We start from the raw sequence: 457,657 nt of genomic DNA, 5'->3' as shown, positions 1-457,657 counted from the left end.
TCTCCCCACCAGGGCGGCTGCGAGTTCCCAGAGCACATGAGGTCTGGCCGAGTTGGTGCGGCGCCATCGGGACGGCACTGGTCCTGCTCCGGAGTGCGCCGCCTATTATCACCGATCTGGGGCCGTGGGCCGCGAGGCCCGACGCCAAGGAACTGCGCCTCGAACGCTCTGACATCGAGGCCTGCCTCAGGCGCCGGTAACCGGGGTCAGAAGGCTCGCAGCCTCTCGATGTGATGTCTCTGTTCTTTTTCGTCCTGTTCGATGTGCACACTGACAAGCACTCTTTGACCGTCCGGCTTGTAGTAGATGCGGCCAAGTCGCCCGATTCCCGCGATGCCCGTCGCCAATTCCGTCACCTCAAACCAGCCACGCATTTCCGAAAGTTCATTCCCGGCAAGGCGCCCAGAGTCGATTTCAGCAAGTGCTTTCATCGTGGACGCTGGCGAGTCGAGGTTGGCGATCACATCGACTGCATCGAGAACGAACTCGAGGCGGCTGAACGCCCGAGGCAGGAAGTCAATGGCACCCCCGCGCCGAGGCCGTTGCGCGGTCGCGGCGCGAAGTCGTTCCGTCTCCAGGCCCTCAAGTTCTGACACTCTCCCAAGGAGTGCGTCTACCTGCACTGCCAAGTTGTCAGCGCGTGCTCCGCTTTCTGCCGCTTCCGAGTCGGCCGCTCGCACACGCTCCAGCAGCAAGGAGTTCTCGGCAAGAGCGAGTTCTCGAAGTTCCTCGGCGTCAGCGAGGTTCTTCACCAGTTCCGCCGTGTCAGCCATGCCTCCCAGGCCTTGTCGAAGCACGGCGAGTTGCTCTTGCAGATCTGAATGACGGCGTTCTGCGAGGGCAACGGCTTCTCGGTATCGATGCTCGCTCGCTTCCGCGTTCGCAAGAACGTGACGGAGCTGCGCGACCTCACGCTCAGCCGCCTCGCCCTTGCATGTCGCGACGTACAGTTGGTTGAGCAGCTCCTCGATCCGAGCCTCGGCATCAGCAAGGCGAGCTGTGGTCGGATTCGTGACTGGCACCGTCGGCGCGAGAGACGACGGCGGTGCGATGACATCCCCGACGAGCGCAAGTGCTTCGGCCTGGCTGCCCTTGAACCGAAGGCGCGCGAACCAGTCGTAGAAGGTGCCGTTATCTGCTGGACGATGGCTGACGTCCCAGCGCTGGATGCTGAGACCCGCGTCCTCAAGCGCTGACACCAAGCTGCTGGCAACGTGCTCCGACGCGTTGAAGACGACGGTATGCCCGTACTGGTTGGATTCGAGGTGCCACTCGATGTCGAAACCGCTGGTCTTCTCCAGCGGTTTACCGGTAATGGGAGCGTACGGAACCTCTGCTCCGATAAACAGGAACCGATCGCAGTCCGCGAGTTCCCAGCTCGTTCCGTCCAAGTCGATGAGATCACCCTGCCGGAGTGGGTAGACGGAGCCCGCATACGCGACGCCCGCGTATCCATCGGGAGTCAGACGAATCGGACGGCGGACTCCAGACTCGACTTCCGTTCCGTGGTCAAGCACTCGCACGTGTGCCTTGGCGCTCGCCATGTCACGCCGTTCCGCATCGACACTCCGGGTGCCCCCACTGGCGCTTGCAGGCGGCACACGGCTTGTAGTAAAGGTGTTCCCGCAACTGGGCCTCTGTCGCACCGTCGCGCACGTGCCGGGTGAAGGCCCTTGCATTGTGCCGATACAGCACGTCGCCGGGAACGGTCGCCTGGTCCTTGTCCCTCGCCACATTCGCACGGACGACCAGTCCCGCCTGTGGCACGACCACGGACTCCTCAGGTGCTTTTGGGTGCGCGGCTGCACCTCCGGGCATAGCGGAAGCCGGGAGGCCAAGACCGAACTCCAGGTCGCAGTACGACGCCGTGACTCGATCGTGCTTCTGGCTTGATGACGCCTCGACCGACAACACCAAGTCGTCGTCGAGAACGACCTTCAGCTCGAGGCGCTCGTGCAGTGGCGGCGCGGTCTCGTCGACGCCGAGTGTGATCATTCCCAGCGACGTTCGCCGCTCGCTCGCCTGCGGGTGTGATGACAACGCGGTCGGAGTGGCGATCGGAAATTTCGCCTTCCCATCCGTCGGATCCGCGCAGTACAGGTGGAGGGTTTCGTGCTTGACGTCTCCACCGAGAGGCATTTCAGTGCCCGCAGCGAGGAGTGGCATCAACGACCCACGGGCGAGCTCGAGTTCGATGGGCTTCGCCAGTCGGAGCCTCTGCCTGTCATGCGCGATCCACGCAGCTCCTTGTGAGATCAACGTGGCACTGTTCGTCGGCACCTCAACTCGGTCCGGACCGAACAGCTCGTGCAGCCGGCTCCGAATCGCGGGCATGGCCGCCATGCCACCGACCACTACGACCAGCGAGACCTGCCCGGGCGCCATCGACAAGCTGCCGAGCAGCGACTCGATCTCATCAATACCTGCCGTCACGAGCGGCCGCGTGATCTCCTCCAGCTCCTGACGAGTGAGCCGGTACTGCAACGTGGCACCTGATTGGAAGTAACTTGGCCGGTAGAACGTCACGTCAACACGGTCAGCCGAGAGCTCGATCTTGTTGCGCTCCGCGTCCTGGAGGAGCCGGAGCTCGGCCTCAGGGATCGCAAGGTCGTCGTCAGTGGCACTTCCGCGAGCCCGAGCGCGCTTCACGACCTCGTCGCGAATTACCTTGTCGAACTCGTCGCCGCCGACCTGGGTCGAGCCACCGTTACGAAGTTGTCGAACCTGGTCTTCGTCGACTCGGCAGAGAGTCAGGTCCAGCGTTCCGCCGCCCCAGTCGACAACCAGGACGTTTCGTCGTGCAAGCCGCCGTGCCATCTCTTCTGGGTCGGTTGCTCCCCGGATGAACCCGTACAGGGCGGCGAGCGGCTCGTGGACGAACTGGGCTATACGCATCCCGGCCCCGGCGAACGCCTCTCGCAGCGCCGCGCGGCGGTGCCCATTCATGGTCACGGGGATCGTGACCACAGCGTTGTCGAGGCTGCCGAGCACCTTCCGCTGCGGACTGCGCAGGGACTCCGACCGGACGTGCCGCACGACGTCCGCAACGATGTCCACAGGGCTCCGGTCGACGCCTCCGACTGCGATCGCCTCCTCGCCGAGGAGGAACTTCGGCGATTTCACCGTGTTGCCGTGCACCCCAATGCCCGCGGCACCCAACGCGTCCTTGGCATCGCGGCCGACGACTACCTGCTCGCCCTCGTACCGGACGATCGAGGGATGTGGCCGGCCAGTCTCGACGTCCATCACGTCGATCACGCGGTCACCAACTACCACCGAAACGAGGCTATTGGTCGTTCCGAAGTCGAACCCGACGATCACGCGAAGCCTCCAGCCGCGTCCTTCAGCTGCTCGACCTCACGCGTGAGGGCAAGCAGAGAACGGTCGAGGAACTCCTCCGCGACGTCGGGCGCACCGTTCCGGAGTGCGTGCAGACCATCGGTAAGCAGATCGATCTCACCCCCGAGACGCCGGATGATGCGCGTTCGCAGCGTTTCGTAGTCGTCCGCCATATGGCTCTTGTCGACCACTCTGTTATCGCGCTCGGCCGCGAGCTCCTTCTGCAGTCGCACCACGTCGGCAGAGAACGCGTCGGCGCGAGCCAGCGCAGATTGCTCACGCTCCTCGACGGTCGAAAGCTCATTGCGGAGCCGAGTCTCGCGATTCCGAGCAGCGGCAGCCTCACTCTCGAGATGTGTGACCTGCCGTTCCAAGCGGGCGATCCGGGCGAGGTAGTTCGCGCCGACGATCCCGAGCACCTTGTGATCGCTGCTTGCCCCGACCTGGCTGGCGGCTCGCTCCAGCCCTGCTGCCTCCGGGGCCTCGTACCTCCAGAGGGAGTCGTACGACGCATCGATGAACTGATCCAGGGTCCACTCACGTTGGAGTGCGCGGAGGAGTCCGTAGCACGCGATCGCATGTCTGACGAGGCGCTCACTGTCTGCGGCTTTGAACTGCTTCGGGGCCGCTCCAAGTTCGTCGGCGACCCGCTGAGCCGCGGCACGCACGTGTTCGATCGAGAGCTGCGGATCCTTGCGGGGATCGACCAGCTGGCCCACCCTGCCCCCGAACACCGGGCTGTGGCCCAGTGCGACTACCGCGAGGTCAACGAGCCGGTTCAACGCCGGTGTGAGGCCACCGTCCTCGGCGCGCTTGAGCGGGACCCCTTGGCGCGCCGCGTACTGAAGCAGCTTGAACGGGGCCGACAACGTTGGGTCTGTCGGCGCGAGAGACTCGACCAGCGCACTCTGTGACGCGATGCCCTCATCGGTAATCGCCAGCTTCTTGAGGTCCTCCCTCGAGATCTCAAGCAGTCGAGCGTTCGACTCGTAGGCGAACGTCAGCAACTCCTCGATCGAGGTAATGATCGGCTTCGGTTTCGTCTTGGACTTGGCCCGCTGTGTCCCCTTCTCCGCAGCGGGTGCCGCTGACGCATTGTCAGTAGGCGCGGCCGAGCCGGTGCCATCGCCGGTAGCGGTAGCCGATGCGGGGTCGCTCGGCCCCGACTCCGCGCCGGGCTCTGGAATGGTCTCGTTGCTCAACGTCCTACCTCTTGCAATCGGGTCCGAAATCCTGCGTACCAGGCGCCGGTCTCCTTGGAGTGCCTGAGCGCCTCGCCGTGTCGTGATGCACCATCGATGTCTCCCACAGCGAGCAGCGCCTCAGCCGCGATGAGTCGGACCTTGAATTGGTCCTGGGGCCGGAGCTCGCCCAGCGAGGGCAGTAGCTGGGTGACCATGGATGACTGTGTCCCGTCCAAAGCCGTCGCACCGAGGTCCAGGAGGTCCTCGGTAACGGAGTCGCTCAAGGCCCGATCGAAGCTTCCGTGCGACCGGTCGGCCAGGCTTGTCGTGACGAATGCGCCGCCTGCGAGGAGGGATCGGAACCGCGCCGCGACATCGGAGACACGGTGGCTGTTGGTCTTGCGCACCGCAAGTTCGAACTGGTTGTAGTGCAACGCGACCAACCCGCAGATCGCCTCCGCTGCGGGGCGGTCGAAGGTCGACAGCAGAGAGACCGCACTGTTGTACCGCTGCTCGTAGATCGTCGCGCCCGACGCATCTACCCGGCCGGGGTCCTCAACCGCTTCACGCGCGAGTACGCCGTACAGGTATGCCGCCACACCTTCGCGGTAACGGCGGGCCGTCACCCCTCGGCCGGCACGCATGATGAAGGTGTCGATTGCGTTGAGACTCAACTCGCGGCTGGAGATGAGCTTCTCCAAGGCCTGGTCGACGAGGCAGAGGTCCTCTTCCTCGGCAAGGCAGAAATCGAACTCAAGCGTCCGCTCCAGCGGGCCATTGGAGACGGCCACTGTCTGGACGCCGACCTTCACCGACGCGAGGAAGCCGGCGGCTTCAGATGTGGAGGTTTCGCGGCCGTTGACGGTGATGGATTCGACATCCGATGTCACCCAATCGGCGGAGCTGCTGGAGCTCGTGACCATCAAGCGCGTGCGCCCGCACTCTCGTCCCCTGAAGAGGAGGATCGGCCGCTTGGACGCATGACCGTCGAAGCGGTGTGCTCGGCGGGCGCGCTCGGACGAGAAGACGAGTTCACACTCAGCGCAGGGAAACCGAGGGGGCTTTGGCGGGGCTGGCGGTCCGGCCGATTCGAGTCCGGTCGGCTCATGGAACTCCATGTAGCCGGTGTGCCAGAACCCCACGTACCCCCCTGTCACTTGCTGATCCGCGTCCCCTACACCTTCGGAAGGCTAGTCCGAGCGCACGAACTTTGCGAGGTCGCCGGTTGAGTGAGACCGACCTGTGATGGGCTGTCATGTCGCGATTGTGTGGGTGTAGATGCCGGTGCGAGGCCCCTGCACCGTCACAACGGCCGATGATCCGCGGGTACCTGGCCAGCCAGTCCGATGCGATGTGCTTGCTGGTGCGGTCCTGCTAGTCCGGCCGGAAGGCGTACGCGTCTGCCGGGATGTGGGCGGCTTCCATCAGCAGCAGTTTCTCGTAGGCGTACCGGCATACGACAGTGCGCGGACGGCACCCGTGTACCTTGACCAGTGCCCGGCCGGTGGGGCCCGCGAGGATGTCCCGCCCCTGAACGTACACAAGATCCTCAACGGCGAGCCCCCAGCTGACACCGAGACAGAGCAGCAGGCAGCACCTGAGGATTCGGGTCTGAGCCAGCTGACTGGCGCAATGTCCGGATTATGTACCGGCCGAGGATCTCGGCCGTCCGTTCGGGAACAGTGATCAGGCCCCGTTTCGACTCTCACGCCTCCAGCGCGGGCGCCCCGAGTTGATCGAGCATTGACTGGGCTTCGATCTGGATCGCGCTGATTTTGCGGTCCAGGTCGGTACGGAAAGCCCTAGCGTCGCGAACTGACCGGTTCACCTCGTCGATCGCGCGGAGCGCCTTGCCGAACTCGTCGTCGAGTTCAAGACGCACCTGGATAAGCGTCTTGCTCGAGATGTCATCGCACTGCGCAAGGACGCGGCCGACCAGGGCGTTCCGGCGGCGCATCTTTTCCTTTGCAGCATGCACCTCCTGACGCTCCTCTTTGACGACCGCATAGGCTTCAAGGGCAACAGGGAGTACAGCGCCGCCGATTTTGGCAACCTTCCCGATGTTGTTCGCCCAGCGCACGGCCTGGTACGGCTTGAACTTGATGTCGACGAGCTTTCCAGCCTTGTAGACGATCTTGTGCCCCGCGCTGCCTGCCGACTTCTTAATGCCGTCGCCTGCGCCCCAGACTTTCTGGAAGGCCTTCAGATGCTCGATCGACTTCGGACCCCAGGCTGGGACGCGGGGTTGCTTCCGACCTGGCTGGCGTGCCAGGCCTGGGTCTACCGGGATGTTCTGCGTCTCGATGTCCCCTTGGACATCAAGGGCGAGCAACTGGCGGGCGTACGGCGACGCCTCGATCTCCCGTACCTCGGAGGTCAAGTCGGCAAGCTGAGAGGCCAGGACGGCGCGTACCCCGTCCAGGAACCTCTGGTTCGCCGAGCTCAGCTCGTCGTTCAGAGTCACGGAGGCGGCGTCGACCCTAGACCAGTCGCGGTTCGGCGACTCCTGGATCGACTCCACCGTGTCGGCGAGGTGCTCGGCTGCCCGGATACACGCTGTGCGGAACTCGGTTGCCTGCCGTTCGAGGGCCGAGTCCAAGAGCCCGCAGCGCGTTGTGAGCGCACTGCGCTGGCGTGCGAGGACGGTCAAGACTGCTTCCTCGTCGGGGTCGTCTGTGAGCGCGGCGAGTGCCTCGCCCGCGACGAGGGCGACCCGCTGGAGCGCCACACGGAAGTTGGCCAAGTCGCCGCGGGCCCGCGCGATCCGGTTGATCGCGTCCGTGACCTTGTCCATCCGGGACGCCGCGATGCGGCGGGCGGCCCGCGACGGGTCCACCTCTAGCGCTTCCAGGTAGGTTTTGGCGTCGCACTCGACCCATGGCACCTGGTCGGCGAAGCTGCCGAGAGCTTCACGGACCTCGGCCTCCCGCACTCCTTCGGCCGCGCGAAGGCTGCGGCACTTGGTGAGCACCACAAGCAACTGCGGCGCCTTTCGCAGATCCTCGGTGACGTGCCGCAGGTGTTCGACCAAGCGATCATCGAACAAGTCAACAGTGACGGTGAACAACACAAGATCTGCGGAGCGCAGAGCCTCCTCCGCGCGTTCGTCGTGCTCCGGCCGGCCCGCCTGCACGCCCGGGGTGTCGACCAGGTCGACCATGCCGTCCCAGTTGAAGACCTCGACCCTGTCCGTCGTGATCGCCGAGCCCCTCGGAACCTGATACTTGCCATCCGTGAGTGCCTCGATCAAGGTCGACTTGCCGCTGCTGTACTGCCCGGTGAGGACCATCTGGGGACGATGGTGTTCATCCACTGCCAGCATCCGCTGGAGCCTCGACGCATCATCGGGTCGAAGGTTTCGGATCAGCTCGACGAGCCGCTCCGAGAGGTCGCGCGTCACCGCGGGGGCGGAGTGATACAGAAGGTCATTCACGTTGGCACGCTCCTCGGTGCGTTTGGTCGGACAATCTTCACCGGGGTGCCCAGGTGGTCAGACAGGGTTGCGGACCATGCCTCCAGTACCTGGTTTGGCGCTGGAGCAGTGGTGGTAACGATGGTGCCGTCGGGGCGACAGCGAATGAAGGCCGGTACCCCTTCGGTCAGGCCGAGGACGTATGACATCGCGGACGCGCCCGGCAGGTCAGGTGACGGTGTGCGCCCGAAGGCCAGGAATTCGGGCGAGGACGGCGGGAACAGCCGTGTATCTGCTAGAGCCTCATCAGGCACCTCGACCAAGATGCAGACCCCGGGAAGCCGGGTCACCTTCCCAACGGACGCAGCTAGGCGAGGCCGGCCGTCTACGCGCAGCAGGCAGCGGACTGTCTCGTGGTCAAGGGTGGAGACCGCGGAGTCAATCACCTGCTGCTGACTAGCCAGAAGGTCGGCCACGACCAACGCGGCGGCCTCGGCCTCTGTGCGTCGCACGTGGGAAGTGGTGAGTGTCTCCAGAACCCGCGCGATGGTCCCAGACACCTCGGCCAGCACCTGGGCCTCCAGCTCATTGAGGACCTTGCTGATCTCGGTCCGCAGCAGATCGCGGTTCGCCTCCAAGATTTCCGCTCTGCTCGTGAAAAGTGACTGGACCTTCTTGCGCACCGGAGTGACGAGGAACGAACCGAGGCTCATGACGACGGCGCCGACGACTGTGCCGGCTGGACCTGCCAAAGAACCCACGTACGCGCCAAGCGCCATGGAGGCGAGCGCTCCGCCTGCCCCAACCACAACCCCGGCTGCTTTCTGCTTCCACAGCCCCCTGAAGTCACGCATTCCGCTGACCTTAAGGTGCGGGCGGACAGCCGTCGTCCATTCGTGCTCGACGGCGACAGACGCTTCCTCGATCGCTCGCGCGAGGTTGCTGAGCCGTGCTTCCAGCCTCTCGTCGAGTTCGGCGACCAAAGCGGCCTGTTCCGTGTCCCATTGCTCGACGATCTGCGGGCCGAAGTCAGTGACGTTCTGGGGCCACCCCTGCCGTCGGCCGACGAGGCGAACAACGTCGTCCTCCATCCTCTGCATGCAGGCATCGACCAGGCGTACGGTCCGTCGTTCCTGGTCTTCGCGCATCCTCCGGCCGACATCGACGATCTCTCGGGTCTCCCGCTCCACAGCGGCGAGAGCTTCGCTCAACGCCTGTGCCTGCGAGCGAACCTCGTCGGCCTCGCGCAGTACCCGCCGGGCGGTGCGGCGCTTGCGGCTTTCCTGTTCCAGGACGGCGAGCAGGGCGCTAAGGCGGCTCGCTTCCCAAAGGTCGGCACCGTAGTCGCCGTCCGCCCGCGCCTGGCGGGCGGCCTCGGCATGGAGCATTACCTCGGCGACGGGGCGTACGGCGGCAGCGGATAGATGGGAACGGATCATCTTGAAGTGACCCTCGTGCTCGGCGAAGACTGAATCCGGTTCCTCCAGGAACTCCTCGTGGTCCAGATCGTCCACGAGTGGTTTGCGGCAGTTCAATGCCACAACGACAGGCTTACCGCGCGATGCCACGGCACGTAGCTCCTGTGCAGTCTCCTCCTGAAAGGAATCGTTGCTCGCAACCCACAGCACGAGGTCGGCACCGGGGACCTCAGCCATCGCTTGGGCGACGTCATCCATACTGTCCCTGGCACCCACTCCAGGGGTGTCGACGATCTCAACGTCGTGCAGGTCCACCGCCGGGGCCGCGAAGACGTCGCGCGAGTACCGCTGCCGGCCGTCCCCAATCCGCTCCACAGACCCGCCGGTGAGCGCCGCAAGGAGGGTACTCTTGCCGGCCATCGTCCGCCCCATCAGGACGATCCTCATCGGCGCGCCGACTGGCGGTGTGTCGGTGACCTCCACTGACATAAGGAAGTCGACAAACTGCCTAGTCGTCTTCTCTGCCGAGGCCCCGTCCCGAGACAGCCGGTGAACCTCTGCCAGGGTCGCTCGGCAGGCAGCGACTGCCTCCGCATGCGCGGGAGAGGGGTTATCGCAAGGCGGTTCGGGACCGCGCAACTGGTCCCGAGCGGCAGGACTCGAGCCGTGCCTGTTCTTGCTCGTCAATCGCCCCCCTTGAAGCGCACCTGTCCCCTCGAAGGGTGTCGTGCCAGCGTCATGTTAGGCCGTATGAAGTGCGGTACTTGCGGTGCCGGGCCTGCCCGGCCGGGGCGGTTCCCGGTTTCGCGGTTGGTGTCAAGGTCGGCCGCTGCGCGGTCGCTTCGCAAGCCTTAACACCGCCCGTTTGAACCGAGAGTGATCGGCCTTCTCTCCGGGCGGGCCCGGGGAGAAGGCTGCGGGACCGGGACCTTGCACGCAAGTTACTGCGGATTGCCGCCACGGAGGACCGTGAGCGGTAGTGCCGCAATCGCGGGTACTGCGGTTGGGCTGGACGTTCACGACCGATCGACCGTGGCCTGGGCCCTGGACGGCCTCATCGGCGAGGTCGTCGCCGAACACTTGGTCCCCGACACTGCGGCGGTGGTGGGCTGGCTGGAGCGGTTGCCGGGCCCGGTGGCCGTGGCCTACGAGGCCGGCTCGACAGGGTTCGGCCGGGTAGCTGGTGGAACGCTTTTGAGGATCTTCGTCTTTTCGACTTCGAAGACGGCATAAAAGGACGACCGTACTTGCCGTCGCGGTCGCGAAGCTCCCAGGTCAGGGGGTGCAGGTCGCGGGATCACCGCGACGCTCATGCATGCATGCGCATATTGCTGGGGAGTGATCTTGAGTCCGACGGGATGCTCGTGAGTATTTAGGCACGCTGTGCCTGGCCAGGGGATTTCGTGAACGACCCACCACCAGTCAAAAGACCCCAGTTCATCTGGGGTCTTTTGCGTTGCCGCGGTCCAGCAGGCGCTCCACCGCGGCGACCGTGCGGGCGGCGCCGTCCTCGGTGGCGAGTGCCGTGGCCAGGCTGCGGGCGCGGTCCGTGTGGTTCCGCTCGTGCACCGCGGCGCGGATCAGTGCCCCGAGGCGGTCGGGGGCCAGCTCGGTGATGGGCACGAAGCCGGGGCTCACGCCCAGGGAGACCAGGCGGCGTGACCAGAAGGGGGCGTCGCCGAACGTGGGGATGCCCACCGCGGGTACGCCCGCGCGCAGGCCCGCGCCCGTGGTGCCCGCGCCCATGTGGTGGACCACGGCGGCGGTGCGCGGGAACAGCCAGCTGTGCGGTACGTCCCCGATGGTCAGCACGTCGTCGCCGGTGAGGTCGAGGCCCGCGGTGCCGGACTGGATGACGGCCCGCACCTTCGCCTTGCGCAGGGCCGCCGTGATCAGCTCGCCGAGCCGCTCGCCGTCGCGCGGGTCGCCCGCGCTGCCCAGGCCGACGCGGACCGGCGCGGATCCCGCGTCGAGGAAGTCGACCAGTTCCCGCGACGGTTGCCGGCCGGGCGGCTCGTGGGGCCACCAGTAGCCGACCACCTCCACGCCGGGCCGCCAGTCCGCGGGACGCGGCACTACGGAAGGGCTGAAGCCGTAGTGGACGGGCCAGCGCTCCTCGGCGGTGCGGCGCAGGGTCTGCGCGGTGGTGAGCCGGGGCACGCCGAGCCGCGCGCAGAACTCCGGTGAACTCGACCATGGGGTGAGTCCCGTGGTGAACATGAGCTGACCGAGGCGGCGGTTGGCCCAGCGGCCCAGCGAGGCGACGCCGATGGGCGGCGGGAAGTCCCCTGTGGGGTGCAGGGGTTGCAGACCCAGGCCCATGCTGGGCAGGCCGAGGGCCTTCGCCAGGTGGTAGCCGTGGAACGTCGTGAGGCCGCTGCACACCAGGACGTCGGTGTCCTTCTCGGCCGCCGCGATCAGGCCGTCGCCGAGTTCCGCCAGGTGCTGGAGTATCCGCTTCAGCCAGCGGCCGGTGCCGAGTACTTCGCCGAGGCTCTTCTTCTTGAGGCGGCCCTGTTCATTGACGCCGAGCAGGCTCGGGTCGCCCGGCAGTAGGCGGAATTCCGCATTGCTGTCCGTGACTTGCCGCTCGAATGCTCTGTACGTCGCGATGGCGACGGAGTGTCCCGCCGCCTGGAGTCGGACGCCGAGGCCGATGAGCGGTGCTATGTCGCCGTGCGTTCCGGTGCCGATCAGGAGGACGGTCATGGCGGCATCGTACGGCCGGATCTCCTCGCTGTCGCCGTGAAAGCTCCGCGATAACGAGGCGATATGGCGGGCGACTAAATTCCCCGAAAGTTGCGTGCCCCAGCTCCCGATGTCACGAGGAACTCACGTGTCCAGCACACCCGTCGGATCAAGGCTGCCCGATGTGGAGGGCTCACCTCCCCGACCTGTTCCACGATTGAGTCCGCGTGAGAATCTGGTCGGACTCAGAGAAATACGGCGCGACCAACTCGGCTTCCTGGTGCGTTCGGTGGAGACCCACGGCGATATTTTCCGGCTGCGCCTCGGCGGACTTCCCACCGTGCTGATCAATCATCCGGACTACCTCCAGCACGTCCTGGTCGATCACCACCAGAACTACGACAAGGACAACTTCCTCTACCGCGCCACCCGCACGGTGCTGCGCGAGGGGCTCATCGCCAACAAGGGCGGCGAGTCGTGGCGGACGCACCGCAAGCTGATGCAGCCCTCGTTCCACCGCTCCAGCGTGGCCGGGTTCACCACCAACATCAGCGATCTGACCGCCGGGCTGCTGCGCGCCTGGGAGGCGCACGCCGACGCGGGTGACCCCGTCGAGGTCACCGCCGACGTCGCCGATCTGGCGCTGAAGATCGTGCTGCGCGCGCTCTTCGGGGTGGACGCCGAGGAGCGCGGGCGGCGGTTCGAGCGGGACTTCCTCGAGGTGAACGCGATCGCCGGGAACTTCTTCCGGTTCCCGTTCCCGCCGCTGTCCTGGTACTCGCCGTCCCGCAACCGGCTGCGCGCGCTCATCAAGGAGATGGACGCCTTCATCGCGCACCTCATCGCGGCGCGCATGGAACACGAGAGCGACCGGCCCGATCTGTTCACCCTGCTCCTGAACTCGCTCGACGAGGAGACCGGGACGGGGCTCACGCACGATCAGCTGACCAACGAGATCCTCGCCATGATCATCGCGGGGTACGAGACGTCCAGCAATTCCATCTCGTGGATCTTCCACCAGCTCGCCGAGCACCCCGACGTCCAGCGCCGGGTGCAGGAGGAGGTGGACGGGGTCCTCGACGGGCGGGTTCCCACCTTCGATGACCTGCCGAACCTGTCGTACACGCGGCAGGTCATCGACGAGACGCTGCGCCTGTTCACGCCCGCGTGGCAGACGATGCGGCACGCGGTCGACGAGGACGTCATCGGCGGCTACCGGATCCCGAAGGGGACCGACGTCTATCTGAATCTGTTCACGTTCCACCGGCACCCGGAATTCTGGCCGGAGCCGACCCGGTTCGATCCCGAGCGTTTCACGCCCGAGGAAATCGCCAAGCGCCCGCGCAGCGCGTACCAGCCCTTCGGCAGTGGTCCGCGTTACTGCCTCGGCAAGCAATTCGCACTCACCGAGCTGCACATCATCACCGTCATGCTCGCCCAGACCTTTCATGTCACGAGGCCGGCCGGACAACCGCCGGTGGGATTCGCTCCGCTCATCACGCTGCACCCCAAGGGCGGCATACAGCTGACACTGCACCGCCGCTGACGTCCCACCTATCGAGGTCATGAATGTCCCTGACTCCGCTCGACCGCACCGCACGCCGGCTGCGTCCCCGGAAGAATTCTCCGCTGAAAGAGATTCCGACCGTCAGGGCACGGGACGGCATCGGCGGCACGCTCGCCTTCAAGCGTGACCAACTCGCCTTTCTCGGCGGCGGTCTCGAGCGGCACGGAGACATCTTCCGTTTCCGGCTGCTCGGCCTGCCGATGGTGATGGTGAACCACCCGGACTACATCCGGCACGTGCTCGTCGACCGCGGCGAGCACTACGACAAGGACGCCGTGCTCTTCAAGGTGGTCAGGCCCGTGCTGCGCAAGGGGCTCATCGCCAACGCGGACATGGAGCTGTGGCGCAGGCAGCGGCGCATGATGGCGCCGCACTTCACGCCGCGCACGGTCGGCGCGTTCGCCAAAAACATGACCGACGAGACCGTCCGCATGCTGGAACGCTGGGAGCGCGGCGAGGGAGCCCGCGGGCCCGGGGGAACGCTCGACGTCACCGACGAGATCGGCCAGCTGGCGCTGCGCATCGTCAACAGGTCGCTGTTCAGCGCCGATGTGAGCACGTCCGCGCAGGCCTTCGAGCGGGCCTTCGGCGAGGCGAACAGTATCCTCGGCGCTTTCTTCCGCTTCCCGTTCCCGCCGCTGAGCGTCCCGACGCCGCGCAACGAGCGGCTGCGCAGGGCCATCAACGACATGGACGCGTTCGTCTCCGGGTTCATCACCCAGCGGCTGCGCGAGGACATCCCCGCGGGCGAGGAACCCGATCTGCTGACCCTGCTGCTGCACTCCGTGGACGAGGAGGACGGCAAGGGGATGGACCTGGAGCAGCTGCACCATGAGGTCCTGAACATCTGCATCGGCGCCTACGAGACGACCACCAACACCCTGTCCTGGGCCTTCTACCTGCTGGCCGGACACCCCGAGATCGAGGAGCGGCTGCACGCCGAGGTCGATCAGGTGCTCGGCGGGCGGGTGCCGGAGTTCGAGGACCTGCCGAAGCTGTCGTACGCCCGGATGGTCGCCGAGGAGACGCTGCGCATCTACTCCCCCGCCTACCAGTTCATGCGGCGGGCGCGCGAGGAGGACGAGATCGACGGGCACCGGATGCCGGCCGGTACCAACGTCCTGATCAACAGCTACTTCCTGCACCGGCACCCGGACTTCTGGGACGACCCGGAGCGCTTCGATCCCGAGCGGTTCACACCCGAGCAGGTCGCGAGGCGTCCCAAGCACGCCTACGTCCCCTTCGGCAGCGGCCACCGCATCTGCATCGGCAAGCACTTCGCCCTCGCCGAACTCACCCTGGTGCTCGCCACGGTGGCCCGCACCCACCGTCTCGTCCGGCCGGCGGGCTCGCCCGACGTGCACCCGGAGGCGCTGATCACGCTGCATCCCAAGGGCGGGGTGCACCTGCGGCCGGAGCCGCGCTCATGACGAAGCCGACGACCGCCGACAGGCCGGAGGGGCCCGTGCCGGAGATCCTCAACCCGTTCCCGTACCAGGTGAGTCCGTACGTCGAGCAGGCGCGAGCCCACCTCGGGGAGTGGACCCGGCGGATCGGTCTGGTGCGGCGCGAGGCGGCCAGGCGGCGGTTCGAGAAGGCGGATTTCGGCTGGTTCGCCGCTCTGGTGTACCCGACCGCGGACGCCGAGCGCCTTGATCTGATGGCGGACTGGTTCGCCTGGCTCTTCCTCGTCGACGACCAGTTGGACGACGGCAGCGTGGGGCGCAGCCCGGAGCAGGTGCGCGAGGTGGTGGGCGGGATGCGAGCCGTCCTGGAGAGCGCCGACCACGGGGCGGCCGCCGCGGTGGACCCCGCGCTTCCGGCGGCCGTCTCGTCCCTCGCCGACCTGTGGCTGCGCTCCTCGGAGATGACCACGGCCCACTGGCGCCGCCGGTTCGTGCGGCACTTGGACGACTGCCTGACCACGGCGGCGACCTGGGAGGCGGGGAACCGGCACGCGGGCGTCGTCCCCGACGAGGAGACGTACATCGAGAAGCGCAGGCACACCGGCGCGATCTATGTGTGCATGGACTTCATCGACATAGTCGAGCGGATCGACGTACCGGTGGCCGTCTATGAGAGCGGGGAGTTCACGGCGGCCCTCGACGCGGCGTGCGACGTCGTGTGCTGGACCAACGACGTCTACTCGCTGGAGAAGGAGCGGGCGATGGGCGAGGTCCACAACCTCGTCCACGTGGTGGAGCACCACCGGGGTCTCGACGGGGAGAAGGCGCTCGCCCACGTCGTCGGCGCGACGTCGGCACGGACCGAGGAGTTCCTGGCGCGGGAGAGCGAACTGCTGGAGGCGTACCCGGAGCACTCGTCGGTCCTCACGCCGTATCTGGCGGGGATGCGGACCTGGATGCGGGGCAATCTCGACTGGTCGCGCCGGACCAAGCGGTACCAGGCCGCAGAGGTGGCCGACGACAGCCGGCGCCCCGACGCCTATCTGGAGTCGGTCCTGACGAGGGCCGAGCATTGACGGCGCCGACGGTCACCGCAGAGGCGGGGCTGCTCCTCCAGCGGGCCAAGGAGCTCACCGAGCCCGAGCTGCGCAAGGCGGTCGACCGGCTCGCGGAGCCGGTGCGTTCGGTGGCCGCCTACCACTTCGGCTGGTGCGACGAGGCAGGGCGTCCGGTCAACGGCGACTGGGGCAAAGGGGTGCGCGGCGCCCTCGTCCTGGCCGCCGCCCAGGCGCTCGGCGCGGGGCCGGGGCAGGCGGTGGCGCAGGCGGCGGCCGTGGAGCTGGTGCACAACTTCACGGTGGTGCACGACGATCTGATGGACGGCGACAGGACCCGCAGGGGCCGCCCCGCCACCTGGGCGGTCTTCGGCAGCGCACGGGCGGTGCTCGCCGGTGACGCCCTGCTCGCCGCCGCGATCGATGTGCTCGCGCACCGCTGCCCGCAGCTCTCGCCCGCCACCGTGCGCGAGCTGTCCGCCGCCCTCCTGGAGCTGGTCGCGGGCCAGGGCGCCGATCTCGCCTTCGAGACGCGGGCGGACGTCGGCCTGGACGAGTGTCTGCGCATGGCGGGCGGCAAGACGGCGTCGCTGCTGGCCGCGGCCTGTGCGATGGGCGCGCTCGCGGCCGGTGCCGACGAGCGGAATGTGGGTCTGCTGCGGGAGTTCGGGCGCCATCTGGGGCTCGCCTTCCAGCTCGTCGACGACCTCCTGGGTATCTGGGGCGACAGCGCGACCACCGGCAAGCCCGTCGGCGCGGACATCCGGCTGCGCAAGAAGTCCCTGCCGGTGGCGGCCGCGCTGTCCGGCGGGAGCCCTGCGGGGGCCCGGCTCGCCGCGCTCTACGGCCGCGCGGAGCCGCTGGACGACGCGGCGGTCGACCGTGCCGCCGCGCTGATCGAGGAGGCGGGCGGCCGCCGCTGGGCCCAGGAAGAAGCGGACCGGCAGCGGGCGGCGGCCCTAGGCTGTCTGGCGGGCGCGGAGCTCGTTCCCGAGGGGGCGGGGGCGCTGGCCACGTTGGCGGAGCTGATCGCGCGACGGGACGTGTGACGGGACGTATGAGGGGACGTATGCGGGTCGGGTCGTAGGGATGGGAGGGCGGCGGTGGTCAGGACGTGATCGCCGCGGGGTGCTCCCCCTCCCGGTCCCGCGGGCCGGCCGGGGCGGTCCGCGGCGTGTGGGCCGTCGTCAGCCCCCGCCGGGGATGTCCTAGGCCGTGAGCGTGCTGTTCCCCGACTCCGTGAAGCCGCGGGCGAGCCGAGGCCCACGCCCGCGCCGCGCGAGGCGTCCCTGTAGCGCTCGAAGGGGCGCCGAGCCCGTTTCGACCCCGCCCTGCCCCTCGCTGCTCCCACCCCCGTCACCAAGGATGCTCCCCCCGCTGTGAGTTGCGGGGGTTCACCAGACCCCGGTGGATCAGTTCGGCGATCACCGCTTCGGAGTGCGTCTGGGCCGTCAGGGCCGTAAGGCGCTCTGCCGCCGTTTCGTCCGGGCGGCCCGGCAGGGGTCTGTCGTTCAGTTCGGCGTCCCAGAGGATGAAGTCGCGTGCGCTCTCGCGGGGCAGGTCCGACGGGGCGAACTCGCCGCCGAATCCGCTGCCGACGATCCCGGCTATCACCGCGCCGTACACCAGGTCGGCGTCGGCCTGCCGTTGCGTCCAAGGGGTGTTGGCCAGCGACGGAAGGTGCCCGTACGCGGTGATGCCGTCCGCCGACCAGCGGAGCGGAGCCTGCGCGCAGGCCACCCCCATGCGCTGGGACAGGTCGGTCAGGGCGCCGGCGCCCGGGTCCGACACGGGGCCGATCTGGATCCACAGGGCCCCGGGCCGCACGGCGGGAAGGAGGTGGTGCAGCATGACCACCTCAAGGACGTTGGGGTGGTCGAACGCGGTCAACAGGGTGTCGCACGGGGCGAGTTGGGCCGACCAGTCCGGCACCGAGTCGGCAAGCCCGGCGGCCTTGCGGGCGGAATAGCGGCCGGGCAGAGCCCAGGTGTGGGCCGTGAGGCCGACGGACGTGAGACCGTGGGCGGCGAAGTGGGCCACGGGGGCCGACCCCAGGACCGCGACTACAGGCAGTGCGGGCACAACCATCCTCTGAAGTGTGGCGAAGCGGGACTGTCGTCGGGCGAAGGACTTGTTCGCGTACCTCTCACGCTAGGTGCGGCCCCGGTCACCGGATAGCGCACCGATGCACAGTCCGTCGGCTGCGGGAGATCACGCGTGCACAGTCGGCCCCGCGTGCGTGCCAGGCACGGGGAGCGGGGGAGGGGGGGCGCTGGGGGTTCCCCGGCTAGCGCAGCCTCGGCAGTACCGGCTCGCCCGTCGTCGCGGACAGTGCCAGGACCAGAGTGTGCGCCCCCGACAGGCCCGTCGTCAGATCACGCTGGATCAACGCCTCCGCCTGCCGCAGCCGCTTGCGTACCGTCGCCGCGCCGACCCCGACCGCCTCGGCGGTGTCGTCGATGTGCAGGTTGCACCCGACCCACGCGCGCAGTGTGCCGGTCAGCTGCGGGGGCGCGCCGCGCAGGGGCTGGAGCAGGGCCCGCGCCCAGGTCAGGGCGGGCTCGCACTGAAGGATGGAGGCGAGCGACGCCTGCTCGGGCACGGTGTCATGGAGCGGGTTCCACGTCCTGGTCAGGGACAGCGCGAGGTGGACGACCGTACGTACGCGGACGTCCTTGAGGTCGAGCGGCCTGCCCTCGGCGCCCAGCACCTCGGCGACGCGCGCGGCGCGGGCGGCCACCGTGTTGCGGTGCGCCCCCAGGATCCGGGCCGTCTCCGTGTGGGGGAAGTCCAGCGCGAGGCGCATCGTGCCGATGAGCTCGTCGCGGACCGCGTACGGCATGGCGAGCAGCGGGGCCAGGACATGTTCGGCCCAGCGGTGCGCCGCCGTACCCAGCAGGGGTGCCAGGGGCGCCGAGCCGTCGAACATGCCGATCCGTTCGAGGCTGTGGTGCGCGGAGACCAGCGCGTTGCTCGCCTCGCTGTAGGCGTCCGCGACATCGGCGAGCCCGTACGGGCGGCTGCCGCCCAGGACGCAGGTCCGCCTGGTGGACACGGCGTCCGCGAGCGCGCGCCGCACGCTGTCGGTGTCGCCCGGCGGCCGGCGCAGCGGCTCCACGACGATGATGTGGTCCTCGCGGGCCGGGCAGCGCACCAGCAGGGCCGTGCCGTCGGTGGCCGGCTCCAGGGCGCGCACCATGTCCTCGCGGCCTTGGGGCGGGGTGGCGATGACATAGACGCGGACCTGCTCCGTCCGCAGCAGCCCGGGGCTGAGCCCTTCCATCGCCCGCTGGGCCAGGACGGTCTGGCCGCCCATCAGCATCTGGAACACGCTGAGTCTGACACCTCGGGCGCTGTCGTTGAGCTGGTGGACGCGCAGGACCTCGTGTGCCAGAGCGAGCAACTTGGCCGTGTGGTGTGCCAGGGCGAGCGTTTCCGCCTCGAAGGGCGTGGTGGAGACCAGGACGAGAAACGACGCGTCGGTCTCGGCCCCCACGGGCAGCTTCACCACGTGCAGGCCGTTGCGAAACCGCGGCCGGCGGGTGGTCTCCTGGCTCAGCACGGCCTCATGGGCGGTGTACCGGTGCGTGTCGGGGGCGTCGTGGGGATACTCGGCGCGGACCTCCCCGGGTGTGGGCCCCAGGAGGAGTACGTACGCGGCCAGCGACTTGGACAGGCCCGTCACCAGGTGCTCGTCGGCGTCGGGCCGGTCGAAAGCGGCCGGGAGGTGTTCGACGTATTGCGCGATGCGTCGCATGTGCTGCCTGGCCTGGCGCTGCCAGGTGCGCGAGAGATCGCGGTCGACCCGCTCCCATACCGTCGGCTCGGCCCGGGTCGCCAGCAGTGGCAGCGCAAGGCGCAGCGCCGTCTGCCGTACGACGGGGGTGACGCCGGAGCCCGGGTCATGGGGCACGCTCAGCGCGAGGCCGGCCGCTCTCCTGTCCCTGAGCGCCCGCAGCAACCGGTCGACACGGGCCGGCGCGAGCGCCCCCACGGCCGCCGCGTGGGCGACCACGAGACACCCGGCGATGTCGAGAGCGTCCTCGACGGCTAGGCAGGGGACGAATTGCGCGCCCACCACGCAACGGTCCTCGTGCGCGGCGCGGTTGGCCTCGTCCGCGAAGGCGAGCGCGAGCTCGGGCAGGCTTGTCAGATACCCCAGTGTTGACATTTCTCGTCCCCCGTCGCGGCTCGCGTGTCGGCATGCGCGACCTTGATGCGTCCCCGTGAATCACTTGGCAGCGCCAGAAGTCCCGCGTGCGGCGGCCCCATTCCTTGAGGTCGTCGACGTCGTCGGTGTCCTGACGCCCTCGTGCGCTTGGCCTCCTTGGCATCACTGGCGTCCTCGGCGTCCTCGGATTTCCCGGCGCGGCGCACCGCGTGCCGGGCCGGCGCGCAGTGCGGTCACGGCGCGCCGCCCGGTTCCGACTCCGGCGTCCGGTCGTCACCCTGCCCACGGCACAGTCAAGTTTCCAGGAAATAACCGGTCGATGGCTGGAAACCGGCACGGTCGCAAAAGGTCCCGAAGGCGGCGCCGCCGACGAGGCACGCGGGCGCGTCCGAGCCGGCTGGTCGCGCACTCAAGAACGGCTGTCCTGAATCCGTCCCTCGACCGGCCTGCGTATGACCTATGCGTGACCTACGCATGACCTATGCATGACCTACGCATGGTCCGCGAATGTCCACCGAGCAACTGGTGCGCTTGGCAGGGGAGTTGATCAACTAGCGGCCCGCGTGCGACAGCCCGTGGGGCCGCCTCGGTGAAACGTACGCTCGTCGGGGTACCCGCCGCGCATGGCGAACTTGCATCTTCCATGGCGACAGAGCGGCCGGTCACCGGAGGCCGGAGCCGGATCCGAAGCCCAGGACGGAGCCGGGACGGCCAGGGACGCCGGCCCCGGCCCCGAGGTGGAGCGGGCGGCGCCGGACGTACCGACCAAGCTCCCGAAAGGGCTGTGGCGGGCGGTGCTCAAAGGCAGCCTGCGGGAGTTCAGGGACGACGAGCTCGTCGACCGGGCCGCCGCGCTCACCTACTACGGAGTGCAGTCGCTCTTCCCCGCGCTGCTCGTGCTCGTGTCGCTCCTCGGCATCACGGGACAGTCGACCACCGACAAGCTCCTGAACAACCTTCAGGGGCTGGCGCCGGGACCCGCCAGGGACATCATCACGAGCGCGGTGAAACAGTTGCAGGGCAGCGCGGGCACGGGCTCACTGGTGGCGGTCGTCGGCCTGGTGCTCGCGGTGTGGTCCGCGTCGAGCTATGTGGCCGCGTTCATGCGGGCGGCCAACGCGGTCTACGACATGCCGGAGGGGCGCCCGGTGTGGAAGATCCTGCCCCTGCGGCTCGGTCTGACCGTGCTCCTGATGGTCCTCGCGGTCATCAGCGCGCTCATCGTGGTGTTCACCGGCAGCCTGGCCGAGCAGGCCGGAACCGTTCTCGGCGTGGGGAGCGCCGGCCTTACGGTGTGGTCGATCGCCAAGTGGCCCGTCCTGGTCCTGCTGGTCGTGATCATGATCGCGCTGCTGTACTGGGCGAGCCCGAACGCGAAGGTGAAGGGCTTCGTCTGGCTCACGCCGGGCAGCTTCGTGGCGCTGCTGATCTGGTTGCTCGCCTCGGGCGGTCTCGCCGTCTACGTCGCCAACTTCGGTTCGTACAACAAGACGTACGGCACGATGGCCGGCGTCATCGTCTTCCTGGTGTGGCTGTGGCTCACCAATCTGGCGATCCTGCTGGGGCTCGAGTTCGACGCGGAGACGGTACGCCAGCGGGCGATCGCGGGCGGCATGCCGCCGGACGAGGAACCGTACACCCAGCCGCGTGACACCGCGGCGTGGGACGAGCACGACCGGCGGCGCGTGGGAGAGATCTGAGAGCTCCGGCTCCGAATGCCCCCCGCGGTGGGCAGGGCCGGACCGGGCGTTCCCGGCCGGTCTGCCCTGAATCGTGCCATCCGGGGTACTCGGGTGGGGGCAGGCGGCCGCGGGCACCGGTACCCGCGAGCCGAGACGTTTCACGAAGACGGGAGGTGGCCCTCGTGTCGAGCACGCAGCCCCACGGGGCAGGCCCAGGACCGGGCGCCCACGCGCCGGGCAACGAGCCGGTGAGTGAACTGGTCCAGCGGGCCTCGCAGCAACTGACCGAGCTGGTGCGCGGCGAACTGTCGCTCGCGCAGGCCGAGATGAAGGAGAAGGGCAAGCGGTACGGCCGGGGCGGCGGCCTCTTCGGCGGCGCCGGACTGATCGGCTTCCTCACCCTCCAGGCCCTGGTGGCCGCCGCCATCGCGGGGCTCGCCGTGCCGCTGCCCGTGTGGGCCGCCGCGCTCATCGTGGCCGGGGTGTTGGGCGCGATCGCCGCGGTCATGGCCCTCGGCGGGAAGAAGCAGGTGGGCCGGGCGGCCCCGCCCGCGCCCGAGCAGACCATCGAGAACGTGAAGGCCGACCTGGCCACGATCAAGGGAAGTGCACACCGATGACCGACACACCCCACGGAGAGCTGGGCTCTCCCGGCCCCGAGGAACTGCGCGAGCAGGTCGAACGCACCCGCCAGGACCTGGGGCGTACGGTCGAGGCGCTGGCGGCCAAGACCGACGTCAAGGCACGCGCCCGCGACAAGGCCGCCGACGTGCGAGAACGCGCCGAGGCCAAGGCGCACGAGCTGAAGGCCAAGACCGCGGACGTCGCCCACCACGTGCAGGACACGGTGCAGGACAAGGTCGCCCACCCCGTCAAGGACAAAGCCGCCCACGCCGCCGGTGTGGCCCGGGACAAGGCGGTGCGGACCTGGCAGGACAAGACGCCCGACGCGGTCCCGGGCGCCGTCCCCGAAACGGTGTGGCACACCGCGGCGGGCACCGGGCGCGGGATCCGGGATCCGAGGGCGCTGCTCCTCGCGGCGGGCGGTGTGGCCGCCGTGGTGTGGCTGGTCTGCCGTCGGAGGAAGGGATGAGCCGGTGAAAGTGTCGAAGATCCTGTACAAGCCGGTCGGGCTCGGTCTCGGCGTCGTCAGCGGAATGCTCGCCGGGATCGTGTTCAAGCAGACGTGGAAGCGGCTCGCTCATGACGACGACGCCCCCGATGCCACCGACGAGGACCGGCGCTGGCGCGAGGTGCTGCTCGCCGCCGTGTTGCAGGGCGCGATCTACGCTGCCGTCAAGGCCACCGTCGACCGGGCCGGCGCCACCGCGACCCGGCGCCTGACCGGGACCTGGCCGGGCTGAGCGCGAGAACGCGGCCGTGCGGTGCCGCACCCGGGGTCCGGGTGCGGCACCGCACGTCGTCACAGGGGGATGGACCGGGCCGGGATCAGTAGGCCGTGGTGACCGTCACCCCGCTGAACGCGGTCTTCCCGTAGAGGCTGATGTAGCGGTAGCCCGCCGTCTTGTTGGTCACGGTGATGGTCTCGGCGTTGCCGGCCTTCGTGGAGCGCGCGGTGTAGGCCGAGTTCGTCGCCCAGGTGCTGGTGTTGTAGTAGAGGTCGGCGTTCCCGGTGCCGCCGGTCGTCGTGACCTTCAGGGTGACCTTTCCGGCGGGCAGGTACAGGAACAGGTAGTCCAGGCCGCCCTTCTGGGCCGCGAGGCCCGAGCGCGAGCAGTTCTGGCCCATGACACGGGTGTCGGGGTCGGTGCAGGCGGGCAGGGCGCCGGTGACGACGACCGGCTTGGTGGCCGTGTTGGTCAGGCCCTTGGCGTCGGTGACGGTCAGGGTGACGGTGTAGGTGCCGGGCGCCTTGTAGGTCTTGGAGGGGTTGGTGGCGGTGGAGGTGGTGCCGTCGCCGAAGTTCCAGGCGCGCTGGGTGATGGTGCTGCCGGCGTCGGTGGACTTGTCGGTCAGGCTGACGGTGAGCTGGGAGACCGTGGCGTCGAAGGCCGCGGTGGGGCCACTGGCCGTCCCGCCGCAGGCGCCGGCGGCGCAGGCGTCGAGCCAGGTGTTGAAGTCCGCGTCGTACCGCGTGCCGATGCCGGTCGCGTAGAGCGCGTACGCCCCCGCGTAGTCACCGGCGCGGAACTTGGCGAGCATGTTCTGCACGTCGGCCGGGTGCTTCTCGACCATGTACCGGGTGGCCAGGTAGCCCCACGGATAGGTGCGGGTCTGGTCGGAGTTGGCGTACGAGCTCTGCCACAGGGTGCTCAGCGCGTAGGTGTGCTGGGCGGCGTCGGCGATGGCCTCGGTGTCGGGCAGGTTGCGGTAGCTGTAGGAGACGTACTCCGCGAAGCCCTCGATCCACCAGATGTCCGGGACGTCCTGGCCGGCGTTGAAGTCACCCGCCATGTCGTAGCGGCCGTCGAGGTAGTGCGTGTACTCGTGGTTGAGGTTCCAGATGTCGCCGGGGAAACCGTCGCCCACGCTCTTCACATAGGACAGGAAACGTGCCTGGTTGGCCGGGTCGGACGGGTCGCCCTCCAGGTACTCGCCGCCGTTGTTGGTGCTGTTGCCGAAGATCCAGCCGGAGTACGTCTGGTAGTCCTTGGGGCTGGCGAACGTGACGATCTGGATATTGGTGTTGTGGTCGTTCGCCACCGGACCGCTGTCCTTGACGATGCTGTGGAAGTACGCGTCCTGGCCCTTGACGCTGGTGCAGGCCGCGGCGAGGGCGGCGTCGCTCAGGGACTGGGCGCGGAAGGTGTGGTCGGCGTCGCAGTTGTACGTGATCGGCAGCGCGGCCGCGGTGAGCTGGTTGACGAAGTCACAGGTGCCGTAGTAGGAGCACTGCGCCTTGTCGTTGGCGTCGGTCATCGCCGCCACGCCGACCCACAGGGGCGCGGTCGGGCCGGTGATGGCGGAGGACCCGAGCAGGCCCTTGGCCAGCGGCCGCACCTTCGCCTGGAGGGCGGGGGTGTCGAGGAAGCGCGCGAGTTCGGTGCCGGCGTTGGACTCCAGGTAGAACCAGGAGTCGTTGAGCTTGGCGAGGTGGCCCAGCACGAAGGAGTTCAGGGTGTCGACGATGCTCGGGTCGGCCGTCACCGCCGCGATGTAGGCGGGGTTCCAGTGGCCTCGGAACAGCGGTGTGAACACGTCGTTGACGGCGGTGTCCATGCTCCAGTAGGTGTCCCAGGAGCTGGTGTAGGAGGTGAGCACCTTCTTGTAGGTGTTCAGGTAGCGGGCCTGCTCGTTGGCGCTGTCGGTGAGGATGATGACCTCACCCATGATGTCGCCGTTGGCCGCGCTGACGTCCATGAAGTGCGGGGACGCGATGAAGGTGTCCAGGGCCGCCTCGCTGGCGCCGGCGAGCGCCGCTCCGTAGGGACCCACGTCGGAGGCGTTGTTGGACTGCACGTAGTAGCCGGCGCGCAGGAACAGCACGAGCTGCCACACGTTGGTGGAGTTGTCACCGGGGTAGGTCCGCGCCGTGTTCTGGAGCGCGCCCGCGACGGCCACCATGTTGGGCTCTTGGAAGATGTTGTGCGCGTCGGTCCCGGTCACACCGAACAGGGTGTTGACGCAGTCCGTCGTGGAAGCCTGGACGAAGCTCACGAGCGCCGCTCCGCTGCGGCTGCCGAAGTCGCCCGGCGTACAGGACGCCGCCGCGCCCTTGACGGCTCCGCTCTTCGCCTTCTGCGGCGCCGGGGAGGTCACGGGCTGCTTCGGCGGCAGGTGCGCGGCGTCCAGCGGGGTGTGCCGCGCGTCGGAACGGTCGGACACATTGGCGGTCGAACCCACCAGTGGCGGCGCGGACTTGGCGGCGGACCCGCTCGCGGCGGTGGCCTTGCCGGACGGCCCTGCGGGCTTCTGGGAGCCTGCGGCGGCGGCGCGGCTCGGCTGCGCCATCATGGCGATGCCCATGCAGAGTGCGAGGGCAAGTATCAGAAAACCGGTGAGACTTCGTCTCAGACCTTCTGTTCGGGTGTTCACGTGCCGCCTCCCAGCGGTGTGGAGCCGCGCACGAGGCGCGGCGGTGGGGGATACCGGGGGCCGGGCCCGCCCGCCGCCCCCGGGTGACGGGGCGTGACGAAGCGGACCCGGGAACCCACGGGCCGTACGGTGCAGTTGGCATGAACGCGGCTCGCTCGTGCGCGTCTGTAAAATTGCATATGTCACATGGCTTGTGAAGGGAGCGCGGGTAAACCGCAGGCAATTCCTGGGTGTCGCGGGCGGCGAGGGGCGAGGTCATGGACCCGGCGACGGGCCCGGCGGGACCGGGCGACCGGGCGCCCGGCGGGTGTGGATGTCCGGAAGTCGTGCGACAACGCCGTTATGGCGACAGGAAGTTGGGCGCTGCTACGGCGTCGGGCGCAGCACCAGGCATACGAAGCCGAAGGAGTCCCGGTAGCCGCGCAGCCACTCGGTGCGGTGGGTGGCCGCCGTCTCCAGGGCCCGCGCGCTGTCCGGGTCGTGCGGGTGGTCGAGGGCCCAGGAGGCGAGCGATCCCGTCCAGGACCATTCGTAGGCGTCGAGCTCGCCGCGCGTGCTGATGTGGGCGCCCACCGGTGTCCAGCCGTCGGCGACGACGGCGTCGAGTGTGGTCGGCAGATCGCTCAACTCGCCCAGCATGTCGACGGCTTCGGGGGAGGGGGCGCGCTCCCAGAATCCGTCGCCGACCAGCACGCGCCCGCCGGGCGCCAGCTGTGCGCGGGCCGCCGCGAGGGTGGGGAGCAGGCCCCCGTGGGCGTGCCCGGCGCCGACGTTGAGTACCAGGTCGAAGGGGTCGGCCGAGGTGAATCGGGCGGCGTCCTGCTGGTGGAGGGTCAGACGTGCGTCCACGCCCCGGCCACGGGCCTCCTCGCGGGCGCGGGCCAGGGCGGGCTCGGAGGTGTCCACGCCCACGGCCCGCAGGCGGGGGTGGGTGGCCAGCGCGCGCAGCAGCCACTCGGCGCCGCCGCAGCCGAGGTCGAGTACGCGCGCGTCCTCGCGCGGGACGGCCTGGTCGAGGAGGCGGCGGACCGCGTCGTCGTCGACGGGGGCCGCGATCGGGTGGCCGGTGTGGGCGATGCGGGAAATCTCTTCACGGTTCATCTGACCAGTGTCGCAAGGCTTCAGGAGCGGCCCTCGTGGTCCGGCGGCCGCGCCGAACGGGCCAGGCGCTCGGCGAAGTCGACGACCAGGGAACGGAGTTCGGCGGGCCGCTCGATGACGAACGGCCGGTCGAGGGACGCGAGCACGGCGGGCAGCCAGTTGAGGCGTTCGACTCTCAACTCGGCGCGCAACCAGCCCTGTTGGGCGTCCTGTTCCCCGCCCTTGGCGCTGGGGATGGGGGTGAGCGTCGCGAGGGCGGCCGGCAGACGGGGCCGGATCTGCTCGGCCGTCCCCTGGATCCGCAGGCTCACCTCGTGTGCGTACGGAGCCGTGGCGAGAGCGGTCAGGACCCGCTCGCCGGGACCGGGGCCGGGTTCGGTGGGCGGCGCGAACGATCCGGGCAGGGTGCGGGCGTCGAGGACACGGTCGAGCCGGAACATCCGGTCCTCACCGATCGCGGGGTCGGCGCCGGTGACGTACCACCTGCCGGCATGGGTGACCAGGCCGTACGGGTGCAGGGTGCGTTCGCTGTGCCGGCCGGTGGCGGAGGCGTACCGCAGGCGGACCGGCCGGTGGTGGCGTACGGCGTCGGCGAGTGGGAGCAGAACGTCGCTGCGGGGAGCGGTGGGGGGAGCGGGGGGAGGGGCCGCAGGGGTGGCGGAGAGGGGAGTGGAGAGGCCCGCGGGATCCGGGTCCTGCGCCCCAGGTCCGGTGGGCGTGCTGGGCCGCTCGGGCGTGCCGGGCGTGTCGGGCGGGGCAGCCTGGGCTGCCGGGGCGCCGGGGTCGGTGAACGCCAGCGAGTCGAGGACGGCGTCGAGTCCCCGGCCCAGCCGCTCGGGCAGCACACGCCGTACCTTCGCCGCCGCCGTCTCGCTCGCTACCCCCGTGCTCGTCATCAGCCCCGCTCGCCGCCCGGCGACCAGGCCCAGCAGGACGGCGAGCGCTTCCTCGTCGTTCAGCATGAGCGGCGGCATCCGGTATCCGGGGGCAAGGCGGTAACCGCCATAGCGGCCGCGTACCGAGATGACGGGTACGTCGAGTTCGAGCAGATGCTGGACATAGCGCCGCACCGTGCGCTCGTCGACACCGAGCTGACCGGCGAGCTCGGCCACCGTGCGGGTGCCGCCGGACTGAAGGAGTTCGAGCAGGGTGAGCACGCGGGCTGTGGGTCGGGCCATGCCGGAAAGTATGCCGCCCATACCGGGCGGGTTCTGTCCGGTATTGGTCATAACGTATGAGGTCACAGACGCGGAAACGCGCCGAAACCACCGACCCTCTCTCCCCTCGGAGCGCACCATGGACTTCGTCTCGATCCGTGTCATCACCGACGACATCGCCCGCCTCGTCGGCTTCTACGAGCGCGCGACCGGGGTGGGGGCCCGCTGGGCGACCGACGACTTCGCCGAGCTCAGGACCGCCACGGCCACCCTGGCGATCGGCAGCACCCGTACGGTCGCGATGTTCGCGCCCGGCGCGGCGCGCCCCGCCGACAACCGGAGCGTCATCCTGGAGTTCCGCGTGCGGGACGTGGACGCGGTGCACCGGAATTTGGTGGACGCGGGCTGCGCGGCGCAGTTCGTGCAGGAGCCCACCACGATGCCGTGGGGCAACCGCTCACTGCTGCTGCGCGACCCCGACGGCCACCTCGTCAACTTCTTCACCCCGGTCACGGAGGAGGCGATCGCGCGGCTCGGGGCGTGAGACGCCGTAGCCCGTCCTGCGGCTTGGCAAACGCCCTCAGGGCGCGGCCGGCTCCCAGTTCGCCACGAGGCGCCGCTGCCAGGGGGTTTCGACCGCGCGGCCGTCGTAACGTTCCCGTACGAACGTGACTGCCTCTCGGGCGGGGACGCCGTCCAGGACGGCGAGGCAGGCCAAGGCGGTGCCGGTGCGGCCCACGCCACCCCCGCAGGCCACCTCCACCCGCTCGTTCCCGGCGCGGGCCAGCAGCGTGCTCAGCGCCGAGGCGAAGCCGGCCCGGTCGGACGGCAGCCAGAAGTCGGGCCAGCGCAGCCACTGGCTGTCCCAGTCGACGGGGCCTGGGCGGCGGCCGAGGAGGTGGAGTGCGAACTCGGGCCGTGGCCCGGCGGGAAGTGGGTGGCGCAGGCCTCTGCCGCGCACCAGCCGCCCCGACGGCAACAGGAGCACGCCGGGCGCGGCCGGATCCCAGGAAACGTGCATGGCGCGAGCGTAACCGCGCGGCGGCCAGGGCTGCCATGGATGGGCTGCCATGGATGGGGTGCCATGGACGGGGTGGCCGCGCAACTTCGGCGCCGCCATGCGAGGGCGGGTGCTCGGGCCTAGCGTGGGAGGAAGTGCTGTCCCTCGGCCCGGGCCGGGCCGGTTGCCCGGCCGGGGCGCCTTCGCCAGGCAGGAGGCCTGCCCGTGAGGTATTCACAGAACCAGTGGCGCAGAACGTGTGCCGGGGTCGCCACGGCCGCTGTGCTGACCGTGCCGGTGGCGGCCACGAGCGCGTACGGGGTGACGGCCCCGCCGCCCTCACCCCGCACATCGGCCACGGCGACCGCGTCGAACTCGCCGTTCGCTTCCCCGTCCTCCTCCGGCTCGTCCCCGTCCCCTTCCGGCTCGACGTCCGCGTCGAACTCGCCGTCGGCCTCCAGCGACTCCGGCTTCGCCCAGCTGAGCCCGGCCGTGGCCGCGCGCCTGGACACCGCCGTCAAGCAGGTCATGCGGGAAGCGAACGTCCCCGGCGCGATGGTGAGCCTTTCGGCGCCCGGCAAGGGTGACTACGTCCGCGCGTTCGGCGTCGCCGACAAGGCGACCGGCGCCCCCATCAAGACCAACATGTACATGCGCATCGGGAGCGAGACCAAGACCTTCACGGTCACCGCGCTGCTGCAACTCGTCGACCAGGGCAAGGTCCACCTGGACGACCCGATCGGCAAGTACATCTCCGGCGTGCCCAACGGGGACAAAATCACGCTCCGTCAACTCGCGGAGATGCGCAGCGGGTTGTTCAACTATTCGGAGGACGAAGGCTTCGTGAAGGCGATGCTCTCCGACCCGACCAAGCCGTTCACGCCGCGACAACTGCTCGACTACTCCTTCAAGCACCCGGTGCTCTCGCAGCCGGGGAAGGTCTTCTTCTACTGCAACACCAACCTGATCCTGCTCGGCCTGGTCGTCGAGAAGCAGAGCGGCATGCCCCTGCACGACTACATCACGCAGAAGGTCCTGAAGCCGGCCGGCCTGACCCACACCAGCTTCCCGACCGACGCCGCCTTCCCCAGCCCGCACGCCCAGGGCTACACCAACCAGACCCTGAACGGAAAGGTCGCGGTGACCACCGACTGGAACCCGTCCTGGGGCTGGGCGGCCGGCGCGATGATCTCCGACCTCAACGATCTGAGGAGCTGGGCGCGCGTGCTCGCGACCGGCACCCTGCTGTCCCGGCAGACGCAGGCGCAACGCCTCAAGTCGGTCCCGACGACCATCCAGGGCGCGTCCTACGGTCTGGGCATCTTCAACGTGCAGGGCTGGATCGGCCACAACGGCTCACTGCCCGGCTACGAGTCCTTGACCATGTACCTGCCCGAGGCGAAGGCCACGCTTGTCGTGCTGATCAACACCGACATCGTGCACGACAAGCACGAGCCGACCACGCTCCTCGGCCGGGCGATCACCCAGATCGTGACACCGGGCCATGTGTACAACCTGCCGGTGACGGAGCCTCACGCCTCCACATCGCCTTCGCCCTCGTCCAAGTAGGCCCGCACGCCGGGCACAAGGGCGGCCCGCCCTTGTGCCCGGTCGGGGCCGGACCGCGCCGATGTGCCGTGGTCCCGCCGTGCCGGGTCGCCCTGCTGCGCCGTCGCGCCGCTGCGCCCAGTCGGTGCCGGATCAGTCGGTGCCGGACTCCATCGCCGCCCGGTCAAGGAGCTCGTCGTCGCCCGAGACCTCGCCACGGGAGGCGATGACCTCGGCGCCGCCCTCGGGCATGGCGCCGATGAGGCCGGTCGCCGCGGCCTGCGCGGCGCCGATCAGCTCCGGGTGGGCGGTGCCCACGATGCCCAGGCCCGCGTACTGCTCCAGGCGGGCACGCGAGTCGGCGATGTCGAGGTTGCGCATGGTGAGCTGGCCGATCCGGTCCACCGGACCGAACGCGGAGTCCTCAGTACGCTCCATCGACAGCTTGTCCGGGTGGTAACTGAAGGCGGGACCCGTGGTGTTGAGGATCGAGTAGTCCTCGCCACGCCGCAGCCGCAGGGTCACCTCGCCGGTGACGGCGGAACCGACCCAGCGTTGCAGCGACTCGCGGACCATCAGCGCCTGCGGGTCGAGCCAGCGGCCCTCGTACATGAGCCGGCCGAGCCGACGGCCCTCGTTGTAGTACTGGGCGAGGGTGTCCTCGTTGTGAATCGCGTTCACCAGGCGCTCGTACGCGGCGTGCAGCAGCGCCATGCCGGGCGCCTCGTAGATGCCGCGGCTCTTCGCCTCGATGATCCGGTTCTCGATCTGGTCCGACATGCCAAGGCCGTGGCGGCCGCCGATGGCGTTCGCCTCCATGACCAGGTCGACGGCGGAGGCGAACTCCTTGCCGTTGATCGTCACAGGGCGGCCCTGCGCGAAGCCGATGGTCACGTCCTCGGTGGGGATCTCCACCGACGGGTCCCAGAACCGTACGCCCATGATCGGATCGACCGTCTCGACACCGGTGTCCAGGTGCTCGAGGGTCTTGGCCTCGTGGGTGGCGCCCCAGATGTTGGCGTCCGTGGAGTACGCCTTCTCCGTGCTGTCGCGGTAGGGCAGGTCGTGGGCGAGCAGCCACTCCGACATTTCCTTGCGGCCGCCGAGCTCGGTCACGAAGTCCGCGTCCAGCCAGGGCTTGTAGATCCGCAGGTGCGGGTTGGCGAGCAGACCGTAACGGTAGAACCGCTCGATGTCGTTGCCCTTGAAGGTCGAGCCGTCGCCCCAGATCTGGACGTTGTCCTCCAGCATCGCCCGGACCAGGAGCGTACCGGTGACGGCGCGGCCGAGCGGCGTGGTGTTGAAGTAGGCGCGGCCGCCGGAGCGGATGTGGAACGCACCGCACGCGAGCGCGGCCAGGCCCTCCTCGACCAGCGCGGCGCGGCAGTCGACCAGGCGCGCGATCTCGGCACCGTAGGCCTGCGCACGACCGGGCACCGACGCGATGTCGGGCTCGTCGTACTGGCCGATGTCGGCGGTGTACGTGCACGGGACGGCGCCCTTGTCGCGCATCCACGCGACCGCGACGGAGGTGTCGAGGCCGCCGGAGAAAGCGATGCCGACGCGCTCGCCGGCGGGCAGGGAGGTGAGAACCTTGGACATGGGAAGAGTATTCATCATCCCGAATGTTTATGCAAGCGAGGTGGTGTGGTGTGGCGGGGGATGTGAGGTGGTGCGGCGAGGTGGTGCGAGTGACTGTGGCGCGCGGTGGGGTGTGGCGTGGCGTGGTGGGGTGGTGTGGCGTAGTGCGGTGGGCTGGCTTCTACGGTGGGGCGGCGTGTGGTGGGAGGGGCGGGCCGGGGTCGGTGGGCTGGCTTCGTGCGGTGGGGCGGCGTGCCGTGGAAGGGGCGGGCCGGGGTCGGAGGTCGGGGGCCGGCCGAGCCAGGGCGTGAGAGCGCTCTCACGGAGTGAGGGTCCGGGTCGGCCTCGGGCGGCGCGAAGCCGGGGCCGGAGCCGAGTGGCGGAGCTGACAGGTCGCCCACGGGCGAGGCGTCGGGCTGCCTATCCGTAGGCGAGCGGGTCCGCGATGACTCGGCGCACGACGCGGGCCGCCGCCCCGCGCGCCGCGTCCCCGGCGAGCGACGACGCCCGCAGGCGCCGGCTCTCGGGGAGCCAGAGGCCCGACACGGCTCGCCGGGACAGTTCCCGCTCCGCGGCCGGCCCGAGCCAGGGCGCAAGCGTGCGGTAGATGCCACCGAATACGACCGCGTCCGGGTCGAGTAGGTTGACCGCACCCGACAGGACGATGCCCAGGGTCCGGCCGGCCAGGGCGAGTGCGTCGAGAGCGCTCGCGTCGCCCGCGCGCGCCCTGCGTTCCAGTTCGACCACGCCCGGCGCACCCGCGTCCTGCGCGATCCCCGTCGACCGCAGCAGCGCGAGCTGTCCCGCGTACTGCTCAAGGCAGCCACGGGAACCGCACCGGCACTCGGGACCGTCCGGGTCCACCACGGCATGCCCGATCTCCCCGGCGAAACCGTGCGCGCCGCGCAACAGGTCGCCACCGACGACGACCGCCCCGCCCACGCCGATCTCTCCGCTCAGGTAGAGGAAGTGGTCCACACGCCCGGCCGCCTCACCGAACCACAGCTCGGCCAGTGCCGCGAGATTGGCCTCGTTGTCCGAAGTGACCGCAGGGGCAGGGGAGTTGGGGTGCAGCGTGCGCAGAGCCCGGCCGAACAAGTCCTCGGCCTCGACCTGGCGCCAGCCCAGATTGGGCGCCTGGCGTACGGCGCCCCGGGAGACGAGGCCAGGCAGCGCCAGCTCCACGCCTACCGGGCGCAGGCCCTGCTCGGCGGCCGAGTCCAGCGCGCGGACGGCGATCCCGGCCGCCCGGGCCAGTACATCGGCCGGCGCTGCGCCCCGGTTGTCCAGATGCTCGGTGAGACGTACCCGGTCGGTCCCGGCGAGGTCCACCACGCACACCGAGACATAATCGACGTTGACCTCGACTCCGGCCCCGGCCCTTCCGGTGCGCGCCGGGGTGAGCATGGTTCCCGGTCGCCCCGCCTGCCCGCTGAAGGACTTGCCCGACTCGGTCAGAAACCCGCTGCGGATCAACTGATCGGCGAGCGAAGACACAGCGGCCCTGGTGAGGCCGGTGCGAGCGGCGGCCCCGGCGCGGCTGAGAGCGCTTTCGTCGTGCACGGCCCGCAACACCAGACTGAGGTTGTGCCGACGCACGGTGTCCTTGTCCGCCTTGGGTGCCAGCGGGGCGGGGTGGCAGCGCGAAGTCGAATGCTCGTCCATATCACCCCCGAGCCTACGGCCAGGCCCGAGCGAGCGGGGCGGACGCGGGCTCCGGGGGCGGGGCGGGCGCGGAGGCGGGTGCAGGAAGCGGGTGCAGGGTGCGGGTGCGACGCGGCCCTACCCGAGAGCGCTCTCAGCCCGCTTGTTGGTCCCGTGCGGGACCGGGCCTCTTATCGACTTCGCACGGGTTACGCGTGGGCGTCGTACGCCATCGCGCCGGCCCGGCGCCGTTCCTGGGCCCGCCCCACCCCGGCCCGCCGGGTGCCGGCATATCCGGCCCGCCGGCTCACAGCTCGTACCAATCGGAACGCGAGTCGGCCACATGCACCCCAACCCGCCGGCTGCCCCATGCCGACCGGGCGACCCGCGTCGGGCGGGTCCCTGACGAAACAAGGGGCATTCCCTTGCCCGCGCATGGCCTTTTCTTGCCCTCGGCTTTCACTGCGCGCGGTTGCCCGGCGGACATTTACGAGCCCGTTCCCAAAACGTACCCGTGTCAATTCCCTTGTGTTGGCGAAAGGTTGACCCGTTCAGTGGAAAGCACGGCGTGACCTGCCAGTATGGTCGGCGGCATGCCCCCCATTCGTCCGGCGCTCCCGGTCCTTCCCTATCGCAAGCCCAAACTTGGCCGGGATTACTGGGTATTGGACGATGTGCTGCCCAACATCGACGAAATCAGGGCGCGTTGTGTGGCCAAGGACGACTGGGTCGAAGGGTATCCGTACAAGGCGGAGTCCTGGCCGGGGCTGCGCGCCATGCCCGGTCTGATGCCCGCCGAGCTGGCCCGGGTGGAGCGTCTGGTCAAGGCCAGCACGGGGGCCAAGGAGCTGTGGCAGGCGACGGCGCCCGGGGGCGCGACCCTCAACCACAACTGCGTCCAGGTCGTCGGCGCGGGCGAAAGCGAGCCCCGGCCCCACACCGACTCGCGTGCGCTGTGCCGTTACGCGGCGGTGCTCTACCTCAGCCCGCGCGCACCCAAGGACTGCGGCACCAGTTTCTACCGGCAGAGCCTGCCCGGCGGGGTGCTCGGCGGCAACATGGTCACCGCACCCCACAACAACCTCGTCGAAGCACTCGGAACGCGCTTCGTACCCCCGGATTCCTTCACCGAGGACGTGCGGGTCGCGCACCGCTACAACCGGCTGCTGCTCTACACCGCCAACACCATGCACAGCGCGACCGGCTACTGCGGCAGCACCATCGACGACAAACGGATGACCGCCGTCTTCTTCTGGATGGCCTAGGCGCCCGCCCGCCTCTGGATGGCGTACGCCCGCCGCGACTCGCCGCGGCAACAGGGCCGCCGCCACGTGGGGTTCCTGTTCTTTTGCCGTACCACTGAGTGTCACAGTGACGACATGGGGGCTTTCGCGGGCTTGGGTGTTCTTGATACACCCCTCTCGCCCCCTGTTCCCTCACGCTTGCAGAGGCCCCCACTCATGGCTGAACTCAACCGGCGCCGGTTCATGCAGCTCGCGGGCGGCACCGCCGCCTTCGCCGCGCTCTCACAGAGCATCGCGCGCGCCGCGTCCATCCCGGCCGCGGGCACCACCGGCACCATCCAGGACGTCGAGCACATCGTCGTCCTGATGCAGGAGAACCGTTCGTTCGACCACTATTTCGGTTCCCTGAACGGGGTCCGGGGCTTCGGTGACCCGCGGCCCGTCACGCTGCCCAGCGGCAAGTCCGTCTTCCACCAGGTCGGCGCCGGCAAGGAGGTGCTGCCGTTCCGGCCCAAGGCGGACAAACTCGGACTCCAGTTCATCCAGGACCTCAACCACGACTGGAACGGCAGCCACAAGGCGTTCAACGGCGGCAAGTACGACCAGTGGATCCCGGCCAAGACGTCCACGACGATGGCCTACCTCACGCGTGAGGACATCCCGTTCCACTACGCGCTCGCCGACTCGTTCACCATCTGCGACGCCTACCACTGCTCGTTCATCGGCTCGACCGACCCCAACCGCTACTACATGTGGACGGGTTACACGGGCAACGACGCGACGGGCGGCGGACCCGTGCTCGGCAACGACGAGAAGGGGTACGGCTGGACCACCTACCCCGAGCGTCTTGAGGAGGCGGGAGTCTCCTGGAAGATCTACCAGGACGTCGGCGACGGTCTGAACGCCGCCGGTGGCTGGGGCTGGATCAATGACGCCTACCGGGGCAACTACGGCGACAACTCCCTTCTCTACTTCAACAGTTACCGCGACGCGCAGCCCGGCGACCCGCTCTACGACAAGGCGCGCACCGGCACCGACGCCAAGAACGGCGATGGTTTCTTCGACGTCCTCAGGGCCGACGTCGAGGCCGGCACGCTGCCCGAGGTGTCCTGGATCGCCGCCCCCGAGGCCTTCACCGAACACCCCAACTGGCCCGCGAACTACGGGGCTTGGTACATCTCGCAGGTCCTGGACGCGCTCACCGCCAACCCGGAGGTATGGGCCAAGACCGCGCTGTTCATCACGTACGACGAGAACGACGGCTTCTTCGACCACGTGGTGCCGCCCTACGTGCCCGCCAACGCCAACCAAGGCCTCTCGACGGTCGAGACGGGGCCCGACTACTTCGCGGGCAACGCCAGTTACGCGGCCGGGCCCTACGGTCTCGGGCAGCGGGTGCCGATGCTGGTCGTCTCGCCGTGGAGCACCGGCGGCTACACCTGTTCGGAGACCCTCGACCACACGTCGATCATCCGGTTCATGGAGCGCCGCTTCGGTGTGCACGAGCCGAACATCTCGCCGTGGCGGCGGGCGATCTGCGGCGACCTGACGTCGGCGTTCGACTTCAGCCGCACCCAGTCGTCGGCGCCGACGCTGCCCTCGACGGACGCGTACGTGCCGCCGGACCACAACCGGCACCCCGACTTCGTGCCGGTGCCGCCCACCACCGGCACCCTGCCCAAGCAGGAACGAGGATCGCGCCCCACCCGGCCGCTGCGTTACGCGCCCCTGGTCGACGGGGCGGCGAACGTGAGCACCGGCAAGTTCACCCTCACCTTCGGCGGCGGCGCCTCGGCCGGCGCCCAGTTCCTTGTCACCTCGCCGAACCGTACGGACGGCCCCTGGACCTACACCACCGAGGCCGGCAAGACGGTCTCCGACACCTGGAACACGGCCTACTCCGGAGGTGTCACCAACCTCAGCGTCTACGGACCGAACGGGTTCCTGCGCACCTTCCGCAACCCCGGCAAGACCGCGGGGCCCGAGGTCACCGCCCGCCACAACGCGGGCACCGGAAACCTCGACCTGACCATGACCAACGCGGGCAAGGGCACGGTCCACCTCACGGTCGCCAACGCCGCGGCCTACGGGGGAGCGACCCAGACCTTCACCGTCGCCGCCGGCGCGACCGTCCGGTACACGGTTGCCCTGCGCGCCGGCAAGAACTGGTACGACGTGTCGGTGACGTCCGACGCGGACGCCACATTCCTGCGCCGGTTCGCCGGACACGTCGAGACCGGCGCGACCGGGGTGAGCGACCCGGGACTGCTCACCACCTGAGACCCAGCACGGCCCCGCGCGTGTGTCGCGGGGCCGTGCGGTGGTGGCACGGGCGGTGGTGTCGCGGGCGTGACCGACCTGTCGCGCCGGACGGACGGGCCCGGCCCCCGATGCTCAGCCGCCAGGACTGCCGGGACTGCCGGGACTGCCGGGACTGCCGGGACTGCCGGGACCGCCGGTCCGCCCGGCACGGCGGCCGCGCCTGGCGGTGCGAGCCAGCGCCGTCTGGTGCGCCGGACCGACCGGAACCGGCGGACCGACCGGAACCGGCGGACCGTCCGGAAGCGCCGGACCGTCCGGCACACGATCAGGCGTCGTCAGCGCCGCCGAAGCGCTCCCGGAACGTTTCCAGGTCCTCTTCCGTGATCTTCGCGAACAGCACCGGCGGGACCGTGAAAGCGCTCCCAGCGGGGACCGCGTCCAGGGCCCTGGCCTTCTCGGGCGTCACCCAGGTCGCCCGCGCGGCGGACGGCGCCACCTCCTCGAGCGCGAACGCGGAGCGCATGGCCTTGGCCGAGGCCGGGATGAACGGCTCGGACACCACCGCGTACAGGTGGATCAGGTTCATCGCGGTGCGCAGCGTCAGCGCGGCGGCCTCGGGATCGGTTTTGATTTCCAGCCAGGGAGCCTTCTCCTCCAGGTAGGAGTTGCCGGCCGACCACAGCGCCCGCAGGGACGCCGCCGCCTTGCGGAACTGGAGCGCTTCCATGTGGCCCTCGTACTCACCGAGCAGCCCGGCGATCTCCTCGCCCAGCTTCTCCTCCGGCGCCCCGGCCGCCGCGCCCGCCGGCACCTCGTCGCCGAAGCGCTTGCGGGAGAACGACAGAACGCGGTTCACGAAGTTGCCGAGCGTGTCCGCCAGGTCCTTGTTGACCGTCGCGGTGAAGTGCTCCCAGGTGAACGACGTGTCGTCGGACTCGGGCGCGTTCGCCATCATGAAGTAGCGCCAGTAGTCGGCAGGCAGGATCTCCAGGGCGTCGTGGGTGAAGACACCACGGCGCTGCGAGGTGGAGAACTTGCCGCCGTAGTAGTTGAGCCAGTTGAAGGCCTTGACGTAGTCGACCTTCTTCCACGGCTCGCGCACCCCCAGCTCGGTCGCCGGGAACATCACCGTGTGGAAGGGCACGTTGTCCTTGCCCATGAACTCGGTGTACCGCACGTCCGCCGCGCCCTCGGGCTCGTACCACCACGACCGCCAGTCACGGTTTTCCGGGTTGAGGTCCGCCCACTCCTTCGTGGCGCCGATGTACTCGATCGGCGCGTCGAACCAGACGTAGAAGACCTTGCCCTCGGCGGCCAGCTCCGGCCAGGTGTCGGCCGGAACCGGAACGCCCCACTCCAGGTCGCGGGTGATCGCGCGATCATGCAGGCCCTCGGTCAGCCACTTGCGGGCGATCGACGACGCCAGCTGGGGCCACTCACCGCCGACCCGGTCGATCCACTCCTCGACCTCGCCCTGGAGCTTGGACTGGAGCAGGAACAGGTGCCGCGTCTCGCGGACCTCCAGATCGCTGCTGCCGCTGATCGCTGAACGCGCTTCCAGCAGGTCGGTCGGGTCCAGGACGCGCGTGCAGTTCTCGCACTGGTCGCCGCGCGCCTTGTCGTACCCGCAGTGGGGACAGGTGCCGACGATGTAGCGGTCCGGCAGGAAGCGGTCGTCGGCGACCGAGAAGACCTGGCGGATCGCCCGCTCCTCGATGAAACCGTTCTCCTTCAGCTTCCGTGCGAAGTGCTGCGTGATCTCGACGTTCTGCTGCGAGGAGCTGCGGCCGAAGTAGTCGAAGGCCAGCTGGAAGCCGTCGTAGATCGCCTTCTGGGTGTCGTGGGCCTGCGCGCAGAACTCGGCGACGGACACCCCCGCCTCCTTCGCGGCCAGCTCGGCGGGCGTGCCGTGCTCGTCGGTGGCGCAGATGTACAGAACGTCGTGACCGCGCTGGCGCAGGTAGCGGGAGTACACGTCCGCCGGAAGCATCGACCCGACCATGTTGCCCAGGTGCTTGATCCCGTTGATGTACGGCAGCGCGCTGGTGATCAGGTGTCGAGACATCCTCGGATGCTCCTTATGTTCGTACGTGCGGCACCGCGGCTTGGCCGCGGCGAACCCAGGTAGGGAGGGCCCGTCCCGGGACCGGCATCGCGTGCCGCCCCCGCCCGACGGGCAGAGCCATGCTATCGAACCGCCCGCGCCCTTCTTTCCGGAGTTCGCGGGCGGGGACGGCGTCCGGCGGTGGCGCGGCGGTGCCCCGGCGCTGGCCTGGCGGGGCGCGGCGGGGCTCCGGCGGGGCGTCGCTGGGCGCCGGCCGGGGAGCGCCGGGGCCGCTCACTTCTCCGTGCGGCCCGCGAAGTACGTCGCGATCATGTCCTCGTCGCCGTGCCCGGCCGCCTGGGCGCGCGCGAAGCGCTCCGCCGAGGCCTCAGTCAAATCGAGCCGTACGCCCGCCTGTTCGGCCGCACTGAGGATCAGATGCGTGTCCTTGAGGGCGCTGGAAAGCGCGAAGCTCGGCGTCAGATCACCGGTGAGCAGTGCGGCAGACTTCGCGTGCAAGTAGGGGGTGTCCAGGGGGCCGCCTGAGAGCGCGTCCAAGAAGAGGCGTGGGTCCACCTGAAGGGCCTCGGCCAGGCTGAGGCATTCGGCGACGGCGCCGACCAGATTGATCACCCAGGTGTTGGCGACCAGCTTCAGGCGGGAGGCGCCGCCCGGGTCGTGGCTCACCCAGACGGTTCGTTGGCCGATCGCGTCCAGTACGGGCGCGAGGCTTTCCCGCGCCGTCGGCGGCCCGGAGACGAAGACCGTCAGCTTGCCCTGCTCGGCGGGATCACGGGTGCCGAGCACGGGGGAGTCGTAGTACGCGACGCCCAACTCCCCTGCCTGCGCGGCCAGTTCGAGTGTCGCGTCCGGCCCGACCGTGGAGGTCTGAAGCCACGGCTGCCCAGCGTGCACGCCCGGGGAGGCGGCCGCGAGGGTGGCGGCGACGGACGGGCCGTCGTGCAGCGAGGTGAGGACGACATCGGCGCCGCGTACGGCCTCGTCGGGGCCCGCGTGTACGGATGCCCCGTCCTTGGCCAGCGCCTCGGCCTTCTTCGGGGTCCGGTTCCAGACCCGTACGGTCAGCCCGGCCCGCAGCAGACTGCGGGCCATGCCTGCCCCCATGATGCCGGTGCCCAGAACGGCGACGACGGGCGTGTGCGTAGCTTGGCCGGCTCGGCTCACGTGGAACTCCTTGGTTGGGGTGGCGCTGGGTCACGTACCCCCGAGTCTGGTACGGCGGGGGCCGCCCCGGCGGGTACGGCACCGGGTGAATCGCGGCCGGGTGGGGTGGACGGGTGGAGGGGGGAGGGGTGGCGGCGCGGGGCGGGGCCTGAGAGCGCTCTCACACGCTGTCCCGCGCCACGGTCCGGCGCCGGCTCGGGAATGCCGAGAGCGCTCCCACGCACACGCACCCGCCACGCTCCGGCGCCGGCTCGGGAACGCCGAGAGCGCTCTCAGGCACACGCGCCTCGCCACGCTCCGACACCGGGTCGGGAACACGCCGAGAGCGCTCTCACCCACACGCGCCCCGCCACGCTCCGGCACCGGTCAAGGGTGCCGAGAGCGCTCTCAAGTGCAGGCGCACGCGCCCTCGCCCCGCTTCCTCACGCCCTCGGCGGCACCCGCGTGGGTCGGCCTCGGCCGCGGGTCAGGTTGTAGCCCGCCACGCCCGCGAGCGCGGCGAGCAGCCCGCCCGCCGCCGTCCAGAGCCAGCGGTCGGTCCACCAGCCCGACGACCAGCCGCCCTCCGGCTCGACCGCGGACTTGGCGCCGAGCGGAGTCGAGAGCTTCCCGTCCACAGCGTGGGCGCCACCGGTCTCAAGGACGGTCGGTTCGACCTCCGCCTTGAAGGGCAGGCCCCGGTCGGTGTCCGGCAGCGACACGGCCGTCAGCCGGATGTAGTAGCTGCCCGGCAGCGGATCGGTGGACCAGGTGTCGGCCCAGGCGACGGTGGGGCGCAGGGTGCAGGACAGATCGACCGTGGCCGCGTCCTGCGCGGCGGACCTGGACTGCGTTCCGTACATGCAGGGCTGGCGGCGGCGCAGCCCGTCGTACACATCGATGCGCCAGGTGGAGGCGCCGTGCCGCGAGGCAGCCTCGGGCAGCGTGACCTTTGCCGTGACGGTGGGGCGCTGTCCTGCGTCTGCCGGGAACATCCAGTACAGGTAGTCACCGCTGGACGCGGACGCGGTGGCCTTCTGGCCCTGCCGCACCGCGACGGCCGTACGGAAGGCGGTACCCGCTTCCGTGGGCGCCGCCGAGCTCTTCGACGCGGACGGGCTCGCCGAGGGCGATTCGGCGAGCGCCGGCGCGGCCGCGCCCGCGAGCAGGGCGGCGCCCGTCAGCGCGCCGGCCGTCAACATCCGTACCGTACCCATCAGTTGGCCCCCGGGGCGTGAGGTGGTGTTCGGCATCAGTTGGTCCGCCAGACCGCGATGCGCCAGCGCGAGATCCAGCCCCACACCAGCCCCGCGACGAGACCGGTCAGCGCGAGGGCGCCGAGCAGCCACCAGCCCCGGCCAAGGCCGAAGGAGGCCACGTCGGAAGCGTGCTCGGGGCCGTCCACCACGTCGATGGCGAGCTCCACGGGCAGCCCGGGATCGGTCTTGACGCCGGGTGCGGCCGAGAAGGAGTTGGACACCTGGAGGCAGACGGACTCCGGGGTCGACTTGTCGTCGGAGTCGTCCGCCGACGCCTTGGGGTAGCGAAGGCCGGTCGAGATGAGATCGGTGCGTCCGTCGCCCGCTTCCGATCCGCGTACGATCTCGCGGCCGTGCGCGGTCACCGCCCGCAGCAGGATGCCGTAGTCCGGATTGGCCGGTCGGTCCATGCCGATGCTGGCGGAGGCGCGCAGCTCCTGGCCGGGCAGCACGTTCACCTTGTACGAGCGGTGCTCGGCGAACTTCTCGCGGTCCGTGTAGAGGCCCGGCTTCAACTCGGGAGCGCTCTCACAGCTCGCCGTGCCGCTCGTCGCGACGGGCACGACCACCGGATCGGCGGCCCGGTCCACCAGCTGTTTGACCTTGCCGGAGAGCTGGTCGGTGTGCTGTACGGAGGTGTAGGTGCCGCCGGTGGCCTCGGCGATGCAGGTGAGCTGCTGGCGGGTCTTGGCGTCCGGGATCAGGCCGAGAGTGTCGATGGTCAGGTGGATGCCCTGGGCCGCGATGTCGCGGGCCACCTCGCACGGGTCCAGGGGCTGGCAGGTGTCCTCGCCGTCGGTGATCAGCACGATCCGGCGGGTGGAGTCACCGCCCTTGAGGTCGTCGGCGGCGCCTTGCAGGGCCGGCCCGATCGGCGTCCAGCCGGTGGGCGCGAGGGTGGCGACGGCGGTCTTGGCCTCGGTACGGTTCAACGGGCCGACCGGGTAGAGGGCGCGGGTGTCCTTGCAGCCCACCTTGCGGTCCTCGCCGGGATAGGTGGCGCCGAGGGTGCGTATGCCGAGCTGGACCTCCGGCGGCACCGCGTCGAGGACTTCGTTGAACGCCTGCTTGGCGGCGGCCATGCGCGTCTTGCCGTCGATGTCCGCGGTCCGCATCGAACCGGAGACGTCGAGGACCAGGTCGACCTTGGGCGCGGGCTGCGTGGCGGGCTGACCGTCGGGGCCCTGGGCGGCGAAAGCCTGGGCGGTGCCGACGGCCGGGAGGATGCCGGTGGCGAAAGTGGCGGCCAGCGCGCACACTCCGGCCGCCAGCCGTTTTCTGGTGATCATCGCCGGATCCTATGGAAGTTCGATACGCGCCCCAAATCGCGGTGTCACGCCAGCCCTTGGGCTCAGGGCCCGGCGATGTGGCGCGAGGCAGAGTCAGGGAGTCCTCTGCGGCCGCCTGGCGAGGGAGAGTTCACGCTCCGTCAGGGGCGGTGACGTGAGCTCGGGGAGTACGGGCCCGCGCAGCACCGCCAGCACGATCTCGGGCCGCACGAGCGCGGTGAGCGGCGCTGAGAGCGTGATCACGTCGAAGAACGCCTTGGTGACGAGTGGCCGTCCGGTCGCGGTGAGCAGGAGTCTGTCCACGTAGTGGCGCAGCACCTTGGCGGCGAGTCCGGGCTGCTTGCCCTTCGCCCCCGGGTAGAGGATGTCCTGTCCGGTGGCCAGTTCCCAGGCCACCGTCACCGGGCGCGCGGCCGCGCGCTGCACCCGGCGCGCGAGCCCGGGGCCGGCGATCCCGTGGGCGGCCACGTGGTCGCGCAGTGCGACGGCGCCCTGCGCGGCGACGGTGAGGCCGTGCCCGTAGACCGGGTTGTAGGTGGCGACGGCGTCGCCCAGCGCGACGAACCCCTCGGGCCAGGGCCGCACTTCCTCGAAGAAGATCCGCCGGTTGACGGTGCTGCGGGTCACGGCGACGTCGGAGAGCGCTTTCATCCCCGCGATGAGCTCGCCGACGACGGGGTGGCGCACCGAGCGGGCGAACGTCTCGAACTCCTCCGGGTCGCCGCTCGGCTCGCCGCCCCGGGTGCCTGAGAGCGTGACCAGCCAGCGTCCGCCCTCGATGGGCACGATCGTCGTGGTGCGCCCGGGCACCGGTTCCCGGGCGTCAGACTGCACATTGACCAGGGGGTAGTCATCGCTCCCCGCGGGCGCTTCGAAGAGACGGCTCGCGTACACGAGTCCGGAGTCGACCTTCTCCTCGCGGGGCGTGGGCACCCCGAGCGCCCGCAGCCACAGGGGTGCCCGCGAGCCCCGCCCCGAGGCGTCGACCACCAAGTCCGCCTCCAGGACGCGCTCTTCGCCCTTGAGGCTCCGTACGCGGACACCGGTGACGCGGGAGGAGTCCCCCTCGAGGCCGAGGAGTTCGGTGCCTTCCAGGACCGTGACGTCCGCTCTGGACGCCACCTGGTCGCGGACCACCCAGTCCAGCAGGTCACGACTACAGGCGATCATGAACTGCATCTCGGGCCAGCGGCGCAGCCAGCCCTGTGACTGCATCGACACGAGGCCCGTGGGCAACGGGATGCGCCGCGCCCCGGCCTTCAGCCAGCGGTCGATGAGGCCCGGGAGAAGGTTCTCCATCGCCCGCGCGCCGCCGGACCACACCACATGGACGTGGCGTGCCTGCGGCAGGCCTTTGCGCGGCTCGGGTCCGGTCGGCAGCACGTCGCGCTCCACGACGGTGACGAGGTCGACGTGCTCGACCAGTGCCGCGGTGGCCAGCATGCCGGCCATACCGCCGCCGATGACGACGGCTCTACGGGGGCCCGTACCCCGGCGCGCGCTTTCGGGTTCGCTCATGGAAATCGCTCTCTTACCTGGTTTCCGCGCGCTCTCGGGCGGCGGCGACGACGGGTGACTGACGCAGTACTACGGACATCCGCACCAGATCGCGCGGTCCCTCGGGCAGCGGCGAGCCGGCTGCCTCGGCGGAATTGATGACCTTTCCCAGCGGGTCGGCGGCGCGGGCCCGTACGGCGGCCGTCACCATCGCGGCGTCGGCCTCGGCGTGCGCGAGCACCGGTTCGGAGCCCGCCTCGAGAGCGCTCTCATACGCCTTCGCCCGCACCCCGGCGTCGAAGTAGGGGAAGAGCCCCAGCATGCCGTCGTGGATGTCGGACTCCCGCTGGGTCACGCGCAGTTCGGCGGACGACCACCAGGAGATACGGACCGAACGGCCCTGCGAGGGCGCCCCCGCGCGCAGTTCGCGCCAGAGAGGCCCCAGCTGGCGGTAGGTGGTCCAGGTGCTCCAGCTGTCCGCGAACCGCTGGCACACCAGCGGGAGGCAGAAACCGACGGCACTGATCTGAGCCCCCCAGGAGGCCAGCGTGGGCGCCACGTCCGAACTCAGGTAGTCCAGATCGTGGCCGCCCCACCGCGCGAACACGGCGGTGAACTTGGTGATCAGATAAGCCAAGTTGAACAGATAGCCGAGCACGATGATCAAAAGCCCAGTCCGCAGCCAGCCGTGCACCTGGAGCGCCCACCGCCAGCACATCACGTTCATCGATACGCCCGCGACGGTCAGGGCCACGAGGTAGAGCACGATCATCTCGCGGATGAAGGGCGTGTTGGCGTAGTACGTGTCCAGGTCGCGCAGCCGCTCGACGGGCGTGTCGCCGAGTAGGAACAGCGTGACGATCACGACGACCTCGACGCTGTACGCCGCGATCCACCGGCGGGAGATCCGCCGGGTCTGCTCGGCGGGCCCGCCACGCCAGTTGACGATGAGGACGAGACACGAGGCGCTGAAAGCGCTCAGAAGGGAGTAGACCAAGGGCGCGGAGAAGTTGCGGACGCCGGTGAGGCGGTTGACGTCCGCGATGGTCGACGGCGCCGCGAAGAAGAAGACGAGCCCGGCCAGGGCGAGCAGCGCGCACACCGCGCGCAGCAGCGGGTCACGCCAGGCCCGTACCAGCGAGGGAACCTTGAAGGCGAGGGCCGTCCCCATCGCTGCGGCCGGTACGTAGTAGTCCTGGCTCTGCACGCCTCAGCCCTGCGGACCGCGGTACCCGAGCGAGGCCTCGATGCGCCCTGCGAGCATGTCGCGGCGCACCGGGCCGCGCGAGCCCGTCCCGGTCAGCCAGGGCCGGCACTTGCTGCCCAGGAGCAGTCCGAAGCTCTCGGCGTCCGTCTCCTCGGACAGATGAGAGCGCGTTCTCGCGGCCACCTTGCGCACGGCGGCGCCAAGGTCGCCGTGTGTGGAGAGCAGCCGGGCCGCCACGGTGGCGCCGTCGACATGGTGGCTGCCGTGTCCGGCGTCCATGTGCCACAACTCGTGGCCCAGGATGACCAGTTGATGGTCCGGCGCGGTCCGCTCCTCCACCACCACCAGGTCGCGATCCGCCATGTCGAGCCAGAGGCCGCTCGCCGTTCCGGGTGGGAAGGCAGCCATGCGGAACTCCACGGGGCGGCCCCGGCGCCGGCTCATGCCCTCGCACAGGGCCGCGTACAGGGCGGTGGGCTCCGCCGGGGCGGGGATCGTGATGCCCGCGACCAGCTCGCCGCACAGCCGGCGCATCTCCTTGCCTATGCCCACCGTTCTCCCCGCAAGCCGTTCATCGAGCAGCGTCCGTCGAGCAACCCGTCACGGTTCAGCACTCTGCCGAGCCGTGCGCGATTGATCCAGTCAACATTGAGCCCAAGTTCGTTGAACTCGCCATCACTCCAAGGCCTGAAACCAACGGCGGTCGGCGTTCGGTCAGGCTGAAAGCGCTCTCGAGAGCGTGTTCGCCGCGTGGCCGGGCCCATCAGGTCTCCGACTGCTTCACACTCTCCAAGAGCATGTCCAGCCACTCGGTCACCTTGTCGCGGTGCTTGTCGGTGGGGAGTTGGGCGGCCCGCCAGGCGATGCCACGGACACCGTGGTCCTGCAACAGGCGCTCCAGCGCGTCACCGGCGGGCGCGCCGTCCGCCTCTTGGCGCTCACGGCCCGCGAGTCGCTGGAGCAGTTCCTGCTCGGTGCGCAGCAGGGCGCCGCCGAGCGCGTCGGTGTCGTCGGCGGTCAAGAACCCCGCGTGGACGCCGAAGAAGCGCTGGATCGCGTCGCAGTGCTCCATGGTCGGCCGCCGGTCGCCATTGATCAGCGCACCCGCCTGCTGGCGCGACATGCCCGCGCCGTCGGCGATCTCCTGCTGGGTGTGCGGGCGGCCGTTGGGCTTGCGGCGGGTGCTGCGCAGCAGACTGAACCGCTGCAAGAAGCGCGCCTGCAAGTCGGGTTCACCGGCGGGCCGGCCTTCGAGCAGCAGGCTGACCACGTCGGCCGGGACGCCCGAGGCCTCGGAGAGCCGGTGGACGTCGAACACGTCCGCGTGATTCATGCCGAGCTTTCCGGCGAGCTCGGCCACACGGGCGACGACGGCCGCGAGGGGGCCCGTGGCCGCCGGTCCCGGAACCAAGAAGCCGTCCGTCACCAGTAGTTCTCCTAGATCATGAGAGTCGGCGGACACAACAGTGGATGCTCCGGAGGCTAGCGGTTCCCGGCAACAACAACCAGAACTTGCCACAGTTGTGGCGCAATCAAAGCTTCGGGGGGCCGGAATGCCACGATGCTTGACATCATTGTGGCGGCGGTATCAGGATCGCCACGCGGTGTGAAGATCGCCCTCCGAGCCCCGGGCGGGCCCGAAGGCCGGCCGCCGCACTCGCGGGCCAGCAAGAGGAGTCGCGTACTCGATGGCGGAAGAATCGGTGGCGAAGGATTCGGTGACGAAAATTCCGGCAGCGCACGTCCCCACGGCGGAGTGCCCGTTCGCCCTGGTCCAGGAGCGTCCCGGACAGCAGACGGCAGCGAGGGAGCGCGCAGCCGAGAAGACGACAGCCGAAAGGCACGACACCTCGGAGCTTGAGGGAAACCCCGAGCTCAGGGCCTATGTCCATGACTACTTCACGATGACGGATGCCCTGCCCTTCCCGTCCGTGGTCCTCGACTCGGGCTGGGGCGTGGCCCATTCCAACGCGGCCTACGACGCCCTCTTCGGTGGCGTAGGACCGCACCCCACGGCGATGCCCGGCCACAACTTCCTGCGTTTCGTCCTGTTCCACCCGGAGGCCGCCAGCGTGCTGGCCGAGCACGAGACGGCCTGGTGCCTCCCCTTGCTGGCGCAGTTCGCCGAGGCGTTCGCCGACGATGAGAGCGCTCCCTGGCTCAGGGACATCCGTCGCGACATCGCCGACGACCCGATCATGGACGCCGCCTTCCGGCTCGGCCTTCCGCACTGGGTCAAGGCGGTCGGTGACGCCGCCGTGCACCACGACGGCGCGGTACGACAGGTGCGCCACCCGGACCCGGGGCGCGGCCGAACCAGCTGCCGCCTTGTCATCGAATCGCCGCGTACGCTGCGGGAGTTCGGGCTCCGCCGCCTGACCATGGTCCTGCGCGAGTCGGAGCCGGCCGTGGCACGGCGCGGGCGCGGACATCTCAGCGTGGTGTCCAGCCGTTAGGGCGCCCGCCGAGCCGCCGAGCGCTCGCTTGCGAACCCCGCGCGCCGAAGGGTTTCGGCCAAACGCGGGGGAACTCCGTCGCCCCGAAAGGATGTTGCTAGCGTGGCGGCGGCAAGCGGGGGTGACGGGCGAATCGGGGGCGGAACATGCTGGACCTCTCGTCGGCGGAGGCCGTGGCCGCCGTACTGGGCGCGGTCGGCGCGGGACTGGCCAACGAGGCGGGCAAGGCGGCCTGGGAGAGCGCGGGCGGTCTGGTCCGGCGCATCGTTGGCCATGAGGTCCGCGCTCCACGGGACCGCGACGAACTGACCGGCGTGGCCCAACTGGTGCACGACGCCGTACGCCAGGACCCCGGCCTCGCCAGGGCCTGGACCGCCTTCGCCCGCAGCGCCCCGCGCCCGGGCGACGCCGACCTGCGGCCCGTGCTGCGCGCCTCCACCCGGTTCTTCACCGACCGTGAGAGCGAGCGCAAGGCGCTGAGCCGGGAGGCCTCCCGCCGGCCGGACGGCCGCCCAAGGGTGGCGGTGCTGCACGGTCCGCAGGGCATCGGAACCAGCGCGCTGGCCCTGCACTGGGGCTGCGCCGAACTGCGCCGCTTCCCCGACGGACAGCTGTACGCCGACCTGCGCGGCGCGGGACCCGCGGCGGGGGTGGACCCATCGGCGGTACTTGGTTCGCTGCTCGGCCAGTTGGGCGTCCCGGCGGCCGAAGTCCCGCCCACCCGCGAGGACCGTGAGGCACTGCTGCGTGCCTGCACCACGGATCGCCGGCTACTGATCGTTCTCGACCACGCACGGTCCGCGGCGCAGATCCTTCCCGTACTCACCTCCGCGCCCGGCGTGTTTGTCATCGTGACCGCCCGCCACCCGCTGCCCGGTCTCGACGCGGTCGGGATCCCGCTGAGAGCGCTCTCGGACAAGGACGCCCGGCGGTTGCTGGCCGAGATCACCAAGGCGGGGAACGTGACCTTGGACCGGGCGACGCTGCCCGCCGTGCTGGAACGCTGCGCCGGCTCACCGTTCGCGCTGCGTGCCGCGGCGGCCCGCCTCACGGCCCGGCACTGGCAGCAGGACGGACAGCCGAGCGGTGAGCCCGCCCGCACCGCGGTCGCCGACGGGATCCGTGCCCTGCGGCCCGACGCGGCACGCGCCTTGCGACTGCTCGCCCAGCGCGATTGGCCCGCCATCGACGCCTCGCTGACCGCGGCGGTGCTCGGCATCGAGGAGACGGCCGCCGGAGGCATCCTGGACGAGCTGGCCGCCGGCCGCCTTGTGGAGAGCGCGACCAACGGCACGTACTGGATCAGACCCCTGGTGCGGGAGTACGCGGCGACGCAGGGGCTCAGCGAGGAGGGTCCCGCAGCGGTCGAGGAAGCCGTCCGCAGCGCGGTGCGGTGGTGTGTCTCCTTCGCCGAGCCGGCGAGCAAGGCGGCCCTGCGGCAAGGATGGCGGCTCGGAGAACCGCAGCAGCCGGCACCGGCCGGGGCGCGGTACAGCGATCCCGGCGAGGCGCTGACCGCTTTGCGTGACACACTCGGCACTCTCCTCCAAGCCATCGCCACGGCTGAGGAGTTGGGCGACGCGGACGCCGTCTTCCGCCTGAGCCAGGCTCTGTGGCCGCTACAGCTGAAGATGGGCTGCCACGACCAACTGCTCCCGGCCCTCGACGCGGGCGTCCGGGTCACGCGCGCTCAGGCACCCGACTCAAGGGAGGCCGCGCGCATGCAGACCCTGCTCGGCCTGAACCTCACCGAGTTGCGCCGGTGGCCCGAGGCTGAGAGCGCTTTCGCCGAGGCCACCCGCATCGAGGAGGCGGCCGGCCACACCCGGGGCCACGCCACGGCGGTCGAATCGCTGGGGCTGCTGCGGTTGCGCGAGTGGCGTTTCCGTGAGGCGTACGACTGTTTCGAGGCGGCGGACCGCATCCTGGACGGTGTCCGCCCCGACGGCGAGGGCATCCACGATCTGCCGCGTGCCCGGGCCCTTCTACGGCGCCACCGCGGCCGTGCCCTGCGCGGTCTCGGGCAGTGGGCGCCGGCGCGGGAAGAGCTGGAGAGCGCTCTCAGCTTCTTCCGGGCCACGCATGAGGCGTACAACACCGCCCGTACGCTCACCGACCTCGCGGAGACCCTGGAGGCGAGCGGCCGGCCGGCGGAGGCGTTGCCGCTGATCGAAGAGGCCACCGCGGCGCTGGCCAACGAACAGGCCCACTACCCCCTGGTCCATTTGAGAGCGCTTCGCGAGCGGTGCCGGGAGGAGGCCGGGGAGGGATCCGACCGGGGGTGAGAGCGCGTTCAGGAACGTTGGCCGGTGCGCTTCGTTTCCTTTCCATCCGGCGCGGCCCGGTGCGGCCCGGTGCTGTCCGGCCCGGTGCCGTCGGCGCTGTCCGGTGCCGTGGGTGCCGTCCGGTGTTGCTCGTCGCTTCCTGAGTCTCTTCGTCACTTCCCGGGTTTGGTCCAGGCCCGAGCCCCCCGCCGTGTGAGCGCTCTCATGTCGTGCCTCATGCCGTGCATGTCGTGACGGTTACGCGGTGCGTGGCGGTGCCCGTGCGGATGGTCAAGCCGTCGTTCATGGCCTCCCGTGCGGTCCGGCCCGACGTCAGCCAGGCGTGCAGGGCCGACGCGGCGGATGCCGGGTCCAACCCGTTCGGCTCGCAGATGAGGCGGACGTGGTGCCCGGTGCGGGTTTGTGCCGTGCACTCGTCCGGGCCCGTGATGTAGGCGGCGAGCGCACTGTGCGGGTGGCGTCGCAACACCTCGGACGTCCATTGCGCGGGTGAGCCGAAGCGAGGGTCGTCGGGCTGGCCTTCCCTCAACAGGACGTCTGCCAGGTCGAGTTGTGTGCGGTCGCGTGTGTCCTCGTGGACGGCGATGTGGACGTGGCCTTCGCCGGCGGGCTCGTACCAGGGGTCCATGTGCCGGGCCAGGTGGATCTCGTTCGGGTTCGAAGTCACGCGGGTGAGAACGCTCAACGGCACGGTGGCGGGTCGGCGTTGGTGCGGGGGAAGACGTAGCGGCTCCAACAGCGCGGGCTGCTGGGGTTCGGGGGTTTTCATGAGCCGGTAGAAGAGGCCCCGCAGCAATGCCGCGGATGCGCCGGGGGTGGAGGTGGTGAGGTCGGCCGGGCCCGGGAAGGGGTGATGTTCGGTGATCAGGGCGTCCAACTGGGCGGCCAAGGGCGCGCACGGGTCGAGACGAGGGGCCTTGCTGACGAACTCGGCCACGGGGGAGTGGGGATCGAGTCCGTCCGAAGGGGGTGCGCCGAGCAGTACTGGGGTGCCGAGGGCTGCCGCGTAGTAGCTGACCGAGCCGTGGTCCCCGAGTACCGCGTCCGCCGCGAGCAGCGCCTGGCGCCAGTCGTGCAAGGGGTCGACGAGTATGAGGCCGCCGCGCAGGGCTCGGTCCAGCCAGGCTCGGATCTGTCCGGGGCCGTGTCCGTGCCAGATGTTGGGGTGGAGCACGGCTGCGACCCGGTACTCGTCGGTGGGCAACTCCGCCGTGAGCCTGGGCAGTAGGGAGGGGAGTACGTCGTCGCCTCCGCCATCGCCGAACAAGGACTCGGGGTTCCAGGTCGAGTTGAGCACGATGAGCCGCTGGCCTTGGCGTACGCCGAGTGCTCTGCGAAAGCGCTCTCGGTACGGTCGGGCTGCCAGCATGCGGTCGAAGCAGGGGTCGCCCGCGAGGACGGCCGTAGGGGCCGCCTCGGGGCACGCGGCGCGCAGCCGGTCCAGTTGTTCCGGATGCGAGAGCACCATGGCGTCCGCGATCGGAACGCCTTCGTGCAGCAGCCACTCGGGAGAGAGGCCGAAGACGGGGGGCGCAGGGGGTGCCGTGGGTGTTGTGGAAGCGCTCTCAAGCGGCTGCCCTTCGCGCGCGACCTCTGCTGAGAACGGTGTCCCGGTGTCCCGGTGTCCCGGTGTCCCGGTGTCCCGGTGTCCCGGTGTCCCGGTGTCCCGGTGTCCCGGTGTGGCAAGTGTTTTATTGTATCCGATGCCATGTGAGAGGAGCGCCAACTTGCCTTGAAGCAGGTGGAGTTGGCCCCCCAAGCTGGCCGTGATGACCAGGTCCACCCTTGTCTCTAGCGCCTGGTCCCAGGGGAGTACCGGAATCCCCGTCTCCGCGAGCAGGGCCTCCACGCCGCCCTGGAACGCCGAGGAACCGGTGCAGGTGGCCAGGAGCTGAATGCGCAGGTCGTCGTGGAAGAGGGGGAGTATGTCGAGCAAGCGGGTCGCCGATGTCACGTTGTGCACCACCAACAGAACGCGTCGGCACCGGCCGCGGGTCGCCCAGCGGGCGGCGTCCTCACCGACCGGCACCCGTATGTGTCGGGCGTCGGCCGCCTTCACCGTGTCACCCCCCGCTTCACGTCCACGCCATCCTCTCGATGTCCCCCGGTTGTGGTGGAGCCACGATAGCCAAGGGACTCGACGAGCCGAGGAGAGTCGCCGAGGTGGGGGCCTGCCCGCCGTCCCCAGAGGCAGCCAGGTCCGGAGCTCCAGCGGAACGTGGGCCCGATTGAGAGCGCTCTCCGCCCCAGGGCGGACATACCCCGGGGGCCGTACCCCAGGGCAGCCATAGGTGTCCCCGTTCCGCAACAGGCACCCTCACCCCCCCCGGCCCTCCGACGCCCGCCCCGCCCTCGGCTGCGGACTGCTGCATCCTGCGGGCTGCTCCATCCGGATGGTTCTTCTGCTCGCCGGTGTGCGCCGTGATTTCGGGCCCGGTGGGGCGTGGCGGCCGCGCGTGGTGCCGACTGAGACCCGCGCTGAGGGAGGTTCCTGCTGTGAGGCGTGCGGGGCGCGTGGGGCGCGCGTGAAGCTTGGCTGTTGGCCCGTTTAAGAAATCCTCGATGGACTCGGAGGCCGGGGCTCGGCAGATTGGTGATCAGTCGGATCGGCCGGCCCTCGGTCTGCCCGATCTGGTTACCCAGCACGTGCGGGCCAGTACGTCCGGCCGGCCGTCACGCCGTACCCGGCCACTGTTTCCGTGGCCGGCCGCCCTCTCCGTACGCCGGGAGCCCCGCCCATGAAGGCACTTGTCAAGCAGCACGCCGAACCCGGACTGTGGCTCATGGACGTACCCGAGCCGGAGGCCGGGCCCGGCGATGTGCTGATCAAGGTTCTTCGTACCGGCATCTGCGGTACCGACCTGCATATCCGTTCCTGGGACGGGTGGGCGCAGGGCGCCGTCGAGACGCCTCTGGTCCTCGGCCACGAGTTCGTCGGCGAGGTCGCGGCTGTCGGCGCGGACGTCGCGGACATCGCCGTGGGTGATCTGGTCAGCGGCGAGGGGCACCTGGTCTGCGGAAAGTGCCGCAACTGTCTCGCCGGGCGCCGCCACCTGTGCCGCTCGACCGTCGGCCTCGGCGTGGGGCGCGATGGCGCGTTCGCGGAGTACGTCGCGCTCCCGGCTTCCAACGTGTGGGTGCACCGGACCAAGGTCGACCTCGACATCGCCGCCATCTTCGACCCGTTCGGCAACGCCGTGCACACCGCGCTCTCGTTCCCGCTGGTGGGCGAGGACGTGCTGATCACCGGCGCCGGTCCGATCGGCATCATGGCTGCCGCCGTCGCCAAGCACGCCGGTGCGCGCAACGTCGTCATCACCGACGTCAGCGAGTCCCGCCTGGACATCGCCCGCAAGGCCGGCGCCACCCTCGCGCTGAACGTCGCCGAGCACGGAATCGCCGACGCTCAGCGGCAGTTGGGCCTCAAGGAGGGCTTCGACATCGGCCTGGAAATGTCGGGCCGCGCCGAGGCCATGCGCGACATGGTCGCCAACATGACGCACGGCGGCCGCATCGCGATGCTGGGCCTGCCGGCCCAGGATTTCGCCGTGGACTGGGCGAAAATCGTCACCTCGATGATCACCATCAAGGGCATCTACGGACGCGAGATGTTCGAGACCTGGTACGCCATGACGGTGCTGCTCGAGGGCGGCCTGGACCTCAGCCCCGTGATCACCGGCAAGTACGCGTACCAGGACTTCGACGCCGCGTTCGACGAGGCCGCCACCGCTCGCAGTGGCAAGATCATCCTTGACTGGACCGCCTGACCGCCTGACCGCCTGACCGCCTGACCGCCTGACCGCCTGACCGCCTGACCGCCTGACCGCCTGACCGCCTGAGTGTCGCCGTGTCGGGGGCAGGGGGTCACGGTGTCATCGTTCGGCGGGCCTGCCGAGGGCCGGTCCTCCGGTCGGGCCCGGGCCTTCGGTCCGGCCCGGCAGCCGGGATCGGCCGGGCCCCGGCACGCCTGTCCTGGTCGGCCGGCCCGCCCCCGCGCAAGCCGGCCCCGTAACGTCCCACCAGCCGCGCCCTCCCGCAGGCTCGCCCCGCCTTCCGCCCGCCCAAGGAGTACACCCCGCATGTACGCGAACGTCCGCGACGACCTCCAGAAGACCCTCGACGAGATCAAGGCAGCCGGGCTCTTCAAGCCCGAGCGCGTGATCTCCACTCCGCAGAGTTCGTCCGTCACCGTGCCCACGGGCGACGTACTCAACTTCTGCGCCAACAACTACCTCGGCCTCGCCGACCACCCCGAGGTCGTCGCCGCCGCCAAGGACGCACTGGACCGCTGGGGTTACGGCATGGCCTCGGTCCGCTTCATCTGCGGTACTCAGGACGTGCACAAGGAGCTGGAGGGACGCCTCTCGACGTTCCTGGGCCAGGAGGACACGATCCTCTACTCCTCCTGCTTCGACGCCAATGGCGGCGTCTTCGAGACCCTGCTCGACGCCGAGGACGCGGTCATCTCCGACGCCCTCAACCACGCCTCGATCATCGACGGCATCCGGCTGTCCAAGGCGGCCCGTTTCCGCTACGCCAACCGCGACATGGCGGATCTGGAGGCCAAGCTCAAGGAGGCGTCCGGCGCCCGCAGGCGTCTGATCGTCACCGACGGCGTGTTCTCGATGGACGGCTACATCGCGCCGCTCAAGGAGATCTGCGACCTCGCCGACCGCTACGACGCCATGGTGATGGTCGACGACTCGCACGCCGTCGGCTTCACGGGCCCCGGTGGCGCCGGCACCCCGGCCCTGCACGGGGTGAGCGACCGCGTCGACATCATCACCGGCACCCTCGGCAAGGCACTCGGCGGCGCCTCGGGCGGCTATGTCGCGGCCCGCGCCGAGATCGTGGCCCTGCTGCGTCAGCGCTCGCGCCCGTACCTCTTCTCGAACTCGCTGGCCCCGGTCATCGCCGCCGCGTCCCTCAAGGTCCTCGACCTCCTGGAGTCGGCCGGCGATCTGCGCGAGAAGCTGGCCGCGAACACCAAGCTCTTCCGTACCCGGATGACCGAGGAGGGCTTCGAGATCCTGCCCGGCGAGCACCCCATCGCCCCGGTCATGATCGGCGACGCCGCCGAGGCGGGCCGCATGGCCGAGCTCCTGCTGGAGCGTGGCGTGTACGTGATCGGCTTCTCCTACCCGGTGGTCCCGATGGGCGCGGCCCGCATTCGCGTGCAGCTCTCGGCGGCGCACTCCACCGAGGACATCGAGAAGACGGTGGCCGCGTTCGTGGACGCCCGGGCGTCGATGAAGGGCTGAGGTCACGGTTTGGGGTGCGGCGCCGACTGGTGAGGCGATGGCCGCGATGGCGGCGAGTCGGGGAGTGGCGCGGAGAGCGCTCTCAGGGCGCTGTCGTGGGTCCTGGCGTCACGGCGTCAGGCCTAACGGCGTTGGGGCGTCGCGTCGTCCCCTGGAGCAGCCTCGGGGCGGCTTCGGGGCGGCTTCGGGCCAGGCACGCAGGGCAGGCTCGGGCGCGGGGGTGAGAGCGCTCTCAGGTGTTGTGCCCGGGGCCACGGCCCCGGGCTTGGCGTCGTCCCCCTGGCGCGCGGCACCGCCCCCGCGTGCGGCAGCACCCTGGCGCAGGCCGCGCGGTGCGTGGCGGTGTGAGCGCTCTCAGCGGCGGCGTCGGGCGGGAACGTCGTAGAGGGCCCGGCTCGCGCGCGACAATGGCTGAGTGATCGACCCCCGCCGGCTGCGCATCCTGCGAGCCGCGGCGGACCACCGCACGGTGACCGCCGCCGCAGCAGCGCTGTATCTGACCCCGTCCGCCGTCTCCCAGCAGCTCGCCGCCCTGGAACAGGAGACCGGGCACACCCTGCTGACCCGCAGCGGCAAGGGCGTACGGCTCACGGCTGCCGGGGAGATCCTTCTGGAGCACGCCAACGCGGTCCTGGCCCAGCTCGAACGGGCCGAGGCGGAACTGGCCGCCTACGCGGGCGGAGCAGCCGGCGAGGTCACGGTGGCCGCCTTCGCGACGGGGATCGCGGAGGTGCTTGCCCCCGCGATCGTGCGGTTGCGCGCCAGCCACCCGGCGATCCGGGTACGAGTACGCGACGCCGAGGGCGACGAGGCGCTGCCCCTGGTCCTTGACGGCGAGGCGGATTTGGCGCTGGCCGTGGAGTACCGGGGGGCGCCCCGTGAGGATGACAGCAGACTCTCGCGTGTGCCGCTGTACGCAGAACCGTTCGACGCGGTACTGAACGCCGCGCACCCTCTCGCCCAGGACTCCCACGTGCCGCTGTCGGCGCTGGCCGACGACGACTGGATCGGGCCCTACCCGGGCAACCCCTGCCACGACGTAATGCTGCTCGCATGTGAACTCGCGGGATTTCAGCCCAAGTTGGTGCACTCCTCGGACGACTTCCGGGCGGTGGTGGCGCTGGCGGGCGCGGGCGCGGGGGTGGCGCTCGTGCCCCGTTCCGCGCTGCGCGGCATGGAGCAGAAGGATACGGTCGTACGCCCTGTGGCTGGCCCGGCGGCGACCCGTAGGGTGTTCGCGGCGGTACGCAGGGGAGCGGAGAGGCATCCGCTGTTCCGGCCGGTCCTCGAGGCCCTTGCGGAGGCGGCGGAAGGCCTTCCGACCGATTGAGGCCGCCGGGTCGCCCGACCGCCCCGGCCGCCCCACTGCCGGGCGGCCCGCCTGCCCGCCCGATCGCCCAGGTCGCCCGGCCGCCGGGGTGCTGAGGCGCTGAAGCAGCCGGGACGCTGAAGCAGCCGGGACGCTGAGGCGCCGAGACACGCTGGGTGGGTGCGGTGGTGGGGTGGGGCTGTGAGAGAGCGCTCTCAGCCGGCCCCCGGCTGCGGTACGCACCACGGAGCCACCGAGAGAGAGCGCTCTCAAGCCCCACCCCGCCTGCACTCCCTCCCGCAGTCACCCTGGACGAAAGCGCTCTCAAGCCCACCCAAGCGATCAGCGGCGGCAGCCCCCGCCAGCCCCCGCCCCCCTCACGCCCAGACCGGCGCCGTGCCCGTCAGCTGGCAGACGACCAAGTACAGCGGGATGGGAGGAGTGTAGGGCGTCGGGCCCTCCGGGAAGTTGATCAGGCGCGGTCGGCCGGCGTCCGGCACCACGGCGCCCGGCGCGTAACGCACCGGGCGTGGCCAGGGCAGATCATGGTCGGAACCGGCCGGCACGATCCACCACCACCACTCGGCCGAGGCGAACACACAGCCGGACCGGGGAAGCCGGGACAGCAGCCTGAAGCCGTGCCGGGCGGGCACTCCTACCGCGTCCCGGCCCAGCGTGGCGGGCCGGACCGGCGGCAGCAGCACCCCGCCGCCGCATGGAGCGGCGGAGCCGCCGGGCCCGGGCTCACCGTGCGCACCCCCACTGCGCACGGAGCCACGGGGCCCGGCGGTTCCGGACCCATCGGGTCGCGGGCCCTGTCGCCCGGCCCGGGGTCCCCAGGGAAGCATCTCTCTCAGCACTCAAGGACCGCCTTGTTCGGCCCTTGGTGCGCGAGCTCGGCCCAGACCACGCGTCCGGGACCGTACGGGGCGTCGTGCGAGCCCCAGGCACTGCTCACCGCGTCCACGAGCAGCAGCCCGCGACCGCGTTCTTCCTCGTCGCCGGAGTGGCACAGCCGAGGACCGGCCGAACCGCAGCCCAGATCCCGGACGGCTATCAGCAACGCCCGCCGCAGATCGGTGAGTTCGCACAGTATGTGGTCCCCGGCGGTGTGCACGACGGCGTTCGTGACGAGCTCCGAGATCACCAGGGAGACCGTCTCGTGCAGCTCCTCATCGTGCCCCCAGCCGGTCAGCATGGCCCTGCTGCGACGGCGCGCCAGGGAGACCGACTCGGTACGGGCCGGCACGTCGAAGGCGTACCGTCGAACGGTGGTCCCGGAGCATGCGCCTGTCAGCTGCGGGATGAGCGCGTTACCAGGAGCCACGACCGGAATCCTCACAGTGGGGAAGCGGTGCTCCGTACGGCCTCCCCCAAGGCTGTACTCGACGACCGCGTGTGAACTGGTTCACCGACCCACCATGTACCTCCGGCGGACACTTGGCAAGGGGCACTCTGAAAAATGCAGAGTGCCGTTCTCCTATCTGCAGCGACGTGGCACACTGCTCGCAACAGTGCGTGGGGAGGTCTGAAGTGAGTGAACCCCGGTCCGCCCCGACCGTGGGCCAGGTCGTGCTGGGCAGACGCCTCCAGGACCTGCGCGAGCGGGCCGGTCTCAGGCGCGAGGAGGCGGCCAAGGTACTGCGGGTGGCCCCGGCCACCATCCGGCGCATGGAGATGGCCGAAGTCTCCCTCAAGATTCCCTACGTCGTCCTGCTGCTGAAGGCGTACGGGATCGCGGACGCGGAGACGGAAGGTTTCGTCGCCCTTGCCGAGGAGGCCAACAAGCCGGGCTGGTGGCAGCGCTTCCACGACATCCTGCCGGACTGGTTCAGCATGTACGTCAGCCTGGAGGGCGCGGCCTCGCTGATCAGGTCGTACGAGCCACACTTCGTGCCCGGACTGCTACAGACCGAGGAGTACGCCCGTGCCGTGATGCGCACCGGGGCGCTCGGCGCCACCAGCGAGGCCGACATCGACCGGCACGTGGCGCTGCGCATGGAGCGCCAGTCGCTGCTCACCCGGGACGACGCCCCCAGGCTGTGGGTCATCCTGGACGAGACCGTACTGCGCCGCCCGGTCGGGAGCCCGCAGGTCATGCGGGACCAGATCGACCGTCTCCTCGAAGCCTCGACGCTGCCCAACGTCACCGTTCAGGTGGCGGAGTTCGCCTCCGGGCACCACCCGGGGACGTACGGGCCCTTCGTCCTGTTCCGTTTCGCCGTGCCCGAACTGCCGGACATGGTCTACAGCGAGTACCTGACCGGCGCGGTCTACCTAGACGCGCGCCCCGAGGTGGCCACCCACCTGGAGGTCATGGACCGCATGGCGGCTCAGGCCGCCACTGCACAACGCACGAAGGAGATCCTCAAGGGTCTCCGCAAGGAGCTGTGAATGGATCACATATACGACGGCGGGCCAGCGACCGGGCACATCTACAACGGTATGCCCGCCGCCGAACTCGGCGCCGAGGGCTGGCACAAGCCGTGGAGCGGCGGCAACGGCGGCAACTGCTTCGAGGCCATGAAGCTGGCCGACGGCAGGGTCGCGGTCCGCCAGTCCGCCGATCCCGAAGGCCCCGCGTTGATCTACACCCCCGGCGAGATCGCGGCGTTCATCCAGGGCGCGAAGTCCGGCAAGGCCGATTTCTTGCTGACGTGACGTAGCGCGAGCGACGTGACGCAGCGCGAGTGACGCGACGCGAGTGACGCGACGCGGCTCGACCGCCGCTACGGCCGGCCGCTGCTCCGCCCGGCCGCCGCTCAGGTCGACCAGCCCGCTCCGGCCCACCTGCGTCGCCGGGCCCCCGACTCTCCCTCATCGGCCCGCCCTCCGATCCGATGCACAGCCGTCCCGACCATCAACGATCCCCGATCTACCAACTGCCGTACTCCCTCAACTGCCGTACTCCTCCCTCCTGTTCACTGACCTTCATCTCCATGGAGCGCACATGACCGGGCAAGACCGCACCGCCGTTCATATCGACACCAGCAAGCCCCATCCGGCCCGGGTGTACGACTGGTTCCTCGGCGGGAAGGACAACTATCCGGTCGACGAGGTGCTGGCCGAGCAGCTGCTCGCCCTCGACTCGCGTGGCCGGGACATCGCGCGGGTCAATCGCGCCTTCATGCACCGCGCCACACGGTGGCTCGCCGAGCAGGGCGTACGACAGTTCCTCGACATTGGCACCGGTATCCCCACGGAGCCCAACCTCCACCAGATCGCCCAGCGCACCGCGCCCGACGCCCGCATCGTGTACGCCGACAACGACCCGATCGTGCTGCGGCACGCGGAGGCGCTGTTGCGTTCCGCCCCCGAGGGGGTCACGGAGTACATCCAGGCCGACGCCCGCGAACCGGAACGCATCCTCGAACTGGCCCACGACACCCTGGACTTCGAGCGTCCGGTCGCGGTTTCGCTGATCGCTCTGACCCACTTCATCGGGGACGACGACGATGTGTACGGCATCGTCGACCGGCTCCTCGATGTCTTCGCGCCGGGCAGCTATCTGGTTCTTTCGCAGATCACCGGCGACTTCGACCCGGAGAGCGCTGCCCGCGCGATCGAGCTCTACAAGAGCGGCGGCGTCACGCTGCGCCCACGGACCAGGGCAGAGGTCGCGCGCTTCTTCGACGGCCGTGAACTGGTCTCGCCGGGCGTGGGACTCGCCGCTTCCTGGCATCCGGAGCTCGGTGAGAGCGCTCTCGACGGCGATGAGACCCTGCCCGTCTACGCGGGCGTGGCCCGCAAAGTGTGAGGCAAGGGGCGGGAGTGGCCGGCTGCCCGATCCGTCCGGGGGGCCGCGCGTACCGGTCGCCCCGGGCCTCGCCCGCCGGCCTCCCTTCGCCGGCGGTCCCGGTCCTCGGGGGTGGCCTTACGAGACGAACTCCTCGTCCCCGTAACGCACTTGCGCCGTGTCCCAGTCGACCCCGAGGGCCTGGGTGAGCTTCTTCGCCACCGGCAGGTCGGCGACCGGAGCGACGAGGATGAGCCGCCCGTCCAGGGTGACCGAGCCGCCGCCCAGCTCGTCGCGCGCCTCGGGGTCGGCGAGCAGCGCGTCGCGGAGCGCGGTCGGGGAGACACCGGACGCCTGAATCTCCACGGCGTCTGTCGCGGGCGAGATGCGTGCAAGGCAGCGGAAAGTCAGCACTGACTCCTGGTGGTAGCGCTTTCTGATGACTCCGGCGATGTGTCGCAGCCCGTCCGGGCTGACGTGGCCGACGTCGAACTCGCGCGAGCGCTCATAAGTGGTCTTCTCCAACTCCCTTGACCAGAAAAGGCCGTTGAGGAGCTTCGAGGGGCCCGGCCGCGCCCCGTTGGCGTGAATGATGCCGCGCACCTCGTGGTCGAACCGGGTCAGACGCGTCTTGAGCCTGGGGTCCGCCGGGTCGGTGATGATCGCTGTGTTGTCGGTGGCGAAGATCTGCGCGGGGGGACAGCCGCGCGTTGCCGCACCCGCGTTCGCGCTCTCCGCCCTCGTCTCTACCCCGGCCCCTGTTACGCCCAGCGTCAGGATGCTGACCGCGACCAGGACGCGCAACCTCAGTTTCATTCCTCAACTCCCTGTCCGGATGCGGGCGGGCGCTCGGTCGCCAGAGCGGTTCACTGGCCGCGCCAGACGTTGTCGAAGGCGGCGTCCTCGATGGTGCGCCGCTGTCGCTCGCCGGCGAGTTCCGTCACCGCCTCGTCAACGGCGGCCAGCACGGTCACGATCGTGTCCGAGGTCAGGCGCGCGAGCTCGTCGGCCGCCGCGTCCTGGATCCGGACGGCGGCCGCGAGGGCGGCGAGGACGGGCTCGCCCGACGCCCAGCGCTCTGCCGCACGGCGTCGGTCCGGTGAGTCGACGACCACGGTGCGGCCCGAGCTGAGCGGGTGGAAGCGGTGCCGCTGACGGATGAGGCGGCCCTCGGACTCCATGGTGGCGAGGTAGGCGGCGCGTAGGCCCCGGCCCCGGCGCCACAGCCATTCCTCGACGGTCTCGTACGGGGGCTGTCGCGTGAGCGCCGATGCCGCTTCGGCCAACTGCCGTTCGCCCAGAGCGTCCAGTGTGCCCGGCGCGTACATCGGGTCCGGCACGATGCGGTCGGCGTCGACGGTGAGCGCATGGGCGGCGGCGAGGTCGAGGAGTTCGGCTCCGGCCAGGGCGAGCGAGAGATCCCCCTGCTCGACGGGACGGTCTGCGGCGGGGACGTCCATGCTGACGATCAGCAGGTCCCGTGCTGTGGTCATGTGGCTTCCCTGTCGGAGTCGGAAGGGCGGTCGGCGCCGGAGTGTACGGCGGTACGAATCGGCACACCCCCACCATGTGGTGCGGGCACCTGAATGCCCGGCAGGACGAGCGGCGCACGGCGAGAACGAGGTTCGCGCATCGCCCTGTTGGAGCAGCGGTACGAGGGGATGGTCCTTGGCTGGGCGCCGACGGGTGCCGCGGTCGGGCTCGGCGGCAAGGCCCGGCCCGGCCCGTCCCAGCCCGCCCGGTGCCTGCCGGGGCCGCTCGGTGACGCGGTTGAGAGCGCGATCAGCGAGCGGCGGATGGCGAAGTTGCTCTTGACGCTGCCCTGGGCGCGATGGCTGGAAGCGGCAGAAACGGGGGGAGATGGCAGGGGGGCGGCAACCCTCAGGGCGACGGTGCCGGTCGCCCGGCGCACTGGGGCCGGACCTCAGTCGGCACGCCACGACCGTACGCCCAGCCGGCAGGCGTGGCGGAGCGCCGAGCGCCGAGCGCCGGGCCGATCTGGTCCAGCCCGGGACCCGGGACGGATCTGGTCCAGCGCGGGGCCACCGGGCCGGCCCCATGGCTCGGGTGCCGGGGTGCCGGGGTGCCGGGGTGCCGGGGTGCCCGGGTGCCGAGCCGTGCCCCGGCGCCTGGGCTGGCCGCGCTCCAGGCCATGGCTGGGGCGGGGCCCGAATCGTGCCCGCCACCCACTCCGGCAGAGGAGGACGGCGTAACCGTACGCCTGTGATCAGATGGACCCATGTCCCGTCGCACCAAGCGTCCCGCACGTCCCGCACGTCCGGCACGCCCCGCCGCCGAGAGCCCAGGCCCGAAGGCCTGTCCCTGCGGTCTGTCTGCCACTTACGCCGAGTGTTGCGGCCGCTACCACGCGGGTACGGCCGCCGCCCCCACCGCCGAGGCGCTGATGCGTTCGCGGTTCAGCGCGTTCGCGGTCCAGGACGGCCCGTATCTGCTGCGCACCTGGCATCCCGACACTCGGCCCGCGCGCCTCGACCTCGACCCCGGCATGCGCTGGACGCGTCTGGAAATCCTGGGCACCACCGACGGCAGCGCCTTTCACTCCACCGGCACGGTCACCTTCCGCGCGCACTACACCCACGGCGCGGAGGCGGGATCGCTGCACGAGCAGAGCCGCTTTTCGCGGGTCGAGGGCAGCTGGGTCTATCTGGACGCGGTCTTCGCCGACTGACGCGACTGACGCGACGCGACCCGGGACGCGCTCCCCGGCCGGTGTGAACGGAGTGGTCACGTGCCTCCCCGCGCCGTTCAGCGGCCGACGGCTGAACGCCGACATCCAGGCCACATCCGGCCACATCCAGGCCACCCCGGCACACCCGGCACACCCGGAACGCACGGAAAGGACGGAATGGGCGGAGACACGAGAAACGCCGGTGAGAGCGCTCTCAGGTCTCTCAGGAGGGGACGGACGCGAACGCCTTTTCGTGGATCGCCGGTAGTCCGTTCGCCAGGTCCTCGGCCATCAGGCGCTTCGCGATCACGTCGGCGGCGGCCCGCAGCTCCGCGCTGCGTGGCCGGCCTCGGTCCTTCTCCAGCTGCTCGTTCAGCCAGGCCGCCCAGGAGTCGGTGATAGTGGCGACCTCGCGTTCCCCGGCGGGGGTGTGCGAGAAGTAGCTGCCCTTGCGGCTGAGGAAGCCCTCGTCCACCATGCGCTGGAACACCGGCACCAGCACCTCCGGCGGCACCTGGCGGCGCGCGGCGATCAGGCCGAGGCTGGCGTGACCGACCATCCGCGTGTACTGCTCGACCTGCATGACCGCCCAGGCTCCCGCCACATCGAGCCGGGTGTCGGAGGCCGCCACGATGCGCCGCGCCGTGTTCATGTCCGCCCCGCGCACGATCTTTCCGACGGCGAGTTCGAGCACCTTGGCGGGGTCGCCCGTGGTCGGCTGCGCGAAGCCCTCGCCCATGTCGGTGGAGGCGGAGCGCGCGGTGTCGCGCAGCTCGACCTGCTTGAGAAAGAGCGCTACCAAGAAGCCGACGGCGGCGACGGGCACCGTCCACAAAAATACGGTGTGGAGGCTGTCGGAGTACGCCCTCACCAGGGGGGCGGCCGAAGCCGGCGGCAGTTGGTGCAGGCCCGTCGGGGACTGCGCGGCCCGGGCGAGCGCCGCCGGGTCCGTCCCGCCGGCCCGTGCCGCCGCGGCGATCCCGTCCTGGAGGTTCGTCTTCAGTGTGTTGGCGTAGATCGTGCCGAACACGGCGGTACCGAACGAGCTGCCCAGCGTGCGGAAGAAGGTGACTCCGGACGTCGCCGTGCCGAGGTCCGCGTAGTCGACCGTGTTCTGTACGGCGATGGTGAGGACCTGCATGCACAGCCCGATGCCGAGCCCGAGCACGAACATGTAGAGCGATTCCAGCCAGGCTCCCACCCCGGGCCCCATCAGGGACAGGAGATACAGACCCACCCCCATGACCAGGGCGCCGACGATGGGAAAGACGCGGTACTGGCCGGTCCTGCTCACCACGTTGCCGCTGAAGATGGACGCGATGAGCAGGCCGACGACCATGGGCAGGGTGCGTACGCCGGAGAGGGTGGCCGAGTCGCCGTCCACGTACTGCAGATAGGTGGGCAGGAAGGTCATCGCGCCCAGCATCGCGAAGCCCACGATGAAGCTGAGGACCGAGCACACCGTGAAGACGGGGTTGCGGAACAGGCGCATCGGCAGCATCGGTTCGGCGGCCCGTGTCTCCACCCAGCAGAACAATGAGAGCGCTATCACGCCGACCGCGAACAGTGCGATGATGGTCGCCGAACCCCACGCGTACTCGTTTCCGCCCCAACTCGTCGCGAGAATAAGGGCGCTGGCGCCCGCGGCGACCAGGCCGATGCTGAGGTAGTCGATGACGGGCTTGGCCGTCGAGCGGACCGAGGGGATGTTACGGGCCGCCGCGATCACCACGAGCACGGCGATGGGCACGTTCACGTAGAAGGCCCAGCGCCAGCTCAGATGGTCGGTGAAGACCCGCCGAGCAGTGGACCGATGACAGTCGACACACCGAACACGGCGCCGATCGCACCCTGGTACTTGCCGCGTTCGCGCAGGGGGATCACGTCGGCGATCAGTGCCATCGCGGTCACCATCAGGCCGCCGGCGCCGATGCCTTGCAGCGCCCGCCAGGCGATGAGCAGGGACATGTTCGTCGCGAGCCCGCACAGGAACGAGCCGGTGATGAAGATGATCGCGGAGACCTGGAAGACGACCTTGCGACCGAACAGGTCACCGAACTTGCCCACCAGGGCGGTGGCGACGGTCTCCGCCAGCAGGTAGGACGTGACCACCCAGGACATGTGGGCGGCGCCGCCGAGGTCCGAGACGATGGTGGGGAGAGCGGTTCCAACGATGGTCTGGTCGAGCGCGGCCAGCAGCATGCCGAGCATGATCGTGCCGAAGACGATGTTCCGCTGCCGGACATCGAGCACGGGTGGCGCGGACACGGGTGCTGTAGCGCTGGCAGTGGTCACCCTGGCAGCGTCACACCGCCGCAGGTGGCGCGCATGCGGTGTAGGCCGCGCGGATGAGGCGCGCCGAGCCCGCTGGCCGGGGGGCGGGGGACGTCCGGGGCGACCGGTGCCAGGGCGGCGGGGCCCCCGGGCTGCCCGGTGCCGGGAGCGAAGGGCCCGGTGCCGGGTCGGCGGACGCGCGGCTTACTCCTGCCGCGGACGAAGCGCGCGGTCGGCTGTCCGGCGCTGGGGGTGGAGGGCGTCCAGGGCGTCCGGTACCGAGGCGGAAGGCGTCCGGGGTGTCCGGCGCCGAGGCGAAGGGCGTCCGGGGGGCCGGTGCCGGGCTCAGGCCCCAGCACGGTCGCGACCCGCGCTGTCACCTGGGCTCAGGCCCCGGCCACTACGGGTCGTGACCGGTTACGTCGGCTCAGGCCCCCAGCAGGACGTCGGAACCGGTCGACGGTTCGGGCAGGGGCCGCACGTGTGGCCCGGTGCGGTGCAGCCTGGGCAATGCCGGTACGGAGGCGAGGAAGACCAGGGTCGTGAGCACGAACGGCCAAGTGAAGGCGTGCCCGCCGACCGGCGCGGAGAGCGCTCTCACGGCGGGTCCCAGCACGGTGGCCACCGCCGCGCCCACCACCGCGAAACCGAGGCTCCACCGGTCCGCGGCCAGCAGCACCCCGCACAGCGCCATCGCCACGAGTACCGCGTTGTAGCCCATGGTGCCGTCCACGATCCGGGCGGTGGGCGCCCCGAGCGCCCAGGCGGTCACCAGGCTGACAGCGCTTCCCACGCAGGCCATCGCCCCGGCCGTCCGGCTGGCCGCGAAGATGCCGACCAGGAGGATCAGGCCCACGTACCACTGAGGCATCAGGAAGATCTGAGCGATGTTGGCGAAGAAAGCGCGTCCCACGTCGTCGACGGCGAGGGCGACCGACCCCTCGGCCGCGCGACTCAGTTCGGCCGTCCCCGGGCCGTGGTGCCACACCCGCTCGAACCCGGGCGCCGCGATCGTCATCGCGCTCGCCGTCAGGCAGAACGGCAGCGTCAAGGTGGGCAGACCCCAGCCGCGCAACAGGGTGGTCGAGGCCGCGGTGATCACGGTGACGACCGCGCAGCCGCCGGCGGCCAGGACCATCGTGGAGAGGTACTGGGGCCCGAGGAACACGGCGAAGCCGACCGCGACCAGGCAGGCGTTGAACCCCTCCAGGCCGGCCGACACCCGGCTCCGGTCCACGCCGAGCAATTGCGCGGTGCCGGTACCGAGCGCGGTGCCGAGGAGACCGTAGAGGCCGTACTGCCATCCCGCGACGAAGAGCGCGACGGTGAAGATGGCCCCGGTCACGGCGCTCGGCATGAACGGCACCTGTGCCTGGCCCCGCAGCACGTGCACCGCGAACAGCCCTCGGTGTGCGGTGCGCGGCAGTCGCACGTGAGCCTCCCTTGAGAACCGTGAAAGCGGCCGGTCGTGGCCAAGCGCACTGTAAGGGGCGGCATGGGGGATCCGGCAAGGGTCATATATACGGCGAAATGCCATGAAGCAGCCAGAAGTTCGCGCGTAGGTAAAGGTCTTGTATACGACGACAGCGCGCTGAGAGCGCTTCCAGACGATGGCACGAGTGGTCCGCCCTCCCGTCCATCGACGCCCCCACCTCCACCCCCGAGCCCAGCCCACCCCCGAGCTCAGCCCGACTCGGCCCTGTTCGGCTCGACCCCACCCCGACTCGCCCCTGTTCGTCTCGGCCCCACCCCGGCCTCGGCCCAGCCCCAGCCCCAGCCCGGCCCGGCCCCGCCGCCTCGCCGGGGCGGTCCCTCACCTGACGAAACGCGCACCTGATGGCACGTCAGTTGGCCACCGGCTGCGGCAGTTCAGGGAGCTTCTTCTCGTAGAGCCACATCTGGAGCAGAGGCCGCACCTCGTCACCCGCCATCGCCTGCGCGTGAGCGATGAACGCGACGGTGTCGCCGATCCGCCCGCGTCGGGCCTCGTGCCATCCGCGCAGCACCGCGAAGAACCGGTCGTCGCCCAGCGTCAGACGCAGCGCGTGCAAGGTGCACGCCCCCCGGGTGTAGAGCCGGTCGTCGAAGATGCGGCGCGGGCCCGGCTCGGCGAGCCGCAGGTTCTGGCCGCGCCGCGCGAGACCGCACCACTCCCGGCGCGCGATCTCGTCGGCGCTGTCCTCGCCGATGTGTTCCGACCACAGCCACTCGGCATACGTCGCGAACCCCTCGTTGAGCCAGATGTGCCGCCACTCGCGGATGCCCACGCTGTTGCCGAACCACTGGTGCGCCAACTCGTGGGCCACCAGGGTCTCCCAGCCGCGCCGCCCGTCGATGTGATTGCGGCCGAACACCGAGCGGGTCTGGTTCTCGACCGGCGCGCCGAGGTCGGCGTCGACCACCACCGCGCCGTACGCCTCGAACGGGTAGGGCCCGAACAGGTGCGAGAAGTGCCGCAGCATGTCGGGCTGGCGCCCCAGATCGTGGCGGGCCGCGTCGGCGAGCCGCGACGGATAGGCGTTGTGCACCGGGATCGACCTGCCGCCCGGCAGCCCGGGCGCCAGCACGCTGTCGTGCTGGAAGCGGCCGGTGTAGAGCGCGGCCAGATAGGTGGCCATGGGCCCGGGGTGGTGATAGGTCCACACATCGGTGGCGCCCTCGCTGCGGCACTCGGTGAGCGTTCCGTTGGCGAGCGCCTGCCGGTCGCGCGGCACCGTGACCCGGAAGGTGTACGCCGCCTTGTCGTCGGGCCGGTCGTTGCAGGGGAACCAGGACGGCGCCCCGAGTGGCTGAGAGGCGACCAGGGTGCCGTCGTGGCTGTCTCCGGTACGGTCCCAGCCGATGCTTCCGAACGGCGAGCGGATCGGTCCTGGCCGCCCCCCGTACCGTACCTTCGTCGTGAACGACGCCCCGGCCGCGACCGGTTGACTGGGCGTCAGATACAGTTTGCCCTGGCGCTGCCGGACGCGGGCGGCCCTGCCGTCGATGTGCGCCGCCTGGGCGTTGAGCCGGAACAGATCGAGCTCCACCCGCTCCAAGGGCCGCAGCGCGACGGCCTGGATCAGCGCCGTACCGGCGAGGCGGCCGCTTGTGGAATCGTAGGCGATCCGCAGATCGTAGGCGAGGGTGTCGTGCCCGTAGGAGCCGTGCTGGGGGAAGTAGCGGTCCCGGTGGCCAATGGCCGACTCGTCCGCGACCGCGAGTGCGCCGAGCGTGGACAGGGCGGCGACCCGGACCAGGGACCGCCGGCTGTACCGGGTCACGCGGCGCTCCCTTCGCGGGGCGGGGTGCCCTGATGTGCCGTCAACTTATTTTCGCCTAGGGGCAGTTGGGTACGCGCGGGCGTTGATTGCTCACCCGCGATGGGGTTGCCCGCCCAGCGGGTGTCCGGCGGTACGCTCTCGCCGCGCATGACCAGTGAGGCGGCGCCGACCGAGGCCCTGGCGCCGATGTCGGTCCCGGGCAGCGCGATGCTGTGCGGGCCGAGCGACGCGCCCTCGGCGAGCCGCACCGCGTCGAGGCGCATGATCCGGTCGTGGAAGAGATGGGTCTGCAACACGCACCCCCGGTTCACGCTCGCCCCGTCCCCCAGGGTGATCAGGTCGGTCTCCGGCAGCCAGTACGTTTCCAGCCACACCCCGCGTCCGATGCGGGTCCCCAGGCTGCGCAGCCACCAGTTGAGGACCGGCGTTCCGGTGAAAGAGCTCGCCATCCATGGCACCGCCAGAGACTCGACGAAGGTGTCGTACAGCTCGTTGCGCCACACGAAGGAGGACCACAGGGGGTGCTCGCCGGCCTTGAACCGGCCGACCAGGGCCCACTTCGCGGCGGTCGCCGTCAGGCCCGCCACGGCGGCCGCACCCACAAGGAGCAGGGTCCCCGCCAGCGCGGCGAGCAGGAGCCCGCCCCGGTTGAGAGCGCTCTGCTCGCCGATGAGTACGGCTTCGGCGAGCAGCACCGAGCAGATCAGGGGCGTCACCCTGCACAGCTCGACCGAGGCGCGGGCGAGCACGATCCGGCGCGGCGGGTCGAAGGTGCGTCCGGGGTCGCCCGTGGCCGCGACTCTCGGCAGCGGAAGGGCCGGCCGCCCGAGCCAGGAACTGCCCGGCTCGCTGTGGGCCGGCGCGTCGCACAGCACGCCGATCAGGGCGCCGTCGGGCACCCCCCGGTCCGGGCCGACGATGCCGGAGTTGCCGACGAAGGCGCGCCGTCCCACACGTGCCCTGCCCAACTTCAGCCAGCCGCCACGGACTTCGAACGGCGCCATCAGGGTGTCGTCGGCGAGGAAGGCGCCGTCCTCCACCGTCAGGAGCGAGGGCAGCGGCAGCACCGTCGAGATCTCCGCGCGCCGTCCCACCCGGGCCCCGAGCAGCCGCAGCCACACCGGGGTGGCCAGGCTCGCGTACAGGGGAAAGAGGCTGCCTCGGGCGCCGCCGACCAGGCGCGTCACCAGCCAGGCGCGCCAGGCGACGCCGCCGCACACCGGGTGGAAGCCGGGCTTCAGGCCCCGCCCGAGGATCCGTACCAGGGCCGCGAGCGTCAGCATGGAGAGCAGGGTGGTGGCCACCGCGATGGGCGGCGCGGCCACCAGCAGGCGTACCGCCACGGCTGAGAGCGTGTCGCAGGAACGCACCAGGTAGTAGACGCCGACCAGCGCGGGCGCGGCGTACAGGAGCGAGACCAGCGGCAGCGCGGTCAAGGAGAGCGCGTACGCCACGGCCCAGCGGCGCGAGCGTTCCGGACGCGGCGCGGGCCAGCCGGTCCCGGCGACGCGCTCGTACGCCTCGGCCTGGCGGGCCGGTGAGCCGAGCCAGCGGCGGCCGGGCGGGACCTGGCCGTCCAGGCAGGCGCCCGGCTCGAGTTCGGCGTCCGTGCCGAGGACCGCGCCGGGCATCAGGGTGCTGCGGTGGCCGACCCGGGCGCCGTCCCCGACGCGTACCGCGCCGATGCGCAGCGTCGCCCCGTCCAGCCACCAGCCGCTGATGTCGGCCTCGGGCTCCACGCTCGCCCCCCGGCCGATCGTGGCAAGACCGGTCACCGGGGGCATGGCGTGCAGGGCGACGCCCTTGCCGACCCGGCAGCCCAGTGAACGCGCGTACAGACGGGCCCAGGGTGTCCCGAGCAGGGAGGAGACGCCGAACGCCGCCACGACGCGTTCGGCCGTCCACAGCCGCAGATGGACACGCCCGCCCCGGGGATAGGCACCCGGCTTCACTCCCCGGGTCAGCGCACGCGCGGCTGCCGCGCCGATGGCGAAGCGGGCCGGCGCGCTGAGGAGGACCACGGCGCCGATGAGTACGAACCACCAGGAGGTGTGCGGCGCCCAGGCCTGGGGCGCGAGCCAGCCCATGATGTTGTCGAGCGTGGCCAGCGCGATCAGCCCGCGCAGTCCGGCGACGCCGAACAGGCCTGCTGTCACCAGGAGTTGGACCACTCCGGCGCTGCGCGGCACCGGCTGGATCGTGCGTTTCTCGGCGGCGGGAGCGGCGAGTGATTCCAGGTGCAGGGCCATGTCCCGCAGCAGGGGCCGGCGGTAGAGGTCGGCGACGGACACGCCGGGGTAGTGCTCACGCAGCTCGGACGCCAGTCGTGCGGCGCTCAGGCTGGAGCCGCCGAGAGCGAAGAAGTCGCTGTCCGGCTCGGGGCGCACGCCCAGCATGCGCTCCCACGCCCCGGCGAGCCGCGCGGCGGTGGAGCCGTCCTGTTCGGCGGCGGTGAGGGGGCCGCGCTGCGAGGGGAGCGGCCAGGGCAGCGCGTCCCGGTCGACCTTGCCCGAGGTGCGCGTGGGAAGATCGGGCACTTCCACGAGCAGCGGCACCAGAGCGGCCGGGAGGCGTTCGGTGAGGATGCCACGTGCCTCATCGGCGCGGAATCCTTCCCGTTCGGGTACCAGGTAGCCCACCAGGATCTGTCCCCCGGCCGGGGTGCCGCGCACCGCGCAGGCGGCGGCGCGCACGCCTGGAAGCGCTCTCAACGTGGCGTCGATCTCACCGAGTTCGATGCGGCGCCCGCCGACCTTGACCTGGTCGTCGGCCCGCCCGAGGTGGACGAGACCAGCCGCTTCCGCGCGCACGAGGTCTCCGGTGCGATAGGCGCGCCGGGTGTCGAGGAGGGCGAGCGGCGTGAACCGTTCGGCGTCCTTGGCGGCGTCGAGATACCGCGCGGTGCCCGCCCCGGCGATGACCAGTTCCCCCTCGCCGCCGTAGGGGACGGGGTTTCCGGCCCGGTCGAGGACCGCCAACTCCCAGCCGGCCAGCGGCAGTCCGATGCGTACGGGCTCCCCGGGCATCATGCGGGCCGCTGTCGCCACCACCGTGGTCTCGGTGGGGCCGTAGGTGTTCCACATTTCACGGCCCTTGACCGCGAACCGGTCCGCGAGGGCGCCCGGGCAGGCCTCGCCCCCGACGATCAGAAGCCGTACGTCCTCCAGCGCCTCGTCCGGCCAGAGCGCGGCCAGGGTGGGCACCGTGGAGACCACCGTGATGCCGCGCTCCATGAGCCAGGGGCCCAGTTCATGGCCGGCCCGCACCAGCGAACGCGGCGCCGGAACCAGGCAGCCGCCGTGCCGCCAGGCCAGCCACATCTCCTCGCACGAGGCGTCGAACGCGACGGAGAGCCCGGCCAGGACCCGGTCCCCGGGCCCCAACGGCCGCTCGGCCAGGAACAGTTGTGCCTCCGCGTCCACGAACGCGGCGGCCGAACGGTGGGTGACCGCCACGCCCTTGGGCAGCCCCGTCGAACCGGAGGTGAAGATGATCCAGGCGTCGTCCTCGGGCCGCGCGGCACGCCAGCGGGCGCCGAGCGGTGCCGTGGACCCCGGCAGTATCCGCTCTCCCGCCTCGATGACGGCGCACACCCCGGCCTCGCTGAAGACCGTCGCCGCGCGCTCATCGGGGTCGTCGGCGTCGACCGGCACATACGCCGCGCCGCACAGCAGCACCGCGAGGATGGCGAGATACAGATCGCAGGTGCCGGACGGGATACGGATGCCGACCCGGTCGCCGGGGCCGATGCCGTGGCGGGTGAGCCGCACGGCGCGTTCGGTGATCCGGTCGCAGAGGTCTTGGTAGGTCAGCCGCTCGCCGCCCGCGTCGAGTGCGGGTGCGCCCGGGTGGGCGGCCGCCGTCGCGTCCAGTACGTCGAGCAGGGTGCGGGGGTGCGGGGCGGCTGCGCCGCGGAAGACGGCCGGCAGGTGCGAAGACATCGGTATGCCTCTGGCGTAGTGCGGGTGGTACGGACATCCTTCGGACATCCGCCCATCCAGACGGGCATATCGAGCGGCGGGTTCGCACCTGCCCTGGTACTTGACGATATTTATCCGTTGTTTTCGAAGTGATTCGGATGATTATGGCGCCGATCGGGGCAAGTTCACGGGCGATCCCGGTGGCAGAGGTCCCTTGCGCGTAGCACTAGTTCGGTGGCGAACCGGTGTTCGGGGTCGGCGAGCCGGTCGCCGAAGATGGACTCCAGGGTGCGCATCCGGTAGCGCACCGTCTGCGGGTGCACGGCGAGGAGTTCGCCCATGTGGGCGGCGGTGCCACGGGTCGCGAGCCAGGTCCGCAGGGTGTCGATGAGGCGGTCGCGCCGGCCGGGTGTAAGCGCTTCCAAAGGGGCGAGTTCGCGACGGGCGAGGTGTTCGAGCAGCGCCGGATCCGAGCGCAGCCAGAGCGTGACCAGGTGGTCCTCGCAGTACAGCCGGCCGGACTCGCTCTCGATGACGCCCGCCGCCGCGAGGTCGAGGACCTGGCGCGCCCAGCGAAGGGAGTCGGACGCGTCGCCGATGGGGACCTCGAGCCCCACCGCGGCCCAGGACCCGTGCAGAGCGGCGTCCAGCATCCGTCTTCGCGTCTCGTCCACCGGGCCGGGCACCAGGAGGTGGGGGCGCGGTTCGCCGGAGTCGACCAGGACATCGTTGTCCAACGCCGCGCGCGTGAGGCCGGCTCCGGAGCGGAGCGCGATCAGGGTGACCCGCTCGGGCAGTGGCCAGCGGGCGCGGTCGGCCAGTTCCGCGATGGCGGCGCGGGGCACTGGGGAGCCGGCGAGGATCAGATGCAGCAGCCGTCTGCGCAGCGCGTCGGAGCGCTCGCCGGAGAAGGACGTTACCTCCAGATACCCCTCCCGTGAGAGCGCTTCCAATTCCTCGACGTACGTGAAGAGCGCGTCCGCGAAGCTGAGCATCAGGGCGGGGGAGAGGTTGTAGCGCCGGCCGATCTTCTTGGCCCGCCGCAGCGCTACGCGGGCGCCCAGCCGGTAGGCCCCCTGGAGCGTTTCCAGGCTCCGGCCCTCGTAGGCCTCGAACCGGCCGAAGCGCCGGCACATCTCGTCGCGGAGGGCGGAGGGCGCGCTGGGGGAGGCGACCTGGTCGACGAAGACCGTGAGGTTCTGTTCCACTCCGACCCTGATGGCCTCCCCGTAGGGGCCCTCCAGTAACCGGGCGTACTCGGGGTAGGCGCGCGTGACCTCCGCGCCGATCTCCTTGAGGAGTCCCGGAAGTTCGGGGCGCATGATCGCGGCGAACTCCTGTGGGAGCGGTCCCAAGGGCTCCTGGGTGTCCGATGACTGCGCGGCTGTGGGCATCTCACTCCCCTTGCACTACGGCGCTCCGGTGGGGGGATGACCGATGGGGAAAGCGCTCCCATCGACCGGCAGGTGCGTACCTTGGCGGACTGCTGAACCTAGAACAACTGCCGTGTCAGGGACAACACTTGGGGCGCCGTCGGGCTCAGGGTGCGTCGGTTGTCGGCCGATTCCGGTGCGGCCCGGCCGGAGCTCGGCCGGGCCGCCGCGCGCGGGTGGTGGCAGACGTCACTGGGCCGCCGAATGCCAGTACTGAGAGAGGAGCTTGCCGTTGTTGGGAACGACCGTGCCGGGGGCGTGCAGTCCGGCGAGGTAGGTGGACGCGTTGTTGAGGACGAGGTTGTTGTGGCCGCCCGCCGAGGGGAGGCCCGTCTTGAGGTTCACCGCCCAGTCGAGCAGGCCCGCGAGGCCGCAACCGCTTGCCCCGGGCACCGCGAACGTGGTGTCCGTCTGGTCGGCGCCGGTGAGGCTGAGCCGGTTCATGACGCCGGCCGTGTTGGCCGTGCCGTTGCCGTCGAAACGCTGGATGCCGAGCTTGGGCACCGTGACGTTCTGGGGGCGCAGAACGATGGGGTGGGCCGCCGATCCGAGGTAGCAGGAGCCGCCGAGGAGCGGGTTTTGCAGATGGATGCGGACCGGGATCGCGAGAATCGGCTGACCGGAGGTGGCGCCGGCGGTGAGTTGGAAGTCGCTGGGCGTACCGACGGATTCCATGGTGGCGGTCACCCGGTTGAGACTGGCGTTGGTGATGCCCTGGCAGATGCCGCTGACGACGGGGATGTCGCTGGGGCACATCAGGCCGAGCAGCCCGCCGGGGATGTCGGCGGGGTCGGCGACCAGCGCGCCGCCGGCGGGAGCGACGAGTGTGGATGTCCCGCCCGAGTGCTGGATGACTCCGACCTGCAAGTCGCTTGCCCCCGTGGTGACTTCGGTGTTTCCGAGCTTGATGGAGCCGCCGGGCGAGTGGGAGGCGATGCACTGCACGATGTCGGCGCGACCGTCGGCGGCGAGCATGGCCGGGTCGTCCACGGGACACCGGGTGAACGGGGCCCAGTCACCCGCCAGTTGGCTCGCCGAAGCGGTGTCGGCGGAGGCGGGTCCCACCGCTCCCAGCAGGGTCAGGGCGGTGCCGGTGGCGAGCAGTGCGGCGCTCAGGCGGTTGGATACGGGTCTCATGGAGTCGTCCCCTCTGGACGTCCCGACACGCGACGTCCTGTACGGATATGGGCGGCTGCGCCAACAACTGGATACCGAACCGGAGTTGGCCGGAAGTCAGCGCAGGGGCGGCGGGATGGTCGTGGGCTGCTTGTCCGGGGTGCACAGCTTGGCCGGGTCGTCCGGGATGCCGGACGCGCACGGCGCTCCCTGGTTCTGCTTCACGGTGTTGGCGGGCCCGGACACCGATGCGGTGAACAGCGGGCTGAGGTCTTCGCCCACGCCGCAACCGGTGAACGGCGGAATGGTCACCTCGCCGTCCAGGGGACCGCCCCGGGAGAGCGAGTAGCCGCGCCAGACGGTGTCCTTGCCCTTCTTGAGCTGCCCCAGCAGAACCATGTGGTCCTTGGTGTTGTTCGACGGGTCAGGATCCTGCGAGTAAATGGGCCCGGTGGTACGGCAGTTGGTGCCGACGTCCATCGGTGTGCCGTTGACCTTGACGTCGCTCAGGCGCAGCGTCAACGGAACCCTGATGTAGGTCTCGCCGTGCCCGGCGGTGTTGTTGAGATCGGAGTCGATGGACATGGGACCGGTCTGTTCCAGCGTCATCGTCGCGGTGGTCGGCATGAACCCGAAGGTCAAGAACGTGGCCGGGGCCGGTGGCGTCTGGGCGCGGCCCTGGTAGTCGAGCCGGCCCTGCGACTTCTGGAGCAGATGGAGTTCGAAGACGCCGGGTCTCACCTCGATCCGCTTCAGCTGGTTGGGGCCCTGGACGATCTGGGCGCAGTACACGGGGATCAGGGAGGCGCCGTTCAGCTTGGTGACATTGGAGTACCCGGTGACGTACGCCGCGAGGGCGAGGGGCTGGGCGGTGTCGCCGTGGCACGGGGGCACGGCGGCGGGGGGAGCGCTTCCCGCCGTGGGGGCGGCGACCTTCGGGGCGGCGAGGGAGGGGCGCGGCGGGGTGGCGGCGGCCGTGGGGCTCGGCATCGAGGCGCCGGGCGCCGACGACGGTGTGGAGCCCGAAGTGCCGTTGGACACCGGCACTTTGGCCAGCTGGTCCGATCCACCCGGGGTTCTCGTGCACGACACCGACAGGGTCGCCGGCTGCGTGGCGCGGCCCTCGACGGTGACCGGTTGGAAGTCGAGCGTGAGAGCCGTGGCCGTCACCATGAGGTCGCCGGGGTCGTTGGCGGTGATGGTGGGGACCTCGCCGGTGGCCGTGAGGACCGCGTCGCCCGCGGGCGGGAGGGGGACCGAGGGCGCGCTCAGCTGCCACAGGGCGGTGGCGTCGGCGCCGTTCTGCGCCACCCGCGTCGTCAGCCGGATGCTCGCTCCCGTCGTGGCCGCGTGCAGTGCGGTGAGTTCGGCGACGGCGGACGCGGGTAGCGTCACCCGTGTGGCTACGTCGGCCGGCCGGATCGCCACACCCGGCGCGGCCCGCTCGGGGAACTTGGCAGCGACGCGCACCGACACCGGCCGCGCGCCGCCCGGGAACGCGCAGGTGTAGGCGAGATCGGTGCTGACCTGCTGATCCCCGAGCGCCGCGGTCGCGCCCGGCACGATGGTGGCCAGCACGACGGTCGCCGCCGCGACCGCGCCCCGGCCGCGTACGGTCTGCCAACGGCCGCCGGGGCCCCGGGTCCTCGTCACGTCGCGATCAGCTCCACTCACTCAGCTCCCTTTCCTGGAGTCCACGCGGAGCCACCGTCCGGCTTCGGCGGATGGGGGGGCGCCCGCGCCGCGTCTGGGGGCCCGCCCGACAGGCCGTGGGCCGGCCGGCCGGGCGGGCCCGGGGCGAACGCGCTGCGCCATGCGGTACTACGAGCCGACGATGGTCGGGTGCGTGCGGGTGCCGCTGACCACCGCGTAGTAGTCGCCGTTGAACGACGGGTGGTCACCCGCGGAGACGACACCCGCACAGCCGGCCGTCGGCGCCGACACCGTCAGTTCGGTGGGGTTGGCCGCCACCGCCAGATCGCCGGTGGAGTTGGTGTACGTGCCGTGCGCCGTACCGGTCACGGTGAACGCGCAAGTCGCCACCGATACACGGGCGTTGACGCCGGATATGTATCCCTGCGAGACACCGGTGCCCGCGTTGTAGTCGGTCACGTTCAGCGTCCAGGGTGTGTTGGCCACGGTGTCCACCGTGCCGAGGAAGCTGGTGCACGGCTCACTCGAACTGCCGAAGTGCGCGGGGTTGATGCTGCCCACCGCGGCCGGGTTGCCGGTCGCGCTCCGCAGGCTGCCACCCGCGTCCGCGTAAGTGCAGGTCATGTCGATGCCGTTGATGGAGAGCACGACATCGCTCGAAGTGGCGGTGAAACTCTCCGGCGAGTTGGGGCCGATGACCCAGTGAGTGGGCGACGCGGCCAGGGCGGGCGCGGTCGCCAGGGCGAACGCGGCACTCGCGGCGCCACATACCAGCGCGATCTTACCTAGGGTGCTTCGCACAGCGATATCCTCCGATTTCACCTGCTACGGATACGGATTCAGCCACGTACGATCCGTGACGACGCGGACGTTACTTGCGGGAAACATGGGCGCACAATCCTGCCGTTCAAGATTGTGCCGAGCAAGGCCCTGCGTTGTGCCGCAGGTGAGTAACCGGCCGTTCTTTCTTGTCGGTTGGTGCGCAATGGAGAGACGCGGGACGGGCGTCGCGTGCCGAACTTCCCAGCTCGCTCCCCATGAGAGAAGGCCGCACGCGGGGTTACAGGTGAAATCATCACGGAGTGACAACTTACCCAGGGTAAATGCGCGAGAAATGACAAGTTGCCGATGGCCGGGTGAGGGCTCGCGGAAACTTCTGGAACTGGTATTGCAGAGCGAGGTTACCCAGCCGTAGCGTCCGGTGTGCGGCCGGTCCGGACAGCTCACCCGGGCCCCGCCCGCTCGGCGCCCCTGCTCTCCCGGCCACACCCCCGAAGGCCGGGACCGGCCGGGGCAAACCACCCTGGCCCGCATCGCTTTGCAATCCAGGCCGGCTCGTCGGGGCGGGGGCGGCGCCCCTCAGCTCTCCTTGGACGCGCCACCCCGTCCTGCCTGCGTCCTGACCGCTCAATTGCTGCGCAGTCAGGGATCAGGAGGACGCCGGAACTTGTCAACGAGTGACAAAGGAAAGAGGAATTGACGAATGCGGCCCTCCGGGATCTTGTTTCGGCGGCGCCGCGCACCTTACCGTGCGCCCCTTGGTGATCTCGCGTCGCTCTACGCACGTCGCGCATGCCTGCTGGAGGTGGGATGGGAATTGAAGTCGTGGTCGAGGATCTGACCAAGTCCTTCGGCAAGCAGAACATCTGGCAGGACGTCTCACTCACCCTCCCCGCAGGAGAAGTCAGCGTCATGCTGGGCCCCTCCGGCACGGGAAAGACGGTCTTCCTCAAATCGCTCATCGGTCTCCTCAAACCGGAACGCGGCCGGGTTCTCATCAACGGCGTCGACATGGTGAACAGCCCCGAGCGGGAGATCTATGAGACGCGGAAACTCTTCGGGTTGATGTTCCAGGACGGCGCGCTGTTCGGATCCATGTCGCTCTTCGACAACATCGCCTTCCCGCTGCGTGAGCACACCCGCAAGAAGGAATCCGAGATCCGTCGCATCGTCATGGAGCGGGTCGACATGGTCGGACTGCTCGGCGCCGAGGAGAAGCTTCCCGGGGAGATCTCCGGCGGCATGCGCAAACGCGCCGGCCTCGCCCGCGCCCTGGTACTCGACCCCCAGATCATCCTGTGCGACGAGCCGGACTCGGGGCTCGACCCGGTGCGCACCGCGTTCATCTCGCAGCTCCTGATCGACCTGAACGCGCAGATCGACGCGACGATGCTGATCGTCACCCACAATCTCGACATCGCGGCGACCGTCCCCGACAACATGGGCATGCTCTTCCGTCGCAACCTCGTCACCTTCGGCCCGCGTGAGGTGCTGCTGACGAGCGAGGAACCCGTCGTCGCGCAGTTCCTGAGCGGACGCCGCGAGGGCCCCATCGGAATGTCCGAGGAGAAGGACGCGGCGACCCTCGCCCAGGAACAGCTCAACTCGCCTTCCCGAACCGGGCTTTCACCCCGCCCGCTGGTCCCGCAGCTTGAGCCCTCGCCGGGGCTGCCCGCACGCCAGGCGGTGCTGCGCCGCAAACTGCGCGTCATGGCGATGCTCGACCAGCTGCCGCCCGCGGCCCGTCGCGCCATCGAGAACGGCCCGGCGCCGGTGCGGGAGGCCACCCCATGACGATGGAGGCCGAAAGGACGCCGCCCCCACCCACGCCCCCGCCGGCCCGGCCACCACGCGGGCCGCTTCCCGGACTCGGCGCGTTCCGCCAGACCGGACGGCTCTTCGCCCTCGCCGCCGCCGTCATCCGGGCGGTCTTTCGCCGGCCCTTCCAACTACGCGAATTCATCGAGCAGTTCTGGTTCATCGCCAGCGTCACCATCCTGCCCGCGGCCCTCGTCTCCATCCCGTTCGGCGCCGTCATAGCGCTCCAGGTGGGCTCCCTCACCCAGCAGCTTGGCGCCCAGTCGTTCACCGGCGGCGCCTCCGTCCTCGCCGTCATCCAGCAGGCGAGCCCCCTGATCGTGGCCCTGCTCATCGCGGGCGCCGGCGGCTCCGCGATCTGCGCCGACCTGGGCTCGCGCACCATCCGCGAAGAGCTCGACGCGATGGAGGTCATGGGCGTCTCTCCCGTGCAACGCCTGGTCGTGCCACGGGTGTTGGCGACCATGTTCGTCGCCGTGCTGCTCAACGGAATGGTCTCCGTCGTCGGCACGCTCGGCGGCTACTTCTTCAACGTCATCCTCCAGGGCGGCACCCCCGGCGCCTACCTCTCCAGCTTCTCCGCCCTGGCCCAGCTCCCCGACCTGTACGTCAGCGAGATCAAGGCGCTGATCTTCGGATTCATCGCCGGCATCGTCGCCGCCTACCGGGGGCTCAACCCGCGCGGCGGCCCCAAGGGCGTCGGCGACGCCGTCAACCAGTCCGTGGTCATCACCTTCCTGCTGCTCTTCTTCGTGAACATGGTCCTTACCGGGATCTATCTCCAGATCGTTCCCCCGAAGGGCGGCTGACCGATGACCCCATTCAGCCTCCTCGACCGCTCCGGCGATCAACTCGCTTTCTACGTACGGGCGTTGCTGTGGATCCCGCGCACCCTGCGGCGCTACCTCAGGGAGGTCCAACGGCTGCTTGCCGAGGTCGCCTTCGGCAGCGGCGGCCTCGGAGTCATCGGCGGGACCATCGGCGTCATGATCGCCATGACCCTGTTCACCGGCACGGTGGTCGGCCTCCAGGGGTACGCCGCGCTCAACCAGATCGGCACCGCCGCCTTCACCGGCTTCGTCTCCGCCTACTTCAACACCCGCGAGATCGCCCCGCTGGTCGCGGGACTCGCGCTCTCCGCCACCGTGGGCGCGGGCTTCACCGCCCAGCTCGGCGCGATGCGCATCAACGAGGAGATCGACGCCCTGGAGGGCATGGGCATCCGCAGCCTCCCCTACCTCGTCACCACCAGGATCATCGCCGGGGTCGTCGCGATCATTCCGCTGTACGCGATCGGGCTGCTCAGCTCCTACTTCGCGTCCCGGATGACCACGGTCTTCTTCAAAGGCCAGTCACGCGGAACCTTCGACCACTACTTCAACCTGTTCCTCTCCCCGACCGACGTCCTGCTCTCCGTGCTCAAAGTGCTCATCTTCAGCGTGATGGTGATCCTGGCCCACTGCTACTACGGCTTCCGCGCCACCGGAGGGCCGGCAGGAGTCGGCGTGGCGGTGGGCCGCTCGGTGCGCAACGCGATCGTGCTGATCGCGGTCACCGACTTCTTCCTCTCCCTCGCCCTGTGGGGCGCCACCACCACCGTGAAGGTGGCCGGATGAACGCGCGTACCGTACGCCGCCGCCTCGCCGGGGTCGTCTTCCTGCTCGTGCCGGCGCTGCTCATCTGGCTCTCGATAGCCGTCTACAACAAGGACTTCACCCGCTCGGACACGGTGACCGTGCTGACGAGCAGCGTGGGCAACGAGATGCACCGGGGCGCCGAGGTCAAGCTGCGCGGCGTCGTCGTCGGCGAGGTCCGCGCCATCAGCGCCGACGGTGACGGGGCAAGACTGACCCTCGCTCTGCGGCCCGGGGGACTCAGTCACATCCCTGCCGACGTGCGGGCGCAGATGCTGCCGACCACCCTGTTCGGCGAACGGTTCGTGGCGCTCGTACCCCCGCCGAACCCGTCCACGAGAGCGCTCTCAGCCGATGCGACCATCCCCCAGGACCGGTCCCGCGACGCCATCGAACTGGAGCAGGTCCTCGACCACGTCCTGCCGATGCTCACCGCCGTCAAGCCGGACAGACTCTCCTCCACGCTCTCCGCTGTCGCCCAGGCGCTGCGCGGACGCGGCACCGAGCTCGGCGACACCTTCGCCACCCTGGACGCGCACCTGAGGAAGTTCAACCCCGAGCTGCCCACGCTCAACGCCGACCTGGTGCAACTCGTCAAGGTCACCCAGACCTACAGCGACGCCGCCCCCGACATCCTGAGAGCGCTTACCGACGCCACGACCACCACGGGCACCCTGGTGGATGAGCGCTCCCAACTCCTGGGTGTCTACGGGCAGACGACCACAACCGCCCAGGACCTCACGGCCTTCCTCCAGCAGAACAAGGACAACATCATCCGGCTGAGCGCCGTGAGCCGACCGACCCTGGAACTCCTCGCCAAGTACGCGCCGTCCTTCCCGTGCACCCTGCGGACGCTGGCCGGCTTCGTGCCCGCCATGGACAAGGCGCTCGGCAAGGGCACCGGCCAACCCGGGCTCCACGTCAGCGTCAAAACGGTGCCCTCGCTCGGCACGTACGTGCCCGGACGCGACACCCCCGCGTACACCGCCGGTGGCGGCCCGCAGTGCTATCCGGTGCCCTACCTCGGCGCCCCGCTCCCCGCTGAGAGCGCTCTCACGCATACGGACACGAACCCGGCCGGGACCTCGAACACCGGTCTCGGCCTGCCGAACTCGCCGCAGGAGAACCAGCTGGTGAACGAGCTGCTCGCGCCCGGCCTCAAGGAGTCCGCCACGTCCCTGCCGGACTGGAGCAGTCTGCTCGTCGGGCCGGCTCTGCGCGGAGCGGAGGTGAGCATCGGGTGAACCGTCGCAGCATCGCGGGGCCCCTGGTCAAGTCCCTGGTCTTCGTCCTCGTGACCGCGCTCGCCACCACTGTGCTCGCGCTGTCCATCGCCAACACCGGTGTGGGGGACACCGTCTCCTACCGGGCGCGCTTCACCGACACGACCGGCCTGATCGAGGGCGACAGCGTCCGTATCGCCGGCGTGAAGGTCGGCCAGGTCGACCAGGTTCGGGTCGTGGACCACCGGCTCGCCCAGGTCACGTTCTCCGTGCGGCGCGGCCAGACCCTGCCCGGCACGACCACCGCCGCCATCAAATACCTCAACATGGTGGGGCAGCGGTATGTCGAGCTGGGCCGGGGCACGGGCCAGGTCGGGGCGACGCTGGCACCCGGCGCGACGATCCCCCTGGAACGCACCACGCCCGCCCTGGACCTCACCCAGCTCTTCAACGGCTTCCAGCCGCTGTTCGAAGGGCTCTCGCCCAAGGACGTCAACCAGCTGGCCGGCTCCATCGTGCAGGTCCTCCAGGGCGAGGGCACCACCGTGGACAGCCTCCTGCGGCACATCGGCTCACTGACCACCACCGTCGCCGCCAAGGACAAGGTGATCGGTGAGGTCATCACCAACCTCAGCACCGTCCTGAGCACCGTCAACGACCGTGAGGCGGGCTTCAACGACCTGGTGGTCACCCTCCAGAAGCTGGTCTCCGGATTCGCCGGGGACCGCAAACCCCTCGGCGAGGCCATCGCCGCCATGGGTGACCTCACCACGGTGACCGCCGGCCTGTTCCAGGACGGCAGGGCCCCGCTCAAGGAGGACATCAAACAACTGGGCCGGCTGTCCTCGAACCTCGTTGAGAGCGCTCCCACCATCGAGAACTTCCTGACCAGGACCCCGGACAAGATGCGGGCCGTCACCCGGATCGCGTCATACGGATCCTGGCTCAACCTCTACCTCTGCGAGGCCAAGGTGTCCGGCGTGAAGACCGAGGACGGCAGCGCGCCGCCCACCGGAATCCCGGTCAGCGAATCGAGGTGCCAGGGATGAGATCCCCCCTGCCGCGCCGGCGACGGCCCGGACGGCGGCCGCGCCCCGCCGTGCGGCGCTTTCGCCTCAAGCCCATGAAGGAACGCGACCCCGTCGCGGTCAGCCTCGTGGGGCTGCTGGTCCTGGCGCTCATCGGCCTGGCCGCCTACAACGCCGACTCGCTGCCGTTCATCGGCGGCGGCACGACCTACAGCGCCGATTTCTCCGAGTCCGCCGGGCTGCGCGACGGCGACGAAGTGCGGATCGCCGGGGTCAAGGTCGGCGAGGTCAAGGCGGTCACCCTGGACGGCGCCAAAGTGAAGGTCGCCTTCAAAGTGCGGGACGCCTGGATCGGCGACGCGTCGACCGCGGCCATCGCCATCAAGACACTGCTCGGCGAGAAGTACCTGGCCATCGACCCGCTCGGCAGCGCACGGCAGAACCCGGGCAGCCGCATCCCGCTGTCCCGCACGACCTCTCCGTACGACGTCACCCAGGCCTTCGAAGGGCTCAGCAACACGATCGGCGACATCGACACCGCTCAGCTCGCCAAGAGCTTCGAGACGATCTCGGACACCTTCAAGGACTCGCCGCCCGAGGTGCGCACGGCGGTGTCCGGTCTGTCGGCGCTCTCCAAAACCGTCTCGCAGCGCGACAGTCAGCTCGCCCAACTCCTCAAGGGCAGCGAACAGTTGACGAAGACGCTGGCCGAGAAGAAGAGCAGTTTCGAAACTCTCATCGACGACGGCGGTCTCCTCCTGGGTGAACTCAAGCAACGCCGCGACGCCATCCAGGCACTCCTCACCGGAACCCGGGGACTCGGCACCCAGCTCACCGGCCTGGTCAAGGACAACAATGCCCAACTCGAGCCGACACTGGCGGCGTTGGGGCGCGTCACGGACGTCCTGATCAAGAACCAGGCGGGTCTCGACCGCACCCTGGCGCTGGCCGGCCCCTACTACCGGCTCGTCGGCAACACCGTCGGTAACGGCCGCTGGTTCGACACCTACATCTGCGGCCTCGTCCCCAGGAACTACCTCCCGGCGAAGTCGCTCCCGGGCACCGGCTGCATGCCGCCGAAGAACGGAGGCTACGCATGAGCCGGCGACGCGCTCTCTCCATCGTGCTGGCCCTCGCGGCCGTCGCCGTCACCGTGGTCGGCGGCCTGCGGGTGTTCGCCGGCTCCGGCGGCAAGCACATCACCGCCTACTTCGACCAGGCGGTCGGCATCTACCCGGGCTCCGACCTGCGGGTTCTCGGAGTCAAGGTCGGTGAGGTCGACTCCGTGACCCCGCAGGGCCGGCAGGTCAAGGTCGTGGTCACCCTCGACCCGGGCGTGAAGGTGCCCAAGGGCGCGCGGGCCGCCGTCGTCTCGCCCAGCGTCGTCGCCGACCGTTACGTCCAGCTCACCCCCGCGTACACCGGCGGACCCGAGATCGCCGACCGGGCGCAACTGCCCGCCTCCCGCAACGCCACCCCCGTCGAGGTCGACCAGCTGTACGCCTCGTTGACCGAGCTCAGCAAAACGCTCGGCCCCACCGGGGCGAACTCGACGGGAGCGCTCTCAGGGCTTCTCGACACCGGCGCCCGCAACCTCAACGGCAACGGCGCCGCGATCGGCGACTCCGTCGAGCAGTTCGGCAAGGCCGCCAAGACGCTCGACGGCAGCAGCGACCACCTCTTCAGCACGCTGTCCTATCTCCAGACGTTCACCACGATGCTGAAGAACAAGGACGGCGCGGTGCGCGACGCGCAGAACCAACTCGCCGACGTCACCGCGTTCTTCGCCGACAACAAGAACAACCTCGCGGGCGCGCTCAAGGAACTCGGCACCGCGCTCGGCGACGTCAAGACCTTCATCCAGGACAACCGCGCCGGTCTCAAGGCCGAGGTCGACAAGCTCACCCCGCTCACGCAGATCCTGGTCGATCAGCGCGCCTCGCTCGCGGAAGCCCTCGACACCGCGCCGCTGGCCGCTGGGAACGCTCTCAACGCCTACGACCCGGTGCACCGCACGCTCGACGGGCGCGGCGACATCAACGAGATCAGCATGGGGGGCGACCTCGTCCGTGCCCCGAACCCGGCGGTGGCCGGCGACGCGCCGCTCGTGCCGGTGCCGCAGGCGAGTCTGAGAGCGCTCCCAGCGCTGCCGCTTCCCCCCGTGGGCACGGTGTACGGGACGTCCGCCGACACCGCGAAGAGCTCCGCCACCCCGGGCCCCTTGGGTGGCCCAGCCCCCTCAGGCCGCCCGGGCGAGCCGTCGGGCAGCTCTCCAGCCGGCTCGTCCCCGGGCTCAGGGGCCAGGAGCGGGGGCCAGGGATGAAGCGGCGTATTGGCCGGCGCGGGGGCGCGGCGCTGGGGGCAGGCGTCGCGGTCGTCGTCGCCCTGGCCCTCACCCTCGGCAGCTGCTCGCTCCCGTCGTTCTCCGGCCTCGACCAGCTGCCGCTGCCCGGAGGCGCCGACCTGGGGGGCCACCCGTACGACATCACCGCCGACTTTGCCGATGTGCTGAGCCTGGTCCCGCAGGCCGCGGTGAAGGTCAACGACGTCGCCGTCGGCCGCGTCACCAGAGTGTCCCTCGCCCCCGACGGGTGGTCGGCCAAGGTCACCATGCGGATCCGGGGTGATGTGGCGCTGCCCGCCAACGCGTACGCCCAGCTGGAACAGTCCAGCCTCCTGGGGGAGAAGTTCATCCAGCTCTCCGCGCCGGCGCAGGGGACCAAGGAGGCACCCCAGGGACGCCTCGGTCCTGGCGCCGCCATCCCGATCGCGCGGACCAACCGCAACCCGGAGGTCGAGGAGGTGCTGGGAGCGCTCTCCATGCTGCTCAACGGAGGCGGTGTCAATCAGCTCAAGACCATCACGACCGAGCTCAACAAGGCCATCGCGGGCCGCGAGCCGCAGGTCCGCTCCATGCTCCAGCGCGTCAACACCCTCGTCACCGACCTCGACGGCCACCGCGGTGACATCACCGACGCCCTCGACGGCGTCAACCGCCTCTCCGCGACCCTGGCCACCCGCAAGCAACAGGTCGGCACGGTGCTCACCGGACTCTCCCCGGGGCTCAAAGTCCTTGAGGATCAACGGGGTTCACTTCTGACGATGCTGAAGTCGCTGGACTCCCTTTCCACGGTCGCCGTCGCGACGGTCAACAAGAGCAAGGACGACATGGTGGCCGACCTGAAGGCGATCGCACCGACCCTCAAGTCGCTGGCGGACTCAGGCAAGGACCTGCCGGACTCGCTCCAGGTGCTGCTCACCTATCCGTTCACCGACGAGGTGCTGCGGGGCGTCAAGGGCGACTACCTCAACGTCTACCTCGATGTGACGGCCGCGCCCGGCACGCAGATCATTCCACCGCTCACGACGGGGTCCTCCACTCCGACGGCGTCACCGACGTCACCGTCGTCGACTGCGCCGAAAGCGGCGGCCAAGGCGCCGGACACGCCGAGCGGTCAAGGTGGTCAGGCCGGTCAGGGCGGTGGGGGAGGCCAAAGCGGCCAAAGTGGGCAGAGCGGCCAGGGTGATCCCGGTAAGGGCGGCGGGCGAGGCACGGAAAGTCCGCCACTCGGGCTGCCGCCCCTCGGGGGCCAGGGAGGTACGCGCTGATGCTGACCCTGGCGACCAGACTCAAGAACGTCGCGTTCCTCGTCATCGGTGTCCTGGTGCTCGGCTACACCGGATTCCGGTATGCCGACGTCGGCCACTACATCGGCATCCGCGACTACTACACGGTGAAGGTCCATCTCGCCGAGACGGGCGGGCTGTTCACCCACTCCAACGTCACCTACCGGGGCGTCTCGGTCGGACGGGTGGGGCCGATCGGGCTCACCGACAACGGCGTCGTCGCCGAGCTGCGCATCGACAACTCGGCGCCGCCCATCCCGAGCGCGTTGCAGGCGGTGGTGGCCAACCTGTCGGCCGTCGGAGAGGAGTACATCGACCTGCGGCCCACTTCCGCCGGCGCGCCCTACCTGGGAGACGGCGCGGTGATCGCACAGTCCGACACGCGCACCCCGGCGCCCGTCACCACCGTACTGACCAGTGTGAACGATCTCGCCGCCTCCGTGCCGCTGGAGTCGCTGCGCACGGTCGTCGACGAGTTCGGCAAGGCTTTCGAAGGGCGCGGAGACGACCTCCAGGCGCTGCTCGACAACGGCAGCGACTTCGTGCGGGCCGCGGACAGGGCGTTGCCGAGTACGAAGACGCTGCTCGCCGACGGTGAAAGCGTTCTCAGCACCCAGGCCGACGAGGCGGAGGCCATCAAGACCTTCGCGTCCGGAGCGCGGAGCCTGGCGGCCACGCTGAAGGATTCGGACACCGATCTGCGCCGTCTGATCGCCGCCGCGCCTGATGCCGCCGGGCAGGTCAGCGGGCTGCTCAGGGATCTCGACCCGCAGCTCAGTGTGGTGCTCGCCAACCTCCTCACCACGGCGGACGTGGCCGTGACCCGGCAGCGTGGAATTGAGGAACTACTCGTGAAAGTACCTCCGTTGGCCGCCGCCGGCGCCACCGCCATCGACGCGAAGGGCGCCCACCTCGGCATGGCGACCACCTTCTTCGCGCCGCTTCCCTGCACCGACGGGTACGGCGGTACCACCTACCGCAACGGCCTCGAAACCCTCGACACCCCCCAGCTCAACACCAAGGCCCGATGTGCCGCGCCGGCGAGCAGCGGCATCGACGTACGGGGCTCGGCGCATGCCCCGAGCGGAGGGCCGGTTCCGGACCCGGCCCGACCGGGGTCCTTGCCTGCCGGGTCGTACCAGGCGGCCGACCGGTCTTCCGCGCCGGGAGAGTCACCCGAGGCCGTACAGGAGCGGCTTCCCGGCGCACTCGGACTGCCGGCCCTGCCCGGCGGCGGCCCATCGGACCTGGCCGGACTACTCGGTCTGAGGCGTGATGCGGCAGGAAACGCTCCCGGACAGGACGGGCGGCCGTGATGCGGTTTCCGAGTGGGGTCCGGCTCCGTCGCGTCCTCGTGGTGGCCGTGATCGCGCTCTCAGCGGCCTTCACGGTGTTCGGGGGATGGGCCTACATCGAGGCGCGCGGCGACTCGTCCCTGGCGTACGCCGCCTCACGCGACGCCGCGCTGAAGGCGGGCCGTACGCAGATCGCAGCGCTCTCGACACTGGACGCCGCCCACCCCGACGCGGCGTTGCGCACCTGGCTCGACGCCTCCACGGGGCCCCTCCACGACGAGCTCCGTCGGGCGGGCATCGTAAAGCCGTCCACCTCGGCACGCGGCGATGTCACCGACGCCGCGCTCACCGCGCTCGACGACCGGGCGGGCAGCGCGAAGCTGATCGCGACCGTGCAGGTCCGGCTCACTCCGAAGAGCGGCGCCGCCACCACCGACCGCAAGCGCTTCGAAGCGGCGCTCGAACGCACCGACTCCGGCTGGAAGTTGAAGGCACTCAACGCGGTCCCGGTCGCCGCCCCCTGACCCCGCAGCGATAGGGAGAAGACAGCGTGAGCACAGCAGAGGTGGAGGCCACCCCGGGCCCGGACGGAGACCGGGCAGCCGACGAGGACCAGGGCGCCGGACGAGCGAGTGGACCCGAACATCCGGGCCCGGGCTCGCAGGATCCGGCCCCGGCCCCGGCCCAGGCCTCGCACGCCGACCCGACGAACCGCGACGGCGCCCACCCCGCCGGCCCGACGGATTCCGACGGTGCCCGCCCCGCCGGCCCGACGGATTCCGAAGGTGCCCGCCCCGCCGGCCCGACGGATTCCGAAGGCGCCCAATCCGCTGACCCGACGGATTCCGACGGCGACCGCCCCGCCGACCCGATGGAACCCGACGGCGTCCGCCCCGCCGACGACGTGCCGTCCGGACGTCCACGTCGGGTGCTCGTCCTCGCCTGCGTCCTGATTCTTCTCCTGGGCGGTGGCGGACTGCTCTTCGCGGCAAGGCAGTTGACCGAGGCGCCGGCCGCGAACAACCGGGCACTCACCGACGCCGGGGCGACCACGCAAGTCATCGGGGACGTCAGCGACACGCTCGGCAAGGTGTTCTCCTATGTGCCCCAGGACACCGGCGTCACCGAGGACGCGGCGCGGGACCTGCTCGGCGGGCGCGCCGCACGTCAATACGCCGCGCTCTTCGGCGAGTTGAGGCAGCGCGTGGCGGAGCAGAAGCTCAGCCTGACCACTCATGTGGTGCGGGCCGCAGTGGTGCGGCTGACTCGCGACCAGGCGGAGCTGCTGGTCTTCCTCGACCAGCGGGCGCAACGAGACGGAAAGCCGGCGACGGCTGCCGCCGCCCAACTGCACATCACCGCCCAACACATCGACGGGCACTGGCAGATCACCGACATGCAGGCACGTTAGACGGCGCCGCCCGGCGCCCCTCGTCCCCAAGCCCACCACCCACCGAGACCTCGCAGCCGCCACACAGAGGGAGCCCCAAGAACATGGCACGCATGACGATCCAGCCCTTGCTCGTCGCCGCTCTGGCGCTCACGTTGCTCGCGGGCGGGTTCGCGATGTGGGCGGGCTGGTCCTGGTACGGCGCCGCGCACGACGACTCCGCCGCCTACGCCCGCTCCCGGGACAGGGTTCTCGCGGCGGGCGAGCAGGCCGTGCAGAACCTCTCCACCCTCGACCACAAGGACCTCGCCCACGGTCTCGACATGTGGCAGGACTCCACCACCGGCGACCTGCACCGGCAACTGGCAGCAGGGCGCGGCGAGTTCGAGAAGCAGGTGCGGCAGGCGCAGACCGTGACCACCGCCAAGGTGCTCGACGGCGCGGTCACCGAGCTCGACGACCGGGCCGGCCGGGCCCGGGTCATGGTGGCGCTGCGCATCATGGTGCAGGCGCCCAAACAGCAGCCCGCAGCCAAGGACAGCCGGATGCTCGGCGAGCTCACCCGCACGCCGGGCGGCTGGAAACTCAGCGCACTCGGCCAGGCCCCGGTCGGCAACAGCGCGGCCAACTGATCCCTCTCTCGTACTCCGGACAGGAGCCGCACATGTCGACCACCCGCCACCTGGTCAACCGCCAACGCCGCCTGGCTCACGCCGACGCCGCCCGAGCCGCAGTCGAGTCGCCGCCCGAGGCGGGGCGGGGCGCTGGGAAATCTCCTACATCCCCTATATCCCCAGCATCTCTCGTGAAGTCTGGTAAGTCCCCTGCGCGCAAGGGGAATTCGCGTGGCAAAGTCCCAGGGGCAGGGGCAGGGGCAGGGGCAGGGGCAGGGGCAGGGGCAGGGGCAGGGGCAGAGCCCTCGGCATCCTCGGCGTCGCCGATGTCTTCGACTGCCCCGGGCTCTCAGGCACGCGGCCGCTTCGCCGCCCTGCGACGCCGGCCCGGTAGGGGAGTCGGCGAAGAAGCGGGCGCGGCGACCGGTGCCGGAGGTGGCGACCACGGTGAGGCCGCCAGGAAGGTTGGCGCAGAGGCCGGCGACGGGGCAGGCGGCGGACGTGTCGTCTCGATTCTGCGCCGGGTCGCTCGCGTCCCCCTACCCGTCGTTCTGTGCGTACTCGTCGTCCTGTTCGGCGCGTTCGGCGGGCTCGCCGTCACCCGGGCCGAGGCGCTGCGTTCCGACCCGGCAGCCCGGAACGCCGCCCTGACCGATCCCGCCCGTACCAGTGAGGTCAAGGGCCAGACCGCCAAAGCCGTCGCCGCGTTGTTCTCGTACACCTACGCGGACACCGCCCCCACCGACAAAGCGGCCTCAACTCTGCTGACTGGCAAGGCGGTTCAGCAATACCACGACATGCTGGCCGCCGTCCGGTCCCAGGGCAAGGACCAGAAACTGGTGCTGACGACCACCGTGACCGAGACCGGAGTGGAGATGATCGACGGCTCCCGCGCCCGGGTTCTCGTCTACGCCGACCAGAGCAGCACGCGGACGGCGGGCAAGAAGCCCGAAACGTCCTACGCCGCCGCGATGTTCGCCGTCGACGTGGTGCGCGGAAGCGGTTCCAGTGGTTCCAGCGGTTCCACCTGGAAGATCTCCGGCATCGACACCTTCGGGCAGGGATCATGAAGGCCCCGCGACGGCGCGTCGGTGTCTGGCCCACCGCGCTCCGGCTGCCCGGAGGAAAGCGCTTTCAGCGGGGCCTCACCGGTACAGCGGTGGCGGCCGTCACGATGGCCGCGCTCACTGCCTCGCAGGCCCCCGGCCTGCTGGGTACCGTGCCCCAGCGGCAGGAGGCAGCGGCTGCCGGATCCGGGGTCACGCCGAGCGAGCAACCGCCGTCCGACGGCTCCTACCACACGGAACTCCCGCCACTCATCTCGCCGCAGGACTCGCAGAGCGCGCAGTCCCCCCCACCCCCGCAGGACTCTCCCGGGGCGGCGGTGTCCGATCCGGTGTGGGACCAGGAGGGCATTCCGGCCACCGTGCTCGCCGCCTACCAGCAGGCGCAGAGAGCGCTCTCACGCACGATGCCGGGCTGTCATCTTCCCTGGCAACTGCTCGCGGCCCTGGGCAAGGTCGAGTCGGGGCACGCGGGCGGGGGGCGAGTCGACGCGCACGGCACCACCCTCACGCCGATCCTCGGTCCGGTGCTGAACGGCGCGGGCTTCGCGCACATCGCCGACACCGATCACGGGACGCTGGACGGAGACGACCACTACGACCGTGCCGTGGGGCCGATGCAGTTCATCCCGTCCACTTGGGCCACCTGGGCTCAGGACGGCAATGGCGACGGAAGGAAGGACCCCAACAACGTCTTCGACGCGGCGCTCGCAGCCGGCGTGTATCTGTGCGCGGACGCCCGGAACCTAGCCGTCCCGGCCGACCTGGAGCGCGCGGTCCTGAGCTACAACCACTCCGCCGACTATCTGCGGACGGTCCTGTCGTGGCTGGACTTCTACCGCCGGGGCACCCATACCGTGCCGGACGGGAAGGGAGCGCTTCCCAGCACGCCGGGGGCCGGCAGCGCCGGGCAGATGGACGCCGACCACGGCCGTAAGCAGGGTGGCGGGATCGTGATCGGACCCCAGCCGGGAGGTGTGCGGCCCTCGGCCTCGGTGCCGACGCCGCCCGTGGGCAGCCCCACCTCCTCGCTGCCGCCGCATCCGCCCTCCGCGTCCCCCTCCGGCTCCGGTTCACCGTCGCCCTCGGCTTCGCCTTCGTCGTCCGAGGGCCCCGGTCGGTCTCCGTCGCCGGCGCCCTCTGAGAGCGCGACCAAGGGCCCCTCGCTGTCGGGGAGCCCCGGCGGGCCGGCCTGCTCCAGCGGGCCGCCCTCGGCCTCCGCGACGCCGGACCCGAGCGTTCCACCATCCGGCCCGGGCTGCCCGTCGCCTACTCCCTGACGTTCTCCTTGACGTACTCCCTGACGCCGATCGGAGCCTTCCGGAGCCCCGGGAAGGCTCCGGTCGGCCCCCGAGGCTCACTCGCCGTCTGCCGTCTCCTCCGGCGAAAGGGCCCCCGGCGAACCGGTCCCCGGCGTCAGGACTTCCGGCGACAGGACCTCCGCGAGGTCGTAACCGACCGGCTCCTCCAGCTGGGCGTAGGTGCAGCTGCTGGGAGCGCGATCAGGACGCCAGCGCCGGAACTGCGCGGTGTGGCGGAACCGGTCTCCCTCCATGTGGTCGTACGCCACCTCCACCACCAGCTCGGGCCGCACCGCCACCCACGACAGGTCCTTCTTGCCGGTCCAGCGGCTGGTGGCACCCGGCAGACGTGCGCCCTCGTGTGCGGCCTCCTCGGCCCAGGCGGCCCACGGGTGGCCCTCGGCCACGGGATCGGTCATGAGCAGCGGGGCGAGTTCTTCGATCAGTTCCGCTCGGCGCTTCATCGGGAACGCGGCGCACACGCCGACGTGCTGCAGAGCGCCCTCGGCGTCGTGCAGGCCGAGCAGGAGCGAGCCGACGATCGGACCGCTCTTGTGATGGCGGTAACCGGCCACCACGACATCCGCCGTGCGCTCGTGTTTGATCTTGTACATGAGGCGGGCGTCGGGCCGGTAGGGCAGATCGAGCGGCTTGGCGACGACGCCGTCGAGTCCCGCGCCCTCGTACTGGTCGAACCAGCGGCGCGCCACGTCGATGTCGGTCGTGGCCGGGGCCAGGTAGACCGGCGCTGAAACCGCTCTCAACGCCTCGGTCAGCAGGGCCCGGCGCTCGGTCAGAGGTGTGTCGAGCAGCGCCGTGTCCCCGAGCGCCAGCAGGTCGAAGGCGACGAAACTGGCCGGGGTCTGCTCGGCGAGCAGTCTCACGCGGGACGCGGCGGGGTGGATGCGCTCGGTGAGCCGGTCGAAGTCCAGGCGCCCCTCGTACGCGATGACGATCTCACCGTCCACCACGCAGCGCTCGGGCAACCGCTGCGCCAGGGCGGCCGCCAGTTCGGGAAAGTAGCGGGTCAGGGGCTTGCCGTTGCGACTGCCGATGACGACGTCGGCGCCGTCCCGGTGCACGATCGCCCGGAACCCGTCCCACTTCGCCTCGTACTGCATCCCGGGCGGAATCTTCGCCACGGACTTGGCGAGCATCGGCTTGACGGGCGGCATGACCGGGAGATCCATGAGACTTCACCTTTATCTATTACTGTCCGTGATCAGAATCTCTCCCGCTACACCCATTACACCCGTTGCTCCCCGCTGCTTCCCGCCGGGTTCCGGTGGATTCTGCTGGGTTTGTGCCCTTGAATGCTCCCTGTCTTTGCTGCCCATGGTCTACTCAGCCCCCTTGCTCAACGGCTAACCAGGGCGTGCTGGCTGAGCCAGATCAGAGGTGGCCGTTTGCGTCGGTCAATATTTTCCGCCGGGTGCGCGCCCAGGGCGACCGCAGGCGGGCTCACTGAGGCCATGGCGCAAATGGCATCGTCACGCGTGACACGCACGAAAGGACATTCAGCTGCATGGGTGGTTGATCAGAGCTGCCAGCGCTGTAGTGATACGGTCACGCGCCGCTGCCCCGTAAACGGCGGACCGGGCCAGTACAGCGAATGCCCTCAGATAGGTATGGATTTCGCCAGGCGCGGTGATGTTCACCTCTGCCGTCAAGGTTTCTACAGCCACCTGGGCGTCATCGAACGCGTAGAACGCTTCCAGCGGCCAGACCGCACGTCGAGCCCCGAAGGGGATAATCCCCAGGGACATGTTCGGCTGAGACATGACCTCTTGCAGGTACCGAAGCTGTGCGGCCAGTTCGGGGCCATCGCACACCCGGTAGTACAGAACGGCCTCTTCGAGCAGCAACCCGAACCGGTGGTTGCCCTCATGGACGACGCGGGATCGGTTGAGGCGGGCCTGTACGGCGTCGGCCACGTCGTCGGGAGTGCCCTGGAACGCTGTGATGGACTGCATGACCCCTGTGGCGTAGTCGGCGGTCTGGAGCATCCCCGGGACCAGGTTGGAGGCGTACACGCGGAAGTGGGCTGTCCGCTCGTACAGGGGAACGGTCCTCTCGTGGACCCGCCGCATCCCGTCCCGGTGGAGCTGCCGCCAGTGGACGTACATGGACTCGGCGGTTCGGGACGCGGCGATCAGATCGGCCGCCCGGTTCTTCACTCCGCAGGCTTGGCACCAGGCCTGGATGTCGGCATCGGAGGGGGCTGTCTTGGCCCGTGCGATGCGGGAGGCTTTCGACTTGTGCCAGCCGCACCGCACGGCCAGTTCATGCCCGGTGAGCCCGGCATCTCGCCGTATGCCGTCCAGTTGGGCAGCGATGGCCGCGCGGGCAGCCTGGGCGGTGGACAGCGACGACGTGGGCATGAACTGGTCTTCTCAGACGGTGTACTTGTCGTGCGGCGTGGCCAGCTCCCAGACGGCTTCGAAGGCGTCGGTGCAGAGGCCGGCTGTTGTCCGGTCGTCGGTCTGGTCGGTGTGGACCCAATGTCCATCGCCATCGAACACGTTGAACTGGACGAGCTTGCCGTCGAACAGCCAGAAGTCGTTTCCGGGAAGAGCGAGCCCAGACGCCAACCGGCGCGGGAGCCAGCGGACTTCCTCGCCCGCTGCGATGTTGGTGAAGGTGAATGAGTGCTCGTAGCGGATGTACTCGCTGGGCGGTTCGCTCACGATCCGGGCCCGACGCAGCCGCACCCCTTTGTCGGTGATCTCCTGCACCACGTCGAGCCAGGGACGCCACCATGATTCGCGGTCGTCCGGGTCGATCCGGTGGCCCTGTCGCCACGCCGCGAAGCGCTCGTCCTCGTTCGGGATGGCGTACACGTCACGCATCTCCAGATGAACGGCGGACCTCTCTGCCGACTGGATCAAGTCGGTGAAGTTACTCAGACTCTGCGCCATCAAGTGCCTCCCTCAGCAGTGGAAACATGCGCTGCGGCAGCCGTACCACGCTCTCGTGGGCGGGGAGCGGACTGTCCTTGACGGTCCGGGCGATCGTGTCGGCATCCGCCGTCGCGCCTTGAACGACGAGATCATGCGTTTCCTCATCCACCCAGACCGCCGGGCAGCCGTGATCTCCGGACTCCGGGTCCTTTCCTGCGAACCGTAGACGCATGGCCCCTCCTCAAGTCGAGCCGGGTTGCAGTCGGCCGCAGCAGCCTCACGGCGTCCAGTCTGGGCGTCAAGGCTGTCCACGCGTGCGTGCGACCGTGTGCAACTTCGTGGGCGCTGCCGTTCCCCTTTCGCTACCGTCGGGCTCCCGTTGCTGAGAACGCCCGGGGAGACGCGAAGCGCCACAAGACCACCCAAGAGCCACCGGCATCGCTGCCGGTGGCTTCAGCGCATGGTTGCTGGACTGTGCCCCAGCCCCCGGCTGCGGGACGTGTCAGACCGAGTGGCGGAGCACCAAGGCCGCCGAGGGCGCCGGAGACATCGACCAGGCCGCCAAGCAGGCCGCGAGGGTCCGCGAGCACGCTGCCGGGGACCCCATCGACCATGGGCATGCAGACGTACCGGGACGGCCGTGAGGCAGCTGCGAACGCGACGAAGGCCATCCTGGCCGCCCTGGTCGAGGTGGACCTGCCCGAAGTTCTGGGGTCGTGTGCCCTGCAAGTGCCCTGGAGGTCGGGCGGTTGCGCTGTCGTACCAGCTCACTCAGCACGTCCGGTCACTTCGCCTCGTACTGCATCCCGGGCGGAATCTTCGCCACGGACTTGGCGAGCATCGGCTTGACGGGCGGCATGACCGGGAGATCCATGCAGTCGATTCTTACCGATATGCGGCATTGTCGCCCTCCGCCTACCGTGGCCTGCATGGGTAAGGGTGAGGCGATCGAGCTGGAGGTCGGCGGGCGGACCGTGCGGCTCTCGAATCCGGACAAGGTGTACTTTCCCGAGCCCGGCTACACCAAGCTGGACGTGGCGCGGTACTACGTGGCCGTCGCCGACGGCATCACCCGTGCTGTGCGCGACCGGCCCACCACGTTGGAGCGCTATCCCGACGGGGTCGACGGCGAGTCGTTCTTTCAGAAGCGGGCCCCCAAGAACCTCCCCGAATGGATTCCCACCGCCAGGATCGAGTTCCCGAGCGGACGGCACGCGGACGAGATCTGCCCCACCGAACCGGCCGCCGTTGTGTGGGCCGCGCAGCTCGGGTGCCTGACGTTTCACCCGTGGCCGGTACGGCGCGAAGCCACCGACCACCCCGACGAACTCCGTATCGACCTGGACCCCCAGCCCGGGACCGACTTCGACGACGCCGTCCCCGTTGCTCATGAACTGCGGGCGTTTCTAGGTGAGTTGGGCATCACTGGCTGGCCGAAGACGTCCGGCGGGCGGGGCATCCATGTCTTCGTGCCCATCGAGCCGCGCTGGACGTTCACCGAGGTGCGCCGCTGCGCCATCGCCATCGGGCGTGAGCTGGAGCGCCGCATGGCGGGCCGGGTCACCACGGCCTGGTGGAAGGAGGAACGCGGCGAGCGGATTTTCGTGGACTACAACCAGACCGCGCGCGACCGCACCATCGCCTCCGCCTACTCGGTGCGCCCCAAGCCGCACGCCCCGGTCTCGGCGCCGCTGCGCTGGGACGAACTCGACGACGTGCACCCCACGGACTTCGACCTGCGGTCCATGCCCGCGCGCTACGCCGAACTCGGCGATCTGCACGCGGACATGGACGACCACGCCTTCGGACTCGAGCCGCTGCTGGAACTCGCGGAGCGGGACGAGCGCGATCACCGGCTCGGCGACATGCCGTACCCGCCGGACTATCCCAAGATGCCGGGGGAGCCCAAACGGGTGCAGCCGAGCCGCGCGGCCAAGGACACCGCCAAGAGCCCGGCCAAGGACACCTGAGCACGGCAGCTCGCCGACACGGACACGGCGGCACCCCGGCACGACAGTCGGGCAGCACGTCACTCGGGCAGCACGTCAGCGCGGCCGTGCGGACCGGAGGCGAGTCGGGCGGCCGGGACTGGCGAGGCGGGCGCGAAGGCCGCCGAGCCCATCCCGCGTTCCTTGGTGTCGGCGTCGGTGAACACGGAGGAGCCGATGGGCACCTTGCGTTCGTCGCTGAGCGCGGCCACCAAGTCCTGTGCCACTACCGTCTCCAGGACGGCCCGGGCGCTGGGAGCGCTCTCAGGCAGGCGTGCGATGCCCAGGCTGCGGGCAGAGGCGACGTTACGGGTGGTGATTAGGCGGCGGGCGGTACCGCTGGGTCGGTCGGTCGGCGCACTGCGGGTGAGGCCGTGGTGGGAGCGCTCTCAGGGCTGCGCCAGGCCGGGGAGAGTTCGGGCCGGCGGTCCCGTTGGGAGCGCTCTCAACGGTTGGGCCAGCCCGCCGACCCTCGGCCCGGGGGCACCGTGGGAGCACTCTCAGCCCCCTCAGCTCCCAGCCCCCACCCGCCCCCACCCCCGACCCATCCGTACCGAATTGTCAGTCCCCGGTACAAGACTCAAGATGGCAGGACAACGGGATCCCCGACGGAGCTCACGATTCACGAAGGAGCTCATCATGCTCACCACCCGTTATGTCACGGGCTCTCCCAGCTGGTTCGATCTCGGCACACCGGACATGGACGCAGCGGCGGCCTTCTACGCGGGCGTGTTCGGCTGGACTTTTCAGCCTGGCGGGCCTGAGGTCGGCGGGTACGGCACGTTCCAGGCCGGGGGCAAGACCGTCGCGGGCGGCATGGCGGCCGCCCCCGGGCAGGGCGAGCCCGCCTGGAAGGTGTACTTCCAGACCTCGGACATCGAAGCCACGGCCCGATCCGTCGAGCAGGCCGGGGGCAGCGTCACCGCGCCCCCCATCGACGTCATGGAGCTCGGCCGCAGTGCTTTCTTCCGGGACCCGGCGGGCGTCGGCTTCGCGGCCTGGCAGCCGCAGCGGATGAACGGCATGGAGGCGGCCGGCGACCCCGGCACTCTGGGCTGGGTCGAGCTGTATACCCCGGACGTCACGGCGGCCACCGGGTTCTACCACGCGGTGTTCGGCTGGGAGACCTCCGAGGTGCCCTTCCCCGGCGGCACCTATACGACCGTCAACCCCGCCACCGCGGGGCCGGATTCCATGTTCGGCGGCATGGTTCCGTTGGACAACGACGCGGTGGAGGCCGAGGCGGGCGCCTACTGGATGCCGTACATCGAGGTGGACGACGCCGACGCGACGGCTGCCAGGGCGCGGGAACTCGGCGGCACCGTCCGTATGGCGCCCATGGACGTGGCGGGGGTGGGGCGGCTGGGCAGGATCGCCGATCCGTTCGGTGCGCGCATCGCCTTTGTCACGAGTTCGGCGGCGTCCTAACCGCGGGTCGGGCGCGGGCCGGGCGGACGTTCCCGCGGAGGCCTCAGTGGTGCCGGGTCCCCAGCGGCGCCGGGTCGGGCGCGGCGGGGTCGATACGGCCCGCGACGCCGACCGCGCCCCCGGGGTGATCGACGTCGGCGTTCACCGTTCGTTGACCGGACGTTGATCGGCGCCCGGGAGCGTGGCGGACATGCTGAACAAGACCATCGACACCGGCACGGAACTCGCCTGGCAGGAGAACGCGTTGTGCGCGCAGGCCGGGCCCGAGTTCTTCTTCCCGGCGCCGGGCAGTTCGACGCGCGAGGCCAAACAGCTCTGCGGCGCCTGCGAGCAGCGCACAGCCTGCCTCGAGTACGCCCTGGCCAACGACGAACGGTTCGGAGTGTGGGGGGGCCTCTCCGAGCGGGAACGGCTCGACCTGCAACGCGCCCGGCAGCGCTGAGAGCGCTCTCGGGGATGCGTCGGCGCCCACCCCGGCGCCCGCCCGCGCACCTGCCCTGGCCCTTGGCCCTTCCCGGCGTCCGCCCGCCCGAACGCCTGCCCCAGCGCTTGCCCAGGCCTCCGCCCGGCGCACCCGGACGTACGCCCGGACGCATGTCCCGACGCACCCCAGGGCGCCGCCGTGTACCCGGCAGCGCCCTCGGAAGATCAGCGACGAGCCGCCATCCGCGCCTTGCGTGCGGCCAGCTTCTCGTCGAACTTGGCCGCCTCGGAGTCCAGCCCACCCATGTACATGCCGAGCTCTTCCTGGGCCTTCAGGCCCTCGGGGCCGAGCCCGTCGATCTCCAGGACCCTGAGGTAGCGCAGCACCGGCTGAAGGACGTCGTCGTGGTGGATGCGCATGTTGTAGATCTCGCCGATCGCCATCTGCGCCGCCGCCCGCTCGAAGCCGGGCATGCCGTGACCGGGCATCCGGAAGTTCACGACGACGTCCCGCACCGACTGCATCGTCAGATCCGGGGCGATCTCGAAGGCCGCTCCGAGCAGGTTGCGGTAGAAGACCATGTGCAGGTTCTCGTCGGTCGCGATGCGCGCCAGCATCCGGTCGCAGACCGGGTCGCCCGACTGATGGCCGGTGTTGCGGTGCGAGACGCGCGTCGCGAGCTCCTGGAAGGCGACGTAGGCGACCGAGTGCAGCATCGAGTGCCGGTTGTCGGACTCGAAGCCCTCGCTCATGTGCGCCATCCGGAACTGCTCCAGCTTGTCCGGATCCACCGCTCGCGAGGCGAGCAGGTAGTCGCGCATCACGATGCCGTGCCGGCCCTCCTCGGCGGTCCAGCGGTGCACCCACGTGCCCCACGCGCCGTCGCGGCCGAACAGCGAGGCGATCTCGTGGTGGTAGCTCGGCAGATTGTCCTCGGTGAGCAGGTTGACCACCAGGGCGATCTTTCCTATGTCGGTGACCTTGGACTGCTGCGGGTCCCAGGCCTCGCCGTCCTCGAAGAGGCCGGGGAAGTTTCGGGCGTCGGACCAGGGCACGTAGTCGTGCGGCATCCAGTCCTTGGCGACCTTGAGGTGCCGGTTGAGCTCCTTTTCGACTACCTCTTCCAGCGCGAACAGCAGTCGGGCGTCAGTCCACGCGTCCGAACTGCCGAGGTGGGGAGAAGTGATCGTCACGAGGGTGCTCCAGGGGGACGGAAAAGGGGGACGGCAGGCGTACCTACGCATACGTAGGTTACGAGACCGTAGGTTAAGGCGGCCGTAAGCCCCAGCCAAGTCCGTCCTTCCCTTCGTCCGGTTACGTTCTGTTGTAGGCGCAGGCAGGCGGGGCCGGAGGAGAGGCAAGTCACCTTCTCGAACGAGGGCTCCTGTGAAGCGAAACACGCGCTGGGCCCATGCGGAAACAAGACGCGCGCGGGGCCCGGCCGGATCGTGTGCGACCCAACCGGGCCCCGCCCCCGCCCCGTGACAGCCGCCGGGCGGCGGCGGACCCGGCGCGCCCCCAGGTGGCGGCCGACTCGGCGCACTGCCCGGCGGCCGCCAGCTCAGCGCACGCCCCGACAGCGGCCTGCTCCACGCACCGGCCGACAGCGGCCGACTCAGCGCACCGCACGCACCCCCCCCGGGCCGCGCCCGGCTCAGCGCACCCCCCCGGGCGCCGCCCGGCTCGACGCACCCCCCCCGGGCCCCGCCCGGCTCAGCGCACCGCCAGGCCGTCCCTGACCGCTTCCGCCGTCGTGTCGGTGAGCTTCCCGTCGAGCAGCAGCCAGCGGGTCACGCCGATCGACTCCAGGAACGGCACGTCGTGGCTCGCCACGACGAGCGCGCCCTCATAGGCTTCGAGCGCGGCCTTGAGAGCGCTCACACTGGCCATGTCCAGGTTGTTGGTCGGCTCGTCCAGCATCAGCAGCCGCGGCGCGGGCTCCGCCAGGAGCAGCGCGGCGAGCGCGGCCCGGAAGCGCTCTCCGCCCGAGAGGGTCCCCGCCGGCCGTTCCGCCCGCGCCCCCTTGAACAAGAACCGGGCCAGCCGCGCCCGGATCGCGTTGTCGGTGGCTCCGGGGGCATGGCGGGCCACGTTCTCCACCACGCTCGCGGCGTCGTCGAGTACGTCCAGACGCTGGGGCAGGAAGCGCAGCGGCACATGGACCTCCGCCTCGCCCGCCACCGGCTCCAGCTGCCCGGCGAGCGTTCTGAGCAAGGTGGTCTTGCCCGCTCCGTTCCGCCCGACCAGCGCGATCCGCTCGGGGCCGCGCACATCGAGTTCGCCCTCCACCCGCGCCCCGTAGGGAAGGCGAAGGTCCCTCAGGGTCAGGACCCGGCGGCCCGGGTGGACCGTGGTGAGCGGCAGCTCGATCCGGATCTCCTCGTCGTCACGTACGGCCTCCGCCGCATGGTCGAGGCGTTCGCGCGCCTGGTCGAGGCGTTCGGTCTGGATGGCGCGGTGTTTGCCCGCCGACACCTGCGCCTCGCGCCGGCGGTTGTTGGCGACGATCCGCGGCACCACCTTGTTGTCGTAGCTCTTCTGCCCATAGCGCTGACGCCGCGCCAGTTTTACCTGAGCCTCGGTCAGTTCACGCCTTTGGCGCTGCACATCGGCCTCGGCCACGCGCACCATCCGTTCGGCCGCCTCCTGTTCGGCCCGCAGCGCCTCCTCGTACGCCGTGAAGTTGCCGCCGTACCAGGCGAGTTGACCATCGCGCAGGTCGGCGACGCGGTCCACCCGGTCCAGGAGCTCCCGGTCGTGGCTGACCACGACGAGTACCCCGTTCCAGGAGTCGACGGCGTCGTACAGGCGTCGCCGGGCGGGCAGGTCCAGATTGTTCGTCGGCTCGTCGAGCAGCAGGACATCGGGGCGCTTCAGCAGCAGTGCGGCCAGGCGCAGCAGCACCGACTCGCCGCCCGAGAGCTCACCGATCGTGCGGTCCAGGCCGATGGCGCCGAGACCGAGCTGGGTGAGTGCGGCCCGGGCGCGCTCCTCGACGTCCCAGTCGTCGCCCACCGTCTCGAAGTGCCGCTCGTCCGCGTCGCCGCCCTCGATGGCGTGCAGCGCGGCGCGCACCGCGTCGATGCCCAGGGCCTCGTCCACCCGTGAGGTGGTGTCCAGGACCAGGTTCTGCGGCAGGTATCCGACCTCGCCCGCCGTCCTGATCGACCCCGAGCTCGGGGTCAGGGTGCCCGCGACGAGCTTCAACAGGGTTGACTTACCTGACCCGTTGAGGCCGACGAGGCCGGTGCGGCCGGGACCGACGGCGAGCTGAAGGTCCTCGAAGACGGGCGTGCCGTCTGGCCACGCGAAGGACAGCGCGGGGGAGCTGATCTGGAGGGGGGAAGATGACATGCGGGTCTCCCGGTTGCGGGGAAGAGGAATGCGGGCAACGGGGGTTCTGAGACACCGCTCAGGGCACGAAGAAGGCCCTGGTCGTGTGAGGGACATGGCTCGGAGGCAGAGGTCACACCGGACGCGCCGCACGGAAGGGAGTGCGCGTGGCGGTGTCTCAGGGCCTCAGACGAGCAACGTCCTGCTCCATTCGACGACAACAGGGCCAGTCACGAACGTACGCCGCCCCCCGGAGTCCGGGCAAACCATTTAACGGCCGACGTCGGCGGGCCGGGCGCCAGGCGGGGAGGAGCCGGGAAAGCCGGGAGATCGAGGATATCCGGGGAGCCGTGGCACCGCCCGGCCGGGCAGGATCGGAGACGGTGCGGGAGAGGAGCGCCGGCCCCGGCGGATCCGTTCAGCAGGCGTCGCGCAGCAGTACGGCCAGGTCCTTGTCCAGATCGAGGTACTGGTGCTCGCGGCCGGCCGGCACCAGGAGTTGGGCGCGCTGGAGGAAGCGGCGGACCTCGGAGGTGCGGATGTGCACCATGGCGACGCCCTCACGGGCGTGGAACTCCAGGACGGTGCGGTCATAACCGTAGGGGCGCACCCGTACGTCGCCGACCCCCGAGGGGGCGTCGACGCCCGCTTCGAGCAGTTCGCGGGCGAATTCCCAGGAGACGTCGGTGCCTTCCAGAGTGGCGGGAGCAGGGAAGGCCATCCGCACGGCGAAGGGGTCGTCCGGGTCGTAGCGCAGTGTCGCGGGCACGGTCTCCATGCGGGGCGCGGACGCGATCAGGCGTACCTGGACGGGCTGCTCGATGACGGTGGACAAAGCCCTGCTCCCTCAGCCTCGGGGGTTCTCTCCTGCCGCCCGGAGAGACGTCGAAACGCAGCGTTGCGTGCACCGGAGGTTCACGTGACCTGCGTCACTGCCGACCGTCAACGCGCGGCGCGCGAAGCACATTGGTCGTCATGGCGCTGGTTCCCCCTATCACTCCAGCCACACTGGATCACTCGCGTCTCGTATGGCTCAACGGCTGGCCCCTCATTGCCCCTCGTCGCTCCTCTTTGCCCCTCGTTCCCCGGTGGGCTTCAGTGAGCGGTGCGCGATTGCCTTACGCCCCGCCGCTCGGTCGCCGGGGACCCGTGGCGTACGCACTCTGGACGGGCGAGTGGGGCTGGGCTAGCTTCCGACGCCATGAGGTCCATGGGGAAGACGCGACGCATGCTGTCGGTGGGGGCGGGCGCGCTGGCGCTCGCGGCCGCGCTGGCGGTGCCGGCCCAGGCACACGAACACCGCACGCCGGGCTGGCAGATGAAGGACACCGCGAGTGACGCCCGCTTCCGGGGGCTCGCCGCCGTCAGCCGGTCCACCGCCTGGGTGGCCGGGACCAAGGGCACGGTCCTGCGGACCCTGGACGGCGGCCGCACCTGGAAGAACGTCTCCCCGCCCGGCGCGGCCGGTCTCGAATTCCGCGACGTCGAGGCGTTCGACGCCCGGCGCGCCGTGGTGCTGGCCATCGGCGAGGGCGAGGCGTCCCGGGTCTATCGCACCGAGGACGGCGGAGACACCTGGAGCGAATCGTTTCGCAACACCGACCCGAAGGCGTTCTACGACTGTCTGACGTTCTTCGACCCCCGGCACGGCCTGGCGATGAGCGACCCCGTCGACGGCAAGTACCGCATCCTGTCCACCGCGGACGGCGGCCGATCCTGGAAGGTCCTGCCCAGCCAAGGGATGCCGGCCGCCGAGCCAGGCGAGGCGGGCTTCGCCGCGAGCGGCCAGTGTTTGGTCGCCTCCGGGCCGAAGGACGTGTGGCTGGCCACGGGAGGCGGCGCCACCGGACGCGTGCTGCACTCCGGCGACCGGGGCCTGACCTGGACCGCCGCGGAGGCGGGCATCGACGCGGGAGACCCGGCCCGTGGCGTGTTCGGGCTCGCTTTCCGCGACCGTACGCACGGTATCGCGGTCGGTGGCGACTACCGGGCGGGACAGCCCTCACCGAGGGCAGCGGCGGTCACCGGGGACGGCGGCCGGCACTGGGACCCGGCGGCAACGCCCGTGGCCGGCTACCGCTCGGGCGTCGCCTGGCTCCCGCACACCCGGGCGTCCGCGCTCGCCGTCGGACCGACCGGCACCGACGTGACCCGCGACGGCGGCCGCACCTGGACCACGGTGGACACCGGTTCGTACGACACGGTCGACTGCGCCCACGACGGCGGCTGCTGGGCCGCCGGCGAGCAGGGCCGGGTGGCGCGGCTCACGGACTAGAGAAGCGCTCACGCGGCGGGCGGCCGCTTACGCACTGGACGAGCGCTCGCGGACTGGCCCGGTGCGTACCGGCCACATGCGGGCGTATGCGGACTAGACGGGCAACGTCTGCTGGTACGAGGCGAGTTCGGGGGCGACCTTGGTCGCGATGAACTCGGTGATCGTGTAAGCGCACACGCCGTTGACGAGGAAGGGGTCGTCGGCGACGAGCCGTTCCATGGCGGCGCGGTCGTCGCCCACAGCCAGGATGATCCCGCCGTCGCGCGGCTCCTTTCGGCCCGACGCGATGAAGACGCCGGCCTCGTAATGACGGTTGAGCCAGGTGACATGGGCGTCGAGCAGCGCGTCGACGCGGTCCAGCGGGGCGGTGTAGCTCAGCTCGAGTATGAACATGATCGCCAGATTACGCGCAGCCCGTGGGACGGCTCGGGGGCGGTCCGGAGCAAAGTCCGGGCCGTGGGCCCGCGTCCGTCGCCGGGCGCTCCGTTGGCCGCACCTGCGCGGCGCCCGGGTTCGTCCTCCTCCGCCTCCGCGTCAGCCGCATCTGCGCGCCCGGGTTCGCCTGCTTCCGCGCCTGCGTCAGCCGCACCTGCGCGCCCGTGTCCGTCATACCTGCGCGTCCGCGTCCGTCACGCGCCCTTCGCTCGCCGCCCACGGCGTGCGAATGGGCGGACGGCCGAAAAAGGGCGTCCCGGCGCAGCGCCTATGGTGGGCGCCATGGAGATCATCACGGGGATTCCGCAGGGCTGGCCGGGCGATGAGGCGGCCGCGCTCGCCGTGCAGGACGAGTTGCGCGGCCGCGTCGTACGGGACGAGCCGGGGCCTCCGCCGGGCAGCGGGCTCGTCACCGGCGTCGACGTGGCCTACGACGACGAGCGCGACCTGGTCGTCGCGGCCGCCGTGGTGCTGGACGCCGTGACCCACGAGGTCGTCGAGGAGGCGACCGCGGTGGGCCGCGTGGCCTTCCCCTACGTTCCCGGCCTGCTCGCCTTCCGGGAGATCCCCACCGTGCTCGCCGCGCTCGATCGGCTCCGCTCGGGCCCGGGGACGGTCGTGTGCGACGGGTACGGGCTCGCACATCCGCGCCGCTTCGGCCTCGCGAGCCACCTGGGCGTCCTCACCGGGCTGCCCGTCATCGGGGTGGCCAAGAACCCGTTCACGTTCACCTACGAGCCACCGGGGCCGCGCCGCGGCGAGAGCTCACCGCTGCTGGCCGACGACGGCGCCGAGGTAGGCCGCGCCCTGCGTACCCAGGACGCCACCAAACCCGTCTTCGTGTCGGTCGGTCACCGGATCAGCCTGGACGGCGCGTGCGCCCACACCCTCGAACTGGCCCGCCGCTACCGCCTCCCCGAGTCCACCCGGCGCGCCGACTCGCTGTGCCGCCGGGCTCTCAAGGAAGCTCAACAGGCGCTGGCGCAGCAGTAGTTGGGTGGCTCGTGACCGGCGGGTGCGGCGCGTGTTGCGGGGCTTTGCCGGGCTCCGACCGTACGAGGCCTCCGACCGCACGCGGTCTTCCGGCCGCCTCAGCGTGTGTGCGCGACCCGGAAGCGCATCCCGGCGGCCCGCAGGCGCTCGATGAGGGCGGTCCCCATCGCGGTCGCGGGCGTCAACTGGCCCGCCCGCTCTGGCAGTTCGTCGAACGCGAGGCAGAGCGCCGCCTCGGCGAGGATCTTCGCGGTCTCGTCATAGCCCGGGTCGCCGCCGCAGACCTCCGTGAAGACACGGCGGCCGCCGCCCTCGCCGACGAAGCGGACCGTGAACCAGCTGCGCGCCCGGCGCGCCTCGTCCGGCCCCTGCCCCCCTTCGTAACGGTTCATCAACCAGTCCCGGACGGGCGGGAGTTGGCTGGCGGCGGCGACGGCGCCCACCGCCGCCACCCCGCCGATGGCGAACGGCAGGTGCTTGACGGCGGCGAAGTGCCGGTAGCGGAAGTCGGGCCCGTACCGCTCATCGGCCGCCGCCGAACGGGCGATGATCTGCGGGTCGATGGTGGGCATCGGCAACGCCCAGGCGCCGGCCTCCTTGCTGAAGTGCGGCGCGCCGAGCTGGGCGCGCGCCTGCCGCCCCACCAGACGCGGCTCGTGCAGGCGGCGCTCCCGCGCGGCCCGCGCGGTCTGCGTGCCACGGCTCAGCGCGGTCAGCGTGGAGGCGAACGTGCCTCCGGAGAACATCGCGTTGGTCCGCACGAAACCGTCCACCCGCAGCGGTACGCCGGTCGGGAGTTGGCGCACCGTGAACAGGGCGCCGAGGTCGTGCGGCACCGAGTCGAAGCCGCACGCGTGCACCAGACGGGCGCCCCGCTCACGGGCCAGCGCGTCGTGACGGACGTACATCGTGTCGACGAACTCCGGCTCCCCGGTCAGGTCGAGATAGTCGGTACCGGCCTCGGCGCACGCCTCCACCAGGCCCTCGCCGTACCAGACGTAGGGGCCGACGGTGGTGGCGACGACCCGGCTGGACTCGGCGAGCGAGCGCAGTGAGGCGGGGTCGGTGGAGTCGGCGGTGATCAGGGGCAGCGTGGCGCAGGCCGGGTTGAGTTCCGTCAGGCGCTCGCGCAGCCGCTCCAACTTGGTGCGGTTGCGGCCGGCGACGGCCCACCGGCAGTCGTCGGGCGCGTGCAGGGCGAGGTACTGGGCGGTCAGCGCCCCGACGAAACCCGTCGCGCCGAACAACACGATGTCGTAATTCCGCTTCGAGGGTTCCACCTGTGCCTCCGCACTTCTGCTGCTGGGTGACGCCGTCGGCCGATGCCGGGTTGTGAGGCTAGCGTGCGGCGACCGGTCGCGGCATCCGGGCCCGGGCGGAGCCGGCCGACGGGCGACGGGGGGTGGAGCACGCGGTGCGCCGGGCGTGCGCCGGGGTGGGCCAGTCGTCAAGCCGGGCGTACCGGGGCAACCCCCGCCCCTGCGGTGTCGCGGCGCGCTGAGTGGTTGCTCATGAACGGCTTGTGCGCGTTGCTCATGAGGGCTTGTGCACAGTGGAACGTGTTCTTAGCATCATTGATGTTACATCAGTTGTGTCACAGTGCTGGGGGCTTGATGGCAGCGACAGGAACCGGCCCGCTCGCCGGGGTGCGCGTGGTCGAACTGGCGGGCATCGGGCCCGGCCCGTTCGCCGCCATGCTCCTCGCCGACCTCGGCGCCGACGTGGTGCGGGTGGACCGCCCAGGGGGTCCTGGCCTCGGCGTCGACCCGGCCCATGACCTCACCAACCGCAACAAACGCTCCGTGCTCATCGACCTCAAGGTGCCCGAGGGCCCCGGCCTCGTACTCGACCTGGTCGAGCGCGCCGACATCCTCATCGAGGGCTACCGGCCCGGCGTCGCCGAACGCCTGGGGGTCGGCCCCGAGGTGTGCCTGGGCCGCAATCGCGCCCTCGTCTACGGACGGATGACCGGCTGGGGCCAGGACGGGCCGCTCGCCGCCCGGGCCGGACACGACATCGCGTACATCGCCGTCACCGGCACCCTCGGCATGATCGGCGACGCGACGGGCGGCCCGGTCGTCCCGGCCAACCTCGTCGGTGACTACGCCGGCGGCTCGCTCTACCTGGTCATCGGCGTCCTGGCGGCCCTCCAGCACGCCCGGGCGCAAGGAGCGGGCCAGGTCGTGGACGCGGCGATCGTCGACGGCAGCGCCCACCTCGCCACGATGATCCACGCCATGGTCGCGGCCGGCGGCTGGCAGGACCGGCGCGGCGTCAACCTCCTGGACGGCGGCTGCCCCTTCTACGGCACCTACGAGACCTCGGACGGCCAGTACATGGCGGTCGGCGCCCTTGAGCAGCGGTTCTACGACGAATTCGTCCGCCTCCTCGCCATCCAGGACGTGGCCTCCGCCCGCAACGACCCGGCCGCGTGGCCCCAGCTGCGTACCGCCGTCGCCGACCGGTTCCGTACCCGCACCCGCGAGGAGTGGACGGCCCTCTTCGAGGGGTCGGACGCCTGTGTGGCGCCCGTGCTCTCCCTCACCGAGGCCCCGCGCCACCCGCATCTGGCCGCCCGCGCCACCTTCACCGCGTACGACGGCGTCACCCAGCCCGCGCCCGCGCCCCGCTTCTCCGCCACCCCCGCATCCATCCGGCGGCCCCCCGCCCTGCCGGGCGCCCACACCACCGACGTCGCCCGCGACTGGGACGTGCCCTCGCTCACGGCGGATCCGGCGACACCAACTCCCGTACAGGAGGCTTGAGTTGAAACGGCAGATCTTCAGTGCCGAGCACGAGGCGTTCCGCGAGACCGTCCGCACCTTCCTCGCCAAGGAGGTCCTGCCGTACTACGAACAGTGGGAGAAGGACGGCATCGTCTCGCGCCAGGCGTGGCTCGCCGCCGGCAAGCAGGGGCTGCTCGGCCTCGCGGTGCCCGAGGAGTACGGGGGCGGCGGGCAGAGCGACTTCCGCTACAGCGCCGTTCTCGCCGAGGAGTTCACGCGCGCCGGGGCGGCCGGGCTCGCGCTCGGCCTGCACAACGACATCGTCGGCCCGTATCTGACCGGGCTCGCCACCGAGGAGCAGAAACGGCGCTGGCTCCCCGGGTTCTGCGACGGCTCGCTCATCACCGCCATCGCCATGACCGAGCCCGGCGCCGGCTCCGACCTCCAGGGCATCCGCACCACCGCCGAGGACAAGGGCGACCACTGGCTGCTGAATGGCTCCAAGACGTTCATCTCCAACGGCATCCTCGCCGACGTCGTGATCGTGGTCGCGAAAACCACCCCGGAGGGCGGCGCCAAGGGCCTGTCCCTCCTGGTCGTGGAGCGCGGCGCCGAGGGTTTCGAACGCGGCCGCAACCTCGACAAGATCGGCCAGAAGTCGCAGGACACCGCCGAGTTGTTCTTCCACGACGTACGCGTACCGAAGGACAATCTCCTCGGCGAACTGGACGGCGCCTTCATCCACCTGATGACCAACCTGGCCCAGGAGCGGATGGGCATCGCGGTCGCCGGCATCGCCGCCGCCGAACACCTCCTGGAGATCACCACGAGTTACGTCAAGGAACGCGAAGCCTTCGGCCGGCCGCTCGCCAAACTCCAGCACATCCGGTTCGAGATCGCCGAGATGGCCACCGAGTGCGCCGTCACCCGCACCTTCCTGGACCGGTGCATCGTGGACCATTCCAACGGCGAACTCGACGCCGTCCACGCCTCCATGGCCAAGTGGTGGGCCACCGAACTGCAAAAGCGCGTCGCCGACCGCTGTCTCCAACTGCACGGCGGCTACGGCTACATGACCGAGTACCGGGTCGCCAAGGCGTTCACCGACGGCCGCATCCAGACGATCTACGGCGGCACGACCGAGATCATGAAGGAAATCATCGGCCGCTCCCTGCTCGGCTGACCGCGCATCCCGAACCACCCTCATCCGAAAGGCCCGACGTTGAGCACCGAAGCGTACGTATACGACGCGATCCGCACCCCGCGCGGACGCGGCAAGGCGACCGGCGCCCTGCACGGCACCAAGCCGATCGACCTCGTGGTGGGTCTGATCCACGAGATCCAGCACCGTTTCCCCGGCCTCGACCCGGCGGCCATCGACGACATCGTGCTCGGCGTCGTAGGCCCGGTCGGCGACCAGGGGTCCGACATCGCCCGCATCGCCGCGATCGCCGCCGGACTGCCCGACACGGTGGCCGGTGTCCAGGAGAACCGCTTCTGTGCCTCGGGCCTGGAAGCCGTCAACCTGGCGGCCATGAAGGTCCGTTCGGGCTGGGAGGACCTGGTGCTGGCGGGCGGCGTCGAATCCATGTCGCGCGTCCCGATGGCGTCCGACGGTGGCGCGTGGTTCGCGGACCCGATGACCAACTACGCCACCAACTTCGTGCCCCAGGGCATCGGCGCCGACCTCATCGCCACCATCGAGGGCTTCACGCGCCGCGACGTCGACGAGTACGCCGCCCTGTCGCAGGAACGGGCCGCCGAGGCGTGGAAGGAGGGCCGCTTCGCCCGCTCCGTCGTGCCGGTCAAGGACCGCAACGGCCTCGTCGTCCTCGACCGCGACGAACACACCCGCCCCGGCACCACGGCGGACTCGCTCGCCGCACTCAAACCCTCCTTCGCCGGCATCGGCGACATGGGCGGCTTCGACGCCGTGGCCCTTCAGAAGTACCACTGGGTCGAGGAGATCAACCACGTCCACCACGCGGGCAACTCCTCGGGAATCGTGGATGGTTCGGCCCTCGTCGCCGTCGGCTCCCGCGAGGTCGGAGAGCGGTACGGAATGACGCCGCGCGCCCGCGTCGTCGCCGCCGCCGTCTCCGGCTCCGAGCCCACGATCATGCTGACAGGGCCGGCGCCCGCGACCCGCAAGGCGCTCGCCAAGGCGGGCCTGAGCATCGACGATATCGACCTCGTGGAGATCAACGAGGCCTTCGCGGCGGTCGTGCTGCGCTTCGTCAAGGAGATGGGCCTCAGCCTCGACAAGGTCAACGTCAACGGCGGCGCCATCGCGATGGGCCACCCGCTCGGCGCGACCGGCGCCATGATCCTGGGCACCCTCGTGGACGAGCTGGAGCGGCGCGATCTGCGCTACGGCCTCGCCACCCTGTGCGTGGGGGGCGGCATGGGCGTCGCCACCATCGTCGAGCGGGTCTGACCGCCCCCTCCCGGCGCCGCCTCATACGGCTCACCAGGCCCATATGGCTCACCTGGCCCATATGGCTCGCCCGGCCCATCCGGCTCACCCGGCTCATACGGAGATCGCAGCAATGACCAAGAGCACGACCATCCGCTGGGAACAGGACGAGAGTGGCATCGTCACCCTCGTCCTGGACGACCCCAACCAGTCCGCCAACACGATGAACCAGGCCTTCAAGGACTCCATCGCGGCCGTCGCCGAGCGCGCGGAAGCCGAGAAGGACTCCATCCGGGGCATCATCTACACCTCCGCGAAGAAGACCTTCTTCGCGGGCGGCGACCTCAAGGACATGATCCAGGTCGGCCCCGAACTCGCCCAGCAGGCCTTCGACACCGGCACCGCCATCAAGAACTCGCTGCGCCGCATCGAAACCCTCGGCAAGCCGGTCGTCGCCGCCATCAACGGCGCGGCCCTGGGCGGCGGTTACGAGATCGCTCTCGCCTGCCACCACCGCATCGCGCTGGATGCGCCCGGCTCCAAGATCGGCCTGCCGGAGGTCACCCTCGGGCTGCTGCCGGCGGGCGGCGGCGTGACCCGCACCGTACGCCTGATGGGCATCGCGGACGCGCTCCTGAAGGTGCTGCTCCAGGGCACGCAGTACTCCCCGCGACGCGCCCTTGAGAACGCTCTCGTGCATGAGATCGCCGCCACGCCCGACGAGATGATGGCCAAGGCACGCGCGTTCATCGACGCCCACCCGGAATCCCACCAGCCGTGGGACGTCAAGGGGTATAAGATCCCGGGCGGCACGCCGTCCAACCCGCGCTTCGCCGCCAACCTCCCCGCGTTCCCGGCCAACTTGAAGAAGCAGCTCCAGGGGGCGCCCTACCCGGCGCCGCGCAACATCCTCGCGGCCGCCGTCGAGGGCTCGCAGGTCGACTTCGAGAGCGCTCTCACCATCGAGGCGCGGTACTTCACCGAGCTGGTGACGGGGCAGACCTCGAAGAACATGATCCAGGCCTTCTTCTTCGACCTCCAGGCCGTCAACTCCGGGGTCAGCCGTCCCCAGGGCATCGAACCGCGCCCCGTGCGCAGGGTCGCGGTCCTCGGCGCCGGGATGATGGGCGCGGGCATCGCGTACGCGTGTGCCCGGGCCGGCATCGAGGTCGTCCTCAAGGACGTGTCGCTCGAAGCGGCCGAGAAGGGCAAGGCGTACTCCGAGAAGCTGTTGGTGAAAGCGCTCTCACGGGGGCGTACGACCGAGGCCCAGCGGGACGCGCTGCTCGCCCTGATCACGCCGACCGCCGACCCGCGGGCGCTCGCGGGCTGCGACGCGGTCATCGAGGCCGTCTTCGAGGACACCGCTCTCAAGCACAAGGTGTTCCAGGAGATCCAGGACATCGTCGAGCCTGACGCGCTGCTCTGCTCCAACACCTCGACGCTGCCGATCACCGGGCTCGCCGAGGGCGTCACGCGGCAGAGCGACTTCATCGGCCTGCACTTCTTCTCGCCCGTCGACAAGATGCCGCTCGTGGAGATCATCAAGGGCGAGCGCACGGGCGAGGAGGCGCTGGCCCGCGCCTTCGACCTCGTACGTCAGATCAAGAAGACCCCGATCGTCGTGAACGATTCGCGCGGCTTCTTCACCTCGCGGGTGATCGGCCAGTTCATCAACGAGGGCGTCGCCATGGTCGGGGAGGGCGTCGAGCCCGCCTCCATCGAGCAGGCCGCGGGCCAGGCCGGCTATCCGGCCAAGGTGCTCTCCTTGATGGACGAGCTGACCCTGACCCTGCCGCGCAAGATCCGCAACGAGACCAAGCGGGCGGTCGAGGAGGCCGGCGGGGTCTGGCCCGGTCATCCCTCGGACGCGGTCATCGACCGCATGGTCGACGAGTTCGGCCGCACCGGTCGCAGCGGCGGGGCGGGGTTCTACGAGTACGGCGAGGACGGCAAGCGGGGCAGGCTCTGGCCCGGCCTGCGCGAGCACTTCACCAAGGCGGGGCACGCGATCCCGTTCGAGGACATGAAGGAGCGGATGCTGTTCTCGGAGTCCCTGGACACGGTCCGCCTCTTCGAGGAGGGCGTTCTGACCTCCGTCGCCGACGCCAACATCGGCTCGATCATGGGCATCGGCTTCCCCGCCTGGACCGGCGGCGTCCTCCAGTACATCAACGGGTACGAGGGCGGACTGCCCGGCTTCGTGGCCCGCGCCCGTGAACTCGCCGAGCGCTACGGAGAGCGCTTCCAGCCGCCTGCGCTGCTGGTGCGGAAGGCGGAGCAGGGGGAGACGTTCCGGGACGCGTAGCGCTGCGCGGGGTGGGGGTGTGGGCGCGGGGGCGTGGACACGTGGGCGTGGGCGCGGGGGGCTCGGTGGTGCGGGGCTTGCGGTTTCGGGTCCGGGGCTGGAGTCAGGCCGGCGGGCGCGGGGGCTGGTGGTGCGGCTCCCCGCGCGGGGCCTGATGGTGCGGCTCCCCGCGCCCGTGCGGCTTCCCGCGTGCCCGTTTTTCTGGCGGCTCGTCAGGACTCTCGCGGACGCCTCAGGTCTCGCGGGCAGCCTCTGCCGAACCGAAGGCCGCCCTCAGCTCTTCCTTCAGGGAGCGCTGGAAGGCGGTGACCAGAGCCTGCAACACCATGGGCTGCATGTGCGCCGAGAGCGATTTCATCGCCTCGACGTGATCGGGGTCGGACTCCCGCTCCCGGTAGGGGTTCCACACCTCGTCACGGAAGAGCCGGGTCAGCTCGTGCGCGGCCGAGCGGGTGTGCTCCATCAGGACCGTACGGGCCGCCAGGATCGTCTCGTGCGCGATGGGAACGTGCAGGAGCTGGACGCCGAGCGCGAGCAGACCCGGATCGACGCGGAAGGTGTCGGCGGAGTCCGCGATGGGTTCAAGGACGTTCATCGCGGCGAGCCGGTCGAGGTCGGTGGAGGACAGTGGCCGCCCGGCCCGGCGTTCGAGCTCGGCTCGGCTCACGTCGTCCGCCGAGTCGGGTGCCCAGGAGGCGACCACGGCCCGGTGGATGGCCAGGTCGTGCGCGCTCAGGTCGGCCGGCAGCTGCTGGAGGTAGCGTTCGATCGCGGCCAGCGTCATCCCGTGGTGCTGCAACTCCTCGATCAGCGCGAGCCGGGACAGGTGCGCGGGGCCGTAGTGCCCCACCCGGCGCGGTCCGATCACGGGCGGCGGGAGCAGGCCCCGGGTGCCGTAGAACCGGATGGTGCGGACGGTGACACCGGCGCGCGCGGCCAACTCGTCAACCGTGAGTGTCGGCTCCTCGGTCTCCGTCGCCATGGCAGTGCCTCCCCGGTGTTTCCGGCCGCCGGTGTGCGTGGCCGATCCGGTGCAACAGTATTGCTGTCTCACCAGCACTGCTCAATATGGTCGGGGGTCGGGGGTCGGGGGTCGGGGGTCGGGAGCCGGGGCCCAGGGGCTCCGGGGTCTTGGGTCCTGGGCCCCGAGGGTCCTGGGGCCCCGAGGTCCGGCCGGGTGGGGCCGGGTGGGGCCGGCCCGCGCGGCGAAGTGGGCGCCGGCCGGCTTGCCGTGGACCTCACCAGGGTCTGATCACGCTCTGCTTGAACGCGCTCTCCCGGTGCGTTCTGATCCGGCCGTCAGCCGTCAGCCGTCAGCCGTCAGCCGTCAGCCGTCAGGCGTCAGCTGTCAGCCGTCAGCTGTCAGCCGTCAGCCGGGGGGCTGCGGCGTTATGCGGTCCGGCCGGCCTGGAGGGGGTAGTGGTCGCTGAGGTTGGTGTACGTGTAGTCGGTGCCCCAACTGCTCACCTTCCAAGGCGCCGTGGTCTCCTGCACCACGTTGTTGTTCCAGTTGGAGGGGCGGGCGTGGCCCGCGACGTGCAGGACGTAGTCCAGGTCCTCACTCGGGTCCGTCGGGTAGCGGAAGCGCGCTATGGAGTTCTCGGTGGTGTCGAAGGAGTACGCGTGTCCGGTGCGCGAGTCGGCGCCGACCAGGCCGCCGTTCGCGAGCATCGAGGCGTACTCGGACCCGTGCGAGTCCACGTTGAAGTCGCCCGCGACCATGACCTCCTCGCTTGCCGGAATGTTCTTCGCGTCGAGGAAGGACTTGATCGCCTTGAACTGGAGGGCGCGGTCCTTGACCGCCTCGCCCGCGCCGCACCCGGAGTCCGTCGACTGGGTGTGGGTGGCCACCATGTGCACCTTGGTGCCGTTCACGTCCAACACCACATAAGTGAAACCCTTGTTGGACCACCAGTCCGAGCCGCAGGCGTCCTTGTGGATGAACTGCTCCTTGCGCACGATGGGCCACTTGCTGAGGAGGGTGACACCTCCGTCCTCGGGGCTGGTGGCGGAGTAGGAGCCACCGGTCGCGTCCCACCCGTCCTTGCTCCGCCCCACCACCGGTGTCTGGTACGGGTACTGGGCCGAGGCGTTCCGCTTCAACGCGTCCGAGGCGGTGTTGTCGAACGCCTCCTGAAGCACCACGACGTCGTTGCCCTGGAAGAAGGGGGCCGCGGGAATGGCCTGAGCCCGGTGGTCCTGGCCCCAGTTGGGGTACAGGCTCTGGCTCATCAGGAACGTGTTGTACGTCAGCACCTTCAAGTGGGGCGGTTCGGCCGCGGCGGCCGTCGCGGGGGTGGCGGCCGCGAACGTGGCGGCGCTGAGCGCGACGGCGAAGGCGGCCCCGGAGGCCCGGCGGAACGAAGAAGGCGACACACGAACTCCTCAATGGACAACGGATGTTGAACGGCGTGCCTCATCAAATCAGCTCCGGTTACCTAGAGGTAACCTCCCTGCGTCCGCACACTTGTCTCTGTCATACGATCAGGGGTGCGACAGCCCGGGCGACACCGCGCCGGGGCGCGTGAGATAGGGGTGTCAGTAGTGAATCTCATCCCGATAAACGTGGGTCCCCTCAACCCCACGGTGCAGGACCTCGCGATCGGCCTGGTGTCGTTCGTGTTCTGCTTCTGGGTGCTGGCGGGTGTGCTGCTTCCGCGCATCAGGCGGACGTTGGAGGAGCGGGAAGCGCTGACCTCGGGCCGTACACAGGAGGCGGAGGCTACCCTCGCGGAGGCGGCTGAGGTGCGCGCCCGGTACGAGGCCGAACTCGCGGGGGCGCGACACGAGGCCGCGCGCATCAGGCAGCAGGCCAAGGAGGAGGGCACCGCGGCGATCGCCGCCGCCCGTGCCGAGGGCGCGCGAGAGCGCGATCACATCCTGGCGTCCGGCGCCGCGGACATCGCCGCCGCCCGCGCGTCCGCCGAGGCCGAGCTTCGTCCGTACGTCCATGTCCTCGCCGCCGAGCTGGCCGGCCGCATCCTCGGCGAACCACTCCCGGCCCCGGCAGACCGCTGACCCGAGTCGTGCTCGACCGCCCCACTCGCCCTGATCGCGCCCGCACCCCGAGACCGCGCCCGCACGCTCTGACCGCGCCGCCCGGCAGCCTCCATGCTCGGCGAATGCGTCGCGTGACTTGAATGTGCCTCACGGTGACCGCCTTGAGCGCCGACACGTTGGTTCGTGGTCGCTGGAGAGCGGGGCTGCGGAGCCCGCCCCTTGCGCGGCCGGCTCCGCCGCCCCCTGGGTGCCGTCGTGATCGGGGCGCTTGCATACTGGAATCCCTACAAACACGGCAGTGCACCACAGTCCGGTCAGTCCCAGGGAGCCCAGTCATGAGCCGCCGCGAGTGCGCGCCCGCGCCCCCGTCGCCCGGAGGCGTCCTCTGGAGCCTTGCCGGGGACGTGAGGATGCTGCTCACCCTGCCCGCCGCGCTTACCATGCAGGTCGCGCACCCCGCCGTCGGAGCGGGTGTGGACGAGCACTCGGTGTTCCGCACCGATCCCTGGGGTCGCGGAGAGCGCTCTCTGCGTTCGCTCCAACTCTGGGTATACGGAGGCGACCAGGCCGCGCGGGAGGGACGCCGGCTGCGGGAACTGCACAAGAAGATCCAGGGCACGGATGCCACCGGGCGGCGCTACCACGCGCTGACCCCGGCCTACTACGCCTGGGTGCACGCCACCGGTTACCCCGTGTACGCGCACGCCCAGCAGTACATCGGCCGGCCCTTCACCGAGGCCCAGCATCGCAAGCTGTACGCGGAGTGGCTGCAAGTAGGCCGGATCCTCGGGATCCGCGACCGGGACATGCCGCAGAGCATCGAGGAGTTCTGGCCCTACTACCGCAAGGTCCTCGCGGACGAGATCCGGTCCAACGTCGTGGTCGAGGACCTTGTCGCCACCGACCGCCCCGTACCGGCTCCCGACCGTGGTCCGCTGCCTCTGCGGTTTCTGCTGAGAGCGCTCTGGCCGGTACTCCTGCCCCCGCTGGCGCGCTTCCGGCGGTTCGTGACCATCGGGTTCATGCCGCCGGACGCACGCGAGGCGATCGGGCTCGACTGGACGGACGAGCAGGAACTCGCGCTGCGCCGCCTGGGCCGGGTGGTCCGCGTGGTTGTACCCCTGCTGCCCGAGCGGCTGCGCTACTTGCCGCTCGCGCGCCGGGCACGCGCCGACTTCCGGCGTTCGGCGGCTCGCGGGAAGCGCTCTCAATGACCCGAGGGCCCCGGTCCGCCGAGGGGTCGGCTCCGGGGGGCGACCTCGGGCTGACCCAGGCCGCCGGCAGCTGACCTCAGGCCGAGGCCCGGCGGACCAGGGCGGTCGGGGTGATCACGGAGGCGGGTGGGGCTACGACGGCGCCGCCCTGATCGAGTCCCCGCAGCAGCAGCCGGGCCATCAGGCGGCCCATTTCCTCGATCTCCTGGCGCACGGTCGTCAGAGGCGGGTCGGTGGCCTCCGCGACCGAGGCCATGTCGTCGAAGCCGACCAGGGCGACATCCTCCGGTACGCGCCGGCCACTGTCCCGCAATACTCGCAGCGCGCCCGAGGCCATCAGGTCGTTGCCCGCGAAGACGGCGTCCAAGTCCGGTCGCCGGGCCAGGAGTTGGCTCATCGCCTCGGCCCCGCTCTCGGAGGTGAACGCGCCCTCGGCGACCAGTGCCGGATCCGCCTCAGGGAGTACATCACGGTATCCGGCGAGACGGTCCGTCGAAGCGGTCTGGTCCAATGGGCCAGCGATGTGTGCGATGCGTTTGCGCCCGATCGCGAGCAGGTGGCGTACGGCCTCGCGTGCGCCACCCCGGTTGTCGGCGTCGACGTAGGGGACGGAGGTCGGGAAGCCGGGTCGGCCGCCGAAGACCGTCAGCACACCTGCTCCCCGGGTGATGGCCGGGAGCGGGTCTTCCTCGTGCAGCGAGAAGGCGAGCGCTCCGTCGACGTGACCGCCTGCCAGGTACCGGGACACCCGCCCGTAATCGTCGGCGTCCTCCACGAGAAGCAGCACCAACTGCGTGTCATGGGCGGAGAGTTCCTTGCCGATGCCGCGAATCTGCTGGGAGAAGAAGGGGTCGGAGAAGAACCTGGTTTCCGGTTCGGCGACGATCACGGCGACCGCGCCGGTGCGGCGGGTCACGAGTGAACGGGCCGCCGGATTGGGGATGTAGCGCAACTCCTCCACGGCCTGGCGCACTTTCTCCACCAGATGGGGGCGCACCCCTGTACCGCCGTTGACCACCCGGGAGGCGGTGGCCCGGGACACGCCGGCGTGTGCCGCGACGGCGTCGAGGGTGGGACGGATCCCGAAGTACCACTCGGTCAAGGCGAGTTCTCCTCATCGGCAGGTGGAGAGCGGACGCGGGTCGGCGGCCCCCGGGTGAGCGAGCAGGCGCACAACTGCCCTGTCGCGCACGGTAGTAGCCCGGCGGCCAGAACCGTGTTGCCCGGCAGGGTATCGGGTGCCCGCTGTCCGCGAGAGCGCTCTCGCCTCCGCGCGCTGGCGGCCCTTATGTCCGGCCACACCTGGTGAGAGCGCTCTCATCTCCACGCGCGCCCGGCGAGCCTTGTGTCCGGTCGCGCCCCGTGAGAGCGCTCTCACCTCCACGCGTGCCCGGCGGCCTTGCGTCCGGCCGTACCTTGTGAGAGCGCTTTCCTCCGCCCCTCGCACCGCTTCTCACGCTCCGGGCCCCACCCCTTTCTCGTGTCCAGTCATCGGCCTTTTCCTATGTCCATTCATCGGTCTGGGTGATGGCCGCGCGGTTGGTCGTTCGGCCGCCGGGCCCCTCGGCCGTCCGCCGGGCCCGGCGGGGAGACTCCGCCGAGCCCGTCGGCCGGGCGCCGAACGGCACAATCGTGGCCGTTCGGCGCCCGACCGGCCCCGCGGCCTGGTAAGGCCTCAGTGCTGAGCGGGTACCGTGTGCGACTCGACGATCTTCTTCCAGGACTTCGGTTCGACGGGCGCACCCTGCTCGGCGGGCTGCGCCGACCTGGCGGAAGGCGACTTGGCGAGTCCTGCCGCAGTCCCCAACTTGGCCTTGGACGCAGCCGAGTTGGAGGGCTTGGCGGGCTGGAAGAGCCAGGTGTCGAAGAGCTCGGCGAGCGGCTTGCCCGAGATCTTCTCGGCGTACTTGACGAAGTCACCGACCGCCGCGTTGCCGTAGGCGTGCTCGGTCGGCCAGCCCTTGAGGATCTTGAAGAACGACGCGTCGCCCACCGTGTTGCGCAGGGCCTGGATGGCGAGGGCGCCCCGGTCGTAGACGGCGCCGTCGAACTGGTTGTCCGGGCCCGGGTCGCCCGGCTTCACCTTCCAGAACGGGTCGTCGGCGGGGTGCTGGGAGTACACCCAGTTCGCCAGTTCCTGGGCGGTGCCGTCACCCTCCTTCTCCGACCAGAGCCACTGGGCGTAGGAGGCGAAGCCCTCGTTGTCCCAGATGTCCTTCCAGCCCTTGACGGAGACGCTGTCGCCGTACCACTGGTGCGCCAACTCGTGCACGATCACCGACACGTTGGCACCGTTGGCGAACTGCGCCGGGCTGTAGAACGGGCGGGTCTGGGTCTCCAGGGCGAAGTGGCTCGGCACGTTGGGGGCGTAGCCGCCGACGGCGTTGAACGGGTACGTGCCGAAAACGCTCTCAAGCCACTCCGTGACGTCCTTGGTGCGCTCGATGCTGGCGCGAACGGCGCCGTCGTTGTCGCCCAGGTCCTTGCTATAGGCATTGAGGATGGGCAGCCCGCTCGCGGTCTTGTCGGTGGTGATGTCGAACTTGCCCACTGCCAGCGTGGTCAAGTAGGACGCCTGCGGCTTGTTGGAACGCCAGTTGTACGTCGTCCAGCCGAGCTTCGAACTCTGGCTCTGGAGAACGCCGTTGCTGATCGCCTGCGTACCGTTGGGCACCTTCACCGACACGTCGTACGTGGCCTTGTCCAGCGGGTGGTCGTTGGAGGGGAACCACCACACGGCCGAGTCCGGTTCCTGGGCGGCCACGCCGCCGTCCGGGGTGCGCTGCCAGGCGGTCCAGCCGTCGACCTTCAACTCCGAAGGCTTGCCCGCGTACTTGACCACGACAGTGATCGACTTGCCCTTGGCGAGCGGCGTGGCCGGGGTGATCTCCAGTTCGTGACTGCCGGAGGTGGCGAACGTGGCTTTGACGCCGTTCACCCGCACTTCGCTGACGGCGAGCCCGAAGTCCAGATTGAAGCGGGAGAGGTCCTGCTGGGTGGTGGCCAGCAGCGTGGCCGTACCCTCCAACAGGTCGGTGGCGGGCTGGTACTTGAGCTTCAGGTCGTAGTGCGAGACGTCGTAGCCGCCGTTGCCGCTGGCCGGGTAGTAGGGGTCGCCGATGCCCGGGGCGCCCGGAGTGAAGTCCGCGGCCGATGCCGGGATCACCAGCAGCAGGGAGGCGGCGAGCACGCTCGGGGCGAGAATTCTGCGGTACACAAAAGCTCCAAGTCGTCAGTGTCGTCGTGGGGTGAACGATGGTGAACGATCTCTTCGGACCTTATTCAGCCCCGCCGCCCCGGTCATGTCCATGGCCCCTCTTGTCACACGATCGCCATTCGGCCGACATGGTGCGTGCGCACTCGCGCGGCGTGCCCGCTCCCGTTCGTCCGCCTTTCTTCCCCGACCGCCCCCTGTCGCAGGGCAGTTGACCGGGGGTACCTTCCGCCCATGCCGATACGCGCGCGGGGCGCCCGCCACAGAACAGGACTCCTGAGGTCTCCCGGATTCCTCAGATCATTCGTCTTCGCGGCCGTGGCCGCTCTGGCGGCGGTGCTGCCGGCGCCGGTGGGCGCCCAGGCGGCGGCCCGTCCCACGGAGAGCCGGCCCATCTACTCGTATGAGAGCGCTATCCGCGAGGCGGTCTGGGTGGACACCGGGCTCGACGCCGACGGGGACGGCAGGGGCGACCGCGTCGCGGTCGACATCGTCCGCCCGCGCGAACCGGCACAGCAGGGCCGGAAGGTACCGGTCATCATGGATGCCAGCCCGTACTACTCCTGCTGCGGACGCGGCAATGAGAGCCAGCTCAAGACGTACGACGCCAAGGGTGACGTCGTGCAGATGCCGCTGTTCTACGACAACTACTTCGTGCCGCGCGGCTACGCGTTCGTGGGCGTGGACCTGGCCGGAACCAATCGCTCGGACGGCTGCGTCGACGTGGGCGGCCGCTCCGACATCCTGTCGGCGAAGGCGGTCATCGACTGGCTGAACGGCCGCGCGCGGGCCTACACATCGCGTACGGGCACGGAACGCGTCACCGCAGGGTGGACCAACGGCCGCACCGGCATGATCGGCAAGAGCTGGGACGGCACCATCGCCAACGGCGTGGCCGCCACCGGCGTCGAGGGCCTGAAGACGATCGTGCCGATCAGCTCGATCTCGTCCTGGTACGACTACTACTTCGCCAAGGGTGCCCCGTTGTACGACGGCGGTCCCGCCGAACTCGCCGACGCCGTCGAAAGCCCGGACGCGCGGGCACACTGCGCCGCGGCGCGGCAGAAGCTGGTGGACGGCTCGCCACGCAGCGGTGACTGGACGCAACTGTGGAACGACCGGGACTACGTGCTGCGCGCTGATCACGTCAAGGCCAGCGTGTTCGTGGTGCACGGCATGCAGGACCTCAACGTCCGCACCAAGAACTTCGGCCAGTGGTTGGAGGCGCTCGCCGCGAACGGGGTCGAGCGGAAGATCTGGCTGTCGCAGACCGGGCACGTGGACCCGTTCGACTACCGGCGCGACGCCTGGGTCCCCGTCCTCCACCAGTGGTTCGACCACTATCTCCTCGGCTACGACAACGGCATCGAGCGCCGGCCGATGGCGGACATCGAGCGCCACCCCGACCAGTGGTCCACCGACCGGGTGTGGCCCCCGTCCGGCACCTCGGCCGCCACCGTGCACCCGGTGAACGGTCCCGTGCCGGGTGTGGGAGCGCTTACAGCAAGCCCCGCTCCTGCCGGGACGGCCGCCACCTTCACCGACAACCCCGCTCTCGACGAGAACAGTTGGGCCGCGAACATCGACAAAGCGACGCCGGACAAGGCCGGGTTCGCCACCGCCCCGCTGACCAAGGATCTGAGAGTGTCCGGCTCGTCCAGGGTGAGCGTCACGGTGACGCCCACCACCAGCAGCGCCCACCTCTCGGCGGTCCTCGTCGACGTCGGGCCGGACACCATCCGCAACTACGCGGGCGAAGGCGAAGGCATCCTCACTGGCACCGACCGCACCTGCTGGGGTGCGAGCACGGCCGGTGACAGTTCGTGCTACCTGACGACGTCGGCGGACAAGGCGGACGTCGGCTTCACCGTCTTCAGCCGTGGCTGGGCCGACCTCGGCAATTACGCCTCCGACCGCAAGGGTGTGCCGCTGACCCCGGGCAAGGCGTACACCATCACGCTCGATCTCGCGGCCACGGACCATGTCGTACCGGCCGGGCATCGCCTCGCGCTGATCGTGGCCGGCACCGACAACGGCCTCATCGACCCGCCCCCGAGCAGGCCGACCCTCACGCTCGACCTGGCGCGCTCGGGTGCCAGGGTGCCGTTCGTCGGAGGGGCCGGCGCGTTCACGCGGGCCACGTCCGGCGCGCGCCCGAACGTCGCGGCCGGCGTCCCGGACGGTACGCCGTCCTCGCCAGGGGTCCCGGTTCCCCGGATGGCGGCGCAGCGCCTGCCGGGCGGTGCCGGTCGTTGACGACGGTGAGGCGGAGAGCGCGCTGCGACCTCCGCCAAGGTCGGGAGCGCTCTCGGTCGCGCTGAGGTCGGGAGCGCTCTCAAGGGTCTCCGTCCCTGAGAGCGCTCCCGGGCCGGCCGCCAGCGGAGAGCGCTCCCAGCCAGTCGGCAGGCCGGGAGCGCTACCAAGCAACCGGCGCGCCGAAAGCGCTCCCAGGCGGCCGACCGGCCGGGAGTGCTCCCAGGGAGTCACCCGCCGAGAGCGCTCCCGCCCGCCGCAACGTTCGGGAGCGCTCCCGGATCTGGTGCCGCCCGGCTCCGTACGCGTCTCAGGCGGTAGCCGGCGCCGCTCAGGCCGGAACCGGTGTCACCCCCCTCAGGCTGTAGCCGGCGCCTGTACTGTCCTGACGGCCTCGGCCAGGGCGCGTAGGACGGGGTCGGGGTCGGTGCGCAAGTAGAAGTGGCCGCCCGGGAATTGACGTACCGTCAGGGGCGCGCTGGTGTGGCTCTGCCAGCCGTTCAGCTGTTCAGGTGTGTGGTCGGCGCTGCCGCCCAGGATCGTGAGGGGGACGGGGAGGGGTTCCGCCTCTTGCCAGGTGTAGGTCTCCAGGACGCGGTAGTCGGCCCGCAGCGCGCCGACGATCAGTTCGCGCAGCTCCTGGCTGTCCAGGACCTCCTGCGGTATGCCGCCGTGCATCGAGGCGACGCGCTCGATGAGGGCGTCGTCGGACAGCTGGTGTACCGGGCCCGAGACGCGCGCCCTTGGCAGGTGCGGCGCGGGGCAGCCCGAAAGGATCAGCCGCGCGGGCAGCGGCCGGCCCGCGTCGCGCAGGGCGCGCGTGATCTCGTAGGCGACGAGGGAGCCCAGGCTGTGGCCGAAGAAGGCGTACGGCTGGGGGCTCAACGGCACCTCTTCGAGGAACGCCGCCACCAGGGCCTGCATCGTGGGGAACATCGGCTCTCGAAAGCGCGACCCTCGGCCCGGCAGCTGTACGGCGTGGAGCTCGGTGTCCGTCACGCTCCGGCCCCAGCGGATGTACTCCGTGGCCGAACCGCCGGCGTGCGCGAAACAGTAGAGCTTGGGGGCGCCGGGGCGCGACTGTCCTGCGATGAGCCAGCTGGGCGACGCGGGGGAGTGCATGGTGCGGGAACCTCCGGGTGAGCGGGCGGGCGAAGCGGCGGGCGGGGAGCCGGCCACGCGCCGGGGCGCCTCCCCGTCGGCCCCATGCCGATGAGTCTCCCATTCATCCGGCGCGTACCTGGCTGGTTCTGGCCATGTGCGCGCGCCGGGACGGCGGGGCCGGAGGCGGCCGGCCCCAGGCCGGGTGGGTGGAGGGGCCGGGGACGGGGTCCGGCCCGGTTCGGTGACCGCTTAGGATCGGTCATCTCATGACTGCCACTCTCGTCGCCAAGGACCTCGCCGCCGGCCACGGCGACCGCACCCTCTTCGCCGGGCTCGACCTGGTGGTCGCCCCCGGCGACGTCATCGGCCTCGTCGGACCCAACGGGGCGGGCAAGTCCTCCCTGCTGCGCCTGCTCGCCGGGCTCGACACCCCCGAGGAGGGCGAGCTGCGGCTCTCCCCGCCCGGCGCGAGCGTCGGACACCTGCCGCAGGAGCCCGACCGGCGCCCCGGCGAGACGATCCGCGCCTTCCTCGCGCGGCGCACCGGTGTCGCCGCCGCCCAGGAGACGATGGACGCCGCCACGCAGGCCCTGGTCGACGGGGCGCCCGGCGCCGACGACGCCTACGCTGACAGCCTGGAGCGCTGGCTCGCGCTCGGCGGCGCTGACCTGGACGAGCGGGCCGAGGAGGTCGCCGCGTCGCTCGGTCTGACCACCGGCCTCGATCAGCCGATGACCGCGCTCTCCGGCGGCCAGGCCGCCCGCGCCGGGCTCGCCTCGCTGCTCCTGTCCCGCTACGACGTCTTCCTGCTCGACGAGCCGACCAACGACCTCGACCTGGACGGCCTTGAGCGCCTTGAGACCTTCGTCAAGGGGCTGCGGGCCGGCACGGTCGTCGTCAGCCACGACCGCGAGTTCTTGGCCCGTACCGTCACCAAGGTCCTCGAACTCGACCTCGCGCAGCAGCAGATCAACCTGTACGGCGGCGGCTACGAGGCGTACCTCGAAGAGCGCGCCACCGCGCGACGCCACGCGCGCGACGACTACGAGGAGTACGCCGACAAGCGTTCCGCCCTCGAAGGCCGCGCCCAGATGCAGCGTTCGTGGATGGACAAGGGCGTCAAGAACGCCCGTCGCAAGGCCACCGACAGCGACAAGCTCGGGAGGAAGTTCCGCAGCGAGTCCAGCGAGAAGCAGGCGGCCAAGGCGCGACAGACCCAGCGCATGATCGAGCGCCTTGACGTGGTGGACGAGCCGCGCAAGGAGTGGGAGCTGCGGATGGAGATCGCTTCCGCGCCGCGTTCCGGCGCCGTCGTCGCCACGCTGCGCGACGCCGAGGTGCACCGGGAGGCGTTCACCTTCGGGCCGGTCTCGCTTCAGATCGACTGGGCCGACCGTGTCGCGATCACCGGGGCCAACGGGTCCGGCAAGTCGATGCTGCTCGCCGCCCTCCTGGGGCGGCTGCCGCTGGACGCCGGGCACGCCACGCTCGGCTCGGGTGTCGTCGTCGGTGAGGTCGACCAGGCGCGCGGGCTTTTCCTCGGGGACGACGCGCTGCTGGAGGCGTTCTGCGCGGCGGTACCCGAAACGGAGCCCGCCGAAGTCCGCACGCTGCTCGCGAAGTTCGGCCTCAAGGCGCACCATGTGCTGCGTCCGGCCGGGTCGCTCTCGCCGGGGGAGCGGACCCGCGCCGCGCTCGCGCTGCTCCAGGGCCGGGGGGTCAACCTCCTCGTTCTCGACGAGCCGACCAACCACCTGGACCTGCCCGCCATCGAGCAGCTGGAGTCCGCGCTCGACTCCTACACCGGCACGCTGCTTTTGGTCACCCATGACCGGCGCATGCTGGACGCCATCCACACCACGCGCCGTCTGGAGGTCGCGGACGGCAGGGTGACCGAGCGCTGAGCCCCGCGCCCGGAAGGGCTGAAGCCGTCATGTGAGTGCGGGCGTACGGCAGGTGGAGCACGCGGTTGCCGTACGCCCGCACCGGTCATCCGGCAGGTCAGCGGCCGCCGCGGCCCTTCGGGTCGATCAGGCCCGCCTTGCGCAGGGCGTCCGCCATCGCGCTGTTGGCGGGGGCCGGCGCGGCGCCTCGGCCCTGTCCGCCACCCTGCCGGTCGCCACCCTGCCGGCCGGCGCCGCGCGCCTCGCCGCCGCCGGAGCCACCCCGGCGCTGCTGCCCCTGCCCGTGGCCCTGTCCGCCGCCCTGGCGCTGGCGCGGGGGCCGGCCGCCCAGGTCCTGGCCGGCCTGGCCGCCCTGGCCCCGGCCGCCGCGCTCGCGCTGGGGCGCGCCGCCCGGCGCGGACGCGTCGTCGTCCAGCCGCAGCGTCAGCGAGATCCGTTTGCGCGGCACATCGACGTCGAGGACCTTGACCTTGACGATGTCGCCCGGCTTCACCACATCGCGCGGGTCCTTCACGAAGGTCTTCGACAGCGCCGAGACATGGGCGAGCCCGTCCTGGTGGACGCCGATGTCGATGAACGCGCCGAACGCCGCCACGTTGGTGACGACGCCTTCGAGGACCATCCCGGACTCCAGGTCGCCGATCTTCTCGACGCCCTCCTTGAACGTGGCCGTCTTGAACGCGGGACGCGGGTCACGGCCCGGCTTTTCCAGCTCGCGCAGGATGTCCGTCACGGTGGGAAGGCCGAACTTCTCGTCCACGTAGTCGTCGGGCCGCAGCGAGCGTAGCACCCCGGTGTTGCCGATGAGGGACGCGACCTCGCCGCCCGCCGTCTTCACCATCCGCCGCACCACCGGATACGCCTCGGGGTGCACGCTGGAGGCGTCGAGCGGGTCCTCGCCGTCGCGGATGCGCAGGAAGCCCGCGCACTGCTCGTACGCCTTGGGGCCGAGCCGTGCCACGTCCTTGAGCGCCCGGCGGGAACGGAAGGGGCCGTTGGTGTCGCGGTGCGCCACGATGTTCTCGGCCAGACCCGAGCTGATGCCGGACACCCGCGAAAGCAGCGGCGCCGAGGCGGTGTTGACGTCGACTCCCACGCCGTTCACACAGTCCTCGACCACCGCGTCCAGCGAGCGCGACAGCTTCACCTCGGACAGGTCGTGCTGGTACTGGCCGACCCCGATGGACTTGGGGTCGATCTTCACCAGCTCGGCCAGCGGGTCCTGAAGGCGCCGGGCGATGGAGACCGCGCCGCGCAGGGACACGTCCATGTCGGGGAACTCCTGCGAGGCGAAGGCGGATGCCGAGTACACCGAGGCGCCCGCCTCCGACACCATCACCTTCGCCAGGTTCAACTCCGGGTGCCCGGCGATGAGTTCCCCGGCGAGCTTGTCCGTCTCGCGGGAGGCGGTGCCGTTGCCGATGGCGATCAGCTCGACCGCGTGCTCCTGGCAGAGCGCGGCCAGCTTCTTCAGCGCCTGGTCCCACTTGTTCGCCGGGACGTGCGGGTGGATCACATCGGTGGCCACGACCTTGCCGGTCGCGTCCACGACCGCCACCTTCACGCCCGTGCGGAAGCCGGGGTCGAGACCGAGGGTGGCGCGGGTGCCGGCCGGGGCGGCGAGCAGCAGGTCGCGCAGGTTGGAGGCGAACACACGGACCGCCTCGTCCTCGGCGGCGGTACGAAGGCGCAGCCTGAGGTCGATGCCGAGGTGGACCAGGATGCGGGTGCGCCAGGCCCAGCGCACCGTCTCGCCCAGCCACTTGTCGCCGGGCCGGCCCCGGTCGGCGACGCCGAAGCGGCGCGCCACCATGTTCTCGTACGTCGAGGGGCCGGGCTCGGCCGAGGGCTCCTCGGGTTCGAGGACGAGGTCGAGGACGCCCTCCTTCTCGCCGCGCAGCATCGCCAGGACCCGGTGCGAGGGCAGCGCGGTGAACGGCTCGGTGAAGTCGAAGTAGTCGGCGAACTTGGCGCCGGCCTCCTCCTTGCCCTCCCGTACCTTCGCCGCGAGCCGTCCCTTCGTCCACATGCGTTCGCGCAGTTCGCCGATCAGGTCGGCGTCCTCGGAGAACCGCTCGGCCAGGATCGCGCGTGCGCCCTCAAGGGCGGCCGCCGGATCGGCGACGCCCTTGTCGGCGTCCACGTACGCCGCGGCCGCCACGAGCGGGTCGCTGGACGGATCGTCCAGCAGGCCGTCCGCGAGCGGTTGCAGACCGGCCTCGCGCGCGATCTGCGCCTTGGTGCGCCGCTTGGGCTTGAAGGGCAGATAGATGTCCTCGAGGCGGGCCTTGGTGTCGGCGGCCCGGATCTGCGCCTCCAGGGCGTCGGTGAGCTTGCCCTGCTCCCGTACGGACTCCAGGACCGCCGCGCGCCGGTCCTCAAGTTCCCGCAGATAGCGCAGCCGCTCCTCGAGGGTGCGCAGCTGGGCGTCGTCCAGCATCTCGGTCGCTTCCTTGCGGTAGCGAGCGATGAACGGGACGGTGGACCCGCCGTCGAGCAGTTCGACGGCGGCCTTCACCTGCCGCTCCCGTACGCCGAGTTCTTCGGCGATCCTGCCTTCGATGGACGTCGTCACGTTGCCGTACCGCCTTCTCGCTGAGCCTGAGGCGCCATTGTGGCAGGCGGCGGTGACAATCGGCGATCAGCCCTTGCCGATGAGGTCGGCCGGGAATCCCCCGGCCAGGGCGGCCGTCGTCAGGAACTTGGAGGCGAGTTCGGTGAGCCGGGCCACGCCTTGCTCGCCGAGGTGTTCGTAGGGGGCGAGGTCGAGGCGGTCGGTGCGGTCCTCGATGCCGGCGCGCAGCGCGGTTCCGGCCTCGGTCAACTCGCCCTCGGCGTCGAGCAGTCCGCGCTCGCGCAGGCGCCCGGCGGCGGCGTCCCAGTCCGATTCCTGCCAGCCACGGGTGGCGAGCACCCAGTGCGGCACCATGCCCTTGCCGGTCGCGGTGTGGCTGACCAGGGCCTCCAGCGGGTCGAGTCCGGCGTCGAGCAGGGCCGTGAGGTGGCCGTCGCCCCGGTGTTCGCGCAGCAGCGTCGCGGCGTGCCAGAAGGCGAGGTGGGGCTGGTCGGGCACGGGCAGGTCGGCGTGGGCGGCGTACAGCGGGCGGGCGTGGCGGGTGCAGCCTTCGGTGGCGCGCAGGGCGAGCTCTGCGGCTTCGGCCAGTTCCGGCGAGGCGAGCGCTTCGTCGCCGAGGAGGCGGCGCAGGGTGGCGTCGGCGGCCCGCAGGCGCGCGGCCAGGACGGTCTCGGGGGAGGCGGTGCGCCACACCATCGGCAGGTGCCGGGCGATCAGGGCGTGGTTGAAGTTGTAGAAGGAGGCCGCCACCACTCCTGGCCCGACGGCGCCCATGGCGGCGGCCCGGCCCGCGAAGTAGGCGGCGGCGCGGTCTTCGATGCCGATCGCGGCGAGTTCCCTGGTGAAGTCGGGCGAGAAATAGATCGTGGAGTGCAGGGAGTTGACGGGGCTGTGGCAGCGGCGTCCGGCGCGCGAGGGGAGAGAGCTCATGCCCCGCACGTTACCGACTGGTCGGTACGCCCGGGAAGGGGCGGGCCGGAACCCCGAAGACCCCGGGAACCCTGGGCCCATGGCAGGAAAGGTGGGATTCTTGTCATTGCGGCCACCGTCGCGGAGCCCCAAGGATGGGGAGCATGACGCAGCGCTCCGTCCTGGTCGTCCTGTTCGACGGCGTCCAGAGCCTCGATGTGACCGGCCCCGCCGAGGCGTTCACCGCGGCCGGACGCGTCCTTGGCGACCCCGCCGCCTACCGGCTGCGCTTCGCCTCGCTCGACGGGGCGCCGGTGACCGCGCACAGCGGACTGCGCCTCATGGCGGACGCCTCGCTCAAGGACGCGGGACCCAGAAAAACGGACATCCTGCTCGTCCCGGGCGGCGACGGCGCCCACCACCCCGATGCCGGGCTCCTGGACTGGCTGCGCGCGCACGGGCCAGGGGCGGACCGGCTCGTCTCCGTCTGCTCGGGCTCGCTGCTCCTGGCCGAGGCGGGACTGCTCGACGGACACCGGGCCACCACGCACTGGGCGTCCTGCGCCGACATGGCCCGGCGCTATCCGGCGGTACGCGTCGAAGCCGATCCGATCTTCGTGCGGGACGGCCGCGTGGCGACCTCGGCCGGGGTGAGCGCGGGCATCGATCTTGCGCTCGCCCTGGTGGAGGAGGACCACGGCAGGGGCGTCGCCCTCGCCGTCGCCCGCATCCTGGTGGTGTTCCTGCGCCGCCCGGGCAACCAGGCCCAGTTCAGCGCCCAGCTCGCGGCGCAGACGGCGCGGCGTGAACCCCTGCGCGAACTCCAGCAGTGGATCACCGAGCACCCCGGCGACGACCTCAGCGTGGAGGCCCTGGCCCGGCGCGCCAGACTCTCGCCGCGCCACTTCGCCCGCGCCTTCCACGCCGAGACCGGCACCACGCCGGGCCGCTACGTCGAGCGGGTCCGCCTCGAACACGCCAGGCGCCTGCTGGAGGAGACCCCGGACGGCGTGCGGGAGGTCTCCCGCGCCGCCGGATACGGCACCCCCGAGGCGATGCGGCGCGCCTTCGTCAAGACGCTCGGCACGGCTCCCGCCGAGTACCGCCGCCGCTTCCGTCCCACCCCCGCGTAGCTCGCGCGAGGACCACGCGCGCGGCGCGCACGCCCGCACCGGCCCGTTCGCGGCCTCGGGGTCCGCCGCGTGCCCGTGCCCGACCTTTTTCGATGAAGGACAGCCCATGCTGATCGCCGTCGCCCTCTACCCCGGCTTCACCGCGCTTGACGCGGTCGGCCCCTACGACACCCTCGCCCGCCTCCCCGGCGCCGAGACGGTGTTCGTCGCCGAGCAGGCGGGGCCGGTGCGCAACGACGCCGGGGGCCTGACCCTGATGGCCGAGAAGTCCTTCGAAGAGGTGCCGCGGCCCGACATCGTCGTGGTGCCCGGAGCCCCGCCCGAGGCCGTCGAGCCGTATCTGGACGGCGGACCGCTCCTTGACTGGCTGCGCGAAGCCGACATCGCCTCCACCTGGACCACGTCGGTGTGCACCGGCTCGCTGCTGCTCGGCGCGGCCGGGCTCCTCAAGGGACGCCGGGCGACCTCGCACTGGCTGGCCCTCGACCGGCTCGCGGCGTTCGGCGTGCACACGACGGGCGAGCGGGTCGTCGTCGACCGCAAGTACGTCACCGCCGCCGGCGTCTCCTCCGGCATCGACATGGGGCTCACCCTGCTCGGCGCGATCGCCGGGGACCGCTACGCCCAGGCCGTCCAGCTGCTCATCGAGTACGACCCGCAGCCGCCCTACGACGCGGGCTCACCCGACAAGGCCCCCGCCGACCTGGTGGAGCAGTTCAGGTCGAACGGATTTCCCCGGGACTGAGCGGCCAGAGGAAGCACGGGGGCCTGCGCTCGAGGAACGCGGCGATCCCCTCCTCGGTGTCGCCGCAGGCACGCTCCTGTGCGGCCCAGTACTCCTCGCGGCCCGTCCTGCCGTCCGTGAACTCCTTGGCCGCCGCCTGCGTGAGCTGGGAGCGCGCCACCAGGAGGCGGCTGAACTGCTGCACCCGCCTGCCCAGTTCGCCCTCGGGCAGCACCTCGTCCACCAGGCCGGTGCGCAGCGCCCGCCCGCTGTCGATCAACTCGCCCGAGAACAACAGGTACTTGGCGCTCGCGGGCCCCACGAGCGCGGCCAGGCGCCGGGTGGAGGAGGCCGGGTAGACGATGCCGAGCTTGGCGGGCGTGATGCCGAAGAGGGCGTCCTGGCGCGCGAACCGCAGATCGCAGGCGGCGGCCAGCTGGCTGCCGCCGCCCACGCAGTGCCCGCGCACCGCGGCGAGCGTGGGGCGGGGAAAGGCCGCGAGTGCTTCCTCGGCCCGTACCGCGAGCGCTCTCGGGTCCTCGCCCGGCTCACGCAGTGAGGAGATGTCGGCCCCCGCGCAGAAGGTGTCCCCCGCTCCGGTCAGCACCAGCACCCGTACGCCCGGATCGGCCGCCAGGGTGTCGAGCAGGGGCGGCAGCGCGCGCCACATGGCCGAGGTCATCGCGTTGCGTTTGGCGGGGTTGTCGATGACGACGGTGGCGACGCCCTCGCTGAGGCTGTGCCGTAGCTGCGGCTGCATGCGCCGGATGCTATCCGGGCACCCGCTCCTTATGATCGCAAGGGGGGTCGCACGCGGATCGATGAGGAGACGCTGATGGCCAGACCCAGGCGCGACGTCGCAACCGCAGGCACCGGACGCGAAGGCACCGGGCGCGACGGCGTACGCGAAGGCAGGAGACTGAGCCGGAGCTTCGGGCTGCTGGCCCTGCTCGGCGCGATCCTGGTCGTGGCCGGTCTGGTGGGCCTCGGCTACACCGAGTTCGCCACCCTCACCACCATGCTGCTCTTCGGCTGGCTGCTGCTGATCGGCGGCGTCGTGGGCCTGGCGCACGCGATCCAGTCGCGCGGCTCGGGCTTCTTCTGGCTCGCCGTCGTGGTCGCCGCGCTGAACCTGGCCGCCGGCGTAGTCATCATCCGCCGCCCCGAGGGCAGCGCGGAGGCGCTGACGATGTTCGCCGCCCTGCTGTTCCTGACCGGCGGGGTCTTCCGCCTGGCGGGCAGCGTGGTGGTGCGCGGGCCGCAGTTCGGCTGGACGCTGGTGCAGGGCGCCTTCGGGGTGCTCCTGGGCGTGCTGGTGCTCGCGAGCTGGCCGAGCAACAGCCGGTACGTCATCGGCTGCTTCTTCTCGCTGGCGCTGCTGTTCGACGGTCTCGGGCTGATCGCCATCGGCGTGGGCGGGCGCAGAATCGTCACTCTTGTGAGCGACGCGGTGGCCTCGCCGAACGTTGCCAAGGACACGCCCCCGATGTCTCCGACACCCCCGCAAGCCGTGGCAAAACCGTCAGACGGCGAACAGTACCCGCCGCCGAGGTGACATCTTCTTCCTCAGGCGGTCAAAAAGCGGCGATAGATGGGGACTTCTGGTCAGTCGGGCGGTCCGGACCAGCGCACTTTGGACACTCGTCAGGAGTGGGGGTCCCCCGTCGAGCCGTAAGGGTGGGTGCCAGAACATGGAGATCCGCGGGAGCCTCCCGCCCGAAACCGCCGCTGTTGGCGGCGCGCGGTCCTACGAAGGCGTGTGGCGGTTCACCGCTCCCGCCGTCGACGTCTCGGTCCCAGGGGTCCGGCACGCGGTGCGCGACCTGCTGCGCCGCCAGGACGTGCCGGCCCACGACGACCTCGTACAGGGCCTGCTGCTCATCGTCTCGGAGCTGGTCACCAACGCGGTCAGACACGCGGCGCTGCTCTCGCCGCAGGTCGCCGTCGAGGTGGCGATCGGGGCCGAGTGGATCCGGGTGTCCGTCGAGGACGAGCACCCCTACCGGCCCAAGGCCCTGGAGGCCGACTGCGCGCGGACCGGGGGGCGCGGACTGCTCCTGGTCCGTGAGATCACCGAGGAGGCCGGCGGGGTGTGCGACGTCGAGCAGACCGCGAGCGGCGGAAAGATCGTGTGGGCCGCACTCCCGCTGGCCCCTCTGCCGGGGATCACCAGCCCGCGTCGGGCCCCGTGAGCTCCTTGATCGCGGGCCGCGCGGCGTCGAGGACCGTCATGAACCACGCCGAGAACGGCGCACTCGCGTGCCGCTCGGCGAGTTCGTCGGCGCTCACGAACGCCGTCTCGCCGATCTCCTCGGGATCGGGCCGCAGCGCGGACTGGGCAAGGCCCACGAAGAGGTGGTTGTACTCCTGCTCCACCAGACCCGACTCCGGGTCGGGGTGGTTGTAGCGCACCGTGCCCGCCTCGGCGAGCAGTGTGGGGGAGATGCCCAGCTCCTCATGGGTGCGCCGGGCGGCCGCCGCGAACGGGGACTCGCCGGGGTAGGGGTGGCCGCAGCAGGTGTTGGACCAGACACCGGGGGAGTGGTACTTGCCGAGCGCGCGCCGCTGCAACAGCAGCCGGCCCTTCTGGTCGAAGAGGAAGACGGAGAACGCCCGGTGCAGCTGACCGGGCGCCTGGTGCGCGGCCAGCTTCTCCGCGGTCCCGATGGTGTTGCCGCTCTCGTCGACGAGTTCGAGCATGATCTCCGGTGCGGCGCCCATGGTCCCGTTCGACGAGTTGTTCGCCGTGGTGGCTGGTGTGCTCGGCATAACCATCCTTCGCTTCGGTCCTCGGCTGCCCAGTCTGCCGTACAACGGCGGCGTCTTCGCCATTGAGCGGCACCCGCATGTCCTGCCCCACGGGTCGCCCCGGGAACCCGCCGCGGGTCAGTGGCAGAGCCGCGCCTCGTGCTCGGCGTGCCCGCCGGGCTCCAGCTGGAAGGTGCAGTGCTCCACGTCGAAGTGGTCGCCCAGGCAGCCCTGCAATTCGTGCAGCAGTTTCTCGTGTCCCACCGAGTCGAGCACGTCCTGGCTGACCACCACGTGGGCGGAGAGCACCGGCATGCCCGAGGTGATCGTCCAGGCGTGCAGATCGTGGACGTCCTCGACGCCCTCCAGCGCCACGATGTGCGAGCGGACCTCCGCCATGTCCACCCCCTTGGGGGCCGACTCGAGCAGCACGTTCAAGGTCTCGCGCAGCAGCTTGACGGTCCTCGGCACGATCATCAGGCCGATCACCAGGGAGGCGATCGGGTCGGCCGCCTGCCAGCCGGTGGTGATGATGACGAGGCCTGCCACCACCACCGCCCCCGAGCCGAGCGCGTCGGAGAGCACTTCGAGGAAGGCGCCGCGCACGTTCAGGCTCTCCTGCTGCCCCTTCATCAGCAGGCACAGGGAGACCGAGTTCGCGGCCAGGCCCACGAGGCCGAAGACCACGGCCGTGCCGCCCGAGGTGCCGGCCGGCTCCACGAACCGCGAGACGGCCTCGAACAGGATGTAGCCGCCCACGCCGAGCAGCAGCAGGCAGTTGGCGAGCGCCGCCAGGATCTCGGCCCTGGCGTAGCCATAGGTGCGGTTGGCGCCGGCCGGGCGGTTGGCGAAGTGGATGGCCAGCAGCGCCATCGCGAGCCCGAGGCCGTCCGTCGCCATGTGCGCGGCGTCCGCGACCAGCGCCAGGGAGTCCGCGAGCAGGCCGCCGACGACCTCCACGACCATCACCGTCAGTGTGATGGCGAGCGCGATGCGCAGCCGTCCCCGGTAGGCGGCCGCCGCGGTGCCCGTCGGCGGTGGTGCGCCGTGTGTGTGTCCGTGGTCGTGCCCAGCCCCCATGAAAGGCCCTCCCGGATCCGTTCCCGATCAATCCTGGCGTCTCGTACGAGGGGCAAGTGAACTACGGGTAGGGGGTATCCGCAACACGGCACTGAACACCGTTGTCATAGTCTCTGACCTGCGCAAATGCCCGCAGGTCAGCGCGTTGCGGCGATCTTTTGGCGGCCTTGGGGGGCGACGGCGGCGCGCGGGCGGGGAGGCCGCCATGGGCAGGCGGTTTGTGAGCGGCGCCCCCGATCGACGATGATGATCGCTGCCGTGCGGCAGCGGGAGCCGGTGGGCCTCAGCGGGCGTGAACGGCCAGTGAATTCCCGCTTCCGCGCATCCGATAGCCTCTGCCGACGTGCCGCCCGCCTCCCGTTCGGGCCGGGCCGTTGGACTACCGCCATGTCAGTCGCAAGGAGTGAGTTCGTCTGTCGACCGCCATCGTTACCGGTCCGCCGGTGCCCGGATCGCAGCTCGGACCCGACCTGCGCGCGCTGGGTTTCGACGTACAGAACGCCTTCCTCCCCGACGACCTGCCCGGTCTGCTCGAGCGCGTGCCCGCGGGTGAGCGCGTCGCCCTGGTCGATCCGCGCTTCCTCGGCCACGTCCACGCGCTGCGCCTGGCGCTGACCGACCCCCGCTTCTCGGCCGCCGCCGTCCCCGGCGCCCTGACGGTCCAGGCCGAGGCCCGCCCGGCGCTGGTGCGCGCCCTGGCCGGGGCCGCCCCCGCGCCCGTGGCCCAGGTGCCCGTCGCCGCCGTGCTCACCGACGACGTCGTCCGCGCCCTGGAAGCCGACGGCGTGGCCGTGCACCACCCCGAGCTGGGCTCGCTCGTCGCGACCGTCCCCGCCGACGCGGTGGCCGCGGCCGAGGCGGCCCGCGCCGTCGCCGCCGTCGACGACGAGGCCGTACGCCTGCGCAACGCCGTCAAGTCCCGCGACGGCTTCTTCACCACCCACTTCATCAGCCCCTACTCCCGCTACCTCGCCCGCTGGTGCGCCCGCAGGGGACTGACCCCCAACCAGGTCACCACCGCCTCGCTGATCACCGCCCTGATCGCGGCGGGCTGCGCGGCGACCGGCAGCCGTGGCGGGTACGTCGCGGCCGGCGTGCTGCTTCTCCTGTCCTTCGTCCTGGACTGCACCGACGGGCAGCTCGCCCGCTACTCGTTGCAGTACTCCACGATGGGCGCCTGGCTCGACGCCACGTTCGACCGCGCCAAGGAGTACGCCTACTACGCGGGCCTCGCCCTCGGAGCCGCCCGGGGCGGCGACGACGTATGGGCGCTCGCGCTGGGGGCGATGGTGCTCCAGACCTGCCGCCATGTCGTGGACTTCTCCTACAACGAGGCACACGTCGTAGGCACCGACGCCACCGCCAACACCAGCCCCACCGCCGCCCTGTCCGACCGGCTCGACTCGGTCGGCTGGACGGTGTGGGTACGCCGCATGATCGTGCTGCCCATCGGTGAGCGCTGGGCGATGATCGCGGTGCTCACAGCCCTCACCACCCCCCGCGTCGTCTTCTACGCGCTGCTCATCGGCTGCGCCTTCGCCGCCTGCTACACCACCGCGGGGCGCGTCCTGCGCTCCGTGACCCGCCGGGCCACCCGCACCGACCGCGCCGCCCGGGCGCTGGCCGACCTCGCCGACAGCGGCCCGCTCGCCCAGCTGATCGCGGCCAGGGCCCCCCGGATCCCGGGCGCCCCCGTTCTCGCCGGTATCGGCGCGGCCGTGCTGATCGCCGCCGCCCTCACGGTGCCGCCCGGCGGCGGCCTGGTGATCGGCGCCGCCGCGCTGTACGCGCTCTTGTCCGGCCTCGCCGTCGCCGCCCCCCTCAAGGGCGCCCTGGACTGGCTCGTTCCGCCACTCTTCCGGGTGGCGGAGTACTGCGTGATCCTCATCCTCGCGGCCCGCTCGGACGTCCCCGGGGCCCTTCCCGCGGCCTTCGGGCTCGTCAGCGCGGTCGCCTACCATCACTACGACACGGTCTACCGCATCAAGGGCGGATCCGGCGCGCCGCCGGCCTGGCTGGTCCGGGCGGTCGGCGGGCACGAGGGCCGGGCGCTCGTGGTGACGGTGCTCGCCGCCGTCCTGGCCGCACGCGAGACAGACTTCACCCTGGCGCTCACCGCCCTGGCGGCGGCCGTCGCGCTCGTGGTGCTCGTGGAGTCCATCCGTTTCTGGGTCTCCTCCGGAGCACCTGCCGTACATGACGAAGGAGAGACAGCATGATTGGCCTTGTTCTGGCAGCCGGTGCCGGACGGCGTCTGCGCCCCTACACCGACACGCTCCCGAAGGCTCTCGTGCCGGTCGACGGTGACACCACCGTCCTGGACATCGCGCTGAAGAACTTCGCCGAGGTCGGCCTCACCGAAGTCGCCGTCGTCGTCGGCTACCGCAAGGAAGCCGTGTACGCGCGCAAGGAGGCCCTTGAGGCCCGGTACGGCGTCACGATCACGCTGATCGACAACGACAAGGCCGAGGAGTGGAACAACGCCTACTCCCTGTGGTGTGCGCGTGAGGTCCTCAAGCGCGGAGTGATCCTCGCCAACGGCGACACCGTCCACCCCGTCTCCGTCGAGAAGACGCTGCTCGGCGCGCGCGGCGAGGGCCGGAAGATCATCCTCGCCCTCGACACGGTCAAGAGCCTGGCCGACGAGGAGATGAAGGTGATCACCGCCGAGGGCAAGGGCGTCCAGCGCATCACCAAGCTGATGGACCCCGCCGAGGCCACGGGTGAGTACATCGGCGTCACGCTCATCGAGGCCGAGGCCGCCGAGGAGCTGGCCGACGCCCTGAAGGCCACCTTCGAGCGCGACCCCGACCTCTACTACGAGGACGGCTACCAGGAGCTCGTGGGCCGCGGCTTCACCGTCGACGTGGCGCCCATCGGCGAGGTGTCGTGGGTCGAGATCGACAACCACGACGACCTGGCGAAGGGCCGTGAGATCGCGTGCCAGTACTGACGCGGCTCATCCCGTCACCCGTCGTCGTCGACATCCGGCGCGGCGCCCTGGACGATCTCGCGGTCGTCCTGGCCGACCAGCGGATCTCCGCCAACGGCAACCTCGCCATCGCGGTCAGCGGCGGCTCGGGGCAGAAGCTGCGCGAGCGGTTCGCCCCAGTCCTTCCCGGCGCCGAGTGGTACGCGGTGGACGGCGGCACCATCGACGCGGCCGTCACCCTGGCCGACCAGATGCGCGGCAAGCGCTACGACGCGGTCGTGGCGCTGGGCGGCGGCAAGATCATCGACGTGACCAAGTACGCGGCGGCCCGCGTCGGTCTGCCGATGGTCGCGGTCGCCACGAACCTCTCCCACGACGGCATCTGCTCGCCCGTCTCCACCCTCGACAACGACAACGGCCGCGGCTCCTACGGGGTGCCCACCCCGCTGGCGATCCTCATCGACCTGGACGTCATCCGCGACGCCCCGGCGCGCTATGTGCGCTCCGGCATCGGTGACGCGATCTCCAACCTGTCGGCCATCGCGGACTGGGAGCTCTCCCACCGCGAGACCGGCGAGCCCGTCGACGGCCTGGCCGCCGCCATGGCGCGCAGCGCCGGCGAGGCGGTCCTGCGCCACCCCGGCACGGTCGGCGACGACGACTTCCTGATCACGCTCTCCGAGGGCCTGGTCATGTCCGGCATCGCCATGTCGATCAGTGGCGACACCCGGCCCTCGTCGGGCGCCTGCCACGAGATCAGCCACGCCTTCGACCTGCTCTTCCCCCGGCGCGCCGCGAGCCACGGCGAGCAGTGCGGTCTGGGCGCCGCGTTCGCGATGCACCTGCGGGGCGCGACCGAGCAGTCCGCGCTGATGGCCGAGGTGCTGCGCCGGCACGCCCTGCCGGTGACGACGGAGGAAATCGGCTTCAGCGCCGAGGAGTTCGTCCGGGCCGTCGAGTTCGCGCCGGCGACCCGCCCCGGCCGCTACACCATCCTCGAACATCTCGACCTGTCCACCGACCAGATCAGGGACGCGTACGCCGACTATGCCAAGACCATCCGTAGCTGAACTCCGCCCGGTCGTGCACCCGGCGGGTGTCAAGGACCGGGTCAGCGGAGAACACTGGGGCGGCCGCCTGTACATGCGCGAGATCTCGCTGCGCGTCACCCGCCTCCTGGTCACCACCAAGGTCACGCCCAACCAGCTGACCTACGTGATGACGCTCAGCGGTGTCCTCGCCGCGCCCGCCCTGCTCGTGCCGGGCGTCTGGGGCGCCGTCCTCGGCGTCGTGGCCGTCCAGGGCTATCTGCTGCTCGACTGCGTCGACGGCGAAGTGGCCCGCTGGAAGAAGCAGTTCTCGCTCTCCGGGGTCTACCTGGACCGCGTCGGCGCCTATCTGTGCGACGCGGCGGTCCTGGTCGGTTTCGGCCTGCGCGCCGCCGACCTGTGGGGCCCCGGCCGCATCGACTGGCTGTGGGCCTTCCTCGGTACGCTCGCGGCGCTCGGCGCCATCCTGATCAAGGCCGAGACCGACCTCGTCGGCGTCGCCCGCCACCAGGCGGGCCTGCCGCAGGTCAAGGACGCGGCCGCGACCCCGCGCTCCTCCGGCATGGCGCTGGCCCGCAGGGCCGCCGCCGCGCTGAAGTTCCACCGTCTCGTCCTCGGCATCGAGGCGTCCCTGCTCATCCTGGTCCTCGCGGTCGTGGACCAGGTCCGCGGCGACCTGTACTTCTCGCGCCTGGGCGTCGCGGTGCTCGCCGGCATCGCGCTCCTTCAGACGCTGCTGCACCTCGTGTCCGTCCTGGCTTCGAGCAGGCTCAAGTGAGCGCCCCGGCGCAGGGCGCCCCCCTGAAGGTCGGCGCGGTCGTCATCACCATGGGCAACCGCCCCGCCGAGCTGCGCGCCCTGCTCGACTCGGTGGCCGGGCAGGACGGCGACGCGGTCCAGGTCGTGGTGGTCGGCAACGGCGCCCCGGTCCCGGACGTCCCCGAGGGCGTACGCACCGTGGAGCTGCCGGAGAACCTGGGCATCCCGGGCGGGCGCAACGTCGGCATCGAGGCGTTCGGCCCCTCGGGCTCCGAGGTCGACGTGCTGCTCTTCCTCGACGACGACGGCTCGCTGGCGAACACCGACACCGCCGAGCTGTGCCGCCAGGCCTTCGCGGCCGACCCCGAGCTCGGCATCATCAGCTTCCGCATCGCCGACCCGGACACCGGCGTCACCCAGCGCCGTCACGTCCCGAGGCTGCGCGCATCCGACCCGATGCGCTCCTCGCGCGTGACCACCTTCCTCGGCGGCGCCAACGCCGTGCGCACCCGGGTGTTCGCCGAGGTCGGAGCGCTGCCGGAGGAGTTCTTCTACGCCCACGAGGAGACCGACCTCGCCTGGCGCGCGCTCGACGGCGGCTGGATGATCGACTACCGCGCGGACATGGTCCTGCACCACCCGACGACCGCCCCGTCCCGGCACGCGGTCTACCACCGGATGGTGGCCCGCAACCGCGTCTGGCTGGCCCGGCGCAATCTGCCGGCGCTCCTGGTCCCCGTCTACCTCGGGGTCTGGCTGCTCCTGACGCTGGCCCGCAAGCCCTCGGGCCCGGCCCTCAGAGCCTGGTTCGGCGGCTTCAAGGAGGGCTGGACCACGCCCTGCGGGCCGCGCCGCCCCATGAAGTGGCGTACGGTCTTCAAGCTCACCCGCCTTGGCCGTCCCCCCGTGATCTGAGAGTTTCGGCTCCACGACCATCGGGCGTACTTCTTGAACACGAAAGTTTCCACTTGTGAGTGACACAACCCTGTCCCCGGCGGATCTCGCCGCCAAGCACGGGCTGTCGGTGAGCGGTGCCCGTCCCGGGCTCACCGCTTACATCAAGCAGCTGTGGGGTCGGCGCCACTTCATCCTGTCGTTCTCATCGGCCAAGCTCACCGCCCAGTACAGCGAGGCGAAGCTCGGCCAGATCTGGCAGGTGGCGACGCCCCTGCTGAACGCGCTGGTCTACTACTTCATCTTCGGCGTGCTCATGGGAACGAGGAAGGGCATCCCCAACGATGTCTTCATCCCGTTCCTGGTGACCGGCGTGTTCCTGTTCACCTTCACCCAGAACTCGCTGATGGCCGGCGTACGGGCCATCTCGGGCAACCTGGGCCTGGTGCGCGCGCTGCACTTCCCGCGCGCGTCCCTGCCCATCTCCTTCGCGCTCCAGCAGCTCCAGCAGCTGCTCTTCTCGATGATCGTCCTGATGATCGTGGTGGTCGCCTCCGGCTTCGCGCCGGGCATGACCTGGCCCCTGATCATTCCGGTGCTCGCGCTTCAGTTCGTCTTCAACACCGGCCTGGCGCTGATCTTCGCCCGGCTCGGCGCCAAGACACCCGACCTCGCGCAGCTGATGCCGTTCATCATGCGTACGTGGATGTATTCCTCCGGCGTGATGTTCAGCATCACCGCGGTGCTCCACGACAAGCCGAGCTGGCTCAAGCACGTCCTTCAGGTCAACCCCGCCGCGATCTACATGGATCTGGCGCGCTACGCCCTGCTGGACGGTTACGGCAGGGGGTCCCTGCCCCCGCACGTCTGGGCCCTGGCGGTCGGCTGGGCCGTCGTCGTGGGCGCCCTGGGATTCGTGTACTTCTGGAAGGCGGAGGAGCGGTATGGCCGTGGCTGAGGACATCAAGGACCGCGTGGCGGTCGAAGACGCGCGCATTCCCACCGTGATCTGCGACGACGTGCACATCGTGTACACCGTCAACGGTGGCGGCGGCGGGCGGGGCAGTGCGACGGCCGCCCTGAGCCGCATGGTCAAGAAGGACAAGACCGGCGGCGCCAGCCGGGGCATGCGGCGGGTGCACGCCGTCAAGGGCGTGTCGTTCACCGCCTACCGCGGCGAGGCGATCGGGCTCATCGGCTCCAACGGCTCGGGCAAGTCGACGCTGCTGCGGGCCATCGCCGGCCTGCTGCCGCCCGAGAGCGGGCGCGTGTACACCGACGGGCAGCCCTCGCTGCTCGGTGTCAACGCGGCGCTGATGAACGACCTCACCGGCGAGCGCAACGTCATCCTGGGCGGCCTGGCCATGGGCATGTCGCGCGAGGAGGTCAAGGAGCGCTACGAGGAGATCGTGGAGTTCTCCGGGATCAACGACAAGGGCGACTTCATCTCGCTGCCGATGCGGACGTACTCCTCGGGCATGGCGGCCCGGCTGCGGTTCTCCATCGCGGCGGCCAAGGACCACGACGTCCTCATGATCGACGAGGCGCTTGCCACCGGCGACCGCCAGTTCCAGATCCGCTCCGAGGAGCGCATCCGGGAGCTGCGCAAGCACGCGGGCACCGTCTTCCTGGTGAGCCACAGCATCGGCTCCATCCGGGACACCTGCGACCGGGTGCTCTGGCTCGAGCGCGGCGAGCTGCTGATGGACGGGCCGACCGACGAGGTCGTCAAGGCCTACCAGAGGGAATCCGGCCGCTGACGCGCCGTCACCTCAAGAACTCCGCAGTCGTGGCCCCCGCCGATCAACCCCGGCGGGGGCCGTTGCGTCCTAGGGTGTGTTCGGACCGTCAAGATCCCGTCAAGTTGCCAGTACGGGGGGAAGGTTGGACCGGATCGCCGTGTTCTTGTAATGCTCGCAACACCCCGGCGCGGTGGCGGTCGTTGTACAACGTAAGCTGTACCGGTGCTGATTCGCGGCAAGTGGGGCAATACGCTCCCGGCTCCGCGCGTGACGGGCCCTCCCGTCCGGGGAGGTCAGGCGGCGTGTCCGAAATAGGATGTTTTAGGTCGGCGGTGTAGAACGGGAGATGTGACGGCCATGGCTACGGAAGATCTCCAGCTCCAAGGGACGGCCGCCGTTCCCGCCCCGGGCGGTACCCGGTGACCCCAGTCCCGGACGTGCGCACCGGATCCGCGTCGCGCGCCACCCTCGACAAGGCCGCGGACGAGAACTTCCCCGTCGCCCCCTTCTTCCTGCCGCGCGCCTGGCGCGAGGACCTGATGGCCGTCTACGGCTTCGCCCGCCTCGTCGACGACATCGGCGACGGCGACCTCACCCCCGGCGGCGCCGACGCCCGCCACCTCGGCGTCCGTCCCGGCGACCCCCGCGCCCCCGGCGACCCCGACGGCCGGCTCGCCCTGCTCGACGCCTTCGAGAGGGATCTGCGCCGGGTCTTCGACGGAAGCCCGCGCCACCCCCTCCTCAAGGCGCTCCAGCCCACCGTGCGGCGCTGCGCGCTCACCCCGGAACCCTTCCTCGGCCTGATCGCCGCCAACCGCCAGGACCAGCGGGTGCGGCGCTATGAGACGTATGAGGAACTGCTCGCCTACTGTGAACTTTCGGCCAACCCTGTAGGGCGCCTCGTCCTCGCCATCACCGGCACCACGAGCCCGGAGCGTATCCGCCGCTCCGACGCGATCTGCACGGCGCTTCAGATCGTCGAACACCTCCAGGACGTCAAGGAGGACCTCGGCCGTGACCGGATCTATCTGCCGGCCGAGGACATGTCACGTTTCCATGTCACGCCGGCCGATCTGGCCGCGCCGCGAGGGAGCGCTTCGGTGCGTGCCCTGGTCGCGTTCGAAGCGGAACGCGCCGGGTCGTTGCTGAATGAAGGCACCCCCCTGGTGGGTAGCGTCCACGGCAGACTCAAGCTGTTGCTGGCCGGATTCGTGGCCGGGGGACGCGCCGCGCTCGACGCGGTCGCCGCCGCCGGCCACGACGTACTCCCGGGGCCGCCCAAGCCCACCAAGGCAAGGCTGATGCGCGAGGTGGGAGCCGTCTTGCGAAGAGCGCGTAGAGAGGGGTGAGCCGGACAGTGGAGGCACAGGCACCCGTGTCCGCACCGGTACAGGCCGCATACAGCTACTGCGAGGCCGTGACCGGGCAGCAGGCGCGCAATTTCGCGTACGGCATCCGGCTGCTGCCGGCCGACAAGCGGCAGGCGATGTCGGCGCTGTACGCGTTCTCACGCCGGGTCGACGACATCGGTGACGGCACGCTGGCCAAGGACGCCAAGGAGACCCGTCTGGAGGAGACCCGGGCGCTGCTCGCGCGGATCCGCGACGGCGCCGTCCCCGAGGACGACACCGACCCGGTCGCGGTGGCGCTGGCGGACGCGGCGCGCCGTTTCCCGATCCCGCTCGGCGGCCTCGACGAGCTAATCGACGGCGTCCTGATGGACGTCCACGGCGAGAGCTATGAGACGTGGGAGGACCTGAAGGGCTACTGCCGGTGTGTCGCGGGCGCCATCGGCCGGCTCTCGCTCGGCGTGTTCGGCACCCAGCCCGGCGCGCCGGGCACCGAACGCGCCGCGGAGTACGCCGACACGCTGGGGCTCGCACTCCAACTCACCAACATCCTCAGGGACGTTCGCGAGGACGCCGGCACCGGGCGGACCTATCTGCCCTCCGACGACCTCGCCAAGTTCGGCTGCTCCCTGGGCTTCGACGGCCCCCTGCCGCCTCCCGGTTCCGACTTCGCCGGCCTCGTCCACTTCGAAGTGCGGCGCGCCCGGGCCCTGTTCGCCGAGGGCTACCGGCTGCTGCCCATGCTGGACCGGCGCAGCGGCGCCTGCGTGGCCGCCATGGCCGGCATCTACCGGCGCCTGCTCGACCGCATCGAGCGCGACCCCGAGGCGGTGCTGCGCGGCCGGGTCTCGCTGCCCGGCCGCGAGAAGGCGTACGTCGCGGTGCGCGGCCTGTCCGGACTCGACACCCGGTATGTCTCGCGGGGCACCGCCAGGAGGCGCGCCTGATGCACCACCCGCACCTCGACGAAGGACCGGGCACCACGCCGGTACCCCGGCGCGCCCCGCACGGCCCCTTCGCCGCGGCCGGGGCCGCGCAGCGTGCCACCGGCCCGGCGCGCCCCGGCGGGCCGCCCCACGCGTCCCCACGGGAGACGGCATGAACGACGCGCGCCCCACCCGCGCGGTGGTGGTCGGCGGCGGCCTCGCCGGCACCACCGCCGCCCTCCAACTGGCCGACGCGGGCGTGGAAGTGACCCTCGTCGAGGGCCGCCCAAGGCTCGGCGGACTCGCCTTCTCCTTCCGCAGGGGCGACCTCACCGTCGACAACGGCCAGCACGTCTACCTGCGCTGCTGCACCGCCTACCGGTGGTTCCTCGACCGCGTCGACGGCGCGGACCTCGCCCCGGTCCAAGAGCGCATGGACGTGCCCGTCCTGGACGTGGGCCACCCCAGGGGCCCCCGGCTCGGCCGGCTGCGCCGCGACCCGCTGCCCGTACCGCTGCACCTGGCGCGCGGCCTCGCGGCCTACCCCCACCTCTCGCTCGCCGAACGCGCCGGTGTGGGGCGCGCCGCACTGGCGCTCGGGCGCCTCGACCCGGACGATCCGGCCCTGGACGACGAGGACTTCGCCGGCTGGCTCACCCGGCACGGCCAGTCCGCGCGGACCATCGAGGCCCTGTGGGACCTGGTGGGCGTGGCGACCCTGAACGCCACCGCGCCGCACGCCTCGCTCGGGCTCGCCGCGAAGGTCTTCAAGACCGGGCTGCTCTCCGCGCCGGGCGCCGGCGACATCGGCTGGGCCCGCGTCCCGCTCGGCCATCTGCACGACACGCTGGCCCGCAAGGCCCTGGACGCGGCGGGCGTACGCACCCTGACGCGCGCCAAGGCCGAGGCCATCTCCCGTACGGAGAGCGGCGGTTGGCGCGTCGAGCTGACCGGCGAGACGCTCGAGGCGGAGGCCGTGGTGCTGGCCGTGCCGCAGAAGGAGGCCCACGGCCTGCTGCCCGAGGGCGCGCTCGAAGACCCGGGCAAGCTGCTCGCCATCGGCACCGCGCCGATCCTCAACGTCCACGTCGTCTACGACCGCAAGGTCCTCAGACAGCCCTTCTTCGCCGCGCTCGGCAGCCCCGTGCAGTTCGTCTTCGACCGGACGGATTCCTCGGGGCTGATCGGCGGCGGCCAGTACCTGGCCGTCTCCCAGTCGGACGCCGGGGACGAGATCGAACTGCCGGTGGCCGAATTGCGCGCCCGCTACCTGCCGGAACTGGAAAAGCTGTTGCCCGCGGCGCGCGGCGCGAAGATCCTCGACTTCTTCGTCACCCGGGAGCGGACAGCGACGTTCGCCCCCACCCCCGGCGTCGGACGGCTGCGGCCGCCGGCACGGACCCGCGCGGACGGTCTGTACCTGGCCGGCGCGTGGACCGCGACCGGCTGGCCCGCGACCATGGAGGGCGCCGTGCGCAGCGGGTTCAGCGCCGCGGGCGCGGCGCTCGCCGCGCTGGGCCGCCCACCTGTTCATCCGCTTCAGGAGGCGGCATGACTGTTAGCAGTACTGGAACAAGAGGAGAGACTGTGCCGACTGTGCCTTCGGCTTCGGCGAATCCGGCTGTGGACACCGTGGACGTCAACGCCCTGCTGGAGCGGGGGCGCGAGTTGTCCACGCCGGAGCTTCGCGCGGCCGTCGACCGGCTCGCGGCTCCCATGGACACCGTCGCCGCCTACCACTTCGGGTGGATCGACGCCGAGGGGCGCCCCTCGGCCGGTGACGGCGGCAAGGCGGTGCGGCCCGCGCTCGCCCTGCTCTCCGCGGAGGCGGCGGGGGCCGCGGCCGAGGTCGGCGTGCCCGGCGCGGTCGCCGTGGAGCTCGTGCACAACTTCTCGCTCCTGCACGACGACCTCATGGACGGCGACGAGCAGCGCCGCCACCGCGACACGGTGTGGAAGGTGCACGGCCCGGCGCAGGCGATTCTCGTGGGTGACGCCCTGTTCGCGCTCGCCAACGAGGTCCTGCTCGAGCTGGGCACGGTCGAGGCGGGCCGCGCCACGCGTCGGCTTACCACCGCCACCCGCAAGCTGATCGACGGTCAGGCCCAGGACATCTCCTACGAGCACCGCGAGCGGGTCACCGTCGAGGAATGCCTGGAGATGGAGGGCAACAAGACGGGCGCGCTGCTCGCCTGCGCCGTCTCCATCGGCGCGGTCCTCGGCGGCGCGGACGAGGCGATGGCCGACACCCTGGAGGCGTACGGCTACCACCTCGGCCTCGCCTTCCAGGCCGTCGACGACCTGCTCGGCATCTGGGGCGACCCGGACGCCACGGGCAAGCAGACCTGGAGCGACCTGCGCCAGCGCAAGAAGTCCCTGCCCGTCGTCGCCGCGCTCGCCGCGGGCGGCGCCGCCTCCACCCGGCTCGGCGAGCTCCTGGCCGCCGACGCCAAGAGCAATGACTTCGACAGCTTCTCCGAGGCGGAGTTCGCCACCCGGGCGGCCCTGATCGAGGAGGCCGGCGGCCGCGAGTGGACTTCCCAGGAGGCCCGCAGGCAGCACGCCATCGCCATCGACGCGCTCGGCGCCGTCGACATGCCGCACACCGTCCGCGCCCAGCTCACCGCGCTGGCGGACTTCGTCGTCGTACGAAAGAGATGATCACGATTCCCATATGACGCGCAGTCGCCGGCAGGGTCCGGGCAACCGGGCTCGCGCCGACGTCACACCCCAGCACAGCAGAAGTAGCCACTGCACGAAGGGGAAGCCATGACAGCGACGACCGACGGAAGCACCGGGGCCCCGACGCCCCGGGCCGCCGCGGCCAGGACGACCGCCGGGACGGCACCCGGCGCGGACCAGGTGCTCGACGCCGCGAAGCTGGCCGCACAGCGCGGGGTGGAGCACCTGCTGGCGAGACAGGACGCCCAGGGCTGGTGGAAGGGCGACCTGGAGACCAACGTCACCATGGACGCCGAGGACCTGCTGCTGCGGCAGTTCCTCGGAATCCAGGACGACAAGGTGCTGGCCGCGGCCGCCCTGTTCATCCGGGGCCAGCAGCGCGACGACGGGACCTGGGCCACCTTCTACGGCGGGCCCGGTGAACTGTCCGCCACCATCGAGGCGTACGTCGCCCTCAGGCTCGCCGGCGACCTGCCCGAGGCACCGCACATGGCCCGCGCCTCGGCCTGGATCAGGGCGAAGGGCGGGATCGCCTCGGCCCGGGTCTTCACCCGCATCTGGCTGGCCCTGTTCGGCTGGTGGAAGTGGGACGACCTGCCCGAGCTGCCGCCCGAGCTGATCTTCCTGCCGCCGTGGGTCCCCCTCAACATTTACGACTTCGGCTGCTGGGCGCGGCAGACCATCGTGCCGCTCACTGTGGTCTCGGCCAAGCGCCCGGTGCGGCCCGCGCCCTTCGCGCTGGATGAGCTGCACACCGACGCGCGGCGGCCCAATCCGCCCAAACCCCTTGCCCCGCTCGCCAGTTGGAGCGGCACCTTCCAGCGGCTCGACAAGGTGCTGCACGCCTATCGCAAGGTGGCGCCCCGCAAGCTGCGCCGGGCGGCGATGCGCGGCGCCGCCCGCTGGATCGTCGAACGCCAGGAGAACGACGGCTGCTGGGGCGGTATCCAGCCACCCGCGGTGTACTCCGTCATCGCCCTGCATCTGCTTGGCTACGACCTCCAGCATCCCGTGATGCGGGCCGGCCTGGAGTCGCTGGACCGGTTCGCGGTGTGGCGCGAGGACGGTTCCCGGATGATCGAGGCCTGCCAGTCCCCGGTGTGGGACACCTGCCTCGCCGTCATCGCGCTGGCCGACGCGGGCGTGCCGCCCGACCACCCCGCCCTCGTCAAGGCGGCCGACTGGATGCTCGCCGAGGAGATCACCCGGCCCGGCGACTGGGCGGTGCGCCGGCCCCAACTCGAGCCGGGGGGCTGGGCGTTCGAATTCCACAACGACAACTACCCCGACATCGACGACACCGCCGAGGTGATCCTGGCGCTGCGCCGCGTCAAGCATCCCCGTCAGAACGAGGTCGAGGCGGCCATCGCGCGCGGGGTGCGCTGGAGCGCGGGCATGCAGTCCAAGAACGGCGCGTGGGCCGCGTTCGACGCGGACAACACCAGCGCCTTCCCCAACCGGCTGCCGTTCTGCGACTTCGGCGAGGTCATCGACCCGCCGTCGGCCGATGTCACCGCCCACGTCGTGGAGATGCTGGCCTACGAGGGCAAGGCGCACGATCCGCGCACCCGGCGCGGCGTGGAGTGGCTGCTGGCCGAACAGGAGGCCAACGGCGCCTGGTTCGGGCGCTGGGGCGTCAACTACGTCTACGGCACCGGCTCGGTGGTGCCCGCCCTGACCGCCGCGGGCATCCCTGCCTCGCACCCGGCGATCCGCCGGGCGGTCGGCTGGCTGGAATCCGTGCAGAACGACGACGGCGGCTGGGGCGAGGACCTGCGCTCGTACGGCGAGACGGAATGGATGGGCCGCGGGCCCTCGACGGCCTCGCAGACCGCCTGGGCGCTGCTCGCGCTCCTCGCGGCGGGGGAGCGGGAGGGCAGGGCCGCCGAACGCGGCATCGCCTGGCTCGCCGAGAACCAGCGCGAGGACGGGTCCTGGGACGAGCCGTACTTCACCGGCACCGGATTCCCCTGGGACTTCTCGATCAACTACCACCTCTACCGGCAGGTCTTCCCGCTGACCGCGCTCGGGCGTTACGTCCATGGAGAACCGTTCTCCCCCAACGCCGCCAAGGGGAGTTGATGGACACACCCCAGCCGCCGCACGTGCCGCTGGTGATCGCGTGTGCGCTCACCATCGAGCGCCTGGCGCTGCGCGGCGCCCACGGCGGCGCGGCGGCGCCGGTCACCGTGGTGCGCAGCGGGATGGGCCCGAAAGCCGCCGAACGCGCTCTCCACGAGGCGCTGGGCGCGCCCGCGACCCGTGAGGCGGCGGTCATCGCCTCAGGCTTCTGCGCCGGTCTCGTCCCCGGGATGCACCCCGGGGATCTGGTCGTCGCCGAGGAAACCCGCGACCCCCGGGGTGCCACCGTGTGCGCCGGGGTCGACGTGCTCGCCAAGGCGCTCGCCGAGGCGCTGCCGGGCCGCACGGTCCACACCGGCCCGCTCGCCGGGTCCGACCATGTCGTACGGGGGCCCGAGCGGGCCGCTCTGCGGGCGACCGGAGCGATCGCGGTGGACATGGAGTCCGCCGCCACGCTCTGGACCGCCCAGCGGCGCGGACCGCGTCCGGTTGCGGCCGTCCGGGTGGTCGTGGACGCTCCAGAACATGAACTCGTCCGGATCGGCACGGTGCGCGGTGGAATATCAGCCTTCCGCGTTCTTCGTGCCGTTCTTCCCGCTTTCTTTGAATGGCACCGTTCTTTGCCGCTCCCCAGGAGGTGAGCCAGATGGCCATGCCGCTTCGCCAGTCCATCAGGGTCGGGACCTATCTTTTTGAACAGAAGTTGCGCAAGCGTGAGAAGTTTCCGCTGATCGTCGAGCTGGAACCGCTTTTCGCCTGCAATCTGAAATGCGAGGGCTGTGGAAAGATCCAGCACCCGGCCGGGATCCTGAAGCAGCGGATGCCGGTGGCCCAGGCCGTCGGGGCGGTCCTGGAATCCGGTGCGCCGATGGTGTCCATCGCGGGCGGCGAGCCGCTGATGCACCCCCAGATCGACGAGATCGTGCGTCAGCTGGTGGCCAAGAAGAAGTACGTCTTCCTGTGCACCAACGCGCTGCTCGTGCGCAAGAAACTGGAGAAGTTCACCCCGTCGCCGTACTTCGCTTTCGCCGTGCACATCGACGGTCTGCGCGAACGGCACGACGAGTCCGTGGCGAAGGAGGGTGTGTTCGACGAGGCCGTGGAGGCCATCAAGGAAGCCAAGCGGCAGGGTTTCCGGGTCACCACCAATTCCACGTTCTTCAACACCGACACCCCGCAGACCATCATCGAGGTGCTGAACTTCCTCAATGACGATCTCAAGGTCGACGAGATGATGATCTCGCCCGCCTACGCCTATGAGAAGGCGCCCGACCAGGAACACTTCCTCGGCGTCGAGCAGACGAGGGAACTCTTCAAGAAAGCGTTCTCCGGCGGCAACCGCGGCCGCTGGCGCCTCAACCACTCGCCGCTCTTCCTCGACTTCCTCGAGGGCAAGGCCGACTTCCCGTGCACGGCGTGGGCGATCCCCAACTACTCCCTCTTCGGCTGGCAGCGCCCCTGCTATCTGATGAGCGACGGGTATGTGCCCACCTACCGCGAACTGGTCGAGGACACCGACTGGGACAAGTACGGCCGCGGCAAGGACGACCGGTGCGCCAACTGCATGGCGCACTGCGGCTACGAGCCGACCGCGGTGCTCGCCACCATGGGGTCCCTGAAGGAGTCGATCAGGGCGGTCCGCGAGACGATCCAGGGCAACCGGGGCTGACGTCACGAGCCCCGGGGAGCGGGCCTCCCCGGGGCGGCCGGGACCGCGATGACGCGGCCCCGGGGTGACCGTGAACCGACAGGATCGGGAGGAGGGGGCCCGGACGTGACGATCCTCGACGGCGCGTCGGCACGTCGGCACGTCGGCACGTCGGCACGTCGGCACGTCGGCACGTCGGCACGTCGGCACGTCGGCACGTCGGCACGTCGGCACGACGGCGCGACGGCACGGCCTGCGGTGCGCGGTCGGCGGCTCCCGCTGGGCCGAGCCCGTCGAGGAAGCGCCCGCCCCGCCGACCACGGCGCGCCGCCTGGGCGCCGTCGTGGAGGACAACGACCGTACCGGAGGCGCCGGTTGGGCCGCCGGCAGGCCCTGCGGAACGCCGGCCTGGACGCGCCGCCGCGCGGTCTCGGCATCCCCGAGGCGGTTTCCGCTCCACGCCTGGCGCGGCGAGGTGCCGGCCGACACCGGGCTCACCCCCGTGGGGATCGCGGGATCGATCGGCGCCGCGCTCGCGGCCATGGAGGATGCCGCCACCGCGGCCCGGAAGGAGAACGACGCATGACCGACGGCGAGCCGAAGGCCTTCGAGGCCCCTGGGCCCCCGGCCCCTGCGAGCAAGGGGTTCGACCTGACGCGACTCCTCGCCGAACGCGGGGCCGAACGCTACGACCTGCACACCCGCTACCTCAACCACCAGCTGCCGCGCATGCTGCACACCATCGGCTTCGACAAGGTGTACGAGCGCGCGGAGGGCGCCTATTTCTGGGACGCCGAGGGCCATGACTACCTCGACATGCTCGCCGGGTTCGGCGTCATGGGTCTTGGACGCCACCACCCCGTCGTGCGCAAGGCGCTGCACGACGTCCTGGACGCCTCGCTCGCGGACCTGACCCGCTTCGACTGCCAGCCGCTGCCCGGTCTGCTCGCCGAGCGGCTGCTCGCGCACAGCCCGCACCTGGACCGGGTCTTCTTCGGCAACAGCGGCACCGAAGCCGTGGAGACCGCTCTCAAATTCGCCCGCTACGCCACCGGCAAACCCCGGATCCTGTACTGCTCGCACGCCTTCCACGGCCTGACGACCGGCTCGCTCTCGGTCAACGGCGAGTCGGGTTTTCGTGACGGCTTCGCGCCGCTGCTGCCCGACACGGCGGTGCCGCTCGGTGATCTGGCCGCCCTGGAACGGGAGTTGAAGCGCGGCGACGTGGCCGCGCTCATCGTCGAGCCGATCCAGGGCAAGGGCGTCCACGAGGCGCCCCCCGGCTATCTGCTCGCCGCGCAGGAGCTGCTGCGCCGCCACAAGGCGCTGCTCATCGCCGACGAGGTGCAGACCGGTCTCGGGCGCACCGGTGACTTCTACGCCTACCAGCACGACGCGGGGGTCGAGCCCGACCTGGTGTGCGTGGCGAAAGCGCTCTCAGGCGGTTATGTGCCGGTCGGCGCGACCCTCGGCAAGGAGTGGATCTTCAAGAAGGTCTACTCGTCCATGGACCGCGTCCTGGTCCACTCGGCCAGCTTCGGCTCCAATGCCCAGGCCATGGCGGCCGGGCTCGCCGTCCTCTCGGTCATGGAGGAGGAGGGAATCGTCGAGAACGCGCGCACCACCGGCGATCTGCTGCGCACCCGGCTCGCGGACCTGATCGGCCGCTACGAACTCCTTGCGGACGTACGCGGACGCGGTCTCATGATCGGCATCGAGTTCGGCCGGCCGTCCTCGCTCAAGCTGCGCGGACGCTGGACCATGCTCCAGGCCGCGCGCAAGGGCCTGTTCGCGCAGATGGTGGTGGTGCCGCTGCTCCAGAAGCACCGCATCCTCACCCAGGTGTCCGGCGACCACCTGGAGGTGATCAAGCTGATTCCGCCGCTGACCATCACCGAGCGCGAGGTGGACCGGTTCGTGGCGGCCTTCATCGCCGTCATGGACGACGCGCACGGTGGCGGCGGCCTGATGTGGGACTTCGGGCGGACCCTGGTGAAGCAGGCGGTCGCCAACCGCTGACCGCTCGGCGGGGCCCCGGCACATCCCTCCCAGCCGGTTTTGCCTCAGAGGCAAAAAGTTTGCCTCTGAGGCAACCGCCTGTCTGAATGAGTGCATGAGCACTCCTGGCGACGAAGTCGTCACGCCGCTTCCGGGCGTCGCGCCCCGGCTGCGCGAACTGCGCCGCCGCCGCGGTCTCACCCTGGAGGCCGCCGCCCAGCGGGCCGGCCTGTCACCCGCGCATCTGTCCCGCCTGGAGACGGGCGCGCGCCAGCCCTCCCTGCCGATGCTGCTCGCGCTTGCCCGCATCTACGGTACGACGGTTTCGGAACTGCTCGGGGAGATGCCGCCGGAGCGCGAGCCCGTCATCCGGGCCGGCCGCGCCGCACCTAGCGAGGCCGACGGCTGGACGTACCACCAGACCGGGGGACCGGGCCGCGCCATGCAGGCGCTGCGCGTCGAGGTCCCCTACGGCACCCAGCGCGAGCTGGTCCGGGTCCACCCCGGCGAGGAATGGCTCTACGTCCTGACCGGACGGCTCCGGCTGAGCCTGGGCGAGGCCACCCATGAACTCGACCCGGGCGACAGCGCGCACTTCGACTCACTCACCCCGCACCGGATCTCCGCCGCCTCACACGGCGGAGCCGCGTTCCTTTTCGTGCACACCCTGCTCCAGAGCCCCGACCCGCATCCGTACCACCCGCACAGCTGAGAGGACGCCACCGCCATGTCCGAGCACGAGACCGCTCCCCTTTCGGCGACACCCCGCAAGAACATCGAGGAGACGGCGGAGACCAAGTTCCCCAGGGGCCTGGTGGTCAGGCTCTTCGCCTACCTCGTCGCGGGGCACGTCTTCGCCGGTTTCCTCTATCTGCTCTTCGCGGTGGGCGGCAAGTAGCGCCCGCCGCGCGGGAGCGCAGGCTCACACGGAGCTCTCCAGGAGCCGTTCACGCAACCGCTCGCGGGTCTCGGGAGTCAGCCCGAGGCCCTGGCTGAAGTAGCGCTCCGAGGTGCCCCAGGTCTCCTCGATGGTCTCGAACGCGGCCCGCAGATAGCTGGCGCGGGCATCGAAGAGGGGGCTGAGGAGTTCCATCACCTCGGCGGACATCGCGTCGGCGGACGTGGCGGCGCGGCGTACCGGGTAGCGACGGTGCGGGGCGTTGGACTTGAGGTAGTCCGCCTCGATGGCGTCCCGCTCCACGCCGACCGCGAGCAGGGCCAGGGCTATGGACACGCCCGCCCGGTCCTTTCCGGCCGCGCAGTGCATCAGGGCGGGCACGCTGTCCGTGGCCAGCGCGTGCAGCACCCGGCCGTGTTCGGCGGTGCGTCGAAGGACGAGCTCGCGGTACGACGCGATCATCCGGTCCGCGCCCCTGCTGCCCGACAAGGCGGCCCGCAACTCCGCGAGTTCGCCCTCGCGGACCATCTTCCAGAACTCCGCGCCGTCGGCCGGATCGGTCAGCGGAATGTTGATGTTGCGAACGCCCGGCAGCTCGATGTCGGGCCCCTCCAGTTTCTGGTCGCCCGCGTTGCGGAAGTCGAAGACGGTGTGCAGTCCGAGCGTGGCGAGGAAGGCGGCGTCGGCCGCGGTGGCGTGGGCGAGATGACCGCTGCGAAACAGCCGCCCACGGCGCACCCGCAGTCCGTCCACGGTCGGCAGCCCGCCCACATCACGGAAGTTGCGCACGCCCGTCAGCTCGGACGGGGTCGAGGGGGCCTGCGGAATCTGCTGGGTCACGGGGACTCCTGACGTCGATCCTGGCGGCGCGGCCTGCGCGTCGTTCGACGATACGACAAGCGTTCCTGGGGCAACCATCTCCTCGGACACCGCACAGACGTGCCCCGGCGGCCGGGCGCCCCGGTCGGGGAACAAGACGCCCCACCGAACGATTTCGGCCTTCTACGCCCGAACTCACCGCCGTGACAAGGGGCTTGCGCGTTCCGGTGTGATCTCTTCACCGCGCCGCCATCAACGGCGCGAGCGGACACAGAGTCGAGAGAAAGCCTTTGCTCTGAGGCTCCTGTCAACCAGTGGTGCGCGTCGGTACGTTCAGGACTGCCCCCACTCGCCGTGGTGGCGATCCCCGAACGTCAATTTGTCATGCACTCGACGTTTCTTCGCGTCCGCTCCGCCCCAGGAGCGGACGACCCTCCATGGAGGAAGAACGTGCACCACATACGAACCTCCCGGCCCAACCGGCGCTCCGCCGGTACGGCCCCCGCGCTGCTGTCCCTGCTCGCCCTCGTCACGGGTGGACTGCTCGCGGCGGCGCCCTCGGCCTCGGCCCAGCAGGCCGGTGATCCCGCTTCCAACGTCAAGCAGCTGTGCGCGACCCAGGCGCAGCCCGGCATGATGCACTGCCTCGCCCTGGAGCGTACGGACGTCAAGCAGCACAGAGGCATCACCGCCGACGCCGCCCCCTCGGGTCTTGGCCCCGCCGATCTCCAGAAGGCCTACAACCTCCCGGCGGGCGGCGGTTCCGGCGCGACCGTGGCGATCGTGGACGCGCAGGACGACCCGAGCGCGGAGTCCGACCTGGCGACCTACCGCTCCCAGTACGGTCTGCCCGCCTGCACCACCGCCAACGGCTGCTTCCAGAAGACCGACCAGAACGGCGGCACCAACTACCCCAAGGCGGACGCGGGTTGGGCCGGTGAGATCTCCCTCGACGTCGACATGGTCAGCGCCGCCTGCCCGCAGTGCCACATCCTGCTCGTCGAGGCAAACTCCGCCAACATGGACGACCTGGGCGCCGCGGTGAACCGCGCGGTGGCCATGGGCGCCAAGTACGTATCCAACAGCTACGGCGGCGGCGAGGACACCGGCGACACCGCGGCCGACACCCAGTACTTCAACCACCCGGGCGTCGCCATCACCGTCTCCTCCGGCGACAACGGCTACGGCGTCGAGTACCCGGCCTCCTCCCCGTATGTCACGGCGGTGGGCGGCACCTCGCTGAAGCAGGACGGCAGCACGCGCGGCTGGTCGGAGTCGGTGTGGGGGTCGAGCGGCGGCGGTGAAGGCGCGGGCTCGGGCTGCTCCGCGTACGAGACCAAGCCGTCCTGGCAGAAGGACACCGGCTGCGCCAAGCGGGCCGTCGCCGACGTGGCGGCCGTCGCCGACCCCGCCACGGGCGTCGCGGTGTACGACAGCTACCAGGCCAGCGGCTGGAACGTGTACGGCGGCACCAGCGCCTCCTCGCCCATCATCGCCGGCGTGTACGCGCTGGCCGGCGCCCCCGGCGCGAACTCCACCCCTTCTTCCTTCCCCTACGCCCACACCTCCGCCCTCAACGACGTGACCTCCGGCGCCAACGGCAGTTGCAGCCCGGCCTACCTGTGCACGGCGGGCTCCGGCTATGACGGCCCGACCGGGCTCGGCACCCCGAACGGCACCGCGGCCTTCACCGGCTGACCCGGACCACCGACATCGGGTGGGGCCGTCGCGTTCGCGGCGGCCCCCTCGGCCGTGCCGGCCCTCCGCCCGCTCCCCGTACCGCTGTTGTGATCGCCACCGGCACTATTCCCGGTCCCGGGAAACTGACCAGGTGGTCTATATCACCCCTCGTCAACCCCTCCCTACGGTGGCGTAGGTCACTCGCGTTGGAGGAGTATGAGCCCTCGTGGCAGACGATTCGAGATCATTCAGCAACGGCACGTTCGGGTCGTACACGGCGATCGGTGACAGCTTCACGGAAGGCGTCGGCGACCCCGGCCCGGACGGGACGTTCGTCGGCTGGGCGGACCGGTTCGCCGTCCTCCTCGCCGACCAGCGGCCGGAGGGGTCCTTCCGCTATGCCAATCTCGCGGTGCGCGGCAAGCTCCTCGACCAGATCGTCGAGGACCAGGTGCCCCGGGCCAAGGAGCTCGCTCCGGACCTGGTGAGCTTCTGCGCCGGCGGCAACGACATCATCCGCCCCGGCACCGACCCCGACGAGGTGGCCGAACGCTTCGAGCGGGCTCTGGCGGACCTGAAGCCTGCGGTCGGCACGGTCATGGTGACCACGGGCTTCGACACCCGGGGCGTCACGCTCCTGCGCCATCTGCGGGGCAAGATCGCGACGTACAACGGGCATGTGCGGGCCATCGCCGACCGCTACGACTGCCCGGTGCTGGACCTGTGGTCGCTCAAGTCCGTCCAGGACCGGCGGGCCTGGGACGGCGACCGGCTGCACCTGTCCGCCGAGGGGCACACCCGGGTCGCGCTGCGCGCGGCCCAGGTGCTCGGGTTCGATGTGCCGGCCGACCCCGACCAGCCGTGGCCCCCGCTGCCGCCGCGCGGCACCCTGGAGGTGCGGCGCGACGACATCCACTGGGCGCGCGAGTATCTGGTGCCGTGGATCGGGCGGCGGCTGCGCGGTGAGTCGTCGGGCGACGCCGTGTCCGCCAAGCGCCCCGATCTGCTTCCGCTCTGAGGTCGTGTCAGATCTGATGGTCCGTCACCAGGGCGTGGGGCAGAGGGAGTCGTCGCGCCGTCATCCGGCCAGCACCTTGGCCTCCGTCTCCGGGTCTAGGCCGACCCGGGGGCGGTCCGGGCGCTGAGGCGCGGTCCCACCGATCGAGCGCAGCCAGGCCCAGGTGTCGGCGACCGTCTCCTCCACGGGCCGACAGCGCAGTCCGGCCGCGAGCGCCTTGGCGACAGCCGTCCCGTGGACCGTGTCGTGCTGCTCGCCCGGTGGAACCCACACCGGAAGCTGAAGCCACGGCTCGATCCCGGCCGCGAGGATGGCCTCCGGGGCCGTCCAGCGCGGCGCGGCCCGCCCGCCGGTGACCCGTACGCACGCATCGAGCAGGGAGCCCATCGTGGCGTGGCCCGGCGGGCTGACGAGGTTGTACGCGCCGTGGAGCCCGCCCTGCGCCGCGTCCAGGATCCACTCCGCGAGATCACGGCAGTCGATGTACTGGATGCCCAGATCGCGCGGGCCCGGCGCGAGCATGGCGCCGCCGCGCGCGGCCCGGCCCAGCCACCACGGCAGCCGGCCGATGTTCTCCCAGGGGCCCAGGATCAAGCCCGCCCGCGCCAACACGGTCCGCTCGGCGCCGAACTCCGCGACGGCGGCCAGCTCGCCACCGCGCTTGGCCTGCGGATAGGGCACCACGCCCGCCTCGTCGGGTGAGCCCTCCACCAGCGGTGCCCGCTCGTCCGCCGTGCGGGGAGTGGGGTGTCGGTACACCGACAGGCTCGACACATAGACGTACCGTTTCGCGCGCCCCGCGAGCAGCCGGGCCGTGTCGCGCACCGAGGCCGGGGCGCTTGACCAGGTGTCGACGACCACGTCCCACGTGCCGTCCGCGAGCGCGGCGAGTCCGCCGGGCTCGGTGCGGTCGCCGCGCAGCGACACCGCCGGCGCGGGCGGCTCGTGGTGTCCCCGGTGGAAGACCGTCACCTCGTGTCCGCGTGCCAGCGCCGCCACGGTCACGGCCCGGCCGACGAATTGCGTTCCGCCCAGCATCAGCACTCTCATGGCCGCCACTGTGCCCGCGGGGTGGCCCGTGGGGGACGTGTCTTGCTCTGGGCGTAATCGAAAGGGGTGCCCGGCACACCGGCGAGCACCGAGGGACGCCGGGGCCACCGGAGCGATCATCCCCGCGCCGTGGCAGGGCGTCCGGCCGTCCGTCCGGGCGTCGCCGGGGTATCCGGACGTCGCCGGGGAATCCGGACGCCCCGTGTCGGCGTTCCTCAGCCATGACGGCATTCGAGGCACCTCAAGAAGCGCTGCTCGACCTCCTTGCGGAGGCCAAGGGCGGCGTACTGGTCACCCTGAAGCGGGACGGGCGGCCCCAGCTCTCCAACGTCACCCACGTCTACTCGCCGGGGGACGGCGTCATCAAGGTCTCGGTCACCGACGACCGGGCCAAGACCAGGAACCTGCGCCGGGACCCACGGGCCAGCTACCACGTGACCAGCGAGGACCGCTGGGCGTGGACGGTCGCGGAGGGAACGGCCGACCTCACACCGGTCGCCCACGACCCCCACGACGAGACGGTCGAAGAACTGATCTCCCTCTACCGGGCCGTCCAGGGCGAGCATCCCGACTGGGACGAGTACCGCGCCGCCATGGTCCGCGACCGGCGGCTCGTGGTGCGGCTGCGCGTGGAGCGGGCGTACGGCCAGCCACGCCGGGACGGAGCCTGACCCGCCGCCCACCGGCGGCTCGCGGGGGCGGTCGCGTGGGGGCGGACACGGGGGGCGCACATAATGGAATTCAACCCGAACCCCCAGGAGGTGCCGTGACCGGCGCTGGTTCTCTGCTTCCGCTCCGCTCCAGACTCCGCGAGCTGCGGCCCGACGCGTTCGGCGCCGACTCGAAGGGGGAGCGGTGGGCCCGGATCCTCGGTTCGCCGAACTTCGCGGACGGGGTGTTCCAGAACCCGGAGGGCGCGCGCGTGCGTCCCTCGGGGTCGACCATGGAGTTCGCGAAACAGTTCTTCGCCAAGGAGCAGCGCCTGCGCCGCGCCCCGGTGGGCACCATCCCGGTCCACCCCACCACGCTCGCGGACATCGCCGAGCCGGCGGCCGGCGGACTGCGCCTCACCTGGATGGGTCATTCGAGCGTGCTGGCCGAAATCGACGGGCGCCGGGTGCTCTTCGACCCGGTGTGGGGCGAGCGCTGCTCCCCGTTCGCCTTCGCCGGGCCCAAGCGGCTGCACCCCGTCCCACTGCCGCTCGCCGCCCTGGGGCCGGTCGACGTCGTCGTCATCTCCCACGACCACTACGACCACCTCGACCTGCCGACCATCCGCGCGCTTGCCAGGACCAGCACGGTGTTCGCGGTGCCGCTCGGGGTCGGCGCGCACCTGGAGCACTGGGGGGTGCGCCCCGACCGGATCCACGAACTGGACTGGAACGAGGCCGTGGAGGTCGAGGGCATCACCCTCACCGCGACCCCCGCCCGCCACTTCTGCGGCCGGGGCCTGCGCAACCAGCAGCACACCCTGTGGGCGTCCTGGGTGGTGGCCGGGCCCGACCACCGGATCTACCACAGCGGCGACACGGGGTACTTCAGCGGCTTCAAGGACATCGGCGCGGCGCACGGCCCGTTCGACGCGACCATGATCCAGATCGGTGCCTACAGCGAATTCTGGCCCGACATCCACATGACACCGGCCGAGGGCATGCGAGCCCACCTCGACCTCCAGGGCGGCGCGCCGCACGGGGTGCTGCTTCCGATCCACTGGGCCACGTTCAACCTCGCCCCCCACGCGTGGGCCGAGCCCGGAGAGTGGACGCGGGACGCCGCCCAGGAAGCGGAGCAGGCGGCGGCCTTCCCCCGCCCGGGCGAGCCGTTCGAGCCGGGGGGTGAGCTGCCCACGGCGCCCTGGTGGCAGCCGCTGTCCGCGCCGCTCGACCACCCCTGGCGCGCGTCCGCCGCCCCGGAGCTGACGCCGGAGCCGCTGGGTGAGCTCGACCTCGCGGGTGAGCGGTGACGCGCGGCTGATCCGGCGGCGCCGCGCCGGGGGCGGGGGCCCGGATCTACGCCGCGCCCAGGGCCCTGGCGCGCGGGTGCAGGGCGGCGTACTCCAGGGGGGCCGAGGGGTCGATGGACACGTCCAGCGGGACCGGGCGCGCGCCCGCGCGTACCAGGAGGTCGCCCACGGCGGCGATCATCGCCCCGTTGTCGGTGCACAGCTTCAGGGGTGGCACACGCAGGGTGATCCCGGCCGCCGCGCAGCGCTGTTCGGCCAGCGCGCGCACCCGCGAGTTCGCGGCAACCCCGCCCACCACGACCAGCGTGCCGACCCCGTGCGCGTGACAGGCGGCCACCGCCTTGCGGGTCAGGACGTCGGCGATCGCCTCCTGGAGGGCCGCCGAGCCGTCGGCGACGGGCAGTTGGCGGCCCGCGTGCCCCTCGGCCCAGCGGGCGGCCGCCGTCTTCAGCCCCGAGAAGGAGAACGCGTACGGGTCGTCACGCGGCCCGGTCAGCGGCCTCGGGAAGGTCACGGCGCCCGGGTCGCCGCCCCTGGCCGCACGGTCGATGGCGGGGCCGCCTGGGTAGGGCAGCCCGAAGACGCGGGCCACCTTGTCGAAGCATTCGCCCGCCGCGTCGTCCAGCGTGTCGCCGAGGTGCGTGATCGGGTCGCGCGCCAGGTCCCGTACGAGCAGCAGCGAGGTGTGGCCGCCCGACACGATCAGCACCACGCACGGGTCGGGCAGCGGGCCGTGCTCCAGGGTGTCGGCCGCGACGTGTCCCGCCAGGTGGTGGACCCCGTACAGCGGTACGTCCAGGGCGTACGCGAGGCCCTTCGCGCCCGCGAGACCCACCTGGAGCGCCCCGGACAGGCCGGGCCCGGTGGTCACGGCGACCGCGTCGATGTCGGACATCGTGAGCCCCGCCTCGTCGAGTGCCCGCCGGACGACCGGGGTGAGGGAGTGGACGTGGGCCCGTGCGGCGATCTCGGGGACGACCCCGCCGTAACGGGCGTGCTCGTCCATGCTCGACGCCACCGCGTGACCCAGCAGCCGCCCCGCGCGCACGAGACCGGCGCCGGTCTCGTCGCACGACGACTCGATCCCGAGCACCACTGGATTGCCCACCCGCACACCTCTTCTTCTGCCTGTTGTTTGTTGTTGCGAACGATGTGCAACAACAGGACCTAAGGATAGGGGCGGAGTGGGGGTGCGCGATGATGGGGGCATGCGTACCAGGCCCCTGCTCGTCTATGACGGAGACTGCGCTTTTTGCAGCAGCTGTGTGAGCTTCGCCGAGCGGCGCATCGGGCCCCGCTGCGAGAGCGTCCCGTGGCAGTTCGCCGATCTGGACGCGCTCGGCGTCACCCAGCGGCGCGCGCAGTACGAGGTGTTGTGGGTCACCCCGGTCGGGACGGTGTACGGCGGGGCGCGGGCCGTCGCCAAGCTGCTGCTGAGCTCGGGCGGCGGATGGAGCGTGCTCGGGGCGCTGCTCGCCCTGCCGCCCGCGCGCTGGATCGCCCACGGCGTCTACCGCCTCGTCGCCGATCACCGCGACCGGATGCCGGGCGGCACCCCGGCCTGCGCTCTGCCCGGGGGCCGGCCCCCGGGGCCCGCCGCCGCGCCCGCGCCGACCGGGTGCTGAAGCCCGGCAGGGCCCCGGCGGCCGGCGCGGTAGGCGGGGCCGTCAGTCGGCGGACTGGGTGGGGAGCGCGGCGGGCTCGGTGGGCGTCGCGGGCTCGTCGGGGCCCGGCCGTGGCGCCGATCCGCTGTCCGAGGCGACCACGAGCGAGCGGCCCCGGCGCGGCCGCAGACTCAGATGGCGCTGCATGTGCTGCTCCTCGCGCAGATCGACCCGGCGGGCGTGCAGGAGCTGACGCAAACTCACCAGCCCTTCCAGGCGCGGCAGTTGGTCACGGCTGACGATGAGGATCCGGGGGATGTCGCGCCACGAGCGAACAGGCTTCGCGTGTGGGCTCCGCCCTCATCGCCAATCACTCCTGGCTGACCGTTCCCGTCGCGCCCGCGTAGGTCCGGCCGATCCGAACACAGGCTAACATTGCAGACTGCAATGATTACGGCGGCCGCCCCTCCGTCTTGAGGCAGCCTTGACACAGCGGGGTGTACTGATGTCCAAGACGCACGGCCAAGCGGCGCCGCAGCAGCCGCGGAGACCTTCCAGCAGCGCCGCGGGGCCCGAACGGCAGGCACTCGACCAGGAGGCCGAGGAGGTCGCCGTGGCCGTCATGGCGGCCTCGCGTCTCCTGGTCGCGATCTCCGCCCGCGCTCTCGCGTCGATCGACGACACGATGACGCTGCCGCAGCTGCGCGCCCTGGTGGTCCTGGAGAGCTGCGAACCGCTCAAGCTGGCCGCCATGGCGACGACGCTCGGCGTGAACCCCTCCACCGCCATGCGCATGGTCGACCGCCTGGAGGCCGCCGGTCTCGTGGACCGCAGGACCAACCCCGCGAGCCGGCGTGAGGTCGTCCTGAACCTGACCGACGCGGGCCGTTCCCTGGTGAGCCGGGTGATGGCGCACCGTCGGGCCGAAGTCGGCGCGCTGGTCGCCCGCGTGCCGGCCGAGGAGCGGGCCGGGCTCGTGCCCGCCCTGCGCGCCCTGACCCGGGCCGCGGGCGAGCCGGCCGTCGACCCGTTCGACCAGGTGCGGCGCATCGGCGGGCTCGTCGAGGACCCCCTCGCGCCAGGACGCTGACGCCGGCCCGGGACGGTCAGCGCGGTGCGGGCCGCTCGTGCCCCGGGGTGACCCCGGCGGCGGGGTGGCGATACGGCGTGGAGCGGGCCCGCGAGCGGTAGACGACGTAGGGCCGCACCAGATAGCCGAGCGGCGCGGTGAAGGCGTGGACGAGCCGGCTGAAGGGCCAGGCCGCGAACAGTGTCATGGCGAGCAGCGCGTGCAGCCGGTACACCAGCGGGGCGTGCGCCATCGCGTCCACGTCCGGGTCGAGCGCGAACAGACTGCGAAACCACACCGAGACGCCGAGGCGGTAGTCGTAGGGGCTGGTGGCGCTGGTCGCCGTCGCCGTCAGACCCGCGAGGAGCACCAGCGCCAGCAGGGGGTGGACGAACCGGTCGCTGCGGCTGGTCGCGCGGCGCACGCCCGGGGTGCGCAGACGCCGTACGAGCAGAATGCCGAGGCCGGCGGCGGCCGCGAGGCCCGCGACGCCGCCCATGGCGAGCGCCGAGGCGTGGTACATCTCCTCGCTGACCCGCAGGCGCTGGGTCACCGCCTCCGGCACCAGCAGGCCCATGATGTGCCCGCCGATGACGAGCAGCAGCGCGTAGTGGAACATCGGGCCGCCCACCCGCAGCAGCCGCGACTCGTGCAGCTGGCTGGAGCGGGTGGTGAACCCGAAGCGGTCGTAGCGGTAGCGCCAGGCGGTGCCGGCCACGAGGACGGTGAGGGCCAGGTAGGGCAGGACGCCCCACAGGGCGATGTGCAGATGCGTCACCTGCGGGCTCCTTCGGTGGGCCGCGAACCGTGGGGCGGGAAGGGGGCGAGACCGACGCTCTCGGTGGGCGGCCCGGTGCGCGCAAGGCGCAGCGCCTCGGCGTGGTCGGCGGGCGCGGGCCCCGGCAGGGTGCGGCACACGGCCCGCACCGCGTCGGCGTAGGGGCTGCGGAACTTCTCCAGTGCGTGTCCGAGCAGTTCCAGGGCGGCCCGGTGCTCGACCAGCACGGCGAGCCCCGGCTCGGGGCAGCGGGCGGCGAACTCCAGGACGGCGGGCAGGAAATCGGGCAGCTCCCCATCGCCCTGCTCCCAGCCGTGCGCGCGGAAGAGGGCTTTGAGGCGGGCCAGTGACGCGCCGCGCCGGCGGGTGTCGCCGTCGGTGTAGTACGTCAGGTGCAGGGCGCGGCGCCTGCTGCGGTCGAAGGTGGCGACATAGCGGGCACCGAGTTCCAACGGAGGAACCTCGGCGACGCCGTCGCAGAACCGCAGCAGCAACTCGGTGTCCTTGTGCGGCAGTTGGGCCAGGGCCGCGCGGACGACGCCCAGCCGCCGCGGCCAGTCGGTGTCCGGGTAGGTGAGCAGCAGCGAGGCCGCCTGGTGCAGGGCGGGCCGGATCATTTGCCCTCCTCGTCGCGGCGGCGCGGGAAGAGGCCGCGCGGGGTGCTCGCGCCGTCCCAGTCGAGGAGGTTGACCCGGCCGCGCAGCGCGGTGTCCGAGGATCCGCCTGCCCCGGCCGACGCGGTGGCGGGCGGCGCGTGGAAGGCATCCATGCCCGGCAGCCCCGCCTCGTACATGCCGGGGCCGCCCTCCCCGTCCAGACTGCACCCGTCCCCGGGATCGCTCGGGACGGAACCGGTGTAGCTGGTGGGGATCACATAGCGGTCCTCGTACTTCGCCACGGCGAGCAGCCGGTACATCTCCTCGATGCGCCGCTCGTCGAGGCCCACGCCCCGCGCGATCGCCGGGTCGCGCTCCTCGCCGAGGTTGACGCGGCGCATATGGGCGCGCATCGCGGCCAGGCGGCACAGGGCCGCCTCCACCGGCCCGGTGTCGCCGGCGGTGAAGAGGCCGGCGAGGTATTCCAGCGGGATGCGCAACGAGTCGATGGCGCCGAAGAGCTGAGCCGGGTCCTCGCCGTCGTGACCGCTGCGGGTCAGCGAGTCCACCACGGGCGACAGCGGCGGCACGTACCAGACCATGGGCATGGTGCGGTACTCCGGGTGCAGCGGCAGCGCCACCCGGTAGTCGGTGATCAGCGCGCGGACCGGCGAGCGGCGCGCGGCGGTGATCCAGTCGTGCGGGATGCCCGACCTCTCGGCGGCGCGCGCGACTTCGGGGTCGTGCGGATCGAGGAAACAGCCGAGCTGCGCCTCGTACAGGTCCTTCTCGTCGGCGACGGCGGCCGCCTCGCCGACCTTGTCGGCGTCGTACAGCATCACGCCGAGATAGCGCAGCCGGCCCACACACGTCTCCGAGCAGACGGTGGGCTCACCCGCCTCGACGCGCGGATAGCAGAAGGTGCACTTCTCGGCCTTGCCGCTCTGGTGGTTGAAGTAGATCTTCTTGTACGGGCAGCCCGACACGCACATCCGCCAGCCCCGGCACCGGTCCTGGTCGACCAGGACGATGCCGTCCTCGATGCGCTTGTACAGGGCGCCCGAGGGGCAGACCGCGACGCACGACGGGTTCAGGCAGTGCTCGCAGATCCGCGGCAGATAGAACATGAACGCCTGCTCGTACTCCAGGCGCACCGATTCGTTCATCTGCCGCAGGACGGGGTCGCCGGCCAGCTGGTCGGGGCCGCCGCCCAGGTCGTCGTCCCAGTTCGGGCCCCAGGTCACCTCGGTGGGCCGGCCGTCGATCAGGGAGCGGGGCCGGGCGGTGGGTACGTCGTCGCCGAGCGGGGCGCTGATCAGGGTCTCGTAGTCGTACGTCCAGGGCTCGTAGTAGTCGGCGAGCGAGGGGAGTTCGGGATTGGCGAACAAGGTGGCGAGGCGGCGGGCCCGGCCGCCGGAGCGCGGCACGAGACGGCCGTTCTTGAGCCGCCAGCCGCCCTTCCACTTCTCCTGGTCCTCGTGGCCGCGCGGATAGCCCTGGCCGGGCCGGGTCTCGACGTTGTTGAACCAGGCGTACTCGGTGCCACTGCGGTTGGTCCACGTCTGCTTGCACGTGACCGAACAGGTCTGACAGCCAATGCACTTGTCGAGGTTCATCACCATGGCGACCTGCGCCATGACGCGTCCCCTGCGTGCTTCACGACGGGGCATGGTCTCAGTACTCCACGTTCTGCGAGCGGCGGCGGATCACGGTGACGGCGTCGCGCTGGTTGCCGGTGGGCCCGTAGTAGTTGGGCGCGAACGACAACTGGCCGTATCCGCCGATCAGATGGGTCGGTTTGATGAGGACCTTGGTGAGCGCGTTGTGGACACCGCCGCGCTTTCCGGTGGTCTCGGACCTGGGTACGTTCACCAAGCGCTCCTGCACGTGGTACATGAACACGGTGCCGGGCGGCATGCGGTGCGAGACGACGGCGCGGGCCACGACGACGCCATTGGCGTTGACCGCCTCGATCCAGTCGTTGTCCGCCACCTCGATGGCCTCGGCGTCCTGGACGCTCATCCAGATCACGGGTCCGCCGCGCGCCAGGGTCTGCATCAGCAGGTTCTCCTGGTACTCGGAGTGGATCGACCACTTCGAGTGCGGTGTCACATAGCGCACCGCGACCGAGCGGGCGCCCTCCTCCTGTGCCTGGGCGTGCTCGCCGAGCGCCGCCAGGTCCAATGGGGGCCGGTACAGCGGGAGTTGTTCGCCGAGCTCGGCCATCCAGTCGTGGTCGAGGTAGAAGTGCTGGCGGCCGGTCAGGGTGTGCCAGGGCTTGCGGTGCTCGGTGTTGATGGTGAAGGGGGAGTAGCGGCGGTCGGGTGCCTCCTTGCCCGACCACTCGAAGCTGGCCCCGACCTGGACCGGCCCGCGCTGGGTGTCGGAGAAGACCACGCGCCGCTCGGAGACCGTCTCGGACAGCGTGGTGAGAGCGCTCTCAGGGCCGCAGCGCAGGGCGAGCTGGTCGAACCCCTCCGCCGCGAGACGCCCGTTGGTGGTGCCCGAGAGCGCGAGGATCGCCTCGCACAGTTTCACATCGGTGTCCAGGAGCGGCCGGCCGCTCGCGGGTCCGGAGGCCGCCGTCCCGCAGCGGCTGGCCAGCCAGCGCAGCTCGGGGCCTGGATGGACGGTGACCCCCTTCACCGTCATGCCGTGCTGCTCGGCCAGCGGCCCCAGCGTCGCGAGCCGGTCGGCGACGGTGGTGTAGTCGCGCTCCACCACCGTGACGTCGGGCATGTTGAACCCGGGGACGGGAGCGGGGCCGCCCTGCCACTCGGGGGTCACGCCGCCGGGCTGGGCGACCTCGCCCGGGGTGTCGTGGTGCAGGGCGGTCGCCACCAGGTCGTAGGCGGTGTCCAGGTGTCCCGCGGACAGCTCACTGAGCTTGGCCGCGAGCCCGTGGAAGATCTCGAAGTCCGTGCGGGCCTGCCACGGCGGGTCGATCGCGGGTGAGAACGCGTGCACATAGGGGTGCATGTCCGTGCTGGACAGGTCGTGTTTCTCGTACCAGGTGGCGGCGGGCAGGACCAGGTCCGCCATGAGCGTGGTGGAGGTCATGCGGAAGTCGAGGGCGAGCAGCAGATCGAGCTTGCCGCGCGGTGCCTGATCGTGCCAGACCACCTCGCGGGGCCGCTCGTCGGGCGCCGCCTCATCGGCGCGGGCGTTGTCGCCGGTGCCGAGCAGATGGCGCAGGAAGAACTCGTTGCCCTTGGCGGACGAGCCGATGAGGTTGGCCCGCCACACCGTCAGGACCCGGGGCCAGTTGGCCGGGTCGTCGGGGTCGGCGCCCGCGAACTGGAGTCGGCCTGCGGCGAGTTCGGTCGCCGTCCACTCCCCGGGTTCGTGGCCGCCGGCGTGCACGCGCGCGCCGAGGTCGAGCGGGTTGGCGTTGAACGTGGGGTAGGAGGGCATCCAGCCCAGGCGCGCCGACTGCGCGACCAGGTCGGCGGTGTGCCGTCCGGCGAAAAGGCCCTGGCCGGCCGGCGAGGAGAGCGCGTCCGCGCCGTACCTCTCGTAGCGCCACTGGTCGGTGTGGAGGTACCAGAACGGCGTGCCGGCCATCTGGCGCGAGGGCCGCACCCAGTCCGCCGCGGACTGCGTCTGCTGCCAGCCCGCGTAGGGGCGGACCTTCTCCTGTCCCACGTAGTGCGCCCAGCCGCCACCGTTCACGCCCTGGCAGCCCGTCAGGAGCAGCAGGGACAGGAACGAGCGGTAGATCGTGTCGGAGTGGAACCAGTGGTTGGTGCCCGCCCCCATCACGATCATGCAGCGCCCCCGGGTCTTCTCCGCGGTGTGCGCGAACTCCCGTGCCGCGCGCACCACCGCCCCCGCCGGGACGGAGGTGATGGTCTCCTGCCAGGCGGGCGTGCAGGGCTGCGAGGTGTCCTGGTAGTCGACGGGCCACTGCCCGGTCAGGCCCTCGCGCCACACGCCGTACTGGGCGAGCAGCAGGTCGAAGACCGTGGTCACCTGGCGCCCGCCGATCTCCCGCACCGGCACCGCGCGCCGCACCGTGCCCGCCTGGTCGAAGCGCGGCAGCAGGATCTCGGTGCTCGGGGCGCCCGTGGCCCGGTGGAAGGTCAGCTCGGGCACGATGTCACCCAGCTCCAGGTTCCACCGCCCCTCGCCCTCCTTGGACCAGCGGTCGCCCAGGGTGCCGCCCGGCACGACCGGCCGCCCCGACACCTCGTCGACCAGGACCGGCCGGAACCGGTCCGCCGCCGCGCCGGGCTCGTCCCCGAGCCCGAGGTCGGCCGCGGTCACGAACTTGCCCGCGACGCGGCTGCCGTCCTCGCGGGCCGTCACCTCCACCAGGAAGGGCAGATCGGTGAACTTGCGTACGTAGTCCGTGAAGTACGGCACCTGGCGCTTGACGAAGAACTCGCTCAGGACGACATGTCCCATGGCCATGGCCAGCGCCCCGTCGGTGCCGGGATGCGGATGCAGCCACTCGTCCGCGAACTTCGTCGCGTCCGCGTAGTCGGGGGAGACCACCACCACCTTCTGCCCCCGGTAGCGTGCCTCGGCCATCCAGTGCGCGTCCGGGGTGCGCGTCACCGGCACGTTGGAGCCCCACAGCATCAGATACGCCGCGTCCCACCAGTCACCCGACTCCGGCACGTCCGTCTGGTCGCCGAAGACCTGCGGGGAGGCGATCGGCAGGTCCGCGTACCAGTCGTAGAACGACAGCATGGGCGCGCCGATGAGGGAGTGGTAGCGGGCGCCGACCGCGTGCGAGGCCATGGACATGGCGGGGATGGGGGAGAACCCGGCGACGCGGTCGGGGCCGTAGGTCTTGATGGTGTGCACCTGGGCGGCGGCCGCCATCTCCAAAGCCTCCTCCCACCCGACGCGCACCAGGCCGCCCTTGCCCCGCGCCGTCTGGTAGCGCCGGCGCCGCTCGGGGTCCCCGGTGACCTCCGCCCACGCGGCCACCGGATCCTTCAGGCGCGCCTTGGCCTCCCGGTACATCTCCACGAGGACGCCGCGCGCCAGGGGGTGACGCACACGGGTGGGGGAGTAGGTGTACCAGGAGAAGGAGGCGCCCCGGGGGCAGCCGCGCGGCTCGTACTCCGGCCGGTCGGGGCCCACCGAGGGATAGTCCGTCTCCTGGGTCTCCCAGGTGATGAGCCCGTCCTTGACGTACACCTTCCACGAGCACGACCCCGTGCAGTTCACGCCGTGCGTGGAACGCACCACCTTGTCGTGGGCCCAACGCTCGCGGTACGGCTCGTCGTTGACCTTCTGGTCCGCGCGGTACACCGCCCGCAGGTCCGGCGTCGTCGTGGTCCGCCGCAGTATCCGCCCGGCCCGCAGAAGCTGTTCCGTGGCGTAGCCCGCCATCTTCTCCGCTTCCACCCGAGCACCACGCCGTACCGCCACCGTCGCTCCTTCCAGGGCTGCCCGGAACACGCCGGTCCCCCGTTCTGGCTTACGGTGGCCGGTGTTCCGCTTCGCCTCAGACTGCATTCCGGGCGCGGTGGGCAAGGGTGCGACTCCGGATAGTTGATGCGAGCTATACGCTTTTTGTCTTGCTCTTTGCAATACTTGCAATAGGCATGTGTGTGCGGACGTCGGGGCGGCCCACGGAAGAACCGTGCGGTCATTGGGAGGGTGAGGGACAGATGGAGCAGGGGACCGCGCGGGTGGTGGCCGACCTCGGCCGGGAGCTCGCGGCGGCGGCGCCGGACACGAGTGGCGCGCTGTGGCGGCTGAGCGAGAGCGGGCGGGGGCTCGACGCGAACCTGCTGCGCCTGCCGCCGGGCCGGACCATCGAGGAGCACACCGATCTCCGGCTCGACGTCCTCCTGGTCGTCCTCGAAGGCGGCGGCCGGCTCCGCACCGGCGCGGGCACCCAGGAGCTGCGCCCCGTCACCGCGCTCTGGCTGCCCAGGGGTTCGCGGCGAGCCCTGATCGCCGGGGACGAGGGCATGGGCTACCTCTCCGTGCACCAGCGCAGGCCCGGGCTCACCATCGGCGGGCCGCCGAGCGAGGAGGGCGGAGAGGCGGCGTGCTTCCTCACCCGGGTGTGCCCCGAGTGCGGGCGGGTCTCCGGTGAGCGCGGGGCGCGCTTCTGCTGGAGCTGCGGGACGGCGCTCGACGGGTGACGGCGGGCGGCGACCGCGCCGGGCGGGGCGGGCCCTCGAATTCGGCGACGGGCGGGGCCTGCGCCCACCTCGGCGGAGCCTCGGTTCCGGCGGCGGGCGGGCGCGTGCCGGGTGGAGTCTCGGTTTCGGCGGCGGCCGGTCGCGCCATGCCACAGCCGGGCCCGGCCGCGCGGGGGACTTGGGCGTCTGTTCACGCCAACGGGTGAATCGGTGCATGGGCGTCCGGGACCGCTCCCCGGCGTGGGCTGTGCTGGTGCACGACATCCCGTCACGGGACTTTGGGGGAGCGCATGGGCGTGTTCGTGCTGGGTGCGTGGCTGCTCACCGCCGCGCTCGGCGGCTATCTGGCCGTCGTGTGGATCCGCCACGGCGGGCTGCGCCAGCGGGCCCCCGGTGTGACGCGCCTGCCGCTGTGGCTGGTCGGGGGTCATGTGGCGGTCGCGGTGGCGGGACTCGCGGCCTGGAGCGGCTACCTCCTGGGCGACCTGGCGAGCCTGGCCTGGGCGGCGTGCGCGGGTGTCCTGGTGGTGGCCGCGTTCGGCTTCACGATGCTGCTGCGGTGGCTGCCCAGTTCCGGACGGCACTCCACGGGCGGCGCCACGGCGGAGCGCCACTTCCCCTTCACCGCCGTCGTCGCCCACGGGGTGAGCGCGGGCGCCACCGTGCTGTTGGTGCTGTTCGTGGTCGCGCGGCAGGTGTGAGGCACGCTGGACCCCGCGATGTGACGTGCCGTCAACTCCGCGTCGTACAGGTGGGGTTCGGTCAAGTGTCGCGCTGTTCGTTTGCGCCGGACGGCGCGAGGGTGCGCCGCAGCCAGCGGACGCGGGTCTCCTGGGCGTCGAGGCTGAGCGCCGCCGTCGGGGCGAAGCTGTCGAAGCCGTGGAAGGCGCCCGGCCACACGTGCAGTTCGGCCCGGCCGCCGGCCCGCCAGATCGCGTTCGCGTAGGCCACGCCCTCGTCCCTGAAGGTCTCGGCGGACCCGACCTCGATGTACGCCGGAGGCAGCCGCGTCAGGTCGGTGGCCCGGGCGGGCGCGGCATAGGGCGGCACGTCCGGCGTTCCGTACAGGTCGCCCAGCAGGGCCTGCCAGGCGGTGGCGTTGGAGGTACGGTCCCAGAGGTCGGCGCCGGCCATCTGACGCGTGGAGAAGGTGGTGGCGCGGTCGTCGAGCATCGGGCACAGGAGCATTTGCCCGGTCGGCTCCGGGCCGCCCCGGTCGCGCGCCATCAGGGCCAGCGCCGCGGCGAGCCCGCCACCCGCGCTCCGGCCGCCGATGACGAAACGGTCCGGGTCGATCCCCAGGTCCGGGGCGTGTGCGACCGTCCACAGGAGCCCGGCGTAACAGTCCTCCACCGGTACCGGATACCGCGCTCGCGGTGCCAGCGGATACTCGACGGAGAGGACGGCGAGGCCCAGCGGGAGCGCCCACTGGCGCAGCACCTTCGGCAGGACGGACCATGCGTTGCCCATGATCATCCCGCCGCCGTGCAGGTAGTACAGCAGCGGAAGCGGACCGGTCAGGCCCGCGGGACGCGCACTCACCAGGGTGACCTCCCGCCCGCCGCGGGCCCCCGGCACCCGCAGCTCGGCCACCTCGAAGCGGCCGTCGGCGCACAGGTCCCGCACGGTCGGCCGCGGCCGCGCCGCCGCGTCCTGCTCCTGCCGGGCCGCGAGGTTCGCCGGGGTTAACGGCTCCCTGGCCGCGTCCCCCAAACCCCGCAGCACGACGAGGAGTTCGGGGTCCACCGGCACGGGGATCGCCGGGTCGATCGGATCCGGGTCGGGCGGTGGTGGGAGAGCCATGCGGGGTAGTCAACCATCCGGCGGGGCGGGCGACGGAGGGGGTGGGCGGCCTCGGGGCGAGGCGGGCGCCGGGGAGACTCCGGTGGATGTCCGGGGCCCGGTCCGGCAAGGGGAGCCCGGGCCGGCCAGGGGGCCCGGGTCGGCCAGGGGGTCCGTACCGGGGCTAGGGGAACCCGGGGCGGGGCCGGGGGCCGGGGCCGTACCGCGGCCAGGGGAACCCGCGCCGGGGCCGGGGCCGGAGGCCGGGTCCGGAGGCCGGGCCGGAGGCCGGGCCGGGGGAGCCCGGCCCCTGGAATGGGGAACGGGCGGCATTCCGGCGACCGCATCCGGGAAGGCGGTTCGTGTTGGTCGCGGGCGCTGCCGCCGCCGTCGGCCATCCTGCGGACGACCACCGAGTGGGAGGACATCATGCGGATCGCCGTCACCACCCCGACCGGCAACGTCGGCCGGCACGTCGTCACCGCCCTGATCCGTGCCGGCGTCCGGCCGCGCGTCCTCGCGCGCGACCCAGGACGGCTCGCCCCGGACGTGCGGGGCGAGGTCGATGCCGTGCGGGTCGACCAGTACGACGCCGATGCCGTGGCCGCCGCCACCCGTGACGTGGACGCGCTGTTCTGGGTGGACCCGACCACCGGCGGCCAGGACCCGCTCGCCGACTACGCGCGGGCCACCGCGAGCGTGGTCCGCGCCGTCACCGAGAACCGGATCGGCCGCGTCGTCTTCCAGAGCAGCGTCGGCGCCGAGAAGCGGCACGGCGCCGGCGAGATCGACGGTCTCGCCCATACGGAGAGCGCTCTCGACGGCCTCGGTGTCGACGTGACCCACCTGCGCTGCGGCTACTTCTTCACCAACCTCGACCTCCAGATCGACGCCCTGCGGGCCGGCAAGCTCCAGGTGATCCTGCCGCTCGACCAGCCCATGGCCTGGGTCGCGCCCCGCGACATCGCCGAGGTGGCCGTCGGGCGGCTGCTCTCGCCGGCCTGGTCGGGCCGGTGCGTACAGGCGGTGCACGGCCCCGCCGACCTCACCTGGCACCAGGTCGCCGGCATCCTGACGGCGGCCACCGGGCGGCGGATCGGCGTCGAGCGCGTCACGGACGACGCGATGCGCGCCCAGCTCCGGCGGGCCGGGATGACCGAAGGCCTGGTCGTGGCCGTCATCGGCATGTCGACCGGCCTGCGCGAGGACTTCGTACCCGAACAGCCGCGCACCGTGGGGACCACCACCCCGACCACGCTCGCCGCGTGGGCCCATGACCATCTGAGGCCCCTGCTCGGCGAGGGTGGTCCCGCGTGAGGCGGTCCCAGGTGGGGCGGCCCTAGGTGGAGGCCGGGAGCGCGGTCACGTCAGTGTCACTTGAGCGTACGCCAGCGCGTAACTGCCTTATGCAAGCCGCCAGTTGACGTACCCAAGCGGACCAACTCGACGTCGTCGGACTCACGCACGCCGCCGTCGAGATCCGGTGCTATGTTCCCCCGGTGATGGATGTCGCGGCGGCTCAAGCGGTTCTTGACAGCAGCCCCTTCGGGCCCTGGTGGGGGTTCCGGGTCGAAGCTCTCAAAGAGGGGTGGGCCAAGGTGGCGCTGCCGCAGCGCCCCGAGCTCTTCCGGCCGGGCGGCGTCCTCCAGGGCGGGTGCGCCATGACGCTGGCCGACGTGACCTGCTGGATCGCCATCATGTCGCTGTCCGGCGCGGACGACCCCAGCGTCACGCAGCAGATGACCACGAGCTTCCTCGGTCCCGCACGCACCGATCTGATGTGCGAGGCGACCATCGTCCGCGCCGGCCGCCTGATCGTCTACGGCACCGCCGAGACGACCGACACCGAGGGGAGGCTGGTCTCCCACCACACCCTCACCTATATCCGGCCACCCGCCCCGGCAGCCGGATCGACTCCTCGTACATAATTCTTTGATGTGATTCATAGGTGTACTGCGTATGTTTCGCCGTATGCCCTTCACGCGTTCCCGTCCGGATGGATCCGGATCCGCCCTCAGTCGTACGTTTCGGTTCCTCGGAGTGAGTGTCCTGGCGGGCGCGATGGCCGCCGGCATCGCGCTGCCGGTGGCGGGTGCGCTGGGGGTGGGCGCCAAATCCGCCGCGGAGAGCTTCAACAGTCTGCCCGACGAGTTCAAGACGCCCCCGCTGTCGCAGGCGTCGCAGATCTACGACGCCGACGGGGGGCTCATCGCCACCGTCTACGACCGTGACCGCACCGTCATACCCGGTGACCAGATCGCGCCGGTCATGCGCCAGGCACTGGTCGACATCGAGGACAACCGCTTCTACCAGCACGGAGCCGTCGACCTCCAGGGCGTACTGCGCGCGCTGAACAAGAACGCGGCCAGCGGAAGCGTCGCCCAGGGCGCCTCCACCCTCACCCAGCAGTACGTGAAGAACGTCTTCGTCGAGCAGGCGGGCAGCGACCAGAAGGCGGTGCTCGAAGCCCAGCGCCAGACCCTCGGCCGCAAGATCCAGGAGCTGCGCTACGCGATCGAGCTGGAGCAGACGCTGCCCAAGGACCAGATTCTCACCAACTACCTCAACATCACCTTCTTCGGTGAGCAGGCGTACGGCATCGAGGCGGCCTCCGAGCGGTACTTCAGCGTGCACGCCAAGGACCTGAGCCTTCCGCAGGCGGCCCTGCTGGCCGGGCTCGTCCAGTCGCCTTCCATGTACGACCCGGTCAGCAACGCGGCCCTGGCCAAGCAGCGCCGTGACACCGTGCTGAGCAAGATGGCCGAATACGGCTCGATCACCTCCGCCCAGGCCCAGGAGGCGATCGCCACTCCGATCCAGCTCAAGATCAGTGCGCCGCGCCAGGGCTGCATCACCGCTCACCACGGCGAGGGCTTCTTCTGCGACTACGTGCACCGGACCGTCCTGAGCGATCCGGCCTTCGGCAAGACGGCCGCCGAGCGGCGCGCGCTGTGGAGCAGGGGCGGTCTGAAGATCCACACGACGCTGTCGCCCAAGGCGCAGAAGTCGCTCCAGGACTCGGTCACCTCGCACGCGTACACCACGGACGACGCCGCCGCCGTGATGAGCCTCGTCCAGCCGGGCACCGGCAAGATCGTCGCGATGGGCCAGAGCCGCGACTACGGCCTGGGCGCGCACCAGACGGAGATCAACCTCAACGTCGGGACGAAGATGGGCGGCGGCCTCGGCTTCCCGACCGGCTCCACGTTCAAGCCGATCGTGGCGGCCGCCGCGCTGGAGAAGGGCACGAGCCCGTCGCAGAAGTACCCGGCGCCGTACTCCATGCCCTGGCCCGCGATGTCCGACTGCGCGGGCAACACCTATCCGGAGAACGGCGAGGTCCACAACGACAGCCACTCCCTGGTCGGGCCGTTCGCCATGCCGGACGCCATGGCGCAGTCCGTCAACACCTACTTCGCGGAGCTGGAGGCGGACACGGGGCTGTGCGAGGTGGCGAAGATGGCCAACTCGCTCGGCATCAAGGCCCAGGCCGGCGGCACCAAATTGCAGGTCGTCCCCTCGCTCACACTGGGCAGCAACGACCTGACGCCGCTGGAGATGGCCAACGTCTACGCGACCTTCGCCAACCACGGCACCTACTGCACCCCTGTCGCCATGACCTCGGTGACCAAGCCCGACGGCGCCAGCATCCCGGTGCCGGGCGCCGACTGCCACCAGGTGATGTCGCCGGAGACCGCCGACACCGTCACGACCATGCTCCTGGGCGTCGTCCAGGACGGCACCGGCAAGCCCGCCGGGCTCACCGACCGTGACAGCGCGGGCAAGACCGGCACCACCGACGACAGCAAGCAGGTGTGGTTCGCCGGCTACACACCCGAGCTGTCCGGCGCGGCCGTGGTCAGCGACACCAAGAGCCCGCACGACCTCGACGGCCAGAGCATCGGCGGCACGGTCGTCGGCCAGGCATTCGGCGGCACCCTCGCGGGTCCCGTCTGGCGCGACTCGATCGAGGGCGCGCTCGCCGGGGTCCCCGCCGGCACGCTGACCACGACGACGCTGCCCGGTTCGGACGGCTGAGAAGGTACCCCGCGGCTGAGAAGGCACCCCGCGACCGGTCGGGCAGGGGCAACGACGGCGTGCGCCCCTGCCCGATATCGGTCGGCCGTACGAGGCGTCATACCAGAGTGGGACGCCGTCCGGGGAAGTTTGCCAACTGCGCACCGAGGGTGATGGATTGGCTACTACGGTGAGGCGCCGACGAGCAACGTGGGCCTTGCGGCAGCCGTGTCGGGCCTGCCGAAGTGATCCATGGCACCCCACGCACCGAGGACGCCGATGTCACATCTCCGCGCATCCGCAGCGCGGCCGGACCGCCGCGAGGGCGGGCGGCACGGCCGTAACGCCACCCGGCCGCACGCCCCCGCCGACGCCGGCCGCAAAGACCCGGCGGGCCGGGCCCCGGCGCCCCAACGGCCCCGCCCGCCGCACGAGTCCCGCATACGACCCCAACTGCTGCGCGCCGCCGTGCTGCCCGCCACCGTCGCGGTCCTATGCGGCGCGGCCGCGGTCGCCTTCACCCTGCACTCCACGGGCAAGCACCCCTCCCTCGGGCTCTGGGCGCTGCTCGCGGGGCTCGCCGTGCTGGCGATCGCCGCGCTGGTCGCGGCGGGCATCGGCGCCGACCGGGTGGCCAAGTCCGTCCTCGGCCGCGCCAACGGACTGCGCCGCGGCAGCGCGCGGTCGGCCGCCGACCTGCGTACGGTCGTGGAGGCGCTGCGCCGCGGCGAAGGGCCGCCCGCGCGCCGCGCACCGGCCCAACTGCCGCCGGGCGCGGACGCGTTCGAACTGCTCGCGCACGAGCTGACCCGCTCCCACGACGCGGCCGTGGCCGCCGTGGTGCAGGCGTCCCAGCTCTCCAGCAGCGTCGGCAACGAACAGAAGGTCGAGGTCTTCGTCAACCTCGCCCGCAGGCTGCAATCCCTCGTCCACCGCGAGATCCAGCTCCTGGACGAGTTGGAGAACCAGGTGGAGGACCCCGAACTGCTCAAGGGCCTCTTCCACGTCGACCATCTGGCCACCCGCATCCGCCGGCACGCCGAGAACCTGGCCGTGCTCGGCGGCGCCATCTCCCGGCGCCAGTGGTCGCATCCGGTCACCATGACGGAGGTCCTGCGCTCCTCGATCGCCGAGGTCGAGCAGTACCCCCGGGTCAAGCTCGTCCCGCCGATCGACGGGACGCTGCGCGGCCACGCCGTGGCCGACGTGATCCACCTGCTCGCCGAACTCGTCGAGAACGCCACGGTGTTCTCGGCCCCGCACACCCAGGTCCTGCTGCGGGCCCAGTTCGTGACGGCGGGCCTCGCCGTGGAGGTCGAGGACCGGGGCCTGGGGATGCCCGTCACCGAGCAGAACAAGATGAACGCCCTGCTGTGCGACCCCGACCAGGTCAACGTCGCCCACCTCCTACAGGACGGCCGCATCGGACTGTTCGTGGTCTCCGCGCTCGCCCGCAGGCACGGCATCGCGGTCCGCCTGGGGACCAACATCTACGGGGGAGTACAGGCCGTACTGGTGCTGCCGCAGGACCTGTTGGGCGCCGAGTCCGGCGAGGGCGACCAGCACCATCGCTCCGACGCGCAGGCGGGCCGGAGCGAGGCGCGGGAGGGCGCGGGCCAGGTCTCCGGGGCGAAGGCGTCCGGCGGGCCGGCGGGCGCCGCCGAGGCGAGCCCCGCGCTCCCGGCTCCCGCGCCGGCCCCCGCCCCGCTCCCCGCCCACGCCGAACCGGCCCACCTGGAACCGGCCCACCGCGAACCGGCCCACCTGGAGCCCACGCACCGCGAACCGGCCCACCGGGAGCCGGCCCACTTGGAGCCGGCCCACCGCGAACCGGCCCACTCGGAACCGGCCTTCGACCCGGCGCAGGCAGAGCGCGCGAGGCCGCTGTCCGCATCCGTACCGCCGGATCCCGCCCCAGCCCCCGCCCCCGCGACGCGGCTCCCCAAGGATCCGGTGCCGTCGCCCCGGCAGCACCGCGCGGAGCCGACCACGGCGGGGCACGGCAACGGACCGCTCCCCGTGCGCGGGGCGGACCCGCAGCGGCCCAACCCCGCCGCCGCGCCCCCCGGCATCCACCACGGCGCGACCGGCATGACGGGCATGACCGGCGAGAGCGCCGAACCGCGTGTCTCCAGCGCGCCGAGAAACCAGAGCGCCGCCGTGCGCGGCACCATGGGCCGCCCCGATCTGCCCCGGCGCCGCAGCCAGGAACACCTGGTGCCCCAGTTGCGCGACGCCCCCGCGCCCCGCAGGAACGACGAACACACCCTGCACGACCCGGGGTTGATGGCCGCGTTCCAGCGCGGCATCGGGCTCGCGGAGGCACAGCAGCACCACTTCGCAGAGCCGACCCACCAGTCCCCCCAGGCGCTCCAGTCGGAAACTGACGCCGAACACTCCAAGGAGTAGATGCACCATGGCGAGCGATGCGCCGACCGGACACGTCTCGGACCTCGACTGGCTCCTGAGCGGTCTTGTCCAGCGGGTGCCCTACACCCACAACGCGGTTCTGCTCTCCTGTGACGGACTGGTCAAATCCGTGCACGGTCTGGACACCGACAGCGCCGACCACATGGCGGCCCTCGCCTCGGGCCTGTACTCCCTGGGCCGCAGCGCCGGGGCGCGCTTCGGCGACGGGGGCGAGGTGCGCCAGGTGGTGGTGGAGCTGGACTCCACCCTGCTGTTCGTGTCCACGGCCGGCTCCGGCACCTGTCTCGCCGTACTCGCCGGCCGGGAGGCGGACGCCGCCGTGCTCGGCTACGAGATGGCCATGCTCGTCAAGAGCGTACGTCCCTACCTGGTGACGCCCGCGAGGCAGAGCGCCGGAACACCGAGCGGTCTGAGGAGTTGACGGTGGCGGCCCCTCAGGACGGGCCGTGGCTCGACGACGCGGCCGGGCGGCTGATCCGCCCCTACACGGTGAGCAACGGCCGCACCAGGCCGACCGCCACGCTCGATCTGCTCTCCCAGGTCATGGCGACCGGCACTCCTCCCCTGATGCACCTGGGCCCCGAGCACTCACAGGCCCTCGGCCTGTGCAAGGGACCCACATCGGTGGCGGAGATCTCGGCCCACCTGCGGCTGCCGGCCGTCGTCACCAAAGTGCTCCTGTCCGATCTGGTGGACTGCGGGGCGGTGACCGCACGGGCCCCCCGCTTCACTCACACGCCCACCGACCGATCTCTGCTGGAGGCAGTGCTCGATGGCCTACGACGACGGCTGTGACACCCGCCCCGACCGGGACGCCGTGGACCTGTTCCCGACCGCGCTGAAGATCCTCGTCGCGGGCGGGTTCGGGGTCGGCAAGACCACCTTTGTCGGAGCGGTCAGCGAGATCGAACCGCTCTCCACCGAAGAGCTGCTGACCACGGTCAGCGTGGCGCACGACAGCCTCGAAGGGGTCGAGTCCAAGACCACCACCACGGTCGCCATGGACTTCGGCCGCATCACCCTGGACGACCGCCATGTGCTCTATCTGTTCGGCACGCCCGGCCAGGAGCGGTTCTGGTTCATGTGGGACGAGCTGTCCGAAGGGGCGCTCGGCGCGGTGATCCTCGCCGACACCCGCAGACTCGACGCGTGCTTCGCCGCCGTCGACTTCTTCGAACGGCGGGGCATGCAATTCCTGGTCGCCGTCAACGAGTTCGACGGTTCGTACCGCTACGACCCGGAGGAGGTGCGGGCCGCCATAGACCTCAAACCCGAGGTCCCCGTCGTGCTGTGCGACGCCCGCATCGGCAGCTCCGGCATCCGGACGCTGGTCACCCTGGTCCAGCATCTGCTCGCCACCGTCCCGGCAGCCACCAGCCATGGAGCCTGACTATGACGTACGACCCGACCGGACATCTGCTGCTCACCCCCGTCGACCGGGAGGCGCCGGCCCGCGTGCAGCGGCTGCGCCAGCTCGGCATGGGGCGACTGCCCGATCCCGCCTTCGACGAGTTCGCCCACAAGCTCGCCGAGGTGACCGGCGCCCCCTTCTCGATGGTCAACTTCATCGATGAGAACCAGCAGTTCTTCGCCGGCCTGCACACCCCCCAGGGCGCCCACACCGGCTCGGACCTGGGCGCGGCGGCCGTCGGCGCCGGGGGAGTGAGCCGGATCATGGCCCGCGACCACGGGTACTGCCCGCACGTCGTGGTCCGACGCAAGGCGCTCGTCCTGGAGGACGTGTGCGACTACCCGCGGTTCGCGGGCAACCCGGTCGTCGACGAGATCGGCATCCGGTCCTATCTCGGGGCGCCGCTGATCGACCGCACGGGCATCGCGCTGGGCACGATCTGCGTGGTGGACACCGAACCCCGGCCCTGGGGCAGGGCCGGGCTCGAAACGATCAAGTCCATGGCGGCGGAGCTGATCGAGCAGATCCACCGGCGCGAGGACGGCGGTTTCTGACGTCCTCGCGCGCGGTGACAATCAGCGCAGGGGTGCGGGCTCTTCGAGGCGCACCCGGTCGGACAGCCGCTGCGACCACTGCCCCTTCGCCATGCCGAGCGCCACCTCGGCCAGCCGCAGCAGCTGGACGTCCGAGGTGCCGGCCGGCGCGAAGATGTGGTGGGCGTCGCGCAGATACCTCTCGATGGGACGGTCGGTGAACAGGCCCGCCGCCGCGTGGATCTCCATGGCGTTGCGCGCCGAGTCCAGAGCCGACTCGACGTTGACCACCTTGGCGTTCATGAGTTCGGCATCGCAGGGCAGCCCCTGGTCGAGCATCTGGACCGCGTGGTAGGCCACAAGCCGCGCCGTCATCACCCGGGACTGCAATTGTCCCAACTTGATTTTGATGTTGGGCAGTTCGTACAACGGCTTGCCGTAACGAATGCGTTCCCGGCAGAACTTGGTGGTCTCCTCCAGGATCGCCTGGTGAATGCCCAGTGACACGGCGGTGAGATTGGCCCGCCCGTACAGCACGCTCGAGGAGTACGCCACGGCGAGGCCTTCGCCCTCCTGGCCGAGCCGATTGGCCACCGGAATACGGCAGTTGTCAAAACGGACCTCGCCGAAACTGAAGCCGTGCAGCCCCATCGCCGGCCGGTGCTCGCCCAGGGAGAAGCCGGGCCGGTCGGACTCGACAAGGAAGGCCGAGAGCCCGTGGGAGCCCGGCCCGGTGCGCAGGATCACTCCGTGAAGATCGCCGACATGGCTATTGCCCACAAAGACTTTGCGGCCCTGAAGAATGTAGTCGTCGCCATCGCGGACCGCGCTCGCGGCCATCCCCAGGACATGGCCGCCCGACTCGGGCTCGGTGACGGCGATCGTCGGAAGGCAGTCGCCCGCGCAGACCGCCGGAAGCCAGTTCTTCTTCTGTTCCTCGTCACCGAAGTGCACGATCTTGGCGACGCCGAGCTGCGAGGCCTGCACCATGGCGCCCATCGCGCCGCTGACCCGCGACAGCTCCTCGATGATGATGGTCTTGCCGAGGTGGCCGACGCCCATGCCCCCGTACGCGGGGCTCACGGTGGCGCCGATCCAGCCCTGGCGGGCGATGAGCCGCGACAGCTCGTGCTGGACGGTGCGGGCCGTCTCCATCTCGGCTATCCGGGGCCTCACCTCGCTCTCCGCGAAGTGCCTGACGTCTTCCCTGAGTTGTTGGTACGGCCGGCTGTTGACGTATCCGTGCATCCGCGAGCCTCCTCCGCGAAACGCCTGCCGTGGGTGGCCCCGGCAGGTGGTGCATCGGCAGTGGTCCCGTCCTGAAGGGGCCGGCCTCTCCAGTTGTGGCTCCCCAGCTCCTGGTGTGGTTCGCCATCGGTTCCTGTGCCATTTCTTGCCAACGTTGGCCAGAAGCAGCCGAGTTGACGTTGGATGGCGATGTGTTGTGTGCGACCCGGCCCCGTCCGGTCCCAGTCGATTGCATCCCCTTCACACACGTTTCTGCCACATGCCCACGGCAAAAGTTTCGTGGCCACGTGGCACTGAGGGACAGCAAGCGGAATCGGATGAGCATGGACGTGACATCTGAGAACAAGTGCAGAACCGATTCAGCTTCGAATCTGACGCAAACGGACTCTTTTTCACGCGTGTGGGTGAATGAACGGGGCCCACGCCACCGCCCCCACCAGCACCCTTGCGCTCCCGGGGTGGCGGGGGGTGGCGGGCCGAGCGCACCCGTCGGCGTGCCGCGCCGGGCGTATGTGTCCTGTGCGCCGGGTCGTGAGGGGGCTGCGGCCGCCTGTCTGCCCATCTGACCTGGTGTTTTGTCGGTGGGCCCGCTGGCGGTGGAGGGGTGTGGGGACGGCGGAGGTCGATTGCGCGGGGGCGGGTCAGGGGTGGCGCGGCGCGTCCGCGCGTCGGCACGGGCCCTCCGGCCCGGGCGGGCCGTCCGCCCATGATCGAGGGCGTACTTGGTCCTGAAGGGGAAGGGGACGGTTCGGGTCCAGCTGTGGGACCCTGGCGGTGTCTTTTCGGTTGCCCCAGGGGGAGGCGCGTTGGGGCACGGACCGGCGTGAAGGGGGCGCGAAGGTTGTGCGGGGCGCGCGGGGGAGTGTGCGATGTGGAACCGGACGCCTCCCTGACCGTGCTCGTCGCGCGCCGTCGGGCTCCGGCCGCCGACCGGTCACATCCGGACACTCGCTCTCCTCACGCGCTCCGGAGGCACGGGGTGGTCGCCGCGCTCGCGTGGGCGGGCCGCCCCCGAGGTGTGGGGAAATGGTGAGGAATCCGGCCATCGCGCGGGGCGGAGCGGGGTGCTGGACGGTGCTTCTGGGGCCCGGGGTTCGCGTGCGGAGGGATGGCCGGCGCCGACGCGGACAGCGCGTGGGGTACGCGCCCGGGTGGCAGCCGCGAGGTGCGCGTTCCGGCGCGGACGCCGCGCGGCACCGAGGGGCGAACCCGGGCCGACCACCTCGCCCTGGCACCCGCCACCTCGTACCTCGCGCCTCGTACTTCGGGCCCCGTACCTCACACCCCGTACCTCGCGCCTCGCGCCCGGTCGGTGCGGGGGCCCCGTACCTCACACCCCGCACCCCGCACCCCGCACCCCGCACCCCGCACCCCGCACCTCGCGCCCGGTCGGTGCGGGCACTTGCCCCAACTCCCCTGGACCACAAGGAAGGTGACATGACCGACCTCCGTATCGGCGCCATTGGATACGGCCTGCGCGGCAGCATCGCCCGTATCGCGCACCGGCCGGGACGCGGCGCGGTCGTCGCCGCCGTCGCCGACCCCGACCCCCGGGCCCGGGAGGCGGCCGCCGCCGCGTTCCCCGGCGCGCGCGTCGGCGCCGACCACCGTGAGGTGACCGGGGCCGCGGACTTGGACGCCGTGCTCGTCCTCACCCCCGACCACACCCACGCGGACCTCGCCCGCGCCGCCCTGCGCGCCGGAAAGCCGGTGTTCGTGGAGAAGCCCCTGGACATCACCGTGGAGCGCTGCGACGAGATCCTGCGCACGGCCCACGAGACCGGCACCCGCCTCTACGTGGGCCACAACATGCGGCACATGCCCGTGGTGCGGATGATGCGCGACCTGATCGGCCGGGGTGTCATCGGCGCCGTCAAAACGGTCTGGGTGCGTCACTTCGTGGGGTACGGCGGCGACTGGTACTTCAAGGACTGGCACGCCGAGCGCCGCTACACCACCGGCCTGCTGTTGCAGAAGGCGGCGCACGACATCGACGTGGTGCACTGGCTTTCCGGCGGCTACACGCGTGACGTGCAGGCGATGGGCGACCTCATGGTCTACGGCGACAGCCCGCACCGCAGGGCCCCGGGCGAGCCGAAGACCGATGACTGGTACACCAAGGACGGCCACTGGCCCCCGGCCACCCAGCGCGCGCTGAACCCGGTGATCGACATCGAGGACGTGTCGCTGCTCAACATGCGCCTGGACAACGGCGTCCTCGCCTCGTACCAGCAGTGTCATTTCACCCCGGACTACTGGCGCAACTACACGGTCATCGGCGACGCGGGCCGCCTGGAGAACTTCGGCGACGGTCCCGGCAGCCTGGTGAAGGTCTGGAACTCGCGCCGCTCCGCCTACCGGGCCGAGCCCGACGAGACGTACGAGATCAAGGACGGGGACGAGCGGGGGCACGGTGGGGCCGATCCGCTGATCGTGGACGAGTTCCTGCGCTTCGTGCGGGAGGGCGGCGCCACCGACACCTCGCCGGTGGCCGCGCGGATGGCGGTCGCCGCCGGTTACGAGGCCACGGCCTCCCTGCGGGCGGGCGGCGTCCCGCGCCAGGTGCCGCGCCTGGATCCGGACCTCGTGGCGTACTTCGAGCGGGGGCAGCGGTAGGGGCGAGGCCGGGGCCCGCGCGCGCCGGGCCGGCCGCGCGGTCGCCGGGGTGTCGGGGGGCGTCGGGGGCGTTCGGCAAAGGGGTTCGTGACCACCCGGGGAAGTGCGGTATTGTTCTCATGCACGAACGGCCGGGGGAAACCCCAGGTCAGACGGGCATCGGGACGTGGCGCAGCTTGGTAGCGCACTTGACTGGGGGTCAAGGGGTCGCAGGTTCAAATCCTGTCGTCCCGACCATGCTTTGAGCAGGTCGGAGGCCATTCTCTCGCTGGAGAGGATGGCCTTTCGCATGCCCGGACCCTGGTCATCACCGCGTACACCCGTGTCCGGACCTCGGACCTAGGGCCTAGGACCTAGGGGGTGTCTGGTGGACCGTGGCCGGGGGGCGCGGCGTCTGGCACGGCACCTCGCGGCGTTGCCGAATCGCCCCGATAGCTCCGCTATCGAGACGCTCCGGCGCCTTGCGATGCACCGCACCAGACGCCGCGCCCTGACCGACCCTGATCCACCAGACACCCCCTAGCCTCGGACCCAGGACCAAAAACCTCGGTCCCCAGCGCCCAGCCGGGTGTTTCCGCACTCTCTCAGCTGCTGTGGGCGCACGTCATTCTGTCTCCGGCGTTTTCTGCGCCGGGCGGACCGGATGCCCGGGGCGCCGCGGCGTGGGGGGCTCGCCCCAGGGGGTCTCCAGAGCCGCGCGCAACGCGTCGACCGTGTCCCGGCCGATGCGTTCGGCGAGGTCTTCCTCGAGGCGGTCGAGGACGGCCGTGGCCCGGCGGTGTGCGTGTTCGCCCTCCGGGGTGCGGCGGATGAGCCGGCGCCGGGCCGAGTCCGGGTCGGGGGACTGGACGAGCAGCCCGGCGCCGACCAGACCGTGCACCGCCTGATGGGCGGTCTGCCGCGTGACTCCCATGCGTCGCGCCAGCTCCGAGACGGTCGTGCCGTCCTCGTCGAGGACGGCGAAGAGCTGGGCCTGGGTCGGCGACACCGGGGTGGCCCCCGTCGCCTCCATCGCCGTGAGCAGGCCCTCCTCGAACCAGCGCCGGGCTTCGGTGAGCAGCTGGGGGAGGCTGCGGTGGGTGGAGTGCATCTGATCCTCACGAGGGTGGCTGACGGCCGGGCGTCACTTGCCCGCGCACCCAGTTTAGTGTCAGGCTGCCTGACATTGGACTCGCCGACCTCACCTTGGAGACGCCATGACCATCGAGTACGCCACCCGGTACCGGGCCGCCTCGCGCATACCCGCTGACCCGGGCAAGCCGTACTTCATCGAGAAGGGCGAGGGGGACCGGGCCCATCTCTTCGGCGACCTGATCACCATCTACGCCGGCGGCGAGCAGACCGGCAACGCCTTCAATTTCTTCACGGTCGAAGGCCCGAAGGGCGACCTCATCCCCGCCCATCTGCACCCCGATACGCACGAGGTCTTCTACGTCACCCAGGGCGCGGTGCGGCTGTTCGTGGAGGACACCGAGGGCGTTCAGCAGGAGAAACTGCTCACGCCGGGCGACTTCGGCTTCGTGCCAAAGAACTGTCCGCACGCCTACCGCATGGAGCGCCACCACAGTCAGGTCGTCGGCGTCGCGGCCGGACCGGGCGGCACCTTCGAGCGGTTCTTCGAAACCCTCGGCGCCCCGACCACGGGGCACGGGCTGCCGGCCGAGCCCCTTGTGCCGGAACCAGAGAAGTTCGCGACCGTGCCCGGACGTTACGACGTGCGGTTCCTGCCCGACCAGCGGTGGCGGACGAGTTGACGGCCGGTTGACGCCCGCCCGTGGGGGCACTCGACGTGCACACGGGGCCGGTCGTCCGCGCGTCGCGCGGGGTGTGCCCCCGCCCCGTGACCGCCGTACCGGCTGACCGTTTCGTCTCAACGCGCCGTCCCGCACGGCGCGTTGGGCCTGAAGGAGGGCATCGTGAGCTCGTCACCCGCACGTCACTCAGGAGCAGGGAGCCGCGCGCTGGCCTCGGTCAACCGGAGGTTCACCCGGCGCTCCGCGCAGCGCGAGACGCTGAGCGCCGCCGGGCGGGCGGGATTCATCGCCCGGGGTGTCGTCTATGTCCTCATCGGTGTGCTGGCCATCCGAATAGCCCTGGGCAGCGGGGGTCAGGCGGACCGGCAGGGCGCCCTCAACCAGGTCGCGGCGCAGCCCTTCGGCAAGGTGATGCTGTGGCTGCTGGTGGTCGGCTTCGGATGCATGGCGCTGTGGCGGGGGGCTCGCGCCGTGATCACCAGAGGGCCCGGCCGCAAGGCCGGCGCACGGGTCCTGGACGCCGGCCGGGCCGTCTTCTACGCCTCCGTCTGCTGGGCCACCGCCACCTTCGCCACCGGCGACAGCGGGGGCTCGGACGGCAACGCCAAGTCGCGTGACTGGACGGCCACTGCCCTGGGGCTCTCCTTCGGCCGGTTCCTGGTGGGCGCGGCCGGATGCGTCCTGATCGGCGTCGGCCTCACGCTCGCCGTGCGGGCCGCCATGCGGCGCTTTCTGCGCCAGCTGAACACCGCCACGATGGACTCCCGTACGAAGATGGCCGTCACCGCGCTCGGCGTGGGCGGCGGCGCGGCGCGCGGCATCGTGTTCGCCGCCGCCGGGGTCTTCGTCCTGGTGGCAGCCGTCCGCTTCGACCCCAACCAGGCCAAGGGCATGGACGCGACCCTGCGCAGCCTCGCGGACACCCCCATGGGTCCCTGGCTGCTGCTCGCCGTGGCCCTCGGCCTGATTCTCTTCGGCGTCTTCTCCTTCGCCTCCGCGCGCTGGCGGCGCCTGTAGCGCGGCGTTCGCGCCCGGCTCCCCGGAATCAGAGCAGGCCGTGCAGGCGCAGGTCCTCCACGCACTTGGCGATGAACTCGGGCGACAGAGAGGGCACCGCCCCCTGGTTGACGCCGAGCGCGCCGACCGCCTCGGTGAAGCGCGCCGCCGGAGCGTCGGTGCCAGACTTGGGCTCGCCGGGCCGGGCGTAGGCGTCCATCAACGGCAGCAGGGACAGGGCGCGTTGACGCTCGGGCAGGCCGCGCATCGCCGCCAGGGCGCGCATGTGCCACTGCGCGTGATCCTCGAAGCGGGCGATCGGGTGCCCCGCCTCGGTCAGCCAGTCCACGAACGCGTCGAGCGAGATGCCGTCGTCGTGCGGGTTGACCGTGTTGTAGGTGACGTACCCCCGTGGCGCGCCCAGGGTCAGAGCGGTGATCGCGGCGGCGGTGAAGTCGACGGGCAGGCCGCTGTAGTGGGCCCGCGCGCGGGCGCCGTCGGGGCCGAGCCGGTAGAACGAACGCGGCGCCATGCCCGTGGCGAGGACGCTCAGGAGCAGGCGGGTGAAGCGGTCGGTGAGGTTCAGGCGGCCGGGCAGGCGGCTGTGGGCCAGGATCATGTCCGGCCGGAACACGGTGACCGGCAGGCCCGTACGCTCGTGTGCCTCGCGCAGCAGTACCTCCCCGGCCCACTTGCTGGTGGCGTAGCCGTTGGCGTCGGACTCGTCCAACTGCCGTACGGGCGAGGCCGTTCGGATGTCGGCCCGCTCGTCGAGGACGGGCCCGCCGGGCAGCATCGCGGCGGCCACCGTCGAGATCTGCGCGAAGCGCTTCACCTTGCGGGTGAGGGCCAGCTCGATGAGCGTGGCCGTCGCGGCGACGTTCGGCACGAACAGGCGGTGGTAGGGAAGGACGTGGTTGACCAGCGCCGCGGCGTGCACGATCTGGTCGGTCTCCTCGGCCAGTGCCTCCCAGTCGGCCACGCCCAGGCCCAGCCTCGGCGCCGACACGTCCGAGGCGAGGACCCGCAGGTGCCGCGCGGCGGCGGCCTCGAACCACGCGCTGTCCTCGCCCGCCGCCGCGCGCAGGGTCTCAAGCACGCGCGCCCGTGCGCCGGTGTCGTCGGCGGCCCGTGCGAGGCAGGTCAGCTCCCCGCCGCTCTCGGCCAGGCGCCGCAGCCATTCCACGGCGAGGAACTGTCCGAGATAGCCGGTCGCCCCGGTCATCAGGACACGGCGGACGCGGGCCGAGGCATCCGGCGCCGTCCGCTCGGCCGTGAGCACGTGGTCCCCGAGGAACCGGTCGAGCGTCAGATCGGCGGCCCGCACCTCGCGCGCGCCATGGCCGTGGACGGAGGCGAACGTGGGGCCCGAGGCGCCGGGATCCCCGGCGGCGCCGAGCCCCTGGGCGATGCGGGCCAGCGTCGAGGACGGCGCGAGGACGGCCTGGATGGGCACCTCCTGGCCGACGATCTGTTCGAGAACCGTGGCGAAGGTGTGCGCCGACAGGGAGTCGCCCCCCAGCTCCGCGAACGCGGCGTCCGCCCGGACCAGCGACAAGGGGCAGCCGAGGGTGATCTGCGCGGCGGCCAGGACCGCTTCGAGCGTGGTGACGTCATGGCCCCGGGCCCGCAGCTGGGCGAGCCGGCCCGCGCGCCCCGCCGCGAGGTCGGCGTACATCCGCTCAAGACGCGGCCCGTAGTGCTCCTTGAGGGCGGGCCGCAGCACTTTGCCGACGCCCGACAGCAGCCCGTTCGCGATGCTGAAGGGCCGGCGCTCGACGAGGACGTCGTGGGGGATCTCGTACGCGTGCAGGCCCGCGCCGTGCGCCAGTTCCCGTATCGAGTCGAGCACCCTCGCCCGTACGGTCTCGTCGTCCACGTGCCCCAGGCGCCCCGCGTCGGGGACCACCACGGCCAGCAAAAACGCCTGCTCGCTGCTTCCGTACACATAGATCTGCGCGATGTCCGCGCTGGTGGAGTACAGCGCCTCGAGTCCCGAGACGGCCACGAACTCGCCCTGGGAGAGCTTCAGGACGTTGTTGATGCGGTCGACGTAGACCAGGCGGCCCGGGGCCGTCTCGGCGAACACGTCGCCCGTGCGGTAGTAGCCGTCCTCGTCGAAGGCGCGGGCGGTGACCTCCGGCTGGCGGTAGTAGCCGGGGAAGAGACCGACCGACTTCACCCTCAACTCCCCGCGCGGGTAGGGCTTGTCGGTGGTGAAGTAGCCGAGTTCGGGCACGTCGACGAGGCGGTGGTCGGTCACCGGCGGGTTGCGCAGCACCTGGTCGACCACGATGGCCCGGGTCGTCTCGGTGGACCCGTAGCAGTCGATGACCGGGGTGCCGAGGAGCGAGGCGGTGAAGGAGCGCATGCCGTCGGACAGCGGTGCGCTGCCGCACAGGGCGGAGACGATCCGGCCGCCGAGCATCCCGTCGCGCACCAGCGTGGCCGCGGCCGCCTCCGCCTCCGGGCGGGGGGTGCCCGCGCGGCCGAGCCGGTCCGCCTCCAGCAGGAACCGCTGGTGCACCATGTCGCAGATCCTGGGCACCAGACTCAGCACCGTGGGACGGGCGAGACGGATGTCCTCGAACAGCGTCGACATGTCGCTGCGGGCCGTGTAGTAGCCGGTGCCGCCGGAGGCGAGCCCGTTGATCAGCCAGGAGCGTCCGTTGACGTGGCTCATGGGCATGTAGTGCAGCACGATCACCGGATTGCCGCTGCCGCCGGGGGTGTTGAGGCCGCCGCGCGCGTTGTGCCACATCCTGGTGATCATGGAGGAGGTGTACATGGCGCCCTTGGGGGTGCCCGTGCTGCCGGAGGTGTAGATGAGCCCGACCAGGCGGTCGGGATCGTCGTTCTCGTACGGCTCGGTTTCCGGCAGCAGGGCCCCGCGCGCCAGGTCCTCGTGCAGCGGCGCCACCTCGGCGCGCCCGGCCAGCTTCTCCGCGGCCGCCTCGAACGCCTCGCGTTCCTCGTCCACCAGCGGGTCGTAGTCGAAGACGACCAGTCGCTCGATGGAGTCCGACGCGAGGACCACGCCGACCGCGGCGTCCAGCGAGCCGATGTCGGTGGCGAGCAGCCGGGGCGACGTCTCGGCGACGACCGGCGCGAGACGCGCGGCGGGCGCTCCCGTGGCCAGCGGCACCGACACGGTCCCCAGATACATGCAGGCCAGATCAATGACGGCGTAGTCCACGCCGGTGAAGCCGAGGGTCGCGACGAAGTCGTGGGCCCGCAGTCCCCTCGCGCCCTCGCGCCAGGCGGCCGCGATCCGGCCCACCCGCTGCCACAGCTCGGTGTACGTCAACGCCTCGTAGGCGGGCAGGAGTTCGCGGACGGCGCGCCCGGTGGCTCGGTCGCGCACGACGTGGTGGGCGCGGCGGGCGAGGGCCGGCCGGTCTCCGTATCCGGCCATGGCCGCGGCGATGGCGCCGGTCAGCGTGGTGCGTCCCGCGATGGCCCCGGCGACCTCGGGGGAGGGCGCGGCCCGAACGAACTCGCCGTCATTCAAGCGCAGTTGGGCGATTCTGGACGCGACGTCATGGCCTGCCTTGTGCTCTGACATGAGTGCTCCGGTGGTGGAAACGTGCGGTGGGAGGTGTCCGGGCGGCCGGCGCGGCTACGGCGGTTCGGGCGGCCGGCGCGGCCAGGGGGTGTCCGGTGGATCAGGGCCGGTCAGGGTGCCGTGCCGGACGCCGCGCCCCCGGCCATGGTCCACCAGGCACCCCCTACGCCTCGGCGGGCAGCTTCCGGGCGCCGAGCGCGGCCGCGAGGCCCATCAGGGCGTAGACGGCGACGAGCGCGAGGGCGGGGCCGGTGATGCCCGCGCCCGACTGGAGGCCGGCCAGCAGCGAGATCCCGACCAGCGATCCGGTCGAGCGGCCCGCCGACAGCAGCCCGGACGCGATGGCCGAGCGGTGCCCGGGCGCCGCCGCCATGGTCAGCGTGATCTGAGGCACCGTCACCAGGCCGAAGCCGAGGCCGATGAAGACCAGACCCAGACAGGTGCCGAGCGGGGCGTGGCCGCCGACGAGCACGAGCGCCACCCCGCCGAGCAGCGAGAACGCCACCCCGGCGCCCAGCACCGGGCGGGCCCCGTACTTGGTGGCGAAGCGGCCCGCGAGCAGGGGCATGAAAGTGATCGGCACGGCGGACGACAGCAGGCAGAGCCCGACGGTGACCGGATCGTAGCCCCGCACCTGCTGGAGGAAGACGCTCAGGGTGAAGATCAGGCCGTTGTAGCCGACGAAGAGCAGCAGGCCGACCGTGACATAGCTGCGAAACCCCGGGGCGCGGAAGAGATCCGCCGGGATCATGGGATGCGCGTACCGGCGCTGGCGGACGACGAACGCGGCCAGCGCGGCCAGCGCCGTCACCGAGGCCACCACCGGCAGGGGGCGGCTCCACCCCAGGTCCTGGCCCTCGGCGAGGGCCAGCGCGAGGCCGCCGAGGAAGACGATGGACAGCAACTGGCCGGGGACGTCCTGCGGTTGGCGGGCGGCGGCCGGCCGCTCGCCCCGCGGCATGTGCCGCCTGGAGAGCCACAGCACGAGCAGGACGAAGGGCACATTGATCCAGAAGATGCTCCGCCAGCCCACCGTCTCCACCAGCGCGCCACCGAGCGTGGGCCCGAAGGCGACCGGGCTGCCGGCCACCATCGACCAGATGGATATGGCCTTGGCGCGCTGCCCGGTGTCCCGGTAGGTCTCGGTCAGCATCACCAGGGCGGCGGGCATGACCAGGACCGCGCCCACTCCTTGCGCCGCCCGCAGGGCCACGAGCACGGCGCTGTTGGGAGCCAGCGCGCACAGCAGGGACGCGACCCCGAACAGCGCGACCCCCAGGCGCAGCATCCGCACCGCGCCGTGGCGCCCCACGGCCGCCGCGCCCGCGAGCATCAGACCGGCGATGACCACCACGTACGAGGTGACGACGAACTGCATCGCCGGCAGGCTCGCGTGGAGGTGGTCGCGGATGGTGGGGATCGCGACGTGGACGATGCTGGTGTCGACGACGATCATCCCGTGTGCCAGGCAGGCCACGGCCAGGACCCGGCCGGGGCGCACAGGGGCACCCACGGTGTCCGGGGCGCGTTTGTCGAAGCTGGTCGATTCGGCCATGGCCTGCCATTTCGCATGAGGCGGTGAATAGATGCCGGGCAATACTGCGAAATCCTAGTGGTCAAACCGGAGGCGTCAACCGTGGAACCGGCCGGTCCGGTCCCAGTGTCCGAATAGCCCGATTCCAGGGTCAGGTATAGAGGACGGTCTACTTCCCCGCCGGGTCCTGCGCTCCCTAGTCTCGAAGCGCTGAGAACGCGAAAGGTGCAGCACGGAAGTGCGAGGGGGATCACCATTGTCCTTTCATCGAGATTCTTGGACAGCCGCACAACATCCGTCATCCATGCCGTTCCACCGGTATGCGCGGGACTCCGTTTCCCCGACTGTCGGCTGGTCGCGGCGGTGGCCCGACAAGGCGCTCGACCGGGCCCCGCTGTGGGCTTCGGTGGACCTGCGGGACGGGAATCAGGCTCTTGCCGATCCCATGGACACCCACCGCAAACGGCGGATGTTCGATCTGCTCACCGCGACGGGATTCAAAGACATAGAAATTGGATATCCTGCGGCGAGCGCGCACGATTTTGATTTCGTACGGGAGCTGATCGTCAAGGACGCAATTCCGGACGATGTGACGGTCGCGGTATTCACGCCGGCTCGCGCGGAACTGATCGAGCGGACCTTCGAGGCGATTCGGGGGGCGGACCGCGCGGTGGTGCATTTGTGCCATGCGACGGCCTGTCTGTGGCGCGAGGTCGTGTTCGGCCTGACGGCCGACGAGGTCGTGCGGATGGCCGTGGACGGCGCGGAGCACATGGTGCGGCTCGCGGAACGGGAGCCCGGCACCGACATCCGGTTCGAGTACTCGCCCGAGACCTTCAACCTGACCGAGCCGGAGCTCGCCCTGGAGATCGCGGGCCGCGTCGCCGAGGTGGTCGACGCCACGACGGAGCGCCCGCTCATCCTCAACCTGCCGACCACCGTGGAGACCCACGGCCCCCAGGTCTTCGCCGACCAGGTGGAGTGGATGCACCGCAACCTCGACCGGCGCGAGGCGATCATCCTGTCGGTGCATCCGCACAACGACCGGGGCACCGCGGTCGCGTCGGCCGAACTGGCGCTGCTCGCCGGCGCGGACCGGGTAGAGGGCACGCTGTTCGGCAACGGCGAACGCACCGGGAACGTCGACCTGGTGACGCTCGCGCTCAACCTGTTCAGCAGCGGCGTCGACCCCGAGCTCGAACTCGGCGACATCGACGCGGTCCGCGCGGTCGTCGAGGAGTGCAACCGGCTGCCCGTCCACCCGCGCCACCCCTACGCCGGCGACCTCGTGTACACCGCGTTCTCCGGCACCCACCAGGACGCCATCGCCAAGGGCCTGGCCGCGCTGGACGCGCGGGCCGCCCAGGAGGGCAGGGCCGTCGAGGAGATGCCCTGGCAGGTCCCCTATCTGCCCATCGACCCCAAGGACGTCGGGCGCGACTACGAGGCGATCATCCGCGTCAACGGCCAGTCGGGCAAGGGCGGTATCGCCTATGTGCTCAAGGCGGGCTGGGGCGTGGACCTCCCCGTCGAACTGCGCCGGGACTTCGCGGCCGTGGTCCAGGCCACCACCGACGCCCTGGGCCGTGAGCTCGAAGGCGCCGAGATCTGGCGGCTGCTCCTGGAGACGTACGGCCTCGACGACGCGCCCGCGCTGCCCGGCGGCGCCGACGCCGATGAGGTCCTGGCCCAGCTCGCCGCGCGGCACGGCGTCGCTTTCACCCCGCCGCGCCCCACCGGCGACGCCGCACGGGCCGGCGCGCGAGCGACCTGCTTCATCGCCCTGGACTTCGAGGGGCGCACCGTCTGGGGACTCGGCCAGGCAGCCACCGCCGCGGACGCGGCCCACAGATCGGCCCGTTCCGCGCTGCGCCGCGCGGGCCTGCACGAAGGAGAGCGGTGAAGAACAACTCGTTTCTCGCGGTCGGTCCCGGCATCTACCGCGAAGACAGCGGAATGCTCTACGAGGACTACGTCCCCGGCGAGATCGTCGAACACCGTCCCGGCCGGACGATCACCATGACCGACAACGTGTGGAGCTCGCTGCTCTGCCTCAACCAGCACCCGCTGCACATTGACGCGGTCTGGGCCGAGCAGACGGGCTTCGGCAAGATCGTCGTCTCCAGCCTGGTCACCTTCGGCATCGTCAACGGCCTGACCGTGTCGACCATCAGCTCCAAGTGCGTGGCCAACCTCGGCTGGGACAGCGTGCGCCTGACCGCTCCGGTCTTCGTGGGCGACACGCTCTACGCGTCGACCCGCATCGTCTCCTGCCGGAAGTCCGCCACCCGCCCCGACCAGGGCATCGTGACCGTCCACACCACGGGCCGCAACCAGGACGACGTGACGGTGATCGAATTCGACCGGACGATTCTCGTCCCCACCAAGGAAGCAGCCGCATGATTCCGGTGATCGACCTGGCCCCCGCCCACCGCGACGAGCGCAGGACCGCCGAGGAGATCTCCCAGGCGTGCCGGCAGACCGGGTTCTTCGTCGTACGCGGACACGGCATCGCCCGCGAGGTCTTCGACGACGCCTACATCGCCTCGCTGCGCTTCTTCCAGCTCCCGCTCGAAGCCAAGCGCGAACTGCCGATGCGCACCTCGACCGCGCGCGGCGACAACGACTACAGCCCCTACGGCTACAGCGCCCTGCTGTCGGAGAACGCCTACGCCTACACCGGCAGGCCCGGCATGCCGTCGGACTACGTGGAGAAGTTCAGCGTCGGACGGCTGATCCTCGACGACGACGAAGAACTCCCCTTCCCCGAGGACGAGTCGGGACAGCGGCTGCGCGCCAGTCTGAAGGCGTACTTCGCGGCCTGCGAGAGCGTGGCGGGCCACATCGCCGAACTGCTCGCCCTCGCCCTGGATCTGCCCCGCACCTTCTTCGCCACCCGGACCAACACCTCCAACGACTCGCTGCGCTCCCATCTCTACCCGGGAGTCGCCCCGGAGTTCCTGAACGACCAGGGCATGGGGCAGCACACCGACGGCACCCTGATCACCCTGCTCACCCAGGACGGCCCCGGGCTCCAGCTCCAGGACCGCGCGGGACGCTGGCTGGACATCGACGTCCAGGAACGGGACAGCTTCATCGTCAACATCGGTGATCTGATGGCCCGTTGGTCCAACGACGAATACGTCTCGACGCCCCACCGGGTGCGCCTGGCGGACCGGCAGCGCCAGTCCATCGTGTTCTTCAAGCTGGCCAACGACGACACCGTCATCGAGTGCTTCCCCAAGTTCGCCGCGGACCGCGCCCCCAAGTACGAGCCGATCCGCTACGAGGATTTCTCACTTCAGAAGATGAATCTGCTGTTCGGGAGGGAAGGCGCGCGATGAAGTCCTACGCAAGCTTGCTGTACACCCCGGCGCTGCTGCTCGCGTCGGTCGCCCGGCCCGGCAAGGTCCGCGCCGACATGCTGGTCCTGGACCTCGAGGACTCCATCCATCCGGGCAGGAAGGCCGAGGCACGCGCGCTGCTGGCGAGCACGGACCTCACCGGCTCCGGCATTCCCGCGCTCGGCCTGCGGGTGAACACCCTGGCGACGCCCGACGGCCTGGAGGACCTGCGGGCAGTGATCGCGATGGACGCCCGCATCGGCGGCATCCCCCTCGACGTGGTCTTCATCCCGAAGATCTCCGGTCCGGGCGACGTGATGATCTACCGCTCGCTGCTGTCCCACACCTCCAACCCGCCCGAGATATGCAGCTTCATCGAGAGCGTCGACTCCGTCGAGAACGCCCTGGAGATCGCCTCGGTGAGCGACGGCCTGTGCTTCGGGCAGGCGGACCTGACCGCGGACCTGTACGCCGAGAACGCCTTCTACCTCGATCACGCCCGGGCCCGGCTGTGCGCCGCCGCGGCCAGGCACCAGGTGCCCGCCATCGACACCAACTCCTTCGAGCTCCACGACCTCGACGTCGTGGCCGCGCAGTGCCGGGCGGCCCGCGACGCCGGTTTCACCGGCAAGGCGGCCATCCATCCCCGGCAGGTCGACGTCATCGCCGAGACGTTCACCGTCGGCCCGGACGCCCTCGCCGCATTCCGCAGCGTGGTCGAGGACTACGACTCCACACCGTACGGCTTCGCGGTCGACAAGGACCGTGTGCTGGCCCCGCCCTTCGTGCTGAGGGCCCAGCGCATGCTCCAGCTCCACGCACCCGAAGCCCAGTCGAACACCCGCACCAAGTAACGGGGGGATCCCATGAAGAAGCTTCCGCAGCACGTGATCATCGACGTCTCCGCCCACGAGACGCGGCTGGCCGACGGCCGGCTCCAGGCCGTCGGGGACGAGATCGTCTCCACGTTGGTGCGCCTGGTCGCCGAGGGCGACGGCGTCGCCGTCTGCCACGGCCTGGCCAAGACGCTGGCGCGCCACGGCCTCGACATCCGCGACCAGGACCACGCGGGTCTCGCCCGCGACTACCTGGAGTCCCTGTTCCGCGCCTTCGGCGAGCGCGTGGACGTCGCCCGCTTCAGCCCGGTGGAGATGGACTACGACCGGATCGCCGGCATGGACGTCGACGGCTACAACAAGAACACCCACTTCACGCCCAACGGCGACCACACCACCGAGCGCGAGTTCCTGACCACCAAGTGCGTGCACTTCGACGCCGGCACGCCCTTCATCGGGAACATCTACGGCCCCAACACCAACATCGTCGGCGGCATCCCGCTGGTCTGCGACACCCGCGCCTACTGCCGCGAGCGGGGCGTGGACCCCGCGGACCTGCTGGAGCTGATGCCGCACAGCTTCAACGTCGCCGTCCGCGAGGAGCACGCAGGACCCGTCCTCGACGGCTACGCCGCCGCCGTGGACGTGGACCTCTCGGCCGACCTGGTCATGGTGGTGCTCCTGAACGAGGTGGACGGCGGCCTCGCGCACGCCGGCTCCGAGCCCCGCCCCGCCGACGCGAAGCTGCCGGCGCGCCGCCCCATCCGGCACCTGGAGTACCAGTTCGCCGAGGGCGTGGAACTGGACAAGTGGTACCGGCACTACCGCCTGGAGATCCCCCAGCCGAGCCTCCAGGTCCCCGACGAGGCGGCGCGCGAGCGCTACCACCGCGGCGTGGACCCCGTAGGGACGGGCCGATGAGCACCTCCGTGCACTTCACGGTGCCGGCCATGTCCGACCACGACCACCAGGAGCTCGACGCGCTGCTCGCGGCGCTCGCCGCGGACGAGTGGCCGATGGACATCGGCAGGGCCCGGCTGTTCTACGACGCGTGGGGCATGCCGATCGCCGACGACATCGTGGTCCAACAGCGCGACGGCGGCCACCTGTTGACCCCGCCGAACGCCGAAGGGCGCCTGACCGTGCTCTACCTGCACGGCGGCGGCTATGTGTACGGATCGCTGCGCAGCCACGGCCTCATGGTCGCCGAGATCGCGAGGGCGGCCCGCTGCCGCACGTTCTTCGTGGACTACCGGCGGGCCCCCGAACACCCCTATCCGGCGGCGCTCGACGACGCCGTGGCCGCCTACCGGAGCCTGCTGGACGACGGGCTCACGGCCGGCGAGATCGTCCTGGCGGGCGACTCGGCGGGCGGTGGCCTGGTGCTCGCGACGCTCCTGAGGCTGCGCGACGCGGGGATCGCGCTGCCGGCCGCCGCGGCCTGCGTCTCCCCGTGGACCGACCTCACCGGCAGCGGCGAGAGCTACCGCACCCTGGAACATGAGGACCCCATGCTGGACAAGCCGGTCGTGGACCTGGTGACCTCCTCCTACCTGGGGGACACCGACCGGACCGACCCGTATGTGTCCCCGCTGTTCGGGGACCTCGCCGGGCTCCCCCCGGTGCTGCTCCAGGTGGGCAGCCGCGAGATCCTGCTCAGCGACGCGGAGCGCTTCGCCGCCGGCCTGCGCCGCGCGGGCGGCACCGGCGTCCTGGAGGTGTGGCCCGGCATGGTGCACGTGTGGCACCTGCACCACGCCCGCCTGGGCAAGGCACGCGAAGCGGTGAACCGGCTCGGCGGCTGGCTCCGCGCCCAGGCGGTGGGCGCCTGATGAGCGAAGAGATCACGGACGTCGCGGACATCACAGGACCCCACCGCTACCGCAACAACCGCAAGATGGTGCCGGCCGGCGAGGAGGCCTGGGGCCTGTCGCGCGAGCACGGCATGCTCGGCCTCGTCGTCGAGGCCGTCGAGGGCCAGAACCGGCTGCGCGACCTGCGCACCGGGCACGAGTTCGCCAACCTCTCGTCCTGCTCCTACCTCGGTTTCAACAGCCACCCCACGGTGGTCGAGGCCGGGCGCGCCGCGCTGGAACAGGAGCAGATCACCGGCCTTTCCATGGGGGAGTTCCGGATCCGGCTCGGCATCATGGAACGCCTGGAGGAGGAGCTGAGCGCGCACTTCGGCGCCCAGGTGCTGCCGTCGGTGTCCTGCGGTGTGCTCAGCGCGGCGATCCTGCCGCTGCTCGCCTCCGGACACCTCACCGACGGGGAACCGCTCGTCGTGGTCTTCGACCGGTTCGCGCACTTCTCCATGAACTTCCTCAAGCCGGTCATCGCCGACGAGACGCTGGTGATGACCTGCCCGCACAACGACACGCAGTTCCTCGAAGACGTCTGCAAGCGCTACCCGAGGGTGGCCTACGTCGCCGAGGGCGTCTACTCCACCGGCGGCCAGGCCGACCTGTCCGGCATCAAGGACCTCCAGGACCGGTACGGCATGTTCGTCTACCTCGACGACTCGCACGCCCTGTCCGCCATGGGCGAGCGCGGATTGGGCTACGCCCGCACCGTGTTCGACACCCTCGGCCCCCGTACGATCGTCGTCGCCTCCATCGCCAAGGCCTTCGGCGCCACCGGCGGCATCGCGATGGTCGGCGACCGCGACCTCTTCGACTTCCTGTACCGGAGCGGGCCACTGGCCTGGTCGCAGGGGCTGCGGACGGCCGCGATCGGCACGGCCCTCGGCGCGCTCGAAGTCCACCGGAGCCCCCTGCTCGGTGAGCGCCAGCGCCAACTCGCCCACAACATCGCCCTGTTCGACAAGCGGCTCGCCGGCCACGGCCTGCGCGGCGAAGGGTCGCACATCAAGTTCGTGACGGTCGGCGACAACGACCGGGCGGTACGCCTCTCCACCGAGCTCTACCGGCGCGGCTACTACTGCTCCGCGATGTTCTTCCCCATCGTGGCCCGTGGCCAGGCCGGCGTGCGGATGATGCTGCGCGGCGACATGCCCACCGAGCTGACCGAGCGCTTCGCCACGGACCTCCTCGAGGTGCTGGCGGACGTCGGATGACCCCGCACGGCAAGATGACCGGGCACGGCGGCACGGGAGACCGCACCGACGTGCTGGCCGTCGCCGCGCTGATGCGGCGGAGCCTGCGCGGCGGCGCGGTGCGGCGGATGGCCGTGCCGCTGCGCGAGGTCGTCGAGGACGGCCACGGCACCCGGTTCCTCTCCATGCCGGCCGTCAGCGCCGACCTCGGCCTGTGCGTCAACAAGACCGCCACCATCACCGACGGCCCGGGCCCCACCGTGACCTCGGTGGTTCCGGTGTTCTCCACCGCTACCGGGGACCTGCTGGACGTACTGGACGGCGCACTCGTCACCGACCTGAAGTGCGCGGCCGTGACGGCGCTGGTCACCGACTGCTGCGCCGCTCCTGACGCCACGAGCCTCGCGATCATCGGATCGGGCGTCCAGGCCTGGCAGCAGTACCTCGGGGTCTCGGCGGTCCGCCCGATCACCGACGTACGCATCCACTCGCGCACCGCCGCCCACGCCGACGTGCTGTGCGCACGCGTGCGGCGCGCGGACCCCTCGGCGCGCGTGCGGGTCTGCGCTTCGGCGCGGGAGGCCACCGAAGGCGCGGACGTCATCTCCACGGCGACCACATCCGTGCGGCCGCTGCCGATCGCGGCGCGGCTCGCGCCCCATGTGCACATCAACTGCATGGGCGCCCACACCACCGACTCGCGTGAGGTGTCCCGCACGCTCATGGAACGTGCCGCGCTCGTCGTCGAGGACATCGAGATCGCGGTCGCCGAAGCCGGCGAGATCCACCGCGGGGCCATCGACCTGGAATCCCTGGTGAGCGGCGACCACACCGGTCTGCCCGGGCGCACCACCGTCTTCAGCTCCACCGGGCACGCCTCGCTCGACCTCATCACCTGCGCCCACCTGGTGACGCGGCAGGCATCCACCACACCGAAGGGACGACCGTACGTGGCACAGCCCGGCACACAGGAGAGCGCCGGACCCCCTGACGCCCAGGAAGCCCAACTGGCGTCCGCCGACCGGGAGTTCACCGATGCCCTGGCGCGCCGCGACATCGTGATGCCGCCCGATCTGGCCCCCGGCGTCCTGGCCGGCGCGCGCTCCCTGCGGGCGATGAGCGAGCTGCTGCGCGCAGTGGAGGTCTCCGATGTCTGAGACCGTCACCGCGGACCCCGGCGCCCTCACCGAACTGTCCGTCGTGGAGGCCGGCGCGCTGCTGCGGGCCGGACGCCTCACCTCGGTGGAGCTGGTGGAGCACGCGCTGAGCCTGATCGACGCGCACGACGGCGACCTGCACGCCTTCGTCCTGGTCACCCGCGACCTCGCGCTGCGCCGCGCCGCCCGGGCCGACCGCGAACTGCGGGCCGGCACCGACCGGGGCCCGCTGCACGGCATCCCCTACGCCCTGAAGGACATCCTCGACGTCCAGGGCCTGCCCACCACCAACCACTCCCACCTCACCCTCCACGGCGCCGCCACCGAGGACAGCGCCATGGAGGCCCGCCTGCGGGCCGGCGGCGGCGTGCTCCTGGGCAAACTGGCCACCTACGAGTTCGCCTTCGGCGGCCCCAGCCACGACCTGCCCTTCCCGCCGGCCCGCAACCCGTGGAACAGCGACCACATCACCAGCGGCTCCTCGTCGGGAGCGGGCGCGGCGGTGGCCGCCGGGTTCCTGCGCGTCACCTTCGGCTCCGACACGGCGGGCTCGCTGCGCGGCCCCGCCTTCCACTGCGGAGCGGTCGGCCTGAAACCCACGTACGGCAGTGTCTCCGGCCACGGGGCGACCCCGTTGGCACCCACCATGGACCACTTCGGGCCGCTGGCCTGGACGGTGGCCGACGCCGCCGTCGCGCTCCAGGTCGTCTCGGGCCCCGACCCCCGCGACGCCCGCACCCGCGACACCCCCGCGCCCGACTTCCTCGGCGCCCTCGACGGCGACGTCAAGGGACTGCGCGTGGCGTACGCCAAGGACTGGTACGCGGCCGACCCCGGGACCCTCGGCGAGATCACCGAGAGCATCGACCGGGCCCTCGACCACCTCGACAAGCTCGGCGCGATCGTCGAGGAGTGCCATCTGCCGCCGTACGAGATCTTCGACGCCTGCGGCCGCGTCATCCTCATGGCCGAGGGCTTCGCGGTGCACGAGGAGAACCTGCGCCGCTCGCCCCGCTCGTTCGGCCGCTACACCTACCAGAAGCTGATGCCCGGCGCGGGCGTCGGGCCGGCCGAACTGCGCAGGGCCCACGAGGTGCGCGGGCAGCTCACCGCCGCGCTCGACCGGCGGATCTTCGCCGGGTACGACGTGCTGGTCACCGCCTGCGGACAGACCACTGCGGCCCGGGTCGACGCGTTCGGCACCGACTGGCCCCCGCCGAAGCTCGCCAACGACATGCAGACCATCCCGTTCGCCGTCACCGGACACCCCGCCCTGTCCGTGCCCCTGGGGTTCGCCGGCAACGGCCTGCCCATCGGGGTGCAGCTGGTGGGGCGCGCTTTCGGCGAGGCGAACCTGCTGCGGGCCGGTCTCGCGCTGGAGGCCGAGTTCGGCCGGCGCGAGACCCGGCCCGTCCTGACATGAGAAGACAAGCCGGACCCGGCAGACCCGTCCGGACCCAACAGACCGGACAGAGCGGAAGAAATCATGGAACACACCTCGGCGGCGCTGCGGGTGGGTGCGGCGCGAGGGCCGCACGTACCGGATCCCCGCACCCTGATCAACGCGTTCGACCACCAGTTGCGGGGCTTCAGGACGTTCTGGTTCGACCGGATCGCCCCGGCGGGACCCGTCGTCAGGCCTGCCGCCCAAGGAGCCGAACTGGAGGGCGCGGTCGTCTACTTGGCCGACCTGCTGCGCCGCGCGGTGTGGCACCTGGGCGAGGACTGCCGCGCCCGGCACCGCGCACTGGGCCTGGACGAACGCCTGACGGCGTTCTACGGCGACGAGGAGTTCGAGAACGCCTACGCCACGGTGATGGGCCGCCCGGACGTCATCCTCACCGACGCGGGCTGGAAGTTCATCGAGTTCAACTTCTGCTCCTCCACCGGTGGGCAGGTCTACCTCCACCTGCTCAACGACCTGTGGCGGCAGCTGCTGCCCGACGCGGTCCTCGGCACGCTCACCCTCGCCGACCCCCTCAAGGCACGCGCGGACGTCGTGCGGAGCGTGCTCGCCGAACTCGGGCTCGACCCGCGGGTGGCGGTCGTCGGCCATCTGCCGGACGTCTTCGTCGGCGGGTACACGGGCAGCCGCAGGTACTACGACATCGAGGTCGAGTCGCTGCGGAAGTCCGGCATCGCCGCCGATTACTTCGACACCGACGAGTTCATCGAAGCCCTCGACGCAGGCCGGGTGCCCCACCCACTGGTCCTGGAGCGCACGGTGCCGCAGGAGTGGCTGGACGCGGGCCGCGACATCCGGCCGCTGCTGAGGATCAGGAAGTGCGGCTCGGCCGTGCTCACCCCGCAGAGCTCCTACCAGGCGGCGAACAAGCAGCTGTTCGCGCTGCTGTCCAAGGGCCAGGACTGGATGAGCGACGAGGACCGCGCTTTCACCCGGCGCTATCTGCCGTGGTCGCGCGGCATACGGGAGGAGAAGGTGGAATTCCAGGGCGAGAGCCGGCAGTTGGAGGAGCTGCTGCGCCGGCGCCGGGAGGACTTCGTCATCAAACGCTCCGACGGCGACCAGAACTTCGACGTGCACATCGGCTCGAGGACCGAACCAGCCGCCTGGGAGCACGTGATCACCAGGGCGAAGGCGGCCGGCACCTGGATAGCGCAGGAGGCCGTCCACAGCACCAGGATCCGCGCGGACGTCCTGGACCGCGACCGGGACAGTTACCTCGGCATCAGCACGGGCGCGGTGTTCGGACCGCTGTTCATGGGCGGCCGCATGACGGGATGCGGGGTGCGCTACGACGTCCCCGCCCCGGGCGGGGCCGGACCGGGGGCGGCGGCGTCGAGCATCCTGGGATCGGTCGGCTGGTACGAGGACTGAGCGCCCCGGCACACGGCGGTCCGGACGGCCCGGGTCAGCGGGCCGCCCGGTGGTCGTCCTTGCGTACCAGCGCCATCAGTTGGACGCGCGAGCGCACCTGTAGTTTGCGGTAGATCCGGGTGAGGACCGCCTCCACGGTCTTGACGCTGATGTACAGGGCGGCCGCGATGTCACGGTTGGCGAGCCCTTCGACGACGAGCTCGGTGATGCGCCGCTCGGCGTCGGTGAGCCCGGCCTGCCAGGCCTGCGCCCGGGCGGCCTCGGACCGCGGCGGCCCCCACAGCGGCGCGCCCGCCCCGCGGAACACCGCCTCGGCCGCGGCCTGGAGCTCCCTGGCGCGGGCGGGGCGTCTGCGGCGCTGCTCGACCGAGGCGTGGGCGAGCAGCACCCGCCCGCGCTGCAACGGATGACCCAGCGCCTCGAAGGCGCGCCGGGCCTCGTCAAGCAGTTCCTCGGCCCGGTCGAAGTCGCCCGCCGCCGTGTGGCACAGGGCCTCCGCGCGGGCGAGCGAGGCAAGGACGCCACGGCGTCGCAGGTCCTCGGCCCTGCGCCGGGCCGATGCGACCGTCCGCAGCGCGGCCGGGAGGTCGCCGGCGGCGAGCAGCGCCTCGGCGAGGTCGGCGTCATAGCGGATCTCCGCCGGATCGCGCATGCCCAACTCCCGTGCCAGGTCACGGACGCCGAGCAGATCGGCCAGCGCTCCGCCGGTGTCGCGCAGCAGCAGCCGGGTCGCACCGGACAGATGCAGACAGTGCGCGGCAAGGACCGTGTCGGCTTCCTCGCGCGAGGCCGTGAGGCCGAGATCGGCGCAGGCCAGTGCCTCTTCCAGGCTGCCGCCTGCGAGTTCGGCGAGCGCGGCCGCATGCCAGGCGGGCCCGGGGGAGGCCCCGAGATCGCGGGTCAGGGCGAGCAGGTGGCCCGCCTCCTCGCGGGCGGCGGCGCCCTCACCGCGCAGGGCGTGGACGCGGACGGAGCCGGCCAGCAGCCGCAGCCGGTCGGCGCGACAGGTGGCCGGAGCCTCGTCGAGGAGCCGGGCGGCCTCGTCGACCCGGTCGTCGAGGAGGGCGAAGGCGACAGCGGTACGGCGTGGTGTCCCCGGGGCAGGGCCCGCGCCGTGGCCGTGACCTGCCGCCAACGCCCGCCCGAGCAGCGCGCCGTGGCCGGCCGACCCCGAGCCCTGCTCGATCAGCGCCGTCAGGGCCAGGGCGGCGGCACGGGTCGCGGCGTCACCGGCGCGTCCCGCCCACTCCTCGGCGGACCAGGCGTGGCCAAGGGCCTCGGGGTGGCAGCCCCGGCTCAGCCGCAGGCCACGGGCCAGCCGCAGATGAGCCGCCGCGATCAGACCCGGATCGTCGGCGGCCGTGGCCTCGGCCAGGGCCTGCGCCGCCAGGTGTTCGACCAGCGCGGCGCCCCGTCCGGCGGCGTCCACCACGGCGAGCCGGGCCCGGGCGCGGGCCTCGGGCGCGGCCCGGCCGCGCTCCAGCTGGTCGAGCGCCGCGCGGGCCAGGTCGAAGCGGCCCGCCGCCTCGGCGTCGTGGGCGGCGGTGACCAGCAGGCGGTGCTGGTCGCCGCCGGGCCGCGCGCCCGCGAGGAGGCTGAACTCAGCGGCCCTGGCGTGGTCGGCGCCGGCCCGCGCCTCGGCGGCGGCGCCGAGCAGCGCCGGGACCAGATACGCGGGCAGCCCGGCCGGGGCCAGCGCCGAGGCCTGGTGCCAGACCCGGTCGTCATCGGCGGAGGATGCGGTGGCCAGGGCGAGATGGGCCTGGCTCACCGCCTCGCCGCTGGCCTCGGCGATGATGCCCTCACGGACGACCGGGGCGGGAAAGCGCACGGTGGCGCCCACTTGGATCAGGCCCGCGGCTTCGGCGTCCGCCAGGGCCGTGTCGGCGCACGGGCCGCCCGCGCGCCGGACGGTGTCGAGCGAGGGGTCGGCGGCCAGCGCGGCGAGCAGCAGCACCCAGTGCACCGGCGCCGCGAGCCCGGAGAGCCAGGCGCGCAGTGCCTTGCGGGCGTAGGGGGCGAGCGGCTGGACGTCGAGCACCGCCGGCGTCCCGGCGCGGGCGAGCCCGGCGGCGATCTCCGAGACGAGCCGGGGGTTGCCGCCCGTCGCCGTGTGGATGCGTGCGGCGGTGCGCAGCGGGATCCCGAAGGACCGTACGACGGCCGCCGACTCCTGCGGCCTGAGCGTGGGCACCGTTATCTCCACGGCGTCGCCGCCCAGGACGTCGTGCGCGGGCGGGCCGCCGGGCCGCAGGGCGGCGAGCAACGACACGCTGCCCCGGCTGCGGCGCGCCGCGTAACCGAAGACGCCCAGGCTGTCCCGCCCCCACCAGTGCACGTCGTCGACGGTGAGCAGCAGCCGGGCCCTGCGCCCCCAGGCCCGCAGGCACGACAGGACCGTGACGCGCAGGACCGCGGGATCGGGCTCGGGTCCTGTGACCCGCCGCAGGACCCAGTCGATCGTCGACCGCTGCACGTCGGAGAGTTCACCGCTGACGTCGTCCGGGCAGACGGTGAACAGATCCATGAAGGGCACATACGGCAGGTGGGCGTCGCCGGGCGCCGAACTGAGCCTGACCACCGGGTCCCCCGAGGTCTCCCACACGGTGCACACCGCGTCGAGGACCGCGGACTTGCCGAACCCGGTGGGTCCGACCACCGCCACCGCACCGGCCTGCCGCAGCTGTCCGCAGACCTGGTCGACCAGGGGGCGGGGGGCTCTCACCGCGACGCGCCCATCCACGCCTCGACGTCGTCGGCGGCGCGTGGCAGGCCCGACGACAGACACTCGGCGCCGTCGGCCGTGATGAGGAAGTCGTCCTCGATGCGCACGCCGATGCCCCGCAGTTCCTGAGGGACCGTCAAGTCGTCGGGCTGGAAGTACAGTCCGGGCTCGACGGTGAGCACATGGCCCTCGCGGAGCACGCCCTGGGCGTAGTTCTCGCTGCGGGCCGAGGCGCAGTCGTGGCAGTCGAGACCGAGCATGTGACCGGTGCCGCAGACGGTGTACCTGCGGTACAGGGCGGACTCGTGCGCGACCACGTCGCCGCCGGGCCGCAGGCCCCAGGCGTCAAGGCCCTCGGCGATGACCCGCGTCGCGGCGTCGTGGAACGCGCCGTAGGGCGCGCCGGGCCGCAGAGCGGCGATGCCCGCGCACTGCGCGGCGAACACCAGGTCGTACACGCGGCGTTGAGCGTCGGTGAAGCGCCCGCCGACCGGCAGCGTCCGGGTCACGTCCCCGGTGTAGAACGTGTCGGCCTCGGCGCCCGCGTCGAGGAGCAGCAGATCGCCCTCGCGCACCGGACCGTCGTTGTGCATCCAGTGCAGGACGCACGCGTGGTTCCCGGCCGCCGCGATCGTCTCGAATCCCAGGCCGTAACCCTCAAGCCGGGCCCGCCGGTTGAAGGTGCCCTCGATCCAGCGCTCGCCCCGTTCCAGGCGGGTGGCGTACGGAAGCTCGGCGGCGACGTCGTGGAAGCCGGCCAGCGTGTTCCCCACCGCCGTGCGCAGCTGCTCGATCTCCCACTCGTCCTTGACCAGGCGCGACTCGGCCAGGAAGGCGAGCAGTTCGGCGTCGCCTGGCGCGGACGGCGTCACCAAAGCGTCGACGACCGCGTCCTCACCGCGCACGGCCCGGGTCGGCACGCCGCCGGCGAGTGCCCGCTCCAAGTCGTCGCGGGAGCGCGTCTCTATGCCGAGGTCACCGGCGGTCTCGGTGAGCGTCCGGCGCCTGCCGACCCAGAACTCGCCGTGCCGGCGGTCGCTGTAGAACTCCGCGCCGCGCGGCCCGGCGTCACGGGGCGAGCGCGGCCGGGTGAACAGCGTGACCTCGTGCCCCTGCCCGGTCGGCTCGAAGACCAGCACGCTGTCCGGCACCGCTCGCGTGCCCAGCTCGGCGGTGAGATGGATGTACGCGGAGTGCGGCCGGAAAGCGTAGTCGAAGTCGTTGCTGCGGGTCTTGAGGCCACCGGACGGAACGACGATCCGCTCGCCGGGGAACCGCTCGGACACCGCGGCCCGCCGCTTGGCCGCCCACGCGGCTCCCGATCCGGGCCTCGCGGGCCGGCTCGTGTCGGCCCAGCCGTGCCGGAAGACCTCCGCCACCGCGTCCGGTACTTGATGATCGTGGCTGCGCAACCCGCGCGAACCGTCCTGCTGTTCCATCACTCGCGTCCCCTCGTGTGGTGGTCCGTTCCCGCCGAAGAACCCCGTGGGTCCTGGCCGTGGCCGGCCGCACGCCGTTGTGCGGCCGGTCACGGCGCTCGCCGTCAGCCCCGCAGCCGGGCCATCCAGGCCTCCACCTCGTCGGCGGCCCGGGGGAGGTCGGCGGACAGGTTCTCGTTGCCGTCCTCGGTGACCAGGATGTCGTCCTCGATCCGGATGCCGATGCCCCGGAACTCCTCGGGGACGGTCAGGTCGTCCGACTGGAAGTACAGCCCGGGCTCGACGGTCAGCACCATGCCCGCGGCGAGGGTGCCCTCGACATACAGCTCGGTGCGGGCCTTGGCGCAGTCGTGGACGTCGAGGCCGATCATGTGCCCGGTGCCGGCGAGGGTCCAGCGCCGGAAGAGCCCGAGCTCGTACGCCTCGTCCACCGAACGGCTGCCGAACAGGCCCCAGGAGGCGAGGTGTTCGGTCAGCACCCGCTGGGCGGCGTGGTGGAAGTCCCGGTACTTGGCGCCCGGCTTGACGGCCGCGATGCCGGCCGACTGCGCCGCGTACACCGCGTCGTACACCGTGCGCTGCGCGGGGGTGAAGCGGCCGTCCACGGGCAGGGTGCGGGTGACGTCGGCGGTGTAGAGATTGCGGCTCTCCACGCCGGCGTCAAGCAGCAGCAGGTCGCCGGGGCGGGCCTCGCCGTCGTTGCGCACCCAGTGCAGGGTCGTGGCGTGCGGGCCGGCGGCGCAGACCGAGGCGTACCCCACGTCGTTGCCCTCGATCCGCGCGCGCATCCAGAACGTGCCCTCGATGGCCCGCTCCAGGGTCGGCCGGTCCGTGCCGAGGATGCCCACGACGTCCTCGAAGCCGCGCGCGGTGGCCTGGACGGCGTGGCGCAGGTCGGCGATCTCGAACTCGTCCTTGATCAGGCGCATTTCGGAGAGCGCGATCCGGAACTCGATGTCCCGCTCGGCGGTGACCTTGTCGCTCAGCGTGGCGTCGACGGCTGCGTCGTATCCGCGCAGCAGCCGGATCGGTCCACGCGCCTCGGCCAGCCGGCCGGTCAGGGTGCGAACATCACGGCAGGGCAGGCCGAGCAGGCGCTCGTTCTCGCTGAGGCTGTTGCGCCGGCCGTCCCAGAGCTCGCCGTGGTAGTCGAGCCAGAACTCGCCGGACTCGCGGTCGGAGCGGGGCAGCACGTAGGCGATGGCCTGGTGCCCGCCGCTCTCGCCCGGCTCGAGAACCAGGACGGCGTCCTGCGACTGATCACCCGTCAGGTACACGTAGTCCGACGACGGCCGGAAAGGGTAGTCCGTGTCGTTGGAGCGCACCTTCGGGTTGCCGGCGGGGATCACCAGGAGCTCGCCGGGGAACTGGGCGGACAGCGCCGCCCGGCGGCGCGCGGTGTGCGGCGCCTGTGCGATGGGCTGGAGGTCGCGGCGCTCGGTGTCCGCCCAGCCCTGCCTCATGTTCTCGGTGAGCTCGGTGCTCACGCCCCCGTACAGGCCGTTCTTGCGCGTCTTGTTCTCATCTGTCTCATCCGTCACAACAGCCTCCTGAGGCGAATGCGTCACTCAAGTCCTCCTCGACCGCCGACAGTCGGCGTCCCGAGGGGGACTCGACGGCCGGAGAAATCTCTGGGCGTGGTCATCGGCAAAAAACTCTGGGCCTGGTCATCGGCGCAGGTGAGCACAGCTCATCACGGACCGCGTGGTGCCGCCGGAACCCCCAACTCCGCGACCGGACCGGCTCCTTGTCGCGAACCGCACTCTCGCAGAACCGCCCCGCCCCCCACTTCGTACAGATGTATGAAAGGTTGGTGGCGCTTTTTCGTCATCTGTCGATGGGCGGAACGCCTACAGCGCCACCGGGATGTGCCTCCGTCACGTTCGGATCATGCTCGCGGGAGGGCCGGCGCGGGTGGACACGGGCGCGCTTGGCGCAGTCGCGAAGGGCGCTGCCCGAGGGGGATGGGGGTGGGGAGCCGTCAGAGGCCACGGGCGCGCGCGTGCGGTCGGCGCGTGCGACCGCGCGCCCGGCCTGGGCGCCCCGCCGAAGGCCACACGACAAAGGCAGACCACATGACAAAGGCAGGGAGACACTTCTCCCCGCCTGTCTCAAGGTATAGCGCACCGGGGGGCTTGCCACAAGGCCCAGGGGGGAGCGCAGAATCGGCGCCCGACACCAGCCGAAAGGGCCGGGCGGCCAGGACGCGACCGTCCGCCGCACATCGACAGAGCACCACGCCTCGGAGGCAACGCAGTGACTGAGCAGAACGTGCTGGATCTTCAGGAGGCCGGCGGGACGCCGCTCGCGCTCGTCGGCGGCAAGGCCGGACACCTGGGCGCCCTCACGCGGATCGAGGGGGTGGAGGTGCCGGACGGCTTCTGCGTGACGACCGAGGCCTTCGCCAGGGTCGTGACCCGACAGCCACCGGTCGGCCAACTCCTTCAGCGGCTGGCCGGCGTGGAACCGGAGGACCGGGACGCCGTCCGTACGCTCAGCGCACAGCTGCGCCGGACCATCGAGGAGATCCCCCTTCCAGGCGACCTCGCCGCCGAGATCACCGACGCGCTCACCCGGCACGGCGAGCGGGACGCGTACGCCGTGCGGTCCAGCGCGACGGCCGAGGACCTGCCGACCGCCTCCTTCGCCGGCCAGCAGGACACGTACCTCAACATCGTGGGGCCGGCGGAGATCCTTCGGCACATCAGCCGGTGCTGGGCCTCGCTGTTCACCGAGCGGGCCGTGACCTACCGGGGGCGCAACGGCATCGACCACCGCGCGGTGCGCATGGCCGTGGTCGTGCAGCGGATGGTCGAGCCACGGGCTTCGGGCGTGCTGTTCACGGCGGATCCCGTCACGGGCAACCGCGCGATCGCCACCGTGGACGCCGGGTTCGGCCTTGGCGAGGCCCTGGTCTCCGGCCTGGTGAACCCGGACGTCTTCAAGGTGCGCGACGGCCAGGTCCTCACCAGGACGATCGCCGCGAAGGCGCGGGCCGTCGACGCCGTGCCCGGCGGCGGTACGCGTGAGGTGGCCATCGACGCGGGGCGTCAGGAGGAGCCGGCCCTGACGGACGCGCAGGCCGTACGGCTGGTGGAGCTCGGCCGGCGCATCGAGACGCACTTCGGCCGCCCGCAGGACATCGAATGGTGCCTGGCCGGCGACACCTTCCACATCGTGCAGAGCCGCCCGATCACGACGCTGTTCCCGGTCCCGGACAGCGGGGACGAGGAGAACCACGTCTATCTCTCCGTCGGCCACCAGCAGATGATGACCGACGCCATGAGGCCGCTGGGGCTCTCGGTGTGGCAGCTGACGGCGATGGCGCCGATGCCCGAGGCCGGCGGGAGGCTGTTCGTCGACGCCACCCGGCGGCTTGCCTCGCCCACGAGCCGCGCGGGCCTGCTCGACCTCATCGGGCGCGGCGATCCGCTGACCAGGGACGCGCTGGAAACCGTCCTCGCCCGCGACGGGTTCCTTCCGTCGCTTCCCGACGCGCAGCCCGCGGGGCCTGCGCCCGGCGGCGCGCCCGCCGCCCCGATCGAGACCGACCCGGCCATTGTCACCGGACTGATCGCACGCAACCGTGCCGCCGTCGCCGCCCTCAAGCGCGAGATCGAGACGAAGAGCGGACCGGCGCTCTTCGACTTCCTGCTCGACGCGTTCGCCACGCACAAGCGCGAGCTCGGTGACCCGCTGAGCATGCGGGCGATCATGGCCGGCATGGAGGCCACCTGGTGGCTCAACGACAAGCTCCTTGAGTGGCTGGGCGAGAAGAACGCGGCGGACACGCTCACCCTGTCCGCCCCCGACAACGTCACATCGGAGATGGGCCTGGCGCTGCTCGACGTCGCGGACGCCATCCGCCCGTACCCGGAGGTGGTCGCATACCTGGGGGGCGTCGGGGATGTCGCGGGCGACGGCTTCCTGGAGGAGCTGGGAAAGCTCACGGGCGGGGCCGAGGCGCGTGCCGCCATCGAGTCCTATCTGGACCGGTACGGCATGCGCTGCGTCGGCGAGATCGACATCACCCGGCCACGCTGGAGCGAGCGCCCCTCGGCCCTCGTGCCGGTCATCCTCGACAACGTCAGGAACTTCCAACCCGGCGCGGCGCGGCGGCGGTTCGAGCAGGGGCGGCAGAAGGCGCTGGCCAAGGAACAGGACGTGCTGACCCGGTTGCGGGCCCTGCCGGACGGGGAGCACAAGGCCGACGAGACCGAGCGCGTGATCAGGCGCGTCAGGACCTTCGTCGGATACCGCGAGTATCCCAAGTACGGCATCATCAGCCGGTACTTCGTCTACAAGCAGGCCCTCCTGAGGGAGGCCGGGCGGCTGGTGCGGGCCGGGGTGCTCGACGAGGAGGAGGACATCTTCTACCTCCGGTTCGAGGAACTGCGCGACGTGGCACGCTCGGGCCGGGTGGACGGCCGTCTCCTTGAGGAGCGCAGGGAAGCGTTCCGCGCCTACCAGGCGCTCACGCCGCCCCGGGTGCTCACCTCGGAGGGCGAGGCCCTGAACGGGGCCTACCGGCGCGACGACGTACCGCCCGGCGCGCTGAGCGGCATCCCGGTGTCGGCCGGGACCGTCGAGGGGCGTGCCCGCGTCATCCTGGACATGGCGCACGCCGACCTCGAAGCGGGCGACATCCTGGTCACCACCTTCACCGACCCCAGCTGGTCGCCGCTGTTCGTCGCGATCGCGGGCCTGGTCACGGAGGTGGGCGGCGTGATGACCCACGGCGCGGTGATCGCGCGGGAGTACGGCCTGCCCGCCGTCGTGGGCGTGGAGGGCGCCACCCGCCGGATCCGGGACGGGCAGCGGATCCGGGTGCACGGGACGGACGGGTACGTGGAGATCCTGGCGTGACGGGTTGACGGGTTGACGGGCGAGGGGCTGACGGCCTGCCCGTTGGCCCGGCTTGGGGGCGGCCTGACGCGGCGGCTCGGAGGGGACTTGGAGCGGGCGCGTCGGCGGTCGGGTGATACCGGTTTTGCCGGGCCCGGGCGCCGGGGACGGATCACCCTGTTCCTCATCCAACCGCTCGAACAGGAGCAATCATGCGCATGCGTACCACCCTCACCGCCGGCGTCCTCGCCGTCGCCGCGATCCTCGGCAGCACCGGCACCGCGCTCGCCCACGACCGGGACGACCACTACTCCAGCGGCAGGAAGGGCAGCTGCGCCACGTTCGCCGCGGCGAACGGCGGAAACGCGTCGTTCGGCAGCGCCTGTAAGCACTCCGAGTGGATGGGCCAGATGGGCGGCTGGATGGGTCACCACTCCCACTGAGACCCCCTCGTTCCGGCGCTTCGCGGGCCGGTGCGAGCACCCCAGGGCGCGTACCGCCGCGACGCGGCTGCGCGCCCTGTCGTGTGCGCGCGGCGGGCTCGGCGCGGGCGTGACGCGGCTCACTCGAAAAGGGTGACACGACGGTGTCGCGGACGGCTGCGACCGTGCCGCACATGATGATCAAAGACGAGGACTGCCTGACCGAGACCCTGGCGTTCAACGAGCGGTTCGCGGCCGACGCGGGCAGCCCGGTACGCCGGGGAGCGCCCGACGCCACCATGCTGGCCGCCCTTCGCCGCAACCGCCTGGGCGGCGACACACCTCCCGTACGACTGCCCCACGGGCACGACCGCGTCCTCGCGGGCGGGGTGCGGATCCGGACCTTCGTACCCCCGCGCGTCGACGGCGTGTACCTGCACATCCACGGGGGCGGCTGGGCGTTCGGCTCCGCCGACGGGCAGGACGACCGCCTGTGGCGCCTGGCGCGAGACGCCCGGCTCGCCGTGGTGAGCGTGGAGTACCGCCTCGCGCCCGAACACCCCTTCCCCGCCGGGCCCGACGACTGCGAGACCGCCGCCCGCTGGCTGGTGGAGAACGCCGAAGCCGAATTCGGCACCCGCCGGCTCCTGATCGGCGGCGAGTCGGCCGGCTCGCCGGGCGACCGCGGTGTCCGCAGCGCGGTGGAGAGCGCTCTCAGCGCCAACACGGCCCTGCGGCTGTCCTACCTCGACGCGGGCGGCCGCGCGAGCGTCCGCGTGGTGGAACCGGCGGGGCTGCTCACCGCCGAGGGGCGCTGGTACCTCATCGCCTGGTGCCGTACGCGCCGGGCGGGCCGGGGCTTCCGCCTCGACCGGATCGCGACGGCGCAACCCCTCGCCGAGCAGGCCGAACCCCGTGACTTGGCGGCCCTGTTGCGCGGCTCCGCGGCCACCTCGGCGGGGCGGCCCGCCACCTTGGACGCCCTCGCGCCCGCGCCGTGAGGGCAACGCGCCCGTACGGCCATGGTGACGGGACGTCAGCTGTTGTGGCGGCGGTTTGGGAGAAGGCATGGCCGGGGTGGGACACGGTAACGGGCAACGATTACGATCCGGCTCATGAGCACCTCGGATCAGGACCAAGCGGTGGACGCGACCCCGGAAGCCCCCGGAACGGCCGGAGCGAAGCCATCGCCTGCGGCGAAGCCGCGTTCGGAGCGGACCCGGGGTGGGGCCGAGGCAGCCGGCGACGGGAACGCTTCCGAGGGCACCCGGGCCGAATCCGCGAGCGCCGGGCGGGCCTCGGAGGCGGGGGAGCGGCAGGGCGGGGCGGCGTCCCCTCGCGCCGCCCAACACCCGCGTGCCGAAGGGGACTTGATCGCCACCCAGGCCCCGGAAGGCGCGCCGGCGGCTGATCCGGGCACCACCGCCCACCCCAAGGCCGCGTCCGGCGGGCGCGCGGAGGGTGGTTCGGGCTCCGGTTCGGTCGAGGCGGCCATGGGCGCGACTGGTGTGGCCACCCCGGGCGAGCCCGTCACGGGTGTGGCGGCCCACCCTGGTGAGATATCCCCGAGCGCCCCGGCAGTGGGTGGCCCGGAGATCCGCGGAGCGGTCACCCCGGACGCCCAACGCGGGGGCGGGGAGACTGAAGGCGCCCCGGACGCCCGGGCCGGCGTCTCCGTCAACGCCCGTGACGGGGCGGCCGCGAACCCCCGCGCCGATGATCCCCGGATCGACGAAGGCACCCCGGACGCTCTCAACGACCAGGCCCAGGCCGACGCCACCCCGCACGCTTCCGCCCGCGCCGACGCAACCCCGCACGCTTCCGCCGAGGGCGCCCCACAGCCGGACGCACGTGCACGGGGCGGACTTGCCCCGTGGCAGGCGCGCCGCATCCGCATGGTCGCCGCCGGTGTGCTCATGGTGGCGATCGGCGTGATCCTCGTCGTACGGCTGGCGACCCGTTCCTCGGTGCTGGTCGTCGGCGTTTATGGAATCGCTCTCATCCTGTGCGGCGTGGTCATCGAGCTGAGCCGCAACGGGCGGACCCGGCTTGCCTCCTGGCTCCTCGTGGTGGGCCTCGCCGCGGCGTTCGGCATGGACTGGTTCGTCCTGCCCTGACGGGCCGCCTTCGGCTGCTTCCCTCCCCGCTCCCCGGCCCCACGCCACGCGGGCCGGCGGGCACCCGGAGCCTCGCAGGGCCGACGCGTGCCCCGTCTGAGAGCGCTCTCAGTCCGGTCAAATTCGAAAGCCAACCCACGCTTCAGGCAACCCCGCCTCGGACCCACCCGCACGGCAGCCGGCCCGGCCCGGCGCCGCGTGCCCTGCCTGCCCACGCGCCCGGGGGGCTCCCCGCGCCCCACCCACCCGCACTTACCCACCCCCCACCCGTTGACATGTACCCGCCTCGCGGTGAATCTTGATGCTCGAAACTCCACTGTTCCAAGCATGAACGCGCACACCGACGCGTACACCGCCACCGGCTGTCGGCGTAAACGCGCACACCGCGCCCGGCTGTTGCTCGGTACGAACGGAGAACGACTCTTGCGGACCCTCTGGTATCGCTTTCACCCGCCCCGGCGGCCCGCCGTCGCCGCCCTCTCGGCGCTCGTGCTCGCCCTCACCGCCCTGAGCGTCCCGGCCGCCGCGCGGGCCGAGGCCGCGGCGCCGCCCGGTGGCGTCCTGGACAGCGGGACGAAGTCATTGACCTGGCAGAGCCCGGTCTACGAGAAGGGCACTGTCGACGCACCCGACAAGTGCCCGCCCCCCGCGCAGGACCCGGCCGGCGCCGTCTGCGCCCGCTTCGACCTGACGGTGCGTCCGCCGGCCCACCAGTGGGACGACAACCCGGAGGGCGGCGTGCCCGTCTCCGTCCAATGGGCCACGCCCACCGACGACTTCGACCTCTACGTCTACGACGACGCGGGCAAGCAGGTCGCCTCCAGCGCCGGTACCGCCGACCCCGAGGCGACCGTCATCCCGAAGGCGTCGGGGACCTACCACGTGGTCGTCGTCCCCTACGACGTACACCACGACTCCTTCACGGGTACGGCGTACCTGCCCGAGCCCACGGACGCGGGGAACCTCACCGCCTTCGCCGGCAAGGACGGTACGTACGACATCGCCGCCGGCGCGCTGAAGGCCCGCGTGGACTTTCTCGCCGACGACACCCTGCGGCTGCGCGCCGCGCCGGACGGCACCTTCACCGACCCGCCCGGCAGCCACATGATCCAGACGCAGCCGAAACCGCAGAAGGACACCAAGTCCTTTGACGCGGGCGGCTATTACGGCATCCGGAGCAAGGACACCGTCCTGCGCGTCTACAAGAAGCCGCTGCGCTTCGCCCTCTACAAGGGGGACAACAAAACCGTCATCTGGTCCGAGGCCGACCCCCTGCGCTGGACCTCCGGCGGGATGCGTCAGAGCCTGTCCCGGGGCGCCGACGAGCAGTTCTTCGGCGGCGGTGAGCAGAACGGCAGCTTCTCGCACCGCGACCAGGTCATGAACGTGGGCAACAACACCAACTGGAACGAGGGTGGCTGGAACAACTCCCAGCCCTTCTACATCTCCTCGGCCGGATACGGCGTGTTCCGCGACACCTTCACGCCGGGCGTCTACGACTTCGGGCCTCACGTGCGCACCGGACAGCAGGAACGGCGCCTGGACGCCTACTACTTCACCGGGGACGTGAAGTCGGTCATCGGCAAGTACACCTCGCTGGTGGGCAAGCCGTTCATGCCGCCCGTGTACGGCCTCGAACCGGGCGACTCGGACTGCTACTTGCACAACGCCAACCGGGGCGAGCGCCACACGCTGGACGCGCTCAAGGTCGCCGACGGCTACACCCAGAACCAGCTGCCGCTCGGCTGGATGCTCGTCAACGACGGCTATGGCTGCGGCTATGAGAACCTGGCCGAGACCGGCAAGGGCCTGCGGGCCCACAACGCCCAGCTCGGCCTGTGGACCCAGGACGGCCTCGACAAGCTCGCCGATCAGGTCAAGGCGGGCCAGCGCGTGGCCAAGCTGGACGTCGCGTGGGTCGGCAACGGATATGGCTTCGCCCTGAACGCCTGCGACCAGGCGAAGGCCGGCATCGAGGACAACAGCGACGCGCGCGGCTTCGTATGGCTGCCCGTCTCCTGGGCCGGCGCCCAGCGCTGCGGCGTCCTGTGGAGCGGTGACCAGAAGCTCAGCTGGGACTATCTGCGCTGGCAGATCCCCACGTACGCGGGCGCCACGCTGTCGGGCATCGCGTACAACACGGGTGACGTCGGCAGCATCTTCGGCCACGACCCCAAGATGTACACGCGTGACCTCCAGTGGAAGGCGTTCCTGCCGGCCATCATGACGATGGACGGCTGGGCCAAGGACCTCACCACCGGCAAGGCCGCCGACCAGCAGCCCTGGCTGGACGGCGAGCCCTACGCCTCCATCAACCGCAAGTACCTCCAGCTCAAGGAACGTCTCATCCCGTACATGTACGGGCTCTCCAAGGACGCCACGAAGACCGGTGTCGGCGCGGTCCGCCCGCTCTCCCTGGAGTACCCGGACGACCCCAACACCCTGGGCGCCGACGCCAAGTACGAGTTCCTGGCAGGCCCCGACTTCCTCGTCGCGCCCGTCTACAGCGACACCAGCGTCCGGGACGGCATCTACCTGCCCAAGGGCACCTGGACCGACTACTGGACGGGCAAGACCTACCAGGGCCCCACGACCATCGACCATTACGCCGCGCCCCTGGACACGTTGCCGCTGTTCGTGAAGGGCGGCTCGATCGTGCCGATGTGGCCCCAGGGCACGACATCCTGGGAGACCCGGAACAAGGGCGAGCTGGACTACGACATCTATCCGCGCCTCGGCACGTCCTCCTACACGCTGTACGAGGACGACGGTGTCACGCGGCAGTTCGCCCAGGGCGCTTCGGCCACGCAGCGGGTCCAGGTGACCTCGGCCGGACGGGCCTCGGTCGTCAACGTCGGTGCCAGCGTGGGCAGTTACCAGGGCAAGCCGGCCAGCCGCGCCTACCGTCTCACCGTGCACGGCGGGACCGCGCCCACCATCGTCGCGCTCGGCGGGCAGCGGCTGCGCCGGTACGGTTCGGCGGCCGAGCTCGGCGCGGCGGGCACGGGCTGGTTCTTCGATCCCGCGACCGGAGTGACGCAGATCAGGACGCCGTCGCAGTCCACCGGGCGTGGCTTCTCCGTAGAGATCGCGTGAGGGTGGCCTGACGCCCGCCGCCGGGGCGGGGGCCGTACCGTGAGCCGTCCGGTACGGCCCCTTCGCACGTGCGTGAGGCGGGTTGGGGCAGGATCGGCGTACGGCTGAACAGGCACTCCACCGTCAGGAGATCGATCCGATGTCATTCCGCGCCATCCGTGTCACCAAGGACGACGAGCGGGGCCACCACGTCGAGACCGTCACGCTGGAGGAGGACGAACTCCACGACGGCGATGTGACGGTCGCCGTGGACTACTCCACCGTCAACTACAAGGACGGCCTCGCGCTCGCCCACGGCAAGGGCATCGTGCGGACGTATCCGCTGGTGCCCGGCATCGACTTCGCGGGCACCGTCGAATCGTCCACGCACCCCTCGTTCGCGCCCGGAGACCAGGTGGTGCTCAACGGCTACGGCGTGGGGGAGGGGCACGACGGCGGCTTCGCGCAGAAGGCCCGGGTCGACGGCGACTGGCTGGTCCCGCTGCCCGCCGGGCTCACCACCCGGCAGGCGGCCGCGATCGGCACCGCCGGATACACGGCCATGCTCAGCGTGCTCGCCCTTGAGGACGCGGGCCTCACCCCCGACAGCGGTGACGTGCTGGTGACGGGCGCGGCGGGAGGCGTCGGCTCGGTCGCCGTGTCGCTCCTGGCGGGGCTCGGGTACCGGGTGCTCGCCTCCACCGGCAGGCCCGCCGAGGCCGACTACCTGTGCGGCCTCGGCGCCGCCGAGATCATCGACCGCGCCGAACTCTCCGAGCCCGGCCGCCCGCTCGGCAAGGAGCGCTGGGCCGGCGCGGTCGACTCGGTCGGCAGCCACACCCTGGTCAACGTCCTCGCGGGCACCCGCTACGGCGGCACCGTCACCAGCTGCGGCCTGGCCCAGGGCATCGATCTGCCGGGCACGGTGGTGCCGTTCATCCTGCGCGGGGTGACCCTGACCGGTATCGACTCCGTGCAGGCGCCGATGGAGCGCCGGATCAGGGCGTACGAGCGGCTGGTACGGGATCTCGATCTCGCCCGCCTCGAAACGATGACCACCCTCGTCACCCTCGACGAGGTCCCCGCGGTCGCCGAACGCATCCTGAAGGGCCAGGTGCGCGGCCGCACGGTGGTGGACGTCAACGCCTGACCGACGGCGCGGGGGCGGCCGGTCCGGGACCGCCGCCCTCGATGATCCCCGCGAACCCGTCGAGCAGCGGACCGAGGCCGAACTCGAAGAGCTCGTCGAAGCGCAGCTCGTAGCCGTCATCGAGGGCCGAGGCGACCCGGCTGAACACCGGATACCTGCCGGACCTCACGAGCGCGGCGAGGGTTGTGGCCTGCTGTTCCATCCAGCCGTCCTCGCTCACGCCGGTCGTGGCCGCGGCCTGGCTCTCCTGCTCCAGGCCGGCCGCGAGCCCCTGCGCATAGCCGTACAGGAGCACATGAAGGTCCATCATGGTGGCCGGCGCGAGGTCATGCCCGTCGAGCGCGGCAAGCGCCCACTCGGCGTGAACCATCAGGTTGGGCAGGAGCAACGGGCGCGTGAGCGGGGCGAGTTGGGCCAGCCAGGGGTGTCTGCGAAACAGTGACCACAGGGTCCGACCGCCCAGTTCGAGCCGGGCGCGCCAGCCGTCCGGGGGCACGGCCGGATAGCTTGCCTCGCCGAACGCGGCGTCCGCCATCAGGAGCACCAGGTCGTCCTTGCCGCCGACATGCCGGTACGGCGACATCGCGGCGACGCCGAGCCGGGCGGCGACCGCGCGCATGGACAGCGCGCCCAGCCCTTCACTGTCGGCGATCTCCATGGCGGTCGCCACGATCCGTTCGGGCGTCAGCTCCCGTTCCCGGGGGTGCTCCTCATCGCGCCGGACGCGCGTCCGTGCCGGGGACGCGGCCGTGCGGTCGCTCACCACGGTGCCGACCCGGGGAAGGGTCTCCACGACGCCTTCCAGGCGCAGGGTGGTGAGCGCTTTGGTGGCGGTCGCCAGCGCGACACCCCACTCCTTGACGATCCCCCGCGTCGAGGGCACCCGGTCGCCCGGCGCCAGCTCCCCGCTCGTGACACGCCGCCGGATCTCCCCGGCGATACGCAGATAGGGCGGCTGCTCACCTTCCCCTGCCATGCCCGGTCCCCCTTTCCGTGGAGAGCGCGATTTTTCCGCGCGGCCACCCCGCTGTACTAGGGCAGAGGCTAGCAGGCACAAGCGGCCTGAACTGCCCTTGTGTGCTAGGACAGTGGGCAGTGAGGGGTGGTTGGGCCGGGTGTGAGTACGCCGTACATTCAGTCGCGTACAGGGTGTTCCCGCCGCTCGACGAAGGAGTTTTGCCATGAAGACCGTCCTCGTTTCCGGTGCGGGGGTCGCGGGGTGCGCCCTCGCGTACTGGTTGGGTCGGTGCGGCTTCGTTCCGACGGTCGTCGAGCGTGCTCCTGGGGTGCGGCCCGGTGGGCAGGCGGTCGATGTCAGGGGAGTGGCGCTCGGCGTCGTGGAGCGGATGGGGCTGCTCGGCCGGGTGAGGGAGGTAGCCACTCGTATGCGGGGCATGTCCGTGATCGACGCGAACGGCGAGGAGCTGCACCGTTCCACGGAGGCGACGTTCAGCGGCGGCAGACTCGACAGCGGGGATGTCGAGCTGCTGCGCGAGGATCTGGTGGGCGTCCTGGAGCAACTGGGCGCGGGTCGGGCCGAGTTCGTCTACGGGGACCGGATCGTCGCACTCGACGAGGGCGAGCACGGGGTCCACGTCGCCTTCGAGTACGGCCCCGCACGGACCTTCGACCTCGTGGTCGGCGCCGACGGGCTGCACTCGACGGTGCGTACGCTCGCGTTCGGTCCCGAAGGAACGTCCCCGCACCACCTCGGCACGCACCTGGCGATCTTCAGCGCCGAGAACTTTCTCGGCCTGGACAACTGGCAGCTGTGGCACCGCGACGGGGACGCCGGATACGGGATATATCCCGTGCGCGACAACAGCGAGCTGCGGATCACCTTCGGCTTCGCTTCCGGTGCGCTCGACCCCGCCACGCGCGACCCGCAGGTGCTGAGGCAGGAGGTCGCGGACAGGATGGGCGCGCTGCGCTGGGAGACTCCCCGGCTGCTCAACGCGCTGTGGACCGCGCCCGACTTCTACGCCGACGCGATGGCGCAGGTCAGGCTGGACCGCTGGTCGCGCGGCCGGGCGGTGCTGGTCGGGGACGCCGGATACTGCGCATCGCCGCTCTCGGGCCAGGGCACCAGCCTCGCGCTCGTGGGCGCGTACATCCTCGCGGACGCGCTTCGGCGCACCGGCGGCGACCACCGCGCCGCCTTCGCGCGGTACGAGGCGCGGATGCGGCCCTTCGTCGCGCTCAACCAGGCGTTGGCGACGGAGAATCCGGGCGGTGCGGCCGGCGAGGAGTCCCTGGAGCGCGCCAAGAACGCCCTCACACTCGACGCCTGACCCGCGCCACCCGCCCGGGACGCCCTCAGGCGGGGATGTGTACCGCCGGTTCGGTGGAGTGCACGTCGCCGGCCAGCGGCGGCAGGGGCAGCGGTGGCAGGGAAAGGGTGGGCGGGAGGTCCGCCGGGGGTGTCGGCGCGTGGTTTGGGTGGGGCGGCGTGGCTGCGAGTGCCGGGGCCGGGGGTGTGGCGCCGGTCAGCATGAGGACGCCTCGGGCCGCCACGCACGCGGACGCCGCGGCGGTCAGCCAGCCGAGCGGGCCGCCGTGGAAGCTCTCACCGAGCAGCGCGACCCCGATCACCGCGGCCGCGGCAGGGTTGGCGAGGTTGACCACGGCCAGGGGCGCGGCGAGGCCGTCCCGGTAGGCGGCCTGCGAGAGCAGCAGCCCGCCGACCGCGAACGCCGCCACCAGCACGGCGACCAGCGTGGTCCCCCACCAGGCCGGCGGTCCCGAGGGCAGTTCCCTGGCGAGGGAGGCGGTGACCGTCTGGGTCAGGGCGGACGCCACGCCGGACGCGACACCGGACGCCGTGGCGAGGCCGAGGCCGCCGCCGTGCGCGGAGTGCGCGCCGGCCCGTACCAGGAAGGCGAGCAGCAGCGCGGTGCCCGTCGCGATGGCAAGGGCCTCGTTCACGCTGAGCGCGTCACCGGGGCTCGCGGGTCCGGTGACCGCGATCAGACCGGTGAGCCCGGCCAGCGTCCAGGCCGCCCCGCGCCACTCGCGCCGGCCGACCCTGCGGCGCTCGTAGTACGCCGACAGCGGCAGCGCGGCGACCAGGGTGAGCGCGCCGAGCGGCTGGACCAGAGTGAGCGGGCCGTAGTGGAGCGCGGCCACGTGCATGAGGGCGCCGGCGGCGTTCAGGCCCACCGCCCACCACCACAGCGGCCGGGTGAGCAACTGGCCGACGCCCTTGCCGCCCTGGGCGGCGAGGCGGGACTGCGCGACGGCGGCCAGCGCGTAACCGGCGGCCGACGCGAGCGAGAGCAGGATCGCGAGCAACGCGGATTCGTTCATCGCACGGCCTCGGAGAGCTGGGGCGCGGGAGCGCGCGGGGGAGTGAGTGTCTGCCGGGACGCGGGCGTGGTGGCCTCGGCGCCGGGCAGGGGGGCCGGCGCGTACCCGGGCCTGGACCGGCGCTCGACACCGGCCGCCGCCCGAGGCCCGCGTGCCCATTCGGCCGACTTGGATGCCGCAGGCAACCGTGCGGGCCGAAGGGGCGCGGGCACGAAGCAGAGCACCGCTCCCAGCAGCGCGGTGGCCACGATCGCGTCGAGCCAGTAGTGGTTGGCGGTACCGACCACCACAAGGAGGGTGAGTAGCGGGTGCAGCAGCCACAACCAGCGCCAGCGGCTCCGGGTCGCCATGATCAGCCCGATGGCCACCATCAGCGCCCAGCCGAAGTGCAGTGAGGGCATCGCCGCGAACTGGTTCGCCATGGTGTCGGTGTCCGGGGTCGCGGCGTACACGGAGGGCCCGTAGACCTGCGCGGTGTCGACCAGTCCCGCCGTGGTCAGCATGCGTGGCGGGGCGAGCGGAACCGTGATGTGCAGCACGAGGGCGGCGGCGGTGAGTCCCGCGAGCACCCGGCGCGACCAGAGGTAGTGGCCGGGGCGGCGCAGGTACAGATAGACCAGGAAGGCCACCGTGGCGGGGAAGTGCACCGTCGCGTAGAAGGTGTTGGCGGCCTTCACCAGGGTGTCGCCGTGCAGCAGCAGATGCTGCACCGAGCCCTCGCCGGGCAGACGCAGCGCGCGCTCCCAGCTCCACACGCGGTCGGCGTTGTCGAAGGCGCTCGCCTCGTGCCCGTTCGCGAGCCGGCGGCCGAACTTGTAGACGAGGAAGAGCGCGGTCACGAGCAGCAGCTCGCGCACCAGGGGCGGCCGGGAAGCGGTCGTCTCCGGTTCTGCGGGACGGGTCTGGCGACGCGCCCCCGTGGTTATACCGGCAAACATGCTCCGGCCCCTTTGAACCTGGATCGATACGTGGAAAAAGCACAAGCGAACACAGGAAGGCTAGATCGAAACTCATCGAGACGCAAACGTCTCGATACGTTTGCGTCTCGATTGAGCGGAGCCTACTCTCGTACGTGCAGAAGCACCCCGTGTTCTTCCCTCGGAGGCGACGATGTCGACGCAGGCCGCCACGGCCGCTGCCCGCCGCAGCAAGATCAGCCCCGAGCGCGAGCTCGAGCTGTACGAGGCGGTGCTCGACCTGCTCAGAGAGGGCGGCTACGACTCCGTGACCATGGAGGGCGTCGCCGCGCGCACCCGGTGCGGCAAGGCGACCCTGTACCGGCAGTGGAAGAACAAGCCGCTCCTGGTGACGGCGGCGCTCGGCGCGAAGCGCTGCTCGTTCTTCACCGGCATCGACACCGGGACCCTGGCCGGGGATCTGCGGGAGGCGGCCCGTGCGGTCGGCCGGCGCGAGGGCCCCGACACCGAGCTGATGGAAGCGGTCGGTCAGGCCTACATCAAACATCCCGACCTGCGCGAAGCTCTGCGCGAGACCGTCCTGAACCCCGAGATCGCCGCGCTCGACGCGATGCTCGCACGGGGCGTCGAGCGCGGAGAGGTGGCGGCGGACCATCCCGCGCTCGGCTATGTCGCCCCCATGATCATGGGCATGTTGCGCATCGAGCGGTTGTTCGAGGACCGCTTCCGCGGCGAGGACACCCTGCTCGGTCTCCTGGAGGCCGTGATCTTCCCGGCGCTGCGGATCGGCTGAGGCGCGGGGTCAACCCGACGTATTCGTAGGCCAGTTGACGCTCCCTCAGACGGCGATGACCGCCACCCCGGCCTCGGTGAAGCGAGCGACCGTCTCCTCGGTCACGGCGGTGTCCGTCACCAGCGTGCCCACCTGGGACGTCGCGCAGATCCTGGCGAACGAGCGCTTGCCCAGCTTCGTCGAGTCCGCGGCCACCACGACCCGCTCGGCGCGCTCGCACAGCAGCCGGTTGATGCCTGCCTCGTCCTCGTCGTGCGCCGAGGCCCCGTGGGTCACGTCGAAGGCGCCGACGCCGAGCACCGCCACGTCCATCGTGATCTGGTTCAGGACGCCGCCCGCGAGCGGCCCCGTGAGCTCGTAGGTCTGGGGGCGGGCCACCCCGCCCGTCACCACGATCTTGAACTGCGGCCGCACCGCGAGCTCGTTGGCGATGTTGAGCGCATTCGTCACGATCGTCAACGCCGGTGCGCCATGGGCCAGTTCGGGCCGCACCGCGAGCGCGCGGGCGACTTCTGTGGTCGTGGTGCCGCCGGTCAGGCCCACCGCCTCGCCCGGCGCCACCAGATCCGCCACGGCCCTGGCGATCCGCTGCTTCTCCGACGCCTGGCGCGCCGACTTGTAACGCAGCGGCAGCTCGTAGGAGACGCCGTGCACCAGCGCTCCGCCCCGGGTGCGCACCAGCATCTGCTGCTCGGCGAGCTGGTCGAAGTCGCGGCGGATCGTGGCGGCCGACACCCCAAGGGCGCTCGCCGCCTCGTCGACGTCGAGGCGGCCCTGATCCACAAGCAGCTCAAGGAGCGTCTGCCAGCGGGCGTCGCGCGACATCCGCATCCCCGTTCTTCGTACCGGTAACCGTCCGTAATGACCTTAGCGCACGTCCATATGCTTGATCGTGCTCGAAATCTCGCTATATTTTGCAGAAACAAGCACGTGGACGCGTAGGTGATCAGTGTCCAGTGACCTCAAGGTCCAGTGACCTCAAGGGTGGGAGTGCCCGGATGAGCCATGTCGAGAACGAACTGAGCAGCCAGCCCGAGTGCTGGACGCGGGCCGCCGAGGTGGCCGTCCAGCACAAGGAGGCCCTGCCGGCCCCCGGCGAGCGCGTCGCGGTCGTCGGCTGCGGCACCTCCTTCTTCATGGCGCAGGCCGTCGCCGCCCTGCGCGAGAGCGCGGGCCTCGGCGAGACCGACGCGTTCGCCGCCTCGGAGTTCCCCGAGGACCGCTCCTACGACCGGGTCGTCGCGCTGACCCGCTCCGGGACCACCACCGAAGTGCTCGACCTGCTGGCGCGGGTGCGCGGCCGGGCCCGTACCACCGCCATCACGGCCGACCCCGCGACGCCGGTCATGCGGGCCGCCGACGACATCGTGGTGCTCGACTTCGCGGACGAGGAGTCGGTCGTCCAGACCCGCTTCGCCACCACCGCCCTCACCCTGCTCCGCGCCCACCTCGGGCTGCACACCGAGCAGGTCGTCGCCGACGCCCGTACCGCGCTGGCCGATCCGCTGCCCCAAGGCCTGGTGGAATCGGCCCAGTTCACCTTCATCGGCCGGGGCTGGACCAACGGCCTCGCCCAGGAGGCCGCCCTCAAGATGCGTGAGGCGTCCCTGTCCTGGACCGAGGCCTACCCGGCGATGGAGTACCGCCACGGCCCCATTGCCATCTCCACCGCCACGACCGCCACCTGGATGTTCGGCGAGGCACCCGAAGGCCTCGCCGCTCAGGTGGCCGCCACCGGCGCGCTGTGGATCGAGGGGCGCCTGGACCCGCTGGCCGAACTCGTCCGCGCCCAGCGTCTGGCCGTCGCCGTCGCGGCCGCCCGGGGTCTCGACCCGGACCGCCCGCGCCACCTCACCCGCTCGGTCATCCTCGACGGCGCCTGAGCCGCGGACGACACCGCACGACACGACCGCACAACGCGGCACAGGTGGTGACACCGCACAACGCGGCACAGGCGGAGACGCCGCACCACGCTCCACAGGTGAGACACCGCACAACGCGCCACAGGTGAAGGGGAAGCACAGATGCCACTCGCACGGACCGGCACACTTGTCGCCGAGGCCGCCGTCAAGCGCCGCGCCGTCGCGGCCTTCAACATCATCACGCTGGAGCACGCCGAGGCGGTCATCGCGGGCGCCGAGGCCGCCAAGTCCCCGGTGGTCCTGCAAATCAGCGAGAACGCGGTCAAGTTCCGCTACGGCCGGGTCCTGCCGCTGGCCCGCGCCGCCGTCGCGGCCGCCGAGGCCGCCGCCGTACCGGTCGCGCTCCACCTCGACCACGTCACCCGGGACGAACTCCTGCGCCAAGCCGCCGACGCGGGATTCAGCTCCGCCATGTACGACGCCGCCCATCTGCCCTACGAGGAGAACCTGGCGGCGACCCGCGCGGCCGCCGACTGGGCCCACACCCAAGGCCTGTGGATCGAGGCCGAGTTGGGCGAGGTCGGCGGCAAGAACGGCAAGGCGCCGCTCGACGCCCACGCGCCCGGCGCGCGCACCGACCCCGAGCAGGCGCGGCAGTTCGTCGCCGACTGCGGCGTCGACGCGCTCGCCGTCGCCATCGGCAGCACCCACGCCATGACCTCCCGCACCGCCGAACTCGACCACGCCCTGCTGGCCAGACTCGACGACGCGCTGAAGGTGCCGCTGGTCCTGCACGGCTCGTCCGGGGTGCCCGACGACGCCCTCGCGGCCGCCGTCGCGGGCGGCATCGCCAAGGTCAACATCGGCACCGCCCTGAACCTGGCGATGACCGACGCCATCCGCGCCTACCTCGCGGCCCACCCCGAGGCGGTCGACGCCCGCACCTATCTGACGGTCGGCCGGCAGGCGATGGCGGCCACCGTCACCCGCCTGATCGGGGTACTCGACCGCGACGCCTGAGACGCGCGCGCCCGCCGCCGGTCCCCGCGCGGGCCCCGGCGGCCAGGGCGCCACGTTCCGCCAGTGCGGCACTCTTCCGATGTGGCCGGGCGTCATAGACGATGGGCCCTGTGGACAGGCATGAGCACGCTCGGCTCGACGCGCTTCAGCGCGACCCGTATCCGCTCTACGCGCGGGCCCGGCACGCCGAGGGCCTGACCTTCGTACCGGAGCTGGACGCGTGGCTGGTGGCCCGCGACGCGGACGTGCGCGAGGTGCTGCGCCGCCCCGAGGCGTTCTCCTCCGCCAACGCGCTGCGCCCCGACGTCCTGCCGGGTCCCACGGTGCTCGCCGAAATGGGCCGGGGCTTCGGCGGCCGCCCCGTCGTGGTCAGCTCCGACGGCGCGCTGCACCAGCGGCTGCGCGCCCCGGTCGTGCACGGCCTCTCGCCCTCCCGCGTCGCCGCCGTCGTGCCGTACGCGGCGGAGCGGGCCGGCGCGCTCATCGACAGCTTCGCCGAGCGGGGCTTCGCCGACCTCATGGCCGAGTTCGCCCTCGTACTCCCCGGCCAGGTGATCGGGCACCTGATCGGCCTCGCACCGGCGGACGTCCCGCTCGCCGTGCACGGCGGCTACCGCGCCGAGCAGCTGCTCTTCCGGCCGATGGCCGAGGCGGACCAGCTCGCGGCCGCCCGCGACGTCGTGGAGATGCAGCACCTCCTGGACACCTATGTGCGCGAGCGGCACGCCCGCCCCGAGGACGACCTGTGCAGCTCGCTGATCACGGCGCTTGTGCCCCCCGGCGAGCCGGGCGGTGGCGAGCTCACTCTCGACGAGCGCCACGAGATGGTCGCCCACCTACAGAACTTCCTGCTGGCCGGGCACCTCACCACGAGCGCCCTGATCGGCTCCACGCTGCTCCACCTGATGCACCACCGGGCCCAGTGGGACCTGCTGTGCCAAAAGCCCGAGCTGATTCCGGCCGCCGTCGAGGAAGCCGCCCGCTACGACAGCCCGATCCAGGGCTTTCGCCGCATCACGACCCGGCCGGTCGTACTGTCCGGCACCGAACTGCCCACCGGCGCCGTGGTGTTCGTCGCCTTCGGCTCCGCCAACCGCGACCCGAGCCGCCACGAACGCCCCGACGTCTTCGACATCACGCGCCCACCGGCGCGCCACCTCGCCTTCGGCTACGGAGTGCACGGCTGCCCGGGCTCCCAGCTGGCCCGCGAACAGCTGCGGGTCACCCTGGAACTGCTCACGGCGCGGCTGCCGGGACTGCGCCTGGCCGAGGAGAGACCCGTGGTCATGCGCCCCACCATGATCCACCGCTCGCCCGAAGAGCTCCCGCTGATCTGGTGAGTGGGCGGCATATCCTCCGACCATGCGCGTCGCACTCTTCGTCACCTGCGTCAACGACGCGGTGTATCCCGCCACCGGCATCGCGACGGTGAAACTGCTCGAACGGCTCGGGGTCGAAGTCCACTTCCCGCCCGGCCAGACCTGCTGCGGACAGCCCATGTTCAACACCGGCTACCGGCACGAGACCGAGCCCCTGGTGCGCCGCATGGCCCGGGTCTTCGCGGGCTACGACCACATCGTCACCCCCTCCGGCTCCTGCGCGGCCATGATCCGCGACAACTACCCCCGCATCGCCCGCAAGGCCGCCGCCGAAGGAGGGGACCCGGAACTGACCGAGGCCGCCGAGGCGCTGGCGCCGCGCACCTACGAGCTGACCGAGTTCCTGGTGGACGTGCTCGGCGTGATCGACGTCGGCGCCTTCTTCCCGCACACCGTCACCTACCATCCCTCCTGCCACGGAGCGCGCCTGCTGGGCCTCGGCGACCGCCCGCACCGCCTGCTGGCCGCCGTCAAGGGCCTTGAGCTGCGCGAACTGCCCGGCGCCGAGGAGTGCTGCGGCTTCGGCGGCACCTTCGCGCTGAAGAACCCCGACGTCTCCGCCGCGATGGGCACCGACAAGGTGCGCAACGCCCTTGCCACCGGGGCCGAGGTGCTGTGCGGCGCCGACAACTCCTGCCTGATGCACATCGTCGGCATCCTGCACCGCCAGGACGCCCCGACGCGGGCCCTCCACATCGCCGAGATCCTTCTCCGTACGGAAGCGGAGCCCCACGTATGAGCGGCACCTTCATCGGCATGCCTGTGTTTCCCCCGCCCGACCACCCTGTGTTTCCCCCGCCCGACCACCCTGCGTTCCCCCCGCCCGACCACCCTGTGTTTCCCCCGCCCGACCACCCTGCGTTCCCCGAGGCCGCTCGCGACGCCGTACGCGACAACACCCTGCGCGCCAATCTGCGCCACGCCACCCACACCATCCGCGACAAACGGGCCAAGGCCGTCGCCGAACTCGAGGACTGGCAGTGGCTGCGCGAGGCCGGCAAGCGGATCAAGGACCACACGCTGCGCCATCTCGACCGGTACCTGGAGCAGTTGGAGGCGGAGGTCACCGCCGCCGGTGCGACCGTGCACTGGGCGGCCGACTCGGACGAGGCCAACCGGATCGTGACCGGCCTGGTCAAGGCCACGGGGGAGCGCGAGGTGGTCAAGGTCAAGTCGATGGCCACCCAGGAGATCGGTCTCAACGAGGCACTGGCCGCCGAGGGCATCCACGCCTACGAGACCGACCTGGCCGAACTCATCGTCCAGCTCGCCGACGACCGGCCCTCGCACATCCTGGTCCCGGCGATCCATCGCAACCGCGCCGAGATCCGCGCCATCTTCCGCGAGCGGATGGGCAGTTGGGGCAGGCCCGCGCCCGACGACCTCACCGACGAGCCCGCCGACCTCGCGGAGGCGGCCCGGCTGCACCTGCGGGAGAAGTTCCTGCGGGCGAAGGTCGCCATCTCGGGCGCCAACTTCATGGTCGCCGAGACCGGCACCCTGGTCGTCCTGGAGTCCGAGGGCAACGGCCGCATGTGCCTGACCCTGCCCGAGACCCTGATCTCGGTCGTCGGCATCGAGAAGACCGTCCCCACCTGGCGTGATCTGGAGGTCTTCCTGCAAACCCTGCCGCGCTCGTCGACGGCCGAGCGGATGAATCCGTACACCAGCATGTGGACCGGCACGTCCGACGACGACGGCCCCCGCACCTTCCACCTCGTGCTGCTCGACAACGGCCGCACCGACGCCCTCGCGGACGACATCGGCCGCCAGGCGCTGCGCTGCATCCGCTGCTCGGCCTGTCTCAACGTGTGCCCGGTGTACGAACGGGCCGGCGGCCACGCCTACGGCTCGGTCTATCCGGGCCCCATCGGCGCCATCCTCACGCCTCAACTCCGGGGCACCGCGAGCGAGATCGACGCCTCGCTCCCGTACGCCTCCTCCCTGTGCGGCGCCTGCTACGACGTCTGCCCCGTCGCCATCGACATCCCCGAGGTCCTGGTCCACCTCCGTGAGCGGGTCGCGGACCGAGGCGGGCGCGGACACCGCGTGGAGAAGGCCGTGATGCGGGCGGCCAGTTGGGTCATGGACCACCCCGCGGCTCTGGCGGCGGGGGAGCGGGCGGCGGCCAGGACCCGCGCGCTGCATCCCGGGCGGCCTCCGGGCGCGGGAGCCTGGACCGAGAGCCGCGACCTGCCGCCGCTGCCCGCACGACCCTTCCGTGACTGGTGGAAGAAGAACCGCACATGAGCTCACGCGACCGCGTCCTCGCCCGGGTCCGGGCCGCCGTGGCCGGCGCGCCCGAGGCACCCGCCGTGCTCCGCGACTACCTCACAAGCCACACCCGCGACGACCCGGCGGCCCTGCTCGACCTGCTGCACGACAACCTCGCCGACTACCGCGCCCTCGTGCACCGCGCGGACCCGGCGGAAGTGGCGCCGCTCGTCGCGCGGCTGCTGGCGGCGCGCGGGGCGAACAGCGTCCTGGTTCCTGCGGGGCTTCCCGACGCGTGGCTCGCGGACACCGACTGCGTACGCGTGGCGGACCGCGCGGAGGCGACGGCGGCCGAACTCGACGCCGTGGACAGCGTCATCACCGGCTGCGCCCTGGCCGTCGCGGAGACCGGCACTCTCGTCCTGGACGCGGGAGCGGCCCAGGGGCGCCGGCGCATCACCCTCGTACCCGACCACCACATCTGCGTCGTACGGGCCCCCGAGCAGATCGTGGCCTCCGTCCCGCGCGCCATGTCACGCCTCGACCCGCGCCGCCCGCTGACCTGGATCTCGGGCCCCTCCGCCACCAGCGACATCGAGCTCGACCGGGTGGAGGGCGTGCACGGACCCCGCACCCTCGAAGTGATCCTGCTCAGCGGGTGAGCCGGGGCGCGTCGGCTACGGCGTCGACCGGCCCCGGCAGCCGGCCCGCGAGCTCGCGCGCCCACGCGGCAAGCCCCTCCAGATCCAGCCCATGGTCCCGGGCGCCCGGACACGCCCCGTACCGGGCGAGCGAGCCCGTACCCCGTTCAAGGAGCGAGCGGGCTCCCTTGGCGTTGCCGCGCGCGGCATGCGTGAGCCCCACGGCGAGCTGCGCCAATCCCCGCCACAGCGGCTCCTCCTGGGCGGGGCCCGACTTCCACGCGTCCTCGAACACCTCGTGCGCGTGGAAGGGCATCCCCGCCGCCAGCAGCCGCTGCGCCTCGCGCACCGTCTCCTCGGGGGAGCGCGTCACGCCCTCTGGCTGCCGCGCCACGCCTTCGGCGCCGTACGGCAACGGCCGCCCGAGCCCGTCCCGGGGCCGGGCATTGCGCGCCCGCCCCTCGGCGTCACGATCCCGGGCCGCAGAACTGTCCATACGGCGATTGTGCCCCGTTCCTGGTCCGCCCTCGGAGTGCGGTATGGTTCTCATGCACGAACGGCCGGGGGAAACCCCAGGTCAGACGGGCATCGGGACGTGGCGCAGCTTGGTAGCGCACTTGACTGGGGGTCAAGGGGTCGCAGGTTCAAATCCTGTCGTCCCGACGTGAGTCGGAAAGGCCGTTGGCCGGGAGAAATCCCAGGTCAGCGGCCTTTTTGCGTGGTCGTGCGGCAGCTGTTCCGCTGCCGAAGGCCACGTCATCGGGCGGCGGGCCGCACCCCGAGGCCGCGCGCCCGCTCGTGGTCCGGCTCCGGCGGTGTACGGGCCCGGCCGGCGGCCCGGGCTCGGGTCGTGCGGTGCAGGATCGCCCGGTCGGCGTCCTCGGAAGGGTCGAGACGGGACAGCGTCGCGTGCCACACCGCCAGCTCGCGCAGGACGCGGCCCGGTCCTTGGCGGCACGGGGCGTAACCGTCCTGTGGATGGACGGCGCCCTCCCAGAGTGGGCGACCGGTTCCGTCGACGACCACGCCCTGCCCGTCCTGGCCCTCCACTTCGCGCCAGCCGAAGTCGAGGCCGGCCTGCTCGGCGGCCCGTAGCGCCAACTCCTCCTACGCGCCCCACTGTTCGAGCAGCGCCCAGCGTCCACGTCGTACCGACCGCCGTACTTGGCGTCCGCCGACAGCTGGCGGTCGAGGGATTTGAGGACGACGGTCAACGTGGTTCCAGCGGTAGGGGGTTGTCGATCCTAGGCGCCGCTGTGGAGTTATGAGGTCACGCGGGGCCCAGCCGTCGCGCAGCCCGCGCCCGCGCCCGCGCCCGCGCCCGCGCCCCCGCTGCCACGGCCGGGGCGGTGCCGCTCACGACATATGCCGGTGAATGACATATGGTGGTGTCGTGACTGACCGGGCCATGCAGGAACCTACCTTGCTTCTTCTCACCGCGCTCGCCGACGAGCCACGCCATGGCTACGCCATCGCGCGCGAGGTGGAGGTGATCTCGGGCGGGCGGGTGAAGATGCGGACCGGCACGCTGTACGGGGCGCTGGAACGCCTCTTGCAACAGGGGCTGATCGAGGTGCACAGCGAAGAGGTGGTCGACAGCCGGCTGCGGCGCACCTACACACTGACCTCGCCCGGCCGCACCGCCCTTGCCGCCGAGGCCAAGCGGATAGCCGCCACCGCGCGCGAAGCCACCAGGCGCCTCGGCGTGACCGGTGAGGCCGCCACCTCGTGAACCCCGTACTGCTGCGCCTGTACCCGGCCGGCTTCCGCCGTGCTTTCGGCGACGAGATAGCCGAGTCCTACCGCGAAGCGACGGCGGGCGCCGGCCCACGCGACCGGCTCCGTGAAGCTGCGGACGTCGTGGCGCACGCCCTGCGGCTGCGCCTCGGGATCGGCTCCGCCCACGCGGGGGGAGGTCTCATGGCGGCCGCCGCGCCCTTCGCTCTGGCCGCGACGGCCGCGTACGCCGCCTTCAACCTCAACGGAAGCGCGGGAGACTGGTATGTCATGCGCGGCGTGGGGGCCGTGGCCGACGCCGTGACGCTCATGAACGCCGGCTATCTGCTGACCCTGCTCGGCGCGGTGGTGGCGCTGGCCGGACGCTACGTCCCCGGCGTGCTGGCGGCGACCGCCGGGGCCGTGGTCGGTTCGGTGAGCTTCCTCCACCCCGTCTGGCCCTCCCCGGACGAGGTGAGCGGGCAGTTCGTGGGCTTCCTTCTCGCGCCGGTCGTGGTCGCCGCGCTGCCGCTGGCCTGTCCGCCGGATCTGCGCCCGGCCCGGCGTGCGCGGGGAGCGGCGGGGGTGGTCGCGCTCGCGGTGTGGGCCGTTCTCCTGGTGGCGGCCCTCGTGGTCAGCGACCCGCTCGGTATCGGCTTGCGCGTTCCGTGGCGCTTCGGCGTCCCCATCGTCGCGGCCCTGGTGCTCGCGGGCCGCCCCGCCTTCGCCGCGATCCGCACCACCGGCCAACTCGCCGCCGCCGCAACGCCGTTCATCGCCATCCTGTACTTCTCCGGATGGGTGCGCACCGACGAACTCCTCACCCTCATCGGCGCCCTCGCGGTCACCGCCGTGGTCCTGAGGCTGCGGCGCCGTACCGGCGACGTCGACCGGATCAACACCGCCTGAGGGAGCGCGCGTTGCGGTGCCCGGCGCGCGCCTTGCTCACCTTCTCCCGCCTTCTCGCCTGCCAGCGGCCCGCTCCCGTCCGGCCGCCCCACCTCTGGAGCCCCGATGCCCGCGTCTGCGCCCGCGCCCGATTCCCCGCACGGCGGCGTGCGGGGCAGCATGAGCCGTCTTCCCCGGGCCGCCTGGCGACGCCTGTCCGGCGCGTCGCCGGGCGGGGCGGGGCGGCTGGCCGCCGTCGACGGGCTGCGGCTGCTCGCCGCGGCGGGCGTGGCCGCCTACCACTACCTGGGCACCCCCACCCCTCGTTTCTGGGGCGAGAATTACGACCTGCCCCGGGCGGCGCCGCTGCTGCACGCGGCCGGTGGCTACGGCTGGCTCGGTGTCGAGGCGTTCTTCCTGATCAGCGGGTTCGTCATCTGCATGAGCTGCTGGGACCGCACCCCGGCGGGGTTCGCCGTCTCCCGCATCGCCCGGCTCTTCCCGCTGTACTGGGCCGTCGTCCTGATCATCGTCGTGACGGGCACCGCCACCGTACTCATCGGCCAGCGGTCGGGCGCGCCCACGGATCTGCGCACCACGCTCGGCAACCTCACCATGATTCCGCGACCACTGGGTGTGGACTTCACCGCGGGCGTCGCCTGGACGCTGTGGGTGGAGGCCCGCTTCTACCTCCTGATGGGCGCCCTGCTGCTGATCGGTCTGACCTACCGGCGCGTCGTGGCCTTCGGTTTCCTCTGGCTCGTACTGGCCTCCACCGGCCGTGAACTGCGCTCCAGCGCCGTGGACGAGTTCCTGCTGAGCCAGTACGCGGGCCTCTTCGTGACCGGGATCGCGCTCTACCTCATGCACCGCTTCGGATGCGACCTGCTGCTGTGGCTGCTGGCCGGCTTCGCCTGGTGCTACACCCTGACCGTCCTGGAGGACCGCGTCGCCGCACACCCCACCTCCACCTGGGGGCCGAGCGCGGCCGTCCTCACCGGTTTCCTGGCGCTGCTCGTCCTGGCCTGCGGCCCGCTGCGCCACGTCCAAGGGCGCCTCCTCGTGTACGCGGGCGCCCTGACCTACCCCTTCTACCTCGTGCACCAGAGCTTGGGCATACCCGTCACCCGGGGCGTTCTGCGATGCGTACCGGCCCTTGGTCTGCTCCCCTCGATCGCCGTCGGCCTCTCCTTCTCCCTCCTGCTGGCCGCCGTGCTGAACAGCCAGGTGGACCGGCGATTCGGCCCGGTCGTCCGCCGCCACCTCACCACCGCGATCCGGACACCGCCGAGGATCGAGTGCCGGTCAGGTGGTGAGGGCGTGCCCGGTCGTTGAGTCGACATGCTGAGGGATCTCGTCGTGGCGGTCGCCCACGGTCGGTGTCCCGGCGGGCTCGAACATGAGGATCGCGGCGCCGGACGGGGCGAACGGCTTGTGCTCCGTGCCTCTGGGCACGGTGAAAACGGCCCCCTGCGGGAGCAGTACCGTGCGCTCCCCGTCGGGCTCACGCAGGGAGATGCGCAGCTCGCCTTCGAGCACCAGGAAGAACTCGTCGGTGTCGTCGTGGGCGTGCCAGATGTGTTCGCCCTCCACCTTGGCGACGCGCACGTCGTAGTTGTTGACGCGCATGACGATACGAGGGCTCCAGAGGGCGTCGAAGGAGGCCAGCGCCTTGCTGAGGGGAATGGGTTCGCTACTCATGGGCTCATCCTGAGCTGTTCCGTACAGCCGCCGTGAGTGCTAGGAATCGCACATGGCGAAAGAATCCTCGCATACGGCTGACACGGCGGGCGTACACCGGATCGTCGTGATCGTGGACGAGAACTCCAACCCCTTCGAGCTCGGCTGTGTGACCGAGGTCTTCGGTCTGCGCAGGCCGGAGATCGGGCGTGAGCTGTACGACTTCGCGCTCTGTTCCCCCGAGCCCCGCACTCTGATGCGAGACGGATTCTTCACCCTCACGGGAGTCGCCGGCCTGGAAGCGGCCGACGCGGCGGACACCCTGATCGTCCCCAACCGTCCGGACATCGAGGTCCCCCGCCGCCCAGCGGTACTCGACGCCATCCGCCGGGCACACTCCCGTGGCGCACGCCTGGTCGGCCTGTGCAGCGGCGCCTTCACACTGGCCGAGGCCGGAGTCCTCGACGGGCGCCGGGCCACCGCCCACTGGCAATGGGCGGATTCCTTCCGGGCCCGCTTCCCCTCCGTCCTGCTCGAAACGGACGTCCTGTTCGTCGATGACGGAGACATCCTCACCGCGGCAGGGAGCGCGGCCGCGCTCGATCTCGGGCTGCACATGGTCCGCCGCGACCACGGCGCGGAGGTCGCCAACTCCGTGAGCCGGCGGCTGGTCTTCGCGGCGCACCGGGACGGCGGGCAGCGGCAGTTCGTGGAGCGTCCCATGCCGGACCTGCCGGACGAGTCCTTGGCGCCCGTCCTGGCCTGGGCCCAGGAACGGTTGGACTCACCCCTCACCGTGTCCGGCCTCGCGGCGCGTGCGGCCGTCAGCCCGGCGACTCTGCATCGACGCTTCCAGGCGCAGCTGGGCACGACGCCGCTGGCGTGGCTGACGGGGGAACGGTTCGCTCTGGCGTGCCGGCTGATCGAGCGAGGTGAGTCCCGGTTCGAGGTGGTCGCGCGACGCAGCGGGCTCGGCACCGCTGCCAATCTGCGCGCGCTGATGCGCCGCGAGACCGGCATCACGCCCTCGGCGTACAGGCGCAGGTTCGGGTCGGCTGCGATCTGACGATGGGTGTCTTCCGGTGACGCTGCACGTGCGTCTCATCGTGTGTTGTCGCCGGGCGCGGGCCGGTTGGCCGGCTCCGGAGGTGGCCTCGTGGGAGAACGCCATCAGTATCGGGCCACCCCTGCGCGCGGCGGGTTCGGCTCCGTCGATGTTGCCCCCGCACAGGGCCGAACGTGAGGTCCGATTGGCGCCAGCTCTCGGCGGCGGCCGACGCGATGCTCTTACTCATGAACCGACTTGAAGAACATGTGGTGTTGGTGACGGGCGGCAGCAGGGGCATCGGCGCTGCCGTGGCGTTGCGACTGGCCGAAGAGGGCGCCGATGTGGCGCTGACGTACGAGAGCAACGCGGAGCGCGCCGCCGAAGTGGTGGAGCGGGTCAAGGCCGTGGGCCGCCGGGCGCTGGCCATCCAGGCCGACTGCGCGGTGCCCGAGCGGCTGACCGCGGCGGTGGAGGAGACCGTCCAGACGTTCGGCCGGCTGGATGTGCTGGTCAACAACGCCGCCGCGTTCCTCGTGGGCCCCCTCGAGGACATGGGGGCCCAGGAGATCGACCGCACTCTGGCGGTGAACATCCGGGCGCCGTTCCTGGCGTCCCAGGCAGCGGCCCGGCACATGGGCCAGGGCGGCCGCATCATCAGTATCGGCAGCAACATGGCCGAGCGCGCCGTCTTCCCGGGTCTTGCCCTCTACTCGATGAGCAAGACGGCGCTCGTCGGGATGACCAAGGGCCTGGCCAGGGAGCTCGGTCCGCGTGGCATCACCGTCAACGTGGTGCACCCCGGCCCCACCGACACGGACGCCAACCCCGCCGACGGGCCCAACGCGGCGGCGATCGCCGGATTCACCGCGCTGGGGCGTTATGCGGGCGCGGCGGAGATAGCCGCCACCGTGGCCCATCTGGCGAGCCCGGACGGGGCGTACATCACCGGAGCGGCGATCAACGTCGACGGGGGGTTCACCGCCTGACGGACGAACGCGGCGGCGATGCGCGCGTCCGTCATCCGTCGGATGCGCGCGTCTTCGCGCCGGTGGCCCCGAGGCCGTGACGCGGTGACGGTCGTCGAAGGCGCCGGGGGAGCGGGATGCCCTGGCCGCCGTATGGGAGTCCATGATCAGGGCGGGTCTCCGTGCCGCCGCAGAGCGGCCCGGAGGCCCGCCCTTCGTGCGCGCGGGACGTCATGGAGTGTGGCTCCATGGGTAGGGAGAGCCTGTTCACGCGCTGTGGGTGAGGGCTGAGTGGGAAGGGGCACGGGATGGTGCTTGCGGTCGGTGCGGTGGAGCCGTCCGGGCAGGGCTGGCTCCAGGTCGGTGAATTCGGCCTGGCGTTCTTGCTGTCGGCGGCCATCGGTCTCGAACGCGAGATCCGTCAGAAGGCGGCGGGGCTGCGGACGTACACGACGGTCGGCGTCGGATCGGCCCTGTTCACGCTCGTCAGCAAGTACGGGTTCGGAGACGTCCTGCACTCCGGGACCATCGAGCTGGACCCGTCACGCGTGACCGCGCAGATCGTGTCCGGGGTCGGCTTCATCGGGGCCGGCGTCATCTTCGTGCACCGGGGATCGGTGCAGGGCCTCACCACGGCGGCGACGATCTGGCTGACGGCCGCCGTCGGCGCCGCAGCGGCAGCCGGTCTGCCGCTGCTCGCGATCCTGGCGACGGCCGCGTACTTCGTCGCCGCCTATGTGGTGCGTCCCGTCGTTCACCGGCTGCCCGCGATGCGGTCGGTGGCGCCGAGCTTCCGGATCGCGTACGAACAGCGGCCCGGGCTGCTGCGAGAACTCATGGAGCAGTGCGAGCGCGCCGGGTTCGCCGTGGCGGGGCTCCAGATCCTCAGGCCGGGCGGCACCGGGGAGATGGGCGAGGTCCTGATCTCGGCGGTCGGCCGGGGCGATCCGGGCGCGCTGACGGCCCGGTTCGCCGATGTCGCCGGTGTGGTGGCGTGCAGCCGAGGGGGCAACGAGGACGAGTGAGCGCGCCACGGCCGGTGCGTCGGGCCCCGCCGTTCTCAGGTCGCGAGCCTCGGAGCGAGCCACGCGGGCCATCGCGGGGGGCGGGCGGCCAGGAGGCCGAGTAGCACCGCGAACGTGATCGCGACGATGTGCTCGCGGCCCGCCAGATTCGGCTTCTCGAACGACCGCAGCACCGTCGGGCCCACGGCGCACAGAAACAGGACGGGCGCCCGCTTCAGGACGGCTATGTGGGCGAAGAGGCCGACCACGGCGGCGGAGGACCCGGTGTCGATCACATGGGCCGCCTCCGGTGGCAGGCCCCACCACCGGGGCCCAACAGCGATCATGACCCGGGCGCTGAACGTGCCCGCGAGCGAGACGGCGTACGCCACCACCAGGGTCCGGGTGCGGCCCAGTACCAGCTGAGCCAGCGCGAATCCGAGGAACAGCACGGGGATGCCCGGCAGCGCGGGCAGGTCGCGCGCCGGGACGAACAGCGAGAGCGGCGTACGCAGCAGCACGAGCGGGATCGGGATGTCGCCCCGGACGTGCGAGATCAGCCGCACCAGCGTGGCCCCGGTGCGGGACTGGTCCACCGCGTGCAGCACCAGGACCGCCACGGAGGCGAACACCGCCACCGGGACACCGAAGAGACCGTGCCGCACGAGGGCGCGGACCGGCTCCACGACGACGGCGTGGAACTCGCGGCGCAGGTTCCGCCGGAGGAAACGTACGCAACGCGTGAGGCCGTGTTCGGTCGTGCGCGGCGGTTCGGCGGCCGGGGCCGCGAGGGGGCGCGCGCCGACCGCGCGCTCCGACGCCGGCTCCGCCGGCCTTGACCGGACTTCCGTCTCCCCGCGCACCATGAACCCCCACAACCGCCCTGGCCAGGGACTTCCCGCCGGCCTTCGGACGATCCTGTCACGGGGCGCGCGCGGAACCCGGGGCGCCCCCCGGCCTCTTCGGCCGCGCGCGCGAGGCCCCGGCTGGCACCGCACATGCGTACATAACGACATAGGGCTTACGTATCTGGCACTTACTGACGCAATCGAAAATCAGGCCACTCGATGGGGTGAAAGACGTACTGGGCATAACCCATCTGGCCCTGCCCACGTTGATGGCGGTGCGGGCGTGTGGTCCGCGACCGACTCCGGAAGGCAGGAAACCAATGAGACGGGTCGCCATGAAGGGCCTGGTCACGGCGGTGGCCACAGGCGGAGTGCTGGCAGCGACCGGCTACGCCTACGCGGACTCGAGCGCCGACGGGAGCGCCGCTTCCTCCCCAGGGTTGCTTGCGGGCAACGCGGTGCGGCTTCCGGTGAACGTGCCGGTCAACGTGTGCGGGAACACCGTCGATGTGCTCGGGCTGCTCAACCCCGCCGCGGGCAACACCTGCGCCAACGCCTCGGGCGCCCACCGGGGCGCCCGCTCGGGTCCGGGGCACGCGGGAACCTCCGGGAGCGGCAACGCGGGGGGTGCCTCCGCGTCCGGGGTCGAAAAGGGCTCGCCCGGGCTGCTCTCCGGCAATGGCCTGGAGCTGCCGGTGGACCTGCCGGTGAACATCGCGGGCAACTCCGTCAGTCTGGTGGGCGTGGGCAGTCCGGCCCTCGGCAACAGCGCGTCGAACCACTCGACGCCGCCGGTCCGGCACCGCCCCACACCGCCGCCGTCGGCCCCCGCGCCCAAGCCCGCCCCGCCCGCGCCCGCGGCTCCCGCCCTCCCGGCGCCGCCGCCGCAGACGCAGGGGGCCGCCCTCGCGCACACCGGCGCCGACGGGCTCGGCTTCGCGCTTCCCGCCTCGGCCGCGCTGATCCTGAGCGGCGGGGTCCTCTACCGGAGGTTCCGCCGGGCCGCGCGCTGACCACGAGGTGCCGCGCTGATCACGAGGTGGCCGCGCGGTACGCGCACTGGCTGTGGCCCCGGTGGTGACGCCGGGGCCACAGCCACGCGTCTGCCGGGTCAGGGGTGCGCGGCCGGGCACTCCACGCGGACGACCGGACTCCAGTACGTGTCGCTCGTGGAGAACAGGCCGGCGCCGTACTCGTAGTAGAGGTAGGAGGAGAAGCCCAGGTCCCGCCCGCACGCGGAGTCCGGGGCGACGAGGTAGGTCAGCGTGACCGTGCGGCTCTCGCCGGGGGCGAGCGGCGGCGCGTAGCTGAGGGCCAGATTGCCGGTGCCGGGGTCCGCGCAGGGGCCGTCCTGGGTCCGGCAGGACGCAAGCGAGTACTTCAGACCGCTCTGGTGGCTGGTCTCCCAGGTCGGCTGGATGGATTGGTAGACGAATTTGACGTCGGTCGACTGGGTGTTGGTGAGCGTCATCGTCAGGTCCACGGTGGAGCCGGGTGTGACCGAGGCCGTGTCCGTGCTGAACGTCAGATCCGCCGTGTCGGCGTTCGCGGGTGTGCCGACGCCGAACAGCAGGGCGCCGGCGCATGAAAGGACCGCGGCGAGGCCAAGACCCGCGATGCGTGTCGTCTTCATGGCCCCGCAGAGTAGAAGCCGACCGGGCCCGCCGTCCTCCCCCCTCGCGCCCAACGGCTCGAAACCGTCGTTACCGGGCCGATGCCCCGGGCGGGTGACTCCTGAGCGTTCCGGCAGCCCGGCGCGGTGCGGCTCCGTGCAGGTCGCGGCAACCCGGCCCGGCCCGGCGCGGTCGGCCCGGTGCGGTGTGAGAACCCGGCATCCGCCCGCAGGACGCGCGCCGCCCCCGAAACGGCCGGCCCGGCACGGGTGGTCCGCCGCCGCGGCGGCCGGTGGAAGCGGGCGGCCGCGAGGTCGCGCCGGGAACTGGCTTGATGCCCCCGGGCGTTGGGCAGGCAAGCGGGGGACCGGCTCGTGCCCGGGCCGGTGAACCGACCGCATTGGGGGCGGATGACGTCATGGAGCAGAGGGCCTGGCGATTCTCGGACGACCGTGGACAGGTGGCGGCGGCGGCGGCGGCCCCGCCCATCCGGGTGCTGGCCTACATCCAGGCCGGCGCCACGCTGGAGGATCTGGGCATCCGCCCCGTGGCGGTGTTCGGCTCCTTCCACGACGGGCCGCTGCCGGACCCGGCCAAGAGCGGCGCGCTGCCGCTCGACGACGTCGGCTATCTGGGCGCGGGAGGCGATCTCACCGCGGAAGCACTGCTCGCGGTCGCCCCGGACCTCGTCGTCGCCGTCAGCTATGGCGGCGGACAGGTGTACGGGCTGGATGCGGAGGTCGCCAAGCAGCTGGAGGAGCGGGTCCCGGTGGTCGTTCTCGACGTGGGCCAGGCGCGCACGGCGGCCCGAATAAGGGCCCGGTTCAGCGACCTCGCACGGTCGTTGGGCGCGCCCGCCGAGGACGTCACCGCGCTGAACACCGCCGAGAGCCGGCTGCGGGCGGCCGCCGGGAGGGCACCCGCGCCGCGCGTCCTCGCACTCTCCCCGGCAGGCCCGGACGAGGTCCATCTGGCCCGCCCGGGAGCCTGGCCCGATCTGCGCGACCTCGTTCGGCACGGGGTGGCACTGATCGAGCCGGAGGAGGGTCCTGGCACCAACTGGCTGACCGCGTCCTGGCGCGCCGCCGCCGCGCTGCGCCCCGGCCTGGTCCTCATGGACATCAGGTCGAACGCGGCCCCGCTGGAGGTGGTGCGCGCCGACGCGTCCTGGCGCGCCCTGGAGGCCGGCGCCCGCATCGTCGCCTGGAACCCCGAGCCGCCGGGCAGCGCCGCCGCCCACGCCGCGTTCTTCGAGCGGGTCGCGGGCGCGCTGGAGGAGCCCCGGGGCACGGCTTGACGACGACAGGCCCGCTCGCCCGGCGCCGCCCGTCGCGATCCGCCGTCCGTCGAGATCCGCCGCCCGTCGCGAACCGTCGCCCGGCGAAAGCGCGGCCCGGCGGGAACCCGGCGCCGACGGGGAGGGCGGCGGGCTCCCCGCGACACCCCTTGAGATTGCCTCTCGCTCCCCTGTGACACACGCAACGCGAGTATCTAGATTGGCCGTTGACGTAGCGACGTATCCCAGGAGACACACCCGTGACCGAGAACCCCGAGCCCTCCTCGACGCCCGACCATGTGCGTAACCGCATCAACACCGCACAGCCGCACACCGCCCGGATCTGGAACTACTGGCTCGGGGGCAAGGACAACTACCCTGTCGACCGCGCGGCCGGCGACCAGATCCGCGCGCTGCACCCGGGCATCGGCGACTACGCGCAGGCCGACCGGCTCTTCCTCGGCCGGGCCGTACGCCATCTGGTGGGGGAGCGGGGTGTGCGCCAGTTCCTCGATGTCGGTACGGGGCTCCCCACCGCCGACAACACCCACGAGGTCGCCCAGGCACTCGCGCCCGAGGCCCGGATCGTCTACGTGGACAACGACCCGCTGGTCCTCGCGCACGCCCGTGCCCTGCTGACCAGCACCCCCGAGGGACGCACGGACTATCTCGACGCCGACCTGCGCGACACCGCCACCATCCTGGAGCACGCGGGCAAGACCCTCGACCTGAGCCGGCCGGTCGCCCTGATGCTGCTCGGCGTCGTCATCTTCATCGAGGACGAGGCCGAGGCGCGTGGGCTCGTACGCGACCTGATGAAGGAACTCGCCCCGGGCAGCTACCTCGTGCTGTCCCACACCATCACCAGCCCGGCGATGCCCGACGTCGACGACGCCGTGGCGTTCTGGAACGAGCACGGCACGCCGAAGCTGACACAGCGCACCCCGGAGCAGGTGGCCCGGTTCTTCGAAGGGCTCGACCTGCTCGAACCGGGCGTGGTGTCGTGCTCGCGCTGGCGCCCGGAGCAGGCGGGCGAGCTGCCCGACGAGGTCGCGATGTTCGGTGGCGTCGGCCTCAAGCGCTGAGCCAGGAACGGGAGTTGAGGGCGGCGCAGGATCCCGCCCGGAGCCCGGCGCCAGGCGCGGGGTGGTCATGGCCGGGGCTGTCCTGGCGCGGCCGCCCCGCCCGTGTGCAGGCTGCCGACGAGCGTGAACAGCGCGGTCTCATTGCCCGCGAGCCCCGCCCGCGCGAGCGCGTCGTCCGCCTCGGCGATGACTCCCTCCAGCGCGAGCGGGGCCTGCGGGCGGTCCACGGGCGCGTCGAGGGCGGCGCGCACCGTGCTCAGCAGGCGCAGATACGCCTGGGCGGCGGAGCGTTCATGGGACGTCATCACAGCGGTGGCGGTCATCGGCAGCCTTCCCTCAGCAGTTCGGACTCGGATCGGACCCGGATCGGACCCGGATCGGAACCGGCTCAGACCCAGTTGGGCCCTCACCCTTCACGATGCCGTACGCCACTGACAATCGTCCGTCACGGCCCGCTGACGCGCGGTCGTCCGGGTCCCGTGGCGCCCGGACGGCGACGCGGAATCTCGGCACCGGGCCCGGTGGCGCCCCCAGGGCCGTCGCTCGCAGCCCTCACGCCACCAGCCGCAACGCCGTCCGCGCCACGCCGAGGCTCACCGTCTGACCCCACGTCAGGTTCAGGGCGTCGGCTTCCATTCCGTCTCCGAAGGCAACCAGGTGGTCCGACTCGACGGTGACGCGCAACCGTTCGGACCCGTGGAGCTCTCCGCCGATGAACGACGTGCCGGTCACCGGCGAGGGCCACGCCTCGCGCACGAACCACGCCAGGCGGGGGTCGGAGCGGCCCGGCAGCTCTGGGGCCCCGGCCCGTTGGCGCCACAGCGAGCGCAGCCAGCCGGTGGACCCGGTGCCCGAGCCCACCAGGACGCCCGACGACGCCTGCGCCTCACAGGCCGCGGCCGGGTCGTCGGGTCCGATGCGGTATCGCGCCGTTTGGTGGCCCGGAGCGCCGAGGTAGATCTCGTTGAGCGCGAGCAGGCGCTGACGGTCGTCGGTCAGCGCCTCCACCATCGTCAGCTCCTCGACCGGGCAGCGCTCCGAGACCGCCGAGGTCAAGAGCGCCCCGGCCGACGCGGGCCGGTGGCGTACCAGAACGCCGGGGTTGCGACCCGGTTCGGGGTCGATGCCGATCACCGGCTGCTCCGACAGGTACTTGGCGGCGTTGGCGACCAGACCGTCCTGGCCGACCACCACGACCACGTCACGCGCCGCGAACAGGAAGCGGTCGAGGTCCCCGCGTTCGGTCCTGGCCTGGCGCCAGGTCGCCGGGATCGCCGCCGCCACGTCGGCCAGCGCCCGCGCGGTCCGGTGATGGCGCTCGGCCACCTCCTTGATGTCGCGGCCCCGCGAGGAGAGGAAGAAGGCGGCCTGGCCGTGCGTGCCGTGCCGGGCCAGCAGTTCCTCGTACTCCGAGACGCGGTGGACGAGCACCGCGCGGGGCGCCAGGCTCATGCCGGCCCACCCCGGCCGAGCCGGGCCAGCACGTCGGTGAGCAGGTCGGGGGAGAGGGTGAGGCTGTCGATCCGGGGCAGATTCTCGGCGAGCCGCGTCATGGCGAGCGCGTGCAGCGTGGCGGTGTCCGTCCCACCGTGCACGCGCAGCCAGGCCTCCTGCGCCCAGGCCCGCGCCTCGCCCGTCGCGCGCGCCGCCTCCGCCTCCGCCCGCGCGAGCCGCACCGTGCGGGCGGCCTCGGCCTCGGTGCGCACCGCGTCGGCGGCCGCCGCCTCCTCCGCCTCCCGACGGGTGTTGGTGCCGCGCTGCTCGACCAACTGCTCCTCGCGGCGGGCCAGTTCGATCCGGCTGGCGAGTTCGTTCTCGGCGATGGTCTGTTCGCGCTCTACGGCCACCGCGCGCCGCTCGTACGTCGCCCGGTCCGCCTCCTGTTGGATCCGCTCCCGTGCGGGAGTGCGCAGGGCTCGCTCCACCTCGGGTTCGGGCCGGATCGCGACGACCCGGGCCGCCACGACCTCGATACCGGTGGCGGGCAGCCGGGGCTCCGCCGCGAGCCCGGCCGTGATCCGCTCCCGTACCGCCGTGACGCCGTCGGCGAGGGCGGCCGAGAGCGTGGTGCGCGCCAGTACGTCGAGAGCGTGCTGCTGGGCGGTCTCCGTCAGCAGCGTCGACAACTGCTCCAGGGGGTCGCCGCGCCAGGCCCCCGTGTCGGGGTCGATCGAGAAGTCGAGCCGGTCGGCTGCGGTGTCCGGCTCGCTGATCCGGTACGTCACGGTCGCCTGCACGGTGACGTCCTGGAAGTCGGCGGTACGGGCATGGAAGGCCATGGCCAGCTCCCGGTCGTTGACCGGCACTTCGGACAGGGCGGCGCTCAGCGGCCTGAACCAGAAGCTCAGGCCGGCGCCGTCGTGGGCCGGCCTCCCGTTCCGGTGGTGGCGGATGTGCGAGGTGGGCGCGGAGCGCAGGTGGCGCCAGCCGAAGCGCCGGGAGATGTCGGCCATGGGGGATGCCCCTCTCTTTTCGTCAGTTCGACGATAGGGGACCTTCTTGTTGTCGTCAACATGACGCTAACGAGGGGAAGGCGGGTGCGGTCGGTGCGAGTTGGGGCGCGCGCGGAGGGTCGCCGTGCTGGATGGGGAGCTCTTTAGTCGCGCTTTGCCTCCCCTGGGGGCGAGGGGGGCGGTCTCGTTACGCGCGCTGGGCCGGGGGGCTCGTACGGCGAGGCGGGAGGCTCAAATTAGGTGGAAATCGGGTTATTTCACCCCTCACTGGTCTACACATCTGAGGTCCGTGGGATCTGTGACGGGAGCGGGAATGCCAGACATCACTCGAAGGGGATTGCTGGGCGCGGGACTTGGGGCGGTCGCGGTGGCGGGGCTCGCCGGGTGCGGTTTCGCAGGCGAAGGCTCCGGGGAGGCGGGCCGGCCCGGGCAGGGGCAGGGGCCGGGGAAGCCGGCGAAAGCGCACGCCAAGCTGATCGGTGACGGCTCGACCGCGGACACGGGCAAGCAGCCCAACCAGCCCGACCCACCCGTTCCGCTCGAACCGGGCGAGACCCCACCGCAGTTCGTGATCTTCTCCTGGGACGGCGCGGGCGAGGTGGGCAACGGGCTCTTCCCGCGCTTCCTCGACGTGGCGCGGGACCACGGCGCGGGCATGACGTTCTTCCTCTCCGGCCTGTATCTGCTCCCCGAATCGAAGCGGAGCCTCTACCGCCCGCCGAACAACCCCGTCGGCGCTTCCGACATCGGCTACCTCAGCGACGCACACCTCAAGGAGACGCTGAAGTACACCCGGCAGGCCTGGCTGGACGGGCACGAGATCGGCACGCACTTCAACGGCCACTTCTGCGGCGGCTCGGGATCGGTCGCGGGCTGGACGCCCGCGCAGTGGCACAGCGAGATCGACCAGGCGGTCTCCTTCGTCACCGAATGGCGCACCAACACGGGCTGGCACGACGAGGACCCGCTGCCGTTCGACTACCACAAAGAGCTCGTCGGCGGCCGTACGCCCTGTCTGCTGGGCCAGGACAACCTGCTGACCGCGGCGAAGGAGCGGGGATGGCGCTACGACGCCTCGTCGCCCGGCGGACGCCAGAAGTGGCCGGACAAGCGCCATGGCGTATGGGATCTTCCGTTGCAGGGCATCCCGTTTCCCGGGCACTCCTTCGAGGTCCTGTCCATGGACTACAACATCCTCGCCAACCAGTCGAAGAACAGCACCAAGGGCATGACCTCGCGCTACGCCGGCTGGCGCTCCCAGGCCACCTCCTCCTACCTGGCGGGCTTCAAGCGCGCGTACGAGACGAACCGCGCGCCGTTCTACATCGGCAACCACTTCGAGGAGTGGAACGGCGGCATCTACATGGACGCCGTCGAGGAGGCCCTGAAGGGCATGGCCGGCAAGCGGGACGTACGTCTCGTCTCGTTCCGGCAGTTCGTGGACTGGCTCGACGTGCAGGACCCGAGGGTCCTCGACCGGCTGCGCTCACTGGAAGTGGGGCAGGCGCCGCCCGGCGGCTGGAACGCCTTCTTCAAGGCGACCTGAACACGGCCGGCCGAGTCGGTCGGGGCCGGGGTGCGCGAAGGCGGCATGCGGGGTGCGCAGTTGGTGTCCCCTCGTCTCCGCGCTTCACCCGTTCGGGCGCGCTCCCGCATATTTTGCCCGGGCCGACTCCGACCGGCGTACCCGCGACGACCTGCGCCGTCGCGGGCGCCGCGGGGGATTTCGCCGGACGTGCCGCACGGCGCCGGGAGGCGGGCGCGCGGCGCGCGGGGTCTGCTCGAAGAAGGCAAGCGCGACCCCGGCCGGACCGGCCGGCGGCCCCGCGCCCACCGGCAGTCCCGGCCCCTGGAGCACGAAGCGGCTCCGGCTCGGCCCGGGGCGGAGGGAGCACGCCATGCACGAAATGCGAGCGGAATCGGTTCTCGACGGGCCGGGCGCGGAACGCGGTGACACCCTCCTGTGGCACGTCATGAGCGACCGGGATCCCACCACCCTGTGCGGCCGCAGCCTGGAGCGGCACGAGGCGGCCAAGCCGGTCCCGCCGGAGCTGACCGACGCCGACCGCTACTGCGGAATATGCATGGCCGCGTGCTGAGGGCCGGTCGGCCGGCGCCACTCGCCGGCCTTGCGCGGAGACCGGCGGGGAGCACTGGCGTGGAACCGGAGCGGAGACCGGCGGGGAGACCTCGACCGCGTCGGCCGCCTTGTTGCGCCGCTGTTGAGCCGCCTCAACCCGCTTGTGCGTCGCGGGAGTTGCCCCCAGGGGGCGCGGTCACGTCCGGGTCGGTCCCGGCGGCGCGCGCGGACGGTGCGGCCCCGCGCCGGCGCGCGATCAGCACGCCGGGCGTCGTGGCGAGCGCGGCGAGGCAGAGCCACACTGAGGCGAACAGCCAGCCGCCCAGCACGTCGCTCGCCCAGTGCACCCCGAGGTAGACCCGGGAGAGCCCGACGGCCACCGCCCACAAGGACAGCACCGCGATCGTGGGGCGGGCGGCCGAGCGGCCGGAGCGGGCCACCACCGCCCAGGCGAGCAGCCCGGCGGTGAGGGCGCTCGTGGCGGTGTGTCCCGAGGGGAAGGAGTGACCCGACGCCGTGGTCGCCCAGTCCACGGCGGCGGGGCGCGGCCGGGCCACCGCCGCCATCAGGCCGTACCGCACCACCTGGCCGAGCGCGAGCACCGTGAGCACGCCGGCCACCGCGTACCGGCGCCCCTTGCGGCCACGGCCCGCGATCAGGCCCGCGACCACGGCCAGGACGTAGGGCACGACGCCGGTCCCGGTCGCCGTGATGGCGCGCGCGGTGGCCACGGCGACCGGCGGCCGGTGGGCGAGGGGCCAGTGGTGCAGGGCGCGGTCGCCGGGCAGCGGCGCCCCGTGGCGTACGGCGACGGTCACCGTGAGCAGGACGAGAAGCGCGAGCAGGAGGCCGGCCGCCGCGCCCGTGCGCCGGACCCTCGTCATCGCGCGGTCACGCCCCACGCGCCACGAGCCCGGGCGCCCATCAGCGGACGTCCTCGGTGCCCGAACGAGCGCGCCGGGCGCGCAGTACTTCCAGCGCGACAGGGGTGAGCGACACGGCGACGACCACCGCGACCAGCGGCAGCAGATAGCGGTCGATGTTCGGCACGGACGAGCCGAGCGCGTAACCGCCGAGCACCAGCGCGCAGGTCCACACCAGGCCGCCCGCGATCTGCCAGAGGGCGAACACGCGGGCCGGTACGTCCAGGGCGCCCGCGAGGGGGTTGAGCACCGTACGGACGATCGGCACGAAGCGCGCGAGCACGATCGCCTTCGCGTGGCCGTAGGTGGCGAGCAGTTCCTCGGCGCGGGCCGCGCCCTCATGCAGTTTGCGCGACTTGCTGCGGGCCAGCAGGGCGCGGCCGCCGCGCCGGCCGATCCAGTACCCCGCCTGGGCGCCGGCCAGGGCGCCTGCCACCGAGCAGAGCAGGACCTGGGGCAGTGAGAGCGAAACGGGGCCGTTGCCGCCCGGCACGCAGAGCAGGCCCGCGGTGAACAGCAGGGAGTCTCCCGGCAGGAGGAAACCCACGAGCAGACCGGTCTCGGCGAAGAGCACCACGGCGATGCCGATGGCCCCGAACGTGGACAGCAGTGAGCCCGCGTCGAGGACGTTCACGGCCGCTGGGGCCGAGGCTGCGAACAGGGGTGCGACAGCCATGTCAGTGGGCCCTCCCATAATGGTGGTCGGGCCGCTCGTCCCGGAGACGTGCGCGGCCCGGCTGACTACAGTGAAGTAGGCGGTCTACAGCACTGTAGACGAATGAGGCGGGAGGAGTGCCCCATGACTGTCAGGGGAGAGGTCGGGCACGGGGAGCCGAGACGCCCTTCGGGGGAGCTGGAGGCCGGGGTTCTCGCCGCGCTCTGGGCCGCAGGAGCGCCGCTCACACCCGCCGAGGTCCAGGCCGGACTCGGGGGTGATCTGGCCCGCACCACGGTGACGACGATCCTGACCCGTCTGTACGACAAGGGCGCGGTCACCCGCCGGCGCGCCGGGCGCGGTTACGCGTATTCGCCCACCGAGGACGCGCCGGGCCTGACCGCCCGCCGCATGCACACCGAGCTGGCGAAGGAGGGCGACCGCTCCACCGTCCTCGCCCGCTTCGTCTCCCAGCTCAGCGACGAGGACGAGCGGCTGCTGCGCGCGCTCCTGGAGGAGTCCGGGGGTGACGGCCAATGATCTTCTGGGTGTGGATCCCGCTCCTCGTGCCCTTCCTCGCGGCGCCCGCGGCCCGCCGGCTCGCCGACGCGCTGCCGCCACGGCCGGCCGGCTGGCTGCTCGCGGCCACGGCCACCGGTCTCGCCGCCTGCTCGACCGCCGCCCTCGGTCTGATCGCGCTGGCCGGAGCGCTCCGGCTGCCGTTCTTCGCCTCGCTCGGAAAGCTGACGGCGCCGCTCGACGCGCTTCCCGCCTGGCTCGCCTTCCCCGCCGCTGTCACCGCCGCCGGACTCGTCGCCCTCACGGCCGCGTCCCTGGTGCGCGCCGCCCGGCGTCACCTCGCCGAACTGGGCGCCGCCCGCGCCCAGTTGGGCCCGGCCACCGGCGAGCTCGCGGTGCTGCGGGACCGGAATCCGGACGCGTACGCGCTGCCGGGGCGCCCGGGACGGATCGTCGTCACCACCGGCATGCTGGGCGCCCTCGGTCCCGCCGAGCGCGAAGCCCTCTTCGCCCACGAGCGGGCCCACCTCCTGGGCCGGCACCACCTGTTCCTCGCCGCCGCCGAGCTCGCCGGGCACTGCCACCCCGCGCTGCGTTCGCTGCGCGCCCCCCTCGCCTTCGCCCTGGAGCGGTCCGCCGACGAGTACGCCGCATCGGCCGTGGGCGACCGCCGCCTCGCCGCACGCGCGATCGGCCGCGCCGCCCTCGCCTCCCGCGTCCCCGCGCCCCGGCCCCGCGCGGTGCTCGCCGCGGCGGCGGGACCGGTGCCGCGCCGGGTGGCCGCCCTGCTCGACCGGCGCCCCGTGGCCGGCAAGGCCCGCGCGCGCGGTGCCCGGCTGATAGGCACCGTCCTGCTGGGCTGTCTGTGCGTCTCGGCCGCGTCGGCGATCGAGGCGGCGGCGGATCTGCACGGCGGGATCGAGACGGCCCAGGGCGAGACGGGCCGCTGACCACGGCCGGAACGGGCCGGGCGGGTGCCCCCGAGCCACCCCCGCACGTCCGGCGCCGACGCATGCCGGGGCGCGCTCGGACGGCCCCGGACCCCGTCGCGTGCCGAGGCGCGCTCGGCCGGCCCCGGGCGCCGACGCATATCGGGGCGCGCTCGGCCGACCCCGGGCACCAACGCATGCCGGGGCGCGCTTGGTCGACCCAGGGCCCCGCGCGTCCCTTGCACCAGGTCGCGCCCCGACCCCCACACGTGCCCCACTCGGTCGCGCCCCGACCCCCACACGTGCCCCACTCGGTCGCGCCCGACCCCCGCACGGGCCCCCACCCGGTCGCGCCGGTCGCGCCCCGGACCGCCGTACGCCGTGCCGCGCGCCCGCCCCAGACACCCACCCCCGCGTGCCCCCACCCCCGCACGCCGCTACCCCTGCATGCCCCCGCCCCTGTACGTGCCCGTCCCGCACGTGCCCGCCCCACACGTGCCCGTCCCCGCACGCCTCCGCCCCGTACGGCCCAGCATCGCTGAGGGTCGCCCGCGTACGCGCCTGAGACTGGTCCCGAGCCCATCGGCCCCACGCTCCGGGAGAACCCATGACCTGCCTCAACCGACGTGACCTCGGACTGCTCGTGCTGCGGACCGGCACCGGCGCGGTCCTGATGGCGCACGGCGCCCAGAAGCTCTTCGGTTGCTTCGGCGGCGGCGGACTCGAGGGCACGGCGCTCGCCATGGAACACATGGGCTTCCGCCCGGGCAAGCAGAGCGCCGTCGCCGCCGGTCTCGGGGAGATGGGCGGCGGCGCACTGCTGGCCCTGGGCCTCGCCACCCCGGCGGCGGGAGCCGCCGCGGCCGGCGCCATGGCGGGGGCGGTCTCCGTCCACGCCCCGGCCGGCTTCTTCGCCCAGGGCGGCGGGTTCGAGTACCCGGCGTTCCTCGGCTTCACCGCCGCGGCAATCGGCCTGGCGGGGGCCGGACGCTACTCCTTGGACCACGCCACGGACCACGTGATCGACCAGCCCTGGACGGTCGCCCTCGCCTTCCTCGGCAGCGCGGTGGCGGCCGCAGCGGTGGTCGGCCGCCGCGCGAGGGACCGCACCGAGCCCGAAGAGGAGCCGGCCGGCTGATACGGACCGAGACAGGCTGAGGCGCCCCTGGCAGGCGTCACCCCTGGGGTCGGCGGACTGCGAGTGCGCCAGGCCCACCCGGTGCCCGCATCTGTACATGATCTGGTTCCGCTGCCCGGTCGGGATCTGCACGGAGAAGAAGCGAACGGACCCATCCGTGGCCGAGGCACGCCGCGAGTTGAAGTCCAACCACCGTCATAGGCAACTCTGGCTGGAACGGGATCACGGCCATCAGCTGATCCTGGCCAACGGGGCACCATGGGCACGGGTCGGAAACCTCAAAGCGGGTTTGCGGCCCGTGCCCACGCCCGGCAGTCCCCGGCCCCGAGGAGCGACGTGGCTGATCAGCTGACTTCGTACGTAACCCTCGTGATGCCCGACTACGGGGGATTCGACCTCTACGATCCGGATTTTGACGTCCGTGACAGCCGCCTGATTCCTCTCGCCATCAAAAACTTTGCGGCAGGCAACGGATACGAAATCACCGTGGACACAGCTCAGTCACAGTTCAAAGTGAAGCTTGCAATCGACACTTGGACGGGAGCGCCACCACTGCCCGATGGATGGGCAGGCCACCGCGACCTCCGTTTGGAGTTGCCGACCGGGCTACTCGTCATCTCGGAGCGTACGAGAGGGGCATGGGATGTCACCGTCCCGAAAGGAAGCCATCAGGCCCGCCTGTCTTTCCGCGGTCGCGAGGAGGCCCGGCAGCTCGCTCAGTCGTCCGCGCCGCAGGACGCCTTGACTCGATACGACGGCACTGAGCAATACCTGCTGCAACTATGGCCCGAGACGCGATCGCACCGTCCGGTCTGACCGCACCGAAAGGCTTTCTGTCTACGCAGAACTCCTTCGCGTGTGCATCCGGGCGTCTGTGTCGAACAGGGACGACTCATACCGGTGGCTGAGACGCCGGACCGGAAGGCTGGACTTCGTCGGGCTGCTCGGGGTCGACGGCGGCGATCATGGCGATGCGGCGTTGGCCCAGGAAGAGCTGGTGGTCCATGGCTTGGCGGCCGGCGGTCTCGTCGTCGATGGAGACGTTCGGGTAGGGGGCGTGCTGACCGCCCGCGGCGATGATCGTGACGCCCGTGAGTACCAGGCGCCGCTGTTCCTCCTCGCCGACCGGGAAGGCGAGGACGACGACGGCGTCGATGCCACCGCCTTCCTCGCTGGCATGTCCCTGGAGGAAGGTGTCCACGGTCCAGACCTTACGGACCCGTCTATCACTGCGCTGGGGTGTCCTCGAGCGGCCTGCTGTACAGCGCCGTGCCCATCGAAGAGCTTTCGCCGGTGACGTAGGCGCGGATCGAGGCAATGTAGTCGTCGCGGTTGATGCGTCCGTCGCCATCGGTGTCCAGGGCCTCGAACGCTGCTTCGGCGTTGGTGGCCGGGTTGTTCAGTGCTGTGCGCAGAGCTGTGAACTCGGACGCGTCGAGGGAGCCGTCCTGATCGGTGTCCGCGAGGTCGAAGAGGGCGCCGAGGACGGGCGCGCAGACGGTGTCGAACGCCTCGGCGCCCGCCCAGGCCGCGTATTCGTCGAAGGTCATCCCCCCGTCGCCATCGGCGTCCATCGATGCCCACGCCCGCTCGCCGAGTGTGCGTGCGGTGACGACGAGCGGATCGTCCTCCTTGCGCCCCGTCGCCAGCGCCACGTTCCTGGTGCGTGCCATGTATTCGTCGCTGGAGACGACTCCGTCTCCGTCCGCGTCCAGCATGGCGAAGAGGAGTCTCTGCGCGGCTGCCTGGTCCATCGGGATCCCTTCCTGACGGGGACGTTCTGTGTGAGTGCTGTGTTCCGGTTCGGCTTACCCCTCGGCCTCGGGCTCAAGACACCCATTGGGTGTGCGCGGGGCGCGTCCCGCGCACAGTGCCGGTCGTACGCGGGTGATGTGCGCCAACGCGCCTGGGTGGCAGGAGTGGCCCGGGGTAGTCACAACCTGTTGGCAGAGCCGATTCGCTGGAGGGTGGATGTTCGGTAGAGGTGGCGCGGCAGTGGCGCTGAGCTCCTTGGCCCGGGTGGGCTCGTCGGTGGTGTGGGCCCCGGCGAGCCAGGCCCATGTGCCCGAGCAGAGAGAAAGTGTCCTGTGCATGGGTTCCAGCACCAGCATGTACGACCCGTCATTGACTCTGTTGCCCCGCCCGACCCGCGTTCGCACGCGCGCCAGTTACGGATGCGCGGTCGCTCCCGGCCGGACGGTGTCGGCCACCGGCTACCTGGAAGGAGAGTCACCCTCAGCGTCCTGCATCGCGGTAGACAGCCCCCGTCTCAGGGAAGTCGTCCGCTATGCCGACGGCAAACGGTCGTTGATCTCCTACGACAGCGGCACCAGCATCCGCGTCGCCGGCGTCCTCGTGGTCAGGCTGTCGGGCCGGGTCGTCGAGGGCCGCGGCGAAGGGCTGGCGGCGCATCGGACCGTGCCCGCGCTCCCCGGCCAACTGCCCACGCAGTGCCTCTTGTCCGGGTTGTCGGGAAGCGCCGGTGAGGCGCTGTTGGAGATCGGAGCGTGACCCCGGCCGTGCTAGGTATTCCCACCGAACCCATCGGCAGCATTCCCCGGCCCGCCGAGCTCCTCGCAGCCATGGCAGACCATGCCGCGGGCAGGACCAGCAACGAGGAACTGGCAGCTGCCCAGGACCGCGCGGTCGCTGACACCATTCGCTGCCTGGAGGACATCGGCTCCCCGGTCGTCACCGACGGCGAACAGGCCAAACCCAGCTTCGCCACCTATCCCCTGTCCGGCCTGGACCGGCTGTCACCCGACGGCGTCGTCATTCCCTTCGCCGATGGACACCAGCGACAGCTGCCCCGCCTGACGGCCGGGCCGCTGCGCTACGGCATCCACGCCGACCGCTATCTCCGCACGGCCCTGCGGTACGCGACCGTACCGGTGAAACAGGCCGTCATCGCGCCCTCGGCTCTCAGCCTGCTCTACCCGCCCGACGGCATTGACGGATATCCCCGCGACGCCTTCCTCGATGACCTCACCAGTGAGGCCGAGACCGACATCCGACGGTGCCTGGATTCCGGCGCGCACTGCGTCCAGCTGGACTTCACCGAGGCCCGTCTGGCACTGAAGCTCGACCCGGGCGGCGGACTGCTGGAGCAGTTCATCACGCTCAACAACCGGGTCCTGGAACGCTTCTCCGCCGCCGAGCAGGCCAGGATCGGCGTACACACCTGCCCCGGCGGTGATCAGGACTCCACGCACAGTCTTGACGTGGACTACACGGCCCTGCTGCCTGTCTTGCTCCGGCTCAAAGCCGGTGCCTTCTACGTGCAGCTCGCCAGCGAGCCCGAACCGGACAAGGTCCTCGCCGTCCTCGCCGATCACCTTCCCGACCAGGCCCGCGCCTTCATCGGCGTCACCGACCCGATCGATCCCCGCATCGAGCCCCCCGAACTGGTCCGCGACCGCGTCCTGGCCGCTGCCCGTCACGTGCCCGTCGACCGCCTGGGCACCTGCGACGACTGCGGCTTCTCCCCCTTCGCCGACGACACCTCCACCTCCCGGGACACCGCCTTCGCCAAGATCCGCGCCCGCATCGAAGGCACCGCCCTGGCAGCCCACGAACTGGGCGGCTGAATCTCAAGCGGAGGATGTAACAACACCGCACGGGTGAACGGCCGTGCCTGCCCACTCCGCAGGCGAATACTGCAACTCTCGAATACCGACACTTCACCAGTGCTCGTTCGAGAGTGCCGAAGGCATCGTTGCTGGGGTGACTGGTCCTCTCACCTCGCCGGGCACGTTGCTGCTCGGCCGCTACGACGCGGACGGACGCCTGCGGCTCATCGCCCGAACGACGCCGCTGGCGCGAGCTGCCGCCCGGCAGCTCGCTGCGGTCCTGAGCCCGGCCCAGAGCGGACACCCCTGGGAGAACGCCCGGTTCTCCGCCGGCTGGGGTTCCAACGAGGCATTGGTCTTCCGGCCGGTTGAGCCGGAGGTGGTAGTGGAGTTCCGCGCGGACACCGCATTCGATGCGGTCCGGCACCGTCACCCCGTGCGGTACCAGCTATCCGAAACGACCTCACTCCGCAGAGTGTTGGGCCGCTGCTCGGCCGCCGCAACGCGGGGGAGGCCAGGCGGGCGGTCACCGCGAGCGATCTGGCGAAGCAGGACATGGCAGGTGTTGTCGAGCCAGGCCGGGCTTGCTTTGCGCAGAGCGGTCATCACAAGGTTTCTTTCAGCGGGCCGGGCACCAGGGCGTCAGCGAGGTGCCTCGGTGGAGTCGGGAAAGAGAGCGAGGACGAAATCGACGAACGCGCAGTGCGCCTGCGCCCAGCGCAGCGTGAACTCCAATTCGTCGAGATCGTTGCTGATGTCGGAGGGGCCGACCACGACGATGCCGTGAGCGAATCCCCCGGCGACGTGACTGCACATCTTCTGCCAGCCGGTGCGCAGAGTGGGGTCCTCCTCACCGTGCGGATCACTGAAACGTTGCCCGTACGGTGAAACCCTCGCCCTCGGCGTAGACCTGGGCGCGCAGGAGGGAATTGACCGGTTCGACGCCGAGGGCGTACAGGTCCGTCGTGATGGACAGGCCCTTACGGCGCGCGATGGCTTCGGCCTTGATCTCCCGTCGGAGCGCCGATAGCTGCCCGAGCCGGGAAGGTCGGTACCCGCGCTCTCTGGCGGACGGGCGGCGCACCAGGGTGCTCGAGCCGACGGCCCAGTCCTCGTCGTCGAAGATGGTGTCGTACATCGTGGTCGTGATCCTCAGCTGTTCGGAGGGACAGCAGCCGGCGGAGTGTCCGGCCGCTCACAAGCTTCATGTGAGGTGCGCTCTGTGAGGGGAGAGCGGCGGGTGCATCAGGAGGGTTTGGGCCGGCCGCCGCTCCTCCTGCAAGAGGGCGGCCGGGGCCAGTCGCGCACCTGGTCGGGGGTGAGTCCCAGCTGCGCGACGCGCCGGCCCCTTCGCCGTTCGATCCCCCGGCAGCCACGGCGGCTGGAATGGAGTAGCCGTGCGGCTGCGGAGATCGAAGGGGCCCCGTCTGAACGGTCACCTCCCCGCCCCGCCCGCCGGGCAGCGCAGGAGAGATGACCAGCACTAGGGAGCCGGCGGGTCGTGCCCCGTCGCTCGATGACGCAGGGCATACGCCGCGATGGCGGCCTCGCTGTAGCCGTAGAAGCGGCCGACCACCGCGTCGTCCTCCCACCACGGTGGAGCCGGATAGCCCCATGCAACGGTGTGGCAGGCGTCGCGGTAGGGCGACCAGCACACGCGGACGTCAGGGAAGCCATGGCGGTCCGCCAGGAGAGAGCCGGCCTCGACCGCCCGCGACAACTCGGCGACCGACAGATAGCCGCCGAGGCGGACACCGCCCACGGGCACTGCCAGCAAGGGAGCGCGGAAGACACACACCGCGACGGCGCCGGCGAGCAGCGCAGGATCGGCGAGGCGTTGAGCGGCGTAGTCATAGTCGTAGTCGTACGCCTCCGAGGCCGGACGGAGGGACACCGTGAGGCGGCCAACCGTGTCACTCGTCAGCATCGTCCAGCCCCCTCACTGTGCCGGTCTCCTCCAGGCGCTCGACGAGATCCATGGTGACCGCCGCAAGCTTCCGCACGAGCCCAAGCACCTGATCCGGACCGTCGGCCCTTCCTGAGCGCGCAGGGCACGAGCCAGGTTGACCAGGTGCGCGATAGCCGGGTGTTTCTCCTCGGCCCGGTCATTCTGGGCTCGGGCGGTGAGGAGCTTGAGAGCCATACACAGACGCTCGATTACCTTTTCGGCATCGGCGCATCGCCGTAACGGTCCCGGGTCAGACAAACCTGCGGCATAGTGACTCATTTCCTGCTCACCGTGCAGGACGGTGTCGAGGTCTTCGTACACCTGGTCCCAGTCCACGCTCGCCCACTCATGCAAAGAGTGCACGAAACGCCGTACCGTCTCATCGTCATGTGCGGACGTTGATGGACGTGTAGGGACGGACGTGTCCTTGCGGCGTACCGGGAGCGGCGGCTCGTGCTGAGTGGTCGGCGGAGTCGTGCGTGCTGTCAGCATCCGTCCACCTCAGCTCGCACCACGTAGTTGCGCCGTTGTCGCTGACGCCCCAGTCGTGCGCCAGTGCGTTGACGAGGAACAGTCCGCGCCCGGACTCAGCGTCGGGGGCCGCGACGCGCAGCGTGGCCGGTGCCGGATTACTGTCTCTCACCTCGACCCGCACGCCGCGTCCGTGGCACCGCACCCGCAACCCCAGTTCGCCACGGCTGTGTTCCACGCCGTTGGAGACCAGCTCGGAAACGACCAGCACCGCGTCCTCCGCGACGGTTTCATCAATGTGCTGGTGGCGCAGGAAGGCCCGGGTGATCCGACGCGCCTCCTGCACCCTTGGGGCTTCCTTTAAGGAGGTGCGGAAGGCTTGGTCCGGCCGACCGGTGCGCAGCCCGGAGCCCTGGTCGCTGCCCTCGCTCCTGAACCTGCCCGGACCGCCAGAGTGACGGTGATCACGGACACTGTTCGGGGGCTGCTGCGTAGGCTTGTGCGGTCGTCGCGGTGAGGTCCAGGAGGGCTGGCGAAGCTCTCCGGCAATGCCTGACGGACAGTGCGGCGGGGAGTCGGCAATTGGTCAGCGTCAGTCCTCACAATCCTGGTGAACTGACCGGACACGCGACTCGTTGTAAGGTAGGAAAACCGCACTTGACCTGCGAAAACGCGGGCAGGGAGCCTATGTCCAGGAGTCCTCGATGATACGTACGATGTTCAAGTCCAAGATCCACCGAGCCACCGTGACCCAGGCGGACCTGCATTACGTGGGCTCCGTCACCGTGGACGCCGATCTGATGGATGCCGCCGACCTGCTCCCCGGTGAGCTGGTGCACATCGTCGACATCGACAACGGCAACCGCCTGGAGACGTACGTCATCGAGGGGGAGCGCGGTTCCGGTGTCATCGGCATCAATGGCGCGGCGGCCCACCTCGTGCACCCGGGGGACCTGGTGATCCTCATCAGTTACGCCCAGGTCGACGACATCGAGGCCCGCGCGTTCAAGCCCAGCGTGGTGCATGTCGACGGGGCCAACCGGATCGTCGAGCTCGGCACCGACGCGTCCGCGCCCGTGCCCGGCAGCGACCAGCAGCGCAGCCCGCACGCGCGGATCCCCAGCCCGCAGAGCTGATCCGGCCGCGCCCCGGCCGGCGTGGCAGGGCCGCCCAGTGTTGGCACGAGGAGGAGAGGACCCCGTACCCGTGGCACAGATCCGTGACGACCGCCCCCGAGGCATCCTGGAGGCGTTCGAGGACGGGCGCGTCGTCGGACGCATCGTTTACCTTGCCCTCGACGCGCCAAAGCCCGCGCTGGTGGCGGTGCACACCGTGGTCGAGCCCGCGCACGAGGGCAAGGGGATCGCGGGCGCGCTGGTGCGGGAGCTCTACGCCATGGCCGGGCGCGAGGGCGTCTTCGTCGTGCCGCTCTGCCCGTACGCCGCCGCCTGGGCCGGGCGCCACCCGGGCGAGGCGCCCGTCGCCCCGGCGGAACTGGTGGAGGCGGCCCGGGCCGCGGTCGCCGCGCACCCGGAGCTCGCATGACCACGCTCGCCCTGCTGCACACCTCGCCCGTCCATGTCCCCGTCTTCGACGCCCTGCGCGACGAGGATGCCCCCGGCCTCGAACTGCGCCATCTCGTGGACGAGCAACTGCTCAACCGCGCGCGGGAGTTGGGGCCGGACGCGGTGGCCGAGGCCGTGCGGGCCGTCCTGACCGACGCGGTGGCCCAGGGCGCGGACGCGGTCCTGTGCGCCTGCTCCACCATCGGGGCCGTCGCCGAGGCGGCCGCCGCCTCGCTCGGGGTGCCCGTGCTCCGGGTGGACCGGCCGATGGCCTCGGCCGCCGTCGCGCTCGGCCACCGCATCGCCGTGGTGGCCGCCCTCGCCTCCACTCTGGAGCCGACGGCCGCGCTGATCCGCGAGGAGTCCGACGCCCGGACGCCGGCGACGGCCCCGGAGCACGGAGACCAGCCGCCGGCCCTGGCCACGGGGCCGGGAGCCCAGCGGCGGGCCCGGGGCGCGGACGCCGACATTCCGGCCCCACCCGGCCACGCCGACATTCCGGCCCCACCCGGCCACGTCGGCCCGGCCCACCCCCCGAGCTCCGAACACGCCCCGGCCCCGGCGCACGCCCCGGCCCCGGCGCACGCCCCCGCCGCCGTACGCGCCACCGCGTCGTCGCCCGTCCTGCGGCTGGTCCTGGCCGACCGCGCCTGGCAGCACTTCGAGGCCGGTGACCCGCGGGCGTACCACGACGAGATCGCCAGGACCGTGGACGCGCTGTGCGACGTCGATGTCGTCGTGCTGGCGCAGGCCTCGATGGCTCCCGCCGCCGCGCTCACCACGCTCGGCGTCCCCGTCCTGGCCAGCCCCCGGCTCGGCCTGCGCGCGGCGGCGGACTTGGCGCGCTCGTACGGGGCTCATCGGACCGGCCCGCGACAGGCGCAGGTCCCCAAGGCCTGACCCGGACGGGTTGAACCGGCGGGCGCCGGGCACGCGCGCAGGTGAAGCTGGACTCGAACGAGGAGGCCGACCATGACCGTGCCGCACCCGGAACCCTCTCCGCCGTGGCCCACGCCGCTGCCCGACCCCCAACCGGGCCCGCTGCCAGGCCCCGGCCCCGACCCCGTGCCGCCGACGCCCGGTCCCGGTCCCGGTCCGGGCCCGGTGCCGCCGAGCCCGGGACCCGATCCGCAACCGCCGAGGCCGGACCCGGACCCGGATCTGCCCGACCCGGTACCGCAGCCCCCGGGCCCCGACCCCGTACCGGGCCCGCCCCAGCCCGAGCCCGCCGGCTGAGGATCCGGGAAGCCGCCCGGGGCAGGCGCCGGTCAGCCGGTGCCGGCCCCGGCCCCCCGGCCCCGGCCCCCCGGCCCCGGCCCCCCGGCCCCGGCCCCCCGGCCCGCCGCCCCTCAGCCCGCGCTCTGCTCCGACCGGTCCCCGCCCCACAGCGTGTGGAACGAGCCCTCCCGGTCCGTGCGCCGGTAGGTGTGCGCGCCGAAGAAGTCGCGCTGGCCCTGCGTGAGCGCCGCCGGAAGCCGCTCGGCGCGCAGCGCGTCGTAGTAGGCGAGCGCCGCAGAGAAGCCGGGCACCGGAACGCCCTGGCGGGCCGCCGCCACGATCACCGCGCGCCAGTCGTCCTGCGCCGCGCCGATCTCGTCGCGGAACCCCTTGTCCGAGAGCAGGCTCGGCAGGTCGGGCTGGGCGTCGTAGGCGGCCCGGATGCGGTCGAGGAACGCGGCCCTGATGATGCAGCCCGCGCGCCAGATCGCCGCCACCGCGCCGGGGTCGACGTCCCAGTCGTAGTTCTGGCTGCCGGCCTGGACCTGGTGGAAGCCCTGCGTGTACGAGACGATCTTGGACGCGTACAACGCCTGCTCGACCTGGTCGGCGAAGGCCGCGGCCTCCTTCTCGTCCAGCGGGGCGACCGTGGGGCCGCTCAACGCGCCGGCGGCTTCCCGCAGTTCGGCGTGGCCCGAGAGCGAGCGGGCGAACACGGCCTCGGCGATGCCCGACACCGGGACACCGAGGTCGAGCGCGATCTGCACGGTCCAGCGGCCGGTGCCCTTCTGCTCCGCCTGGTCCTGGACCACATCGACGAACGGCTTCCCGGTCGCCGCGTCGACATGGGCCAGCACCTCGGCCGTGATCTCGATCAGATACGAGTCGAGGCGGCCGGTGTTCCAGCCGCGGAACGTCTCGGCGATCTTCTCGGGGGAGTAGCCCGCGACCGTACGCAGCAGGTGGTACGCCTCCGCGATGAGCTGCATGTCGGCGTACTCGATGCCGTTGTGCACCATCTTCACGAAGTGGCCCGCGCCGTCCGGTCCCACGTGGGTGACGCACGGGGCGCCGTCCGGGGCCTTCGCCGCGATCCGCTCCAAAAGCGGGCCGAGGGAGTCATAGGATTTTGCGGAGCCGCCGGGCATGATGCTCGGCCCGTTCAGGGCGCCCTCCTCGCCGCCCGAGATGCCGACGCCCACGAAGTGGATGCCGCGCTCGCGCAGTTCGCGCTCGCGCCTGCGGGTGTCCTCGAAGTGCGCGTTGCCGCCGTCGATGATGACGTCGCCCTCTTCGAGGAGCGGCGCGAACTCCTGGATCACCGCGTCCGTCGGCTCGCCCGCCTTGACCATGATGACGAGCCGGCGCGGCCGCTCCAGGGCGGCCACGAAGTCCTGCGGTGTCTCGGCCGCGACGAAAGTGCCCTCGGAGCCGAACTCATCGACCAGCGCACGGGTCTTGGCGGCCGTCCGGTTGTGCACGGCGACCGTGAGACCGTTGCGCGCGAAGTTACGGGCGAGGTTGCGTCCCATGACCGCGAGTCCGGTGACGCCGATCTGGGCTGTTCCACTCATGCGTGTGCTCCTGGATCCTCGGGGTTCGCGGCGCCACGAGCAACCGTCACGACGCGCGGTTGTCCTCCACCCTACGGAACGCACCACGTCAGACGGCACGGACTCGATTCCCGACACGGGCGCCGTAAGTCCCGCCCGGACCAGGGTGTGGCCTCCGTTTGTCCGACCCCTTGTCATGGCCGGTTGGCAGCCCCTATTTTGGCGGCTCTTGATGCCTTCGAGGGGGACTCATGGCCTTACGCGGCCGGCACCGCCGGTATCAGCCGAGCCGGATCAACCAGGCTTCCTTGACGGTGACGGCCGGCGGGGTGGGCATCGCCCTTCCACTGATCGCCGCGGGCACCGCCGACGCCGCGTCCGTCGATGTGTGGAACAAGGTCGCCGCCTGCGAGTCCACCGGCAACTGGCACGTCAACACGGGCAACGGCTTCTACGGCGGGCTCCAGTTCACCCAGTCCACCTGGGCGGCGTACGGCGGCCACCGGTACGCGCCGCGCGCGGATCTGGCCACCCGCGACCAGCAGATCGCCGTCGCCGAGCAGGTGCTCAAGGGGCAGGGGCCCGGCGCCTGGCCGGTCTGCTCGGGCGAGGCGGGTCTGTCCCGGGGCGTCTCGGCCCCCCAGCTGACCACGACGACGCAACGCCGCACCGAGATCAAGCCGGCCGCCGCCCACACCGCGACCAAGCCGCCCGCCGCCAAGCCGGCCGCCCCGAAGAAGGCCGAGCAGGCGAGTCCGACCAAGGTGCCGGGCCCACGGGAGTCGTACACCGTGCTGCACGGCGACTCGCTGTCGCGGATCGCCGAGCGCGAGCGCGTCCAGGGCGGCTGGCCGCACCTGTACGCCGAAAACCGTACGGTCATCGGCGCCGACCCCGACCTCATCCGTCCCGGTCAGCACCTCACGCTGCCCGGCGCCGCCCCCGCGAAGCCGACGGCTCCGCCCAGGAGCGCGCCGAAACCGGCGGCCAGGCCGCCCGCCGCCAAGCCGGTGGCGAAGGCGCCCGCCACGTCGGCCGCGTTCACCGCGCCGGTCGACGCGCACCCCAGCACCCCCTACCACCGGGCCGGTTCGTCCTGGGCCAGCGGCTATCACACCGGCGTCGACTTCCCCGTCTCCACCGGCACATCGGTCAAGGCGGTCACCTCGGGCACGGTCGTGGAGGCCGGCTGGGGCGGCGCGTACGGATACCAGGTGGTGATCCACCATCCCGACGGCCGCTACAGCCAGTACGCGCATCTGTCCGCGCTCACGGTGAAGGCGGGCCAGAAGGTCAACACCGGCCAGCGGATCGGCCGTTCGGGCGCGACGGGCAATGTGACCGGGCCCCATCTGCACTTCGAGGTACGGACCGGACCCGCCTACGGCTCGGACGTGGACCCCCTGGCCTATCTGAGGGCGGGCGGCGTCGCGGTCTGATCCGGGTGGTCGCCCTGGCGTTCACGGGCCGGGGCGCCGGGCGCGCCCGAGGTCATGACCGGCTTGTCCGGCCGGGCGGCGCCGGGCCGCCGCGTGGTGAGCAGGACAAGGCCGCCCGCCGCCACCACGCCGAAGCCAAGGGCGAGCGCGGTGCCCGCCGTCCCGTACCGGAAGGACTCGCCGAACAGGCAGAGACCGATGGCGGCGGCGACCACCGGGTTGACGACGGTGACCGTCGCGAGCGGCGCCGCGAGGCCCGCGCCTCGGTAGGAGGCCTGGGAGAGCAGCAGCCCCGTGGCCGCGAACCCGGCCACGACGAACAGCAGGGGCACCTCGCCGAGGGGGAGCCCCGACTGCCAGTCCTCGGCGACGGACTTGGTGAACACCGAGGCGAGGCCGAAGGCGGTGCCCGCCGAGGCGGCGAGCAGGACGCTGCGGGTGGCGGCCCGGCGCGGCGCCCTGGACGCCACGACCAGCGCCGCCACCGCACCGAACCCGGCGGCGGCCAGCACCAGCCGCGACCCCGTGGCCAGCGCGTCGGCGTCCGCCCCCTTGGTCAGCGCCAGCAGACCCGCCAGACCCGCCGTGGCCAGGACGGCCCCACGCCACGCGGCACCCCCGGCCCTTCGGTGCGCGAAGACCGCCGCCATCGGCAGCGCGAAGACGATGGTCAGCGCGCCCATCGGCTGCACCAGCGTCAGCGGCCCGAACGCCAGGGCCGCCACGTGCAGCGTCGCGCCGAGCCCATTGAGCCCGACCGATCCCCACCAGGCCGGCCGGCGGACGGGAGCGTACGCACGGCCCGGGCCGGCCGCGGCGACGCGCTCCTGAATGATCGCCGCCGCCGCGTACGCGACGGCGGAGACCAGGGACAGCAGCACGGCCAGTACTAGGGCGCTCATGGCTCCCACGATGTCTCGTTGTCGACCCCGTGTCGTCGTCCCTGAGCACCGAATGCGCCGTACTCCAGGAGGAGTAGGGGCGTACGACCAAAGTCGTCCCAGATATCGGACTTTCAGTAAAACCGCAGCTCAAAAGGGGCGTCAAGGGAGGGGGTGCGCGCCTTGCGCGCGGGTGGGCGCGTGAGTGGGCGCCCGGCCGGAACGTCCCTGCCCACGGGCCTGGATCCGGCCATGGCATGTTCGTGTCGCCATGGCACGGTATGCCGTGAGCCGGCCGGGTCCCGGCCCCGAAGGCGGGCGGTTTGGTGCGGGGGCCGCTCGCTCCGTACCATGGCGCTTTTGGGATCGTGGTATTCACGGCGGATCCAGACGGATCCACGACTGATCCCATGACTGATCCCACGACTGATCGAGGACGCGGCGGCCATGACGGTGACAGAGGACTTCCAGGACCAGGGGCACGGTCTTGGTGTCGACGAGCGGCCCGCCCAGGGCGTTGACCAGGACTTCGGCCCCGGCATCGACCCCGAGCGGCTCGCGCTCTGCCTGAGTGTGCTCGCCGAGCTCGACACCATCGACGTCGACCACCCCGACGCGATCGCCGTGCGCCGCGCCACCGCCGGCATCTACCGCACGGTGAAGCAGCGCCGCCGCCAGGAGCGCCGGGCCGCCAAGACCGCCCACGACCGGGCCGTCACCGAGGCGACCGCGACCGGCTCCGCCGAGCGCATCGACGACGAGACCGAGGGCCTGCTGCCCAGCTCGTCCGTCACCGGCGAGATCGCGGGCATACTCCAGCGCCCGCGCTCCTGCTACATCTGCAAGGGCCGGTACGTCGAGGTCGACGCGTTCTACCACCAGCTGTGCCAGAAGTGCGCCGCCGAGAACCGGGCCCGGCGCGACGCCCGTACCGACCTCACCGGCAAGCGCGCCCTGCTCACCGGCGGCCGCGCTAAGATCGGCATGTACATCGCGCTGCGGCTGCTGCGCGACGGCGCGCACACCATCATCACCACGCGCTTTCCCAAGGACGCCATCCGCCGCTTCAAGGCGATGGAGGACTCCGCGCAGTGGATGCACCGCCTCGAAGTCGTCGGCATCGACCTGCGCGACCCGGCTCAGGCGGTCGCCCTCGCCGAGCAGACCGCCGAGGCGGGCCCGCTCGACATCCTGATCAACAACGCCACCCAGACGGTGCGCCGGCTGCCCTCCGCCTACGCCGCCCTGGTCGACGGCGAGAGCGCCCCGCTGCCCGCCGGTGAGCTCCCCGCCCACCACGTCATCGGAGCGTTCAACTCCGGCGCGGTCGACGGCCTGACCGCCCTCCCCGTCGGCACGTCGAGCCTGGATGCCCAGCGGGTCGCCGACCTCGCCCTGGTCGCGGGCAACGCCAGCATCGCCAAGTACCAGGACGGCACCGCCCTGGACGCGGGCGGTCTGCTGCCGGACGTCGTCGACACCAACACCTGGGTGCAGTCCATCGAGCAGATCTCCCCGGTCGAGCTCCTGGAAACCCAGCTGTGCAACTACACGGCGCCGTTCATCCTGATCAGCATGTTGCGCCCGGCGATGGCCGACGCCGCCCGCAAGGCTCCGAACGGCCGCGCCTACGTGGTGAACGTGTCCGCGATGGAGGGCGTGTTCAGCCGTGGCTACAAGGGCGCGGGACACCCCAACACCAACGCCGCCAAGGCCGCCATGAACATGGTCACGCGCACCAGCGGCCAGGAGATGTTCGAGACCGACAAGATCCTCATGACGTCGGTCGACACCGGCTGGATCACCGACGAACGCCCGCACCACGACAAGCTGCGCCTCGCCGAGGAAGGCTTCCACGCCCCGCTCGACCTGGTCGACGGCGCGGCCCGCGTCTACGACCCGATCGTGCGCGGCGAGCTGGGCGAGGACCTGCACAGCGTCTTCCTCAAGGACTACGCGCCTGCCAACTGGTAGCAGGGACTACGCGCCCGCCAACTGGTAGGCCGGGTGCCGGTCCGCCGGGAAGAGCCCGCGCCCAAGGGGCGTCGCGTGTCCGCGCGGCGCCCCTTCGGCGTCAGCGGGGGCCGTGCGCGGACCGGCCGGCCCGCCGGGCGAGGATGTCCAGGATCTCGCGCCAGTCGTCCATGACCCCCGCGTCCAGCCCGACGACCTTGCCCGCGTCGTCCGCCTGCCGCAGGGTCACCGCGTCCTCGGCCAGCGGATCGCGCGCGAAGGCCGCCGCCTCCTTCGGCCCCATCACCCCGCCCTGCGCGCGCAGCGTCAACGCGCTCCGCGACGAGAGCGTACGGTCCGGCTCGACCGAGGCCAGATAGCGCTTGGCGGCCACGTGCAACCGCACAAGCCCTGCCACCCGCGCGCCCAGGAGCGGTCGCACCGCCCGCGCCGCGGTGTCGGCGTGCCCGGCGTCATCACCCGGACGGAGCAGATGACCGAGATCGTGCACGAGGCCCGCGACCTGGAGCTCCTTGTCGGCCGGGTGCGAGCGGCGCAGCAGGTGGGCGGTCTGGAGCGCGTGGTCGTGGAGATCGACCGGATCACCGCTGCGATCGGGGGTGTCCCAGGCGCCGCGGCAGGCGCGCAGCAGCTCCATCAGCTCTTCGACCGAGCGGACCGAGCCGGCCGGCCGACCGGCCACGGGCCCCACCCGCACCTCGGACCCCTGGGCACCGGGTCCGCTGGACAGCTCCATCTGTGCTCCTCCCCGCGCGCGGCGGCCGACCGGGTCAGCAGATCATGGCGGGATGAACACCGGGCTGAACGCCCGGAGAAGGAAAGTTGACGCAAAGGAAGCGGCGCTATCGAGCGCTACCGCGCTCATTTGGTTACTCTGGTGCGAACGGTAGCCACAGCGGGTCCACCAACCTTCGAGGCCCGTTCCGGATCCGTCCCGCAACCTGTGGCCGTGATGCGGACAGAGTGCCGGCGCCACCGCGTCAGAACTGCCCAAGACCCTGCCCAAGGGCGGATGGACACCGGGTCGCGGCGCGACGCGACCGGGACGCCCAGGGTTACGCGACACAGAGGAGTGCGCGGTGACACCAGAGACAACAGAGCGCGAACGCCGGACGCCCGAACGCGGCGGCGAGCGGCCCGGACGACCCGAGAAGCTTCGCAACATCGAGGTCTGGGCCCGCTCGGCCCCGATCCGTCTCGCCGGTTACGAGGACGACCTGGCCGAGCCGCACATCCTGCCCGGCATCGACTGACCCGCGCGGGCCGTCGGCCCGTGTTCCCCCGAGGGGGGCACGGGCCGACGGCGTACCCACCGCGCATTCTGCGGGATGCGCGCCACCGAGGCGCCGCCATCTCAACGCCCCTCCCGGGCACAGCAGCTGACGCAGCATCAGACTGTCGAAGCTCGCGGGACTGTCGGTGATGTCGGGACTGTCCCAGGTCTTCCCCGTTCCTTGTGGGCGGGGAGCGCGGCGGGGCACGATGGCCGCCATGCCCGAGACATCAGGTGAACCCACCGCCTTCCACGACCTGTCCGCCTTCCTCGCGACGCCACGCGTCAGCCGGCTCGCGCTCTCGCCCGACGGACAGCGGCTGGTCGCCGCCGTGCAGAGCCTCAACGCCGAGGGCAACGGATATGTGCCGGGCCTTTGGGACATCGACCCCTCGGCGCGCCGCGAGCCCCGCCGGCTGACCCGCTCCCGCGCCGGCGAGTACGCGCCCGCCTTCCACGCCGACGGAACCCTCTTCTTCCTCTCCGGGCGCGCGGACAACGACCCCGGGACGACGTTGGACGAGGCGGAGGGCCCCGCCGTGTGGGCGCTGCCCGAGCACGGTGAGGCGGCGCTCGTGGCCCGCCACCCCGGAGGCATCGCCGGGTTCACGCTCGCCGGCAACGCCGCCGTCCTCGCCTACACCGCCGGCCTGCTGCCCGGCGCCGCCGACGCCGAGGCGCACGGCAAGCTGCGCGCGGACCGTGCCGACGCCAAGGTCACCGCGATCCTCTACGAGACCGGGACGACCCGGTTCTGGGACAGCGACCTCGGCCCGGACGAGCCGCACACCTTCGTCCGCACCACCGCGGGGGACGGCGTCGCGGTCGACGCGGGCGGCCAGGGCGCACCGAGCGAGGCGGAGACGGCGCTGTCGCCCGACGGCACCCGGGTCGCCCACACCCGTTACGCGCCCGGGCGCCTGCCGGCCGACCACCACGCGGTCGTCGTGGTGGCCGACGCCGCCACCGGCGAACAGCTGCTCGTCGTCGACCGGGACGGCTACCAGTACGGCGCCCCGCTGTTCACCGCCGACGGAGCCGCGCTCCTGTGCGTGCGCCAGCGGATCGCGACCTACGAGACGCCGTTCTCCTACACCCTGGTCCGCGTCGATCTCGCGAGCGGCGCGGAGAGCGAGCTCCTGGCCGGCTTCGCGCACTGGCCCATGGGGGTCGTCGTCTCGCCCCTTGCCGATGACGCGACGCTCTGGTTCACCGCCGACGAACGCGGCCACGCCCCGGTGTTCCGGCGCGACCCGGACGGCACGGTCACCCGGCTCACCGCCTCGGGCGCGTACACCTCGCTGTGCGTGGCACCCGACGGCCGGACGCTGTACGCCCTGCGCGCCGCCGTCGACGCGCCGCCCACCCCGGTCCGCCTCGACGCGGCCGCGCCCGATCAGGAGCCCGTGGTGCTCAAGGCGCCCGGTGGCGTGGGCCGGCTGCCGGGCACGCTGACCGAGGTGCACACGGTGGCCGACGACGAGTTCCCGTTGCGGTCCTGGCTCGTGCTGCCCGAAGGCGCCTGCGCCGAGCGGCCCGCGCCCCTGATCGTCTTCCCGCACGGCGGGCCCGAGGTCTCCTGGAACTCCTGGACCTGGCGCTGGAACCCGTGGCCCTTCGCGGCGCGCGGCTACGCGGTCCTGCTGCCCGACCTCGCGCTCTCGGCGGGCTACGGCCCCCGGATGCACGAACGCGGCTGGGGCCAGTGGGGCGGGCGGCCCTACCACGACCTGATGGCCCTGACCGACGCCGCCGAGACCCGCCCCGACATCGACGGGACCCGCACCGGGCTCGCGGGCGCCTCGTACGGCGCCTACCTGGCCGCCCGCGTCGCCACCCGCACCGACCGCTTCAAGGCGATCGTCTCGCAGGCCACGATCTGGGACATGCGCTCCTTGCAGGCCGAGTCGGACGCCTCGCCGTACTTCCGCGAGATCTTCGGGGACCCGCTGACCCGGCCCGAGCGCTACGAGGAGAACTGCCCCTCCCTCGCGGCCGACCGCATCCGCACGCCCATGCTGGTGGTGCACGGCGCCAGGGACTACCGGGTGCCCGTCGGCCAGGGCATGGCCCTCTTCCAAGAGCTCCAGCGCCGCGAGGTACCGGTGAAGTTCCTGTACTTCCCCGACGAGGGCCACTGGATACTGCGGCCCACCCACGCCCGGCTGTGGTACTCGACGCTGCTCAACTTCTTCGACCACCACGTGCTCGGGGCGCCCTGGCAGCGGCCCGAACTGCTGTGACTCGCCCGTTCTGCCCCGTCCGTTTGCGCGGGGCAGGAGGCTCCCGCACACAATGAGGGGCCAACTCGGGGCGTACAGGTGGGAGATCCACGTGCCCTCGACCCTGCGCACCATCGCCGCTGCCGCCGCCGTGCTGTCCTTCGGCGCCTTCGCCGCCGGATGCGGTGGCGGCGCGAGCGGCGCCGACAGCCGCCAGGACCTCGACCTCCAGCCGATCGCGGCCCCGGGCCCCGACCCGTTCACGCGGTCCACCGCCGAATCGGCGGCGACCCCCGCCCCGGCCACGCCCTCCGCGCCGGGCGGCACCGCGCAGCCGTCCGCGGTCCCGGCGGCGCGCCCGGTCTCGGGCTCCACTCCCGGCCTGTACGGCGGCACGCAGTCGGTGGCCAGCTGCGACGTGGAGAAGCAGATCCGCTTCCTCAGCGGCGACCGGGCCAAGAACCGGGCCTTCGCCGGCGCGGCGGGCGTCGATCCCGGCTCGGTCCCGTCCTTCCTGCGCGGCCTCACCCCGGTCGTGCTGCGCGTGGACACCCGGGTCACCAACCACGGTTTCCGCGCCGGCGCGGCCACCGGCTTCCAGTCGGTGCTCCAGGCGGGCACCGCCGTCCTGGTGGACGACCACGGCGCGCCACGGGTGCGGTGCGCCTGCGGGAACCCGCTGAAGCCGCCCGGCGCCCACCAGGGCGGCTGGAACGCCAAGGGCAAGCCCTGGCCGGGCTACCGCGCCGACCGGGTGGTCGTCGTGCGGCCCACCACGGTGGTCATCGACAACCTGATCATCGTCAACGTCGTCAACAACACCTGGATCGAGCGGCCCACCGGCGACGACGGCCGGCACGACCGGCGGCGCCCCGACATCCACATCGACCCCGAGCCGCCCGTGCCCGCGCCCGTGTCCCCGCCGGCGAGTCCCAGCACCTCGCCGCCCGCGACCAGCCCGGCGCCGAGCCCCGACTGCCCGAGCCCGGCGCCCACCGTGACCGTCACCCCATCGGCCCCGTCCGCGCCATCCACGCCGTCCGCGCCGGCCAGCGAGCCCGCGCCGTCCCCCAGCGGCTGCCCGAGGGCCACCGTGACCGCGCCGCCGCTCTCACCGCCCCCCTCGTCGCCGTCGTCGCCGCCCGTGCCCGAACCGAGTTCGTCCGGCGACATGCCCGCGCCGCCCACCGATGTCCCGAGCGGCGTCCCGAGCAGCCCCGACTACGACATCTACGGACCGTCGCCGGAGACCGAGAACGTCTGAGACCCCCGGCGCCCGGCCCGGCTCGGGGAGTCACGGAAAGGCGGACCAAGGGGCGCATATAGGCTGCACCCCTTGTCCGACTCGTTCGTCGCCCTTTTGAGCAGCCAGGAGCGTTTCTCCGTGACCGTCGCGATCGACCTGCCCGAACCGTCCGCGCCGCCCGTCTGCGAGGTGTCCGAGAGCGTGGCCCGCGACGCCCGGGAGTTCGGCGCCTACGCCCGCACCGGCGGCTGGGCGTTCGCCCTGAAGGTGGCCCGCAGCGTGCGCCCCGGCGGGCAGGCGGCCGGCGAGACGCCCAAGGTGTCCGCCAAGGAGTTCAGCGCGCTGGCCGGCTGCTCCGCCGAGCGCGTCATGCGCTACTACAAGGCGTGGGACAAGGCATCCGACGACGGTCTCGTCCCGCTCTTCGAGGCGCTGGTGCCGGGCGAGGACATCGAGCTGCCCGACGCGGACGTGTGGCTGACGTACTACGTGTCGCGCTCCAGCGCCACCTCCGAGCGGGGCAGCGCCATCACGGCCGCCGCCGAGGCCGAGGGCATCCGCCCCACCAAGGCCCTGGAGGTGGCCGAGAACCCCACCGCGCTGCGCGCCGCGATCCTCGCCGACCCCGGCACGGCCCAGGCCGCCCGCACGGCGCTCCTCGACCGCGTCCGCGAGGACCCGGCGCTCCAGACCGAACTCGCCCGCGACATCGCGCGTACCGACGTCCTGAAGAAGGCGGTCGCCACCGAGGCACGGGCCGCCGACCGCATCGGCTACGTCCGCCAGATCGTCGAGAACGGCCAGATCCGCACACCGGCCGGTCAGACCGTCCAGGCCCCCGCCGAGCTGCGCGCGGAGGCCGAGCGCCACCTCTCGCTGCTCGACGAGCTCGACGACGCCGACGAGTCCTGCGAGTGGGCCACCGAGGCGTACGACACCGTCAAGGGCCTGGTCGCCGACGCCGTGGAGGCCGACCCGGAGCTGCGCGTCCAGGAACGCCGCACGAAGTTCTACAGCAGCCTGCACAAGGCGACCAAGGTGTTCGAGGAGCTGACACTCGACGACGCGGGCGACTTCTACGAGGACGACATGGTCCAGCGCCTCGAAGCCCTCCAGTCGGCCATCGGCAGCTGCATCACCGCCCTGCGCCAGGCGTCCCCGGCGCGCTGACCGTTCAGGGCCCCCGCGGCACGCGGGCGGGGGCCCGCGCTCTGCGCGTGCGCACGGTCCTGGCTGCGCCTAGCGTGGCCCCATGGACGTGGCTGAAGGGGACGCCGGCGCGGCCGAACTGTGCCACTGCGGCGGTCCGGCCGACGGCGAGGAGTGCCGCTTCCTGCACTCCTACGGCCCCGACCTGCGGATGGGCAGTTTCGACTGGGACCTGACCACCGGTCTGCTGCACATGGACGAGCCCGCGCTCGGCGTCTTCGACCTGCGCGCCGAGGAATACGACGACCGGCCCGACACGCTGGCCGCCCGGGTGCCGCCCGCCGAGGCCCTGCGGCTGGACGCGCTCGTCTCGCAGGCGCTGAAGAACGGCAGCGTCAACTACGGCGTGTACTTCCGCATCCGCCGCCGTGACGGCAGCCTGCGCTGGACGCACACCCAGGGCTTCGTGCGCCGCGACGAAAGCGGCCGCCCCCTGCGCATCATCGGCATCGTCCGCGACGCCACCGAGGAACTGACCGAGACCACGGCCCGGGTCGGCCTCGACGACGAGCGGCGCCGCACCACCAGCGTCGTGGAGGCCACCACCGCCGCCCTCGCGCACGCCCGGACGGTCAAGGACGTCATCGACGTCATGAGGGACTCCCGGGGCCCCGAATACCTCGGCGCCACCAGTCTGGTGATGGGCCTGCTCGAAGCGGGCCGCATCCATCTGATCGCCGAGGGCCCCGAGGGCAGCTTCGTGCCGGGCACCCGCTGGACGCGGGTGGACGAGCAGTACCCGATGAGCGAAGTGGTCCGCACCCTCGCCCCCCGGTTCATCGAATCGCCCGAGGACTTCGCCGAGTCCTATCCGGTCCTGTGGCCGAACATCAGCGGACTCGGCATCACCTCCGCCGCCTACCTCCCGCTCATCGCCCAGGCCCGCCCCATCGGCGCCATCGGACTGCTCTACAGCGGCAAACTCGGATTCAGCAGCGACGAGCGCAACCTCCTGGTGGCGCTGGGCAGTTCGATCGCCCAGTCCCTGCAACGGGCCATGCTGTACGAGCAGGAGCACGACCTGGCCGAGGGGCTTCAGCAGGCCATGCTGCCGCGCCGCATCCCCGACGTGCCCGGCGCCCAGCTGGCCGTGCGCTACCGCTCGGCACGGTTCGGCCGCGACATCGGCGGCGACTGGTACGACGTGGTGCCGCTGCCGGGCGGCCGGGTCGGCGTGGCCATCGGCGACGTCCAGGGACATGACACGCACGCGGCCGCCGTGATGGGCCAGCTGCGCATCGTGCTGCGCGCGTACGCCGCCGAGGGACACGCGCCGGCCACCGTCATCGCGCGCGCCTCGGTCTTCCTGCACGAGCTGGACACCGACCGCTTCGCGACCTGTACGTACGCCGAGGCCGATCTGAGCACCGGGGTGCTCCAGATCGTGCGCGCCGGGCACGTCGACCCGCTGGTCCGCCTCCCGGACGGAAGCTGCCGCAGAATGCCGGTGGAGGGCGGCCTTCCACTGGGACTCTCGGCGGAGTTCGGACGGCTGGAGTATCCGGTCTCGACCGTCGAACTCGACCCCGGCCAGACCCTGCTGCTCTACACCGACGGTCTGGTGGAGCAGCCCGGCGCCGACCTGGACGACGGCATGCGGCTCCTGGCGTCGCTTGTCAGATCGGGACCCGAGGAGCTGGAGGCGCTGGCGGACCGGCTGTGCGACGAGGTCGACGAGCGGGGCGGCGACGACGACGTGGCCCTGCTGCTCCTGCGCCGCGACGTCACGGAAGTGCCGAGGGGCGGCGGCCGGCTGCGCCAGCACGTGGCGCAGAACGACCCCGAGGCGCTGAGCTCGTCGCGGCACATGATCCGCGCGGCGGTCCGCGCCTGGGGCGCGCGCGAGCGCTCCGACGAGATCGAGCTGGCCGCCGACGAGCTCATCACCAACGCCCTGATGCACACCGACGGAGGGGCGATCGTCACCATCCGGGTGCTTTCGGGCCCCGAACGCCGTCTGCGGGTCGAGGTGGAGGACCGTTCCAGCGCGCTGCCACGCCGTCGGGAGGCCGGCGCGTCCGGGGTGTCCGGGCGCGGCCTGATGCTGGTGGACCGGATCGCGGACGTGTGGGGCGTGGAGTCGCGCGGCGGCGGCAAGTGCGTGTGGTGCGAGTTCGTCGTCCCCGAGCGCGGCGCCGAGCGGTGACCGCGGCCCCGGCGGGGCCTTCGCGGCCTCCCATGGCTCGCTGAGCGGGCCCGGCCGGGGCACCCTGGTACGTATGCCCGAATTGCCCGAAGTCGAGGCCCTGCGGGACTTCCTCTCCGACCACCTGGTCGGGCAGGAGATCGCCGGCGCCCAGCCGGTCGCGATCAGCGCCCTGAAGACGTACGACCCGCCGTACACGGCGCTGGCCGGGCGGAGCGTCACCGGTGTCGCCCGGCACGGCAAGTTCCTCGACATCGACGCCGAGGGGCTGCACCTGTGCGTCCACCTCGCCCGGGCGGGCTGGCTGCGCTGGCACGACACCCTGCCCGCCGCCCCGCCCAAGCCCGGCAAGGGCCCCCTCGCCCTGCGGGTCACCCTCACCGGCGGCGCCGGCTTCGACCTCACCGAGGCGGGCAGCCGCAAGAGCCTCGCCGTATACCTCGTGCGCGACCCGGCCGAGGTCCCCGGCATCGCCCGGCTCGGCCCCGATCCCCTGGCCCCCGGCTTCGGCCGCGACGAGCTCGCCGCGCTCCTGGCGGGCGAGCGCCGCCGGCTCAAGGGCGCACTGCGCGACCAGTCCCTCATCGCCGGCATCGGGAACGCCTACAGCGACGAAATCCTCCACGTGGCGCGGATGTCCCCGTTCAAGCCCGTCGCCCACATGACCGACGAGGAGATCACCGCCCTGTACGAGGCGATGCGCACCACCCTCACCGAGGCGGTCGAACGCTCGCGCGGTCTGGCGGCCGGGCGCCTGAAGGCGGAGAAGAAGAGCGGGCTTCGCGTCCACGGCAGGACCGGCGAGCCGTGCCCGGTCTGCGGGGACACCGTGCGTGAGGTGTCGTTCGCCGATTCCTCCCTCCAGTACTGCGCCACCTGTCAGACCGACGGCAAGATCCTCGCGGACCGCCGCACGTCGAAGTTCCTCAAGTAGCCCCGCCGGGTGCGGAGCTCGTCCTCAGCCCGGCGTGAGCGTCGCCAGCCGCGTCCCGCTCGCGCCGCCCCGTACCTCGAACCGCGCGATCGTGTCCTGCGCCAGGGCCGCCGAGCCCAGCATCCGCACCGGCGCGCCGCCCCGTTCGGCCCAGGTCGCCACCGTCTGCTGCGTGCCGTCCCGTCCCACCGCGACCAGCGTGCACGTCCCCGGCGCCGCGCCCGCCAGCGCGAGCTCCACATCCGTGCCCCAGCCCCGCGCCCGCGTCGCCAGGGACGCCGTCACACCCGGCGCGTGCGCGGCCACCTGCCACTGAGGAGGCGTCGGATCGAGGGCGACGCCGAGCCCGCCCGCCACCAGCACCCCCGCGGCGGCCGCCAGCCCCATCCGCGCCACGCGCCCGCGCCGGCGCCGCCCGGCCACCGCCCCCAGCATCCGGTGAAGGACCTCGGGCGACACCGGCCCGGCCGGCGCAGGCCCGTTCGCCGAGTACGCCGCGAGCAGCGCCGCGACCCCGCCGAACCCGGCGAGCGCCGCCCGGCACGGGGCGCAGCCGTCGAGGTGGTCCTCGAAGCGGAAGGCGTCGGCGGCGCCCAGCACGCCCAGGGCGTAGGCCCCGGCGTCCCGGTGGATCTGCGGCGAACTCATGCCCACAGATACGGCGCGACCGTGCCGAACGCTCAGACACCGCGCCGCCCGGGCCCTTACACTCCGGCCCCATGCTGCGCGTACTGGCGGTCGACGACGAGGCCCCCGCCCTGGAAGAACTCCTCTATCTGCTGCGCTCCGACCCCCGTATCCACTCGGCCGAGGGCGCGACCTGCGCCACCGAGGCCCTGCGGCTCATCGGCGCGGCCCTTGAGGGGTGCCAGGAGGGCGAGCGCGGACTCGACGTGGTCTTCCTCGACATCCACATGGCCGGCCTCAGCGGTCTCGACATCGCGCGCCTGCTCGCCGGGTTCGCCCGGCCCCCGCTCATCGTCTTCGTCACGGCCCACGAGGGCTTCGCCGTACGGGCCTTCGACCTCAAGGCCGTCGACTACGTGCTCAAACCGGTGCGCGGTGAGCGCCTGGCCGAAGCGGTGCGCCGGGTCGCCGAGCTCGTCGGCGACCGCGCCACCACGGTCCAGGAGCCCGATCAGATCGCCGTCGAACTCGGCGGCGTCACCCGCTTTTTGGCCATCGCCGACATCATCTACGCCGAGGCCCAGGGCGACTACGCGCGGCTGCACACCGTGCGCGGCAGTCACCTCGTACGGATCGCGCTGTCCACCCTTGAGGAACGCTGGCGCAGCCGGGGCTTCGTCCGGATCCACCGCAGCCACCTCGTCGCACTCGACCGGATCGACGAACTCCGCCTGGAAGGTGGCAGCATGAGCGTGCGCGTCGGAGAGGCCGAACTCCCCGTCAGCCGACGCCACGCCCGCACGGTGCGCGACCGGCTGCTGCGGCGCGCCCCGCACTGAACCGGCCCTTTCGCCAGGCCCCGGGCGCTGCGTACACTCCGCGCCATGGCGGCAGAGCAGGCGGCGCGCCGCGAGAGGGTCACGGGGGAGCCGAGAGGGGTCCGCCCGCTGCCGCGCCACCGCGCCCAGTCCGAGATAGACGAGCAGACCGCGCTCGGCGGCGCCTATGTGCGATCCCTGATGCGCAGTCAACTGCGCGCCGCACTCACCGGGTTCGCCGTTCTCGCGCTCACGGTCGCCACGCTGCCGCTGGCCCTGCGCGCCCTGGACGACCCCACGGTCACCTGGTACGTGCTCGGCTTCGCCCTGTATCCGCCGCTCGGCCTCATCGCCTGGTGGTACGTGCGGACCGCCGAGCGCAACGAACGCGACTTCGCCCGCCTGGTCGCCGACCGCCCGGTCGAGGGCCGTGCGTCGGAGAGCCACCCGACGCGGGAGCACCCGACGCCGAACCACCCGACGCCGAACCACCCGCCCCAGGGCCGCCCGACGGAAGGCCGCGTCACTCCGTGAGCCAGACGTACGCCGTGGTGGCCGTGGCCACCGTCGTGCTCGCCACCGTCCTCGTCGGCGGGTTCGGGCTGCGCCTGTCGCGCACCACATCCGACTTCTACGTCGCCTCGCGCACGGTGGGCCCCGGCCTCAACGCGGCCGCCATCAGCGGCGAATACCTCTCCGCCGCCTCCTTCCTCGGCATCGCGGGACTCGTCCTCGTCCAGGGCCCCGACATGCTCTGGTACCCGGTCGGCTACACCGCCGGCTATCTGGTGCTGCTCCTCTTCGTCGCGGCCCCCCTGCGCCGCTCGGGCGCTTACACCCTGCCCGACTTCGCCGAGGGGCGGCTCGAATCGCAGGCCGTGCGCCGCCTGGTGAGCGTGTTCGTGGTGGGCGCGGGATGGCTGTATCTCGTACCCCAACTCCAGGGAGCCGGGCTGACGTTGAAGATCCTGACCGGCGCGCCCAGCTGGCTCGGGCCGGTGCTCGTCGCCGCTGTCGTGGTCCTGGCGGTCGCCGCCGGAGGCATGCGTTCCATCACCTTCGTCCAGGCCTTCCAGTACTGGCTCAAGCTGACCGCGCTGCTCGTCCCGGTGTTCTTCCTGGTCATCGCCTGGCGTGGCGACGGCGCGCCGCGCCCCGTCTACGGCGAACCGGCCGCGCTGCGCCAGCAGCAGACCGTGCGCGTCGGCGATCCGCTCGCACTGCGCCTGACCGAACCGCTGCGCGTCCACGTCAACGGCGTGGTGGACGGCCGCCGTCACGACGGCGATCCGCTCACGCTCGGCGCGGGCGAGCACCGTGTGGAGGCCGGCACCCGGCTCGGCCTCGACGCCAAGGCGCGCGTCCCCGGCAGCGCCGCCCGCGCCGGCCACCCGCTGTACGCGACGTACGGGCTCATCGTGGCGACGTTCCTCGGCACCATGGGCCTGCCCCATGTCGTCGTCCGCTTCTACACCAGCCCCCAGGGCCGCGAGGCCCGGCGGGCCACCGTCGTGGTGCTCGCCCTGATCGGCGCGTTCTATCTGCTGCCCCCCGTCTACGGCGCGCTCGGCCGGCTCTACACCCCCGAACTCGCGCTCACCGGTGACGCCGACGCGGCGGTGCTCCTGCTGCCGGGGCGTCTTGTCGGGGGCCCGGGCGGCGATCTGCTGGGCGCCCTGGTCGCGGGCGGCGCCTTCGCCGCGTTCCTGTCCACCGCTTCCGGCCTGACCATGGCGGTCGCCGGCGTCCTGACCCAGGACGTGCTGCCCGCCCGGGGCGTGCGCCACTTCCGCCTCGCGACCCCGCTCGCCATCCTGGTGCCGCTGCTCGGGGCGCTCCTGGTGAGCGGGCTGCCGGTCGCCGACGCCGTCGGCATGGCGTTCGCGGTGTCGGCCTCCTCCTTCTGCCCCCTGCTCGTGCTCGGCATCTGGTGGCGGGGGCTGACCCCGCCGGGCGCGGCCGCCGGGCTGCTCCTGGGCGGCGGCTCCGCGCTGCTGGCCGTGGCCGCCACCGTTCTAGGAGCGGTACCGCCAGGACCCGCGCGCACCCTGCTCGCCTGGCCCGCGGTGTGGTCGGTGCCGGTCGGCTTCCTCACCATGGCCGGGGTGTCGCTCGCGACGCCGGGCCGGATCCCGGCGGGCACCAACGCCGCCATGGCCCGCCTCCACCTGCCCGAGGCGCTGGTCCGCCGGGGGGTGAGCCGGTGACCCTGGCCGCCCTGCTCTTCCTCGGCCCCCTCCTGGCCGCCGCCGGATTCCTGCTCGGCCGCCGCAGCGCGCGCCGCGCCCGCACCAGCGACGTCGGCACCCCCGTCGAGCACGCCACCTTCGAAACGCTGCACACCGCCTCGCTCGCCGCGCCACCGCTGCGTGCCGGGCTGAGCGCGGAGGCCGCCCGCAAGTCGGCCCGGGGCCTGCGCTCGCTGCTCGGCACCGACGCGCTCTGTCTCACCGACCGCGACACCATCCTCACCTGGGACGGCGCGGGGGAGCAGCACCACAGCGCCCAAGTGATGGACCAGGTACGGGCGTTGCTCGACACCGGACGCGACAAGGCGTTCGCGCTGTCCTGCGCGGACGCCGGGCCCGACTGCCCGCTGCGCTGGGCCGTGGCCGTCCCGCTGAGGGTGGACGACCGGGTGCTCGGCGCGCTCGTCGCCTACGCGCCCCGCGAGTCGGCGGTCCTGGCGCGGGCGGCGGGCGAGGTCGGCCGCTGGGTCTCGGTCCAGCTGGAACTGGCCGAACTCGACCGTTCCCGTACCCGTCTGATCGAGGCCGAGATCAAGGCGCTGCGGGCCCAGATCTCCCCGCACTTCATCTTCAACTCCCTCGCCGCGATCGCCTCGTTCGTACGCACCGACCCCGAACGGGCCCGCGAACTCCTCCTGGAATTCGCCGACTTCACCCGCTACTCCTTTCGCAGGCACGGCGACTTCACCACGCTCGCCGAAGAGCTGCACTGCGTCGACCAGTACCTCGCGCTGGTCAGGGCCCGCTTCGGCGACCGCCTTTCGGTCACCCTCCAGGTGGCGCCCGAGGTCCTGCCGGTCGCCCTGCCCTTCCTGTGTCTGCAACCCCTGGTGGAGAACGCCGTCAAGCACGGCGTCGAGGGCGCGTCCGCGGACCCCCGGGGCCCCCGGCCCGCGCGGGAGCGGGAGGCGCCTCTGCACATCACCATCAGCGCCCTGGACGCGGGCAACGAGGCCGAGGTCGTCATCGAGGACGACGGCGCCGGCATGGACCCCGAGCACCTGCGCCGCGTCCTGCGCGGCGATGGCGGGCCCTCGGGCGGCATCGGCCTGCTCAACGTCGACGAACGCCTGCGCCAGGTGTACGGGGACACCTACGGTCTCGTCATCGAGACCGGCGTCGGCGCGGGCATGAAGGTCACCGCCCGCCTCCCCAAATACCGCGCCGGAGTGCACAGCTGACGCCAGTGCCCAGTTGACGCCAGTGCTCAGCTGACGTACGCGTATAGCTGACGTACCGTCAGAACAGATGGATGGCCAAGTGCCCGAGCGGCAGGCCAAGTTCCCAGGCGGGCGTCCACACCCGGGGCTCGTCCTCCTCGCGCTCGCGGGGGTCGACGCCGCCGGGCACCACCGCGTCCAGGTCCGTCGCGAGGAGTTCGGTCTCCTCCAGCCAGCGCCAGGCGGCCCGCGCCAGCGCCAGATCGGGCCCCGTCTCCTGATCCCGGGCGCGCAGCCGCCCGCGCACCCAGCGCCGCCACGGGCCCCCGGCCGCGGTGAGTGAGCTCCACTCCTCCAGACGGGCCACCACCCGCGCCCCGCCGACCGCCCCGTCGGACAGGAAGATCGTCAGGGCGAGCGCATGGCGCCCGGCCCGGAACTCCAGTGTCGTCGGCGGCATCAAGTCGCCGGTACGCAGCAATTCATCGGCGATGTACTCCGCGTACATCCACGCCATCGGCACCACCAGTTCGTCACCACTGGTCCCGCTACTTCCCTCCGGACGCATCCTGTCTCGCCTCTTTCATCGACCGTCCCGGCGCTCCCGGGGAGCTCCAGGGAGCATTGAACCGGGGGCGCGTGCCCGCCGTGGCCAGAAGGGCAGGATCCGTCACACGACCCGAGGTGCTCATGCATGTGCGGCAGCTGCTCGGCGCCTATGTCCTCGGCGCGCTCGCGCCCGGCGACGACCGCGCCGTCGCCGCGCATCTGCGCCGCTGCGCGCCGTGCCGGGGCGCCTACGCGGAGGTCGCCGAGGCGTCCTCGCTGCTCGCCCTGCTCACCGAGGCGGACCTGGAATGCGACGGGGAGAGCCCTTCGGGGCCCGACGCACAATAGCCGGGCAGCATCCGGGCCAGCGCGCGCAGGGCGTAGTACGAACGGGACTTGACGGTCCCGGGCGCCACACCGAGCACGTCGGCCGCCTCGTTCACACTCAGGCCGCGGAAATACAACTGCACCAGGACCGCCCGGTGTTGAGGTGTGAGCGACCTCACGGCCATCCGGACGTCGAGGACCGCCGCGCACCGCTCGGCGGGATCGTCGCCCGGGGCGGGCCGCGACAGCAGCACCTCGTCGCCGACCTCGGCGGGCCGCGCGAGGCGGCTGCGCCGGGCGTCGATGGCCAGGCGCCGCGCCACCGTGAACAGCCAGGGCCGCATCGAGCCGTACGGCGCGTCGAACGCCTCCGGGTGCTGCCAGGCCCGCAGCAGGGTCTCCTGGACCAGGTCCTCGGCCCGCTGGCGGTCCCCGTAGGTGAGCCCCAGCAGGAACCGCAGCAGCGCGGGACCGTGTGCGCGCTGGAGTTCGGCCAGATCCCGCTCGCGGGTGTGGCGCCGTATCTCCGTGACCACCGTCGCCACCGCGCACGCCCTTTCCCCGAATCCGTGGACCGCTCCGTATCCGAGCGCGTCCGGACGAAGCGGGACAAGGGCGCCGCCGCACGCTGCGACGAGCGGTCGAACCGAGCGGCGAGTGGTGCGCCGAACGGCGCACGGCACACGGACGGGCGACACACTCGTGCGTCCGTTCCAGCGATCTTCAGTCGTATCACCGGCTTTTCGGCTTGACCGGCCGGTTCTCGCGGGGGTGAATTTCGGACACATGTCCCCACGCGTCCGTCGGCCGCGCCCACGACCGGCCCCGACCGCGCTCCGCCCCGCTCGTGCCCGCCCCTCGCCCGATGGAGCCCCGCCGATGCACCAGCCGACCCGGCGCACCCGACGAAGCGCGGCGGCCGTCGCGGTCCTCCTGCTCGCGGTTACGACAGGGTGCGGCGGCGGACCGAAGGCCCCGCCCCGCCAGGACGCCCGGCGCTCCCCGGCCTCGGGCGCCGCGAGCGCCCTACGCCCCTTCACCCTGGTCGCCACCGGCGACGTACTGCCCCACGACTCGACCATCGAGCGGGCCAAGTCCGACGCGGCGAACGGGAGTTACGACTTCCGACCGATGCTCGCCGGGGTCAAGCCGGTCATCTCCCGCGCGGACCTGGCGATCTGCCACATGGAGACGGTGTACGGCCCGGACGAGGGCCCCTTCACTGGCTACCCCGCCTTCACCTCGCCGCCGCAGGTGGCCGCAGCGCTCAAGGACACCGGGTACGACTCCTGCTCGACGGCCTCCAACCACAGCCTGGACGACGGCGCCGCCGGTGTGGCCCGCACGCTGAAGGCGTTCGACAAGGCGGGCCTCTCGCACACGGGCTCCGGCCGCACCGCGCGGGAGTCGGCGCGGCCCGCGCTGCTGCGGGCGGGCGGCGCACGGATCGCCCAGCTCGCCTACACCTACGACACCAACGGCTACCCCATGCCCCCCGGCCAGCCGTGGGCGGTCCACCTCATCGACCAGAAGAAGATCATCGCGGACGCCCGGGCGGCCCGCGCGGCGGGCGCCGACGTCGTGGTGGTCAGCATCCACTGGGGCACCGAATGGCAGACCGAACCGGACGAGCGACAGCTCACCCTCGGCAGGGCGCTCACCGCGTCGAGGTCCGGCGGCCGCCCCGACATCGACCTGATCCTCGGCACCCACGCGCACATCCCGCAGGCGTACGAGAAGGTCAACGGGGTCTGGATCGTGTACGGGGAGGGCGACCAGATCGCGGGGGAGATGTTCAACGAGACCGGGGAGCGCGACGAGCGGGGCAACATGAGCTCGATCGCCCGCTTCACCTTCGCCCCGCCGCGCAAGCCCGGGGCGCGCTGGGAGGTCAGCAAAGCCGAGTTCATCCCCCAGTGGATCGACGTCGACCGGGGCCGCGTCCTGAACCTGCCCGAGGCGCTGGCCGCGTCACCCGGTCGTGAGGACTACGCCGAGACCGAGGACGAGATCCGCACCGCGGTCCTGAGCCGGGGCGCGGCGAAGGACGGCCTGACGATGTCCCACTGACCGGGCCCGGCCGGACCGGCACCGCGGCTACGGCACCACGGTGACCGGCCAGCGGCCCGCCTTCACCAGGCGCACCGCCACCGACCCGATGATGCGGTGCCCCGCCGACTCCGACGCGCCGACCACCACCGCGTCCGCCGTGAGCTCGTCGGCCGCGGTCACCAGGCCGGAGTAGGGATCGCCGCGGAAGGTGTGGAACTCCCAGCGCACGTCCCAGATGCCCCGCACCCGCTCCGCCGTCTGCCTGATCTCGGCGGCCAGGCCCTCGGCGATCTCGCCGGTCGTGTCGGCGACCGGCGCGCCGAGCGCCGCGCCCGCCGGCAGCACGGGCTGGACGTAGACGAGGGCGAGCAGGGCGTTCTGGCGCCGGGCCAGACCACTGGCGTACGCCGCGGCTCTGAGGGAGGAGTCCGAGCCGTCGACGCCTGCGACGATCACCTTGGGACCGTCGGTGCCGCGTTCGAAGCGCTGGGACTCGGGGTGGGGCTGGGGCCGCTGCTCTGTCACGCCCCGAGGCTAACGGGCCGGGCGGCGCTTCCGACAGGCGGCCCGGCCCCGGCCTCCCTAGAGTGCTGAGCATGACTGTCAGCGAGACGGCGCCGATGCCGTCCCGGACCGGCTTTCGGGGGCGCGTACCGGAAGCGTTCGCGATGTTCTTCGGGGCGCTCGGCCTGTTCTGCGCCGTCATCGCCCTGATCCCCGCGCTGCGCAGGCTGCTCCACCCCGTCTCCTGGTTCCTGGACCGGGTCACGGTGCCGGTCAGCGCCAACCTCGCGTACGCCGTCTTCCTGCTGCTGCTCGCCGCCGCGATCGGCGCCCGCAAGAAGGTCGCCTGGTGGCTGGTCGTCGTCTATCTGGGGCTGCTGTTCCTCCTCGACGTGCTCCTGATCTCCGTCACCGAATGGGCGTGGATCCCCAACGGTGTCTTCTGCGCCTTCGTCCTCGCCGTCCTGATCCTGGCCCGCAAGCAGTTCTACGCGCAGACCCGCAAGGGCGCCTTCCGCCGGGCGGTGGGGGTGCTGTGCCTCGGGCTCGCGGTGGGCGTCCTGGTGGGCTGGGGCCTGGTGGAGCTGTTCCCCGACACCCTGCCGCGCGGCCAGCGGCTGCTGTGGGCCACCAACCGCGTCTTCGGCGGCCTCGCGTCCAGCGGCCAGTTCGACGGGAGCCCGCCCCGGCCCCTGTACTTCCTCCTCGGCCTGTTCGGCGCCATCGCCCTGCTCACCGCCGCCTCCACGCTCTTCAGGTCCCAGCGGATGGAGGCCGCCCTCCACGGCGACGAGGAGCCCCGCATCCGGGCGCTGCTCGGCGCGTACGGCCGCCAGGACTCGCTCGGCTACTTCGCCACCCGCCGCGACAAGGCCGTGGTCTTCTCGCCCAACGGCAAGGCCGCCGTGACCTACCGGGTCGAGGCGGGCGTGGCCCTCGCCAGCGGCGACCCCGTCGGCGACACCGGCGCCTGGGGGCCGGCCATCGACGCCTGGCTCGACATCGCCCGCAAGTACGCCTGGGCGCCCGCCGTGATGGGCGCCTCCGTGGACGGCGCGACCGCCTACGCCCGGCACGGGCTCGGAGCCATCCAGCTCGGCGACGAGGCGATCTTGAACGTCGCCAAGTTCGACCTCGACGGTCGCGACATGCGCGTCACCCGTCAGGCCGTGCGCCGGGTCGCGCGCAGTGGCGCCACCACGCGCGTGAGGCGCCACTCGGCGCTCACCGACGAGGAGATGCAGCAGATCATCGACCGCGCCGACGCCTGGCGCGACACCGAGACCGAGCGCGGCTTCTCCATGGCGCTGGACCGGCTCGGCGATCCCGCCGACGGCGACTGCCTGCTCGTCGAGGCCTTCGACGCCGACGGCCGTCTGATCGCGCTGCTGTCCTTCGTGCCCTGGGGCAACGACGGCATCTCGCTCGACCTGATGCGGCGCGACCGCAGCGCGCCCAACGGCGTCATGGAGTTCATGGTGGCCGAACTGTGCGCCACCGTCGGCAAGTTGGGCGTGCGCCGGATCTCGCTCAACTTCGCGGTGTTCCGCTCGGCCTTCGAGGAGGGCGCCCGCATCGGCGCGGGCCCCGTACTGCGGCTGTGGCGCCGGCTGCTGCTCTTCTTCTCCAAATGGTGGCAGCTCGAAGCCCTCTACCGCTCCAATGTGAAGTACCACCCGCAGTGGTTCCCGCGCTTCTTGTGCTACGGCGACGCGGGCTCGCTCGCCCGCGTCGGCCTCGCCTCCGGCATCGCCGAGGGCTTCGTCTCCGTACCGAGCCTGCGCAAGCTCTGGGGCAAGGGCCACCACCGGGGCGTCACCACGCCGGTCACCACGGCGGGCCTGCCCTCCATCGAAGCGCTCGGCCTGGCCGGACCCGGCACGCGACAGGTGACGGAGCGTCAACTTCCCGACCAGGTAAGGGTGCGCCACCGCAAGCTGGAGCGGCTGCGGTCGGAGGGGAGCGACCCCTACCCCGTCGTCATCACGGCCCGCACGCACACCCTGGCCGGCCTCAGGGCCGAGGGCGAGGGCGCGGCCGCCACCGTGGCCGGGCGCGTCATGGCCGTACGCGACTTCGGCGGCGTCGTCTTCGCCGTCCTGCGCGACTGGTCCGGCGACCTCCAAATGGTCCTCACCCGCGAAGGCGCCGGCGCACCCGTCCTGGACCGGTTCACCCACGACGTCGACCTCGGCGACCACATCAGCGCGAGCGGCACCACCGCCCGTACGGACAAGGGCGAGTTCTCCCTCTTCGCCACCGGCTGGCAGATGACCGCCAAATGCCTGCGCCCCCTGCCCGACAAGCGGCGCGGCCTTGCCGACCCCGAGGCCCGGGTGCGCCGGCGCTACCTCGACCTGGTGACCGCCCCCGAGGCCCGCGAGGTCGTCAGGGCCCGCTCCACCGCCGTCCAGGCCCTGCGCCAGGGCCTGCTGGAGCGCGGCTATCTGGAGGTCGAGACGCCGATGCTCCAGCAGATCCACGGCGGCGCCAACGCCCGCCCCTTCACCACCCACATCAACGCCTACGACCTCGACCTGTACTTGCGCATCGCGCCCGAGCTGTACCTCAAACGGCTCTGCGTCGGCGGCGTCGAGAAGGTCTTCGAGATGGGCCGCACCTTCCGCAACGAAGGCGTCTCCTACAAGCACAACCCCGAGTTCACGATGCTGGAGGCCTACCAGGCGTACGCCGACTACGACGTGATGCTCGACCTCACCCGCGAGCTGATCCAGGGCGCCGCCACCGCCGCCTTCGGCTCCCCGATCGCCCGCAAGCAGGGCCCCGACGGCAAGGTCGTCGAGTACGACATCTCCGGGCCCTGGCCCGTCAAGACGCTGTACGGGGCCGTGTCGGAGGCCCTGGGCGAGGAGATCGACGCCGACACCGGTGAGGGGAAGCTGCGCCGGCTCTGCGACCGGGCCGGAGTGCCGCACACCCCGGACGCCACACGCGGCGACGTCGTCCTCGAAATGTATGAGCGGCTGGTCGAGGAGAGGACCCAGCTGCCCACCTTCTACAAGGACTTCCCCACCGAGGTCTCCCCGCTGACCCGCCAGCACCGCACCGACCCCAGGCTCGCCGAACGCTGGGACCTCGTCGCCTTCGGCACCGAACTGGGCACCGCCTACTCGGAGTTGACCGACCCGGTCGAGCAGCGCCGCAGACTGACCGCGCAGTCGCTGCTCGCGGCGGGCGGCGACCCGGAGGCGATGGAGATCGACGAGGACTTCCTGGACGCGCTCGAATACGCGATGCCGCCCACCGGTGGCCTCGGCATCGGCGTGGACCGGCTCGTCATGTTCCTCACCGGCCTCACCATCCGCGAGACCCTGCCCTTCCCGCTGGTGCGCCGCACCTGAGCGTGCCCGGGCGGCGCCGTACACGAGGGGCCGCACGAGCAGTACCGCCGGATGACTCCATTCGTGCCGGTGTGGCGGGAGTGCTGACGTTTCGCGGGCCCCGCCACGGCCGGAGCGGCCTAATGTGCCGCCATGACGAACAAAAGACGTATGTCATGAAAAAGGATCAGATGGTCCCCAGTCGGCGGACACTGCTCCGCATCACCGCCTGTCTCGGCGCCGCCGCGGCGGTACGCCTGCTCACGCCCGAGGACGCACCGGCCCCGGCCCCCGCGCCCCGGGCCGCCCCCGCAGGCGGCCCCCCGGCCGCCGCCGCGGCCCGTCCACGCGCCAGCGCGTACCGCCTGGAGCCCATGACGGCCTACACGCCGCCGCGCTACCACACCGCGCTGCCGCCGGTGCGCACCAGACCGTTTCTGAGCATGCCCCAGCTGGGGGAGCGCTCGATGGTGCTCACGTTCGACGACGGGCCCGACCCGCGCTACACCCCCGGCATCCTCAAGACCCTGCGCGAGCACGACGTGCGCGCGGTGTTCTTCCTGTGCGGCGAGATGGCGACCGACAACCGGGACCTGCTGCGCGAGATGCGGGACGACGGGCACGTCATCGGCAACCACACCTGGACCCACCCCCAGCTCAACCTGACGGCCCCCGCCGCGATCCGCTCCGAGATCGGCCGCACCAGCGAGGTCATCGAGCAGGCCACCGGCGAGGCGCCGCAGTGGTTCCGCGCGCCGTACGGGGCGTGGAACCGCAACGTGTTCGAGATCCAGGCCGAGATGGGCATGGAACCGCTCGCCTGGACCGTCGACACCCTGGACTGGACCACCCCCGGCACCGCCGCCATCATCCGCCGGGTCCTGGACGGCGCGGCGCCCGGCGTCGTGGTGCTTTCGCACGACGCGGGCGGCGACCGCTCGCAGAGCGTGGCGGCGCTGCGCACCTATCTGCCCCAACTCCTGTCCCAGGGTTATGCGTTGAAGGTTCCACCGCGCCGCAGGTGAAGGCCCGGGCGGCCGCCACGAGGGCGCCGCCCGGCCGCCGGGGCCCACGTGCCGGCTCTACTTGACGGACACGAGGCGGGCGAAGGCCACGACGTTCCCGTCGTACCCCCGGGCCCGCGAGAAGCCCCCGCCGCAGGTGATCACCCGCAGCTCCGGGTGCCCGGTGTCGCCGTACACCCGGGCGCCCGGGAAGGTCTCCTTGGAGAAGACCTCGACGCCGTACACCTCGAACACCGCGGTGCGGCCGTCGAAGCGGGTCACGTCGATGTGGTTGCCCTTCTGGAGCGAGCCGAGCCCGTAGAAGACGGCCGGGCCCTTCATGTTGTCGACGTGGCCGACGATCACCGATGTGCCGCGCATGCCCGGGGCCACGCCGTTCTGGTACCAGCCGGCCAGGTTCGGGTCCTGCGGCGGGGGCGCCTGCACCCAGCCCTGGGCGTCGGTGCCGACGTCCATCAGCGGCGCGTCCACGTTGATCGCCTCGATCCGCACCCGGGAGGCCGGGGCGAAGGGGAGCGGTTCAACCGTGTCCGCCGCCGCGGGCGCCGGGCCGCCGCTCCTGGAACTGCTGGCCGGCGCCGCCGCCGCGGCCGGCTGCGGCGGGCCCATCGTCACATCCGCGCCGTTCTTCATCAGCGCGATGCCGGTCAGCATCACCAGGGCCAGAGCCCCCCACGGGGAACGCCTGCGACGCTCCATGCCGCTGTCTTCATGCGCCATCGTCTCTTCGTCAACTCCTTCGCCGTCCACCCTCAGCGCGCCTTCGAGCACCGTAAGGGCGCCCCGGCCGCCCGGCGATCGGAGGGCGGCGAACGGGTGCACGTCCAGCGGGCCTGACCCATCCGGGTAACGCCGCGCCGAAAATGATCTGACGCCCTGTGACCTGCGGGTCCGTCAGATCCCGGGGCCGAACGGGGGTCACGCGGTTCACCAGGGTGGATGAGCGCCGAAATGCGGCTTGTATGACCGGCGGCGAGGGTTCGACATGGGAGGCGTACTCGTCGATCATCCCGGGGCACGGCTCCGGGGCGTCCTCCCATGGAGGTTCAACGATGCGTGCTTCACGCGCTCTCACGGTGGCGCTCGCGGCCGGGGCCGCGATCGCCTTCGCCGCCCCGGTGGCCGTCGCAGGGGGCCCGTCGTCCGGCGGTCCGACCAGTGTCGAAGTCGACCCCTCCGCGGTCCACCAGGGCGCCACCCTCAGGATCACCGCAAGGGGCTGCCAGAACGGCGGCAGAGTCAGCTCGAACGCCTTCGACGAGGTCCACCTGTCGTCGGGCGACGTCAACTACGCGACCGCCCGGATCCACGACCACACGACGCCCGGCACCTACAGCCTCGCGGTCAAGTGCAACGACAACGACCGCGTGGCGACGCGCAGTTTCCGCGTCCTCGAAGGCCGGGGCGCCGACGGCGGACTCGGCGGCGCCGCGGGCCCGACCGACACCGAGATGGCGGTCGGCGGCGCGCTCGCCGGTACGGCCGCGATCGGCGGCACGCTGTTCGTCGCCCGCCGCCGGCGCATGGGCGTAGGGGTCTGACCGGACGAACCTCCCGGAAGGATCCCGCGGCCCCTCGCCCCCGAGTCCTGGCCAGGACTCGGGGGCGAGGGGTTTTTGGGTGCCGCGCCCACGGGGCCTTGAGCGTCGCGGGCGCTCAGTGCCGCCGTCCGGTGGAGCGCCGGCGCAGCACGTAGAAGGCGCCGCCGCCGGCCAGCGCGATCAGGCAGGCGCCGACCGTGAGTTGGACCGTGTCGAGCTCGCCGCCCGCGCTGCCGCCGAGCCCGCCTCTGACGCCGAGCGGGGAGGTGATGGTGGGCCGGACGGTCGGACGCACGGTCGGTCGCACGGTGGAGCTGGTGGTCGGCGCGCCGCCTGCGATCGTGAGCTGCGTGGTGGCGCGCACGCTGTCGCAGGAGAACGTCACGGTGTAGGAGGCGCCCCGTCTGGCGCCCGGGTCGACCGTCGCGTTCCTCGAACTGTCCTTGGGGATGATCACGGTGTCGAAGACACCGGAGGAGGCGGTGGCGTCGCCCGAGCAGCCGATGGCGTTGAGGGTGACCTGGCCGCCGGGCGCGATCACCGACGGGGTCACGCTGAAGGCGGGCGGCGCGGGGGTGGCGGCGACGGCGGTGGACGGAGCGAGCGCCAGCGCGCCGGCGCCGATGAGTGCGGCGGATGCGATGCGTATCGCGCCCATGGTCGGTCCTCCGGTCCCCGAGGAGCACTGCGGAACCTGATTCCACATGGGGGGTGATGCACCTCGATGCCCGAAACGCTAGGAGGCGACCCGGTGTGTCGCGATCGCTGTCCGGCGAATGGGGCATCGAGGTCCCCCGCCCGGCCGAGCGGGTCCGTCACCGACGGGTCAGCCGATGCCGGGGAACAGATCGAGGAAGGGCCCCGCCGTGGCCGAGATGCCCCGTCCGAAGGGGGCGTCGAAATCCCAGATCAAGAAGAGCAGGAACGCGATCAGGGCACTGAAGAGCCCGGCCAGGAGCATTTCCCGCCAGCTGCGCCTGATCTTCAGGGTGAAGATCAGGCCGACGGTGACGAGCGCCCCGATGATCAGGCCGAACCAGACGACCCCGGGCATGGTGGCCCCGGCCCCCTGGCCTCGGGCGGTGCGGGCGGCGTCCACGGCGCCCACCTGGTCGACCAGCGGCTGGTAGGCCTGATTCTCGTAGTCGTTCGCGGGGTGATAGTCCGTCACGTCGCGGCGGATCGTCTCCAGCTTCTGCGCGCTCTCGTCGGTGAGGTCGCCGTGCTTGGCCATGTGGTTCCACTCGGTGTGCACCACATAGGAGGCGTACGCCTCGACGTCGGCCCGCGTCTTGTCGCGCACCGGCGCGGGGTACACCTGGACGCGCTGGCTGATCTCGTGCAGCGCCTGCGCCTCCTGCTGCACATCGGACTGCGCGGCCCCGCGCCCCTCCCAGACGCCCGCGATGGCGAGGCCGAGGACGATGGCGTACACCACGCCGATCATCATCGTCATGTACTCGATGACGTCCGGGGTGTCGGAGCGGTCGTCGTTGTCCGGGTCGACCCGGCGGTTGCTGAACAGAGTGATGGTGAGCACGACCGCACATGCGGCGGCCATCGCGATGGCCAGGACGAGCCAGTCGGACAAGGGGGGCCTCTCAGAAAATGCGGGGCTCAGCGCGAGCGGGAGCCGGAGCGGGTGCGCAGCAGGGCCGCGCCGAGCACGGCGGGCGCGGTGATGAGCAGCGTCAGGGTGACGGGGGAGAGCTGGGGCGCGGCCTTCATGCGCGGCGGCATCCGGTAGGCACGCGGGGTCAGCCGGTGCGGGGCCGGCGGCCCCGGGCGCGGCACCGCGGAGGGCGCGGGCGGAGCCGGTGGCACGGCCGGCGCCGATGGTGGCGCGGGGGGAGCCGCAGGTGCGGGCGTGGCCGGCCGGTGGACCACCGGGGGCGGGGCGGGGGCGGGCGGCGCGGGGCGCGGCGGCGTGGGCCGGGGCGCGGGCGGTGCCGGAGGCGGGGGCGGGGTCACGGGCGGCGGAGGCGTGGGCACCCGGGTGGGCGAGGGCCTGGGGTGGCGCGGCCAGGGCGGGAAGGGGCAGTGGGCGTGGCCCGAGCCCGCGACCGCCCAGGGCGAGCCGCCCGCACTGCCCTGCGAGACGGAGGCGTACGCACAGGCGTCGGCCCGCGCGGCCGGTGCCGGTGCGGCCAGGAGCACGGTGAAGGCCATGGCGGCGAACAGCCGCCCGGCTGGGTGTCGTCCTTGCACTCGGTGATCATCGGGCCATCGGGGCCCGCTCCGTGGGGGTGGCGGACCGATTCGCCTGATGGAAGGAGTTACCGGCTCTCCCCGGTCGCCACGTTGACCGGCTGTTCGGGTTCGTCGCGAAAATTTCCGGCCCCGCGTTGAGCACACCACCGCCCGCCGCCCGTACTCAAGGCCATCAACCGGTGCCACCGGCGCCCCAACAGCCTTACGAACAACAGGAGTTGACATGACCACCTGGCGCAGCGCGGCGCTCGCGGCAGCGGCGGCAGCAGTACTGGCACTGACCGCGACGGCCTGCGGCCAGGACAAGGGCAGCGCCTACGGCAGCGGCGGCGGACAGCCGGTCGCCAACGCGGGCAGCGCCACGGCCTCCGCGGGCGACGGCTACGGATCGGCCGGCGCCTACGGGCAGGCGGGCGGCGCGGTGTCCGCCGCCAAGCAGGCCGGGCAGCTGACCGTCACCGACACCAAGGACCTCGGCAAGGTCGTCACCGACAACGCCGGGTTCACCCTCTACCGCTTCGACAAGGACACCGCGAGTCCCCCCGCCTCCCGGTGCGACGGCGACTGCGCCAAGACCTGGCCGGCGGTGCCCGCCGACGGCGTCACCGCCGCGCCCGGCACCGGCCAGTCCGAACTCGGCTCGCTCACCCGCGCCGACGGGACCAAACAGCTCACCATCGGGGGCTGGCCTATGTACCGCTACGCCAAGGACACCAACCCGGGCGACACCAACGGGCAGAACGTGGGCGGCACTTGGCACGCGGCGGCGCCCGACGGCAAGAAGGCGTCGGCCGCGGCGCCTGCCGCGTCGGCCGCGGCGCCCCCAGCGTCACCGGCCGCGTCCCAGGACCTGCCCGGTCTCTCGGTCCGCAAGGACCCCACGCTCGGCGACGTCATCGTGGACGCCAAGGGCATGACGGTCTACCGGTTCAAGAAGGACTCCGCCTGGCCCATGAAGTCGGCCTGCGTCGACGCCTGTCTGCGGAAGTGGCCGGCGGTGGCGCCGGTGGAGAAGAAGAACACCAAGGGCATCGCCCTCAAAGGCTTCGTGACCTTCGACCGGCCCGACGGCGTCAAGCAGCAGTCCATCACCTGCTGGCCCGTCTACACCTTCTCCGGCGACACCAAGCCCGGCGACACCAACGGCCAGGGCATGGGCGGCACCTGGTACGCCGTGTCGCCCGAAGGCAAGCTCGTCGCAGCGCCCAAGTAGCCCTGGGCTCCCCCGCGTCGGCGCTCGTCCGCCCGGCACCGCGACCCCCCGCGCGGTGCCGGGCCTCCGCGTGTGTCCACCCACCGGTACGCTTGCGCCGGTCGCCAGGGCTGCCCGTACGATGTGGCGCACATGCCCTGGGCCTGTGACCAAGAACGGACGAGCATTTTCCGTTTTTACTCGCTCTCCCGGCGGACGATCAGTAGCCTCAGGCGCAAACAATGGTCATGGTCATGGCCTCCTGCGGCGACTTGTTGGAGACATTGATGGAGCGTCCCGCCTGGGCCCCCCAGGGCATCGACATCTCGGTGCCGAGCGTGTCCCGCATATACGACTACTACCTGGGCGGTTCGCACAATTTCGAGGTGGACCGGGAAGCCGCGCGCGAGGCCATGCGGTTCATGCCGGGGCTCCCCAAGGTCATGCAGGCCAACCGCGCTTTCATGCGCCGCGCCGTACGCTTCGCCGTAGCTGAGGGAATCACGCAATTCCTCGACATCGGATCCGGCATCCCGACCTTCGGGAACGTGCACGAAGTCGCCCAGGCCGCCAGCCCCGAGGCCCGCGTCCTCTACGTCGACCACGACTCGGTCGCCGTCGCCCACAGCCGCGCCGTCCTGGAGGGCAACGACCTCGCCGGGATAGTCGCCGCCGACCTGCGCAAGCCGCACGACATCCTGGGCGCCCCCGAACTGGGCCAACTCATCGACCTGTCACGGCCGGTGGCGGTGCTCCTGGTCGCGGTCCTGCACTTCGTCGAGGACCAGGACGACCCGCGCGCCGCGGTCGCAGCGCTGCGCGACGCGCTGGCCCCCGGCAGCCTCCTCGTTCTCACCCACGCCTCCTACGAGGGCATCCCGCTCAGCGAGGAGGAGGCCGGCGGCACGGTGGGCGTGTACCGCGACATCAAGAGCCCGCTGGTCATGCGCTCGCGTGAAGAGATCGCGACATTCTTCGACGGGTTCGACGTGGTGGAACCCGGGCTCGTCTCGATGCCGCTGTGGCGCCCGGAGAACGAGATGGACCAGGAAGATCCGTACGCCTTCTCCGGCTATGCCGGCGTGGGGCGCAAAGCGTGAGCACCCCGCCCCACGCGCCCGCTCCGGACATGACGCCGGACAGCCCCGAGGACCGGCTCAGACGGTTCGCGACGATCTGGAGCCGGGCGATCTTCCCGGTGACGGCGACCTCGCTGACCCGGCCGGAGTTCGAGCAGCACCTCGTGCCGCTGGCCCGCCGCCTCATCAAGGCCCTGCATGGCCGGCACTTCGACCCCGCGCCCGCCCAGGAGGCGGGCGCCGCCCTGGTCGACGCGCACTGCACCGACCCGGACGCCCTCAGCCGCAGCCTCGGCGTGGTCGAGTCCTACCTCGTCCTGTACTGCGGGACCGGATCCGAGCTCACCCTGGAAGAGGCGCGGGCCCGCTGCGCCCGGCTCCAGCACGCGCTCGCCGCCGGTTTCGCCGCCGCCCTGCGCGAGCGCACCCGGTCCGAGCAGGAGGCCATCGCCCGCTCCGCGATGTCCGCGCGCAGCGCCGCCCTTGAGGCCCTGCACGCCACCGAGACACGTTTTCGCGCCGTTTTCGAGGGCGCCGCGATCGGCATCGGCATCGCGGACCTCGAAGGCCGCGTCCTGGAGGTCAACGAAACCCTCACCCGGATGTTCGGCGGCATAGAGGGCCAGATCCGCAGCCGCAACGTCAGCGAGTGGGTGCACCCCGAGGACGCCCCGCAGGTCTGGCGCCTGTACGACGAGCTCGTGCGGGGCGAGCGCGACCACTACCGGGTCGAGAAGCCCTACTACCGGGGCGACGGAACCGTGCTGTGGACCAACCTCACCGTCTCGCTGCTGCGCGACGCCGAGGGCCGCCCGAAGTACCAGCTGGCCCTCATGGAGGACACCACCGAGCGCCGGCTGCTCAATCTGCGGCTGCGCTACGAGGCCACCCACGACGCGCTCACCGGACTGCCCAACCGCACCCTGTTCTTCGAGCGCCTGGAGAAGGCGCTCGCCCCGGGCGACGGCAAGCGCTTCGGCCTGTGCTACCTGGACCTCGACGGGTTCAAGGCGGTCAACGACAGCCTGGGCCACTCGGCGGGCGACCGGCTCCTGGTGGAGGTCGCCGACCGGTTGCAGAGCTGCGCCACCGGGCCCGGCGAGATGGTGGCCCGGCTCGGCGGCGATGAATTCGTGGCGCTCACCACGGGCCCCGACACCGAGTTCGAGGCGGACGAGCTGGCCTGCCGCATCCTGAGCACGCTCGCCACCCCGATCCGCATCGAGGGCCGCGAGCTGACCGTGCGCGGCTCGATCGGCGTGGTCGAGGGCCCCGCCGGCGAGCGCAGCGCGGCCGAGGTGCTGCGCAGCGCGGACATCACGATGTACCGGGCCAAGTCCGCCGGCGGCAACCGCTTCGAGTGGGCCGACGCCGAGGCCGACGCCCGCGCGATCACCCGGCACGGCCTCACCAACGCGCTGCCCGCGGCGCTCGAGCGCGGCGAGTTCTTCATCGAGTACCAGCCGCTCGTGCACCTGGGCGACGGCAGCGTGCACGGCGCGGAGGCGCTGGTGCGCTGGTCGCATCCGCAGCACGGTGTGCTCGGACCCGACCGGTTCATCCCGCTCGCCGAACACACCGGGCTCATCGTGCCGCTCGGCCGCTGGGTGATGCAGGAGTCGGTCCGCCAGGCCCGGGCCTGGCAGGAGGCCCACCCCGGCGCCACCGACGGCGGGCCGCTGCGCATCAACGTCAACCTCTCGCCGACCCAGCTCTACCACCCCGGTCTGGTCGCCGACACCGTCGAGATGCTGGAGCGCACCGGGCTCGCCCCTGGCGCGCTCTGCCTCGAAGTCACCGAGTCCGCGCTCATCGGCGCCGACGACGACCTCCTCAAGCCGCTGCGGCAACTCGCCGACATGGGAGTCGACATAGCCCTGGACGACTTCGGCACGGGCTACTCCAACCTCGCCAATCTGCGCCGTCTGCCGGTGAGCGTGCTCAAGCTGGACCGGTCCTTCACCCAGTCCATGCAGCAGCTGCCCGCCGACCCCGTCGACATCAAGATCGTCGAGGGGATCGTGTCGCTGGCCCACAGCCTGTCACTCGCGGTGACGGTGGAGGGCGTGGAGACGGGCGCCCAGGCCGAGCAGCTGAAGGAGCTGGGCTGCGACACGGCGCAGGGCTGGTACTACGCCCGGCCCGGAGCGCCGGACCGCATCCACTCCCTGGCGCTCGTGGACGCGGTGTGACCTGACGGGGCGGCCGGGGCAGCACCCCGCCCGCCCCGCTCGCGGAACACGCCGCCCGGCCGCGCCGCCGCCCGGCCGCGCCGCCGCCCGGCCGCGCCGCCGCCCGGCCGCGCCGCCGCCCGGCCGCGCCGCCGCCCGGCCGCGCCCGCTCCCGGGCGGCCCGCGTAAGAGACGTCAGCCCTCCTCGCGCGCCCCGCCCCCGATGCCGAGCAGGACCCGCTGCAACTCCCGCGCCGCGCGCGGCGGGTCGACGTCGCTGCGATGGGCGAGCGCGATCGTACGGCGCAGCCCCGGGCGGGCCAGCGGAGTCACCCGCAGGTCCCGCGAGCGCGCGGCCACCATGCTCGGCACCACGGCGAGCCCCAGCCCGGCCCGGACGAAGCCGAGCACCGCGTCCATCTCGCCGCCCTCCACCGTGAAGGACGGCTCGAAGCCCTCGGCGCGGCAGGCCGCCACCGTCAGCTCCCGCAGGTCGTAGCCGTGCCGGAACATCACGAGCGGCGCGTCGCGCAGCTCCGCGATCCGCACACGGGACCCGGAGCCGGGCGGCTCCTCGTCCGCCGACGAGACGACCACCAGATCCTCCCGCAGCAGCTCGATCGTGGTGAGCGCGGGTGACCCCGCCGGCAGCGGCAGCACGATCAGTGCCAAGTCCAGTGCGCCGCGCGCCAGTTCACGTACGAGATCGTGCGAGCCGCCCTCCTCGATGAGCAACTGGATGCCGGGATGGCTGTCGTGGAAGGCGCGCAGCACATCGGGCAGCAGACCCGTGCACAGGCTCGGCGTCGCCCCGAGCCGTACCCGCCCGCGCCTGAGCTGGGCCAGTTCCTGGACCTCGATGCGGGCGGTGTCCGCGTCCGCCAGGATGCGCCGGGCCAGCGGAAGCAGGGCCTCGCCCGCGTCGGTGAGCGCGATGTTGCCGCGCGCGCGGCTGAACAGCTCGGCGCCCAGCTCGTTCTCCAGCGCCTTGATCTGCTGGGAGAGCGAGGGCTGCGAGACGTGCACGCGTTCGGCGGCGCGCGTGAAGTGGCGGGTCTCGGCGACCGCCACGAAGTAGAGGAGCTGCTGGAACTGCATGCCCCTACGATAGGCCATATCTATGGAGATGAGCCGAACCATGTCTTGGACCTCTTGGGTCCCGCGCCTCTAGCGTCATGAACATGGCTCTGGCAACGCGGACGGACAAACGGCCGTCCATGACGCGCACCCTCTGGGACTCGACCGTCGGCAAGAAGACGGTCATGGCCGTGAGTGGTCTGATCATGCTGTCCTACCTGGTCGCCCACATGATGGGCAACTTGAAGATCTTCTTCGGGGCGGGCCAGTTCAACGCCTACGCCCACTGGCTGCGCACGATCGGTGAGCCCTTCCTGCACTACGAGTGGGCGCTGTGGCTCATCCGGGTGGTCCTGGTGGCCGCCGTCGTGGGCCACGCGGTCTGCGCCTACCAGCTCAGCCGGCGCGACCTGAGGGCGCGGCCCCAGGGATACGTCCACAAGCGGGCCCGCGCCGGCTACGCCACCCGCACGATGCGCTGGGGCGGCGTCATCCTCGCCCTGTTCGTCGTCTGGCACATCCTGGACCTGACGACGGGTACCGTGCACCCGGGATTCCGGCCGGGCCACCCCTACCAGAACGTCGTGGACACCTTCTCCACCTGGTACGGGAACGCGATCTACATCGTGGCCGTGGGCGCGCTCGCGCTCCACGTCCAGCACGGCCTGTGGAGCGCGGCCCAGACGCTCGGGGCGGGCAACGCGCGCCGCGACCGCGCCCTGAAAGCCCTGGCCAACCTCTTCGCCGTGCTGCTGTTCGCCGGATTCGTCTCCGTACCCGTCGCCGTCATGACCGAAGTGGTGAGCTGACATGACCTCCTACACCCACTACACACCGGGCGGCCCGGTCATCGACGGCCGGGCGCCCGGCGGCCCGATCGCCGAGCGCTGGGACACCCGCCGCTTCGAGGCCAAACTGGTCAACCCGGCCAACCGCCGGGGACGCACCGTCATCGTGGTCGGCACCGGCCTCGCGGGCGGCTCGGCCGGAGCCACGCTCGCCGAACAGGGTTACCGCGTCGTCCAGTTCTGCTTCCAGGACTCCCCGCGCCGCGCCCACTCCATCGCCGCGCAGGGCGGCATCAACGCCGCGAAGAACTACCGCAACGACGGCGACTCCGTCCACCGGCTCTTCTACGACACCGTCAAGGGCGGCGACTTCCGGGCCCGCGAGTCCAACGTCCACCGCCTCGCGCAGATCTCCGTCGAGATCATCGATCAGTGCGTGGCCCAGGGCGTACCGTTCGCCCGCGAGTACGGTGGCCTCCTCGACACGCGCTCCTTCGGCGGCGTACAGGTCTCGCGCACCTTCTACGCCCGCGGCCAGACGGGCCAGCAGCTCCTGCTCGGCGCCTACCAGGCGCTCTCGCGCCAAATCGCGGCCGGCAACGTGGAGTTGCACGCCCGCACCGAAATGCTCGACCTGATCGTGGTGGACGGCACAGCGCGCGGCATCGTGGCCCGCGACCTCGTCACCGGGAAGATCGACACGTACGTCGCGGACGCGGTGGTCCTCGCCAGCGGCGGCTACGGCAACGTCTTCCACCTCTCCACCAACGCCATGAACTCCAACGCCACCGCGATCTGGCGGGCCCACCGGCGCGGTGCCTACTTCGCCAACCCCTGCTTCACGCAGATCCACCCCACCTGTATCCCGCGCTCCGGCGAGCACCAGTCCAAGCTCACTTTGATGAGCGAGTCGCTGCGCAACGACGGCCGCATCTGGGTGCCCAAGGCCAAGGGCGACACGCGCCCGGCGGCCCAGATCCCCGAGGACGAGCGCGACTACTACCTGGAGCGGATCTACCCCGCCTTCGGCAACCTCGTCCCGCGCGACATCGCCTCGCGCGCCGCCAAGAACGTCTGCGACGAAGGGCGCGGCGTCGGCCCCGGCGGGCAGGGCGTCTACCTCGACTTCGCCGACGCCATCGCCCGCATGGGCCGGCCCGCCGTCGAGGCGAAGTACGGCAACCTCTTCGACATGTACGCGCGGATCACCGCCGAGGACCCGTACCAGACCCCCATGCGGATCTACCCCGCCGTGCACTACACGATGGGCGGGCTCTGGGTCGACTACGACCTCCAGACCACGATCCCGGGCCTCTTCGCGATCGGCGAGGCCAACTTCTCCGACCACGGGGCCAACCGGCTCGGCGCCTCCGCCCTCATGCAGGGCCTGGCCGACGGCTACTTCGTCCTGCCCGCCACCATCAACGACTATCTCGCCCGCAACCCGCACCAGGAGCCCGTCACCGACGCGCACCCGGCGGTCGCCGAAGCGGTCGCCGAGACAGAGGACCGCCTCAACCTGCTCCTCGCGATCGACGGCGACCGCACACCGGACTCCTTCCACCGCGAGATCGGCGAACTCATGTGGGAGTACTGCGGAATGGCCCGCACCGAGCAGGGCCTGCGCAAGGCGCTCGACCGGATCCCGGCCATCCGCGAGGAGTTCTGGCGCCGGATCAAAGTGCCGGGCAGCGGCGAGGAGTTCAACCAGTCCCTGGAGCGGGCCAACCGGATCGTCGACTACCTGGAGCTCGCCGAACTCATGTGCCTCGACGCCCTGCACCGCGCCGAATCCTGCGGCGGCCACTTCCGCGAGGAGTCCCAGACCCCCGACGGCGAGGCACAGCGCCGCGACGAGGAGTTCTCCTACGCGGCCGCCTGGGAGTTCACCGGCACCGGCGAGGCCCCGGTCCTGCACAAGGAAGACCTCGTCTTCGAGTACGTCCACCCCACCCAGCGGAGCTACGCATGAGGCTCACCCTGCGCGTCTGGCGCCAGCAGAACGCCAACTCGACCGGCACCATGGCGACTTACGACGTCGAGGACATCTCGGCGGACATGTCCTTCCTCGAAATGCTCGACACGCTCAACGAAGAACTCACCCTCAAGGGCGAGGAGCCGGTCGCCTTCGACCACGACTGCCGCGAAGGCATCTGCGGCGCCTGCTCACTCGTCATCAACGGCGAAGCCCACGGCCCCGAGCGGACCACCGCCTGCCAGCTCCACATGCGCTCGTTCCGCGACGGCGACACCATCGACGTCGAGCCGTGGCGCGCCTCGGCGTTCCCGGTGGTCAAGGACTTGGTGGTGGACCGCTCGGCGTTCGACCGGATCATTCAGGCCGGCGGCTACGTCAGCGTCCCGACCGGCGCGGCCCCCGAGGCGCACGCCACCCCCGTGCCCAAATCGGACGCCGACTTCGCCTTCGAGCACGCCGAGTGCATCGGCTGCGGCGCGTGCGTGGCGGCCTGCCCCAACAGCTCGGCGATGCTGTTCACCTCGGCGAAGGTCAACCACCTGAACGTGCTGCCGCAGGGTGCGCCCGAGCGCGAGACGCGGGTCCTGGACATGGTGGAGCAGATGGACGCCGAGGGCTTCGGTGGCTGCACCCTGACCGGTGAGTGCGCGACGGCGTGCCCCAAGGGCATCCCGCTCCCGTCGATCGCCGCCATGAACAAGGAGTGGCTGCGCGCGACGAGGAAGGCGCGCAAGGCGGGCCGCTGACACGCACGGACGCGCCCCGGGTGTTACCCGAAGGCGCGTCCGCGCACTCAACTCACGTACGGAGCAGGCCAGTTGGCCTAGGCGACGGAGAGATCATCCCCGTACACCGCGCCCTGCCCGTACCAACCGTGCAGATAGACGGTGACGGTGCCCGAGGCGCCGGTGGTGAAGGGCACGGACAGCTTGGTCCAGCCGCTGGAGCTGGTCCAGGTGCTGCCGGTGGCGCCGCCGCGCACCCCGAGGTAGGCGTAGCTGCCCTGCACCCAACCGCTCAGCGTGTACTGGGTGTTGGGGGACAGGGTGAGCGTCTGCGCGCACTCGCCGGTCTGCGCGGAGGTGGGTGCGGTCTTCAGGGCGTACGAGCCGCCGTGCACCGGGCTGGAGACCACGGCGGCGCCGCTGTCACAGGTCCACGGCGTGAGGGACCCGCTCTCGAAGCCGCCGTTGACGAGCGCGCCGGTGTTGCCGCCGGGGCCCGAGACGGTGAGCGTGAAGGTGGCCGAGTGGGTCAGGGTGCCCGCCGTGCCGGTGAGGGTGATCGGGTACGTTCCGGGCGCCGCCGAGGCCGACGCGGCGAGGGTGAGCTGGGCCGAGTTGCCCGCGGTGACCGAACCCGGGCTGAGCGTCGCCGTGACGCCCGCGGGCGCGCCGGTCGCGGTCAGGGTGAGGGACTTGGCGTTGCCCGAGGTGACGGCGGTGCTCACCGTCGCGGTGGTGGAGCCGCCGGGTGCGACCGAGGCCGAACCGGGGGTGACACCCACCGAGAAGTCGTCCTGGACGGGCCCGCCGCCCCCGGTGAAGGGCTCGAAGGTGTGGCTGAAGTACCAGGTGTCCTGGGCGATGCCGGAGCAGGTGTCCGAGCCACCGGTGCCGGGGCAGCCGCCGTTGTCCCGCTGGAGGGCCCAGAAGGACAGCGTGTTGATGCCCTTGGAGACGGCCCAGTTGTAGACGGCGGTGGCGTCCGCCGTGGTGAACGTCTCGGCGGCGCCGTAGTCGTCGATGCCGGGCATCTCGGTGACGCCGATCATCCCCCACAGCTGGGCGGACGACGTGCCCGGGTAGAGCGAGGCCAGCTGGTCGTGGAGGCCGGTGGCCGCGGTCTGGGTGTCGTTCGCCATGTTGTGCGTGGCGCCGTCGTAGTAGTCGAAGGTCATGAGGTTCACGACATCGACCTTGGCGCCGTACTTGACCGCGCTCTTGAGCACGGCGAGACCGCTGTCGGCGAGACCGCTCGTGGTGGTGGGCAGGGTGTAGGAGATCTGCACGGAGCGCCCGTTGGCCACCGCCCAGTCCTGCACCTTCTTGATGGCCTGGTTGCGGCGGTCGACGCCGGCCTTGTTGGTCAGCGAATTGTCCTCGATGTCCATGTCCAGTCGGGACAGGTCGTAGGTGGTGATGACCTTCTCGTACGCGGCGGCTATCGAGTCCACGCTGGTGCAGCTGTCGGCGATCTCGGTGCCGCCGTTGTCGGCCGCGTACCCGCCGAAGGACGGGATGACGTCGCCGCCGCGCGAGCGGATGGTGGTGATGTCCGCGCCGAACACGGACGACGAGATCGGCTGACTGGTGGAGCCGTTCCAGTACGGGGTGCACGACCCTTTCGCCTCGGTCTGCACGAACGCCATCGTCAGGTATGTGGCGCCCGACTTCTGCGCGAGGTCGGCGGGGCTGTCGGAGGAGTAGGCCTCGAAGTAGGGCGCGAAGATGTGGGCGGGCAACGGAGTGGCGGCGTGCGCCGCGCCCCCGGCCCCGAGAACGAGGCCGGCGGAGGCGGCGACGGTACTGAGCGTGGCGAGCAGGGCGCGAACGGATCTCGGACGACTCATCGGGGCTCTCCGACGGGGGTGAGAGAAGGGTGCGGACGCCCCATGATTGGTCTGGACCAGCACCCGGTCAAGGGTCTAGGCCAATTAATTCCGCGTGCTTTGCCGTGCGGCCAACTGGGTTGTGGAGCAGGGGAGTCGGCGACCGCACGCGCCAATGACGCCCCCGGGAAAGAAACCAGCCCGGGCGCTGTCAGTGGGCCCCGATAGCCTGTCGGCATGATCGAGACGACCACTGACGACCGTCACTTCCCGCCTGCCCTCGCCGCTGTCGCCGGGGTCGCTTTCGACTACGGCGAGGAGGGCGAGGGCATCGACTTCGAACCGTACGAAGGCTTCGACGCCGCCGAGGAGACCACCGACTGGCTGCGTCAGTGGACCGGAAACCGGGACCTGGATGGCGGCGCCTTCCGGGTCTTCGGCCAGGACGGCGCGGGTGGCCTCGCTGTCCTGTGGCACGTGCGCCCGGGTCGGCCCCTCGCGGAGCAGCCGGTGGCGTTCATGGGCTCGGAAGGCGAGTGCGGGGTGGTCGCCGGCAACCTGTCCGACTTCCTCTGGGTCCTCGCGGACGGCTTCGGCCCGGCGGAGGCCGTCCGGGACGAGGACCGCGAACCCCGACCGGACGCGGCCCTGACCGCACTGGCCGAACAGCACGCGACCACCCCGCGCCGCCCGGCCCGCGACATCATCACCGAGGCCCGCACCGAGTTCGCGACGTTCGCCGCCGACCTGGACGACCTCTGCCGCTGAGGCGCGCGCGGAACGCCCTGGACATGTTCAGGCCCGGGCCGCGTGGGCGCGCCGGCGGCCTGCGGCCTTGAGCCCGTGCAGGACACGAACCCGGGACACCCGCTTTAGGAGAACGACGCTCGCCCCCGCCTCCCGGGCTGCCTCCCTCACGCCAGTGCTCTGGCCAGATATGGCGCCGTGCGGCCGAGGCCCGTGTTGGCCACCTCGGACGGAGGGCCCGCCGCTACGATCCGGCCGCCCTCGTCGCCGCCGCCGGGGCCGAGGTCCAGCATCCAGTCCGCGCCCGCGACCACCGTCATGTCGTGCTCCACCACGATGACGGAGTGGCCCGCGTCCACCAGGCCGTGCAGTTGGCGCAGCAGGATGTCGACGTCGGCCGGGTGCAGTCCCGTCGTCGGCTCGTCCAGGACGTACAGGGTGTGGTCGCGGTGGGTGCGCTGCAACTCCGTTGCCAGTTTGATGCGTTGGGCCTCGCCGCCCGACAGCTCCGTGGCGGGCTGGCCCAGGCGCAGATAGCCGAGGCCCACGTCGAGCAGGGCGGCCAGGCTGCGCGCGGCGGACGGGGTCGCGGCGAAGACCTCGGCGGCGGCCTCCACCGTGAGGTCCAGCACCTCGGCGATGGTGCGGCCGCCCAGGGTGACCTCCAGGGTCCGGGGGTTGTAGCGCGCGCCGTGACAGTCCGGGCAGGGCGCGTACGTGCTGGGCAGGAAGAGGAGTTCCACCGACACGAACCCCTCGCCCTGGCAGGTCTCGCACCGCCCGCCCGCCACATTGAAGGAGAACCGGCCCGCCTTGTAACCGCGTGCCCTCGCCTCCTCGGTCTCGGCGAACAGCTTGCGCACGACGTCGAACAGGCCCGTGTACGTGGCCAGATTGGAACGCGGGGTGCGGCCGATCGGTTTCTGATCCACCCTCACCAGCCGTCCCACGCCCGGCAGTTGGTCGTGCAACTCGTCGACCAGGGTGGACTTGCCGGAGCCCGAGACGCCGGTGATCGCCGTGAACACCCCCAGCGGGAACGCCGCGTCGACGCCGCGCAGATTGTGCCGCGTGACGCCGGTCAGTTCCAGCCAGGCGCGCGGCTCGCGCACGGCACGGCGCGGCCGGGGGGAGCGGTCGAAGAGGTAGCGCCGGGTCGCCGACTCCTCGACGCGGGCCAGATCCCCCGGGGGCCCGCTGTGCAGCACCCGGCCGCCGTGCTCGCCGGCCAGTGGGCCCACGTCGATGAGCCAGTCCGCGTTGCGCATCACCTCCAGATGGTGCTCGACCACGAAGACCGAGTTGCCCGCCGCCTTCAGCCGCCCGAGCACCGTGAGCAGCGCCTCGGTGTCGGCCGGGTGAAGCCCCGCCGACGGCTCGTCCAGGACGTACACCACACCGAAGAGCCCCGACCGCAGCTGGGTGGCGAGCCGCAGGCGCTGGAGCTCGCCCGCCGAGAGCGTGGGCGCGGTGCGGTCCAGGCTCAGATAGCCGAGCCCCAGCTCGATGACCGGGCCGATGCGGGAGAGGAGGTCGCCGGTGACGGCGGCGGCGGTCGGGCCGCCGGCCGTGTCCCGGAGCAGCCGGTCGAGCGCGGTCAGCGGAAGCGCCACGAGTTCGGCGATGGTACGGCCCGCGAAGGTGACGGCCAGCGCTTCGGGCCGCAGCCTCGTGCCCTCGCAGACCGGGCAGTCGGCGGCGGTCAAAAACCGCTCGGCCTTGGCCCGCAGCGTCTGGCTCTTGCTCTGGGCGAACGTCTTCAGCACATAGCGCCGGGCACTGAAGTACGTTCCCTGGTAGGGGCGTTGGATGCGCCCGGCATCCCGCACCGGATGCACCGTCACCACCGGCTGCTCCTCGGTGAACAGGATCCAGTCCCGGTCCTTCTGGTCGAGCTCGCGCCAGGGCCGGTCCACGTCGTACCCGAGCGTGTCCAGCACGTCCCGCAAGTTCTTGCCCTGCCACGCGCCCGGCCAGGCGGCGATCGCGCCCTCGCGGATCGACAGGGAGGGATCGGGGACGAGCAGCTTCTCGCTGGTGCGGTGGACGCGGCCGAGTCCCTGGCACTCGGGGCAGGCGCCCACGGCGGTGTTGGGCGAGAAGGAGTCCGAATCCAGACGCTCCGCGCCCGGGGGATACTCGCCCGCACGGGAGAACAGCATGCGCAGCGAATTGGACAGCATGGTGACCGTGCCGACCGACGAGCGCGAGGAGGGCGCCGAACGGCGCTGCTCGAGGGAGACGGCCGGCGGCAGACCCGAGATCTCGCCGACGGCGGGCGCGCCCACCTGGTGGATCAGGCGCCGCGCGTAGGGCGCGACCGACTCGAAGTAGCGCCGCTGCGCCTCGGCGTAGATCGTGCCGAACGCGAGCGAGGACTTCCCCGACCCCGAGACACCCGTGAACACGGCGAGACAGTCACGCGGGATGTCGACGTCCACCCCGCGCAGATTGTGCTCGCGGGCACCACGGACACGGACGAACGGGTCAGAGGGACTTTGCATACCGGAATCCTACGGGGGCGCCGTCGCCGCGCGATCTTCACGCCCGGGGCGCCGCGCCGCTCGCGCGGACAGCGCGCCCTGCCGTGCGCCCCCTGCCGTGCGTGCCGTGCCGTGCGCCCCCTGCCGTGCGTGCCCTGCCGTCCGTGCCGTGTCGGTCAGGCCCCCGCCGGCGCGGGCAGTCCCGCCAGCCGGGCCAGCGCGCGGTAGGAGCCGAACAGGGCCTCACGGTCGTATGTGCTCGTCGTGACGAGGAATTCGTCCGCGCCGCTGCGCGCGAGGAGCGTGCCGAGCGCGTCCGCCACCTCCTCGTCCGTTCCGTACAGCTGCCCGCGCTGGGCATCGTCGAACAGGGTCCGCTCGCGTTCGGTCATGTCCAGCGCGGCGACCTCCTCCGGCGGGGAGAGCGGCGGGAAGGCGCCTCGGGTGCGGGAGTACGCCGTCGACCAGGCCTCCGGAAGCAGGAGCCGACGGGCCGCCTCGGTGGTGTCCGCCACGGCGACCGCGCCCGACACCACCACGTACGGGCGCTCCAGGTGCGGGGAGGGCCGGAAGGCGGCCCGGTAGTCGTCGATGGCCCGCAGCATCGCCTCCTGGCCGCGTACGTCGGCGATGACCAGCGCGAGCCCGGCCTCGGCTGCGACGCGGGCGCCCTTGCCCGTGGCGAGGACGAACGCCGGCACGGTCAGGCCCTCGGTGGGGTGGGCGTGGACCTGGGGGTGGGCGCGCTGGGTCCCGTCGAAGTAGCCGAGCAGTTCGGTCAGCTGTGCGCCGAAGTCGTCGGCGTCCTCCTTGCCACGGCCGAGGGCCTTGCGGATCCCGTCGGTGAAGCCCACGGAACGCCCGAGCCCCATGTCGATCCGCCCGGGGAAGAGTGATTCCAGGACGCCGAACTGCTCGGCCACGACGAGGGGTTGGTGGTTGGGCAGCATCACACCGCCGGTGCCGACCCGGATCGTCGAGGTGGCCGACGCCACCGCCGCCGCCAGCACGGCCGGCGCGGAGCCCGCGACGCCGGGCACGGAATGGTGCTCCGAGACCCAGAAGCGGTGGTACCCGAGCCGTTCGGCCTCGCGGGCCAGGGCCACGGTGTCCCGCAGCGCCTGCGGTCCGTCGTGCCCGGCGCGCACGCGCGAGCGGTCGAGTACGGAGAGACGGGTCGTCGCGATCACTGGGCTCACGCTCGCTTCAACGCCTGCGGCACGCGGTGATTCCCGGCCCCGGGGTCCATGGCGCATCCGGCCCGCCTAGCCTGGGGGTGTGATCGACAGAACCCGGCCCCTGGCCGTCTTCGACCTGGACGGCACGCTCGCCGACAGCTCCCACCGCCAGCGCTTCCTCGAGCGCTCGCCGCGTGACTGGGACGCGTTCTTCGCGGCGGCTCCCGCCGACCCCCCGCTCGTGGAGGGTGTGGAGCTGTGCCGTGAGGCGGCAGGGGAGTGCGAGATCGTCTATCTCACCGGGCGTCCCGAACGGTGCCGCAGGGACACCCTGGACTGGCTCGACGAGCAGGACCTCCCGTCCGGCGCCCTGCACATGCGCCGCGACTACGACCGGCGGCCGGCCCGCGCCACGAAGATGGAGCTCCTGCGCGAGCTCGGCCGGGGCCGCGAGATCCGCATGCTGGTGGATGACGACGAGCTCGTGTGCGACGCCGCGGAGCGGGCCGGATTCCCGGTCGTACGGGCGCGGTGGACCAACGCGAGCGAGGCGCTGAAGGACGCCCAGGAACGCGAGGGCCGCACCTGAGAGTGGCCCCGGCCACCCCCGCCCACGCGCGGAACGGGCACCCCGGCCCGGCCCGACCCCAGCCACATGCGACGGTCACGGCCCGACCGCACGCGACACAGGTCTGAAGCTGAGGTCCAGGGTGAGACTTGGCTGACGCCAAGCTGACCGCAGCGGAGCGATGCGGAGCCTTGCGTGCCCGGCGTCGAGCGACCGCCTCCAAGCCCGCACCCGAGCGGTGCGGAAGTCCTGCGACCGAGACCGAGCGGCCGACGCCGGGCCCGCGGCCGAGCGGAGTCGAGCCCTGCGCCCGGCGCCGAGCGGTGCGGAGTCCTGCCACCGCAGCCGAGCGACCGCCGCCGAGCCTGAAGCCGAGCGGTGCAGAGCACTGCGACCGGAGCCGAGGGGCCGCAGCCGAGCCCGCAGCCGCGCGGTGCGGAGCCCTGCGCTCCGCAGCCGAGCGGAGCCGAGCCCCTGCGACCGGCGCCGAGCCCTGCCACCGAAGCCGAGCGACCGGCGGCGAGCGGCCACCTCCGAGCCCGCACCCGAGCGGCGCGGAACCGAGCGGCCGCAGCCCGAGCGACGGCAGCCGAGCGGCCGCAGCCGAGCTGACCGGCGCCGAGCGGCACGGAGCCCAGCCGTCGTGGCCGAGCGGCGCGGAGCCCGGCGACAGCATCCGAGCCCGCACCCGAGCGGTGCGGAAGTCCTGCGACCGAGGCCGAGCGGCCACCTCCGAGCCCGCAGCCGAGCGGTGTCGAGCCCTGCGGCCGCAGCCGAGCGGCCGCAGGAGCGCTGCGGAGCCCAGCGCCCGCAGCCGAGCGGCCGCATCCGGGCAGCGGAAAGCCGGCCGCCGCAGCCCGGCTTCCGCAACCCGCCCGCCGCAACCGCCCGCCGCAGCTCCGCGGTCGCAGCCGGTCGACCTGGCCCTCGCGGCCGTGCCGTGCGGCGGGCTCAGACCTCCGCGTCGTCGTCCAGTCGGAAGCCGACCTTGAGCCCGACCTGGTAGTGCTCGATCACGCCGTTCTCGATGTGGCCGCGTACTTGCGTCACTTCGAACCAGTCCAGGTTGCGCAGCGTCTGGGACGCGCGGGCGACCCCGTTGCGGATGGCCTGGTCCACGCCCTCGTGGGAGGTGCCGACGATCTCGCTGACGCGGTACGTGTGGTGGGTCATGGACGTGCTCTCCTCTCGTCGCGTTACTCCACCGTGCCCCACCCGGCCGCGCTCCGCGAGACAGCGGGCCGGGACGGCCGACCGACGCGGCGGGCCACGCGGCGGGGCGCCCCTCGGCGCCGGCCCGGGCGATGGCCGGAAAGTTCGCTCCCGCCGGGACTTGACCGCCTCATTGGTCCATACCAAACTCACGAACCGCACCCGAACAAGCCACAGCGCGCTTGCCCCACGTCGGGTCATGACTGCTTGCCCACACGCAGAAGGTGACCTTTCGTGATGATCCGCCGTACTCTCGCCTGCTCCGTAGCGCTCGTCTCGGTCTGCGCCCTCAATGGCTGCGGCGCACTGCCGGGCTTCGGCGGGAGCACCACCAAGGTGACCGTCTGGCTCATGAAGGACAGCGCGTCCGACGACTTCGTGCAGCGTTTCAAGAAAGGCTTCGAGAAGGAGCACGACGGCGTCGAGCTCGACGTCCGCATCCAGGAGTGGACCGGGATCAACCAGAAGATCACGGCCGCGCTCAAGGACGGCGACGTGCCGGACGTCATCGAGGTCGGCAACACCCAGGTGCCCCAGTACGCGGCGAGCGGCGGCCTGCTCGACATGACCCTGGAGTCACTGCGTGACTGGGGCAGCGACGACTGGCTCCCCGGCCTCGCCCAGCCCGGCAACGTGGACGGCATGCAGTACGGCATACCGTGGTACGCCGCCAACCGCGTCGTGATCTACAACAAGGACCTCTTCGCGGAGGCCGGCATCAGCAAGCCGCCCAAGGACCGCGCGGAATGGCTGGCCGACACCAAGAAGCTCAACTCCGGCTCCCGGCAAGGGATTTACCTGTCGGGCCAGGACTGGTACACCCTGGCCGGATTCGTCTGGGACGAGGGCGGGGAGCTCGCACAGGAGGACACCGGCGACTGGAAGGGCGCGCTCGACAGCCCGGCCGCGCTGCGCGGCATGGACTTCTACAAGCAGCTCCAGGCGCTCGGGCGCGGCCCGAAGAACGCGGACGAGGAGACGCCGCCGCAGGCCGGCGTCTTCGCGCGGGGCGACGTCGCCCAGATGATCGCGGTGCCCGGGGCCGCGAAGGCCATCCAGAAGGCGAACCCGAAGCTCGCCGACAAGCTCGGCTACTTCCCGATCCCGGGCCCCACGGACGCGAAGCCGGGCGCGGTCTTCACCGGCGGCTCCGATTTGATCATTCCGCGCAGGACCGGGCACCGCGCCCAGGCGGTCCAGGTGGTCGCGGCGCTGACCGGGCAGAAGTGGCAGACCGATCTGGCCATGACCATGAACTACGTACCCAACAAGTCCCGCCTGGCCCCGGCCGTCGAGGGTCAGGCGGGCACCGCGGCCATGGCCAAGGGCGCGGCCCAGGGCCGCGCCACCCCCAATTCGCCCCAGTGGGCGGCCGTCGAGGCGGACAACCCCATCAAGCCGTACATGACGGCCGTGCTCGCCGGAGACGACCCGAAGAAGGCCGCGAAGACCGCGTCCGACCGGGTCACGACGTTGCTCTTCCCGTGAGCTGCGGCCCGCCTCGCGCCGCCGGGCAGGACCAAGGGGTGAGCCGGGATCGGGTCACGGAAGGCGGGATGCCAGGATGGGGGGCATGCAGAACGTTTACTTCGACATAACCATCGGCGGCGAGAAGGCCGGCCGCATCGTCTTCCGGCTCTTCGACGACGTCGTTCCGGAGACGGCCCGCAACTTCCGCGAGCTCGCCACCGGACAGAACGGCTACGGCTACGCCGGTTCCTCCTTCCACCGCGTCATCCCGGACTTCATGCTCCAGGGCGGCGACTTCACCGACGGCAACGGCACCGGCGGCAAGAGCATCTTCGGCGCCACGTTCGCCGACGAGAACTTCTCCCTCAAGCACGACCGCCCGTTCCTGCTCTCCATGGCCAACCGCGGCCCGAACACCAACGGCTCGCAGTTCTTCGTGACGACCGTCGTCACGGACTGGCTCGACGGCAAGCACGTCGTCTTCGGCGAGGTCGTCGAGGGCCAGGACCTGGTCAAGCAGATCGAGGCCCTCGGCACCCGCAGCGGCGCCCCCCGCGCCGCCGTCGGCATCAGCGAGAGCGGCGTCGTCGCCTGACGCACCCCGCCACACGAACGGCGCCATCTTCCCGGTCCCACCCGGCGAGATGGCGCCGTTTCATGTGTCCGGGCCGGGGCATGCGGTGGTGCGGCGGTGCTCCGTTGATCACTATGGAGATGTTGACGAACGCCGGTCAGGGGCACTCGGGCAGTGGACGGCCCCGTACTCGTCCCCCTTCGGGGGTCCCCAGGGAAAGGACGCACACCGTGGCACGACCGAGGATTCTCGTCGTAGGCGCCGGCTTCGCCGGAGTCGAATGCGTACGGCGCCTGGAACGCCGCCTCACCCCGGGAGAAGCGGAGATCTCCCTGGTCACGCCGTTCTCCTACCAGCTGTATCTGCCGCTGCTGCCGCAGGTCGCGGCCGGGGTGCTCACCCCGCAGTCGGTGGCGGTGTCGCTGCGGCGCAGCGCCAAGCACCGCACCCGCATCATCCCGGGCGGCGCCATCGGAGTGGACCCCAAGGCGAAGATCTGCGTGATCCGCAAGATCACCGGCGAAACACTCGACCAGCCGTACGACTACATCGTGCTGGCCCCGGGCAGCGTGACCCGCACCTTCGACATCCCCGGCCTGGTCGAGAACGCCCGTGGCATGAAGACGCTGGCCGAGGCCGCCTACATCCGCGACCACGTCATCTCCCAGCTCGACCTCGCCGACGCGAGCGAGGACAAGGACGAGCGGGCGTCCCGGCTGCGCTTCGTCGTGGTCGGCGGCGGCTACGCGGGCACCGAGACCGCGGCGTGCCTGCAACGGATCACCCAGCACGCGATCAAGAAGTACCCACGCCTCGACCCGCGTCAGATCAAGTGGCACCTTATCGACATCGCGCCCAAGCTCATGCCCGAACTGGGCGACAAGCTCGGCAAGGTGGCCCTGGAGATCCTGCGCAAGCGCGGTATCGAGGTCTCGCTCGGTGTGTCCATCGCGGAGGCGGGCGCCGACAAGGTCACCTTCACCGACGGACGCGTCCTGCCCTGCCGCACCCTCATCTGGACGGCGGGCGTCGCCGCGAGTCCGCTCGTGGGCACCCTGGAGGCCGAGACCGAACGCGGCCGCCTCCTGGTCACCCCCGAGATGACCGTGCCGGAGCTCGACGGGGTGTTCGCGCTCGGTGACGCCGCCGCCGTGCCCGATCTCGCCAAGGGCGACGGCGCCTTCTGCCCGCCCACCGCGCAGCACGCCATGCGCCAGGGCCCCAAGGCCGCCGACAACGTCGTCGCCGCGCTGCGCGGCGAGCCGCTGGCGCCCTACGTCCACAAGGACCTCGGTCTTGTCGTCGACCTCGGCGGCCGTGACGCCGTGTCCAAGCCGCTCGGCATCGAACTGCGCGGCCTGCCCGCCCAGGCGGTGGCCCGTGGCTACCACTGGTCGGCCCTGCGCACCAATGTCGCCAAGACCCGCGTCCTGACCAACTGGATGCTGAACGCGGTCGCGGGCGACGACTTCGTGCGCACCGGCTTCCAGGCCCAAAAGCCCGCCACGCTCAAGGACTTCGAGTACACCGACGCCTACCTCACCCCCGAAGAGGTCCGCGCGCACACCGCCTCACTGACCGTACGGGGCTGATCCGGCGGGGCCGGACGCGGGCTGAGGCGCGGGCCGCCCGGCCCGCGCCGCCGTCCTGCGGACCTCATGGGCGAGGCGGCGGGCGCCGGCCGCGTACCACTGGAGCCCGATGACCACCGCGAGGGTGATCTCCACGAGGTCGCCGCCGTAATACATGACCTCGGCGGCCCTCGCGAGGTCGCCCGGAGTGCCCTGGGTGCCGGGCGGCGGAGCGGCGTAGAGGGTCTTGGCGAGGACGGAGTGGGCCGCGCCCGCGCCGATGAGCACGGCCGCTCGCAGCGCTGTCCCGTGACGGCGCGGCAGCGGGTCGAGCGAGCATACCGAGGCCGAGAACAGCAGCCCGGCCGCGAACACGTGGAGCGGGATCAGGACAGAGAGCCAAGGCCGCTCGTGTGCGGCCGCGAACAGCGGGGTGCGGTAGAGGAGCCACAGCCCGCCGACGTCGAGCAGCGCGGCCGCCACCGGGTTCGCCACGACCGCGACCGGCCGCGAGCCCAGCACGGCCAGGAGCCGGCGGTGGGGGAGCGGAGGCAGGGAGCGCAAGGTGAGCGTGACGGGGCGGGCCAGGGCGAGCAGCAGCGGCGCCGCCATGCCGGTGGTGAGGTGCCGCGCCATGTGGGCCGTGAAGGGGCCGCCGGGCGGTGGGACGAGCGCCGCCGCCATGAGCGCCGCCGCGCCCGCCACGAAGGCGGCGTCCCGCGCGGGCGGCCAGCGGTCACCCCGGCGGCGCAGCCGGTGCGCCGCGAGCAGATAGGCCACCGCGCCGCTGAGCGCGCCGGCCGCCGCGAGGAGCGCTGCCGCACCCGGTTGTCCGGCGCCGTGCTGATGCGGCGCCAACTCGTGCGCGTTCACCGCGTGTTGGGCCGTCGCGCGGCCCGGAGCAGCAGCACCCCGCTCGCCAGGAACACCACGGCGAGGATGTTCCAGGTCAGGTCGTAGGGGACGAGGTCGACGTGGTAGCGGATCTGGTGCAGCTTCATCAGCTTGTGCTGGACGGTGCCGTCGTACAGCTGGAACGCCCCGAGACCGGTCAGGACGCCCCCGGCCAGGGCGCGCCCCGCGAGCGCCGCGCGGTGGCGCAGATCGGCGACCATGAACAGGCCGATGACCACGGCGAACCAGCCGAAGGCGTGGAAGAGCCCGTCGGAGACCAGGCCCACGTCCGGCGTGGAGCGGTCGTAGAAGTGGTGCCAGTGCAGCAGCTGGTGGAAGACCGTCTCGTCGACGAACGCGGCGATGCCCACCCCGATGAGCACGCCCGACCAGGCAGAGCGGGCGCGCAGGGGGGTTCGCCCGGGCTGCGAAGAGGCCGGGGGAGAGGCAGGGGGAGAGGCCGGGGGACCTGCGGGGGAAGCGGGTGGAGTCGCCATCGGCGGCACGTCCTCGAAGGAGTATGCGGACGATCGTCCGACGTGGGGCAGGGCACCCCGTCCACTGCCCGGCCCGGGCCCGGACAAGCGTCCGGTTCCGGCCTTCCTGCTCCGTACGGCGGTGCCCCCCGGCGCGTGAGTGATCACCCGAGGGGAAGATGGCAGAAGGCACCGGCGTTGTTCCGGGAGCGGACACCGGCGTTGTCCATGAGGCCGGCCGCACCCGGGCCGGCCCGCGAGTCACCGACGAAAGGACCCTCCACCATGCCTCTCGAGGGCGAGTACGAGCCGAGCACCGACAAGCAGGTGCGTGACCAGGTCGAGACCATCGAGCGATCCGGCGGCTCGGAAGGGATGACGATGCGCGGCAGGCCCGTCGTCCTGCTGGTCACGCGTGGCGCCAAGAGCGGCAAGATCCGCAAGACTCCGCTGATGCGCGTCGAGTACTCCGGGCGTTACGCGGTGGTCGCCTCCAAGGGCGGCGCGCCCGAGCACCCCGTCTGGTACCACAACGTCGTCGCCGACCCCCGCGTCGAGCTCCAGGACGGCTCCGTGCGCCAGGACATGAGGGCCCGTGAGGTGACGGGCGAGGAGAAGGCGCAGTGGTGGGAGCGGGCCGTCGAGGCCTGGCCGGACTACGCGGAGTACCAGAAGAAGACGGACCGCGAGATCCCGGTGTTCGTCCTGGAGGCGGTACCCGGAGGCCACTGACGGCCTTCAGGGCGGGGCCCGGCGCGGCACGTTGCCGGCGCCGAGGCCCCGCCCGGCCGCTCAGCCCGCCGTCGCGAGCGAGAGCGCGAACCGTCCGGCGGCGTCCGTCCACCAGCGCGCGGGCACGAACCCCGCGGCGCTCAGCTCCGTCCGCACGCCGTCCTCACGGAACTTCGCGGACACCTCGGTGCGCAGCTCCTCGCCCGCCGTGAAGGAGACCGCCAGATCGAGGCCGGCAATCTTGACGGTCAGCTCGCGGCGGGCCCGCAGCCGCATCTCGATCCACTCCTCCTCGCGGTTCCACAGCGCCACGTGGTCGAAGTCGTCCGGATCGAAGTCCGCGCCGAGCTCGCGGTCGATGACACGGAGCACGTTCTTGTTGAAGGCCGCCGTCACCCCCGTCGCGTCGTCGTAGGCGCGGACCAGGACGCTCTCCTCCTTCACCAGGTCGGTACCGATCAGCAGGAAATCGCCCGGCGCCATCAACTTCCGCACGGAGATGAGGAATTCGGCGCGCTGCTCGGGCAGCAGGTTGCCGATGGTGCCGCCGAGGAACGCCACGAGCCGGGGCCCGGGCGCTTCGGGCAGTTCCAGCACCTGTGTGAAGTCCGCGATGAGCGCGTGGACGCGCAGATCCGGACGGTCGGCGAGCAGCCCGTGCGCCGCGCCGGTGAGAGCGCTCTCGCTGACATCCACCGGGAGGTACGTGAGCGGCCCGGTCAGCGCGTCCAGGAGCAGCCGGGTCTTCTCCGACGAGCCGGAGCCCAGCTCGACCAGGGTGCGCGCCCCGGTCGCGGCCGCTATCTCGGGAGCGCGATCGCGCAGGATCTCGCGTTCGGCCCGGGTCGGGTAGTAGTCGGGCAGCCGGGTGATCTCCTCGAACAGCTCGCTGCCGCGCGCGTCGTAGAACCACTTGGGAGGAAGGGACTTGGGTGTCCGGGTGAGCCCGTGCAGCACATCGGCGCGCAGTGCGGCCCCGGTGGCGTCCTCGGGCAGGGTGCGGGTCAACTGGAACGGGCGCACTACTGGGGCTCCTTGAGGGGGGTGAGCAGGACATCGGCGCGGTCGGCGGCGACCAGGGTCCGGTCGGGCACTTCGCGCCAGCGGGGATCGTCGTCGTACGGTTCGGAGGCGACGACGGCGAAGCGGCCCGGGGTGTGGAGGTACCACAGGGTGTCGCCCCACGCCGTCGCGGTGATCGTCTCTCCGTCGGTGAGCAGGAGGTTCAGGCGTGAGCCGGGCGCGGCGGCGGCCAGTTCGATGACGGTGTCCGCCATCGCGGGCCCCGCCTCGTCGCCGCGGTCGAGGCGGTGCGCGAGCAGCGCCCACACGAACGCGGAGTCGCACCGGGCCTCAAGGCCGAGCAGCGCCCGCGCGGGCAGGCCCGCGGCGAGTTCTGCCGCGCAGTCCGGCCACTCCCGCAGGGCGCCGTTGTGGCTGAAGAGCCGGCGCCCCGAGGCGAACGGCGCGGCTGCCGCCTCGCCGTCCGCGCCGGCCTCGGTCGCGTCCCTGACCGCCGCGAGCAGCACGCGGGTGCGCACCACGCGGGCCAGGTCGGCGAAGTTGGGGTCCGCCCAGATCGGTCCCGCGCGCCGGTAGCGGGCCGGCACCGGATCCCCCGGCACGTACCAGCCGACACCGAAGCCGTCGGCGTTGACCGTCCCGTAACGCTGGCGGCGCGGCGCCCACGCCTGCCGGTACAGCCCGGACACCGGCCGCACCAGGACGTCCTGGAGCGCTGACTCCTCGCCCACGAAGGCGATATGACGGCACATCAGGTGGCGTCCCGCGCCGTGCGGAAGCCCGCGAAGATCTGACGGCGCACCGGCAGGTCCCAGTTGCGGAACGTGCCGCGGCACGCGACCTCGGCCACGGAGAACGCGCCCCCGCGCAGCACCTTGTGCCCGGGCCCGAAGAAGACTTGCGAATACTCCCGGTAGGGGAAGGCCACGAACCCCGGGTAGGGCAGGAAGTCGCTCGACGTCCACTCCCACACGTCGCCGATCAACTGCCGTATGCCCAGGGGTGATTGACCCTCGGGATAGGTCCCGGCGGGCGCGGGGCGCAGGTGGCGCTGGCCGAGGTTGGCGTGTGCCGCAGTAGGGTCGGCGTCGCCCCAGGGGTAGCGGCGCGAGCGGCCCGACACCGGGTCGTGGCGGGCCGCCTTCTCCCACTCCGCCTCGCTCGGAAGGCGGCGCCCGGCCCAGCGCGCGTACGCGTCGGCCTCGTACCAGCTGACGTGCAGGACCGGCTCGTCGGCGGGCACCGGCTCGGTCACCCCGAACCGCCTGCGCAGCCACTGGCCGCCCTCGCGCCGCCAGAACAGCGGCGCGGTCAGCTCGTGCTCGCGGACCATCTCCCAGCCGGCCGGCTCCCACCAGCGGCTGTCGCGGTACCCGCCGTCGTCGATGAAGCGCAGATAGGCGCCGCACGTCACGGGGGTGGTGTCCAGATGGAAGGCGGGCACGATGCGATGGTGCGCGGGACGTTCGTTGTCGAGCGCCCAGGGCTCGGCCGACGTTCCCATGGTGAACGGGCCGCCGGGTACGAGGACTTCGGCGGGAAGTCCCTCGGTGTCGGCGGGGTCCGGATCGGGCGCGGTGAGCGCGGCGGGACCGCTCCTGAGCTGATGCGTGATCAGCATGGTCTCGTCGTGCTGCTGTTCATGCTGGGCGATCATCCCGAAGGCGAACGCGGCGTCGGTCAGGGGCCCGCCGCGCAACGGTGTGTGCTCCAGGACGTCGAGCGCCTTGGAACGCACATCGGCCGCGTAACGGCGCGCCTCGGCGGGGGCGAGCAGCGGCAGGGAGGGGCGGGCGGCGCGCGGATGCTCGAAGGCGTCGTACAGGGAGTCGATCTCGGGGCGGATCGCGTCCTGGCCCGCGACGGCGCGCAGCAGCCACTGCTCCTCCTGGTTGCCGATGTGGGCCAGGTCCCAGACGAGCGGTGACATCAGCGGCGAGTGCTGAGCGGTCAGTTCGTGGTCGTCGACGCTGGAGGTGAGCACACCGGTACGGGCGCGTGCGGCGGTCAGTGCCGCCAGGGCGCGTTCCCTCAGCAGCTCCGGGTCGGTCATGGCAGGAGGTCCTTCGGTGCGGCGGGTGAGGGGGCGTCGTCGGCGGGGCACCGGCCCCGCAGGACGTAGTGCTCGGCGAAGGCGGCGACCCGGTCCTGGAGCTCGCGGGACGCGCCGAGGCGGGGGAGCGCGTCGAGCGCCGCGGCGAAGCAGGCCGTGGCCGCCTCGCGCAGCTCGGGATCGGCCAGGCCGTCCCTGGCGGCCGACCGCCACAGCGGATTGCGCGGCGCGGGCAGCGAACCCGCGCGCTCCGCAAGGGGTTTGACGGTGCGATAGGCGGTCTCGGCCGCCTGAGGATCGTCGAAGAGCGCGCTGGTCACGGCGAGCGGCACACTCCAGCCGTCGTCGCCGGGCTGCGCGTCGATCATGCGCAGTTCCAGATGCCCGCGGGGCCGCACGGGCGGGAAGAGGGTGGTGAGGTGGTAGTCGAGATCGGCGCGGGTCGGGGGCCTCGGCAGCCCGGTGCGCAGCCACTGCCGGAAGGTGAGCCCCGGCGGCGCCGACCAGGGGCCGTGGTCGGCGCGTACGCACATGACCGGGGCGTCCAGCACATGCGCGGCCCAGGCCGCACGCGGCGCCGCGTCGAGAGCGGGGGCCAGCGCGCACACCGGGTCGAGGGCGGCCCAGTTGGCCTGCCGGGTCGACCGCCATCCGGTCAACCGCCCCTCACTTGCGGGGGAGTTGGCGAACGCGGCGACCAGGACGGCGCCCAGGAGGTGCGCCATCAGCCAGCGCCGACCGTAGCCGAGCGGACCGGGCTCCTCATACCCGGCGTCGACGCAGACCTGCACGGACGCGGAGGAACACATCATGGCCCGGCCGGCAGGTCCCGTCCGGTCCAGATGCGCCTCCATCGCGTCGTACCGCGCGTGGCGCAGCATGCGGCGCGGGGGATGCACGGGATCCTGACCGGCGCCGACGAGCGTGAGCCCACGCTCGCGCAGTGCGGCGCGCACCGCGACCAGGTCGGCCGAGACGCCGGAGACACACTCCATGAGGGATGCGGCGGGCAGCGAGCTGAGCTCCAGCTGGCCGCCGGGTTCGACGGTGAGCGCCGAGCGAAGCGGCAGAGTGCGCAACGCGGCGAAAGCGGATTCCAGACGGTCGTGCGGGACACGGAGCCCGGGCCGGGCCCCATCGTGGACGAGCCATTCCAGCTCCACGCCGACGAGGCGTGGCGGGCCCGTCTTGAAGCAGATACATCGCAGCAGGTCGTCGGCTGCCGCCTCGGTCAACTCACGTGCGGTCATGGGCGAAAGCGCACCTTCCTCAAGGTCCCGAAACACATGCCGTCCCACCTAAGTCTTCGGCGCCGCGTCGCACAAGAGTGCCTTCACGGCCGGGATATCCGATTGCGGCCGTCGCAGTCGACGATCATGCTGACCGGCATGAGTGCACGACTGCGCGACATCGCGCGCCAGACCACCGCGATCACCGCCAGCGGCAGGTACGAGAGCCACACCGGCCGCCACGTCTCGATCGAAGGTCAGGTGGCCGCCGCACTCGTGGGCACCGCCCTGTTCGGCCCGGCGCCCCTCACCGTCACTGTAGACCGGGACCGGGTGACGCACATCACGGTCACCGGCGAGAGCAGTCTCGAAGCCGCGCGCCGCATGGTGGGCGCGGCCCCCGGTGACGTCGCCGTCCTCACCTTCGCCTCGGCCCGCAACCCCGGCGGCGGCTTCCTCAACGGCGCCCAGGCCCAGGAGGAAGCGCTGTGCCGGTCATCCGCGCTGTACGCCACGTTGCTGCGCGTGCCGGAGTTCTACGCCCACCACCGCGCCGAGCGCGATGTGTTCTACACCGACCGGGTCATTCACTCGCCCGGCGTCCCCGTCTTCCGTGACGACCAGGGCCGGCTTCTCGACGAGCCGTTCCTCGCCGGGTTCCTGACCTCGCCCGCGCCGAACGCCGGGGTCATCAGGAGCCGTACGCCCCATGAGGCCCACCGCATCGGCCCGGTGCTCGACGCGCGCGCCGAACGCGTCCTGGAGACCGCCGCCCGGTGCGGCTACCGGCGCCTGGTGCTCGGCGCGTGGGGCTGTGGCGTCTTCCGCAACGACCCGGCCCGGGTGGCCGAGGCCTTCCACGGGCAGCTCACCGGGGACGGCCGGTTCGCGGCCCACTTCGACGAGGTGGTCTTCGCGGTCCTGGACCGCACCCGTGACCGGACCACACGCGGCGCCTTCGCGGACGCGTTCAAGAACCACACGCGCCTCCCGGCTGCCGGGCGCCGGCCGTAGCGCTCCCCACAGCGGCCCGAAGCGACCACCGGGCCCCCTGGACGGCCCAGCCCGTGGGGCGGGCAGGCCGAGCGCGCCGCAGGCTCAGGCCATGATCCAACGCTTCGCCGCACTGGTGCGCCTGTCCGCGCTGTGCCTCGCCACGGTCCTGCTCGCCGCCCTCGCGCCGCCCCGGGCCCTGGCCGACGCGCCGCCCGCGCGCACGGTCTCCGGCTGGCTCCCGTACTGGGACCAGGAAGGCGCCTACCAGGACGCGCTGCGCCACGCCGCGCAGCTCCACACCGTCAGCCCGTTCTGGTACCGGGCGGCGGCGTCCGACCGGATCGAGGGCCATCCGGGCGCGGGCGACGCGCGCGTCATCGACGGACTGCACGCCGCCGGCATCAAGGTCGTACCGACCGTCATGGAGACGATGAAACCCGGCGAGCTCGCCGCGATCCTGACCGACCCGGCGGCGCGCGCCACCCACGTCGAGACCCTGCTGGGTGTCGTACGCGCCCGGACGTACGACGGGCTCGACATCGACTACGAGTCCATCGCCCCCACCGGCGACGCCGCGTATGTCGAGGTGCGCGCCGCCTACGCCGCCTTCGCGACCCAACTGTGCGCGAAACTGCGCGAGTTGGGAAAGACCTGCGTACTCACCGTCTCTCCGCAGACCGCTGGGGCCGGCCGCATCTGGGACTACCCGGCGCTCGGCCGGGCCGCCGACAAGGTCCGCGTGATGGGGTACGACCTCCACTGGCGGGGCGGCGACCCCGGCCCGCTCGCCACCCCGCAGTGGTACGAGGAGATCCTGCGCCGGGCCACCGCGCTGATCCCCGCCGCGAAACTGGAGATGGGCCTGCCCGCCTACGGCTGGGACTGGGTGCCGGGCGGCACGACCCGCCACGTCACCTGGAAGGAGGCCGAGGCACTGCGCGCGGCCAAGGGCGTCCCCTACCAGCTGGACCCCGTCTCGCAGACACCCCATTTCACGTACGAGGAGGGCGGCAGCGTCCGGCAGGTCTGGTACCAGGACGCCACGGGCGTGGCGGCGGACCTGCCGGTGCTGCGCCGCTACGGCATCCGCGACACCGCCCTGTGGGCACTCAACTTCGAGGACCCGGGGCTGTGGCCGGTGCTCGCCCGGGCGTGAGGACCGACGCGAACGCTCCCGTTCAGGGCGCGGGCAGGGGCTCGCCCGTCTCCAGGAGGGACTTGAGGCTGGACAGGACGGGCGGCCAGCCCTCCTCGCACAGGGCGTACACCCGGCCCGCCGGGTCGAAGTCATGGGTGACCGTCAGCTTCGCCTGGCCGCCGAGGGGTTCGATGGTGAACGTCACCGAGGAGCGGCGCTCGGCCGCGATCGCCGCCCGCACGTCCTCGCCGAGGCCGACCGACTCCGCCCACCGCTCGGTGAACGTGTGCCAGGTGTAGGCGAGCCGGCGGCCGGGAACGGCGGCGAGGACGGTCTGCTCCGGGCCGGCCACCGTGACCCCGGCCTGCGTCCACGCCAGGGGCGAGCCCTGGGTCCAGTCGCTCTCCAGGCGCACACCCCAGTACCGCTCGGTGAGGGCGGGATCGGTCAGCGCCCGCCAGACCTGCTCGGGCGTGGCGCGGATGTAGGTGGTGTACACGAAGGTCTTGCTGTCCACGGGGTCTCCTCCTGCGCTCCGGTCAGGTCCACACGTCAAACGTAGGAGGCCCGCCCGGCGCCGTCGCGGTCAGCGCGCCGAGCGCCGCTCGAAGGCCACGTCCCGCGCCGTGCCCAGGGCCGTCGCCACCGCGCCGAGCAGCACCGCGTCCTCCCCGAGGGCGCTCGGGGCCACCTTCGGGCGGAGCGGGGTGAGCGTGCGCAGCGTCTCGCGTACGGGACGAAGGAGCAGGTCGGCGCCTCGGCCCACGCCGCCGCCGAGCACCACGAGGTCGGGGTCGAGGACGGCGGCGACCACCGCGACGGTGTGCGCGATCCGCTCTCCCTCCAGCTGGACCGCCGCGACCGCCGGGCGCGTTCCGGCCCGCGCCGCGTCGAAGACGTCCTTGGCGGTGAGCGGGCCCGCCATGCCCAGCGAGCGGGCCGCTTCCACGACCGCGTCGCCGGAGACCGCGTCCTCCAGGGTGTCCGGCTTCTGGCGCCCGGGCCACGGCAGGAAACCGATCTCACCGGCGCCGCCGTGCGCGCCGGTGAAGAGCCGGCCCTCGTTCACCACGCCCATGCCGAGCCCCGTGCCGATCATGACGTACACGAAGAGCCGGCTGCCGGCGCCGGCGCCGAAGGTGTACTCGCCGAGCGCGGCGAGGTTGGCGTCGTTGTGCACCGCGAGCGGCACGCCGAGCCGTTCCCGCATCTGGTCGAAGAGGCCGGGCCTGCCCCAGCCCGGCAGGTGCTGGGCGTAGCGCACACGGCGCTTGTCGGCGTCGAAGACGCCCGGCGTGCCCACCACCGCCTGGGCGACCCGGCCCGCGTCCAGCCCCGACTCCTCGACGAGCCCGTGCGCACCGGTGACGACGAGAGAGGCCAGCGCGGCCGAGGTGCGGGCGTGGTTGCGTACCTCGGAGCGCGCCACCACCGAGCCGTCCAGGTCGGCCAGGGCGATCCGCAGCCAGGCCCGGCCGATGTCGATGCCGAGGGCGTAACCGGCGGTCGGGTCGGGTGCGTACAGCACGGCGGCCCGGCCGCGCCCGGGCACGACCGTGCCCGCCTCGCGGACCAGACCCGCACCTTCGAGCGAGGCGAGGGCGCTGGACACGGTGGGCTTGGACAGGCCGGTGTCACGCGCCAGTTGGGCCCGGGAGGCGGGCCCCTGGGCGCGCAGCCGGTCGAGCAGCAGACGTTCGTTGGAACTGCGCTGCCGCTGCGGGTTCCAGGGCAGATCGCCGCCCTCGTCGCTGCTGCTCATCGCCTCATTGTCACGCATGGGTCCCCGGACCCCACCGACGACCCCTTGGCCCTGAAGGCGGACGACCCCTTGACCCTGAAAGTAAAGGTACCTAACTTAATCACGCCCCCGCCGAGGGAGTCCCCCCGCCGGTGCGTCGGCAGTAGCTTCCATTCCCCGACACCAGCCCAGGGAGGACCCCGTGTCCGCAACCCCACCGCCCGTCGGCGGCTTCGTCCGCCGGATCGGGCTCTTCCAGGCCACCGCCATCAACATGAGCCAGATGTGCGGCATCGGGCCGTTCGTCACCATCCCGCTGATGGTCGCCGCCTTCGGGGGTCCCCAAGCCGTGCTCGGCTTCGTCGCCGGCGCGATCCTGGCGCTGGCCGACGGTCTGATCTGGGCCGAACTCGGGGCCTCGCTGCCCGGATCCGGCGGCAGTTACGTGTATCTGCGCCAGGCGTTCCAGTACCGCACGGGCCGTCTCATGCCGTTCCTGTTCGTGTGGACGGCGATGCTCTTCATCCCGCTTGCCATGTCCACCGGCGTCGTCGGCTTCGTGCAGTACCTCGGCTATCTGGCGCCGGGGCTCGGGCGCGGCGCGGGCGACCTGATCGGGCTCGGCATGATCGCCCTGGTGATCCTGCTGCTCTGGCGCGGCATCGAGAACATCGCCAGGATCACCGCCGTCATGTGGGCCGTGATGATCGCCTCGGTGGGGCTCGTCATCATCGCCGCCGCCACCGACTTCAGCCCGCACCTCGCCTTCGACTACCCCCCAGGCGCCTTCGAGTTGACGAGCAGTCAGTTCTGGATCGGCTTCGCGGGCGGCCTGACCATCGGCATCTACGACTATCTCGGCTACAACACCACCGCCTACATGGGCGCCGAGATCAAAGACCCCGGACGCACCCTGCCGCGCTCCATCATCTACTCCATCTTCGGCATCATGGCGATCTACCTACTGCTCCAGATCGGCACCCTCGGCGTGATCGACTACCACCGGATGCTGGACCCCGGTGACATCGCCTCGTCCTCGGTCGCATCCGCCGTCCTCGAGAAGGCGTGGGGCAAGGGCGCCGCCGACGTGGTGACCGTGCTCATCCTGGTCACCGCGTTCGCCTCCGTCTTCGCCGGACTGCTCGGCGGCTCACGCGTCCCCTACGACGCCGCGCGCGACCGGGTGTTCTTCAGCCCCTACGCCAAGCTGCACCCCCGCCACCGCTTCCCGATGCTGGGCCTCGCCACCATGGGCGTCATCACTGCCATCGGGTTCATGATCGGCCGCCGTACCGATCTGACCACGCTCATCCAGCTCCTGACCACGGTGATGGTCATCGTCCAGGCGCTCGCGCAGATCCTCGCCGTCACCGTGCTGCGCAAGCGCCAGCCGGACCTGCGCCGCCCCTACCGGATGTGGCTCTACCCGCTGCCCAGCCTCGTCGCCCTCATCGGCTGGCTCACCATCTACGGCTACTCCGACAAGAACTCGCCGGGCCGCCACCCCATCGAATGGTCGCTGGCCTGGCTGGTGCTCGGCGCTCTCGCCTTCGCCGTGTGGGCACGCCTCGAAAAGGTGTGGCCGTTCGGGCCGCGCGAGATCCACGAGGAGTACCTGGAGCCGATGCCACCGGAGGAGGTCACCGCCTGACCGACGAAGGACCGGCCGCGCCCGGGGGCCCCGGCCCATGTCCGGATGTGACAGGGAATCGTCATTGCGGCCCCCCGGACGCGGCGGTGAGGATGGGGTCATGTCCCCTTCACACCGGGTCGTCATCGCGGTCTTCCCCGATGTCGACCTCCTCGACGTCACCGGACCGGCCGAGGTCTTCGCCCTGGCCAACCGGGTGACCTCGGGCCGCGCCGGATACGAGGTCCGGCTGGCCGGCCCTGACGGAGGCGAGGTGCGTACGTCGGCCGGTGTGCGGCTGGTCGCCGATCTGTCCTTCGCCGAGACCGGCGCGCGGGTGGACACCCTGCTCGTACCCGGCGCGGTGGACCTGACCGACGCCGGGCCCGTCGCCCGCGTCGACCAGGACGTGGTGGCCTGGGTGAAGGAAACCGCCCCGCACGCCAGGCGGGTGGCGTCGGTGTGTGTGGGCGCCCATGTGCTCGCGGCGGCCGGACTGCTCGACGGGCGGACGGCGACCACACACTGGTCGACCGCGGCCCAACTGGCCGCCGAACACCCCAACGTCACGGTCGACCCGGACCCGATCTTCGTGCGGACGGACCGGGGACGGCTGTGGACCGGCGCCGGAATCAGCGCCTGCCTCGACCTCGCCCTCGCGCTCGTGGCCGAGGACCAGGGCGAGGACACCGCGCTCGCGGTGGCCAGGCAGCTGGTGATGTACCTCAGACGGCAGGGCGGCCAGAGCCAGTTCTCCGTGCCGCTCAGCCGGCCCGCGACGTCCCGGCGCGACCTCGACGAGCTGTGCCTGTGGATCACCGACCACCTCGACGAGGACCTTTCGGCGCGGGCGCTCGCCGCGCGCATGTGCCTGAGCGAGCGGCACTTCGCCCGCGTCTTCACCCAGGAGACCGGCGTCGGCCCCGCCGCCTATGTCGAGGCCGCGCGGGTCGAGATGGCCCGCCGGCTCCTGGAGACCACCGACGCCCCGCTCGACGAGGTGGCGGAGGCCGCCGGGCTCGGCTCGGCCGAGACGCTGCACCGGGCGTTCAGACGCCGGCTCACCACCACACCGGCCGCCTACCGCAGACGCTTCCGCGCCCAGGCCGCCTGAAACCACCCGACCGCGCCGCATGGCCCTGAACCCGCACGGCCTGCATACCGCACGGCCCTTCGTCCGCACGCCCCTGAGCCCACACGGCCCCGCGCCCGCAAGGCCCTTCGCCCGCCCGCATACCGCACGGCCCTTCGCCCGCACGACCCCGCGCCCGCACGACTTTCCGCCCGCACGCCCGGTCCTCCGCCCGCACGCCCCTGAGCCCGCACGCCCCGGTCCTCCGCGCGCACGCCCCGACCCTCCGCCCGCACCCCGCACCCCGGACCTCGTCCGTGCCGTCGGCTGGACGGCTCCGCCCTGCCCTGAAGTCCGGCACACCACCCCACCCAACCGCATCCCTTGCCCGCCCGCCCCCAACTCCCTTACGAGAGGCCCCCGATGAGCACCCAGCAGCCTTCCGCGAATGTTCCCTCCGTTCCCGTTCCCTCCGCCACCCTGCGCGAGGTCGTGGGCCTGGACGGCCGGCTTGCGAAGCTGAGCGAATCCGTCCTGGTCATGATCGACTTCCAGAACACCTACCGCACGGGCGCGATGGCCCTGGACGGCGCCGAGCAGGCCCTGGCAGCCGGAGCGCGGCTCCTGGAGCGGGCCCGGGACGTCGGCGCCCCTGTCGTGCACATCATCAACGACGGGGGCGAGGACACCCCGTACGACATCCGCGCCCACATCGGCGCCATCAGCGACGAGGTCGCCCCGAGGGACGGCGAGCCCGTGGTGGTCAAGCAGTTCCCCGACTCCTTCCACCGGACCGCCCTCACGCAGACCCTGACCGGTCTCGGCGCCGCGCCGGGCAGCGGGAAGGACCTGGTCATCGCCGGATTCATGACCCACATGTGCGTCAACTACACCGCGCAGGGCGCCTTCAACCTCGGCTACCGGCCCACCGTCGTCGCCGAGGCCACCGCCACCCGCGCGCTCACGGCTCCCGACGGCACCGTCCTGTCCCCCGCCGCGCTCGGGGCGGCCGCGCTCACGATGGTCACCGACCTGTTCGGCATGGTCGTCCCCACGGTGGACGCTCTGCCGGTCTGAGTTCCGGGCGCCCGGGACTGAGACCGGCTGCCCGGGCGCCCGTCGGCCGCGCGGGTCAGATCCAGCCGTCGAGCGAGGCCATGAACCCCGCGAAGTCGTCGCGGTGGATGGTGTGGCCCGCGCCCTTGACGGTACGGACCTCGAAGCCGCGCGCTCGCAGGCGGGCCACCTCGTCCGCCTCGTACAGGAAACTCGCGTCGGCGAACTGGACGAGCGAGGGGACGACGGCTTCGGCGGGCGCCAGATCCGCGCCGAACATCGGGGCCAGGCCGTGGGCGGTGTTCTCGTCCCAGAGCCGCAGGGTGTCACATTCGATCTCGACGTCCTCCTGCTCCCAGCGCGGATTGAACCCGGCGATCATCTCCCTGGTGGCCGGCTTGAACTGGGCGAAGACCTCCGGAGTGATGGATATTGAACCGGCTTCGCTCCGGCGGGAGTCGACCGACCAGGCCGGGTCGGAGTACACCGCGCGGGACGGCCTGAGCCGGTCGACGGCGAGCGAGAGGCAGAGCCCGCCGAGCGAGTGGCCGATCGCGAGCTCGGCACCGGCCGGAAGGGTCTCGACGAGATCGGCGGCGAAGAGCTCCGTGCTGTACGCGCCGCGCCCGCTCGCTCCGTGGCCGCGCAGGTCCACGGCGAGGACCCGGTAACCCCGCGCGGCGAGCGCGGGGCCCACCTTCCGCCACGTGCGGTGGTCGGACATGATCCCGTGAATCAGGAGCGCGACGCGCTCGCCGTCTCCCCAGGTGTGGGTGTGGAGCCGCATGGTCCTGCCTTTCCCGTGGTGACACGTGTCAGTATGGGTATGAGCACTGTCTAGCACTGGAATCCGGCCATCCGCCAGACCCTGGCCGGCACGCGTCTGGAAAGATGCCGAGCGCCATGAGCCAGACACCCAAGCAGCCCGCCGACCGTCCCGTTCCGACGAGCGCCGATGTCGCCCGCCTGGCCGGGGTCTCGCGGGCCACCGTGAGCTACGTGCTCAACAACACCTCGGCCGTGCGGATCAGCGAGCCCACCCGGATCAGGGTCCGCGCCGCCGCCGAGGAGCTGGGGTACGTGCCGCACGCCGCGGCCCGCAGCCTGCGCGCGGGACACACCCGGATCGTGCTGCTTCCCACCGCGCACATTCCGGTGGGGCCGCTCTACAGCCGGTTCTTCAACGAGCTCCAGTGGGAGCTGCGCCGGCTCGGCTACACGGTCGTGCAGTACGGCAGCCTCGGTCTCGGCGCGGAGGACGCGGCCCGCGCGTGGGCCGAGCTGCGGCCCGTCGCCGTGGTGTCACTCGGCGAGATCGCCCTGACCGCCCAGGGCGTACAGCTCCTCAAGCGCTCGGGCGCCCGGGCGGTCATAACGCTGGGTCCGCAGCGCGTCGAGGGGGCCCACTCGCTCGTCATGGACCAGCGCGAGATCGGCGAGAGCGCCGTCGCCCACCTCCTTGAGCGGGGGCGGCGCCGCGTCGGCGTGCTGATGCCCGCCGAGCCCGGCCTCGGACTCTTCTCCGAACCGCGCCTGGCCGGCGCCCGCAGGGCCGCGCGCGGCGCCGACGCGTCGGTCGAGCCCGTGACGATGGCGTACACGGAGGAATCCGCGGCCGAACTGGCGGGCCGCTGGCGGGAGTTGGGGCTCGACGCGATCTTCGCCTACAACGACGAGTACGCGATGCTCCTGATGCGCGCCCTCCAGGACGCCGACATCGATGTCCCCGGTGACACCGCCGTGATCGGCGCCGACGATCTGCTGCTCGGCAGGCTGCTGCGTCCCCGCCTCAGCACGGTCCACGTAGAAATGGTGAGCGGACGGCACCTGGCCGAACTGGTCGATCGCGTCGTCCGCGACCCGGACGGCGCTCCCGAGCGGCACGACCTGATGGGCGCGCGGGCGCTGCCGCGCGAATCGAGCTGACCGACACCCCGAGGCCGCCGACGCTGACCCGGCTGAGCGCGGGCCCTGGCAGATCCGTCATCGGGGCCGGTGGTGCGGGATGGCGTGCGCCGGGCGCCCCGGGTGTCTAGCGTCGGAGCATGAGCACTCAACCGTGGCACACGAACCGTCACCCCCGGCGCTTCGAGATCTTCCTGGTGCCCGAACACGTCGAGGACCGGGGCGGCGCCTCGGTCGCGGACAGCGCCGTACGGTCCGCGGTCGTCGAGGCGACCGGCGAGAGCGGGGTCTCGGGGTACCCCCGGTACGCGGGGCACGGCATCGAGGCCGAGATCGACGCCGCCTCCCACACGGTGGAGGCCCTGCTGGTCGACGGCTCCGAACTCGACATCGGTCTGACCGCGGTGGTCAGGGAGGTCCCGGGCCCCGCGCACGGCTGAGGCCGGGGCCTTTGGAGGCCCGTTGACAGCGGACGGTGGGGAGCAGAGACTCGGGCGCAGCCATTCATGAACATCACTTCACTGGGCGAACAACCCTGCTGTGACGGGTCCCGTGCGGTGGAGAGATCCGTGGGAGAGACCCGATGAGCATCCGCGACGTGTACATCGTCGACGCCGTCCGCACCCCGATCGGCAAGTTCGGGGGCGCGCTCGCCTCCGTGCGGCCCGACGACCTCGCCGCGCACGTGGTGAAGTCCCTGGTGGAGCGGGCCCCGGAGCTCGACCCGGCCCGCATCGACGACGTGTACTTCGGCGACGCGAACGGCGCGGGAGAGGACAACCGCGATGTGGCCCGCATGGCGGTGCTCCTCGCCGGGCTCCCCGTCTCGGTGCCCGGCGTCACCGTCAACCGCCTCTGCGGCTCCGGCCTCGAAGCCGTGATCCAGGCGGCCCGTGCCATCGCCGTCGGTGACGCCTCGATCGCGGTGGCGGGCGGCGTCGAGTCGATGTCGCGCGCCCCCTTCGTCGTCCAGAAACCCGAGCGCGCCTTCCCCGCAGGCCACCAGCAGATGTACTCGACCACGCTCGGCTGGCGCATGACCAACCCGAGGATGCCCGCCGAGTGGACGGTCGCGCTCGGCGAGGGCGCCGAACTCATCGCGGACCGGCACGGCATCACCCGCGACCAGCAGGACGCCTTCGCCCTGGACAGCCACCGCAAGGCCGCCGAGGCGTGGGCCAAGGGCAGCTACGACGGCGAGGTCGTCCCGTACGAAGGCGTCGATCTCGTCCGCGACGAATGCGTCCGGGAGTCCTCGTCCCTGGAGGCGCTTGCCCGGCTCAAGCCCGCCTTCCGCCCGGACGGTTCGGTGACCGCGGGCAACGCATCCCCGCTCAACGACGGAGCGGCGGCCCTGCTCCTCGTCGACGAGGAGGGGCTGCGCGCCACCGGCCGCGAGCCGCTTGCCCGCATCCGCAGCTCCGCCGTGACCGGCATCGAACCCCAGCTCTTCGGTCTTGGCCCCGTCGAGGCCGTCCGCAAGGCGCTCGCCAAGGCGGGCAAGGGCTTCGGCGACCTCACCACCTTCGAGCTGAACGAGGCGTTCGCCGCCCAGGCCCTCGGCTGCCTCGCGGCATGGCCCGGCCTCGACCCCGCCGTGGTCAACCCGCGCGGCGGCGCCATCGCGATCGGCCACCCGCTCGGCGCGTCCGGCGCCCGGCTCGCCGGAGCCGTCGCCCACCAGCTCGCCGCCGCCGGTTCGGGCACGGGTCTCGCGGCCCTGTGCATCGGCGTGGGCCAGGGCCTCGCCCTCGTCCTGGAACGCTGAACCGGCGCGCGGATCAAGGCAATTGAGGTCCCACCGGCGGAGGGTGACGACCCCGCCGGTGGACGGCGCCGACTGCGCCCCCACTACTCTGCGCCCTGAGGGAGATCCCTTCGGACGACCGAGTGACTGGAGTTGTTCCATGGCCCTGCTCGACCCCAAGGCGTGGCAGCCCACCCAGCTCTTCGGGGGTGAGCGGGAGATCGTGGAGCCCGCCACCGGGGAGTCGCTGGGCGCGCTCACCCTGGCCGCAGGTGAGGACGTGGAGGCCGCCGCCCGAGCCGCCGCCCGGGCCCAGACCGCCTGGGCGCGCACCCCGCACGTCGTGCGCGCGGCCGTCCTGCGCCGCGCCGGCGACCTCTTCGCCGAGCACGCCGACGAACTGCGCGCCTGGCTCGTCCGCGAGTCAGGGTCGGTGCCGGGAAAGGCGGACTTCGAGCTGCACGTCGCCGCGCAGGAGTGCTACGAGGCCGCGGCCCTGGCCTCGCGGCCGCTCGGTGAGGTGCTGTCCAGCGAGCAGCCACGGCTCTCCTACACCCGCCGCGTGCCGGTCGGCGTGACGGGCGTGATAGCCCCGTTCAACGCCCCGCTCATTCTCTCCATCCGTTCCGTCGCCCCCGCGCTCGCGCTCGGCAACGCGGTCCTGCTCAAGCCCGACCCGCGCACCGCCGTGTGCGGAGGGCTCGCGCTCGGGGCCGTCTTCGCCGAGGCGGGGCTGCCCGAGCATCTGCTGCACATCCTGCCGGGTGGCCCCGAGACCGGACAGGCCCTCGTCGCCGATCCCCGCGTCCCCGTCATCTCCTTCACCGGATCGACCGCCGCCGGACGCCGGGTCGCGGAGGCGGCCGGGCGTCAACTCAAGCGCGTCCACCTGGAGTTGGGCGGCAACTCCGCGCTGATCGTGCTGGCCGACGCGGACCTGGAGGGCGCGCTCGCGCAGGCCACCTGGGGCTCCTTCTTCCACCAGGGCCAGATCTGCATGACCACCGGGCGCCACCTGGTGCACGACTCGTTGTACGACGAGTACGTCGAGCGGCTTGCCGCCAGGGCGGACGCGCTGGCCGTGGGCGACCCCTACCGCGAACAGGTCCACCTCGGACCCGTCATCGACCACACCCAACTCGCCAAGATCCAGCGCCTGGTGGAGTCCAGCACCGCGCGCGGCGCCCGGCTCGCCGCGGGCGGCACCCACCGCGACCTCTTCCACCGCCCCACCGTGCTTGCCGACGTCGACGACGACACCCCCGCCTACGCCGAGGAGGTCTTCGGCCCCGTCGCGCCGGTACGGTCCTTCGCCACCCTGGACGAGGCCGCGGCCCTGGCGGCGGACGGCCCCTACGGACTCTCGCTCGGCATCGTCACGCGCGACACCGCGCTCGGTCTGGAACTCGCCGACCGGATCCCCACCGGGATCGTCCACATCAACGACCAGACGGTCAACGACGAGGCGGTGGCGCCCTTCGGCGGGGTCGCGGCGTCCGGGACCGGAGCCCGCTTCGGCGGTTCGGCCAATCTGGACGCCTTCACCGAACTGCGCTGGACCACCGTGCGCCGCGAACCGGCGGACCACCCCTTCTGACCGGGCCTGCCGTGGCCGTCGCCACCGTGCGACCCCGGGCGCGAGCGGCGGACACCCGTCAGGCATCCTGAGCCGGTGCACTCGGTCGTATCCGGCTTCCTGCCCATCTGGATCATCACCGCGTTCGGCTGGGCGGCCGGCCGGTTCAACCTGCTCGGCGACCAGGCCGGGCAGGTGCTCGGCCGGTTCGCGTTCACCTTCGCCATGCCCTCACTGCTGTTCCTGACGATGGCGAAGTCGCGGCCGGGCGAGCTCGCGCAGCCCGGCGTGGCGGTCTTCGCCATCAGCCTGCTCGCCGTGTTCGCCGCGGGACTGTTCGCGAGCGGGCGGCTGTTTCGGCGCAAGAAGGCCGAGCGGGCGATCGGCGCGATGGCCGCGTCCTATGTGAACTCCGCGAACCTCGGCATCCCGGTCGCCGTGCACGTCCTGCACGACACGTCGTTCATCGTCGCCGCCGCCCTGTTCCAGATGCTGTTCATCACGCCCCTGATCCTGGTCCTCATAGAGCTCGACGTACGCCGCGACACGGGCGGCCGCCGGCTCCGGATGCTCCAACTCCCCGTCCGCAACCCGGTGGTGGGGGCGTCGGCCGCCGGTGTCCTCGTCGCGGCGCTCGGGCTCCACCTGCCCGACGAGGTGACCTCGCCGCTGACCATCCTGGGCGGCGCCGGGGTCCCAGCGGCCCTGTTCGCCCTCGGCATGTCGCTCACCGCGCGGGCCGCGGCCGACCCCGGGGAGCGGGCCGAGCGGGCCCTGCTCGTCACGCTGAAGACCGCCGTCCAGCCGCTGCTCGCCTACGCCCTGGGAAAGTGGGTCTTCGGGCTCGGCGGGCACGATCTGTTCGCGGTGGTGCTCTGCGCCGGGCTGCCCACGGCGCAGAACGCGTTCATCTTCGCCTCCGAATACCGGCTCGACACCGCGCTGCCCCGGGACGCCGTCCTGCTCTCGACCCTCCTGTCGATGGCGTCCCTGTCCTTGATCGCGGTCCTTCTCGGCTGAACCGGCCGCCGCGTCAGCAGGGCTGGCGCCAGACGTCCAGCTTGAGGTTCTTGCGCATCGAGGAGAGCCCGAGCTTGTCGGACTCGGCGCAGAAGTCCTTGGTGGGCAGCTCGTACTCGACGTGGAACACCGCCTTGTCCGCCTTCACGAACGGGGTCAGCTGGGCGCACTCGTCGTACTGCGCGCACTGCTCGTTGACGGCGAAGTCGAAGGACTCCACCAGCTCCGGGATCTGCTGGAGATCGTTCTTGAGCCCCACCGAGAGACCCCGGGCATGGGCGATCGAGGCGAGCATACGGTTGTACGCCAGCTGGTCCGCCGCCTTGAGCGGAAACCCCGTCTTGTTGAGGTAGCCGTCCATGAGATCCGGCTCGACGCCGTCGAAGCCCTTCTCCTTGCACATGTCGAAGCGGCGCTCCATCAGCGGCCGCAGCACGTCGATCCTGCGGATGTCGAGCCAACGCTCACCGTCCCACCCGTTGCTCCCGCCCTGGACCTCGCGCGGGAAGGACTCCTTGTCGGGCCGGAAGTTCTCCCAGGCACCGGCGTTGATGTAGCAGATCGCCTTGCGGCCCTGGCTGTGCAGCTTGGCGACGTCGGCCGCGGTGTTCTCGAACCCGTCGATGTCGTACACCGGCACATCGGGCCCCTCCTGCACCCGGCCGTTGAGCTGCCACTGCCAGGCGGTGCCCGGCTTGGGCTGCCAGATCTTCGCCGGGGCCCCGCCGCTCGGCGAGGCGGACGCGGAGGGGGAGCCGGCGGAGGGGGACGCGGCGGGCCCACTGGGCGAAGGCGAGCCGCGGGTGGCGGAGGGAGTGGGCGCATGCGCGGTGGAGGTGGGCTCGTCCGGGCCGTCCGCGTCGTCGTCGGACGCCCCGGACGAACAAGCGGTGGCGAGCAGCAGCAGCGCGGCGGCGGCGCACAGCAGTGCCTTCGAGGAGCGCGCGGGGGAGTGGTTCATGTCGTCTTTCCGGGTAACACGGGCGGCAACTCCGCCCAGGGGTTGGGTAGTTCGCGCCCCACGACACAGCACACACCCGCGCCGCGTTCGCCCGTGGTGCGCAGGGCGAGCGCGAGCAGCGCGTCGGGCACCCCGTACACCAAATGGCACAGACGCTCCGGTGGCTGACGGTCGGCCCAGCCGGGCCGCGTGAAGGCGGACACATACGTCGTCCAGTGTCCCTCGAAGGTGACGATGAGATCGGCGACCTTCAGATATCCGGGCGCGGGATGCACACCGGGGTTGAGCACGACGACGCTCCCGCCGCAGCGCCGGGCCGCGCGGGTGGCCTGCCGCACGAACGGCAGGCCGGTGCGGTCGGCGGGGGCGCGGTCGAAGAAGAACCCGTCGGCCCCGTACCAGTCGCGGTGGCGCTCGATGTCCCGCAGCACGGCGGCCGGCGGCCGGGCGCCGTAGTCGAGGTCGACATAGCCGAGCACCCGGACGCCGGCCGCGCGCAACGCTCCCACCGGCCCCGCGAACGCCGGGTCGGGGACGGCGCCGGGGCCGTCCGCCGCGTTGAGGACCACCCCGTAGAGGCCGGCCGCCGCCTCGGTGAGCCGCTGCCAGGCGAGGGGGTCCTCGGCGGGGTGGACGTAGAGCGGAACGAGCAGCATCAGCGCACCGGTTCCCGGTCGGGACCCGAGCGTACGGCCGCCCACAGCGCGGACACCGAGTCGGCGAGCGAACGCCGGGCCGACCAGCCGAGCGTGGTGCGGGCCGCGCCCGGGTCGGAGCACTGCCAGGGCACGTCGGCGGAGCGCTCCGAACCCCCGGCATCCTCCTCGATCCGGCCCCGGAACCCTGCGGCCCGGACCAGTTCGCCCACCAACTCCCTTACGGGAACGGCCCGTCCACTGGCGATGTTGAGCACCGGCGGCAGCGGGCTCGCGCCGGTCGCGGCCAGGACCGCGGCGTGGGCGACGTCCCGCGCGTCGACGAAGTCACGGTGCGCGGAGAGGTCACCGAGGCGCACCACGGCGTCGGGGCCGAGGTCGCCCAGCTGCCGGGCGAGCCGTCCCGGCAGACCGGCGGCGGGTGCGCCGGGACCGACGGGGTTGGTGATCCGCAGCACCACGGCGTCAAGACCGCTGGTGGTGACGGCCATGGTGCCCGCCAGTTTGGTGGCGCCGTACAGCGTGGTCGGGCGGGCCGGTGACTGCTCGGTGACGCGCTCACCGATGCCGGCCGGCCCGTACTCGGCCGCCGAGCCGAGATGGACGAGCCGGACGGCGGGCACGGCCTCGCGCAGCGCGGCACACAGCACGGCGGGCGCCCGGACGTTGACCTCGGCCAGCGCCACCGGCTGCGGGCCCACCGCGCCGGCGCAGTTGATCACGGCGTCGGGCGCGAGCGCGAAGAGCCGTTCGGCGAGCGGCCCCGGGGTGACGGTGGCGAGGTCCACGGCGAGGTCCGCCAGCGGCCCCCGCCCCCCGGTGAGGAACCGCACACCGGGCATCTCGCGCAGCTCCCGGGCGACATGGCCGCCCAGGTAGCCGCTGTGGCCCAGTACGAGGATGCGCATGGACGCCTCAGGCCCCCTTGAGGAGCAACGAGCGGTACGTCGTGAACTCCGCGTTGGCCCGGTCGTAGTCGTCCGGGCGCCCTATGTCGAGCCAGTAGCCGTCGAAGGCGTAGGCGTGCGGCGGGGTCTTGGCCTCAAGGAGGTCCAGGACCAGCTCGTCGAAGCCCAGCGGAAGCCCCTCGGTGTAGCCGGCGAGCGTGTCGAGGGTGAGGCCGTAGACCCCCATCGACACCCGGTAGTCCATGCTGGGCTTTTCGGTGAAGCCGACGACCTTGGTGTCGTCGGTGGTCAGCACCCCGAAGTCGATGTGCACCTTGCGGGCGTAGGTGGCGATGGTCAGCGGCGCGCCGCTGGCGCGGTGGCGGGTGAGCACGTCCGCGTAGTCGAGGTCGGTCAGGATGTCCCCGTTCATGACGAGGAAGGACTCGGGCAGCCGGTCGCGCATCGTCAGGAGCGGGCCGATGGTGCCCAGCGGGCTCTCCTCGGTGCTGTAGTCGACCTTCAGACCCCAGCGTTCGCCGTCGCCCACATAGGCGCGGATGATCTGGCCGAGATGGCCGATGGCGATGGTGCAGCTGGTGAAGCCGGCGGCCGCGAGCTGGCGCAGCACGATCTCCAGGATCGCGTGCTGGTCGCCGATCGGGACGAGGGGTTTGGGCAGCGCCGTGGTGTACGGCCGCAGCCGGACTCCCTTGCCTCCGGCGAGTATCACTACGTGCATGGGTGCCTCCCTGAGAGTGGGGACCGCGAAGTCAGATGTTGTAGATGCCGGTCTTGTAGCGGGCGAGGTTGCCCGGGTCGCGGAAGAACTCCGCGGTGCGCTCAAGGCCGGCTTCGAGGCTGAACTCCGGCTGCCAGCCGGTCGCTTCGCTGAGCCGACTCGCGTCCGCGACCAGCCGCATCACCTCGGAGTTGGCCGGCCTGATGCGCTGTCCGTCCTCCTGGACGTCGAGTTCGGCGCCCATCACCTTGCCGATCAGGCGCACCAGGTCGCCCACCGATATCTCGGTGCCGGTCCCCGCGTTGAAGGTCCGCCCCACCACGCGCTCGGCGGGGGCGGTGCCCACGGCGAGGAAGGCCCGCGCGGTGTCGGCGGCGAAGGTGAAGTCACGCGTGGGGCGCAGGTCGCCGAGCGTGATGGTGCGCGAGCCCGCCGCGACCTGGCCGATGACGGTGGGGATCACCGCCCGCATCGACTGGCGCGGGCCATAGGTGTTGAAGGGGCGCAGCGTGACGACCGGGGTGGCGAAGCTGGCGTAGTAGCTGTCCGCGAGCCGGTCTCCGCCCGCCTTCGAAGCGGCGTACGGGGACTGGGTGTTGATGGGGTGGTCCTCGGTGATCGGCACGGTTTGCGCGGTGCCGTACGTCTCGCTGGTCGAGGTGTGCACCAGGCGCGGCGTCTCCAGGGCGCGCACGGCCTCCAGGACGTTGAGGGTGCCGGTGACGTTGGTGTCCACATAGCTGTGCGGGGCCTGATAGGAGTACGGGATCGCGATGAGGGCCGCCAAGTGGTAGACGGCCTCGGCCCCTTCGGCCAGGCCGCGCACCGAGCCCGGGTCGCGGACGTCGCCCAGGACGATCTCCACCTGGTCCAGGACGTCGGCGGACAGCGTCTCGAGCCAGCCGTAGGAGGAGAAGGAGTTGTACTGGGCCATCGCGCGGACCCGGTGCCCGGAGGCGACCAGGGCCTCGGTGAGGTGCGATCCGATGAAGCCTTCGGCTCCGGTGACGGCGACAAGCGGTGCGGAGGTCAACTTCCGCTCCTTCCAAGGTGGTTCGGTACATCGAAGTGCCGAAACGTGCGGTGATCGTTCAGGTGCGTTCGGTGAGGCCCGTGGTGTGGGTGGTGCCGTTCGGGCTGTGGTGCGGGGGTCAGGCGTGGACGGTGGGCCGCCCGAGCAGGTGCAGGGTGGCGCCGGTCAGAGTGAGCGCGGCGGCCGTACAGCAGACGTACTGGGCCAGCGGGCTCGGCTGCGCGTGCAGGCCCAGGGCGGCGACACCGGCCGCCGCCGCCAGGGTGACGGCGGCCGGCAGCCAGGCGATGCCGAACGCCTGGAGCAGCAGCGCCGTCCACAGCAGGGCCGCGAGCGCGAGCAGCGGGGCGGGCTCGGCGCCGGTGAGGAGCGCCGCGGGGATCAGGGGCAGCAGATAGACCAGGAGGCAGCCCATGAGGATGGCCGCCGAGCGCCACCGGAAGGACGCCGGGGTGGCGGTGGCCCGCAGCGCGGCGACGGACAGGCCGCGGTAGCGGTACAGCAGCCACTCGGCCGGGCCCATGCTGAGCGTCAGCGCGATGACCGCGAGCGGATGGCGCTGTCCCGCGAAGGCGACAAGCACCCCGGCGGCGAGGCCGAACAGACCGTACGGCAGCGACGCCACGAGAGGGGGCGTCACCGGCGCGGCCGCCGCGGGCTCCTTCAGGATCTCGCGCAGACAGTGTCCGACCGCGCCGGTCACCAGGACCAGGGCGAGCGAGCAGAGCCCGACGCGAAGGAGTGCTCCCGGCTCCCTGAACGGCAGCACCGCCGCCCCCAGGATCAACGGGGACAGCGCGGCGAGCAGCAGCCGCTCGCGCGCCAGGACCAGCAGGATGCCGGCCGCCGCCAGATAGCAGGACTGGCCCACCACGAAGAAGTCGGCGGGCCCGGGCCCCACGATGGCCAGGCCGCTGACGGCGGCGAGCAGCGCGCCGAGCGGCGCGCCGGCCAGGAGCGTACGAGCTGCCTCCGGACGGCCCGACGCCATCCGCAGATAGGCCCGGTGGCCAAGGCCCTGGCCCCAGGCCCAGGAGATGAGACCCGCCACGATCAGGGCGAGCACCGCGCGCTCGCTCTGCCACAGCCGGGCGGTCAGGGGATAGGCGAGCCCGGGCAGCGCGAACAGGGCGCCGCGCAGCGCGCAGCGCACCGGATCGGGCGCCCACGGGTCGGCGGCCGGCGGCGGCTCCGGGAAGCTGCGCGGTACGCGCCGGTACAGGTCCTCGGCGAGCGAGAACAGGTTGCCGTGCCCGTACTCGTCCGCGATCTGCTGGGCCGTCAGGCCCTCCGACTCCAGGAGCGCCGCTACTTCGTAGGCGTGGACGGCGGGCCCTATCTGCTCGGACAGCTCGGCGGCGAGCCGGTCCACGGCGGCGTCCTTGCCCCGGCGCGTGGCGCGTCGGCCCGGCAGCCGCAGCGTCATCGTGGACTCGGTGGCGAGGCGGAGCATCAGCGTGTCGTCGCGGCCGTCGTGCGGCTCCAGACGGATGGGCCCGCTCATCCGGCCACCCGGCTCAGCTCGTCGGGTCCCGGCCCGGCCGGCACCAGGCGCAGGGCCGTGGTGGTGTCGGCGCCGCCGCTTCGCCGCGCGGGAACGGTCGCGCCGCGCACGGACAGTTCGAGGTAGATGGCCCGGAAGGTGTCCACGGTCTGGCGCAGGGTGAACTGCTCGACCACCCGAAGCCGCGCCGCTTCCCCCATCGCGGCCCGGCGCGCCGGGTCACCCAGCAGTTCGAGGGCGGCCGCGGCCATCGCGCCCGGATCGCGCGGCGGCACCACGAGCCCGGTGGGGCCGACCGCCTCGCGCACCCCGCCCACATCCGTGGAGACGGTCGCCCGGCCACAGCTCATGGCCTCGATCAAAGTGAAGGGGAAGCCCTCGCTGATGCTGGACAGCATCACCACGTTGCCCGCGGCGTAGGCGTCCCTGATGTCCTCGACCCGGCCCTCGAAGGTGACCGCGTCGCCCTGGCCTAGGGAGGCGGCGAGCGCTTCGCAGCGCTCACGGTAGGCCTCACCGCCCCGGGGCGTGCCGCCGAACAGACGCAGGGTGGCCGCCGGGAGTTCGCCGCGCACCGTGGCGAAGGCGCGGATCAGCGTCTCCAGGTCCTTGATGGGATCGACCCGCCCGGCCCAGCTGAGCGTCGGGGCGGCCGGCTCGGGCCCGGCCGGCGGGAAGGCCGCCGGGTCGACGCCGTTGTACACGGTGCGTATGAGCCCCGGGTCGGCCCCGCCCTGCTCCTCCCACAGCCGGTTGTACTGGTTGCCCGGCGTGATCAGTGCGGCACGCCGGTACGTCTCCTCGGCGAGCAGCCGGAAGAACCCGAGCAGCACCGCCTTGACCGGCCAGCGGTAGGGGGCGGTCCGGTATCCCAGGTAGCGCTCGCGCAGATAGACCCCGTGCTCGGTCAACAGCAGCGGCACGCCGTGCAGTTCGGCGCCGACGAGCCCGGGAAGCACGGCCACGCCGCCGCTGACGGCGTGGGACACGCCCTGGCTCGGCGGTGTCGCGGCGAGCGGGCGCAGCGCGTGTTCCAGGAGCCCGGTCGCGGTGACCGCGTCGTGCAGGGTGGGCCGGGCCTCGCGCACGGCGAGCCCGGGCCTGTTCCACACCTCGGTCATGACCCGTATCGCCGCGTCGCCGCGCAGGGCGGGGCTGAGCTGCCCGTCGCGGGCGGCCCGGGCCAGCTCGTAGAGCGCGGGGCCGAACCCGCTCTCCGCCGAGGGGTCGAGCAGCGCGGTGAGGAAGCGTTCGTACGCGGCCATCAGGCGCCGCTCCTGGCGCCCGCGCGGTGCCGAACCCCCGGGCGCGGGGCCCCACATGGGGACGGAGACGGCTTCGCGGGCGTGCGGCGGCAGGTCCCACACGGCCGGCTCGCGACCGGTGCCGGTCACCGCGATGATGTCGAAGTCGATGTCGGGCATTCCGGTGACGAGCTGGTCGCACCAGACGCTCACCCCGCCGTGGCTGTGCGGATAGGTGCCCTCGGTGAGCAGAGTGACCCGCGCAGCGCCGGAGCGCGGCGCGCGGTGTGGTACGTGCATGCGTGCGCTCCGCGGCTGAAGAGAGCGGTGGGTGGTGACATCGGCCCGGTCGGCCCGCCGCCGCGCCGGCGACGGGCCCCCGGGGTCGTGCTCGACCGGGTCAGCGCGGCTCGACGCCGTACGGAACCGGCTTGGCGACACCGGCGGGGACAGGTGTGCGGGGCGCGCTCGACGTCGGCGCGCGGCCGGCCGGCGAGGCGTCGTGTGCGCGCGGCGCCAGTGCCGAGGCGGCCGCCGTCGGGAGCGCCAGGGCGACGCTGCTCTGTCCCGGCTGGGCGGTGGCCCAGCCCGACACGCTCCCGGCGTAGGCCTGGCCGAACGCGGTGGTGGCGCTGCCCAGGACCTGAGTGGTGCCGCCCGGCATCGTCGCGGTTACGGCCACGCCCGCCGGGGCCTGCACGGTCACGCTGTCGCCGATCCGGTACGCGGTGACCTGGCCCGCCTTGACCGCGCTGTTCCAGGCGCCCCGTTCGCGCAGCTCGGCGCCGATGTCCTTCATCCGCAGGTTCACCAGCGGGGCGCTGGCCGCGTATAGCGTCTTGTACTGGTCGAGCACCCCGTCAAGGACGGGGTAGCCGATGCGGTCCTCGGCCAGGTTGGACTGGTGGATGAAGTGCGGTCTGGGGTCGTTGCCCAGGACGTGACCAAGGGCGGTCCGCGTCTCCAGGGGCACGATGTATCCCGTGTAGCCGGTGGCCGCGTCCAGGGGCGCGGGCAGGCACGTGGTGTTGGGCAGATCGTCGCACAGGCCGCTGCCGCCCTGGGCGCGGCTGGTGTAGATCCAGTTGTACTCGTCGACCTGCTCCGAGACATGGCCCGCGTTGTAGAAGATGTTGATGGGGTAGCGGGCGACGGTCAGGGCGGGACCGACCTGGCGCTGCTCGGGGTCGCGCGACATGTCGGCGCCGAGCCAGCTGATGTGGTTGGTGCTCAGCGCAGGCGCGAGGTAGGGGTTGTCCTGCGGCTGCTGCGGCAGGAGCCGCATCCCCGAGTGCTCACCGGTGATCAGCTCGTCGGGCTCGGTGGGCAGTCCGACCCCCTGGGCCCACTGCTGGTTGTCCGATATCTCCTTGGATATCTCGGACTGGCTCACATACTTCGTGGAACCGTCCGGATTGGTCGCGCACTTCCACGGGACGGTGGAGACGTCCTGCACGCAGCCGAGGAAGGCGTGGTCGTAGGTGTGGTTGATCCAGCGGAAGTCGCCCTTGTCGGCGGCGAACTGATCGGCGAGTTCGTCGGCGCCGTTGTGATTCTCGCGGTACTCCACGCTGCCGCCGCCGTTGTAGGCCAGGTCGAGCGTGAAGCCGCGGGACTTCTCCCACGCGACGGCGTTCTGCACATCCGCAGGCGACATCCGGATCGAGTCCTCGACGCCCTGCCCGGGCGGGCAGTCCACGTCGCCGGGTGTGCAGTTGAGGGCGGGGTCCCAGCGGTCGTCCCCCGCGAACACGTCGTCCACGTGGACCGCGAAGTAGTTCCGCGAGGCGCCGAGCCGCACGTTCTGCGTCATCCAGTCGACGATGCCGCGGGCCAGCAGCTTGAACTGCTCCTGGTACTGGTTGTACGCGAAGGTGACGACCAGTTCGCGCCGGCCGTCATGGCGGTACTCGCCGACGAGCGAGCCGCTGGTGGTCCTGCCCGGGATCGGGGCCTCGACATAGCTCGTGAAGTCCGCGCCCGGGGCGGGCTGGGCCAGGAAGGCGTAACTCTCGCTCACTGACGGCGAGTTGTCCTCGAAGGGCACCTGGCCGTTGAGGTAGCCGAACGGTCCCGTGGTGCGCCCGGCCGCCGTCACCTGGGCCTTGAAGCCGTCCGCCGAGCCGCTGTAGCCGCCGGTGACCGGCGTCTGAAGACCAACCTGGGGGCGCGCGTAGGTGTAGGCGTCGACCTGGGGTATCGCGTACGTCTTCTCGTACGCCGCGAGCGCGGCCATTTCGGCCGACCCGGCCGGGAAGGGGTTGTCGTTGGGCAGCACCACGGCCTGGTACTTGGCCCGGGGGCCGCCGCCCACGGTGTCCGCGAGGAACGCCGCGTCGATGACCGGACGCCCGGCCTTCTGGAGGTCGACCAGGGTGTACGGAGTGCCCTCGCCGTCCAGCTCCGCCGTGATGGCCCCCGTGGCGGGCCCGCCGTCCGAGACCACGAGGACCTTCAGGTCCACGCGGGGCGCGGGCGCCGCCGCGTACGCCGGCGCGGCCGGTAATCCCATGGCGAGCAGCACGGTGCCCACCGCGAGACCGATGGTGTGTCTGCGTTGTGTGTTCCGCTTCACGCGGTGAAGTCCCCTCCCCTGGAGGTCCGTTCGGCTCCCCTGCCTGCCCGGACCCCGCCCACGGCACAACGGCCGCGCCCCGATGAGGAGGGCCTGCCGTTCCGCTCTGACGCGTCACATAGTGCGGGTCTTCGAGGAGTTTTCGAGTGGCTACTGTGAAACATGACGAAAAAATGTGGCCGTCATGATGGGGCGCAGAGCCGTGCACGGCCCTCCGGGCCCGCCTGCGGGTGATCGCACCGGGCTGCGCAAGGGCCCGGAAAACCGGAGCGGCCCGGCGCGGCAAACGCTTTCGGCGCGGGGGGCGCACGCGGGCGCACACCACCAAAGGTCCAGACAACCAGTCGATCCGGGACGCATCCGGTTTTCGGCCACGCGAGCGAAACGTGTGAGCGAATCCGCACCCCGACCGAGGTGTTTCGGCCATACGAAACCGGCCGGCCCGGGGGGATGGGCCGACCGGTGATCGTGGGCCGCCGACGCCGACGGCCGACCGCGCGCTACCGAGTGCCGGCCGGGGCGGGAGTGGCGCAGTTGACCCGCATCGTCGGGGAGTTGAAGACGCCGTCCTTGTGGCTCTGGCTGTCGTTGTACTCGTAGTAGACGTACGAGTAGAACGCGATGTTGCCGTTGCAGCCGGAGTCCGCCGCCACCTGCACCGGGATGGTGACGGTGCGGCTCGTGCCCGGGGCGACCGGCACGGAGTAGTTCACGCCGAGCGTGGTGGTGCCGGTCCCGGTGCAGGTCACACCCGTGCCGGAACACGAGGCGAGGGAGTACTTCAGGTCGGGACGCTGGGTGGTCGCCCACGTCGGCTGCACCGACTGGTAGACGAACCACACGTCGGTGGTCTGGTTGTTCGTGAACGTCATGCTCAGATTGACCGTGCCGCCGGGCGTCGCCGCCGTCTGGTCGGCGCTGAAGCTCACATCGGGAGTGGCCGCGTCGGCGGACTGGCTCACGCCGAACAGGGCGAGGGAGGAAGCGAGGGCCGCGGCGAGGCTGAAACGCCTCAGGTGTGTGGTTCGCATGAGGACGGAGAGTAGGAGGAACACCACGCAACGTCCGCTGGATCGCCACATTGTGGAGCCACGCTGGCTCGAACCGAACGGGCGTCAACTGGCCGTGGATTGGCGCCCGTTGACCTCTTGACCGCAAGCCCGTCGCAGACCGCGGGCCGCTGCCCGCCGCGCCGCGCGGCGCCGTTGACCGATAACCGACGCTCCCCGTGCCCCCCAGCATTGGCGCGTTCCGCCCGAACACCACCGCGGCCCCCTTCCCGGGATGGGAAAGGGGGCCGCGGGGGACTCGGGAGAGCGGGAGAGGTCAGCTCTGCTGCTGCGCCTCGACCGACTTGCGCACCTCGTCCATGTCGAGCGCGCGGGCCTGCCCGATGACGTCCTCAAGGGCCGCCTGGGGCAGCGCGCCGGGCTGCGCGAAGACCGCCACATTGTCGCGGACGATCATCAGCGTGGGGATCGAGCGGATGTCGAAGGCCTGCGCAAGCTCCTGCTGGGCCTCCGTGTCCACCTTCGCGAAGACCAGGTCGTCGTGGCGCTCGGACGCGGCCTCGTACACGGGAGCGAACTGCCGGCACGGGCCGCACCAGGAGGCCCAGAAGTCGATCAGCACGAATCCGTTGCCGGACACGACCGAGTCGAAGTTGTCCTTGGTCAGCTCGACAGTCGCCATTACGTACACCTCGTTCCCGGCCCCGGGGATGGAGCCGCCTCGCACAACCGCGTGCGCCGCCGCGGTATTCCTTCCCCGGCGGGTGCCCCTGTGGCCACGGAGTACACGGCAGACCAGACTGGACCCATGACGGAAGCCGAGGAATACGACGTAGTGGTGCTGGGCGCGGGGCCGGTCGGCGAGAACGTGGCCGACCGGGTCCGCGCGGCCGGCCTGAGCTGTGCCGTGGTGGAGAGCGAGCTGGTGGGGGGCGAATGCTCGTACTGGGCCTGCATGCCCAGCAAGGCGCTGCTGCGTCCGGTGGTCGCCCGGGCCGACGCGCGCGCCGTGCCGGGGCTGCGCCAGTCGGTGCGGGGCCCGCTGGACGCCGAGGCCGTGCTCGCCCACCGCGACGAGTACGCGTCGCACTGGAAGGACGACGGCCAGGTCGAATGGCTCGACGGCATCGGTGTCCACCTCTACCGGGGCCACGGGCGCCTGTACGGCACCCGCAAGGTCGGCGTCACCAGCCCCGAGGGCCAGCATCACGTCCTGACCGCCCGCCACGCGGTGGCCGTGTGCACCGGCAGCCGCGCCCGGCTGCCGGACCTGCCGGGCCTCGCCGACGTGGGCCCCTGGACCAGCCGCGAGGCCACCAGCGCCAAGCAGGTCCCGGGCCGTCTCGTGGTGGTCGGCGGGGGAGTGGTGGCCGTCGAGATGGCCACCGCCTGGCAGGCCCTCGGCGCGCGGGTCACCGTCCTGGTGCGCGGCGGGGGGCTGCTGGAGAAGATGGAGCCCTTCGCGGGAGAGCTGGTCGCGGACGCGCTGCGCGAGGCGGGCGCCGAGATCCGGACCCACACCTCGATCACGGGTGCCGTACGGGACGCGGCGAGCGGCGCCGTGACGGTGTCGCTGCGCGGTCCTGAGGGCGAGGGAAGCCTGGAGGCCGACGAAATCCTCTTCGCCACCGGCCGCGCGCCCCGCACGGACGACATCGGCCTGGACACGATCGGACTCGACCCCGGCTCCTGGCTGCCCGTCGACGACTCCTGCCGCGTCGAGGGCAGCGACTGGCTGTACGCGGTCGGCGACGTCAACCACCGCGCGCTCCTGACCCATCAGGGCAAGTACCAGGCCAGGATCGCCGGCGCGGCCATCGCCGCCCGCGCGGCCCGCACTCCGGTCCTGGAGAGCGACCCCTGGGGCGCGCACGCGGCGACCGCCGACCACGCCGCCGTGCCCCAGGTCGTCTTCACCGACCCGGAAGCCGCGTCGGCCGGCCTCACCCTCGCCGAGGCCGAGGCGGCGGGCCACCGGGTGCGGGCCATCGACTACGACATGAGCGGCGTCGCGGGCGCGGGTCTGTACGCCGACGGATACCGGGGCCGGGCGCGCATGGTCGTCGACGAGGACCGGCGCGTCGTGCTGGGCGTCACCTTCGTCGGACCCGGCGTGGGCGAGCTCATCCATTCGGCGACGGTCGCCATCGCGGGCGAGGTCCCCCTGGAGCGCCTGTGGCACGCCGTGCCCTCCTACCCGACGATCAGCGAGGTGTGGCTGCGCCTGCTGGAGACGTACCGGGGCTGAGGACCCCGCGCCATGCCATGAACGCCCGGGCCCCGGTGAGCGCGGCGGACAGCCCCCACCGGCGGCCGGGCGGTCAGGGACGCCGGCTGCCACGGGGGTGCGTACGGGCATGCGCACGGGCGAGCGCGAGGGTCACGCACACCGAGGCCGTCGCCGTCACGGCCATCGCGGTCCCGGGCGAGGCACGTTGCGCCACCACGCCGGCGAGCGCCGCGCCGACGCCCTGGCAGGTGAGCATGCCGCACGAGTGCAGCCCCAGCGCCTGTCCGGTGAGCTCGTCGGGAACCTGCTCCAGCAGTCGCTCCTGCTGGAGCAGGCTCGCCCCGTACCCGATGGACCCCAGCGACACGGCCACCACGGCCACCGTCAGCGGCGGGTGCCGGGCGAGCAGCGGATAGGGAGCGGCGAGCACCAGCAGCAGGGGCAGCGGGAGCCGGCGGCGCCAACGCGCGCTCAGGAAACGGCCGCTGACGGTGTCCCCGGCCAGCATCCCTATGGCACTGGCCGCGAAGAGCAGCCCCGCACGGCCGGGCGCGTACGGCACGAAGAGGGATTCGCACCCCACGATCAGACCGTTGGGCACCCACAGGCCGAGGTAGAGCAGGCGTCGCGAACGGGACGCCCACAGAAGGGAGTTGACGCGCCAAGTGGCGGCGATGGAGGGCCGGCCCGAGGTGCGCGGCGCCCGGCTGCCAAGTCCGAGGAGAGCCAGGGCGGCGGTCACCCCGTACAGGCCCGCGCCGGCCAGCAGCGTGCCGCGCGGGCCCAGCGCGTCCATCAGGACGCCACCCACCGCGAAGCCCCCGATCTGCACAACCCCCGCACTCATGTTGAGCACCGAACGGCCCAGCAGATAGCGCTCCCTCGGCAGGATCTCGCCGAGCAGCCCGTAGCGCACCCCGCCGCCCACCGAAGCGGCCAGACCCTGGCAGAGCAGCACGGCGAAGACGGCGCCGACCGGCAGCCCGGGGGCGGCGAGCAGCGCGGTGCTCAGGGCGAAGGTCAGCGCGAGCGCGGTGGTCGCGGCGCGCGGCGGCAGCCGGTCGGCCGCCGACATCAACAGGACCGCGCCGGCCACCTGCGTGAAGGAGGAGCCGAACATGCTGAGCGCGGCCAGCAGCGGTGAGGCGGTCGCCGCGTACACCAGCGAGGCGAGGGCCAGGCCGCTCACCGTCGCCGCGGTGACCTGGAGGACGGTGACGAGCAGGAAGGGCGTGAACTCCGGTGTGCGCCTGAGCTCTTGGTAGGTGGGCATGCCGGGGAGTCTCGGGGGTCGTCGCGCGCGGGCGTTATTGTTTCGCGCGGAGGCGAAACCATGGGGTGGTGGCAGGTCGGGGCGGACACGCTCGCGGGCAGCCGGTTCGTCGTCTCACCCCTGGCCGAGACCACCGCGACGCTCTTCGCGCTGCTCGCCCCGGCCGCGGCCCACCGCGCCGAGCGGGCCTGGCTCGATGTCCATCTGCCCGCGTTCCGGGCGCGGTTGGCGGCCGATCCGGTCACCGCGCGGCTCATGACCGCCGTACGCAGCGCCCGTTGGACCGCCGACTATCTGGTGCCCACGCCCACGGGCGACGGCGAGCGCTCCTTCCACGAGGAGCTGGCGGAGATCCGCGCCACCCCGGCGTCGACCGTCCACGCCGACCTGGCCGAGACGATCGGCGGCCCCCTGCCCGCCGCGCTGCGCCGTCCCGATCTGGCGGAGCGCACGGCGGACCTGCTGGCCTGGCTGTGGGAGCGCGCGGTCCTGCCGGACTGGCCACGCCGACGCCACATCATCGAGGGCGACATCATCGCGCGCACCGCACAGTTGAGCCGGGGCGGCTGGGCCGCGGTCCTCGACGACATGCGGCCCGGAATGCGCTGGCTTGGCGAGAGCCGGCTCCAGATCAACGTGGCCGAGCACGCGCCTCAGGACATCTCGACGGCCCAGCTGCTGTTCATGCCGGTCACCCCGGGGCACGCCTGGGTCACCTGGGACGATCGCGGCCACTACGCCGTGGTGTACTCGTGCGCGGGCGCGCTGGCGGACGCGGACCGGGCGGCGGCGCCCCGGGCCCTGGACGCGCTGCTCGGGCCGGCCCGCGCGGGCGTGCTGGTCCTGCTCGCCACCCCCAAGAGCACCACCCATCTGGTGGCCATGACCGGTCAGGGCCTCGGTTCGGTGGGCCGCCACCTCAGGGTCCTCCTTGACGCCGGCCTGGTGGGGCGGCGCCGGTCGGGGCGCTCGGTCCTCTACTACCGGACCCCGGCGGGCGATGCCCTCGTCGAGGCGCCCCGGCAGTAGGTGACGTTCACAAGGGGAACGGTGTTGTTCACCGAGGGAACGGTGACGGCCGCGCCCGCATGCGTAATACTCTCCCCATGACTTCACGTATTACGGCCCGGGGTGTCGGCCGGCCCGGCAAGGCGCTGGGCGGGACGCTTGGAGACGCACGCGACGCGGTGCGCGTACGCCGTGCGATCGCCCGCGACGCCAAACGTCTGACGCACCTGGTGCGCACGTCGAGCGCGTACGAGGGCCCGTACGCGCCGATGGTCGCCGGATACCGCGTCGGCCCCGATTACATCGAGTCCCACCAGGTCTTCGTCGCGGCCGGCGCCGACGGACGCGTGCTCGGTTTCTACGCGCTCGTTCTGAGCCCACCCGAACTCGACCTGATGTTCGTCGCGGACGACGCGCAGGGACTCGGCGTCGGGCGTCTTCTGATGGCCGATGTGCAACAGCGGGCACGCGCCGCCGGGATCCAGAGCGTGAAGATCGTCTCGCATCCGCCGGCCGAGGGTTTCTACCGCGCGGTGGGGGCCGAGCGAGTGGGCACCGAGCGGGCCCGTCCGCCCGCCGTGATGTGGGACCGGCCGGTGCTCGAACTCTCTACGCGTGAGGAGTAGGCGTGAGGCTGGGTCAACTCCCTGAATTTAGGGGGAAGTTGAAGCCGCCCATGGGTTCTCTTGGGTCCTGGCGACCTCCGCCCGGGCCGGGGCGGGTCATCCGGTCGCTCCACTCCGGTCGATAGGTGGGACAAGCGCGCTTAGGTTGGCAATCGGCATGGCGGGCCGCCCCTGGCCGCCGCCCGCGGAGGCGAGGCACCCCCGCGCGATGGGGCCGCGAGACCCCGGAGGCCGAAAGAAGGCGACATGGCGCGCAGGGCGGGACGGCCGGCGGACGACGGCACGGGGGAGTACCCGAGCGAGTACCCAAACGAACCGGACGCGGGAGACCGCCAGGCGCAAGATCTCGCCCGGACCCCCACCGCGCGTCGTCGACGTCCGGCGCCGTGGAAACCCCGGAGCGAGCTGACACGAGATCAGCTAAAGCGGCGAAAACTGGCCACCCGTGGCGCGCTCGCCGCCTGCCTCCTGTGCGTGGGCACGGTCGGGTACTCGGTGGGGGAGGCGATGACCTACCCCGGCGACGACAGCACGGCCGCCCGGCTCGCCGGCTGGGCCCGCGAACACGAGCTGGGCGCGGTCGTCGACAAGCTGGAGAACCTGCGCTACGAGCTCGACCCGCCCCGGGTCGGCGGCTCCCCACCGAGTGAGGCGCTGGCCCGCATGAGGGCGACGGCCCCCACGGTGCCGGTGCTCCACCGGGAGGTTCCCCTGCGCTCCCCGATGCGCCCGCCGGTCACCCCCGCGCTGCCCGGTGAGGGGGTCTGGCGCGTGCTGAGCGCGGCCCACGGCGAGCCGGTGGTGCAGGGCACCTATGTGCGTCCCGACAGCGATCACACTTCCTACCAGGCGGCCATCGCGTGGATCAGCGGCAAGAAGGCCCGCTTCGAACTGCACCCGGGCCTGCGTGAGCCGGGCGGCACCTTCTCCGTGCCGCCGTCCATCCCGCGCGGCAGCCGCACCGGTCTGCTCGCCACCTGGAACGGCGGTTTCAAGGTCACCGACGGGGGCTCGCGCGGCGGCTTCTACCTCAACGGGGAGACCGCGGGACGCCTGCGCGAGGGCGCCGCGTCCGAGGTCTTCTACAAGGACGGTTCGATCAGGATCGGCCAGTGGGGCCGCGACATGGGGATGACGCCGGATGTGGTCGGCGTGCGCCAGTGTCTGGGGCTCATGGTCGACCACGGCGAGGTCGTGCCGGACATCGACGTGGATTCCAAGTGGGGCGCCACCGACCAGAGCCGGATGTTCGTCGACCGCTCGGGTGTGGGCGTGACCGCGCAGGGCGACGTCATCATGGTCGTCGGTCAGGCCCTGACCGCCCGCACCCTGGCCGAACTGATGCGGCAGGCGGGCGCCGTGCGGGCGATGCCGCTCGACATGAACCGGGCCTGGCCCTCCTTCATGAGCTACGACGCCACGCGTGACCCCACCAACCCGAAGCCCACCAACATCCTCGACTTCGACAACCCGCCGGAGCGCTACTACAACCAGGCGACCAGGGACTTCGTCGCCGTGTACGCGAGGTGACCGGAACCCGCGCGCGAGGCGGCCCGCCCCGGGGCCCGGACGCCCGGTGGATGGGCGTTCGGGTGGGCGAGCCGGGTGGGCCGGAGTCCGGTCGCGGCGTCCGGTCGGGCGTCCGGGGCGCGCGGGGCGCCTCAAGGGCCGCTCGTGCAGGTCAGCCGGCCGGCACCCCGACCTGGGACCAGGCCTTGAGCACCGCCTGGATCTCGTCGCCCTCCCCGTACAGATCACGCGCGGTCTTCGCGGACAGCCGGGCGAAGTCGGCGAACTGGGCCTCCGCGTGGAGCTCGCCGCCGGTGAGCGTGGCGTACCAGATCTTCCCGGCCCGCTCCCAGGCGTTGCCGCCGAGCGCGGTGGCCACGAGGTAGAAGGCGTGGTTGGGGATGCCCGAGTTGATGTGCACCCCGCCGTTGTCCCGGCTCGTCCGCACGTAGTCGTCCATCTTGGCCGGCTGCGGGTCCTTGCCGAGCCGGGGATCGTCGTACGCGGTGCCGGGCGCCTTCATCGAGCGCAGCGCCTCGCCGTGGATGCCCGGCCCGAGCAGGCCGGCGCCGATGAGCCAGTCCGCGTTCTCGGCGCTCTGGCCGAGCGCGTACTGCTTGATGAGCGAGCCGAACACGTCGGAAACGGACTCGTTGAGCGCGCCCGACTGGCCGAAATAGTCCAGGTTCGCGGTGTACTGCGTGACGCCGTGCGTCAGCTCGTGGCCGATGACGTCGACCGGCAGCGTGAAGTCGAGGAAGAGGTCTCCGTCGCCGTCACCGAACACCATCTGCTCGCCGTTCCAGAACGCGTTGTCGTACCGCTCGCCGTAGTGCACCGACGCGACCAGCGGCAGCCCGGAGTCGTCGATGGAGTGGCGCCCGTACGCCTTCAGATACAACTCGAACGTGGCACCGAGGCCGGCGTGCGCGCGGTTGACGGTGGCGTCGGAGGAGGGCTGGTCACTCTCCGCGTGCACCTTCCGCCCGGGCAGCGTCTCCTGGTGCCCGGCGTCGTAGATGGTGCGGTCGGGCTTGTCGGACGGGGTGCCGGTGGGGGCGGCGGCGCCACGGACGGTGGTGATCCGGCGCTGGGTGCGCAGCTGGGCGTCGTGCTCCAGGGTGCGGCGCGCGGGTTCGTACACGGCGGGATCCTCGTGCTGGGCCAGCCGGTCGAGGATGTGGGGAGGTACGACGGCGCAGAAAACGGCGGGTTTGTTCATGCGAAGAAATGTGGCACAGCGTGAGGTAACTGTCACCGTGCGCAGTTGAGTTGGCTGGAAACCGTTGCCCGAAGGGTGCCTCTCGTCAACTGAAGGGGGCGCGTGGTAGAGCCCGGGCGGGCGCGCGGGTTCGGGGCGCGCCCACCCGGGTGGTCCGGGCGCCGGGGTCAGGCCGGGAGGTCGGGGAAGTCACCCGCGAGCGCGGCGGCCAGGCGCAGGTACGGGGCGGCCTGCGCGGGGCGGCCCTGGCGCTCCAGCGTGCGGCCGAGCATGAGCGCGGCGTACCCCTCGACCGGGTCGCGGTCGAGCACCGCGCGCAACTCGGCCTCCGCCTTCTCCAGCCGCGCCGAGTGGTAATAGGCGCGTGCCAGCAGCAGGCGCGGCGCGACCTGCTCGGGCACCTCGGCGACCAGTCCGGCCAGGATGCCCGCGGCGGTGACGTACTCCTTGGCGTCGAAGAACAGCCGCGCCCTCTCCCACCGCTCGGCGGCCGGCCCGAACTCGTAGTAGCCGTCGGCCAGTTCACTGCGGACCGCGCTCATGACACTCCTTGCCGAGGGCCCCACGGCGGGGCCGTTCGATCCGGTCAACAGGGGAATGTGGTTGAAAATTCCACTAGTGTGGTGGTGGCAGGAGGCCGGGGTCCCGCGCCCCCGCGAGGGAATAGGTTGACCACATGAGCAATCTCGATCGCCGGCCCACGCTCTCCGTCTGCGGCGGCCGCGGCTTCGTCGTGGCGGAGCCGGTACGCGAACTCCTGTCACCCCGCACCGTGCGGCTGGGCGAGTCCACCGAGGTGCGGCGGCTGCTGCCGAACCTCGGCCGCAGAATGGTCGGCGCCTGGGCCTTCGTCGACCACTACGGCCCCGACGACATCGCCGACGAGCCCGGCATGCAGGTGGCGCCGCATCCCCACATGGGCCTCCAGACGGTCAGCTGGCTCCACCAGGGCGAGGTGCTGCACCGCGACAGCCTGGGCAGCCTCCAGACCGTACGCCCCCGAGAACTCGGCCTGATGACGTCGGGCCGCGCCATCAGCCACTCCGAGGAGACCCCGAGGTCGCACAGCCGGTTCCTGCACGGCGCCCAGCTGTGGGTCGCCCTGCCCGACGCGCACCGCGATGTCGCCCCGCACTTCCAGCACCACGCCGACCTGCCGCACGCCACCGCGCCCGGCGTCGACGCCACGGTCATCCTGGGTGAACTGGACGGCGCGGTGTCGCCCGGATCCACCTACACCCCGATCGTCGGCGCCGACCTCGCCCTCACGGCGGGCGCCGAAGCGAGACTCCCGTTGAACCCGGACTTCGAGTACGCCGTCCTCGCGATGTCCGGCGAGGCCCACGTGGACAACGTGCCCGTACTCCCCGGCTCGATGCTCTACCTCGGCTGCGGCCGCACCGAACTCCCCCTGCGCGCCACCTCCGACGCGGCGGTGATGCTGCTCGGCGGCGAGCCGTTCGAGGAGGAGATCGTGATGTGGTGGAATTTCGTCGGCCGTTCCAACGACGAGATTCGGCAGGCCCGTTCGGAGTGGATGAACGGTGATCGCTTCGGCGAGGTGAAGGGCTACGACGGCCCTCCGATCCCGGCCCCCGAGCTGCCGCCAGGGTCCCTGAAACCGCGGGGACGCGTGCGCTGAACTGCGTCAGCGGCTCGAAATGAACCATGCGGCCCTGGCGGCTGAGTTCGCCGGTGTCCTTGTAGTGGGTGCGGATGCCTGCGCCTTCGGAGAGGAAGATCGTGTCGAACTTTCCGCGCTCGGCGGTCCGCACCAGGGAGCGGTAGTAGGAGAAGTCCAGGCCTCCGTCGGGGCGGCCCGCCGATGGCACGGGGCCGGGAGTCAGCCGAGGAGACGGATGGGTGAGCCGGCCAGGAATGCCTGGATGTCTTCGACGGCCTGGCCGTAGTACGTCTCGTAGTTGGCGCGGGTCACGTAGCCCAGGTGCGGGGTGGCCAGCAGACGTGGCGCGGTACGCATGGGGTGGTTCGCGGGCAGCGGCTCGGTGTCGTAGACGTCTATGCCCGCGCCGGCGATGGTTCCGGCGTGCAAGGCGGTGAGCAGGGCGTCCTGGTCGACGATCGCGGCCCGTGAGGTGTTGACCAGATACGCGGTCGGGCACATCCGGGTGAGTTCGGCGGCGCCGATCAGGCCGCGAGTGCGGTCGCTGAGGGCGAGGTGGACGGAGACGAAGTCGCTGCTCTCCAGTAGCTCCTCCTTCGACGCAGCCAGCACGGTGCCGACCTCGTCCGCGCGTTCCTTGGTGAGGTTCTGGCTCCAGGCGATGACGTCCATGCCGAAGGCCAGGCCCACCTGGGCCACCCGGCTGCCGATCTTGCCCAGGCCCAGCAGGCCCAGGCGGCGGCCGTGCAGATCCGCCCCGACCGTCGACTGCCACGGGCCGGCTGCCCGGAAGGCGTTGGCCTCGGGCACGATGCCGCGGGCCAGCCCCAGCAGCAGTGCCCAGGTCAGCTCCACGGGCGGAGTCGAGGAGCTGGCCGTACCGCACACCGTCACCCCCCGCGCCTTCGCCGCGGCGAAATCGATGACCGAGTTGCGCATCCCCGAGGCGACCAGCAGCCGCAGCCGCGGCAGGCGGGCGAACAACGACGCGGGGAAGGCCACTCGCTCCCGCAAGGTGACCACAATGTCAAACTCCGCCAGGGCCAGAGCCAGTTCGTCCTCGCTACCGAAATGATCCGGGAAGGTGACGACATCGACCTTCTCGGCCAGCGGCGACCAGTCGGTGATGGTGGTCGCTACTGACTGGAAGTCATCAAGCACGGCGCAACGCAGGGTCATGACTGATCTTCTCCATCTGTGGTGTCGGGTGCGGCCGGGCTCATGCCGAGACCGGGGCCGCCGGGCAGCGTGAGCCTCCCGCGGTCGATCCGGAGCCCGCGGAAAGGGTCGTCGAGCAGGTCGACGTGGCCGTCGAGGTCGAGGTAGTCGGCGAGCGGGGCAAGCTGGGCCATGGCGGTGACGCTCAGCGCGCTTTCGGTCTTGCAGCCGTGCATGACGCGACGCGGGCCGGTCTGCCGGGCGAGGGTGACGGTTTCCTGGGCGCGGCGCAGACCGCCGCACTTGATGAGCTTGATGTTGACGCCGGTGGCGCAGCCCCGCAGGCGCAGGACATCCTCGGGACCGGTGAAGTACTCGTCGGCGATTACCGGCAGGGGCACGTTCTCGTGCACATGCCGAAGCCGGTCGGCCGGACCCGGTGGAATGGGCTGTTCCAGCAGCTCGACGCCGTGACGATGGAGTCCGTGGGCGACGGCGACGGCTCGCCCAGGGCTCCAGGAGCCGTTGCCGTCCACCCGGATGCGACCGTCGTAGACCTCGCGCAGGACCCCGGCCCGGCTTCCGTCGTCCTGTGGGGTCAGCTTGAGCTTGAGCACCGGCCAATGCGCCAGCCCGCGGCCGCGCCGTCGCGGCTCGTCGTCCGCGCCTGCGCCCAGGGAGAGGGCCGTGGGACCGAGCGGAAGCGCTCTGCGCGGTCGACATGGCCCCGCATGATCTGCTGGGCAAACGGGCCGGCCTGTCCCTGCATACGCTATGGGGCCTGGGCGGACCACGAGCTCCAGCGGCCCGGCGTCCTCCAGCAGGGGCACCACGGCGTCAAACTCCTCGGCGCTGGCGGCCCGGGTGGTGCCGTATCCGGTCAGACCCTGCCAGCGCGGCACCAGCAGCCTCCGCTCAACGTGGGTAGTCACGCCGGTGTCGCTGGTGAACGGCTCGGCCAGGGCCACCGAGAACGGCCGGTGTCCGGCCTTCAGCGGAGCACTCATGCGTTGGTCACCTCCTCGAAAGCGGCCACCACCGCAGATGCCTGACGGAACGTCAGCTTGTGGCAGCACGGGCGGAGAGGCCCTGACGCGGGCGGGCAGCTCCTGAGGGTTGGTCAGGGCGACCCGCCCGTCCGGCCGGGCGGCCCGCGTCTCCAGGCTGGCGCCGTTGCGCTCCATCGTCCCGATGAAGCCGTCCACGTCCTTGTGGTGGAACGAGTCCATCCAACGGCTTCCCAGCGCCGGGAGAACATGGTGCTCCAGCAGCGAGTGCAAGTGCCGCAGCGAGGAAACCATCAGGTGCCGCCGCTGACCACCCCGCCACTCCGCGGCATATTCCCCGAACCGCATCGCCCCATACTTCGGCACCCGAGCCACCCGAGCCACCCGGCCCGCACCGCCCGGAACAGACCGCTTCGCGTTATATATCTCCGACAAACGCACGATCGCTGCTGTATCGGTGCTGAAGCCCGACTCGACGCGTTGCGTACCAACTGCGTCGCGGGCCGGGATCTTGTACGTGTGCGGGTACTTGGGCCACTTGCTCTTCGAGTGGTCGCAGTCCTTGAAGAAGGTGCCCATGCCATGGGCGAGGGGTTTGGCGGCCATGGTGTTGCTGACTCCCGGGTCCGATGCTGACGGCTGACGGCTGACGGATCAGGGCGCCTCTGGCCTGCAAAGAGTAGCGATCCGTCTGGTTTGTGGTGGAACTTCGTCGGCCGCTCCAACGAGGATATCCAGCAGGCCCGTTCGGCGTGGATGACGGGATCGCGCTTCTGGGCGGGTGCGCGGAGCTGCGGGGATGTTGGGACAGCTGCCCGCGTGATTGAGGTGGGCGGCAGGGCGGAAAGTGCCCTCTCCTCTCACTCCGGAGCTCTCGCATTTGGCGCCGGGTCGAGGGCGCCTGCGCGCTGCACGAGCGGACGCCGTCACGCCTGCGCAGAGCATTTGTGGGGACCGAACAATCACCAGGCGAGTGCTCGGCCGGGTCGGAGGGGCGCTGCCGCAGCGGCATCGAGTGCGAGATCGGACCAGTGAAACTCCGTCGGCCATACTGAGGCCGACATCGCATCCGATATGCTCCCGCCTGCACCGCACCGGGGGAGATGGCGGGACGTGCGGGAGTCGGCAACGTGGGGAGTGTCGGGGTGGAGAGTTCAGGGAAGGCGGATGCGTCGCCGACGGAGCGTGCCCTGTCCCCGGGTGCTCTGTGCGTGCATCCGCTGACGGACCGGCCGGGCTGGCAGGTGGCAGGTGAGGTCAATCTGCTGACCCGCCCTGCCTGGGAGCGGACACTGCACCACCTTGCCCTGAGCGACGAAGAGGCGTGCCACTTGGAACTTTCCGCGGTCACCTTCATCGACGTCGCCGGCGCTTCGGTACTGGCGGTGACCGCCCAGGGGCTTCCACAGGGGAGACGTATCGTGCTCGAAGAGCCTCCCAATACCCTGCGGCGCGTGCTGGATTTGTTCTGGCCGGACCTGTGCACCGTCGAGGTGATGGCGCGATGACGACAGTCACCACCGAACCGTTCGTTCACCCCGCTCTGTTCTACCGGGGGCAGGAAGAGTACCTGCACGGCACGGTGCCGTTCGTCCGCGACGGCCTGAAGGCCGGGGAGCCGGTGGCCGTGGCCGTGCCCGGGCCGAACCTGGCCATCCTCAAGGCGGCCCTGGGCGAGGACGCCGCACACGTGCGTTTCCTCGACATGACCGAAGCGGGTCGCAACCCCGGACGCATCATCCCCAAAGTGCTGCGCGCCTTCGCGGACGCCCACCGCCATACGCGGGTGCGGATCATCGGCGAGCCGATCTGGGCCGGTCGCAGCAGCGTGGAGTACCCGGCCTGCGCCCAGCACGAGGCGCTGATCAATCCCGCGTTCCAGGGCCGGGACGTCACCATCCTGTGCCCCTACGACGCCGAACACCTCGACGAACGGGCACTGGCCGACGCCCACGCGACCCATCCCCTCGTCATCTCCGGCGGGGAGGAGAGACTGAGCACCGCCTACGCTCCCGAGCATGTGGTCGCGCGTTACAACCAGCCCCTGGAGCAGCCGGGGGCGGCCGAGGAACTCGCCTTCCACGCCGGCCTGCTGCCAGACGTCCGGCACTTCGCGGTGGATCAGGCCGCGCGGTTCGGCCTCTCCGGCATCCGCCTGGAGGACGTGGCCCTGATCGTGGCCGAGCTGACCACCAACAGTGTGCGGCACGGCGGAGGTTCCGGCAGCCTGCGGATGTGGAGCGACGGTGGCCAGGTGGTGTGCGAGGTGCAGGACAGCGGGCACCTGGACGATCCGCTGGCCGGCCGTCGCCCGCCCGCCCCGGACCAGCTGGGCGGCCGGGGCCTGCTGATGGTGCACTACCTCGCCGACCTCGTGCGCATCCACACCGGCCCCGAGGGTACGGCCATCCGCTGCTACATCAACCGTTGTTGATCCCACCTCGGGCGGCCGGCGATACGTAGGCGGGAGGAGCGCCGGCCCGCTCCCGATGCGGCCCGAACCGGGGCCCAGTCGAAGCGGGCCGGGGTCGCCAGAGCCTGGTTCAGCCGAGGCCGAACCAGCCCAGGACGGTCTGGACGAGCAGGATGGTGGACATGCCGCCGACACCGACGACCACGACGGTGGCGGCGATCCGGTACCGGGGGGAATTGGCCGCGTCGCCGAGCAGGCTGCGGCGGTTGGTGAGAATGAGCAGGTAGACCAGCACGATGGGGCTGATCAGCCCTTGCAGGACCTGGGTGCCGATCAGCAGCTGGATGACGTCGACCGGGGTCATCGCGACGGCCGCGCCGAGCACGATCTGCGCGGTGAACAGCCCGAGGAACAGGGGTGCGTCGCGGAAGCTGCGGGAGACCGAACGTTCCACCCCGGCGGCCTCGCCGATCGCGTAGCTGGCGGACAGCGGCACGACGGCGCCGGCGAGCGCGGAGGCGCCGACCAGACCGAAGGCGAAGAGCAGTTCGGCGTCCTGTCCGGCGACCGGCTTGAGCGCGGAGGCGGCCTGGGCGGCGGACTCCAGCGGACCGGTGCCGCCGATGGCGGCGGCGGTGGCGACGATGATGGTCAGACTGATCACGCAGGCGAACACCGCGCCGAGGATCGCGTCGGCCCTGATGAGGCGGTAGTCCCCGGGCTTGGTGCCGCGGTCGACGACGCCGGCTGCGGCGTAGAACTGCATGTAGGGGCTGACGGTGGTGCCGATGAGGGCGACGCCGAGCAGGATGAACGCCTTGCTGGGCTCGAAGTGCGGGATGACCAGATGGGATCCGACCTGGCCCCAGTGCGGGTGGCCGAGAATCATGGCGATGGGGTAGGCGAAGAACACCAACGACATCAGCAGGAAGATCCGCTCGGCGTAGCGGTAGGAGCCGAACAGTACCAAGGACCACAGCAGCAGTGCCGCGGGCGGGATCACAGCCCATTTGGGGGCGCCGAGGAGTTCGAAGGCGGCGCCGATCCCGGCGAACTCGGAGACCACAAGGCCGGTGTTGGCCAGCAGTAGGCAGCCCAGCGCCAGCGCCGTCAGACGCAGGCTGAACTGCTCGCGGATCAGTGCGCCCAGACCCTTGCCGGTGTACGCGCCCAGGCGTACGGCCATCTCCTGGACCATCACCAGGGCGACGGTGACCAGGACCATGAAGAACAGGGTGCCGTACGTGTACTGGGAGCCGGCGCTGGCATAGGTGGCGATGCCGGCGGCGTCGTTGCCGGCGTTCGCGGCGACAAGGCCGGGGCCGGCGACCGTCGCCACGAGCGCCAGGCGCTGCCATCGGCCGCGCAGCCCCCGTGGCCGCGCCGTCGGCGCCGCGCCCATGGCGGCGGTGTCCGGGGCCGTCGTTGTGGTGGCGGCGGTGGGATCGAGGTCGCGGGTCACTGCAAAAACCTCCGAAAGTGCAGGCGCCCGCGCTCGGGCAGCAAAGCGTCCAGTACATCGTCGGCCAGGATCCGCCCGAGCGGCCGGCCCAAGTCGTCGATCACGAGCAGGGAGGAGACGCGGGCGGCCACCAGCAGTTCGGCGGCCTGGTTGATGCGGGTGTCGGGGCGGACGGTCACCGGTGGACCGAACTGGGCCAGCCAGTCGGTCAGGTCGCCCACTGATGTGGTGTCCTCGGCGACCGCGAGGTCGAACAGGGCGATGTCGGCGACCAGACGTCCGTCGGTGTCCACCACGGCGACGGCGTCGATCTCGGTGCGGTGCTCGGCCTGCCCGGCCAGTTCCGCGCGCACGTGCCCGATGGTCTGCTCGCGTCGGGCGATGACCACCGTGGTGGTCATCGCCCCTCCGGCCGTGCCCTCCCGGTGGGCCAGCAGCCCGCGCAGTCCGGCGGCGTCGCCGTGCGGCATCCGGGCCAGCAACCGTTCGCGTTCGTCGGCGTGCAGGTCACGCAGGGCGTCGACGGCCTCGTCCGGCTCCATCTCCTCCACCAGCCGCGCGGCGTGCTCAGGCGGCGCCTCGCGCAGCAGATTCTCAAGCTCGGCCGGTTCCATCTCCTCCAGCGCGTCAGCCGCCTGGGCAGGGTCCAGCCAGCCGAGCAACTGCTGGCGCTCGCTGCGGCCGAGGTCTTCCAGGACATCGGCGAGGTCAGCGGGCCGCAGCCGGTGCAGCGCGGACCGCGAGGCGCGCAGCCGGACCTCGGCCGGCCCGTCGGTGGCGTGCTCGGCGAAGGGCGCGACGGCCTGCCAGTCCAGCACCCGCTCCGGAGTCGGGCGGGCCTGCCAGCGGCGGGGGCCGAGGCGACGCAGGAGGGTGGGCAGGGACACGTCCACCCCGACCAGCACGACCCGGCCGACCAGTGGCGCGAGGTAGAGGTCGGCGGCGCGGGTGACCTGGACGCCGTCGACGTCGACGAGCTGGTGGTCCAGCACGTCCCGGGCGAGCAGCACCTCGCCCGGGCGGCGTTCGTACTCGCGCAGGTCCACCCGGGCGGTGGACAACGACACCCCCGCTGTATGGATCTTCGCGACCGCGTTCGCGGTCAGGAACGCGTGGCGGCGACCGACCCGGACGACCAGACCGGCGACCGGAGGGTAGGGGTCGGCGCCGTAGAGGCGGGCGACCACGTCCACGACGCGGCCGACCTCTTCGTCGGCCTGATTGGTGACCGGGCAACCGATCAGACCAGCCAGCGACACCAGCGAGGCCCGCACAGCCTTGGTGGCGGTCGCCCGGCGTTCCAGATGAACCCTGCGGTCTCGCAAGCGGTCGGATGCGGTCATGAACAGAGTGTTGGCGGACAAGATGAACACCCCCTTGCCCCGAGCAGGCGGGGCACGGGCGGCCGACGGCAGCACCTGCTTCCCCGGCCCAGCAACCTGCGGACGCCGGGCCGCGGCGCCGCACCCGGAGTACGGCCGGGCAGGCGTCAGGGACGGCGACCGGCAAAGAGCCGAACGACAGTCAGGGAAGAAGCGGCTGCCCCGGGCCGCGGAAGGACGGCGAGGACACCACGGGAAGGGGCCGACTATGGCCCGGACTACTGTCCATCTCGCCTCCTTGCGGCCGGGGACACCCCCCGCGGGGCGTCGCAGCGACTCGGCAAAGAGCGGACCGGGCGCATTCCCGGCTCACCCCAACTCGTCAGAGCTTTGGCACTCCACGGCGTAATCCCCGCGCGGGGGAAGCCACTTGGGGTCACCCCTTAGGTCGGGGAGACCTGTCCTGATCCGGAGCGTCTCTCGACGGGTGGGATCAGTGGCCTGTGTCCGTGAAGACGCCTCACCGAACGAGGTGCCTATGACAACGGGCGAATACTACGCCTGCTCTCAGCCACCTGGCCAACCCGGTTTCACGGGCTCGGCGTGAAAACGTCGATCAGTCGCCCAGAAGCACGCGGTCCGAGACCATCGAGTCCGAGGATTGCGCCGGCCGCGACACATGGCGAAGAGCGCCCGTCAGCTCGTGCGTGACAAACCTGAGCGCCCGGGAGGGCTTGCGGCGCGGAGCGGTGTCTGGACCGGAACTGCCCTGGCTGGGGGTTGGCGTCACCACCGCGTACAGGCGACCGAGGTATTCGTCGCCGGGATGAGCGACGCGGTGGTGTACGCGATGCGATGCCAGACCCGGCTGGCTGGCGGACTGCGGCGGACAAGCGGAAAGGTATGAAAGGTATTGCCACCGGCGGGTGTTGGACGCGGTGCGCTACCTGGGCGCGGGTGCACCACCGGGCAAGCGATGCCCGCGCTCTGGCCCGCGTGGGCCAGGTCCGCTACACCGTTGAAGGTCAGCCAGGGCAGCGCTACGTCACGGAGGCCGAGGTCGGCAACATGTGCACGATCTTCGGGATCATCCACTTTGGGGAGACCTTCGGTGAAGAGGTCGAGGTGAGTGTCGAGGAGGACTTCAGCGAGGCCGTCGTACTGCGCCTCCCTGTCGCGGAGGACAGCCGCCGCGAGTAGTAAAGGGGGCGTGATCTCCTCGACCCGGGTCGAATCCGGCCCCGGGATGTCAGCGTCCCGGGGCAATGTCATCTCTTCGATGCTCCGGCTTGGCCGCAGTTGGTGCGCAATTCAGGTTCTCAGGCGCTTGACGGTCGGCAATGGGAAGTTGCTTCTGACGAGTATCGGCGGAGGCAACGGCCTTCGACGGTGATGCCGCTCATGACCGAGCGCAGGCGACCCACCAACTCGGTGCGACTGGAAGAAGCAGAGGATCCCCGTCCTCACTGATGTCGAGCATCTCTTGCGTACGGTCCGTGAAGTGTGTCGCTGGGTGATCATCTTCTGGTCCCGCGTTCGTTGTCGTCCCTCATGGCCTACCGCACCGTCGTCGAGGTCGTCACCGAAGACATGCCCTTTCTGGTGGGGCCGTGCGTTGCGCATCTCGTCTGGGACTGGAACGGCACTCTTCAGTCTTGCTGACAGGGGCGGGCGTCGCGGAAGTGGCCTTCGGTGGGGGCGACCTGCACCTTCCTCACTCGGGGGTGCCTTGGGCAGTTGTGTAGGGCGGGCACGGCGGCCCAACTCTGCACGGAGGCGGACGAAAACCCGTCCGAGCGTCCGTGGGCCCAGGTGTGCTCGTTGTTCCGCCCCACGGCTTCATGGCAGGTGGGAGGTTCCAGCGCGAACCGAGTACGGCCTATTCCGCAGGCCAGGGGGGCCAGTTATGCAGTAGGGCAAAGTTCCTGTCCTAGTTTTGTACACATAAGGCTCATGACAGCACAGCGGTTTGGAGCGGTAGCGTTGCAACCGAATCAAGCGTCAGTCGGGGGTTTCACACCTGCGTTTCTTGTGTGACGTGCGCCCGAACTCGGCATGCCACGATCACGGCCTCGTACCTGACGAAAGTTCGTTTCCGCTGAGGTGGCGGTGCGACGCGGCAGAACTACCCGCGTCGACTCCGCCGCCGTTTACGTCCAGCCCCGTCCCGCCCTGCCATAACACGCGACAGGACAAGAGGAGTACGCACCGTGGCTACAACTCGTAGAGCAGACAGCGCCCGGCGACAGCCGCAGTTCGAACTTCGCTGTGGTGGGCTGCACTTGACCATCCAGAGCGTGCCGGTGTGGCTGATCACGCTCGTCGGCGCCGTCAGTGGAACCGGAGCGGCCTGGTGGACGAGTCGATAGGTCAGAGCGGGAGCCATGACGCGCTCTGGCTGTGAGCCGGTCTTAACCGCCATGCACAACTCCGTGTCTTGCTCACCCCGTAGTTTCTGGGCGCGTTCCTATCTTTGAGGAGAGGGACGGCTCTGTCCTTGAGGCCGGCGGTGCATCTTCGGTTGGTGACCGGTTCCCACCGTGAGACGGGTGGGAGGTGTCACCGCTTGGGCGGATGCATAGCGCATATGGGCGGGCGGAGAGTGGGGTCTCACCTCTGCTCCTAGACCCTGTGCCCGACTTGGGGGCGGGGGAGTGGTGTGTGATGGCCGCCGCCTATCTTCAGCCCCCCGGTGGCGTCCTGAAGGGCGCTCAACGCCTCGGGACGAAGCCGCTCGCCGACGGGATCCTCTCGTCTACCTGGCAAGTCGGCGGTAGCAGATCAGGGCGGCGGCGACCGGCTGCGTCTCGTCGGCCTCGCAGATGGCGAAGTACGCGCGGCAGGCGGCCTGGTTGACGTCCTGGCAGGGCCGGGACGGAGTCCGAGGCTGCCTCTGCCGGGGAAGCCCAGGCGTGCGCGGGGCTTCCTAGGTGCTGTGGCACAGCCAGTCGGCGATCGCCGCATGGGACTTGGCTCTCGCAATCACCGCTGCCTGCGCGGCGCGAAGGACCGCCAGCAGTGGCCATTCGCCGTCTCGGTGGCTGCGGAGTGTGAGCAGATGGAGGTAGCAGGATGCGACAAGGCCGAAGTTCCGCTCCAGGGAGCAGAGTTGGAGCCTCAGCTGTACCCGACGGGGCTTCGGCTGTCCAGACCGGGAGGCCTCTCAGATGCCTCATCAACAGGAACTTGCGCTAGCCCTGCCTCGATGACAGTGCCAGTAGGCATCAAGATCCCGTTGACGACGAAGTCGTCATGGGCTGACGGCCGTCGTTAGGAAATTGTGCAGTGCAGCGAGATAGTCGACCCTGACCGCATCCTGCAAGGGAAGCAACGCGAGCCCCGAATTCGCCAGTTCCGACGCGGCCTCGGCCACGGACTCCGCTAGATCGCCGCGGCTGACCCTGGCAATCACCCCTTCATTCCACGCCACGGAGATTTCCTTCTTCCCTTGCCGGAACACCAACTCGAAGGACGTGTCGACTCCTGTGAAGGTCAGCTCTTTTCCTGCGCCGGTTAGGAAATCCCCGAGGTCGTCGAGCAGCTGCGTCACGGATAGGTAGATCATCATGCCCTGATCCGGGACGTGTCCAACGCTGGAGGCTTCCCCAAGATGGCCCTCGCAGACCAGGTCGCCCAGGTCAAACCCGCTGGGGGTGCCTTGCCCCGGCCGCACGCAGAATCTGAAGTTGATCAATAGGTAAAGCTCCTTCCGGCAGGGAAGAATGTGATGATCCTGTTTCCGTCGGAAGAATCCACGACGAGCCGGAAACGGGCTCTCATTCCATTCACAATCATCCGCTTTTCGAGTGTCTGGATTGTTCGACTAGGGTCGGAAACCCGCGTGCCTCTGTCCAAGATTATGTGTGCTGCTTCTTCGACCTGCGCACGTGTCGTCGAGGGCGGTAGAAGATCACCGTGACCTGAGGCGCTGTTACCCGTAATGTGACATTCATCGACATTTAGGCGCCGGGAGGAGAGTGCGCGCGGTCTCGTAGTGGGCTGGTGGGGACGAGGCGTCGCGCTCGGTGCGCGATCTCCTGTAGGAGCCGGCGCCCACGACCGGCCCGGCGCGGCACTTCGCCTGGCGCCGGGAACCGCACCGCCCATCTCGCGCGTTGGCTTCACGAGTGCGGAACGTACGTCTGCTGGGCCCGGACCGACCACGCCCGGGTCGGCCCGAGACTGCCCGGCTGCTGAAGGTGGCGGGGCCATGATGGGGGTGGTGACGGGCCCGCGTCGCGCAGGTATCCCTCCCCGTCGCGGGCCCCTCCCCCTCGCGGGCGTCAGAGCGCGCTGAAGCCGCTCTCGCCCGGTCGGCGGCAGCCAGTGATGGCCGCCAGGGGGATTCCCCCGATGAAATCCATTTCCTGGGTGGGGCCGACGGGACCGATGACGGCCGCGGTCGCGGTCTCCAGGGACGTGCTGTTCGCGTAGACCGTCGGCTTGGTCAGGATCCTGCTCCGCGCGGGCGGCGCGGCGAATCGATGCCAGCCGCTGACCTGGATCTGGTAGAGGTGCCGGTCGTTGCTGGCGTACCCGCCGCAGTCCTCGTCCAGCGCCGTGGAGACCAAGGTCGGCTTGGGGCTACTGACATGGGCCCGGGCGTAGGCAATCGGGTCCTCGAGGAACGCGGCGAGTTCGGACGCGACGGACGTGCTGTTGCGGGACCTCATCCCGTTCGCCTGCCGGATGGTCTCGGGGGAGCGCCCATCGGCTCGGAAGAAGACCAGGCTTGCCGATTCGGCGAGCGTGTACCCGTGCGCGGGCGTCTCGGCCTGCGTCTGCGCGGGCTCCGCGGCAGCCGACGTCTGCCCGGCCGAGGCGGCCTGGTCGGCGTTGGAGGTCTGCGCGGCGCCGCCGAGCCTCAGGTTGTCGGGCTTGTTCGGTACGGGCGGCGGCCTTTTCCCGTCGGAGGGCGCGGTCTGTACGGCGACCGGGCCGCCGCGACCCTCGTGGGCGGCGTCGGCGGCGGGGGCAGTCCGTGGCTCCACGGCACGTTGCACATCGAGCGGTGCCTGCATGACGCGCTGTACGTTGTCCTGCGCGTTGACCTCCGCGACGCGCACCCGGGAAGGGCCGGCGCCGAGCCGCGCCTCCGGTCCTTGTTCTTGGCGCACCGGCTCGCCGAGGGGCTTTCCGGCGCTGCGGAGCATCTGGACGACCGCGGCGTTGCCTGCGGCGGCCTGTAGGCCGAGCAGTCCATGCTGCGCGGACGGGGCGGATGCGGGCCCACGGGCAGGGATACGGCTGTTGCCCGTCCCGGTGTGGGAGCCGGCCTTCTCGTGATCGTGCACGGGGGTCCCTTTTCTTGCGTGAAATCCTCAACTTCCCTGGATACGTGGCGAGGGGCCGCTGGCGCAAGGGGCTAACGGGCAGCATGCGGTGACCGGACGGGCACATCCGATGTCGCGATGATCCGGGTGTGGGCCGGCCTGTTCCCGTCGGGGGGAGAACACCCCTGGGGTCCAGGGCGGGCGCAGTTCCTCGTAGACGTCGTCGTCCGCTACATCGCGACGCGCAGTTCGTGTTGGCAAGCGTTTTAGAGCTTTCGATTCGATCCTTCTGCGATCGCTACGAATCCGCTGGAGGGCACCGTCGCGGCTACAACGGCGACACCGCGCCCTCCCCGCACGTTCGATATCGCAGTCGCCAACATCCTGGGCGACTCGGTACAGACTGTCGCCTTTGACGCCAGCGTCCGGGTGGCCAGGTGGCCGGGTGCCCGGGCGCCCAGGTGCTTAAGGGGAAGGTGGACAATCAGCCCGGAAATGTAAGGCGTTTGCGGGCTGAGCCCGCGCCGAATCGGCTGATTCGGGTCGGGATTGGCGGAAGTGCTGCTGGCGGCGCAGCCAAGGCCGCAGGACTCTTGGTGCGGTCTGCAAGCAGAGTCAGGTCAAGGGAGGATGAATGCGCAAGATCATGACGACCGCCGCAGCACTGTCCCTCGCCGTGGGGGCTGGCCTCGCCGTAGCCCCTAACGCCCAAGCGGCAACGCCCTGCCCGAGCGGAGCATTCTGCATTCGTGAGACAAACGGCGACATCCTGAGCCGGAACATTTTCTACAGCTACGGCGCGCACAACCTGTCGAACGTCACCGGCAATCGAGTACTGGTCAACAGCCAGACCGGCGGAGCGGGCTTCGAAGTCTGCTGGGGATACAACGGCGTGAGCTGTTCCGGGGTTTCTCGCGATACGGGGGAGTACGACCCGTACGACATGACGCCCATCAACTCCGTGGTTCTTGTACGGTAGTTATTGCCATCTGCGTTCGATTCGGCGGACGCCGCAATAACCAAATTGCGCGCCACCCTCACAGGTTCTCCCAGGTCCAGGGCACGTGAATTGCTGACCGGCCATGGCAAAAGCCGCCCGCTGCTCGCTCATGTTTCGCACCATCTCGCGGTCGCCGTGAGGGCCCTTTCATCGCGTGCTTGAATGCCGCTGCCCGGCCACGGTTGCCGGGCAGCGACCAGGTCCCGTGGCCGCAATATCGACCTGGATGACGTCGGACTCCCGCACCTCCCGGAGACTGCCTGCTCGGTCGCGGTGCGGCGCCGGCGGTAGCCGCTTCGTTCCACATTCCGCCTCTTCCGTCGCCTGTGCGCGGCCGGCCCCAACGTCGCACGCATGGCTCAGAGTTCACCACTTGCGCAACGAGGCAATGGTGGGATACTCGACCCGGCGCGGTGGCATGTACGCGACAAGCGGCTCCAGGGTCACAGGTGACCCACGGGCAAACCGTCGCGCCGGCCGAGCCCGGCGAACCCCGAGTCTGGGCTCACCCCCCCCACAGGAGGTTTCGAGTTGAAACAGCGATGGATACTCGGGCGACGTACGGCGACCGCCGTATCGGTGGCCCTGGCGCTCGGTGCGGCGTTGACGATGCAGAACGCCGCCGAGGCATCTGCGCCCACTCCCGCCCGGTCCGCCGCCTGGGCCGGGCAACTGGCCCACCGGATTGACACCGCCCTCGCAGGTCGCACCGCGGGCTCGTACTACGACGCCACAAGCAAGCAGCTGATCGTGAACGTGCTCGACGCGGCAACTGCCGACAGCGTGCGGAAGGCGGGTGCCGAGCCTCGAACCGTCAAGCATTCGATGGCACAGCTCACCGCGGCGCGAGAGGTGCTGAAGGAAAAGGCTTCCATACCGGGAACAGCCTGGTCGATGGACCCGGTCAGCAATAAAATCGTCGTGAAGGCCGACCGAACCGTCAGCGGTGACCGGCTCACCAAGCTGAGCCAGACGGTCCGGAGCCTCGGCGACAGGGCCACATTGAAAAGAACGGCCGGACGCTTCCAGCCGCTCATCGCGGGCGGCGACGCGATCTGGGGCAGCGACGCGCGCTGCTCGCTGGGTTTCAACGTCACCGTCGGCGGCCAGCCATACTTCCTGACTGCCGGGCACTGCGGCAACGCCGTCTCCAACTGGTCTGACCAGCAAGGCGGTTCGGAGATCGCCGTCACCGAGGCTTCCACCTTCCCGGGACACGACTACGCGCTCGTGCGTTATACGAGTGACATCGACCATCCCAGCGCCGTGGATCTGTACGACGGCACCTCCCAGCAGATCGACTCCGCCGCGAATGCCACCGTCGGCGAGCAGGTCCAGCGCAGTGGCTCCACCACCGGAGTCAACGGCGGCCAGGTGACCGGCCTCGACGCCACCGTGACATACGAGGAAGGCCAGGTGAACGGCCTCATCGACACCACTGTTTGCGCGGAACCCGGCGACAGCGGAGGCTCGCTCTTCGACGGCAGTACGGCACTGGGCCTCACCTCGGGCGGCAGCGGTGACTGCACCTCGGGCGGCGAGACGTTCTTCCAGCCGGTCCCGGACGCGCTCGAGGCGTACGGCGCACAGATCGGCTGAGCATCGGGGGCGTCCCGGCGGACACTTCATGCCGCTGCGCCAAGCGGCATGAAGTGTCATGCGTGACTCGACATGCTGGATAGGCACCGGTAGCAAGGGTGGGCGGATCCGGGTCCGGTCTGCAAGCGGCGGTGGATCTCACGACGCCGTTGCCGAGCAGGGCAGCACCATCACGAACGCCCAGACGCGGGCGCGGTACCGCTTGCCGGTGCGGGGGTTGGTCCACTGGCCCAGGAAGCCGTAGTCGATCCTGGGCCTCCTCGCCCGCCCGGCCCAGTCGGCCTCGCTCATCGGCCGGCCGCGCCCGGGACGATCCCTGCCGCCTCCGTCGGCGCCCGGTACTTCCTGACCGGCTTGTGCTCCACTCCCAGCGACGCGGCCGGCGCGCTCTTCGAGCGGCCCGCGCACGTTCAATGCTGGATCAACGGGCAGGCCAGGGTTTCTCCCAGGTCAGCGCGTACCGACGTAACACGCGGCGGCGGTAGCGCACGCCGGGTAGCAGTAGCCGGGCAGCAGCCCGCACCTGCCCGTAGCTCATCTGAGGGTCGGCGACCGGCATGCCTCGCGGGCCACGCGCGCGACGCAGACCCTTCGTGATCCGCACGATCGGGGCAGCCGCGATCAACGCCGCCCACTCCGTCACGTTCGCCTCGCGGCCAGCCCGACCAGCACCAGTGTGCCGCCCGGCCGCAGCAACTCACGCATGCGGACGAGGGCCGCCTCGAACTCCATGTGATGGATCGTGGTCACGGAGCAGACGAAGTCGTACTCCGCACTGGGAAGTTCTGCGGCGAGGAAATCTCCCTCGACGAAGGCGAGTTGAGTGTCGCCAGCCGCGGACTAGCATGCACAGGCGATCATGTCCGGCGACGTGTCGACCCCGGTGACGTGTTTCGCCCGCCCGGCGAGCTTCCGGGCCAGCAGCCCGCCGGGGGATGCCTGGGGAATTGCCTGACCGTCGGCATGCGGCCTCGGTCGTGGTTCATCGCTGCGGAGAACTCATGCCACATGGCGTCGGGGATCGCTCGTGACTGGTCAGCGGGCGCACGGGCCGAACAGTTCGGGAGGACACGCCCGCACGTCCAGCTGCCTGCGGGGAGCCAGGTGCGGGGTCACACGCTTCTCCCTTCCCGCAGTTCCTCGCTGCGGGCCTGGCGGCGCAGCTCGGTACGGGCCGCCGTCGACCGGCCGGCCGGTTGTCCAGTAGGGATGGCTGGCGATGCGGCAGGACAGCAGCTGTAGGCGGCGCCGCAGCACGGTACGGAACGGAGTGCGGGCGAGCGCATCGTAGGTCCGCATCCAGTCGCGCTGGGTCTGTACGAGGTCGGGGGGAAAGGTTCGCGCCATGGCTCAATTAGACCAGGTGTTCGAATTGCTGCGCATCTTCGGCTCGCGAGCCCCTTGGCCCTCGGTGGCTGGGCGGGATGGCTGCCACCTGGGCGACGTACTGTCACCTCGGGCGGGCGCTCTTCCATGTGGTCGTGAGGCGCGTGTCCCGTCGCATCCCGGTTGGCGAATTCTCGAGGGGGCTCAGCCGTGCTGGCGGATTCTCCCGTCATCGCGTTCAGGGCGGCGCCGCACCGGATGCGTGCGGCCCGCGCTGCAAGGGGTGAGGTCGGTTGGGCGTTCAGGATCGGCGCGGCGTCACTGGGGCGCCGGAGGCCGCGTCCCAGTTCGGCCGGCCGGTCGGCTGGTAGGGGCTCTGCATGGTGAGGAAGCGGACGTCGAGGTCGGTCTCCAGGTAATCCATGCGCCGCTCCCAGAAGGCCTGCATGTGGGGGAGGGCAAGGTGGGCGTCGAGATCGGCCTGGGAGCGCCAGGCCTCGTAGAAGACGAAGACGCCGGGGGCGTTGCGATCTTCGTGGAAGTGGTACTCCAGGCAGCCGGACTCCTGCCGGGTCGGCTCGACGAACGAGAGCAGCAGGTGCTTCAACTCCTCGGCGCGTTCGGGTTTGGGGCGAGCAAGGCCGACGAGTGCGAATGGCTGAGGCATGCGGGTTCTCTCCGGTAGGTACAATCAAACTCGTACCTCCCGGACGCTACCGAACTCCTAGGTACGATGCAATCCATACCTAAGGGGAGGTGTCCCGAATGCCCGATGGTGAAGGCCACCCGAGCATCGAGGAGATCGAGCTCGGCCAGGTACTCTCCGCGCTGGCAGATCCGCTGCGCCGCCGAGTGGTGCGTGAGCTGGCAGCCGAACCCGACGGCGCGGCGCGGACGTGCAGCTCCTTCGGGCTGCCGGTCTCCAAGGCGACCGTCACGCACCACTTCCGTGCACTGCGCGAGGCCGGGTTGATCCAGCAGGTCGACCGGGGCAACAGCCGGATGGCCAGCCTGCGCCGGGCCGACATCGAACAGCGGTTTCCTGGACTGCTGGGCATCGTGGCAGCCGAGCCGGAGGAGTGAACTCAGGAGCGGGACAGTCCCCTTCACACCAGCACCCTGACTCACGCGCGTCGCGTCAACGCCGCGTCCACGGCAGACGCGACTTCCGCAAAAGCCGGGTCGGTGAACGTCAGGAGCCCGGCTTCTGGAACCATCTGGCAACGCCGCAGGTCAAACGCTTTCACGTGTGTCACATGGGCTGCGACAGGACACCGTGACACGTTGGTTGGAACCATTGACTGCGTGCCTCGGAGCAGGGCTCATGGGCCGGCTGCGGCTGCGGCTGCGTGTAGATGGGGCGGTGCGGAGGAGTTGCGGAGGTCCGCCGTGGTGGCGCCCACCACAACGACGGCGCCGAGGCAGAGCAGGCCACCGCTGACGAGGGCTCTCCGCCCCGTGCAGACGGCCGGTGCTCTGAACAAACGGCAGTCCGGGACGGTGGCCTTGCTCCCGCTGCCATGTGAACACCCGCATCGGAGCGAACTCACGCAACCCGTACCGGACCACCTCCTCAACCGACCGCGTCAGCTCTCCACTGGTGGTCCGCCACATCACCGACCAGCGCGATTCCCACCCCCGGGCCACGTCGAGCCCGGCCCGGCCAGCGGAGACATCGACCGGCGCGAGCAGGTCGGCCCACGAGCACCGGTGCGACCGCAGCGAGTCGGAAGGAGTCGCCGGGGCCTCGCTGCCGTACCCGGACGACCCGCACTTCGTGTCCACGTCACCGAACAACCGCGCCGTCCGCGCCCGCCGACCCCCACGATCGAAGTTGGTGACAACTAGAGCGAAAAACCACGGGTGGTGACAACCGGAATGCCCAAATGGTGACAGGTGCCGCGCTCAAGGCCGCGCTCAGCGCCAGCTCGCCGACCCACCTTGGTGTCAACCATCTCGCCCAGTCACAGCCATCGAGCCTCGAGCCATCGAGCCTTCGCACTGTGGCTGCGTGCGTCGGTTGGTGCCGCCCAGGCCGGACCATGTCCAGCGCCGCTGGCCACGACGATCCGACCGGCGACCCAGGGTGGGTGCAGTGCACCCACGCCCCTGCGACCGTCGGTGAATAGCGTGGCCTGCATGGAAAGCAAGAACGAACTCGGTGATTACCTGCGTGCCCGTCGCGCGGCGGTCGCACCGGCGGATGTCGGCCTGCCCGACGACGGGCCCCGACGGGTGCCGGGGCTGCGGCGCGATGAAGTGGCACTGCTGGCCGGGATGAGTACGGACTACTACATCCGGCTGGAACAGGGCCGCGAGCGGCACCCGTCCGAGCAGGTGCTGCGGGCGATCGCCGGGACACTGCGGCTCGACGCCGCGGCGACCACCCATCTCTTCCGGTTGGCCCTGTCCACCGTCGGGACGGAGGCTGCCCCGACGACCGTCGCTCCCGAGTTGCTGCGGCTGATGGACGGCATGCGTGATGCGCCGGCCTTCGTGGTCGGGGTGGCGCAGGACGTGCTGGCGGCCAACGCGATGGCGCGGGAGCTGTACCGCGGTTTCGCCCGGTACGACAACCTGCTGCGGATGATCTTCCTGGATCCCTTCGCTCGCGAGTTCTACGCCGACTGGGACCGCGCGGCGAGGATCGCGGTGGGCAACCTGCGGGCGTCCTCCTCACAGTTCCCGCAGGACGAGCGGATCGAGCGGGTCGTCGGCGAGCTGAGCGTGCGCAGCCCCGCCTTCACGGGCCTGTGGGCGCGCTACGAGGTCCGTCCTCGTACGCACGAGGACAAGCACTTCCGGCACCCGCGAGTGGGAGAGATACGACTGCACTTCGAGGCGCTTGCCGTCACGAGCGCCCCCGGACAGCACCTGTCCGTCTACAGCGCGGAACCCGGCAGCGCCAGCGCCGACGCCCTGGTCCTGCTTGGCCGGCTGTCCGAGCAGGAAGCGGCCCTGACGGACCTGACCGATCCTGCGGAAGAAGCGGAAGAAGGAGAATTCCGATCATGATCGCGTCACTGGGCGACGCCACCGGCACTTTTGAGATAGCCGGCAAGAAAGTCGCCCGTCTCGGCTTCGGCGCCATGCGCCTGACCGGACTCGGGGTGTGGGGTGAACCCGACGACCGTCAGGAGTGCGTCCGCGTGCTGCGCCGCGCCGTCGAACTCGGCGTGCAGCTGATCGACACCGCGGACTCCTACGGACCGTATGTGAGCGAGGAGATCATCCGGGAGGCGATCCATCCCTACCGCGACGACGTGCTGATCGCGACCAAGGCCGGGCTCACCCGCAACGGACCCGACGTGATCAGGACCGACGAGGGAATGGTGCGCCTGGGTCCGGCGGCGTGGCCGCCCGTCGGGCGCCCGGAGTACCTGCGGCAGCAGGCTCTGATGAGTCTGCGCCGGCTCGGCGTGGATCACATCGACCTGTTCCAGTTGCACCGGGTCGATCCGAAGGTCCCGTTGGAGGACCAGGTCGGCGAGCTGAAGAGGCTCCAGGACGAGGGAAAGATCGTCGCGGTCGGACTGTCCCAGGTCGCCGTCGGCCAGATCGAGCAGGCGCGCGCGATCGTGGAGATCGCCACCGTGCAGAACCGTTACAACCTCACCGACCGCGGCTCCGCCGACGTCCTGGAGTACTGCACCCGTCACGGCATCGGCTTCATCCCCTGGGCGCCGGTGGCCGCCGGCGCGCTGGCCCGCCCCGGTGGCCCGGTCGACCGGATCGCGACCACTCACCACGCCTGCCCGTCGCAGGTGGCGTTGGCCTGGCTGCTGGCCCGCTCCGAGGTCGTCCTGCCCATCCCCGGCACCTCCAAGGTCGCGCACCTGGAGGAGAACCTGGCTGCGGCGACCCTGCGACTGAGCGACGCGGAAACCGACGAACTCACCGCCGCGGTGTGACAGCAGCCCCAGCAAGACAGCAAGACACTCCCCTTTCCCATCGCTGTTCCACTGCCTGTTCCCAACGAAGAAAGATGCTTGCCATGCTGTTGCCCTCCGATGAGAGTGGCCGAGGCCGCCCCGTGGTCCTGCTGCACGCCCGTCCCACCGACCGCACGATGTGGGGCGCTCACCTTCCGCTGCTCGCCGATGCGGGCGTGCGGGCCATCGCCCTGGACCTGCCAGGCCACGGCGACGCGGTCGTGGCCGAAGGCCGTGAAGTCGCCCCCTGGACGGACGTACTCGACACGCTCGACCACCTCGGGGCGGACCGCTTCGTCCTGGCCGGGAACTCCCTCGGCGCGCTGGTCGCGCTCCAGGCAGCTGTCACGGCACCCGAGCGGGTCGAGGGCCTGGTGCTCGTCGGGTACCGGCCCCACGACCAGCCCGCCTCCCCACGCCTGCGAGCCGCCTGGCACGCCGAAAGGACGGCGCTCGCCGCCGGAGACCTGGACGCGGCGGTGGCAGCCGGCGTCGAGGCGTGGACTTCGTCCGGCGCGACCGACGAAGTACGCGCTCACGCGGCCCGGATGCTTCGCGGCCAGCTCATCGAACAACTCGCCCATGGCGAGCCGACATGGGCGGCGGACCCGCTCGGCGAAGGAACGGCGGCGCTGCGCACACTGAGCGTTCCCGCCCTGGTCGGCGTCGGTGAACACGACATGCCCGACTTCTTCGAGGGAGGCGAAGGACTGGCCCGCGACCTCGACGCCGAGCAGACCGTGGTCATCCCCGGCGCAGGACACCTCGCGCCGTTGGAACAACCCTCCGCGTTCTGCACCCTGCTCATGGATTTCATCCGCCGTCTCCCGCATGCGACGTGCCACTCGCGGCCGGCTCGGATCAGCCGGGAAGCTTGAGGTCCTGGCAGTCGTGTTCGCCGGGTAGGAGCGGCCGGAAGCGCAGCCGGAACGTCGAGCCTTCGCTCGTCCACAGGGCGTCCGGCCGGGCGGAGGCCAGCAGTTGGCGGGCGCGGTCGAGGTCGGCGCCGCGAAGCACCGTGCAGGAGCCGCCGTTGACGTGCTCCCCGGCGCCCAGTGGACCGAGTGGCCATGGCTGAGCGCCGGATGCTCTCCCGGTTCCCCAGAGCGCCGCGGTCACGGCCAGTCCGGAGTACGCGTACGGGGCGGAACCCCCCGTGCGGTCGGCGGCCGGGAGCTGGTCCGGAGTGAAGGCGGCGAGGCGGGCGATGCCGCCCCGGCGCCCCTTCTCGCCCGTGTCAGGCAGGACGACCTTGGTCACCACGTTCCGTCCCGCGACGCCGAGGACGACGACAAGACCTGGTGCGTCGGGCGCGGCCCTGTCGTAGGTGTGCGGCTGGTCGAGGCCCGCCTGGAGAGCACTCCGGTACAGCCGCTCGACGGCCCCCTCGGTGAGAAGCTGGACCTCAACTCCCGTCAGGGCTCCGGTGGTTGGCCCGGGCGTGTAGATTCTGCGGTCCCCGTACAGTGCGAAGTCCGGCAGTGGGGCGCCGGGGTCGGCCGGTGAGCTGGGGTAGTGCTGGGCCCGCAGGACCAGAGTCGCGGCGCCGCGTGGCACGGGGGTGTCGGCGGTTCGCGAGGCACCCGTGCCGCAGCCGGTGAGCAGTAGGGCCAACGGCACAGCCAGGCTCAGGAGACGGGGCGCGGTACGCAAGCGTGGGGACACTGGTTCGGACGTGCCGCGCCGTAATCCGGTTCCCACGTTTCGTCGCCCCTCTTCTCTTGTGTTCTGGTCTGTTCTGTTCTCGTCGTGCGTGCGAGTGGGATTGCGGTGCGTACGGAGCGATCGCCTCCCGTTGCCTCCCGTTGTCTCTCGCTCCGTACGCACCGATTGCTTCGCGCTCCGTACGCATCGATCACACTGACCGGATCAACGAGTCAGCTGTGGCCCCGGACCTATGACGTGGCCAGCGTGAGGGTGTAGGTCCCGCTGCCCGCCTTGTTGACCAGGACCACGCCGTAGCAGCCGGCGGCCGACGCGGTGTAGGTGAACGACTCGGCCTTGCCCGGGCCCTGTCCGCCCGCCTTGGCCGCCGCGAAGGCGCGCGGCTGCACCCAGGTGCTCGGCTGGGCCGGGTCCGACGCCATCAGGAACAGTTCGGCGTCCTGGCTCGGGTCCGACGGGGTCGCCGTGATCGTCGCCTTCGTGTTCGCCGGAACGCACAGGTCGCGGACCGTCACGATGTTGTCGGGGGCGGACATGGCGATGGCCTCGCTGCTCTGCGTCTGGCGGGCCCCCTGGGAAAGCTGGATCCTGTACTCGCCGTTGCTGCCCGTCGTGTCCACGCGGGGATAGATCTCACCGAGCGGCCGGTGGTTGGAATCGACGGCCACGAAATCGACGACGTCCTGGCCGTCCGCGCTCTTGGCCAGAAGCTGCTTCTGGTCGCGGTCGCCGTACATCTCCAGGGAGAGCGATCCGCCGGCGGGCGGCCGTACCGCGGTCACCGACCAGAAGACGACGTTCGTCGCGTAGTGGAAGTTCTGCTGCGCCGGGTTCGGCGCGGGCCTGGTCAGCGTCTGGTTGTCGGCGAGGGGGTTGCGGAAGCCGTAGTCGATCGTGTCCTGGTAGAGGCTTCCCTGCACCGGGTCGGAGACGTTGTAGCCCTTCTGGCCGCGCAGGTTCCAGAAGTCGTGGAAGGTGGGGGAGACGCCGGCCAGGAGGGTGTCCCAGATGTGGCCGGGCGCGCCCTCGCCGTAGTCGTCCCAGTACTTCTCGTAGCCGCTGTCGGCGATGTCGTTCAGCGCGCCCGCGACCCGGCCCTCCACGGTGTCACCGTCCTGCCAATTGGCGGTGCCCCACGTCTGGTTCTCCAGATCCAGATTGATCTTGTTGTGCGTGTCCACGTACTCCGGGTCGTGGTAGACGGCCGCCTGGTACCAGTCGGCGAAGCCCTCGGTCCAGGCGCAGCCGGCGGAGGAGGTGGATGTGAGGTAGTGCGGGCTACAGTTGGGGGCGGCCGGGAAGTGGTTGCCGTAGACGTCGTCCATCACGGCGTGCCCGGTTTCGTGGACGACCACGGAACGCGAGTCGGGGTCGGGTCCGGTCAGGTAGATGTGCTTGTCACCCGTGCTGTAGAAGGTGCCCTTGGTCGAAGTGGGGCTCCAGTTGTAGGGGATCTGCCGGCAGTCGTGGTCGTGGGTGCTCCAACAGGCGCCCGGGGTCCAGGACTTGGCGTCATTCGCCTCGTCGAAGATGTGCAGCGACGGCATCAGGTTGGCGTCGGCCGGCTGTAGGAACCCGACGTCGGTGGTCGTTCCGTCGCCGACGTTCTTGAAGGTCTGGCTCACGAACCGGTACACGTCGTCGTCCGTGTCGCGGACGGACCACTGTCCGTTCTCGGCCACGAACCGGATGTAGTCGTCCTCGCCGCCCGCGTCGGAGGAGCAGATCTGGTAGTGGCCGGTGCTGTCGGTGATCGTGGTACCGAGGGTCTCGTCGCCGTACCAGTGCTTGGCGCGCAGCTGTACCTGGAGGTTGATGGACGGGTGCGAGGTTCCCGCCGGGAAATCGTAGTTGTAGCTGCCCTTGAAGCAGGTCAGCGCGTCCGCGTGGACGGTGTTGCTGTTGCTCTTGTCCGCGGCGTGCCGGGATGCGTCGGAGATTTGGTCCTTCTTCGCCAACTCCACTTTTTTGTAAGGAAGTTCGGGGGTGTCGCGTCGCGGAGTGATCCCGGCGGGCACTGTCGTGGAGCCCGATATGCCCTTGGCGGGTGCCTGGTAGCCGAGCAGGGACTGTGACGAGGTGCGGCCGACGGTGACGAACGTGCGGGCGGCACCGGAGTCCGTGCCGTCCCGCTTGGTGCCGCTCACCCGCACGTCAACCGGGGCGGCTCCGGCCGCCTTGGCGCGTACCGTGCCCTCGAAGTGCCGGGTCGCACCGCGCGCGAGAGTGACGGAGCCCTGCGCGCTGTCCAGCGGGCCGATCGGCAGCGGGGCCGCCGAGTCAAGGTGCCGCACCGACAGCCCTTCCGGGGCGGTGACCCAGCTCAGCGTGCCGGGCAGGTCCGCCTCGATGCCGGCGTCGGACAGGGCGGTCTGCGCGGTGACGTCGATGGAGATCTTCGCTGTCCCGCCGACCGCGGGAGCGTGGTCCAGCTTCGTGACCACGCGCACGCAACGGGCCCATTCGCCTTGCGCGAAGGTGCACTTGGGCGCCGCCGGCTTGGCGTTGCCTACCCCCTGACCGGCGGGGATACTCGCCGCGGCGGTGCCGCCGAACACGAGCGAGAGCCCGGCCCCCAGGGCTATGGCCCCGCGTAGTCCTGTTGAGCCGTGTAAACGTCTGCGTTTCATGTGTCTCCTCGCAAGGCACGGCCGTGAGACGCACGCAGCCGTGCGAACGGGTGGGCCCAGGAGGAACAGACGAAGGCGGCCATGGTGTGCCGGCGCCCTTGGCCTCCCCCGAGGCACACAACATTGCTCCTGACTGACGACCCCCGAACGTAGCCATCCGCACTACTCCCGACAACCCGTCCTTCCGGTAAAATCGAGGGGGATGCAGATCTCCCAACTTGCTTCACAGGCACGGGAGTTGAGTGAAAGTCCGGTGGATATGACGGCGATCACCGTGAGCTGTCGGGGCAGGATGACGCGCTCAGTGGACTGGCGGAATCGGACGGGAACTTCTGACGCATATCGCCGCCGAGGGTCCGCCCACAGCCCGGACCGGACGACGGGGGCCAAGGGCTTTGTCTCGCAGCCGCCCGGGCGGTGATGGTGGTCGAGCAGAACAACGGTACGTTGGCAGATCAACGGCACGTTGGCGCTGCGCGCGTCTCGCCGTGGATACGGCCATCGGCCCGATGCCGCCGTCTCGATCGTCTACTGGGCGTCCACACCGAACACGGCCCGCCGCACCTCACCACGCCCGCAGGTGACTGTACGCGGTAGGGGTCGGCCTTCCACCGGCCCGGAACTCCGCACAACAGGTGACATGGCGTTCGGGGGCCTGTTGGCCTCGGTGGCCGACTGCCGTGCCCGCGCTGGCAGTTCGGCAGGACGCGGAACTCGTCGCCAAGTACGAGGTGGCCGGCACGTGCTTCAGCGGCATCGCGGTCGCCCCCGAGGCGGTCGCCTCATGAGGACTCGTCGAACTCGTCGAACTCGTCGACCAGGGCAAGCTCCGGGTTCACGTGCAGGAGACGTTCCCGTTCGAACGCGTGCACAACGCGCGCCCGGCGCTCGACGGCGGTCACCTCCGGGGCAAGCGCGTCCTCACCATCTGATGGATGGCTCAGGCCCGTCTGGTGTGAGTGGTCCCGGACATAACGGGCGTCGCCTCGGTGACCTTCCCCAGTAACACCGAGGACCCCGTGATCCCGGGCACTCCGACGTGGGCCCGTCCTGTCCGAGTTTCTGTGGCTTTCCGTAACGGGGCGTCGACTCGCGTGTCACAGCGGTGTCTTGGCGTGACTCCTCCCGCAACGGATCAGCCGGTCCCGGGCCTCCTATGAAACAACCGGGGCCGCTCAGCCGGAATGAGCGACCGATGCCATACCGCTTCCAGGAGTACTGATGCGCGTCAAGAAGATGTCTGCTCTCGTCCTCACCGTCGCTGCTGCCGGCCTCTCGCTGACCGCGTGCAACGGCAGCGACGGATCGAGTGCTTCCGCCGACACCAGCGCGTCCGCCCACGCGAACAGTTCCAGCGGCGCGAGCAGCGCCTCAACTGCCGGTACCTCCACCGGCGGCCAGGGAGCGACCTCAAGTTCCTCCTCCACTTCCACCGGGGGCGCAGGTTCCGGCAAGGGCAGCGGATCCACTGGCCGGGCCGAGTCCTCGACGTCGGGTTCCGCGTGCAAGACCGAACATCTCGCCCTCAGTGCCGCCGCCAGTGGGGTCAAGGACGAGATAGTCGTCAACATGAAGAACACTGGCGCCGGCAAGTGCAGCATGCACGGCTTCCCGGGTGTCCAACTCGTGGGCCCTGACGGTCTGGGCGACAACAGGCCCGACGCGGCCCGCTCCGATGCCACCGCGTCCACCGTCACCGTCGGCCCCGGCGAGGAGACCCGCTTCCTGCTGCACGTGAGCCCGGACACCAGCGGCTCCGGGAAGACCTACACCCGCCTCCTCGTCACCCCGCCCAACGAGACGGTCGGGAAGGTCGTGAATCTCGGCCATGTGACCATCACCGTCGCCGCCACGAGCAGCACCGTTCCGGACGTCGTCGTCGATCCCGTCGGCTACCACGTCGGCTCCGGCAAGTAACCCAGCGGCTGGCCGGTGGCAACCGCGCGCGGGATGTGGGTTTCCGTGCGCACCCGCTGTCCTCGCGAGATGCCCCGGCGACGCATTGCATGCTGGCCGGACGTTAGCCCGCCGTTAGCAATGTTCGACATCGTGGCGCGATGAGAGCAAGAATCGCCATCACCGCGGCAACGGCGGCCCTGGCCGTGTGTTCCGTCGCCACGATCACCGCGGCCGCCGCCACCGCCTCCGCCGCGGAGTACACCAGCACCGTCACCACCGTGCCGACCTCCACCGGGCAGCCCATCAAGCCCACCTCCACCCCGCCGCCGCGTTCCACCGCCACTCCAAAGCCCGGCATGACGACGACCCCTGCCGTCCCGGGCAAGCCGGTGAAGCCGCCGAAGGGCACCTTCACCGGGAGGGCGAGCTGGTTCACCTCGAACGGCGTCGCGGGGGCGTGCGGGGAGCGCATCGGGGACAACGACATGTCCGTCGCCCTCGACTACAGGATGTACGAATCCGGGGGAACCGGACGCAATGCCTTCTGCGGAATGAAGGTCGTCGTCACGTACAACGGGAAGTCGGTGACCTTGCGGGTCGTCGACGCGTCTCCCACCACGCCGAAGAAAGGCCTCGACCTGACGCCGGGCGCGTTCTCGGCGCTCGCCTCCCGGGACGACGGCGACATCGAGGTCACCTGGCACTTCGTGAAGTAGGGGCGGCGGCCGGCTCAGGTACCGCTGGGGCCGGCAGCCTCGGAGGCCGGGGGCGGGTCGGGCGGAAGTGACGAATGGCCAGTGGGCCCGGCTTGAGTCTCTGCTGCCGCGAGGGCACCTGGCGTCGGCGTACACGCCGGGTGCTCACCCGCGTACGGCTGAACCTGCTCGGACAGTCGGGCGTGTCGTGGCTGGGGCGAAGAGGGCCGATGCTTGACGCTTTGGTCGTGCGGTCGCCTGCCCGCTGACCCGCTGTCCCGCTGACCGGCAACAGGAGTTGAGACGCATGCTCGTGCTGAGCCGTTCGCAGGTCGAGGACCTGCTCGACATGGACTCGCTGATCGATGCCCTGGCCCCGGCGATGGCAGACCTCAGTGCGGGCCGTGCCTCGGTGCCGGACCGCGTCGCCGCCCTGGTGCCCGAACGCGATGGATTTCTGGCGGCCATGCCGGGTTTCCTGGCATCGGCCGGGACGCTCATGACCAAGCTGGTGTCACTCTTTCCTCACAACGACGGGGTTCGGCTGCCGACCCATCAGGCGCTGATCGTGGCGTTCGATCCGGACACCGGCGAGCCCGCTGCCCTGCTGGACGGCACGGCCATCACGGCGGCGCGGACCGGCGCCTGTTCCGCGTTGTCGGCGCGGCTGCTGGCCCGCGAGGACGCGTCGGTACTGGCCGTGCTGGGCACTGGCGTACAGGCCCGGTCCCACGCTCGCGCGATCTGCCGGGTCCGCCCGATCCGGCAGATCCGTGTGGCCGGCCGGAACCCGGCGAGAGCCGCCGCCCTGGCCGAAGAGCTGGCCTCCGTCATCGAGGCCGACGTCCGAGCCGCCGGAAGCTACGCCGAGGCCCTGGACGGCGCGGACATCGCCGCGGCGACGACACACGCCATCGAACCCGTCATCCGGCGCCCCTGGCTGACACCCGGGGTGCACATCACGTCGGTGGGTTACAACCCGGCCGGCCGCGAGATCGACGACGCCACGGTCGTCGAGGCGCTGGTGTGTGTCGAATCGCGCCAAGCCGTGCTCGCCCCACCACCTGCGGGCAGCAACGACTTGCTCATGCCGATCCGCGACGGCCTCATCACAGCCGACCACGTGCATGCGGAACTGGGTGAACTCATCGCCGGCAGCAAGCCGGGACGCACCGCACCGGATCAGATCACCCTCTTCAAATCGGTCGGGGTGGCCGTACAGGACGCCGCGGCCACGGCTCTGGTCGTCGCGGCCGCCCGCCGGCGATCGATCGGCGAGGAGATCGCTCTGTGGTGACGCGCCGGCAATAGAGGGCCAACCCCCGCCCCGGTGGGCGCGAGCCGGGTGTCAGCGAGGACGGCGGAAGGTGGTCCGGTAGGTCTGTGGTGTCGTGCCGGTGACGCGCTTGAACCGTTCGCGGAAGGCGGTCGCGGATCCGAAACCGGCCTGCACGGCGATGCGTTCGACGGAATGGTCGCTGTGCTCAAGCAGGTACTGGGCGTGTCGCACGCGTGCGCGGAGCAGCCATTGCAGCGGGGTCGTACCGGTCTGTTCGCGGAAGCGGCGGCTGAAGGTACGGGTGCTCATGGCGCAGCGGGCAGCCATGGCCTCCAGAGTGAGGTCTTCGCCGAGATGGTCCTGGATCCAGGCCAGTGTCGGTTCCAGAAGTGAGCCGCGAGGCAGCGGCGGCGGTGCCTGGACGATGTACTGGGCCTGGCCGCCCTCCCGTTCCAGGGGGGTGACGGCCAGTCGGGCCGCGTCCGCGGCGACGGCCGAGCCCAGGTCGCGGCGGACCAGGTGCAAGCACAGATCCATGCCGGCGGAGGCCCCGGCGGAAGTGAGCAGTTGGCCGTTGTCCACGTAGAGCACGTCCGGGCGCACCTCGATATCCGGGTACTGCTCGGCGAGTTGACCGGCGGCTATCCAATGGGTGGTGGCGGCAAGGCCGTCCAGCAGGCCGGTGGCGGCCAAAGTGAATGCGCCGCCACAGATCGAGGCGATGCGCGCGCCGTCGGCTGCGGCGTCACACAGTGCCTGGAGCGCTTCGGCCGGGGGCGGCCCCGCGTGCTCCTCCCGGCCGGGCACGATGATCGTGTCGGCACCGGCGAGGCCGTCAAGTCCCCAGGGCACCCGGATGGTGAACGTCTCGGTCGGCACTTCCGGCCGGGTTCCACAGACGCGCACCCGGTAGGGGCGCCGCCCGTCCGGCAGGCGTACGCGTCCGAACACCTCGACCGGGATGGCCATGTCGAAGGCCACCGTCTGGTCCAGCGCGAGAATCGCCACGGTGTGCATCCACGCAGGTTACGCCCACTTCCCGCCGTAACGCATGGCACAGGTGGGGGAGTTGGGCGTCGCGAAAGCACTGGTTGGAGAAGTGGCGAGAACCCGTTGGGGTGTGTCATTCGAGCCCATGGTCGGGGTCTGCCGCGCCGCCTAGCGTGAGCGCGGCAGACATGAACCGAGGGAAATGTGAGTCGCCGATGCTGGCACAGTTCGTCCTCTTCGATGGATTCGACCCGTTGGACGTCATCGCTCCGTTCGAGATCTTCAGCGCCGCCCGGGCCTTCACCGATCAGGTGGCCGTCGAACTGGCCAGCGCGGAAGGAGCCAGGCAGGTGCCGAGCGGCATACCCGGTGTCGCGCTGACGGCCGCCGCTCTTCTGGCCCCGGAGCGCGCGGACTTGGTCGTTGTGCCGGGCGCGGCCGGGAGCCTCCCGGGGCAGGGCACGGAGGCGGCCCCCGAGGAACGGATTCCCGCGATCCTCGGCCGCGCGCTGACCACGGAACTCCCGAGCTTGCTGGCCGACGCGCTGGCCGCGCCGGGCACCACAGTGGCCACGGTCTGCGGCGGGTCGCTGGTGCTGTCGATGGCCGGGCTCGTGCGTGGCCGCCACGCCACCACCCATCACCAGGGCCTGGACCTGCTGGGCGCGGGCGGTGCGCACCTCGCCCCGGGCCGGGTCGTCGACGACGGCGACCTCGTCACCGCCGGCGGCGTCACCTCCGGCCTCGATCTGGGCCTGTATCTGCTGGAACGTGAGGTCGGGCCCAAAGTCGCGCTCGCGGTGGAGCAGCTGTTCGCCCACGAGCGCCGAGGCGTCGTCTGGCGCGACCAGGGGTGTGAGCCGATGTCCCCCGCCGTCGTCGCCGCCGAGCCGCCGCGGTGACCCCGCTCCTGCTCATCCTGCACGTGCTCGCGGCGATCGTCGCCGTCGGCCCGGTGACCGTCGCGGCCAGCATGTTTCCCGCCGCGGCCCGCCGTGCCGCCGGCCCGTTCGACGAGCACGAGACGCTTGCCACGGTACGGGTGCTGCACCGCGTCTGCCGGGTCTACGCCGCCCTCGGCCTGGCCGTTCCCGTTCTCGGGTTCGCCACCGCGAGCGGGCTGCACGTCCTGGGCAGCCCCTGGCTGATCGTGTCGATCGCGCTGACGGGCGCAGCCGCCCTGGTGCTGGCGCTGCTCGTTCTGCCGGCCCAGGAACGCCTCCTCGCCCAGCTGGCCGGGTCCCCGGCCGGGACGGTGGCCGTCGAGCGCGCGCAGACCGCCCGCCTGGCCATGCTGACCGGCACCTTCAACCTGCTCTGGGCGACGGTCACCGTCCTGATGATTCTCCGCCCCGGCTCCACCACGGGAGTGTGACTCATGGCTGTCGACTCCGTACCCGCGCAACGGCTCGCACGCAGGCCGCTGCGCGCGTCGGCGACCATCGAACTGGTCAGCCTCGCCGTGTTGTTGGTCAACCTCGCCACTGTGGACGTCCGGGAGATCGCCGCGCTGTTCGGGCCCGTGCACGGGGTCGCCTGGCTTTTCGGCGTCCTGGCCACCCGGCGCGATCCACGGGCCGGCACCGAAGCCACGCTGCGCGCCGTCATCCCTGGCATCGGGGGCCTGCTCGCGCTCCGTGCCCTGGAGCGTGACGACGCGCGGGCCGCTCCGGTTACCGGATCGGAGGCACGATGAGAGCCCGCCTTCCCGGGCTCGCGGCCACGGCCGCGCCGACGCTGGCGTTCGTGGCCGCCTACGGTGCCGGCGGACTGCGGGTCGCCCTCGTGGCGGCCACGGCGGCCGGTGTCCTGGTCCTCGCGTGTGCTCTGTGGACCCGCCGGTACCTCCAGCATGCGGCGGTGGGCGCGCTGCTGGCGGTGGCCTGCGCGGCCGTGGCGGTCGGTACCGGGCAGGCCCGGGGCTTCTTCCTGCTGCCCATGCTGCTGCCCGCGGCGTCCTCGGCGGCCTGCCTTCTGTCGGTGCTGGCGGGCCGTCCCCTGGCCGGCCTGGTCGCGAACCGGGTCGTGGGCGGCCCACCGCGCTGGCGGTCACACCGGGCCCTGCACCGGTTCTATCGCTGGATGACGGTGTGCGTCGGTCTGGTGTGCCTGGCGAGTCTGGCCGCGCAGGCCGCCCTGTACAGCCGTGCGGAGGTCGCCTGGCTCGGTGTTCTCCACGTCGTCATGGGAGCCCTGTGGCCCGCGATCACCGCCGCGACGCTCGCCCTGTCACGCATGGCCGTGGCCCGTCATCGCGACTCGGGTGCCTCCGTCCGGCGGCGCATCGGGCTACCCAAGGTGCGAGGCCGTCGTCCCAGTGTCGAGTAACGTCGCCCGTCGCCCCGGCTGGATTCACCCGGCCGGGGCGACACCCCAGGCGCCCGTGGCGGTGAAGCGCTCCATGTCGGAGAGCTGGCCGTCCAGGTGCCACCCCTTGGCCTCTGTCCATGTGTCGTTGTAATAGGTCTCCCGGTAGGTCTCACCGCCGTCCCCCACGACCATGACGACCGGCCCCTGAAGACCCACCCGCCGCATGCGGTCCAGCACTTGGAACGCGCCCCACAGGCAGCTGCCGGAGGAGGGCCCCGCCATCAACCCGGTGACCGCGCGCAGATGCCTCATCGCGGTCACACTCGCCACGTCCGGCACCGGAATCACCAAATCGACCACGGACGGATCGAAGGCGGGCTCCATGCGCGGCCGGCCGATCCCCTCGATGCGGGACGGCATGCCGGTGGTGTATCCGGGAAAGTCCGCGGCCCATCCGGGGAAGTACGCCGAGTTCTCAGGATCGACCACGGCGAGTCTCGTCCCCACCCCGCGCATCCGGAGATACCGGCAGACGGCGGCCGACGTGGCCCCGGTTCCCACTCCCACGACGATCCATGCCGGCGCGGGCTCCCCAACCTTCTCCATGTCACCCAGGATCTGGGCTCCCAGACTTGCCGGCCCGCTCCAGTCGACAGCGCCCCCCACCCGTTCCAGATGGTCCAGACAGTGGCCGCCCGACTCCTCGGCCAGGGAGCGTGCCTTCCGGTAAACCTCAAGCGGCGGGTCGAAGGGTACGCACCGTCCGCCCTGCGCCTCTATCCGCTGCCGTTTGGCCACTCCGGTCCTCCCCGGCACGACAGCTGTGTACGGCAGCCCGAGGAGCCGTGCGAAGTGGGCCTGTGCGACGGCCATATTGCCGCTGGTGGCCTCGAACAGCGGAGTGTCGGGCCCGATCTCATTGGCGCGCAGGGCGTCGAGCAACAGATCACGGGCGGGCCCGTGCTTCAGGCTTCCTGTCGGCCGCCGCGACTCGTCCTTCAGATACAGCGCAGTCCCGGGCGGTCCGGCGAGTGGGAACGCCCGCAGCGGCGTGGGGGGCGTTCGCCCGGTCGGCCAGCAGCATCTCGATCGCCCGGCTGGACCAGGCACGGTCCTTCTCGTCCCCGTTTTTCCGTGCCACGTGATGCGTCTCCGTTCGCGAATCTCGTATCTCGTAGCCGGGCCGTCGTGGGCAACCTCCCCCGGGTTGGCGGAAGTTCGCGCCCAGACCCTCTCGTCCGGTGGACGACTGGATCGTATGGTGTACGAGACCAACCGTGAAGAAGCCCACTGGGTCATCGCCGTCGCCGAGCACGGCTGGACGGACCCGCGGTCCCGCCGCCGGGCGCCGCACTCGTGAGCGCGATCCCGCCGGCCCGGGCCGACACTGCCTCTGGCGTCGCCGGGAAGCGAGGTCACAGCACCTTGTCGACCAACCCGTCGATGTAGTCCGGCGTGAGCGGGACGATGCCGAACAGGACGCGGATGTACATCGGGGCCAGGACGTGGTCCAGGACGTCGAGCGCGTCGGGGGCGGGCTCGCCACGGTCGCGGGACCGGTCGAGCATGGACTGCAACTGCCGCATGCGTTCGGCGAGGATGTCGTCGCCTGCCCGCAGGCCCTGCTGACCGTTGGCCGACAGGGCGACGGCCAGGTGCAGCACCGCCGGCCCGTCGGGTCCGGTGATCTCGCGTGCCACGGCGGCCGCGTAGGTGCGCAGGTCGCCGCGCAGGCTCCCGGTGTCAGGCATCGGCGACCGCGCGTTGAGGCGGGCGAGCGCCACATCGGAGAGCAAGTTGTCCAGGTTGCCCCAGCGACGGTAGATGCTGCTGTCGGCCACGCCCGCGCGGGCGGCGACCTCGCCGACGGTGAAGTTCCCGTAGCCGCGCTCGCCGATCAGGTCCGTGACCGCCTGGTGCACCGTCGCGGCGACGCGGGCGCTGCGCCCACCCGGCCGCCGGACCGGCTGACGTTCGTTCATGCCCGTACTCATGCCCCCACCTTAACGCAGTCGGCACTTGCGTTTGCGGGCGGGCTCGACGTATGGTCCCCTAACGCAACCACCAACTGCGTTAGAGGATTTGAGAGGGGTTCCCCCTGTCCGCATCACATACGGCCGAAGGCGGCGAAGGTAGCGGAGGTAGCCGGCCCAACCGGGCCGTGCTGCTCACCCTGACCTGCCTCGGTCAATTCATGGTCCTGCTCGACAACACGATCGTCGGAGCCGCCCTGCCCGATATGCAGCATCGCCTGCACACGCAGTTGACCGGTCTGCAATGGATCGTCGACGCGTACGTCCTGCTGGTCGCCATGCTGCTGCTGTCCGGCGGAATCTTCGCCGACCGGTTCGGCCGCAAGCGTGTGTACTTGACCGGCGTCGCGGTCTTCACCGTCGCGTCGGTGCTGTGCAGCCTCGCGCCCTCGCTCGGGTGGCTGGTCGCCGGCCGGGTTCTCCAGGGCGTCGGCGCTGCCGCGTTGAGCCCCGCGTCGCTGGCCCTGCTGGCCGCGGCCCATCCCGAGCCGAAGGAACGGGTCAAGGCGATCGGGCTGTGGGCCGGACTCAGCGGAGTCGGCCTGGCCGCGGGTCCCGTGGCCGGCGGCGTGCTGACGGATGCCTTCGGCTGGCCCGCCATCTTCCTGGTCAACCTCCCCATCGGCGCGGTCCTTCTCCTGGTCGGCCTGTGCGGCCTCGAGGAAACCCGCAATCCGAGCGCCCCCGCGATCGACATCCCGGGGACGGCGCTGTCCGTCCTGGGGGTGGGGGCGATGACCTACGGGCTGGTCGAGGGCGGCGCCCGGGGCTGGACATCCCCAGCGATCCTGGGCAGCTTCACCGCCGCGGTGGTCCTCCTTGCCGCCTTCGTCGCCGTCGAAGCGCGCCGCTGCGCCCCGATGCTGCCGCTGCGGCTGTTCCAGCAGCGCCTGTTCACCGTCTCCAACACCGCCATGATCGTGGTGGGGTTCGCGCTCATGGGGTCGTCGTTCTTCTTCTCCCAGTTCTTCGTCTACGTGCAGGGCAGCTCGATCCTGGACGCCGGCCTGCGGACCCTGCCGCTGTCCCTCGCCATGGTGATCGTCAGTCCGTACGCGGGACGGCTCGCCGCACGGTACGGCTTCCGCGCCGTGGTCACCGCCGGTCTGGTCCTGGCCGGTCTGGGACTGCTGGCGCTCGGCACGGTGCACGCCGACACCGGTTACGGCAACGTGTGGTGGCGGCTGGGGGCCGTCGGCAGCGGCTTCGCTCTGACCATGTCCCCCCTGACCGGAGCCGCCATCCAGGCGGTCAGCGCACGAGAAGGCGGCCTCGCGTCGGGCATCAGCAGCACCACCCGGCAGGTCGGCGCGGTGCTCGGCGTGGCGGTACTCGGAGCCGTCGTCCGCGCCCGGCAATCCGGCGGCGCGTCCTTCGCGACCGGGCTCAACAGCGCCTTCGTCGCGGCCGGCGCCATGACCCTGGCCACCGCCGTGTTCACCGGTCTGTGGCTGACGCGGTCCAAGTCTCCGGACGAGTCCGTGGTGGCTTTGGCGAAGTCCCACACGTCATGCTCGCTGGGGGAGGGTAGGTCCGTGCCGCTCACGGCGCCGACGCCAGCGTCGGGTGAAGCGTTCTGCCCGTCTGACTGTGTGTCAACAGTGCCTGGCCGTAAGGAAGTAGGCCCGGCCGGACGGCAGTAGGGGAGCGCGCTCTGTGAGGGCGCACGTGTGATCTCCGAGGCTGACGGGTCGCGCCGCCGACGAATCCAGGCCGACCGGGAGCAACCGCCCCGGCAGCGCTCGCGAACGCGCCCGATCCTCCGGTCCGCCCGAACAACACGCGAAAAGCCGCCCTGCGACAGTTGTCGCCCCGGCCCCAACCGAGAGGAACCTTCTTCGCGATGCCGCCTGTTCCCGCCGACCCCACCGTGCTCCACCCGATGCCCGAGCACCCGCGCGTGGTTCTGCTCAAGCCGCTGGTGACTTCGCCGCTCATCGAGGTCGGTGACTTCTCCTACTACGACGATCCGGACGACCCGACCGCGTTCGAGACGCGCAACGTCCTGTACCACTACGGTCCCGAGCGGCTGGTCATCGGCAAGTACTGCGCGCTGGGGACCGGTACCCGGTTCATCATGAACGGGGCCAACCACCGTATGGACGGTCCTTCCACCTTCCCGTTCCCCACCATGGGGGGCTCCTGGGCGGAGCACTTCGACCTGATCACCGGCCTGCCCGGCCGGGGTGACACGGTCGTCGGCAACGATGTGTGGTTCGGCCACGGCGCCACGGTCATGCCCGGTGTACGCATCGGCCACGGTGCGATCGTCGCCGCCGGGGCCATGGTCACCGGCGACGTCCCCGATTACGGCGTCGTCGGCGGCAACCCCGCCCGGCTCATCCGCACCCGTTACGACGCCGCCGACATCGCCCGGCTCCTCGCGGTGGCCTGGTGGGACTGGCCCGTACAGCACATCACCGAACACGTACGGACGATCATGGCGGGGACGGTCGCCGACCTGGAGGAGGCCGCCTTGCGGATCGGGCGGTCCTGACACGTCGCCCTCGCACCCCACATGAATGGGGGCAGCCGGGTTCGGACGGGTGGCCGCCGTCTGGCACTCTTGACGCTGTTGCGTCAAGAACACATCTGTGCTGCGTCAAGAAGTCGGCAGCGGCACATCAATACTCAGGAGACCCGCGTGGCCGGCCCCCTTCCATCCGGGGAGTACCTGGACGGGTACGACCGCATCCTGAGCGAGGTCTGTGCCACAGGCCGCCGGCTCACGCGTGACGAAGTGGAGTCGCGTCGGGTCCTGGGTGAGCGGGCCGCCGAAGCCGGCCACGGGCTGCGGGCATTGGTCCATCAGCACCTGGAGATGACCAGGGCCGCCTGCCCCGACCTGCCGCGCGCCTCCTTCGACCAAGTGCTGGCCGCGTTCGACCAGGTCATCGACGCGCTGGCCGAAGGACACGAGCGTGCCCAGCTTCTGGCGGTACGCCAGGAGGAAGCCGCCCGCCGCGAATTCATCGACGACCTCCTCTACGGCCGCAGCGATCCCGGCACCCTCGCCGAGCGCGCGGCACGGTTCGGGCTGCTGCTCTCGCACGCCCACGCCGTCGCCGTCGCCACGGGCCCGGAGGCCTACGACGACGCACACCCCGTGACGCGTCGCGTGGAACGGGCGCTCTTCGGGCGATTCCGCAATCGCCGCACCCTGTACGTCACCAAGGAGGGCCGGCTCGTCTGCGTCGCCCCGGCCGACCAGGAGGACGTCCTGCTGTACTTCGCCGAACAGGCGCACGCGGCGGCCGACGGCGCGCAGGTCGCCATCGGACGGTCCCAGCCCGGCGCCGGCGGAATCGCCCACTCCTACGAGGAAGCTCTCAACGCCCTCGACCTGGCCGGCCGCATGGGTCTCGACGATCCGGTCCTGCGCGCCGCCGATCTGCTGGTGTTCCCCGTCCTGATCCGTGACCGTCAGGCACTGGCCGACCTCGTACGGAGCGCACTGGCCCCGCTCCAGCGGACGAGAGGCGGAGCCCGGCCGATGCTGGAGACCCTGAACGCCTACTTCGAATCGGGATACGTCGCGGCCGAGGCGGCTCGCCGGCTGAGTCTCAGCGTGCGGGCCTTCACCTACCGCCTGGAGCGCATCCACCAGCTCACGGGAGCCGATCCGGCCGATCCGATACATCGCTACACCCTTCAGACCGCCGTCATCGGCGCCAGGCTGCTCGACTGGCCCGACAGCGAATTGTGAAACACGCCCCGTGTGCGGGGCGCGACAGTAAGCGGACCGCCGGGAAGGGGGCGGCCCTGGCGGTGAGGCCCCAGTGCCGGTCCTGACCGGGGGCGCGGTCCGCCCAGGCGGCAAAGTGGGCGAATAGGTAGAATTTACGGCATGGGACAGTGGCGGCCCAGCGCGGCGAGCCCGCCCGAACTCGTCCTGGAGACGGACTCCGGCTCCACGGTGATGAGTCCGAGCCGGGACTATCACGTCGGGCGCGACCCCTTGAGCGACATCGTCTTCGACGACGACCGTGTCTCATGGCACCACGCCGTCCTCCACGCCGAACTCGATCACTGGACGATCGAGGACGAGCACAGCACCAACGGCACGTACGCCGACGGACGGCGCGTCCAGGAGGGGGACATCGGGCCGGGCAGCGTCATCCGCTTCGGCGACGTCACGGACGGCCCCCGTGCGGTGCTCGTCGGCCGTGCTCCTCCCGGGCCGGCCCGCGCCGAGCGCCCCTCCCACGTCAGCATGCCCGCGGCCACGGGCACCTTCCGCCGGCCCACAACAGTGCGCGCGCTGCCCGCCCGCACGGTCCGTATCGGCCGCGCCGACGACAACGACGTGGTCATCGACGACCTGGTCGTCTCGCGCCGGCACGCCGAACTGCGCCTCCTCGCGGACGGTACGTACGAGATCGTCGACGTCGGCAGCCACAACGGCACCTACCTCAACGGCCAGCCGGTGGCCCGTGCCCCGGTCGCGCCGGGGGACATCGTGGGCGTCGGCCACCGTGCCTACTGCCTCGTGGGTGACGAGCTCCAGGAGTACGTCGACACGGGCGAGGTCTCGCTCGATGTCCAGGACCTGACGGTGACCGTCGACCGGGGCCGCAAAACGCTCCTCGACCAGGTCTCCTTCCCGGTGGGCGAAAAATGCCTGCTGGCCGTCGTGGGACCGAGCGGTGCCGGCAAGTCCACGCTGCTCAACGCCCTCACCGGGCTGCGCCCCGCCGACGGCGGCACCGTCCTCTACGACGGCCGCGACCTCTACCGCGACTACGCGGAGCTGCGCCAGCGCATCGGTCTCGTACCGCAGGACGACATCCTGCACGCCCAGCTCGCCGTGCGGCGCGCCCTCGGCTACGCCGCCGAACTGCGCTTCCCCCAGGACACCGAGCGGGTGGAACGCCGGGCCAGGGTCGACGAAGTCATCCGCGAACTCGGCCTGGAACAACGCGCCGACCAGCCCATTCACAGCCTCTCCGGCGGTCAGCGCAAACGCGTGAGCGTCGCACTGGAGCTGCTGACCAAACCGTCACTGCTCTTCCTCGACGAGCCGACGTCCGGGTTGGACCCCGGCATGGACCGCTCGGTGATGCACATGCTGCGCGGCCTCGCCGACGACGGGCGTACGGTCATCGTCGTCACGCACAGCGTGCTCAGCCTCGACGTGTGCGACCGGCTCCTGGTGCTCGCGGCGGGCGGCAGGATCGCCTACTACGGACCTCCGGGTGACGCGCTGCCGTTCTTCGGCTTCAGCCAGTGGCCGGAGGCGTTCGAAGCCTTCGAAGGGGACCATGACCGGGACTGGGCCCGGGAGTACCGGCGATCGCCGCTCCACCAGCGGTACATCGCCAACTCCTCCGCGCAGCCGTTCCCCGGCCCTCTCGCCCGGACCGGCGCGGACGCGCCCGCATCCTTCGCGCCGCCGCCGAAGCCGCAGAGCTGGGGGTCCCAACTCCGCACCCTGGTGCGGAGATACGCGGCCGCACTCGGCGCCGACCGGACCTTCCTCGCGATCATGATCGCGCTGCCCTTCGTGATGGGCGCCATGGCGCGCGCGCTCGCCGGGAGCAGACTGACGCAGGACACGGCGATGAACGCGCTGCTCATCCTGTGCGTGGGCGGCGTCCTGACGGGTGCCGCCAACGCCGTCCGGGAGCTGGTCAAGGAGCGCGTCATCTACCGGCGGGAACGGGCGGTGGGGCTCTCCAGATCGGCGTACCTGATGTCCAAGGTCGTCGTTCTGGGAACGATCACCGTGTTGCAGGCCGTCGTCCTGACCCTGGTCGCCCTGCTCGGCGTCGACCTCAACGCGCCCGGCGGCCAAGGCGTGCTCCTGCCACCGCTGGCCGAAGTCACCCTGGCGGTGGCCCTGTTGGCGTTCACCGCCATGATGCTCGGGCTCCTCGTATCGGCACTCGTGCGCAAGGAAGAGGTCACGATGCCGCTGCTCGTGCTCCTCGCCATCGTGCAGGTCGTGTTCTGCGGCGCTCTGCTCAAACTGAACGGGGTGCCCGGCATCGAACAACTCGCGTGGCTCGTGCCGTCGCGGTGGGCGCTCGGCGCGATGGCGGGGACCATCGGGCTCGGCAGAATCGTCCCGGGGGATCTGACCACCGACCCGCTGTTCCAGCACTCCCCGGGTGTCTGGCTGCTCAACCTGGGGATGCTGGTCGTCCTCTCGCTCGTCTTCGGATACGCGGTCGCGAGACTGCTGCGCCGCCATGAACCCGCCGTCATGCGGAAGTAGGAGCGCCGGCGATGACCACTGCGGACTTCCGCCCCACCCATGTCGTCCCCCAGGACGGGCTGCCCGCCTGGGAGGCGCCGGACGTGGAGCGTCCGACGGTTCCGCTGGACGCGCTGCTGCCCGTGCGGCTGGTCGACCGGCTCGGGGACTGGGGCCGGATCGTCTGCGCCAACGGCTGGTCGGCGTGGGTCGACGGCCGGCTCCTGGTCGCGGTGCCGCAGGAGCCGCCGGGCGCGCGCGGGCCGCTGACCCGCACGGCCGACCCGCGCCCGCTCCTGGCAAAGACCGAGGACGCCGTGGCCGGCTACCGGCGGGCGGTGGAGGAACTGGCGGGCGGGCGCGTGGACGGGGAGTCCTTCCGGCGCCGGACGCGCGGCCTGCGGGTGGGGATGGTCGTGGACGGCGAATCGGTATGGCTGTACGACGCGGAACACGAGCGGTGGGTGTACTGCGACGGGGTGCGGCTCAGTACGTACGCGGCGGAGGAGGGGCCCGGCGTGGAGGCGCGGGGTGGCGGCGATGGGGCGGGGGTGGATGCGGGGGCCGGGAGTGGGAGTGGGGCCGGGGTGGATGTCGACGCGGGCGCGGGCGGGGATGCCGGTGGCGGGGCGCGGCCGGAGCCGACGCGGGTGGTCGAGGCGGCGGTTTCTTCGCCCGACGCGGAGCCCACGGCTGTCGTCCCGGCTGTGCCGGATGTGACCGGGGGCGTACGGGGAGGGGCGGCGTCGGGGGAGACACGGGTGGTCGAGGCGGTGGCCGGGCCGGGGGCGGCGGGTCCTGCGGGTGGCGAGGAACCGGATCGGCCGGTCCCGGGTGCGCATGGCGCGGGTGCCGGGGGTGGGTCGGGGGCAGAGCCGACGCGGGTGGTTCCGGTTGTGGCCGATCCGGGGGCGGGGCCTGGCCCGGGTGGCGGGCGACCCGATCCGCCGGGGGAGTGGCCCCATCCACCGATTGAGCGACCCGATCCGCGGGGGGAGTGGTCCGATCCGCCGGTTGAGCGACCCGGCGCACCGCGTGAGCGGCCCGATCCGGCGGGCGAGCGACCCGTTCCACCGGTTGAGCGGTCCGTTCCGCAACGCCCGCCCGATGCGGCCGATCCGCCGCGCGGGCCCGGTGACGGGTGATGGCGCGCGCACTCGAGGACCCCGGTCCGAGCCCGCACTCCGGGCGGCCCTCCGAGCTGATCGGGCAGCAGATCGCGGGTTACCGGGTCGAGAGCGAGATCGGCCGGGGCGGCATGGCCGTCGTCTACCGCGCCAAGGACCTGCGCCTCGACCGGACCGTCGCCCTCAAGCTGCTCGCCCCCGAACTCGCCCGCAACGACACCTTCCGGCAGCGCTTCACGCACGAGTCACGCGTGGCCGCCGCGATCGAGCACCCGCACATCGTGCCCGTCTTCGAGGCGGGCGAGACGGACGGGGTGCTCTACATCGCCATGCGGTACGTCCCGGGGCGCGATCTGCGCCACCTGCTCGACCACGCGGGCCCGCTCTCCGTCGCGGCCGCCCTGCGCATCGCCACCCAGATCGCCTCCGCGCTCGACGCGGCGCACGACCACGGCCTGGTACACCGCGACGTCAAGCCCGGCAACATCCTCGTGGCCAAGGGCACGGACAGCGACCACCCCGAGCACGCCTACCTCACGGACTTCGGCCTCACCAAGAAGTCGCTCTCACTGACCGGATTCACGACCGTGGGCCAGTTCGTCGGGACCCTCGACTACGTGGCCCCGGAGCAGATATCGGGCCGCCCGGTGGACGGCCGCTGCGATGTCTACAGCCTGGCCTGTGTCGTGTACGAGACCATGGCGGGCGCACCGCCGTTCCGGCGCGACGACGACATCGCCCTCCTCTGGGCCCACCAGTACGACGAGCCGCCCCGCCTCACGGAGAAAAGGCCCGGGGTCGCCGCCGACCTCGACGCGGTCCTCGCGCAGGCGCTGGCCAAGAGCCCCGACGACCGGTACGCCTCCTGCCTCGCGTTCACCGCCGCGCTGCGGGCGGCGGCCACGGGAAGCACCGCGCCCGGCCACCCTCCGACGCGGGTGGATGGCCATAACGTAGGAGCATCGCCTGATCCCGGCGCGCCTCCGGAGCCACCTTCCTGGGCCCGGCCCGTCTTCCGTGGCCCGGCCGCCTGACCCGCGCCCGGTTCAGGCGGGGCCCGCCCCGGTCCGTGGCCCCGGGTCCGCCTCCACCTCGCCCCGCCGGTGGACTCGTCGCGCGAAGAGCCCGCCGAGGAACCCCGAGACCAGACCCCAGGCCACGGCGAGGAGCAGGGCCCGAACCAGCTGGGGCCGCAGCTCCACCAGGCCCGACAGGCCGCCACCGAGATCCCCGATGCCGAGGAGTGAGAGTCCGTAATGCGCCGATACGCCGGCGAGGAGGCAGACGGCGAGCACCGCGAGAGTCAGCGCCACCGCCATGTGCACGGCGTGCTGCCAGGCCCGCATCCGCGCCGGTGAACGGACCGCCATCAGGAACGCCGCCCCCAGGACCAGGACCGCCGCGACGACCAGCAGCCACCAGACCCGCCCGTCGTGGCCGGCGAGCGTGTGCAGGCTGAGCGTGGAGTCGTCCGGTGTGCGCAGGACGGCGTTGAGGACCTTCGGCATGGGCAGCCCGAACGGTCCGTCCACCCGGCCCTGCCAGGACGCGCCGAGACCGAGGGTGAAGGCGAGCCAGACGAGGTTGGGCAGCCCGAGCAGCAGGACCGCGAAGGTCGCGACGGCATGTCCCCGCGTCACGGCGACGACGACGCCGACGACGAACCCCAGGGCGACGTACGTCAACAGCAGGGCCACCATGGCGAATGCGGCGGGTCGTACCGACTCCTGGAAGCGCAGCAGGCGGCCGGGGAGGGGCGCCCGGCGCGAGACGAGCAGGACCACGACGAGGACGCCGGCGAGCCACAGCAGTCCGAAGACGAGGGTCAGCGGCACGTCGGTGTCGAACCCGGCTGTGGGCGAGGAGTCCAGGGCGTCCCCGATGTCGGCTGCGGGGCTGTTCCCGAGCCCGATCGCGAAGCGGTGCCGGGCGAGCAGGCCCAGACCGATGAGGAGCAGGAGCCAGAGCACCGCGATCCGGGCGGCCCACCCGGCGAGTTCCTTCACGTCGGCGACGGCCCGGTGCCGCAGCGGCCGCAGGAACCCGGCGGCGATCGCCAGAGCCCCGGCGAGGCTGACGGAGAGCGGGAGCACGGAGAGACCGGCGTTCGTCTGGGCGATCGCCCCGGCGTCACCGGAGAGCTCCACCGAGCCGCCCACCGCCATCACGACGACGGCCGCCACGACGTTCGGGAACGCGCCGCCGGGCAGGTCGGCGGCGCCCGCCGCCCAGAGACCGAGCGCGGCGACGACGGCCATGGCCACCAGGGAGGCGAGCACGGCCACCAGGGCGTGGGGCCAGCCGTGGGGTGCCCGTCGGCCCTGCTCCGCGCGTTGCGCCGCTGTCCGCCGAGGCGGTGTCTGCTCGCTCACGTTGTCACGCTAAGCAGCGCCGGACCGGCCCGCCCGTCGGAAGGGCCGACCGCGTCAGCTTGCGAGCACCCGGAAGCCGATGCACACAATGGGCGCGTAAGGGGATGAAACGTACGTCGTGGAATTCGCCGTGGTTGTGCTGCACGGCCGCCTGCGCCTACGTCAGGTCGGATCCCCTCCACCGCAACCGACTACGCCAGACCCCTCTACCGCAACCGATTACGCCAGACCCCCTCCACCGGATCCCTCCACTCCGGATCCCCCAACGCAGGGAAGAAGTGTTCGTGAGCGTCGAGTCGCCGTCGTCAGGACGCCCCACTGGACCGCCCTCGGGCCCGCTCTCGGGCCCCTCGCAGCCGAGCCCCGGCGGGCCGGGTGACACTCAAGCGGGCGCAACCCGCGCCGACTCGACGCCCCCTCCGGGGACCGAGCGGCCGTCGGGGCCGCCGAGCAGTGGCCCACCGAGCGGTCCGGACGGCGGCGGTGGGCACGGCGGCGGGCGCGGCGACGGGCCGGATGAGCCCGGCGCGGGCTCCGGCGCGGGCCACGGGCCGTCCCGTCCGTGGTGGAAGTCGGCGCCCCGCGTGGCGGCGCTGTCCGCCGCCGTGGTGGCGGCGGTGGTGCTGGCCGTCGTCCTCACGCGCCCTGACGGCTCGTCGAAGGGTTCGTCCGCCGCCGGCGGCGAGGTGCTTCTCCAGCCCGCGGCGAAGACGGGGCCCGCACCGTTCACCGATTCGACGGCCCGTGACTCCGCCCCGGCTTCCCCGATCGCGCTGCCGAGCTCGTCGGCCTCGGCCAATGTGACACGCGGTGTCGACGGCGCCGCCCCCGGCCTCTACGGCGGGACGCGGAACGTCACGAGCTGCGACGTGGAGAAGCAGATCGGCGCGCTCCAGAAAGACCCGGCCAAGAACAAGGCGTTCGCCTCCGTCCTCGGCGTCGAACCGTCCGGCGTTCCCGGCTATCTGCGCTCGCTCACGCCCGTACGGCTGCGGTTGGACACCCGCGTGACCAACCACGGCTACCGTGACGGCGCCGCCACCAGCTACCAGGCCGTGCTCCAGGCCGGCACCGCTGTACTCGTCGACGACCGCGGTCTGCCACGGGTTCGGTGCGCGTGCGGCAACCCGTTGCTGCCGCCCGTCGCCCAGAAGGGCACACCGAAGCGGACGGGCGAGGCGTGGCCCGGGTACCGGCCGTCGAACGTCGTGGTCGTGGCGCCCGCCGCACAGGTGGTGAACAAGTTCGTCGTGTACGACTCGGACCACGGCGCCTGGTTCGAACGGCACAAGGGCGACACGGGCAGCGGCGACACGAAGACGAAGCCGCCGGTGACCGGCCCGTCCTTGTCCCCGTCGTCCCCGTCCGAGTCGCCGTCCGGCAACGAGTCGCCCTCGCCGGCCGGGCCCTCGCCGTGCGCCTCGCTCTCCGGCGGCCCGTCCTCGGCGAAGTCCTGCCCGCCCGCGTCCTCCCCGCCCTCCTCGCCGGCCACGCAGCCCCCTTCCTCGCCGGCCACACATCCGCCTTCCTCGCCCGCCTCGCGGCCCCCGTCCTCGGCCGCGTCCTCGGCCTCGGCCTCGGAGAAGTCACCCGCGTCGTCCGAACCCGCACCGCCCTCGTCCCCGGGGGCGGGCGGGGGCTCATGACCCCATGGGTGCCGCTTTCCCGAAGTGACTGACGCAACGGCCAGTTCGAGTTCCGGCAGCCGGTCCAGCAGGGTCTCCCGCGCGCTGCGGAGACACGCCCGAAGTGCGGTGGCGGGACAGTATCAGCGGCGGTCGGCGCCGAATGTCTCACTTTCGCGCAGGACGGCGAGGGCGAAGGCCAAGCGCTTGTCGAGCCAGCCCTCCCGCATGACGAAGTACCAGGTCACGCTCCCGGTGGTGCGCGGCACGGTGAGGACGGCTTCGCCGCGCTCGCCCTTCGGGCCGTCCGTCTCCACGGCCCACACCACCGGCTTGAAGTCCGTCGCGCGGTCGCCTCCCTCGGCGCCGAAGGACAGCAAGGAGTCCACGACGCCCCCCAGGACGTGCCCCGCACCTCGCTCCGCGGATGCCAGCAGCCCACCCCGCGCCCAGTGGTGGCGGGCGACGACGGCGGGCTGCCCCACCTGTTCGAGCCACAACCCTTGGTACGTGAGCTTCTTGGTGATCGAAGTGCGCCGGACCGAGCCGAGTTCCTGGCCGCCCGCGTCGGTCACCCGGTAGCGATCGGAGCCGTCGGGCAGCACATTGCAAAGGAGTTGGCGGTTCCCCTCGTCCTCGAAGAGGAGGAAGCCGCCCTTGGAGAGCGTCGCGGGGGGCGCGGCCGGAACGATGTAGACACCGGGCACCATATGGTCCTCGCCCCCGCGACGGCGGTGGAAGCGGACCGCGTGAGGCCCCGCGCCCCGCTTCGACGCGCGGAACGTGTGCCGCGTCATCCTGCCGACGGTGAACTTGGTGATGTCGTTCCAGTGCACCGGCTCGAAGGGCTCCTCCGGCCTGCTCTTTCTTCCGAATGCCATGCGCTCCCCTCCTGGCCGCGACGTATCGCCCGTGGTCCGCCCCTCCCAAAAAAGCGCCGGGTCAGGCGGCGGGCCGCTTCGAAAGGGCGTCGATGTACTCGTCGAACGTGGCCACCTTGTCGGCGGGCGGCACCTCAGCCTTGAGACTGGTGCCGTAGTCGGAGTACTCCTCGACGATCGTCTCCTGCCCCTTCTCGCCCGAGCTGGTCTCCTGGGACTTCGCCACCAAGTCGTCCTTGCCGACCCACACGTCGATGACGGCCTGTTCCTTGCCGTTCTTCCGCATGACGTCGACGTACCAGTCGTGGCTGTCCTTGGTCATGGCGGCGCCCTGGTACTTGGCGAGTTCCGCGATGTTCACCGTTCCCCGGAAGTGGTCGGTGGGGCGCCCGCCGATCTGCTCCGAGCCGACCCACTTGCCGCTGCCCGTGGCGTTGAGCGCGCCCAGAAGCTCCGTCACAAGCCCGCGTGAGCGCGACATGTCGGTCTTCTTCTCGCCGGACGGATCAATCTTGAACCAGTCCTTGCCGGGGATCTTGTCGGTCTTCGTGTAGGCACCGTCGGCCGTGTCGACGAGGTACGTCTCGCCGCTCGGGTTGTCCGCCGTCTTGTTCCCGTGGATCCGCATGGAGGAGAAGAACGGCGTCCGCTGCCAGGCCATGTCACTGGAGGGCTCGTCGGCGGAAGCGCCCGACTGGCGGGTCCGGTAGGAGTTCTGCTCACCCATCTTCTTGGTGGCGGCCGGGAGAACCGACGCCGCGTCCTTGCGCTGTGACGCGGCCGCGGCGCTCTTGGCGTCCTGCTTCTTGGCGTCGCCCCCGCCCGTGCCGCTCCCGCTCGTGCCGCTCCCGCCGCAGGCGGTCAGGCCCACGGAGAGTACGACGGTGCCGACGACCGGCACGACACATGTCCTGAACTTGCGGACGGCCTTCACGTTCCCCACCCTTTACCCACTCATTAACCAAAGAGCGGGAAGCATATACACACATGTCACGACCGGTGGAATCAATATCCGGTCCGAGCGCCGACGCGGGCCCCTAGCGGATCCTGTTCCTGTCGAACCACAGAGTGGCCGCCGTGGGCAGGAGCCCCGCCCAGAAGAGGATGCGAGGGACGCCGAGTCCACTCCACGGCGGTGCGGCGATCAGCAGGGCGCACGTCGTGGCCCAGGCCGACTGGGCCAGGACCACGCGGGCCCAGAGGCGACGGCGGATCAGCGAGCGGACGTTGAGCTGCGCGCCGGCGCGCAGCTTGCGGTAGCGGCGCCACGCACCGAAGCCCCAGATCGCCGCCATGACCACCACGCACCACAGGCGCCGGCCGATCGGGAGGGGCAACTCCGGGACCGGGCCGTCGTCCGAGGGGAACAGGTTGATCATTCCGCCCGCCACGACCACACAGAGCACGGCGAGCCAGCGGGTGCCGCGCAGAAGGCGGTACGTGGCGTGGTCGAGTCGCTGGCGCATCTGCGGGGAGTCGGGATGGCTGGAGAGCGCGTCGGCGTACAACTCCGTGGCGCGGGCTGCATGCACGCCGGGCGCCTTCGCGGCCTTCTCCGTGCGGCGGGCGAGCGCTTCATGGTGGTGCGGGTCGAGGTGGAGGATCGCCTCGTCGAGCTGGTCGGCGACGGTGCCGTTGCCGGAAAGACTGGCGATGCGCTGGGCGACTTCGTGGGCGTAGACGCTCTCGGGGCCGAGGCGCAGCGCTTGCATGGCTATCTCGGCCGCCTCGCGGGAGACGCGGTCGATGTCGCTGAACTCAAGGCGCGTGACGCCGCTCGTCCTGGCGTACTGGATCACCGCTTCACGGAATACCGCGTCGGCGAGCATGGCCCGGGGGACGGGCTCCTCGGGGGCGATACGGATCGCCTCGCGCAGCACGGGTTCGACGGTGCGCCAGCCTTCGTCGCGCGTCATGGCGTGGGCGCGCAGCATCAGGGCGCCGTAGTCCTCGGGCGCCAGTTTCAGGGCCTCGGCGGACGCCTCCAGGGCCCGCTTGGGCTCCTCGGCGGCGAGGTGACAGTGGCCGAGCATGACCCAGGCGCGTACGTCCTCGGGGTCCTCGGCGAGACGGCCGCTCAGCAGCGCCCGCGCCTGGTCGTAGCGCTCGAAGTCCAGGAGCGCGGCAGCCTGTTCGAGTACCGGGTGGGGGGTGGTCACAGCTTGCGCCTCTTCTTGAGGTAGGCGACCAAGTCGTCGTACATGCCGCCGTCGTTCGCGTACATCGCGACGTTGCGTGCGGAGGCGAACCACGGCTCCGTCGAAGGGATGGTCTGTTTCGCGGCCTCGACGAGGTCCTTCATGCCGATCATGCGGACGACGCCGGTGCGTACCGAGTCGAGGAGCGCTGTCTCGGCAGCGGTCTCACACAGGTGGGCGAGATCCGCGCCGGACAGGCCGTCCGTCATCTTGACGAGTTTGCCCAAGTCGACCTTCTCGATGGGGCGTTCACGCAGGTGATAGCGGAGGATCGCCTCGCGGGCCGGAGCGTCGGGCGGCAGCACCAGCAAAGTGCGGTCGAAGCGGCCGGGGCGGCGCAGCGCGATGTCGACGTCCCAGGGGACATTGGTCGCCGCCAGCACGAAGACGCCCTCGTTGGCGCCTCCGTCGATGCCGTCCAGCTCGGTCAGGAGCTGGTTGACGGTGTTGCGCATACCCGCGCTCTGCGTACGGCTGCGCTTGCCGCCGAGCGCGTCCAGCTCGTCGAGGAAGACCACGCAGGGAGCCTGGCGCCGAGCCGTCTGGAAGAGCTCGTGCATGTTGCGCTCGGAGTTGCCGATCCACATGTCGAGGACGTCATTGACCGACACGGACAGGAAACTCGCGCCGAGCTCACCCGCGACGGCTCGCGCCACGAACGTCTTGCCGCAGCCGGGAGGCCCGTACAGCAGGAGGCCGCCGCGCAGGCTCTTGCCGTACAGGGCACGCAACTCGGGGTTTCGCAACGGCGCGAGGAACGCCGCCTCAAGGCGGTCCTTGACCTCCCGCATACCGCCGACATCGGCGAGGCGTACGGAGCCCGGCGCATCGACGTCCCATGCGGGCGAGCCGTCCGGATCACCGCTGCCGTCCGTGGCGAGGGGTTCCTCGACGAACCTCGGCGGGATCACATCCTTGACCTGGTCGGCGGCCGCCCCCCAGTTGAACGTGCCGGCCCCCTCGGGCTCGGTGGAGGTTTCCACCGGAGCCGACCCCTCCACCGGGGCCGCCGCCCCCACGGCACGCACCATCAGCGCCCTGGCCTCCGCGTCACTCGGTGCCTGCTGCAACGCGATCGCCACCTCGGTGACGGCATCCGCTTGCTGACCTGCGTCGAGCAACAGTCCGGCCAGGTGCAGACGTAGCGGCACGTCGGCGGGAGCGGCCTCAACGGCCGCGCGCAGGCTCCGTATCAAGGGGGAGGTCTCAGGCATGCCCCCACTTTACGGACCCGGCGCCCCGCCCATGCCGACCCCTCGCGTCTACGCGATGGTCGCTCGCGCCGGATGGTAGAGCTCCCGGGCGCGAGCGCGGATGGCCGGGGCGTCCTGATCCACGTGCAGGAAGTGTTCGGACTGCCACGCCTGCGCGGCGGCGGCCTGTCGGCTGGTCGTGGTCACCCAGGGCGGGAAGACGCGGAAGCCCCGCTTGCCCCCGACACCGTCAACCGTGACGACGCCGCGCGACCCGAGCACGTACAGGGGGAAGACGAACTGGCCGAAGTGCTGACCGTCGCGGCTGCTGATGACGAAGAGGTCGACCGGATCCGTGGCGTCGAAAGGCTGGATGGGTCCGCCAGGCGACCTCTTCCATACGGTCACGAACTGGCCGGCCTTGGTGGGAGTGGTCTTGGCCACGCGGAAGCGGACGGCGAGTCCGTCGAGGACGAAGGTGTGCGCGGCGTACTCGGCGCTCTCGGATTCGGCAACCGGCTGCGAGCCGGTGAAGCCACAAGGGTCGTAGACGAGTTGCTTCGCCGCCAGGAGATCGGCGTGCGTCGGGCTGAACTCCGACCACGGCTCCCACTCCGCCGGGCCCGGGTGCGAGCGGTGCGGAGAGATGTGCGCGCGGTTCGCCGTCATCTGCCCACCCTGTCACACGGGCGGGGACGGCGCTGACGGCGCTGACGTCACGGTCGCGGCCCGTTCGGTGCGGCATCGGGCCATGCAATGGTCCGGCTGCCGTGCCAACCCCGAACGTTCAGGGTTCAGGGACGGTGGATTACTGGTCAGTTATAAGGTGGTACGCCCGGGGCCCGTCAACTGCGACCGGAACAAGGGTTGTTGACGGAAGGGCTTACTCGGCTTACTTGGGACGGTTGCTGAACGCGGGGCGGACCGCTGCCCCCATGCACGGGACAGCGTTCCCGGCCGCTCGTGGTACTGGCCGCGGCACGGTGAGAGGACTTGATGTACACCAACGAAAAGGCCCAGGCCTCCGAGAGCAAGAGGCCCCACCGGGTCGCGGCCAGGAACCCGGCCCGCGAGGACGCGACGGCGTCCGGGCTCCTGGCCCTCCAGCACACCGCGGGGAACGCGGCCGTCCTACAGATGCTCCGCCGCTCCGGCCACACCTGGGTCCAGGACCGGCACCAGCACACCGCCGGCTGCGGCGGCGACCACCGGCAGAGCGGGCCCTCGGCCGCCGAGACGGTGCAACGCTCCGCCGTCCCCGACGTGCTGCGGGCAGCCGGCCGCCCCCTGGACGACCGGACCCGTACGGACATGGAGGCCCGGCTCGGCGCCGACTTCTCCAGCGTGCGCATCCACGACGACTCCACCGCCAAGGCGTCCGCGGCCGAGGTCGGCGCCCGCGCCTACACGAGCGGTGACCACGTGGTCATCGGCGACGGCGGGGCCGACCGGCACACGCTGGCCCACGAGCTGACGCACGTGATCCAGCAGCGCCAGGGGCCGGTGGCCGGCACCGACCGCGGGGACGGCCTGCGGGTCTCGGACCCGGCCGACAGGTTCGAGCGCGAGGCCGAGGCCAACGCGCACCGGGCGATGTCCGGGGAGGCGCCGGTGCAGCGCACCACCGCGCCCGCCGCCGGACCGGCCCACCAGGGATCGCCCGTGGTGGCGCGGATGCCCGCCGACGGATCCGAGGGCGAGGTGGCGAAACCCTGGCTGGTCTTCGGCGTCGACGGGCGCAGCAGGGAGCAGCTGGCCTCGGCTGTCGAGGCCGGGTACCGGCGCTTCGACACGGCGGAGAGCTACCGGAACATCAACACGGTCTCCGAAGTGCTGCGGGGCCGGCCACGGGAGGACTACGAGATCCTGTACAAGTTCGACGTCCGCTCGGGCGAGCAACCCGCCGCACTGCGGGCACGCCTGAAGGGCGTCGCCGCGCTGTTCGGGGGCCGGCTCGACTCGCTGGTGATCCACAATCTGGACGTCGAGCGGAGCGCCCTGGCGCAGGCATGGCAGGTCCTCAACGAGCTGAAGAGCGAGCACATCACGAGGCAGGTCGGCCTCGGCAACGTCGGCGAGAGCCACACGGATCTGTTGAGTGAGCTCGGCGGCGTGGACGTCGTGGAGAACTCGGTGGAGAGCGTGCTGCTCAGCGAGAACGTCGAGAACGCGATCAAGAAGTCGGGGGCGCACCTGTACTACTACGACGTCATCAGGACCGCCCGGCAGATGGACCTCGATCTGTCCTCGCCCGACGATCTGAACGGCCTCATCTACACCATGGCCGGCACGTTCCCCAGGAAGGACGGCTCGTCCAACGCGACCATGATCACCAGCAGCGGCACGCCCGGGACCCAGGCGTCCAACCTGGCGAACTTCGGTGGCGGACCCGACCATGACGACTTCACCGGCCACGAGGAGTACGGGGCCATGGGCAAGATCGATTCATGGCGCAAGCAGCAGAGCTCCGGCCAGACGAACGACACCTCGTTCGCGCTGCGCGGTGAGCTCAGTCAGTGGCTGACCGGCCTCTGCCAGGGAAGCACGGCCGACACCCTCCGTCAGTCCATCGTGGACGCGGCGAAGGACCAGGGCCAGCCGGTGACTCAGGCCTTCATCGAGAAGTGGCTGGTGGAGGAGCATCACGTCACGGCCGATGACCTCAGCTCGGTACGGGTCCCCTCCCGCGTGGGGCTCAAGCGCCGCTACATCGGCATGCCCCTGCGGGACGCCCTCGGCGCGCTGTTCGGCGTCAAGAACTGTGACTGGAAGTGGTCCATCCAGCTCGTGCAGCTGCTGTTCAGCGACGCGGAGACATGGGACTGCGCCCTGCGGTTCGGGGCGGACGAAATCGTCCAGGAGTAACCGCGGCCGACCCGCCGACCCGCCGACCGGTCGACCCGCCGTCACGCCCGTACGATGCCCCGTTCTCCCCCGGGAGGGCGGGACATCGCGCGTGCCCCGCATGCGTCGCTCCCCGGAGCGTGATCACGTGAACAGACCTTCCCCTGCGCCCACTTGGTCCCGCAAAACAACTTGGCCCCGCCTCCGCCACCGGCACGGACCTAGCCGGTCAGATCCACTCGTCCTGGGCCGTCAGCTCGCTCGCCACGCCGCCGGTGTTGACCACCCCGGCCGCATCCATGATCAAGACCTCGCACTCCTCCGGCGCGACCGGGCGGTGCTCCACGCCCCGTGGCACCACGAACATCTCCCCGGCGCCCAGCCTGACGCTCTCCCGATCGCGCAGATCAATCGTCAGCTCCCCCTTGACCACGATGAACAGCTCGTCGCCCTCGGGGTGATCGTGCCAGACGAATTCTCCCTTGACCTTCACCGCCTTCATCTCGTAGCCATTGGCCTCGAGAATCGTCTTCGGTGACCAGTACTCGGTGAATTTCGAGAGTTTTTCGGAGACGTTCACGGGCATGTCGGGCCTGGCCATTGTTTCCTCCTGATAACCGCACACCGCGGCCCGCCGTCATGGCACACCCGGGCAGTCGGCGACGCTGAGAACGCGCGATCCGGCCGGAGCGGGAGCGGAATCGGGACCGCTGAAACCGTCCCAGCATCAAATGGGCGCCACTCCCTGTCAAGTCCCGTCCACATATGCGGGGTTGGCCTCCGCCGAGGCCCCGGACGTGGGGTGCGAGCAGCGGTCCCGTCGCCTGATCCCGGACGAGGACACGACGAGGATCCGACGAGGACCGTACCGCTGACGATGATTCCGGAAGGCGCCGCAAGCCCGTTGAGTGGTTTCAGGGTGACAGCCGGCTCACGGGCGGCCCACGCCTTTCGACCGTATGCGGGCTTCGGCAGCTACGGACCGATTCGATATTTCAGCGAAAGGACGTGACCTCACGATGACCGAAACTCACATCGGTCCCAGCGGGTCCGACACGGCGATCGCGGACAACGCGATCGTGCCCGAGGACATCAAGGGTGAAATCGACCAGTTCATGAAGGACGGTTTCACCGGCCCGGTCAAGCTCTACGAGCCCGACGAGGCCGCCGAGATCCTGCGCGAGGTCCGCGTCAAGAATCAGGACACCACCCACTCGGTGTTCCACAACAGCATGAACTACGACCGGCACCTCGACATCCCCGAGCTGTCACGCCACGTCACGCACCCCACCATCCTGAAGTACCTGAACGCCATCCTCGGCCCCGACGTGCTGTCGTGGCGTACGGAGTTCTTCGCCAAGTTCCCGGGTTCCCGTGGCACCGAGTGGCACCAGGTGCGCGACTACAGCTACGCCACCGGCAAGCCGCAGCTGCTGCCGACGAAGTCGGACTGGAACGCCTACATCGACATCACGGTGTGGACGACGTTCACCCCGGCGACGAAGAAGACGGGCTGCATGCGCTTCGTCCGCGGTTCGCACCGTGACCGCATCTTCGACGAGAGCAAGTCGCCCGCCCGTGGCCGCGAGAGCCGTTACGAGAACGACCACGAGACGACGTTCACGAAGGACACCGGTTTCTACGGGTACGACTTCTCCGACTTCGCCGTGGACCCGAACTGGGAGCCGCGCCCGGAGGACGTGGTGGACGTCGAGATGCAGCCGGGCGAAGCACTCATCTTCACGGCCTCCTGCGTCCACGGCGCCCTGCCCAACATCACCGAGCGCGACACCCGGTTCGCCATCACCTCGCGCTACGTGCCGACGCACGTCCGGGTCTACCCGGACCAGGACGCCTACACCGCGCACGGGCAGGACTTCGACCTCAAGGACTACGGCACCGTCGTGGTCTCGGGACGGGACACCTTCGGGCACAACCGGATCCGTACGACCAACGCCCACGGCGAGCCCTTCGCCGTCAAGAACACCCACTGACTCACTTTCGTCCATGAACCGGGACTCCGGACGACGAAGGGCAGAGAGGACGCAAGCGTGATCCAGCAGAAGATCAACCAGATCTGGGGACGGGCTCTCAAGCTCGAGGACATCTCCGACGACGACGATTTCTTCGCTCTCGGCGGCCACTCGCTGATCATGGCGACGGTGCAGACGGCGATCCACGACGAGATCGGGATCGAGATCCCGATGGACGAGCTGTTCCGGCACCCCACGGTGCGCAGCATCTCCGCATACGCCGAGTCGCGCCTCGCGGTGTCCTGACCTCGCGCGGTCGCGGCTCGCTCCCGTCCGTCGGCTGACGGCACGGGCGGCGGGCCGCGCCGCGCGCCACCGCGTGCGGCGGCGCCGGTCCACCCCGGTGCCGCCGCCGCTCAGCTGTCGCGGCGCGCTCGGACGGCCGTCGCACGACCGACAACCATGGGACGACGCGTCCTCGCCACGGAAGGAACTCCCGGTGCAACTCTCCTCCAGGGGAACGAAGATGAGTGGCCTGTCGGGAATCCGCAGCATCATGGAGGACATCGCGCTGGCCGCGACGGACACCTCGGGCGACACCTGGCTCAACCTCAGCCCGGGAAACCCGGCCGCGATCCCCGAGGTCACCGACACCTGGCGCCGCCTGCAAGAAGAAGCCATGGCGAGCGGCTTCGCCGAGTTCAGCGGCCGGTACGGGCCCTCGCGCGGCTCCGACGTACTGGTCGAGGCGATCGTGCGTTACTTCAACGCCCGTTACGGGTGGGGGATCGGGCCGGAGAACGTCCTGGTGGGCGCGGGCTGTCAGATGCTCGCCTTCATGGCGACGACCATCTTCACCGGGCCCTGCGACGACGGCCCGCGCCGGCTGGTGCTGCCGTCCGTCCCCGACTACACCGGCTACCAGGGGCTGAGTCTGGACGCCGGTGGCACCGTCGGAGTCGAGCCGGGTGTGGAGCTCAAGGACGGACGCTACTTCCGGTACACCTTCGACCTCGATGCGGTGCGTGCCCAGACCTCGGTGGGGATGATGCTGCTGTCGAGCCCGGGCAACCCGACCGGCCGCACCCTGCTGCCGGACGACCTGTCCGGCCTCATCGAGATCGCCGAGGAACGCGACATCCCGCTGGTGCTCGACCACGCGTACGGCGATCCGTTCCCCGGCGTCGCCCAGGACTCGGTGGACCCACCGCTGCATCCGAATGTCATCAACTGCTTCACCTTCTCCAAGGCGGGGCTGCCCGGGGAGCGTCTAGGCTTCGCGATCGGGCCACGAAACGCGATCGACGCGATGCTGTCCTTCACCGCCAACTCCCATTTGCACGCACCGCAGTTGATCCAGGCGACGGCGGCGCTCGCCCTGAACAGCGGAGCGATCGACACGCTCACCGGCGAGGCGATCCGCCCCTACTACCGCGACAAACGACGCGCGGCCGAGAAGCTACTGCACGACCTCCTGCCCGACGCCCTCGACTGGCGGCTGCACAGCACCGACGGAGGCATGTTCTGCTGGCTGTGGATCGACCACGACTGGTTCTGCGACCTGGCGCTCTATGAAGCCCTCAAGCGCAAGAAGGTCTTCGTCGTGCCGGGCCGCCACTTCTTCGTCGAGCCCTTCTCCTCGCCCTTCCTTTCGGAGCACGCGACGCGCTGCGTCAGGCTGAGCCTGAGCCCGGACGAGACGGTCATCGCCGAGGGCATCGCCCGGCTCGCACAAGCCCTGGAGGAGGTGCGCGGTGCGAAGTGAACGGGTGCGCAACGGCGACATCACCCTCGACGTGGCGGTCGCCGGCCAAGAAGATCTGCCCACGGTGCTCTTCGTCAACGCCGTCGGCATGGAGAACCGCCTCCTGGAGGGCCTGGCGCGGCAGTTCCTGCGCTCGGGGATGAACCTCGTCACCTGGGAGCTGCGGGGCAGTCCCGGCCCCTGCGCCGAGCGGCAGGTGACTCTGGAGGAGCACACCGAGGACGCCCTTGCCGTGGTCGACGCCCTCGGGCTCACCCGGGTCCATGTGGCCGGCTGGTGCACCGGCGCGTCCATCGCGCTCTTCGTCGCGCACGCGCTTGAAGAGCGCGCCCTGTCGTTCACCTCGATCGACGGCGCCCTCCTGTTCGACGGGGTGCCAGGAGCACCGGTGGGCAACGCCGTGTTCGACATGTGCGCGCAGATCGCCGCCGACACCGACCGCGCCGCGTACTTCCACGACGTCGTACGGCCACGGGGCAACGAGGGCGCCGCACTGGGAGTCCAGGACGAAGCGCTCGTACGCATGCTGACGCTGCCCTACCGGCAGGGCCGCGAAGAACTCACCCGTTTCGCCTGGGGGATCTCCGCGACCTGCGACTACGACCCTGCCGCGGCCTGCGCCCGGCTCTCGGTGCCCGCGTTGTTCATCGCCCGGCAGGACGACGCGATGGTGGGGCACCGCAACTCGCGACGCGCAGCCATGCTCGTCGAGGGGGCGCGGCTGCACGTGGCCGGATCAGGGGGCCACTACGCCCTCTTCATCGACCCGGCCGAGACGGCCGCCACCATGGCGGCGTTCGTCCTGAAGGACAGCGCCCCGGCGTGAGGCCGGTTGGCCGCCACCGGTGGCCCGGCCTCAAGAAGGCGGCCCCGACCGGCGCCGCCTCGGGGGCCGCGACTCCAGGATGTCGACGGGCCGCCGGCGCAGATGCTCGTAGACGAGCGAGGCATGCAGATCCGCGACCGACGGGTACTGCGCGATGTGGTCAAGGACGAAGTCCTCCAGGTGCTGTGCGTCCTGCACGGCCACCAGCACCTGGAAGTCGTTGCTTCCCGACACCACGAACACGTCCAGGACTTCCGTCAGGGTGAGGACGAACTCGCGGAACGCCTCGACCGCGTCGCGGCTCTTGGGGTGGATGCGTACGGCGATCATCGCCCGCAGCCCGCGCCCCATGGCGTCCAGATTCACCTCGGCCGTGTACCCGAGGATCACCTCGTTCTGCTGTAGACCACGCACCCGCTCCAGACACGTCGAGTCCGCGATGCCCAGCGCCCGCGCCAGCTCACGGTTGGAGCGGCGTGCGTTTTTCTGGAGCTCCAGTAACAACCCGCGATTGATCTCGTCAAAATTCGCCACAACTCCCAGTCTAGCGAAGCTATTTCGGAACCCTTGCAGAGGAGCTGAAACCCTTGCCACACTCCATCCAGTGGCCGGCAATACTCACGGACCTCGGTGTCGACGGACACCGCGGCCCGTCGCGGACGTCCCCCGCCTGACCGATCACCCGACGAGCCGGCCGCACCCCACCACCTCACCGAGTCCTGGGCGTGCCCCCACGTACACACGCGAGGAAAGAAGCCCATGCGCATGCACAGCACCACCACCCCCTGGCTGCCCTTCGGCCCGGCCGACGAGGCGGACGTCAGGCTGTTATGCCTGCCGCACTCGGGCGCGGGCGCCTCGGCCTACCGGGCCTGGGGCGCGGACCTGCCCGACTGGATCGGCGTGTGCCCCATCCAGCCGCCGGGGCGCGAGACCCGCCGCCAGGAAACGCCGTTCAGCGAGGTCGGTCCCCTCGTTTCCGCGCTCGCACGGGACATCGCGGCGACCGTCGAGGGCCCCTACGCCGTGCTCGGGCACAGCACCGGAGCGATCTGCGCCTTCGAACTGTGCCGGGAGCTGCGCAGGATCGGCGCACTCCAGCCCGTCCACCTCTTCATCGCCGGGCGCCGCGCCCCCCAGGTCGAGGAGCACTCCTCACGGCTCGGTGAGCTGACTCTGGACGAGCTGGCGGAAGTACTCCGTCTGCATGGCGGGACGCCCGACTGGGTCGTCAACGACCCGGCCATGCTGCGCATGCTGCATCCACTGCTCACCGCCGACTTCGCCGTCAGCGAGGAGTACGCCTACACCCCCGAGCCCCCGCTCGACCTGCCGATCTCCGTGTTCGCCGCGAGCGACGACCACCGGGCGACGACGGCCCACCTGGCCGCCTGGGAAGAGCAGACCACCGGCGCGTTCACCCTCCACCCTCTGGAGGGGGACCACTTCGCCCTCTTCACTCACGCGTCCGCCGTGCACCGCGCCATCGCGGAGGCGCTGCGGGCAGCGTGACGACGTCAGGGCCGGCGCCCAACCCCCCCCCGTGCCGCCGGCCCTGACGTCCCCTTCAGGAAGCCCCACCGACCAAGAACGTCCCGACTTTGCCCAGCGGCAGCGAAAGACGAATGAGTGTGATGCGCGATGAAGACCAAGCCCCTAGGTGCCTTCGGCTGGCTGCTGTTCACCATGATTCTCTGGGGCAGCGCCTTTCCCTCCTCCAAGTACGCCACCGAGCACGTACCCCATGCGATAGCCGTCCTGTTCCGCTTCGGCGGAGGGGCCCTGGTCCTCCTGGTCATCACGTTCTTCCGGCGGCCGCAGCAGTCCCCGAAGCTCAAGGACATCGTGGGCGCGTGCGTCGCCGGACTGATCGGGGTCTGCGGCTACAACTCGCTGTTCTTCTGGGGCGTCACCCTGGCCCCCGCCAGTGACGGCAGCGTCATCTTCCCCGCCCTCACCCCCGTCATCACCGCGGTCGTCCTCATCCTGACCCACCGCGAGACGGCCAGGCCGGCCCGTATCATGGGACTCATCCTCGGCGTCGGCGGCGCCGCCCTGTTCTTCTTCACCACCAACGCCCACGGAGCTCCGGGCTCGACCCGGCTGATGGGTGACACGATCTTCCTGATCGGCGCCGCCGTGTGGTCCACCTACACCCTGCTCAACCGCCGCCTGGTGGCGGGCATGGACCCGGTGCAGGCCGTCACGTACTCCACGGTCGCCGGCTCCATCGCCCTCGGCGCCATGGCGGCCCCGCACTTCGACGACGTCGCCTGGGGCTCGTTGTCGACCGGGTTCTGGATCAACGCCGTCTACCTCGCGATCGGGCCGACCGCCGTGGCCTACATCCTGTACGTACGAGGCATCCGGGACGTCGGCGCGTCCGCCGCCTCGGTCATGATGTTCGCCGTTCCTCTCTTCGGCACGGTCTTCTCCTTCATCTCCCTCGGCGAATCCTTCACCTGGTCCCAGGGAGCGGCTGCGGTGATCATGGTGGGCGGCGCGCTCCTGGCCGTCATCACGGGCCGTAAACCGGCCGCCGAACCCACCAGCATCGAGCAGCCGGTACCGGCGGACGCGCGCGAGGAACCCTCAAATCCGGAGGAGCCCGGCGCGACGCCGGTCCGGGAAGCGGGTCCTGTGACGCGGTGACCTGGTGATCCGGTGTCCTGGTGACCCGGGTCGGCCGACGGGGTGCGCCACGTGGGTGTGTCCACGTGGCGCACCCCTCCGCGTCGTTCCGCGTCGCGCGGACGTTGCTACGTCTCCTCCCGTACGGTCACCAGATCCTGCCCCTCGCGCCGCCGCTCCCCGCTGTCCCCCGGCACCGGACGCGGCCGCGCGGCGGGGTGGAAGCGATCGAGCAGCGGACCGGTCATCACCGTGGTCGCCACCGCCATCACGACCATGGCCGTGAACAGGCGACTGTCCAGAACGCCCAGGGACAGACCGACGTTGAGGATCACCAGTTCGGTGAGCCCGCGGGCATTGAGCAGCACACCGAGGGCCGCTGCCTGCGGTCCGGTCGCCCCGGTCAGCCGTGCCGCGCCGGCCGCGCCCGCGAACTTGCCGAAGCAGGCCGTGACGATCACGGCCAGCAGGATGAGCAGGCCGTGGCCGCCGAGCCCCCCGAGGTTCACCGAGAGGCCGGTCACCATGAAGAAGACCGGGAGCAGGAAAAGACTCGTCTGTTCGATGCGTTCGGGAACCTCGGGGGCCGTCCGGTCGATGACGGTGCGCGGGACGATCACGCCGAAGGCGAAGGCCCCGAACACCGCGTGCAGTCCCAGCGCCTGGGTGGCCCAGGCGCAGAGCAGGAGACCGACGACCAGCACGGCGTGGATGAGTACGGGGCCGGACGGGCGGCCCGGTGCGAAGAGCCACGTCAGGCCCGGCCGCACGGCGTACCACAGGAACAGCAGGAGCCCCGCCGAGACCAGCGTCATGCGGGCCAGCGGCCAGCCGCCCGTGCTCTGCGCCAGAGCCACGACCACGGCGAGCACCACCCAGGCGAGGAAGTCCTGGATGGCGGCGCAGGCCACAGCCATCGCCCCGATCCGGTCCTTTTGCAGACCGCGCTCGGAGATGATGCGCGCCAGTACCGGGAAGGCCGTGATGGACATGGCCGCGCCCAGGAAGAGGGCCGGGACGAGCCGGCCCGGCACGGTGGTGCCGGCGTCGGTGAGCCAGGGATGAAGGACGCAGAGCAGTCCGGCACCGAGGGCGAACGGCAGGATGACCGAGCTGAGGGACACGGCGGTCACTTGACGGCCGTGTCCCCGCAGTTGCGAACCGTCGAACTCGTAGCCGACGCCGAACATGAAGAGCACCAGGCCCACCTGCGAGAGGACCTGAAGGTAGGGCCGGACCTCCGGAGGGAAGATCACGTCGACCGGATTGCCGGGCACGAGGCCGAGGAGGCTCGGGCCCAGGGCGATGCCGGCGATGATCTCGCCGACGACGACCGGCTGGCGGACTCGCTGAGCCAGCCGGGCGAAGACATGGGCCGCGGCGAGGATCACGGCCAGAGAGAACAGGACGTGTTCGGTCACTGCTTCCGTGGACCCGGATGCCAAGGGATGTAATTCCAACGTTCCGTCTCTCCGTAGGTGGTGAGCGGTCTTGTGCCGTCGGTCCCGCGGAAGCGGGGTGGGCGCCTAACGCGAGCGTGCTTCCCTGCGCGAGGCGGCGGACCGCATGTTTTCGGCCAGCGCCTTGCGGTCGATCTTGCCGTTGGGGTTGAGCGGAAAGGCCGCCACTTCCACGAACTCCTGCGGCACCATGTTGCGCGGCAGCGTCTCCAGGAGATCCTGGCGCAGCGACCGTTCGTCGACCGGCTCCGCCGCCGCGATCACCACGGCGACGAGCCGGGCATCCTGCTCGCCGTCGGCCACGGGCAGGACGACGACGTCGCGCACCTTCTTGTGGCGCCGCACGGCGTGTTCGACATCGCCCAGGTCGATCCGCATGCCCCGGACCTTCACCTGATGGTCCACCCGGCCGACGACGACGAGTTCACCCGACGGCGTCTCGTACCCCTGGTCCCCGGTCCGGTAGAAGCGGACCGGCCGCCCGTCGCGCTCCATCGTGGCGAAGTTGCTCTGCCGCGCCGGGTCGGCGTTGAGGTACCCGGCCCCGACACTGATGCCCGAGACGCAGATCTCTCCCACCTCCCCGGGGGCGACTTCCTCCAGGCTGTCGTCGAGGATGCGGATCTCGGTGTTGTACACCGGAGCACCGGCGGGCATACGGCTGTCGGCGTATCCCGGGTAGTCCACCATGCGGTGCGACGTCGCGACGTCCGTGCACTCGGCGACACCGTACTGGTGCAGCAGGACACAGGTGTTGCCCTCACGCGTGGCCCAGTCGGCCACGCGCGCCGCCGACATGGGCTCGCCGCCGATGAACACGTAGTGCAGGCCGGTCAGGACGTCCGTTCCCCGGTCCATCTCCCTGTCCACCAGCAGGTACAGCGTGCTGGGCGCACAGTGGAGCGTACGGACGCCGAGCTCGCCGATGAGGCGGTAGGCCAGGCTGATGTCGAAGCTGCGGCTGGGCAGCAGGTGCAGGGCGGCCCCCACGAACAAAGGGGCCATGATGCTGCGCTGGCTGATGTCGAAGCCGAATGAACTCAGCAGCATATTGCTGGAGTTGTGGTCCAGTCCGTACTCCACACGCAGCCAGTTGAGGAGGTTGAACCAGCCCTCGTGGCGCACCGCCGTGGCCTTCGGTGTGCCGGTGGAACCGGAGGTGAAGACCACGTAGCAGAGGTCGTCCGGTCCGATCTCGACCTGGGGATCCGTGGTGGGGCGTGACTCCAGTCGGTGCCGCGGGTCGTTCACGTCGATGATGTCGCCGTGGCACCCCTCGATCAGGGAGAGCGTGTCGTTGGCTGCCAACACCGCTGTCATCTGCGGGAGTTGGGACAGCATGAGCCGCAATCGCTCGGGCGGGTACGTGGGGTCGAGCGGTACGTAGGTCGCGCCGGCCTTGAGGACGGCCAGGATGCTGGACGCCAGCTCCGGGGACCGGTCGAGGCACACTCCGACGATCGCGCCGCGGGTGATGCCGTGTGCCGTCAAGTGGTGCGCGAGCCGGTTCGCGCGGGCGTTCATCTCGCCGTACGTGAGCCGTTCCTCGCCACAGGTCACGGCGAGCCGTTCCGGATGTGTCCTGACATGTTCTTCGAAGACGCGGTGGGCGAGGCGTTCGGCGGGCAGCGGGACGCGGTTGCCGATCAGGGCCATGTGGCCGTCACTCCTTGGACCGTGGATGAATGCGCGGGTACGCGCGGGAAGCCGAGATCGGCGTCAGGAGGCGGCGTGGTTGCGGTTGACCGCGTTGAGGACGGCTGCGGTGGCCGCGGTGGCGGGGTCGTGGTGCAGCGCGGCGGCGTGCGTGGCCGTGTTCTCGTGCGTGAGGTGGGTGTAGGCGACGGTGCCGTGGTCGGGGTGGGGGTGGCTGTGCTGGTGCAGGAGCGTCACGGGGTGGCCGGCCCGGGTCAGCGCGTCAGCGGCGGCGTCCTGAGCCGTGGCGCCGGTACCGGTGGTGTCCACTTCGCGCCCGTCGGCGTCGGCGAGGGTGAGGTGGAGGGTGATCGCACCGGGGGCGGTCTCCTCCTGGCGGCACTCCTTGAGCAGGAGCCAGGGGCGCGGCTCTAGGTAGGTCTCGGTGAACGCCTTCCACAGGTCGTGCGGGGTGAGCTCGGCACCGGTGCGGTCGGTGATCTGCTGGACGGTGCGGGCGAAGTCCACGCGCAGCTGGCGGGGCAGGTCGAGGTGGTGGTCGGACTTGAGGACCTGGGCGATACCGCCCTTGCCCGACTGGGAGTTGACGCGCACGACGGATTCGTAGGTGCGGCCGACATCCCTCGGGTCGATGGGGAGGTAGGGGACCTGCCAGGGCTGGGCGCCGGGTCCTGTGCCCTGTCGGCGGGCCGTCTCGTCCAGGGCGGCCAGGCCCTTGGCGATGGCGTCCTGGTGGGTCCCGGAGAACGCCGTGTAGACCAGCTCTCCGGCGTAGGGGTGGCGGGCGGGAACAGGCATCTGGTTGCAGGACTCCACCGTGCGGCGCACGGCGTCGATGTCGGAGAAGTCGAGCTGGGGGTCGATGCCATGACTGAAGAGGTTCATCGCCAGGGTCGCAAGGCAGACGTTCCCGGTGCGCTCACCGTTGCCGAACAGGGTGCCCTCGATGCGGTCGGCGCCCGCCATCAGGGCCAGTTCGGCCGAGGCCACGGCGGTGCCGCGGTCGTTGTGGGGGTGCACGGAGAGGATCACGGAGCCCCGGCGGTCCAGGTGGCGGTGCATCCACTCGATCTGGTCGGCGAAGACGTTGGGCGTGTCCGTCTCCACGGTGGTCGGCAGATTGAGCGTGACCGGCCGGTCGGGCGAGGCGTCCCAGCGCGTCAGGACCGCGTTGCACAGCTCAAGTGCGTAGTCCGGCTCGGTGACGTTGAACGTCTCGGGGGAGAACTCGTAGCGGAGCTGCGCGCCCGGCATGGTGTCCGCGAGCCGTGCCACCTTGTCCACGGCTCGCAGGGTGAAGTCCTTCAACTCGCCGGCCGACAGGTGAAAGACGGTCTCCCGCCACAGGCACGCGGTCGCCAGGCACAGGTGCACGACGGCCCGCCGGGCCCCGCGCAGCGCCTCGAAGGTGCGCTCGATCAGCTCCGGGCGGGCCGGGGTGAACACGACGATCGTCACGTCGTCGGGCACCCGGTCCTGCTCGATCAGCTCCCGTACGAAGTCGAACTCCGCCCGGCTGGCCGCCGGATAGCCGACCTCGATCTCCTTGAAGCCCATGCTCACGAGCAGGTCGAACATCCGCCCCTTGCGGTCGGCGTCCATCGGCACGGCCAGCGCCTGGTTGCCGTCCCGCAGGTCCACCGACGCCCACAGCGGCGCGTGCCTGATCTCCCGCGCGGGCCAGCCACGGGCCCCGGCCCCGGCCGGCACCCGGTCCGCGACGCGCTCGTAGCGATGAATCGGCATCGACGACGCCCGCTGGGCGTTCCACCACGGCTGCCCCGGGCGCCGCGGCCCCTCCGGCGCCCGCACCCCACCCACCAGATTCGCCATAGTCTCGGACACGCCAACCGCCTCTCTACGGATCCGACAGAACCAACGCCCCGACCCTCACTTCCGCTGTCCTCACCCCATCCTCGAAGCATCCTCGGCGGCCGATGACACCGCCATAAACGGACCAAACTGCTCCGCTTATGGTTCCGTCTCCGCCCACTGCGGCGAAAATCAGCCAGTTTTCATGATCGATGATTGTGGTGCATATGACTGCTGGAATGATCGGCATGCGACCCCATGGACAGGCCCGCCCGGCGACCCCGGCCCAGGCTGTCCCAAGGAGTGGATGGCCCCTATCGACTCGCGATGGGCCTGGATAGCCTGACCGGCAGAATTCACGACCACCTTCACGCGCCAGTGGTCAGCATCTTTCAACACGGGGGTTCAGTGCTGAATTATCGCATCCTGGGGCCACTCGAAATAGGGACCACCTCAGGGCAGGTCAGATTGCCCGGAAGCAAGCGGCAGGCCTTCCTCGGTGCTCTGTTGCTCGCCGGCGGCATGCCCGTATCGCTCGCGCAGTTGATCGACACGGTATGGGGCCACCAGGCTCCGCCCACCGCGATCAAGCAGATCCGCAACGCGGCCTCTGACCTGCGCAGGAGCCACCCGGAGATCGGCGAACAGCTCCTCATGGCGGGAGACGGCTACCAGTTGCGGATCGACGAGGACCGGCTGGACGCGAAGGTGTTCTCGCGTGGCGTCGCCCGCGCCCGGCGCCTGGTGAAGGAAGGTCTCGTCGCCGACGCGCTGGAAGAATACAGATCCGCACTCTCCCTCTGGCGCGGCTCCGCGCTCGCCGGACTTGAAAGGCCCGCTCTACAGGCCCAGGTGGACGGGCTCAACGAATTGCGCATGACCGTCCTTGAAGAACGCTTCGAACTGGAGTTGGCAGAGGGAGAGCACAAATCCATCGTCGGTGAACTTGCCCTATGGGTGGCCGAACATCCACTGCGAGAACGTCTCATTTCCCAGTTGATGCTCGCGCTGTACCGTTCCGGCTCCCAGGCCCGGGCCCTGACCATTCATGAACAGGCGCGTCAGAGACTCAAAGAAGAACTCGGAGTCGACCCGGGACCCGAATTGCGGGAAGTCCATCAGTACATTCTGGTGAATGGCACGCGCAGAACTGGCTATGGCGCCCAGTCCCTGCGGCACAACAACCTGCCCGCAAGGAGCGGAAACTTCACCGGCCGGCTTCTCGAACAGCGACTCATCGAGAAAGCGGCGCGGGCCGCGGGCGCCGCCCGGGGCGGGGCGGGGAGCGTCCCCGCGGTGGTGGCCATAGACGGCATGGCCGGGGTCGGTAAGACCACCCTGGCCGTCCACGCCGCGTACCACCTGGCGGATTCCTGCCCGGACGCCCAGCTCTTCGTCGACATGTCCGCGTGCTCGGCGGGCAAACAGCCTCTGACCGCGTGGGCGGCCCTGGGAATTCTCCTGTCCGGCCTCGGCGTGCCGCCGCGCGGTATTCCAGCCGGTCTGGAGGAACGGGCGACCACGTGGCGGCGGCTCATGGCCGACCGGCGCGCGCTGATCGTGCTCGACGACGTGGCGGACACGCAGCAGATCCTTCCGTTGCTGACCGGTGCGCCCGGCTCTCTCACCATCGTGACGAGCCGCAATCGGCTCACCGAATTCATGTCCACCTGTCAGCTCACTCTCCAGGAGATGTCGCCGGCCGAGGGCGGGGAGATGTTCAGCCGGATCGCCGGGGAGAAACGCGCCTGGCGGGAGCGGGCGGCCGTCGACGACATCGTCGGACTGTGCGGCGGGCTTCCCCTGGCGATTCGGATCGCCGCGGCCAAGCTGTGCCACCGGCCTTCCTGGACCGTTGCCTACCTTGCCTCCCGGCTCGCCGACGGAGGGCAACGGCTGTCCGTCCTCGACGACGAGGACGGCCGCATCACGCAGGTTTTCCAGCAGTCCTACGACGGCCTGACCTACCGTCAGCAACACGTCTTCCGCGTACTCGGCCGCCTGCCCAGCGACAACATCGAACCCCATACGGTGGCACGGCTGACCGGGCTTTCGGCGGCCCGCATCGATCAGCTGCTCGAATCGCTGGTCGACGCCCACCTGATCGAGGCGATGGGCCCGGGCCGGTACCGCATACACGAACTGCTCCACGCGTACGCCGCGCAGCTCACGGACGCCACCGACGTCATGGACGGGCCGGAAGTCGGGCGTGACCGGCTCCTCGCGACGCGAGTCACCGACGGCCGCCTCCCGGCCCAAGTGGCCGGGATACCAAGAGAGTTATCGGTCACGGGTCCGCTCCGGAGGGCTGCGGCCTGTTCCAGCGGCTGACCCCGGCGCGGTCGATCCGTGCGACGTAACTACACCTGGGATCGCGGTAGTTGAGCCGGGTAAGTGCGCTTCGTACCGGATTGACCACGTTAGACTGCACGCGACCCGCCCGGAATGCCTCGCGGCGAGTCAACCTCCGTACAGATAAAGCGCCTTGGAGGCATGAGTGAGCAGCACAACCGTCCTGATCCTGCGTGATCCGGAATCACGTGAGGTGAACCTTCGATGCGACGCTCTGGGCTCATATCTGCGCCGGATGAGCGGAGTTGAGGGCAAGGACGTCACGCTGATCGAGGGCGCCGCGCGGTCGTCCGAGACAGTGACCCAGGTCGCCGAGGCGGCCGGCCTGGTCGGCGCCGAGGGACAGGTCCGTTACGTTCCCACGCGCGCCGCACGCGACCGGGTCGTGGCGGACGGGGACGGGGCCTGGGCGCCTGCCCTGGTCTCCCGCCACCGCAAGCAGGCGCGTCGTTCCGTCGGCGCCGTCTTCCAGTTCCCCCTCGAAGCCGAGGCGCAGGACACCGACACCACCCCCGCGTCCCTGACGACGTTCGTCACCGACTGGACCGGGCTTCCCAGTTCCTGCGCGATCGCGGTGCACCCGGGACACCCCCTCAGCACCGGTCTCGGACCGGACGAGGAGGCCGCTTTCACCGGTCGGTTCTGCCGGCACCCGCTCACCGGCGACCTCCTGCCGATCTGGGTCGCGGACTGGGTGAAGCCGGAGTTCGGAACGGGCGCCGTTCTGATCAACCCGGGTCACAACGCGGCCGACCTGGAGTTCAGCCGCAAGGTCGGGCTCCCCGTTCGCTTCTCGCTCGCGCCCGAGGACTACGACGGCGCGCCGGCGGACTGGCCGAAGCCCCCGTTCATCAAGTCCGGTTTCGCCTTCCGCACCGGCGCCACGGACGGACTGCCGTTCAGCGAGGCGAAGACCAAGTACTTCGCGGCCGTCGCCGAGCGGGGCCTTGTGGAGGAGTACACCGATTCCGGTATGGGCACGTTCCGGATCGCCACGATCGACGCGGAGGGCGAAGTCGACCTGGCGTGGGACCCCCGGCGCCGTACGGTCGCCTCCCGAGGTGAGGGCGGCGACCCGATCGCGGTGACGCTGTCACCTGTCCTGCGCGGCGCGGAGCAGCATGTGCGCTCGTCCGACCTCACGGTTGTCACGCCGTCCACCCGGGTCGAGGACGACCTGCTCGCGCTGCGGCTGCTCCTGGCCGAACCGGAGCTCGAGCCCGCGGTCAAGAGCGCGCCCGAGGTCGTCGTGGTCAGCAACGCGCAGCTGGCCAAGGGCGTCGACGCCGGTGTGCCGGACGACGTCCTCGGCCTGGCTCTGCTCGTCAGCGCCAGCCCGCTGGACACGCTGTCGGTCAAGCCGCAGCACATCGAGCCGTGCGAACGCTTCCTCAAGGCGCACGAAGGGCTCGCCGCACGGGAGTGCGTGGCCGGACAGGACCTCTCCGCGGAGACGGCCAAGGCGGCCGGCCAGATCAAGGGGCTGCTGGGGCGCCAGGACCTCAAGCAGGCCTTCACCCAGCTCTACCGCCTCCAGAAGAACCTGGCGAAGAGCGAGACCGTCGGCGCGTCGGACGTGTCCTGCTACGGCGTGCTGGCGCACGTCCTCGCGGGGGTGGAGGCGCCGCACGCTCCCGAGGAATTGGCCGCCGTCTGGAAGACGATCTGACGGTCCGTCCCATGCACGGGAACTGCCGTCCCAGGGAAGCGGGTTGAAGCCCGGTTCCCTGGGGCGGCGTTTCCCGTGCCGCGTGCCGCGCGTGACGTGCGCCTGGTGTGCTGAGGATGGTCCGAGGATGGGGTGAGGACAGGACCAGTGATGGTCGGGGCGTTGGTTGTGACGGGAGCCGCAGAAAGGCGGGGGCTGCGCGGCAGCGGCGAGCGCGGCCATTCGCGGTGGACACTCAGGGGAGGAACCACATGAGGGAACAGCACCGGACGCCCATGAAGAAGACCGGCCGCCTAGACCAGCCGGCGAGCCTGCCGGCGGTCCCGGGTGTCGTGGACGGTCTCATCACGGCGCAGACGGACGCCGACGGCAGCATCTCCTTGCGGATCCAGATCAAAATGGGCCGCCTGGCGGCGGAGAGCCGTGAGCACGTCGAGGTGGTCCTGGACCCGGGGCACTGCGAGGCCCTGGTCGAGGCTCTGCTGTCCACCGGATCGGCCACGCTCCCCGAGCCCCGCCCCTTCCAGGCGATCCCGTGTTCCGTCGGCATCAATCTGCACAGTTCCTTCGGCGAGGGGGAACCGCGGCGTCGCGCCATAGCGCCGGCCTGAGACGCCTGGGGATAGCGCGCGGCCAGGCGTGGCTCGGTCACCGAATGGCGAGGCCGGGACGCGGGCGGGGCCCAGGTCCGCCTGTGGGTGACCGCGCCGGCCCGGGCGCACGCGCCACCGCCCGGCCGCGCGCCAGGCTCAGTCGGTCGATCGGCCCGGCCATCGGGTGAAGCGGCGCAGCCCCCTGCGGGTCGGCTTGAGGGGCTTGTCCTCCGGGGCGGCCGGGCCCTGGGCCGCGGTGAGGGCCGCCGCCGGGGCCTGCTGCGGCGCCTCGACGTACGGGGCGCCCCGTTCGAGCCGGGTCCGCACGGCCTGCGCCATGGCGTGGTGGGACTGGTGCTGCACCAGGCCCTCCGCCGAGAGCCGTTCCCACATGTGCAGCAGTTCCTGGCCACGGGCCGCCACCTGGCCCTCGTCCCACAGCCGCTGCCACGCGGCGGTGGCGCGCGCCACCTCGGGCGCGGCCCGTGTCAGATCGGTGCGGCACCGGATGCGCGCCACGGTCAGCGCGAGGACGGTCGAGACGGTGTAGTCGCCGCGCAGATAGGCCATGTACGCCTCGATCGCCCGCGCCTCGAGCGACAGGTCGTCCTCCACACCCCTGCGCAGGGTCAGGTGCTCCCGCAGGGCGCTGGCCAGGACGAACGCGGCGTGCAACTCCTCGCGCTGCGCGTGCTGCATGATCCGCTCGACCCGGGCCAGGGGAGGGAAGGCCGCCTCCTCCGCGGCGATCCGCTCGTGTCCCGGCGGCAGGTCCTCCTCTTCCGCGATGGTGCGGCTCGATCCGTCGGGGTACACCCGCAGCCGTGCCACCTGCTGCACCGTACGGTCGATGACGGTCGCGGCCACCGGAGCGCCCAGGGTGCGGGCGAACATGGTGACGGCGTCGAGGATCGCCTCGTTGGGCGGTCGGGTGCCGCCCATCTGCACCAGGTGGCCGTTGACCACCGTGGATCCGTCCTCGGCCACATACGCGTCGAGCCGGACCAGCGGCGACGCGTTGAGCGCGGGCAGGTTCGCCCCTTCGCGGGACGCGGGAAGACCTTCCCCGTCGCGGGGCGCGGGCAGGTTCCCGACGTCGCGGGGTGCGGGCAGGTGGGTCATCCGCTCAGCCTCCTGGTCGGACCACGCCGGATACGGACATGGAGGCGGCCGACGCGGTGGTGACCGCGTGCCCGGGCCGAGGGGCCTGGACGGCCCTTCCGCCTCCGATGCGCATACCCGCGTGTGTGGCGTCGTTGTGGTGAGTGATCAGGCCGCGCCTCCCTGCGGGCGAAGCGCCCGGCGTCGGGCAACTCGCCCTACGCGTAAGGGAGTTCGCGTGGCGGAAAGCCACCTCGGTGGCCCGGCCTCGCGGTGGTCCACCGCCGGTCGACACGTTCATCAGCGCCACTTTCGGAGGTCGCGTACGAGAGCTCGGATGACGACCTGCCAGGACGGCGGCCAACTCGGGTCATGCGGCGACCCGTTCAACCCGCATACACAATACCCTCACACGAACGGCCGATCATCGTATCGGCGCGCGATTCGATGGCCGCGCCACCTATTCCACCTGTTCCACGGCGCCCGCCGCCTGTTCCACGACACCCGCCCCGCAACCGGAACCTTCAAGTCCGGCCCCCTGGGCCGTGCACGCGCGCCGGGCTGGCGAAGGGGCGGGGACGCGGTCGGGTGCCCCGCGTCCCCGCCCCTTCACGGTCTAGAGCTGAACTTCGAAGACGGATCGGTTGAAGTACGCCCTTGCCTCGCCGATGAGGCCGTTCTCGTCGATCTCGTAGATGTTGATGCCGGACCAGTTGACGGGCTTGTCGTCGAGGGAGACGGCGGCGCCGCGCCAGGAGACGGCCACGGAGTTCCCGACCGTGTGTGCTTCCAGGGGCGTAAGGCCGAGGAACGGGTCGAAGTTCGGTATGACCGACTTGATGAAGACGCGGATGGCTTCCCGCCCCTCGATGGGCGTCTCGCCGACCGGGTCGTGGAAGGTGGCCGTCTCGGCGAAGGATTCGGCCCACGCGTCGGCGTCACCCGCCTGGGACGCGGCGAAGAACTGGTGGACGGACTTGGGCATGGCCGGAAAGGTCACGGTTGCTCTTTCTCTCTGTGTTCTCTGGGTTCTCTGGAGGTTTTTCTGGTGGAGATTTCCTGGGCGGAGATCTTCTGAGGCGGCGCGCGGTGGTCCGACGCGCGGTCAGGCAGTGGCGCCCGCGCGGCGACGGTCGTAGCGGCGCATGACCGGGACGGCGAGCAGGCCGCACCCCGCGAGCACCGCCTGCACGGCGCAGACACCGGTCCAGCCGAAGGAGCCGTAACAGGCGCTCGCGACGGCTGCCGCGATGGCGCCGCTGAGGAAGACGGCGACCATGTAGACGGTGTTGGCCCGGCTGCGGGCCCCGGGGAGATAGCTGAAGACGCGGGCCTGGTTGGCGATCTGGCTCCACTGCACGGCGATGTTGACCAGGAGCACGGCCACGATCATGAAGGCCAGGGTGTGGCCGCCGAGGGCGTAGGCGCCTGCGGACATGAGGGTCAGGACGAGGGCCGCGGTGATGACGGGGCCGGGGCTCCGGCGGTCGATGAAGCGGCCGGCCCAAGGAGCGGCGAACGCGCCGGACAGCCCGAGGAGTCCGAAGAGCCCGGCGGTAGCGCTGCTGAAACCGTACGGCGCCTGAGTGAGGACCAGGACGAGCGTGGTCCAGGTCGCGCTGTACGCGCCGAACAGGGTGCCGTGCAGGACGCAGGCGTGCCGCAGCGCCGGTTCCTCACGCAGCAGGCGGGGCAGGGAGGCGAGCAGCCGCCGGTACGGCATGCCCTGCCGGGCGTCCTCCCGTGGCAGCAGGAGCAGGGTGATCGCGCCCGTCAGCGCGGTCAGCGCGGCGGCCAGGACGTAGACCGCCCGCCACCCGAGGGCTTCGCCCACGAGGCCGCCGATGACACGGGAGCCGATGATGCCGGTCATCAGGCCGATCTGTACGTTCCCGACGACGGAGGCGCGGCGCGCGGGCGGGGCCAGCTCGGAGGCCAGCGGCACCAGGATCTGCGGGATCACGGTGACACCGCCGATCAGGGCGGCGGCCGCGGCCAGCGCGGACAGGTTCGGTGCGGCCGCGCCCAGGAGCAGCAGGGCGGTGGTGACGGCGGTCATCGCGGTGAGCAGTGGGCGGCGGCGGTGGACGTCGCCGAGCGGGACGAGGAACAGGATGCCCGCGGCGTAACCGAACTGGGCGCAGGTGACGACGGTTCCGGCCGACGCGGAGGAGACGCCGAGCCCTTCGGCGAAGAGGTTGAGCAGCGGCTGGGCCAGATAGACGTTGGCGACGGTGGCGCCGCTACAGATCGCCATGGCCAGAAAGAGAAGCGGGCGCACGGACGGAACGGCGCGGGGCCCGGTTGCCGCCGGGGTCCCTGCGGCGGAGACGGTGTCCAAGTCCGACATGGGTGTCCTTGGGGGAGGGGTGGGAGGCTCGGGAGGGGTGTGCTCAGGGAAGTTCGGGAGGGCTGCGCCTATGTTTTACATCAACCAGTTGGTTTAAATCAACCAGTTGGTTTAGTTACGCCTTCGCCCGGCCCGGACCGGTTCCCCCTGGTGGGCGGCCGGAGCGGCGCGTGGGCATGTGACACTTGCCGGACGAGGAAGGAGCCGCCGGGTGAGCTCGCGATCAGAGCAGACGAGGAACCGGATCTACCAGGCCGCACTGGAGGAGTTCGCCCAGTACGGGGTCTCCGGTGCCAGGGTCGACCGCATCGCACGTGAGGCCAAGGCGAACAAACAGGCCATCTACCTCTATTACGGAGACAAGGAAAAGCTCTTCACCCTCGTCCTCGGCAGGGCGCTGGAGGAGCTGGCGCAGGCGGTGCCGGCGCCGGCGGAGTCGGACGACATCGCCACCTACGTCGACCGGCTCTTCACCTACCACAAGGACCACCCGGCGATCCTGCGGCTGTTGCTGTGGGAAGCGCTCGAACACCCCGGCGTGCCCGTCCCCGACGAGGCCGCCCGCACCGAGCACTACCAGCACAAGGCGCGGGCGCTCGGCAAGGCCGGCGCTCTGGGCGGCGAAGCGGCGGCGGAACTCGACCCCCAGGCGCTGCTCCTCATGTTCACCGCGCTGGTCGGGTGGCCGCTCGCCGTTCCTCAGGTGACGCGGATGGTCATGGGTGACGGCCCGGACGCGATGGACCGCGTCAAGGCCGCCGCGGTCGCGGTCGCCCAATCCGTCAAGGGGACTCCCCGCTGAGGGAGCCCCCTTCTTGACGCGGTGTCAGTGTCGCGGGGCGGCGACCGCGCCCGGGCCGACGCGGCGCGTGGCGCTGCGGTGGATGCTGATGCCCAGGGCGAGCAGCCAGTAGCTGAAGACCGCGCCCATCAGCGCCGTCGTGCCCCAGCCGTTCGCCGCGTAGAAGTGCGCGGGGGTGTTGCCGAAGAACAGCGACGGCACGAAGGCGACATTGACCGCCGCCAGCGCGAAGGCGGAGCGGTGGGCCCAGCGCGGCAGCAGGCGCGTACGGGAGATGCCGTATCCCACGGCGGTCAGGAACATCGCCAGCAGGAGGCGGTTGACCGACCCGTAGAGGATGTATGTGCCGCTGACGGCGATGGTGGGGTCGATGGGGTGGTCGGAAGCGATGACCGCGCCCCCTTCGAGTCCGCTGGAGACCAGGGTGATGGTCGTGTAGACGAGGCCGGTGGCGAAGGCGAGCGTACCCACCCATTCGTACGCGGGGTCCGCCGCCTTGATCATTTCGCGGAACGCCGTCACGAAGACGAGCTGGAAGCCGAGGGCGAGGATCCCGATGAGCAGCCGGGCCAGGACGTTGGAGGCCGGCGGCGGCCCCGAGTAGACGAAGTACAGCGGCACTTCGACGATGAAGGCGGCCGCGGTGGCGATGCCGGCGGCGCCCGCCACGCGCCTGGCGAGAAGTTCGTTCATGGTGTCCCCCTGTGGATGCCGGTGGTGGTGCGCGCGGTGGGTCAAGTGACCCGTCGGCTCGATGAGCTGAATTCTTCAACGCCGGGCGCGTCCCGTCGCGGGGCCTGGACACCGAAGGGGGGTGGGCCTGCCGACACCCCCGGCGAGGGCGTCAGGGGCACCGGGCGCGCGTCGGCCCTGACGCCTGGGGGGAGTTGGCGTCAGGGCCGGTACACACGAACCGCCGACAGGGGGCGGGAGGGAGTTCTCCGTGTCGCGCTGTTCAACGCGGCGGGGGCGCAAAGGACACGGCCGTCCTGCGCGGTCCCACGGGAAATTTCAGCGGCCCCGGTTTTCGCCCTCGCCTCCGTTTTCGTTCTCGCCCTCGCCCCCGTGCCGTGCCCACGCCCGCTGCCGCAGGCTCGCGTCCATGAGGACGTCGGCGGCGGTGCACGCCAGCGCTCCGGCACTCGCCACGAGCACCGAGCGGGCCCTCGGCGAGGCGGCCGCCGAGGCGAACTCCGGGGTGTGGTCGGATCCTTCGTCCGTGATCGCGACGAAGGGGTGGATGGCCGGCACCCGCGTACTGACATTGCCGATGTCCGACGAGCCCAGCTGGATCCCGGGCCTGGGCGGCGTCAGGTCGATCCCCGCGTGGGCCAGGTGCGCGGCGAAGCGTTCGGACAGGACGTCGCTGTCGTTGAAATGGTCGTAGCGCAACGTCGCGCGCTCGACCTCAACCCTGGTCCCCGTGGCCAGAGCGACACCGTCCGCGGCGGCTCGCACCTGCGCGACCAGGGCGTCCAGCGCCGAGTTCGTGGCGGCGCGTAGGCCGAAGCGCCCTTCGGCGTACTCCGGGACGATGTTGGTGGCCGTGCCGCCCTTGGTGATGATCCCCTGGATGTGGGATGCCTCCGGCAGGCGCCGGCCCAGAGACGTGAGGACGTTGAACAGCTCGATCAGGGCCGCGAGCGCGTCGATGCCTTCGGCGGGGTTGCCCGTGGGGTGCGCGGCGCGGCCGTGGAAGGCCACGCGGTACTGCACTTGGGCGGTCAGCGGCGCCCGGGTCCAGCTGTACACGCCCGGATGGAACATCAGCGCGGCGTCGACGTCGTCGAACACTCCGGCCTGCGCCTCCAGGACCTTCCCGCCACCGCCCTCCTCGGCGGGCGTGCCGACGGCCAGCACACACCCCGCCGTCTCCCCGAGCACCGACCGGAGCGCGAGGGCCGCTCCCAGACCGGCGGCGGCGATCAGATTGTGCCCGCAGGCGTGGCCGAGGCCGGGCAGGGCGTCGTATTCGAGCAGCAGCGCCACGGCCGGCCTGCCCCGGCCCGAGCGGGCCGTGAACGCCGTGGACATCCCGGCAACGCCGTGCTCGACCACGAACCCGGCCTTGTCGAGTTCACCGGTCAGACGGGCCGCCGCCCGGTGCTCGGCGAAGGCGTACTCGGGGTCCTCGTGCAGGGCCAGGGCCACCTCCCACAGGGCGTCCGCCCGCTGGGCCACGTCCGCACGGAGCCGGGCACCGACCCCATCGTCCTCGACGGAAAAAGACACCCTGCCTCCTCGGTATCGGGCACGCGACCGCCGCCGCGTCTGTCCACCCACGAGTGCCACCTCCAGGGTTCACCACACCTGGCGGTTTCGTTTGCGGCACTCGTGCAACACGACGACCATGACGGCCAGCCGCCGTCGGGAGCGCGATCGTGCTGGGGGTACGCATGGACCACTCGCGGGCGCCTGTCCTCGAGGCGTTGCAGGAGTTCCGCCGACGCGGAGACGTGGCGTGCGGGCCACCGGGACACAAGCAGGGCCTAGGGGGTGTCTGGTGGACCATGGCCGGGGGCGCGGCGTCTGGCACGGCACCTCGCGGCGTTGCCGAATCGCCCCGATAGCTCCGCTATCGAGACGCTCCGGCGCCTTGCGATGCACCGCACCAGACGCCGCGCCCTGACCGACCCTGATCCACCAGACACCCCCTAGGCGTCGATCCCCGGGTGGCGGACGTCGTCGGGCTCGACGTGTTCCGGTCGGACGTCCTGGCCCTCAACGGACTCGACGACCGCCGCCAGTCCCAGGGCGTACTCAGCCAGGCACAGGAGCTGATGGCCGACGCGGTGGGCGCCGAGCAGGCGTTCTTCTCCACCTGCGGCAGCTCCCTCTCGGTGAAGACCGCCATGCTCGCGGTGGCCGGCCCCGGCGAGAAGCTGCTGCTCTCCCGGAACGCGCACAAATCCGTCATCGCGGCCGTCATCGTCAACGGGGTGCAGCCCATCTGGGTGCACCCCACCTTCGACGCGGAGCGCCACCTGGCGCACCCTCCCGAGCCCGACGACGTACGCCGCTGCCTCCAGGAGCACCCGGACGCCAAGGGAATGCTCCTGATCACGCCCACCGAGTGGGGCACCTGCGCGGACGTGCGCGGTGTGGCGAGGGTGTGCCACGAGTTCGACGTCCCGTTGATCCTGGACGAGGCGTGGGGCGCCCACCTCCCCTTCCACTCCGCGCTGCCGCCGTGGGGCATGGACGCCGAGGCCGATCTGGTGGTCACCAGCGTCCACAAGATGGGCGGAGCGATCGAGCAGAGCTCCGTCTTCCACCTCCAGTACGACCGCGTCTCGCCCGAGGCGCTGAAGCAGCGCGAGGACCTGCTCGGCACCACCAGCGCGTCCTCGCTGGTCTATGCGACCCTGGACGGCTGGCGTCGCCAGATGGTGGAGCAGGGGCACGGCCTTCTGTACACCGCGCTTGCCCGCGCGCTGCGGATCCGCTCGGCCGTCGAGGACCTGCCGGGTCTGCGGCCCATGGGCCAGGAAGTCATCGACCAGGGCTTCGCCGCCTCCTACGATCCGCTCAAACTCGTCATCGACGTAAGGGAGTTGGGGATCACCGGCATGCAGGCCTGCGAGTGGCTGCGGGCCAACCGGCACGTGGATGTGGGCGGTTCGGACAGCTGCCGCATCAGCGCCTCCATCACGCACGCCGACGACGACGAGGCCGAGAAGATCCTGCTGGACGCGCTGCGCTCGCTCGTCGACAACGCCGGCTCCATCGAGAAGCAGCCGCCGGTCCATCTGCCCGCCCCCGGAACTCTGGAACTCGAGCAGGCGATGCTGCCCCGGGACGCCTTCTTCGCGCCGGTCGAGCACGTGCCCGCCGAGCGCGCCGCGGGCCGGATCGCCGCCGGAATGATCAGCCCCTACCCGCCGGGGGTGCCTGCCTCGCGCCGGGCGAGATCATCACCGAGGCGGTGCTCGACTATCTGCGCAGTGGCGTCGAGCACGGCGTCCCGATCCCGGACGCGGCCGACCCGTCGGTCAAGACGCTGCGGGTCGTGGCCAGGGACTGACCGCCGCCCCCGGCCGCCGTCTTGGGGCCTGCGGCGTCGACGTGGTGGGTGTCATGAGTAGATGTACTCATGACACCCACCGAGTCGCGGGAAAAGATCAGCGGATGACGATGCCCAGATGGACGAGAGCCCGGCTCGGGATGGTTCCGGCCGCCGCGCTGGCCCTGTGCGTGGCGGGGTGCGGAACACAGCACGTGGGGGACGCCGCCGACGGCAACGGCAGTGGACGCCCCACGCCGCCCGCCGCGGCGACCCCGGGTGCGCAGGTGGACTTCCCCTGCCCCGGCGAGACCCCCAAGTCGGCCGCTCCGAGCCCGAGTTCGACCGCGCCGCCGACCGACCACTACGCGGAGAACCACGGCTTCCTGGTCCCCATCGAACTGCACGGTCAGAACCGCTGCGACGGGCTCGCCGTCGTGGCGAAGGTCAAGAAGGTCCTCGAACCACTGCGCCGCAGGGGCGACTTCGACCCGGACAAGGCGCACACCGCGCTCACCGGCCTCGGCTACTCCGCCGGCAAGGTGCGGGCGTACCAGAACGGGTCCACCGGCGTCGGATTCCTCATCGACATCGGCGCCGCTCCCTGGTGCGTCGAGGGCACGATGGACAGCGCCACCACCAAGGCGGACGCCTTCGCCGGCTACCCCGACGGCACCGGTTGCGAGCCCGCGAAGGGCGGCCACTGAACCCGCGGCCACGGGCTGCCTTCGGTTACGGCCGGCCGAAGGCGCGACGAGGCCGGCGCGGTTTCGTCAGCCCTGGGCGGCCGCTGCGGCCGCCGCCGCCGTACGCTCCTCGCCCCTGCGCCGCGCCTGCTTGCCGTACAGAGTCGTCCACAGGACAAGGACGCCGAGCACGCCGTAGATCATGAAGGGGCTCAGAACCACCATGGTGTCCGTGCTCAGGACGTACGAGAGTCCGATCCGGACCAGGGCCTCCAGGCAGTAGGCCACGCCCCAGACCGTCGTCATCGTGATGACGGTCTTGCGGAACCCTTCGAACTGCCACAGGCCGTTCCACCAGGCGGTGCCCTCGGCGGTGCCGTCGGTGGCGAACTTACGGCCGAAGTAGAACATCAGCGGACGCGGTGCCAGGAGTGTCACCAGGCACAGCAGCCCGAACAGGCCGGTGACGGCCGAGTCCTTGATCAGCAGGGCCCGGGCCGAGTGCGCGCCCGCGAGCGACACCACGGCCGTGATCACCAGGAACACCAGCGTGACGATGGCGAACTCGTCGAGGCGCCGACGCCAGGCGAAGTGCACGACGCTGTCGACCACCGGCCACATGCCGCCCGCCAGGAGCGAGGCGAACTCGCTCCAGCCGTGGTCGCGCAGGGCGTTGTACGTGAGGATCGGAGCGAGGACGTTGAGTCCGATGGTCAGGACCCAGCCGAGCGCGGCGGCGCCGCCGGACCGGGTGGGCGGCGCGGGCCGCTCGCCCACCTGGCCCGCCCCGGCCCGGGGCGCGTTCTGATCGTGGTGTGTGGTCGTGGTGTCCGGAGTGGGCACAGGTTCCCCCTGGAGGTGCCTGACAAGCGCGGCAGCGTGAATGTGGTGCGGGCCATCGTGGTGAGGCACCGGAGCCCGCGCACGAATGATCACGGAAACCGGTTGGAACTACTAATTCCGCTTCATGTCCGGTGGCGCACAGTGTTGTTGACAGCCTGCCGCAGTCGAGAGCATGTTGCCTAGAGCGCCGACGGCTCCCTGATCCGTCGGCGCCGGGCCCTCGCTCTCAGGGGGTGGGGCGGCGGATGGTGCGCTGGCCGGGGACCGAGGAAAGGCGCCGGCGGGCGGGGAGGTGAGGGGGGCGCGGTGACGGGTTGCGCCGGGCCGGCACCGCCGGCGCGAACGCGAGCAGGAGCACCAGGACGAGGACCGCGACAAGGATGAGCATCGTGGCGAGGGTCATCTTGCTTCCTTCCGCCGATTCATGACGGTCTGTCACTACAGCTTGTAGCCGAAAAGCGGTCGGATAAACACGGTGCGTAGGTGCTTGTGCGGCAACGGGGACGCCGGGCGGTCACGCTCCGGTCGCCGCGCACGGCCCGCCGGGGGGTGGGGCGGGGTCGGCGGAGGCGTCGCGCTGGAAGGCGAAGACCTGGTCGAGGCCGACGACACGCAGGATGCGCAGAGTGTGGTCGGGGACGGTGGCGAGCGCGATGTCGGCCCGGGCGGCGTGGGCGTGATTGCGGGCGGCGATGAACGCGGCGATGCCGCTGGAGTCGCAGAACGTCAGGCCGGCCAGGTCCAGGACGAGACGCCGGCCGGGCACCAGGACGATCCTGGCGAGCTCGTCGCGCAGCTGGGCAGCGGTGTCGAAGTCGAGATCCCCGGCGATCGCCAGTACGGGACCGGCCGAGACCTCTCGGATGGTGATCGTCAAAGAGCTCATGGGGTGTGGTCCGTCCGGGTGGCCTCGGCGTGGACGCCGAGAGCGAGCAGGGCGGTGTCGTCGTCGAGGCCGTCGCCGAAGGAGTCCAGGAGCCCGGTCAGGGCCTGGATGACGGCGGACGGGGATTTTCCGGCGTGCTGGGCGGCGAAGGAGAGCAGGGCCTCGTCCCCGTACAGACCTTTGCGGTCGTTGCCCGTGCGGGCTTCGGTGAGGCCGTCGGTGTAGAGCAACAGGGCGTCGCCGGGGGCGAGCGTGGTGGTGGCGGCGGTGAACGGGGCTTTGGGCAGGATGCCGACGAGGAGGCCGCCGGGCGTGGGCAGGAAGGCGGTGCTGCCGTCGGCGCGCAGGACGAGGGCGGGCGGATGGCCGCCGGAGGCGAGATGGACGGTGACGTTCCCGGTCGACGGGTCCGGTTCCAGGGTGCCGAAGATGGCGGTGCAGTACCGGGGGTCGCCGCCTGAATAGCGCTCGTGCAGCACCTTGTTGAGGGTGGTCAGGGCGGCCACGGGATTGGGGTCGTGCAGGGCCGCCGCCCGCAGGGTGTACCGGGTCAGCGAGGTGACCGCGGCGGCCTGCGGTCCCTTGCCGCACACATCACCGAGGAAGAACCCGAAACGGTCGCCCTCGATGGGGAAGACGTCGTAGAAGTCGCCGCCGAGCCGGTCGGGGGAGGCCGTGTGGTAGTACGCGGCCGTCTCCATCAAGGGCACGCTCGGCAGGGCGGAGGGCAGCAGGGACTGCTGGAGTACGGCGAGGGCGTCCTGAAGCCTGTCCCGGTGGGCCTCCGCCTGCTTGCGCATCTCGTCGGCCGCCTTGCGGGCCCGCAGCAGCTCCTTCTCGTAGGCGCGGCGGTCCCGGGCGTCGAAGAGGGTGGTGCGGATCAGCAGGGGCTCGCCCATGCTGCCGTACTTGACCGTGGCGGAGACCAGGACGGGGATCCGCTCGCCCTGTACCGGCTTGATCTCCAGGGCGATGCCGCTGATCTCCCCCTGCATCCGCAGCAGCGGCGCGAAGTGCGTCTCGTGGTACAGCTTGCCGCCAACGGTCAGCAGGTCCGTGAACCGCATCCGGCCCACCACGGCCTCCCGCGCCAGGCCGAGCCAGCCGAGGAGCGTCGTGTTGATCTTCGCGATGGTGCCGTCCATCAAGGTCGACAAATACCCGCACGGGGCGCTCTCGTACAGGTCCTCGGCGCTGTCTTCGAGCAGCGCGGCGAACGCGGCGTTCGAGGTCTGCCCCTGGCCGGCCCCTTGCGGGTCGGGGTCGGGGAGCTGCCCGGTGCGGCACATCACTTCAGGTCCGCCAGGAAGGAGCGGATCGCCTGGTTCGTGGCCTCGGGGGCGGACAAGTGGGGGCAGTGCCCGGTCGCGTCCAGAGTGACCAGCTTCGATCCGGTGATCGTCTCGTGGACGAAGGCGCCGACCTCGCGGGGTGCGATGACGTCCTGGGTGCACTCAAGGACCAGCGTCGGCACCCGCACGCCCTTCAGGTCGTCCCGCGAGTCCGACAGGAACGTGGTCCGGGCGAAGACGCGTGCCATGTCCGGGTCAGTGGCGCAGAAACTGTTGGTCAGCTCCTCGCCGAGCTCCGGGCGCTCCGCGTTCCCCATGATCAGCGGAGCCATCGCGGCCGACCAGCCCAGGTAGTTCGCCTCAAGCGACTCCAGGAGCTCATCGATGTCCTCGGCGCTGAAGCCGCCCCGGTATCCCTCGTCGTCGACGTAACGGGGCGACGGGGCGACCATCACCAACGCCCCGACGCGCTCGGGCGCCATCTCGGCGGCGAGCACGCCGACCATCGCGCTCACGGAATGCCCCACGAACACCGCGTCCCGCACGTCGAACGCCTCACACACCTCCACCACGTCCCGGGCGTACCCCGTCAGGGATCCGTAGCGGTCCTCGGAGAACGCCGTGGGGTCGGCCGCGCCCGACCCCACGTAATCGAACAGCACCACCCGGTAGTCGTTGGCCAGCGCGGGCACCGTGAGTCGCCACATGTTCTGGTCACAGCCGAACCCGTGCGCCAGCACGACCGTGCGTCCCTGCGGGTTACCGGTGACCGTGACGTTGTTCCTGCGAGCGATATCCATGACTCGCACTCTCTCAGACTCCACGGGCCGCTCGTTCCGGGCGGCCCCCTACCGCCGGTATCCGCCCGACACTCTCACATGACAACCCGGCAAACCGCACAAAAGGCGAAATTCACACGGTCAGGCGACCGATGTCCTGGGGGTCGAGCCCCGTCAGCTGCGCGATGCGGGGCGCCGACACGCCCGCGGTCAGCGCGCGGTGCACCAGGGCTTCCCAGTCCTGGGTCGTCTCGCGGAACTCCAGCAACTCGCTCTCCACGTCCGTGACGGACTGCGGCGCGCACTCCCGCTGGACCCGCAGCGTCTCCTCCTCGCTCAGGGGCACGGGCAGGCGCTCGGCGTCCTCGGGGATGAAGACCTCCGCGTCGGCGGGGAGGATCCGTACCTGCTCCGAGGACGCGGAGACGTCGTGGGCCTGGAGCCAGCCGTGGACGGCCGGTGTCTCCACGCACTCGAGCGGGCCCACGGCGGCGAGCGCCGCGCCGAGCCGGGGGCGCAGGTCGGGGAGGAGGAAGAGGTAAGCGTCATCGGCCATCGTGCGGCATCGCCTTCGGGGTCGCGATCGGACTTGTACGGTGCCTCGATGCTAGCGCCCGCCACGGCACGCTCCTGCCGCGCACAACACCGGGCGGGCGCGGCACAGTTCGCCCGCGAGGGGCTGCGTTGACCTCGCGCAGAGGAACATTCCGCCATTCCATAGCGATCGCTGTAAAATTGGCGTCATGACGAAGAAGCGAGGGTGGTCGTGACGGCGAAGCGGGGCAGGCCGAGGAGCTTCGACCGCGAGGCCGCGCTGGTCCAGGCCACCATGCTGTTCTGGCGGCACGGCTTCGAAGGCACGTCCATCACCGACCTCACCGGGGCGATGGGTGTCTCGCCGCCCAGTCTGTACGCCGCCTTCGGCGACAAGCGGGCGCTCTTCGCGGAGGTCGTCGAGCGGTACGGCGCGACGTTCGGCGCGTTCATGGGCGTGGCGCTTGCGGAGGAGGAGGACGCGCGCGCGGCGTTCGCGCGGATACTGCGCGAGGCGGCGGTGAACTACACCGATCCCGCGCATCCCGCGGGATGCCTGGTCATCTCGGCGGCGACGAACTGCACGCCGCAGACGGCGGACATCGAGGGGGAGCTGCGGGAGCGGCGCGTGGCCAATGTGCGCGTCTTCGAGGACCGGCTGACCGAGGCCCGGGCACGGGGGCAGCTCCCGGAGGGCGCAGAGCCGCGCGCCCTGGCCGTCTACTTCGCGGCCGTAGTACAGGGGTTGTCGCAGCAGGCGCGGGACGGGGCGACGGAGGGGGAGCTGGGGCGGGTGGCCGAGCTGGCGATGGCGGTGTGGCCGGGGGTGTAGGGGTGTGGCCGGGTTCGCTTTCGGGCGCGGACCGTGTGTGGCTGGGCGCGCGGTTCCCCGCGGTCTGGCTGCGCCGCGTGGGGGCGTATGGCAACCTCGGGTCGCCCGGCGTTTGGGGTGGAGCCGTGAGGGGTTCGCTTTCGGGTGCGGATCGTGGTCGCTTCTCGCGCAGTTCCCCGCGCCCCTGAGCGTCTGGTGCTGGCCCGTGTGGGCAAGGTCAGCCTGTCATGGGGGTTCCCTCCCGGCCGCCGGGGGCGGGGTCAGGGCGTTCGGTGGTCGGGGCGCAGCAGGGCCTGGGCAGTTGTCAGGCGGGTGGGCTCGTCCTGGGGGGTGGCGGCGCCGCCCGTGATGTCGTCGGCCCAGGCGAGCAGTCGGCGCACGTGCGGGTCCGCCCCGGTCGTGGCGATCCGGGGCCGTCCCAGGACGACCTCTCCGCCCGTGCCGTCGAGGGCGATCAGGGTGCCCTCTGGCAGCGTGCGCCCGCCCGCGCGGACACGGCCATCGGCGGCGTCGACGGTGAGGCTCGCGGCACCGACGACGGCGGGTTTCCCCATGGAGCGCGCCACCACGGCCGCGTGGCTCGTCGGGCCGCCGCGCGCGGTGACCACCCCGGCCGCCGCGGCGAGCCCGTGCATGTCGAGCGGGGAGGTCTCGGGCCTGAACAGGATGACGGGCCCCCTCGAAGCCAGCCGCGCCGCGCTGTCGGCGGTGGTCGCCACCCGGCCGACGGCGACCCCGGGAGAGGCGCCGAGCCCCCGGACGAACAGGTCGCCGGGCTCGAACCCCGTGATCCGGGGGGTGCGTACCTGCGTGAGGTGCCGGGGCGAAACGCGCAGCAGCGCCTCCTCGCGCCCGATCGTCCCCGCATCGGCGAGGTCGACCGCGACCCGGACCGCGGCCCGCCCGACGAACTTGCCGGGCCGCACCTGGAGGATCCACAGTTCACCCGCCTCGAAGGTGAACTCGACGTAGCACGCGTCGCGGTAGTGCTCCTCGAGCCGGGCGAGAGCGGAGAGCAGCCGCTCCCACACCTCGGGTTCCCTCGCGGCCAGCGCGCCGAGGGGTTCGGTCAGCGATGTTCCCGAGACGACGTCCTGGCCCTGGCGGCCGAACAGCGCCTCCCCGAACGCGACTTGCTCGCCGGTGTTGGGATCCCGGCTGAACGCGACGCCCGTACCGCTGCGCCGGTCGCGATTGCCGAACACCATCGCCTGGACGGTGACGGCGGTGCCGAGGTCGCGCGGGATGCCGTGCAGTTCGCGGTAGGTCTTGGCGCGCGGGGTGTTCCACGAGCAGAACACGGCCTCGATGGCGAGCTCCAACTGACGGTGGGCGTCCTCGGGCACACCGCCGCCGTGGCGTTCCGCGATGAGCCGTTCCACCCTCCGTACCGCCTCGGTGAGACGGTCCGTGCCGGTGTCCTGGTCGGTGAGCGCGCGGTCGGCGCCCGCAAGGGCCTCGGGGCCGACGCCGACGACTTCGGAGGCGAAACCGGTCAAGAACCGCAGCCGTGAGTCGAGTGCGAAACGCGGGTCGCCGGTCTCGTCGGCGAGGGCGGCCGTCGCCGCGGTGGTGAGACCGAGGTTGAGTACGGTGCTCATCATGCCGGGCATGGACACGCTGCCGCCGGAGCGGACCGACACCGCGAGCGGACGCCCGGGACCGCCGAGCGCGCGGTGCGTGGCCGCCTCTAGACCGGCCACGGCGGCGGCGAGTTCGGCGTCGAGCCCGGTGGGCAGCCGCCCGCCGCGAAGGTAGTCGCGGCATGCCCGTGTGGTGATGACGAAGCCGGGCGGCACGGGAAGTCCCAGGCGGTGGAGCACGACGAGCCCGTGCGCCTTGCCGCCGAGGACGTCCGCCGTCTCCTCGACCTCGGCCGAAAGCGGATGGATCCAGGTCATCGCGTGTCACCTCCGCGTCGCCGCTGCTGACTGGGCTGGGTGCCCCGCGCGGTGCGCACGGGACGGTGAGCGCCGTTTCAGTGGCGCGTGCGGCCGAGGGTGGCCAGCAGGTCCTCGTGCAGCTGGAACCAGACGGTGTGGTACGAGACGGTGCTGTCGGTGACGTACTCGAGGGAGCCGGCCCGCGCCCGGGTCAGGGCGTCGGCGAGCCGCACGGGATAGCGCCGGAAGCGGAGCAGTGCCGAGGACAACTCGGCGCACAGGGGCTCGGCACGCTGGTGGAACTCCGTGAACCGGTCGAGCACCCGGGTGTCGTACGCGGGGTCGCTGTGGTCGTTCATCGTCATGGTGCCGTCAAGGGTGCGGGTCTGCCAGGCCGTGCACAGGTCGAGCAGTTCGGGGTTGAGCACGAGGAAGTGGTCGAACGCCGCGGTCAACGCGGGCCGGGCGCCGGCCTCGTCGAGCTCCCGGGCGATCCGCTCGGCGTCGGCGGCGCGGCCCTCCTCCGAGAGGCCCCATCCGCCGAACGCACCCGCGATGCGGGTGACGAGCCCGGCCACCGCGAGGTCGATCAGTTCCGATTCGACGTCGGACTCGGAGAGCCCCGACGCCTTGGCCACCGCGGACAAGTCGGAGAAGCCGATACAGCGGAGGGTGTGCAGCACCAGCAGATCGGTGCTGGTCGCGTGGGACGAGACGGGCTGGGTCATGACGCGGCCCCATCGGGTGTGGTCTGCGAGACATGTGAGGTCGTGAGGCCGGAACTGGCCGCAGCGTGGGCGGCGCCGCGCCCCTTGGCCCGGGCGACGATCGCGCCCCGTCGTACGCGTACCGCGTACTCGGTGGCGTCATCGGCGTCCGGCACGCCGAGCGCCGACGCCAGCAGGCCGTGCTCGTCCAGGACGAGACGCAGGCGTGGCAGGGCGTCGGGTGCGAACACGCGCCGCAGGCAGCGGGCGACGTCACCGGCTCTGAGCCGTACGAGCCGGCCCGTCTCGGCCGGATCCGACGTCGTGACGACCACGGTGACGCGGTCGCGGGACCGCGCGGCGCGGACCGCCTCCTCGGCGGACTTCAGGCGGCTGGTGCCAAGCAGTGCGATCACCCCGTCCTCTGCGAAGCCGACGGGGAGGCCGGTGATGAGGTCCCGCGATTGCCCGGGCGGGGTCCAAGGATCCCCGCACGTCTGGGCGGGCGGTACGTAGGGCAGGTGCGGCGGGTTCCAGGCGTCGTCCAGGGGGAGTGCGCCCAGGTGCGCGCAGGCCTGCACGATGTCGAAGGGGTCGCCGAGGCCGAGGGCCGGATCGGCCGCCGCGCCGGGACCGTCGAGAAGCCGCAACACCAGCTGGGCGCGCCGGACTTGACGACCCGTCGGGGCATGTGCGGGGGCGTGGGCCTCAAGCGCGAGCGCGAGAAGCAGCGCCTCCAGATGCGTCAGCTGTCCGAACGCGGTACGGAACGGCTCGTCGTCGAGGACGCCGGCGGTCTCGCGGAGTTGACCCTGGCCGGGGAAGACGCTGCCCTCGGCGAGGGGCATGCCTTCGAGCCGGATCCGGGCGAAGGCGCCCAGTGCGCCGGCGATGGACGGGACGGCTTCGGCGGCGCCGGACCTGTCGGCCGCGTTCCCCCGCCGGGGCGTACCACCGCGCTCGTGCGCCGCGCCGGGCTCAACCGCGCCACCGCGCACGGCAGTTGGGAGCTCGGCCTTCGGGCCGCCCTCGACCATGTCGACCAGGACCGCGAGGTAGAGGGCGCGTTTGCTCGGGAAGTTCGAGTACACGGCGCCACGCGTCAGTTCGGCCCGCTCGGCGATGCCGTCCACCTTCGCCGCCGCGTAGCCGCGCTCGGTGAACTCCCTTCGCGCGGCGGCCAGTACGGCCGCGCGCGTGCGCTCCTGCTGCTGGGCCCGGGTCAGCCGTGCCATCCGTCCCACCTCCTTGTGCGCTCGCCGCCGTTCACGCCGACGGTACGATACCGCAAACATCGGGATGATGAGAACATCCGAATGTTCCGATGCGGGGGCTACTGGCGTGGCGGGCGGCTGGCACCCCTGGCGTCGTCGCACCCGGGTCCGGCGTCCTTGCCGCCTGGTTCGCGGCCGGGCGTGTGCGGCGGGGGTACTGCGGAGGCGGCGGTCCCGGAGATTACTCGGCCGGGCGGCCCGGGCATCGGCCGCCGCACATATCGCGTCCACCCGGCCCTTGGGCCACAGGTCCGTCCAGCGCGCTGCTCGTCCTCTTCGTGCCGCTGAGCCCGCCGCGCTACAACAAAGACGGGGGCCCGGCCCCCGACAGAACGTGTTCAGCCGTCCGGATCTTCGCGGTGCAGCGCGATGGCCGTCACGATGAGTCCTCGGTCGACCTGCCAGCGCCCGTCGAAGCCTGTGAGCGGGGTGCGGGCGACCTCCGGTCCCGGCACCAGGAGGCGGGCGTGGAAGGTGCCCGACTCCGGGTCGATCTCAAGCGACGCCTGCGGGAAGTCCAGCTCGCGGCCGGTGAGCGGGAACCACGCCTTGAAGACGCTCTCCTTGGCGCTGAAGATCAGCCGGTCCCAGTGCACGGCGGGGCGCAGCGCCGTCAGGTGGCGCACGTGCGCCCGCTCACCGGCTGACAGGACCATCTCGACGACGCCCGCGCTCGGCAGCGGAAGGTTCGGTTCGGCGTCGATGCCGACCGTCACCACATCCCGCGCGTGCGCCATCGCCGCCGCCCGGTACCCCCGGCAGTGCGTCATGCTGCCGACCACGCCGCGCGGCAGCTGCGGGGCGCCGCGCACTCCGGGCAGGATCGGCGCGGGCGCGTGCCCCAGGCGGCCGAGCGCGGCACGGGCCAGGCCGCGTACGGTGGTGAATTCCCGTCGGCGCTCAGGCACCGCCCGCTGAATCAACTCGGCTTCCTCGGGGAACAGTTGACCGGTCCCCGGGTCTCCGAACGCCTCGGCGGTGACCACGGGGGCCGGGAGCAGAGAACCGATCACGCGTCGACCCGCCCGACGGTCGGGCGGCCGGTCCTGGGGGCGGTGGTGAGACGCACGGGCGTCATCCGTTCAGGGCGGTGATGTGATCCCGTACGGCCTCGGTGACGGCTACGGCGTGGGTGTTGAGGTAGAAGTGCCCGCCGGGGAACGTCCGCAGCTCGAACGGGCCGCTCGTGTGCTGGGCCCAGGCGCGGGTCTCCTCGACGGTCGCCATCGGGTCGCTGTCGCCGAGCAGCGCGAGGACCGGGCAGGGCAGCGCGGGACCGGCCTGATGGCGGTAGGTCTCCACCGCCTTGTAGTCGGCGCGGATCACCGGCAGGAACAGCGCGCGCAGTTCGGGGTCCTGGAAGGCGCGCAGATCGCTGCCGCCCAGCCGCTCCATCTCCGCCACGATCCCGTCGTCGTCGCGCTGGTGCACCGACTCCTGCCGCACGCTGGTGGGCGAGCGGCGGCCGGAGACGATGAGGGAGAGCGGGGCCGCTCCGTCCTGGGCGAGCAGCCGCGCCACCTCGTAGGCGACCATGGCGCCCATGCTGTGCCCGAGCAGGGTCAACGGGCGGTCCGCCCAGGGACGCAGCGCCGCCGAGACCTGGCGCGCCAGCTCCTCGATCGAGGCCGACGGGGGCTCGGTCCTGCGGTCCTGGCGGCCGGGGTACTGGACCGCGAGCACGTCGATCTCCGGCGACAGCATCCGGGAGACGGGGTGGAAGTAGCTGGCGGCGCCGCCCGCGTACGGAAAGCAGACGAGCCGGTTCTTGGCGTCCGGGGCCGGGTGGTAGCGCTGGATCCAGTCGCTTTTGTGCTGCACGCTGCTCGTCACTCAACTGCCCCTCGTGTGTGTGGCCTACCCGGCGAAGGCTTTCATCCGGGCCTGACCGGGCCAACCCCTAACCGGCCCCACCTAGGGGGTGTCTGGTGGACCATGGCCGGGGCCGACCCTGATCCACCAGACACCCCCTAAGGGTTGCGCGGCACGAAAATGAGGTCCCACCGCCTCAGGAGGCGGTGGGACCTGGCCGGACAGTCGTACGGGGGATGGACTCCCGGCCCTTCGGGTTGGCTTGTGCGGGGTCGGCGTACCTGCTCCCGCGTGGGTGCTAGGCGGCGGCGGTGGCGGCTTCCACCGGGCGCAGCTTGGTGGCCCGCCAGGCCGGCAGCAGGGTCGCGGCGAAGGTGATCGCCACCGCCCCGGCCACCACCGCGAGGTAGATCCACACCGGTACGGAGGGGACCACCCGGTCGAGCTTGGCCACGCTGTAGGGGAAGAGCGTGATGGTGGCGGCGACGGTGCCGAGCAGCACACCGACGACGGCCGTCAGCACACTTTCCAGGCTCATCATCGCCATGACCTGGCGCCGCGTGAAGCCCGTCAGCTGCTGGAGACCGAACTCCCGGCGGCGTCGGCCGGTGGCCGCGATCAGGGTGTTCACCACGGAGATCGCGGTGTATCCGACGATCATGCCGACCACCAGGTAGTTGATGGTGGCCAGTTGCTGCTGGCCCTCGGTGCGTCCGGCGACCAGCGCGGCGCTGTCGGTGACCTCGACGCCCGGCTGGTCCTTGACCAGCGCCGTTACCGCGGCGGTGACCTGTGCGGCGTCGGCGCCCGGGGCGTGGCGCACCAGGATCTGGCTCGCCGCGCCGTCGGTGGTGTGGGCCGCGAGCAGCGAGGAGGGCAGCAGCAGCGCCGTCGTCTCGCCCTCCGCGCGGTAGGTGGCCACGACCTTCACCTTGGCCTGCGTGCCGTCTCCCAGCCGCAGCGTGACGGACGTTCCCACCCCGCTGCCCAGAGTCGACGCGTAGTCGACGGGCAGCGCGACGCTGTCACCGCGCAGGTCGTCGAGTGATCCGGCGGCGGCCCGCACCGAGAGGTTCCTGATGTCACCGACGGCCTGGAGCGGCCGGCCGTCACTGGTCTGCTCGGCGTCCTCGGGGTTCTGCATGAACCCGGTGCTCGTCACGTAGTCCGACGCGGCCTCGACACCCGGCACCTGGCGCACCCGGCTCAGCGTGCCGGGGGCGATGGGGCCGGTCTTGGAGGTCAGGACCTCGTCGGCCCGCAGGATCCCGGTGTGCGCGGAGCGGTTGGAGGCGTCCTCGATCTGCTGCATGTACAGCGTGCCGGTGGCGATGCCGGTGAGGAGGATGATCGGGGTGATGGTGGCGGCCATCCGGATCGTGTGCGCCCGGGAGTTGAGCACCGCCATCTGTCCCGACAGACCGCCGAGGGCGCGCAGCGGGCCCTGGAGCAGCGCCACGATGATCTTGGTGAAGCCGGGGGCGAGCAGCGCGAGACCGATCGCCCACATGATGCAGGCCGGTCCCGCCGTGCTGGCCGTCAGATCGCCCTTCATCATCGTCATCGTCATCACGGCCATGCCCGCGCCGCCGACCAGGAAGAGCACCGAGAGGATGATCCGGGTGCGGGTCAGCCAGCGGCCCTCCATCGACGACTCCGCAAGCGCCTCGGTGGCCCGCGTCTTGGCGATCTTCCGTGCGGTGATGTACGCGGCGCCGACCCCGGCGAGCAGCGAGGCGAGCACGGCCACCACGGCCGGCACCACGCTCAGCCGGAACTCGACGGCCCCCGAGACCATCCCGGCGGACACCAGCTTGTCGAAAAGGAGCTCGCTGAGCAGCGCGCCGGGCAGGCAGCCCAGCACTGACGCCACGATCGCGACGAACAGCGTCTCGCCCAGGATCATGCGGCGCAGCTGTCGCGGGGTGGTGCCGATCGCCTTCATCAGGGCCATCTCGCGGTGGCGCTGCTGGACGGTCAGACCCAGCGTCGAGGACGCCCCGAACATGGCGACCAGGATCGCCCAGCCGCCGAAGATCGCGGACAGGGTGATGAGGCTCTTCTGGCTGGCGGCGGCCTGCGGGAACTCCGCGAGCCCCCGGTTGTCGCCGGTCAGCGTGACGACCGCCGAGCCCTTGGCGGCGTTCTTGACCAGGGTGGCCAGGTCGGCCACGTCGGTGCCCGGCTTGGGCAGCACACCGACCGCGTCCGCCGTGCCGGGCCGGCCGCTCAGCTCGCCGGCCCGCTTGTCGGTGAAGAACACCGCGGGCTGCGACGCCGTACGGCCACCGGCCTGCTTGACGATTCCGCTCAGCCGGAACTCCTGCGTCCGGCCCGCGGCCACGACGCTCACCCGGTCGCCGACGGAGGCGCCCGCCCGCGTCGCCAGTGCGGTGTCGAGCACCACGTCACCGGCCGACTGCGGCTGGGAGCCCGAGGCGAGGGTGTAGGGGGTCAGCTGCGCCGAGTCCCAGCCGTGGCCGAGCGGACGGTGCTCGGTGGCGGTCGCGTTGTCGGACAGGTCCGTCACCGGACGTCCGTCACGGACGACCGCGACCGGGAAGGACACATCCGCGATGGCCTTCTCCACCCCGGGCACCGCCGCCACGGCGCGTACCTGGGCCGCGTCGAGCCGTACCCGCTCGGCCAGTTGGGAGCCGTCGTACGTCTGGTCGCCGGTCACCACCAGGGGGGCCGCGGCCAGGCGCTGAGCCGGCACGGCGTCGCGGACGCCGCTCTCCATGAGACCGCCGCACGCCATGACGAGGGCCGCGCCGAAGAAGATGGCGATGAAGGTGGCCACGAATCCGCCCTTGCGGAACCGCAGCGTACGCAGAGCCAAGGACCACATCAGTACGTGCCTCCGGCCGTGTTGCGCACCTGCTGGCCGTAGGCCACCGGCTCCTCGTCGGCCCAGGCGCCCAGACGGGTCATCCGCTCGGCGACCACCTCGGCCGTCGGGTTGTACAGGTCGCCCACGAACCTGCCGTCGGCGAGGAAGACCACCCGGTCCGCGTACGAGGCGGCCACCGGGTCGTGCGTCACCATCACGATCGTCTGCCCCAGCGCCCGTACCGACTCCTGCATCAGACGCAGCACTTCGCGTGCGGTGCGGGTGTCGAGCGCGCCGGTCGGCTCGTCGGCGAAGACCACGGCGGGACTGGTGACCAGGGCGCGGGCGATCGCCACGCGCTGCTGCTGGCCGCCGGAGAGCTCGGCGGGACGGCGCCCCATCCGGTCGCCCAGACCCACCCGCTTGATCACGTCGTTCACCCGGGCTCGGTCCGGCCTGCGGCCGGCGAGCTTCAGCGGAAGCGTGACGTTCTGGAGCACCGTGAGGGCCGGCAGCAGGTTGAAGGACTGGAAGATGAAGCCGATGCGCTCGCGCCGCATCTTGGTCAGCGTGGTCTCGTCGTAGCCGCTCAGGTCCTCGCCGTCCAGCAGGACCGTGCCGGACGTCGGCCGGTCCAGCCCCGCCGCGCAGTGCAGGAAGGTGCTCTTGCCCGAACCGGACGGGCCCATCACGGCGGTGAAACTGCCGCGCTGGAAACTCAGGCTCACGCCGTCGAGCGCGGTCACCGCGTTGGCGCCCTCGCCATAGACCTTGCGAACCGCGTTCAGTCGTACTGTGTCGTCGACTGCGGTGGTGTCCATTCGAAGCTCCCTGTCACTGTCGCGTGGTGGACGCGATCACGACAACCACGCTACGGACGGGGAGCGGCAGGGCCGATGGGTCTGTGTCCACAAGGGGGGTGGAGAAAACTCCACCCCTGACCTGGGTTCTTCTCCACTGTTTCGCGCACGGTTCACACGCGACCCTGTAAGTACCGTGACACTGGGCACGGTCACGGGAGTCCGGTCGGTCACCGCCCGCGCGTGCTGCATCATGAGGCTCGCGGGAGGAGTGCGCTTCCGGGACCATCCGGACCACAGGAGGTTGGAGCGAGTTGTCCAAGGTTTGGGCCGATCGGTTACCGGCGTCGTCACGACGCGGCCTGGGGGAGCGGCTGCGCTGGTGCGCACGGGGTCTGGTGGTCGCCGTGCTCTCCCAGGTCGGCAGCGTCGCCCTGTTCACCGTCGCCGTGATCACGCTGGCCGCGCTGATCGTGGGCGTGGGTTTCCTCATCCTCCCCGTCGTCATGATCGCCGTACGCGGACTCGCCAACTTCCACCGGCGCACGGCCGGCCAATGGGCGGGCGTCACCATCGAGGCGCCCTACCGGCCCACCGAGCTGGACGACCCCTACGACACCGCCGGGTCCTTCAAACACTGCCGCCAGCTGCTCTCCGACCCCGCCACCTGGCGCGATCTGCTGTGGACCATGCTCGACGGGCCCGTGGGTCTCATCCTGGGCCTGCTGCCCGCCGCGCTCGTCGCCTACGGCCTCAACGGCATGTTCGTCACGCCCCTGTTGTGGCAGAGCATGGGCCCGCACTGGGGCTTCGGCGTCACCTGGTTCATCACCGACCAGACCTCGGCCAACCTCGCCATCCCGCAGGGCATGGTGTGCGTGGCGCTCGGCCTGCTGATCGCTCCCTCGCTCGGCCGGCTGCACGTCCGCTTCAACCGGTTGCTTCTGGCCCCCACCCGCAACGCGCGGCTCGCCCTGCGGGTGGAGCGGCTGACCGAGACACGCTCGGAGACCGTGGAGTCCCAGGCGGCCGAACTGCGGCGCATCGAACGGGACTTGCACGACGGCGCCCAGGCACGACTGGTGTCGCTCGGCATGAGCCTCGGGCTCGCCGACACCCTCCTGGAGAGCAACCCCGCCATGGTGCGCAAACTCCTGGCCGACGCCATGGAGTCCAGCAGCCAGGCGCTGACCGAACTGCGCGACCTCGTGCGCGGCATCCACCCGCCCGTCCTGGCCGAACGCGGACTCGACGGCGCCGTACGGGCGTTGGCGGTGGGTCTGGCCGTACCGGTCGAGGTGGACATCGACCTGCCGTCCCGGCCCCATCTGCCGGTCGAGTCGGCCGTGTACTTCGTCATCGCGGAAGCCCTGGCCAACATCACCAAGCACAGCGGCGCGCGCCGTGCGAGCGTGCGCCTGTGGTATGCGGAGGGCAGACTGCGGGCCCGGATCGGCGACGACGGACGCGGCGGCGCCGACCCCGAGGGCGGCAGCGGCCTGCGCGGACTCCAGCGCCGCCTCGCGGCGTTCGACGGCGAACTCGACATCAGCAGCCCCGTGGGCGGACCGACCCTAGTGACGATGGAGCTTCCGTGCGCGTTGTGATCGCCGAGGACCTTGCCCTGCTGCGGGAAGGGCTCGTTCAGCTGCTCACCGCCCACGACTTCGAAGTGATCGAAGCGGTGGACAACGGCCCCGCCATGCTGCGCGCCCTGCTCGAACACCGCCCCGACGTGGCCATCGTCGACGTACGCCTGCCGCCGACCTTCACCGACGAAGGACTCCAGGCCGCCGTCCAGGCCCGCGCGCAGGTGCCGGGACTGCCCATTCTGGTGCTCTCCCAGCACGTCGAGCAGATGTACGCGCGCGAGCTGCTGTCCGACCAGAACGGCGGCGTCGGCTATCTGCTCAAGGACCGCGTCTTCGACGTGCGCCGCTTCATCGACATGGTCCGCCAGGTCGCCGCAGGCGGAACCGTCATGGACCCCAAGGTGGTGTCCGAGCTGATGATCAAGCATGACACCGAGACGAGCCCCGTGCACAACCTGACCGAACGCGAACGCGAAGTGCTCGGCCTCATGGCCGAAGGGCGCTCCAACGCGGCGGTCGCCGCCAAGATGTTCGTCTCGGAGAAAGCGGTCAGCAAACACACCAACAGCATTTTCACGAAGCTGGGACTCGCCGCGTCGGGCGACGACAACCGGCGCGTACTCGCCGTACTCGCCTACCTCAACGCGTAGGCGCGGAACCAGCAGCCAAGCAGGAGCGGAACACGCCATGAGCAACGCCGACCCAGCGCCGATACGACCGGCCACGAGGGCCGGGCGGAAACAGTGGACGGGCCTAGCCGTCCTCATCCTCCCCGTCCTGCTGGTCTCCCTCGACATGCAAGTACTGTCCTACGCGCTGCCGTTCATCAGCGGTGAGTTACGGCCGAGCAGCGCCCAACTCCTCTGGATCGTCAACATCTACCCGTTCGTCCTGGCCGGGTTGCTCCTGACCATGGGCTCGCTCGGGGACCGCATCGGCCGCAGACGGCTCCTGATGCTCGGCGCCGTCGTCTTCGGAGCGGCCTCGCTGCTCGCCTGCTCGGCCACCGGGCCGGCCATGCTCATCGCCACCCGGGCCCTGCTCGGACTCGGCGGCGCCACCCTGATGCCCTCCACCCTGTCCCTGATCCGCAACATGTTCAGCGACGACGGGCAGCGCAGGATCGCCATCGCCGTGTGGACCGGCGCGTTCGCCGCCGGAGCCATTCTCGGCCCGCTCCTCGGCGGCGTACTCCTCGAACACTTCTGGTGGGGATCGGTCTTCCTGGTCAATCTGCCCGTCATGGCGCTGCTGCTCGTGCTCGCGCCGCCGCTCCTGCCGGAGTCGAGGGCCGAGAAGCCCGGCAGGTTCGACCTGTTGAGCGCCGCGCTGTCGCTGGCCGCAGTTCTGCCCGCCGTCTACGGCATCCAGCAAATCGCCGAGGACGGCGTGAGCGTGCTGCCCCTTGCCCTGTTCCTCGCGGGGCTCGTCATCGGCTGGTACTTCCTGCGCCGCCAGCGCGGCCTGGCCGAACCCCTCCTGGACGTACGGCTGTTCCGGTACCGGGTGTTCAGCGCCGCCGTCGCCACCAGCGTGCTCGCGATCTTCTCACTCGTCGGCTCCGGCCTCTTCACCTCCCAGTATCTCCAAATGGTGCTCGGATTCGGGCCGTTGGAGGCCGGCCTGTGGGCGCTGCCCGCCGCCGGGGCTGCCCTGGTCAGCTCGGCGACGGCCCCGCTGCTCGCCCGGTTCGTACGCCCCGGGGTGGTCGTGACGGGCGGCCTGGTGGTCGCGGCCGCCGGATACGGTGTGCTCTCCCAGCTCCATGCCGACTCCGGTGTCGGGGTGCTCGCGACCGGCACCGTGGTCATGGCCGCCGGCATCACGGCCGTCATGACCACCACATCCGACCTGGTCATCGCCGCCGCCCCGGCCGACCGCGCGGGATCGGTCTCCGGCCTGTCCCAGACCGCCACGGAGTTCGGCGGCGCGTTCGGCATCGCCATCCTGGGCAGCATCGGCACCGCCGTCTACCGCTACGACGTGGCACACCAGGTTCCTTCCGGACTCTCGCACGCGGCGGTCGGGGCCGCGAAGGACACCCTGGGCGGCGCGCTGGAGACCGCCCGGCAGCTGCCGCCGCGCACCGGCGCCGAACTGCTCGACGCCGCGCGCGAGGCCTTCGCACACGGGCTGCGCGTCGCCTCCTGGACGGCGGCCGCTCTGTTGCTCGCGATGGCCGTGACCTCGCTCGTACTGCTGCGCAACGCGCGCTCCGTCGCTCCACAGACGGCGGCCCCCGCCGCCGAAGCGCCCGCCGGGACGGACAGCGTCGCAACTACGGGCAGCGGCTGACACATCTGACACAACGGAAGGCCGGCCACCGAATTCCTCCGGTGGACGGCCTTCCGTTTGTGCCCCGACTCAAGCGATTCCCGCCCGAAACCCCTGCGGACAGCGGGCGGGCGCTGTCCGCAGGGGGGCCGTCAGTCGGCGTCGAGCTCGCTGTCGAGCAGATCGAACAGCTCGTCGGCCGAGACCGATTCGAGCGCCGCCCGGTCGTCGGCCAGCGTCCGTGTCCCCTCGTCGGCGGGCCGCGAGATCTCGCTCCACCGCACGGTCAGGGCCCGCAGCCGCGCCGTGATCCTCGCGTGCTCGGCCTCGTCCGGCGCGGCGCCACTCATGGCCGCCTCAAGACCGGCGAGTTCGTCCTCCAGGGACGGCCCCGCGGCGGCCTCGTCGTCCACCAGCTCCGTACGCAGATGACGAGCGGCGGCCAGCGGAGTGGGGTGGTCGTAGATCAGCGTGGACGGCAGCCGGAGCCCGCTCGCGGCGCCCAGCCGGTTGCGCAGTTCGAGCGCCGTCAACGAGTCGAAGCCCAGCTCCACGAAGCCACGCAGCGGATCGACCGCATGGCCGCCGGCGTGACCAAGAACCTCGGCCGTGTGACGGCGCACCAACCCCAACAGCGTACGTTCCTGCTCCTCGGCGGAGAGCGACGCCAACCGGCCGGCCAGCTCGTCACCCAGGGACTCGGCCTCCGTAGCGGAGCCGCTGTCCACGGCACGGCGGGGCGTGGTGCGCACCAGAGCGCGCAGCAGCGCGGGTACGCCATCGGCGCCACCGGCGGCCCGTGTCGCCGCGGGTTCGAGCGCCATCGGAAGCAGGACCGCGCGACCGGGCGCGCCCTGCCCGGAACCGGCGCGGCCGATGTCGCCCTGGGCGAGCGCGGCGTCGAACTGGGCCAGGCCCTCGTCCACCGACAGCGCCCGCATGCCCGAGCGTGCCATCCGCCGGACATCGGCGTCGGCGAGCTGGTCACCCATGCCCGTCTCCGCGTCCCACAGCCCCCACGCCAAGGAGAGACCCGCGAGTCCCCGGGCACGACGGTGCTGGGCCAGCGCGTCCAAGAAGGCGTTGGCGGCAGCGTAGTTGGACTGCCCGGCCGCCCCCAGCGTCCCCGCCGCCGAGGAGAACAGGACGAACATCTTCAGCCGCGCGTCCGCCGTCAGACGGTGGAGGTTGAGCGCGGCGTCCACCTTGGGACGCAGGACGGAAGCGAACCCGTCGGACGTCATCGACGCCAGCGTCGCGTCACCCAGCACGCCGGCGGCATGCACGACACCGGTCAGCGGCCGATCGGCCGGAATGTTGGCGAGCGCGGCGGCCAACTGGTCCTCTTCAGAGGCGTCACAGGCCACGATGTCGACGCTCGCGCCGAGTTCCGCCAGCTGCGCGGCGAGCTTGTCGGCGCCCTCGGCGGCGGGACCGCGACGGCTCAGGAGCAGCAGGTGGCGCACGCCGTGCTCGGTGACCAGATGACGGGCCAGCACCCGGCCGAGGCCACCCGTGCCCCCGGTCACCAACACCGTCCCGCCGAGGGCGAGTTGGTCGCCCGTAACCTCGGACAGGTCACCGGTACCGGCGGGTGTGGGCGTGGAGGCGACGCGCACGAGCCGGGGGGCGAACGCGGCGCCTTCGCGCAGGGCGATCTCCGGCTCGCGGTCGGTGCCCGCGGCCAGCGAGGCAGCCGTCAGAGCCTCCTGCGACTCCGGCGTACCGTCCACGTCCACCAGGGTCACCCGGCCGGGATGCTCCTCACGCACCGCGCGCATCAGACCCCATACCGCCGCCCCCGCGAGGTCGAGTACGTCCTCTACGTCCTCACCGGGGCGGGACACGGCGACGCCGCGCCGGGTCACGACCACGAACCGGGACGCCGCGAACCGCTCGTCCACCAGCCACCGCCGCAGGAGCGCGAGCACGCGCCAGGCGGTGTCGCGCACCACGTCAGGGGTGCCGGGCGAGGCCGCTTCGGACTCCTCGGCGCAGTGGATCACAATGACGTCCGGCGCCGCTTCCAGTTCACTGAACTCGGCTTCAGAGCAAGTGAGTTGCTGGACCGTCGAGGACCCGGTGCCGTCGCCGTCCGTGGTGGCCGGACGCGATACCGGCGCCCAGTCGATGCCGAACAACGGCTGGCTGCCGCCCTGGGAGCGTACGGCGCTGAGCAGCTGCTCGGGGCTGAGGGGACGCAGCACGAGGGAGCGTACGGAGGCCACCGGCTCGCCGTGCGGGTCGGCCACCTCGACCGACAACGTGTTCTCGGCCGGACGGGTGATGCGTACGCGCAGCTTGGTCGCGCCGGTCGCGTGCAGGGTCACACCCTCCCAGGCGAACGGGAGCAACATGCCCGACGGGTCGTCCTCGGTGTCGTCGCCGCCCAAATCGGCGGCGTGGAGTGCGGCGTCGAGAAGAGCGGGGTGGAGGGCGAAGGTGGTGGCGACTTGGTGGGCGTGCGGGGGGAGCGTGATCTCGGCGTAGGTGGTGTCGTGGTCGCGCCAGGCGGTGTGGAGGCCTTGGAAGGTGGGGCCGTAGTCGTAGCCGTGGTCGGCGAGGTGTTGGTAGGCGTGGTGGAGGGGGATGGGGCGGGCGTTGGGGGGCGGCCAGGGGGTGGGGTCGGGTGTGGGGGTCGTGGTGGGTTGGGGGGCGAGGGTGCCTTGGGCATGTTGGGTCCAGGGCGTGTCGGTGGTGGTGTGGGGGGTGTCGGGGCGGGTGTGGATGGTGAGGGTGCGGTGATGGCGCGGGTCGGGGGGCCCGACGGTGACTTGGAGGTGGAGGGGTTGGTTAGGGGTGAGGATGAGGGGGGAGTGGAGGGTGAGTTCTTCGAGGTGGGGTGTGCCGGTGTGGTGGCCGGCGTGCAGGGCGAGTTCGACGAGTGCGGTGCCGGGGAGGAGGGTGGTGCCCATGATGGTGTGGTCGGTGACCCAGGGATGGGTGTGGGTGCTGATGCGCCCGGTGAGGATGGCTTCGTCGGTGCCGGCGCGGTGGAGGATGGCGCTGAGGAGGGGGTGGTGGGTGGCGGTTTGGCCGAGGGTGGTGATGTCGCCGGCGGTGGGGGCGGGGTCGAGCCAGTAGCGCTGGCGCTGGAAGGGGTAGGTGGGCAGGTCCACGTGCCGGGTGGGGGCGTTTGTGTGGAGCGTGGGCCAGTTGACGGTGTGGCCGGTGGTCCAGAGGCGGGCCAGGCCGGTGAGGGTTTCGGTTTCCTCGGGGCGGTTGCGGCGCAGGAGCGGGATGAAGGTAGCGGTGGTGGTGTCGTCGTTGAGGGTGCCTTGGGCCATGGCGGTGAGGACGGCGTCGGGGCCGATCTCCAGGAACGTGGTCGCGCCTTCGGCGGCCAGCGCCTGGATGCCGTCAGCGAACCGTACGGCTTCGCGGGCGTGGGTGACCCAGTACTCGGGGGAGGTCAGCTGATCGGGTGTGGCGGTGTGGCCGGTGACGTTGGAGACGATGGGGATGCGGGGCTCGTGGTAGGTGAGTCCCGTGAGTACGTCTCGGAAGTCGTCCAGCATGGGGTCCATGAGGGGGGAGTGGAAGGCGTGGGAGACCTTGAGGAGGGTGGTCTTGCCGCCTTGGGCCCGTACCGCTTCCACGACCTTGTCCACGGAGGTGGCGGCGCCTGAAACGACCACCGCGCGCGGCCCGTTGACGGCAGCGATGGCCACGTCCTCGATGCCTTCGAGGAGTGTGAGGGCTTCCTCCTCGGTGGTCTGGAGGGCGGCCATCACGCCGCCCTCGGGCAGGGCCTGCATGAGCCGTCCGCGCGCCGCGACCAGGGTGCAGGCGTCCGCGAGCGAGAACACACCGGCCGCGTGGGCGGCGCTGATCTCACCGATGGAGTGACCCGCCACCACATCCGGCCGCACACCCAGTGACTCCGCCAGCCGGAACAGCGCGGTCTCAATCGCGAACAGGGCGGGCTGTGCGTACGCCGTCTGGTCGAGCAGCGCCGCCTCAGCCGACCCTTCCTCCGCGAACAGCACGTCCTTCAATGGGCGGTCCAGGAGCGGGTCCAGGAGCGCGCACACCTCATCAAGGGCGGTCGCGAACACCGGGAAGGCGGCGGCCAGTTCACGGCCCATTCCGACGCGTTGGGCGCCCTGCCCGGTGAAGAGGAACGCCAGCCGGCCCTCAGCCCGGACGTCGCGTACGACACCCGGGGCCGTCTCGCTCGACGCCAACGCCCGCAAGCCAGCCAGGAGTTCATTGCGATCCGAGCCCACGACCACCGCGCGGTGCTCCAGCTGCGCCCGCGTCGTGGCCAGTGCCACCCCGACGTCTGCCGGGTCCGGAGCGTCGGCACCTTCCAGCAGGCCCACCAGACTCGCGGCCTGCGCGCCGAGGGCCGTGCCTGTGCGGGCGCTGAGCGGCAGTGCCAGCACCGCCGTGTCCCGCCGAGGCACCTCGTAGGACGCGCCGTCGGGTTCGGCGGCCGTGGTCGGAGCCGGGGCCTGCTCCAGGATGACGTGGGCGTTCGTGCCGCTGATCCCGAAAGAGGACACACCCGCACGACGGGGCTCGTCGTTCGGCCAGTCCACCGCCTCGGTGAGCAGTTCGACCTGTCCGGCCGTCCAGTCCACGTGCGGGGTCGGCTCGTCCACGTTGAGGGTCTTGGGCAGGACGCCGTTGCGCATGGCCATGACCATCTTGATGACGCCGGCCACACCGGCCGCGGCCTGCGTGTGACCCAGGTTCGATTTCACCGAACCCAGCCACAGCGGGTCCTTGTCCGTGCGGTTCTGGCCGTAGGTGGCCAGGAGCGCTTGGGCTTCGATGGGGTCGCCGAGGACGGTTCCGGTGCCGTGTGCTTCGACGGCGTGGATGTCGGTGGGGTTGAGTCCGGCGTTGGTGAGGGCCTGGTTGATGACGCGTTGTTGGGACGGGCCGTTCGGTGCCGTGAGGCCGTTGCTGGCGCCGTCTTGGTTGACGGCGGAGCCGCGTACGACCGCGAGGACGCGGTGCCCGTTGCGCTGGGCGTCGGAGAGGCGTTCCACCAGCAGGACGCCGACCCCCTCGGACAGGCTCGTGCCGTCCGCCGCGCCCGCGAACGCCTTCGTCCTGCCGTCCGGAGCCAGATTCCGGGCCCGGCTGAAGTCGATGAACGTCTCCGGCGTGAACATCACCGAGACGCCGCCCGCGAGTGCGAGTGAGCACTCGCCGCCCCGCAGCGCCTGCACCGCGAGATGCAGGGCGACCAGGGATGAGGAGCAGGCGGTGTCGACGGTGACGGCGGGGCCTTCGAGGCCGAGGGTGTAGGAGACGCGTCCGGAGGCGACGCTGCCGAGGCTGCCGTTGCCGAGGTAGGTGTCGACGCCGTCGGGCAGGGGGGAGTTGCCGAGGCGAGTGGCGTAGTCGTGGTACATGATGCCCGCGAAGACGCCGGTGCGGCTGCCACGGAGCGTGTGAGGGTCGATCCCGGCCCGTTCGAGCGCTTCCCAGGACGTTTCCAGGAGCAGGCGCTGCTGGGGGTCGGTGGCGAGTGCTTCGCGCGGGGAGATGCCGAAGAACTCGGCGTCGAAGTCGGCCGCGTCGTGCAGGAAACCACCCTCGGCGGTGTGGCTGGTGTTGGCCCGCAAGCCGCTGGTGTCGCAGATCTCCGCGATGTCCCAGCCCCGGTCCTCGGGGAAGGGCGAGATCCCGTCGCGCCCTTCGGCGAGCAACTGCCACAGTTCTTCGGGAGAGTTGATGCCGCCGGGGAAGCGGCAGCTCATGCCGACGATGGCGATGGGCTCGTCGAGGGACGAGGCCGCCGTGGCGGCTCCCGGCGCCTGGGACGCGTCCGAGCCGATGAGTTCGGCGCGCAGGTACTCGGCCAGCGCGGTCGGCGTCGGATGGTCGAAGACCAGGGTGACCGGCAGCCGGATCCCGGTGGCCGTGCCGAGGCGGTTGCGCAGTGCCACGGCGGCGAGGGAGTCGAAGCCCAGCTCCTTGAACGCGCGGTCGGGGGCGACGGCGTCGCCGCTCTCGTGGCCGAGGATGCCGGCGACGTGCGTACGGACCAGGTCGAGAAGCAGCCGGTCGCGCTCGGGGGCGGCCATCCGGAGCAGCTGGTCGGCCAGCGTGTCACCGCCGTCCGCCGCGGCCGCGATGGCACGCCTGGTCACCGGGCGTACGAGCCCGCTCAGGAGCGGCGGCAGGTCGCCGGGCCGGTCGCGCAGCGCCTTGAGGTCGAGCCGGATCGGCAGCAGGACGGGGGCCGAGCCGGATACGGCGGTGTCGAAGAGCGCGAGGCCTTCCTCCCCGGAGAGGCCGCGCACACCGGACTTGGCCATCTGCTCGACGTCCGCCGCGCTCAGATGGCCGGTCATGCTGGTGTGCTGGCTCCATAGGCCCCAGGCGAGGGAGTGTGCGGGTTGGTTGTGGTGGGCGCGGTGGGTGGCGAGGGCGTCGAGGAAGGCGTTGGCGGCGGCGTAGTTGGCTTGGCCTGCGCCGTCGAGGGTGGCGGCGGCGCTGGAGTAGAGGA

At 71.3% G+C, this 457,657-nt stretch carries 387 protein-coding genes, 2 tRNA genes, 6 pseudogenes and 1 riboswitch; of the genes and pseudogenes, 222 read left to right on the top strand and 173 right to left on the bottom strand.

Annotation, left to right across the window (positions count from 1 at the left end; genetic code table 11):
- Positions 1 to 206 precede the first annotated feature (206 nt).
- The 6 genes from ACFYM2_RS06070 to ACFYM2_RS06045 form a co-directional block, all read right to left on the bottom strand.
- Complete coding sequence (locus ACFYM2_RS06070; protein WP_388833731.1) at positions 207 to 1,544, bottom strand: hypothetical protein; 1,338 nt, start codon at positions 1,542 to 1,544, stop codon at positions 207 to 209.
- A 1-nt stretch (position 1,545) separates the two neighbouring features.
- Positions 1,546 to 3,321, bottom strand: coding sequence for an Hsp70 family protein (locus ACFYM2_RS06065; protein WP_388833728.1), 1,776 nt, complete (start codon positions 3,319 to 3,321; stop codon positions 1,546 to 1,548).
- Complete coding sequence (locus tag ACFYM2_RS06060) at positions 3,318 to 4,541, bottom strand: hypothetical protein (protein WP_388833725.1); 1,224 nt, start codon at positions 4,539 to 4,541, stop codon at positions 3,318 to 3,320. The genes ACFYM2_RS06065 and ACFYM2_RS06060 overlap by 4 nt, the downstream gene beginning before the upstream one ends.
- Positions 4,538 to 5,446, bottom strand: coding sequence for a hypothetical protein (locus ACFYM2_RS06055; RefSeq protein ID WP_388833723.1), 909 nt, complete (start codon positions 5,444 to 5,446; stop codon positions 4,538 to 4,540). Before ACFYM2_RS06055 ends, ACFYM2_RS06060 begins: the two co-directional genes overlap by 4 nt.
- Before the next feature lie 782 nt (positions 5,447 to 6,228).
- Positions 6,229 to 7,956, bottom strand: a complete 1,728-nt coding sequence (locus ACFYM2_RS06050) for a GTPase (protein ID WP_388833720.1) — start codon at positions 7,954 to 7,956, stop codon at positions 6,229 to 6,231.
- Positions 7,953 to 9,836, bottom strand: a complete 1,884-nt coding sequence (locus ACFYM2_RS06045) for a GTPase (protein WP_388833718.1) — start codon at positions 9,834 to 9,836, stop codon at positions 7,953 to 7,955. Before ACFYM2_RS06045 ends, ACFYM2_RS06050 begins: the two co-directional genes overlap by 4 nt.
- Before the next feature lie 549 nt (positions 9,837 to 10,385).
- On the opposite strand from ACFYM2_RS06045, the gene ACFYM2_RS06040 reads away from it, so the two are divergent.
- Positions 10,386 to 10,586, top strand: a complete 201-nt coding sequence (locus tag ACFYM2_RS06040; RefSeq protein ID WP_120050369.1) for a hypothetical protein — start codon at positions 10,386 to 10,388, stop codon at positions 10,584 to 10,586.
- Positions 10,587 to 10,790: 204 nt separating this feature from the next.
- Here the strand turns inward: ACFYM2_RS06040 and ACFYM2_RS06035 are convergent, their stop codons facing one another.
- The gene (locus ACFYM2_RS06035) at positions 10,791 to 12,062 is read right to left on the bottom strand and encodes a glycosyltransferase (RefSeq protein WP_388455860.1); all 1,272 of its coding nucleotides are present in this window, start codon (positions 12,060 to 12,062) and stop codon (positions 10,791 to 10,793) included.
- Between the two features lie 196 nt (positions 12,063 to 12,258).
- Here ACFYM2_RS06035 and ACFYM2_RS06030 point away from each other — a divergent pair, with 196 nt between their 5' ends.
- From ACFYM2_RS06030 to ACFYM2_RS06015, 4 genes are read left to right on the top strand one after another with little or no spacing between them, the layout of a single operon-like run.
- Complete coding sequence (locus tag ACFYM2_RS06030; RefSeq protein ID WP_388455861.1) at positions 12,259 to 13,587, top strand: cytochrome P450; 1,329 nt, start codon at positions 12,259 to 12,261, stop codon at positions 13,585 to 13,587.
- Between the two features lie 23 nt (positions 13,588 to 13,610).
- Positions 13,611 to 15,038 carry a cytochrome P450 gene (locus ACFYM2_RS06025; protein ID WP_358993609.1) on the top strand — a complete coding sequence of 476 codons (1,428 nt, stop codon included), beginning with the start codon at positions 13,611 to 13,613 and terminating at the stop codon, positions 15,036 to 15,038.
- On the top strand, positions 15,035 to 16,090 hold the full coding sequence (locus ACFYM2_RS06020; RefSeq protein WP_358993606.1) for a terpene cyclase: 1,056 nt from the start codon (positions 15,035 to 15,037) through the stop codon (positions 16,088 to 16,090). Before ACFYM2_RS06025 ends, ACFYM2_RS06020 begins: the two co-directional genes overlap by 4 nt.
- Positions 16,087 to 17,118, top strand: a complete 1,032-nt coding sequence (locus ACFYM2_RS06015) for a polyprenyl synthetase family protein (RefSeq protein ID WP_358993603.1) — start codon at positions 16,087 to 16,089, stop codon at positions 17,116 to 17,118. Before ACFYM2_RS06020 ends, ACFYM2_RS06015 begins: the two co-directional genes overlap by 4 nt.
- 307 nt (positions 17,119 to 17,425) lie before the next feature.
- On the opposite strand, the gene ACFYM2_RS06010 is transcribed toward ACFYM2_RS06015, so the two are convergent.
- Positions 17,426 to 18,157 carry a hypothetical protein gene (locus ACFYM2_RS06010; RefSeq protein WP_358993600.1) on the bottom strand — a complete coding sequence of 244 codons (732 nt, stop codon included), beginning with the start codon at positions 18,155 to 18,157 and terminating at the stop codon, positions 17,426 to 17,428.
- A gap of 199 nt (positions 18,158 to 18,356) precedes the next feature.
- Positions 18,357 to 20,240: a helix-turn-helix domain-containing protein gene (locus ACFYM2_RS06005; RefSeq protein ID WP_388833715.1), complete on the bottom strand. Its 1,884-nt coding sequence runs from the start codon at positions 20,238 to 20,240 to the stop codon at positions 18,357 to 18,359.
- Between the two features lie 623 nt (positions 20,241 to 20,863).
- Here ACFYM2_RS06005 and ACFYM2_RS06000 point away from each other — a divergent pair.
- From ACFYM2_RS06000 to ACFYM2_RS05985, 4 genes are all read left to right on the top strand, one after another.
- Positions 20,864 to 21,940 (top strand): YihY/virulence factor BrkB family protein, encoded by a 1,077-nt coding sequence (locus ACFYM2_RS06000; RefSeq protein ID WP_388833712.1) that lies wholly within the window; start codon positions 20,864 to 20,866, stop codon positions 21,938 to 21,940.
- A gap of 230 nt (positions 21,941 to 22,170) precedes the next feature.
- Entirely contained in the window at positions 22,171 to 22,542 is a 372-nt protein-coding gene (locus ACFYM2_RS05995) for a phage holin family protein (RefSeq protein WP_358993914.1), read from the top strand.
- On the top strand, positions 22,539 to 23,015 hold the full coding sequence (locus tag ACFYM2_RS05990; RefSeq protein WP_358993592.1) for a DUF3618 domain-containing protein: 477 nt from the start codon (positions 22,539 to 22,541) through the stop codon (positions 23,013 to 23,015). The genes ACFYM2_RS05995 and ACFYM2_RS05990 overlap by 4 nt, the downstream gene beginning before the upstream one ends.
- Before the next feature lie 4 nt (positions 23,016 to 23,019).
- Complete coding sequence (locus ACFYM2_RS05985) at positions 23,020 to 23,286, top strand: DUF4235 domain-containing protein (RefSeq protein WP_358993589.1); 267 nt, start codon at positions 23,020 to 23,022, stop codon at positions 23,284 to 23,286.
- 85 nt (positions 23,287 to 23,371) lie between these two features.
- Here ACFYM2_RS05985 and ACFYM2_RS05980 read toward each other — a convergent pair whose 3' ends face one another.
- From ACFYM2_RS05980 to ACFYM2_RS05970, 3 genes are all read right to left on the bottom strand, one after another.
- Positions 23,372 to 25,849 (bottom strand): collagenase, encoded by a 2,478-nt coding sequence (locus ACFYM2_RS05980; protein WP_388833709.1) that lies wholly within the window; start codon positions 25,847 to 25,849, stop codon positions 23,372 to 23,374.
- A 435-nt stretch (positions 25,850 to 26,284) separates the two neighbouring features.
- Positions 26,285 to 27,019, bottom strand: a complete 735-nt coding sequence (locus ACFYM2_RS05975; protein WP_388833706.1) for an SAM-dependent methyltransferase — start codon at positions 27,017 to 27,019, stop codon at positions 26,285 to 26,287.
- 20 nt (positions 27,020 to 27,039) lie between these two features.
- Positions 27,040 to 28,197, bottom strand: coding sequence for a helix-turn-helix transcriptional regulator (locus ACFYM2_RS05970; protein WP_388833703.1), 1,158 nt, complete (start codon positions 28,195 to 28,197; stop codon positions 27,040 to 27,042).
- A 118-nt stretch (positions 28,198 to 28,315) separates the two neighbouring features.
- Between ACFYM2_RS05970 and ACFYM2_RS05965 the strand changes: the two genes are divergently transcribed.
- Positions 28,316 to 28,720: a VOC family protein gene (locus ACFYM2_RS05965; RefSeq protein WP_358993578.1), complete on the top strand. Its 405-nt coding sequence runs from the start codon at positions 28,316 to 28,318 to the stop codon at positions 28,718 to 28,720.
- A gap of 36 nt (positions 28,721 to 28,756) precedes the next feature.
- Here the strand turns inward: ACFYM2_RS05965 and ACFYM2_RS05960 are convergent, their stop codons facing one another.
- Positions 28,757 to 29,197, bottom strand: coding sequence for a protein-tyrosine phosphatase family protein (locus ACFYM2_RS05960; RefSeq protein WP_388833700.1), 441 nt, complete (start codon positions 29,195 to 29,197; stop codon positions 28,757 to 28,759).
- 261 nt (positions 29,198 to 29,458) lie between these two features.
- Here ACFYM2_RS05960 and ACFYM2_RS05955 point away from each other — a divergent pair, with 261 nt between their 5' ends.
- Positions 29,459 to 30,745, top strand: a complete 1,287-nt coding sequence (locus ACFYM2_RS05955) for a serine hydrolase domain-containing protein (protein ID WP_388834243.1) — start codon at positions 29,459 to 29,461, stop codon at positions 30,743 to 30,745.
- 132 nt (positions 30,746 to 30,877) lie between these two features.
- Here ACFYM2_RS05955 and argG read toward each other — a convergent pair whose 3' ends face one another.
- On the bottom strand, positions 30,878 to 32,326 hold the full coding sequence (gene argG / locus ACFYM2_RS05950) for an argininosuccinate synthase (protein ID WP_350233594.1): 1,449 nt from the start codon (positions 32,324 to 32,326) through the stop codon (positions 30,878 to 30,880).
- Between the two features lie 399 nt (positions 32,327 to 32,725).
- Positions 32,726 to 33,970 (bottom strand): ROK family protein, encoded by a 1,245-nt coding sequence (locus ACFYM2_RS05945; RefSeq protein WP_388833697.1) that lies wholly within the window; start codon positions 33,968 to 33,970, stop codon positions 32,726 to 32,728.
- A 572-nt stretch (positions 33,971 to 34,542) separates the two neighbouring features.
- Between ACFYM2_RS05945 and ACFYM2_RS05940 the strand changes: the two genes are divergently transcribed.
- Positions 34,543 to 35,214, top strand: coding sequence for a DUF6445 family protein (locus tag ACFYM2_RS05940; RefSeq protein ID WP_350233596.1), 672 nt, complete (start codon positions 34,543 to 34,545; stop codon positions 35,212 to 35,214).
- Between the two features lie 195 nt (positions 35,215 to 35,409).
- Positions 35,410 to 37,473, top strand: a complete 2,064-nt coding sequence (locus ACFYM2_RS05935; protein WP_388833694.1) for a phosphocholine-specific phospholipase C — start codon at positions 35,410 to 35,412, stop codon at positions 37,471 to 37,473.
- 307 nt (positions 37,474 to 37,780) lie between these two features.
- Here ACFYM2_RS05935 and metG read toward each other — a convergent pair whose 3' ends face one another.
- From metG to ACFYM2_RS05895, 8 genes are all read right to left on the bottom strand, one after another.
- Positions 37,781 to 39,520, bottom strand: coding sequence for a methionine--tRNA ligase (gene metG / locus ACFYM2_RS05930; RefSeq protein ID WP_358993561.1), 1,740 nt, complete (start codon positions 39,518 to 39,520; stop codon positions 37,781 to 37,783).
- Positions 39,521 to 39,793: 273 nt separating this feature from the next.
- The gene (locus ACFYM2_RS05925; protein ID WP_388833690.1) at positions 39,794 to 40,684 is read right to left on the bottom strand and encodes an NAD(P)-dependent oxidoreductase; all 891 of its coding nucleotides are present in this window, start codon (positions 40,682 to 40,684) and stop codon (positions 39,794 to 39,796) included.
- 422 nt (positions 40,685 to 41,106) lie between these two features.
- Positions 41,107 to 41,916 carry a hypothetical protein gene (locus ACFYM2_RS05920; protein WP_388833687.1) on the bottom strand — a complete coding sequence of 270 codons (810 nt, stop codon included), beginning with the start codon at positions 41,914 to 41,916 and terminating at the stop codon, positions 41,107 to 41,109.
- The gene (locus tag ACFYM2_RS05915; protein ID WP_358993555.1) at positions 41,916 to 43,211 is read right to left on the bottom strand and encodes a VWA domain-containing protein; all 1,296 of its coding nucleotides are present in this window, start codon (positions 43,209 to 43,211) and stop codon (positions 41,916 to 41,918) included. Before ACFYM2_RS05915 ends, ACFYM2_RS05920 begins: the two co-directional genes overlap by 1 nt.
- 93 nt (positions 43,212 to 43,304) lie before the next feature.
- Positions 43,305 to 44,729, bottom strand: coding sequence for an FAD-dependent oxidoreductase (locus ACFYM2_RS05910; RefSeq protein ID WP_388833684.1), 1,425 nt, complete (start codon positions 44,727 to 44,729; stop codon positions 43,305 to 43,307).
- 13 nt (positions 44,730 to 44,742) lie between these two features.
- Positions 44,743 to 45,915 carry an MAB_1171c family putative transporter gene (locus ACFYM2_RS05905; RefSeq protein ID WP_388455893.1) on the bottom strand — a complete coding sequence of 391 codons (1,173 nt, stop codon included), beginning with the start codon at positions 45,913 to 45,915 and terminating at the stop codon, positions 44,743 to 44,745.
- Positions 45,916 to 45,918: 3 nt separating this feature from the next.
- The gene (locus ACFYM2_RS05900) at positions 45,919 to 46,449 is read right to left on the bottom strand and encodes a toxin-antitoxin system, toxin component (protein ID WP_388456343.1); all 531 of its coding nucleotides are present in this window, start codon (positions 46,447 to 46,449) and stop codon (positions 45,919 to 45,921) included.
- Between the two features lie 229 nt (positions 46,450 to 46,678).
- Complete coding sequence (locus ACFYM2_RS05895; RefSeq protein ID WP_388833681.1) at positions 46,679 to 47,341, bottom strand: helix-turn-helix domain-containing protein; 663 nt, start codon at positions 47,339 to 47,341, stop codon at positions 46,679 to 46,681.
- A gap of 262 nt (positions 47,342 to 47,603) precedes the next feature.
- Here ACFYM2_RS05895 and ACFYM2_RS05890 point away from each other — a divergent pair, with 262 nt between their 5' ends.
- Together ACFYM2_RS05890 and ACFYM2_RS05885 are read left to right on the top strand one after the other, a co-directional pair.
- Positions 47,604 to 48,371 carry a hypothetical protein gene (locus tag ACFYM2_RS05890; protein ID WP_358993545.1) on the top strand — a complete coding sequence of 256 codons (768 nt, stop codon included), beginning with the start codon at positions 47,604 to 47,606 and terminating at the stop codon, positions 48,369 to 48,371.
- Positions 48,372 to 48,517: 146 nt separating this feature from the next.
- Positions 48,518 to 50,656, top strand: a complete 2,139-nt coding sequence (locus tag ACFYM2_RS05885) for a tetratricopeptide repeat protein (protein ID WP_388833678.1) — start codon at positions 48,518 to 48,520, stop codon at positions 50,654 to 50,656.
- Between the two features lie 214 nt (positions 50,657 to 50,870).
- Here the strand turns inward: ACFYM2_RS05885 and ACFYM2_RS05880 are convergent, their stop codons facing one another.
- Complete coding sequence (locus ACFYM2_RS05880; protein WP_388833675.1) at positions 50,871 to 52,715, bottom strand: hypothetical protein; 1,845 nt, start codon at positions 52,713 to 52,715, stop codon at positions 50,871 to 50,873.
- Between the two features lie 679 nt (positions 52,716 to 53,394).
- Here ACFYM2_RS05880 and tdh point away from each other — a divergent pair.
- From tdh to ACFYM2_RS05865, 3 genes are all read left to right on the top strand, one after another.
- Positions 53,395 to 54,423, top strand: a complete 1,029-nt coding sequence (tdh, locus tag ACFYM2_RS05875; protein ID WP_388833672.1) for an L-threonine 3-dehydrogenase — start codon at positions 53,395 to 53,397, stop codon at positions 54,421 to 54,423.
- A gap of 312 nt (positions 54,424 to 54,735) precedes the next feature.
- Entirely contained in the window at positions 54,736 to 55,917 is a 1,182-nt protein-coding gene (locus ACFYM2_RS05870) for a glycine C-acetyltransferase (RefSeq protein ID WP_358993533.1), read from the top strand.
- 415 nt (positions 55,918 to 56,332) lie between these two features.
- Positions 56,333 to 57,247 carry a LysR family transcriptional regulator gene (locus ACFYM2_RS05865; protein ID WP_358993530.1) on the top strand — a complete coding sequence of 305 codons (915 nt, stop codon included), beginning with the start codon at positions 56,333 to 56,335 and terminating at the stop codon, positions 57,245 to 57,247.
- 356 nt (positions 57,248 to 57,603) lie between these two features.
- Here ACFYM2_RS05865 and ACFYM2_RS05860 read toward each other — a convergent pair whose 3' ends face one another.
- On the bottom strand, positions 57,604 to 57,996 hold the full coding sequence (locus ACFYM2_RS05860) for a hypothetical protein (RefSeq protein WP_388833669.1): 393 nt from the start codon (positions 57,994 to 57,996) through the stop codon (positions 57,604 to 57,606).
- Positions 57,997 to 58,079: 83 nt separating this feature from the next.
- Positions 58,080 to 58,553, bottom strand: a complete 474-nt coding sequence (locus ACFYM2_RS05855; protein ID WP_358993528.1) for an ATP-binding protein — start codon at positions 58,551 to 58,553, stop codon at positions 58,080 to 58,082.
- 206 nt (positions 58,554 to 58,759) lie between these two features.
- Here ACFYM2_RS05855 and ACFYM2_RS05850 point away from each other — a divergent pair, with 206 nt between their 5' ends.
- The 3 genes from ACFYM2_RS05850 (at position 58,760) to ACFYM2_RS05840 (ending at position 60,983) form a co-directional block, all read left to right on the top strand.
- Positions 58,760 to 59,620 carry a helix-turn-helix transcriptional regulator gene (locus ACFYM2_RS05850; RefSeq protein ID WP_358993525.1) on the top strand — a complete coding sequence of 287 codons (861 nt, stop codon included), beginning with the start codon at positions 58,760 to 58,762 and terminating at the stop codon, positions 59,618 to 59,620.
- Positions 59,621 to 59,887, top strand: a complete 267-nt coding sequence (locus ACFYM2_RS05845; protein ID WP_358993522.1) for a DUF397 domain-containing protein — start codon at positions 59,621 to 59,623, stop codon at positions 59,885 to 59,887.
- A 289-nt stretch (positions 59,888 to 60,176) separates the two neighbouring features.
- Positions 60,177 to 60,983 (top strand): SAM-dependent methyltransferase, encoded by an 807-nt coding sequence (locus ACFYM2_RS05840; protein WP_388455908.1) that lies wholly within the window; start codon positions 60,177 to 60,179, stop codon positions 60,981 to 60,983.
- A 117-nt stretch (positions 60,984 to 61,100) separates the two neighbouring features.
- Here ACFYM2_RS05840 and ACFYM2_RS05835 read toward each other — a convergent pair whose 3' ends face one another.
- Together ACFYM2_RS05835 and ACFYM2_RS05830 are read right to left on the bottom strand one after the other, a co-directional pair.
- Positions 61,101 to 61,778 carry a hypothetical protein gene (locus tag ACFYM2_RS05835; RefSeq protein ID WP_388455910.1) on the bottom strand — a complete coding sequence of 226 codons (678 nt, stop codon included), beginning with the start codon at positions 61,776 to 61,778 and terminating at the stop codon, positions 61,101 to 61,103.
- A gap of 50 nt (positions 61,779 to 61,828) precedes the next feature.
- Positions 61,829 to 62,455, bottom strand: a complete 627-nt coding sequence (locus ACFYM2_RS05830) for a GPP34 family phosphoprotein (RefSeq protein WP_388455912.1) — start codon at positions 62,453 to 62,455, stop codon at positions 61,829 to 61,831.
- A 746-nt stretch (positions 62,456 to 63,201) separates the two neighbouring features.
- On the opposite strand from ACFYM2_RS05830, the gene ACFYM2_RS05825 reads away from it, so the two are divergent.
- A complete protein-coding gene (locus ACFYM2_RS05825; protein WP_388833665.1) occupies positions 63,202 to 63,651 on the top strand; it encodes a YchJ family protein in 450 nt (149 codons plus the stop codon).
- Positions 63,652 to 63,874: 223 nt separating this feature from the next.
- Here the strand turns inward: ACFYM2_RS05825 and ACFYM2_RS05820 are convergent.
- From ACFYM2_RS05820 to ACFYM2_RS05785, 8 genes and pseudogenes are all read right to left on the bottom strand, one after another.
- Positions 63,875 to 65,946, bottom strand: a pseudogene (locus ACFYM2_RS05820) (MDR family MFS transporter).
- Positions 65,947 to 66,352: 406 nt separating this feature from the next.
- Positions 66,353 to 67,357, bottom strand: a complete 1,005-nt coding sequence (locus ACFYM2_RS05815) for an urea transporter (RefSeq protein WP_388833662.1) — start codon at positions 67,355 to 67,357, stop codon at positions 66,353 to 66,355.
- A 412-nt stretch (positions 67,358 to 67,769) separates the two neighbouring features.
- A complete protein-coding gene (locus ACFYM2_RS05810; RefSeq protein WP_388455920.1) occupies positions 67,770 to 69,188 on the bottom strand; it encodes a M1 family metallopeptidase in 1,419 nt (472 codons plus the stop codon).
- Positions 69,185 to 73,129: a Pls/PosA family non-ribosomal peptide synthetase gene (locus tag ACFYM2_RS05805; protein WP_388833659.1), complete on the bottom strand. Its 3,945-nt coding sequence runs from the start codon at positions 73,127 to 73,129 to the stop codon at positions 69,185 to 69,187. The genes ACFYM2_RS05810 and ACFYM2_RS05805 overlap by 4 nt, the downstream gene beginning before the upstream one ends.
- A gap of 164 nt (positions 73,130 to 73,293) precedes the next feature.
- The gene (locus ACFYM2_RS05800) at positions 73,294 to 74,502 is read right to left on the bottom strand and encodes a helix-turn-helix domain-containing protein (protein ID WP_358993503.1); all 1,209 of its coding nucleotides are present in this window, start codon (positions 74,500 to 74,502) and stop codon (positions 73,294 to 73,296) included.
- Positions 74,503 to 74,730: 228 nt separating this feature from the next.
- On the bottom strand, positions 74,731 to 75,678 hold the full coding sequence (locus ACFYM2_RS05795) for a hypothetical protein (protein WP_388833655.1): 948 nt from the start codon (positions 75,676 to 75,678) through the stop codon (positions 74,731 to 74,733).
- A 96-nt stretch (positions 75,679 to 75,774) separates the two neighbouring features.
- Positions 75,775 to 77,310: a DUF6801 domain-containing protein gene (locus tag ACFYM2_RS05790; RefSeq protein WP_388833652.1), complete on the bottom strand. Its 1,536-nt coding sequence runs from the start codon at positions 77,308 to 77,310 to the stop codon at positions 75,775 to 75,777.
- A 168-nt stretch (positions 77,311 to 77,478) separates the two neighbouring features.
- A complete protein-coding gene (locus ACFYM2_RS05785) occupies positions 77,479 to 78,111 on the bottom strand; it encodes a hypothetical protein (RefSeq protein WP_358993495.1) in 633 nt (210 codons plus the stop codon).
- 789 nt (positions 78,112 to 78,900) lie between these two features.
- Here ACFYM2_RS05785 and ACFYM2_RS05780 point away from each other — a divergent pair.
- The 14 genes from ACFYM2_RS05780 to ACFYM2_RS05715 all read left to right on the top strand — a co-directional run bounded on the left by ACFYM2_RS05780 (position 78,901) and on the right by ACFYM2_RS05715 (position 93,063).
- Positions 78,901 to 79,884 (top strand): ABC transporter ATP-binding protein, encoded by a 984-nt coding sequence (locus ACFYM2_RS05780; protein WP_388455929.1) that lies wholly within the window; start codon positions 78,901 to 78,903, stop codon positions 79,882 to 79,884.
- Entirely contained in the window at positions 79,881 to 80,717 is an 837-nt protein-coding gene (locus tag ACFYM2_RS05775; RefSeq protein WP_388455931.1) for an MlaE family ABC transporter permease, read from the top strand. The genes ACFYM2_RS05780 and ACFYM2_RS05775 overlap by 4 nt, the downstream gene beginning before the upstream one ends.
- 3 nt (positions 80,718 to 80,720) lie before the next feature.
- Positions 80,721 to 81,524, top strand: coding sequence for an ABC transporter permease (locus tag ACFYM2_RS05770; protein ID WP_358993490.1), 804 nt, complete (start codon positions 80,721 to 80,723; stop codon positions 81,522 to 81,524).
- Positions 81,521 to 82,786, top strand: a complete 1,266-nt coding sequence (locus tag ACFYM2_RS05765) for an MCE family protein (protein ID WP_388833648.1) — start codon at positions 81,521 to 81,523, stop codon at positions 82,784 to 82,786. The genes ACFYM2_RS05770 and ACFYM2_RS05765 overlap by 4 nt, the downstream gene beginning before the upstream one ends.
- Entirely contained in the window at positions 82,783 to 83,814 is a 1,032-nt protein-coding gene (locus tag ACFYM2_RS05760; RefSeq protein WP_388833646.1) for an MCE family protein, read from the top strand. The genes ACFYM2_RS05765 and ACFYM2_RS05760 overlap by 4 nt, the downstream gene beginning before the upstream one ends.
- A gap of 74 nt (positions 83,815 to 83,888) precedes the next feature.
- Complete coding sequence (locus tag ACFYM2_RS05755) at positions 83,889 to 84,893, top strand: MCE family protein (protein ID WP_388833643.1); 1,005 nt, start codon at positions 83,889 to 83,891, stop codon at positions 84,891 to 84,893.
- Positions 84,890 to 86,116: an MCE family protein gene (locus ACFYM2_RS05750; RefSeq protein WP_388833640.1), complete on the top strand. Its 1,227-nt coding sequence runs from the start codon at positions 84,890 to 84,892 to the stop codon at positions 86,114 to 86,116. Before ACFYM2_RS05755 ends, ACFYM2_RS05750 begins: the two co-directional genes overlap by 4 nt.
- Entirely contained in the window at positions 86,113 to 87,402 is a 1,290-nt protein-coding gene (locus ACFYM2_RS05745; RefSeq protein WP_388833637.1) for an MCE family protein, read from the top strand. Before ACFYM2_RS05750 ends, ACFYM2_RS05745 begins: the two co-directional genes overlap by 4 nt.
- The gene (locus tag ACFYM2_RS05740) at positions 87,402 to 88,736 is read left to right on the top strand and encodes an MCE family protein (protein WP_388833634.1); all 1,335 of its coding nucleotides are present in this window, start codon (positions 87,402 to 87,404) and stop codon (positions 88,734 to 88,736) included. The genes ACFYM2_RS05745 and ACFYM2_RS05740 overlap by 1 nt, the downstream gene beginning before the upstream one ends.
- Positions 88,736 to 89,239 carry a hypothetical protein gene (locus tag ACFYM2_RS05735; RefSeq protein ID WP_358993471.1) on the top strand — a complete coding sequence of 168 codons (504 nt, stop codon included), beginning with the start codon at positions 88,736 to 88,738 and terminating at the stop codon, positions 89,237 to 89,239. Before ACFYM2_RS05740 ends, ACFYM2_RS05735 begins: the two co-directional genes overlap by 1 nt.
- 26 nt (positions 89,240 to 89,265) lie before the next feature.
- Positions 89,266 to 90,126, top strand: coding sequence for a hypothetical protein (locus ACFYM2_RS05730; RefSeq protein WP_388833630.1), 861 nt, complete (start codon positions 89,266 to 89,268; stop codon positions 90,124 to 90,126).
- An 83-nt stretch (positions 90,127 to 90,209) separates the two neighbouring features.
- On the top strand, positions 90,210 to 90,737 hold the full coding sequence (locus tag ACFYM2_RS05725) for a nuclear transport factor 2 family protein (RefSeq protein WP_388833627.1): 528 nt from the start codon (positions 90,210 to 90,212) through the stop codon (positions 90,735 to 90,737).
- A 308-nt stretch (positions 90,738 to 91,045) separates the two neighbouring features.
- On the top strand, positions 91,046 to 91,789 hold the full coding sequence (locus ACFYM2_RS05720; protein WP_388833624.1) for a hypothetical protein: 744 nt from the start codon (positions 91,046 to 91,048) through the stop codon (positions 91,787 to 91,789).
- Positions 91,786 to 93,063, top strand: coding sequence for a lytic transglycosylase domain-containing protein (locus ACFYM2_RS05715; RefSeq protein ID WP_388833621.1), 1,278 nt, complete (start codon positions 91,786 to 91,788; stop codon positions 93,061 to 93,063). Before ACFYM2_RS05720 ends, ACFYM2_RS05715 begins: the two co-directional genes overlap by 4 nt.
- A gap of 77 nt (positions 93,064 to 93,140) precedes the next feature.
- Here ACFYM2_RS05715 and ACFYM2_RS05710 read toward each other — a convergent pair whose 3' ends face one another.
- The 3 genes from ACFYM2_RS05710 to ACFYM2_RS05700 form a co-directional block, all read right to left on the bottom strand.
- Positions 93,141 to 94,274 carry an ATP-dependent DNA ligase gene (locus tag ACFYM2_RS05710; RefSeq protein ID WP_388833618.1) on the bottom strand — a complete coding sequence of 378 codons (1,134 nt, stop codon included), beginning with the start codon at positions 94,272 to 94,274 and terminating at the stop codon, positions 93,141 to 93,143.
- 327 nt (positions 94,275 to 94,601) lie between these two features.
- On the bottom strand, positions 94,602 to 95,465 hold the full coding sequence (locus ACFYM2_RS05705; protein WP_388833616.1) for a helix-turn-helix domain-containing protein: 864 nt from the start codon (positions 95,463 to 95,465) through the stop codon (positions 94,602 to 94,604).
- A 12-nt stretch (positions 95,466 to 95,477) separates the two neighbouring features.
- Positions 95,478 to 96,002 carry a DUF6879 family protein gene (locus tag ACFYM2_RS05700; protein WP_388833614.1) on the bottom strand — a complete coding sequence of 175 codons (525 nt, stop codon included), beginning with the start codon at positions 96,000 to 96,002 and terminating at the stop codon, positions 95,478 to 95,480.
- Positions 96,003 to 96,913: 911 nt separating this feature from the next.
- On the opposite strand from ACFYM2_RS05700, the gene ligD reads away from it, so the two are divergent.
- A complete protein-coding gene (gene ligD / locus ACFYM2_RS05695) occupies positions 96,914 to 97,954 on the top strand; it encodes a non-homologous end-joining DNA ligase (RefSeq protein WP_388833611.1) in 1,041 nt (346 codons plus the stop codon).
- A gap of 59 nt (positions 97,955 to 98,013) precedes the next feature.
- Here ligD and ACFYM2_RS05690 read toward each other — a convergent pair whose 3' ends face one another.
- Positions 98,014 to 98,199, bottom strand: a complete 186-nt coding sequence (locus tag ACFYM2_RS05690; protein ID WP_388833608.1) for a hypothetical protein — start codon at positions 98,197 to 98,199, stop codon at positions 98,014 to 98,016.
- 412 nt (positions 98,200 to 98,611) lie between these two features.
- Between ACFYM2_RS05690 and ACFYM2_RS05685 the strand changes: the two genes are divergently transcribed.
- Together ACFYM2_RS05685 and ACFYM2_RS05680 are read left to right on the top strand one after the other, a co-directional pair.
- Positions 98,612 to 99,400 (top strand): VOC family protein, encoded by a 789-nt coding sequence (locus tag ACFYM2_RS05685; protein ID WP_388833605.1) that lies wholly within the window; start codon positions 98,612 to 98,614, stop codon positions 99,398 to 99,400.
- Positions 99,401 to 99,590: 190 nt separating this feature from the next.
- Entirely contained in the window at positions 99,591 to 99,842 is a 252-nt protein-coding gene (locus tag ACFYM2_RS05680; protein ID WP_358993448.1) for a WhiB family transcriptional regulator, read from the top strand.
- A 206-nt stretch (positions 99,843 to 100,048) separates the two neighbouring features.
- On the opposite strand, the gene ACFYM2_RS05675 is transcribed toward ACFYM2_RS05680, so the two are convergent.
- The 3 genes from ACFYM2_RS05675 to ACFYM2_RS05665 form a co-directional block, all read right to left on the bottom strand.
- Positions 100,049 to 101,017, bottom strand: coding sequence for an acyl-ACP desaturase (locus tag ACFYM2_RS05675; protein ID WP_358993445.1), 969 nt, complete (start codon positions 101,015 to 101,017; stop codon positions 100,049 to 100,051).
- 520 nt (positions 101,018 to 101,537) lie between these two features.
- Positions 101,538 to 103,178, bottom strand: coding sequence for an ABC-F family ATP-binding cassette domain-containing protein (locus ACFYM2_RS05670; protein WP_388833602.1), 1,641 nt, complete (start codon positions 103,176 to 103,178; stop codon positions 101,538 to 101,540).
- A gap of 397 nt (positions 103,179 to 103,575) precedes the next feature.
- Complete coding sequence (locus tag ACFYM2_RS05665) at positions 103,576 to 103,992, bottom strand: SsgA family sporulation/cell division regulator (RefSeq protein ID WP_358993439.1); 417 nt, start codon at positions 103,990 to 103,992, stop codon at positions 103,576 to 103,578.
- Between the two features lie 366 nt (positions 103,993 to 104,358).
- Between ACFYM2_RS05665 and ACFYM2_RS05660 the strand changes: the two genes are divergently transcribed.
- Positions 104,359 to 105,432, top strand: coding sequence for an oxidoreductase (locus ACFYM2_RS05660; RefSeq protein ID WP_358993436.1), 1,074 nt, complete (start codon positions 104,359 to 104,361; stop codon positions 105,430 to 105,432).
- 93 nt (positions 105,433 to 105,525) lie between these two features.
- Here ACFYM2_RS05660 and ACFYM2_RS05655 read toward each other — a convergent pair whose 3' ends face one another.
- Complete coding sequence (locus ACFYM2_RS05655; RefSeq protein ID WP_388455968.1) at positions 105,526 to 105,825, bottom strand: YciI family protein; 300 nt, start codon at positions 105,823 to 105,825, stop codon at positions 105,526 to 105,528.
- Positions 105,826 to 106,149: 324 nt separating this feature from the next.
- Here ACFYM2_RS05655 and ACFYM2_RS05650 point away from each other — a divergent pair, with 324 nt between their 5' ends.
- Positions 106,150 to 106,860 carry an endonuclease V gene (locus ACFYM2_RS05650; RefSeq protein ID WP_388455970.1) on the top strand — a complete coding sequence of 237 codons (711 nt, stop codon included), beginning with the start codon at positions 106,150 to 106,152 and terminating at the stop codon, positions 106,858 to 106,860.
- A gap of 98 nt (positions 106,861 to 106,958) precedes the next feature.
- On the opposite strand, the gene ACFYM2_RS05645 is transcribed toward ACFYM2_RS05650, so the two are convergent.
- Positions 106,959 to 108,140, bottom strand: coding sequence for a saccharopine dehydrogenase family protein (locus tag ACFYM2_RS05645; RefSeq protein ID WP_388455972.1), 1,182 nt, complete (start codon positions 108,138 to 108,140; stop codon positions 106,959 to 106,961).
- A 333-nt stretch (positions 108,141 to 108,473) separates the two neighbouring features.
- Between ACFYM2_RS05645 and ACFYM2_RS05640 the strand changes: the two genes are divergently transcribed.
- From ACFYM2_RS05640 to ACFYM2_RS05625, 4 genes are all read left to right on the top strand, one after another.
- Positions 108,474 to 109,625 (top strand): CaiB/BaiF CoA transferase family protein, encoded by a 1,152-nt coding sequence (locus tag ACFYM2_RS05640; protein WP_388833598.1) that lies wholly within the window; start codon positions 108,474 to 108,476, stop codon positions 109,623 to 109,625.
- A gap of 1 nt (position 109,626) precedes the next feature.
- Positions 109,627 to 110,769 (top strand): acyl-CoA dehydrogenase family protein, encoded by a 1,143-nt coding sequence (locus ACFYM2_RS05635; protein WP_388455976.1) that lies wholly within the window; start codon positions 109,627 to 109,629, stop codon positions 110,767 to 110,769.
- Positions 110,770 to 110,808: 39 nt separating this feature from the next.
- Positions 110,809 to 112,023 (top strand): acetyl-CoA C-acetyltransferase, encoded by a 1,215-nt coding sequence (locus ACFYM2_RS05630; protein WP_358993418.1) that lies wholly within the window; start codon positions 110,809 to 110,811, stop codon positions 112,021 to 112,023.
- A gap of 112 nt (positions 112,024 to 112,135) precedes the next feature.
- Positions 112,136 to 114,310: a 3-hydroxyacyl-CoA dehydrogenase NAD-binding domain-containing protein gene (locus ACFYM2_RS05625; RefSeq protein ID WP_388833594.1), complete on the top strand. Its 2,175-nt coding sequence runs from the start codon at positions 112,136 to 112,138 to the stop codon at positions 114,308 to 114,310.
- Between the two features lie 232 nt (positions 114,311 to 114,542).
- Here the strand turns inward: ACFYM2_RS05625 and ACFYM2_RS05620 are convergent, their stop codons facing one another.
- Both ACFYM2_RS05620 and sph read right to left on the bottom strand, forming a co-directional pair.
- Positions 114,543 to 115,292 carry a MerR family transcriptional regulator gene (locus ACFYM2_RS05620; RefSeq protein ID WP_388833591.1) on the bottom strand — a complete coding sequence of 250 codons (750 nt, stop codon included), beginning with the start codon at positions 115,290 to 115,292 and terminating at the stop codon, positions 114,543 to 114,545.
- Between the two features lie 407 nt (positions 115,293 to 115,699).
- A complete protein-coding gene (gene sph / locus ACFYM2_RS05615) occupies positions 115,700 to 116,686 on the bottom strand; it encodes a sphingomyelin phosphodiesterase (RefSeq protein WP_388833588.1) in 987 nt (328 codons plus the stop codon).
- A 189-nt stretch (positions 116,687 to 116,875) separates the two neighbouring features.
- On the opposite strand from sph, the gene ACFYM2_RS05610 reads away from it, so the two are divergent.
- Entirely contained in the window at positions 116,876 to 117,328 is a 453-nt protein-coding gene (locus ACFYM2_RS05610; RefSeq protein WP_388833585.1) for a hypothetical protein, read from the top strand.
- 317 nt (positions 117,329 to 117,645) lie between these two features.
- The gene (locus tag ACFYM2_RS05605; protein WP_388833582.1) at positions 117,646 to 118,524 is read left to right on the top strand and encodes an oxygenase MpaB family protein; all 879 of its coding nucleotides are present in this window, start codon (positions 117,646 to 117,648) and stop codon (positions 118,522 to 118,524) included.
- Positions 118,525 to 118,600: 76 nt separating this feature from the next.
- Here the strand turns inward: ACFYM2_RS05605 and ACFYM2_RS05600 are convergent, their stop codons facing one another.
- Together ACFYM2_RS05600 and ACFYM2_RS05595 are read right to left on the bottom strand one after the other, a co-directional pair.
- Positions 118,601 to 119,626: a LacI family DNA-binding transcriptional regulator gene (locus tag ACFYM2_RS05600; RefSeq protein WP_388455988.1), complete on the bottom strand. Its 1,026-nt coding sequence runs from the start codon at positions 119,624 to 119,626 to the stop codon at positions 118,601 to 118,603.
- A gap of 573 nt (positions 119,627 to 120,199) precedes the next feature.
- Positions 120,200 to 121,741 (bottom strand): M1 family metallopeptidase, encoded by a 1,542-nt coding sequence (locus ACFYM2_RS05595; RefSeq protein WP_388455990.1) that lies wholly within the window; start codon positions 121,739 to 121,741, stop codon positions 120,200 to 120,202.
- 231 nt (positions 121,742 to 121,972) lie between these two features.
- On the opposite strand from ACFYM2_RS05595, the gene ACFYM2_RS05590 reads away from it, so the two are divergent.
- Positions 121,973 to 123,994: a Xaa-Pro dipeptidyl-peptidase gene (locus ACFYM2_RS05590; RefSeq protein WP_388833579.1), complete on the top strand. Its 2,022-nt coding sequence runs from the start codon at positions 121,973 to 121,975 to the stop codon at positions 123,992 to 123,994.
- Positions 123,995 to 124,348: 354 nt separating this feature from the next.
- On the opposite strand, the gene ACFYM2_RS05585 is transcribed toward ACFYM2_RS05590, so the two are convergent.
- Positions 124,349 to 125,113: a thioesterase II family protein gene (locus ACFYM2_RS05585; RefSeq protein ID WP_388833576.1), complete on the bottom strand. Its 765-nt coding sequence runs from the start codon at positions 125,111 to 125,113 to the stop codon at positions 124,349 to 124,351.
- A 248-nt stretch (positions 125,114 to 125,361) separates the two neighbouring features.
- Here ACFYM2_RS05585 and ACFYM2_RS05580 point away from each other — a divergent pair, with 248 nt between their 5' ends.
- Complete coding sequence (locus ACFYM2_RS05580; RefSeq protein WP_388833573.1) at positions 125,362 to 126,999, top strand: ABC-F family ATP-binding cassette domain-containing protein; 1,638 nt, start codon at positions 125,362 to 125,364, stop codon at positions 126,997 to 126,999.
- A 97-nt stretch (positions 127,000 to 127,096) separates the two neighbouring features.
- On the opposite strand, the gene ACFYM2_RS05575 is transcribed toward ACFYM2_RS05580, so the two are convergent.
- Both ACFYM2_RS05575 and ACFYM2_RS05570 read right to left on the bottom strand, forming a co-directional pair.
- Positions 127,097 to 129,574 carry a Tex family protein gene (locus ACFYM2_RS05575; protein ID WP_388833570.1) on the bottom strand — a complete coding sequence of 826 codons (2,478 nt, stop codon included), beginning with the start codon at positions 129,572 to 129,574 and terminating at the stop codon, positions 127,097 to 127,099.
- A gap of 66 nt (positions 129,575 to 129,640) precedes the next feature.
- Complete coding sequence (locus tag ACFYM2_RS05570; RefSeq protein WP_388833567.1) at positions 129,641 to 130,504, bottom strand: hypothetical protein; 864 nt, start codon at positions 130,502 to 130,504, stop codon at positions 129,641 to 129,643.
- Between the two features lie 143 nt (positions 130,505 to 130,647).
- On the opposite strand from ACFYM2_RS05570, the gene ACFYM2_RS05565 reads away from it, so the two are divergent.
- A complete protein-coding gene (locus ACFYM2_RS05565) occupies positions 130,648 to 131,616 on the top strand; it encodes a GlxA family transcriptional regulator (RefSeq protein WP_388833564.1) in 969 nt (322 codons plus the stop codon).
- A 106-nt stretch (positions 131,617 to 131,722) separates the two neighbouring features.
- Positions 131,723 to 132,361, top strand: coding sequence for a DJ-1/PfpI family protein (locus ACFYM2_RS05560; protein ID WP_358993379.1), 639 nt, complete (start codon positions 131,723 to 131,725; stop codon positions 132,359 to 132,361).
- Here ACFYM2_RS05560 and ACFYM2_RS05555 read toward each other — a convergent pair.
- Positions 132,333 to 133,100, bottom strand: coding sequence for an enoyl-CoA hydratase/isomerase family protein (locus tag ACFYM2_RS05555; protein WP_358993376.1), 768 nt, complete (start codon positions 133,098 to 133,100; stop codon positions 132,333 to 132,335). The genes ACFYM2_RS05560 and ACFYM2_RS05555 overlap by 29 nt on opposite strands.
- A gap of 75 nt (positions 133,101 to 133,175) precedes the next feature.
- Here ACFYM2_RS05555 and ACFYM2_RS05550 point away from each other — a divergent pair, with 75 nt between their 5' ends.
- Both ACFYM2_RS05550 and ACFYM2_RS05545 read left to right on the top strand, forming a co-directional pair.
- Entirely contained in the window at positions 133,176 to 133,895 is a 720-nt protein-coding gene (locus ACFYM2_RS05550; protein ID WP_358993373.1) for an HdeD family acid-resistance protein, read from the top strand.
- A gap of 136 nt (positions 133,896 to 134,031) precedes the next feature.
- Positions 134,032 to 134,532: an ATP-binding protein gene (locus tag ACFYM2_RS05545; RefSeq protein ID WP_388833559.1), complete on the top strand. Its 501-nt coding sequence runs from the start codon at positions 134,032 to 134,034 to the stop codon at positions 134,530 to 134,532.
- Here ACFYM2_RS05545 and idi read toward each other — a convergent pair.
- A complete protein-coding gene (gene idi, locus ACFYM2_RS05540) occupies positions 134,507 to 135,109 on the bottom strand; it encodes an isopentenyl-diphosphate Delta-isomerase (RefSeq protein ID WP_358993367.1) in 603 nt (200 codons plus the stop codon). The genes ACFYM2_RS05545 and idi overlap by 26 nt on opposite strands.
- 117 nt (positions 135,110 to 135,226) lie before the next feature.
- Positions 135,227 to 136,168 carry a cation diffusion facilitator family transporter gene (locus tag ACFYM2_RS05535; protein WP_388456003.1) on the bottom strand — a complete coding sequence of 314 codons (942 nt, stop codon included), beginning with the start codon at positions 136,166 to 136,168 and terminating at the stop codon, positions 135,227 to 135,229.
- A gap of 413 nt (positions 136,169 to 136,581) precedes the next feature.
- Between ACFYM2_RS05535 and ACFYM2_RS05530 the strand changes: the two genes are divergently transcribed.
- The 18 genes from ACFYM2_RS05530 (at position 136,582) to ACFYM2_RS05445 (ending at position 155,127) form a co-directional block, all read left to right on the top strand.
- A complete protein-coding gene (locus ACFYM2_RS05530) occupies positions 136,582 to 138,387 on the top strand; it encodes a DUF5941 domain-containing protein (RefSeq protein WP_388834240.1) in 1,806 nt (601 codons plus the stop codon).
- Entirely contained in the window at positions 138,384 to 139,121 is a 738-nt protein-coding gene (locus ACFYM2_RS05525) for a phosphocholine cytidylyltransferase family protein (RefSeq protein WP_350233676.1), read from the top strand. Before ACFYM2_RS05530 ends, ACFYM2_RS05525 begins: the two co-directional genes overlap by 4 nt.
- Entirely contained in the window at positions 139,109 to 140,170 is a 1,062-nt protein-coding gene (locus ACFYM2_RS05520) for an iron-containing alcohol dehydrogenase family protein (RefSeq protein ID WP_358993361.1), read from the top strand. The genes ACFYM2_RS05525 and ACFYM2_RS05520 overlap by 13 nt, the downstream gene beginning before the upstream one ends.
- Positions 140,148 to 140,927, top strand: coding sequence for a CDP-alcohol phosphatidyltransferase family protein (locus ACFYM2_RS05515; RefSeq protein ID WP_358993358.1), 780 nt, complete (start codon positions 140,148 to 140,150; stop codon positions 140,925 to 140,927). Before ACFYM2_RS05520 ends, ACFYM2_RS05515 begins: the two co-directional genes overlap by 23 nt.
- 50 nt (positions 140,928 to 140,977) lie before the next feature.
- Positions 140,978 to 141,823 (top strand): glycosyltransferase, encoded by an 846-nt coding sequence (locus tag ACFYM2_RS05510; protein WP_358993891.1) that lies wholly within the window; start codon positions 140,978 to 140,980, stop codon positions 141,821 to 141,823.
- A 55-nt stretch (positions 141,824 to 141,878) separates the two neighbouring features.
- Positions 141,879 to 142,760 carry an ABC transporter permease gene (locus ACFYM2_RS05505; RefSeq protein WP_358993355.1) on the top strand — a complete coding sequence of 294 codons (882 nt, stop codon included), beginning with the start codon at positions 141,879 to 141,881 and terminating at the stop codon, positions 142,758 to 142,760.
- Positions 142,747 to 143,562, top strand: coding sequence for an ABC transporter ATP-binding protein (locus tag ACFYM2_RS05500; RefSeq protein WP_388456006.1), 816 nt, complete (start codon positions 142,747 to 142,749; stop codon positions 143,560 to 143,562). Before ACFYM2_RS05505 ends, ACFYM2_RS05500 begins: the two co-directional genes overlap by 14 nt.
- 419 nt (positions 143,563 to 143,981) lie before the next feature.
- Positions 143,982 to 144,893: a squalene synthase HpnC gene (gene hpnC / locus ACFYM2_RS05495; protein WP_358993349.1), complete on the top strand. Its 912-nt coding sequence runs from the start codon at positions 143,982 to 143,984 to the stop codon at positions 144,891 to 144,893.
- Positions 144,890 to 145,840, top strand: coding sequence for a presqualene diphosphate synthase HpnD (hpnD, locus tag ACFYM2_RS05490; protein ID WP_350233682.1), 951 nt, complete (start codon positions 144,890 to 144,892; stop codon positions 145,838 to 145,840). Before hpnC ends, hpnD begins: the two co-directional genes overlap by 4 nt.
- A 151-nt stretch (positions 145,841 to 145,991) precedes the next feature.
- Entirely contained in the window at positions 145,992 to 147,374 is a 1,383-nt protein-coding gene (gene hpnE, locus ACFYM2_RS05485) for a hydroxysqualene dehydroxylase HpnE (RefSeq protein ID WP_388833555.1), read from the top strand.
- Positions 147,371 to 148,480: a polyprenyl synthetase family protein gene (locus ACFYM2_RS05480; RefSeq protein ID WP_358993340.1), complete on the top strand. Its 1,110-nt coding sequence runs from the start codon at positions 147,371 to 147,373 to the stop codon at positions 148,478 to 148,480. The genes hpnE and ACFYM2_RS05480 overlap by 4 nt, the downstream gene beginning before the upstream one ends.
- A 108-nt stretch (positions 148,481 to 148,588) precedes the next feature.
- Positions 148,589 to 150,583, top strand: a complete 1,995-nt coding sequence (shc, locus tag ACFYM2_RS05475; RefSeq protein WP_388456012.1) for a squalene--hopene cyclase — start codon at positions 148,589 to 148,591, stop codon at positions 150,581 to 150,583.
- Positions 150,583 to 151,224: a 1-hydroxy-2-methyl-2-butenyl 4-diphosphate reductase gene (locus tag ACFYM2_RS05470; RefSeq protein ID WP_358993334.1), complete on the top strand. Its 642-nt coding sequence runs from the start codon at positions 150,583 to 150,585 to the stop codon at positions 151,222 to 151,224. Before shc ends, ACFYM2_RS05470 begins: the two co-directional genes overlap by 1 nt.
- Before the next feature lie 5 nt (positions 151,225 to 151,229).
- Positions 151,230 to 152,252, top strand: coding sequence for an adenosyl-hopene transferase HpnH (gene hpnH / locus ACFYM2_RS05465; protein ID WP_358993331.1), 1,023 nt, complete (start codon positions 151,230 to 151,232; stop codon positions 152,250 to 152,252).
- A gap of 322 nt (positions 152,253 to 152,574) precedes the next feature.
- Positions 152,575 to 152,817 (top strand): hypothetical protein, encoded by a 243-nt coding sequence (locus ACFYM2_RS05460; protein WP_388833552.1) that lies wholly within the window; start codon positions 152,575 to 152,577, stop codon positions 152,815 to 152,817.
- Complete coding sequence (locus ACFYM2_RS05455; protein ID WP_388456015.1) at positions 152,814 to 154,250, top strand: aspartate aminotransferase family protein; 1,437 nt, start codon at positions 152,814 to 152,816, stop codon at positions 154,248 to 154,250. The genes ACFYM2_RS05460 and ACFYM2_RS05455 overlap by 4 nt, the downstream gene beginning before the upstream one ends.
- A gap of 94 nt (positions 154,251 to 154,344) precedes the next feature.
- Positions 154,345 to 154,941 carry an XRE family transcriptional regulator gene (locus ACFYM2_RS05450; RefSeq protein WP_358993325.1) on the top strand — a complete coding sequence of 199 codons (597 nt, stop codon included), beginning with the start codon at positions 154,345 to 154,347 and terminating at the stop codon, positions 154,939 to 154,941.
- 15 nt (positions 154,942 to 154,956) lie between these two features.
- Positions 154,957 to 155,127: a DUF6126 family protein gene (locus tag ACFYM2_RS05445; protein WP_358993322.1), complete on the top strand. Its 171-nt coding sequence runs from the start codon at positions 154,957 to 154,959 to the stop codon at positions 155,125 to 155,127.
- A 24-nt stretch (positions 155,128 to 155,151) separates the two neighbouring features.
- Here ACFYM2_RS05445 and ACFYM2_RS05440 read toward each other — a convergent pair whose 3' ends face one another.
- On the bottom strand, positions 155,152 to 155,967 hold the full coding sequence (locus ACFYM2_RS05440; RefSeq protein ID WP_358993319.1) for a tyrosine-protein phosphatase: 816 nt from the start codon (positions 155,965 to 155,967) through the stop codon (positions 155,152 to 155,154).
- Positions 155,968 to 156,396: 429 nt separating this feature from the next.
- On the opposite strand from ACFYM2_RS05440, the gene ACFYM2_RS05435 reads away from it, so the two are divergent.
- The gene (locus ACFYM2_RS05435) at positions 156,397 to 157,644 is read left to right on the top strand and encodes a peptidase S8 (RefSeq protein ID WP_388833549.1); all 1,248 of its coding nucleotides are present in this window, start codon (positions 156,397 to 156,399) and stop codon (positions 157,642 to 157,644) included.
- Between the two features lie 208 nt (positions 157,645 to 157,852).
- Positions 157,853 to 158,644, top strand: a complete 792-nt coding sequence (locus ACFYM2_RS05430) for an SGNH/GDSL hydrolase family protein (RefSeq protein ID WP_350233695.1) — start codon at positions 157,853 to 157,855, stop codon at positions 158,642 to 158,644.
- A 60-nt stretch (positions 158,645 to 158,704) separates the two neighbouring features.
- On the opposite strand, the gene ACFYM2_RS05425 is transcribed toward ACFYM2_RS05430, so the two are convergent.
- Positions 158,705 to 159,682 (bottom strand): NAD-dependent epimerase/dehydratase family protein, encoded by a 978-nt coding sequence (locus ACFYM2_RS05425; RefSeq protein WP_388834237.1) that lies wholly within the window; start codon positions 159,680 to 159,682, stop codon positions 158,705 to 158,707.
- A gap of 233 nt (positions 159,683 to 159,915) precedes the next feature.
- Here ACFYM2_RS05425 and ACFYM2_RS05420 point away from each other — a divergent pair, with 233 nt between their 5' ends.
- Together ACFYM2_RS05420 and ACFYM2_RS05415 are read left to right on the top strand one after the other, a co-directional pair.
- A complete protein-coding gene (locus ACFYM2_RS05420; RefSeq protein ID WP_388833546.1) occupies positions 159,916 to 160,365 on the top strand; it encodes a PPOX class F420-dependent oxidoreductase in 450 nt (149 codons plus the stop codon).
- Between the two features lie 95 nt (positions 160,366 to 160,460).
- Positions 160,461 to 161,657 carry an MBL fold metallo-hydrolase gene (locus tag ACFYM2_RS05415; protein ID WP_388456025.1) on the top strand — a complete coding sequence of 399 codons (1,197 nt, stop codon included), beginning with the start codon at positions 160,461 to 160,463 and terminating at the stop codon, positions 161,655 to 161,657.
- A gap of 46 nt (positions 161,658 to 161,703) precedes the next feature.
- Here the strand turns inward: ACFYM2_RS05415 and tsaD are convergent, their stop codons facing one another.
- A complete protein-coding gene (gene tsaD / locus ACFYM2_RS05410) occupies positions 161,704 to 162,765 on the bottom strand; it encodes a tRNA (adenosine(37)-N6)-threonylcarbamoyltransferase complex transferase subunit TsaD (RefSeq protein ID WP_388833544.1) in 1,062 nt (353 codons plus the stop codon).
- A 100-nt stretch (positions 162,766 to 162,865) separates the two neighbouring features.
- Between tsaD and ACFYM2_RS05405 the strand changes: the two genes are divergently transcribed.
- On the top strand, positions 162,866 to 163,282 hold the full coding sequence (locus ACFYM2_RS05405) for a thiol-disulfide oxidoreductase DCC family protein (RefSeq protein WP_388833542.1): 417 nt from the start codon (positions 162,866 to 162,868) through the stop codon (positions 163,280 to 163,282).
- Positions 163,283 to 163,324: 42 nt separating this feature from the next.
- On the opposite strand, the gene ACFYM2_RS05400 is transcribed toward ACFYM2_RS05405, so the two are convergent.
- Positions 163,325 to 163,525 carry a hypothetical protein gene (locus ACFYM2_RS05400; protein WP_388833539.1) on the bottom strand — a complete coding sequence of 67 codons (201 nt, stop codon included), beginning with the start codon at positions 163,523 to 163,525 and terminating at the stop codon, positions 163,325 to 163,327.
- A gap of 241 nt (positions 163,526 to 163,766) precedes the next feature.
- On the opposite strand from ACFYM2_RS05400, the gene ACFYM2_RS05395 reads away from it, so the two are divergent.
- A complete protein-coding gene (locus tag ACFYM2_RS05395) occupies positions 163,767 to 164,351 on the top strand; it encodes a MarR family winged helix-turn-helix transcriptional regulator (RefSeq protein WP_388833537.1) in 585 nt (194 codons plus the stop codon).
- 16 nt (positions 164,352 to 164,367) lie between these two features.
- Here ACFYM2_RS05395 and narI read toward each other — a convergent pair whose 3' ends face one another.
- The 4 genes from narI to ACFYM2_RS05375 are packed head-to-tail and all read right to left on the bottom strand — an operon-like array spanning position 164,368 to position 171,050.
- Complete coding sequence (gene narI / locus ACFYM2_RS05390; protein ID WP_388833535.1) at positions 164,368 to 165,108, bottom strand: respiratory nitrate reductase subunit gamma; 741 nt, start codon at positions 165,106 to 165,108, stop codon at positions 164,368 to 164,370.
- Positions 165,105 to 165,725: a nitrate reductase molybdenum cofactor assembly chaperone gene (gene narJ, locus ACFYM2_RS05385; RefSeq protein WP_388833533.1), complete on the bottom strand. Its 621-nt coding sequence runs from the start codon at positions 165,723 to 165,725 to the stop codon at positions 165,105 to 165,107. Before narJ ends, narI begins: the two co-directional genes overlap by 4 nt.
- Entirely contained in the window at positions 165,722 to 167,374 is a 1,653-nt protein-coding gene (narH, locus tag ACFYM2_RS05380) for a nitrate reductase subunit beta (RefSeq protein ID WP_388833530.1), read from the bottom strand. Before narH ends, narJ begins: the two co-directional genes overlap by 4 nt.
- Positions 167,375 to 167,378: 4 nt before the next feature.
- Complete coding sequence (locus tag ACFYM2_RS05375) at positions 167,379 to 171,050, bottom strand: nitrate reductase subunit alpha (RefSeq protein WP_358993885.1); 3,672 nt, start codon at positions 171,048 to 171,050, stop codon at positions 167,379 to 167,381.
- Between the two features lie 281 nt (positions 171,051 to 171,331).
- On the opposite strand from ACFYM2_RS05375, the gene ACFYM2_RS05370 reads away from it, so the two are divergent.
- Positions 171,332 to 171,814, top strand: a complete 483-nt coding sequence (locus ACFYM2_RS05370; protein WP_358993288.1) for a hypothetical protein — start codon at positions 171,332 to 171,334, stop codon at positions 171,812 to 171,814.
- Positions 171,815 to 172,104: 290 nt separating this feature from the next.
- The gene (locus ACFYM2_RS05365) at positions 172,105 to 172,515 is read left to right on the top strand and encodes a hypothetical protein (RefSeq protein ID WP_358993285.1); all 411 of its coding nucleotides are present in this window, start codon (positions 172,105 to 172,107) and stop codon (positions 172,513 to 172,515) included.
- A gap of 61 nt (positions 172,516 to 172,576) precedes the next feature.
- Here the strand turns inward: ACFYM2_RS05365 and ACFYM2_RS05360 are convergent, their stop codons facing one another.
- Positions 172,577 to 173,617, bottom strand: coding sequence for an alpha/beta hydrolase (locus ACFYM2_RS05360; RefSeq protein WP_388833528.1), 1,041 nt, complete (start codon positions 173,615 to 173,617; stop codon positions 172,577 to 172,579).
- 408 nt (positions 173,618 to 174,025) lie between these two features.
- Between ACFYM2_RS05360 and ACFYM2_RS05355 the strand changes: the two genes are divergently transcribed.
- The 8 genes from ACFYM2_RS05355 to ACFYM2_RS05320 all read left to right on the top strand — a co-directional run bounded on the left by ACFYM2_RS05355 (position 174,026) and on the right by ACFYM2_RS05320 (position 182,008).
- Entirely contained in the window at positions 174,026 to 174,913 is an 888-nt protein-coding gene (locus ACFYM2_RS05355; protein ID WP_388833526.1) for an NAD(P)H-binding protein, read from the top strand.
- A gap of 185 nt (positions 174,914 to 175,098) precedes the next feature.
- Positions 175,099 to 175,524, top strand: a complete 426-nt coding sequence (locus ACFYM2_RS05350) for a PaaI family thioesterase (protein ID WP_350234860.1) — start codon at positions 175,099 to 175,101, stop codon at positions 175,522 to 175,524.
- 112 nt (positions 175,525 to 175,636) lie between these two features.
- A complete protein-coding gene (locus tag ACFYM2_RS05345) occupies positions 175,637 to 177,634 on the top strand; it encodes a transglycosylase domain-containing protein (RefSeq protein WP_388833524.1) in 1,998 nt (665 codons plus the stop codon).
- A 258-nt stretch (positions 177,635 to 177,892) separates the two neighbouring features.
- Complete coding sequence (locus ACFYM2_RS05340; protein ID WP_388833520.1) at positions 177,893 to 180,022, top strand: ATP-binding protein; 2,130 nt, start codon at positions 177,893 to 177,895, stop codon at positions 180,020 to 180,022.
- Between the two features lie 7 nt (positions 180,023 to 180,029).
- Complete coding sequence (locus tag ACFYM2_RS05335; RefSeq protein WP_350233715.1) at positions 180,030 to 180,464, top strand: roadblock/LC7 domain-containing protein; 435 nt, start codon at positions 180,030 to 180,032, stop codon at positions 180,462 to 180,464.
- Between the two features lie 2 nt (positions 180,465 to 180,466).
- Positions 180,467 to 180,838, top strand: a complete 372-nt coding sequence (locus tag ACFYM2_RS05330; protein ID WP_350233716.1) for a DUF742 domain-containing protein — start codon at positions 180,467 to 180,469, stop codon at positions 180,836 to 180,838.
- Positions 180,816 to 181,433, top strand: coding sequence for an ATP/GTP-binding protein (locus ACFYM2_RS05325; RefSeq protein ID WP_388833517.1), 618 nt, complete (start codon positions 180,816 to 180,818; stop codon positions 181,431 to 181,433). Before ACFYM2_RS05330 ends, ACFYM2_RS05325 begins: the two co-directional genes overlap by 23 nt.
- Positions 181,434 to 181,435: 2 nt before the next feature.
- Positions 181,436 to 182,008, top strand: a complete 573-nt coding sequence (locus tag ACFYM2_RS05320; RefSeq protein WP_358993266.1) for a GAF domain-containing protein — start codon at positions 181,436 to 181,438, stop codon at positions 182,006 to 182,008.
- A gap of 21 nt (positions 182,009 to 182,029) precedes the next feature.
- On the opposite strand, the gene ACFYM2_RS05315 is transcribed toward ACFYM2_RS05320, so the two are convergent.
- Positions 182,030 to 183,235: an acyl-CoA dehydrogenase family protein gene (locus ACFYM2_RS05315; protein WP_388833514.1), complete on the bottom strand. Its 1,206-nt coding sequence runs from the start codon at positions 183,233 to 183,235 to the stop codon at positions 182,030 to 182,032.
- 1,437 nt (positions 183,236 to 184,672) lie between these two features.
- Here ACFYM2_RS05315 and ACFYM2_RS05310 point away from each other — a divergent pair.
- Entirely contained in the window at positions 184,673 to 185,851 is a 1,179-nt protein-coding gene (locus tag ACFYM2_RS05310) for a Gfo/Idh/MocA family protein (RefSeq protein WP_388833511.1), read from the top strand.
- Between the two features lie 160 nt (positions 185,852 to 186,011).
- A tRNA-Pro gene (locus ACFYM2_RS05305) sits at positions 186,012 to 186,088 on the top strand.
- Between the two features lie 367 nt (positions 186,089 to 186,455).
- Here ACFYM2_RS05305 and ACFYM2_RS05300 read toward each other — a convergent pair.
- Positions 186,456 to 186,941, bottom strand: a complete 486-nt coding sequence (locus ACFYM2_RS05300; protein ID WP_388833508.1) for a MarR family winged helix-turn-helix transcriptional regulator — start codon at positions 186,939 to 186,941, stop codon at positions 186,456 to 186,458.
- 106 nt (positions 186,942 to 187,047) lie between these two features.
- Between ACFYM2_RS05300 and ACFYM2_RS05295 the strand changes: the two genes are divergently transcribed.
- Together ACFYM2_RS05295 and ACFYM2_RS05290 are read left to right on the top strand one after the other, a co-directional pair.
- Entirely contained in the window at positions 187,048 to 187,605 is a 558-nt protein-coding gene (locus tag ACFYM2_RS05295) for a quercetin 2,3-dioxygenase (RefSeq protein ID WP_358993254.1), read from the top strand.
- 207 nt (positions 187,606 to 187,812) lie between these two features.
- Positions 187,813 to 188,622 (top strand): DUF1206 domain-containing protein, encoded by an 810-nt coding sequence (locus tag ACFYM2_RS05290; protein ID WP_388456351.1) that lies wholly within the window; start codon positions 187,813 to 187,815, stop codon positions 188,620 to 188,622.
- 28 nt (positions 188,623 to 188,650) lie between these two features.
- Here ACFYM2_RS05290 and car read toward each other — a convergent pair whose 3' ends face one another.
- Positions 188,651 to 192,166, bottom strand: coding sequence for a carboxylic acid reductase (car, locus tag ACFYM2_RS05285; RefSeq protein WP_388833505.1), 3,516 nt, complete (start codon positions 192,164 to 192,166; stop codon positions 188,651 to 188,653).
- Between the two features lie 163 nt (positions 192,167 to 192,329).
- On the bottom strand, positions 192,330 to 193,721 hold the full coding sequence (locus tag ACFYM2_RS05280; RefSeq protein ID WP_388833502.1) for an MFS transporter: 1,392 nt from the start codon (positions 193,719 to 193,721) through the stop codon (positions 192,330 to 192,332).
- Positions 193,722 to 194,004: 283 nt separating this feature from the next.
- Here ACFYM2_RS05280 and ACFYM2_RS05275 point away from each other — a divergent pair, with 283 nt between their 5' ends.
- The 10 genes from ACFYM2_RS05275 to ACFYM2_RS05230 all read left to right on the top strand — a co-directional run bounded on the left by ACFYM2_RS05275 (position 194,005) and on the right by ACFYM2_RS05230 (position 204,931).
- A complete protein-coding gene (locus ACFYM2_RS05275; RefSeq protein ID WP_388833499.1) occupies positions 194,005 to 195,603 on the top strand; it encodes a 2-isopropylmalate synthase in 1,599 nt (532 codons plus the stop codon).
- Between the two features lie 53 nt (positions 195,604 to 195,656).
- A complete protein-coding gene (locus tag ACFYM2_RS05270) occupies positions 195,657 to 196,103 on the top strand; it encodes a MaoC family dehydratase (protein ID WP_388834234.1) in 447 nt (148 codons plus the stop codon).
- Positions 196,100 to 197,044, top strand: coding sequence for an isopenicillin N synthase family dioxygenase (locus ACFYM2_RS05265; protein WP_388833496.1), 945 nt, complete (start codon positions 196,100 to 196,102; stop codon positions 197,042 to 197,044). The genes ACFYM2_RS05270 and ACFYM2_RS05265 overlap by 4 nt, the downstream gene beginning before the upstream one ends.
- Positions 197,041 to 197,898, top strand: coding sequence for an aldolase/citrate lyase family protein (locus ACFYM2_RS05260; protein WP_358993240.1), 858 nt, complete (start codon positions 197,041 to 197,043; stop codon positions 197,896 to 197,898). The genes ACFYM2_RS05265 and ACFYM2_RS05260 overlap by 4 nt, the downstream gene beginning before the upstream one ends.
- 12 nt (positions 197,899 to 197,910) lie before the next feature.
- Positions 197,911 to 198,801, top strand: a complete 891-nt coding sequence (locus tag ACFYM2_RS05255; protein ID WP_358993237.1) for a hypothetical protein — start codon at positions 197,911 to 197,913, stop codon at positions 198,799 to 198,801.
- Positions 198,798 to 199,712: an alpha/beta hydrolase gene (locus ACFYM2_RS05250; protein WP_388833493.1), complete on the top strand. Its 915-nt coding sequence runs from the start codon at positions 198,798 to 198,800 to the stop codon at positions 199,710 to 199,712. Before ACFYM2_RS05255 ends, ACFYM2_RS05250 begins: the two co-directional genes overlap by 4 nt.
- A complete protein-coding gene (locus tag ACFYM2_RS05245) occupies positions 199,712 to 200,956 on the top strand; it encodes an aminotransferase class I/II-fold pyridoxal phosphate-dependent enzyme (protein WP_388833490.1) in 1,245 nt (414 codons plus the stop codon). Before ACFYM2_RS05250 ends, ACFYM2_RS05245 begins: the two co-directional genes overlap by 1 nt.
- Entirely contained in the window at positions 200,953 to 202,092 is a 1,140-nt protein-coding gene (locus ACFYM2_RS05240) for an ornithine cyclodeaminase family protein (RefSeq protein ID WP_388456055.1), read from the top strand. Before ACFYM2_RS05245 ends, ACFYM2_RS05240 begins: the two co-directional genes overlap by 4 nt.
- Complete coding sequence (locus ACFYM2_RS05235; RefSeq protein WP_358993225.1) at positions 202,085 to 203,515, top strand: amidase; 1,431 nt, start codon at positions 202,085 to 202,087, stop codon at positions 203,513 to 203,515. The genes ACFYM2_RS05240 and ACFYM2_RS05235 overlap by 8 nt, the downstream gene beginning before the upstream one ends.
- Before the next feature lie 63 nt (positions 203,516 to 203,578).
- The gene (locus ACFYM2_RS05230; protein WP_388833488.1) at positions 203,579 to 204,931 is read left to right on the top strand and encodes a hypothetical protein; all 1,353 of its coding nucleotides are present in this window, start codon (positions 203,579 to 203,581) and stop codon (positions 204,929 to 204,931) included.
- 34 nt (positions 204,932 to 204,965) lie between these two features.
- Here the strand turns inward: ACFYM2_RS05230 and ACFYM2_RS05225 are convergent, their stop codons facing one another.
- The 3 genes from ACFYM2_RS05225 to ACFYM2_RS05215 all read right to left on the bottom strand — a co-directional run bounded on the left by ACFYM2_RS05225 (position 204,966) and on the right by ACFYM2_RS05215 (position 210,636).
- The gene (locus ACFYM2_RS05225) at positions 204,966 to 207,656 is read right to left on the bottom strand and encodes a LuxR family transcriptional regulator (RefSeq protein ID WP_358993219.1); all 2,691 of its coding nucleotides are present in this window, start codon (positions 207,654 to 207,656) and stop codon (positions 204,966 to 204,968) included.
- Complete coding sequence (locus ACFYM2_RS05220) at positions 207,653 to 209,095, bottom strand: aminopeptidase P family protein (RefSeq protein WP_388456063.1); 1,443 nt, start codon at positions 209,093 to 209,095, stop codon at positions 207,653 to 207,655. Before ACFYM2_RS05220 ends, ACFYM2_RS05225 begins: the two co-directional genes overlap by 4 nt.
- Before the next feature lie 104 nt (positions 209,096 to 209,199).
- Positions 209,200 to 210,636: an aminopeptidase P family protein gene (locus tag ACFYM2_RS05215; protein ID WP_358993213.1), complete on the bottom strand. Its 1,437-nt coding sequence runs from the start codon at positions 210,634 to 210,636 to the stop codon at positions 209,200 to 209,202.
- 715 nt (positions 210,637 to 211,351) lie between these two features.
- Between ACFYM2_RS05215 and rph the strand changes: the two genes are divergently transcribed.
- The 6 genes from rph to ACFYM2_RS05185 all read left to right on the top strand — a co-directional run bounded on the left by rph (position 211,352) and on the right by ACFYM2_RS05185 (position 220,704).
- Positions 211,352 to 213,961, top strand: a complete 2,610-nt coding sequence (rph, locus tag ACFYM2_RS05210; RefSeq protein ID WP_388833485.1) for a rifamycin-inactivating phosphotransferase — start codon at positions 211,352 to 211,354, stop codon at positions 213,959 to 213,961.
- Positions 213,962 to 214,158: 197 nt separating this feature from the next.
- Positions 214,159 to 214,383, top strand: a complete 225-nt coding sequence (locus ACFYM2_RS05205) for a hypothetical protein (RefSeq protein WP_388833483.1) — start codon at positions 214,159 to 214,161, stop codon at positions 214,381 to 214,383.
- Between the two features lie 173 nt (positions 214,384 to 214,556).
- Positions 214,557 to 215,363 (top strand): alpha/beta hydrolase fold domain-containing protein, encoded by an 807-nt coding sequence (locus ACFYM2_RS05200; RefSeq protein ID WP_388833480.1) that lies wholly within the window; start codon positions 214,557 to 214,559, stop codon positions 215,361 to 215,363.
- A gap of 114 nt (positions 215,364 to 215,477) precedes the next feature.
- A complete protein-coding gene (locus ACFYM2_RS05195) occupies positions 215,478 to 216,479 on the top strand; it encodes a hypothetical protein (protein WP_388833477.1) in 1,002 nt (333 codons plus the stop codon).
- A 327-nt stretch (positions 216,480 to 216,806) separates the two neighbouring features.
- A complete protein-coding gene (locus tag ACFYM2_RS05190; RefSeq protein ID WP_388833474.1) occupies positions 216,807 to 219,575 on the top strand; it encodes a TIM-barrel domain-containing protein in 2,769 nt (922 codons plus the stop codon).
- 139 nt (positions 219,576 to 219,714) lie between these two features.
- Positions 219,715 to 220,704 (top strand): MDR family oxidoreductase, encoded by a 990-nt coding sequence (locus ACFYM2_RS05185; protein ID WP_388456071.1) that lies wholly within the window; start codon positions 219,715 to 219,717, stop codon positions 220,702 to 220,704.
- On the opposite strand, the gene ACFYM2_RS05180 is transcribed toward ACFYM2_RS05185, so the two are convergent.
- Positions 220,694 to 221,680: a TetR/AcrR family transcriptional regulator C-terminal domain-containing protein gene (locus ACFYM2_RS05180; RefSeq protein WP_358993189.1), complete on the bottom strand. Its 987-nt coding sequence runs from the start codon at positions 221,678 to 221,680 to the stop codon at positions 220,694 to 220,696. The two genes, ACFYM2_RS05185 and ACFYM2_RS05180, sit on opposite strands and share 11 nt — an antisense overlap.
- 205 nt (positions 221,681 to 221,885) lie before the next feature.
- Here ACFYM2_RS05180 and ACFYM2_RS05175 point away from each other — a divergent pair, with 205 nt between their 5' ends.
- On the top strand, positions 221,886 to 222,995 hold the full coding sequence (locus ACFYM2_RS05175) for an FAD-dependent monooxygenase (protein WP_388833471.1): 1,110 nt from the start codon (positions 221,886 to 221,888) through the stop codon (positions 222,993 to 222,995).
- Positions 222,996 to 223,020: 25 nt separating this feature from the next.
- Here the strand turns inward: ACFYM2_RS05175 and ACFYM2_RS05170 are convergent, their stop codons facing one another.
- Complete coding sequence (locus ACFYM2_RS05170) at positions 223,021 to 224,010, bottom strand: DMT family transporter (protein ID WP_388833469.1); 990 nt, start codon at positions 224,008 to 224,010, stop codon at positions 223,021 to 223,023.
- Positions 224,007 to 224,948, bottom strand: a complete 942-nt coding sequence (locus ACFYM2_RS05165) for a phosphatase PAP2 family protein (RefSeq protein ID WP_358993181.1) — start codon at positions 224,946 to 224,948, stop codon at positions 224,007 to 224,009. The genes ACFYM2_RS05170 and ACFYM2_RS05165 overlap by 4 nt, the downstream gene beginning before the upstream one ends.
- A gap of 172 nt (positions 224,949 to 225,120) precedes the next feature.
- Here ACFYM2_RS05165 and ACFYM2_RS05160 point away from each other — a divergent pair, with 172 nt between their 5' ends.
- Positions 225,121 to 225,720: a TetR/AcrR family transcriptional regulator gene (locus ACFYM2_RS05160; protein WP_350233746.1), complete on the top strand. Its 600-nt coding sequence runs from the start codon at positions 225,121 to 225,123 to the stop codon at positions 225,718 to 225,720.
- Between the two features lie 45 nt (positions 225,721 to 225,765).
- Here the strand turns inward: ACFYM2_RS05160 and ACFYM2_RS05155 are convergent, their stop codons facing one another.
- Positions 225,766 to 226,545: a DeoR/GlpR family DNA-binding transcription regulator gene (locus ACFYM2_RS05155; protein ID WP_388833466.1), complete on the bottom strand. Its 780-nt coding sequence runs from the start codon at positions 226,543 to 226,545 to the stop codon at positions 225,766 to 225,768.
- Positions 226,546 to 226,718: 173 nt separating this feature from the next.
- On the opposite strand from ACFYM2_RS05155, the gene ACFYM2_RS05150 reads away from it, so the two are divergent.
- The 6 genes from ACFYM2_RS05150 to ACFYM2_RS05125 all read left to right on the top strand — a co-directional run bounded on the left by ACFYM2_RS05150 (position 226,719) and on the right by ACFYM2_RS05125 (position 232,857).
- Positions 226,719 to 227,603: an SIS domain-containing protein gene (locus ACFYM2_RS05150; protein WP_388833463.1), complete on the top strand. Its 885-nt coding sequence runs from the start codon at positions 226,719 to 226,721 to the stop codon at positions 227,601 to 227,603.
- Positions 227,604 to 227,744: 141 nt separating this feature from the next.
- The gene (locus tag ACFYM2_RS05145) at positions 227,745 to 228,602 is read left to right on the top strand and encodes a ketose-bisphosphate aldolase (RefSeq protein WP_358993171.1); all 858 of its coding nucleotides are present in this window, start codon (positions 227,745 to 227,747) and stop codon (positions 228,600 to 228,602) included.
- A gap of 110 nt (positions 228,603 to 228,712) precedes the next feature.
- Complete coding sequence (locus ACFYM2_RS05140; RefSeq protein WP_388833460.1) at positions 228,713 to 229,942, top strand: cytochrome P450; 1,230 nt, start codon at positions 228,713 to 228,715, stop codon at positions 229,940 to 229,942.
- A 22-nt stretch (positions 229,943 to 229,964) separates the two neighbouring features.
- Complete coding sequence (locus ACFYM2_RS05135; RefSeq protein ID WP_388833456.1) at positions 229,965 to 230,720, top strand: (Fe-S)-binding protein; 756 nt, start codon at positions 229,965 to 229,967, stop codon at positions 230,718 to 230,720.
- Positions 230,717 to 232,231, top strand: coding sequence for a lactate utilization protein B (locus ACFYM2_RS05130; RefSeq protein ID WP_388833453.1), 1,515 nt, complete (start codon positions 230,717 to 230,719; stop codon positions 232,229 to 232,231). Before ACFYM2_RS05135 ends, ACFYM2_RS05130 begins: the two co-directional genes overlap by 4 nt.
- Complete coding sequence (locus ACFYM2_RS05125; RefSeq protein ID WP_388833451.1) at positions 232,228 to 232,857, top strand: lactate utilization protein C; 630 nt, start codon at positions 232,228 to 232,230, stop codon at positions 232,855 to 232,857. Before ACFYM2_RS05130 ends, ACFYM2_RS05125 begins: the two co-directional genes overlap by 4 nt.
- Here ACFYM2_RS05125 and ACFYM2_RS05120 read toward each other — a convergent pair.
- Positions 232,847 to 233,332: a DUF309 domain-containing protein gene (locus ACFYM2_RS05120; protein ID WP_388833448.1), complete on the bottom strand. Its 486-nt coding sequence runs from the start codon at positions 233,330 to 233,332 to the stop codon at positions 232,847 to 232,849. The two genes, ACFYM2_RS05125 and ACFYM2_RS05120, sit on opposite strands and share 11 nt — an antisense overlap.
- Positions 233,333 to 233,425: 93 nt before the next feature.
- Between ACFYM2_RS05120 and ACFYM2_RS05115 the strand changes: the two genes are divergently transcribed.
- A tRNA-Pro gene (locus ACFYM2_RS05115) sits at positions 233,426 to 233,499 on the top strand.
- 93 nt (positions 233,500 to 233,592) lie between these two features.
- Here ACFYM2_RS05115 and ACFYM2_RS05110 read toward each other — a convergent pair.
- Positions 233,593 to 233,937 (bottom strand): hypothetical protein, encoded by a 345-nt coding sequence (locus ACFYM2_RS05110; protein ID WP_358993153.1) that lies wholly within the window; start codon positions 233,935 to 233,937, stop codon positions 233,593 to 233,595.
- Between the two features lie 307 nt (positions 233,938 to 234,244).
- On the opposite strand from ACFYM2_RS05110, the gene ACFYM2_RS05105 reads away from it, so the two are divergent.
- The 3 genes from ACFYM2_RS05105 (at position 234,245) to ACFYM2_RS05095 (ending at position 236,775) form a co-directional block, all read left to right on the top strand.
- Positions 234,245 to 234,568 (top strand): PadR family transcriptional regulator, encoded by a 324-nt coding sequence (locus ACFYM2_RS05105; RefSeq protein WP_388834231.1) that lies wholly within the window; start codon positions 234,245 to 234,247, stop codon positions 234,566 to 234,568.
- Positions 234,565 to 235,461 carry a hypothetical protein gene (locus ACFYM2_RS05100; RefSeq protein ID WP_388833445.1) on the top strand — a complete coding sequence of 299 codons (897 nt, stop codon included), beginning with the start codon at positions 234,565 to 234,567 and terminating at the stop codon, positions 235,459 to 235,461. Before ACFYM2_RS05105 ends, ACFYM2_RS05100 begins: the two co-directional genes overlap by 4 nt.
- A 159-nt stretch (positions 235,462 to 235,620) precedes the next feature.
- Positions 235,621 to 236,775 (top strand): acyltransferase, encoded by a 1,155-nt coding sequence (locus ACFYM2_RS05095; protein WP_358993144.1) that lies wholly within the window; start codon positions 235,621 to 235,623, stop codon positions 236,773 to 236,775.
- Here the strand turns inward: ACFYM2_RS05095 and ACFYM2_RS05090 are convergent.
- Complete coding sequence (locus tag ACFYM2_RS05090) at positions 236,746 to 237,141, bottom strand: cupin domain-containing protein (protein ID WP_358993141.1); 396 nt, start codon at positions 237,139 to 237,141, stop codon at positions 236,746 to 236,748. The genes ACFYM2_RS05095 and ACFYM2_RS05090 overlap by 30 nt on opposite strands.
- Before the next feature lie 52 nt (positions 237,142 to 237,193).
- Between ACFYM2_RS05090 and ACFYM2_RS05085 the strand changes: the two genes are divergently transcribed.
- The 3 genes from ACFYM2_RS05085 to ACFYM2_RS05075 all read left to right on the top strand — a co-directional run bounded on the left by ACFYM2_RS05085 (position 237,194) and on the right by ACFYM2_RS05075 (position 240,158).
- On the top strand, positions 237,194 to 238,186 hold the full coding sequence (locus ACFYM2_RS05085) for a GlxA family transcriptional regulator (protein ID WP_388833442.1): 993 nt from the start codon (positions 237,194 to 237,196) through the stop codon (positions 238,184 to 238,186).
- Positions 238,187 to 238,413: 227 nt separating this feature from the next.
- Positions 238,414 to 239,154, top strand: a complete 741-nt coding sequence (locus ACFYM2_RS05080; protein ID WP_358993135.1) for a 3-oxoacyl-ACP reductase family protein — start codon at positions 238,414 to 238,416, stop codon at positions 239,152 to 239,154.
- Between the two features lie 287 nt (positions 239,155 to 239,441).
- On the top strand, positions 239,442 to 240,158 hold the full coding sequence (locus ACFYM2_RS05075; protein WP_358993132.1) for an MgtC/SapB family protein: 717 nt from the start codon (positions 239,442 to 239,444) through the stop codon (positions 240,156 to 240,158).
- Positions 240,159 to 240,193: 35 nt separating this feature from the next.
- Here ACFYM2_RS05075 and ACFYM2_RS05070 read toward each other — a convergent pair whose 3' ends face one another.
- Positions 240,194 to 241,003 carry a hypothetical protein gene (locus tag ACFYM2_RS05070; protein WP_358993129.1) on the bottom strand — a complete coding sequence of 270 codons (810 nt, stop codon included), beginning with the start codon at positions 241,001 to 241,003 and terminating at the stop codon, positions 240,194 to 240,196.
- A 302-nt stretch (positions 241,004 to 241,305) separates the two neighbouring features.
- Between ACFYM2_RS05070 and ACFYM2_RS05065 the strand changes: the two genes are divergently transcribed.
- A complete protein-coding gene (locus ACFYM2_RS05065; protein WP_388833437.1) occupies positions 241,306 to 241,998 on the top strand; it encodes a chaplin in 693 nt (230 codons plus the stop codon).
- Between the two features lie 98 nt (positions 241,999 to 242,096).
- Here the strand turns inward: ACFYM2_RS05065 and ACFYM2_RS05060 are convergent, their stop codons facing one another.
- Positions 242,097 to 242,618, bottom strand: coding sequence for a hypothetical protein (locus ACFYM2_RS05060; RefSeq protein WP_388456099.1), 522 nt, complete (start codon positions 242,616 to 242,618; stop codon positions 242,097 to 242,099).
- Positions 242,619 to 243,016: 398 nt separating this feature from the next.
- Here ACFYM2_RS05060 and ACFYM2_RS05055 point away from each other — a divergent pair, with 398 nt between their 5' ends.
- Both ACFYM2_RS05055 and ACFYM2_RS05050 read left to right on the top strand, forming a co-directional pair.
- Positions 243,017 to 243,895 (top strand): ABC transporter substrate-binding protein, encoded by an 879-nt coding sequence (locus ACFYM2_RS05055; protein ID WP_388833434.1) that lies wholly within the window; start codon positions 243,017 to 243,019, stop codon positions 243,893 to 243,895.
- Between the two features lie 239 nt (positions 243,896 to 244,134).
- Entirely contained in the window at positions 244,135 to 244,959 is an 825-nt protein-coding gene (locus tag ACFYM2_RS05050; protein WP_358993118.1) for an SAM-dependent methyltransferase, read from the top strand.
- A gap of 65 nt (positions 244,960 to 245,024) precedes the next feature.
- Here ACFYM2_RS05050 and ACFYM2_RS05045 read toward each other — a convergent pair whose 3' ends face one another.
- The 3 genes from ACFYM2_RS05045 to ACFYM2_RS05035 all read right to left on the bottom strand — a co-directional run bounded on the left by ACFYM2_RS05045 (position 245,025) and on the right by ACFYM2_RS05035 (position 247,412).
- The gene (locus ACFYM2_RS05045; protein WP_388456103.1) at positions 245,025 to 245,282 is read right to left on the bottom strand and encodes a hypothetical protein; all 258 of its coding nucleotides are present in this window, start codon (positions 245,280 to 245,282) and stop codon (positions 245,025 to 245,027) included.
- Between the two features lie 229 nt (positions 245,283 to 245,511).
- Positions 245,512 to 246,411: a hypothetical protein gene (locus ACFYM2_RS05040; protein ID WP_358993112.1), complete on the bottom strand. Its 900-nt coding sequence runs from the start codon at positions 246,409 to 246,411 to the stop codon at positions 245,512 to 245,514.
- Positions 246,408 to 247,412, bottom strand: coding sequence for an SPFH domain-containing protein (locus tag ACFYM2_RS05035; RefSeq protein ID WP_358993109.1), 1,005 nt, complete (start codon positions 247,410 to 247,412; stop codon positions 246,408 to 246,410). Before ACFYM2_RS05035 ends, ACFYM2_RS05040 begins: the two co-directional genes overlap by 4 nt.
- A 313-nt stretch (positions 247,413 to 247,725) precedes the next feature.
- Here ACFYM2_RS05035 and ACFYM2_RS05030 point away from each other — a divergent pair, with 313 nt between their 5' ends.
- A complete protein-coding gene (locus tag ACFYM2_RS05030) occupies positions 247,726 to 248,958 on the top strand; it encodes a hypothetical protein (RefSeq protein ID WP_388833431.1) in 1,233 nt (410 codons plus the stop codon).
- A 352-nt stretch (positions 248,959 to 249,310) separates the two neighbouring features.
- On the top strand, positions 249,311 to 249,511 hold the full coding sequence (locus tag ACFYM2_RS05025) for a hypothetical protein (protein ID WP_388833428.1): 201 nt from the start codon (positions 249,311 to 249,313) through the stop codon (positions 249,509 to 249,511).
- A 133-nt stretch (positions 249,512 to 249,644) separates the two neighbouring features.
- On the opposite strand, the gene ACFYM2_RS05020 is transcribed toward ACFYM2_RS05025, so the two are convergent.
- Both ACFYM2_RS05020 and ACFYM2_RS05015 read right to left on the bottom strand, forming a co-directional pair.
- On the bottom strand, positions 249,645 to 250,376 hold the full coding sequence (locus ACFYM2_RS05020) for a phosphatase PAP2 family protein (protein ID WP_388833425.1): 732 nt from the start codon (positions 250,374 to 250,376) through the stop codon (positions 249,645 to 249,647).
- A 40-nt stretch (positions 250,377 to 250,416) separates the two neighbouring features.
- Positions 250,417 to 251,091: a DedA family protein gene (locus ACFYM2_RS05015; protein ID WP_358993100.1), complete on the bottom strand. Its 675-nt coding sequence runs from the start codon at positions 251,089 to 251,091 to the stop codon at positions 250,417 to 250,419.
- A gap of 123 nt (positions 251,092 to 251,214) precedes the next feature.
- On the opposite strand from ACFYM2_RS05015, the gene ACFYM2_RS05010 reads away from it, so the two are divergent.
- From ACFYM2_RS05010 to ACFYM2_RS04995, 4 genes are all read left to right on the top strand, one after another.
- On the top strand, positions 251,215 to 251,610 hold the full coding sequence (locus ACFYM2_RS05010) for a BlaI/MecI/CopY family transcriptional regulator (RefSeq protein WP_358993097.1): 396 nt from the start codon (positions 251,215 to 251,217) through the stop codon (positions 251,608 to 251,610).
- Positions 251,607 to 252,539, top strand: a complete 933-nt coding sequence (locus ACFYM2_RS05005) for a M56 family metallopeptidase (protein WP_388833422.1) — start codon at positions 251,607 to 251,609, stop codon at positions 252,537 to 252,539. The genes ACFYM2_RS05010 and ACFYM2_RS05005 overlap by 4 nt, the downstream gene beginning before the upstream one ends.
- Positions 252,540 to 253,125: 586 nt before the next feature.
- Positions 253,126 to 253,656: a DoxX family membrane protein gene (locus tag ACFYM2_RS05000; protein WP_388833419.1), complete on the top strand. Its 531-nt coding sequence runs from the start codon at positions 253,126 to 253,128 to the stop codon at positions 253,654 to 253,656.
- A gap of 336 nt (positions 253,657 to 253,992) precedes the next feature.
- Positions 253,993 to 254,472: a hypothetical protein gene (locus tag ACFYM2_RS04995; protein WP_359009088.1), complete on the top strand. Its 480-nt coding sequence runs from the start codon at positions 253,993 to 253,995 to the stop codon at positions 254,470 to 254,472.
- Between the two features lie 76 nt (positions 254,473 to 254,548).
- On the opposite strand, the gene ACFYM2_RS04990 is transcribed toward ACFYM2_RS04995, so the two are convergent.
- Both ACFYM2_RS04990 and ACFYM2_RS04985 read right to left on the bottom strand, forming a co-directional pair.
- Positions 254,549 to 254,857 carry a hypothetical protein gene (locus ACFYM2_RS04990; RefSeq protein WP_388833415.1) on the bottom strand — a complete coding sequence of 103 codons (309 nt, stop codon included), beginning with the start codon at positions 254,855 to 254,857 and terminating at the stop codon, positions 254,549 to 254,551.
- Positions 254,858 to 254,882: 25 nt separating this feature from the next.
- A complete protein-coding gene (locus ACFYM2_RS04985; protein WP_388833413.1) occupies positions 254,883 to 255,410 on the bottom strand; it encodes an EF-hand domain-containing protein in 528 nt (175 codons plus the stop codon).
- Positions 255,411 to 255,747: 337 nt separating this feature from the next.
- Between ACFYM2_RS04985 and ACFYM2_RS04980 the strand changes: the two genes are divergently transcribed.
- Together ACFYM2_RS04980 and ACFYM2_RS04975 are read left to right on the top strand one after the other, a co-directional pair.
- Positions 255,748 to 256,167, top strand: a complete 420-nt coding sequence (locus tag ACFYM2_RS04980) for a hypothetical protein (RefSeq protein ID WP_359009082.1) — start codon at positions 255,748 to 255,750, stop codon at positions 256,165 to 256,167.
- Entirely contained in the window at positions 256,164 to 257,243 is a 1,080-nt protein-coding gene (locus ACFYM2_RS04975) for a cobalamin-independent methionine synthase II family protein (RefSeq protein WP_388833410.1), read from the top strand. The genes ACFYM2_RS04980 and ACFYM2_RS04975 overlap by 4 nt, the downstream gene beginning before the upstream one ends.
- Before the next feature lie 624 nt (positions 257,244 to 257,867).
- Here the strand turns inward: ACFYM2_RS04975 and ACFYM2_RS04970 are convergent.
- The 4 genes from ACFYM2_RS04970 to ACFYM2_RS04955 all read right to left on the bottom strand — a co-directional run bounded on the left by ACFYM2_RS04970 (position 257,868) and on the right by ACFYM2_RS04955 (position 259,990).
- Complete coding sequence (locus ACFYM2_RS04970) at positions 257,868 to 258,041, bottom strand: hypothetical protein (RefSeq protein ID WP_388833407.1); 174 nt, start codon at positions 258,039 to 258,041, stop codon at positions 257,868 to 257,870.
- A 46-nt stretch (positions 258,042 to 258,087) separates the two neighbouring features.
- Complete coding sequence (locus ACFYM2_RS04965) at positions 258,088 to 258,363, bottom strand: hypothetical protein (protein ID WP_388833403.1); 276 nt, start codon at positions 258,361 to 258,363, stop codon at positions 258,088 to 258,090.
- Between the two features lie 345 nt (positions 258,364 to 258,708).
- The gene (locus tag ACFYM2_RS04960; protein WP_388833400.1) at positions 258,709 to 259,152 is read right to left on the bottom strand and encodes a DUF6302 family protein; all 444 of its coding nucleotides are present in this window, start codon (positions 259,150 to 259,152) and stop codon (positions 258,709 to 258,711) included.
- Positions 259,153 to 259,558: 406 nt separating this feature from the next.
- Entirely contained in the window at positions 259,559 to 259,990 is a 432-nt protein-coding gene (locus tag ACFYM2_RS04955) for an ATP-binding protein (RefSeq protein ID WP_388833397.1), read from the bottom strand.
- A gap of 358 nt (positions 259,991 to 260,348) precedes the next feature.
- On the opposite strand from ACFYM2_RS04955, the gene panD reads away from it, so the two are divergent.
- The 3 genes from panD (at position 260,349) to ACFYM2_RS04940 (ending at position 262,109) form a co-directional block, all read left to right on the top strand.
- A complete protein-coding gene (gene panD / locus ACFYM2_RS04950; protein WP_388456125.1) occupies positions 260,349 to 260,780 on the top strand; it encodes an aspartate 1-decarboxylase in 432 nt (143 codons plus the stop codon).
- A 70-nt stretch (positions 260,781 to 260,850) separates the two neighbouring features.
- On the top strand, positions 260,851 to 261,189 hold the full coding sequence (locus ACFYM2_RS04945; protein WP_388833394.1) for a GNAT family N-acetyltransferase: 339 nt from the start codon (positions 260,851 to 260,853) through the stop codon (positions 261,187 to 261,189).
- Positions 261,186 to 262,109: an aspartate/glutamate racemase family protein gene (locus ACFYM2_RS04940; protein WP_388833391.1), complete on the top strand. Its 924-nt coding sequence runs from the start codon at positions 261,186 to 261,188 to the stop codon at positions 262,107 to 262,109. The genes ACFYM2_RS04945 and ACFYM2_RS04940 overlap by 4 nt, the downstream gene beginning before the upstream one ends.
- A 449-nt stretch (positions 262,110 to 262,558) precedes the next feature.
- Here the strand turns inward: ACFYM2_RS04940 and gndA are convergent, their stop codons facing one another.
- Positions 262,559 to 264,001, bottom strand: a complete 1,443-nt coding sequence (gndA, locus tag ACFYM2_RS04935) for an NADP-dependent phosphogluconate dehydrogenase (RefSeq protein ID WP_388833389.1) — start codon at positions 263,999 to 264,001, stop codon at positions 262,559 to 262,561.
- A 230-nt stretch (positions 264,002 to 264,231) separates the two neighbouring features.
- Here gndA and ACFYM2_RS04930 point away from each other — a divergent pair, with 230 nt between their 5' ends.
- Entirely contained in the window at positions 264,232 to 265,419 is a 1,188-nt protein-coding gene (locus ACFYM2_RS04930; RefSeq protein WP_388833387.1) for a transglycosylase family protein, read from the top strand.
- On the opposite strand, the pseudogene ACFYM2_RS04925 reads toward ACFYM2_RS04930, so the two are convergent.
- A pseudogene (locus tag ACFYM2_RS04925) lies at positions 265,410 to 266,321 on the bottom strand (DMT family transporter); the annotation flags it as partial. The gene ACFYM2_RS04930 and the pseudogene ACFYM2_RS04925 sit on opposite strands and share 10 nt — an antisense overlap.
- A gap of 426 nt (positions 266,322 to 266,747) precedes the next feature.
- Between ACFYM2_RS04925 and ACFYM2_RS04920 the strand changes: the two are divergent.
- A complete protein-coding gene (locus ACFYM2_RS04920; RefSeq protein WP_358996412.1) occupies positions 266,748 to 268,274 on the top strand; it encodes an SDR family NAD(P)-dependent oxidoreductase in 1,527 nt (508 codons plus the stop codon).
- A 100-nt stretch (positions 268,275 to 268,374) separates the two neighbouring features.
- Here the strand turns inward: ACFYM2_RS04920 and ACFYM2_RS04915 are convergent, their stop codons facing one another.
- On the bottom strand, positions 268,375 to 268,911 hold the full coding sequence (locus ACFYM2_RS04915) for an inositol oxygenase family protein (RefSeq protein ID WP_388456358.1): 537 nt from the start codon (positions 268,909 to 268,911) through the stop codon (positions 268,375 to 268,377).
- Positions 268,912 to 269,353: 442 nt separating this feature from the next.
- Here ACFYM2_RS04915 and ACFYM2_RS04910 point away from each other — a divergent pair, with 442 nt between their 5' ends.
- The 6 genes from ACFYM2_RS04910 (at position 269,354) to ACFYM2_RS04885 (ending at position 277,304) form a co-directional block, all read left to right on the top strand.
- The gene (locus tag ACFYM2_RS04910; RefSeq protein WP_350233782.1) at positions 269,354 to 269,527 is read left to right on the top strand and encodes a hypothetical protein; all 174 of its coding nucleotides are present in this window, start codon (positions 269,354 to 269,356) and stop codon (positions 269,525 to 269,527) included.
- Positions 269,528 to 269,765: 238 nt separating this feature from the next.
- Entirely contained in the window at positions 269,766 to 271,790 is a 2,025-nt protein-coding gene (locus tag ACFYM2_RS04905) for a prolyl oligopeptidase family serine peptidase (protein WP_388833383.1), read from the top strand.
- A gap of 91 nt (positions 271,791 to 271,881) precedes the next feature.
- Positions 271,882 to 273,033, top strand: coding sequence for a DUF6777 domain-containing protein (locus tag ACFYM2_RS04900; protein ID WP_388833380.1), 1,152 nt, complete (start codon positions 271,882 to 271,884; stop codon positions 273,031 to 273,033).
- A 120-nt stretch (positions 273,034 to 273,153) separates the two neighbouring features.
- Complete coding sequence (locus ACFYM2_RS04895) at positions 273,154 to 274,185, top strand: hypothetical protein (RefSeq protein ID WP_358996461.1); 1,032 nt, start codon at positions 273,154 to 273,156, stop codon at positions 274,183 to 274,185.
- A gap of 190 nt (positions 274,186 to 274,375) precedes the next feature.
- Entirely contained in the window at positions 274,376 to 276,370 is a 1,995-nt protein-coding gene (locus tag ACFYM2_RS04890; RefSeq protein WP_388834228.1) for a SpoIIE family protein phosphatase, read from the top strand.
- A 73-nt stretch (positions 276,371 to 276,443) separates the two neighbouring features.
- Entirely contained in the window at positions 276,444 to 277,304 is an 861-nt protein-coding gene (locus ACFYM2_RS04885; RefSeq protein ID WP_388833377.1) for an Fpg/Nei family DNA glycosylase, read from the top strand.
- Positions 277,305 to 277,328: 24 nt separating this feature from the next.
- Here the strand turns inward: ACFYM2_RS04885 and ACFYM2_RS04880 are convergent, their stop codons facing one another.
- Complete coding sequence (locus ACFYM2_RS04880) at positions 277,329 to 277,952, bottom strand: zf-HC2 domain-containing protein (RefSeq protein ID WP_388456144.1); 624 nt, start codon at positions 277,950 to 277,952, stop codon at positions 277,329 to 277,331.
- 71 nt (positions 277,953 to 278,023) lie between these two features.
- Here ACFYM2_RS04880 and ACFYM2_RS04875 point away from each other — a divergent pair, with 71 nt between their 5' ends.
- From ACFYM2_RS04875 to ACFYM2_RS04860, 4 genes and pseudogenes are all read left to right on the top strand, one after another.
- Entirely contained in the window at positions 278,024 to 278,770 is a 747-nt protein-coding gene (locus ACFYM2_RS04875; protein ID WP_358996393.1) for a LytTR family DNA-binding domain-containing protein, read from the top strand.
- 45 nt (positions 278,771 to 278,815) lie between these two features.
- Positions 278,816 to 279,169: pseudogene (locus ACFYM2_RS04870) on the top strand (hypothetical protein); the annotation flags it as partial.
- A 110-nt stretch (positions 279,170 to 279,279) separates the two neighbouring features.
- Positions 279,280 to 280,956: a cation acetate symporter gene (locus tag ACFYM2_RS04865; RefSeq protein ID WP_388833373.1), complete on the top strand. Its 1,677-nt coding sequence runs from the start codon at positions 279,280 to 279,282 to the stop codon at positions 280,954 to 280,956.
- On the top strand, positions 280,953 to 282,179 hold the full coding sequence (locus tag ACFYM2_RS04860) for a sensor histidine kinase (protein ID WP_388833370.1): 1,227 nt from the start codon (positions 280,953 to 280,955) through the stop codon (positions 282,177 to 282,179). Before ACFYM2_RS04865 ends, ACFYM2_RS04860 begins: the two co-directional genes overlap by 4 nt.
- A gap of 58 nt (positions 282,180 to 282,237) precedes the next feature.
- Here ACFYM2_RS04860 and ACFYM2_RS04855 read toward each other — a convergent pair whose 3' ends face one another.
- The gene (locus tag ACFYM2_RS04855; protein WP_358996381.1) at positions 282,238 to 282,726 is read right to left on the bottom strand and encodes a hypothetical protein; all 489 of its coding nucleotides are present in this window, start codon (positions 282,724 to 282,726) and stop codon (positions 282,238 to 282,240) included.
- 122 nt (positions 282,727 to 282,848) lie between these two features.
- Between ACFYM2_RS04855 and ACFYM2_RS04850 the strand changes: the two genes are divergently transcribed.
- Entirely contained in the window at positions 282,849 to 283,055 is a 207-nt protein-coding gene (locus tag ACFYM2_RS04850; RefSeq protein ID WP_358996378.1) for a zf-HC2 domain-containing protein, read from the top strand.
- Here ACFYM2_RS04850 and ACFYM2_RS04845 read toward each other — a convergent pair.
- A complete protein-coding gene (locus ACFYM2_RS04845; RefSeq protein WP_358996375.1) occupies positions 282,956 to 283,579 on the bottom strand; it encodes a sigma-70 family RNA polymerase sigma factor in 624 nt (207 codons plus the stop codon). The genes ACFYM2_RS04850 and ACFYM2_RS04845 overlap by 100 nt on opposite strands.
- A gap of 334 nt (positions 283,580 to 283,913) precedes the next feature.
- Here ACFYM2_RS04845 and ACFYM2_RS04840 point away from each other — a divergent pair, with 334 nt between their 5' ends.
- Entirely contained in the window at positions 283,914 to 285,104 is a 1,191-nt protein-coding gene (locus tag ACFYM2_RS04840) for a CapA family protein (protein ID WP_388833367.1), read from the top strand.
- Between the two features lie 27 nt (positions 285,105 to 285,131).
- Here ACFYM2_RS04840 and ACFYM2_RS04835 read toward each other — a convergent pair whose 3' ends face one another.
- On the bottom strand, positions 285,132 to 285,611 hold the full coding sequence (locus ACFYM2_RS04835) for a universal stress protein (protein ID WP_358996371.1): 480 nt from the start codon (positions 285,609 to 285,611) through the stop codon (positions 285,132 to 285,134).
- A 71-nt stretch (positions 285,612 to 285,682) separates the two neighbouring features.
- Here ACFYM2_RS04835 and lysX point away from each other — a divergent pair, with 71 nt between their 5' ends.
- Positions 285,683 to 288,952, top strand: a complete 3,270-nt coding sequence (gene lysX / locus ACFYM2_RS04830) for a bifunctional lysylphosphatidylglycerol synthetase/lysine--tRNA ligase LysX (protein ID WP_388833364.1) — start codon at positions 285,683 to 285,685, stop codon at positions 288,950 to 288,952.
- Positions 288,953 to 289,107: 155 nt separating this feature from the next.
- The gene (locus ACFYM2_RS04825) at positions 289,108 to 289,956 is read left to right on the top strand and encodes a polysaccharide deacetylase family protein (RefSeq protein WP_358996365.1); all 849 of its coding nucleotides are present in this window, start codon (positions 289,108 to 289,110) and stop codon (positions 289,954 to 289,956) included.
- 57 nt (positions 289,957 to 290,013) lie between these two features.
- Here the strand turns inward: ACFYM2_RS04825 and ACFYM2_RS04820 are convergent, their stop codons facing one another.
- Positions 290,014 to 290,676, bottom strand: coding sequence for a class F sortase (locus tag ACFYM2_RS04820; RefSeq protein ID WP_388833361.1), 663 nt, complete (start codon positions 290,674 to 290,676; stop codon positions 290,014 to 290,016).
- Here ACFYM2_RS04820 and ACFYM2_RS04815 point away from each other — a divergent pair.
- Both ACFYM2_RS04815 and ACFYM2_RS04810 read left to right on the top strand, forming a co-directional pair.
- A complete protein-coding gene (locus ACFYM2_RS04815) occupies positions 290,668 to 290,793 on the top strand; it encodes a hypothetical protein (protein ID WP_358996359.1) in 126 nt (41 codons plus the stop codon). The two genes, ACFYM2_RS04820 and ACFYM2_RS04815, sit on opposite strands and share 9 nt — an antisense overlap.
- 215 nt (positions 290,794 to 291,008) lie before the next feature.
- On the top strand, positions 291,009 to 291,497 hold the full coding sequence (locus tag ACFYM2_RS04810; protein ID WP_358996356.1) for a hypothetical protein: 489 nt from the start codon (positions 291,009 to 291,011) through the stop codon (positions 291,495 to 291,497).
- 115 nt (positions 291,498 to 291,612) lie between these two features.
- Here ACFYM2_RS04810 and ACFYM2_RS04805 read toward each other — a convergent pair whose 3' ends face one another.
- The 3 genes from ACFYM2_RS04805 to ACFYM2_RS04795 form a co-directional block, all read right to left on the bottom strand.
- The gene (locus ACFYM2_RS04805) at positions 291,613 to 292,155 is read right to left on the bottom strand and encodes a hypothetical protein (RefSeq protein WP_358996354.1); all 543 of its coding nucleotides are present in this window, start codon (positions 292,153 to 292,155) and stop codon (positions 291,613 to 291,615) included.
- Between the two features lie 168 nt (positions 292,156 to 292,323).
- Positions 292,324 to 293,088, bottom strand: coding sequence for a hypothetical protein (locus ACFYM2_RS04800; RefSeq protein WP_358996351.1), 765 nt, complete (start codon positions 293,086 to 293,088; stop codon positions 292,324 to 292,326).
- Positions 293,089 to 293,114: 26 nt separating this feature from the next.
- Positions 293,115 to 293,705, bottom strand: a complete 591-nt coding sequence (locus tag ACFYM2_RS04795) for a hypothetical protein (protein WP_388833357.1) — start codon at positions 293,703 to 293,705, stop codon at positions 293,115 to 293,117.
- Between the two features lie 226 nt (positions 293,706 to 293,931).
- On the opposite strand from ACFYM2_RS04795, the gene ACFYM2_RS04790 reads away from it, so the two are divergent.
- The 3 genes from ACFYM2_RS04790 (at position 293,932) to ACFYM2_RS04780 (ending at position 298,171) form a co-directional block, all read left to right on the top strand.
- Positions 293,932 to 294,921 (top strand): SCO0930 family lipoprotein, encoded by a 990-nt coding sequence (locus ACFYM2_RS04790; RefSeq protein WP_388833354.1) that lies wholly within the window; start codon positions 293,932 to 293,934, stop codon positions 294,919 to 294,921.
- A gap of 266 nt (positions 294,922 to 295,187) precedes the next feature.
- Positions 295,188 to 296,000, top strand: a complete 813-nt coding sequence (locus ACFYM2_RS04785) for an SAM-dependent methyltransferase (RefSeq protein WP_358996342.1) — start codon at positions 295,188 to 295,190, stop codon at positions 295,998 to 296,000.
- A gap of 29 nt (positions 296,001 to 296,029) precedes the next feature.
- Entirely contained in the window at positions 296,030 to 298,171 is a 2,142-nt protein-coding gene (locus tag ACFYM2_RS04780; protein WP_358996455.1) for an EAL domain-containing protein, read from the top strand.
- A 174-nt stretch (positions 298,172 to 298,345) separates the two neighbouring features.
- On the opposite strand, the gene ACFYM2_RS04775 is transcribed toward ACFYM2_RS04780, so the two are convergent.
- A complete protein-coding gene (locus ACFYM2_RS04775) occupies positions 298,346 to 299,248 on the bottom strand; it encodes a LysR substrate-binding domain-containing protein (RefSeq protein WP_358996339.1) in 903 nt (300 codons plus the stop codon).
- Positions 299,249 to 299,331: 83 nt separating this feature from the next.
- Between ACFYM2_RS04775 and ACFYM2_RS04770 the strand changes: the two genes are divergently transcribed.
- The 3 genes from ACFYM2_RS04770 to ACFYM2_RS04760 are packed head-to-tail and all read left to right on the top strand — an operon-like array spanning position 299,332 to position 302,739.
- Entirely contained in the window at positions 299,332 to 300,036 is a 705-nt protein-coding gene (locus ACFYM2_RS04770; RefSeq protein WP_358996336.1) for a succinate dehydrogenase, read from the top strand.
- 1 nt (position 300,037) lies between these two features.
- The gene (locus ACFYM2_RS04765; RefSeq protein ID WP_388833351.1) at positions 300,038 to 301,987 is read left to right on the top strand and encodes a fumarate reductase/succinate dehydrogenase flavoprotein subunit; all 1,950 of its coding nucleotides are present in this window, start codon (positions 300,038 to 300,040) and stop codon (positions 301,985 to 301,987) included.
- The gene (locus ACFYM2_RS04760; RefSeq protein ID WP_388833348.1) at positions 301,984 to 302,739 is read left to right on the top strand and encodes a succinate dehydrogenase/fumarate reductase iron-sulfur subunit; all 756 of its coding nucleotides are present in this window, start codon (positions 301,984 to 301,986) and stop codon (positions 302,737 to 302,739) included. The genes ACFYM2_RS04765 and ACFYM2_RS04760 overlap by 4 nt, the downstream gene beginning before the upstream one ends.
- A gap of 77 nt (positions 302,740 to 302,816) precedes the next feature.
- Here the strand turns inward: ACFYM2_RS04760 and ACFYM2_RS04755 are convergent, their stop codons facing one another.
- Positions 302,817 to 304,565 (bottom strand): carbohydrate binding domain-containing protein, encoded by a 1,749-nt coding sequence (locus tag ACFYM2_RS04755; protein ID WP_388833345.1) that lies wholly within the window; start codon positions 304,563 to 304,565, stop codon positions 302,817 to 302,819.
- Between the two features lie 216 nt (positions 304,566 to 304,781).
- Between ACFYM2_RS04755 and ACFYM2_RS04750 the strand changes: the two genes are divergently transcribed.
- Positions 304,782 to 305,312: an SMI1/KNR4 family protein gene (locus ACFYM2_RS04750; RefSeq protein ID WP_358996325.1), complete on the top strand. Its 531-nt coding sequence runs from the start codon at positions 304,782 to 304,784 to the stop codon at positions 305,310 to 305,312.
- Between the two features lie 146 nt (positions 305,313 to 305,458).
- Here the strand turns inward: ACFYM2_RS04750 and ACFYM2_RS04745 are convergent, their stop codons facing one another.
- Both ACFYM2_RS04745 and ACFYM2_RS04740 read right to left on the bottom strand, forming a co-directional pair.
- Positions 305,459 to 307,795, bottom strand: coding sequence for an ATP-binding cassette domain-containing protein (locus tag ACFYM2_RS04745; protein WP_388833342.1), 2,337 nt, complete (start codon positions 307,793 to 307,795; stop codon positions 305,459 to 305,461).
- A gap of 155 nt (positions 307,796 to 307,950) precedes the next feature.
- Positions 307,951 to 308,973, bottom strand: coding sequence for an MsnO8 family LLM class oxidoreductase (locus ACFYM2_RS04740; protein ID WP_388833339.1), 1,023 nt, complete (start codon positions 308,971 to 308,973; stop codon positions 307,951 to 307,953).
- A gap of 79 nt (positions 308,974 to 309,052) precedes the next feature.
- Between ACFYM2_RS04740 and ACFYM2_RS04735 the strand changes: the two genes are divergently transcribed.
- On the top strand, positions 309,053 to 309,541 hold the full coding sequence (locus ACFYM2_RS04735) for a hypothetical protein (protein ID WP_388833336.1): 489 nt from the start codon (positions 309,053 to 309,055) through the stop codon (positions 309,539 to 309,541).
- Positions 309,542 to 310,471: 930 nt separating this feature from the next.
- Here ACFYM2_RS04735 and ACFYM2_RS04730 read toward each other — a convergent pair.
- Positions 310,472 to 310,693 carry a dodecin gene (locus tag ACFYM2_RS04730; protein ID WP_350233818.1) on the bottom strand — a complete coding sequence of 74 codons (222 nt, stop codon included), beginning with the start codon at positions 310,691 to 310,693 and terminating at the stop codon, positions 310,472 to 310,474.
- A gap of 276 nt (positions 310,694 to 310,969) precedes the next feature.
- On the opposite strand from ACFYM2_RS04730, the gene ACFYM2_RS04725 reads away from it, so the two are divergent.
- The 3 genes from ACFYM2_RS04725 to ACFYM2_RS04715 all read left to right on the top strand — a co-directional run bounded on the left by ACFYM2_RS04725 (position 310,970) and on the right by ACFYM2_RS04715 (position 314,368).
- Positions 310,970 to 312,220: an extracellular solute-binding protein gene (locus ACFYM2_RS04725; protein WP_388833333.1), complete on the top strand. Its 1,251-nt coding sequence runs from the start codon at positions 310,970 to 310,972 to the stop codon at positions 312,218 to 312,220.
- Between the two features lie 85 nt (positions 312,221 to 312,305).
- Entirely contained in the window at positions 312,306 to 312,797 is a 492-nt protein-coding gene (locus ACFYM2_RS04720; protein ID WP_388833330.1) for a peptidylprolyl isomerase, read from the top strand.
- 209 nt (positions 312,798 to 313,006) lie between these two features.
- Positions 313,007 to 314,368, top strand: a complete 1,362-nt coding sequence (locus ACFYM2_RS04715; protein ID WP_388833327.1) for an NAD(P)/FAD-dependent oxidoreductase — start codon at positions 313,007 to 313,009, stop codon at positions 314,366 to 314,368.
- Here ACFYM2_RS04715 and ACFYM2_RS04710 read toward each other — a convergent pair.
- Together ACFYM2_RS04710 and ACFYM2_RS04705 are read right to left on the bottom strand one after the other, a co-directional pair.
- Positions 314,348 to 315,220: a cytochrome c oxidase assembly protein gene (locus tag ACFYM2_RS04710; protein ID WP_388833324.1), complete on the bottom strand. Its 873-nt coding sequence runs from the start codon at positions 315,218 to 315,220 to the stop codon at positions 314,348 to 314,350. The two genes, ACFYM2_RS04715 and ACFYM2_RS04710, sit on opposite strands and share 21 nt — an antisense overlap.
- Complete coding sequence (locus tag ACFYM2_RS04705) at positions 315,217 to 315,624, bottom strand: DUF2243 domain-containing protein (RefSeq protein ID WP_388456183.1); 408 nt, start codon at positions 315,622 to 315,624, stop codon at positions 315,217 to 315,219. Before ACFYM2_RS04705 ends, ACFYM2_RS04710 begins: the two co-directional genes overlap by 4 nt.
- Positions 315,625 to 316,002: 378 nt before the next feature.
- Here ACFYM2_RS04705 and ACFYM2_RS04700 point away from each other — a divergent pair, with 378 nt between their 5' ends.
- Positions 316,003 to 316,449, top strand: a complete 447-nt coding sequence (locus ACFYM2_RS04700; protein WP_388833321.1) for a nitroreductase family deazaflavin-dependent oxidoreductase — start codon at positions 316,003 to 316,005, stop codon at positions 316,447 to 316,449.
- Between the two features lie 60 nt (positions 316,450 to 316,509).
- On the opposite strand, the gene egtD is transcribed toward ACFYM2_RS04700, so the two are convergent.
- From egtD to egtA, 4 genes are read right to left on the bottom strand one after another with little or no spacing between them, the layout of a single operon-like run.
- Complete coding sequence (egtD, locus tag ACFYM2_RS04695; protein WP_358996299.1) at positions 316,510 to 317,472, bottom strand: L-histidine N(alpha)-methyltransferase; 963 nt, start codon at positions 317,470 to 317,472, stop codon at positions 316,510 to 316,512.
- Positions 317,472 to 318,224, bottom strand: a complete 753-nt coding sequence (gene egtC / locus ACFYM2_RS04690; protein ID WP_358996296.1) for an ergothioneine biosynthesis protein EgtC — start codon at positions 318,222 to 318,224, stop codon at positions 317,472 to 317,474. The genes egtD and egtC overlap by 1 nt, the downstream gene beginning before the upstream one ends.
- Entirely contained in the window at positions 318,224 to 319,525 is a 1,302-nt protein-coding gene (gene egtB / locus ACFYM2_RS04685; RefSeq protein ID WP_388833318.1) for an ergothioneine biosynthesis protein EgtB, read from the bottom strand. The genes egtC and egtB overlap by 1 nt, the downstream gene beginning before the upstream one ends.
- Complete coding sequence (egtA, locus tag ACFYM2_RS04680) at positions 319,522 to 320,775, bottom strand: ergothioneine biosynthesis glutamate--cysteine ligase EgtA (protein WP_388833315.1); 1,254 nt, start codon at positions 320,773 to 320,775, stop codon at positions 319,522 to 319,524. Before egtA ends, egtB begins: the two co-directional genes overlap by 4 nt.
- A gap of 138 nt (positions 320,776 to 320,913) precedes the next feature.
- On the opposite strand from egtA, the gene ACFYM2_RS04675 reads away from it, so the two are divergent.
- Both ACFYM2_RS04675 and ACFYM2_RS04670 read left to right on the top strand, forming a co-directional pair.
- Positions 320,914 to 321,768 carry a TIGR02452 family protein gene (locus tag ACFYM2_RS04675; RefSeq protein WP_388833312.1) on the top strand — a complete coding sequence of 285 codons (855 nt, stop codon included), beginning with the start codon at positions 320,914 to 320,916 and terminating at the stop codon, positions 321,766 to 321,768.
- A gap of 91 nt (positions 321,769 to 321,859) precedes the next feature.
- Positions 321,860 to 322,906 (top strand): glycosyl hydrolase family 18 protein, encoded by a 1,047-nt coding sequence (locus ACFYM2_RS04670; protein ID WP_358996285.1) that lies wholly within the window; start codon positions 321,860 to 321,862, stop codon positions 322,904 to 322,906.
- Between the two features lie 22 nt (positions 322,907 to 322,928).
- Here ACFYM2_RS04670 and ACFYM2_RS04665 read toward each other — a convergent pair whose 3' ends face one another.
- Together ACFYM2_RS04665 and ACFYM2_RS04660 are read right to left on the bottom strand one after the other, a co-directional pair.
- The gene (locus ACFYM2_RS04665; protein WP_358996282.1) at positions 322,929 to 323,405 is read right to left on the bottom strand and encodes an SRPBCC family protein; all 477 of its coding nucleotides are present in this window, start codon (positions 323,403 to 323,405) and stop codon (positions 322,929 to 322,931) included.
- 69 nt (positions 323,406 to 323,474) lie between these two features.
- On the bottom strand, positions 323,475 to 324,650 hold the full coding sequence (locus tag ACFYM2_RS04660) for an ROK family protein (RefSeq protein ID WP_388833309.1): 1,176 nt from the start codon (positions 324,648 to 324,650) through the stop codon (positions 323,475 to 323,477).
- Positions 324,651 to 324,831: 181 nt separating this feature from the next.
- On the opposite strand from ACFYM2_RS04660, the gene ACFYM2_RS04655 reads away from it, so the two are divergent.
- The 3 genes from ACFYM2_RS04655 (at position 324,832) to ACFYM2_RS04645 (ending at position 328,408) form a co-directional block, all read left to right on the top strand.
- On the top strand, positions 324,832 to 326,280 hold the full coding sequence (locus ACFYM2_RS04655) for an APC family permease (RefSeq protein ID WP_358996277.1): 1,449 nt from the start codon (positions 324,832 to 324,834) through the stop codon (positions 326,278 to 326,280).
- A gap of 100 nt (positions 326,281 to 326,380) precedes the next feature.
- Complete coding sequence (locus ACFYM2_RS04650) at positions 326,381 to 327,373, top strand: GlxA family transcriptional regulator (RefSeq protein WP_388833306.1); 993 nt, start codon at positions 326,381 to 326,383, stop codon at positions 327,371 to 327,373.
- A gap of 381 nt (positions 327,374 to 327,754) precedes the next feature.
- A complete protein-coding gene (locus ACFYM2_RS04645) occupies positions 327,755 to 328,408 on the top strand; it encodes a cysteine hydrolase family protein (RefSeq protein WP_388833303.1) in 654 nt (217 codons plus the stop codon).
- 55 nt (positions 328,409 to 328,463) lie between these two features.
- On the opposite strand, the gene ACFYM2_RS04640 is transcribed toward ACFYM2_RS04645, so the two are convergent.
- Positions 328,464 to 329,174 carry an alpha/beta fold hydrolase gene (locus ACFYM2_RS04640; RefSeq protein WP_388456199.1) on the bottom strand — a complete coding sequence of 237 codons (711 nt, stop codon included), beginning with the start codon at positions 329,172 to 329,174 and terminating at the stop codon, positions 328,464 to 328,466.
- 116 nt (positions 329,175 to 329,290) lie between these two features.
- Here ACFYM2_RS04640 and ACFYM2_RS04635 point away from each other — a divergent pair, with 116 nt between their 5' ends.
- The 5 genes from ACFYM2_RS04635 to ACFYM2_RS04615 all read left to right on the top strand — a co-directional run bounded on the left by ACFYM2_RS04635 (position 329,291) and on the right by ACFYM2_RS04615 (position 334,635).
- Complete coding sequence (locus ACFYM2_RS04635) at positions 329,291 to 330,313, top strand: LacI family DNA-binding transcriptional regulator (RefSeq protein WP_358996265.1); 1,023 nt, start codon at positions 329,291 to 329,293, stop codon at positions 330,311 to 330,313.
- A 119-nt stretch (positions 330,314 to 330,432) separates the two neighbouring features.
- A complete protein-coding gene (locus ACFYM2_RS04630; protein ID WP_358996262.1) occupies positions 330,433 to 330,732 on the top strand; it encodes a hypothetical protein in 300 nt (99 codons plus the stop codon).
- A gap of 143 nt (positions 330,733 to 330,875) precedes the next feature.
- Positions 330,876 to 332,060: a thiolase family protein gene (locus tag ACFYM2_RS04625; protein WP_358996259.1), complete on the top strand. Its 1,185-nt coding sequence runs from the start codon at positions 330,876 to 330,878 to the stop codon at positions 332,058 to 332,060.
- 139 nt (positions 332,061 to 332,199) lie between these two features.
- Positions 332,200 to 333,636: an aldehyde dehydrogenase family protein gene (locus tag ACFYM2_RS04620; protein ID WP_358996256.1), complete on the top strand. Its 1,437-nt coding sequence runs from the start codon at positions 332,200 to 332,202 to the stop codon at positions 333,634 to 333,636.
- 75 nt (positions 333,637 to 333,711) lie between these two features.
- Entirely contained in the window at positions 333,712 to 334,635 is a 924-nt protein-coding gene (locus tag ACFYM2_RS04615; protein ID WP_350233857.1) for an AEC family transporter, read from the top strand.
- Between the two features lie 13 nt (positions 334,636 to 334,648).
- Here the strand turns inward: ACFYM2_RS04615 and ACFYM2_RS04610 are convergent, their stop codons facing one another.
- From ACFYM2_RS04610 to trxA, 10 genes are all read right to left on the bottom strand, one after another.
- Positions 334,649 to 335,596: an endo alpha-1,4 polygalactosaminidase gene (locus ACFYM2_RS04610; protein ID WP_388833298.1), complete on the bottom strand. Its 948-nt coding sequence runs from the start codon at positions 335,594 to 335,596 to the stop codon at positions 334,649 to 334,651.
- Complete coding sequence (locus tag ACFYM2_RS04605) at positions 335,593 to 336,255, bottom strand: spherulation-specific family 4 protein (RefSeq protein WP_358996452.1); 663 nt, start codon at positions 336,253 to 336,255, stop codon at positions 335,593 to 335,595. Before ACFYM2_RS04605 ends, ACFYM2_RS04610 begins: the two co-directional genes overlap by 4 nt.
- Entirely contained in the window at positions 336,252 to 337,160 is a 909-nt protein-coding gene (locus ACFYM2_RS04600) for an NAD(P)-dependent oxidoreductase (RefSeq protein ID WP_350233861.1), read from the bottom strand. The genes ACFYM2_RS04605 and ACFYM2_RS04600 overlap by 4 nt, the downstream gene beginning before the upstream one ends.
- Before the next feature lie 7 nt (positions 337,161 to 337,167).
- Positions 337,168 to 337,881, bottom strand: coding sequence for a sugar phosphate nucleotidyltransferase (locus ACFYM2_RS04595; RefSeq protein WP_358996248.1), 714 nt, complete (start codon positions 337,879 to 337,881; stop codon positions 337,168 to 337,170).
- A 31-nt stretch (positions 337,882 to 337,912) separates the two neighbouring features.
- Positions 337,913 to 338,914 (bottom strand): SDR family NAD(P)-dependent oxidoreductase, encoded by a 1,002-nt coding sequence (locus tag ACFYM2_RS04590; protein WP_388456209.1) that lies wholly within the window; start codon positions 338,912 to 338,914, stop codon positions 337,913 to 337,915.
- A 118-nt stretch (positions 338,915 to 339,032) separates the two neighbouring features.
- Positions 339,033 to 340,418: a hypothetical protein gene (locus tag ACFYM2_RS04585; protein WP_388833295.1), complete on the bottom strand. Its 1,386-nt coding sequence runs from the start codon at positions 340,416 to 340,418 to the stop codon at positions 339,033 to 339,035.
- Positions 340,415 to 341,962, bottom strand: a complete 1,548-nt coding sequence (pelF, locus tag ACFYM2_RS04580; protein ID WP_388456213.1) for a GT4 family glycosyltransferase PelF — start codon at positions 341,960 to 341,962, stop codon at positions 340,415 to 340,417. Before pelF ends, ACFYM2_RS04585 begins: the two co-directional genes overlap by 4 nt.
- 100 nt (positions 341,963 to 342,062) lie before the next feature.
- Positions 342,063 to 344,174 carry a hypothetical protein gene (locus ACFYM2_RS04575; RefSeq protein WP_388456364.1) on the bottom strand — a complete coding sequence of 704 codons (2,112 nt, stop codon included), beginning with the start codon at positions 344,172 to 344,174 and terminating at the stop codon, positions 342,063 to 342,065.
- Positions 344,175 to 344,737: 563 nt separating this feature from the next.
- The gene (locus tag ACFYM2_RS04570) at positions 344,738 to 345,268 is read right to left on the bottom strand and encodes a hypothetical protein (protein WP_358996237.1); all 531 of its coding nucleotides are present in this window, start codon (positions 345,266 to 345,268) and stop codon (positions 344,738 to 344,740) included.
- 295 nt (positions 345,269 to 345,563) lie between these two features.
- Entirely contained in the window at positions 345,564 to 345,929 is a 366-nt protein-coding gene (gene trxA / locus ACFYM2_RS04565; RefSeq protein ID WP_358996235.1) for a thioredoxin, read from the bottom strand.
- 126 nt (positions 345,930 to 346,055) lie between these two features.
- On the opposite strand from trxA, the gene ACFYM2_RS04560 reads away from it, so the two are divergent.
- The gene (locus ACFYM2_RS04560) at positions 346,056 to 347,495 is read left to right on the top strand and encodes an NAD(P)/FAD-dependent oxidoreductase (RefSeq protein ID WP_358996233.1); all 1,440 of its coding nucleotides are present in this window, start codon (positions 346,056 to 346,058) and stop codon (positions 347,493 to 347,495) included.
- A 73-nt stretch (positions 347,496 to 347,568) separates the two neighbouring features.
- On the opposite strand, the gene ACFYM2_RS04555 is transcribed toward ACFYM2_RS04560, so the two are convergent.
- Positions 347,569 to 348,750, bottom strand: coding sequence for an MFS transporter (locus tag ACFYM2_RS04555; protein WP_358996230.1), 1,182 nt, complete (start codon positions 348,748 to 348,750; stop codon positions 347,569 to 347,571).
- 60 nt (positions 348,751 to 348,810) lie between these two features.
- Between ACFYM2_RS04555 and ACFYM2_RS04550 the strand changes: the two genes are divergently transcribed.
- The 3 genes from ACFYM2_RS04550 (at position 348,811) to ACFYM2_RS04540 (ending at position 351,914) form a co-directional block, all read left to right on the top strand.
- Positions 348,811 to 349,779, top strand: coding sequence for a winged helix-turn-helix domain-containing protein (locus tag ACFYM2_RS04550; RefSeq protein WP_358996227.1), 969 nt, complete (start codon positions 348,811 to 348,813; stop codon positions 349,777 to 349,779).
- 77 nt (positions 349,780 to 349,856) lie between these two features.
- On the top strand, positions 349,857 to 350,384 hold the full coding sequence (locus ACFYM2_RS04545; protein ID WP_388833291.1) for a GNAT family N-acetyltransferase: 528 nt from the start codon (positions 349,857 to 349,859) through the stop codon (positions 350,382 to 350,384).
- Positions 350,385 to 350,858: 474 nt separating this feature from the next.
- Entirely contained in the window at positions 350,859 to 351,914 is a 1,056-nt protein-coding gene (locus ACFYM2_RS04540) for a phosphodiester glycosidase family protein (protein WP_358996222.1), read from the top strand.
- A gap of 151 nt (positions 351,915 to 352,065) precedes the next feature.
- Here ACFYM2_RS04540 and ACFYM2_RS04535 read toward each other — a convergent pair whose 3' ends face one another.
- Both ACFYM2_RS04535 and ACFYM2_RS04530 read right to left on the bottom strand, forming a co-directional pair.
- A complete protein-coding gene (locus ACFYM2_RS04535) occupies positions 352,066 to 353,115 on the bottom strand; it encodes a M4 family metallopeptidase (protein WP_358996220.1) in 1,050 nt (349 codons plus the stop codon).
- A gap of 167 nt (positions 353,116 to 353,282) precedes the next feature.
- Positions 353,283 to 353,657, bottom strand: coding sequence for a tetratricopeptide repeat protein (locus tag ACFYM2_RS04530; RefSeq protein WP_388456222.1), 375 nt, complete (start codon positions 353,655 to 353,657; stop codon positions 353,283 to 353,285).
- Between the two features lie 134 nt (positions 353,658 to 353,791).
- Between ACFYM2_RS04530 and ACFYM2_RS04525 the strand changes: the two genes are divergently transcribed.
- A complete protein-coding gene (locus ACFYM2_RS04525) occupies positions 353,792 to 354,757 on the top strand; it encodes a pirin family protein (protein ID WP_388833287.1) in 966 nt (321 codons plus the stop codon).
- 201 nt (positions 354,758 to 354,958) lie between these two features.
- Here ACFYM2_RS04525 and ACFYM2_RS04520 read toward each other — a convergent pair whose 3' ends face one another.
- Both ACFYM2_RS04520 and ACFYM2_RS04515 read right to left on the bottom strand, forming a co-directional pair.
- Positions 354,959 to 355,918 (bottom strand): D-2-hydroxyacid dehydrogenase family protein, encoded by a 960-nt coding sequence (locus ACFYM2_RS04520; RefSeq protein WP_358996217.1) that lies wholly within the window; start codon positions 355,916 to 355,918, stop codon positions 354,959 to 354,961.
- Positions 355,915 to 357,510 (bottom strand): enolase C-terminal domain-like protein, encoded by a 1,596-nt coding sequence (locus ACFYM2_RS04515; protein WP_388833284.1) that lies wholly within the window; start codon positions 357,508 to 357,510, stop codon positions 355,915 to 355,917. The genes ACFYM2_RS04520 and ACFYM2_RS04515 overlap by 4 nt, the downstream gene beginning before the upstream one ends.
- Positions 357,511 to 358,115: 605 nt before the next feature.
- Between ACFYM2_RS04515 and ACFYM2_RS04510 the strand changes: the two genes are divergently transcribed.
- Both ACFYM2_RS04510 and ACFYM2_RS04505 read left to right on the top strand, forming a co-directional pair.
- Complete coding sequence (locus ACFYM2_RS04510; RefSeq protein WP_358996211.1) at positions 358,116 to 358,412, top strand: STAS domain-containing protein; 297 nt, start codon at positions 358,116 to 358,118, stop codon at positions 358,410 to 358,412.
- Positions 358,409 to 359,338: a sensor histidine kinase gene (locus ACFYM2_RS04505; protein WP_358996208.1), complete on the top strand. Its 930-nt coding sequence runs from the start codon at positions 358,409 to 358,411 to the stop codon at positions 359,336 to 359,338. The genes ACFYM2_RS04510 and ACFYM2_RS04505 overlap by 4 nt, the downstream gene beginning before the upstream one ends.
- Before the next feature lie 109 nt (positions 359,339 to 359,447).
- Here ACFYM2_RS04505 and ACFYM2_RS04500 read toward each other — a convergent pair whose 3' ends face one another.
- Positions 359,448 to 360,779 carry an NRAMP family divalent metal transporter gene (locus ACFYM2_RS04500; RefSeq protein WP_388456230.1) on the bottom strand — a complete coding sequence of 444 codons (1,332 nt, stop codon included), beginning with the start codon at positions 360,777 to 360,779 and terminating at the stop codon, positions 359,448 to 359,450.
- Complete coding sequence (locus ACFYM2_RS04495) at positions 360,776 to 362,122, bottom strand: magnesium transporter MgtE N-terminal domain-containing protein (protein ID WP_358996203.1); 1,347 nt, start codon at positions 362,120 to 362,122, stop codon at positions 360,776 to 360,778. Before ACFYM2_RS04495 ends, ACFYM2_RS04500 begins: the two co-directional genes overlap by 4 nt.
- A 345-nt stretch (positions 362,123 to 362,467) precedes the next feature.
- Positions 362,468 to 362,640, bottom strand: a riboswitch (M-box (ykoK) riboswitch).
- A gap of 418 nt (positions 362,641 to 363,058) precedes the next feature.
- Between ACFYM2_RS04495 and ACFYM2_RS04490 the strand changes: the two genes are divergently transcribed.
- On the top strand, positions 363,059 to 363,301 hold the full coding sequence (locus ACFYM2_RS04490) for a hypothetical protein (RefSeq protein WP_388833281.1): 243 nt from the start codon (positions 363,059 to 363,061) through the stop codon (positions 363,299 to 363,301).
- Positions 363,302 to 365,351: 2,050 nt separating this feature from the next.
- Here ACFYM2_RS04490 and ACFYM2_RS04485 read toward each other — a convergent pair.
- Together ACFYM2_RS04485 and ACFYM2_RS04480 are read right to left on the bottom strand one after the other, a co-directional pair.
- Positions 365,352 to 365,795 carry a hypothetical protein gene (locus ACFYM2_RS04485; protein WP_388833278.1) on the bottom strand — a complete coding sequence of 148 codons (444 nt, stop codon included), beginning with the start codon at positions 365,793 to 365,795 and terminating at the stop codon, positions 365,352 to 365,354.
- 589 nt (positions 365,796 to 366,384) lie between these two features.
- Positions 366,385 to 367,395 (bottom strand): hypothetical protein, encoded by a 1,011-nt coding sequence (locus ACFYM2_RS04480; protein WP_388833275.1) that lies wholly within the window; start codon positions 367,393 to 367,395, stop codon positions 366,385 to 366,387.
- A gap of 613 nt (positions 367,396 to 368,008) precedes the next feature.
- On the opposite strand from ACFYM2_RS04480, the gene ACFYM2_RS04475 reads away from it, so the two are divergent.
- Entirely contained in the window at positions 368,009 to 368,353 is a 345-nt protein-coding gene (locus ACFYM2_RS04475; protein WP_358996193.1) for a hypothetical protein, read from the top strand.
- Positions 368,354 to 368,953: 600 nt separating this feature from the next.
- Positions 368,954 to 369,973, top strand: coding sequence for a S1 family peptidase (locus ACFYM2_RS04470; protein WP_388833272.1), 1,020 nt, complete (start codon positions 368,954 to 368,956; stop codon positions 369,971 to 369,973).
- Positions 369,974 to 370,111: 138 nt separating this feature from the next.
- On the opposite strand, the gene ACFYM2_RS04465 is transcribed toward ACFYM2_RS04470, so the two are convergent.
- From ACFYM2_RS04465 to ACFYM2_RS04455, 3 genes and pseudogenes are all read right to left on the bottom strand, one after another.
- The gene (locus ACFYM2_RS04465) at positions 370,112 to 370,264 is read right to left on the bottom strand and encodes a hypothetical protein (RefSeq protein WP_388833269.1); all 153 of its coding nucleotides are present in this window, start codon (positions 370,262 to 370,264) and stop codon (positions 370,112 to 370,114) included.
- Between the two features lie 348 nt (positions 370,265 to 370,612).
- Positions 370,613 to 370,738 (bottom strand): annotated as a pseudogene (locus ACFYM2_RS04460) (methyltransferase domain-containing protein); the annotation flags it as partial.
- Positions 370,739 to 371,600: 862 nt separating this feature from the next.
- Positions 371,601 to 371,966, bottom strand: coding sequence for a putative quinol monooxygenase (locus ACFYM2_RS04455; protein ID WP_388456240.1), 366 nt, complete (start codon positions 371,964 to 371,966; stop codon positions 371,601 to 371,603).
- 98 nt (positions 371,967 to 372,064) lie between these two features.
- On the opposite strand from ACFYM2_RS04455, the gene ACFYM2_RS04450 reads away from it, so the two are divergent.
- From ACFYM2_RS04450 to ACFYM2_RS04435, 4 genes are all read left to right on the top strand, one after another.
- Positions 372,065 to 372,382, top strand: coding sequence for an ArsR/SmtB family transcription factor (locus ACFYM2_RS04450; protein WP_388833266.1), 318 nt, complete (start codon positions 372,065 to 372,067; stop codon positions 372,380 to 372,382).
- A 1,056-nt stretch (positions 372,383 to 373,438) separates the two neighbouring features.
- Complete coding sequence (locus ACFYM2_RS04445) at positions 373,439 to 374,314, top strand: helix-turn-helix domain-containing protein (RefSeq protein WP_388456243.1); 876 nt, start codon at positions 373,439 to 373,441, stop codon at positions 374,312 to 374,314.
- Complete coding sequence (locus ACFYM2_RS04440) at positions 374,311 to 375,210, top strand: aldo/keto reductase (RefSeq protein ID WP_388833263.1); 900 nt, start codon at positions 374,311 to 374,313, stop codon at positions 375,208 to 375,210. The genes ACFYM2_RS04445 and ACFYM2_RS04440 overlap by 4 nt, the downstream gene beginning before the upstream one ends.
- A gap of 83 nt (positions 375,211 to 375,293) precedes the next feature.
- On the top strand, positions 375,294 to 376,109 hold the full coding sequence (locus ACFYM2_RS04435) for an alpha/beta fold hydrolase (protein WP_388456247.1): 816 nt from the start codon (positions 375,294 to 375,296) through the stop codon (positions 376,107 to 376,109).
- On the opposite strand, the gene ACFYM2_RS04430 is transcribed toward ACFYM2_RS04435, so the two are convergent.
- On the bottom strand, positions 376,093 to 376,851 hold the full coding sequence (locus ACFYM2_RS04430; RefSeq protein WP_388833260.1) for a hypothetical protein: 759 nt from the start codon (positions 376,849 to 376,851) through the stop codon (positions 376,093 to 376,095). The two genes, ACFYM2_RS04435 and ACFYM2_RS04430, sit on opposite strands and share 17 nt — an antisense overlap.
- A 275-nt stretch (positions 376,852 to 377,126) precedes the next feature.
- Positions 377,127 to 379,346 carry a hypothetical protein gene (locus ACFYM2_RS04425; RefSeq protein ID WP_388456251.1) on the bottom strand — a complete coding sequence of 740 codons (2,220 nt, stop codon included), beginning with the start codon at positions 379,344 to 379,346 and terminating at the stop codon, positions 377,127 to 377,129.
- A gap of 881 nt (positions 379,347 to 380,227) precedes the next feature.
- On the opposite strand from ACFYM2_RS04425, the pseudogene ACFYM2_RS04420 reads away from it, so the two are divergent.
- The 4 genes and pseudogenes from ACFYM2_RS04420 to ACFYM2_RS04405 form a co-directional block, all read left to right on the top strand.
- A pseudogene (locus ACFYM2_RS04420) lies at positions 380,228 to 380,458 on the top strand (zinc-binding dehydrogenase); the annotation flags it as partial.
- Positions 380,459 to 380,747: 289 nt separating this feature from the next.
- Entirely contained in the window at positions 380,748 to 381,443 is a 696-nt protein-coding gene (locus ACFYM2_RS04415) for a DUF4232 domain-containing protein (protein ID WP_388456253.1), read from the top strand.
- 140 nt (positions 381,444 to 381,583) lie between these two features.
- Positions 381,584 to 382,141, top strand: a complete 558-nt coding sequence (locus tag ACFYM2_RS04410; protein ID WP_358996164.1) for an RlpA-like double-psi beta-barrel domain-containing protein — start codon at positions 381,584 to 381,586, stop codon at positions 382,139 to 382,141.
- A 286-nt stretch (positions 382,142 to 382,427) separates the two neighbouring features.
- Positions 382,428 to 383,417, top strand: coding sequence for an ornithine cyclodeaminase family protein (locus ACFYM2_RS04405; protein WP_358996161.1), 990 nt, complete (start codon positions 382,428 to 382,430; stop codon positions 383,415 to 383,417).
- A gap of 51 nt (positions 383,418 to 383,468) precedes the next feature.
- On the opposite strand, the gene ACFYM2_RS04400 is transcribed toward ACFYM2_RS04405, so the two are convergent.
- Positions 383,469 to 384,416, bottom strand: coding sequence for a GlxA family transcriptional regulator (locus ACFYM2_RS04400; protein ID WP_388833256.1), 948 nt, complete (start codon positions 384,414 to 384,416; stop codon positions 383,469 to 383,471).
- Positions 384,417 to 384,604: 188 nt separating this feature from the next.
- Here ACFYM2_RS04400 and ACFYM2_RS04395 point away from each other — a divergent pair, with 188 nt between their 5' ends.
- Genes ACFYM2_RS04395 through ACFYM2_RS04380 form a run of 4 tightly spaced genes read left to right on the top strand, consistent with a single transcriptional unit; the run spans position 384,605 to position 386,717 of the window.
- Positions 384,605 to 385,291, top strand: a complete 687-nt coding sequence (locus ACFYM2_RS04395; protein ID WP_388833253.1) for a DJ-1/PfpI family protein — start codon at positions 384,605 to 384,607, stop codon at positions 385,289 to 385,291.
- Positions 385,288 to 385,764, top strand: a complete 477-nt coding sequence (locus ACFYM2_RS04390) for a DUF2269 family protein (RefSeq protein WP_388833250.1) — start codon at positions 385,288 to 385,290, stop codon at positions 385,762 to 385,764. Before ACFYM2_RS04395 ends, ACFYM2_RS04390 begins: the two co-directional genes overlap by 4 nt.
- Positions 385,765 to 385,767: 3 nt before the next feature.
- Entirely contained in the window at positions 385,768 to 386,085 is a 318-nt protein-coding gene (locus tag ACFYM2_RS04385) for a DUF3817 domain-containing protein (protein ID WP_388833247.1), read from the top strand.
- Complete coding sequence (locus ACFYM2_RS04380) at positions 386,082 to 386,717, top strand: DUF3159 domain-containing protein (RefSeq protein WP_358996148.1); 636 nt, start codon at positions 386,082 to 386,084, stop codon at positions 386,715 to 386,717. The genes ACFYM2_RS04385 and ACFYM2_RS04380 overlap by 4 nt, the downstream gene beginning before the upstream one ends.
- Positions 386,718 to 386,741: 24 nt before the next feature.
- Here the strand turns inward: ACFYM2_RS04380 and ACFYM2_RS04375 are convergent, their stop codons facing one another.
- Both ACFYM2_RS04375 and ACFYM2_RS04370 read right to left on the bottom strand, forming a co-directional pair.
- Positions 386,742 to 387,998 (bottom strand): PLP-dependent cysteine synthase family protein, encoded by a 1,257-nt coding sequence (locus tag ACFYM2_RS04375; protein WP_388833244.1) that lies wholly within the window; start codon positions 387,996 to 387,998, stop codon positions 386,742 to 386,744.
- A gap of 116 nt (positions 387,999 to 388,114) precedes the next feature.
- Positions 388,115 to 388,681 (bottom strand): TetR/AcrR family transcriptional regulator, encoded by a 567-nt coding sequence (locus ACFYM2_RS04370; protein ID WP_388834225.1) that lies wholly within the window; start codon positions 388,679 to 388,681, stop codon positions 388,115 to 388,117.
- 179 nt (positions 388,682 to 388,860) lie between these two features.
- Here ACFYM2_RS04370 and ACFYM2_RS04365 point away from each other — a divergent pair, with 179 nt between their 5' ends.
- The 6 genes from ACFYM2_RS04365 (at position 388,861) to ACFYM2_RS04340 (ending at position 397,089) form a co-directional block, all read left to right on the top strand.
- Positions 388,861 to 390,375: an MFS transporter gene (locus ACFYM2_RS04365; RefSeq protein ID WP_388833241.1), complete on the top strand. Its 1,515-nt coding sequence runs from the start codon at positions 388,861 to 388,863 to the stop codon at positions 390,373 to 390,375.
- Between the two features lie 200 nt (positions 390,376 to 390,575).
- Positions 390,576 to 391,229 carry a CatB-related O-acetyltransferase gene (locus tag ACFYM2_RS04360; RefSeq protein ID WP_358996139.1) on the top strand — a complete coding sequence of 218 codons (654 nt, stop codon included), beginning with the start codon at positions 390,576 to 390,578 and terminating at the stop codon, positions 391,227 to 391,229.
- Positions 391,230 to 391,376: 147 nt separating this feature from the next.
- Positions 391,377 to 392,438, top strand: coding sequence for a PucR family transcriptional regulator (locus ACFYM2_RS04355; RefSeq protein WP_388833237.1), 1,062 nt, complete (start codon positions 391,377 to 391,379; stop codon positions 392,436 to 392,438).
- Positions 392,439 to 392,579: 141 nt separating this feature from the next.
- A complete protein-coding gene (locus tag ACFYM2_RS04350; RefSeq protein WP_388833234.1) occupies positions 392,580 to 394,949 on the top strand; it encodes an FHA domain-containing protein in 2,370 nt (789 codons plus the stop codon).
- An 11-nt stretch (positions 394,950 to 394,960) separates the two neighbouring features.
- Positions 394,961 to 396,073, top strand: a complete 1,113-nt coding sequence (locus tag ACFYM2_RS04345; RefSeq protein ID WP_388833230.1) for a hypothetical protein — start codon at positions 394,961 to 394,963, stop codon at positions 396,071 to 396,073.
- Positions 396,073 to 397,089, top strand: coding sequence for a serine/threonine-protein kinase (locus ACFYM2_RS04340; protein WP_388833227.1), 1,017 nt, complete (start codon positions 396,073 to 396,075; stop codon positions 397,087 to 397,089). Before ACFYM2_RS04345 ends, ACFYM2_RS04340 begins: the two co-directional genes overlap by 1 nt.
- Positions 397,090 to 397,101: 12 nt before the next feature.
- On the opposite strand, the gene ACFYM2_RS04335 is transcribed toward ACFYM2_RS04340, so the two are convergent.
- Positions 397,102 to 398,427: a streptophobe family protein gene (locus ACFYM2_RS04335; protein WP_388833224.1), complete on the bottom strand. Its 1,326-nt coding sequence runs from the start codon at positions 398,425 to 398,427 to the stop codon at positions 397,102 to 397,104.
- 284 nt (positions 398,428 to 398,711) lie between these two features.
- Between ACFYM2_RS04335 and ACFYM2_RS04330 the strand changes: the two genes are divergently transcribed.
- The gene (locus ACFYM2_RS04330) at positions 398,712 to 400,073 is read left to right on the top strand and encodes a DUF6777 domain-containing protein (protein WP_388833221.1); all 1,362 of its coding nucleotides are present in this window, start codon (positions 398,712 to 398,714) and stop codon (positions 400,071 to 400,073) included.
- 122 nt (positions 400,074 to 400,195) lie between these two features.
- Here ACFYM2_RS04330 and ACFYM2_RS04325 read toward each other — a convergent pair whose 3' ends face one another.
- The 5 genes from ACFYM2_RS04325 to ACFYM2_RS04305 form a co-directional block, all read right to left on the bottom strand.
- On the bottom strand, positions 400,196 to 400,933 hold the full coding sequence (locus ACFYM2_RS04325; RefSeq protein WP_388833218.1) for a hypothetical protein: 738 nt from the start codon (positions 400,931 to 400,933) through the stop codon (positions 400,196 to 400,198).
- Positions 400,934 to 400,994: 61 nt separating this feature from the next.
- Positions 400,995 to 401,876 carry a hypothetical protein gene (locus tag ACFYM2_RS04320; RefSeq protein WP_388833215.1) on the bottom strand — a complete coding sequence of 294 codons (882 nt, stop codon included), beginning with the start codon at positions 401,874 to 401,876 and terminating at the stop codon, positions 400,995 to 400,997.
- Positions 401,877 to 401,970: 94 nt separating this feature from the next.
- Complete coding sequence (locus tag ACFYM2_RS04315; protein WP_388833212.1) at positions 401,971 to 403,092, bottom strand: tetratricopeptide repeat protein; 1,122 nt, start codon at positions 403,090 to 403,092, stop codon at positions 401,971 to 401,973.
- Entirely contained in the window at positions 403,089 to 404,345 is a 1,257-nt protein-coding gene (locus ACFYM2_RS04310) for an ATP-binding protein (RefSeq protein ID WP_388833209.1), read from the bottom strand. The genes ACFYM2_RS04315 and ACFYM2_RS04310 overlap by 4 nt, the downstream gene beginning before the upstream one ends.
- A gap of 48 nt (positions 404,346 to 404,393) precedes the next feature.
- Complete coding sequence (locus tag ACFYM2_RS04305; protein WP_388833205.1) at positions 404,394 to 404,993, bottom strand: MepB family protein; 600 nt, start codon at positions 404,991 to 404,993, stop codon at positions 404,394 to 404,396.
- Positions 404,994 to 405,320: 327 nt separating this feature from the next.
- Between ACFYM2_RS04305 and ACFYM2_RS04300 the strand changes: the two genes are divergently transcribed.
- On the top strand, positions 405,321 to 407,189 hold the full coding sequence (locus ACFYM2_RS04300; RefSeq protein WP_388833202.1) for an aldo/keto reductase: 1,869 nt from the start codon (positions 405,321 to 405,323) through the stop codon (positions 407,187 to 407,189).
- Positions 407,190 to 407,397: 208 nt separating this feature from the next.
- Here the strand turns inward: ACFYM2_RS04300 and ACFYM2_RS04295 are convergent, their stop codons facing one another.
- The gene (locus tag ACFYM2_RS04295; protein WP_388456285.1) at positions 407,398 to 407,769 is read right to left on the bottom strand and encodes a cupin domain-containing protein; all 372 of its coding nucleotides are present in this window, start codon (positions 407,767 to 407,769) and stop codon (positions 407,398 to 407,400) included.
- Positions 407,770 to 408,187: 418 nt separating this feature from the next.
- Between ACFYM2_RS04295 and ACFYM2_RS04290 the strand changes: the two genes are divergently transcribed.
- The 4 genes from ACFYM2_RS04290 to ACFYM2_RS04275 all read left to right on the top strand — a co-directional run bounded on the left by ACFYM2_RS04290 (position 408,188) and on the right by ACFYM2_RS04275 (position 411,732).
- Positions 408,188 to 409,162 carry a chlorinating enzyme gene (locus tag ACFYM2_RS04290; RefSeq protein ID WP_358996106.1) on the top strand — a complete coding sequence of 325 codons (975 nt, stop codon included), beginning with the start codon at positions 408,188 to 408,190 and terminating at the stop codon, positions 409,160 to 409,162.
- Positions 409,163 to 409,219: 57 nt separating this feature from the next.
- Complete coding sequence (locus tag ACFYM2_RS04285; protein ID WP_120720241.1) at positions 409,220 to 409,447, top strand: acyl carrier protein; 228 nt, start codon at positions 409,220 to 409,222, stop codon at positions 409,445 to 409,447.
- Positions 409,448 to 409,667: 220 nt separating this feature from the next.
- Positions 409,668 to 410,906, top strand: coding sequence for an aminotransferase class I/II-fold pyridoxal phosphate-dependent enzyme (locus ACFYM2_RS04280; protein ID WP_358996103.1), 1,239 nt, complete (start codon positions 409,668 to 409,670; stop codon positions 410,904 to 410,906).
- Positions 410,896 to 411,732: an alpha/beta fold hydrolase gene (locus ACFYM2_RS04275; protein WP_388833197.1), complete on the top strand. Its 837-nt coding sequence runs from the start codon at positions 410,896 to 410,898 to the stop codon at positions 411,730 to 411,732. The genes ACFYM2_RS04280 and ACFYM2_RS04275 overlap by 11 nt, the downstream gene beginning before the upstream one ends.
- A 30-nt stretch (positions 411,733 to 411,762) precedes the next feature.
- On the opposite strand, the gene ACFYM2_RS04270 is transcribed toward ACFYM2_RS04275, so the two are convergent.
- On the bottom strand, positions 411,763 to 412,266 hold the full coding sequence (locus tag ACFYM2_RS04270) for an Lrp/AsnC family transcriptional regulator (RefSeq protein ID WP_350233943.1): 504 nt from the start codon (positions 412,264 to 412,266) through the stop codon (positions 411,763 to 411,765).
- A gap of 231 nt (positions 412,267 to 412,497) precedes the next feature.
- Between ACFYM2_RS04270 and ACFYM2_RS04265 the strand changes: the two genes are divergently transcribed.
- Both ACFYM2_RS04265 and ACFYM2_RS04260 read left to right on the top strand, forming a co-directional pair.
- Positions 412,498 to 413,244 (top strand): thioesterase II family protein, encoded by a 747-nt coding sequence (locus ACFYM2_RS04265; protein WP_388833194.1) that lies wholly within the window; start codon positions 412,498 to 412,500, stop codon positions 413,242 to 413,244.
- A 129-nt stretch (positions 413,245 to 413,373) separates the two neighbouring features.
- Positions 413,374 to 414,384, top strand: coding sequence for a DMT family transporter (locus tag ACFYM2_RS04260; RefSeq protein ID WP_388833191.1), 1,011 nt, complete (start codon positions 413,374 to 413,376; stop codon positions 414,382 to 414,384).
- A gap of 107 nt (positions 414,385 to 414,491) precedes the next feature.
- On the opposite strand, the gene ACFYM2_RS04255 is transcribed toward ACFYM2_RS04260, so the two are convergent.
- The 3 genes from ACFYM2_RS04255 to ACFYM2_RS04245 all read right to left on the bottom strand — a co-directional run bounded on the left by ACFYM2_RS04255 (position 414,492) and on the right by ACFYM2_RS04245 (position 419,324).
- On the bottom strand, positions 414,492 to 415,784 hold the full coding sequence (locus ACFYM2_RS04255; protein WP_388833188.1) for a cation:proton antiporter: 1,293 nt from the start codon (positions 415,782 to 415,784) through the stop codon (positions 414,492 to 414,494).
- A gap of 105 nt (positions 415,785 to 415,889) precedes the next feature.
- Positions 415,890 to 417,479 carry an amino acid adenylation domain-containing protein gene (locus tag ACFYM2_RS04250; protein WP_388833185.1) on the bottom strand — a complete coding sequence of 530 codons (1,590 nt, stop codon included), beginning with the start codon at positions 417,477 to 417,479 and terminating at the stop codon, positions 415,890 to 415,892.
- 63 nt (positions 417,480 to 417,542) lie between these two features.
- Positions 417,543 to 419,324, bottom strand: coding sequence for a 2-isopropylmalate synthase (locus ACFYM2_RS04245; protein WP_388833183.1), 1,782 nt, complete (start codon positions 419,322 to 419,324; stop codon positions 417,543 to 417,545).
- Between the two features lie 294 nt (positions 419,325 to 419,618).
- Here ACFYM2_RS04245 and ACFYM2_RS04240 point away from each other — a divergent pair, with 294 nt between their 5' ends.
- The 3 genes from ACFYM2_RS04240 (at position 419,619) to ACFYM2_RS04230 (ending at position 423,923) form a co-directional block, all read left to right on the top strand.
- Positions 419,619 to 421,622 carry a BTAD domain-containing putative transcriptional regulator gene (locus ACFYM2_RS04240; RefSeq protein ID WP_388833180.1) on the top strand — a complete coding sequence of 668 codons (2,004 nt, stop codon included), beginning with the start codon at positions 419,619 to 419,621 and terminating at the stop codon, positions 421,620 to 421,622.
- Positions 421,623 to 421,788: 166 nt separating this feature from the next.
- Positions 421,789 to 423,312, top strand: a complete 1,524-nt coding sequence (locus ACFYM2_RS04235) for a hypothetical protein (RefSeq protein WP_358996082.1) — start codon at positions 421,789 to 421,791, stop codon at positions 423,310 to 423,312.
- 251 nt (positions 423,313 to 423,563) lie between these two features.
- Positions 423,564 to 423,923 (top strand): hypothetical protein, encoded by a 360-nt coding sequence (locus tag ACFYM2_RS04230; protein ID WP_388456306.1) that lies wholly within the window; start codon positions 423,564 to 423,566, stop codon positions 423,921 to 423,923.
- Positions 423,924 to 424,061: 138 nt separating this feature from the next.
- Here the strand turns inward: ACFYM2_RS04230 and ACFYM2_RS04225 are convergent, their stop codons facing one another.
- The 3 genes from ACFYM2_RS04225 to ACFYM2_RS04215 form a co-directional block, all read right to left on the bottom strand.
- On the bottom strand, positions 424,062 to 425,027 hold the full coding sequence (locus ACFYM2_RS04225) for a hypothetical protein (protein WP_358996076.1): 966 nt from the start codon (positions 425,025 to 425,027) through the stop codon (positions 424,062 to 424,064).
- Between the two features lie 595 nt (positions 425,028 to 425,622).
- Positions 425,623 to 426,006, bottom strand: a complete 384-nt coding sequence (locus ACFYM2_RS04220; protein WP_388833177.1) for a nuclear transport factor 2 family protein — start codon at positions 426,004 to 426,006, stop codon at positions 425,623 to 425,625.
- Positions 426,007 to 426,111: 105 nt separating this feature from the next.
- Complete coding sequence (locus ACFYM2_RS04215) at positions 426,112 to 427,356, bottom strand: MFS transporter (protein WP_388833174.1); 1,245 nt, start codon at positions 427,354 to 427,356, stop codon at positions 426,112 to 426,114.
- A gap of 211 nt (positions 427,357 to 427,567) precedes the next feature.
- Between ACFYM2_RS04215 and ACFYM2_RS04210 the strand changes: the two genes are divergently transcribed.
- On the top strand, positions 427,568 to 428,158 hold the full coding sequence (locus ACFYM2_RS04210; protein WP_358996067.1) for a TetR family transcriptional regulator: 591 nt from the start codon (positions 427,568 to 427,570) through the stop codon (positions 428,156 to 428,158).
- A gap of 24 nt (positions 428,159 to 428,182) precedes the next feature.
- Here ACFYM2_RS04210 and ACFYM2_RS04205 read toward each other — a convergent pair whose 3' ends face one another.
- Positions 428,183 to 428,851 carry a hypothetical protein gene (locus ACFYM2_RS04205; RefSeq protein ID WP_388833171.1) on the bottom strand — a complete coding sequence of 223 codons (669 nt, stop codon included), beginning with the start codon at positions 428,849 to 428,851 and terminating at the stop codon, positions 428,183 to 428,185.
- Between the two features lie 318 nt (positions 428,852 to 429,169).
- Complete coding sequence (locus tag ACFYM2_RS04200; protein ID WP_388833168.1) at positions 429,170 to 430,390, bottom strand: amidohydrolase; 1,221 nt, start codon at positions 430,388 to 430,390, stop codon at positions 429,170 to 429,172.
- A 440-nt stretch (positions 430,391 to 430,830) separates the two neighbouring features.
- Between ACFYM2_RS04200 and ACFYM2_RS04195 the strand changes: the two are divergent.
- Both ACFYM2_RS04195 and ACFYM2_RS04190 read left to right on the top strand, forming a co-directional pair.
- Positions 430,831 to 432,182 (top strand): annotated as a pseudogene (locus ACFYM2_RS04195) (aminotransferase class I/II-fold pyridoxal phosphate-dependent enzyme).
- A gap of 104 nt (positions 432,183 to 432,286) precedes the next feature.
- Entirely contained in the window at positions 432,287 to 432,868 is a 582-nt protein-coding gene (locus tag ACFYM2_RS04190; RefSeq protein WP_388833165.1) for a hypothetical protein, read from the top strand.
- Positions 432,869 to 432,934: 66 nt separating this feature from the next.
- Here ACFYM2_RS04190 and ACFYM2_RS04185 read toward each other — a convergent pair whose 3' ends face one another.
- The 6 genes from ACFYM2_RS04185 to ACFYM2_RS04160 form a co-directional block, all read right to left on the bottom strand.
- Positions 432,935 to 433,690: a VC0807 family protein gene (locus ACFYM2_RS04185; RefSeq protein WP_359008502.1), complete on the bottom strand. Its 756-nt coding sequence runs from the start codon at positions 433,688 to 433,690 to the stop codon at positions 432,935 to 432,937.
- A gap of 226 nt (positions 433,691 to 433,916) precedes the next feature.
- Complete coding sequence (locus ACFYM2_RS04180) at positions 433,917 to 434,093, bottom strand: hypothetical protein (RefSeq protein WP_350233962.1); 177 nt, start codon at positions 434,091 to 434,093, stop codon at positions 433,917 to 433,919.
- Between the two features lie 111 nt (positions 434,094 to 434,204).
- Positions 434,205 to 434,576, bottom strand: a complete 372-nt coding sequence (locus ACFYM2_RS04175) for an STAS domain-containing protein (RefSeq protein ID WP_359008500.1) — start codon at positions 434,574 to 434,576, stop codon at positions 434,205 to 434,207.
- Positions 434,573 to 435,865 (bottom strand): SpoIIE family protein phosphatase, encoded by a 1,293-nt coding sequence (locus ACFYM2_RS04170; protein WP_359008498.1) that lies wholly within the window; start codon positions 435,863 to 435,865, stop codon positions 434,573 to 434,575. The genes ACFYM2_RS04175 and ACFYM2_RS04170 overlap by 4 nt, the downstream gene beginning before the upstream one ends.
- Complete coding sequence (locus ACFYM2_RS04165) at positions 435,865 to 436,668, bottom strand: alpha/beta hydrolase (RefSeq protein ID WP_359008496.1); 804 nt, start codon at positions 436,666 to 436,668, stop codon at positions 435,865 to 435,867. Before ACFYM2_RS04165 ends, ACFYM2_RS04170 begins: the two co-directional genes overlap by 1 nt.
- A gap of 112 nt (positions 436,669 to 436,780) precedes the next feature.
- Positions 436,781 to 437,203, bottom strand: coding sequence for a DUF6003 family protein (locus ACFYM2_RS04160; protein WP_359008494.1), 423 nt, complete (start codon positions 437,201 to 437,203; stop codon positions 436,781 to 436,783).
- A gap of 210 nt (positions 437,204 to 437,413) precedes the next feature.
- Here ACFYM2_RS04160 and ACFYM2_RS04155 point away from each other — a divergent pair, with 210 nt between their 5' ends.
- Positions 437,414 to 438,013: a TetR/AcrR family transcriptional regulator gene (locus tag ACFYM2_RS04155; RefSeq protein WP_388833161.1), complete on the top strand. Its 600-nt coding sequence runs from the start codon at positions 437,414 to 437,416 to the stop codon at positions 438,011 to 438,013.
- A 260-nt stretch (positions 438,014 to 438,273) separates the two neighbouring features.
- Here ACFYM2_RS04155 and ACFYM2_RS04150 read toward each other — a convergent pair whose 3' ends face one another.
- The 7 genes from ACFYM2_RS04150 to ACFYM2_RS04120 form a co-directional block, all read right to left on the bottom strand.
- Positions 438,274 to 439,914 carry a pyruvate, phosphate dikinase gene (locus ACFYM2_RS04150; protein WP_388833158.1) on the bottom strand — a complete coding sequence of 547 codons (1,641 nt, stop codon included), beginning with the start codon at positions 439,912 to 439,914 and terminating at the stop codon, positions 438,274 to 438,276.
- Between the two features lie 77 nt (positions 439,915 to 439,991).
- Complete coding sequence (locus ACFYM2_RS04145) at positions 439,992 to 440,624, bottom strand: transcriptional regulator (protein ID WP_388833155.1); 633 nt, start codon at positions 440,622 to 440,624, stop codon at positions 439,992 to 439,994.
- Complete coding sequence (locus ACFYM2_RS04140; protein WP_388833152.1) at positions 440,621 to 441,838, bottom strand: helix-turn-helix domain-containing protein; 1,218 nt, start codon at positions 441,836 to 441,838, stop codon at positions 440,621 to 440,623. Before ACFYM2_RS04140 ends, ACFYM2_RS04145 begins: the two co-directional genes overlap by 4 nt.
- 377 nt (positions 441,839 to 442,215) lie before the next feature.
- Positions 442,216 to 442,890: a 4'-phosphopantetheinyl transferase gene (locus ACFYM2_RS04135; RefSeq protein ID WP_388833149.1), complete on the bottom strand. Its 675-nt coding sequence runs from the start codon at positions 442,888 to 442,890 to the stop codon at positions 442,216 to 442,218.
- A 61-nt stretch (positions 442,891 to 442,951) separates the two neighbouring features.
- On the bottom strand, positions 442,952 to 443,710 hold the full coding sequence (locus tag ACFYM2_RS04130) for a thioesterase II family protein (protein WP_388456328.1): 759 nt from the start codon (positions 443,708 to 443,710) through the stop codon (positions 442,952 to 442,954).
- A 277-nt stretch (positions 443,711 to 443,987) separates the two neighbouring features.
- Positions 443,988 to 446,540, bottom strand: coding sequence for an FtsX-like permease family protein (locus ACFYM2_RS04125; RefSeq protein WP_388833147.1), 2,553 nt, complete (start codon positions 446,538 to 446,540; stop codon positions 443,988 to 443,990).
- The gene (locus tag ACFYM2_RS04120; RefSeq protein ID WP_388456332.1) at positions 446,540 to 447,343 is read right to left on the bottom strand and encodes an ABC transporter ATP-binding protein; all 804 of its coding nucleotides are present in this window, start codon (positions 447,341 to 447,343) and stop codon (positions 446,540 to 446,542) included. Before ACFYM2_RS04120 ends, ACFYM2_RS04125 begins: the two co-directional genes overlap by 1 nt.
- A gap of 386 nt (positions 447,344 to 447,729) precedes the next feature.
- Here ACFYM2_RS04120 and ACFYM2_RS04115 point away from each other — a divergent pair, with 386 nt between their 5' ends.
- From ACFYM2_RS04115 to ACFYM2_RS04105, 3 genes are read left to right on the top strand one after another with little or no spacing between them, the layout of a single operon-like run.
- Positions 447,730 to 448,929, top strand: a complete 1,200-nt coding sequence (locus ACFYM2_RS04115) for a sensor histidine kinase (protein ID WP_388833144.1) — start codon at positions 447,730 to 447,732, stop codon at positions 448,927 to 448,929.
- Positions 448,917 to 449,564 (top strand): response regulator transcription factor, encoded by a 648-nt coding sequence (locus ACFYM2_RS04110; RefSeq protein ID WP_359008476.1) that lies wholly within the window; start codon positions 448,917 to 448,919, stop codon positions 449,562 to 449,564. Before ACFYM2_RS04115 ends, ACFYM2_RS04110 begins: the two co-directional genes overlap by 13 nt.
- A 37-nt stretch (positions 449,565 to 449,601) precedes the next feature.
- Complete coding sequence (locus ACFYM2_RS04105) at positions 449,602 to 451,209, top strand: MFS transporter (RefSeq protein WP_388833141.1); 1,608 nt, start codon at positions 449,602 to 449,604, stop codon at positions 451,207 to 451,209.
- A 131-nt stretch (positions 451,210 to 451,340) separates the two neighbouring features.
- On the opposite strand, the gene ACFYM2_RS04100 is transcribed toward ACFYM2_RS04105, so the two are convergent.
- The coding region (locus ACFYM2_RS04100; RefSeq protein ID WP_388833138.1) for an SDR family NAD(P)-dependent oxidoreductase at positions 451,341 to 457,657 on the bottom strand (6,317 nt) is incomplete at its 5' end.

The organism is Streptomyces sp. NPDC006711 (assembly GCF_042869775.1).
GTDB lineage: Bacteria > Actinomycetota > Actinomycetes > Streptomycetales > Streptomycetaceae > Streptomyces.
Note: the sequence above shows the minus strand (reverse complement) of the source record. Positions and strands in the feature narration are given on the sequence as shown.

Bases quoted from the DNA above. Each gene is read 5' to 3' on its own strand.
- ACFYM2_RS06070 (WP_388833731.1), bottom strand. From the start codon at position 1,544: ATGGCGAGCGCCAAGGCACACGTGCGAGTGCTTGACCACGGAACGGAA.
- ACFYM2_RS06055 (WP_388833723.1), bottom strand. From the start codon at position 5,446: ATGGTCACGAGCTCCAGCAGCTCCGCCGATTGGGTGACATCGGATGTC.
- ACFYM2_RS06035 (WP_388455860.1), bottom strand. From the start codon at position 12,062: ATGACCGTCCTCCTGATCGGCACCGGAACGCACGGCGACATAGCACCG.
- ACFYM2_RS06025 (WP_358993609.1), top strand. From the start codon at position 13,611: ATGTCCCTGACTCCGCTCGACCGCACCGCACGCCGGCTGCGTCCCCGG.
- ACFYM2_RS06020 (WP_358993606.1), top strand. From the start codon at position 15,035: ATGACGAAGCCGACGACCGCCGACAGGCCGGAGGGGCCCGTGCCGGAG.
- ACFYM2_RS06010 (WP_358993600.1), bottom strand. From the start codon at position 18,157: ATGGTTGTGCCCGCACTGCCTGTAGTCGCGGTCCTGGGGTCGGCCCCC.
- ACFYM2_RS06005 (WP_388833715.1), bottom strand. From the start codon at position 20,240: ATGTCAACACTGGGGTATCTGACAAGCCTGCCCGAGCTCGCGCTCGCC.
- ACFYM2_RS06000 (WP_388833712.1), top strand. From the start codon at position 20,864: ATGGCGAACTTGCATCTTCCATGGCGACAGAGCGGCCGGTCACCGGAG.
- ACFYM2_RS05990 (WP_358993592.1), top strand. From the start codon at position 22,539: ATGACCGACACACCCCACGGAGAGCTGGGCTCTCCCGGCCCCGAGGAA.
- ACFYM2_RS05980 (WP_388833709.1), bottom strand. From the start codon at position 25,849: ATGGGCATCGCCATGATGGCGCAGCCGAGCCGCGCCGCCGCCGCAGGC.
- ACFYM2_RS05975 (WP_388833706.1), bottom strand. From the start codon at position 27,019: ATGAACCGTGAAGAGATTTCCCGCATCGCCCACACCGGCCACCCGATC.
- ACFYM2_RS05970 (WP_388833703.1), bottom strand. From the start codon at position 28,197: ATGGCCCGACCCACAGCCCGCGTGCTCACCCTGCTCGAACTCCTTCAG.
- ACFYM2_RS05965 (WP_358993578.1), top strand. From the start codon at position 28,316: ATGGACTTCGTCTCGATCCGTGTCATCACCGACGACATCGCCCGCCTC.
- ACFYM2_RS05960 (WP_388833700.1), bottom strand. From the start codon at position 29,197: ATGCACGTTTCCTGGGATCCGGCCGCGCCCGGCGTGCTCCTGTTGCCG.
- argG (WP_350233594.1), bottom strand. From the start codon at position 32,326: ATGTCCAAGGTTCTCACCTCCCTGCCCGCCGGCGAGCGCGTCGGCATC.
- ACFYM2_RS05945 (WP_388833697.1), bottom strand. From the start codon at position 33,970: ATGGACGAGCATTCGACTTCGCGCTGCCACCCCGCCCCGCTGGCACCC.
- ACFYM2_RS05940 (WP_350233596.1), top strand. From the start codon at position 34,543: ATGCCCCCCATTCGTCCGGCGCTCCCGGTCCTTCCCTATCGCAAGCCC.
- ACFYM2_RS05935 (WP_388833694.1), top strand. From the start codon at position 35,410: ATGGCTGAACTCAACCGGCGCCGGTTCATGCAGCTCGCGGGCGGCACC.
- metG (WP_358993561.1), bottom strand. From the start codon at position 39,520: ATGTCTCGACACCTGATCACCAGCGCGCTGCCGTACATCAACGGGATC.
- ACFYM2_RS05920 (WP_388833687.1), bottom strand. From the start codon at position 41,916: ATGCCGAACACCACCTCACGCCCCGGGGGCCAACTGATGGGTACGGTA.
- ACFYM2_RS05915 (WP_358993555.1), bottom strand. From the start codon at position 43,211: ATGATCACCAGAAAACGGCTGGCGGCCGGAGTGTGCGCGCTGGCCGCC.
- ACFYM2_RS05910 (WP_388833684.1), bottom strand. From the start codon at position 44,729: ATGAGCGAACCCGAAAGCGCGCGCCGGGGTACGGGCCCCCGTAGAGCC.
- ACFYM2_RS05900 (WP_388456343.1), bottom strand. From the start codon at position 46,449: ATGCGCCGGCTGTGCGGCGAGCTGGTCGCGGGCATCACGATCCCCGCC.
- ACFYM2_RS05890 (WP_358993545.1), top strand. From the start codon at position 47,604: ATGGCGGAAGAATCGGTGGCGAAGGATTCGGTGACGAAAATTCCGGCA.
- ACFYM2_RS05885 (WP_388833678.1), top strand. From the start codon at position 48,518: ATGCTGGACCTCTCGTCGGCGGAGGCCGTGGCCGCCGTACTGGGCGCG.
- tdh (WP_388833672.1), top strand. From the start codon at position 53,395: ATGAAGGCACTTGTCAAGCAGCACGCCGAACCCGGACTGTGGCTCATG.
- ACFYM2_RS05870 (WP_358993533.1), top strand. From the start codon at position 54,736: ATGTACGCGAACGTCCGCGACGACCTCCAGAAGACCCTCGACGAGATC.
- ACFYM2_RS05845 (WP_358993522.1), top strand. From the start codon at position 59,621: ATGGATCACATATACGACGGCGGGCCAGCGACCGGGCACATCTACAAC.
- ACFYM2_RS05840 (WP_388455908.1), top strand. From the start codon at position 60,177: ATGACCGGGCAAGACCGCACCGCCGTTCATATCGACACCAGCAAGCCC.
- ACFYM2_RS05835 (WP_388455910.1), bottom strand. From the start codon at position 61,778: ATGAAACTGAGGTTGCGCGTCCTGGTCGCGGTCAGCATCCTGACGCTG.
- ACFYM2_RS05830 (WP_388455912.1), bottom strand. From the start codon at position 62,455: ATGACCACAGCACGGGACCTGCTGATCGTCAGCATGGACGTCCCCGCC.
- ACFYM2_RS05825 (WP_388833665.1), top strand. From the start codon at position 63,202: ATGTCCCGTCGCACCAAGCGTCCCGCACGTCCCGCACGTCCGGCACGC.
- ACFYM2_RS05805 (WP_388833659.1), bottom strand. From the start codon at position 73,129: ATGTCTTCGCACCTGCCGGCCGTCTTCCGCGGCGCAGCCGCCCCGCAC.
- ACFYM2_RS05800 (WP_358993503.1), bottom strand. From the start codon at position 74,502: ATGCCCACAGCCGCGCAGTCATCGGACACCCAGGAGCCCTTGGGACCG.
- ACFYM2_RS05795 (WP_388833655.1), bottom strand. From the start codon at position 75,678: ATGAGACCCGTATCCAACCGCCTGAGCGCCGCACTGCTCGCCACCGGC.
- ACFYM2_RS05780 (WP_388455929.1), top strand. From the start codon at position 78,901: ATGGGAATTGAAGTCGTGGTCGAGGATCTGACCAAGTCCTTCGGCAAG.
- ACFYM2_RS05775 (WP_388455931.1), top strand. From the start codon at position 79,881: ATGACGATGGAGGCCGAAAGGACGCCGCCCCCACCCACGCCCCCGCCG.
- ACFYM2_RS05770 (WP_358993490.1), top strand. From the start codon at position 80,721: ATGACCCCATTCAGCCTCCTCGACCGCTCCGGCGATCAACTCGCTTTC.
- ACFYM2_RS05765 (WP_388833648.1), top strand. From the start codon at position 81,521: ATGAACGCGCGTACCGTACGCCGCCGCCTCGCCGGGGTCGTCTTCCTG.
- ACFYM2_RS05755 (WP_388833643.1), top strand. From the start codon at position 83,889: ATGAAGGAACGCGACCCCGTCGCGGTCAGCCTCGTGGGGCTGCTGGTC.
- ACFYM2_RS05750 (WP_388833640.1), top strand. From the start codon at position 84,890: ATGAGCCGGCGACGCGCTCTCTCCATCGTGCTGGCCCTCGCGGCCGTC.
- ACFYM2_RS05745 (WP_388833637.1), top strand. From the start codon at position 86,113: ATGAAGCGGCGTATTGGCCGGCGCGGGGGCGCGGCGCTGGGGGCAGGC.
- ACFYM2_RS05740 (WP_388833634.1), top strand. From the start codon at position 87,402: ATGCTGACCCTGGCGACCAGACTCAAGAACGTCGCGTTCCTCGTCATC.
- ACFYM2_RS05735 (WP_358993471.1), top strand. From the start codon at position 88,736: ATGCGGTTTCCGAGTGGGGTCCGGCTCCGTCGCGTCCTCGTGGTGGCC.
- ACFYM2_RS05725 (WP_388833627.1), top strand. From the start codon at position 90,210: ATGGCACGCATGACGATCCAGCCCTTGCTCGTCGCCGCTCTGGCGCTC.
- ACFYM2_RS05720 (WP_388833624.1), top strand. From the start codon at position 91,046: ATGTCTTCGACTGCCCCGGGCTCTCAGGCACGCGGCCGCTTCGCCGCC.
- ACFYM2_RS05715 (WP_388833621.1), top strand. From the start codon at position 91,786: ATGAAGGCCCCGCGACGGCGCGTCGGTGTCTGGCCCACCGCGCTCCGG.
- ACFYM2_RS05710 (WP_388833618.1), bottom strand. From the start codon at position 94,274: ATGGATCTCCCGGTCATGCCGCCCGTCAAGCCGATGCTCGCCAAGTCC.
- ACFYM2_RS05705 (WP_388833616.1), bottom strand. From the start codon at position 95,465: ATGCCCACGTCGTCGCTGTCCACCGCCCAGGCTGCCCGCGCGGCCATC.
- ACFYM2_RS05700 (WP_388833614.1), bottom strand. From the start codon at position 96,002: ATGGCGCAGAGTCTGAGTAACTTCACCGACTTGATCCAGTCGGCAGAG.
- ligD (WP_388833611.1), top strand. From the start codon at position 96,914: ATGGGTAAGGGTGAGGCGATCGAGCTGGAGGTCGGCGGGCGGACCGTG.
- ACFYM2_RS05685 (WP_388833605.1), top strand. From the start codon at position 98,612: ATGCTCACCACCCGTTATGTCACGGGCTCTCCCAGCTGGTTCGATCTC.
- ACFYM2_RS05680 (WP_358993448.1), top strand. From the start codon at position 99,591: ATGCTGAACAAGACCATCGACACCGGCACGGAACTCGCCTGGCAGGAG.
- ACFYM2_RS05670 (WP_388833602.1), bottom strand. From the start codon at position 103,178: ATGTCATCTTCCCCCCTCCAGATCAGCTCCCCCGCGCTGTCCTTCGCG.
- ACFYM2_RS05660 (WP_358993436.1), top strand. From the start codon at position 104,359: ATGAGGTCCATGGGGAAGACGCGACGCATGCTGTCGGTGGGGGCGGGC.
- ACFYM2_RS05655 (WP_388455968.1), bottom strand. From the start codon at position 105,825: ATGTTCATACTCGAGCTGAGCTACACCGCCCCGCTGGACCGCGTCGAC.
- ACFYM2_RS05650 (WP_388455970.1), top strand. From the start codon at position 106,150: ATGGAGATCATCACGGGGATTCCGCAGGGCTGGCCGGGCGATGAGGCG.
- ACFYM2_RS05640 (WP_388833598.1), top strand. From the start codon at position 108,474: ATGGCAGCGACAGGAACCGGCCCGCTCGCCGGGGTGCGCGTGGTCGAA.
- ACFYM2_RS05625 (WP_388833594.1), top strand. From the start codon at position 112,136: ATGACCAAGAGCACGACCATCCGCTGGGAACAGGACGAGAGTGGCATC.
- ACFYM2_RS05620 (WP_388833591.1), bottom strand. From the start codon at position 115,292: ATGGCGACGGAGACCGAGGAGCCGACACTCACGGTTGACGAGTTGGCC.
- ACFYM2_RS05605 (WP_388833582.1), top strand. From the start codon at position 117,646: ATGAGCCGCCGCGAGTGCGCGCCCGCGCCCCCGTCGCCCGGAGGCGTC.
- ACFYM2_RS05590 (WP_388833579.1), top strand. From the start codon at position 121,973: ATGCCGATACGCGCGCGGGGCGCCCGCCACAGAACAGGACTCCTGAGG.
- ACFYM2_RS05585 (WP_388833576.1), bottom strand. From the start codon at position 125,113: ATGCACTCCCCCGCGTCGCCCAGCTGGCTCATCGCAGGACAGTCGCGC.
- ACFYM2_RS05580 (WP_388833573.1), top strand. From the start codon at position 125,362: ATGACTGCCACTCTCGTCGCCAAGGACCTCGCCGCCGGCCACGGCGAC.
- ACFYM2_RS05570 (WP_388833567.1), bottom strand. From the start codon at position 130,504: ATGAGCTCTCTCCCCTCGCGCGCCGGACGCCGCTGCCACAGCCCCGTC.
- ACFYM2_RS05565 (WP_388833564.1), top strand. From the start codon at position 130,648: ATGACGCAGCGCTCCGTCCTGGTCGTCCTGTTCGACGGCGTCCAGAGC.
- ACFYM2_RS05560 (WP_358993379.1), top strand. From the start codon at position 131,723: ATGCTGATCGCCGTCGCCCTCTACCCCGGCTTCACCGCGCTTGACGCG.
- ACFYM2_RS05555 (WP_358993376.1), bottom strand. From the start codon at position 133,100: ATGCAGCCGCAGCTACGGCACAGCCTCAGCGAGGGCGTCGCCACCGTC.
- ACFYM2_RS05550 (WP_358993373.1), top strand. From the start codon at position 133,176: ATGGCCAGACCCAGGCGCGACGTCGCAACCGCAGGCACCGGACGCGAA.
- ACFYM2_RS05545 (WP_388833559.1), top strand. From the start codon at position 134,032: ATGGAGATCCGCGGGAGCCTCCCGCCCGAAACCGCCGCTGTTGGCGGC.
- idi (WP_358993367.1), bottom strand. From the start codon at position 135,109: ATGCCGAGCACACCAGCCACCACGGCGAACAACTCGTCGAACGGGACC.
- ACFYM2_RS05535 (WP_388456003.1), bottom strand. From the start codon at position 136,168: ATGGGGGCTGGGCACGACCACGGACACACACACGGCGCACCACCGCCG.
- ACFYM2_RS05525 (WP_350233676.1), top strand. From the start codon at position 138,384: ATGATTGGCCTTGTTCTGGCAGCCGGTGCCGGACGGCGTCTGCGCCCC.
- ACFYM2_RS05515 (WP_358993358.1), top strand. From the start codon at position 140,148: ATGCCAAGACCATCCGTAGCTGAACTCCGCCCGGTCGTGCACCCGGCG.
- ACFYM2_RS05510 (WP_358993891.1), top strand. From the start codon at position 140,978: ATGGGCAACCGCCCCGCCGAGCTGCGCGCCCTGCTCGACTCGGTGGCC.
- ACFYM2_RS05500 (WP_388456006.1), top strand. From the start codon at position 142,747: ATGGCCGTGGCTGAGGACATCAAGGACCGCGTGGCGGTCGAAGACGCG.
- hpnE (WP_388833555.1), top strand. From the start codon at position 145,992: ATGAACGACGCGCGCCCCACCCGCGCGGTGGTGGTCGGCGGCGGCCTC.
- ACFYM2_RS05480 (WP_358993340.1), top strand. From the start codon at position 147,371: ATGACTGTTAGCAGTACTGGAACAAGAGGAGAGACTGTGCCGACTGTG.
- shc (WP_388456012.1), top strand. From the start codon at position 148,589: ATGACAGCGACGACCGACGGAAGCACCGGGGCCCCGACGCCCCGGGCC.
- ACFYM2_RS05470 (WP_358993334.1), top strand. From the start codon at position 150,583: ATGGACACACCCCAGCCGCCGCACGTGCCGCTGGTGATCGCGTGTGCG.
- hpnH (WP_358993331.1), top strand. From the start codon at position 151,230: ATGGCCATGCCGCTTCGCCAGTCCATCAGGGTCGGGACCTATCTTTTT.
- ACFYM2_RS05455 (WP_388456015.1), top strand. From the start codon at position 152,814: ATGACCGACGGCGAGCCGAAGGCCTTCGAGGCCCCTGGGCCCCCGGCC.
- ACFYM2_RS05450 (WP_358993325.1), top strand. From the start codon at position 154,345: ATGAGCACTCCTGGCGACGAAGTCGTCACGCCGCTTCCGGGCGTCGCG.
- ACFYM2_RS05445 (WP_358993322.1), top strand. From the start codon at position 154,957: ATGTCCGAGCACGAGACCGCTCCCCTTTCGGCGACACCCCGCAAGAAC.
- ACFYM2_RS05425 (WP_388834237.1), bottom strand. From the start codon at position 159,682: ATGCTGGGCGGAACGCAATTCGTCGGCCGGGCCGTGACCGTGGCGGCG.
- ACFYM2_RS05420 (WP_388833546.1), top strand. From the start codon at position 159,916: ATGACGGCATTCGAGGCACCTCAAGAAGCGCTGCTCGACCTCCTTGCG.
- ACFYM2_RS05405 (WP_388833542.1), top strand. From the start codon at position 162,866: ATGCGTACCAGGCCCCTGCTCGTCTATGACGGAGACTGCGCTTTTTGC.
- ACFYM2_RS05395 (WP_388833537.1), top strand. From the start codon at position 163,767: ATGTCCAAGACGCACGGCCAAGCGGCGCCGCAGCAGCCGCGGAGACCT.
- narJ (WP_388833533.1), bottom strand. From the start codon at position 165,725: ATGATCCGGCCCGCCCTGCACCAGGCGGCCTCGCTGCTGCTCACCTAC.
- narH (WP_388833530.1), bottom strand. From the start codon at position 167,374: ATGCCCCGTCGTGAAGCACGCAGGGGACGCGTCATGGCGCAGGTCGCC.
- ACFYM2_RS05375 (WP_358993885.1), bottom strand. From the start codon at position 171,050: ATGGCGGGCTACGCCACGGAACAGCTTCTGCGGGCCGGGCGGATACTG.
- ACFYM2_RS05370 (WP_358993288.1), top strand. From the start codon at position 171,332: ATGGAGCAGGGGACCGCGCGGGTGGTGGCCGACCTCGGCCGGGAGCTC.
- ACFYM2_RS05365 (WP_358993285.1), top strand. From the start codon at position 172,105: ATGGGCGTGTTCGTGCTGGGTGCGTGGCTGCTCACCGCCGCGCTCGGC.
- ACFYM2_RS05360 (WP_388833528.1), bottom strand. From the start codon at position 173,617: ATGGCTCTCCCACCACCGCCCGACCCGGATCCGATCGACCCGGCGATC.
- ACFYM2_RS05355 (WP_388833526.1), top strand. From the start codon at position 174,026: ATGCGGATCGCCGTCACCACCCCGACCGGCAACGTCGGCCGGCACGTC.
- ACFYM2_RS05350 (WP_350234860.1), top strand. From the start codon at position 175,099: ATGGATGTCGCGGCGGCTCAAGCGGTTCTTGACAGCAGCCCCTTCGGG.
- ACFYM2_RS05340 (WP_388833520.1), top strand. From the start codon at position 177,893: ATGTCACATCTCCGCGCATCCGCAGCGCGGCCGGACCGCCGCGAGGGC.
- ACFYM2_RS05335 (WP_350233715.1), top strand. From the start codon at position 180,030: ATGGCGAGCGATGCGCCGACCGGACACGTCTCGGACCTCGACTGGCTC.
- ACFYM2_RS05325 (WP_388833517.1), top strand. From the start codon at position 180,816: ATGGCCTACGACGACGGCTGTGACACCCGCCCCGACCGGGACGCCGTG.
- ACFYM2_RS05320 (WP_358993266.1), top strand. From the start codon at position 181,436: ATGACGTACGACCCGACCGGACATCTGCTGCTCACCCCCGTCGACCGG.
- ACFYM2_RS05315 (WP_388833514.1), bottom strand. From the start codon at position 183,235: ATGCACGGATACGTCAACAGCCGGCCGTACCAACAACTCAGGGAAGAC.
- ACFYM2_RS05310 (WP_388833511.1), top strand. From the start codon at position 184,673: ATGACCGACCTCCGTATCGGCGCCATTGGATACGGCCTGCGCGGCAGC.
- ACFYM2_RS05300 (WP_388833508.1), bottom strand. From the start codon at position 186,941: ATGCACTCCACCCACCGCAGCCTCCCCCAGCTGCTCACCGAAGCCCGG.
- ACFYM2_RS05295 (WP_358993254.1), top strand. From the start codon at position 187,048: ATGACCATCGAGTACGCCACCCGGTACCGGGCCGCCTCGCGCATACCC.
- car (WP_388833505.1), bottom strand. From the start codon at position 192,166: ATGTCAGAGCACAAGGCAGGCCATGACGTCGCGTCCAGAATCGCCCAA.
- ACFYM2_RS05280 (WP_388833502.1), bottom strand. From the start codon at position 193,721: ATGGCCGAATCGACCAGCTTCGACAAACGCGCCCCGGACACCGTGGGT.
- ACFYM2_RS05275 (WP_388833499.1), top strand. From the start codon at position 194,005: ATGCCGTTCCACCGGTATGCGCGGGACTCCGTTTCCCCGACTGTCGGC.
- ACFYM2_RS05270 (WP_388834234.1), top strand. From the start codon at position 195,657: ATGCTCTACGAGGACTACGTCCCCGGCGAGATCGTCGAACACCGTCCC.
- ACFYM2_RS05265 (WP_388833496.1), top strand. From the start codon at position 196,100: ATGATTCCGGTGATCGACCTGGCCCCCGCCCACCGCGACGAGCGCAGG.
- ACFYM2_RS05260 (WP_358993240.1), top strand. From the start codon at position 197,041: ATGAAGTCCTACGCAAGCTTGCTGTACACCCCGGCGCTGCTGCTCGCG.
- ACFYM2_RS05255 (WP_358993237.1), top strand. From the start codon at position 197,911: ATGAAGAAGCTTCCGCAGCACGTGATCATCGACGTCTCCGCCCACGAG.
- ACFYM2_RS05250 (WP_388833493.1), top strand. From the start codon at position 198,798: ATGAGCACCTCCGTGCACTTCACGGTGCCGGCCATGTCCGACCACGAC.
- ACFYM2_RS05245 (WP_388833490.1), top strand. From the start codon at position 199,712: ATGAGCGAAGAGATCACGGACGTCGCGGACATCACAGGACCCCACCGC.
- ACFYM2_RS05240 (WP_388456055.1), top strand. From the start codon at position 200,953: ATGACCCCGCACGGCAAGATGACCGGGCACGGCGGCACGGGAGACCGC.
- ACFYM2_RS05235 (WP_358993225.1), top strand. From the start codon at position 202,085: ATGTCTGAGACCGTCACCGCGGACCCCGGCGCCCTCACCGAACTGTCC.
- ACFYM2_RS05230 (WP_388833488.1), top strand. From the start codon at position 203,579: ATGGAACACACCTCGGCGGCGCTGCGGGTGGGTGCGGCGCGAGGGCCG.
- ACFYM2_RS05220 (WP_388456063.1), bottom strand. From the start codon at position 209,095: ATGGAACAGCAGGACGGTTCGCGCGGGTTGCGCAGCCACGATCATCAA.
- ACFYM2_RS05205 (WP_388833483.1), top strand. From the start codon at position 214,159: ATGCGTACCACCCTCACCGCCGGCGTCCTCGCCGTCGCCGCGATCCTC.
- ACFYM2_RS05200 (WP_388833480.1), top strand. From the start codon at position 214,557: ATGATGATCAAAGACGAGGACTGCCTGACCGAGACCCTGGCGTTCAAC.
- ACFYM2_RS05195 (WP_388833477.1), top strand. From the start codon at position 215,478: ATGAGCACCTCGGATCAGGACCAAGCGGTGGACGCGACCCCGGAAGCC.
- ACFYM2_RS05190 (WP_388833474.1), top strand. From the start codon at position 216,807: ATGAACGCGCACACCGACGCGTACACCGCCACCGGCTGTCGGCGTAAA.
- ACFYM2_RS05185 (WP_388456071.1), top strand. From the start codon at position 219,715: ATGTCATTCCGCGCCATCCGTGTCACCAAGGACGACGAGCGGGGCCAC.
- ACFYM2_RS05180 (WP_358993189.1), bottom strand. From the start codon at position 221,680: ATGGCAGGGGAAGGTGAGCAGCCGCCCTATCTGCGTATCGCCGGGGAG.
- ACFYM2_RS05175 (WP_388833471.1), top strand. From the start codon at position 221,886: ATGAAGACCGTCCTCGTTTCCGGTGCGGGGGTCGCGGGGTGCGCCCTC.
- ACFYM2_RS05170 (WP_388833469.1), bottom strand. From the start codon at position 224,010: ATGAACGAATCCGCGTTGCTCGCGATCCTGCTCTCGCTCGCGTCGGCC.
- ACFYM2_RS05165 (WP_358993181.1), bottom strand. From the start codon at position 224,948: ATGTTTGCCGGTATAACCACGGGGGCGCGTCGCCAGACCCGTCCCGCA.
- ACFYM2_RS05160 (WP_350233746.1), top strand. From the start codon at position 225,121: ATGTCGACGCAGGCCGCCACGGCCGCTGCCCGCCGCAGCAAGATCAGC.
- ACFYM2_RS05155 (WP_388833466.1), bottom strand. From the start codon at position 226,545: ATGTCGCGCGACGCCCGCTGGCAGACGCTCCTTGAGCTGCTTGTGGAT.
- ACFYM2_RS05150 (WP_388833463.1), top strand. From the start codon at position 226,719: ATGAGCCATGTCGAGAACGAACTGAGCAGCCAGCCCGAGTGCTGGACG.
- ACFYM2_RS05145 (WP_358993171.1), top strand. From the start codon at position 227,745: ATGCCACTCGCACGGACCGGCACACTTGTCGCCGAGGCCGCCGTCAAG.
- ACFYM2_RS05135 (WP_388833456.1), top strand. From the start codon at position 229,965: ATGCGCGTCGCACTCTTCGTCACCTGCGTCAACGACGCGGTGTATCCC.
- ACFYM2_RS05130 (WP_388833453.1), top strand. From the start codon at position 230,717: ATGAGCGGCACCTTCATCGGCATGCCTGTGTTTCCCCCGCCCGACCAC.
- ACFYM2_RS05125 (WP_388833451.1), top strand. From the start codon at position 232,228: ATGAGCTCACGCGACCGCGTCCTCGCCCGGGTCCGGGCCGCCGTGGCC.
- ACFYM2_RS05120 (WP_388833448.1), bottom strand. From the start codon at position 233,332: ATGGACAGTTCTGCGGCCCGGGATCGTGACGCCGAGGGGCGGGCGCGC.
- ACFYM2_RS05105 (WP_388834231.1), top strand. From the start codon at position 234,245: ATGCAGGAACCTACCTTGCTTCTTCTCACCGCGCTCGCCGACGAGCCA.
- ACFYM2_RS05095 (WP_358993144.1), top strand. From the start codon at position 235,621: ATGAGCCGTCTTCCCCGGGCCGCCTGGCGACGCCTGTCCGGCGCGTCG.
- ACFYM2_RS05090 (WP_358993141.1), bottom strand. From the start codon at position 237,141: ATGAGTAGCGAACCCATTCCCCTCAGCAAGGCGCTGGCCTCCTTCGAC.
- ACFYM2_RS05085 (WP_388833442.1), top strand. From the start codon at position 237,194: ATGGCGAAAGAATCCTCGCATACGGCTGACACGGCGGGCGTACACCGG.
- ACFYM2_RS05080 (WP_358993135.1), top strand. From the start codon at position 238,414: ATGAACCGACTTGAAGAACATGTGGTGTTGGTGACGGGCGGCAGCAGG.
- ACFYM2_RS05075 (WP_358993132.1), top strand. From the start codon at position 239,442: ATGGTGCTTGCGGTCGGTGCGGTGGAGCCGTCCGGGCAGGGCTGGCTC.
- ACFYM2_RS05070 (WP_358993129.1), bottom strand. From the start codon at position 241,003: ATGGTGCGCGGGGAGACGGAAGTCCGGTCAAGGCCGGCGGAGCCGGCG.
- ACFYM2_RS05065 (WP_388833437.1), top strand. From the start codon at position 241,306: ATGAGACGGGTCGCCATGAAGGGCCTGGTCACGGCGGTGGCCACAGGC.
- ACFYM2_RS05060 (WP_388456099.1), bottom strand. From the start codon at position 242,618: ATGAAGACGACACGCATCGCGGGTCTTGGCCTCGCCGCGGTCCTTTCA.
- ACFYM2_RS05055 (WP_388833434.1), top strand. From the start codon at position 243,017: ATGGAGCAGAGGGCCTGGCGATTCTCGGACGACCGTGGACAGGTGGCG.
- ACFYM2_RS05045 (WP_388456103.1), bottom strand. From the start codon at position 245,282: ATGACCGCCACCGCTGTGATGACGTCCCATGAACGCTCCGCCGCCCAG.
- ACFYM2_RS05040 (WP_358993112.1), bottom strand. From the start codon at position 246,411: ATGAGCCTGGCGCCCCGCGCGGTGCTCGTCCACCGCGTCTCGGAGTAC.
- ACFYM2_RS05035 (WP_358993109.1), bottom strand. From the start codon at position 247,412: ATGGCCGACATCTCCCGGCGCTTCGGCTGGCGCCACCTGCGCTCCGCG.
- ACFYM2_RS05030 (WP_388833431.1), top strand. From the start codon at position 247,726: ATGCCAGACATCACTCGAAGGGGATTGCTGGGCGCGGGACTTGGGGCG.
- ACFYM2_RS05025 (WP_388833428.1), top strand. From the start codon at position 249,311: ATGCACGAAATGCGAGCGGAATCGGTTCTCGACGGGCCGGGCGCGGAA.
- ACFYM2_RS05020 (WP_388833425.1), bottom strand. From the start codon at position 250,376: ATGACGAGGGTCCGGCGCACGGGCGCGGCGGCCGGCCTCCTGCTCGCG.
- ACFYM2_RS05015 (WP_358993100.1), bottom strand. From the start codon at position 251,091: ATGGCTGTCGCACCCCTGTTCGCAGCCTCGGCCCCAGCGGCCGTGAAC.
- ACFYM2_RS05010 (WP_358993097.1), top strand. From the start codon at position 251,215: ATGACTGTCAGGGGAGAGGTCGGGCACGGGGAGCCGAGACGCCCTTCG.
- ACFYM2_RS05005 (WP_388833422.1), top strand. From the start codon at position 251,607: ATGATCTTCTGGGTGTGGATCCCGCTCCTCGTGCCCTTCCTCGCGGCG.
- ACFYM2_RS05000 (WP_388833419.1), top strand. From the start codon at position 253,126: ATGACCTGCCTCAACCGACGTGACCTCGGACTGCTCGTGCTGCGGACC.
- ACFYM2_RS04985 (WP_388833413.1), bottom strand. From the start codon at position 255,410: ATGGACCAGGCAGCCGCGCAGAGACTCCTCTTCGCCATGCTGGACGCG.
- ACFYM2_RS04980 (WP_359009082.1), top strand. From the start codon at position 255,748: ATGGGTTCCAGCACCAGCATGTACGACCCGTCATTGACTCTGTTGCCC.
- ACFYM2_RS04970 (WP_388833407.1), bottom strand. From the start codon at position 258,041: ATGTGCAGTCACGTCGCCGGGGGATTCGCTCACGGCATCGTCGTGGTC.
- ACFYM2_RS04965 (WP_388833403.1), bottom strand. From the start codon at position 258,363: ATGTACGACACCATCTTCGACGACGAGGACTGGGCCGTCGGCTCGAGC.
- ACFYM2_RS04960 (WP_388833400.1), bottom strand. From the start codon at position 259,152: ATGCTGACGAGTGACACGGTTGGCCGCCTCACGGTGTCCCTCCGTCCG.
- panD (WP_388456125.1), top strand. From the start codon at position 260,349: ATGATACGTACGATGTTCAAGTCCAAGATCCACCGAGCCACCGTGACC.
- ACFYM2_RS04940 (WP_388833391.1), top strand. From the start codon at position 261,186: ATGACCACGCTCGCCCTGCTGCACACCTCGCCCGTCCATGTCCCCGTC.
- gndA (WP_388833389.1), bottom strand. From the start codon at position 264,001: ATGAGTGGAACAGCCCAGATCGGCGTCACCGGACTCGCGGTCATGGGA.
- ACFYM2_RS04930 (WP_388833387.1), top strand. From the start codon at position 264,232: ATGGCCTTACGCGGCCGGCACCGCCGGTATCAGCCGAGCCGGATCAAC.
- ACFYM2_RS04920 (WP_358996412.1), top strand. From the start codon at position 266,748: ATGACGGTGACAGAGGACTTCCAGGACCAGGGGCACGGTCTTGGTGTC.
- ACFYM2_RS04915 (WP_388456358.1), bottom strand. From the start codon at position 268,911: ATGGAGCTGCTGCGCGCCTGCCGCGGCGCCTGGGACACCCCCGATCGC.
- ACFYM2_RS04905 (WP_388833383.1), top strand. From the start codon at position 269,766: ATGCCCGAGACATCAGGTGAACCCACCGCCTTCCACGACCTGTCCGCC.
- ACFYM2_RS04890 (WP_388834228.1), top strand. From the start codon at position 274,376: ATGGGCAGTTTCGACTGGGACCTGACCACCGGTCTGCTGCACATGGAC.
- ACFYM2_RS04885 (WP_388833377.1), top strand. From the start codon at position 276,444: ATGCCCGAATTGCCCGAAGTCGAGGCCCTGCGGGACTTCCTCTCCGAC.
- ACFYM2_RS04880 (WP_388456144.1), bottom strand. From the start codon at position 277,952: ATGAGTTCGCCGCAGATCCACCGGGACGCCGGGGCCTACGCCCTGGGC.
- ACFYM2_RS04875 (WP_358996393.1), top strand. From the start codon at position 278,024: ATGCTGCGCGTACTGGCGGTCGACGACGAGGCCCCCGCCCTGGAAGAA.
- ACFYM2_RS04855 (WP_358996381.1), bottom strand. From the start codon at position 282,726: ATGCGTCCGGAGGGAAGTAGCGGGACCAGTGGTGACGAACTGGTGGTG.
- ACFYM2_RS04850 (WP_358996378.1), top strand. From the start codon at position 282,849: ATGCATGTGCGGCAGCTGCTCGGCGCCTATGTCCTCGGCGCGCTCGCG.
- ACFYM2_RS04840 (WP_388833367.1), top strand. From the start codon at position 283,914: ATGCACCAGCCGACCCGGCGCACCCGACGAAGCGCGGCGGCCGTCGCG.
- lysX (WP_388833364.1), top strand. From the start codon at position 285,683: ATGACTGTCAGCGAGACGGCGCCGATGCCGTCCCGGACCGGCTTTCGG.
- ACFYM2_RS04825 (WP_358996365.1), top strand. From the start codon at position 289,108: ATGAAAAAGGATCAGATGGTCCCCAGTCGGCGGACACTGCTCCGCATC.
- ACFYM2_RS04815 (WP_358996359.1), top strand. From the start codon at position 290,668: ATGCGCCATCGTCTCTTCGTCAACTCCTTCGCCGTCCACCCTCAGCGC.
- ACFYM2_RS04820 (WP_388833361.1), bottom strand. From the start codon at position 290,676: ATGGCGCATGAAGACAGCGGCATGGAGCGTCGCAGGCGTTCCCCGTGG.
- ACFYM2_RS04810 (WP_358996356.1), top strand. From the start codon at position 291,009: ATGCGTGCTTCACGCGCTCTCACGGTGGCGCTCGCGGCCGGGGCCGCG.
- ACFYM2_RS04805 (WP_358996354.1), bottom strand. From the start codon at position 292,155: ATGGGCGCGATACGCATCGCATCCGCCGCACTCATCGGCGCCGGCGCG.
- ACFYM2_RS04790 (WP_388833354.1), top strand. From the start codon at position 293,932: ATGACCACCTGGCGCAGCGCGGCGCTCGCGGCAGCGGCGGCAGCAGTA.
- ACFYM2_RS04785 (WP_358996342.1), top strand. From the start codon at position 295,188: ATGGAGCGTCCCGCCTGGGCCCCCCAGGGCATCGACATCTCGGTGCCG.
- ACFYM2_RS04780 (WP_358996455.1), top strand. From the start codon at position 296,030: ATGACGCCGGACAGCCCCGAGGACCGGCTCAGACGGTTCGCGACGATC.
- ACFYM2_RS04775 (WP_358996339.1), bottom strand. From the start codon at position 299,248: ATGCAGTTCCAGCAGCTCCTCTACTTCGTGGCGGTCGCCGAGACCCGC.
- ACFYM2_RS04770 (WP_358996336.1), top strand. From the start codon at position 299,332: ATGGCTCTGGCAACGCGGACGGACAAACGGCCGTCCATGACGCGCACC.
- ACFYM2_RS04765 (WP_388833351.1), top strand. From the start codon at position 300,038: ATGACCTCCTACACCCACTACACACCGGGCGGCCCGGTCATCGACGGC.
- ACFYM2_RS04760 (WP_388833348.1), top strand. From the start codon at position 301,984: ATGAGGCTCACCCTGCGCGTCTGGCGCCAGCAGAACGCCAACTCGACC.
- ACFYM2_RS04755 (WP_388833345.1), bottom strand. From the start codon at position 304,565: ATGAGTCGTCCGAGATCCGTTCGCGCCCTGCTCGCCACGCTCAGTACC.
- ACFYM2_RS04750 (WP_358996325.1), top strand. From the start codon at position 304,782: ATGATCGAGACGACCACTGACGACCGTCACTTCCCGCCTGCCCTCGCC.
- ACFYM2_RS04745 (WP_388833342.1), bottom strand. From the start codon at position 307,795: ATGCAAAGTCCCTCTGACCCGTTCGTCCGTGTCCGTGGTGCCCGCGAG.
- ACFYM2_RS04730 (WP_350233818.1), bottom strand. From the start codon at position 310,693: ATGACCCACCACACGTACCGCGTCAGCGAGATCGTCGGCACCTCCCAC.
- ACFYM2_RS04725 (WP_388833333.1), top strand. From the start codon at position 310,970: ATGATCCGCCGTACTCTCGCCTGCTCCGTAGCGCTCGTCTCGGTCTGC.
- ACFYM2_RS04720 (WP_388833330.1), top strand. From the start codon at position 312,306: ATGCAGAACGTTTACTTCGACATAACCATCGGCGGCGAGAAGGCCGGC.
- ACFYM2_RS04700 (WP_388833321.1), top strand. From the start codon at position 316,003: ATGCCTCTCGAGGGCGAGTACGAGCCGAGCACCGACAAGCAGGTGCGT.
- egtC (WP_358996296.1), bottom strand. From the start codon at position 318,224: ATGTGCCGTCATATCGCCTTCGTGGGCGAGGAGTCAGCGCTCCAGGAC.
- egtB (WP_388833318.1), bottom strand. From the start codon at position 319,525: ATGACCGACCCGGAGCTGCTGAGGGAACGCGCCCTGGCGGCACTGACC.
- egtA (WP_388833315.1), bottom strand. From the start codon at position 320,775: ATGACCGCACGTGAGTTGACCGAGGCGGCAGCCGACGACCTGCTGCGA.
- ACFYM2_RS04675 (WP_388833312.1), top strand. From the start codon at position 320,914: ATGAGTGCACGACTGCGCGACATCGCGCGCCAGACCACCGCGATCACC.
- ACFYM2_RS04670 (WP_358996285.1), top strand. From the start codon at position 321,860: ATGATCCAACGCTTCGCCGCACTGGTGCGCCTGTCCGCGCTGTGCCTC.
- ACFYM2_RS04660 (WP_388833309.1), bottom strand. From the start codon at position 324,650: ATGAGCAGCAGCGACGAGGGCGGCGATCTGCCCTGGAACCCGCAGCGG.
- ACFYM2_RS04650 (WP_388833306.1), top strand. From the start codon at position 326,381: ATGTCCCCTTCACACCGGGTCGTCATCGCGGTCTTCCCCGATGTCGAC.
- ACFYM2_RS04645 (WP_388833303.1), top strand. From the start codon at position 327,755: ATGAGCACCCAGCAGCCTTCCGCGAATGTTCCCTCCGTTCCCGTTCCC.
- ACFYM2_RS04640 (WP_388456199.1), bottom strand. From the start codon at position 329,174: ATGCGGCTCCACACCCACACCTGGGGAGACGGCGAGCGCGTCGCGCTC.
- ACFYM2_RS04635 (WP_358996265.1), top strand. From the start codon at position 329,291: ATGAGCCAGACACCCAAGCAGCCCGCCGACCGTCCCGTTCCGACGAGC.
- ACFYM2_RS04630 (WP_358996262.1), top strand. From the start codon at position 330,433: ATGAGCACTCAACCGTGGCACACGAACCGTCACCCCCGGCGCTTCGAG.
- ACFYM2_RS04625 (WP_358996259.1), top strand. From the start codon at position 330,876: ATGAGCATCCGCGACGTGTACATCGTCGACGCCGTCCGCACCCCGATC.
- ACFYM2_RS04620 (WP_358996256.1), top strand. From the start codon at position 332,200: ATGGCCCTGCTCGACCCCAAGGCGTGGCAGCCCACCCAGCTCTTCGGG.
- ACFYM2_RS04610 (WP_388833298.1), bottom strand. From the start codon at position 335,596: ATGAACCACTCCCCCGCGCGCTCCTCGAAGGCACTGCTGTGCGCCGCC.
- ACFYM2_RS04600 (WP_350233861.1), bottom strand. From the start codon at position 337,160: ATGCGCATCCTCGTACTGGGCCACAGCGGCTACCTGGGCGGCCATGTC.
- ACFYM2_RS04595 (WP_358996248.1), bottom strand. From the start codon at position 337,881: ATGCACGTAGTGATACTCGCCGGAGGCAAGGGAGTCCGGCTGCGGCCG.
- ACFYM2_RS04585 (WP_388833295.1), bottom strand. From the start codon at position 340,418: ATGAGCGGGCCCATCCGTCTGGAGCCGCACGACGGCCGCGACGACACG.
- pelF (WP_388456213.1), bottom strand. From the start codon at position 341,962: ATGCACGTACCACACCGCGCGCCGCGCTCCGGCGCTGCGCGGGTCACT.
- ACFYM2_RS04575 (WP_388456364.1), bottom strand. From the start codon at position 344,174: ATGGGATTACCGGCCGCGCCGGCGTACGCGGCGGCGCCCGCGCCCCGC.
- ACFYM2_RS04570 (WP_358996237.1), bottom strand. From the start codon at position 345,268: ATGCGAACCACACACCTGAGGCGTTTCAGCCTCGCCGCGGCCCTCGCT.
- trxA (WP_358996235.1), bottom strand. From the start codon at position 345,929: ATGGCGACTGTCGAGCTGACCAAGGACAACTTCGACTCGGTCGTGTCC.
- ACFYM2_RS04560 (WP_358996233.1), top strand. From the start codon at position 346,056: ATGACGGAAGCCGAGGAATACGACGTAGTGGTGCTGGGCGCGGGGCCG.
- ACFYM2_RS04555 (WP_358996230.1), bottom strand. From the start codon at position 348,750: ATGCCCACCTACCAAGAGCTCAGGCGCACACCGGAGTTCACGCCCTTC.
- ACFYM2_RS04550 (WP_358996227.1), top strand. From the start codon at position 348,811: ATGGGGTGGTGGCAGGTCGGGGCGGACACGCTCGCGGGCAGCCGGTTC.
- ACFYM2_RS04545 (WP_388833291.1), top strand. From the start codon at position 349,857: ATGACTTCACGTATTACGGCCCGGGGTGTCGGCCGGCCCGGCAAGGCG.
- ACFYM2_RS04535 (WP_358996220.1), bottom strand. From the start codon at position 353,115: ATGAACAAACCCGCCGTTTTCTGCGCCGTCGTACCTCCCCACATCCTC.
- ACFYM2_RS04530 (WP_388456222.1), bottom strand. From the start codon at position 353,657: ATGAGCGCGGTCCGCAGTGAACTGGCCGACGGCTACTACGAGTTCGGG.
- ACFYM2_RS04525 (WP_388833287.1), top strand. From the start codon at position 353,792: ATGAGCAATCTCGATCGCCGGCCCACGCTCTCCGTCTGCGGCGGCCGC.
- ACFYM2_RS04520 (WP_358996217.1), bottom strand. From the start codon at position 355,918: ATGACCCTGCGTTGCGCCGTGCTTGATGACTTCCAGTCAGTAGCGACC.
- ACFYM2_RS04515 (WP_388833284.1), bottom strand. From the start codon at position 357,510: ATGGCCGCCAAACCCCTCGCCCATGGCATGGGCACCTTCTTCAAGGAC.
- ACFYM2_RS04505 (WP_358996208.1), top strand. From the start codon at position 358,409: ATGACGACAGTCACCACCGAACCGTTCGTTCACCCCGCTCTGTTCTAC.
- ACFYM2_RS04495 (WP_358996203.1), bottom strand. From the start codon at position 362,122: ATGACCGCATCCGACCGCTTGCGAGACCGCAGGGTTCATCTGGAACGC.
- ACFYM2_RS04475 (WP_358996193.1), top strand. From the start codon at position 368,009: ATGCGCAAGATCATGACGACCGCCGCAGCACTGTCCCTCGCCGTGGGG.
- ACFYM2_RS04465 (WP_388833269.1), bottom strand. From the start codon at position 370,264: ATGAGCGAGGCCGACTGGGCCGGGCGGGCGAGGAGGCCCAGGATCGAC.
- ACFYM2_RS04455 (WP_388456240.1), bottom strand. From the start codon at position 371,966: ATGCCTCAGCCATTCGCACTCGTCGGCCTTGCTCGCCCCAAACCCGAA.
- ACFYM2_RS04450 (WP_388833266.1), top strand. From the start codon at position 372,065: ATGCCCGATGGTGAAGGCCACCCGAGCATCGAGGAGATCGAGCTCGGC.
- ACFYM2_RS04445 (WP_388456243.1), top strand. From the start codon at position 373,439: ATGGAAAGCAAGAACGAACTCGGTGATTACCTGCGTGCCCGTCGCGCG.
- ACFYM2_RS04440 (WP_388833263.1), top strand. From the start codon at position 374,311: ATGATCGCGTCACTGGGCGACGCCACCGGCACTTTTGAGATAGCCGGC.
- ACFYM2_RS04435 (WP_388456247.1), top strand. From the start codon at position 375,294: ATGCTGTTGCCCTCCGATGAGAGTGGCCGAGGCCGCCCCGTGGTCCTG.
- ACFYM2_RS04415 (WP_388456253.1), top strand. From the start codon at position 380,748: ATGCGCGTCAAGAAGATGTCTGCTCTCGTCCTCACCGTCGCTGCTGCC.
- ACFYM2_RS04410 (WP_358996164.1), top strand. From the start codon at position 381,584: ATGAGAGCAAGAATCGCCATCACCGCGGCAACGGCGGCCCTGGCCGTG.
- ACFYM2_RS04405 (WP_358996161.1), top strand. From the start codon at position 382,428: ATGCTCGTGCTGAGCCGTTCGCAGGTCGAGGACCTGCTCGACATGGAC.
- ACFYM2_RS04400 (WP_388833256.1), bottom strand. From the start codon at position 384,416: ATGCACACCGTGGCGATTCTCGCGCTGGACCAGACGGTGGCCTTCGAC.
- ACFYM2_RS04395 (WP_388833253.1), top strand. From the start codon at position 384,605: ATGCTGGCACAGTTCGTCCTCTTCGATGGATTCGACCCGTTGGACGTC.
- ACFYM2_RS04385 (WP_388833247.1), top strand. From the start codon at position 385,768: ATGGCTGTCGACTCCGTACCCGCGCAACGGCTCGCACGCAGGCCGCTG.
- ACFYM2_RS04380 (WP_358996148.1), top strand. From the start codon at position 386,082: ATGAGAGCCCGCCTTCCCGGGCTCGCGGCCACGGCCGCGCCGACGCTG.
- ACFYM2_RS04375 (WP_388833244.1), bottom strand. From the start codon at position 387,998: ATGACCCAGTGGGCTTCTTCACGGTTGGTCTCGTACACCATACGATCC.
- ACFYM2_RS04370 (WP_388834225.1), bottom strand. From the start codon at position 388,681: ATGAACGAACGTCAGCCGGTCCGGCGGCCGGGTGGGCGCAGCGCCCGC.
- ACFYM2_RS04360 (WP_358996139.1), top strand. From the start codon at position 390,576: ATGCCGCCTGTTCCCGCCGACCCCACCGTGCTCCACCCGATGCCCGAG.
- ACFYM2_RS04350 (WP_388833234.1), top strand. From the start codon at position 392,580: ATGGGACAGTGGCGGCCCAGCGCGGCGAGCCCGCCCGAACTCGTCCTG.
- ACFYM2_RS04345 (WP_388833230.1), top strand. From the start codon at position 394,961: ATGACCACTGCGGACTTCCGCCCCACCCATGTCGTCCCCCAGGACGGG.
- ACFYM2_RS04340 (WP_388833227.1), top strand. From the start codon at position 396,073: ATGGCGCGCGCACTCGAGGACCCCGGTCCGAGCCCGCACTCCGGGCGG.
- ACFYM2_RS04325 (WP_388833218.1), bottom strand. From the start codon at position 400,933: ATGGCATTCGGAAGAAAGAGCAGGCCGGAGGAGCCCTTCGAGCCGGTG.
- ACFYM2_RS04310 (WP_388833209.1), bottom strand. From the start codon at position 404,345: ATGCCTGAGACCTCCCCCTTGATACGGAGCCTGCGCGCGGCCGTTGAG.
- ACFYM2_RS04305 (WP_388833205.1), bottom strand. From the start codon at position 404,993: ATGACGGCGAACCGCGCGCACATCTCTCCGCACCGCTCGCACCCGGGC.
- ACFYM2_RS04300 (WP_388833202.1), top strand. From the start codon at position 405,321: ATGTACACCAACGAAAAGGCCCAGGCCTCCGAGAGCAAGAGGCCCCAC.
- ACFYM2_RS04295 (WP_388456285.1), bottom strand. From the start codon at position 407,769: ATGGCCAGGCCCGACATGCCCGTGAACGTCTCCGAAAAACTCTCGAAA.
- ACFYM2_RS04290 (WP_358996106.1), top strand. From the start codon at position 408,188: ATGACCGAAACTCACATCGGTCCCAGCGGGTCCGACACGGCGATCGCG.
- ACFYM2_RS04280 (WP_358996103.1), top strand. From the start codon at position 409,668: ATGAGTGGCCTGTCGGGAATCCGCAGCATCATGGAGGACATCGCGCTG.
- ACFYM2_RS04265 (WP_388833194.1), top strand. From the start codon at position 412,498: ATGCACAGCACCACCACCCCCTGGCTGCCCTTCGGCCCGGCCGACGAG.
- ACFYM2_RS04260 (WP_388833191.1), top strand. From the start codon at position 413,374: ATGAAGACCAAGCCCCTAGGTGCCTTCGGCTGGCTGCTGTTCACCATG.
- ACFYM2_RS04250 (WP_388833185.1), bottom strand. From the start codon at position 417,479: ATGGCCCTGATCGGCAACCGCGTCCCGCTGCCCGCCGAACGCCTCGCC.
- ACFYM2_RS04240 (WP_388833180.1), top strand. From the start codon at position 419,619: ATGGGCCTGGATAGCCTGACCGGCAGAATTCACGACCACCTTCACGCG.
- ACFYM2_RS04230 (WP_388456306.1), top strand. From the start codon at position 423,564: ATGAGGGAACAGCACCGGACGCCCATGAAGAAGACCGGCCGCCTAGAC.
- ACFYM2_RS04225 (WP_358996076.1), bottom strand. From the start codon at position 425,027: ATGACCCACCTGCCCGCACCCCGCGACGTCGGGAACCTGCCCGCGCCC.
- ACFYM2_RS04215 (WP_388833174.1), bottom strand. From the start codon at position 427,356: ATGTCGGACTTGGACACCGTCTCCGCCGCAGGGACCCCGGCGGCAACC.
- ACFYM2_RS04205 (WP_388833171.1), bottom strand. From the start codon at position 428,851: ATGAACGAACTTCTCGCCAGGCGCGTGGCGGGCGCCGCCGGCATCGCC.
- ACFYM2_RS04190 (WP_388833165.1), top strand. From the start codon at position 432,287: ATGACGATGCCCAGATGGACGAGAGCCCGGCTCGGGATGGTTCCGGCC.
- ACFYM2_RS04180 (WP_350233962.1), bottom strand. From the start codon at position 434,093: ATGACCCTCGCCACGATGCTCATCCTTGTCGCGGTCCTCGTCCTGGTG.
- ACFYM2_RS04175 (WP_359008500.1), bottom strand. From the start codon at position 434,576: ATGAGCTCTTTGACGATCACCATCCGAGAGGTCTCGGCCGGTCCCGTA.
- ACFYM2_RS04170 (WP_359008498.1), bottom strand. From the start codon at position 435,865: ATGTGCCGCACCGGGCAGCTCCCCGACCCCGACCCGCAAGGGGCCGGC.
- ACFYM2_RS04165 (WP_359008496.1), bottom strand. From the start codon at position 436,668: ATGGATATCGCTCGCAGGAACAACGTCACGGTCACCGGTAACCCGCAG.
- ACFYM2_RS04160 (WP_359008494.1), bottom strand. From the start codon at position 437,203: ATGGCCGATGACGCTTACCTCTTCCTCCTCCCCGACCTGCGCCCCCGG.
- ACFYM2_RS04150 (WP_388833158.1), bottom strand. From the start codon at position 439,914: ATGACCTGGATCCATCCGCTTTCGGCCGAGGTCGAGGAGACGGCGGAC.
- ACFYM2_RS04145 (WP_388833155.1), bottom strand. From the start codon at position 440,624: ATGACCCAGCCCGTCTCGTCCCACGCGACCAGCACCGATCTGCTGGTG.
- ACFYM2_RS04140 (WP_388833152.1), bottom strand. From the start codon at position 441,838: ATGGCACGGCTGACCCGGGCCCAGCAGCAGGAGCGCACGCGCGCGGCC.
- ACFYM2_RS04125 (WP_388833147.1), bottom strand. From the start codon at position 446,540: ATGTGGTCCTTGGCTCTGCGTACGCTGCGGTTCCGCAAGGGCGGATTC.
- ACFYM2_RS04120 (WP_388456332.1), bottom strand. From the start codon at position 447,343: ATGGACACCACCGCAGTCGACGACACAGTACGACTGAACGCGGTTCGC.
- ACFYM2_RS04105 (WP_388833141.1), top strand. From the start codon at position 449,602: ATGAGCAACGCCGACCCAGCGCCGATACGACCGGCCACGAGGGCCGGG.